This window comes from Thermogemmatispora carboxidivorans (assembly GCF_000702505.1).
Classification (GTDB): Bacteria; Chloroflexota; Ktedonobacteria; order Ktedonobacterales; family Ktedonobacteraceae; genus Thermogemmatispora; species Thermogemmatispora carboxidivorans.
In genome coordinates, this window is the sequence record NZ_JNIM01000001.1 from 1 (window position 1) to 461,373 (window position 461,373).

General features: G+C 60.9%; 365 protein-coding genes, 2 tRNA genes and 2 pseudogenes (1 of these 369 only partly in view). 202 read left to right on the forward strand and 167 right to left on the reverse strand.

Annotated features, from left to right (window positions below):
• Both N688_RS23435 and N688_RS00010 read left to right on the forward strand, forming a co-directional pair.
• Positions 1–354 (forward strand): hypothetical protein (locus tag N688_RS23435; protein WP_238321056.1); only part of this gene is annotated, 354 nt, incomplete at its 5' end.
• A gap of 390 nt (positions 355–744) precedes the next feature.
• Positions 745–2,151 (forward strand): DUF512 domain-containing protein, encoded by a 1,407-nt coding sequence (locus N688_RS00010; protein WP_052887368.1) that lies wholly within the window; start codon positions 745–747, stop codon positions 2,149–2,151.
• 27 nt (positions 2,152–2,178) lie between these two features.
• Here the strand turns inward: N688_RS00010 and N688_RS00015 are convergent, their stop codons facing one another.
• From N688_RS00015 to N688_RS00025, 3 genes are all read right to left on the reverse strand, one after another.
• Positions 2,179–2,934, reverse strand: a complete 756-nt coding sequence (locus N688_RS00015) for a class I SAM-dependent methyltransferase (RefSeq protein ID WP_052887369.1) — start codon at positions 2,932–2,934, stop codon at positions 2,179–2,181.
• 122 nt (positions 2,935–3,056) lie between these two features.
• The gene (locus N688_RS00020; RefSeq protein WP_052887370.1) at positions 3,057–3,689 is read right to left on the reverse strand and encodes a biotin transporter BioY; all 633 of its coding nucleotides are present in this window, start codon (positions 3,687–3,689) and stop codon (positions 3,057–3,059) included.
• A 176-nt stretch (positions 3,690–3,865) separates the two neighbouring features.
• Positions 3,866–4,519, reverse strand: a complete 654-nt coding sequence (locus N688_RS00025; protein WP_052887371.1) for an SOS response-associated peptidase — start codon at positions 4,517–4,519, stop codon at positions 3,866–3,868.
• Positions 4,520–4,835: 316 nt separating this feature from the next.
• Between N688_RS00025 and N688_RS00030 the strand changes: the two genes are divergently transcribed.
• Positions 4,836–6,215, forward strand: a complete 1,380-nt coding sequence (locus N688_RS00030; protein WP_052887372.1) for a dipeptidase — start codon at positions 4,836–4,838, stop codon at positions 6,213–6,215.
• Positions 6,216–6,594: 379 nt separating this feature from the next.
• Here the strand turns inward: N688_RS00030 and N688_RS00035 are convergent, their stop codons facing one another.
• The 3 genes from N688_RS00035 to N688_RS00045 all read right to left on the reverse strand — a co-directional run bounded on the left by N688_RS00035 (position 6,595) and on the right by N688_RS00045 (position 9,429).
• On the reverse strand, positions 6,595–7,845 hold the full coding sequence (locus N688_RS00035; protein ID WP_052887373.1) for a sigma-70 family RNA polymerase sigma factor: 1,251 nt from the start codon (positions 7,843–7,845) through the stop codon (positions 6,595–6,597).
• Between the two features lie 349 nt (positions 7,846–8,194).
• Positions 8,195–8,911, reverse strand: coding sequence for a DedA family protein (locus N688_RS00040; RefSeq protein ID WP_052887374.1), 717 nt, complete (start codon positions 8,909–8,911; stop codon positions 8,195–8,197).
• Positions 8,908–9,429 carry a hypothetical protein gene (locus N688_RS00045; RefSeq protein WP_052887375.1) on the reverse strand — a complete coding sequence of 174 codons (522 nt, stop codon included), beginning with the start codon at positions 9,427–9,429 and terminating at the stop codon, positions 8,908–8,910. Before N688_RS00045 ends, N688_RS00040 begins: the two co-directional genes overlap by 4 nt.
• A 42-nt stretch (positions 9,430–9,471) precedes the next feature.
• Here N688_RS00045 and N688_RS00050 point away from each other — a divergent pair, with 42 nt between their 5' ends.
• Positions 9,472–9,921, forward strand: a complete 450-nt coding sequence (locus N688_RS00050) for a dUTP diphosphatase (protein WP_052887376.1) — start codon at positions 9,472–9,474, stop codon at positions 9,919–9,921.
• Between the two features lie 8 nt (positions 9,922–9,929).
• Positions 9,930–10,295 carry a J domain-containing protein gene (locus N688_RS00055; RefSeq protein ID WP_052887377.1) on the forward strand — a complete coding sequence of 122 codons (366 nt, stop codon included), beginning with the start codon at positions 9,930–9,932 and terminating at the stop codon, positions 10,293–10,295.
• 219 nt (positions 10,296–10,514) lie between these two features.
• Here the strand turns inward: N688_RS00055 and plsX are convergent, their stop codons facing one another.
• From plsX to N688_RS00070, 3 genes are all read right to left on the reverse strand, one after another.
• Complete coding sequence (plsX, locus tag N688_RS00060; RefSeq protein ID WP_052891305.1) at positions 10,515–11,552, reverse strand: phosphate acyltransferase PlsX; 1,038 nt, start codon at positions 11,550–11,552, stop codon at positions 10,515–10,517.
• 101 nt (positions 11,553–11,653) lie between these two features.
• A complete protein-coding gene (locus tag N688_RS00065; RefSeq protein ID WP_052887378.1) occupies positions 11,654–12,025 on the reverse strand; it encodes a response regulator in 372 nt (123 codons plus the stop codon).
• A 582-nt stretch (positions 12,026–12,607) separates the two neighbouring features.
• The gene (locus N688_RS00070; protein ID WP_052887379.1) at positions 12,608–15,310 is read right to left on the reverse strand and encodes a type ISP restriction/modification enzyme; all 2,703 of its coding nucleotides are present in this window, start codon (positions 15,308–15,310) and stop codon (positions 12,608–12,610) included.
• A 363-nt stretch (positions 15,311–15,673) separates the two neighbouring features.
• Here N688_RS00070 and N688_RS00075 point away from each other — a divergent pair, with 363 nt between their 5' ends.
• A complete protein-coding gene (locus N688_RS00075; RefSeq protein WP_052887380.1) occupies positions 15,674–17,362 on the forward strand; it encodes a DUF4129 domain-containing protein in 1,689 nt (562 codons plus the stop codon).
• A gap of 405 nt (positions 17,363–17,767) precedes the next feature.
• Here the strand turns inward: N688_RS00075 and N688_RS00080 are convergent, their stop codons facing one another.
• Positions 17,768–18,436 carry a transaldolase family protein gene (locus N688_RS00080; protein ID WP_052887381.1) on the reverse strand — a complete coding sequence of 223 codons (669 nt, stop codon included), beginning with the start codon at positions 18,434–18,436 and terminating at the stop codon, positions 17,768–17,770.
• A 4-nt stretch (positions 18,437–18,440) separates the two neighbouring features.
• On the opposite strand from N688_RS00080, the gene N688_RS00085 reads away from it, so the two are divergent.
• Together N688_RS00085 and N688_RS00090 are read left to right on the forward strand one after the other, a co-directional pair.
• Positions 18,441–19,517 (forward strand): methyltransferase, encoded by a 1,077-nt coding sequence (locus N688_RS00085; RefSeq protein WP_162179461.1) that lies wholly within the window; start codon positions 18,441–18,443, stop codon positions 19,515–19,517.
• Positions 19,518–19,519: 2 nt separating this feature from the next.
• Positions 19,520–21,130, forward strand: a complete 1,611-nt coding sequence (locus N688_RS00090; RefSeq protein ID WP_052887383.1) for an amidohydrolase — start codon at positions 19,520–19,522, stop codon at positions 21,128–21,130.
• Between the two features lie 76 nt (positions 21,131–21,206).
• On the opposite strand, the gene N688_RS00095 is transcribed toward N688_RS00090, so the two are convergent.
• A complete protein-coding gene (locus N688_RS00095) occupies positions 21,207–21,737 on the reverse strand; it encodes a protein-tyrosine phosphatase family protein (protein WP_081838333.1) in 531 nt (176 codons plus the stop codon).
• Between the two features lie 227 nt (positions 21,738–21,964).
• Here N688_RS00095 and N688_RS00100 point away from each other — a divergent pair, with 227 nt between their 5' ends.
• Positions 21,965–23,140, forward strand: a complete 1,176-nt coding sequence (locus N688_RS00100; RefSeq protein ID WP_052887385.1) for an aminotransferase class I/II-fold pyridoxal phosphate-dependent enzyme — start codon at positions 21,965–21,967, stop codon at positions 23,138–23,140.
• Positions 23,141–23,214: 74 nt separating this feature from the next.
• Here the strand turns inward: N688_RS00100 and N688_RS00105 are convergent, their stop codons facing one another.
• Positions 23,215–24,279, reverse strand: coding sequence for a LacI family DNA-binding transcriptional regulator (locus tag N688_RS00105; RefSeq protein ID WP_052887386.1), 1,065 nt, complete (start codon positions 24,277–24,279; stop codon positions 23,215–23,217).
• Positions 24,280–24,851: 572 nt separating this feature from the next.
• Between N688_RS00105 and N688_RS00110 the strand changes: the two genes are divergently transcribed.
• The 7 genes from N688_RS00110 to N688_RS00140 all read left to right on the forward strand — a co-directional run bounded on the left by N688_RS00110 (position 24,852) and on the right by N688_RS00140 (position 34,940).
• The gene (locus tag N688_RS00110) at positions 24,852–26,375 is read left to right on the forward strand and encodes a sugar ABC transporter ATP-binding protein (protein WP_052887387.1); all 1,524 of its coding nucleotides are present in this window, start codon (positions 24,852–24,854) and stop codon (positions 26,373–26,375) included.
• Positions 26,376–26,388: 13 nt separating this feature from the next.
• On the forward strand, positions 26,389–27,429 hold the full coding sequence (locus tag N688_RS00115) for an ABC transporter permease (RefSeq protein ID WP_052887388.1): 1,041 nt from the start codon (positions 26,389–26,391) through the stop codon (positions 27,427–27,429).
• On the forward strand, positions 27,426–28,577 hold the full coding sequence (locus tag N688_RS00120; protein WP_081838334.1) for an ABC transporter permease: 1,152 nt from the start codon (positions 27,426–27,428) through the stop codon (positions 28,575–28,577). Before N688_RS00115 ends, N688_RS00120 begins: the two co-directional genes overlap by 4 nt.
• A 198-nt stretch (positions 28,578–28,775) precedes the next feature.
• Complete coding sequence (rhaS, locus tag N688_RS00125; protein WP_052891306.1) at positions 28,776–29,762, forward strand: rhamnose ABC transporter substrate-binding protein; 987 nt, start codon at positions 28,776–28,778, stop codon at positions 29,760–29,762.
• Positions 29,763–29,987: 225 nt separating this feature from the next.
• The gene (gene rhaI / locus N688_RS00130; protein WP_052887389.1) at positions 29,988–31,217 is read left to right on the forward strand and encodes an L-rhamnose isomerase; all 1,230 of its coding nucleotides are present in this window, start codon (positions 29,988–29,990) and stop codon (positions 31,215–31,217) included.
• Positions 31,218–31,304: 87 nt separating this feature from the next.
• On the forward strand, positions 31,305–33,377 hold the full coding sequence (locus N688_RS00135) for a bifunctional rhamnulose-1-phosphate aldolase/short-chain dehydrogenase (RefSeq protein WP_052887390.1): 2,073 nt from the start codon (positions 31,305–31,307) through the stop codon (positions 33,375–33,377).
• 60 nt (positions 33,378–33,437) lie between these two features.
• Positions 33,438–34,940: a rhamnulokinase gene (locus N688_RS00140; RefSeq protein WP_052887391.1), complete on the forward strand. Its 1,503-nt coding sequence runs from the start codon at positions 33,438–33,440 to the stop codon at positions 34,938–34,940.
• A 114-nt stretch (positions 34,941–35,054) separates the two neighbouring features.
• On the opposite strand, the gene N688_RS00145 is transcribed toward N688_RS00140, so the two are convergent.
• Positions 35,055–36,017 (reverse strand): alpha/beta hydrolase, encoded by a 963-nt coding sequence (locus N688_RS00145; protein WP_052887392.1) that lies wholly within the window; start codon positions 36,015–36,017, stop codon positions 35,055–35,057.
• 660 nt (positions 36,018–36,677) lie between these two features.
• Between N688_RS00145 and mraZ the strand changes: the two genes are divergently transcribed.
• The 18 genes and pseudogenes from mraZ to N688_RS00230 all read left to right on the forward strand — a co-directional run bounded on the left by mraZ (position 36,678) and on the right by N688_RS00230 (position 61,250).
• Positions 36,678–37,085, forward strand: coding sequence for a division/cell wall cluster transcriptional repressor MraZ (gene mraZ / locus N688_RS00150; protein WP_052887393.1), 408 nt, complete (start codon positions 36,678–36,680; stop codon positions 37,083–37,085).
• Positions 37,086–37,276: 191 nt separating this feature from the next.
• A complete protein-coding gene (gene rsmH, locus N688_RS00155; protein ID WP_202901803.1) occupies positions 37,277–38,251 on the forward strand; it encodes a 16S rRNA (cytosine(1402)-N(4))-methyltransferase RsmH in 975 nt (324 codons plus the stop codon).
• A gap of 180 nt (positions 38,252–38,431) precedes the next feature.
• The gene (locus N688_RS00160) at positions 38,432–38,833 is read left to right on the forward strand and encodes a hypothetical protein (protein ID WP_052887394.1); all 402 of its coding nucleotides are present in this window, start codon (positions 38,432–38,434) and stop codon (positions 38,831–38,833) included.
• A gap of 245 nt (positions 38,834–39,078) precedes the next feature.
• Positions 39,079–40,860, forward strand: coding sequence for a peptidoglycan D,D-transpeptidase FtsI family protein (locus N688_RS00165; RefSeq protein ID WP_052887395.1), 1,782 nt, complete (start codon positions 39,079–39,081; stop codon positions 40,858–40,860).
• 30 nt (positions 40,861–40,890) lie between these two features.
• On the forward strand, positions 40,891–41,271 hold the full coding sequence (locus N688_RS00170) for a hypothetical protein (protein WP_052887396.1): 381 nt from the start codon (positions 40,891–40,893) through the stop codon (positions 41,269–41,271).
• A 59-nt stretch (positions 41,272–41,330) separates the two neighbouring features.
• On the forward strand, positions 41,331–42,974 hold the full coding sequence (gene ftsW / locus N688_RS00175) for a putative lipid II flippase FtsW (RefSeq protein ID WP_052887397.1): 1,644 nt from the start codon (positions 41,331–41,333) through the stop codon (positions 42,972–42,974).
• A gap of 151 nt (positions 42,975–43,125) precedes the next feature.
• Positions 43,126–43,260: a hypothetical protein gene (locus N688_RS23700; protein WP_272945024.1), complete on the forward strand. Its 135-nt coding sequence runs from the start codon at positions 43,126–43,128 to the stop codon at positions 43,258–43,260.
• Between the two features lie 7 nt (positions 43,261–43,267).
• Positions 43,268–44,434, forward strand: a complete 1,167-nt coding sequence (gene murG, locus N688_RS00180) for an undecaprenyldiphospho-muramoylpentapeptide beta-N-acetylglucosaminyltransferase (protein ID WP_052887398.1) — start codon at positions 43,268–43,270, stop codon at positions 44,432–44,434.
• Between the two features lie 119 nt (positions 44,435–44,553).
• A complete protein-coding gene (gene murC, locus N688_RS00185; RefSeq protein WP_052887399.1) occupies positions 44,554–46,185 on the forward strand; it encodes a UDP-N-acetylmuramate--L-alanine ligase in 1,632 nt (543 codons plus the stop codon).
• A 187-nt stretch (positions 46,186–46,372) separates the two neighbouring features.
• Entirely contained in the window at positions 46,373–47,413 is a 1,041-nt protein-coding gene (murB, locus tag N688_RS00190) for a UDP-N-acetylmuramate dehydrogenase (RefSeq protein ID WP_162179462.1), read from the forward strand.
• Complete coding sequence (locus N688_RS00195; RefSeq protein WP_081838339.1) at positions 47,410–48,552, forward strand: cell division protein FtsQ/DivIB; 1,143 nt, start codon at positions 47,410–47,412, stop codon at positions 48,550–48,552. The genes murB and N688_RS00195 overlap by 4 nt, the downstream gene beginning before the upstream one ends.
• 355 nt (positions 48,553–48,907) lie before the next feature.
• Entirely contained in the window at positions 48,908–50,143 is a 1,236-nt protein-coding gene (ftsA, locus tag N688_RS00200; protein ID WP_052887402.1) for a cell division protein FtsA, read from the forward strand.
• A 183-nt stretch (positions 50,144–50,326) separates the two neighbouring features.
• Positions 50,327–51,310 (forward strand): annotated as a pseudogene (gene ftsZ, locus N688_RS00205) (cell division protein FtsZ); the annotation flags it as partial.
• A 1,196-nt stretch (positions 51,311–52,506) separates the two neighbouring features.
• A complete protein-coding gene (locus N688_RS00210; RefSeq protein ID WP_052887404.1) occupies positions 52,507–53,571 on the forward strand; it encodes an SIR2 family protein in 1,065 nt (354 codons plus the stop codon).
• 40 nt (positions 53,572–53,611) lie between these two features.
• Positions 53,612–54,937, forward strand: a complete 1,326-nt coding sequence (locus tag N688_RS00215; protein ID WP_052887405.1) for an ATP-binding protein — start codon at positions 53,612–53,614, stop codon at positions 54,935–54,937.
• 17 nt (positions 54,938–54,954) lie between these two features.
• Positions 54,955–57,702, forward strand: a complete 2,748-nt coding sequence (locus tag N688_RS00220) for a tetratricopeptide repeat protein (RefSeq protein WP_052887406.1) — start codon at positions 54,955–54,957, stop codon at positions 57,700–57,702.
• 152 nt (positions 57,703–57,854) lie between these two features.
• Positions 57,855–59,423, forward strand: coding sequence for a radical SAM/SPASM domain-containing protein (locus tag N688_RS00225; RefSeq protein ID WP_081838341.1), 1,569 nt, complete (start codon positions 57,855–57,857; stop codon positions 59,421–59,423).
• Positions 59,424–59,567: 144 nt separating this feature from the next.
• Positions 59,568–61,250: a 5'-methylthioadenosine/S-adenosylhomocysteine nucleosidase family protein gene (locus N688_RS00230; protein ID WP_052887408.1), complete on the forward strand. Its 1,683-nt coding sequence runs from the start codon at positions 59,568–59,570 to the stop codon at positions 61,248–61,250.
• Positions 61,251–61,403: 153 nt separating this feature from the next.
• On the opposite strand, the gene N688_RS00235 is transcribed toward N688_RS00230, so the two are convergent.
• From N688_RS00235 to N688_RS00260, 6 genes are all read right to left on the reverse strand, one after another.
• Positions 61,404–62,693 (reverse strand): amylo-alpha-1,6-glucosidase, encoded by a 1,290-nt coding sequence (locus N688_RS00235; RefSeq protein ID WP_052887409.1) that lies wholly within the window; start codon positions 62,691–62,693, stop codon positions 61,404–61,406.
• Positions 62,694–62,747: 54 nt separating this feature from the next.
• Positions 62,748–63,656, reverse strand: a complete 909-nt coding sequence (locus N688_RS00240; protein ID WP_052887410.1) for a carbohydrate ABC transporter permease — start codon at positions 63,654–63,656, stop codon at positions 62,748–62,750.
• An 86-nt stretch (positions 63,657–63,742) separates the two neighbouring features.
• A complete protein-coding gene (locus N688_RS00245) occupies positions 63,743–64,705 on the reverse strand; it encodes a carbohydrate ABC transporter permease (RefSeq protein WP_052887411.1) in 963 nt (320 codons plus the stop codon).
• A gap of 201 nt (positions 64,706–64,906) precedes the next feature.
• Positions 64,907–66,295, reverse strand: a complete 1,389-nt coding sequence (locus N688_RS00250; RefSeq protein ID WP_081838342.1) for an ABC transporter substrate-binding protein — start codon at positions 66,293–66,295, stop codon at positions 64,907–64,909.
• Between the two features lie 284 nt (positions 66,296–66,579).
• Positions 66,580–69,054 (reverse strand): glucosidase family protein, encoded by a 2,475-nt coding sequence (locus N688_RS00255; RefSeq protein WP_052887413.1) that lies wholly within the window; start codon positions 69,052–69,054, stop codon positions 66,580–66,582.
• A gap of 98 nt (positions 69,055–69,152) precedes the next feature.
• A complete protein-coding gene (locus N688_RS00260; RefSeq protein ID WP_081838343.1) occupies positions 69,153–70,292 on the reverse strand; it encodes a LacI family DNA-binding transcriptional regulator in 1,140 nt (379 codons plus the stop codon).
• A 389-nt stretch (positions 70,293–70,681) separates the two neighbouring features.
• Here N688_RS00260 and N688_RS00265 point away from each other — a divergent pair, with 389 nt between their 5' ends.
• The 8 genes from N688_RS00265 (at position 70,682) to N688_RS00305 (ending at position 84,460) form a co-directional block, all read left to right on the forward strand.
• Positions 70,682–72,139: a radical SAM family protein gene (locus N688_RS00265; protein ID WP_052887415.1), complete on the forward strand. Its 1,458-nt coding sequence runs from the start codon at positions 70,682–70,684 to the stop codon at positions 72,137–72,139.
• Positions 72,140–72,408: 269 nt separating this feature from the next.
• The gene (locus N688_RS00270; protein WP_081838344.1) at positions 72,409–73,506 is read left to right on the forward strand and encodes a three-Cys-motif partner protein TcmP; all 1,098 of its coding nucleotides are present in this window, start codon (positions 72,409–72,411) and stop codon (positions 73,504–73,506) included.
• A gap of 288 nt (positions 73,507–73,794) precedes the next feature.
• Positions 73,795–74,622, forward strand: a complete 828-nt coding sequence (locus N688_RS00275; protein WP_052887417.1) for an alpha/beta fold hydrolase — start codon at positions 73,795–73,797, stop codon at positions 74,620–74,622.
• Positions 74,619–75,821, forward strand: a complete 1,203-nt coding sequence (locus tag N688_RS00280) for an LLM class flavin-dependent oxidoreductase (protein WP_052887418.1) — start codon at positions 74,619–74,621, stop codon at positions 75,819–75,821. Before N688_RS00275 ends, N688_RS00280 begins: the two co-directional genes overlap by 4 nt.
• A 958-nt stretch (positions 75,822–76,779) precedes the next feature.
• Positions 76,780–78,642 (forward strand): tRNA-guanine transglycosylase, encoded by a 1,863-nt coding sequence (locus N688_RS00285; RefSeq protein ID WP_052891308.1) that lies wholly within the window; start codon positions 76,780–76,782, stop codon positions 78,640–78,642.
• Positions 78,643–78,935: 293 nt separating this feature from the next.
• Positions 78,936–82,721 (forward strand): DEAD/DEAH box helicase, encoded by a 3,786-nt coding sequence (locus tag N688_RS00295; RefSeq protein ID WP_162179463.1) that lies wholly within the window; start codon positions 78,936–78,938, stop codon positions 82,719–82,721.
• 33 nt (positions 82,722–82,754) lie between these two features.
• A complete protein-coding gene (locus N688_RS00300) occupies positions 82,755–83,318 on the forward strand; it encodes a DUF4365 domain-containing protein (RefSeq protein ID WP_052887421.1) in 564 nt (187 codons plus the stop codon).
• Positions 83,315–84,460 carry a hypothetical protein gene (locus N688_RS00305; protein ID WP_156025226.1) on the forward strand — a complete coding sequence of 382 codons (1,146 nt, stop codon included), beginning with the start codon at positions 83,315–83,317 and terminating at the stop codon, positions 84,458–84,460. The genes N688_RS00300 and N688_RS00305 overlap by 4 nt, the downstream gene beginning before the upstream one ends.
• A gap of 6 nt (positions 84,461–84,466) precedes the next feature.
• On the opposite strand, the gene N688_RS00310 is transcribed toward N688_RS00305, so the two are convergent.
• From N688_RS00310 to N688_RS00325, 4 genes are all read right to left on the reverse strand, one after another.
• On the reverse strand, positions 84,467–85,681 hold the full coding sequence (locus N688_RS00310) for a class I SAM-dependent methyltransferase (RefSeq protein WP_081838347.1): 1,215 nt from the start codon (positions 85,679–85,681) through the stop codon (positions 84,467–84,469).
• Between the two features lie 727 nt (positions 85,682–86,408).
• Positions 86,409–87,545 (reverse strand): DUF2330 domain-containing protein, encoded by a 1,137-nt coding sequence (locus N688_RS00315; protein WP_052887424.1) that lies wholly within the window; start codon positions 87,543–87,545, stop codon positions 86,409–86,411.
• A gap of 144 nt (positions 87,546–87,689) precedes the next feature.
• Complete coding sequence (locus N688_RS00320) at positions 87,690–88,598, reverse strand: sulfite exporter TauE/SafE family protein (RefSeq protein WP_052887425.1); 909 nt, start codon at positions 88,596–88,598, stop codon at positions 87,690–87,692.
• Positions 88,599–88,789: 191 nt separating this feature from the next.
• Complete coding sequence (locus N688_RS00325) at positions 88,790–90,460, reverse strand: MFS transporter (protein ID WP_081838349.1); 1,671 nt, start codon at positions 90,458–90,460, stop codon at positions 88,790–88,792.
• Between the two features lie 528 nt (positions 90,461–90,988).
• On the opposite strand from N688_RS00325, the gene queA reads away from it, so the two are divergent.
• On the forward strand, positions 90,989–92,161 hold the full coding sequence (queA, locus tag N688_RS00330) for a tRNA preQ1(34) S-adenosylmethionine ribosyltransferase-isomerase QueA (protein WP_081838350.1): 1,173 nt from the start codon (positions 90,989–90,991) through the stop codon (positions 92,159–92,161).
• 23 nt (positions 92,162–92,184) lie between these two features.
• On the opposite strand, the gene N688_RS00335 is transcribed toward queA, so the two are convergent.
• The 6 genes from N688_RS00335 to N688_RS00360 all read right to left on the reverse strand — a co-directional run bounded on the left by N688_RS00335 (position 92,185) and on the right by N688_RS00360 (position 98,928).
• The gene (locus N688_RS00335; RefSeq protein WP_052887426.1) at positions 92,185–93,369 is read right to left on the reverse strand and encodes a tetratricopeptide repeat protein; all 1,185 of its coding nucleotides are present in this window, start codon (positions 93,367–93,369) and stop codon (positions 92,185–92,187) included.
• 109 nt (positions 93,370–93,478) lie between these two features.
• Positions 93,479–93,856 carry a response regulator gene (locus N688_RS00340; protein ID WP_052887427.1) on the reverse strand — a complete coding sequence of 126 codons (378 nt, stop codon included), beginning with the start codon at positions 93,854–93,856 and terminating at the stop codon, positions 93,479–93,481.
• Entirely contained in the window at positions 93,840–96,200 is a 2,361-nt protein-coding gene (locus N688_RS00345) for a sensor histidine kinase (protein WP_052887428.1), read from the reverse strand. Before N688_RS00345 ends, N688_RS00340 begins: the two co-directional genes overlap by 17 nt.
• 137 nt (positions 96,201–96,337) lie before the next feature.
• Entirely contained in the window at positions 96,338–96,544 is a 207-nt protein-coding gene (locus N688_RS00350) for a hypothetical protein (protein WP_052887429.1), read from the reverse strand.
• 266 nt (positions 96,545–96,810) lie between these two features.
• Positions 96,811–97,929: an ABC transporter permease gene (locus N688_RS00355; protein ID WP_052887430.1), complete on the reverse strand. Its 1,119-nt coding sequence runs from the start codon at positions 97,927–97,929 to the stop codon at positions 96,811–96,813.
• Positions 97,930–98,001: 72 nt separating this feature from the next.
• Positions 98,002–98,928 (reverse strand): ABC transporter ATP-binding protein, encoded by a 927-nt coding sequence (locus tag N688_RS00360; protein ID WP_202901804.1) that lies wholly within the window; start codon positions 98,926–98,928, stop codon positions 98,002–98,004.
• A gap of 333 nt (positions 98,929–99,261) precedes the next feature.
• Here N688_RS00360 and N688_RS00365 point away from each other — a divergent pair, with 333 nt between their 5' ends.
• The 7 genes from N688_RS00365 (at position 99,262) to fxlM (ending at position 108,408) form a co-directional block, all read left to right on the forward strand.
• Positions 99,262–100,305 carry an ATP-binding cassette domain-containing protein gene (locus N688_RS00365; RefSeq protein ID WP_052887431.1) on the forward strand — a complete coding sequence of 348 codons (1,044 nt, stop codon included), beginning with the start codon at positions 99,262–99,264 and terminating at the stop codon, positions 100,303–100,305.
• Between the two features lie 182 nt (positions 100,306–100,487).
• On the forward strand, positions 100,488–101,645 hold the full coding sequence (gene gcvT / locus N688_RS00370; protein ID WP_052887432.1) for a glycine cleavage system aminomethyltransferase GcvT: 1,158 nt from the start codon (positions 100,488–100,490) through the stop codon (positions 101,643–101,645).
• Positions 101,646–101,772: 127 nt separating this feature from the next.
• On the forward strand, positions 101,773–102,159 hold the full coding sequence (gene gcvH / locus N688_RS00375) for a glycine cleavage system protein GcvH (RefSeq protein ID WP_156025645.1): 387 nt from the start codon (positions 101,773–101,775) through the stop codon (positions 102,157–102,159).
• Positions 102,160–102,495: 336 nt separating this feature from the next.
• The gene (gene gcvPA, locus N688_RS00385; protein ID WP_052887435.1) at positions 102,496–103,851 is read left to right on the forward strand and encodes an aminomethyl-transferring glycine dehydrogenase subunit GcvPA; all 1,356 of its coding nucleotides are present in this window, start codon (positions 102,496–102,498) and stop codon (positions 103,849–103,851) included.
• The gene (gene gcvPB / locus N688_RS00390; RefSeq protein ID WP_052887436.1) at positions 103,848–105,359 is read left to right on the forward strand and encodes an aminomethyl-transferring glycine dehydrogenase subunit GcvPB; all 1,512 of its coding nucleotides are present in this window, start codon (positions 103,848–103,850) and stop codon (positions 105,357–105,359) included. Before gcvPA ends, gcvPB begins: the two co-directional genes overlap by 4 nt.
• Before the next feature lie 246 nt (positions 105,360–105,605).
• Positions 105,606–107,015, forward strand: coding sequence for an Asp-tRNA(Asn)/Glu-tRNA(Gln) amidotransferase GatCAB subunit A (locus tag N688_RS00395; RefSeq protein ID WP_052887437.1), 1,410 nt, complete (start codon positions 105,606–105,608; stop codon positions 107,013–107,015).
• 40 nt (positions 107,016–107,055) lie between these two features.
• On the forward strand, positions 107,056–108,408 hold the full coding sequence (fxlM, locus tag N688_RS00400; protein ID WP_052887438.1) for a methyltransferase, FxLD system: 1,353 nt from the start codon (positions 107,056–107,058) through the stop codon (positions 108,406–108,408).
• Here fxlM and N688_RS00405 read toward each other — a convergent pair.
• The gene (locus tag N688_RS00405; protein ID WP_081838351.1) at positions 108,365–109,555 is read right to left on the reverse strand and encodes a potassium channel family protein; all 1,191 of its coding nucleotides are present in this window, start codon (positions 109,553–109,555) and stop codon (positions 108,365–108,367) included. The two genes, fxlM and N688_RS00405, sit on opposite strands and share 44 nt — an antisense overlap.
• A 542-nt stretch (positions 109,556–110,097) precedes the next feature.
• Here N688_RS00405 and rsgA point away from each other — a divergent pair.
• On the forward strand, positions 110,098–111,096 hold the full coding sequence (rsgA, locus tag N688_RS00410) for a ribosome small subunit-dependent GTPase A (protein WP_052887439.1): 999 nt from the start codon (positions 110,098–110,100) through the stop codon (positions 111,094–111,096).
• 48 nt (positions 111,097–111,144) lie between these two features.
• Positions 111,145–114,504, forward strand: a complete 3,360-nt coding sequence (locus N688_RS00415) for an adenylate/guanylate cyclase domain-containing protein (protein WP_052887440.1) — start codon at positions 111,145–111,147, stop codon at positions 114,502–114,504.
• 20 nt (positions 114,505–114,524) lie between these two features.
• On the opposite strand, the gene selA is transcribed toward N688_RS00415, so the two are convergent.
• The 3 genes from selA to N688_RS00430 all read right to left on the reverse strand — a co-directional run bounded on the left by selA (position 114,525) and on the right by N688_RS00430 (position 116,771).
• Positions 114,525–115,898, reverse strand: coding sequence for an L-seryl-tRNA(Sec) selenium transferase (selA, locus tag N688_RS00420; RefSeq protein ID WP_052887441.1), 1,374 nt, complete (start codon positions 115,896–115,898; stop codon positions 114,525–114,527).
• 96 nt (positions 115,899–115,994) lie between these two features.
• Positions 115,995–116,426 (reverse strand): type II toxin-antitoxin system PemK/MazF family toxin, encoded by a 432-nt coding sequence (locus tag N688_RS00425; protein ID WP_052887442.1) that lies wholly within the window; start codon positions 116,424–116,426, stop codon positions 115,995–115,997.
• Positions 116,427–116,537: 111 nt separating this feature from the next.
• A complete protein-coding gene (locus tag N688_RS00430; protein ID WP_052887443.1) occupies positions 116,538–116,771 on the reverse strand; it encodes a hypothetical protein in 234 nt (77 codons plus the stop codon).
• Positions 116,772–117,096: 325 nt separating this feature from the next.
• Here N688_RS00430 and N688_RS00435 point away from each other — a divergent pair.
• From N688_RS00435 to N688_RS22570, 12 genes are all read left to right on the forward strand, one after another.
• Positions 117,097–117,180: transfer RNA gene (locus N688_RS00435), tRNA-Tyr, on the forward strand.
• A gap of 178 nt (positions 117,181–117,358) precedes the next feature.
• A tRNA-Thr gene (locus N688_RS00440) sits at positions 117,359–117,430 on the forward strand.
• A gap of 422 nt (positions 117,431–117,852) precedes the next feature.
• Positions 117,853–119,067 carry an elongation factor Tu gene (gene tuf / locus N688_RS00445; RefSeq protein ID WP_052887444.1) on the forward strand — a complete coding sequence of 405 codons (1,215 nt, stop codon included), beginning with the start codon at positions 117,853–117,855 and terminating at the stop codon, positions 119,065–119,067.
• Positions 119,068–119,448: 381 nt separating this feature from the next.
• Positions 119,449–119,619: a 50S ribosomal protein L33 gene (gene rpmG / locus N688_RS22120; protein ID WP_081838352.1), complete on the forward strand. Its 171-nt coding sequence runs from the start codon at positions 119,449–119,451 to the stop codon at positions 119,617–119,619.
• A gap of 151 nt (positions 119,620–119,770) precedes the next feature.
• A complete protein-coding gene (gene secE / locus N688_RS00455; protein WP_162179464.1) occupies positions 119,771–120,037 on the forward strand; it encodes a preprotein translocase subunit SecE in 267 nt (88 codons plus the stop codon).
• Between the two features lie 602 nt (positions 120,038–120,639).
• Positions 120,640–121,260, forward strand: a complete 621-nt coding sequence (nusG, locus tag N688_RS00460; RefSeq protein WP_081839134.1) for a transcription termination/antitermination protein NusG — start codon at positions 120,640–120,642, stop codon at positions 121,258–121,260.
• Positions 121,261–121,544: 284 nt separating this feature from the next.
• Entirely contained in the window at positions 121,545–121,967 is a 423-nt protein-coding gene (gene rplK, locus N688_RS00465; RefSeq protein ID WP_052887447.1) for a 50S ribosomal protein L11, read from the forward strand.
• Positions 121,968–122,190: 223 nt separating this feature from the next.
• Entirely contained in the window at positions 122,191–122,898 is a 708-nt protein-coding gene (rplA, locus tag N688_RS00470) for a 50S ribosomal protein L1 (protein ID WP_052887448.1), read from the forward strand.
• A gap of 777 nt (positions 122,899–123,675) precedes the next feature.
• The gene (gene rplJ, locus N688_RS00475; RefSeq protein ID WP_052887449.1) at positions 123,676–124,218 is read left to right on the forward strand and encodes a 50S ribosomal protein L10; all 543 of its coding nucleotides are present in this window, start codon (positions 123,676–123,678) and stop codon (positions 124,216–124,218) included.
• Positions 124,219–124,284: 66 nt separating this feature from the next.
• Positions 124,285–124,671 (forward strand): 50S ribosomal protein L7/L12, encoded by a 387-nt coding sequence (gene rplL / locus N688_RS00480; RefSeq protein ID WP_052887450.1) that lies wholly within the window; start codon positions 124,285–124,287, stop codon positions 124,669–124,671.
• 472 nt (positions 124,672–125,143) lie between these two features.
• Entirely contained in the window at positions 125,144–125,413 is a 270-nt protein-coding gene (gene rpsO / locus N688_RS00485; protein ID WP_052887451.1) for a 30S ribosomal protein S15, read from the forward strand.
• Between the two features lie 173 nt (positions 125,414–125,586).
• A complete protein-coding gene (locus N688_RS22570; RefSeq protein WP_156025228.1) occupies positions 125,587–125,736 on the forward strand; it encodes a hypothetical protein in 150 nt (49 codons plus the stop codon).
• A gap of 654 nt (positions 125,737–126,390) precedes the next feature.
• Here the strand turns inward: N688_RS22570 and N688_RS22575 are convergent.
• Entirely contained in the window at positions 126,391–126,570 is a 180-nt protein-coding gene (locus tag N688_RS22575; protein ID WP_156025229.1) for a hypothetical protein, read from the reverse strand.
• On the opposite strand from N688_RS22575, the gene N688_RS00490 reads away from it, so the two are divergent.
• The 3 genes from N688_RS00490 (at position 126,562) to N688_RS00500 (ending at position 131,241) form a co-directional block, all read left to right on the forward strand.
• A complete protein-coding gene (locus tag N688_RS00490; protein WP_052887452.1) occupies positions 126,562–128,991 on the forward strand; it encodes a polyribonucleotide nucleotidyltransferase in 2,430 nt (809 codons plus the stop codon). The two genes, N688_RS22575 and N688_RS00490, sit on opposite strands and share 9 nt — an antisense overlap.
• Positions 128,992–129,416: 425 nt before the next feature.
• Positions 129,417–130,064 carry a uracil-DNA glycosylase gene (locus tag N688_RS00495; RefSeq protein WP_052887453.1) on the forward strand — a complete coding sequence of 216 codons (648 nt, stop codon included), beginning with the start codon at positions 129,417–129,419 and terminating at the stop codon, positions 130,062–130,064.
• A 397-nt stretch (positions 130,065–130,461) separates the two neighbouring features.
• Positions 130,462–131,241, forward strand: coding sequence for a L,D-transpeptidase (locus N688_RS00500; RefSeq protein ID WP_202901805.1), 780 nt, complete (start codon positions 130,462–130,464; stop codon positions 131,239–131,241).
• 359 nt (positions 131,242–131,600) lie between these two features.
• Here N688_RS00500 and N688_RS00510 read toward each other — a convergent pair whose 3' ends face one another.
• A complete protein-coding gene (locus N688_RS00510; protein WP_052887456.1) occupies positions 131,601–132,314 on the reverse strand; it encodes a zinc ribbon domain-containing protein in 714 nt (237 codons plus the stop codon).
• Between the two features lie 389 nt (positions 132,315–132,703).
• On the opposite strand from N688_RS00510, the gene N688_RS00515 reads away from it, so the two are divergent.
• Positions 132,704–134,074 carry a glutamine synthetase family protein gene (locus N688_RS00515; protein ID WP_052887457.1) on the forward strand — a complete coding sequence of 457 codons (1,371 nt, stop codon included), beginning with the start codon at positions 132,704–132,706 and terminating at the stop codon, positions 134,072–134,074.
• Between the two features lie 257 nt (positions 134,075–134,331).
• Here the strand turns inward: N688_RS00515 and N688_RS00520 are convergent, their stop codons facing one another.
• The 9 genes from N688_RS00520 to N688_RS00560 form a co-directional block, all read right to left on the reverse strand.
• Complete coding sequence (locus tag N688_RS00520; RefSeq protein ID WP_052887458.1) at positions 134,332–135,972, reverse strand: APC family permease; 1,641 nt, start codon at positions 135,970–135,972, stop codon at positions 134,332–134,334.
• A 421-nt stretch (positions 135,973–136,393) separates the two neighbouring features.
• Positions 136,394–137,902: an APC family permease gene (locus tag N688_RS00525; RefSeq protein ID WP_081838354.1), complete on the reverse strand. Its 1,509-nt coding sequence runs from the start codon at positions 137,900–137,902 to the stop codon at positions 136,394–136,396.
• A 172-nt stretch (positions 137,903–138,074) separates the two neighbouring features.
• Positions 138,075–139,040, reverse strand: a complete 966-nt coding sequence (locus N688_RS00530; RefSeq protein ID WP_052887460.1) for a TIGR03621 family F420-dependent LLM class oxidoreductase — start codon at positions 139,038–139,040, stop codon at positions 138,075–138,077.
• A 253-nt stretch (positions 139,041–139,293) separates the two neighbouring features.
• Positions 139,294–139,812, reverse strand: a complete 519-nt coding sequence (locus N688_RS00535; RefSeq protein ID WP_081838355.1) for an acetyl-CoA carboxylase biotin carboxyl carrier protein — start codon at positions 139,810–139,812, stop codon at positions 139,294–139,296.
• Between the two features lie 155 nt (positions 139,813–139,967).
• Positions 139,968–141,212 (reverse strand): beta-ketoacyl-ACP synthase II, encoded by a 1,245-nt coding sequence (fabF, locus tag N688_RS00540; RefSeq protein ID WP_052887462.1) that lies wholly within the window; start codon positions 141,210–141,212, stop codon positions 139,968–139,970.
• A 261-nt stretch (positions 141,213–141,473) separates the two neighbouring features.
• Positions 141,474–142,823 (reverse strand): acetyl-CoA carboxylase biotin carboxylase subunit, encoded by a 1,350-nt coding sequence (accC, locus tag N688_RS00545; RefSeq protein ID WP_052887463.1) that lies wholly within the window; start codon positions 142,821–142,823, stop codon positions 141,474–141,476.
• A gap of 348 nt (positions 142,824–143,171) precedes the next feature.
• Positions 143,172–145,484, reverse strand: a complete 2,313-nt coding sequence (locus N688_RS00550) for a serine/threonine-protein kinase (protein WP_081838356.1) — start codon at positions 145,482–145,484, stop codon at positions 143,172–143,174.
• Positions 145,485–145,879: 395 nt separating this feature from the next.
• A complete protein-coding gene (gene rsmA / locus N688_RS00555; protein WP_052887465.1) occupies positions 145,880–146,779 on the reverse strand; it encodes a 16S rRNA (adenine(1518)-N(6)/adenine(1519)-N(6))-dimethyltransferase RsmA in 900 nt (299 codons plus the stop codon).
• A gap of 39 nt (positions 146,780–146,818) precedes the next feature.
• A complete protein-coding gene (locus N688_RS00560; protein WP_052887466.1) occupies positions 146,819–147,610 on the reverse strand; it encodes a hypothetical protein in 792 nt (263 codons plus the stop codon).
• A 257-nt stretch (positions 147,611–147,867) separates the two neighbouring features.
• On the opposite strand from N688_RS00560, the gene N688_RS00565 reads away from it, so the two are divergent.
• The gene (locus N688_RS00565) at positions 147,868–150,249 is read left to right on the forward strand and encodes a transglycosylase domain-containing protein (protein ID WP_052887467.1); all 2,382 of its coding nucleotides are present in this window, start codon (positions 147,868–147,870) and stop codon (positions 150,247–150,249) included.
• A gap of 235 nt (positions 150,250–150,484) precedes the next feature.
• Positions 150,485–151,090 carry a hypothetical protein gene (locus N688_RS00570; RefSeq protein ID WP_052887468.1) on the forward strand — a complete coding sequence of 202 codons (606 nt, stop codon included), beginning with the start codon at positions 150,485–150,487 and terminating at the stop codon, positions 151,088–151,090.
• A 142-nt stretch (positions 151,091–151,232) separates the two neighbouring features.
• On the opposite strand, the gene N688_RS00575 is transcribed toward N688_RS00570, so the two are convergent.
• The gene (locus N688_RS00575; protein WP_052887469.1) at positions 151,233–153,245 is read right to left on the reverse strand and encodes a WD40 repeat domain-containing serine/threonine protein kinase; all 2,013 of its coding nucleotides are present in this window, start codon (positions 153,243–153,245) and stop codon (positions 151,233–151,235) included.
• Positions 153,246–153,331: 86 nt separating this feature from the next.
• On the opposite strand from N688_RS00575, the gene N688_RS00580 reads away from it, so the two are divergent.
• Positions 153,332–154,072, forward strand: a complete 741-nt coding sequence (locus N688_RS00580; protein WP_052887470.1) for an MBL fold metallo-hydrolase — start codon at positions 153,332–153,334, stop codon at positions 154,070–154,072.
• Between the two features lie 23 nt (positions 154,073–154,095).
• Here N688_RS00580 and N688_RS00585 read toward each other — a convergent pair whose 3' ends face one another.
• Complete coding sequence (locus tag N688_RS00585) at positions 154,096–157,488, reverse strand: glycosyltransferase (protein WP_052887471.1); 3,393 nt, start codon at positions 157,486–157,488, stop codon at positions 154,096–154,098.
• A gap of 35 nt (positions 157,489–157,523) precedes the next feature.
• The gene (locus N688_RS00590; RefSeq protein ID WP_052887472.1) at positions 157,524–158,327 is read right to left on the reverse strand and encodes a glycosyltransferase family 2 protein; all 804 of its coding nucleotides are present in this window, start codon (positions 158,325–158,327) and stop codon (positions 157,524–157,526) included.
• A 357-nt stretch (positions 158,328–158,684) separates the two neighbouring features.
• Between N688_RS00590 and N688_RS00595 the strand changes: the two genes are divergently transcribed.
• Both N688_RS00595 and N688_RS00600 read left to right on the forward strand, forming a co-directional pair.
• Positions 158,685–159,641, forward strand: a complete 957-nt coding sequence (locus N688_RS00595; protein WP_052887473.1) for a DUF488 domain-containing protein — start codon at positions 158,685–158,687, stop codon at positions 159,639–159,641.
• Between the two features lie 51 nt (positions 159,642–159,692).
• Positions 159,693–160,568 (forward strand): hypothetical protein, encoded by an 876-nt coding sequence (locus N688_RS00600; RefSeq protein WP_202901806.1) that lies wholly within the window; start codon positions 159,693–159,695, stop codon positions 160,566–160,568.
• A gap of 30 nt (positions 160,569–160,598) precedes the next feature.
• On the opposite strand, the gene N688_RS00605 is transcribed toward N688_RS00600, so the two are convergent.
• Together N688_RS00605 and tgt are read right to left on the reverse strand one after the other, a co-directional pair.
• Positions 160,599–161,417: a lipoate--protein ligase family protein gene (locus tag N688_RS00605; protein WP_052887474.1), complete on the reverse strand. Its 819-nt coding sequence runs from the start codon at positions 161,415–161,417 to the stop codon at positions 160,599–160,601.
• 32 nt (positions 161,418–161,449) lie between these two features.
• Positions 161,450–162,688: a tRNA guanosine(34) transglycosylase Tgt gene (gene tgt, locus N688_RS00610; RefSeq protein WP_081838361.1), complete on the reverse strand. Its 1,239-nt coding sequence runs from the start codon at positions 162,686–162,688 to the stop codon at positions 161,450–161,452.
• Between the two features lie 551 nt (positions 162,689–163,239).
• On the opposite strand from tgt, the gene N688_RS00615 reads away from it, so the two are divergent.
• The 3 genes from N688_RS00615 (at position 163,240) to N688_RS00625 (ending at position 169,707) form a co-directional block, all read left to right on the forward strand.
• Positions 163,240–163,545 carry a zinc-ribbon domain containing protein gene (locus N688_RS00615; protein ID WP_052887475.1) on the forward strand — a complete coding sequence of 102 codons (306 nt, stop codon included), beginning with the start codon at positions 163,240–163,242 and terminating at the stop codon, positions 163,543–163,545.
• 438 nt (positions 163,546–163,983) lie between these two features.
• Complete coding sequence (locus N688_RS00620; RefSeq protein WP_081838362.1) at positions 163,984–166,614, forward strand: RelA/SpoT family protein; 2,631 nt, start codon at positions 163,984–163,986, stop codon at positions 166,612–166,614.
• 495 nt (positions 166,615–167,109) lie between these two features.
• A complete protein-coding gene (locus N688_RS00625) occupies positions 167,110–169,707 on the forward strand; it encodes a RelA/SpoT family protein (protein ID WP_081838363.1) in 2,598 nt (865 codons plus the stop codon).
• A gap of 145 nt (positions 169,708–169,852) precedes the next feature.
• Here the strand turns inward: N688_RS00625 and N688_RS00630 are convergent, their stop codons facing one another.
• From N688_RS00630 to der, 18 genes are all read right to left on the reverse strand, one after another.
• Complete coding sequence (locus N688_RS00630; protein WP_162179465.1) at positions 169,853–171,337, reverse strand: ATP-binding protein; 1,485 nt, start codon at positions 171,335–171,337, stop codon at positions 169,853–169,855.
• A 228-nt stretch (positions 171,338–171,565) separates the two neighbouring features.
• Complete coding sequence (locus tag N688_RS00635) at positions 171,566–172,339, reverse strand: pseudouridine synthase (protein ID WP_081838365.1); 774 nt, start codon at positions 172,337–172,339, stop codon at positions 171,566–171,568.
• Entirely contained in the window at positions 172,336–173,517 is a 1,182-nt protein-coding gene (locus N688_RS00640) for a DUF2851 family protein (RefSeq protein ID WP_052887479.1), read from the reverse strand. Before N688_RS00640 ends, N688_RS00635 begins: the two co-directional genes overlap by 4 nt.
• 123 nt (positions 173,518–173,640) lie before the next feature.
• A complete protein-coding gene (locus N688_RS00645; RefSeq protein ID WP_052887480.1) occupies positions 173,641–175,596 on the reverse strand; it encodes a hypothetical protein in 1,956 nt (651 codons plus the stop codon).
• A gap of 621 nt (positions 175,597–176,217) precedes the next feature.
• Positions 176,218–176,712 (reverse strand): DUF3054 domain-containing protein, encoded by a 495-nt coding sequence (locus tag N688_RS00650; protein WP_052887481.1) that lies wholly within the window; start codon positions 176,710–176,712, stop codon positions 176,218–176,220.
• Between the two features lie 119 nt (positions 176,713–176,831).
• Complete coding sequence (locus N688_RS22580) at positions 176,832–176,978, reverse strand: CcmD family protein (RefSeq protein WP_156025230.1); 147 nt, start codon at positions 176,976–176,978, stop codon at positions 176,832–176,834.
• Between the two features lie 114 nt (positions 176,979–177,092).
• Entirely contained in the window at positions 177,093–177,836 is a 744-nt protein-coding gene (ccsA, locus tag N688_RS00655) for a cytochrome c biogenesis protein CcsA (RefSeq protein ID WP_081838367.1), read from the reverse strand.
• A 69-nt stretch (positions 177,837–177,905) separates the two neighbouring features.
• Positions 177,906–178,592: a heme exporter protein CcmB gene (locus N688_RS00660; RefSeq protein WP_052887482.1), complete on the reverse strand. Its 687-nt coding sequence runs from the start codon at positions 178,590–178,592 to the stop codon at positions 177,906–177,908.
• Positions 178,592–179,395 (reverse strand): heme ABC exporter ATP-binding protein CcmA, encoded by an 804-nt coding sequence (gene ccmA, locus N688_RS00665; RefSeq protein WP_081838368.1) that lies wholly within the window; start codon positions 179,393–179,395, stop codon positions 178,592–178,594. Before ccmA ends, N688_RS00660 begins: the two co-directional genes overlap by 1 nt.
• 160 nt (positions 179,396–179,555) lie before the next feature.
• Positions 179,556–180,968, reverse strand: coding sequence for a carboxypeptidase-like regulatory domain-containing protein (locus N688_RS00670; RefSeq protein WP_052887483.1), 1,413 nt, complete (start codon positions 180,966–180,968; stop codon positions 179,556–179,558).
• A complete protein-coding gene (locus tag N688_RS00675) occupies positions 180,943–181,338 on the reverse strand; it encodes a hypothetical protein (RefSeq protein WP_052887484.1) in 396 nt (131 codons plus the stop codon). Before N688_RS00675 ends, N688_RS00670 begins: the two co-directional genes overlap by 26 nt.
• A complete protein-coding gene (locus N688_RS00680; RefSeq protein WP_052887485.1) occupies positions 181,338–181,898 on the reverse strand; it encodes a cytochrome c-type biogenesis protein in 561 nt (186 codons plus the stop codon). Before N688_RS00680 ends, N688_RS00675 begins: the two co-directional genes overlap by 1 nt.
• Complete coding sequence (locus tag N688_RS00685) at positions 181,895–184,078, reverse strand: heme lyase CcmF/NrfE family subunit (protein ID WP_081838369.1); 2,184 nt, start codon at positions 184,076–184,078, stop codon at positions 181,895–181,897. The genes N688_RS00680 and N688_RS00685 overlap by 4 nt, the downstream gene beginning before the upstream one ends.
• A gap of 133 nt (positions 184,079–184,211) precedes the next feature.
• Positions 184,212–184,676, reverse strand: a complete 465-nt coding sequence (locus tag N688_RS00690) for a cytochrome c maturation protein CcmE (protein ID WP_052887486.1) — start codon at positions 184,674–184,676, stop codon at positions 184,212–184,214.
• Between the two features lie 191 nt (positions 184,677–184,867).
• Positions 184,868–185,347, reverse strand: coding sequence for a CopD family protein (locus tag N688_RS00695; protein WP_052887487.1), 480 nt, complete (start codon positions 185,345–185,347; stop codon positions 184,868–184,870).
• 143 nt (positions 185,348–185,490) lie between these two features.
• Complete coding sequence (locus N688_RS00700; RefSeq protein WP_052887488.1) at positions 185,491–186,135, reverse strand: TlpA family protein disulfide reductase; 645 nt, start codon at positions 186,133–186,135, stop codon at positions 185,491–185,493.
• Positions 186,136–186,446: 311 nt separating this feature from the next.
• The gene (locus tag N688_RS00705; protein WP_052887489.1) at positions 186,447–187,010 is read right to left on the reverse strand and encodes a type 1 glutamine amidotransferase domain-containing protein; all 564 of its coding nucleotides are present in this window, start codon (positions 187,008–187,010) and stop codon (positions 186,447–186,449) included.
• 240 nt (positions 187,011–187,250) lie between these two features.
• On the reverse strand, positions 187,251–188,678 hold the full coding sequence (gene der, locus N688_RS00710) for a ribosome biogenesis GTPase Der (protein ID WP_052887490.1): 1,428 nt from the start codon (positions 188,676–188,678) through the stop codon (positions 187,251–187,253).
• 351 nt (positions 188,679–189,029) lie between these two features.
• Between der and N688_RS00715 the strand changes: the two genes are divergently transcribed.
• On the forward strand, positions 189,030–189,506 hold the full coding sequence (locus N688_RS00715; RefSeq protein WP_052887491.1) for a Clp protease N-terminal domain-containing protein: 477 nt from the start codon (positions 189,030–189,032) through the stop codon (positions 189,504–189,506).
• A 115-nt stretch (positions 189,507–189,621) separates the two neighbouring features.
• Here the strand turns inward: N688_RS00715 and N688_RS00720 are convergent, their stop codons facing one another.
• Both N688_RS00720 and N688_RS00725 read right to left on the reverse strand, forming a co-directional pair.
• Entirely contained in the window at positions 189,622–193,068 is a 3,447-nt protein-coding gene (locus tag N688_RS00720) for a hypothetical protein (protein WP_052887492.1), read from the reverse strand.
• Positions 193,069–193,281: 213 nt separating this feature from the next.
• On the reverse strand, positions 193,282–194,574 hold the full coding sequence (locus N688_RS00725) for an NAD(P)/FAD-dependent oxidoreductase (protein WP_052887493.1): 1,293 nt from the start codon (positions 194,572–194,574) through the stop codon (positions 193,282–193,284).
• 638 nt (positions 194,575–195,212) lie between these two features.
• On the opposite strand from N688_RS00725, the gene N688_RS00730 reads away from it, so the two are divergent.
• From N688_RS00730 to N688_RS00740, 3 genes are all read left to right on the forward strand, one after another.
• Entirely contained in the window at positions 195,213–196,280 is a 1,068-nt protein-coding gene (locus N688_RS00730) for a phospholipase D-like domain-containing protein (RefSeq protein WP_052887494.1), read from the forward strand.
• A gap of 212 nt (positions 196,281–196,492) precedes the next feature.
• The gene (locus tag N688_RS00735) at positions 196,493–197,269 is read left to right on the forward strand and encodes a helix-turn-helix domain-containing protein (protein WP_162179466.1); all 777 of its coding nucleotides are present in this window, start codon (positions 196,493–196,495) and stop codon (positions 197,267–197,269) included.
• 686 nt (positions 197,270–197,955) lie between these two features.
• Positions 197,956–200,238 carry a transglycosylase domain-containing protein gene (locus N688_RS00740; protein WP_052887496.1) on the forward strand — a complete coding sequence of 761 codons (2,283 nt, stop codon included), beginning with the start codon at positions 197,956–197,958 and terminating at the stop codon, positions 200,236–200,238.
• Positions 200,239–200,255: 17 nt separating this feature from the next.
• Here N688_RS00740 and N688_RS00745 read toward each other — a convergent pair whose 3' ends face one another.
• Complete coding sequence (locus tag N688_RS00745) at positions 200,256–201,119, reverse strand: PHP domain-containing protein (RefSeq protein WP_052887497.1); 864 nt, start codon at positions 201,117–201,119, stop codon at positions 200,256–200,258.
• Positions 201,120–201,239: 120 nt separating this feature from the next.
• Positions 201,240–201,974: a response regulator transcription factor gene (locus N688_RS00750; protein WP_052887498.1), complete on the reverse strand. Its 735-nt coding sequence runs from the start codon at positions 201,972–201,974 to the stop codon at positions 201,240–201,242.
• Positions 201,975–202,318: 344 nt separating this feature from the next.
• Here N688_RS00750 and N688_RS00755 point away from each other — a divergent pair, with 344 nt between their 5' ends.
• The 3 genes from N688_RS00755 to N688_RS00765 all read left to right on the forward strand — a co-directional run bounded on the left by N688_RS00755 (position 202,319) and on the right by N688_RS00765 (position 205,669).
• Positions 202,319–202,948: a histidine phosphatase family protein gene (locus tag N688_RS00755; protein ID WP_052887499.1), complete on the forward strand. Its 630-nt coding sequence runs from the start codon at positions 202,319–202,321 to the stop codon at positions 202,946–202,948.
• A 335-nt stretch (positions 202,949–203,283) separates the two neighbouring features.
• A complete protein-coding gene (locus N688_RS00760; protein WP_081838371.1) occupies positions 203,284–204,831 on the forward strand; it encodes an MFS transporter in 1,548 nt (515 codons plus the stop codon).
• 307 nt (positions 204,832–205,138) lie between these two features.
• On the forward strand, positions 205,139–205,669 hold the full coding sequence (locus N688_RS00765) for a DinB family protein (protein ID WP_052887500.1): 531 nt from the start codon (positions 205,139–205,141) through the stop codon (positions 205,667–205,669).
• 59 nt (positions 205,670–205,728) lie between these two features.
• Here the strand turns inward: N688_RS00765 and N688_RS00770 are convergent, their stop codons facing one another.
• From N688_RS00770 to N688_RS00790, 5 genes are all read right to left on the reverse strand, one after another.
• Positions 205,729–206,007 (reverse strand): Lrp/AsnC family transcriptional regulator, encoded by a 279-nt coding sequence (locus N688_RS00770; protein WP_052887501.1) that lies wholly within the window; start codon positions 206,005–206,007, stop codon positions 205,729–205,731.
• A gap of 326 nt (positions 206,008–206,333) precedes the next feature.
• Positions 206,334–207,293 (reverse strand): ribonucleotide-diphosphate reductase subunit beta, encoded by a 960-nt coding sequence (locus N688_RS00775; protein WP_052887502.1) that lies wholly within the window; start codon positions 207,291–207,293, stop codon positions 206,334–206,336.
• Positions 207,274–208,920, reverse strand: coding sequence for a long-chain-fatty-acid--CoA ligase (locus tag N688_RS00780; protein WP_081838372.1), 1,647 nt, complete (start codon positions 208,918–208,920; stop codon positions 207,274–207,276). The genes N688_RS00775 and N688_RS00780 overlap by 20 nt, the downstream gene beginning before the upstream one ends.
• Before the next feature lie 42 nt (positions 208,921–208,962).
• A complete protein-coding gene (locus tag N688_RS00785) occupies positions 208,963–209,397 on the reverse strand; it encodes a MaoC/PaaZ C-terminal domain-containing protein (RefSeq protein ID WP_052887503.1) in 435 nt (144 codons plus the stop codon).
• Between the two features lie 366 nt (positions 209,398–209,763).
• On the reverse strand, positions 209,764–210,249 hold the full coding sequence (locus N688_RS00790) for a hypothetical protein (RefSeq protein WP_052887504.1): 486 nt from the start codon (positions 210,247–210,249) through the stop codon (positions 209,764–209,766).
• Positions 210,250–210,645: 396 nt separating this feature from the next.
• Between N688_RS00790 and N688_RS00795 the strand changes: the two genes are divergently transcribed.
• The 3 genes from N688_RS00795 (at position 210,646) to N688_RS00805 (ending at position 213,882) form a co-directional block, all read left to right on the forward strand.
• Entirely contained in the window at positions 210,646–211,683 is a 1,038-nt protein-coding gene (locus N688_RS00795) for a thiamine pyrophosphate-dependent dehydrogenase E1 component subunit alpha (protein ID WP_052887505.1), read from the forward strand.
• Entirely contained in the window at positions 211,680–212,696 is a 1,017-nt protein-coding gene (locus N688_RS00800; RefSeq protein WP_052887506.1) for an alpha-ketoacid dehydrogenase subunit beta, read from the forward strand. Before N688_RS00795 ends, N688_RS00800 begins: the two co-directional genes overlap by 4 nt.
• A gap of 415 nt (positions 212,697–213,111) precedes the next feature.
• Complete coding sequence (locus N688_RS00805; RefSeq protein WP_052887507.1) at positions 213,112–213,882, forward strand: hypothetical protein; 771 nt, start codon at positions 213,112–213,114, stop codon at positions 213,880–213,882.
• A gap of 78 nt (positions 213,883–213,960) precedes the next feature.
• On the opposite strand, the gene ccsB is transcribed toward N688_RS00805, so the two are convergent.
• The 4 genes from ccsB to N688_RS00825 all read right to left on the reverse strand — a co-directional run bounded on the left by ccsB (position 213,961) and on the right by N688_RS00825 (position 217,559).
• Positions 213,961–215,040 carry a c-type cytochrome biogenesis protein CcsB gene (gene ccsB, locus N688_RS00810; RefSeq protein ID WP_052887508.1) on the reverse strand — a complete coding sequence of 360 codons (1,080 nt, stop codon included), beginning with the start codon at positions 215,038–215,040 and terminating at the stop codon, positions 213,961–213,963.
• Between the two features lie 282 nt (positions 215,041–215,322).
• Positions 215,323–215,886: a PadR family transcriptional regulator gene (locus N688_RS00815; protein ID WP_052887509.1), complete on the reverse strand. Its 564-nt coding sequence runs from the start codon at positions 215,884–215,886 to the stop codon at positions 215,323–215,325.
• Between the two features lie 187 nt (positions 215,887–216,073).
• Entirely contained in the window at positions 216,074–216,745 is a 672-nt protein-coding gene (locus N688_RS00820) for a DedA family protein (RefSeq protein ID WP_052887510.1), read from the reverse strand.
• The gene (locus N688_RS00825; RefSeq protein WP_052887511.1) at positions 216,726–217,559 is read right to left on the reverse strand and encodes a YjbE family putative metal transport protein; all 834 of its coding nucleotides are present in this window, start codon (positions 217,557–217,559) and stop codon (positions 216,726–216,728) included. The genes N688_RS00820 and N688_RS00825 overlap by 20 nt, the downstream gene beginning before the upstream one ends.
• 439 nt (positions 217,560–217,998) lie before the next feature.
• Between N688_RS00825 and N688_RS00830 the strand changes: the two genes are divergently transcribed.
• Entirely contained in the window at positions 217,999–218,913 is a 915-nt protein-coding gene (locus N688_RS00830) for a glucosaminidase domain-containing protein (RefSeq protein ID WP_052887512.1), read from the forward strand.
• Positions 218,914–219,054: 141 nt separating this feature from the next.
• Here the strand turns inward: N688_RS00830 and murJ are convergent, their stop codons facing one another.
• The 5 genes from murJ to N688_RS23310 form a co-directional block, all read right to left on the reverse strand.
• Entirely contained in the window at positions 219,055–220,836 is a 1,782-nt protein-coding gene (gene murJ / locus N688_RS00835; RefSeq protein WP_052887513.1) for a murein biosynthesis integral membrane protein MurJ, read from the reverse strand.
• Between the two features lie 195 nt (positions 220,837–221,031).
• Positions 221,032–221,649, reverse strand: coding sequence for an adenylyltransferase/cytidyltransferase family protein (locus N688_RS00840; RefSeq protein WP_081839137.1), 618 nt, complete (start codon positions 221,647–221,649; stop codon positions 221,032–221,034).
• The gene (locus tag N688_RS00845; protein ID WP_081838377.1) at positions 221,642–222,670 is read right to left on the reverse strand and encodes a bifunctional heptose 7-phosphate kinase/heptose 1-phosphate adenyltransferase; all 1,029 of its coding nucleotides are present in this window, start codon (positions 222,668–222,670) and stop codon (positions 221,642–221,644) included. Before N688_RS00845 ends, N688_RS00840 begins: the two co-directional genes overlap by 8 nt.
• On the reverse strand, positions 222,667–223,476 hold the full coding sequence (locus N688_RS00850) for a WecB/TagA/CpsF family glycosyltransferase (RefSeq protein ID WP_202901807.1): 810 nt from the start codon (positions 223,474–223,476) through the stop codon (positions 222,667–222,669). Before N688_RS00850 ends, N688_RS00845 begins: the two co-directional genes overlap by 4 nt.
• A 56-nt stretch (positions 223,477–223,532) precedes the next feature.
• On the reverse strand, positions 223,533–223,994 hold the full coding sequence (locus N688_RS23310) for a DUF503 domain-containing protein (protein WP_202901808.1): 462 nt from the start codon (positions 223,992–223,994) through the stop codon (positions 223,533–223,535).
• A 327-nt stretch (positions 223,995–224,321) separates the two neighbouring features.
• Between N688_RS23310 and upp the strand changes: the two genes are divergently transcribed.
• The 3 genes from upp (at position 224,322) to N688_RS00870 (ending at position 226,530) form a co-directional block, all read left to right on the forward strand.
• A complete protein-coding gene (gene upp, locus N688_RS00860) occupies positions 224,322–224,990 on the forward strand; it encodes a uracil phosphoribosyltransferase (protein WP_052891320.1) in 669 nt (222 codons plus the stop codon).
• 20 nt (positions 224,991–225,010) lie between these two features.
• Positions 225,011–225,475 carry a hypothetical protein gene (locus N688_RS00865; protein WP_052887516.1) on the forward strand — a complete coding sequence of 155 codons (465 nt, stop codon included), beginning with the start codon at positions 225,011–225,013 and terminating at the stop codon, positions 225,473–225,475.
• Between the two features lie 233 nt (positions 225,476–225,708).
• On the forward strand, positions 225,709–226,530 hold the full coding sequence (locus N688_RS00870) for a M55 family metallopeptidase (protein ID WP_052887517.1): 822 nt from the start codon (positions 225,709–225,711) through the stop codon (positions 226,528–226,530).
• A gap of 265 nt (positions 226,531–226,795) precedes the next feature.
• On the opposite strand, the gene N688_RS00875 is transcribed toward N688_RS00870, so the two are convergent.
• From N688_RS00875 to clpB, 3 genes are all read right to left on the reverse strand, one after another.
• Positions 226,796–228,640 (reverse strand): methyl-accepting chemotaxis protein, encoded by a 1,845-nt coding sequence (locus N688_RS00875; protein WP_052887518.1) that lies wholly within the window; start codon positions 228,638–228,640, stop codon positions 226,796–226,798.
• Positions 228,641–228,925: 285 nt separating this feature from the next.
• Positions 228,926–230,317: a helix-turn-helix transcriptional regulator gene (locus tag N688_RS00880; protein WP_052887519.1), complete on the reverse strand. Its 1,392-nt coding sequence runs from the start codon at positions 230,315–230,317 to the stop codon at positions 228,926–228,928.
• A 122-nt stretch (positions 230,318–230,439) separates the two neighbouring features.
• Positions 230,440–233,040, reverse strand: coding sequence for an ATP-dependent chaperone ClpB (gene clpB / locus N688_RS00885; RefSeq protein ID WP_052887520.1), 2,601 nt, complete (start codon positions 233,038–233,040; stop codon positions 230,440–230,442).
• Between the two features lie 326 nt (positions 233,041–233,366).
• Between clpB and scpB the strand changes: the two genes are divergently transcribed.
• Positions 233,367–234,074 carry an SMC-Scp complex subunit ScpB gene (scpB, locus tag N688_RS00890; protein ID WP_202901809.1) on the forward strand — a complete coding sequence of 236 codons (708 nt, stop codon included), beginning with the start codon at positions 233,367–233,369 and terminating at the stop codon, positions 234,072–234,074.
• A gap of 68 nt (positions 234,075–234,142) precedes the next feature.
• Positions 234,143–235,060: a deoxyribonuclease IV gene (locus N688_RS00895; RefSeq protein ID WP_081838379.1), complete on the forward strand. Its 918-nt coding sequence runs from the start codon at positions 234,143–234,145 to the stop codon at positions 235,058–235,060.
• Positions 235,061–235,217: 157 nt separating this feature from the next.
• Here N688_RS00895 and N688_RS00900 read toward each other — a convergent pair whose 3' ends face one another.
• Positions 235,218–235,973: an FG-GAP repeat domain-containing protein gene (locus N688_RS00900; RefSeq protein ID WP_052887522.1), complete on the reverse strand. Its 756-nt coding sequence runs from the start codon at positions 235,971–235,973 to the stop codon at positions 235,218–235,220.
• Positions 235,974–237,104: 1,131 nt separating this feature from the next.
• Here N688_RS00900 and N688_RS00905 point away from each other — a divergent pair.
• The 20 genes from N688_RS00905 to N688_RS23315 all read left to right on the forward strand — a co-directional run bounded on the left by N688_RS00905 (position 237,105) and on the right by N688_RS23315 (position 254,963).
• On the forward strand, positions 237,105–238,133 hold the full coding sequence (locus N688_RS00905) for an NADH-quinone oxidoreductase subunit B family protein (RefSeq protein WP_052887523.1): 1,029 nt from the start codon (positions 237,105–237,107) through the stop codon (positions 238,131–238,133).
• A 200-nt stretch (positions 238,134–238,333) separates the two neighbouring features.
• The gene (locus N688_RS00910; protein WP_052887524.1) at positions 238,334–240,130 is read left to right on the forward strand and encodes a nickel-dependent hydrogenase large subunit; all 1,797 of its coding nucleotides are present in this window, start codon (positions 238,334–238,336) and stop codon (positions 240,128–240,130) included.
• Positions 240,131–240,225: 95 nt separating this feature from the next.
• Positions 240,226–240,894, forward strand: a complete 669-nt coding sequence (locus tag N688_RS00915; protein WP_052887525.1) for a NifU family protein — start codon at positions 240,226–240,228, stop codon at positions 240,892–240,894.
• A gap of 6 nt (positions 240,895–240,900) precedes the next feature.
• Positions 240,901–241,677, forward strand: a complete 777-nt coding sequence (locus N688_RS00920; protein ID WP_238321104.1) for a DUF5947 family protein — start codon at positions 240,901–240,903, stop codon at positions 241,675–241,677.
• Positions 241,667–242,326 (forward strand): DUF6084 family protein, encoded by a 660-nt coding sequence (locus N688_RS00925; RefSeq protein ID WP_202901811.1) that lies wholly within the window; start codon positions 241,667–241,669, stop codon positions 242,324–242,326. Before N688_RS00920 ends, N688_RS00925 begins: the two co-directional genes overlap by 11 nt.
• Complete coding sequence (locus tag N688_RS00930; protein WP_052887527.1) at positions 242,323–243,396, forward strand: hypothetical protein; 1,074 nt, start codon at positions 242,323–242,325, stop codon at positions 243,394–243,396. The genes N688_RS00925 and N688_RS00930 overlap by 4 nt, the downstream gene beginning before the upstream one ends.
• Positions 243,393–243,770: a hypothetical protein gene (locus N688_RS00935; RefSeq protein WP_052887528.1), complete on the forward strand. Its 378-nt coding sequence runs from the start codon at positions 243,393–243,395 to the stop codon at positions 243,768–243,770. Before N688_RS00930 ends, N688_RS00935 begins: the two co-directional genes overlap by 4 nt.
• Positions 243,767–244,396 (forward strand): hydrogenase maturation protease, encoded by a 630-nt coding sequence (locus N688_RS00940; RefSeq protein WP_081838380.1) that lies wholly within the window; start codon positions 243,767–243,769, stop codon positions 244,394–244,396. Before N688_RS00935 ends, N688_RS00940 begins: the two co-directional genes overlap by 4 nt.
• A 53-nt stretch (positions 244,397–244,449) precedes the next feature.
• A complete protein-coding gene (locus N688_RS23880) occupies positions 244,450–244,554 on the forward strand; it encodes a DUF6893 family small protein (protein ID WP_420341003.1) in 105 nt (34 codons plus the stop codon).
• A gap of 121 nt (positions 244,555–244,675) precedes the next feature.
• Positions 244,676–245,062, forward strand: a complete 387-nt coding sequence (locus N688_RS00945) for a hydrogenase maturation nickel metallochaperone HypA/HybF (RefSeq protein WP_052887529.1) — start codon at positions 244,676–244,678, stop codon at positions 245,060–245,062.
• Between the two features lie 12 nt (positions 245,063–245,074).
• Entirely contained in the window at positions 245,075–245,782 is a 708-nt protein-coding gene (hypB, locus tag N688_RS00950) for a hydrogenase nickel incorporation protein HypB (RefSeq protein ID WP_052887530.1), read from the forward strand.
• Positions 245,779–248,187, forward strand: a complete 2,409-nt coding sequence (gene hypF / locus N688_RS00955; RefSeq protein WP_202901812.1) for a carbamoyltransferase HypF — start codon at positions 245,779–245,781, stop codon at positions 248,185–248,187. Before hypB ends, hypF begins: the two co-directional genes overlap by 4 nt.
• A 111-nt stretch (positions 248,188–248,298) precedes the next feature.
• The gene (locus N688_RS00960; protein ID WP_052887531.1) at positions 248,299–248,571 is read left to right on the forward strand and encodes a HypC/HybG/HupF family hydrogenase formation chaperone; all 273 of its coding nucleotides are present in this window, start codon (positions 248,299–248,301) and stop codon (positions 248,569–248,571) included.
• A gap of 25 nt (positions 248,572–248,596) precedes the next feature.
• Positions 248,597–249,208, forward strand: a complete 612-nt coding sequence (locus tag N688_RS00965; protein WP_052887532.1) for a D-sedoheptulose-7-phosphate isomerase — start codon at positions 248,597–248,599, stop codon at positions 249,206–249,208.
• A complete protein-coding gene (locus tag N688_RS00970; RefSeq protein WP_052887533.1) occupies positions 249,205–249,516 on the forward strand; it encodes a HypC/HybG/HupF family hydrogenase formation chaperone in 312 nt (103 codons plus the stop codon). Before N688_RS00965 ends, N688_RS00970 begins: the two co-directional genes overlap by 4 nt.
• Positions 249,517–249,568: 52 nt before the next feature.
• The gene (locus N688_RS00975; RefSeq protein WP_052887534.1) at positions 249,569–250,294 is read left to right on the forward strand and encodes a D-sedoheptulose-7-phosphate isomerase; all 726 of its coding nucleotides are present in this window, start codon (positions 249,569–249,571) and stop codon (positions 250,292–250,294) included.
• Positions 250,278–251,417 carry a hydrogenase formation protein HypD gene (hypD, locus tag N688_RS00980; protein WP_052887535.1) on the forward strand — a complete coding sequence of 380 codons (1,140 nt, stop codon included), beginning with the start codon at positions 250,278–250,280 and terminating at the stop codon, positions 251,415–251,417. Before N688_RS00975 ends, hypD begins: the two co-directional genes overlap by 17 nt.
• Positions 251,418–251,555: 138 nt before the next feature.
• Positions 251,556–252,674 carry a hydrogenase expression/formation protein HypE gene (gene hypE, locus N688_RS00985; RefSeq protein WP_081838381.1) on the forward strand — a complete coding sequence of 373 codons (1,119 nt, stop codon included), beginning with the start codon at positions 251,556–251,558 and terminating at the stop codon, positions 252,672–252,674.
• Positions 252,675–252,886: 212 nt separating this feature from the next.
• Positions 252,887–253,795 (forward strand): hypothetical protein, encoded by a 909-nt coding sequence (locus N688_RS00990; protein WP_156025232.1) that lies wholly within the window; start codon positions 252,887–252,889, stop codon positions 253,793–253,795.
• Between the two features lie 139 nt (positions 253,796–253,934).
• Positions 253,935–254,963 carry a hypothetical protein gene (locus N688_RS23315; protein ID WP_052887537.1) on the forward strand — a complete coding sequence of 343 codons (1,029 nt, stop codon included), beginning with the start codon at positions 253,935–253,937 and terminating at the stop codon, positions 254,961–254,963.
• Positions 254,964–255,157: 194 nt separating this feature from the next.
• Here N688_RS23315 and N688_RS01000 read toward each other — a convergent pair whose 3' ends face one another.
• From N688_RS01000 to N688_RS01040, 10 genes are all read right to left on the reverse strand, one after another.
• The gene (locus N688_RS01000; RefSeq protein WP_052887538.1) at positions 255,158–255,610 is read right to left on the reverse strand and encodes a F0F1 ATP synthase subunit epsilon; all 453 of its coding nucleotides are present in this window, start codon (positions 255,608–255,610) and stop codon (positions 255,158–255,160) included.
• 1 nt (position 255,611) lies between these two features.
• The gene (atpD, locus tag N688_RS01005) at positions 255,612–257,030 is read right to left on the reverse strand and encodes a F0F1 ATP synthase subunit beta (RefSeq protein ID WP_052887539.1); all 1,419 of its coding nucleotides are present in this window, start codon (positions 257,028–257,030) and stop codon (positions 255,612–255,614) included.
• A 208-nt stretch (positions 257,031–257,238) separates the two neighbouring features.
• Positions 257,239–258,135 (reverse strand): ATP synthase F1 subunit gamma, encoded by an 897-nt coding sequence (gene atpG, locus N688_RS01010; RefSeq protein ID WP_052887540.1) that lies wholly within the window; start codon positions 258,133–258,135, stop codon positions 257,239–257,241.
• Positions 258,136–258,154: 19 nt separating this feature from the next.
• Positions 258,155–259,720, reverse strand: a complete 1,566-nt coding sequence (atpA, locus tag N688_RS01015) for a F0F1 ATP synthase subunit alpha (RefSeq protein WP_052887541.1) — start codon at positions 259,718–259,720, stop codon at positions 258,155–258,157.
• A gap of 434 nt (positions 259,721–260,154) precedes the next feature.
• Positions 260,155–260,799 carry an ATP synthase F1 subunit delta gene (gene atpH, locus N688_RS01020; RefSeq protein WP_052887542.1) on the reverse strand — a complete coding sequence of 215 codons (645 nt, stop codon included), beginning with the start codon at positions 260,797–260,799 and terminating at the stop codon, positions 260,155–260,157.
• A complete protein-coding gene (gene atpF / locus N688_RS01025; protein WP_052887543.1) occupies positions 260,799–261,326 on the reverse strand; it encodes a F0F1 ATP synthase subunit B in 528 nt (175 codons plus the stop codon). Before atpF ends, atpH begins: the two co-directional genes overlap by 1 nt.
• 312 nt (positions 261,327–261,638) lie before the next feature.
• Entirely contained in the window at positions 261,639–261,854 is a 216-nt protein-coding gene (gene atpE, locus N688_RS01030; RefSeq protein WP_052887544.1) for an ATP synthase F0 subunit C, read from the reverse strand.
• Positions 261,855–262,069: 215 nt separating this feature from the next.
• On the reverse strand, positions 262,070–263,008 hold the full coding sequence (gene atpB / locus N688_RS01035) for a F0F1 ATP synthase subunit A (protein WP_052887545.1): 939 nt from the start codon (positions 263,006–263,008) through the stop codon (positions 262,070–262,072).
• Positions 263,009–263,067: 59 nt separating this feature from the next.
• On the reverse strand, positions 263,068–263,295 hold the full coding sequence (locus tag N688_RS23885) for an AtpZ/AtpI family protein (RefSeq protein ID WP_081838382.1): 228 nt from the start codon (positions 263,293–263,295) through the stop codon (positions 263,068–263,070).
• A 389-nt stretch (positions 263,296–263,684) separates the two neighbouring features.
• Positions 263,685–264,368 (reverse strand): response regulator transcription factor, encoded by a 684-nt coding sequence (locus tag N688_RS01040; protein WP_081838383.1) that lies wholly within the window; start codon positions 264,366–264,368, stop codon positions 263,685–263,687.
• 387 nt (positions 264,369–264,755) lie between these two features.
• On the opposite strand from N688_RS01040, the gene N688_RS01045 reads away from it, so the two are divergent.
• The 5 genes from N688_RS01045 to N688_RS01070 all read left to right on the forward strand — a co-directional run bounded on the left by N688_RS01045 (position 264,756) and on the right by N688_RS01070 (position 269,453).
• Positions 264,756–265,928, forward strand: coding sequence for a glycosyltransferase family 4 protein (locus N688_RS01045; protein WP_052887546.1), 1,173 nt, complete (start codon positions 264,756–264,758; stop codon positions 265,926–265,928).
• A gap of 95 nt (positions 265,929–266,023) precedes the next feature.
• Positions 266,024–266,722, forward strand: a complete 699-nt coding sequence (locus tag N688_RS01050; protein ID WP_052887547.1) for a phosphatase PAP2 family protein — start codon at positions 266,024–266,026, stop codon at positions 266,720–266,722.
• A gap of 506 nt (positions 266,723–267,228) precedes the next feature.
• Positions 267,229–268,212 carry a D-2-hydroxyacid dehydrogenase gene (locus N688_RS01060; protein ID WP_052887549.1) on the forward strand — a complete coding sequence of 328 codons (984 nt, stop codon included), beginning with the start codon at positions 267,229–267,231 and terminating at the stop codon, positions 268,210–268,212.
• Positions 268,213–268,592: 380 nt separating this feature from the next.
• Positions 268,593–269,219, forward strand: coding sequence for a DUF3090 family protein (locus tag N688_RS01065; RefSeq protein ID WP_052887550.1), 627 nt, complete (start codon positions 268,593–268,595; stop codon positions 269,217–269,219).
• A gap of 42 nt (positions 269,220–269,261) precedes the next feature.
• The gene (locus N688_RS01070; RefSeq protein WP_156025234.1) at positions 269,262–269,453 is read left to right on the forward strand and encodes a hypothetical protein; all 192 of its coding nucleotides are present in this window, start codon (positions 269,262–269,264) and stop codon (positions 269,451–269,453) included.
• Between the two features lie 113 nt (positions 269,454–269,566).
• Here the strand turns inward: N688_RS01070 and N688_RS01075 are convergent, their stop codons facing one another.
• The 5 genes from N688_RS01075 to N688_RS01095 all read right to left on the reverse strand — a co-directional run bounded on the left by N688_RS01075 (position 269,567) and on the right by N688_RS01095 (position 273,978).
• Positions 269,567–269,971 (reverse strand): hypothetical protein, encoded by a 405-nt coding sequence (locus tag N688_RS01075; protein WP_141727757.1) that lies wholly within the window; start codon positions 269,969–269,971, stop codon positions 269,567–269,569.
• 2 nt (positions 269,972–269,973) lie between these two features.
• Positions 269,974–270,213 (reverse strand): hypothetical protein, encoded by a 240-nt coding sequence (locus N688_RS01080; protein ID WP_052887553.1) that lies wholly within the window; start codon positions 270,211–270,213, stop codon positions 269,974–269,976.
• A 464-nt stretch (positions 270,214–270,677) separates the two neighbouring features.
• A complete protein-coding gene (locus N688_RS01085) occupies positions 270,678–271,520 on the reverse strand; it encodes a DegV family protein (RefSeq protein ID WP_052887554.1) in 843 nt (280 codons plus the stop codon).
• Between the two features lie 250 nt (positions 271,521–271,770).
• A complete protein-coding gene (locus N688_RS01090) occupies positions 271,771–273,525 on the reverse strand; it encodes a DAK2 domain-containing protein (protein WP_052887555.1) in 1,755 nt (584 codons plus the stop codon).
• 57 nt (positions 273,526–273,582) lie between these two features.
• Positions 273,583–273,978, reverse strand: a complete 396-nt coding sequence (locus N688_RS01095; protein WP_052887556.1) for an Asp23/Gls24 family envelope stress response protein — start codon at positions 273,976–273,978, stop codon at positions 273,583–273,585.
• Between the two features lie 623 nt (positions 273,979–274,601).
• Between N688_RS01095 and rpmB the strand changes: the two genes are divergently transcribed.
• On the forward strand, positions 274,602–274,793 hold the full coding sequence (gene rpmB / locus N688_RS01100; RefSeq protein WP_052887557.1) for a 50S ribosomal protein L28: 192 nt from the start codon (positions 274,602–274,604) through the stop codon (positions 274,791–274,793).
• Between the two features lie 143 nt (positions 274,794–274,936).
• On the opposite strand, the gene rlmN is transcribed toward rpmB, so the two are convergent.
• A complete protein-coding gene (gene rlmN / locus N688_RS01105) occupies positions 274,937–276,121 on the reverse strand; it encodes a dual-specificity RNA methyltransferase RlmN (RefSeq protein ID WP_052887558.1) in 1,185 nt (394 codons plus the stop codon).
• Positions 276,122–276,320: 199 nt separating this feature from the next.
• On the opposite strand from rlmN, the gene N688_RS01110 reads away from it, so the two are divergent.
• Both N688_RS01110 and hflX read left to right on the forward strand, forming a co-directional pair.
• Positions 276,321–276,839: a CvpA family protein gene (locus N688_RS01110; protein ID WP_052887559.1), complete on the forward strand. Its 519-nt coding sequence runs from the start codon at positions 276,321–276,323 to the stop codon at positions 276,837–276,839.
• Positions 276,840–277,008: 169 nt separating this feature from the next.
• On the forward strand, positions 277,009–278,349 hold the full coding sequence (hflX, locus tag N688_RS01115; protein WP_202901813.1) for a GTPase HflX: 1,341 nt from the start codon (positions 277,009–277,011) through the stop codon (positions 278,347–278,349).
• Between the two features lie 121 nt (positions 278,350–278,470).
• Here hflX and N688_RS01120 read toward each other — a convergent pair whose 3' ends face one another.
• Positions 278,471–279,631, reverse strand: coding sequence for a trypsin-like peptidase domain-containing protein (locus N688_RS01120; protein ID WP_052887560.1), 1,161 nt, complete (start codon positions 279,629–279,631; stop codon positions 278,471–278,473).
• Between the two features lie 225 nt (positions 279,632–279,856).
• Here N688_RS01120 and N688_RS01125 point away from each other — a divergent pair, with 225 nt between their 5' ends.
• Positions 279,857–280,882, forward strand: coding sequence for an alpha/beta hydrolase (locus tag N688_RS01125; RefSeq protein WP_052887561.1), 1,026 nt, complete (start codon positions 279,857–279,859; stop codon positions 280,880–280,882).
• A gap of 147 nt (positions 280,883–281,029) precedes the next feature.
• On the opposite strand, the gene N688_RS01130 is transcribed toward N688_RS01125, so the two are convergent.
• Positions 281,030–281,680: a sigma-70 RNA polymerase sigma factor region 4 domain-containing protein gene (locus N688_RS01130; protein WP_052887562.1), complete on the reverse strand. Its 651-nt coding sequence runs from the start codon at positions 281,678–281,680 to the stop codon at positions 281,030–281,032.
• A gap of 481 nt (positions 281,681–282,161) precedes the next feature.
• Between N688_RS01130 and N688_RS01135 the strand changes: the two genes are divergently transcribed.
• On the forward strand, positions 282,162–285,800 hold the full coding sequence (locus N688_RS01135) for a WD40 domain-containing protein (RefSeq protein ID WP_081838387.1): 3,639 nt from the start codon (positions 282,162–282,164) through the stop codon (positions 285,798–285,800).
• Positions 285,801–285,852: 52 nt separating this feature from the next.
• Here N688_RS01135 and dcd read toward each other — a convergent pair whose 3' ends face one another.
• From dcd to N688_RS01165, 6 genes are all read right to left on the reverse strand, one after another.
• Positions 285,853–286,377 (reverse strand): dCTP deaminase, encoded by a 525-nt coding sequence (gene dcd, locus N688_RS01140; RefSeq protein ID WP_052887564.1) that lies wholly within the window; start codon positions 286,375–286,377, stop codon positions 285,853–285,855.
• On the reverse strand, positions 286,361–286,639 hold the full coding sequence (locus tag N688_RS23085) for an SWIM zinc finger family protein (protein ID WP_052887565.1): 279 nt from the start codon (positions 286,637–286,639) through the stop codon (positions 286,361–286,363). Before N688_RS23085 ends, dcd begins: the two co-directional genes overlap by 17 nt.
• 146 nt (positions 286,640–286,785) lie before the next feature.
• Positions 286,786–289,557: a CHAT domain-containing protein gene (locus tag N688_RS01150; protein ID WP_052887566.1), complete on the reverse strand. Its 2,772-nt coding sequence runs from the start codon at positions 289,555–289,557 to the stop codon at positions 286,786–286,788.
• Positions 289,511–290,188, reverse strand: coding sequence for an NTPase (locus tag N688_RS01155; RefSeq protein WP_052887567.1), 678 nt, complete (start codon positions 290,186–290,188; stop codon positions 289,511–289,513). The genes N688_RS01150 and N688_RS01155 overlap by 47 nt, the downstream gene beginning before the upstream one ends.
• Before the next feature lie 30 nt (positions 290,189–290,218).
• Positions 290,219–291,049, reverse strand: a complete 831-nt coding sequence (locus N688_RS01160; protein WP_052887568.1) for a caspase family protein — start codon at positions 291,047–291,049, stop codon at positions 290,219–290,221.
• 256 nt (positions 291,050–291,305) lie between these two features.
• On the reverse strand, positions 291,306–291,911 hold the full coding sequence (locus N688_RS01165; RefSeq protein WP_081838390.1) for a helix-turn-helix domain-containing protein: 606 nt from the start codon (positions 291,909–291,911) through the stop codon (positions 291,306–291,308).
• Positions 291,912–292,152: 241 nt separating this feature from the next.
• On the opposite strand from N688_RS01165, the gene N688_RS01170 reads away from it, so the two are divergent.
• Positions 292,153–293,544: a glutamine synthetase family protein gene (locus N688_RS01170; protein ID WP_052887570.1), complete on the forward strand. Its 1,392-nt coding sequence runs from the start codon at positions 292,153–292,155 to the stop codon at positions 293,542–293,544.
• Positions 293,545–293,700: 156 nt separating this feature from the next.
• Here N688_RS01170 and N688_RS01175 read toward each other — a convergent pair whose 3' ends face one another.
• The 5 genes from N688_RS01175 to N688_RS01195 form a co-directional block, all read right to left on the reverse strand.
• Positions 293,701–294,513: a cyclase family protein gene (locus tag N688_RS01175; protein WP_052887571.1), complete on the reverse strand. Its 813-nt coding sequence runs from the start codon at positions 294,511–294,513 to the stop codon at positions 293,701–293,703.
• Between the two features lie 101 nt (positions 294,514–294,614).
• On the reverse strand, positions 294,615–296,291 hold the full coding sequence (locus N688_RS01180; protein ID WP_052887572.1) for a spermidine synthase: 1,677 nt from the start codon (positions 296,289–296,291) through the stop codon (positions 294,615–294,617).
• Between the two features lie 764 nt (positions 296,292–297,055).
• The gene (locus N688_RS01185; RefSeq protein WP_052887573.1) at positions 297,056–298,636 is read right to left on the reverse strand and encodes an ArnT family glycosyltransferase; all 1,581 of its coding nucleotides are present in this window, start codon (positions 298,634–298,636) and stop codon (positions 297,056–297,058) included.
• A gap of 265 nt (positions 298,637–298,901) precedes the next feature.
• Positions 298,902–300,794, reverse strand: coding sequence for an AAA family ATPase (locus tag N688_RS01190; protein WP_052887574.1), 1,893 nt, complete (start codon positions 300,792–300,794; stop codon positions 298,902–298,904).
• 144 nt (positions 300,795–300,938) lie between these two features.
• Positions 300,939–301,601 carry a hypothetical protein gene (locus tag N688_RS01195; protein WP_052887575.1) on the reverse strand — a complete coding sequence of 221 codons (663 nt, stop codon included), beginning with the start codon at positions 301,599–301,601 and terminating at the stop codon, positions 300,939–300,941.
• Between the two features lie 351 nt (positions 301,602–301,952).
• On the opposite strand from N688_RS01195, the gene N688_RS01200 reads away from it, so the two are divergent.
• The 5 genes from N688_RS01200 to N688_RS01220 all read left to right on the forward strand — a co-directional run bounded on the left by N688_RS01200 (position 301,953) and on the right by N688_RS01220 (position 305,757).
• Entirely contained in the window at positions 301,953–302,606 is a 654-nt protein-coding gene (locus N688_RS01200) for a glucosaminidase domain-containing protein (RefSeq protein ID WP_162179467.1), read from the forward strand.
• A gap of 223 nt (positions 302,607–302,829) precedes the next feature.
• Positions 302,830–304,152, forward strand: coding sequence for a hypothetical protein (locus tag N688_RS01205; protein WP_052887577.1), 1,323 nt, complete (start codon positions 302,830–302,832; stop codon positions 304,150–304,152).
• Between the two features lie 26 nt (positions 304,153–304,178).
• Positions 304,179–304,826 carry a 16S rRNA (guanine(966)-N(2))-methyltransferase RsmD gene (gene rsmD, locus N688_RS01210; RefSeq protein WP_052887578.1) on the forward strand — a complete coding sequence of 216 codons (648 nt, stop codon included), beginning with the start codon at positions 304,179–304,181 and terminating at the stop codon, positions 304,824–304,826.
• On the forward strand, positions 304,801–305,187 hold the full coding sequence (locus tag N688_RS01215) for a VOC family protein (protein WP_052887579.1): 387 nt from the start codon (positions 304,801–304,803) through the stop codon (positions 305,185–305,187). The genes rsmD and N688_RS01215 overlap by 26 nt, the downstream gene beginning before the upstream one ends.
• Before the next feature lie 75 nt (positions 305,188–305,262).
• Positions 305,263–305,757, forward strand: coding sequence for a helix-turn-helix domain-containing protein (locus N688_RS01220; protein WP_052887580.1), 495 nt, complete (start codon positions 305,263–305,265; stop codon positions 305,755–305,757).
• Between the two features lie 99 nt (positions 305,758–305,856).
• Here N688_RS01220 and N688_RS01225 read toward each other — a convergent pair whose 3' ends face one another.
• Positions 305,857–306,819, reverse strand: a complete 963-nt coding sequence (locus N688_RS01225; protein ID WP_052887581.1) for an HAD family hydrolase — start codon at positions 306,817–306,819, stop codon at positions 305,857–305,859.
• A 99-nt stretch (positions 306,820–306,918) separates the two neighbouring features.
• Positions 306,919–307,434 carry an AAA family ATPase gene (locus N688_RS01230; protein WP_052887582.1) on the reverse strand — a complete coding sequence of 172 codons (516 nt, stop codon included), beginning with the start codon at positions 307,432–307,434 and terminating at the stop codon, positions 306,919–306,921.
• A gap of 330 nt (positions 307,435–307,764) precedes the next feature.
• Between N688_RS01230 and alaS the strand changes: the two genes are divergently transcribed.
• The 8 genes from alaS to N688_RS01270 all read left to right on the forward strand — a co-directional run bounded on the left by alaS (position 307,765) and on the right by N688_RS01270 (position 318,765).
• The gene (gene alaS / locus N688_RS01235) at positions 307,765–310,407 is read left to right on the forward strand and encodes an alanine--tRNA ligase (protein ID WP_052887583.1); all 2,643 of its coding nucleotides are present in this window, start codon (positions 307,765–307,767) and stop codon (positions 310,405–310,407) included.
• Between the two features lie 442 nt (positions 310,408–310,849).
• Entirely contained in the window at positions 310,850–312,184 is a 1,335-nt protein-coding gene (locus N688_RS01240) for a cell division FtsA domain-containing protein (protein WP_052887584.1), read from the forward strand.
• Between the two features lie 190 nt (positions 312,185–312,374).
• Entirely contained in the window at positions 312,375–315,026 is a 2,652-nt protein-coding gene (locus N688_RS01245) for a baseplate J/gp47 family protein (protein WP_052887585.1), read from the forward strand.
• Between the two features lie 324 nt (positions 315,027–315,350).
• Positions 315,351–315,845 carry a Holliday junction resolvase RuvX gene (gene ruvX, locus N688_RS01250; protein WP_052887586.1) on the forward strand — a complete coding sequence of 165 codons (495 nt, stop codon included), beginning with the start codon at positions 315,351–315,353 and terminating at the stop codon, positions 315,843–315,845.
• Positions 315,842–316,951, forward strand: a complete 1,110-nt coding sequence (gene mltG / locus N688_RS01255; protein ID WP_052887587.1) for an endolytic transglycosylase MltG — start codon at positions 315,842–315,844, stop codon at positions 316,949–316,951. Before ruvX ends, mltG begins: the two co-directional genes overlap by 4 nt.
• A 30-nt stretch (positions 316,952–316,981) precedes the next feature.
• The gene (locus tag N688_RS01260) at positions 316,982–317,875 is read left to right on the forward strand and encodes an undecaprenyl-diphosphate phosphatase (protein ID WP_052887588.1); all 894 of its coding nucleotides are present in this window, start codon (positions 316,982–316,984) and stop codon (positions 317,873–317,875) included.
• A 198-nt stretch (positions 317,876–318,073) separates the two neighbouring features.
• The gene (locus N688_RS01265) at positions 318,074–318,253 is read left to right on the forward strand and encodes a hypothetical protein (protein WP_052887589.1); all 180 of its coding nucleotides are present in this window, start codon (positions 318,074–318,076) and stop codon (positions 318,251–318,253) included.
• Between the two features lie 299 nt (positions 318,254–318,552).
• Entirely contained in the window at positions 318,553–318,765 is a 213-nt protein-coding gene (locus N688_RS01270) for a hypothetical protein (protein WP_052887590.1), read from the forward strand.
• Between the two features lie 164 nt (positions 318,766–318,929).
• Here the strand turns inward: N688_RS01270 and fmt are convergent, their stop codons facing one another.
• On the reverse strand, positions 318,930–319,919 hold the full coding sequence (fmt, locus tag N688_RS01275; RefSeq protein WP_052887591.1) for a methionyl-tRNA formyltransferase: 990 nt from the start codon (positions 319,917–319,919) through the stop codon (positions 318,930–318,932).
• Between the two features lie 133 nt (positions 319,920–320,052).
• On the opposite strand from fmt, the gene N688_RS01280 reads away from it, so the two are divergent.
• The 9 genes from N688_RS01280 (at position 320,053) to N688_RS01320 (ending at position 333,091) form a co-directional block, all read left to right on the forward strand.
• Positions 320,053–322,221, forward strand: coding sequence for a tetratricopeptide repeat protein (locus N688_RS01280; RefSeq protein WP_052887592.1), 2,169 nt, complete (start codon positions 320,053–320,055; stop codon positions 322,219–322,221).
• An 863-nt stretch (positions 322,222–323,084) separates the two neighbouring features.
• Complete coding sequence (locus tag N688_RS01285; RefSeq protein WP_052887593.1) at positions 323,085–325,184, forward strand: LCP family protein; 2,100 nt, start codon at positions 323,085–323,087, stop codon at positions 325,182–325,184.
• Positions 325,185–325,538: 354 nt separating this feature from the next.
• Complete coding sequence (locus N688_RS01290; protein WP_052887594.1) at positions 325,539–326,744, forward strand: TolB family protein; 1,206 nt, start codon at positions 325,539–325,541, stop codon at positions 326,742–326,744.
• A gap of 91 nt (positions 326,745–326,835) precedes the next feature.
• Positions 326,836–327,804 carry a protein kinase domain-containing protein gene (locus N688_RS01295; protein WP_052887595.1) on the forward strand — a complete coding sequence of 323 codons (969 nt, stop codon included), beginning with the start codon at positions 326,836–326,838 and terminating at the stop codon, positions 327,802–327,804.
• A gap of 93 nt (positions 327,805–327,897) precedes the next feature.
• The gene (locus N688_RS01300; RefSeq protein WP_052887596.1) at positions 327,898–328,296 is read left to right on the forward strand and encodes a RidA family protein; all 399 of its coding nucleotides are present in this window, start codon (positions 327,898–327,900) and stop codon (positions 328,294–328,296) included.
• 5 nt (positions 328,297–328,301) lie between these two features.
• Entirely contained in the window at positions 328,302–329,867 is a 1,566-nt protein-coding gene (gene dnaA, locus N688_RS01305; protein WP_202901814.1) for a chromosomal replication initiator protein DnaA, read from the forward strand.
• A gap of 77 nt (positions 329,868–329,944) precedes the next feature.
• On the forward strand, positions 329,945–330,742 hold the full coding sequence (locus tag N688_RS01310; RefSeq protein WP_052887598.1) for an HAD-IIA family hydrolase: 798 nt from the start codon (positions 329,945–329,947) through the stop codon (positions 330,740–330,742).
• Between the two features lie 156 nt (positions 330,743–330,898).
• Positions 330,899–331,816: a restriction endonuclease gene (locus tag N688_RS01315; protein WP_052887599.1), complete on the forward strand. Its 918-nt coding sequence runs from the start codon at positions 330,899–330,901 to the stop codon at positions 331,814–331,816.
• A gap of 9 nt (positions 331,817–331,825) precedes the next feature.
• Entirely contained in the window at positions 331,826–333,091 is a 1,266-nt protein-coding gene (locus N688_RS01320; protein WP_052887600.1) for a class I SAM-dependent methyltransferase, read from the forward strand.
• Positions 333,092–333,220: 129 nt separating this feature from the next.
• Here N688_RS01320 and N688_RS01325 read toward each other — a convergent pair whose 3' ends face one another.
• Positions 333,221–334,393 (reverse strand): acyl-CoA dehydrogenase family protein, encoded by a 1,173-nt coding sequence (locus tag N688_RS01325; protein ID WP_052887601.1) that lies wholly within the window; start codon positions 334,391–334,393, stop codon positions 333,221–333,223.
• 222 nt (positions 334,394–334,615) lie between these two features.
• Between N688_RS01325 and N688_RS01330 the strand changes: the two genes are divergently transcribed.
• The 10 genes from N688_RS01330 to N688_RS01375 all read left to right on the forward strand — a co-directional run bounded on the left by N688_RS01330 (position 334,616) and on the right by N688_RS01375 (position 342,503).
• Entirely contained in the window at positions 334,616–335,191 is a 576-nt protein-coding gene (locus N688_RS01330) for a hypothetical protein (protein WP_052887602.1), read from the forward strand.
• 378 nt (positions 335,192–335,569) lie between these two features.
• Positions 335,570–336,862 (forward strand): M16 family metallopeptidase, encoded by a 1,293-nt coding sequence (locus N688_RS01335; protein ID WP_052887603.1) that lies wholly within the window; start codon positions 335,570–335,572, stop codon positions 336,860–336,862.
• 317 nt (positions 336,863–337,179) lie between these two features.
• Positions 337,180–338,130: a Phenylacetic acid catabolic protein gene (locus N688_RS01340; RefSeq protein WP_052887604.1), complete on the forward strand. Its 951-nt coding sequence runs from the start codon at positions 337,180–337,182 to the stop codon at positions 338,128–338,130.
• 5 nt (positions 338,131–338,135) lie between these two features.
• Positions 338,136–338,489: a metal-sulfur cluster assembly factor gene (locus N688_RS01345; RefSeq protein ID WP_081838394.1), complete on the forward strand. Its 354-nt coding sequence runs from the start codon at positions 338,136–338,138 to the stop codon at positions 338,487–338,489.
• A complete protein-coding gene (locus N688_RS01350; RefSeq protein ID WP_052887605.1) occupies positions 338,486–338,764 on the forward strand; it encodes a hypothetical protein in 279 nt (92 codons plus the stop codon). Before N688_RS01345 ends, N688_RS01350 begins: the two co-directional genes overlap by 4 nt.
• Before the next feature lie 194 nt (positions 338,765–338,958).
• Entirely contained in the window at positions 338,959–339,774 is an 816-nt protein-coding gene (locus N688_RS01355; RefSeq protein WP_052887606.1) for a Phenylacetic acid catabolic protein, read from the forward strand.
• Entirely contained in the window at positions 339,771–340,004 is a 234-nt protein-coding gene (locus tag N688_RS01360; RefSeq protein ID WP_202901815.1) for a PaaD-like zinc ribbon domain-containing protein, read from the forward strand. Before N688_RS01355 ends, N688_RS01360 begins: the two co-directional genes overlap by 4 nt.
• Before the next feature lie 15 nt (positions 340,005–340,019).
• Positions 340,020–340,829 (forward strand): enoyl-CoA hydratase/isomerase family protein, encoded by an 810-nt coding sequence (locus N688_RS01365; protein ID WP_052887607.1) that lies wholly within the window; start codon positions 340,020–340,022, stop codon positions 340,827–340,829.
• 267 nt (positions 340,830–341,096) lie between these two features.
• The gene (locus tag N688_RS01370) at positions 341,097–341,711 is read left to right on the forward strand and encodes an enoyl-CoA hydratase/isomerase family protein (RefSeq protein WP_052887608.1); all 615 of its coding nucleotides are present in this window, start codon (positions 341,097–341,099) and stop codon (positions 341,709–341,711) included.
• Positions 341,712–341,954: 243 nt separating this feature from the next.
• A complete protein-coding gene (locus N688_RS01375; RefSeq protein WP_052887609.1) occupies positions 341,955–342,503 on the forward strand; it encodes a hypothetical protein in 549 nt (182 codons plus the stop codon).
• Between the two features lie 164 nt (positions 342,504–342,667).
• On the opposite strand, the gene N688_RS01380 is transcribed toward N688_RS01375, so the two are convergent.
• Positions 342,668–344,014: a cation:proton antiporter gene (locus N688_RS01380; RefSeq protein ID WP_052887610.1), complete on the reverse strand. Its 1,347-nt coding sequence runs from the start codon at positions 344,012–344,014 to the stop codon at positions 342,668–342,670.
• 576 nt (positions 344,015–344,590) lie between these two features.
• Here N688_RS01380 and N688_RS01390 point away from each other — a divergent pair.
• The gene (locus tag N688_RS01390; RefSeq protein WP_081838395.1) at positions 344,591–345,316 is read left to right on the forward strand and encodes an SRPBCC family protein; all 726 of its coding nucleotides are present in this window, start codon (positions 344,591–344,593) and stop codon (positions 345,314–345,316) included.
• Between the two features lie 441 nt (positions 345,317–345,757).
• Here N688_RS01390 and N688_RS01395 read toward each other — a convergent pair whose 3' ends face one another.
• Positions 345,758–346,264 carry a hypothetical protein gene (locus N688_RS01395; RefSeq protein WP_156025236.1) on the reverse strand — a complete coding sequence of 169 codons (507 nt, stop codon included), beginning with the start codon at positions 346,262–346,264 and terminating at the stop codon, positions 345,758–345,760.
• A 136-nt stretch (positions 346,265–346,400) separates the two neighbouring features.
• On the opposite strand from N688_RS01395, the gene N688_RS01400 reads away from it, so the two are divergent.
• Positions 346,401–348,176, forward strand: coding sequence for an NAD+ synthase (locus tag N688_RS01400; RefSeq protein ID WP_052887614.1), 1,776 nt, complete (start codon positions 346,401–346,403; stop codon positions 348,174–348,176).
• 487 nt (positions 348,177–348,663) lie between these two features.
• Positions 348,664–350,535 (forward strand): glutamine--fructose-6-phosphate transaminase (isomerizing), encoded by a 1,872-nt coding sequence (gene glmS / locus N688_RS01405; protein ID WP_052887615.1) that lies wholly within the window; start codon positions 348,664–348,666, stop codon positions 350,533–350,535.
• Between the two features lie 249 nt (positions 350,536–350,784).
• Here the strand turns inward: glmS and N688_RS01410 are convergent, their stop codons facing one another.
• The 3 genes from N688_RS01410 to N688_RS01420 all read right to left on the reverse strand — a co-directional run bounded on the left by N688_RS01410 (position 350,785) and on the right by N688_RS01420 (position 354,096).
• A complete protein-coding gene (locus tag N688_RS01410; protein ID WP_052887616.1) occupies positions 350,785–352,029 on the reverse strand; it encodes a lytic transglycosylase domain-containing protein in 1,245 nt (414 codons plus the stop codon).
• A gap of 209 nt (positions 352,030–352,238) precedes the next feature.
• The gene (locus tag N688_RS01415; RefSeq protein ID WP_052887617.1) at positions 352,239–353,234 is read right to left on the reverse strand and encodes a hypothetical protein; all 996 of its coding nucleotides are present in this window, start codon (positions 353,232–353,234) and stop codon (positions 352,239–352,241) included.
• A gap of 232 nt (positions 353,235–353,466) precedes the next feature.
• Entirely contained in the window at positions 353,467–354,096 is a 630-nt protein-coding gene (locus N688_RS01420) for a TetR/AcrR family transcriptional regulator (protein WP_052887618.1), read from the reverse strand.
• 209 nt (positions 354,097–354,305) lie between these two features.
• On the opposite strand from N688_RS01420, the gene N688_RS01425 reads away from it, so the two are divergent.
• Positions 354,306–355,625, forward strand: a complete 1,320-nt coding sequence (locus N688_RS01425; protein WP_081838396.1) for a cytochrome P450 — start codon at positions 354,306–354,308, stop codon at positions 355,623–355,625.
• On the opposite strand, the gene N688_RS01430 is transcribed toward N688_RS01425, so the two are convergent.
• Positions 355,622–357,085 (reverse strand): glycoside hydrolase family 57 protein, encoded by a 1,464-nt coding sequence (locus N688_RS01430; protein WP_052887619.1) that lies wholly within the window; start codon positions 357,083–357,085, stop codon positions 355,622–355,624. The genes N688_RS01425 and N688_RS01430 overlap by 4 nt on opposite strands.
• Positions 357,086–357,096: 11 nt before the next feature.
• The gene (locus tag N688_RS01435; RefSeq protein WP_052887620.1) at positions 357,097–358,410 is read right to left on the reverse strand and encodes a glycosyltransferase family 4 protein; all 1,314 of its coding nucleotides are present in this window, start codon (positions 358,408–358,410) and stop codon (positions 357,097–357,099) included.
• 980 nt (positions 358,411–359,390) lie between these two features.
• Between N688_RS01435 and N688_RS01440 the strand changes: the two genes are divergently transcribed.
• On the forward strand, positions 359,391–360,248 hold the full coding sequence (locus N688_RS01440; protein ID WP_052887621.1) for a serine/threonine-protein kinase: 858 nt from the start codon (positions 359,391–359,393) through the stop codon (positions 360,246–360,248).
• Positions 360,249–360,386: 138 nt separating this feature from the next.
• Here N688_RS01440 and N688_RS01445 read toward each other — a convergent pair whose 3' ends face one another.
• Positions 360,387–361,238, reverse strand: a complete 852-nt coding sequence (locus tag N688_RS01445) for a PIG-L family deacetylase (RefSeq protein ID WP_052887622.1) — start codon at positions 361,236–361,238, stop codon at positions 360,387–360,389.
• Between the two features lie 429 nt (positions 361,239–361,667).
• Here N688_RS01445 and N688_RS01450 point away from each other — a divergent pair, with 429 nt between their 5' ends.
• The 3 genes from N688_RS01450 (at position 361,668) to N688_RS01460 (ending at position 364,732) form a co-directional block, all read left to right on the forward strand.
• Positions 361,668–362,474 (forward strand): phosphate signaling complex PhoU family protein, encoded by an 807-nt coding sequence (locus tag N688_RS01450; RefSeq protein ID WP_052887623.1) that lies wholly within the window; start codon positions 361,668–361,670, stop codon positions 362,472–362,474.
• Between the two features lie 236 nt (positions 362,475–362,710).
• A complete protein-coding gene (locus N688_RS01455) occupies positions 362,711–363,298 on the forward strand; it encodes a beta-class carbonic anhydrase (protein WP_162179468.1) in 588 nt (195 codons plus the stop codon).
• A gap of 252 nt (positions 363,299–363,550) precedes the next feature.
• Positions 363,551–364,732 carry a HEAT repeat domain-containing protein gene (locus N688_RS01460; protein WP_052887625.1) on the forward strand — a complete coding sequence of 394 codons (1,182 nt, stop codon included), beginning with the start codon at positions 363,551–363,553 and terminating at the stop codon, positions 364,730–364,732.
• Here the strand turns inward: N688_RS01460 and N688_RS01465 are convergent.
• Together N688_RS01465 and N688_RS01470 are read right to left on the reverse strand one after the other, a co-directional pair.
• Positions 364,719–365,153 carry a 6-carboxytetrahydropterin synthase gene (locus tag N688_RS01465; protein ID WP_052887626.1) on the reverse strand — a complete coding sequence of 145 codons (435 nt, stop codon included), beginning with the start codon at positions 365,151–365,153 and terminating at the stop codon, positions 364,719–364,721. The genes N688_RS01460 and N688_RS01465 overlap by 14 nt on opposite strands.
• A gap of 186 nt (positions 365,154–365,339) precedes the next feature.
• Positions 365,340–366,053: an SDR family NAD(P)-dependent oxidoreductase gene (locus N688_RS01470; RefSeq protein WP_052887627.1), complete on the reverse strand. Its 714-nt coding sequence runs from the start codon at positions 366,051–366,053 to the stop codon at positions 365,340–365,342.
• 252 nt (positions 366,054–366,305) lie between these two features.
• Here N688_RS01470 and N688_RS01475 point away from each other — a divergent pair, with 252 nt between their 5' ends.
• Together N688_RS01475 and N688_RS01480 are read left to right on the forward strand one after the other, a co-directional pair.
• Complete coding sequence (locus N688_RS01475) at positions 366,306–367,565, forward strand: glycosyltransferase (protein WP_052887628.1); 1,260 nt, start codon at positions 366,306–366,308, stop codon at positions 367,563–367,565.
• A 186-nt stretch (positions 367,566–367,751) separates the two neighbouring features.
• Positions 367,752–369,017, forward strand: coding sequence for a DUF4388 domain-containing protein (locus tag N688_RS01480; RefSeq protein WP_052887629.1), 1,266 nt, complete (start codon positions 367,752–367,754; stop codon positions 369,015–369,017).
• 143 nt (positions 369,018–369,160) lie between these two features.
• Here N688_RS01480 and N688_RS01485 read toward each other — a convergent pair whose 3' ends face one another.
• The gene (locus N688_RS01485) at positions 369,161–370,657 is read right to left on the reverse strand and encodes an aldehyde dehydrogenase family protein (protein ID WP_052887630.1); all 1,497 of its coding nucleotides are present in this window, start codon (positions 370,655–370,657) and stop codon (positions 369,161–369,163) included.
• 490 nt (positions 370,658–371,147) lie between these two features.
• On the opposite strand from N688_RS01485, the gene N688_RS01490 reads away from it, so the two are divergent.
• A complete protein-coding gene (locus tag N688_RS01490) occupies positions 371,148–371,675 on the forward strand; it encodes a peroxiredoxin (protein ID WP_052887631.1) in 528 nt (175 codons plus the stop codon).
• A 261-nt stretch (positions 371,676–371,936) separates the two neighbouring features.
• On the opposite strand, the gene N688_RS01495 is transcribed toward N688_RS01490, so the two are convergent.
• From N688_RS01495 to N688_RS01505, 3 genes are all read right to left on the reverse strand, one after another.
• Positions 371,937–372,236 (reverse strand): DUF4177 domain-containing protein, encoded by a 300-nt coding sequence (locus tag N688_RS01495; protein ID WP_052887632.1) that lies wholly within the window; start codon positions 372,234–372,236, stop codon positions 371,937–371,939.
• 522 nt (positions 372,237–372,758) lie between these two features.
• Complete coding sequence (locus N688_RS01500) at positions 372,759–373,538, reverse strand: sensor histidine kinase (RefSeq protein WP_052887633.1); 780 nt, start codon at positions 373,536–373,538, stop codon at positions 372,759–372,761.
• Positions 373,539–373,766: 228 nt separating this feature from the next.
• Positions 373,767–374,165 (reverse strand): hypothetical protein, encoded by a 399-nt coding sequence (locus N688_RS01505; protein WP_052887634.1) that lies wholly within the window; start codon positions 374,163–374,165, stop codon positions 373,767–373,769.
• Here N688_RS01505 and N688_RS23440 point away from each other — a divergent pair.
• A complete protein-coding gene (locus N688_RS23440; protein WP_052887635.1) occupies positions 374,158–374,364 on the forward strand; it encodes a hypothetical protein in 207 nt (68 codons plus the stop codon). The two genes, N688_RS01505 and N688_RS23440, sit on opposite strands and share 8 nt — an antisense overlap.
• Before the next feature lie 74 nt (positions 374,365–374,438).
• Here the strand turns inward: N688_RS23440 and N688_RS23890 are convergent.
• Both N688_RS23890 and uvrC read right to left on the reverse strand, forming a co-directional pair.
• Positions 374,439–374,531: pseudogene (locus N688_RS23890) on the reverse strand (FmdB family zinc ribbon protein); the annotation flags it as partial.
• A 291-nt stretch (positions 374,532–374,822) separates the two neighbouring features.
• A complete protein-coding gene (uvrC, locus tag N688_RS01515; RefSeq protein ID WP_052887636.1) occupies positions 374,823–376,823 on the reverse strand; it encodes an excinuclease ABC subunit UvrC in 2,001 nt (666 codons plus the stop codon).
• A gap of 242 nt (positions 376,824–377,065) precedes the next feature.
• Between uvrC and N688_RS01520 the strand changes: the two genes are divergently transcribed.
• On the forward strand, positions 377,066–377,551 hold the full coding sequence (locus N688_RS01520) for a cupin domain-containing protein (RefSeq protein WP_052887637.1): 486 nt from the start codon (positions 377,066–377,068) through the stop codon (positions 377,549–377,551).
• Between the two features lie 164 nt (positions 377,552–377,715).
• On the forward strand, positions 377,716–379,518 hold the full coding sequence (locus tag N688_RS01525; RefSeq protein WP_052887638.1) for an Eco57I restriction-modification methylase domain-containing protein: 1,803 nt from the start codon (positions 377,716–377,718) through the stop codon (positions 379,516–379,518).
• 15 nt (positions 379,519–379,533) lie between these two features.
• Here the strand turns inward: N688_RS01525 and N688_RS23320 are convergent, their stop codons facing one another.
• Complete coding sequence (locus N688_RS23320; protein ID WP_052887639.1) at positions 379,534–384,114, reverse strand: TIR domain-containing protein; 4,581 nt, start codon at positions 384,112–384,114, stop codon at positions 379,534–379,536.
• A gap of 27 nt (positions 384,115–384,141) precedes the next feature.
• Positions 384,142–384,390: a hypothetical protein gene (locus N688_RS01535; protein WP_052887640.1), complete on the reverse strand. Its 249-nt coding sequence runs from the start codon at positions 384,388–384,390 to the stop codon at positions 384,142–384,144.
• Positions 384,391–384,703: 313 nt separating this feature from the next.
• On the opposite strand from N688_RS01535, the gene N688_RS23090 reads away from it, so the two are divergent.
• Positions 384,704–384,994, forward strand: a complete 291-nt coding sequence (locus N688_RS23090; protein WP_162179469.1) for a helix-turn-helix domain-containing protein — start codon at positions 384,704–384,706, stop codon at positions 384,992–384,994.
• A gap of 251 nt (positions 384,995–385,245) precedes the next feature.
• Here N688_RS23090 and N688_RS01545 read toward each other — a convergent pair whose 3' ends face one another.
• Positions 385,246–385,638 (reverse strand): hypothetical protein, encoded by a 393-nt coding sequence (locus tag N688_RS01545; RefSeq protein ID WP_052887642.1) that lies wholly within the window; start codon positions 385,636–385,638, stop codon positions 385,246–385,248.
• Between the two features lie 202 nt (positions 385,639–385,840).
• Between N688_RS01545 and N688_RS01550 the strand changes: the two genes are divergently transcribed.
• From N688_RS01550 to N688_RS01570, 6 genes are all read left to right on the forward strand, one after another.
• Complete coding sequence (locus N688_RS01550) at positions 385,841–386,110, forward strand: helix-turn-helix domain-containing protein (RefSeq protein WP_052887643.1); 270 nt, start codon at positions 385,841–385,843, stop codon at positions 386,108–386,110.
• Between the two features lie 340 nt (positions 386,111–386,450).
• Positions 386,451–386,720, forward strand: coding sequence for a helix-turn-helix domain-containing protein (locus N688_RS01555; RefSeq protein WP_052887644.1), 270 nt, complete (start codon positions 386,451–386,453; stop codon positions 386,718–386,720).
• 301 nt (positions 386,721–387,021) lie between these two features.
• Positions 387,022–387,354 carry a hypothetical protein gene (locus tag N688_RS22600; RefSeq protein ID WP_156025239.1) on the forward strand — a complete coding sequence of 111 codons (333 nt, stop codon included), beginning with the start codon at positions 387,022–387,024 and terminating at the stop codon, positions 387,352–387,354.
• 337 nt (positions 387,355–387,691) lie between these two features.
• Complete coding sequence (locus N688_RS01560) at positions 387,692–389,146, forward strand: tetratricopeptide repeat protein (protein ID WP_052887645.1); 1,455 nt, start codon at positions 387,692–387,694, stop codon at positions 389,144–389,146.
• A gap of 321 nt (positions 389,147–389,467) precedes the next feature.
• Positions 389,468–390,532, forward strand: a complete 1,065-nt coding sequence (locus tag N688_RS01565; RefSeq protein WP_156025240.1) for a hypothetical protein — start codon at positions 389,468–389,470, stop codon at positions 390,530–390,532.
• A gap of 218 nt (positions 390,533–390,750) precedes the next feature.
• The gene (locus N688_RS01570) at positions 390,751–391,464 is read left to right on the forward strand and encodes a hypothetical protein (RefSeq protein WP_156025241.1); all 714 of its coding nucleotides are present in this window, start codon (positions 390,751–390,753) and stop codon (positions 391,462–391,464) included.
• A gap of 36 nt (positions 391,465–391,500) precedes the next feature.
• Here the strand turns inward: N688_RS01570 and N688_RS01575 are convergent, their stop codons facing one another.
• Positions 391,501–392,304 carry an MmyB family transcriptional regulator gene (locus tag N688_RS01575; RefSeq protein WP_052887648.1) on the reverse strand — a complete coding sequence of 268 codons (804 nt, stop codon included), beginning with the start codon at positions 392,302–392,304 and terminating at the stop codon, positions 391,501–391,503.
• A gap of 202 nt (positions 392,305–392,506) precedes the next feature.
• Between N688_RS01575 and N688_RS01580 the strand changes: the two genes are divergently transcribed.
• From N688_RS01580 to N688_RS01615, 9 genes are all read left to right on the forward strand, one after another.
• Positions 392,507–394,318, forward strand: coding sequence for a long-chain-fatty-acid--CoA ligase (locus N688_RS01580; protein ID WP_081838399.1), 1,812 nt, complete (start codon positions 392,507–392,509; stop codon positions 394,316–394,318).
• Between the two features lie 136 nt (positions 394,319–394,454).
• Positions 394,455–396,248: an acyl-CoA dehydrogenase family protein gene (locus tag N688_RS01585; protein ID WP_052887649.1), complete on the forward strand. Its 1,794-nt coding sequence runs from the start codon at positions 394,455–394,457 to the stop codon at positions 396,246–396,248.
• A gap of 289 nt (positions 396,249–396,537) precedes the next feature.
• Positions 396,538–396,945 (forward strand): MaoC family dehydratase, encoded by a 408-nt coding sequence (locus N688_RS01590; protein ID WP_052887650.1) that lies wholly within the window; start codon positions 396,538–396,540, stop codon positions 396,943–396,945.
• Between the two features lie 236 nt (positions 396,946–397,181).
• A complete protein-coding gene (locus tag N688_RS01595) occupies positions 397,182–398,378 on the forward strand; it encodes a thiolase family protein (protein WP_052887651.1) in 1,197 nt (398 codons plus the stop codon).
• A gap of 2 nt (positions 398,379–398,380) precedes the next feature.
• On the forward strand, positions 398,381–400,843 hold the full coding sequence (locus N688_RS01600; RefSeq protein ID WP_052887652.1) for a 3-hydroxyacyl-CoA dehydrogenase/enoyl-CoA hydratase family protein: 2,463 nt from the start codon (positions 398,381–398,383) through the stop codon (positions 400,841–400,843).
• Positions 400,844–401,132: 289 nt separating this feature from the next.
• On the forward strand, positions 401,133–402,062 hold the full coding sequence (locus N688_RS01605) for a ribonucleotide-diphosphate reductase subunit beta (protein ID WP_052887653.1): 930 nt from the start codon (positions 401,133–401,135) through the stop codon (positions 402,060–402,062).
• Between the two features lie 276 nt (positions 402,063–402,338).
• Positions 402,339–402,584 (forward strand): hypothetical protein, encoded by a 246-nt coding sequence (locus N688_RS22605; RefSeq protein WP_156025242.1) that lies wholly within the window; start codon positions 402,339–402,341, stop codon positions 402,582–402,584.
• Positions 402,581–403,000, forward strand: a complete 420-nt coding sequence (locus tag N688_RS23450) for a hypothetical protein (protein ID WP_238321057.1) — start codon at positions 402,581–402,583, stop codon at positions 402,998–403,000. The genes N688_RS22605 and N688_RS23450 overlap by 4 nt, the downstream gene beginning before the upstream one ends.
• On the forward strand, positions 402,889–405,780 hold the full coding sequence (locus N688_RS01615; protein ID WP_238321105.1) for a DEAD/DEAH box helicase: 2,892 nt from the start codon (positions 402,889–402,891) through the stop codon (positions 405,778–405,780). The genes N688_RS23450 and N688_RS01615 overlap by 112 nt, the downstream gene beginning before the upstream one ends.
• Before the next feature lie 162 nt (positions 405,781–405,942).
• Here N688_RS01615 and N688_RS01620 read toward each other — a convergent pair whose 3' ends face one another.
• Positions 405,943–407,052: an ABC transporter ATP-binding protein gene (locus tag N688_RS01620; protein ID WP_052887656.1), complete on the reverse strand. Its 1,110-nt coding sequence runs from the start codon at positions 407,050–407,052 to the stop codon at positions 405,943–405,945.
• 838 nt (positions 407,053–407,890) lie between these two features.
• On the opposite strand from N688_RS01620, the gene N688_RS01625 reads away from it, so the two are divergent.
• On the forward strand, positions 407,891–408,121 hold the full coding sequence (locus N688_RS01625; protein WP_052887657.1) for a hypothetical protein: 231 nt from the start codon (positions 407,891–407,893) through the stop codon (positions 408,119–408,121).
• 567 nt (positions 408,122–408,688) lie between these two features.
• Here N688_RS01625 and N688_RS01630 read toward each other — a convergent pair.
• Positions 408,689–409,633: a methyltransferase domain-containing protein gene (locus tag N688_RS01630; RefSeq protein WP_052887658.1), complete on the reverse strand. Its 945-nt coding sequence runs from the start codon at positions 409,631–409,633 to the stop codon at positions 408,689–408,691.
• 559 nt (positions 409,634–410,192) lie between these two features.
• Here N688_RS01630 and N688_RS01635 point away from each other — a divergent pair.
• Together N688_RS01635 and N688_RS01640 are read left to right on the forward strand one after the other, a co-directional pair.
• Positions 410,193–411,347 carry a helix-turn-helix domain-containing protein gene (locus N688_RS01635; protein WP_052887659.1) on the forward strand — a complete coding sequence of 385 codons (1,155 nt, stop codon included), beginning with the start codon at positions 410,193–410,195 and terminating at the stop codon, positions 411,345–411,347.
• 292 nt (positions 411,348–411,639) lie between these two features.
• The gene (locus N688_RS01640; RefSeq protein ID WP_052887660.1) at positions 411,640–412,488 is read left to right on the forward strand and encodes a hypothetical protein; all 849 of its coding nucleotides are present in this window, start codon (positions 411,640–411,642) and stop codon (positions 412,486–412,488) included.
• 229 nt (positions 412,489–412,717) lie between these two features.
• Here N688_RS01640 and N688_RS01645 read toward each other — a convergent pair whose 3' ends face one another.
• Positions 412,718–412,993 (reverse strand): helix-turn-helix domain-containing protein, encoded by a 276-nt coding sequence (locus N688_RS01645; protein WP_052887661.1) that lies wholly within the window; start codon positions 412,991–412,993, stop codon positions 412,718–412,720.
• Positions 412,994–413,486: 493 nt separating this feature from the next.
• Positions 413,487–414,185, reverse strand: coding sequence for a response regulator transcription factor (locus N688_RS01650; RefSeq protein WP_052887662.1), 699 nt, complete (start codon positions 414,183–414,185; stop codon positions 413,487–413,489).
• Positions 414,186–414,551: 366 nt separating this feature from the next.
• Here N688_RS01650 and N688_RS01655 point away from each other — a divergent pair, with 366 nt between their 5' ends.
• The 3 genes from N688_RS01655 to rplI all read left to right on the forward strand — a co-directional run bounded on the left by N688_RS01655 (position 414,552) and on the right by rplI (position 417,291).
• Positions 414,552–414,962 carry a cytidine deaminase gene (locus tag N688_RS01655; protein ID WP_052887663.1) on the forward strand — a complete coding sequence of 137 codons (411 nt, stop codon included), beginning with the start codon at positions 414,552–414,554 and terminating at the stop codon, positions 414,960–414,962.
• Positions 414,963–415,214: 252 nt separating this feature from the next.
• Positions 415,215–416,384 carry a carboxylate-amine ligase gene (locus tag N688_RS01660; protein WP_052887664.1) on the forward strand — a complete coding sequence of 390 codons (1,170 nt, stop codon included), beginning with the start codon at positions 415,215–415,217 and terminating at the stop codon, positions 416,382–416,384.
• Between the two features lie 391 nt (positions 416,385–416,775).
• Positions 416,776–417,291 carry a 50S ribosomal protein L9 gene (rplI, locus tag N688_RS01665; RefSeq protein WP_081838401.1) on the forward strand — a complete coding sequence of 172 codons (516 nt, stop codon included), beginning with the start codon at positions 416,776–416,778 and terminating at the stop codon, positions 417,289–417,291.
• A 149-nt stretch (positions 417,292–417,440) separates the two neighbouring features.
• Here rplI and pcaF read toward each other — a convergent pair whose 3' ends face one another.
• The 6 genes from pcaF to N688_RS01695 form a co-directional block, all read right to left on the reverse strand.
• Positions 417,441–418,637 (reverse strand): 3-oxoadipyl-CoA thiolase, encoded by a 1,197-nt coding sequence (gene pcaF / locus N688_RS01670; protein WP_052887665.1) that lies wholly within the window; start codon positions 418,635–418,637, stop codon positions 417,441–417,443.
• A 155-nt stretch (positions 418,638–418,792) separates the two neighbouring features.
• Complete coding sequence (locus N688_RS01675; RefSeq protein ID WP_052887666.1) at positions 418,793–419,569, reverse strand: enoyl-CoA hydratase-related protein; 777 nt, start codon at positions 419,567–419,569, stop codon at positions 418,793–418,795.
• 125 nt (positions 419,570–419,694) lie between these two features.
• Positions 419,695–420,474: a CoA-transferase subunit beta gene (locus N688_RS01680; protein WP_052887667.1), complete on the reverse strand. Its 780-nt coding sequence runs from the start codon at positions 420,472–420,474 to the stop codon at positions 419,695–419,697.
• 156 nt (positions 420,475–420,630) lie between these two features.
• On the reverse strand, positions 420,631–421,545 hold the full coding sequence (locus N688_RS01685) for a CoA transferase subunit A (protein ID WP_052887668.1): 915 nt from the start codon (positions 421,543–421,545) through the stop codon (positions 420,631–420,633).
• A complete protein-coding gene (locus N688_RS01690) occupies positions 421,542–422,504 on the reverse strand; it encodes a Vgb family protein (RefSeq protein ID WP_156025243.1) in 963 nt (320 codons plus the stop codon). The genes N688_RS01685 and N688_RS01690 overlap by 4 nt, the downstream gene beginning before the upstream one ends.
• A 262-nt stretch (positions 422,505–422,766) precedes the next feature.
• Entirely contained in the window at positions 422,767–423,615 is an 849-nt protein-coding gene (locus N688_RS01695; RefSeq protein ID WP_052887670.1) for an XdhC family protein, read from the reverse strand.
• Between the two features lie 271 nt (positions 423,616–423,886).
• Here N688_RS01695 and N688_RS01700 point away from each other — a divergent pair, with 271 nt between their 5' ends.
• The 3 genes from N688_RS01700 to N688_RS01710 all read left to right on the forward strand — a co-directional run bounded on the left by N688_RS01700 (position 423,887) and on the right by N688_RS01710 (position 425,539).
• On the forward strand, positions 423,887–424,144 hold the full coding sequence (locus tag N688_RS01700) for a hypothetical protein (RefSeq protein ID WP_052887671.1): 258 nt from the start codon (positions 423,887–423,889) through the stop codon (positions 424,142–424,144).
• A gap of 344 nt (positions 424,145–424,488) precedes the next feature.
• Entirely contained in the window at positions 424,489–425,313 is an 825-nt protein-coding gene (locus tag N688_RS01705; RefSeq protein WP_052887672.1) for a hypothetical protein, read from the forward strand.
• A gap of 22 nt (positions 425,314–425,335) precedes the next feature.
• The gene (locus N688_RS01710) at positions 425,336–425,539 is read left to right on the forward strand and encodes a hypothetical protein (RefSeq protein WP_052887673.1); all 204 of its coding nucleotides are present in this window, start codon (positions 425,336–425,338) and stop codon (positions 425,537–425,539) included.
• A 168-nt stretch (positions 425,540–425,707) separates the two neighbouring features.
• Here the strand turns inward: N688_RS01710 and N688_RS01715 are convergent, their stop codons facing one another.
• The 5 genes from N688_RS01715 to rph all read right to left on the reverse strand — a co-directional run bounded on the left by N688_RS01715 (position 425,708) and on the right by rph (position 432,215).
• Positions 425,708–426,610 (reverse strand): alpha/beta fold hydrolase, encoded by a 903-nt coding sequence (locus N688_RS01715; RefSeq protein ID WP_052887674.1) that lies wholly within the window; start codon positions 426,608–426,610, stop codon positions 425,708–425,710.
• A 54-nt stretch (positions 426,611–426,664) separates the two neighbouring features.
• A complete protein-coding gene (gene eno / locus N688_RS01720) occupies positions 426,665–427,990 on the reverse strand; it encodes a phosphopyruvate hydratase (protein WP_052887675.1) in 1,326 nt (441 codons plus the stop codon).
• A gap of 433 nt (positions 427,991–428,423) precedes the next feature.
• Positions 428,424–429,566 carry a histidinol-phosphate transaminase gene (gene hisC / locus N688_RS01725; RefSeq protein ID WP_052887676.1) on the reverse strand — a complete coding sequence of 381 codons (1,143 nt, stop codon included), beginning with the start codon at positions 429,564–429,566 and terminating at the stop codon, positions 428,424–428,426.
• 17 nt (positions 429,567–429,583) lie between these two features.
• Positions 429,584–430,726, reverse strand: a complete 1,143-nt coding sequence (locus N688_RS01730) for a hypothetical protein (RefSeq protein ID WP_156025244.1) — start codon at positions 430,724–430,726, stop codon at positions 429,584–429,586.
• A 778-nt stretch (positions 430,727–431,504) separates the two neighbouring features.
• Positions 431,505–432,215 carry a ribonuclease PH gene (rph, locus tag N688_RS01735; RefSeq protein ID WP_202901995.1) on the reverse strand — a complete coding sequence of 237 codons (711 nt, stop codon included), beginning with the start codon at positions 432,213–432,215 and terminating at the stop codon, positions 431,505–431,507.
• 401 nt (positions 432,216–432,616) lie between these two features.
• On the opposite strand from rph, the gene N688_RS01740 reads away from it, so the two are divergent.
• Positions 432,617–434,227 carry an alpha,alpha-trehalose-phosphate synthase (UDP-forming) gene (locus N688_RS01740; protein WP_052887679.1) on the forward strand — a complete coding sequence of 537 codons (1,611 nt, stop codon included), beginning with the start codon at positions 432,617–432,619 and terminating at the stop codon, positions 434,225–434,227.
• Between the two features lie 59 nt (positions 434,228–434,286).
• Here the strand turns inward: N688_RS01740 and otsB are convergent, their stop codons facing one another.
• Complete coding sequence (otsB, locus tag N688_RS01745; RefSeq protein WP_052887680.1) at positions 434,287–435,132, reverse strand: trehalose-phosphatase; 846 nt, start codon at positions 435,130–435,132, stop codon at positions 434,287–434,289.
• A 397-nt stretch (positions 435,133–435,529) separates the two neighbouring features.
• Here otsB and N688_RS01750 point away from each other — a divergent pair, with 397 nt between their 5' ends.
• Positions 435,530–436,360 (forward strand): YjbE family putative metal transport protein, encoded by an 831-nt coding sequence (locus N688_RS01750; RefSeq protein WP_052887681.1) that lies wholly within the window; start codon positions 435,530–435,532, stop codon positions 436,358–436,360.
• 269 nt (positions 436,361–436,629) lie between these two features.
• Here N688_RS01750 and pknB read toward each other — a convergent pair whose 3' ends face one another.
• On the reverse strand, positions 436,630–438,444 hold the full coding sequence (pknB, locus tag N688_RS01755; RefSeq protein WP_052887682.1) for a Stk1 family PASTA domain-containing Ser/Thr kinase: 1,815 nt from the start codon (positions 438,442–438,444) through the stop codon (positions 436,630–436,632).
• A 621-nt stretch (positions 438,445–439,065) separates the two neighbouring features.
• Positions 439,066–440,988 (reverse strand): selenocysteine-specific translation elongation factor, encoded by a 1,923-nt coding sequence (gene selB / locus N688_RS01760; protein ID WP_052887683.1) that lies wholly within the window; start codon positions 440,986–440,988, stop codon positions 439,066–439,068.
• A 378-nt stretch (positions 440,989–441,366) separates the two neighbouring features.
• Here selB and N688_RS01765 point away from each other — a divergent pair, with 378 nt between their 5' ends.
• On the forward strand, positions 441,367–443,115 hold the full coding sequence (locus tag N688_RS01765) for an AMP-binding protein (RefSeq protein WP_272945026.1): 1,749 nt from the start codon (positions 441,367–441,369) through the stop codon (positions 443,113–443,115).
• Positions 443,116–443,314: 199 nt separating this feature from the next.
• On the opposite strand, the gene N688_RS01770 is transcribed toward N688_RS01765, so the two are convergent.
• Positions 443,315–443,821: a MarR family winged helix-turn-helix transcriptional regulator gene (locus N688_RS01770; RefSeq protein WP_052887684.1), complete on the reverse strand. Its 507-nt coding sequence runs from the start codon at positions 443,819–443,821 to the stop codon at positions 443,315–443,317.
• 103 nt (positions 443,822–443,924) lie between these two features.
• Here N688_RS01770 and N688_RS01775 point away from each other — a divergent pair, with 103 nt between their 5' ends.
• A complete protein-coding gene (locus N688_RS01775) occupies positions 443,925–444,899 on the forward strand; it encodes a quinone oxidoreductase family protein (protein ID WP_052887685.1) in 975 nt (324 codons plus the stop codon).
• A gap of 263 nt (positions 444,900–445,162) precedes the next feature.
• On the opposite strand, the gene N688_RS01780 is transcribed toward N688_RS01775, so the two are convergent.
• From N688_RS01780 to N688_RS01800, 5 genes are all read right to left on the reverse strand, one after another.
• Positions 445,163–445,945 carry a DUF6585 family protein gene (locus tag N688_RS01780; RefSeq protein WP_052887686.1) on the reverse strand — a complete coding sequence of 261 codons (783 nt, stop codon included), beginning with the start codon at positions 445,943–445,945 and terminating at the stop codon, positions 445,163–445,165.
• Positions 445,946–446,266: 321 nt separating this feature from the next.
• Complete coding sequence (locus N688_RS01785; protein ID WP_052887687.1) at positions 446,267–447,148, reverse strand: hypothetical protein; 882 nt, start codon at positions 447,146–447,148, stop codon at positions 446,267–446,269.
• Between the two features lie 261 nt (positions 447,149–447,409).
• Complete coding sequence (gene alr / locus N688_RS22135; protein WP_081838405.1) at positions 447,410–449,998, reverse strand: alanine racemase; 2,589 nt, start codon at positions 449,996–449,998, stop codon at positions 447,410–447,412.
• A gap of 40 nt (positions 449,999–450,038) precedes the next feature.
• The gene (gene dprA, locus N688_RS01795) at positions 450,039–451,235 is read right to left on the reverse strand and encodes a DNA-processing protein DprA (protein ID WP_202901816.1); all 1,197 of its coding nucleotides are present in this window, start codon (positions 451,233–451,235) and stop codon (positions 450,039–450,041) included.
• A gap of 241 nt (positions 451,236–451,476) precedes the next feature.
• Entirely contained in the window at positions 451,477–453,066 is a 1,590-nt protein-coding gene (locus tag N688_RS01800) for a peptidase MA family metallohydrolase (protein ID WP_052887688.1), read from the reverse strand.
• A 440-nt stretch (positions 453,067–453,506) separates the two neighbouring features.
• Between N688_RS01800 and N688_RS01805 the strand changes: the two genes are divergently transcribed.
• Positions 453,507–456,542, forward strand: a complete 3,036-nt coding sequence (locus tag N688_RS01805; RefSeq protein ID WP_052887689.1) for a transglycosylase domain-containing protein — start codon at positions 453,507–453,509, stop codon at positions 456,540–456,542.
• Positions 456,543–456,831: 289 nt separating this feature from the next.
• Here N688_RS01805 and N688_RS01810 read toward each other — a convergent pair whose 3' ends face one another.
• A complete protein-coding gene (locus tag N688_RS01810) occupies positions 456,832–457,383 on the reverse strand; it encodes a hypothetical protein (RefSeq protein ID WP_052887690.1) in 552 nt (183 codons plus the stop codon).
• 336 nt (positions 457,384–457,719) lie between these two features.
• Here N688_RS01810 and hrcA point away from each other — a divergent pair, with 336 nt between their 5' ends.
• The 3 genes from hrcA to dnaJ form a co-directional block, all read left to right on the forward strand.
• On the forward strand, positions 457,720–458,811 hold the full coding sequence (gene hrcA, locus N688_RS01815) for a heat-inducible transcriptional repressor HrcA (RefSeq protein ID WP_052887691.1): 1,092 nt from the start codon (positions 457,720–457,722) through the stop codon (positions 458,809–458,811).
• A 370-nt stretch (positions 458,812–459,181) separates the two neighbouring features.
• A complete protein-coding gene (gene dnaK, locus N688_RS01820; RefSeq protein WP_052887692.1) occupies positions 459,182–461,089 on the forward strand; it encodes a molecular chaperone DnaK in 1,908 nt (635 codons plus the stop codon).
• Positions 461,090–461,115: 26 nt separating this feature from the next.
• A protein-coding gene (gene dnaJ / locus N688_RS01825) for a molecular chaperone DnaJ (protein WP_052887693.1) crosses the window boundary here: on the forward strand, positions 461,116–461,373 show its 5' portion. It continues 900 nt past the right edge of the window; 258 of the gene's 1,158 nt are visible here — the first part of the coding sequence; the start codon lies at positions 461,116–461,118; its stop codon lies beyond the right edge, outside the window.

The window sequence follows — 461,373 nt, forward strand, 5'->3', positions numbered from 1 at the left end:
GTCTTGCTCTGCTCCCGGCCAGGCTTGCTTGTTCTGGGGGGCTGGCAGGGTCGGGAGAGAGGTCTTCTGAACGGGGGGCAAGCATGGATCGGTCTCCTGAAAAGACGGCACGGCGAGGCGGATGCAGGTCCTCTATTCCGGGAAGTCCGTCCCGAGCTGGTTCGCCAGCTCTACAATGGCCTGCGTCTGGCCGGCGGGCGAGACCTTCAGCCGTTTGTAGAGGGCCTGGATGCGTTGCATGTTGAGGAAGGAGTGCAGTCCGCGAGCATGAGGGAGACATTTCTTGAGGAGGTAGGCCGCCTGCTCCAGCTCGCCGCACTGGAACTGGCCTTCGGCCTCCAGATCGGCAGCTAGAAGATTTGCTGAGCCTGAAATGGAGGATCTAAGGCGCAGAAAACAGCTTCCTGAGCAGATTGAGGGTGCTGGCGGGAGCGATGGCGGGCGGCAGGTCTGGCCCAAAAATGGGCCGAATGTGTGGGGGATGGCCATAGGATGATCGGGGGAGGAAGCGAGCGCTGAGTCTGGGCCTGCCGTGGGCTGGTGGTGGCAAAAGGGGAGCGAAGATGATTTGACGTCCAGGCCCTGTCAGCCGTATAATCTTGGCCGATACCTCCCAGTGCCAGAGAAAGAAACGCCAAAGCCGGCGAACCGGGGGCGAGCCGTCAGCGCGTTTGGCAAAGCAGCGCGCCCCGTGGCCCGGTCCACTGCCAGCCCGATAGCCGATAAAGGAAGGAAGCAGCGTTCATGCCAAAGCTCTATGGTTGGGTGCGTGAGGTGGTGCCCGACAGTCCTGCGGACCGAGCGGGGCTGCAGCCTGGCGATCTCATCCGCACGATCAACGGCCATCTTATTCGCGACCTGGTCGATTACCAGTTTTACAGCGCCGACGAGGTGCTGACCATTGTCTTTGAGCGCCAGCAGGAGCAGCACGAGGTCACCATCGAGCGCCCGGAAGGTGAGAGCCTGGGTCTGATCTTTGGTGAGGAGCCGACGCCGTTTATTCGCCAGTGTGCCAACAAGTGCGTCTTTTGCTTCATCAAAGGCTTGCCGCCGCGCTACGCCTCGCAGCCGGGGCTACCGCATGGCATGCGCTCCACCCTCTACATCAAAGACGACGACTATCGCTACTCCTTCCTCTTCGGCAACTTCATCACCCTGACCAACCTCAAAGAGCAAGACTGGCAGCGCCTGGCTGAGCAGCGTCTGAGTCCGCTCTATGTTTCGGTCCACACGACCGAGCCGGAACTGCGGCGCAAGATGGTCGATGGGCCGCGGGCTGGCGAGATTCTGGAGCAGATCCAGCGTTTGGGGGAGCTGCACATCACCTGTCATACTCAGCTCGTTCTCTGTCCGGGGATCAACGACGGCGAGCATCTCGAACGCAGCATTCAGGACCTGGCGACCCTGCGCCCCATCGTCGAATCGATCTCTGTAGTGCCGGTGGGTCTGACCAAATACAACAACCTGCTCAAGACGGGTGACCTGCCGCCGCTGCGCCCCTACACGCGCCAGGAGGCGGAGCAAATCATGGCCCAGGTGGAGGCGCATCAGCAGCGCTTTGCCGCCAGCCATCCCGAAGGCTATCCCTTTGTCTACCTCTCGGACGAATGGTACTATCTCGCGGGCCGTGAGGTTCCGCCCGCCGCTCATTACGGCGACTACGCCCAGATCGAAAACGGCGTCGGCATGACGCGCCACCTCCTCGATCAATGGGAGAGCGCGCGGCGTCGCCTGCCCACGCGCATGCCGCAGCCACGGCTCCTGACCCTGGTCACCGGGACGATGGCCCGGCCCATTATCGAGCGCCTGGCGGCGGACCTCAACCGCATCGAGGGCCTGGAAGCGCGAGTTGTCTCCGTCGAAAACCGCTTTTTCGGTGCTCAGGTCACCGTTGCCGGCCTGCTCTGCGGCCAGGATGTGCTGGCCACGCTCCTGGAGCAGGAACACCTTGGCGATCTGGTCCTCTTGCCGCGCATCATGCTCGACAACGCCGGTGAGCGCTTTCTCGACGACGTGACCGTTGAAGAATTTCAAGAGCGCCTGCCAGTGGCCTCGCGCTTCGTACGCAACGCTCAGGAGACCGTGGCCGCCGTCCGCGAGCTGGCCGGTCTGCCGGCGCCGCGCCTGTGGGCGGCTCTGGCGACCCGCTGACGAACCAGCGGGGAGCGGCCTCCCTCTCTACCTGGTGGCCACCGTCAGCAGGCGTCGACTCTCCAGGCTGAACGGGGCACCCTGCTCATTGTAGGCTTCCACCCGGCTGAAACCGGCCTGGCGCAGCCAGTCCGCCAACTCGGGCAGCGTGAACAGACGTACAAAGAAATGCGTCTCGCGCTGGCGCCCGTCCCGCAGGATCACGCGCCGGGTCTGCAGGCGTCCGCTAAGCACATCGTAGCGCAGCTGATCGATCTGCCAGGCACCGTCGCGCTCCAAGACTCTTGTCTGCTGGGACTCACGGAGCAAACGCTCACGATTCTGCAGATCGAGCAAGAGCCGTCCGCCGGGCTGCAACACGCGGGCAATCTCTGCCAGCACCTGGCGATTCCCCTCGTCGCTGAAGTAGCCGAAAGAGGTGAACCAGCTCAAGACCGCAGCAAAGCGGCCCGTCCACTCTGCTGGCAACGAGCGCATATCACCCTGGCGATAGTCGACCGCCAGTCCCCACCTCTCGGCCTCGGCACGCGCCTGAGCCAGAAAGGCGGCGCTCTGATCCACTCCACTGAGCAGGCAGCCGCGAGCCGCCAGGCGGTTGGCGATCCGACCGTAGCCGCAGGCCAGATCGAGCACCGGCAGCCCTGGCTGCAGTCCAAGCAACTGCCAGATCAGGGTCGCCTCCTGCTCGCTGCGCTCCTCCGTCAGCAGCGGATCGTAGAAGTAGTGGTAGTCGGAGACCTCAAACGTCCCCTCGACATCGAAAGCCTCCGGGTCCAGAGGCATGCTGCTCACGATCTCCTTCCTCCTCATGTTCAGCACAAGGACCAATGCCAACAACAAATGAGGCTCCGGCCAGACCCGGAGCCTCACGACCTGGCTTGGCAAACGGGCTGCCTCGCCGCCTCTCAGCGGGACGACGCTCCCGGGTCGCGCTGCGGCCCCAGGCGCAGCAGCAACCAGGCCGAAGGCAGCAAAGCCGCCGCCAGCAAGAGCTTCAGTGTATCGCCGATCAAAAAGGGCACCATCCCGAGCAATAGGGCCTGGCCCAACCCCAGATGCAGCACCAGAGCCAGCCAGGGCACACCTACGGCGTAGATCAGCAGCGAGCCGGGCAGCATCGCCAGCGCGGCGGTCAGATAGCGGCGATCCAGTCCCCGCTCGCACAGCCAGCCCGTGACCCAGGCTGCCAGCGGATAAGACCAGAGATAGCCGCCGGTATAGCCGAGCAAGACCACCACACCGCCGGCGCCTCCAGCAAAAACCGGCAAGCCCAGCGCTCCCTCAGCCAGATAGGCGAGCAGGGCCAAAGCCCCGCGGCGGCTGCCCAGAACGGCCCCCGTCAGCAGCACACCCAACGTCTGTAGCGTGATCGGTACTGGCGTAATCCAGGGAATATAAATAAAAAATCGAGCACATAAGGCCATGAATGCACTAAAGCCAAGCACCAGTATCCCATCGCGCAGCAGAGCGGCGGAACGCGGCAGCGAGCGAGCCGGCAGCACGTGATCCACCAACGTTGCACCGGACACAGAAGCCATTGAAGGCGCTCCTTTCTCAGGCACATACTGATCAGCGCTGCCTCGAAGGCAGGCAAAGGCAAGGGCCCGAGCGGGCGTGCAGCTCTGGCAAGCTGGCGGCCCGGCGGGTCCCTCTTCCTCTGCCACAATTATAGTCAGCCAGGCGTGCAACTGGCAAGGCGCGGCGGCGCCGCTGCTCAAGCCAGCAGAGCTGCGCCCTCGTTGTGCGGATCGTTGACCAGGCGAGAGACCGGGCGAGCCTGCATCTCTTCCGCTGGATAAGGGCGAAGCAAAGGCAAGAGCGCCTCCGCCTCCTGCAGCGTCGGATCGAGCCAGCGCTCGCAGGCCTCGCGTGGAAGAATCACCGGCATCCGGTTATGGATCGTTGCCAGCAGCGCATTTGGCTCCGTCGTCACAATCGTACACGTACGCAGCACGCGGCCATCGGGGGCGCTCCACTGATCCCACAAGCCAGCGAAAGCGAAGAGAGAGCGATCGCGCAGCGTCACATACATTGGCCTCTTCGTGCCATTGGTCTGCTGCCACTCATAGAAGCCGTCGGCCACCACCAGGCAGCGGCGGGAGCGCAGCAAGCGCTTAAAGCTCGGCTTCTCGGCCAGCGTCTCCGCGCGAGCATTAATCATCCGGTTACCGATGGCCTCCTCCTTGGCCCAGGAAGGGATCAAGCCCCAGCGCAGCCAGGCCATCTGGCGCTCTCCCTCATGCAAGAGCGCCACCACCTCCTGTGAGGGAGCGATATTGTAGCGTGGCTGAGCCTCCAGGGTTGCCGGCACCCCGAAGACCTCAGCGATCGTCTGCAGATCAGTAATCAACGTAAAGCGCCCGCACATAGACAAGACAACTCCTTCCTTAGCAGCCAGCCAGTCGGGCCGTCTCACCTGGTGGGGGGACTGACTGGCCCAAAAACACAACAGCCCCAGACCCTCTTTCTCTCTCTATTCTGCGCGCTGCCCCCGCAAGCGGCAAGGGCAGCTCCTCCTCAACCCTCCCATTGCTGGTCGGTGAAGTGGCCGCTGGTGCGCTGCTCAGCCAGCGCAGCGAGGGGGAGCTGGCTGGCGGAAAGCTCGCTCTGGACAAAGCCGGCCTGACCCTGCTACCATAACAGGCAGATTTCCCTTGCAGACGCTTAAGGAAGGAAGAGTTGTCATGACGCAGATAGAAGCGTATATAGCAGAGCATGAGCAGCGTTTCCTGGAAGATCTCAAAGGGTGGCTACGCATCCCCAGCATCAGCGCCCTCCCCGAATATGCTGCTGACGTGCGCCGGGCAGCGGAGTATGCCGCCTCCCAATTGTGCAGCATTGGTCTTGACAACGTCCGTCTCATCGAGACCCAGGGCCATCCACTGGTCTATGGCGAGTGGCTCAAAGCGGCGGGCCGGCCCACTCTCCTTATCTATGGACATTATGATGTCCAGCCCGTCGATCCCATCGAACTCTGGCAGACGCCGCCCTTCGAGCCGACCATTCGCGGTGAAAACCTCTACTGCCGGGGGGCCTGCGACGACAAAGGGCAGACCATGCTCGTCTTCAAAGCCCTGGAGACCCTCATCACCACCGAGGGAGGGCTGCCCGTCAACGTACGCGTTCTCCTCGAAGGAGAAGAGGAGACCGGAGGCGAATCCATCGAGCGTTATGTCCGCAGCTATCCCGAGCGCTTAAACTGCGACGCCGCCTTCATCTGCGACACCCACATGCCGGCGCCCGACCTGCCGGCCCTCATCACAGGTCTGCGCGGCATCATCTACACCGAAGTCGAAGCGCGCGGAGCCGTACGTGACCTGCACTCAGGCACCTATGGAGGCATAGCGCCAAACCCCTTCCACGCTCTGGCCCTCATCATCGCCGGCCTCAAAGACGCGCGTGGGCACATCCACATTCCCGGTCTCTACGACCGCCAGCGTCAAGCGCCGCCGCAGGAAGAGCGTTTCTGGCAAGAAGATCCTCTCCACCTGGCCGAGGCCCTACGCGAAGAGATGGGCGTGGCCCAGCTCTCTGGCGAGCCAGAGTATCCGCCGCTACAGCGCATCTGGGCCAGACCGACCCTGGAAATTCACGGCTTCGTCGGCGGCTTCAGCGGCGAAGGCCCCAAGACCGTCATTCCTGCCAATGGCAAAGTCAAGATCAGCATGCGCATCCCAGCCGACCTTGGGCTCAAAGCCGAAGAGGTCTCTCGCCTCTTCGAACGGCGCGTCAAAGAGCTGGCACCACCTGACGTCGAAGTCTCCGTTCGCAAAATCCATGCTGGCGACGGCGTGCTCATCTCGCCCGAGGCCCCCGTCATGCGGGCTGCCTCAGCGGCCCTCAAAGAGACCTACGGACGCGAGCCGATCTTCCTTCGCGAAGGCGGTTCCATTCCCATTGCGGCCCTTTTCAATGACATCCTGCAGGTACCCATTGTCCTCATGGGCTTTGGCCTGCCCGATGACAATCTCCACTCGCCCAACGAAAAATACTCCCTCAAGCAATTCTTCAGAGGGGTGCGCACCGTCGCGCGCTTCTTGCAGCGCTACGGAGAGGGTGCCTGAGCGTCAGCGAGCCAGGCCATAGGATCGAGGCCAACAGCGCAGGCTGCCGAGGTCAACGGGAGGCAGCCACCAACACAAAAGAAAACAAAGCAGGAAAGGTGCCTCTTCCGCGGAGGGCAGCCTTTCCTGCTCTGTGGCCTTCGCCATTATCGTCGCACAGATGGGCTCGGTTCCGCTAATGGAGGAAGATCAATCTGGTAGAGAGCCAGTGCTTGACCAGCGCGACCCACTGACCGCGCTTACCGGAGAGCCACCTGGCAAGCGCCATGTAGGAAGATACAAGCCGGGCCAGCCTGCGCCGTGCGCTAACACGCCAGAGCGGCACCTCTGGCCTGGGGAACACCGGGCACGAGGATAAAGGCGGTATGGACAGAGAGATTCAGCCACGCAGGCGCTCCAGGACCGGCGGCTGGCGCAACTTTGCCAGAGCACCGGCCTCAATCTGGCGCACGCGCTCGCGCGTAATTCCCAGCTCGCGGCCCACCTGCTCCAGCGGATGAGCCTGGCCATTGCCCAGGCCGAAACGCAACTGCAGCACCAGGCGCTCGCGCGGCGTCAGCACCGACTCGAGCACGCGCTGGACCTCATCCTTCAGCGTCTGAGTAGTCGCGATATCTTCTGGTGAAGCGGACTCTGTGTCGGCCAGCACATCGCCCAGCTCCTGCTCCTCATCCTCGCCGACGGGCAGCTCCAGAGAGACGGGGGCACCCGGGGCCGACTGCAGCTCCTGCATGCGAATAGGGTCCAGCCCCGTAGCCTCGGCCAGCTCCTGCTCGGTCGGCTCGCGGCCCAGCTCCTGTAGCAAGCGCTGACGCTCGCGACGAATGCGATTCAGAGCCGTATTCACATAGACGGGCAAACGGATCGTGCGCCCTTTATCAGCCACCGCGCGACTGATGGCCTGGCGAATCCACCAGGTGGCATGTGTCGAGAAGCGATGGCCGCGACGCCAGTCATAGCGCTGCACGGCGCGGATCAATCCGATGTTGCCCTCCTGGATCAGATCGAGCAGGCTCAGACCGCGCCCGACATAGCGCTTGGCGATGCTGACCACCAGGCGCAGATTGGCCAGAATGAACTGCTTCTTGGCCTCGCGGTCGCCCATCTCGATGCGCTTGGCCAGCTCGATTTCGCGCTCATGCGAGATCATCGGCACGCGCCCGATCTCGCGCAGATATGCCATCACGGCATCCGATTCGCCGGTGTCTAGAGCGCTCGCCGTGCTCTCGTCCGCATAGTCGGCGCGGCGCCGGCGCCCGCCGGGGCGGCGTGCGGCACTCCCACGTGTCGCAGGGAGGGAGGGAAGAGAGAGCAGCGAGGCGGTGTCTTCTAGCTCAGGCGAACCTGGCAATTGCGTCAGATCTTCATGCATATCAGGCATCTCTTCTAACTCCAGGGCTGCTGGCTCCAGGACACTGAGGTCCTCGTCCAGCTCAGTCTCTTCGTCCTTGCCAGGTTCCTCCTCTCCATCAACAACAGCGTCGTCGTCGTTATCGTCATCAAAATCTATATATTCAAGATCCTTCGTAAGCAACTGGTCAAGCTGCTTCTCCAGATCTGGATCATCTTGTGTGGGCTGGACATCTAAGGTAAGCGCATTTCCCGTGTCGGCACGCTCCAGGTCTAACATATGCGCCCTCCATGAAAAGGTAGTGTCTATCTTAAGCAGCAAGATAGCGGCTGTGAGGCTGTCTGACCCTACACGCAGGGAAAGCGAGCCTTCGACCTGAGAGAGACCAGGTCTGACGCCGGGTAGGAGAAAGATGTAAGATGAGACACGTTGCTTCTACCGATAGGAACACAGTACGGCCCAGAAATATTCCAGCGCTATTCCAATTATACCCTAAAGGTTTCCTTCCGTGCCAGTCTGTGGCAGCATGGAGCGCTTAAAGCTGCTCTAAGAGAAAAATGAACTTTATATTCAAGAAGAGCATGCTTTTTCAACGTTGCGATCATTATTAGATACGCTTGAGGGTAGGCTAAAGTGGCAAGGAACCCGAGGAGCCGGGGGCGGCTCCCGGGGAAGCGGCCCGCTCAGGCTCGTCGAGCTGGGGGTGTGGTCGCGGCTGTGGTTGGGTGCGAGTGGCGCGCAGGCGGCGCAGGAGCAGCAGCAGGCGATAGCTCAGCCAGGTAGCCAGAGCCAGGGCCAGCAAGAGCAGCGAGACCGTACCCAGAATCTCGCCCACGGCCTCCCAGCTGGCGCCGAAGAGAAAGCCCAGGCTGAGGGGCAGGCCGACGCCGACCAGCTCGCCGAGGGCATCGAAGAAGAGAAACTTGCGGTAAGGATAGCGTTCTGCCCCTGAGAGGAGCGTAATCGGCACGCCGATGGCTGAGAAGACGGTGCGACCGAGGAAGATCGCCCAGCCTCCGTGTCGATGAAAGAGCTGGCGTGCGCGGTTGAGGACCTGCTGAGGAATCCGGGGCCGTGGCGAGTGTTCCAGGTAGTCAAGCAGGCGGCTCCCCCAACGGCGACCGAGACTGTAGCCGACGCTATCGCCGGCCACGGCGGCGCTGACTGCCAGTATGGCCAGCAAGCCGAGGTTATAGTCTCCCAGGACGGCGAAGGCCCCTGCGGCCAGCAGGAGCAGCGTGATCGGGAGGGGGATACCGGCGGCCCCTAGAAAGACCAGGCCCCACAGGGCTGGATAGCCGTACTCTTGCAGCCAGTTCACCAGGTAGGGAAGCAGGGCGCTCATGGCCATTCTCCCTTTGCCAGTGCAGAGGGTGCCGCAGGCTCTCTCGTCGGGGTGCTTTTCGGCCCTGGGTGCTGCTGGCGGTAGGTCTCGATCGCCTGCTGCAGCGTCCGAATCAACTCGTCAACAGGGCGTTTTGTCCGCAGAGACAGCGCGTGGAGGGTCAGGTGTTGTACGGAAGGCGACTCCGGAACATGCAAGGCCCGATAGAGGTACCCGGCTGGGACGTGGCAGAGGTGGGCTACATAGGGAATCGTCATCCAGGGGCGAATGCTGCGCACATCCCCCGCTTTGACCAGGGCGCGCTGTTGCTGCAGATGCTGTACAGCATGATAGGTTGAACTGGCAGCATACACCGTCGTGCTGACGGCCAGACAGAGCAAGAGCACCAGCCCAAGCAACTTGAGTTTTAGACTCAACACCAGGCTGCGGCCCGACATAGCAGTGGCAAAGGTAGGAAAGCTGCCGCCGGCGCCCGGCGACGCTGACCACCCATTTCTCTCAACAAGGAAATCCAGCACCTTCTCTTGACGTCACAGAAGCTCTTTTCTAGAATAGCAGAAATGAACAAGTATCTGCAACCGCTCGACGTGGCGATCAAACGTGTGGACCCAACCTTGCCGTTGCCGACCTACGCCACTGCTGGCTCAGTTGGCTTTGATCTCCTCTGCCGTCAGGATACCGAGATCGCGGGGCGTGATCTCGGTTTCATTCCGGGCAACGTCATTGTGCGCACGCCACCGGGCTATCTGCTCCTGGTGACCCTGCGCAGTAGTACGCCGCGGCGCAAGGGCCTGCTGATCCCTCACGGGGTGGGCATTATCGATCAGGACTACTGCGGCGAGGGCGACGAGATACTGATCCAGGTCTACAACTTCCGCGATGAGCCAGTCCTGATCAGGCGCGGTGAGCGCATCGCTCAGGGGATTTTCATGCCGGTGGCCCTGGCCTGCTGGCAGGAGGTGACGGCCCTGGGGCCAGGGCGTGGTGGCTTCGGCAGTACGGGTGAATGAGACCAGCGATGCAGGACTATTATTCTATTTTGGAAGTAGCGCCAACTGCCTCGCCCGAGGAGATCAGGCGCGCTTATCTGCGTCTGGTGCGCCGCTATCATCCTGATGCGAATCAGAACGCGCCTGGCATGCAGGCCCGATACGAGCAGCAGATGAAGCTGATCAACGAGGCCTATGAGGTCCTTGGGAATCCACGGCGTCGCGCCTCCTACGATGTGCATCGAGCCGCCGAGCTGCGCGTGCGTGCGCTACGCGAGGCTCGGCTGAAATATCAGGCTCAGGCCGGCAAGCACAGCCCCTCGACTGAGATGACCTGGCTCGAAGGTCTGGTCGGCTTCGTGCGTGAGTTAAAGCGTAGCCTGCGCGAGGACTAGCTCAAAGCGGGAGAGGCCCCCACCCGCCGTTACAAGCAATCTGCGCAGGCTGCGCGCGGTGCCACCTCAGCGCCGGGGTCATTGGTTGGCCTGGCAGGGGGTGACCTCTCTCAAGCGCTGCTTCGCCTGGCTACCTGCCAGATGGCTGGCTGCCCAGTTCAACATCGCTCTTGCCAGCATCCCTCTCGCTTCTCAGCGGGCCAGCCGGGTCGGTGCTGTTTAGACCTCGGCCTCGGCTCGTTGCTCGCCGCCAGTTCCCAACCTGGCCAGGCCCTCAGCAATGGCCGTTACTACTCCCCGTTCTGCCGTTTCGCGCGCCACGCGCAGAGCGTTTTTGATGGCCTTAGCGTTGGAGCGCCCATGAGCGATGACCGCCACGCCATTGACACCCAGGAGAGGAACGCCGCCATACTCGGCATAGTCGAGGCGTTTGAAGAGCTGCTTCAGGCTCGGCTTGAGCACCGCCGCCGCCAGCGTGTTGACCGGGTTGCTGGTCATCTGGCTGCGCAGCATGGCGATCAGGGTCTCGGCCAGCCCCTCGCTGAGCTTGAGGACCACATTCCCGACAAAGCCATCGCAGACCACGACCTCGGCGGCGCCTGCTGGGATATCGCGCCCTTCGATGTTGCCAATGAAGTTCAGCCCGAGGCGGGGGGCGCTCTCTTTGAGCAGACGGTGGGCTTCCTGGACCTGCTGGTTGCCCTTGGTCTCCTCTTCACCGTTGGCCAGCAGAGCCACTCGTGGGCGGTTGATGCGGAAGATACGCCCCATATAGACGGCGCCCATCAAGGCGAACTGCTGCAGGTACTCGGGCTTACAATCCGTATTGGCTCCTACATCGAGGACCAGGGTCGTGCCGGTGCGCGTTGGCATGACCGTACCCAGGGCCGGTCGATCAACGCCGGCGATGCGTTTCAGGACGAACAGCGAGGCGGCCATCATGGCGCCGCTGTTGCCGGCGGAGACCGCTCCTACCACCTGGCCGCTGCGGGCCAGTTCCAGGGCCACCACCAGCGAAGCATTCTTCTTGCGCCGCACCGCCGTGGCCGGGTGCTCATCCATCGCGATGACCTCGTCGGTGTGGGTGATGGCCAGATCAAGGCCACCGATGTCGTAGCGGGCCAGCTCGGCACGAATCTGCTCCTCATGGCCCACAAGCTGGACGCCGATGCCGTACTCACGCGCCGCCTCCACCGCTCCCGCTACTGTGGCGCTGGGAGCGTAATCCCCCCCCATTGCGTCGAGTGCGACGCGCACTTTCGCCTCCATAGCCTTGCTCTCCTCTTGCCCTCAGTCTGCTCTTGCTCTCGTCGCTCTAGTTGTCCTCGTTCCCCTTGCAACGACGATCGTCGTCACCGTCATGGCTCGCCGATGGTCTTGTGCACCAGCTCGACTAGCTCGTCCAGGTTAAAGGGCTTCGAGACAATTTCCACGACGCCAGCGTCGCGGAAGGTCTGCTCCTCGTGGGCCACATTGGGATAGGCCGTCACGATGATCACGGGAATCTTCTTCTCCAGCCACATCTCCATCAGCTTCAGCTCATCCCGTCCGTCCAGATAGGGCATCATGATATCGAGCAGGATCAGATCGGGATCGTGCTCGCGTACAGCATCGTAGAAGCGTAGGCTCTGCGTCGTCATGTGGGTCTCGTAGCCCTCATCGGCGAGCGCCTCGGTCAGGAGATCGGCGATGGTGGGGTCGTCATCCATAATCAAGATCTTTTTGGCCATATGACCAACAGCCCCCTCGTCTCTCGTCTCGTGAATACAGAAACTACAGTCTCCTTCATACCAGGATCAATTGCCTGCCCCCGCCCGTGGCGGAGAGCAAACCGCTCGCTTGGGGAGCGGTCGCGAGCACTTCTCGACCCGCTGGCGTGGCGACCTCATTTGCTCCCGATCTTATCGGGGCTGAAGCGCTGGCTGGAGCCTAGCCGGCGGAGCGGAGCGGAGCAGAGCAGAACGAAATGGTTCGGCTACCGCTGGGCCTCGCTGCTATGCTAGCTCCGGCTCCAGGCCGCGCAAAATCTCTCTCCACTCGCTCCGCTCGTTGAGCGAGTCACTGGCTCAGCGAGCAGGTACCTTTGACTCCACCTGAGTGGACTGGGTGGTAGATGCCCGTATAATTATAGCACTCTGCCACTGTCTTTAGACGTGCCAGCGTGGATTTTTGCTCAAGCAGTAGGACCTTCTGTCTGGCTCCGCTTCCGGCTCTGGCCACTGGCTGGAGCAGCTCTCCAAGGCTAAAGGCGTCCTTCCTGGCTGGCTTCTCCGGGTGTCCATCTCTCTCCCCTTACGTATCTCTGTGCTCTTTCAGGAAAGCAAGGCTTCCAGAGCGCTGCTGCTTTGGGCCATCAGCTCCTGCGTCTCGGTGAGAATGGCCAGGAGCAGGCGATAGCGCTCGTACTCAGCGGCGGTCAGCTCCTGCCCAAGGCGCTCCTGTAGCCAGCGCGCGCTAATCTGATAGTGCCCAATGCGGAAACGCCAGCACTCGGGCGGCAGCCCCTCCAGCGCCTGATGGGCGTTTAACCAGAGCCGTCCGTCCGCTGTGTAGTGCACGAACTCGATCCGCAGGCGCGTGGTCTGGGAGGGAGGCAAAACATAGGCCGCGGGATGGGGAAGGCTGGTCTGCAGGTGGAGCCTGAGCAGGCGGCTGCCGATGCGAGAGAGCAGGCGAAAGCTGATGCGATGCGCTGGCAGAGGACAGCGGGGAAAGTCGCTGCTGAGCTGCTCGCTGTAACGCTGACGGTAGATGGGCGCATGGAGGATGGCATACAGATAGGCCAGCACGGCCTCGGGTCCAAAGCTGCTGAGCAGGTCGCCGCTTCCCCAGGGCACGAAGCGCAGGTTGAGGCGGCTCGCCAGAGCGGCGATGAAAGTGGGGGCCAGATTGGGGCGCGCTGCTCGCGCTCGCGTTCCTGCTTCCGCGCCTGCCCCTTCCTCCGTCTCCTCCTCGAGCAGGTAGAGGGGGAAAACGTAGGCGCATTCGCGGGTTGCGCTTGAAAGCAGGCACATGTCGGTGAGGTCCTTGCTGACGAAGACGTGCTGGAAACTGCCCTGGCTCAGCTGGCGCGTTGTGACCAGTAGGATATTGGGCTGGAGGGCGTGGCGCATCAAGGCAAAGCGGTGGTCGCCGGCCTCGATGGCGGGTGGCCAGTAGGCGATGCGGCGCGTGTCGAAGGGGCGATAAGCGTAGTCGCGGTAGAGCTGCTGGGGTGGCAGCCCACTGAGCTGGCGCAGGAGCCGGGCCTTGTGCTGCGGCGTGCCGCGTCGCCTCTCCTCGGAGGCTGCTCTCGTCCCCTGGGCCTGCTCTTCCTGGCCGTGCTCGGCCAGATAGGCGGCGATCTGGCTGGCGATGGCTTCGTCGGAAGGACCAACGAGTACGGCGTCGAGGTGGGTTTTGATCCCCGTACCGTAAAGCGGGAAGATCTCTGGCAGTGCTGGGTAGCGCTCCCATTCGGCCTGGCGGGTCAGGATGCGCGGTACAAAGAAGTAGAGGCGGGGCTGCGGCTGCAGGCGTTGCCAGGGGGTGCTTGCCAGGTCCATCCTCTCCAGATGGGCGTATTTCTCGCAGCGGCTACCCCGCAGGGTCGCGTAGTGGACAGTCGCCCGTCTGGGTGCAGCCTGCCGACAGCGGCCAGGGTCCCGGCGCCGGACAAAAAAGCCGATGGCCACACCCTGACGGATGGGAAAAACGTTCTCGTCGGGCCCTGTCTCCCCGGCTGGGGTCGCTCGCTGGCTGTTACCGTGCAGGTCAAGCAGGTAGATTTCATCAAAGCTGGCGAGCAGACTCTCGCGCATGCGGCGATGGGTCAGGCCGTCAAGGTAGGTATGGCTGGTGATGAAGGCCAGCAAACCGCAGCCCGCTTGCTCGATATACCACTGAGCGCAGCGCATAAATTTGATGAAGTCATCGTCCAGGTTCAGTTTGCGTTCGCCCAGGTCACGCTTGTAGTCTTGCAGCAGCAGGCGCAGCCAGGGGTAGCGCGTGGGGCGTCCGAAGTTCCCATAGGGAGGGTTGCCGATGAGCACGGGCAGGCCGGTATGGGCTGGTTCGCGGGCCAGCCAGAGCAGGCCGTCCCCGAGGGCAAGGCTGAGGTGGCCAGGCCGCTGGCGCAGATCGTAGCCGCAGGCGGCCAGCTTGAGACCAAGGCTCAGGTGGGCTACCAGCCAGGGAGCCGGCAGGAGTTCATAGCCACGCAGGTTGGGCAAGAGCTGCTCAACTACAAAGCGCGGCCAGCGTTCCAGCTCGCCCAACAGGCAGAACTGGCTATAGAGAAACTCAATCAGGCCCTGCAGGAAGGCGCCGCTACCAACCGCAGGATCGATGACCTCGAAGCTGCCAAGCTCGACCAGGCCCTGGCGGAGGGCGAAGGCTTCTTTCAGTACGAGGTCGACGCTGCGCACCATGTAGGAGATTACTGGCACTGGTGTGGCATAGATGCTGCCGGCGTTGCGCAGGCTGGGACGGTAGTGACGCAGAAACTGCTCATGGCAGTAGATGAGTGGATCTTGCTGTAGCGCTTGCACCATTGGCGCCGTGGCCTGCGGCGCCAGTTGCTCGCCTGCCGACAGGGAGAGAGCGGCTGCACTCAGCTCCTGCAGCTCGGCGATGGTCTTGGCCAGCGTCGGGGCCAGCAGCAGCTGTCTAAAGGGGTCCTGTAGCGAGAGCGGCAGCCAGGAGAGCACAAGGGGCAACCCGTTTTGTTCGCACTCGGACTCGCGCTTGCTGATCGATCTGGCCAGAGCGGCGGTCAGGGCCAGACAGCAGAGGCCTTGCGTGTAGAGGTCGACGCTCTCCTCGGGAGGGAGAGCTGACCCTGTCGGTTCGGCGAGAGAGTCCCACTGGCCCGCCTGGACGGCCTGCTCACAGAGAGGGCGCACACAACTCGCGGCCAGAATGGCCAGCTGCTTTGCCAGGCGATTGCACTGGCGTACGATCGCTGGCTGGCGTCGCTGGGGACCTGATGAAGCGGCGACCAGCTCCGCTGCTGACGGCAACACCTGGGGTGGCATCGTTCTTCTCTTCCGCTCCTGCTGATGGGGGACACCTGGCTCTGAGACTGCTGCTGGGCGCTGGCCTGGCGATTCACGACCGAGCCTGGCGCCTGAACTGCTATATTGGCATGCTTCTCTAAGATTATAGAACGATCTGGCGCTTAGCTGGGGGGCATAGTCAGTCAGTCAGTCAGTCAGATCGAGGCGAGCGACGAGGTGAGAAGAGGAAGGGGGGCATCTTGCAGCTTCCTCCTCCCGCGCGCTACAATACCTGGGAAATGCTTCAGAGGTGATGGTGTCGCTCTCGCCAAGGTGGCGACTCGCTCTTGCAGAGCGGAGCACATCGTAGGCCGAGGCGGCCTGCAGCGAGGGAGAAGAGGCGTGGGCCAGAAGGACCCATTGGATGAGGGGCGCCAGCCGCCAGATGATCTGTTAGTGCGTATTGCGCTCGCGGAGCGGCGGCGCCGCAGGCGTCTCTCCCAGAGTACTGCCTATCTACCAGGCGTACGTACAACCGGCGAGCGCCTGATCGCTTATCTTTGCCTGGCCCTTGAGGTCTGCGCCCTGGCCGCCTGGCTCCAGGCGCTGGCTGAGCTGCATTTCCTCATGAGTCCATTTCCACTGTTGCCCCTCTGGGCGCTCTTCCCGCTCGCCGCGGCTCCTCTCTGGCTCACGCGCTGGAGTGAGCTACGTCTTGTACGCCGCACGCCGCCGCTCGACGAATTCGACCGCCCTGGCGAGCCGCTGCCGGGCAGAGGTCTCATCGTCGGCTTGCTGATTGCCAGCACCCTTTATTTCTGCTGGCTCGACAACTATGCTGCGGCCTTTCCCCTCTATCATCCAGCCTGGCTGCTCGCACTGGGCAATGACCTCCTTGCTCTACGACCTGCCGCCTATCGCTGCGTGGCCATTCTCCTTTGCACGGCGCTGCTGGTCTGGCGAGGGGCGAAACGCGCACGTCAAGAGGCAGAGCCAGCGCTGGTGCGCTGGGCCTTCATCGGGAGCGGCCTGCTGCTGCTCCTGGCGATGCTCATTCATCTCGGTCACGGCAGTGACGCTGACCAGAGCCTGGTCAGTGCGGGTACGGTGGTCTTCTTCTTGCTCATCCCGCTCTTTATCTATTGCGCACTCCTGGCGCAGGCCCTGGCGCAGGGCATTGCGGAGCGCCGCCTCCATCCTTTTGGCCTGGAGGGCAGCGCTCAGGAACAAGAGCAAGCCATCCTGCTTCTCTTCCTGGGCCTGGGTCTGCTCATCGTGCTCCTCAGTCTGGCGGTTGCTGCGCTGGCGGGGGCCAGTCTCTTTGAGGTACTCCGTCGTGGACTGGCCTTTCTCTCGATGCCGTATGATTGGCTCGTGCGCGGCCTCGCGCAGCTCATTGTCTGGTTGCTCACGCCGCTGGTCTGGCTGCTGCAGGCCCTCCATTTTCAAACGTCAGAGCTGGTCATCCATCCACCGCGAGGGCCGGGCCAGCCGGATGTGAGACCACCAGGAGAGGACGCAAGCCTGCCAGTGGGCCTGCTGCTGGTCAGTCGCCTCCTGGTGCTACTCGTCTTGTTCCTGATCGTAGCTGGCTGTGTTCGACTGATCGGGAGAACCTTGCGCCAGCGACGAGTGCGACTCTATGAGCGAGGGGAGCTTGAGGAACGTCACGAGAGCCTATGGTCTACGGCCCTTTTCTGGCATCAGATCTGGGAATTGCTGCAAATCCTGCCAAAGAAGTTGAGAGATGCTCTTATCCACGGGCAGCAGAGCGTCGAAGCCCGCTGGCTGTTGAGGCGAGGGACGCGACACGCAGCGACGAGGAGCCTGGCGAGCATGCGCGCCATCTATCGGGCCTTTTTGGAGGAGGCCCAGCAGCAAGGGTATCCGCGCCTGCCCAGCGAGACGCCCCTGGAGTATCGGCAGCGTCTGGAGGCCAGGACTCCTCTGGCTGATCCGCGCCTGGGGCTGCTCACGGGGGCTTATCTGGCGTCGCGCTATGGTGGACAGGAGCCTGGGGCCGCGCGGATGGCTCAGCTCCGAGCTTGCTGGGAAGAGGTGCGCAATCGCTGGCGCCGGCGCCGATTTTGAGGGATGGGGAGATCGGCAGCAGGGCGGGCAGCCTGGAGAATGGGCCGAAGACGGGCTGGGACAGGAGAGAGAGAAGGCGGGACGAAAAAAAGCCTGAAGGGGAGGCGCCCTTCAGGCTTCCGAAGTAACCACCCTCACCACGTTGCGCCGATCCGTGTCGAGCAAGTAGTAGTAGTGAGATGACGGAGAACTGCCCAGAGAGACGTGCCACCCTGCCACGTTACCTGACCCCAGGAGTCCCGTTTCTCTACTATCCCCCCCACGTGTGCCTCGCGCCCGCGGAACCGTTCTCTGAAGCTTGTTACGCCTACATAATAGCGCGCTCGGATGACAATCGCATGAACGTGGGGGGCTGAGCTATGAACAATATTTCATCGAAAGCGCGTGCTGGCGGAGCGTCAACGATTACAGTTTGTTCATCTTCTCCCAGTCGCGATTGAAGCGCTGGATGGCCTCCTCGCTGAGGGGATCGCTGATCAAATCGAGCAGTACCTGGGGGGGAGCGGTCAGATCGTGAGCGCCGGCTAGCAGGGCGCGGGCGGCCTCCTCGGGCGTCTTAATGCTTGCCACCAGCACGCGCGTAGTCACAGGCTCTTGAGAGCGGCAGAGTGTAGCCATCTGAGCGATACGGGTGGAGGCATCGATCCCGGAGCGTTCCAGGCGGTTGTAGTAAGGAATAACGAAGTCGGCGCGCACCTGAAGAGCGCAATAGGTCTGGGGCACGGTGGTGACGGCAGTAAAGGCCAGCGCGTAGCCCTGGCTACTCAGGCGGCGAGCCACGCGCATTCCCACCTGATTCATAGGGATTTTAGGAATAACGCGCTCGGGGGCCATCTCGATATAGCTGAGGGCCTCACGATACATCTCTTCTTCCTCGCTGGCGCCGGGCTGCATGAAGACATGACCACTGAGGGCCTCGAGCAGCGCCTCCAGCACCTGGCGAGGCGAGAGCTGCTGACCGCGCTCGCGGGCAGCCAGCAGCAGCGTTGGATTAGTGGTCGCGCCGGACAAAGGTACCGTGCGGGCCACATTCGTGATATCATCTATGAAAGCAGTATCAACGTAGAGGGCCATGCGTATGCTCCATCCTCAACTCTTAGCTGACAACGTTCCTTTGCATGCTGAGCAGCGCTTACTGATCTTGAATTCAGCGGCGGACCCCTTTGTCCAGGTGGCCGCGCGTCAGCTCAGCCGTGGGCGAATCATCCTGGCAGAAGACAACGTCGGCGCCCTTGAACAAGCGTACGCTGCCCTTGCCCGCAGCCAGTTACAACATATTCCTTTCCATGAGTATACGCGAGAAACTCCACCGAATACCATAGATGTAGCGGTCATGAATCTGCTGTATCAGCCCTCTAAAGCCTGGGTCTACTACGGACTAGAGGCGGCGCGCTACGCTCTCAAGCCCGGTGGGCGTCTCTATGTGACCGGTGCCAAGGATCGGGGTATCCTCTCGATTGCGCGGCGGATGCGCGAGTACTTTGGCAATCTGGAGACGGTGGAGATCAGCAAGGGCTGGCGTGTGGTAGCGGCGGAGAAGAGCGCCGGGATGCCTTTGCCTGCGGAGCCGCCGGTCTGGCCGCAGCGCGAGGTCTTTGCCGGGGGTGAGCTGGACGAAGGGACGCGCCTCTTGCTCGACTCGCTGGAGGTCTACGTGACCGATGTGGCGCTCGACCTGGGTTGTGGCGCCGGTTATATTGGCCTCCATATTGCCGAGCGCGCCCGCAAAGGCAGCGTCACCCTGGTTGATGCCAGCCTGGCGGCGGTGGCTCTGGCGCAGCAGCGGCTGCAGGAACAGGGGCTGAGCAATGCCCAGGCCCTGGCCAGCGATGCCACCAGCGCTGTGAGTGGGCAGCGCTTCAGTCTGATCGCGACCAATCCTCCTTTCCATATCTGGGGAGTGAATACGAAGGCTGTCGGCGAACGCTTTATTCGCGAAAGTGCTCGCCTCCTGCACCATCGGCGTGGACGTTTCTACCTGGTGGCCAATCGCTTCTTGAAGTACGAGCCGGTGCTGGAGGAGTGCTTTGAGGACGTGCAGGAGGTGGGCGGCAATAGTCGTTATAAAGTGCTGCGCGCTACCTCGCCCCTGCGCCCAGGACGGCGCAGCGAGCGTGCTGAGGCGCTAACCCAACCCTATAAAGGATGGCGCTGAGCATGAGCCACATCGCCTATCTCAACGGCAATCTCTATACGATGGACGCGGCCCTCCCCCGGGCTCAGGCCCTGGCTGTCGAGCGCGAGAGCGGGCGTATTGTAGCGGTTGGAGACAATGAAGAGGTTCGGCGGGCCGCTGGGACCCAGGCCGAGCTGTTCGACCTGCGCGGCAAGACCGTGCTGCCGGGCTTCATCGATGCTCATATCCATCTGCTGGCCACGGCTTACCGGGCCCATGACATCGATGCGGCGACGTGCAATAGCGCCGACGAGGTGGCGCAGCTGGTGCGCGAGCGCGCGGCTCGCACGCCCGTCGGCGAATGGGTCGTTGGCAGCCACTGGGATCGCAATCGCTGGCCGGCGCGCGCTTTTCCCACCAGAGAGGTGCTCGATGCAGCGGCCCCCGGCCATCCAGTGGCTCTCTGGAGCAAGGACGGCCATCTGCTCTGGGTGAATTCGCTGGCCCTGGAACGAGCGGGCATCAGCGCCGAGACGCCTGATCCGCCCGGCGGCGCCATTCTGCGCGATGGCAGTGGCCAGCCGACCGGCATCTTGCAAGAAGGGGCAGCAATGGAACTGGTCGCGCGACTCATTTCTGCACCCTCTCCCTCGCTGGCCCGCCAACTGCTGGAGGAAACCTTTGCAGCGCTCCTGCGCTCGGGCATTACAGCCATCCACGACATCGAGGATCGCGCGGTTTACGAGCTGCTAGCCTCCCTGCGCACGGCGGGCCGGCTGCCCCTGCGCGTGCGCATGATCCTTCAGCGCCATCCCTTGCCCGAGCTGCGGGCTGGTCTGCTCAAGGCAGACGAAGAGGATGCCCTCTTGCGTATTGGCGGGATTAAGATCTTCGCCGATGGTACTCTTGGCTCGCAGACCGCTGCCATGCTCGAAAGCTACGAGGGTAGCCCCTCAAACTATGGGATTCTGGCTACGCCCGAGGAACAGATGCGGACCCTGGTCAGGGAGGCCAGCGAGCTGGATCTGATCATTGCTATCCACGCTATTGGCGATCGCGCAGCGCGTGTGGCGCTGGACGCCATCGAGCTGGCTCAGCGTCATCTCGCCGAGCAGGGCCGGAGCATGGGCAGGCGACTGCGCTATCGTCTGGAGCATGTTCAGCTTATTCACCCCAGCGACCTGGAGCGGATGCACCGTCTGGGAGTAATCGCCTCCGTGCAGCCCTACCATGCCGTGGCCGATCGAGACATCGCCGAACGCTACTGGGGTGCGCGTCACCGGCACGCCTATGCCTATCGTACTATGAACGAGCGAGGTATCCCGCTTGCCCTTGGCTCAGATGCTCCCGTCGAGCTATTTGATCCGCTGCGCATCATCTATGCCGCCGTCCAGCGCACCGATCCCGGAAGCGGGCGCCCCTCCTGGCTGCCGGAGCAGGCCCTGCCGCTGAGCGCGGCCCTCTATGGCTACACCCTTGGGGCGGCCTATGCCGGGGCTGAAGCAGATGACAAAGGCTCGCTCAGCGTCGGCAAGTTCGGGGACGCCGTGGTCTTGCCAGAAGATCCCTTCCAGATTCCGCCCGAGCGCCTCGTCAGCAATGGCATCCAGGCCACCATTGTTGGCGGCCTGCCGGTCTACGGCGAAGTCTAGCCCTGGACCCTGGCCCTGCTGGCCAGAGCACTGCTCTCCCTGGCGCCAGTCCAGGCGCAGCTCAACCCCGCTCGGCTCAGGCATCGTCGAGGAAAGGCAGGCCCTGCTGACGATAGGAGCGCTCCAGGGCCTCGATCCATTCTAGTTGCGTCGGCGTCTGCGGCACAAAGCAGCCACGGGCCGAGGATAGCAGGCCCACGGCCAGCGGCACCGAGTAGCCGGCGCGTACCAGCAGGGCGGCGGCGATCATCGCCGAGCGCCCGATGCCGAGACGGCAGTGGATAGCGATATGGTGGCCGGAGCTCAGCAGGCCATACAGCTCGCTCAGCAGGTCCTGAATGGGGCCATCCAGCGGCGGCCCCTGCAGATCGGCGATCGGGAAATGGAAATAGCGTAGCCCCTGCTCCCGGCAGGTCTGCGCCTCGCGCTGCAGACCGATCTCTTCGATCTCCTCGCCGGTCAGCAGCGAAACCAGCACATCGACGCCCGCGCTGCGCAGCATCTTGATGGCCTGCTCCAGCAGCGCGCCGCCCGCTGGATGGCCCATGATGCTCAGACGCCGATCCTTCACCAAGTCAACGGTGTACAATCCTCTCACCACAGCCATCTTGCTCCGTTTGACTTCCTACCAGATACCAGGCTAGCCAGATCGAACAGACAGGATACGACCCAGACAGAAGAATCAACTCCCGGACGCCAGGCTGCCCCGATGAGGCGGGTTCAGGTCAGGCTCGAGAGCACTCGCCTCTCTCCCCCAGGGTGGCGTATACTCGGAGTATACCAGAGAGGTATAATAGTCTCAACTGATCAACTCTTTTTGAGGAGCATACAGGCATGGCTACTGCTGCTCGGCGTGTAGCGAGCTTTGGGACCACTATTTTTACGGAGATCAACGTCCTGGCGCAGCAGCACAACGCCCTCAATCTGGGGCAAGGGAAACCGGATTTCGATACTCCTCCCGACATCATCGCCAGCCTCGTGACGGCCTTACAGGCCGGCCAGTACAACCAGTACGCCCCGGGACCGGGCACGGCCTCACTGCGCCGCGCCGTGGCTGCCCACGCGGCGCGTTTCTATGACCTGGAGATTGACCCTGAGCGCGGCGTCATCGTGACGGCGGGTGCTACCGAAGGAATCTTTGCCGCCGTCTTGGGCCTGGTTGATCCCGGCGATGAGGTCATTGTCATCGAGCCATTCTACGATTCCTATGTACCCAATATCCTCATGGCCGGCGCCACGCCCGTCTATGTCCCACTGCATCCACCTCAGTGGGCCTTCGATCCCGAGGAGCTGCGCGCCGCCTTCACGCGCAAGACCCGCGCTCTCATCCTCAATACACCGCATAATCCCTGTGGGCGTGTCTTCACACGCGAAGAGCTAACCTGCATCGCCGAACTCTGTGTTGAACACGATGTCTGCGTGATCGCCGACGAGGTCTACGAACACCTGGTCTTCGACGAGGCGCGTCATATTCCCATCGCCACCCTGCCTGGCATGTTCGAACGCACCGTGACGGTCAGCAGCTCTGGCAAAGCTTTCAGTGCGACCGGCTGGAAGATCGGCTGGGTCTACGGCCATCCAGACCTCGTCGACGGCGTCGCCCAGGCCCATCAGTTCATCACCTTCGCCGTCCACCATCCCACGCAAGAAGCCATTGCCTACGCCCTGAGCCTGCCAGATAGCTATTATCGCGGCCTGAAGGATCTGTACGAGCACAAGCGTCAGCTGCTCCTGCAGGCTCTTGATGCCGCGGGCCTTCCCTATCGGGTACCCGAAGGCACCTACTTTGTGCTGGCCGACTTCTCCTCGGTCTTCGATGGCACCCCGCTCGAATTCGCGCGCTATCTCATCAGCGAAATCGGCGTCGCTGGTATTCCTCCTGAGACCTTCTATTGTCCTGAACACGCCCACATCGGTCGCAACTATCTACGCTTCTCCTTCTGCAAGAACGACGAGACCTTACTGCAAGCAGGCGAGCGCCTGGCGAGAGTGGCCACCAGGCAGCGTTAAGAGAGAGAAGCAGACGGGGGAGGGGAGCAGGGAACAGAGGACAAGGCGAGGCAGGGAGAGAGGCAGACAGGCGCTCAGGGGGAGGCGGGAGAGACAGGCGGTCGCGTCAAGCGGGAGCGCTGCGGACGACGGTAGCTGCTAGATTCGCGCACGATCAGCTCGGGCTGGTAAGTCAGTTGGCGGTGCTCGTGGGTCGAAGGATGATCGGCCTCATCCAGGAGCAGCTCGGCAGCGCTGCGGCCAAGCTGATACTTGGGCTGGCGCACCGAGGTCAGCGGCGTCGAGAGCATGCCGGCAAAATCAACATCGTCGTAGCCGACGAGCGCAAAGTCGCGCGGGATCGCAAAGCCGCGCCTGGTGAGGCCGCGCATGACTCCCAGGGCCAGCAGATCGTTAGCGCAGAAAATCGCTGTTGGGCGCTCAGCCTCGCTCACGCTCAGAATCTGCTCGACGGCGCGCTCTCCCTCCCGGGCATTCAAGAAGGGCCTGGCCACCTCTAAGACCACCTGGGCCGGGTCAGCGCCCGTCGCACGCACTGCCCGCTGTACACCCTCCAGACGGTCGGCGCATTGGCGAATCGAGTGCGGACCGTTCACAAAGGCAATGCGCTCGTGTCCTTGGGCCAGCAGATGCTCTGCTGCCAACTCGCCCCCGTGCACATCGTCGACGGCCACCGAGCACAGATCGGGCTGCCGACTCGGGCGATCTAGCAGGACCACAGAGATGCCGCGCTTGCGCAGGCGATAAAGATGGGTGGGATCATCAAGCACAGGAGTGATCAGCACCCCGTGGGCGCGCTGCTCTTCCAACACACGCAGATAATGGGCCTCGCGCTCGGACGAATCGTCTGAATTGCAGAGAATGACAACATAGCCAGCCTCACTGGCTACGTCCTCGACACCACGTGCTACTTCGGTAAAGAAGGGATTCGCCACGTCGAGCACTACCAGGCCAATATAGAGGCTGCGCCCAGCGCGGAGCTGACGCGCCGAGCCATTGCGAACAAAGCCCAGCTCATCAATGATGCGCTGCACACGCTGCCTGGTCTCTTCTGCTACTAGCTCGGGATGGTTCAGGACGTTAGAGACGGTCCCGAGCGAGACGCCAGCCCGCTCGGCTACCTCACGAATACTTGGCATGCACGCACTCCGTAGACAGAAGCGAGATTCATCAGGAATGAAAGCAAGATGGTAGTAATAATCATGATAAGGCAAACCCCCGATGCCGCAGGCCGTCTGGCCGTCGCTCCTCACAAGCCCAGGCGACCCCTGCGCGCTGGGGTGGGGTCTCTTCGCTCTGTGATCCCGGTCGAGTCGAGGTCTCCAAAAGGAAGAAAGACCTCGACCTGCCCTCCTGGGGGCTGGCAGTCAGGAACGCCGCTGAAGCCTCTTCCTCTGCTGGCTGACCTGACTGCATCACAAGATAGTATGCCACAATTGTCTGCCCTCTGGCTATCTACCTGGCCATTCCCCTGGTGGCCATCTTTCTGCCGCGCGTCCGACAAACAAGGGTGCGCTTCCCCTTGACAATCGGGCCGGCCTCGATTATACTCTCAACATTGAAACGTTTCAATTGGCAGCCGGCCCATATACCCCGGCCAGAGTGGGCCAATGACCAGGCTCACTGACTGGCCGATTGCCTGATCGTCGGACTGATCGGCGGAGCGAGTGGAGAACTGATCGTCAGCGAAGGACACTCACCAGGGGGAACTATGGAAGTTGCCGCGCCGCAGGCGGCGGTGCCCGTGATTGAGCTGGTCGGCGTTAGCAAGCGCTTTGGCGCCATTCAGGCCCTCAAAGAGGTGGACTTGAGCCTCTATGCGGGCGAGGTTCATGCTCTGGTAGGCGAAAATGGTGCTGGCAAAAGCACGCTGGTGAAGATTCTGGCAGGCGTGCACCGCCCCGATCGTGGTCTCCTCAAAATCAACGGCGAGGCGGTCGAGCTGCGCAGTCCTGCGCAGGCCCAGGCCGCTGGCATCGCTGTCATTCATCAGGAACCGACCCTTTTCCCCGATTTGGACGTGGCCGAGAACGTCTTCATGGGCCACCAACCGCGTGATCGCCTGGGGCGCATCGATTGGCGCCGCATGTATCACGAAGTAGAGCAGCTGCTGCAGTCGCTGGGCGTTGAGCTGAATGTCTATCTGCCGGTGCGGGGTCTCTCGGTGGCTGATCGGCAGTTGGTGGAGATCGCGCGAGCCTTATCGCAGGATGCTCGTGTCTTGATCATGGATGAGCCGACGGCGTCGCTCTCGCCGCGCGAGGTCGAGGATCTCTTCGCCATCGTCGAGCAGTTGCGGGCGCGGCAGGTGGCAATCCTCTTTGTCAGCCATCGCCTGGAGGAGGTTTTCCGTCTGGCCAGCCGCGTGACGGTTTTGCGTGATGGGCAGCGCGTCATCACAGCTCCGGCCCGGGCGCTGACCGCTGAAGAGACCGTGCGCCACATGGTGGGGCGAGAGCTAGCGGCCCTCTTCCCCAAGGAGGAGGCGGCGATCGGCGAAGTAGTGCTGGAGGTGCGTCATTTGACCCGTGCTGGTGTCTTCCGCGACGTGAGCTTCCAGCTGCGACGTGGCGAGATCCTCGGGCTGGCCGGCCTGGTCGGGGCGGGCCGTACCGAGGTAGCACGGGTACTCTTCGGCATCGATCAGGCCGAGAGCGGCCAAATTCTGGTTGACGGGCGCCCGGTCAGCATTCACTCGCCGCGCGATGCCATGCGCTATGGCATCGCCTACGTTCCCGAAGATCGCCATCAGCAGGGCCTCGTCCTCGATTTCTCCATTGCCAGAAACATGACCCTTTCTATTTTGCAGCGCGTCGCGCGCTTCTCTCTGATCAGATCGCGCCAGGAACTGAAGATCGCCGCTGACTACGCGGAACGCCTGCGTGTGCGAGGTGGGCGCCTGACTCAGCCGGTGCGTGCCCTCTCGGGTGGCAATCAGCAGAAGGTGGTCTTGGGCAAATGGCTGGCGACCGAGCCACGCATCCTCATTCTTGATGAGCCAACGCGCGGCATCGATATTGGCGCCAAGGCCGAGGTCCATCGTATCATCTCCGAGTTAGCCGCGCGTGGTCTGGCCATCCTCCTGATCTCCAGTGAGCTGCCAGAGATTCTGGCCATGTCGGATCGGGTGCTCGTCATGCACGAGGGCCGCGTCAGTGGGCTGTTCAGCCGCGCTGAGGCCGATCAGGAGAAAGTCATGCTGGCAGCAACGGGACAGAACAGACAGAGCAGCTGAGCGAGGTAAGGGCATGAGCACAACAACGACCCATGTTGAGGAGTCGCGCTGGCGCGCGCGTCCTGGCGGCAAGCGCCTGGTCGCCCTGGTGGGCCGCGTGCGAGAGCTGGGCCTGATCGTCGTGCTCCTCGTCATTATTGCCCTGGTCGGCCTGCAAACTCCCCGTTTCCTGACGCCGGGCAATTTCGAGCAGATCCTGCTCTCGATCGCCATCCTGGCCATTGTCGCGGTCGGCGAGACAATGGTGATCCTGACGCGCAATGTGGACCTCTCGGTTGGCTCGACCGTCGGCCTGACCGCCTTTGTCTGCGCCGACGTCCTGAAGAACCATCCGCAGACGCCAGTGATCCTGATTGTCTTGCTCGGCTGTCTCCTGGGGGCCGTACTGGGAGCGGTCAATGGCCTGATTGTGGCACTGGGACGGGTGCCAGCTATCGTGGCAACGCTGGGGACGCTCTATCTCTACCGCGGCCTGGACTCGTATGTCGCCGGGGGAACGCAGGTGAGCGCTTACGACGTGCCCGATAGCTTCCTCTCCCTGGCCACTACCCATATTGTGGGTATCCCGGCCCTGATCGTCTTTGCGGCGGCCATCGCGCTGCTCTTTGCCTATCTGCTGCGGGCCACCCGCACCGGTCGCGAGCTGTATGCCCTGGGGAGCAATCCCGAGGCGGCGCGCCTGGCTGGCTTGCGCAGTGAGCGTTTGATTTTCCTGACCTTTCTGCTCTGTGGCCTCTTGAGCGGCTTCGCGGGAGTGCTCTGGGGGGCGCGCTTTGCGACGGTCGACTCGGGCGCGGCCAACGGTCTGGAGCTACAGGTGATCGCCGCGGTCGTTGTCGGGGGGGTGAATATCTTTGGTGGCTCCGGGACCATCCTGGGGGCGATGCTGGGCGCGATCGTGCTCGGGACGATCGATGATGCTTTGACCTTGCTAAGGCTATCGCAGTTCTGGCTGCAGGCGATCGATGGCGCCGCTATTCTGGCGGCGGTGACGCTGGATGCCCTGATTACGCGCTGGCTCCAGCGCCGCCTGCTCGGTGGGAGGCAACGATGAGCGATTCATCCGAAGTCAAGAAGCGGCCTGTGCTCGGTCTCGAGGCCTCCTCTGCGGCTGCTCCCTCGGCCTCGGCGGGGGGTCTGGCTCGCCTCCCGGCCTGGGTACGTTCATGGGAGGCCCTGCTGCTAGTGCTGCTGGTGCTCTCTCTGGCGCTAGGGAGTACGCTCTCGCCTTATTTTCTGAGCCTGTCCAACTTCTCGCTGCTGATCAGCGACATGATGGAAAAGGCTCTGATGGCCCTGACCATGACGCTGATCGTCATCGCTGGCGAGATCGATCTCTCGGTGGCCTCGATTCTCGGGCTGGCCAGTGTTGTGCTTGGCTATACCTGGAGCCACGGCGTGCCGCTGGGTCTGGCCATCGTCCTGGTCTTGTTGATTGGGGCCCTTTGCGGCCTCGTCAATGGCCTGGCGGTCACTCGCCTTGGCCTGCCGTCCCTGGTGGTCACGTTAGGGACGCTGGCTCTCTTTCGCGGCCTGGCCTACGTGGTGATGGGCGACCAGGCGGTGAGCAATTTCCCGTCGGCCTTCACAAACTTTGGCTTTGGCACGGTCCCGGGCACGTTGATCCCCTGGCCGTTCGTCCTCTTCGTGGCCTTGGCGCTGCTCTTCTCCTTGCTCTTGCATCGCAGTACGTTGGGGCGGCAGATCTATGCCATTGGCAGTAACAAGGAAGCGGCTCGCTTTGCCGGCATCCGCGTTGAGCATATCAAGTTGCTGCTCTTTGTCCTCTCGGGCCTGATAGCGGCCCTGGCCGGTGTGGTCTTCACGGCGCGTTTCTCCAACGCGCGTGCTGATAACGCCCTCGGCTTTGAGTTGGATGTGGTGACGATTGTTCTGCTAGGTGGCGTGAATATCTTCGGTGGCAGTGGCAGTCTGCCCGGCGTGGTGCTCTCGCTCCTGATCATTGGGGTGTTGCGTAATGCGCTGGGCCTGGCGGATATCAGCGGCGATATCCAGAATATTGCCGTGGGCGCGCTACTCATTCTTTCGGTGCTGGGACCTAATGCGGTCCGGCGTTTGCAAGAGGCGGCCTCGCGCAGACACGCGGCTGCTGATGGGCCTGCTGGCGGGCTGGCTCCCAGCGCGCGCTCTGCGCCTGAAGAGACAGGGGCTGCTGCCCGCGAGGGAGGACAGCGCCGCTAGCTCGTCTGGCCTGATCGGGCTGGTCCGGCGCTGACTCGGCCCTCGTCTGAGGTGGTGCTCTGCCCTGTCTCGGGATAGATGTCTTGGTTGTCATCACCACTACCACACCAGGACGCTCCGCTTGTGGGAGCGTTGGTAAGGAGGAGGAAAACAGTGAAGACGCTGTTGCGCACACTGCTCAGCGCTCTGTCTGTAGCAATGCTGCTGATGCTGGCTGCCTGCGGTGGCAGCAGCAGTAGCGGGAGTGGCAGCTCGGGCGGAGGCTCTGCTTCGCTCAATATTGCCTTTCTCCCCAAGGCAATCAACAATCCCTATTTCGATACCGCGGCCAACGGCGGCAAGCAGGCTGCCTCAGAGCTGAAGGGGCAGTTCAAGCAGGTTGGTCCGACGGAGAATAGCGCAGCGGCACAGGTGCCGTTTATTAACACGCTGACGGAGCAGCATGTGAGCGCTATTGTGGTCTCGGCCAACGATCCCAACGCCCTGGCGCCGGCTCTCAAGCGCGCGATGCAGCAGGGGATTAAGGTGGTCAGCTATGACTCAGACGTCGCTCCCGATGCGCGTCAGATCTTTGTGAATCAGGCCAATTCTGAGGATATCGGGCGGATCGAGGTCCAGATTCTGGGGAAGCTGATCAACTATAGCGGCGATATCGCTATCCTCTCGGCGGCTAGCACGGCCACCAACCAGAATACCTGGATTGGGTACATGAAGGATGAGCTGACGAAACCCCAGTACAAGAATATGCATCTGGTCAAGATTGCGTACGGTAATGATGATGACCAGAAGAGTTTCCAGGAGACCCTGGGGCTGCTACAGGCTTATCCCAACCTCAAGGGGATCATTTCGCCGACAACGGTGGGCCTGGCTGCGGCGGCGCGCGCGATCGAATCGGTGGGCAAGGGAGGCAAGGTCATGCTGACTGGGCTGGGGACGCCGAATCTGATGCGCAAGTATGTCAAGGATGGGACGTGCCCGGAGTTTGCTCTGTGGAACCCTGCTGATTTGGGCTACCTGGCCTACTATGCGGCAGCGGCCCTGGTGGAGGGCAAGATCACGGGGAAGCCCGGCGAGAGCTTCGATGCTGGCAAGCTCGGCACAAAGACCATCGGCTCCAACAATGTGGTCTTGCTCGGTCCTCCGACGGTCTTTAACAAGGACAACATCGATCAGTTCAACTTCTGAAGCTACCGAGGGCGTCGCTGCACATCCTGGACTGCGTAGGCTGCGACGCCCGCTCTGATCTGGCCTGGACCTGGTCGAGCTGGCCGGCGGAGCAGCCTGGTGCCCGCGGGTCCCGCCCCGCGGCTCGCCGCGCCAGCCCCAGGCCAGGGGTGAGGCGCGCTCGTGTGTTCCCCTCTCAGTATTCCTAATGCAGTGCTGTGTAGCGATGTGAAGGAGGTTCTTCGCTTGAAGCAGGAACAGGATCAGCCGACCACAGGCCGCGCTCAGCTCGCCAACGAGGCACCGGAGCGGCGCCATGTGCTGGAGGCTATCAAAGGCTTTACCATCGAGACGCCTTCCTGGGGCTACGGCGACTCAGGGACCCGTTTTAAGGTCTTCCATTGGCCTGGGGCGGCCCGCAATTTACGCGAAAAGCTGGCCGATGCGGCCCTGGTCCATCGCCTGACGGGGGTCTGCCCGCGGGTTGCCATTCATATTCCCTGGGATAAAGAAGACGACTGGGCGGCAGTCAAAGCCGATGCCGCCGAGCTAGGCGTGCGCATCGGGGCCGTCAATCCCAATCTGTTCCAGGATGAGGAGTATCGCTTTGGCAGTCTCTGCCATCCTGATCCCGCGGTGCGCCAGCGTGCTGTGAAACATGTGCTCGAATGCATTCAAATCGCGCGTGAGGTGGAGTCAGACACGATCAGCCTCTGGCTGGCTGACGGCACCAACTACCCTGGTCAGGATGATCTGCGGGCCCGTAAGCGCCGCCTGGAAGAGACGCTGACTGAGATCTATGCTGCCTTAGCTCCCGGTATGCGTCTCTTGATCGAATATAAGTTTTTTGAGCCGGCTTTCTATCACACCGATCTGGCTGATTGGGGCATGGCCTATACTCTGGCGCGCAAGCTCGGGCCGCAGGCGCGTGTCCTGGTCGATACCGGGCATCATCCCCAGGGAACCAATCTGGCCCATATTGTGGCTTTTCTTCTAGACGAGGGCATCCTGGGCGGCTTCCATTTCAACGATCGGCGCTATGCCGATGATGACCTGATTGTCGGCTCCCAGCATCCGTTTGAGCTGTTTCTAGTCTTCAATGAGCTGGTTGCCGTCGCCAGTCAGCCCCAGGCCCCGCGCATCGATTACATGATCGATCAGTCGCACAATATTGAACCCAAGATCGAGGCCATGATTCAGTCGGTCCTCCATATTCAGAGCGCCTACGCTCGCGCTTTGCTGGTTGATCGCCAGCGTCTGGCTGAGGCTCAGGCGGCGGGGGATGTGCTTGGAGCCTACCGGGTGCTGCGGGATGCTTTTGAGACTGATGTCCGTCCTCTGCTGGCGCAGGCCCGCGAGGAGATGGGTCTTGATCCCGACCCCATTGCCGCTTTCCGTCGCAGCGGCTATGCCGACGAGGTGGCGCGGGCGCGCCCGGCCAGCAGGAGCGGAGCGAGCGGCTATCCAGGTGCCTGATGGTCAGGCTGGTCTATTTGTTGCCTGGGTTGCTGCTCTCAGGGCGCATTCTTGTCTTGTTTGGCTTTGGAAAGGGGAGACAACGCTATGCCGCGCAATTTCTGGCGCGATGACGACATTCAAGGGCAAGAGGCGGACGAGGTCGTGCTGCTGCTCTATCGCTCGCATCTGCTGGGTCGCGATCGCAGCCTGGCCAACTGGGGTGGGGGCAATACTTCTGTCAAGCTGACTCAGCCAGATTTCCGCGGACGACCCACGCGCATCATGTGGGTCAAGGGCAGTGGTTCCGACCTGGCGACCATGACAAGGGCCGACTTTGTGCCGCTGCGTCTGGACGACGTGCTGCCATTAGAAGAGCGCGAGGCCCTCAGCGATGAAGAGATGGTGGCCTATCTGCTCCATTGTATTGCTGAGCCAGGGCGCCCACGGCCCTCGATTGAGACTCTGCTGCATGCCTTCCTGCCCTTTGCCCACGTCGATCATACCCATCCCGACGCCATCCTGGCCTTCGCCAATGCCCAGAACGGGCGCCGCCTGGCCGAGGCGGTCTTTGGCCGGCGCATGGCCTGGATTCCTTATATCCGTCCAGGCTTCACCCTCGCCAGGCAGGTTGCCCAGGCGGTGCGGGCCAATCCCGAGGTCGAGCTGGTCATTCTCGAAAAGCATGGCCTGGTGACCTGGGGCGACAGCGCCCGCGCCTGCTATGGGCAGACCCTGCGTGTGGTGCAGGAGGCCGAAGACTTCGTCGCTGCCGAGCGTCAGCGCCGCGGGCGAAGCACGCTTCTGGTCGGCCAGCCGGGGCTGAGCGCCGCCGAGCGCGAGCAGCTGCTGACGAGCATCTTACCCGGCCTGCGCGGCCAGCTCAGCCAGCCGCAGCGAATGGTTCTGACCGTCGATAGCGGCGAGGAGGCCCTGACCTTCGCCAGCTCTCCCGAGGCGCGCGAGGTCGCCCGTCGCGGCTCCGCCTGTCCTGATCACCTGGTGCACACGCGCCACTGGCCGGTCTGGGTGCCCTGGGAACCGGCTCAGGGTCTCGACGCTCTCACAGACGCCCTGCGCGAAGAAATCGCGGCCTTCCGCCGCAACTACCAGCGCTACTTTGAAGAATGGCATCATCCGGGCGACGTCCTGCAGCACGCCAATCCACGCATCGTGGTCGTACCCCATCTCGGCATCATTGCCAGTGGACGCGATGCCCAGATGGCCGGAGTGGCCCGTGACCTCTATCAGCGCGCGGTGGCCGTGATGCGCTCCTGCGAAAGCCTGGACCGCTTTACCCCGCTCTCTGAGCGGGAAGCCTACGACATCGAGTACTGGCCGCTGGAACTCTACAAGCTGACGCGCCGCCCACCTGAGAAAGAGCTGGCCGGGCGCATCGCCCTGGTGACCGGAGGTGGCAGCGGCATTGGGCGCGCCACGGCTCTGCGCCTGGCTGCTGAAGGGGCCCATGTAGCCATCCTTGATCTCAACCCGCAAAGTGCTCAAGAGAGCGCCGACGCCATTGTCCGGCAGTACGGCCCGGGGCGGGCCATCGCCTGCCCCTGCGATGTCAGCGACGAAGAGCAGGTCGCCGCTGCCTTCGCTGCCACTGTACGCGCCTATGGAGGGCTGGATATCGTCGTCAGTAACGCCGGCTTTGCCACCGCGGCCCCCCTGACCGAAACGCGCCTGCAGGACTGGCGCAAGGTCTTTGATGTGCTGGTCCAGGGCTACTTCCTGGTAGCGCGTGCTGCCTTCCGCCTCTGGCAGGAGCAAGGCATCGGCGGCAGCTTGATTTTCATCACCTCCAAAAATGCCGTCGTAGCCGGCAAAGAAAACAGCGCCTACAGCGCTGCCAAGGCTGCCGAGCAACATCTTGCGCGCTGCCTGGCCGAAGAGGGTGGACTGCTTGGGGTGCGAGTGAATGTTGTCATGCCCGATGCAGTGCTGCGCGGCTCCGGCATCTGGAGCAGTGCCTGGCGTGAGGAACGGGCCCACGCCTATGGCATCGCTCCCGAGCAGCTAGAAGACTACTATCGCCAGCGCACCACCCTCAAGGTCAATGTCTTCCCGGAGGACGTCGCCGAGGCCGTACTCTTTTATGCCTCAGATCGCTCCTCCAAGACCACTGGCAGCGCCCTCACCGTCGATGGAGGCGTACCGGCTGCCTACCTGCGCTAGCGCCTGCTCAGATTGAGACCTGGTGCAAGAACGAGCAGAGCGAGAGAGAGAGGAACACGAATGAGCGAGCGCTATCTTGCCGTTGTTGATCTGGGAGCGGAGAGCGGGCGCGTTCATCTGGCGCGCTACGATGGTCAGCGCCTGACCCTGGAGGAGGTCCATCGCTTCGCCAACGGCCCGGTGGCCCTCCAGCATCATCTCTATTGGAACGTGCTCGCTCTCTGGCAGGAAGTCATCAGCGGCCTGCGTAAGGCGCGCCGTCTGGCTGGCAGGCTCGATAGCATTGGCGTCGATACCTGGGGCGTCGACTATGCCTTACTGGACGATCGGGGCCTGCTGCTGGGCCTCCCCATCCACTACCGCGACCGGCGCACCGAGGGCCTCATGGACGAGGTCTTCAGACGCATCCCACGCGAAGAGATCTACGCCCAAACAGGCATTCAATTCATGCCAATCAATACCCTCTACCAGCTCCTGGCTCACCAGCGAGAGCAGCCGCGCCTGCTAGAAAACGCGACCCACCTGCTGCTGATGCCCGACCTCTTCCATTACTGGCTCAGCGGCGAGCGGCTCTGCGAATATACCAATGCCACTACGACCCAATGCTGGTCAGTTCCGCAAGGGAGCTGGGCCAGGGACCTCCTGACCGGGCTTGACCTTCCGACGCACTTCCTGCCTGCAGTGGTAGCGCCAGGCACCCCGCTCGGCAAAGTCCAGGGCGAACTGGCCGAGGAGCTGGGGAAGGATGTGCTGGTCATCGCCCCTGCGACCCACGATACAGCCGCCGCCGTAGCAGGCATACCCATGCCCACCAGTCCGCGCGACCGGGCCTACATCAGCTCTGGAACCTGGTCCCTGGTGGGCCTCGAACTGCCTCAGCCCCAGGTTGCCCAGGGCAGCGCCAGCAACTTCACCAACGAAGGCGGCGTTTTTGGCACCGTCCGCTTTCTGCGCAACGTCATGGGCCTCTGGCTGCTGCAGGAATGCCGTCGCAGCTGGCAAGAAGATGGGCAAGCTTTCACCTATGAGCAGCTCCTGACTCTGGCCGAAGGAGTACCAGCCTGGGCCGCCCTCTTCGACCCAGACCATCCTCTCTTCCTCCCGCCGGGCGACATGCCGGCCCGCATCCGCCAGCAGCTTGGCGCCCACGGCCAGCCTGTTCCAGCCTCCGGCGACATTCCCGCCCTCGTGCGGGCCATCCTCGACAGCCTCATTCTGCGCTATCGTCAGGTATTAGAGCTAGCCGTCAGCATCACCGGCAACCCACTCCAGGCCATCCACGTCGTCGGCGGCGGAGCGCAGAACCGCTGGCTCAACCAGGGACTGGCCGACGCTACCGGCCTGACCGTCATAGCTGGCCCCATCGAGGCCACCGCCCAGGGCAATGCCCTGCTCCAGCTCGTCGGCCTCGGAGAACTCCGCTCCCTCGAAGAAGTGCGCACCCTGGCCACCAGCTCCACGGTCACCCAGACCTTTCTTCCCAACCCAGAACGGCGGACCACCTGGGATGAAGCCTACAACCGCTTTATCACCCTTTTCCCACTGGCCTCCCCTCTCCAGTAGCAGCGAGGTGCCAGACAAGCGCCGATTGGTGCTTGTCTGGCACCTCACGCTGGCGCCACAGCCAGCCCAGCCCGGCCCAGCCCTCTCACAACAACCTCAGCGCAAGTGCCCTCGTCAGGACGAAGCGCGCTCCTGTCCGATCTCTTCCAGACCGAAGGCCCGGCGCAGCGCCTGGCAACATTCAGCGATCGCATCCTGAGCCTGCCTCAGAGGAATGGGCGGCGTAAGAAAGCCGTGGATCATCCCCTCATAGCGGTGAATGCTCACCGGTACCCCAGCCTCGCGCAGGCGCTCGCCGTACCGCTCGCCCTCATCGCGCAACGGATCATACTCGGCGGTAATCACCAAGGCCGGAGGCAGTCCACGCAGATCTTCGCGCAACATCGGCGAGACCAGCGGATTGCGCGCCTCCTCGGGACTGTTCAAGTACTGATTGGCGAACCACAGCATATCATCGAGCGTCAGACTATAGCCCTGGCCATTCTCGCGGCGCGATGGCGTCTCCGCTGTAAAGTCCGTCGCCGGATAGATCAAGAGCTGAAAAACCAGGGGAGGCCCACCCTGCTCGCGCGCCAGGTGGGTCACCACCGCCGTGAGATTGCCACCAGCGCTATCACCTCCGACGGCCAGGCGCCGGGCATCGCCATTCAGCTCTGCCGCATGCTCAGCCACCCAGCACGTTGCTGCGTAGCAATCCTCGGGCGCCGCAGGAAACTTATGCTCAGGAGCCAGCCGATAGTCGACCGAGACCACCACACAACCCGTACCATTGGCCAGACTGCGACAGAGGCCGTCATGTGTATCCAGATTACAGATCACCCAGCCACCGCCGTGGAAGAAGACCAGCACCGGGAACGGGCCGCTACCCGCGGGCCTATAGACACGAATAGGTATCTCGCCTGCGGGACCAGGAATACGCCGATCCTCAACGTGGGCCACCGGCTCTTTCACCTGAGCTGTGGCCAGCTGGGCAGCGATGGCCTCGCGCGCCACCTGGGGCTTCAAAGCGCTGATCGGCGGCACATTCATGGCCGCCAACCCGTCGAGATAAGCGCGCAAGTTCGGATCGAGAGGCATACACGTGTCTCCTGCCTTTCTCCAAGGAGTGTCTCGCCCGTCTACTTGTTCGCTGCCTCTGCCTCAAGACAATACGAGACAGAGCAGCGCCCAAGCAACAGCAGCAGTATCATCATAGCTCACTATTGGCAGACAGAGCAAATACCGGTATCAAGACATTCACCCTCTGCGAGCAGACACGGTGTCAGGAAGCGGGATCGCCTTGTCTTGCTCCGATAGGCCACTCTCCAGAAGGCGTTAACTGTGGAGAAGAAGCAAAAGGACCCTGGCAGCCGCAGCCAGTGGCCTGGCTGGCAAAGATAGGCATCCAAGAAGAGCTGTAGTGGCGAGAAAGGGAGTTTGCCAGTGAGAGAGTAGGGATGCTGACCGGGGGATATACAACATTTTATATAACAATTGTTCTGGTGTTAAAGAGCACAGTGAATGTAACAGTAGCACTGTGACATTGTAGCTGACTGCGCGTCGGAAGTTATCCACAAGTTATCCACTTGAGGAGGGCCAAATTGGTGGATAACACTCTTTTCGCCTCCCCCGGATTACTGTATAATGTAGTGGGGAGAAGTGGGGGAAAGTGGTGAATCTTGGCGCAGCGGTCCAGGCTGGCAGCCAGCCAGGCCGTAGGAAGGAAGATAGCTCCTCGTTACAGGGTAGAGGATGCTCATGTTTCTTGGTGAATATGAACACACGATTGACTCGAAAGGGCGCATGGCTGTGCCGGCGCGTTTTCGGGCCCAGATGGGGCGAGGAGCTGTGATCAGCAAGGGGATGGGGACCTGTCTGTCAGTCTATCCGATGCAGCGCTGGGAAGAGAAATCGGCGGAGCTGGTGGCGGGCAAGAACAGCGATGAGCTGCGCGACTTTGAGCGTCGCATCTATCCCAGCGCCAGCGAAGTCGAGCTAGATGCTCAGGGACGGATTGTGATCCCGGCCAAGCTGCGAGCCTATGCCGGGCTTGGCACGGAAGTTACCGTAGCCGGCGTGCGAGATCACTTTGAAATTTGGGATCGCGCCATCTGGCGAGCCTATCAAGAGAAGCTGGAAGCCGAAGGGGGCAAAATTCCTTTTTAATATCTTGGGGTCTTGGCGGAGGGTGTCAAGTGGTGCGAGTCGGGAGAGAGGGACAGGTGGGCAGGAGGTATGGCAGCTAGCTGGTGGCTGCGGTGGCTCGCGTCGCACGGGAAGGCTCTTCTTCCCTGCTGCGGAGCGCTCAGCAGCGCGTACCAAGCGGTTTAAGCGAGTGGAATATGGAAGTAAGGCACATGCCGGTGCTGCTGGAAGAGGTGGTACGGTTTCTTCAACCGCAAGCGGGCGGTCATTATATTGATGGGACATTAGGTGAAGGTGGTCATACAGAGGCGATTCTTGAATGCTCGGCTCCCGATGGCAGAGTTCTAGGTATCGATCTCGACCCCGAGGCGCTGGACCGTGTAGCGCAGCGCCTCTCCAGGTATGTGAAAAGTGGACGCCTGCTTTTGGCGCAAGGCAACTTTGCCGACCTCGAACGTATCGCTGCAGCGCAGGCTTTCGGGCCGGTCCAGGGGATTCTCCTCGACCTGGGGTTCTCGTCTCTGCAGCTTTCAAACCCGCGGCGCGGCCTCTCTTTTACGGTGGAAGGGCCTCTGGATATGCGGCTCGATCCGGAGCAGCCGCTTTCCGCTGCCGATCTTGTGAACCGGGCCGATGAGCAGGAACTGGCCGACATCTTTTACCGCTATGGCGAAGAGCGCTACGCCCGCCAGATCGCGCGGCGCATCGGGCGTGAACGTGAGCAGGCGCCCATCACCACTACACGTCGGCTGGCAGAAATCGTGACAGCGGCCATCGCTGCCGCGCGTCAAGGGCCCCCCCGCGATGGCATCCATCCAGCGACGCGCGTCTTTATGGCTCTGCGTATTGCCGTCAACCGCGAGCTGGAGAATCTGGAGCAAGCCTTGCCGCAGATGCTGAATCTGCTCAGCCGCGGCGTCCCGGGCGAGCGCGGCCCGGCGGGCAGGATGGCCGTGATTGCTTTTCATTCGCTAGAAGATCGCATTGTGAAGGATTTTATGAAGCGCGAGGCGACAGACTGCCTGTGTCCTCCACGGACGCCCGTCTGCGTCTGTGGCCATCGCGCGCGGTTACGCCTGCTCACTCCCAAGCCGGTGCAGCCGACGGCTGAGGAGGTTCGTGCTAACCCGCGCTCACGTAGCGCTCGCCTGCGTGTAGCCGAACGCCTGGCAGACTCACCTGCCTGAGCATCTTCTTCAGAGAGGTGGCAGGCTGATGCGGGCGACCTCCTCCTGCCGCTGTTGGCTCTGAGCCAGCCTCGTTGGCAATCGTCGGAGGAGCACGGCGCAACAGAGCGCGCAGCGCAGCGAGAAGCGGGCTGGAAGCAAGTGAGAGCGAGAGCAAGAGAAGAGAAAGAAGGTCCTGCCATGCATTACGCCAGTGGTGGACAGAAAAAGGCTCCCACGCGGCCTATTGTGGCCGCGCGGCGCCGCCGTCAGCTACATCCCTTCTTTTTCCAGATGGGGCCGGTGGCGCTGACCATCAGCAGCGTTCTGTTGATCGCCCTGATGGCCCTGCTCTACTTGTCGCAGCTGAGTCAAGCGCTCAATGTGAACCAGCAGATTCAGGATTATCAGGCAAAGCAGGCAGTGCTGCAGCGGCAGAATCAGGACCTGGTCAACACCCTGGCGCAGGAGCAGTCGCCGGCCTATATTGCCGCCCATGCCCAGGCTCAGGGGCTGGTTCCTGCCGACCCGAAGGCTGTTGAAGTGCTGGAGGTGCCCGGTTTGCAGTCTGTTCCCAATCAACAGTCGGGAGCGGCCCCCTGATGCAGTGTCCCGTCTCCGTCTCTCTGAGGGTCAGTGAACGAGTGAGCTGAGTGGGTATGAAGCCTGCAACAGTGCCCTCTGGATCTGGATCTGGATCGCTGGCTGGAGGAAGAGCAATCGACCAGCCAGTCAGCGCTGGAGGTCCAGGCCAGGGTACGGGCCTGCCGGGGGAGTCAGCGCGATGGATGAAGGAAGGACGCATGAAGAAGACGAGGAGAAGCATTCCGCCACGGGGAGGAGGCTAGATGAGCACGGAGGTTCGCCGCGCGCGCGCCCGGCAAATGCTCATCTTCTTGCTGGTCTGCGTTGGCATGCTTGCCCTGCTCGGACGACTCTACTACTGGCAGGTCGTCGAGGCCTACAGTGGTCACAAGCTAGCGCTACTGGCCAGCCAGGAGCATATTCATGATCAGGTGCTGACCGCTTCGCGCGGCCTGATCTACGATGCCAATGGCCTGGTGCTCGCAACCAACGTGGTACGCGACGACGTCTATATCGAGCCGGTTCAGTTCTCCGAGGACCACCCCGATGATCTGCAGGAGGCCCTCTCACAAACCCTGACGGCTCTTCATAGCGTCCTGCCTACGCTCTCCGTCGCCGAGACGCGCCGGGCCTTTATGGAGGCGCTTGCCGCCAATCGCTGGTCGTTGCTCATCGCTCGCGCGGTCTCCCCACAGCAGAGTGAGCGCCTCCGTGAGCTGGCCCTGCCCGCGGTCTTCCTGGCCCCTCAGACTGAGCGCATCTATCCCCAGGGGGATCTTGCCGCCCAGGTGCTCGGCTATGTAGGCTACGTCAGCGGCAGTTCGTCCCAGCAGGGCGTCTATGGAATCGAAGCCCAATATAATAGCTTGCTCGCCGGCAAGCCAGGCAGCCTGACCGCTGAGCGCGACCTCTATGGTAATCCCTTGGTGGTCGGCGCCAGCTCGGAAGAGCCACCCGTGCCCGGCGCCAATCTGACGCTGACCATCGATAGCACGATCCAGTACTTTGTGCAGACGCAGCTGGCCACAACAGTTAAACAGCTCGGCGCTCAGGGCGGCACCGTGGTGGTGCTCGATGCCCACACCGGGGCCGTGGTGGCAATGGCCGGCTACCCGAGCTATGACCCGAATCAGTATGGACGCTACGCCGACCAGACTGGTTGCCTCCACAGTGAGGAGGTCTATCTGAATCCGGCTCTCTACTGCGCCTATGAACCTGGTTCGACCTTGAAGGCCGTGACGATGGCGGCAGCCCTCGATCAGGGCCTGATTACGCCCAATACGACAATCTATGACCGCGGCTATCTGACGTTCAACGATGGGACGCCTATGGTGACGAACTGGCAGAACCAGGCCTGGGGACGCGAGACGATGACCGAGGTGCTGGTCCATTCGGCCAATGTCGGTGCCGCCTATGTGGCCCACGACCTGCTCGGCCCCGCTCGCTATTATCCCTATCTGGCTCGCTTCGGCTTCGGTCTGCGCACCGGTATCGATAGCCCCGAAGCCACCGGCTTCTATCGCCGTCCCGGCTCGCCCGGCTGGACACCCAGCGATCTGGCCCGCCAGGCCTTCGGCCAGAGTATTCTGGCGACGCCCTTGCAGGTGGCTCTGGCTTACCAGGCCATTGCCAACGACGGCCTGATGATGCGCCCGTATCTGGTCTCCGCTATCGATGCCAATGGCCATGTGACCAGGATTCAGCCCCAGGTCGTGCGCCGCGTCATTAGCAGTAAGGCGGCCCATGAGTTGACCAGTATGCTGGAGGTGGCGGCGATCGATGGCTCCGCTCAACGCGCCCTCGTCCCGGGCTATACGGTCGCCGCGAAAACCGGCACCGCCACCACGCAGGGGATCTCGGAGGATCAGACTGAGGCTTCGGTCGCGGGCTTCTTGCCCGCCTCCCATCCTCGCTTCGTGATTCTGGTGAAGCTGGATCGCCCCCAGGCCAGTATCTACGGCGGGACCGCCGCCGCTCCTCTGTGGAAGACCATCGCCCAGGAGCTGATGTGGTACTATCATGTCCCGCCCGATCAGTCGCAGTGATTTCTTTCTGGTACTATAAAAAGGTGCGAAATGGAATTACAGGATCAGAAGCAAGAGCGTGACGATCTTGATCTACAGAAGCAGGCGCAGCAGCTGGAGCAGCTTGAGCTGAGCGAAACCTGGCGACAGTTGTTGGGGCTGGCGGGCCAGTCTGGACAGCAAGAGAGGGCCGAAGCGCCTGCCCCCACAGAGCCGGTAGTGATCGAGCCGCTCCCCAATGATCCTTGGAGCGAGCTGGTACAGACCCGCGGTACGGAGGTCGTCGATCTGCAGCGCCTGCATGCCAGCCATGAACCACTCAGCGAGCAGGATGTGGAGCAAGCCCTCCAGGCGATACAGGAGCAGCCTACCCAGTCGGCTCAGGCCCAAACCCGTGAGACCAATGGCCAGCCGCTGGAGGGAGAGAGCTGAAAATGCAGCGGTGTCTATCGTTTTTCATGCCATAGCGATTAAGAACATAGAGTATTACAATGCCTGATGAGCGTCAGCGACAAGCTCGACAAGCGAGGCTGGGCAACCAGGGGAGGCGGCGCGAGGCGTTGCCTCACCTGCGCTCGCCAGCGCTGGAGGCCCTGGCCAGGGACGCAAGCGCCGGGCAAGGCCAGAGCGAGCGCGACAAGAAGAGGCCGCCGGCGGGGCGGACCCCACGTAAGCCGGTCTCCAGCCAGGCCTATCTCGCCGCCGAGGAACAGCTGAAGGTGCCCGCGCTGGCACGCAAGAAGCTGCCTGCGCGAGCTGTCAGGCTACTGGATGGCGTGCTGAACCGCGTAGAGCAGGCGGCCCCCGCCCGCCCTGAGCGCAGCGGTTTAACTGCTGGCTGGCGCCGGAGGCTGCTGGCTGAAGAAGAGAGCGCCACGGCGACTGCAGCGCCTCCCACGGAGATGAGCGAGGATGAGCAGCGTCGCCTTGAGGAGCTGGAGATGCGCCTGCCGCGCGTTGCCGGCAGAATCGATCACTGGCTGCTCATCGTTGTCCTCGCCTTGCTCTGCCTGGGCCTGGTCATGGTCTACAGCGCCAGCTCATTCATCTCGGCCAGCCTCTATGGCGATGCCTCCTACATTTTTCAGCGTGAACTGTTGTGGGCTGTGCTCGGCGTCATCGCCATGCTGGTGACGATGCATATCGACTACCGGCTCTGGCGCCGCTTCTCGCTCATCGGCATGCTGGCTGCCCTGGCCCTGCTGGTCCTGGTCTTGAAGTTCGGGACAAGCGCCTATGGGGCCACGCGCTGGCTGACCTTTGGCTCGTTCATCTCGTTTCAGCCCAGCGAGCTGGTCAAGCTGGTGCTCGCCCTCTACATTGCAGACTGGTTGGCGCGCAAGGGTAATCAGGTCAGGACCTTCCTCTATGGCCTGGCGCCGTTCGTGATCCTTGTAGGGGTGGTGCTCGGGCTGGTCTTGCTGGAAAAGGATATGGGCACCGCGGTGATTATCGCTGTGGCGGCGACGGCGATGTTTTTCTCCGCCGGGGCCAATATCGCCCAGCTCCTGCTAGCGCTGGCTTGTGGCGGCCTGGTCTTTCTTACTCAGGCCTTCAGGGGCTATCGCTACTTCCGCCTGCTTGGCTTCCTGGACCCGTTCCGCGATGTGACTGGGATCAACTTGCAGCTCTATCAGTCGCTGCTTGCGCTCGGCTCAGGGGGATGGTTCGGCCTCGGTCTGGGGGCGAGCCGGCAGAAGACCGGCTATCTGCCGCTGCCCTATATCGATTCTATTTTCGCCATTATTGGTGAGGAATTGGGCTTTATCGGCTGTGCCACAGTGATGCTGCTCTTCCTGTGGCTGGCCTTTCGAGGTTTTCGCCTGGCCCGGCGCACGCCAGATCTCTATGGCTCGCTGCTCGCCACGGGAATCACCACCTGGATCGTCGTACAGGCCATGATCAACATTGGCTCAAGCACGGCCTCGATCCCTTACACCGGGGTGCCGCTGCCATTCATCAGCTTCGGCGGCTCCTCTCTGGTAGTCTCGATGGCGGCGGTCGGCGTGCTGCTCAATATCTCGCGTTATGTCCAGGAGCCGGATGACCCGCTCTTCTCGCGGCGCACACTGGAACTCCGCCTGAAGCGAGGTCGCCAGCGTGCCGCGGCGCGCTCTCGTCAGGGTGCTGGTTGAGCAGCCGGAACCATGATTGACGGGCCGGCTGCGTGCTGGGAAGACGACAGCCAGGTGCGAACTGGTCTTCCCGTGCTCATGAGTGGCTTTTGAACGGTCAACACAGATCATACTCTTATGTCGATGAAGGAAAAAGCGAGGATACTCTCGCGTGACTCTGTACAAAACGATGCCGCCGGGGTGGAAGCCGGTAGTGCTCCTGGTGCCTGGCCTCACTGGCGATGGAAACCAGGTTGGTCTGCGGGCGGGCTGCTTCTCCGGCGAGAACCTTTTGCCCTTGTGGTAGGCAGTGTATGAGGATACTGGTATCAGGCGGCGGCACCGGCGGGCATATCTATCCTGCACTGGCGGTGGCGACGCAGCTACAACGGACTTTTCAGGCGGAGATTCTCTATCTGGGAAGCGACGATGGGCTGGAGGCCGAACTGGCCCCAGCTGCTGGCCTGCCTTTCGTGACGATTAAGGCGGGCAAACTGGCGCGCTATCTCTCATGGCGCACAGTCACAGGGCTGGCGCGGGTGCCTGTCGGCATTGTTCAAGCGATCGGCGTGGTGCGTCGCTTCCGTCCGCAGGTGGTCTTTACCAGCGGCGGCTACGTGGCTGTCCCGGCTGGCCTGGCTGCCTGGCTACATCGTATTCCCTTGCTGATGCATCAGCAAGATGTACCTGCGAACCTGTCCAATCGCTTATTAGCGCCGCTGGCGACATCTATCTCGCTGGCCTTTGAAGATTCGCGGGTCTATTTCCCGGCTCGCAAGACCCTCCACGTCGGCAACCCGGTGCGTCAGGCGATTCTGGACGTGCGCCGTGTGCCGGTTGAGCAGGCTCGTCAGCAACTGGGCCTCGACCCGCTCTATCCGCTGGTCCTGGTGACCGGCGGTAGCCAGGGGGCGCGCCATCTGAATCAGGTAACCTGCCGGGCCTTGCCGGCGCTCCTGGAGCGCTGCCAGGTCCTGCAGATCAGTGGGAAAAAGCTCTTTCAGGAGACAGAGGCTCTGGCCCGGCGCTCGCTGGCCCCTGTCTCCGAAGAGCTGTCTAGACGCTACCGTCTGGTGCCCTATCTGGATGAGGAGATGGCGCTTGCCCTGCAGGCGGCGGATATTGTTGTCTGCCGTGCCGGGGCGGCCACCCTCAGCGAGCTGGCGGTCTTGGGCAAGCCGAGCATCCTGGTGCCGCTGCCTCCGGCGATCGGTTCCTCGCCCCAGGAGGCCAATGCGGCCATGTTCGGGCGCCGTCGGGCAGCGCTGGTGGTGCGCAATGACGATCTCACCCCCCAGGTGCTGGCCGGCCATGTAGAGACGTTGCTGACCAACCCGACCTATCGCGAGGCGATGGTGCGAGCGGTCAGCTCCCTGGCGCGACCAGATGCCACCGAGGCTATCGCCGAAGCCGTGGCGCGTCTGGCTGGCCTGGCCCCTACGCGCGAGGAGCAGCCGGCCTCTGTTGAGGCCAGAAGCTAGCTGGGGTGGAGGCTGTCCGAGCGAGGGCAGGCTGGCAAAGGGCCGGCGGGTGGCGGGCGCCGTCCGCTCGCCCCTGGTGACACAGATCAGCAAGCTACCGTCTAAAGAGACAGGCTGCGATGGAGAGAGCAGAGAGAAAACTGACCATGAATAGCGAGACCGAAGCGACCACAGCAGACCGGCAGGCTGAGCTACGTGCTCTGCTCAGCAAGCGCTTGCATTTCATGGGTATTGGGGGGCAGGGCATTTCAGCACTGGCACGCCTGGCGCAGGCCAACGGGGCCACAGTCAGCGGCTGCGATCGGGCTGCATCGGTGACCACGCACGAGCTGGCTGCTGCAGGGATCGACGTAACCATCGGGCACAGCGCCCAGCATCTACAAGGGCAGGAGGCGCTCGTCATTACGCCCGCCGTGCCCGCTCTAGAACCCGATCACCAGGAGCTAGTCGCTGCCCAGCAGCAAGGTCTGCCGGTAGTGACCTGGCAGGAGCTGCTCGGTGCTCTCACCCGCGATTACTGCCTGCTCTCGGTTTGTGGGGTCCACGGCAAGGGAACCACCACCTCCCTGCTGGCCCTGATGCTGGTCGAGGGTGGCTTTGATCCCACCTGCGTCATCGGCGCCGTGGTCCCGGCCTTCGGCGCCAACTATCGCCTGGGCAAGGGCCACTTCTTCATCAACGAGGCCGACGAATTCAACCATAACTTCTGGCACTACCATCCACGCCTGACTGTCGTGACCTCGATCGAATATGAGCATCCTGAATTCTTTGCCGACTACGAGACGTTTCTGCAGGCTTTCACGCACTTCATCCAGGGTATGGATCTGAGCGAGCGCTGGCCGCTGCCTCCCACCCTGGTCATGAATGCCGACAGCCCCGGCTGCCTGGAGCTGCGCGCGCGCCTGGGCCGCTGGAGCGGTCGCACTCTCTTCTATACCGTGGCCGCCGAAGCCATACGAGAAAAGGCTGAGCAGCTAACGTCTATTACAGTTAAAGGAGAAAGCCCCCTACTTTTCGAGGCCCACGATCTGGCGCTGGAAGGAGAGACCAGCTTTCGAGTCCGCTTGCATGCCGAAGGAAGCCGCGGTACTACCAGTCAGGCGCGCCCCCTCTTTGGAGGAGAGAAGATTGCCCTGCACGTGCCCGGCCTGCATAATGTGCAGAACGCTCTGGGAGCCATTGCGGCGGCCCAGAGCCTTGGAGTCTCGGAAGAGGCCATCAGACGAGCACTGGAAGGCTTCCGTGGCAGCAAACGCCGTTTTGAGATACGTCATCAGGGGCCGCTACCGCTGGCTGGGCGAACATGTGATGTCATGCTCATCGACGACTACGCCCATCACCCCACAGCCATCGCAGCGACACTGGCAGCGGCGCGCCAGCGCTATCCGCAGCGGCGCCTTATCGCTGTCTATCAGCCCCATATGTATAGCCGAACAAAAGTCTTCTTTGAACAATTTGTCGAGGCCTTTGATGAGGCCGACGTCGTCGTCATCAGCGATATCTTTCCGGCACGCGAGCGCGATACAGGCCTTGTTCATGCCCGCGATCTGGTCGCGGCCCTGGCTCAGCGCCCGCGCTTCAGGGAAGGAGAGGGCCAGGTCCTCTATGGAGGGGATCGCCTGCAGACAGAGGCCGAGCTACGTGCCCTCTTACGCGACGGCGACCTGGCGCTCATCATGGGGGCCGGCGACATCTATAGCGTGACAAACCAGCTGCTAGGAGAAGGTGGCCAGAGTCACCACCAGAGATGAAAGCCTGGCGTACATAGGTTGGGAGACAGGACGGGACAGCCTGGAGCAAGGACGGACACAGAGGGACAGCAGAGCACAGGCGGAACTCTGGAGAAGGAGAGCGGGGCGAGGTACGGAGGAGATGGGGGTCACCCTTCCTGGCAAATCGATTCAAAACCTGGCAAAAGAACGGAGAATGGAAGCGACGATGACATTTGATGCGGAGAGCGTCTACGCCACGCTCCTGCCACGCTTCGGTAGGCGGCTACGCTTGCATGAGCCGCTGGCGCGTCACTGCACCTTTGGAGTCGGCGGGCCGGCAGACCTCTGGCTCTCGCTCGAGACGTGCGACGAGCTGCTGTGGCTCGTACGCTGCTGTCTGGCAGAGCGCTGGCCACTGCTGCTGGTCGGCAACGGCACCAACGTTCTCTTTGGAGATGCAGGAGTGCGCGGCATTGTGGCGCGTATCGCCCTCAGCGATTACCGCCTGGCGGAGCAAGAGGACGGCTCGGCCCTGCTCTACGCGGAGGCCGGTGTCAGCTGGCCGAAGCTGCTGAACGAGCTGGCGGCTCAGGGGTGGGGAGGACTGGAGTTTGGCCCTGGCATCCCCGGGACGCTGGGCGGGGGCGTGGTCAGCAATGCGGGGGCCCATCAGCGGGATCTGTCGCAAGTGCTCGAATGGGTGGAGGTGCTTGATGCGCGCCCTGCACTGGCCCAGGAAGAAAGGGAGAGCGCCGAGGCGGGCGCGCCCCTGCTTCGGCGCTACGAGCGGGCTGAGCTAGAGCTAGGCTATCGTCATAGTCGCTTCCGGGCGGGGCGCCAGGTCACCTTCGATGAGCGTGGCTATCCACAACCAGCTCCCCGCGTGCTCATCGAGCCGGCGGAGATCGTCCAGCTGCTGGCCATACGCTTGCAGCGCGACGATCCGGCCAAACTGCGCGCCCGGATCGAGGAATACAGGCAGCATCGCAAGCGGACCCAGCCACCGCAGCCGAGCGCAGGCTCGATCTTCAAGAATCCCCCTGGCGACTATGCCGGGCGGCTCATCGAGGAAGCTGGCGCCAAAGGCCTCTGTTGTGGACGCGCCTGTATCTCCGAGCGTCACGCCAACTTTATCGTCAACCTGGGAGGAGCGCGCGCAGCGGATATTGCAACCCTGATCAGGGAGGCGCGCAATCGTGTACGAGAGCGGTTCGGCGTGGAGCTGGAGCTGGAGGTCGAACTGCGCGGCGAGTGGGAGATAGCATGACCGAGCATAGAGGTGAGATACGAGAGCAAATAGCTTTTTGGGAAGCCAGACGCGCTGAGCCAGCGAAGGGCGGAGGGGAGCAGTCGCGACAGCGAGTGGTGACGACCCCTCAAAAGATCGTGCACCCGGCGGGCTGGACGGCGATGGCCGAGCGCCGCGCCCAGCAGCGACGCCAGCGCCAGCGCCAGGAGGGTTCCCCTCTCGTAGCGCGCGCTCTCGCTCAGACAGCCGTGCGAGCCTCAAGTGGACAGATGCGGGCCGTACGCTCACCAGCGGCCCGGCCCAGGTCCAGCCCAGGACCAGCGGCCCAGATTCCTCGCAGGAGCAGCCGCCTGCAGGCGCGCCAGCGTCGGCGCTGGCGCAGGCTCCTGGCGGCTCTCCTCGGGTTCGTGCTTGTACCTGCAGGGCTGCTCTTCGCCTTGCTGGGACCCGCCTTTCGCATCCAGCAGATCACCGTGGTGGGCACCCAGAATCGGGCCCTCATCGCCCAGATTCAACAGCTGGGCCTGCAGGGCCAAAACCTCTTCCTGGTCGATCCGACGGCCCTGAGCAGACGCATTGCGGCTCTGCCACTGGTGGCAACAGCCAGCGTCGAGCGCGACTGGCCCGACCGGCTGCAGGTGATGGTGAGCGAGCGGCAGCCGGTGCTGCTCTGGAAAACCGCCCAGGGAAGCTATAGCGTGGATCGCAGCGGCATGGTCCTGGCCGCGGCCAACAGCACGCCCCAGGCCAGCCAGCTCCAAACGGTAATCGATGCGCGCGCGCAGAAGGTCACAGCGGGCATTCGACCTGGCGCGCGCCTGGGAGCCGCAGAAGTCACCTTTGCTGTGGAGGTCTTTAAAGAGGTACCCGTATTGACGGGGATTAGCAATTTTACACTACGCTATGAGAGTAAAATATATGTAAGCAATGCCGGCCCTTCCGCGCAGCAGCCGCAGACGGTGAGCCACACCACCTTCGTCATCGTCAGCCCCGCCGGCTGGGTAGCCTATCTTGGAGGGCCGGATGATGTCAACCCGCTGGCCAACCGGTTGCGCGAGTTGCAGCAGATCCTCGTCATGGCGCAGCAGAAGGGGCTTCACCTGGCAACGATCGACCTGCGCTTTGGCTTGAATGTGGTCTACACATTACAGCCATAGGCAGCAGGAAGCTAGCGGGACCGGGCAGGCCCGGCCTCACCGCGTAGGCGCCCCTGATCCTGCAGAAGCAGGGCCATTCATGCTAAACCGATAACGTCTGTAGTGCGTCTCTGATGGACACGCGGTGCGCAAAGGGAAGCAGAGGAGCAGATCGCAGGAAGGAAGGAAGGGAGGAAAGAGAGAAACAAGGTGGTGGCGCGGTGAACAGCGGTCTCTGCAAGCGTGGAAATAGTGAGAGCAGGAGAAAAGAGGAGCCGGGGCAAGGGGAGAAGAAAGCAGACGGGCAGGAGAGAGAGCGAGAGCAGCGCAGATGCGTGTCCCTAGCTAGCAATGCCGCCCGATGAGGAGCTAGATCGTGCAAGAGCGGGTGATCGTCGGAATCGACGTCGGAACAACAAAGGTCTGTGTTCTCGTTGGCGAGCTTGATCGCGACGGGAAGCTGAACATTGTTGGCGTTGGCACCTGCCCTTCACAGGGCTTGCGGCGTGGGGTGGTGGTCAACATTGAAGAGACAGTCACCTCGATCGCCGCAGCAATCGACCGTGCCGAGCGCCTCTCCGGCAAGCATATCACCACGGCCTACGTGGGCATTGCCGGCAGCCATATCGAGTCGGAGAACAGCAAAGGCTTTGTCGCTATCACTCCGAGCCATCGCGATATCGTTCAGAATGATATTTGCCGGGCGATTGAAGTGGCGCGGGCGATTGCCATTCCGGCCAATCGCGAGATCATTCACGTCATTCCGCGCGGTTATGTCGTTGATGGGCAGGAGGGCATAAAGAATCCCATCGGCATGTCTGGCTTCCGCCTGGAGGTAGAGACGCATATTGTCACAGGTTCCGTCTCTTCGATTCACAATCTGATTAAATGCGTCCAAAAGGCTCATGTGGAGATTGAGGATCTGGTGCTGGAGCCGCTGGCCTCGGGGGAGGCGGTTCTGGCCGATGGCGAAACCGACCTGGGGGTGGTGCTCGTGGATGTGGGCGGTGGCACCACCGATATTGCCATCTATATCGACGGTGCCATCTGGCATACCGTAGTTCTGCCCATCGGCGGTAATCTGATTACAAGCGATATTGCGATCGGCCTGCGCTTGCCTTTCGCCGTTGCCGAAGAGCTGAAGGTCACTTACGGGCACTGTGATCCTTCGGCTATCGACGACGATGATATGATTGATCTCGCCCAATTCATGCCAGATTGTAACGATCTTGTGCCGCGCAAGCTGCTGGCCGAGATCATCCAGGCGCGCGTTGAAGAACTCTTCGAGATGGTGCATGATGAAATTAAGAAGTCGGGCTACGATGGGCTGCTGCCCGCTGGCCTGGTGCTGACGGGTGGCACTGCCGAGCTTCCGGGTATTCTGGAGCTGGCCGGGCAGATCCTTGATCTGCCGGCGCGCATCGGCGTCCCTCTTGGCCTGCATGGCCTGGCTGACTCGATCTGTCGCCCAGCCTATGCGACCGCTGTCGGCCTGCTGCTCTGGGGCCTGACTCACTCCTCGCTAACCTACGAGGAGGAGGAAGGGCAGCAGGCGGGTCGCGGCACTATGCTGTCGCGCATCGGGCGCTGGCTACGTTCGTTTATTCCGTAAGTCTTGGGAGCCTGTGAAAGGAGACGAGACCCGGGCCGCGCATCCGGCCTGCTCGACCTGGCTTGGGCCAGGGACTGTCGGCAGCCGGGGGCGAGGGCGGGGGCGCAAGTGGAGAGAGGGAGGAAATGCGCGGTGAGCGGAGCGAGAGAACTTGTGACAGGCTCGAAAGGGGGCCACGAATATATGGGATCAATGGGACAACATCAGGTTGAAGGCTTCGCCCAGATCCGTGTGATCGGGGTGGGAGGCGGCGGCAGCAACGCGGTCGATCGCATGATTCAGGCCAATATGATGGGCATCGAGTTCATCGCCGTCAATACCGATGCTCAGGCCCTGCTGTTGACGCAAGCCCCGAAGCATATCCGTATCGGCGATAAGCTGACCCGTGGCCTCGGTGCAGGAGGAAATCCTAGCGTGGGGGCCAAGGCGGCAGAGGAGAGCGCCGAGGAGCTGTATGAGGCGCTGAAAGGCTCCGACATGGTCTTCATTACCGCCGGTATGGGCGGCGGCACCGGCACCGGAGCCAGCCCCATTGTGGCGCAGATCGCCCGCGAGGTCGGGGCACTCACGGTAGGCGTGGTCACCCGCCCCTTTAGCTTCGAGGGTAAGAAGCGTCAGCAGACGGCGGAGGAGGGCATTGCCAATCTGAAGCAGCATGTGGATACGCTGATTACGGTGCCCAACGACCGCCTGTTGCAGATTGCTGACAAGCGCACGCCGCTCTCAGAAGCGTTCCGCCTGGCCGATGATGTGCTGCGCCAGGGTATTCAGGGGATCAGCGATCTGATCACGGTACCCGGACTGATTAACCTAGATTTTGCCGATGTGAAGACGATTATGTCCGCCGCTGGCTCGGCTTTGATGGCGATCGGCGAGGCCAGTGGCGAGACCCGCGCTATCGATGCCGCCCAGATGGCCATTGCCAGCCCGCTGCTCGATATCGACATCAGCGGTGCGCGCGGCGTGCTCTTTAATATCACGGGCGGTACCGATCTGACACTGTTCGAGGTGCAAGAGGCTGCCGATGTGATCAGCCGCGCCGCCCACCCCGAGGCAAATATTATCTTCGGTGCGGTGCAAGATCCCGCCTACGATGGACGCATCAAGATTACGGTGATTGCTACCGGCTTCGATACGGTGCGCAATCAATCGGCTGCCGGTACAGGCCGCCTGGAGTACAATCGGAGCATTTTCTACCAGCCCGCGGGCCTGGGGAGCAATGGAGCCTCGGGAGGAGCCTCCCCTTTGCGCCAGCCGGCACCGGCGGCCTCCCACAGCTCGTCTCAGGGCTATACGGGCTACACGCCGCTGCCGGCCACGCCACCACTCAATATCGCCAACGCCCCGACCGGTCCCGGGCCTCTGGCAGCGGAACATGCACGCTCCCAGCGAGGCCGCGATTTGGCCGCGGAGCTACACGACGCTGCCTACGGCGAGGGCTTCGAGGGCGAAGATGAGGAGCTGGAGACACCTGCTCATGGCCGCTTGCCTGTCCCTGAGCCGGAGGCCCGACCACTGCAGCGCCCAGAGCAGCGACCACAGCGCCAGATTCGGCGCCTCGATCCGAAGATCTCCGACCTGCCTCGCGGCAATCGAGGACCGGCCAGCGATGTGATCGATATTCCGGCTTTCTTACGCAAACGCTGACCTGATCTGCGACGGGAGCAGCCCCTGCTGCTCCCGTCTTTGTTCTCCGCTCCGCCTCCACCATCTTCCTGCTTGACTTCTGTCTGTTTTCTTCTCTTGAACGTACCCGTATTTCTTTCTTCCTCGCCAACAGTATTCCCCGCCTCTCAGGAAAGGCAGGGGAGAGAAACCTCCCCGCTGGCTTCCGCTCATTCACAGTAGATATTTGAAGTAGATAAGCAACAGGAGAGAGAAAGGGACGCTGGTTCATCAGATGAGCAAGTAAGGGGTGTTTCTTGAGCTGGAATCCGTAATCGTTTTTCACTATAGAACCCAATGTCTGTCGAGCTGTCTGTATAGAGAGAGGAAAAATCAACTAAGAAAGATGATACTGTAGTTGATACTCTGATGGTTGACATAATTACTGGTTTCTAACACAATATAAGCAGATAGCCTCTGTCTTTCGATTGAAATGACAGAGGGCGAGACGGACACCAGCGAGCCGATCGGTACAATCCTGCCTGCTCAAGGTGATCTGGCGCCTGGCAAATGAAGGGGAGCCCCGATCTGCTGAGGTAGAGGAAGGAGCCAGCCAGAGGGGAGCTGAGGGGATGAGGCCAGGGCGAGGAATGTGGTCGGGGTCGAAGCGGTCCTATCCTACTCCTGAGAGTGCCGGGGTGTGAGAGAGATTGGCAAGCAGCCATGATGAGAAGGCAGGCAGAGGGAGAAAGAAGATCATGCCCCGACGAGATTCCAGTGAGTCTAGCATTCCAGAGATTGCCAAGCTGCTGGACATTCGCAAGCAAGGTAGCTCTGGGATCGTGCTCGTACTGGGGGCGCGGGCCGGTGCCTTTTACCGCCTGAGTTCGACCTTTCAAGAAATCATCATGGGCTTCAGCGAGCGCAGTCTGCACGCTCTGGCTAGGCCCACTGCCTTTAGTGAGTGCTACCGTGTCCTCAACGAGCATGCTTTTAGCGAACGCGACCTTGATTCGATCTTTCATGCGGCCTTGCGCGATGTCGCTGTCACTGATGCCGATCTCTGCCTGGCTGAGCTGGTCAAGGAGGAGTATTTTAGCGAAATTATCACTACGAACATCGATGATCTGCTTGAGCAGGCTTTCAGTCAGGCAGGGATGAGGGAGGGGCAGCACTATGAAGTCTTCATCCCGGGGCGAAGCTATGAGCAGAGCTTGCTGCATCCTGAGCGACGGCTCTGTCGCGTGGTCAAGGTCTTCGGGGATCTGGTGGCTCGCGTCTACGATGCCAGGCGTCAGCGCTCCTATCTCGACCGGAAGATCAAACTCAAAGAGCATCTCCAGCAGGTGCTGGGAAGCGACATCCTGGCCATCGGTCTTGATCAGCGCTGGGATGCTGAGTTGATCGACTTGATTCCTCTCGATGGAGGATTCAGCTCAACCTGGTTTGTTGATGAAGATCTGCCTCCTCCCGAATCGCACATGGCTCGTGTCTTCAACGCTCGTCAGGCGCGCTATATCACAGGTTGGGATGGGCACTATGATAACTTCCTGAAGGCGCTATTCTGGCATTTGAAATCTTCAATGCCAGCCAGTGTCAAAAATTTCTTCGATATTCTTAGCGAATTGCGTAAAATAAATAGTGAATATATGATTGCGCAGAGAGAGAGACGTGAGACTCGGGAGATGCTTCAGAATACCCTGATGCAACTCAGCTCGCTTCAGCAGCAGACAGAGCAATGCTTTCAGCTTGTGACCTCTGAGCTGTCCATGCTAAGGGAACAGTTAGGCTCATTACGGCGGCTGCTCCTTCGTGACGAATAGTCTTTTCAACGGTAGTGGTTCATGATTCGGGAGATCTGGCATGGAAGGCGAATTGTTTGTGAACCGAGAATTTGAGTTACATCTCATTGAGGAGGCGCTGCAGACCTTGCAGGACCGTCAGCGTCTCTTGCGGACGCCTGTCGTGGAGCTGTGCGGTGTGCGCGGCATTGGTAAAACGGCGTTGCTCCGTCAGGTGCAGCGCCGTTGTCAGACGGCGGATGTGCCATTTATTTGGGCTGAGGCTGGGCTGGGGGAGAGCCTGCTTGAGCACCAGATCGTCGAGCAGGTGCAGCGCTATCGGGTCGAGGTAGGAGGGACAGAAGGGGAGGGAGCGGAGCCGCTTGATCCTGGCCTGCGGCGTGCAGTGGAGGCTTTACGTATCCTTGCCCGGCGGGGGCGGGCGGTTCTGCTGGTGGATGCGGTGGAGGCCAGCAATGAGCGCCAGGTCCGCTGGCTGGAAGTTCTGCTGCGTGAGCTGTTGATGGAGTATAGTCTCTTTGTGGTCCTGGCATCTCCGCGTCTGGTCTCCTTCGAGCGGGAGCGTTCCGTCGCGCGGAAGATAACAGTGCTGGAGCTCGGTCCCCTTGATCGTCCGAGCTGCGATGTCTATCTGCAGAAGGTGGGGCTGCCTCTGGAGGCCGAGGTCCGGGAGCTGATTTTCTCCTGGACGCGGGGCTATCCTCTAGCGATGGAAGTGCTCACTGAGGCCATTCGTGGCGGCCTTGATCCCCGCCAGCCGGCTGATCGCCTCCAGTTGCTCCAGCTCTTGACTGAGCGGGTGATCCGGCAGGAGATTCTGAGAAAGCTCTCTCCTGAGAAGCGCTCTTTCTATGAGGGTCTCTTACGTCTTCTCTCGGTGCCTCGTCGCTTCAATCTTCTCTTATTGCAGGAACTGATTGAGCAATTTGCTCCCGAGTGGGCGCGCGAAAGCCCTTTAGCTTATTTCTTTTTGCCACGCGAGCTGAGTGATAGGACTGAAGTCGTACGCTGGCATCTGGATCGTGCCGGCTATGCGGTTGAGGGGCCGGTGCGCTGGCTCTTCTTGCTATCCTTGCAGATCGAGCAGCCGGAGCAGTTCACTACGCTCCACCGCTGGTTAGCTGCCTTCAACCAGCGTCTGGCCCGGCGCGTCAATGGTTCCGATCGTATCCGCTATTTGCGCGAATGGCTCTATCATAGCGCCTTCTGCCTGGAATCTGCGGCGCTGGGGCAGGGAATTGAGGAGCTTCTGGCGACTCTGTCCTGGGAGACGGCTGAGGCTCGCGTGCAATTTGTTGAAGAGGTTCGTCAAGATCAGGAGCTGCAAGAAGTCCTGGGGGAACATGCCCAGCGCTTGCTCACAGGGCTACAAGCACTCGAACACTAGGGTGAGGGAATCATGCTATGGAACGCCGAGGGGTACCCGAGACTTTTCTTGGGCGAGATCGTGAGCTTTCTCTCTTTCTGGACTGGCTGGCAAATGTCCAGCCTGATGCTCCCTGGATTCTCTCTGTGCATGATGCCGAGCCGGACCCTGCTCGGCGGGGCGGCATTGGAAAGACCTGGTTCCTGCGGGCCTGTGTCTCGCTCGCGCAGCAGCGCTTTCCCCATCTGGCCGTTGTCCAGGTGGATTTCTTCCGTGTTGCCGATCGCGATCGCCTGGTGATCGCGCGCCGCGTCGTTGAAGGTCTCCAGGCGGCTTATCCGCACTGGTGGGCGCAGGCTTTCGCTCAAACGCTGGAGACCTTTGCGGCCCAGGGCTATCTTAGCAGCCTCTACCCGGAGAAGGATGTGGCTGATATCCGCATTCGGGATAGCCTCTCAGAGGCCCTGGCGCGCGATGTACAGGAGCTGTTGCCACTTCTGCCGACGGATGTGCCACAGCTCTTGCTCGTCTTCGATACCTTCGAACTGGTCGAGCGCAATCCCCAGGTAGCGGTCTTGGGCCTGGGGCAGCTCTTCCCCGAGCGCTATGGCCTCCCCCATGTGAAGGTCTTGTTAGCGGGGCGCAATCCGCTGGATTGGCAGCATCCAACATGGCATGGGCGCGAGAAGGAGGTGCTGGATCTGGCGCTGCCTCCTTTTTCTGCCGCTGAGGTGCGTCTCTATCTTGAGCGCGAGCTGGCCAATCTCTTCAATGCCTCTGCCTCCGATGAGACGGCTGTGGCGGCCAGCGGAGCGGAGCAAACTGCGTCAACGGCAGAGAGCGAGAGCCAGGCCCGTTCCATTGAGCGCCTTTATGAGCTAACGGCAGGGCGCCCTATTCTGGTCGGGCTGGCCTGTGATCTGCTGGCCAGAGGGCTGCTGACGCTGCGTGAGTTGGTGGCCTTCCCTCAAGGGCGTTTTGAGGAGCAGCTTGTCGTACGCATCAATGATCTGGAGCGCCCGCTCAATTGGCTGATTCTGGTCCTGGCCCATGTCTACCATCGGTTATCTGCCCCTCTGCTAGCCTGGCTGCTGACGCAGGTCAAGCTGACAGAGGATGGCGAGCATGCTTCTGTTGAGGAGTGGCTGACTGCTCTGCGGCAACTCTCGTTCGTGCGCGCTGCTGGCGAGGGAGATGAGTTGGCTCTGCATGATGAGATGCGCCGCCTGGTGGTGCACTATTGCTGGGAGCGTCAGGACCCCGACCGGCGCTTTCGCCGCGGGCTGAGTCGGGCCGTGATCAGCTACTATGAACAGCAGAAAGAGCAGGCGCTCCCTGAGCAGGAGTGGCTGGCCAGCCGCGTGGAGCTGCTGGCTCACTGGCTGACGGTGGATGTGGAGGAGGGCCTGCGGCGCTTTCAGCAGCTCTTTGGACCCGCCACGGTCGGCTGGCGCAGCGGCTTTGCTCGCATCCTGCTGGAAACCGTGCGGGAAGAGGAGCCCATCTTGACGCCTGCCCAGCGCTGGCAGCTCCGGCTCTGGGAGGCCCAGCTGCTGCGCATTGAAGAACAGCCTCAGCTGGCGCAAACGCTGCTTGCACGGTTGCAGCAAGAGGCCGACCCCTCCTGGCTGGCAACCCAGCAAGAAGCGCTCTGCTATGAGTTCGCGCGTTGTTCCTTGCAGCAACAGCAGTTGCTGCAGACGATTCACTATTACACGCAGTGTCTGGAGCTGGCCCGGCGCCGAGGGAATGAAGAAAAGGTCAGCACGCTGCAGGGCCAGCTCGGGTATGTCTACCGTCGGCTGGGGCAGTGGGACGAGGCGCTGCGCTGCTATCAGGCCTCGCTGGCCTATCACCGGCAGCAGGGGAGTCGGGCCTGGTATGCGAACCTGCTCAATAGCATCGGGCAGGTCTATCGGCTACAGGGCCGCATCGAGGAGGCTCTGCGTTATTGTCTGCTGGGCTTGCGGGTGCGAGAGGAGCTGTGGCGGCAGGGCAAGTTGAATGAACGGGCCGTCGGCCTCTCCCACAGCACCCTGGCGGTCATCTATCTGGAGAGTGGCGATCTCCTGCAGGCCGAACAGCACTTTCGCCACGCCTTCGAGTGCTATGCCCATGTGGGCTATCGCACGGGGCTGGCGGCCACCTATAACCGCCTGGGGCAGGTGGCCCTGCTCAAAGGGCAGCTAGAGGAGGCCGATACGTTGTTCAAGCAGGCTGAGGCGCTGGTGACCGGCTTCGATGAAGAGGTCTTCATCTCCAGTCACTCCTATCAGGGGCGGGTCGCCGCCGAGCAGGAGCACTGGCAGGAGGCGCTTGCGCACTGGCAGTGTGCCTGTGAGCATGCGCGCCACGTGCACGATCGCTATCAGCTAGCGGCCAGCCTCTTCGACCTGGTGGAAGCGCTTTCCCACCTGGGCCGACGCGAGGAGGCGCTGGCGGCCTGGAGGGAGGCGCGCATGATCGCTGAGGAGGAGGGCTATTGTCTGCTACTGGGGCGGGGCGAGGACCTGCTGGGCGACCTGGCGCTCGTGGAGGAGCGCGTTGAGGAGGCCTTCCAGCATTATGTGGCCAGTTGTGCCTGGATGACTCAGCACAACTTTCTGGAATATCACAAGGCGCAACGGCGCTTGGTAGGGCGGTTGCTCTCTCTCCCGCTTGAAAAGGTCTCCCCGACTGCGCATCTGGTACGCGAGAGCTGGCGTCAGCGCGGCCTGGCGGAGCAGTATCCTGAACTGGAGCAGGCTTGCGAGGAAATTGCTCAACTTCTGTGCATTCCAGGGTAGCTGATGGCCCCCGGCATATAGGCTGCCATTCTGCTTGATCCCGGATTTTTGCAGCCTTGGGGTCTTGTGCTGTTACTGCTGGTTTTCTAGTGCGGTTCGTCTAGTTGCCGCTCGCTGGCGCTCAGTTCTTTCTGTAGGGGTGACATGTACGAATGAATATCTGGGCTGATTTTGATCCCCTCTGGAGCATCTCTCGCGAGGGCGGAACCCCTAACGAGTGCGAATCGCCCGATGAGGATGAGGGGTCGGGTGGTAGGGGTCCCTCTAGCCAAAGGGAGGTGCTGTGCGACTGGAGAGATCAGCCGCTGCTGCCGGAAGAGAAGCCTGGCGATCTTCACAACGACTCGAGCCGGCTACGGATGTCCCCTTCTCTATACAGGCAGGAATGCTTGCCCGGGCGCTGGCTGGTCTGTGATCCCGAGCAGCTAACAGCATTCCACCTGGCCGTCCTGGATGGCGAGGCCCTGGCTCTGCTCCGCTTCTTTGAGCAGCCAGCCTCGCCCGCCGAGGCCGCGCGGGCTTTCTCACAGGTGTCCAGGGAGAGCCTCCTCTTGCTGCTGCGCTTGCTGGTCGGACTGGGCTTGCTAGTCCCCGTGACTGCCAGGCCAGCCCCGGGCGGCTCTGCTGAGCACAAAGGTAACGGCATGATCCTCTCCGCCTGGCTGCATATTACGAATGCTTGCAATCTCGCTTGCCAGTATTGCTATGTCCGCAAAAGCTCCGAGCATCTGACTGAGGAGACCGCCAGACAGACGGTCGAGGCCATCTTTCGCTCCGCGCGGCGCCACGGCTACCGGGCGGTGCATCTGAAGTACGCTGGCGGTGAACCAACATTGCGTCTTCGCCAGGTGCTGACCCTGCATGACTATGCTCTCGCCTTGGGAGAGCAGGCGCGTATCAGAGTAAGCGCCTCCTTGCTCACAAATGGCGTGGCCCTGAGCGAACGAGCCATCGCCTCTCTGAAAGAGCGACGCATCAGGGTGATGCTCTCGCTCGATGGGCTTGGTCAGCAGCACGATCTGCAGCGCCCCTTTGGGCATGGTCACGGCTCGTTCGCCTATGTTGAGCGCGCCCTGAATCGCTTGCTGGCCGCAGGCTGGCCCCCTGCTGTCAATGTGACGGTCTCCCGACGCAATCTCGCCGGCTTGCCCGCTCTGCTCGAGTATTTGCTAGCGCGCGATTTGCCCTTTACTCTCAGCTACTACCGTGAGAATGATTGCGCTACTAATATTGAATATCTTCGATTTGAGGAAGAGGAGATGATAGCGGGCATGCGAGCCGCTTTTGCGGTGATTGAAAGCCGGCTACCTCGCCGTCGCTTGTTCAACGCGCTGCTCGATCGGACTCATCCCGGGCATGCCTCTCCCTACGCCTGTGGCATGGGACGCAACTATCTAGTAATCGATCAGCGCGGAGGCGTGGCGCGCTGTCAGGCTGCGCTCGGGCAGACAATTACGACCATTGCTGCAGAAGATCCGCTGGAGGCGGTGCGTCGCTTCTCGGGCGGACTGCGTGCCGTCCCGGTTGATGAGAAAGAGGGCTGTCGAGCCTGTCGCTGGCGTTATTGGTGCGCGGGCGGCTGTCCGTTGCTGACTTTTCGTCTGACTGGACGACTCGATGTCCGATCGCCAAATTGTGCCATTTATCAAGCCCTCTTCCCGGACGTGCTCCGCCTGGAGGCTCTGCGTGTGCTCAAATATGGAACGCCGCTTGCTTTCTAGTCTGAGAGGGAGAGGGCGGCCCTCTCTTCCTTCCCCGTGGTCTGGCTCAGCTCTGGCCATCTGTTCTGCGTGCCAGTGCAAGCAAGGCAAGATGCGGGTCTGCCAGTCAGCCAGCCAGCCTGAGCCAGCAGAGAGGAGGAAACGATGGAAGAAACAGCGATGTCACCAGCCCTGACACGGCTGGCCTGGCTGCTCAATCTGCGCAAACGGCAGGGGCATCAGCCCTATCGTCTCGTACTCACCCTGGCCGCCAGTCTGACCGTGGAGGTACGCCAGGCGATCTGTCACAGTCAACGCTGGAGCGACTTCCGGGCATACCTGCATCAGCTCGGCCCGCGCGATCGTCTTGGAGTCCTGGCGCATGTGCTCTCTCCACGAGCTACAGCCCAGAACCTGGACGGCTATCGTTCCCTGGCCCGTCTCTGTAAGCAGGGCTACTTTACGACCATTCTGGCAAGCGGGGTTGATACGCTACTGGAGCGAGCCTTTGCCAGCGAAGAAGTAGGCCCGGAGCAGCTCTGTCAGCTCGTGCTAGGGCGTGAGAGCGAAGCCTATCTTCAAGCGAAGCTGAAAGATCATGCGCGCGGGAATGGGATTCTCCTCTTGAAGCTCTTTGGTAGTCTCGAGGCTGGCCTCCTCGTCCCCGATTTCCCCGATTTACTGGAATTCCGCTATCCGCTGCGTGAGATCCTGGAGCGAGAGCTCAACGAAGATCTGATTGTGATAGGGCCGCCTAGTCAGGAAGAGGGGATTCTGCGGCTCCTGAGTACTACCAGTCACAGCAGCATTTATTATGTTTTACCGGAGGCGCCAGCTGAAGATGACCGGCTGCTCAAGATCATCGAGGCGCGCCATAGGGAAAGTGCGCCATTTCTCATCTGCGGAGCCTGTGGGCAACCTGCAACCTTCTTTGCTGAGCTAGAAGCCCTGCTTGCGTCCATGCAGGAGGTCGTCAGAGTGACCGAGCTGGCGGAGCAGCGCGCCGCTCTCCCAGTCGCCGCCACCGAGCGAGCCAGAGAGCAGAGCCCGCTCTCCCCGCCGGCAGTGCTTCCCACAGGGAACCCCTCAGCGTTGCAACGCAAGCCTCGTGCCGATGTGCTGCTTGTGACGGTCACCGAAGTCGAAGCCCAGGAGGTGTTAGCGCTCTTCTCGCAGGTTGAGCGGTATTACATTGAGCAGAAGACCTACTATCTTCTGGGTGAAGTCAGCGGTACCAGCCTGGTCATGGTACAGTCTGAAATGGGGCAAGGTGGCGTTGCTGGCTCCCTTCTTACAGTCAGCGAGAGCATTCGTCATCTGCAGCCGCGGGCGGTCATCATGGTGGGTATCGCCTTTGGCCTCAAGCCTGATGAACAGCGCATTGGCGACATTCTGGTGGCACGCCAGATCCTGGCCTATGAACTACAGGCCGTAGTTGCTCGCGAGGGCCAGCGCAGCGTGCGCCTGCGTGGCGACCGGGTGACCGCCTCGCCGTTGCTGCTGGATCGCTGCAAGAGCGGTGCCAAGAGCTGGCCGGGGCAGCGTGTCCAGTTTGGCCTGCTGCTTTCTGGCGAGAAGCTGATTAACGACAAGGAGTATCGTGATCAGCTGCAGGCCCTGGAGCCGGAAGCCATCGGCGGCGAGATGGAAGGAGCTGGACTGTGCGCGGCGGCCCAGCACCACAAAGTCGACTGGATTCTCGTCAAGGCCATTGCCGACTGGGCCGATGGCTTCAAGCATGTGAACAAGGAGCGGCGGCAGCGCAAGGCTGCCAGCAATGCAGCTCGCTTTATCCTGCATGTGCTGGCTCAGGGGGGCCTGGCACCTCTGGCTACTGGCCCAAACTGAATAGAAAGCTAACTACAGGAGGAAGCGGAAGGGAGGTGGGTCACGGCCCTGGCCAGTCTATCCCGCGCGGTAGCCAGCGACCGTGTGCCTCTCTCGCCTTCGCCCATCTCTCTGCTTGCGGGCTGACGGACCTGCCTGGCGGCCATCTGCTCATCAGCCGGCCTCAGCCAGCAATTGGGCCGCGGCCAGTATCAGAGCGGCGGCGGTCCAGGCCTGGACCTTGCAGGAGCGCGTATAGACCGCCAGCACCTCGGCTCCGCCCGTAGTCGGGGTTAGAATCCATTCCGGAGGCAGAACGCAGTAGAGTTCCACTGGCGAATCGAAGAGGGCCAAGGCCTCCAGCAGGCGCTGACTGATGATGAGGGCCTGGCTACGGCGGCCCATGCGCCAGAGAGCGGAAGCGATGATGGCATTATCGAATGGCCAGACAGTGCCGCGGTGGTAGGAATACGGATCGAAAGCGTACGAGGTGCGTGAGAGCGTGCGGATGCCCCAGGGGGTGAGCAGGTCGGGCTGGAGCAGGCGCTCTGCCGTCTGCGAGGCGTAGGGTTCTTCCAGAGCGGCGCACCAGAGCAGATGCCCCATATTGGAGGCCACCAGGGGAATGGCTTGCTTCTCTGGAGAGAGAGCCATAGCAGGACAGCCCTCTGCAGGCAGCCAGAAGCGCGGTAGGCCCCTGCGCAGGCGCTCTATGCGCTCCTCTAACTCGCGCAGGAGCGTGGCCTCAGCTCCTGCAGCCTGGAGCAGGGGACGCATCTCGCGGAAAGCGGCCAGGGCGTAGCCCTGCAGCTCGATCCAGGCTACTGGTGGCTTGGGGGGAGCGCCATCTTCGAGCAGCAGAGCGTCGTTACTGTCCTTCCAGACCTGATTGCGCAGCCCCAGGCCGCGAGGCTGGCGCGGCTGCACCTCGATCAGCCCATCATCATCGACATCGCCATACTTCAAGGCCCAATCGAGTGCTGCCAGGACATGGGGCCAGAGCTGCTCGACCAGTTGACGCCCGCCCTCAACCTGCTGCCAGACCGTCGCAGCAGCGATCAGAAAAAGATAGGTCGCATCCACCGAACCGTAGTAGCGGCCCTCCCACAGCGGCCAGACACCCTCGGGCCAACGGCGCGGTTCCGGCCAGTACTCGTGAATGATTTTGCCTGGCTGCTCCTCGTTTTCATCTCGCTCGCTCGTGCCTTGCGTTGCTGCCAGCGCCTGCAGGCCACGTGCAGCGAACTCCCTCACCCAAGAGGCCAGGGCCTGATCGGTCGGGCGCAGTCGCGCGGCCTCCAACACTAGCAGCACCGACCAGAGTGTGTCGCGTCCAAACAGGGCATGGTAGTGATCAGCGGCGCTGCTTGCGCGCAGGCCGGTAGGCGTCTGTAGCTCGTCCAACCAGGCCCGTCCTCGCTCCAGCCAGCGGACGAGATGAGCAGTCTGTTCCGACTCGTGCATAGACTTCACCACAATCGTTCTGCGAATATCCGTGATGTTGTGCCAGCCGGACCTCTATCTGCCGGCCAGGCCCGACGTAGATAGACCCTGGATAAAGTAGCGCTGGAAAATGAAGAAGATGATCACCAGCGGCGCAATCGAGATCATCGCACCCGCCAGCACCAGATTGTACTGGGTCACGTAGTTCCCTTTGAAGAAGGCCAGGCCCACCGTCAACGTATAGTTCTCCTGGTGGGACATTACGATCAGTGGCCAGAGGAACTCATTCCAGGCCCCCTGGAAGGATAAGAGCGCGACCACTGTGACTGCTGGTCGGACCAGGGGGAAGATAATCTGCCAGAAGGCGCGAAAACGTGAGCAGCCGTCGATCAGAGCCGCCTCCTCTAGCTCGCGTGGCAGCGTCTTGAGAAACTGCGTCATCAGGAAGACCGAGGTGGGCGTGACCATCGCCGGCACGATCAGACCGCCATAATTATCGGTCAGGTGCAACGTATAGGCCACCAGAAACTTCGGGATCAGAATGAGCTGTGAAGGAATCATCAACACGGCCAGTGTCAGCAGGTAAAAGAAGTTCTTGCCCGGAAATTCCATACGCCCAAAGGCGTAGCCGGCCATCGAGGCCAGGAGCACGTTGAGAACCGTCACGGCGCCGGCGTAGATGAGCGAGTTCAGAATATAGCGCGGGAAGAGCTGGGCCCCGCTCAGGATGAAGCGATAGTTGTCAAGGGTGGCCGGATTGGGCAAGAGGCTCGGCGGCCACGAGAGCACCTGCGCGTAAGTCTTAAAGGAGGAGGAAAAGGCGAACAGGAAGGGAGCCAACGAGAATAGCCCATAGCCGATCAGCACAATATAGAGGACCAGCTGACCCGGCTGCAGCGGCAGCGGGGGCCGACGCCTCATCGAGACGGCAACTGATGGCAGCTGCGCCTTTTCTGCTCTGGCTACGCCTCCAATCGTACTCATAGGTCTTACTCCTCTCTTGCTTGAGAGACAGACCAGGCGCGGTCTGCCTCGCTTACCTCTCTCTTCTGCAACTCGGCCATTGCTGGTTAGTATTGGATGTTGGCGTCGATGTAGCGCTTCTGGAGCAGTGTGACTGCAAAGATGATAATGAAGAGTACAAAGGCTTGAGCGCAGGCCAGGCCCATTAGCGATTTCTGGAAGGCCGTGTCGTAAATGACCATCGCCGCTGTCAGAGTTGAGCGCAGTGGGGTTCCAGAGGCCCCCTCCATGACGAAGGCCTGGTCGAACATTTGAAAGGCTCCGATCGAGCCGAGGGCCACCACGGCGAAGGTGGTTGGGCGCAGCAGGGGCACAGTGATCTTCCAGAGCATCTGCCAGCTATTGGCTCCGTCGACGCGGGCGGCCTCATAGAGGGTGGAAGGGATATCTTGCAGAGCTGCCAGATACATCAACATGAACGTCGGGGCCGTGGTCCAGATGTTGAGCAGCATAATAGCTGGCAGAGCCGTCGAGGGGTTCTCCAGCCAGGCCGGCCCCTGGATATGGAGCAGCGAGAGCACGTAGTTGATCCCTCCCTGGGGCTGATAGAGCCAGTAGAAGATCAGCGAAATGGCCACCGAGGAAGTCATGGACGGCAGGTAGAAAATCGTACGAAAGAAGCCCCGTCCGTGCACCTTCTGATTCAGCAGGAGGGCCAGGAAGAGAGCCAGAGTTGTCTGAAGAGTCACGACCCCAATGGTGTATTCAACGCAGTTGCGTAGACCTGCAGCGAAGTCGCCGTCGTGAGTCAGGTCATACCAGATGTTCAGGTAATTGCGGAAACCATAGAAGATCGGTGTAGTAAAGCCGAAATCAACATAGAAGAAGCTCAACGTGAGCGCCGTCACGATGGCGATCAGCGTGAAGACGATCAAGACAAAGAGGTACGGGGCCAGGAACGTGTAGGCTGTCAGGGTCTCTGTCAGCTTGCGCCGGTTGACCTTGAAAGGCAGACTGCGGCGCGTCCCGGATGGCCCGCCCGGGCGGGCTTTGCTTGCTGCCAGCTGCATGGTCTAAGGCTCCTTTGTCTAGCGGACCGGGTAGAGATACAAGGCGCGGCTCTCAGTAGGAGCTGGGAGAGCGAGGGGCCAGGCTGAGGCCGGAATGAGCGCGGTCTGGCTCTTCTCCAACCGAGCCTGACTGCTCTCGCTCTCCTGTTGCTCTACAGGATCAGGCCGCTCGCGTCTACTCCTGAGCGCGAGCGGCCAGGGCTAGGGTGCGACATTCTGCTGGATCCAGGTATTGACCTTCTGGGCCGCGGCATTGAGCGCGTCGGCAGGCGACTGCTTACCGAGCATGATGGACTGCAGGGCATTGCTGACATCGTTGTGGATCTCGGTATCGGCCACGCCGTAGAAGTCAGGCTGACCATAGGCAGCCCCATCCTGGAGAACCTTGACCCCTGGATTCTGCTGGAAGTAGGAGTCGTTGGCCAGCGAGGTCAGGGTTGGCAGGGCGAACCCGTCATGCAGCACCTGCGTCTGATACTCGGCGCCGGTCATATACTTGATCAGCTCCCAGGCCATGCCAGGGTACTTTGTGCCAGAGTAGGCGGCCCAGGCATTGGTATAGAGCAGATTGCCGCGCTTGCCGCTCGGCCCCATAGGCAGCGGTGCGATCCCGTACTGGACCTTGGGATAGTTTTGGGCCAGGAAGGGGATCATCCAGCCGCCTTCCAGGGTCATAGCCACCTGCTGCTTGCCGAAGGCATCGCCGTCCCAGCTGGCGCCAACGTCGCCGGGCATGACGCCGGTATGGTTCTGCTTGAAGGAAGTGTAGAACTCAGCTGCCTGGATGCCGGCCTGACTATTAAAGAGGGCCTGCTTGCCGTCGGCTGAGACCATCTGGCCGCCGTTGGCGAAGAGGAAGGCGCCCCAGCGCGAAGTGTCGGCGGGTAGGGCGATACCATAGACGCTGTTGGCCGGGCTGCTGCCGCGCTTCGTCAGCTTCTGGGCGGCATTCTTCAGATCATCCCAGGTCCAGTTGGAGGGATCACCGAGGCCGGCCTGCTGGAAGAGCGTCTTGTTGTAGAAGAGGCCAAGCGAGTTCCAGTCCTTCGGAATGCCAAAGACCGTACCATCGGCGCAATCGAAGTCCTGCATCAGCGACGGATAGTAGGTCGAAGGCGAGACCTGGTCGCGCGCCATGTAGGGGCTGAGATTGAGCAGTTTGCCGGCGGGGATATACTCCTGGGCCATTGGCGGCTGCAGGTAGAAGACGTCAGGCACGTTGCCGCTGGCGACGTTGGCCCGCATCTTAGTGGCGTAGTCGCCGGGGATGGGCGTCCAGGTGACGCTCACGTTGGGATGCAGCTTCTCAAAATTCTGCAGTCCCTGCTTGACCAGCGCATCCTCCGCCGGCGTGGAGGACCAGCCAGCCACCACCAGATGGATCTGACCAGTCTCAGGACTGGCCGCCGTGGTGTTTGTGTTGCTCGGGCAGCGCACAAGGGCGTTCTTTGGCCCTGTAACGCTGGCACCGGTTCCGCTGTTCGTGCCTCCACTGCTATTGCTGCTGCTTCCACAGGCGGTGAGGAGGGCCACGAGGGTGAGGGCTATGAAGATACTCCAGAGGCTCCTTCTTCTCGTTCTACTGGGCATGAGTGAACTCCTTTGTTTGCTCTCATCGGCTGCTCTACCGATTCCGCTGCCAGGTCAGCTCGGACGAGATGGCGCTGTGGACGCAGAAGGCTCAATAGGAGCTTGCCTTATCACTGCTTGCCTGGCTGAGTCTGGCAGGGTTGGGTATAGACAGAGAGACAGATCAAGCAAAATGCTGTTGTTGCTCCTCTCAAAATTCTTGCATCATTGCAAGAAAAATTGAGTAAAGATAATTGATTCGATACAACGAGTAATTATGGCGCACACTAGCTCAAGCTCACCTCCTAGGGATCGGTCCCGTTGGCGGAAGGGGACCAGCGTACCAGCAGCTCGTAAGTAGTGGTTTGCCGCAAAGCGGGGGCGAGCCAGATGGTGCGCTCCTCGAATCCGGAGAGCTGGACCGGATGGAGCGTCACCGGCCTACCGTTGAGGTGGGCTTCGCGGATACGCTGGCCGGGCAGGAGGGCCAGGCCGGGCAGCAGCTCCCAGTCTGCTTCACTGATGGTGAGCTGTACTTGTAGGCCATCCGATTCTACGGTCAGCTCGACATCGAGAGAAGCTGAAGCGAGAGGGATGTGGCGCAGGGCTGCTCGGGGCCAGCTGCTGGGGGGCTGGGGGATACAGAGCAGACGGCGTTTGGCAACGTCGGGACGGAGGCCGAAAAAATAATGGACGACGGGCCAGACGATGCCGTAACTTGACCAGAGCTGCAAGAAGCAGCCGCCATCGGGAGCGTACTCGCTCAAGGTGCCAGGGGAGGCCAGGCCGAAGGCTGTGCTCATGCGCAGCATCCAGGCCAGAGCCTGATCGGGGTGACCGTAGCGAGCCGCGCCGGTTGCCAGGGCCCCCGATGGTAAGGTCATAACCGCTCGGTTGCGCCGGGCATTAAGGACCAGCCCGCAGGCTTCCTGCCACTCGGGGGTCTGGAGGCGGGCCAGCAGTGAGCCAGCCTGAGTCAGGGAGGGCAGGCCAGCATCCAGGGCCAGTGCCTGGACCATATGGTACAATAGCCAGGGGCGAGGGGCCTCCTCGGGCTGGGTGCTGCTGGAGTCGGAGGAAGTGGCCTGTTCCTGGAGGGCTTCCTCCAGAGCTGCCGCGGCTTCCTGCAGGACCTGGGCCTCGCTCTCCTCTGCCGCCTGGGAGGCGCGGGCCCGTAACAGGGTCTGGTGCTGGCGCAAGCTGGAGGGGGAGGCGTAGAGATCGCCGAAGAGGCCCTCGCGTGCCACCCACCAGGCGTCGCGCACATGGGCGCGGGTCTGCGCGGCGCGCTGGTGCAGGTCAGTGGCCAGCCCGGGGTCGTCCAGTTCAGCGGCCAGGGTTGCCAGGCAGTCCAGGGCCTCGGCCAGGTAGGCGGCCACGTCCAGCGCCTGCACCTCATCGCTGGCCATCTCCGGCGTCTCTACGATGCTTTTGCCGTGGGGGACCAGGGTAGCGCGCCGGTCGCAGTCGGCCAGCGGCCAGGCGCGCAGGGCCTGCAGACAGAAAGGGAACAGCTCTCTCAGCAGGCCCTGGTCCCCTGTCCAGCGGTAGGTGTGGTAGAGTGCACGCACGAAGAGCGGCAGCTCTACCAGGTTGCCACTCGCCCAGAGCTGGCCATAGGGGAGCACTTCGTGAGGCACGGCGCTGTGAGGGTCGCAGCGTTCGCCGAAGGCGGCCAGGGTGCGCAGGCTGGCTACGGCGGCCTCGGTCTGTCCGCTGGGCAGTAGCGGCAGCACTCCATAGGCTGTATCGCAGCCAAACCACCAGGGGAAATCGGGCAGGCCGGCCATCAGACCGGTGCCGATGCCTGGCACCTCCAGTAGGAGGCGAGCGGTATTGGCCTTAGACCAGGCGAAGACCTCGTTGAAAGCCAGGTCGGGCGAGGAGAGGACGCAGTGCTCGAAGGGGGAGCGAGACTCAGCCTGGGCGCGGTGCTGAGCTTCGACGAGCACGGGCGTCAGACCACCTGTGACGTGTCCCCCACACGCCAGGCGGGCAAAGAGGTCGGCAGCCGACCCCGCGGTGCGCGCGGGGCCGGTGATGAGGAAACTGAGCTGCGCAGGTCCGGCGGAAGAGACCTGGCAGCGATACCAGAGCGCGGCGCCAGTGCCGCGCCCGCCGGTGCGCTCCGGTCCCCAAATGGGGTCGCCTACCTGCCAGGAGACAGGGGCGACTGTGGCTCCCACGCAGGCCGTCCAGCTGGGGTGGAGCGCGTCGCGCAGCACGACGGCGGCCAGCTCCTCATCATACTCGGCCAGATCTTCCCCGTCGTGCCAGCCGAGACGTTCCTCGGCCATCCAGGCGCCGTGTAAATCGCTGCGCACCACCAGGCCGCAGAGCACTTCGCCGGGCGCGGTCGCCGTCAGGTGTGGCGCCGCCTGGCTCTGGCGCTCTGAGGCGGGCAGCGCCCTCAAGGTCAGTTGGATGACAAGGGCGCTCTCATCGGGAACGATCCATTCGTGTCGCTCGACGGCCAGGCTTAGGGCTGGTAGGGTGTAGCTGAATGTCACGCCGGCGGCACTCCCTTGCCAGCGCTCGGGGGCCGTGAGCCAGAGCACTTCCTCGCTTCCGGGCAGGCGCAGTGCAAACCAGTAGCCATCGAGCAGCTTGAGCGGCGGGGCCCATAGCCCGCCCATCTCGCCCGGCTGGTGCCAGCCTACATCGGGAAAGCGGCCATCTAGGGTGGCAATGCTATAGAGGCGCCTGCCGCTGAGGGCATAGTAGCGCTTCCCATCGGGACGTGCCTCTAGGGCTGGGCCTGCTTGCTGCTCTTCGTACACGGTTTCTTTCTCCTCTTCGACAATACTGGTCTGGCCGCTCTGGCTTCCAGATGCAAGGAAGACAGGTGTGCTCTGGTGTTGTTGGTGGCTATTATCGGCTAGTAACCGCGCGTTGAGGCGCGCACAATCAGCTCTGGTTGTAGAAAGACGTAAGGCTCTTCTGGCGGGGCGCCGTGCAGAACGGCCCACAGTAGGTGTACCAGGATGCGCCCCACCTCGTTGATGGGCTGGCGTAAGGTCGTGAGCGGGGGAGTGAGATACGAGCCAAGCCCAAGACCGTCGAAACCGATGACCGAGAAAGTAGGTCCCACCTGGACCCCGGCGTCAAGGGCGGCCCGCATTACCCCGACGGCAAGTACATCGCTGATGGCAAAGATCGCTGTTGGTGGCTCTTCCCAGGAGAGTAGTTGCTGGGTGAGAAGATAGCCGTCTTTCTGGGAGATGCCGCTTGGAATACACAGGCGTGGATCGTAGGGCAGGTTGGCCCCTGCCAGGGCCTCACGGTAGCCGGCTCGTCGGTCGCGCTCCCAGTGGTAGGTGTCGCCGCCCCCAATGAAGGCGATGCGTCGATGACCGAGGCTGAGAAGGTGCTCTGTGCCGATTCTGGCCCCACTGCGGTTGTCGACTTCGGCCCACGGGTAGGGATAGAGACGGGCCTCGGCCAGATCTTCGGCGGAGCGACCGAAAAGCACATGCGGATAGCGGTGACGGCAGAGGTAGGCGAGACGGTGATCATTGGGTCGCAGGTCGGTCAGAATCACGCCGTCGGCGTGCCGTCCACCAAGGATGCGCTGATAGACGCCTAGCTCGCGTTCTCCTTCCTCTGCTCGTACCAGGAGAACATCGAGGTGATGACCAGCGGCCTCATCGGCGATACCAGCGAGCAGCTCAACCAGGAAGGGATCGGCGTTGCCTGCGCCTGTGTCAAGGTTGAGGGCGCGCGAGACCAGGGCAATAGTGTCAGTGCGTGCGTGGTTGAGATGTCGGGCGCTGGCATTGGGTACGTAGTTGAGCTGGGCGGCCAGGTCCTGGATGCGCTGGCGTGTGGCCTGCGGAATCGAGGGGTCCTGACGCAGCGCGCGCGAGACGGTCGATTTGTTGACGCCCGCCCTCCGGGCGATCTCCGCGATGGTGGGCCGCACAGTGTTCAGCTCGGGAAGCGCCCGACTGGGCTGCCCCTCTGACTGTCGCGGCTCGTTCGAGCCGGCGCTTTCCATGTGCTGCTCTTGTGTGGTCATCAGAGACCCCCCTGACCGCAGTCTCGTTGCTCGTTTGATCGGTCGCTGCGCTGCGATCCGTTCTGATTGGTCCTGCCGGTTGGTTTGCCTACGCAACCGGTTGCGTTAGCTTATTGATTAGATACCATACGGAACGGTTGTCTGTCAAGATGGAAACTGGGCCAAAACGGGGGGCGTCCGGGGGGCCAGATGGGTGCTAGCTGGTGCTTTTCTAGCCCGTTGTCTCTGCTCTCTCGACTTTGTCCTCGTGCTCGGGTATAATGAAGAAGATCTTGAACAAATATTCGATTTATTGTCAACTTGTACGATCGGCCACGGAGGAGCCGCAGGCTCTGGGGGGGGAGGGATGGAGGCGGCCAGGGGCGCTACCACAAGGAGAGCACTCTACGATGACGCAGCAGATAACGTGTGAAAAAGAGGGCATGCTGGGGGAGCCGTCGATGCTCCGACGGCTGGCGGAGATTGATCTGGTGGTCCTGGATGCTGCCGTGGCCAGTGGCGTGGCGGGGGAGCGGGCGACTCGCCTGCTGGCGAATCGCCGCCGGCTGGCGCCGGCGCGTCCCGCTCACCTGCTGCTGCACGCCCACAGTCGGCAGGAAGAAGAGCAGGCGAGTGCTGCCGCGGGGCACCTGGCGCCGCTGGTGGCAGCGGTCCATCTGCGGCGCCTCGGCAGTCGGAGCGAGGTGGCACGCGAGGCGCTGACGCTGCATCGGCAGCTCTGGCCCGCCGAGGACGAGGCGCGGCGCAAGGCTCGTCTCCTCCTGCTCATTCGGCGCGGCGGGGCCGGCACCCCGCAGTTCATTGCCCCCTTTGTCGGCGGGGCTGGCACGACCTGTGGGGTCTGGACGCCGATTGTAGCCTACCGTCGGGGCCGCCAGACCTGGATCGCCGGCACCCGCTCCCGCGAGGAGGAGCGGGAGGCCGAACCGATTCGCGGCTTCCTGCGGGGCAACTACGCGCAGGGCGTCTGCCCGGTCGAATGCAGCTTCTGCTACCTGCGTGGCCTGCAGGGGATGGGCCTCAAGAGCGTGGCGCTCAATCTGGAAGACGTCATCCCCGAGCTGGACCGTCTGCCGCGGGGCAGTGTGGTCAACTGGGCGGAACTGGGCGGGCCTGTCGAGGAAGATCCCTGGTTCGTCGATGCGCAGGGGCGCGGCTCGCTGGTGCAGACCATTCTGGATCTCTCCAGCGCGCGCGGGATCGTCTCCTTCTTCCTGACCAAGGGGGTCTACGAGCCCTACCTGCAGCTCGATGGCCGGCTGGCCCTCGTGGCGATCAGTCTGAACCCGGCGGCTATCTCGGCGCAGTTTGAGCCAGGTGGTGCCCCACCGGAGGCCCGCCTGCGTGGGCTGGCCTGGGCCATTGAGCATGGAGCCCTGGACCATACGATCCGGCTGGGACCGATCATTCCAGTGGCCGGCTACCGCCGAGCCTACCACGAGCTGTTTGCGCAGATCGGCGACATCCTGGGGCCGCGGCTCAAGCGGATGACTGTGGACATTCTGCGCTTCTCGCCGCAGATGCCGCGGCTGCTCAAGGCGAGCTTGCCCGAGGAGCAGGTGGCGCCCTTGCTCGCTGAGCTGGAGCCGGAGGTGGTGGCACACAAGTATCGCCCATCGGCGGCGCGGCAGCAGCGGCTCTACCACTGGGTGCGGCTGCTCTTGGAGCGCTACGGACTGGGGCAGGTGCAAACCACTCCCTGCAAGGCGGACCCACGGGAGGCCCTGCAGTTCCTCAAAGCCGGGGTGATCAGCAGCATGCCCTGCGCCTGCCACATCAGCTATCGCCTCCGTGCTCAGCTACAACGCAGCCCGCTTCCTATCATCAATCACACTCTACAGGAGTAGCATTTTAATGCTCGCTTGATTATCTTAGGAGATTTCACTTGCCAAAGAACCTTTCATTGGGTATACTCTGATAAGGATGTATAAAACTGATAGTGCGATTTGTTTATTAAAAAATTGAAGATCCGGAGAGTGGTGCAAGCTCTGATCTCGGCGTGTAGCGCGTGTCTTGCTGTCACCAAAGAGCCTGGGCCTGGTTGACTGGTTGAGGAGGGTGGCGTTGCTAGCCTTGTCCTGGAGACGGCCAGAAGCGGCGAGCTAGAAAGGAGCGCATGATGGCTCCGCAGTCAGTGATCTGGAAGCTGGATGATCACACGCGTGCGAAACACATTATTCTGCGCAAATACCTGGATGCCTGGCTCCCTATCCTCATCCGTGAGGGGAGAAGCGGGTTGCTGATCGATGGTTTTGCTGGTCCGGGGGAGTATGTCGGAGGAGAAATCGGCTCACCGCTCCTGATGATCAACGCCTATCAGCTGCATCGCGCGGAATCTCTCCGACGGGGTAGAGTGAAATTCCTCTTTGTGGAGCTTGATCCAAGGCGCGCGGCTCATCTTCGGCAGAAGCTCCAGGCCCATCTGCAGCGCCAGCCGCTGCCCGCCACCGCGACCTACGAGGTATATACGGGCAGATTTGTAGACGCAATGACCAATCTTCTGGCTGGCGGCTGCAGGCACTATGATGCTATGTTTGTCTTTATCGATCCATTTGGCTTCTCCCATGCACCTATGGATGTTATTCGCAACCTGATGGGCTGCCCTCGCTGTGAGGTCTTGATCACCTTCATGTATCAGGAAATCAATCGCTTTCTGGAAGCTGTTTACAGGACCAAGCGGCAGCACTATGACGCGCTCTTCGGCACTCCCGCATGGCAAATGCTGCTCCTGGACGCCCCTGATGTCCAGACGCGTCAGCGGCGCCTGCATGACCTCTATCGTCAGCAGCTTTTGACTGTCGCAGGCGCTCGCTACGTGCGCTCATTCTGTATGCGTGATAGGAAGAACACGACCGATTATTTTCTCTTCTTTGCTACAAAGCATCGCCGAGGCATGCAAGAGATGAAGCGGGCGATGTGGAAGGTTGACCCAACAGGCAACTTCGTTTTCTCTGACTGCACAGGCCTGGAACAGGGCTTCTTGCTCCAGAATGATGATCCAGAAATCCTGGCCACGCTGCTCTATGAGCATTTCAGAGGGCACCAAGTGACTATAGATGAAATTGAAGAATTCGTTATGGCCGATACCCCCTTTTTCAAGTACAAGTCGAGCCTGAAACTCCTGGAGGATAGACAGCAGATTGTGGTCTGTGGTGAGGAGGGGCGGAGGAAAGGCACCTACAAGGACCCTACGCTCCTGATCTATTTCCGCTAAGCTCTGGTTGTTGATCCTTTCTCTCCCCGACTTCATGTTCCGCTGGGCGGCCAGGGGACCGTCTTGTATGTTATCCTTCTCTCCGTGAGCAGTGTCTTGTCTGTGTTCCCTCCGCTGCTCCTGGTCGTCGTGGGGCAAGCGGGCGACCACCGGGCGTTACCCTTTCTCTCTTCTATTGAGAGCAGGAAGAGAGGAGCGGCCAGGGTCGATGTACAGGCCCAGATATGCACCTGCGTCTGAGCGAAGTCATGCTCTTACTCTGCATCTGGAGAGAAAGGAGTGTCAACGATGACCGAAGCCGATCGCGCCAGCGACCGGATTGAGCGCACCATTGAAGTGCAAGGGATAGCCACCCATCTCTTCGAGGCTGGTCCTCCCACAGCTCCGCCGCTGCTCTACCTGCACGGTACCCATCTTGGTAATCTCTGGCTCGACTACCACCGTCTCCTGGCCCAGCGCTTCCACCTCTTTGCTCCTGATATCCCAGGTTTTGGCCTTAGCGAGCGGCCAGACTGGATGAACGACATGAGCGATTACGTTCTGTACTTCCGCGAGCTCATGACGGCCCTGGGCCTTGAACGTGCCGCCCTGGTTGGGCACTCGCTTGGGGGCTGGATGGCCGCCGAAATCGCCGTCTGGTATCCCGGGCGCGTCAGTCGGCTGGTTCTCTCTAACGCTGCGGGCCTGCGTGTCAAAGGGGTGCCGATGGCTGACATCTTTGCCCTGAGTCCTCAGCGGCTGCTGGAGACCTGCTTTGAGAATCTCATGACCGCTGCTCCGCTGATTCCGCGCGAGATCAACACCGACTACTTTGTGCGCCTCTATGCCGAGCGAACCACTCTGGCCGCCCTGGCCTGGAATCCTCACTACGATCCGAAGCTGGCGCGGCGTCTCCAGGGGCTGAGCTGTCCCACACTGATCGTCTGGGGAGCGCGCGATCGTCTGATTCCACCTGCCTATGGCCAGGAGTGGCAGCGTCTCATTCCCGGCGCGCAGCTTGTCATGCTTGAAGGGACGGGCCACATGCCCATGTTCGAGCAGGCCCAGCAATGGGCTGCGCACATCTCCTCATTTCTCGTGGAGCCGCAGCAGCAACAGGAGGTGAAGCCCTCATGAGCCGCCCCCGACTCACTTTTCACTACTTCCATCTTATGCCCTGGCCTGATCTGCCACCCGACTTTGACGAAAAGTACGACTCGGCCTGGGTGACGCTGCCCAACAGCATCTATGATCCCGAGAAAGGACATGCTCTCTACAACCGCTACTTTGACGAGCTAGAGCGCGCCGACAAACTGGGCTGGGACAGCGTTTGCGTCAATGAGCATCATCAAAATGCCTATGGTACGATGCCCTCGCCCAACATCATGGCCGCCGTTCTCACCCAGCGCGTCAAACGGGCCAGGATCGGCATCATTGGCAACGCCCTGCCGCTCCACGACGATCCTCTGCGCGTTGCGGAAGAGATCGCTATGCTGGATGTCATCAGTGGCGGACGCATCATCTCCGGCTTTGTGCGCGGCACCGGCATGGAGTACTTCAGCTACAACATTAACCCCACCCTCAGCCGTGAGCGCATGAACGAGGCGCACGACCTCATCATCCAGGCCTGGACGCGGCCCGGTCCTTTCAGCTTCGAGGGCGAGCACTACAACTATCGCTATGTCAACATCTGGCCGCGACCTCTGCAGAAGCCGCATCCGCCGATCTGGATGCCGGGCACTGCCAGCCTGGAAACCATCGACTTTGCCGCTGCTCATCGCTATCCCTATATGACCGTCTTCATGCCGATGGAGCAGCGCAAGCGCGCCTACGAGCTATATCGTCGCCTGGCTGAGGAGAAGTATGGTTACGAAGCCCAGCCTGAACAACTGGCTTTTTGCGTGCCCATTGCCATCGCCGAGAGCGACGACCTGGCCATGAAAGAAGGTGAGCGCTACATGATGTGGCTCTTCCAGAAGGCCATGAAGGTCCCAACGGAGTTCTTCATGCCGCCAGGCTACATGAGCCTGCGCAGCATCCGAGCCGCCATCGAGAACCGGGCCAGTTTTGGCTTTGGCAACACGACCTTCAGGGAGCTGGTAGAGCAGGGTGTGGTCATTGCGGGCAGTCCGGCGACCGTTATCGAGAAGCTGAGCTACTATACGGAGGTGCTGCATGCAGGCATGCTGGTCACTGGCGGCTGCACCGATGGCATGCCTGATTATCTGGTACTCAAGCATCAGGAGATGATGGCCAAAGAGGTGATGCCCTACTTCCGGCAACAGGAGCTACCACCGGCGTCACGACCGGTCGAGGTCCACAGTGAGCAGCCCTGAGAGCCTGGGAAGAGAGTGCGCCGTGTGAGGAAGCGGAAGCAACCAGGAGGGAGGGAGCGAACCGGTACTTTCGGGAGTATTCTGTCAGCTGTCGGGGGGTGGCGCGTGTCCTCCATATAGGAGAGACGCAGAACAGCGGAATTTCCTGCTTGCTTATCTACTCAGGTAATCGGATCTCCCGTTATCTGAGAGGGCAAGCCCCAAGGGGGAGATCGATTGTGTTTGCAGCGACCGCGCCACCGATCTGGCTGAAAGAGAAGCTTCCTCGGTTGGTTTGCCCACGCTGTGCCGCCCGTCAAAGGGCGGCTGTAGCCGAATCGTCTCAGCAAGCTCACATGCGAGTAATACCTTCGGAGGGCAATGCTTCTAGTGGCCTCGGTGGCTCTAGCGACTTAGCGCATAGGCGGCAGAGGCAATCTGAGGGTGAGGGGTGAGCCAGCTCTCCTGATCTCACCTGGCAGGATTGTGCTCTCGCACCTTCCAGCCGTCCGGGAAAGCTCTGGCTCTTGAGGTAGAGCCAGCTGTCGATCGGACGGCTGGATTTTGTGTGCAATACTGGGCAGTCTGGTCCTGGCCTGGCGTTGGTGGGGTCATGCTCGCCATGTGCCCTTCCCCCCTTGATGAGGGAACCAGGTAAGCTGCGCATTGGTAATAAGTAAGGCTCTTGCCCCCACGGCGAGAGCAACTGGCTAATCTCTAGAGGGTGTATAAGTGGCAATCGCTGGCAGGGCAGGCGTGAGGCTGCTCAGTTCAAAAAGAATCTGGAAGGTTGGGGGGTATTGCCATCGATATGTGAGGAGCAAGTGACTCGAAAAGGCAGAGCAGCTTGCTTTTTCAAAGAGAACGAAGTATACTTATTTTTAAAAAGTAGCCTCTAAAGTCGGAGGAAACTGAAGGCCATCCTCAGAAAGGAGAGCCTGCCTTTTTGCACAAATATGAGGGTGAAGATGAGAAGAGCATGACCACTGTGGGATTCCGCGGCTGCCGCGAGAGGGGTCCACGTTCTGGGTATTTTCAGCTCAACGAAGGCGATGTGGAGACGCCAGCGCTCTTTCCTGTCGCTTCCCTGATCACAGGCACCACGCCGCGCGGAGGAGGGATCTGGAAATATGTGCTGCAGGCCCATCCCCAGGGGCTGCTGCGGCAGAACAGGCCCATCATGACCCAGGTCCTCCACTTCCTGGATTTTTCCCTTCGGCCCAAGTGGCTGGCTTTTTGGCGGCAGCGTCCCTTGCGCGAGCACTATCAGGCCGCCTTTCCTGAGCTGCACTATCGGGCGCCCCTCTTCTGTGACTCTGGAGGCTTCCGGCTGCTGTGGAACAGTCAGCTCGACCTCTCGCGCTATGGGTTGGAAGCCACGCCGCAGACCATTCTGCGCTTACAGCAGGATTTCGGGGCCAGTCTTCTCGCGACCCTCGATTATCCCTTGCCACCCGGACTGGTGCGCGCAGAGGCCGAGGCGCGCATGGCGCGCAGCCTGGCCAATGTGGGGATCACCCTGCGCCTGCTGGCGGAGCAGCCCGGCCCTCCCCCGTTCGTGTATGCGGCGGTCCACGGGCAGACCCCCGACGACCTGCGCCACTCGGTACAGCGTGTCTTTGCGCTGCGCGAGGCCGAGGGGCTGCAGCGCATCCCGCTGGGGATTGCCATCGGCTCGCTGGTCCCGCTTCGCCTGCGGGGGGCCGAGAAGCTGCTGACCCTGATCGACCTGGTGCAGGCCGCCATCGAGGGCATTCCGGCAGCCGAGCGGCCCACGACCCCAGTGCACCTGTTTGGGGTCACAGGCAATCTGATTCCTCTCCTCGTCTATCTGGGGATCGATACCTTTGATTCGAGCACCTACGTGCAGATGGCGCGCAGCCTCCGCTATCACGATCCCGTCAGGCATCGCTTTGTGCCGGTCCTGGAGTTACAAGAGCGGACCTGCGACTGCCCGGTGTGTCAGACCAGCTCGCTTGCGGAGCTGCAGGCGGGGCTGACCTCCCTCACCCCGGCGGGTCGCCCATTAGAGAATGGGGCCTATAAGAGCCGCTATTATGCCGAGGTGGCCCTGCACAACCTGGAGCAAGACCTCCGTCTGGTGGAGGAAGTGCGTCAGGCGGTGGCAGCAGACGCCCTGGCGGACTTCCTGCTGCGCTGGGTGGAGGGACAGGAGCGCCTCCGAGAGGCGCTGGCCCACCTGCAGCAGCGAGACGAGCGCTTGCGCCGGCTCGGCTCGCGGCGTTCGTTTGCTCTGGCCAGTCAGCCCAGCTTGCCGGTGGGGACCGGGAGCGGTCGACCCGTCTCCCTGGCCTACACCCCCGAGGCGTTCAACATTGTCAGCAATGGCTATGCGCCGCCGGCGGACAAGCGGGTGTTGCTGGTGTTGCCCTGTTCGGGAGAGAAACCCTATTCGCAGTCGCGCACGCACCGCTACGTCAGAGAGCGGCTGCAGGCGGCGCTGGGTGAGCAGCTGGACGGCATTCACTGGGTAACGCTCTCGGGCCTGTATGGGCCGGTGCCCGAGGAGTGGGAGCAGGTCCCCGAAGTGCTGGGCTACGACTTCCGGTTGGAGGGAAGCAACCAGCCACAAATCGAGCTGGTGGCCGGGCGGCTGACCCGCTATCTGGAGCGCTGGGGAGAGCACTACGTGGCCTGCCTGGGGTATGCGACGAGTCGAGCCTATCGGCAGGCGATGGAGCTGGCGGCGCGCCGCACGGGCCGGCTGGAGGTGCTGCCCTGCAAACCGAAAGCCCGTCGACTGACCGAATTCTTTCGCCGGGAGCATCTGGAACAGCTCGTGGCCTCCATTCTCATGCAGCTGGAACAGGGAGACCGCTAGTCGTTGGAAAGGAGAAGACCATGTCCTCCTATGAGGAGATGCGGGACCTGCTTCAGGATATGGTGCGAGATATCATAACCGCTCGCGATTTTCCCCCGCCAAACCTGCTCTGGGAACGCTATCATCAGCGTATAGAACCTCTCTGTAAGAGGGAAGAGCTGAGGGAGGAATTCGTTGCTCTGGGAGGAGACATTTTTTTGCCTCGGGCGATAGAGCTTGTTCGTCCTCTGAAGCAGCTCCGACAGCGCTTCAGTGCTTTGGGACCGTCGAGACCACTGGTGGAGCACATGCGCATGGAAGCGCTGGTAAGGCGGCGACCGCCGCGCGATCTTCGCCTGGAAGATCTGACGGGAGAGCTTGGGGCGATCGCTCAGCTCTTGAAGGCCAGTGAGGAGGAGCAGCGGCATCAGGACAGTAGCCCTGCCGCTAAAGAAGGAGAACTCCGAGTCTCCACTTTCCAAGTCGAGGGCTGGGAGAAGGCGCTGCAGGTCATTCGCCATAGTCAGGGTATGGTGATTACTGCTCCCACAGGCAGCGGTAAAACTGAGGTTTTCTTGCTGCCTATTATCTATGAGATTACTCGCCAATTGGCGAAAAAAGTACCTGCCAATCAGGTGCCGCGCTTCGTTCTGCTCTATCCGCGAGTCGCCTTGCTGAAGGACCAGCTGGAGCGGGTCCTGCGCTATGTGTATCGTGCCGAATTGGAAATAAGCCAAAAGAGCATGTGGGGCGAGGTTTTCCATCCTGAAAGGGGGCGCATCACGATAGGTTTTCAGTTTGGTGGGGTGGGACCGGACCCCGAGTCTGCCCTTGAAAATAGTGAAATCTTTGAAAGTCGTACATTCATATATATAGATAAATGTGTGATTTGTAAAAAAGGAAGTTATGAATTGAAGTCTGTAAAATACAATAAAAGAAAGAATACATTGTTGAAATGTAATAACTGTGGGGCAAATTTCCATGTCTCTATTGGGAGAAACTACCATGCCGACCTGATGCCGCATCTACTGATTACAACTGCTGAGTCTTTTGACCAAATATCTGTATATCCTCTGGAGAAATTTGAGAATTACATTAAGTCGATAACGGGTATTGTCCTTGATGAGGCTCACGTCTATCACTCAATCTACGGGGCGCATATCCATCACATGCTGAGGCGCCTTGAGGAACTCAGAGGCGGTCAAGCACTCGCCAAGTTAGCAGCAAGTGCAACTATTCTTGAGCCTGAGAGGTTTGCCGCCAGCTTATTCTATGGAGAGAAGTCTGACCAGCTTGTTGTGCACAAGGCTGAAGATGGCAGCAGCGTACCGACGGGTCTCGAACTGCTCTATGTCTTGCAGAAACCCGAAGAGCAGGTGGAGGCCTCTTCCTTACTGATTCAGGCAGTGATGGCTGTGGGTCATGCTCTGCTCAGGGGAGAGGGACGAAGTACTGTCTTCTGCGATTCCCTTGACATGGTCGGCAGATTCCATGCGCAGATCAGCGATGCCGAAGAGCAGCGCCGGCTCTGGTCATTTCGCTGTAACCTGGAACAGCTCTGCTTCAACCAGCGTCGGTGTCCGCGTACAGTTCCAGCCTCGTGTCGCGTCTATGAGCAGGGCGAGTGCTGGCGTGGCCTGCCTGCTGGCGAGCAGTGTACCAACGAACTTCCTGATCTGCATATGCAACCATTGAAAATAGTGGAAGTTACATCTAAGGCTAAAGCTACTTATCACGACGAGGATATTATACTAGCTACGGCGGCTTTTGAGATTGGCGTTGATGATAGTCGTATTCAAGCGGTTATCCAGTATCTTATTCCTCACACCCTATTTTCCTTTATTCAGAGGCGTGGCCGGGCTGGTCGGGGCTGGCGCTCGACTGCCTATAGTATGCTGGTCTTGGATACCTCTCCGATTAGCCATTTCTACCTCCGCCATTACAGGCGGCTGATCGAGGGCAGCTACGAGCTGCCGCTCAAGACTGACAATCCTGTTATCTCCGCAATACATGGTATCATCTCAAGAAAGCGGAAGGAATTAGCTGCCTATACCTCTCTGCACAAGGTTGAGAAAGGATTACTGCAATGGATATGGAACAATATTAGTAATTGTGGCATAATTAAGCATTATTATGGAGATGAATTAATTAATTATGGCGATGCCTCTTTAGAGGAAAAGGTAAAATTCTTAAAAGAGTGGATAAACACTAATAAAATAGAATTGGAGCACAAATTAGGGCTAAAATCGCTCATAGATCGTATAGAAGATGAGATATGTACGTTGGAAGAGACTGCCCGTTTGAGCCTGGATTTCTTGAAGCAGGAAGGTTCCTCCTCTGAGGAGATCTCGAAACGTTTCCTGGAAATAGATAATTATCTATCTAATATCTTGTACAATACTAAGGACAAATATACAATTGAAAAAATTTCATATATAACGAGAAAAATGGCTTATTTATGGAAAAATATTGCTGATAATGATACGAATAATTTTAGTGATGTGGAAAGGTTGTATAAATTCTTTTTTAAACTGGGAGAGCTTTTTAAGGATAAGAGAATCCTTCGCTACCCACCTGAGGCTATGAAAATTGTGCTGCAGGCTAGCTTCTATCTCCACCTGGACGATACTAGTGACAGCGCTTGCACTTACAGAGTGGAGTACCTCTTGCCAGAGGGTTATTTCCTGGCCACAAAGCCAATTCTTGTCAATGCCAGCCTGGCTAGAGGGGAGGGAGTAGAGCCTGAAACCAAGGTTGAGCTAGAGAACATCGGCGTACTTGCTAATGCGCTCATTCCTTACAGGACGCTCTATCGCTACTACGCTCGTCATATCTCAACCATAGACGTTGTCCCTCTCCCTGAGAGAAGTAGCGACCAGGAAATCACAATTCGGCTTCGAGGGGCTGAGGGGTTGCATCACGCTGAGTTTTTCGCGCCATATAAGGTCTCTGTAAGAACGTTAGAGACGGATAAGCAAGGGCAGCAGGTCGTTAAGATGTGCGAGCAGTGTCGCATGATTTATAGTATAAGTCGTACACGCCACTGCTGTGACTCGCAGCTTCGTTACGTAACGTTGCAGGCATCTCCAGTGATCAAGCGCAGCTACGCGGTTGGCCCTGCAGAGCGACGACTCACTTTCTCCCTCAGTCTTCTTAAGACCATGAAAGGCGTGACGATGGTCGAAGGGGCGGAGGTTTCCGCGCGTCGGATGCTCCCGGAAGCCAACGGGCACTATGTTCCGCAAAAGAGGCCACCGCTCTCCTTCCTGGCTCGCTATGAGATCCCCCTGCGCTACGACCTCACCACTGATGGGATTCGCTGGCAGCTTCAGCATCTCGTCACGACGCTACTCGCTGATCAGCAGCTCCAGCGGGAGCTTGGCCAGATCAAGGTACAAGGGCAGCTCAAGCATCTGGACAGCGAGCTGATTCTCCATACCGCTGCTCATATGCTCTACAAAACTATTGCCACTATAAGTGGCGTCAATGAGCAGGCACTGGAGTACTGGTATGATGTCCAGCGGTGTGAGGTAGTTGTCTGGGAAGGCTATGAGGGCGGCACTGGACTCTCGGAGGTGTTTGCCCATGCCCTGAAAACGCGACCGAAGGAAGTCTACCAGGCCTTGCTGGCTTGTGTACTTTGCCCGATTCACCTGGCAGAGGATCCCCAGCAGCCGATAGAGCCAGGCTGGCGTGAGGAGCTGGGGCGCAGTTGGCTGGTGTCCTCAGAGCCCATGAACCCCCTGTCCCAAACGTTGTCGAGACAGATGGTTCTCGATCAGATTGCTGACGAGGCAGAATGGACCCGTCAGCATAGCTCTGGCCGGCTTGCAGATGACGAGAGCAGCAAACTCTCCTGCTATACACATGATGGCTGTCCCGTCTGTATCTATGTCACGACCTGCTGTCGAGGACGCTACAGACAAGCGCCATATGTCAGTCGCCGTGTGGGGGAAGCCCTTTTACGGCAGCTGCTACGCCGTACCTCACGGAGCGAGGTTGATCAGCTACACGCTGACGCGGCCCGTCTGGGACTGGAAACTGTGGCTTGCTGGCCACTGGATCGTCAAGGACGGGAGTGGGCGCTCTTCCTTCTCTAAAGTCGCCTGATAGGTCAGGATAGGAGTTGAGCCATGGCAACTGAAGAGAGGGCCGACCTTTTCTCCCCTATTTCACCCTCGTCTCCTACACCCTCGATGATGCCAGAGGCCCATCGCGCCGAGGAGCTCAGCCTGGCATATGTCCTGGCTCTTGCCGCCAAAGCTGGCGTCAATTACTCGCTCCTGAAGAGAGATTACGGCATCGACATCTCTTTTCGTAGGCCAAGGATCATTGACGGCGAGATCGATGATAGTGGCAGCATGATGGTAGATGCGCAATTGAAAGCCTCGCGCAACTACCGCCTGAAAGGAGACTATATCGTCTATGATCTCCCTGCAAAAAATTATCGCAAGCTCGTGAATAGCATCTTTTCTGTTCTATTACTACTCTGCCTGCCACCAAGTATTGATCACTGGCTCCATCAAAGTGAGGAATGCCTGAGCATCTACAAGTGTTGTTACTACTGGAGGCCCCAGGGACATGTTGAAATTGATCAAGTAAGATCTAAAACAATCTATGTTCCTAAAGCGAACCTCTTTACGGAAGCAGTGTTGCTCAGTCTGCTTGATGAGGCGCAAGCGAAGGTAAGGTTATGATGCACAGATCGTTAGAGGAGCTCCCGCTTGACCTGGTGAGCATTGCCGACGTGCAGGCTTACCTGCAAGCGCATGACTGGCGCCAGATCGAGTGCAGCGATCAGCAGCTGCTGGTCTTTGCTGGCCCGCCCAATAAACTAGGTGAGCCGATGCTCATTGCATTGCCCCGTTCGAAGGATCTGGGAGGTGCCGAGCTGCGCCTGACCGAAGCTCTGCACAGGCTGGCGGAGATTGAGCGTGTGCCTCCAACTACCCTCATTAGCCGCATTCGTGCGGCCAGTGCTGATGCCATTTACTTGCGCTTGCTTATTGCTCCCTCAGAACTTCCCTCGTTAGAGACTGTGTCTTCCTTCTTGAGCGGCTGCAGAAATCTCGTCACCTTTTCTGCCTGTATGGAGCTGATAGGACAACGCTATTTCGTCCAGCCAACTGCTACTGCCAGGAGGCTCTCCAAACGTTTTCAATTCGGTCACACCTATCAGTCGAGCTTCGGTTTTGTATTTCAGGCCCCAGTGACTAGTGAGCAAGGACAGCTGCCGTTTGCTTCCCTGGAGGGATCTCCTGTTCCTCTTGGCAGAAGGGTAGTCGAGCGGATTACAAGAGGGCTGCTCATGCTTAGCACTGCCGCTCAGTTAGGAGATGATCGACTTCTCGTCGAGCGCTACTCAGAAGGATTGAATGCCAATATGTGCAGCGCTGTGGCCGAAATGCTCAAAGTAGTTGGTGATACCGCTGTGGAGTACTCTGTTAGCTGGTCACCTCTCTTGTCTGCTCCTAGCGACCTCTCTCGTCTCCCTCCCCTGCAACTGCATCGCTCTTCAATTCCCTACCTTGAAAAGGCTGCTCAGCTCCTGCGAGTTGGCCACGAGGGAATCAGTGGAGAGGAGCAAACCATCACAGGTGTAATCACTGAATTACACTGGGAGGATGCAGAGCGAGGACAGGTGCGCCTGAAAAGCCCTGAACTGGGTACGCTGCACCTCTCCCTCGAATCCTCCCAGTATGCACTTGCTTGTGATGCTCATCGCGATCGACGCCTTGTCAGCGTGACCGGAACACTGGTACCTACCCCCGGGAAGCGTAGGAAAATCTGGAACTTACTCTATCCCCGCGATTTTCGGATACTTGAGCAACTGGCTTAGTAAGCCTCATTTCTGTCCATAGACTACATAATATTGATACTCTATTTGCAATATTTCCATCTCTCGATCGATTTCCCGTAAGACGAGATCAAATTGCTTCTCATCAATATTGAGCTGCTGATGTAAAAGCGGGAAAAGACCTGGAAAAGTGGCCATCAGGTTCTTCTGCAGCATCACACCCTCGTGGCGACCCCAGGGGCCAACCGGCACGCTCAGCGTCTCTAGACGGACATGGCGCAGACCGAGACCCTGGAAAAGGTTGCCAAGACGATCCGCGATGGCTGGATCATAGCCAGCTCGCTTGCTGGCCTGGCGATACCACTCGATGAATAGCCTGAGAGCGGGACCCGCGTTCACGAAGGTGTCTCCCCCTTCGAATAGCTCGATCCAGCCGCCGGGCGCTGTCACCCGCTGCAACTCTTGCAACAAGAAGGGCCAGCTTTTCGCTGGAATACCCATTGCAAGCAAACGCTGGTGAACATAGTCAAAGGTATGGGCGGGAAAGGGCAGGCCCTGCAGAACGTTCCCTTGCAAAAAGCTCACATTCGGCGGCAGCTTCTGCGACGGCGTCGACCACTCCAGATCGATACCATAGACACGCGCCTGGGGAAAAGCCCGCGCCATCTCGATGACCCACCGTCCTGTACCGCTGCCGACGTCGAGAATCGCCCGCACTCGCTCCTTGTCAAGCGGCGCCAGGTAGTTGCTCTTAAGGACATGCTTCAGGTAGAAGTGCTGGAAATCAAGTCGATTGGCCTCAACGAGATCCTTCGGCAGCAGATAGTCTGTATCGATCAAGTAGCGCCTGGCGAAAGCCGCGACCTGCGGTGGCTGAGGAAGCCGGACAGTCGGATACCGCTCTAGCGCCTGTCGCTGGGTGAGCGTACTGCCAGCTCCCACCAGCTCCAGCTGGTCCGTGGCCCTGGGCTGCTGAATCTGTCCGTTGCCTCCACAGCCTGGCCTGCTTCCAATCGCTACATATTTCACGACGCCGGCGGCCTGCAAGGCCCCAGGAGATGCTGGCCCGAAAGAGGTAGTCGCTACCGGCCTGACTCGATTTCTGTCTCTCCGAGCCTTCGATGCCTGCTCTGGATGAGCCTCCGTCGGCCCTCGCTCCGCTGCTCCGGTCCCAGCAACTATCTGCAATGGCGCCGCTCTCCGCAGCCCGCGCCTTTGACCCTTGCCTTGCCACAACTGCTTCAGCCAATGCAAGATATTCATAGCTACAACCGCTCCCTACGATATTTTTTTCGCTCCTCCTGAGCTTCATCCAGATCCTTTCTTGCCCTGTGACGGCGCGCTCTCTTGCCTCGCCCCATTCCCATTCGTTGACTGGCCGCGGCGCGGTGCTGCTCTGCGACCTCCTTGTTGGTTGCTCTCTTTGCTTCTCCACTGAGTCCTCGCCCGTTCCCGGCCTGCCAGCATAGGCCCTCGCTGGATGGTCTGGACGTGAGACGATTGCAAGTGCTTCTTTATTGTACTACGTTTCTATGGGCCTATTTTTCAAGGCTCTGGCTGGAAATTTTAGACATATTTCCTAGCTTCAATCAGATTTCTTGTGTACAGCAGAACCAGGGAAACCTTGCTATTAAAATTGTAATAACCACTAAATATTACTGCCTGCCTGCTATCAAGCAGACGGTAATATCGATTTTTACATCGATAAAAAATGTAGTTCCTGGGTGAGAAGGCCAGAGAGAACCGCAAGAGGGCAATAGGGAGGGATGAGAGGGCAGGTCAGGCGGAGAAAAGCGGAAGAAGACCAGGAGGCAGCTCAGCAGAGGCGAAGAGGGGGTGCTCGAGGAGAAGAGACAGCGGTTGCTGGCGATCGCGCCTTGGTATGGTGCTGCTCTTCATCTAAAGAAGTGGAGCGAGCGCAGTCAGCTCTTACCTGGCCCGCTCCTGACTGAGGACACGGTTGTACCTGTCTCGTCTCTGAAGGGAAGAGTCACTTGCGAAGCCAGAAAGCCTTTTTCGTCTGGCTGTCGCCGAGGCTCCGGTAGTGCCACAGGAGCAGGCCGGAGATGAGCAGCAAGAGAGCAACCACCTCTAGCACAATGGGCAAACTACCCGTGGGCAGAGCGGGCACCCATCCGGGTAGGGAGAAACCGTCTGGCTGTGGCGCTTGCTGGGGAGGGGTCCCGAAGGCCACGCCGTGCATCAGTCCGGGCTGTGGAGTGACCTGCAAATCGTAGGTCACCTGTGGCGCTGGCGCTGCCAGGCTGAGATAAGTAAGCCAGCCACCTGGCCAGACCCAGCCCATATTGCGATCCCTCACCAGATCGTGATAGAGGGTCGTGCTCAGCGGCTCCTGGAGTTTGATCTCTAGACCCGGGGCGCCGGGTACCTGGCTGCCCACCGGTGAAAGTCCCAAATGATAGGCCCAGTCGCTGGTATAGAGAGGCTGATCGGTCAGCAAGAACAGATCGGCATTCACGGTATCGGTGCCGATCGCCAGCACCTCCAGCGGTACCCAGAGCTGGGGTAAGCGCATCGTAATCAACAGCGGCGTGCCGTCTCCCTGCTGCAGGCCACGCTGATGAGCCTGGGCCGAGTCAAACTGCACAGCCATGAAAAAGGGACTGGCGTGACCATAGACCAGCAGATGGGCCCGCGTTTCCTCGTCGAGTAAGAAGCCATGCTGGGTGGCCCAGTCGAGCACGGCGGCCCCACTGCCCTTGACCACCGTGATATTGAGGGCTGCAATCTGCACACGCTGCACTACCTCAGCGCTGGCTGAGACGAAATGCTCTGGCTGCCCAGTACTGGAACGCTGGCGCCGCTGAACTTCCTGATTTAGACGCTGCAGCGTCCAGGCGCCCCCCTCCTGAATACGCAACGGAGCGGTCGGCAGCGGCACGATCCAACCGAGATGGCTGGCATCTCCCTGGTAAGTAAAACTTGTCAGGTAATACTCGATGCCTGCATGCCAGGCGACCAGAGTGGTGGCGCGCTGGAGGCGCACACTGCCGTTGGGGGCCACCAGTCCCCCGCAGGCCAGCACTGGTGCGGTCTGTAACAAGGTAAGGAGAAGCAACAACAACAACGCAAGCGGCCCCTTCCAGAGGCGGTAGATGATCGACATGGGGGCACCTCCTCCTCGGATGAATTCCTCCATCCGAAGGACGAAGCCGTCGTTCTGAAAGTTCCGCTTCTCTCCGGGACCGCTCGCTCTTCTGTTCTGGGCGGCCCGCTTGCTTATCTGTGGGCAGCCGCGACACGGAGACGGTTACTTTCCGCTGTGCCCCAGGATATAGATATTGATAAAGAAGTAGAGCGTCATAGTGACGCCGACCAGAGTCACAAAGAGGCGAACCCAGCGCTGATCAATTTTACGCGCGTAGTAGGCGCCACCGTAGCCACCGATCACAGCTCCCACCACCATCAGCAGGGCCTGGGGCCAAAGGACCGCGCCGGCCAGCGCAAAAGTAATCACTGCAACCCCGTTGATCAGACCTGCCAGCAGGGTCTTGAGGCCATTCATCTCATGGATATTTTCCATGCCCATCATACCCAGCGTGGCCAGCATCAAGATGCCAATCCCGCCGCCGAAGTAACCTCCATAGGTAGCGATCAGCAGCTGGAAAAAGGAGACGCTGACCAACTTGAGCGGAGAGAGCTTCTCGACGCTCAAGGCCAGGGTCTCGGTCGTCGGGACCTCGTCGGGGTGCGTGGCCGTCTGAGACACAGCCGGGCCGACGGTCGCCACTGGCGCGGTGGCGCTAGCCACCGGGGAGGCCGCTACTGCGCGCCGCTTGCGCAGGAGGGCTGTCAGCCGTGGGCTAACGGCAAAGAGCACCGTGGCGATCAGGAGTAAGGGCGGAATCAGCAAGGTGAAGGTCTGCGGAGGTGTGTGCAGCAGGAGCAATGCGCCCAGAATGCCGCCGATGAGGCTGGTGCCGCCCAGCACTAACATCAATGCCCGCTGCTGCTGGGCCAGCTCGCGCCGATAGGCACCGGCACTGGCTACCACACCGGGCCAGAGCGCGACTGTGTTAGTAGCGTTGGCATTGATGGAAGGTACACCAGTAAAGATCAGTGCTGGAAAGCCGATAAAGCTGCCTCCACCAGCAACCGAATTCAACATGCCGCCGAGCACCGCGGCCACAAAGAGCAGAATGGCCTGTGCAAGGGTCATAGACGTATTCCAACTTTCCTTTGCGAGAATGATCCTCCTGTAATCATAGCAGCAAGAAAGACCGGAAAAGGAGGGGCTCCGAGTCACCCGCACTCCCCACTCTCATGAGCGCCAGCTCACGGGAGTGGCAGCGTGCCAGCGGTCGGAGCCTCTGCCTGACCGGGATCGTGGAGGCGACGGCAGGCGGGAGCCTAGTGGCTTAGCTCGCTCAGGCTGGCCTGGTGTCTGCGTCGCTCCTCCTTGCCACGCACGAGCGAGGTCCCTACGCCGATGACAGCGATCACGGCGCAGACCAGAAAGGCGCTCTGAAAGGCGTGAGAGAAGGCCTGCTCAAGCGCGGCAGCCCTGGCTGCGGAAAGAACACCGTGAGTGCGTAACATGACGAGCTGCAGGCCGGCGTTGGCCCCACCCAGGCTGGTAAAGACCGCGCCGGCCAGGGCGACGCTGATGCTCTGGCCCATCGTGCGGCCCGTAGCCAGGAAGCCTGAAGCACTGCCTTGCTGCTCACGTGGGGCATCGCCCATCAGCGCGCTGCTATTAGGCGATTGGAAGATGGCCTGGCCCAAACCTGTGACCACCAGGCGCCAAATGATATCCCAGATAGAGCTGTGGGCGTTGAGCTGGCCCAGCAAAAGCAGCCCCAGGCATGAAATTGCCAGCCCCGTGGCCGCCAGCCAGCGCGAGCCAATGCGGTCCGCCAGGCTGCCACTGAGTGGCGCCACACAGGCAAGCGTGATGGGGAGCGGCGTCAGTAAGAGGCCAGCCACCTCCGTCGGAAAGCCGTGCAGCTGCTCCAGATAGAAGGGCATCAGGAAGCTGACCGCGAAGAGCGACATGAAGCAGAGAATCAGGCTGATGTTGGCCGAAAGGAAGACCCGTCGCCGTAACAGCGAGAAGTCGATGACCGGGTAGGCCACGCGCTGCTCTATGAAGTAGAGCGCGATCAGGGCAGCCAGGCCAACAAACAAGCTGCCCATAACCAAGGGCGAGAACCATCCCAGCTCCTGGCCGAAGGAAAGAGCCAGGGTAATGCCAGCCAGGCCCAGACCCAGAGTCAATGCTCCCAGTGGATCGAAACGCCCCTGACGCTGGGCATGGCGCTCCTTCAGCAGGAACCAGGTGGCGAGGAGGCCAATGATGCCAACCGGAACGTTCACATAGAAGATCCAGCGCCAGGAAAGAGAGGTGGTGATCAGCCCACCTACGGTGGGGCCAACGCTGACGCCAAGAGCAACGTTAATGGCGTTGAGGCCCAAAGCTCGCCCCCGCTCCGAGGGAGGGAAGGCACTGGTCAACATGGCCGGCGCGATGGCCATCATCAGGGCACCACCAATGCCCTGGAAGCCCCGAGCAATGACGAGAAAGAGCAATGTGGGCGCCGCACCGCAAATGGCCGAGCCAAGGGTGAAAATGATGAGCCCCAGCAACCAGACCGGCTTTTGCCCTACCATATCGGCCAGACGCCCTGCTGTGAGCAGCATGGAGGCCGTGGTGACAAGATAAGCAATGGTGACCCACTCGACGGCTCCATTGAGCGGTACATGAAAATAGCTCGCTATAGCAGGCAAGCTGATATTGACGATTGAGCCATCAAGGGTGGCCATGAAGACACCTATGGCCAGAATGACAAAAACAAGCCATTTGTTGGTCTCGATGACCGTTGCTGACTGGCTCCCCTGCCGCTCGCCTTGTACGACAGCACCCAGGGGACGCGGCTCTGCTACCGGCAAGACAACAGTCTCTCCTGTCCGCCGCTCCTGCTCGTGGCTATGGCCGTTGCGCTCTACCCGCTCGCAAGGCTGGCTCGTCTTCTCCTCTGAGAATAAACGCAGTTCTGACAGTTGGGGATCTTGTTGCTGCATTATCCTTCCTGTTCCACTCACTCCCAATAGATACAAAAATTGGAGTCTATGTATATATCTTGAATAGAAGCACTGAAGTGCTGTCTAACCCGTGTAATCGCGGTAGTGTAGATAGCCTGAAAGAAGAGGGTGTGTGGCAAGGCGCTCACATCCACAGAAGAGATCTCGTGATCTGTTCCATAAGCGATGGAGCGCTGTGGTAGCGAGACACTCTCTTCATACTCTCTTTAGATAAAACAACTCTGAAAGAAGGGACATTCCTCATACCGACATATCGCCAAGTTGGAGCGATAAAAACTGTCCTTTTGGACAGGTTGTTCTATCCCGGTGGCCTGCTGATTCTGGCGGCTCGTCCAGGCCCGACTGATGGCTCGGCTTTCCTCGGTGAGGCGGACGTGCTATCATAAGTCACGGTTTTAGGAGCTATGGGGGGATGTGCTCTTTGTTCCGTCCTGTTTAGCACCGCACAAGATTGCTACCTGCTCCTCTGTTAAAGAGTTTTAAAGAGAGAAAAAGGATTGATGGGTGATGCAAGACAATCCATCAGCATTCCAGGATCAACAGCCAACTGTAGGAGAATCTCAGGGAGGGGAATTCTCCTTTCGAATCAGTGACTACGACTACGAGTTGCCGCCGGAACTGATTGCTCAGCGGCCGATCGAGCCGCGCGATGCCTCGCGCTTGCTGGTGGTCCATCGCGCTACAGGGACCTTAGAGCATCGCCACTTTCGCGATATCGGCGCGTATCTGCGGGAGGGCGACCTGCTGATTGCCAACCAGAGTCGTGTTATTCCCGCCAGACTGCTAGGCAAGCGAGAGGGCACCGGTGGAGCGGTCGAGGTGCTGCTCCTGGCCCATCGGGCCGATCTGGGAACGGACACCTGGGAAGCCTTGGTCCGTCCTGGGCGGCGACTACGGGAGGGGGCGCGCATCCTCTTTGGCGAGGATCGGCAAGCGGGCCTGCCGCCGCGTCTCCAGGGCGAGATTCGCGGGCGTACCGAAGCGGGCGGGCGCTTCATTCGCTTTACGCTGACGTCTGAGTATCTGGCTGTCCACCAGCAGGCCCAGACCACGCCGCCGGCGGTTGCCCAGGTTATCGAGGAGATAGGGCGCATGCCCTTACCGCCCTACATTCGTGAGCCGCTGGCCAATCCTGAGCGCTATCAGACTGTCTACGCGCGGATCGCCGGCTCGGCGGCGGCCCCCACAGCTGGACTCCACTTCACGCCGGAGCTGCTCGATCGTCTACGCGCCCAGGGGGTGCGTATTGGCTTCGTGACCCTTCACGTTGGTCTGGATACGTTCCGTCCAGTCGATGTCGAGGATGTGCGCGACCACAAGATGCATAGCGAGGAGATCGACATCGACGAGGCCACGGCTGAGCTGGTCAATGAGACGCGGCGGGCCGGTAGGCGTGTGGTCGCGGTGGGCACGACCTCGGTGCGCGTGCTGGAGAGTGTGGCCAGCCTCTTCAACGGTCAGGTGCGCCCTTATCATGGCCACACCAACCTCTATATTACCCCGGGCTATCGTTTCAAGGTGGTCGATGCCCTGATCACCAATTTCCACCTGCCGCGCTCGACGCTGATCCTGCTGGTCAGTGCCTTTGCGGGGAAGGCCCTGATCGAGCAAGCCTATCAAGAAGCTATTCGCCAGCGCTATCGCTTCTACAGTTTCGGCGACGCGATGTTGCTGCTCTAGGCGCGCTCTCCCTCTGGTCCGGTTCAGGCTTCCAGCAGAGCACAGGCGTAATGCTGATAGAAGCTGGGGTTAGCCCAGCGCAGCGGAGAGAGGAGTGGCAGGGGGAGCCCACGGATGAGGGCCTCGCGCAGGACCTGGTGGGCCTCGGTCTCGCGTCCCGCTGCGGCCCAGATGGCAGCCTGCCAGAACGGCCCTCCCCAGTGCTCTTCAGAACTGGGGGCGGCCAGGACCCGGCTGATGACGGCCTGAGCCTTGGCCTGCTCTCCCCGTATCCAGGCACTAACCGCCTGGCAGAGCAGGGCTACATACTGCTCGGGTGCGGTGCCAGCCAGGGCTTCCAGGCGCTCGGCAATGTACTCGTGCGGAGGCTCTTCGCAAAGGGTCACCCAGCAGGCCAGCCAGCCATGATCGATGTGCATCGGGTTGAGGGCGGTAGCTCGCTGGCAGTCCTGGCGTGCCCGGGCGAGATCTTGTAAGTAGAGGGAAGCCAGGGCGCGGTAGTGGTAGGCACAGGCAAAGTTGGGACGGGCTTGTAGCACGCTGTTCAGGTCGGCGATGGCCTGGCGCGGCTCCCGTAGTTGTAGGTAGATTAAGGCCCGCTGAAAGACAAGTGAGGCCTCGTGCGGGCTGTATTCCAGGGCGCGACAGTAGTCGCGAAGGGCGGCGTGGAATTCTTTGCGCCGTTGATAGAGAGCCGCTCGCTCCGGGTAGATATGAGTGGCCAGACCCGGGTCGAGTTCCAAGGCCCGCGTGTAGCTGCTCAGAGCCTGCTGGTAGGCAGCCAGACGGGTGCAGATGCGCCCGCGCAGATAATGGGCCTCGGCCAGGACGGGATGAAGACGCAGGGCCTGTTCACAGTCGCTCAGGGCCTGCTGGTATTGGCCAGCCTGATAGCAGGCTTCGCCACGACGCAGATAGAGGATGGCCTCATCGCCAGCGATGGCCAGGGCCCGGCTGTATAGCTCGATGGCTCGCTGAGGTTGGCCACGATGGAGATACATGCTCCCCCGCCGCGCCAGCGCAGCGGCCTCCGCCTGACCGCCTTCCTCCTCTCCTTCCCGCCTCCTGGAGTAGAGCAGCAGGCCAGGCCCCTCCCCCTGGAGGCAAGGAGCAATATGTAAAAAGCGATAAATAAAGTGGTAGATGGGGATAATGCTGGTAAATGTTGTAAAGATGCTCAAAGCGGTAAACACACTGGATGGGTTCATGCGGGCCGCTCCCGGTCAACTTTGGCTCTCTGTTGTCTTTCATATATTATTGTAGGAAACAGAACAACAGAGGACAGGGGAGACGGACAGCGGTAGGCAGGCTTAACGTTCATGGAGAGAGGGAGCGGAAAGGCGCCAGTGCTTGCAAGACATCCTCTACCGAGAAGGGCTTTGGCATCAGGCCATCGGCCTGCAGGGAGGCAGCGGCGGCCAGGTGGTTCATGGCCGACATCAGAATAATGCGGTGGCGGTGGCGCAGCTCCGGCTGAGCGGCCAGTTGGCGGCAGAGCGTGCTGCCATCCATGATGGGCATCATCAGGTCCAGGAAGACCACGTAGTGCTCCTCGCCCTGCTGCAGCACCTGCAGGGCCTCCTGGCCGTTGCGGGCTGTCCGCAGGTGATAGCCCTCGAATTCGAGAATATCGATCATCATCTCACGGATGAGCGGATCGTCATCGACGATCAGGACGTTAAGCCGACTCGTCATGGTCGCTGGCCGTTTCTCCCTCCTCCTGGTCGTGGGCTTCGGGCGGTGGGCTGGTACGTGGCAGATAGAAACTGAAGATCGAGCCCTCGCCTGGCACGCTGCGCTCCAGCCAGAGTTTGCCGCCCATCGCCTCGATAAAGCGACGACAGATATAGAGGCCCAGGCCGGAGCCGCGCACGGGCGTCGTCAACGTTCGCGAGGCCCGCACGAACTTCTCAAAGATCTTGTGCTGCTCCTCTGGGAGGATGCCCTCGCCCTGATCGCAGACGCTCACCACGGCCACTGGCAGGTCAGCCCCCTTCTCGATGAGGGCCTCATGATCGACCTGCTCCTCGGGGAGCGGCACCTCGCCCAGCGTCATTTCACGGACGCGGATCTCGATCTGGCTATCCGGAGGCGAATATTTGGCGGCGTTATCGAGCAGGTTTGTCAGCACCTGGCGCAGCAGTTGCGGATCGCAGTAGAGCCAGGTGCCCTTGGGCACGTTGACCTGGATCTCCTGCTCGATAGTGATGTTCAGAATGCTCACCGCCATCTCGACAGCGGTGCGCAGCTCGACAGGACTGGGATGGAGCTCCAGCTTGCGCCCCAGGGCGTCCATATTGGCGGCTTCGGTCATGTTGGCTACCAGGGCACTCAGCTGCTGGGCGGAAGCCGCAATCTTGCTGGCAAAGCGCAGAATCTGCTGCGGTGTGGCGCGCGCGCTCTGGCGCTTGAGCAAAGAGGCGTAGCCGCTGATGGCGCTCAGCGGCGTGCGCAGCTCATGGGAGGCTGTCACGATAAACTCATCCTTGAGGGTATTCATGCGCTGCAGCTCGGCATTGGCCTCCTGAATCTGCTCGAAGAGCTGGGCATTGCGGATGGCGCTGGCGGCCTGACTACAGAGGGCCAGCAGCATGCCAATCTCTTCGGGCTGGAAGACGCGGTCCTGGTGCGGCGTGTGAAGGGAGAGCAGCCCCATCAGCTCGGTCTGGTACTGGACCGGGATCATGATCATGCGCTGAATCTGGGTCTCGCGCAGGAAGATCGCCCCTCCCTCACTGGCTGTTTGCGCCAGCTCCTCGGCCAGGGCGCCATCGAGATAGAAGAAGGCCCCTTCGCTGGCCATGCGCTCCAGAAGAGACCCCTTGAAGGGCAAGCGAATCATCTCGATCAGCTCGCGCTCCTTCTCGCTATCGGCGTGCATGAAGGACAGCGCTTCGTTGCTGGCGCCTTTGTTGCTGCGGGCGTAGATGGCCTGAGCGATTAACTCCTGCCCGTCAGGCGACAGCTGGAAGAAGACGCCGATCTCCGCCTCCACCAGATTAGCGACGGCCCGCACGAAGTTGTCGAGCATCTCGCGCACGTTGAGCACGAGGCTGATGGACTGCAGGGCGCTATTCATGGCAGCCAGCGATTCCTCGCGCTGTCGGGCCTTGCGCAGCAGGCGTCGCGAGCGCTCGTAGAGCCGGGCGTTCTCGATCCCGACGGTGATGATCTGGACCATCGTCTCCAGTACCTGGATGTCCTCGTGCCGGTAGGCGTTGGGCCGTTGGCTGGCCAGGCTGACGGAGCCGATGACACGATTGAACATTTTCATCGGCAGCAGGAGAAATGACTCAGCCTGGCGCTGGTCGCCCCAAACGCCTTTCAGCAGCTCGTCGTATTCGTGCTGACGCAGATGGGCCGGGCTGAGCAGCAGGGTGCGCTTCTCTTCCTGCGTGACACGCCACCACTGCCGGCGGGTGCGCGGTTCGACTGATTCGGTCGGCAGACCCTCGACAGGCCGACCATCACAGACGGCGTAGACATCATAGATCATGCGCGTGTCGCGGTCGTAGAGGGTGACGAGCATGGCCGAGACGTCGACGATGCGCCGCGTGAACTGATAGACCTGTTCCAGCAGATAGGCGAGGTTGACGGTCGAAGGAAAGATGGCGCTGAGCTGCTGCAGCGATTGCAGGTGCTCGCTGGTGCGACGCTGGATCTGGCGCAGACGATGGTTTTCCAGATAGAGAGCCATCCGCTCGGTGAAGGTGTGGACCTCCTGACGCTGTTTGAGGTCAAAACCAGGCGAGGGCACCAGCTTGTAGAGAACGACCACCCCCAGAACCTGTGGCTGAGGCCCCGAGCGCTGACCACTCTCTTCATGGGCTAGAAGCGGCTCCTGGATGGGGGCGGCAAAATACCAGTATGGTCTGACGTCGAGGCTGAGGGACGTCTTGTGCTGCCCATGAAAGGCATAGACGTAGCTTTCGTGCTCCATTATACAGGACCGATTCTCGCGCCAGGTATAGCCGATCAGGTCCTGACCTGGGGTATAGCGACCGCCGACCGGGAAGAGACTCCCTGGCAGTGGCGGCACGTCTTCCAGCTCCTCTTGAGGCCCGGGCGTTCGCTTCAGGCGCCCTACTGCTGAGGAAGAAGGATCTTGCAGGTTAATGGTTGTTCGCCTGCCGACGCGATGAACACCCTCCGCGCCGCTCTGGCCTGTGCTCAGGCTCAGGCTGGGCTGGCCCCTGCGCCGCCGTTGCGCAGGCGCACGTGGAGCCTGATGACCATCTGCCCTAGCAGAGCATCGTACAGCGCTAGACACGCCCCCTGTGCCGCGAAATGCACCATCATCTGGTGAACCAGCTGCTTCAGGGTTGCTAGCGGATAAGCCTCGTTGCGTTCTGGCTCCAGCTCCCCCCAGATTGCTGTCGGCATGGGTCTATTCTCCTGTTCCCACTGCAGTGGCGCGCAGGCGGCAGGGAGGCGCAGTCTGACAAAGCTGCCCACGCGCTCGCCGCCGCAGATGGCGTCTGCTGTGCTCGCGCTCTTCCTGTCGCGAGACAGGATATCACAAGCTGTGTCTGTTGTCATCAGGCTGGGGCCTGTGGTAGGGGGGAGAAGCCAGGGTACGCTGAACCGGCAGAGCGAGCGGTACCGTGCTGGGCCGCTCCGCGGCCCGCACGGCCTGCTCCCCTGGGCTGTTAGATGCTGCTCGCGACTGCCGCCTGATGGCGCAGGCTCCAGGCGGCCAACACGAAGAGCAGCAGGGTGGTGCCGGCGATGACTGCCAGATCGGTCAACATCGTCGCGGCTGGCGTCTGGCTGGTCAAGGCGTTGTAGATGCCTTCAGCCAGGTAGTAGACCGGAATGGCCTTGATGATCGTCATGAAAGACTGGTTCTGAATAAACTGCCCTAATGGACCGACGAACAGCGCTGGCACGATGAAGAAGAAGACAAGGATGCCTCCAACCGCTCCCGAGGCCGAGATGGTGTTAAAGAGACAGCCGATCAGAAGACCGATGGCGTTGGTCAGGCAGGCCCCCATGAGGAGGAAGAGCAGCAGCCAAAGCAGGTTGCCTGTGAACCCCTGCATGATAAGGAAGACCAGCAACAGCAGCAACGCCTGGTAAGTCAGGCTGACCAACAGCTTGCCGGCGATAATATCGCTGAAAGAGATCGGCGAGGCCAGCAGCATGCGCAGAGTCTTCTTTTCTTTCTCCTCAATGATCAGACCAGGTACGATGCCTGTGGCATTCATGATGGTCATGACGAGCACATACATGACGAAGAAGGCTTTACTGTTTTCAGCGAAGGTGTTCGGTTGTGGCGGGTTAATGGTGCTGGTAACTATCGCCAGCGGCGGCTCGGGATTGACGACCTGGCGCCCGTAGTCGGTCAGGGCCTGGGCCAGCAGAGCGCGCTGGGTGGTGCCGATGCTGTCCCCGTTGATGAAGAGCTGTAGCTGCGGATGGCGACCCGCGCGCAGGTCGCTCTCGAAGGTGGGGGGCACGATCAGGCCAAGGGCATAGTCTGACTGCTTGTGGGCACCGTCGGGGCCGAAAGCTGTCTCAACGTCGCTGGGGCTGGCCGCATGCGTGATTGCGGGCGTGGAGAAGGCGGCGCTGACAACCTGCTCGATCGGCGATTGGCCCGGGTTGTAGATGAGCAGGCGTGTCGGCGATCCGCCGATGATGCTGTTGATGAAGCTGAAGAGCACAGCCATGAAGATGGGCAGGAGCAGCCCGACGAGCGTCGCCTTGTTCTGGACGATATCGATGAGGTCTTTGCGGGCAATGGCTAGAATGCTGCGCAGGTGCATAGTGATCACTCTCCCTGAAGCAAGAATCTCCGTTTTTCTGCTTTTGCTACGCTGCTGAAAAGAGACGACGGTTTACGATAGTGGCACACCGGCAACGTGGAAGAAGACCTCTTCCAGGCTGGCTTCCTGCGTGTGGAGGGAGCGAACCCGGCCCTCGCTGAGCCAGCGCGTCAGCCGCTGCTGGTCGTCGGCATCGTCTAGCTTCAGTGTAATGTCGCGCAGGCCCTGGCTGTGGTCCTGCTGCTCTTCCAGCGTGACCTGCAGCAGGCGTTTGCCGTGCTGCAGCTTCAGAAGCCGCGGAGCGTCGTTGGCGACCAGGCGCCCATTGACAATGAAGGCCACGCGCTGACAGAGTTGATCGGCCTCTTCCATCAGGTGGGTGGTCAGCAGGATCGTGGTGCCAGCTTCGCTCAGGCGCTGGACGATCTGGCGAATAGTATGGGCCGAGATGGGGTCGAGACCACGGCTTGGCTCGTCCAGAAAGAGGACGGCTGGCCGATGAAGCAGGGCACGGGCGATGAGCAGGCGCTGCTTGAGACCCTGAGAGAACTTCCCCACCGGCTCGCGCGCTCGGTCGCGCAGATCTACCAGGGTGAGCACTTCGTCGATGCGCTTCTCTGGCAGATTGTAGAGCCAGCAGGAGAAGCGCAGGTTGGCGCGCGCGGAAAGCCGCTCGTAGAGGTTCTGCTCCTCAAAGACAACGCCGATGCGCTGTTTGAGTCGCTGGCGCTCCCGAGCTACGTCGCAGCCCGCCACGCGCGCCCAGCCGCTGTCTGGGATGATCTGACCTGTGAGAAGACGGATGGTGGTGGTCTTGCCGGCTCCATTGGGGCCGAGCAGACCGAAGATTTCGCCGCGCCTGACGCTCAAGCTCAGGTCGGCAACGGCCTGGCGTTGGCCGAAGGTGCGTCGGAGCTGATGGGCTTCGATCATCAGTTCCGACTCTGACTGGTGCTCCATGACGATCTCCCCTTTCTGTTCTTGAGCTTCCATGTTCATAGCTGAATTGCTGACTGCCTGGCCAGGTCGCTTTCCCCTGGCGGTGGCTCTGTGCTGACTGTACCATCTGCGGCTGCCCGGCGCTATAAAAAACGGCTGGCTGGCGCGGTAGACAGGGTAAGAGGCGCTGTTGAGGAGCTGAGTGGTCGCGGGTTGGGGCTGAATGGAGCAGATACGGGGATGAATGGCGCAGCTCTTCCTGACGGTCCCTGACCGCCAGGCGAGGTGGATCTCCTCTTTCTGTCCAGACTGGCTATCCTGTATAATGATCTGCGGAAATGCGCTAGCGCTCGATCCAGGCCCAATGGCCACTGTGCAAGAACAAGGAGTGTCATGCAGTTAGAGATATGCCGGCTAGAGAAGACATTTGAGGGAAGAACTGTGCTTTCGATCCCTCAATTGCAGATACACGAGAGAGAAATTGTGGCCCTGGTTGGTCCTTCGGGCTGCGGCAAAACTCTCTTGTTGCACATGCTGGCCGGTCAGCTCAAGCCCAGTGGGGGGAGTGTCACCCTGGATGGACAGGATCTCTCAGGTGATCGGCGGGCAAGGGCCCGCGTCGCCTTGCTCTTTGCTGAGGACCTGCTCTATGAGCGCTTGAACCCGCGGCAGTTTCTGGCCTTCTTCTGCACGCTGCATGGCCTTCCTGGCCGGCGGATCGATGAGGTGCTGGCGACGGTCGGATTAAGCGACCAGGCCCGGCAGCCGATCAGCCGGCTCTCGCTCTCGGCCAAACGTCGTCTCTCCTTCGCTCAGCTGCAACTGCGACAGCCTGCCCTGGCGCTGCTCGACGAGCCGGTCGAGCGCGTCGATTGGGATACGGCCCAGCTCTTTGCTCAACTGATTCAGGATCTGGCCTCCCAAGGCAGTGCCGTGCTGCTCAGCGCCAAAGATCTCGCCTGGGCAGGCAAGTTCTGCACGCGCGTGATCGAGCTGGACGCCGGGCGCGTCAGCGGCGACTATAGCTATGCTGCTCGTTCGGCTGAAGGTGGCAGCAAGGAAGGTGAAGAGGGAACGGCTGTGGCGCCCACGCGCTATGTGCCCTATAAGGTGACAGCGCGCCGCGAAGATCGCATCATGCTCTACGATCCCGCGGAGGTCCTCTATGCGACCAGCCGCGATGGCCGAACTATTCTGCGCACCGTCGCCGGCGAAGAAGCAACTACCAATCTGACTCTGCACGAGCTGGAGCAGCGCCTGAGTGGGCGGGGCTTCTTCAAGGCCCATCGCGCCTACCTGGTTAATCTGCAGCATATCAAGGCCGTTATCCAGTTCACGCGCAACAGCTACACTCTGCAGCTCGACGATCCCCAGGAAACAATGATTCCTTTGAGCAAGCAGTCAGAAAAAGAGCTACAGAATCTGCTCGACTACTGAAGGGGTCCGGCGAGGCGGGCAATTCCTGGGCTCGAGTGCATGGGGCTGGACCTGGCTGGGGCTGGCTGTGTCGAGAGAAGGAGGCGAGGCGATTCGACGCTGTCGGCAAAATCTGTTATAGTGGAAGCGTCAAGCGGGTAGGCCCACCAAGCCAAGCCTCGAACCTTGCCAAGGAGTCAACGATGACAGCAGAGCATGCCGCAGCAGCTCCTCTCAAGCGCACACCGCTCTATGGGCAGCATCAGGCCCTTGGAGCGCGCATGGTCGAATTTGGAGGCTGGGAGATGCCGCTGCAATACAGCAGCATCCTCGAAGAACACCGGGCCGTGCGCACGCGAGCAGGCCTCTTCGACGTCAGCCACATGGGTGAATTCCAGATCGAAGGTCCGGAGGCGCTGCCATTTCTCCAATATTTGGTCCCCAATGATGTCGGGCGACTGGCCATCAACCAGGCGCTCTATACGACGCTCTGTCTGCCCACTGGGGGCGTCATTGACGATCTGCTCATCTATCGTCTGGAGGCTGAGCGCTACATGGTCGTGGTCAATGCGGCTAACATTGCCAAAGACCTGGCCTGGTTTCAGGAGCAGGCCCGGCGCTTCAGCGCTCTCCAGATCACCGATCGCTCGCAAGAAACCGCCCTGCTGGCCCTGCAAGGACCGGAGGCCCAGGCTATGCTTCAGCCCCTGGCTGCCGTGGACCTGGCGACGATTCGTTACTATCGCTGCCTGCCAGGCAATGTAGCGGGACTAGCCTGCCTGATTTCGCGCACGGGCTACACAGGCGAAGATGGCTTTGAACTCTACTGTGAGGCGGCTCAGGCCCCGCTGCTCTGGGAGCGCCTGCTCGCGGCAGGGAAAGAGCGCGGCCTGGTCCCCGCAGGACTGGGCGCGCGTGATACGCTTCGTCTGGAGGCTGGCTATTGCCTCTATGGCCACGAGCTGACAGAGCAGACCAATCCTCTGGAAGCCGGCCTGGCCTGGACGGTAAAATTTGAAAAAGGTGACTTCATTGGCCGTGAGGCCCTGCTGCGGGTCCGCGAGCAAGGGCCAGCGCGCAAGCTCATGGGCCTGGAGATGCTAGAGCGGCGGGTGCCCCGTGGCGGATATACTATCTATGACAGCGACGCTGGCGGCGAAAGCGGGAGCAGCGGGGCAGACCAGCGCGCCATCGGCGTGGTCACCAGCGGTGCCCCCAGCCCAACGCTCAACAAGAGCATCGGCATGGGCTATGTCGAGGCAGCTCGCGCGATCCCCGAGCACCTCGTGCAGGTCGAGATTGGCGATCGGCGCCTGGCCGCGCGCCTCCTGACTCTGCCTTTTTACAAGCGCCGCAAGTAAAGAGCTGGACGCGCAGGCAATACCAGCGCAGAGATAGACGGGGCACGCAGAAGTCCTGGCCTGCGCTGCAAGCTGACCAGAAGCACAACGCTGATCAGAGCAGAAGGAGACAGAGGATATGGCGAGCCTGAACCATCCGGCTGACCTCAAGTATAGCAAAACCGATGAGTGGGTCCGCATCCAGGGCGACCAGGCAACCATCGGCATCACGGACTACGCCCAGGACCAGCTCGGGGATGTCGTCTATGTCGAGATCCCTCTGACGCCCGGGCAACAGCTCAGCCGCGATCAGAAGTTCGGCGACATCGAATCGGTGAAAGCCACCTCGGAACTGGTGGTGCCAGTCAGCGGCGAGGTCCTGCAGCTGAATGAGCAGCTCAAGGATCACCCTGAGCTGGTCAATGAGCAGCCTTACGGGGATGGCTGGATGTTGGTGGTCAAGCTGACTAACCCTGCAGAACTAGACGATCTTATGACCGCTGAAGAGTACATTGCCTATCTTGAAGGGCGCTGACTGCCTGCCCGCTGAATTGACTGACTGGCCGAAGCTTGCTTGCTCACTTGCTGTGGCCCGCTCTGCCTATGCCGCTACCCTGCTGCTTCTCACTCGCCTGCTTGTTTCACTCAGCAACCCTGTTAGCCAGATCAGCCACTGGGAGAGGCGCAGAGGGGTGCGCAGCTGTAGCGCCGCCCGCGCTGGCGGGCCACCTTTGCCACAACTGGTCAGATGTCTGGATGTCCTGTGCTTGCTCTGGAGCAGCCGCTGGCAGGCGGCTTCAGCGGTGGGCCAGTGAGCGTTGAGTCTGACCGACCCTGATTCCCAGTTCGCCGTTCGGGAGAGGAAGCTACGATGGGATACATACCGAACACGCCCCAGGAGCAACAGGCCATGCTTGAGCGCCTGGGTTTGCGATCGATGGAAGACTTATTAGAGCCGGTGCCCGAGGAGGTGCGCCTGCGTCGTCCCCTCAATCTGCCGCCCGCGCTGGCCGAGCCGGATCTGAAGCGGCTCATGATGGGCATGGCTGCCAGGAACAAGAGCCTTGATCGAGTCATCTCCTTTCTGGGTGCCGGCAGCTACGAGCGCGCCATTCCCAGCGTTGTACCGCATCTACAGCGTCGCTCCGAGTTCGTTACCTCCTACACGCCCTATCAGCCGGAAGTCAGCCAGGGCATGCTGCAGGCCATCTACGAATTTCAAACGATGGTCTGCCAGCTCACTGGTCTCGACATCGCCAACGCCTCTCTCTACGATGGCGCCACCGCCCTTGTCGAGGCTGTTTTCATGGCTCTCGGTCCTGGAGGCCAGGGCGAGGTTGTTATCTCTGCCGCTATCGATCCCCAATATCGGCGCGTCCTGCGTACCTACGCGCACGCGCGCGGCTTCAGCGTACGCGAGGTGGCAACAGAGAACGGCGTCACCTCGCTGACTGCTTTGGAGGCCGCCATCGGGCCGCAGACCGTGGCTGTTGCCATCCAGCAACCGAATTTCTTTGGCTGTATCGAGGATGTCAAAGCTATCGAACCGCTGGTCCATCGTCATAGCCGCACCGTCTTTATCAGTGTCACCAGTGAACCCGCCTCCTTTGGTCTGCTGGCCTCACCGGCGGAGTACCAGGCTGATATCGCGGTCGGCGAGCTGATGAGTTTCGGCAATCCGCTGAGTTTCGGCGGGCCGGCCCTTGGCTTCCTGGCTGCGCGCGAGCGCTTTCTGCGCCTGATGCCTGGGCGTCTGGTCGGGCAGACCGTTGAGGAGGGCAGTGCCAGGCAGACCGGCTATGTGCTGACGCTGCAGGCGCGCGAGCAGCATATTCGTCGTGAGCGCGCAACCTCCAATATCTGTACCAATCAGTCGCTGCTGGCCGTCGGGGCCACCATCTACATGGCAGCTCTGGGCAAAGAGGGCCTGCGCGAGCTGGCGGCTCTCTGCCTGCACAAGGCTCACTATGCCCAGCGCCAGATTGGCGCCCTGCCCGGCTTCGAGCCTGCCTTCAGCGCTCCCTTCTTTGATGAATTCGTGATCCGTCTCCCGATCTCGGCCAATCGCTTACAGGAGCATCTCTTGCAGTACGATATCATCGGCGGCTATGACCTGGGCCGCGACTACCCCGATCTGGCCAATCATATGCTCTTCTGTGTGACTGAGATGCGCACTCGCGACGATATCGACCGCCTGGTGGCGGCTCTCAAGGAGGTGGCGGCATGAGTGTGGAACCGCTGATTTTTGAGAAAGGCGCCCCTGGACGACGTGCCGCGACCTTACCGGCGCTCGACGTGCCCGCGGAGCCGGTGGAGGGTCTGGTACCGCCGCATCTGCTGCGTCAGGAACCGGCCCCACTGCCCGAGGTCAGCGAGATCGAGATCGTGCGCCACTATACCCATCTGTCGCAGCGTAACTTTGGCGTCGACACCGGCTTTTATCCGCTTGGCTCCTGCACGATGAAGTACAATCCCAAGTTGCACGAGGACATGGCCGCTCTACCAGGCTTTGCCTTGCTCCATCCGTTGCAACCTGAAAGCACTGTGCAGGGAGCAATCCAGCTAGAGTACGAGCTGGAGCAGTATCTGGCCGAGATTGCTGGTATGGCCCGCGTGACCCTGCAGCCCTCGGCGGGTGCGCACGGCGAGCTGACTGGTCTGATGCTCATCAAAGCCTATCACGAGCAGCGTGGCGAGGGCCATCGCAACCTGGTGCTCATTCCCGACAACGCCCACGGGACCAATCCGGCCAGTGCCACCCTGGCTGGCTACCGCGCTGTCGAGATCAAGACCGACCCTGCCACTGGCGGCCTCGATATGGATCGTCTGCGCTCGCTGCTCGATAGCCAGGGGGGGCAGGTGGCGGCCATCATGCTGACAAATCCCAATACCCTGGGTATCTTTGACCAGAACGCTGTCGAGATCGCGCGCCTGGTCCATGAGGCCGGGGGGCAGCTCTACTACGATGGGGCCAACGCCAATGCCGTGCTGGGCATCACGCGCCCGGGCGATATGGGCTTCGATGTCGTGCATTTCAATTTACACAAGACCTGCAGCACGCCGCATGGTGGCGGTGGTCCGGGCGCCGGTCCCATCGGCGTCAAAGAGCACCTTGTTCCCTTCTTGCCTGGTCCGCTGCCAGCCAAAGACGAGCAGGGAAACTACTACTGGGCCGATCCGGGGCCGCTCTCGATCGGCAAGGTGCGCGCCAACACTGGCAATTTCGGGGTCCTCGTGCGAGCCTACACCTATATCCGCACCTATGGGCCAGAGGGCCTGCTGCGCGTGGCCCAGAGCGCCATTCTCAACGCCAACTACCTGCGTCACGAACTGGCGTCGGACTATGAGATCGCCTTCCCCCAGGTGCGACTCTGCCAGCACGAGTTTGTCGCCACGGCTCAGCGCCAGAAGCAAGAGAGTGGTGTTACGGCCAACGACATTGCCAAACGTCTACTCGACTTTGGTATGTATGCCCCGACCGTCTACTTCCCGCTCATTGTCCACGAGGCGATGATGATTGAGCCGACCGAGACCGAGACGCGCGAGACGCTCGACTACTTTATCAAGGTTATGCGCCAGATAGCTCAGGAGGCGCGCAGCAATCCTGAGATTGTCAAGACGGCGCCGCATACCACGCCGGTTGGGCGGCTGGATCAGGCGCTGGCGGCGCGCCGTCCCAACCTGCGCTGGAAGCCGGGGCAGGAAGCGACACACGGACTCGGGCAGCTGCTGTAAAGCTTTCGCCCTTGGGTTGGGAACACGCGGTCGCGCGGGCAGGAAGGATGGTGGCCTTTCTCATCAGTCTGACTGGCCATCTTCTGTCTGCGCGACTTTCCTGTTTGTCTGGGAGCTTGGCGAGAGCGCGTAGATGGGGGGAAGTTGGAGCGTGGAGGCAGATCTATGCGTGGTACAATAAAAGGAAAGCCTAGTTACCCATTGCCCGGGGCAGATAGCGTACATTGCGCAGTGTGAAAGGGAAGCATGCTCTATCGATCCATTCGCGAGCTGGCGGAAGACATCCGCTCTGGAATGACAACCCCTGGAGAACTCGTCAGCGAGGCCCTGGAGCGCATCGAGGCCCTCGATCATGAGCTACAAGCTTTTACCGCCGTGATGCGCGACGCGGCCCTGCAGGCTGCCGACGAAGCCGAGCGCGAGCAGCGGCGCGGCTTCTTCCGTGGTCCCCTACATGGTATCCCTATTGCCGTCAAAGACCTTATTGCCGTACAGGGGGAGCGTCTGACCGCTGGTTCGCGGGTTCTGGCTGACTATGTGGCATCCGAAGATGCGAGTGTTGTAGAGCACCTGCGACGGCACGGGGCCATCATCATCGGCAAGACCAATACCCACGAGTTCGGCCTTGGCGTCTTTACGCCACCGACGCGCAATCCCTGGAAACGTGACCACGTCCCCGGTGGCTCAAGTGGTGGCTCGGCGGTCGCGGTTGCTGCCGGCATGTGCTCTGGGGCTATCGGCACGGATACTGGTGGCTCAATTCGCATTCCGGCTGCCTGCTGCGGTGTCACCGGTCTCAAGCCGACCTATGGGCGCGTTAGTTGTTATGGGGTCATACCGCTGTCGCGCTCGTTGGATCACGTTGGGCCGCTGGCGCGCAGCGCTGAGGACTGCGCTTTCATCTTTGATGTCATTGCTGGCTATGACCCACGTGATCCCGAGAGTGTCTCGGGTCCTCCCTCGCGCTCTTCAGCGCTGCTCATTGAAGGACCAGAGGGGCGGGGACCGCTCTCGCTGCAGGGCTTACGGCTTGGCCTGCCGCTCGAGGACTTTGTGGCTCCGCTCGATCCCGAAGTGCGTGCAGCCTGGCGCGCGGCGGTCCTCATCTTCCAGGAAGCCGGGGCCCAGATCAGCGAAGTGCGGCTCAGTCGGCCCTCGCTGGCGACCTTCCGTACTATTCAACTGCCCGAGGCAGCCTTTGCCCATCGTGAGCGTGGCTGGCTCAGCGAGCGCGCGGCCTTTTATGGTCCCCTCACGCTGCGTCGTCTGCAAGAGGGGGAGCGCATCAGTGCCATCGACTATCTCCGGGCCCAACAGGAACGGCGCCTCTTCTCCACACAGCTGCGCTCGGTGCTGCAGCGAGTTGATGCGCTTGTGCTGCCTGCTCAACCCATGCCGGCCATTCCCATCGCCCAGATCGACCAAGAGATTACCATTGAGGGTCAACAGGAGGAGGCCACCACGGCCTCGCTGCGCCTCACGCTGCCTTTCAACCTGGCTGGTCTTCCTGCTGTGGCCTTTCCCTGTGGCTTTAGTCAGGCCGGCCTCCCGCTCAGCCTCCAGGTCGTGGGCAATGCCTTCGACGAAGCGACTGTCTTAAGAATTGCCCACGCTTACCAACAGCTGACCGATTGGCATCGGCGAGACATTCCCTGACCAGCAAACGGCAGAGAGAGAGGAAGGAAAGGAGAGCCTTATGGAAGCTGGTCCGCGGCGTGACCCTGATCCTGATCCGGCCCACCGGAATGGTCCAGGCCAGCATCAGGACCAGCTGGGGGCGCAGCAACAGGCCCTGGTTGAGCACCTGAAGGAGCGTGGCTTCCTGCGCGCAGCTCGCATCGAGGCGGCCTTTCGGGCTGTGCCCCGCCATCTCTTCCTGCCTGGGGTTCCTCCCGAAGAAGTCTATCGTGACCAGGTCATCCCTCTCAAGATTGTCGACGGAGTCTGTATCAGCTCCTCTTCGCAACCAGCTATCATGGCCATTATGCTCGAGCAGCTCGATCTAAAGCCAGGTCAGCGAGTACTGGAGATCGGAGCTGCCAGCGGCTACAATGCGGCCCTCATGGCTCACATCGTGGGTGAGAGCGGCACTGTTGTGACCATCGATATCGATGAGGACCTGGTGGAGGGGGCGCGTGCCCGTCTGGAAGCTGCCGGCTACCGCCAGGTGCATGTTCTCTGTGGAGATGGGGCTCAAGGCTATCCGCCCGCGGCCCCCTATGACCGCATCATTCTCACCGTGGCCGCAGGCGATATAGCCGCGCCCTGGTACGAGCAGTTGAAGCCTGACGGGAGGCTACTCCTCCCGTTGGTTCTCCGTGATGCTCAATTCTCGGTTGCTCTAGAGCGACGCGCTGACCATCTTGAGAGCGTCTCAGTACGCTGCTGTGCTTTCATGATGCTACGCGGCCCCTTTGCAGAGGCAGGGGGTATCTTCGCCCTTGGGGCGCGGACCGAGGCCAGTCCTGCGCTCCAGCTGCGCTTGAATAACTACCAGCCGGTGGATGTTGCCGCCCTCTATCGAGATCTCGCCGGTCCCTGGTACGACCTGCCCAGTGGCGTGCTTGCCAATCTCCACGAGGTCCATTACGGTTTTAACTCCTGGCTCTCCCAACACGAGCCGACAGCCTGTAGCCTCGTGGCTCAGCGCGAGCACCCAGCGCTGACCGAGCTACCCTGGCTCTTCAAGGTCGCTGGTCTAGAGGCCCGTGCCACCATAGGAATGGTGGCCGACAATCACATTGCCTTGCTCGCCCTGCCTCCGGGCTGGAGGCAGTCGGCCAGTGGCGCTGGCCAAAGCGGCCAGGCCGTCTGTGAAATCATGGTGCGCTGCTTTGGCGGGGCCGAATATCTGGCTCGACGCCTGCTTTCTCTCCTTCGCTCCTGGGATACGGCGGGGCGTCCCGCCAGCTGGCTGCTTGTCCCTGGCGATGAGCGCTTGCGCCTGCGGATCTATCCCCTGCACGTTCCCTGTCCCGAGGAACCAGCCCCCGGACGCCTCATCTTTACCCGGCGCTGGTCTCGTCTGGTGATTGAACGCCAGGCTTGATGGTCTCAAACTTCCTCTGCAGCGTCAGCATCTTGCGCTGCCAGGTCAAGGTATCTCGACTGGCGGCCAGAAGTTCCCACGGACTGGTCTGCCAGTCATCGATGACTTTGGCGGGCGCCCAGGCAGGCAGCGGCATCTCCAGCCGCCTTGCCAGACTCTGAACATAGCGCTCGTAGAGCTGTCGTAACTCGGCCAGGCGCTGCTCGCGCTCCGGTGAAACCTCCAGCCCTAGCGTCTCCAGTGCCGCCAGTAAGCGAGCGCGCTCCTCACCAGTCAGACGATCCACGCTGGCGGGCCGCGGCCTCACATCGAAGACCTGGGCCAGATCGACCGCGGCATGGCGCGCGATGGCAAAGGTGAACCAGGCAGTCTGTGCTGGCAAGTCGTCCAGATAAGCGATGATCAACGCACAGGCGTCGAGCAGGGTGGTCAGGGCGGCCAGCCATGACTGGCGTTCGTGCTGTGAACGATAATAGATGAGCACCGGGTAAGAGAGATGGCTCTCCAGCAGCTCGGCAGCCCAGCGCTCCCACTCGCGCAACAGGCGCACCAGCTCTGGAAACTGCTCCCCCTGGGCGTGGCGGCGCAGCAGCTCCAAGGCACTGGGCGGCGAGCCGGCGTGAGCATCGAGCTGAGCGATACTGGCCTCCCGCCGCGAAAACGCCTGATAGATGACCGGGAGATAGCTAAGCACCAGCGCCAGGAAACCGAAGCCCGTGCCAGCCTCGATGACTGTCACCAGGCGCGGCAGACCCGCTGCCGGCGCAATGTCGCCAAGCCCGAGCGTAAAGAAGGTGGTTCCGCTAAAATAGAAAAGCGTGCTCAGCGACGCCTGCTGTTCGGGCGCATGCACCGTCATGCCCAGGCTCCATTGCAGCAGCGCAAAGCCGCTGACTAAGCCGACAGCCCAGATCACCAGGAGGAATAAGAGCGACAGCGGCCCGTACAGGCTCAAATAATATTCGCGTCGCCCTCCATTGTGGATCAGATGGGCAGGACCACGCCACAGCCACCAGCTCACCCGAAAAATCAGGCGTGCCAGCCGAAAGCGGCGAGAGATGCGGCGAGGTAAAACCACAGTCTCGAAAGCGTCCAGCAAGATCACGAGTATCAGCACAACGCTGAGGGAACCAACCAACCAGGGCATAACGCCACTCCTCCTCTCAGGATACGCAAGGGAACATGAACGATGCCTGCTCTCCAGCGAGGCAACCCAGCCGGTCAATAGACGAGGCTGTTTCAGGCTAGCCCATGCCAGTGGGGGACGTCAATGCCCCCTGGTGCAGCCGCCTCAATTGCTGGTGAGCGGGCAGCGCGTGAGCAACACCAACCGCCTGCCTGCCCGTGGAACCGACAGGTGAGGGAGAGCTCGCCGCCGACGGCGAACTCCATTGACAAAGTGCCCGTCTCTCCTGTAATCTGTCTGGAGAGATAAAAAGGGCCTCTCTTCTCTGGCCTGCGCTTCTGATCGGAACGGGGGGGCCAAAGAGCAGGAAGAGCCGTCTCTTCTCTGCCCGTCGATCATGCGTACAGGCTGGAAATCAGCGAGCTTCGCTGTCTCATCCCGCCTCCGCCGGGGGCTTCATGGCTCAGGGAGGGATGCGGGAAGAAGGCAGCCACTACTCTAACGGAAGATGAGGGCGCTGAACGCTTGAGGGTGCTGAAGGAAAGAAAGCCAGCAAGTACAAGATGGAACTGCTGACCGGTATAGTGCTTAGCGGAGCACACGGCATTTATGAGGTCTATACCGATCAGGGCAAGCTGCGCTGCACACTCCGCGGCAAGCTGAAGAAAGCCTTCGCCGAAGCGGCCCGGGGACGCCCCGTACGTGGGAAAGTCACCGGCCCCCTGGCCCGCCAGCAGCGTGCAGAGGCAGAGGTCGCAACGTTGCCTTCGCGTCTGAGCGTCGGTGATCGCGTCAAGGTCCGGCGGCTTGATGCGGAGACGGGCCTGATTGAGGAGGTCCTGCCACGGCAGAGCGAGCTCGCACGGCGCGATGTCGGTTCGCGCGAGAGCAATCCGCGGGCGCAGACGCTGCTTGCGAATTTGGATCAGGTGGTGATTGTTTTTGCCACCACGCAGCCCGAGCCTCATTTTGGCATGCTTGACCGCTATCTGGCCATCTGCGAGCATGCCGAGCTGCGCCCGATCATCTGTATCAACAAGGTCGACCTGCCGCATGATAAGAGCGTCGAAGAAGCTGTCGCCCTGTATCAACAGCTCGGCTATACGGTCCTGTGGACCAGCTGCGAAACTGGCCAGGGCATCGAGCAACTGCGCGAGCTCCTCAAGGGCCACATCACCCTCTTCACCGGTCCTTCCGGCGTAGGCAAGTCTTCGCTCGTCAATGCGCTGGAGCCGGGCATGGCCGTGCGCACCGGCATGGTTAGCTCCGCCACGGGCAAGGGACGCCATACCACCACCAGCTCGCAGCTCTATCCACTCTCTAGTGGCGGCTGGCTGGCCGACTCTGCCGGTATCCGGGCCCTTGCCGTCTGGAACATCCCAAAAGAGGAACTGGCGAGCTGCTTTGTCGAGTTCCGCCCCTACCTGGGTGAATGCTTCTACTCAGACTGCCTCCACGTTGATGAAGAAAACTGCGCCATCCAGCAGGCGGTTAAAGATGGCCTCATCAACGAACGGCGCTATCAGAGCTACGTCCGCCTGTTGAAGGAAGAAGAGCGTTAGAGTCTGCTCTCAGCTCCCTGAGTGAAAGGGGCGCAAGGGCCAGATGCTATGCCCGAAGAACGCAAGCTTGTCACGATCCTCTTCGCCGATGTGACCGGCTCTACTGCTCTGGGCGATGAACTTGATCCTGAAGACTTGCGAACCTTGATGAGCCGCTACTATGCCCATGCCCGGCAGGTAATCGCGGCCCACGGCGGTACACTGGAGAAGTTCATCGGCGATGCAGTCATGGCTGTCTTCGGCTTACCACGTGCTCATGGAGACGATGCCGAGCGCGCGCTGGCGGCGGCCCTGGCCCTGCGCCAGGCCGTGGAAAACGATCCCCTCTTTCCCCCGGCGTTTCGTCTGCGCATCGGCGTCAGCAGCGGTGAGGTCGTCGCCACAGGCGATAGCAGCCAGGGCGATTTCTTAGTGACGGGCGACGCGGTCAATGTAACCGCCCGCCTGCAGCAAGGCGCAGCGCCTGGCGAGATCCTGGTGAGCGAGCGCACCATGCAGGCAACCAGGTTTTCCTTCCTCTTCACCTCAGCGCGCGAGCTGACCGTCAGAGGCAAGCCGCAGCCGCTGCGCGTCTTTCCCCTGAAAGCTCCTCTTCCGCAGCGCCTGCTACAAATGCCGCCTTTTGTTGGCCGACAGCGTGATCTGGAGCAGTTGCAGCTCTTGATCGATCGTGCCTGTGAAGAGCAACGACCGTATTACCTCTCCCTCATTGGCCCGGCGGGCGGTGGTAAGACGCGCCTGCTAGGAACCTTCCTGGACGCGCTTGCCTCCCGTCCCGAGCTGCGTGTTGTGCGCGTCTCTTGTCCGCCCTACGGTCAGCTCTCTGCCGTTCAGCCCCTGCGTGCACTGCTCAGCAGCCTGATTGCAGGACAGGGGGAGCCTGTGCCGGAAAGCGAGCGAGTGAGGCTGCGGCAGCTCTTTGATGAGAGCGGCTATGGTCAGGAAGAGGCCGTCCGCCTGGCTGGGCTGATCCTGCAGTCGCTCGGTCTCGTCCCAGGCAGCAACCTCCTCCCGGAGAGTATCTTCAGCGCCTGGCGTCAGCTGCTGGAGTGCCTGGCCCGCCGCTCCCCTCTCCTGATCGGCATTGATGACCTGCAGTACGCCCCGGACAGCTTACTTGATCTCATCGAGGCTCTGCTGGGCATCCGCGCCTCTGTACCCCTGTTGCTTGTCCTGCTAAGCAGACCCGAATTGTTGGAGCGTCGTCGCACCTGGGGAGCAAGCCGTCAAAACTTTTTTTGTCTGAGTCTCCCACCCCTCACAGCCGGGCAGCTGCGCCAGTTGCTAGAGGGGAGTGCGCCAGCCCTGCCCATCGCTATACGCGAAGCCATTGTTCAACGGGCCGAAGGCAATCCCTTCTTTGCCCTGGAGCTGGCGCGTGGTCGGCTAGAGCTGCAAGACCAGGGTCGCAACCCGGTAGAGATCGCTCTACCCGATACCGTTCATGCCAGCCTGCTAGCCCGCCTTGACCTGCTGCCGGCGCCGGCACGTCGTCTGCTGCAGATCGCCGCAGTGGTCGGACGCAGCGCTCCCCGGTCCCTACTGCAGCCTATCTTTCTCCTGCAGCACAATCAGGCTCAGGCTGAGAAGCCTGGCGAGCCTGCCGAAGGCTTTACGGAGGCTCTCGATGATCTGCTGCTGCACGCACTGCTAGTAGCTGAGCCTGGCGGAACGCTGGCTTTCGCGCAGAACCTCGTACGCGACGTTGCCTACGGGACACTGGCCCGTGGCGAACGCATCCGCCTGCACAGTCAAATAGCGACCAGCCTAGAGCAAACAGCTCTCCTCTCGGAGCAGGCTACCAGGGAGCTGAAAGCTTATCACTACCGCGAAGCTCTGCGTCTGGCTCGTCAGGGAGCTGTACGGCAAGAACCGCCATTTCCTCCGGCTGCAGCCCAGCAAGCCTTCGAGCAGGCCGGCCTCCTGGCTATCCAAAGCGCGGCCTTTACCGAAGCCAGGCACTGGCTGGAGCTGGCTATCGAGCTGGCCTCACCGCTGGAGCAGGTGCGTCTCTATGAGCTGCTCGGCGACAGCTTCTATTGGGGGGACACACGGCGGAACGCCTATCGGCAAGCCCTCGCGTGCTGGCGCAGTCTGGAAACTGCTGAACCACTCACCGGCGCTCGCCTGCTGCGCAAGATCATCGTCGGCGGCACCCGCTTCGCCCTGGTGCGCCCACTCTCGCCGCAGGAGGCTGCTCGCCTGGCACAAGAGGCCCTCACCCTTGCTGAGCAGGCGGGAAGCGAAGAAGAAGTCTGGCGCCTGCGCGTTGCCATCTGCTTCACCGTCGTCCTCGATCTGCTCCAGCACCCTCTTGCTTCACTCGAGACCCAAGCGAATCTGAAAAAACTGATCATCTCGTTCACAAACGTCTTCGCGCAGGCGAGTCCTGACCCGGCTCAGACCTATGAGCGGCTGGAAGCGCTGTGCGATAGGGCGAACGAGGCCGTAGACTACTTCGGGCAGCGTGACGATCAGGCCGCTCTCAGCGAGGCGCTCGACGCCCTGGGGCTGCTGCACTGGTATCTGGGAAAAGAGGAAATCACACTCAGTGCGGCCCGGCGCCGCTTAAGTCTCCCCGATCTGCCACCAGAGGAATATATTGATGCCATCAATGTAGCAGCCTATGCCAATCTTGTCTTCGGCAACTTCCAGGAGACAATCGAGCTTGGCAAAATGGCCTGCGCTCGTGCTCGCACGGACCTGCCTCTGCCGCTCCTCAGCAGAACGCTGTCCGCGCTTGCCATCGCAGCCTTTCTCGCTGGTCGCTGGGAGGAGATCGAGGCGCTGGCATCCTTGCTACATGCTATTCGCGAAGAAGTAGCTCCTGATGAGGAGCGCCTCGCCCACCTGTCGGATGCATATTGTTCGCTCTTCCTGGTCGCTCAGGCACGTGAAGACGAGGCCCAATGTGCTGACCTGGCCACCCTCCTGCGCTCCTTGCTTCCCAGAGAGCAAGGCCTCGAAGCCGATCGTAGCTTTCAAGAAGCACTTCTCCAGGATGACCCAGAGCTTATGCCTGCGGAAGGCTTCCGGCGTGATCAACTCCACCTGCTCTACCGCCTGAGATTCTGCAGCGAACACGGCCTGAGCGCCCCGCCGGCCCTGCTAAGCTGCGCGGACCAGGTTCTCAGAGAGCGCCAGGGCGCCGTGCTGGCTCCCTACCTTGCGATCGCCCAGGCCCTGACCATCAACGACCCGGCAGCTCTGGCCCAGGCCATTGAGGCAGCTGAAGGAGCGGGACATCTCGTGCACGCCGCCCGCATGCGCCTCATCCTCGCTCAGCGCAGCGGCGACCGGCGACAGCTAGAGCGCGCCCGTCCCATCCTGGAGCGCCTGAGAGATCGACGGACCCTGCGGCACCTGGCCGAGATAGAGGCCAACCTCGGCGGGACTCTCTCCAGCTAGTCACTGGGCTGCTCCTTCCCTCACCCATCACGCAGGCAGGCCAGCAGACCACGCAGCAGCTCCTCATCCTGCTCCTCCAGGACCGTGCGCGGATCAAGCAAGAGCGCATCGCGCAAGATCCGTCCCACGATCGGTACTGGACGAGAGCGCAAACGACGTGCCAGCTCCTCCAGCGGGCAAGGTACCTGTCCCTCCTCCAGGGCCAGCAGCGCTGTAGGGAGCGTCTCCCCTGGCAGCGAGCCCCCGCCGATCGTCGACTCACCGGGGCGGACGCTGGCCGCAACTCCCTGCCCCTGCAAAGTCTGGGCCCAGCGTGTCGCGCGCTCCTGCAAACGCGCAAGAGGAAACGCAATCATCCGCCAGACAGGAATCGCCTCCTCAGCCTCGCCGCGCTGATAATGGCGCAAGGTTGCCTCCAGAGCCGCCAACGTCAGCTTATCCACCCGCAGCGCTCGCATCAGCGGATGACGAGCGATACGCTCCAGCAGAGCGGAGCGTCCCAGGATAATCCCCGCCTGGGGACCGCCCAGTAACTTATCACCCGAAAAGCAGACCAGGTCAACACCCGCCGCCAGACTCTCCTGCGGCATCGGCTCATGGGCCAGGCCATAGCGCTCGCTTGGAATCAAGCAGCCGCTGCCCAGATCCTCCATGACCAGCAGCCCATGATCGTGGGCCAGGTGCACCAGCTCACCGACCGGGGTGGACTCCACAAAGCCCGTCAGGCGGAAATTGCTCGGATGGACCGCCAGCAGCAGGGCAGTGCGCTCGGAGATCGCTGCCGCATAATCGCCCAGGCGCGTTCGGTTGGTCGTGCCCACCTCCACCAGCAGGCAGCCGCTCTGGCGCATCACATCGGGCACGCGGAAACCGCCGCCGATCTCCACCAACTGCCCGCGAGAAATAATCACCTCGCGGCCCGCCGCCAGCGTTGAGAGAGCCAACAAGACCGCAGCAGCATTATTGTTCACCACCAGCGCCGCCTCAGCGCCGGTCAGCTCACGCAGCAAAGCCGCGGCATGCACGGAGCGAGAGCCGCGCTCGCCGGCCTCCAGGTCGTACTCCAGATTGGCATAGCCTTGAGCCACGGCCTGGAGCGCCTGGAGGGAGGAGGCGCTCAAAGGAGCACGGCCCAGGTTTGTATTAATAATCACCCCGGTAGCATTAATCACCGGGCGAAGGGAAGGCTGGAGGGTCACCGAGAGCCAGCGGCGAGCGGCAGAGAGCAGTTCGGAAGGTGAAGGGCAGGGAGCGCCCTGGCGGAGCGAGACGCGGGCCTCTGCTACCACCTGGCGCAGAGCGCGTGTCGCCAAAGAGCGCCCAAACTCAGCGCTCAGCTGCAGCCCCTCGGGTGACTGCAACAGAGCGCTAATCGAAGGAAGAAGACGCAACATCGCAGCATCCTCAACAGAGAAGAAGGCAGTGTACAGCAATCCAGCAATCCAAAGCGGCGACTGACCAGGCGCACACCCGCGGTTGCGTCCTCAACATCAATGCAAAGAATAATACATTGTAATGCCCAGGCTATTGGCGATCTTCCCCATAATGGCGTAGAGATCTGCATCGTGGAGCCGGCAGATCGCGTATTGGTCCGCGAGCAACGTGCGCAGAACGGGGTAGAGGAGCTCCGTCTTCACCAGGCTATCGGTATCCAGAAGAGGATAATCGCGCTTCAAGAGCAGGTGGTGATAGGGACGGAGCTTACCCCGATAGGACGTCAGTGCGACCACATTGACGGCGCCGGCATGGCGGCAGAACGGTTCAGCGGAGACCACCAGGGCCGGGTGCCAGTCCAGGATGCGCTTCTCCTCGATGCCGGGGGGAAGGGCGGGATAGCCGAAATTCACCCAGTATACCATGCCGAACTGCACAGGCGTATGATACGTCAATGCTTCAGGCGGCAACTCTGGTGGATGAGGCATAGCGTTTTATCCAGACACCCTACCTTGACACATCACATGATAAATTGAGATAGTACTCAGTAACGAGAATAATACCACAAAAAGGGCCAGCGTGCATCTGGCGCAGGGTAGTTATGACCGTAACTGGTGAGCGGAGACGGCGGAGGTGCGACTGGATGTGTCACCGCTTTCGCGCTGGGCATAGAAGCAAGCGCTAGTGAGGGGCCAAGAGCGCTCGACCAGGCTCAGGCGCTCCTCGCGTTCCTCCTCACTTTCCTCCAGGAGGGCCTGAGAGATCAGCTCCATCTCCTGCTGATACTGCTCAGCGAGCAAAGAAGAGCGCTTGAAGTCGCAATTCGTTGCCATAGAGAATACCTCGTTCCTTCTTCCTTCCTTCGTCCTTTTCCGTCCTGACCAGAGAACAGCGCCCGGCGCCATCAGGCCCAGGCCGAGCTGTTGCAGGCTGGCGCGAGGGTTACACCCGTGCTGGTGGGGAAGCGCATTTTCTTCGACGCAGGAAATTATACCAGCAAAACTGGCCTGCGACAATGACAGGCCCCCAGACTTTCCTAAACCGCTGTGCTCTTCACCAACCTTCCCAGAAAAGTGCTTGACATCATCTGCCCCGTCAGCTATAATGGACACGTCAGCCAAACAGCAAGGAGCTGGCAACAACTGAGTAATTTCGCGTGGGCAGTTTCCGGAGCGGTCAAACGGGGCTGACTGTAAATCAGCTGGGAAACCTACGGGGGTTCGAATCCCTCACTGCCCACCAGCGCAACAGCGGCATGCCTCGCTCAGAGCGTGCGCTCGGATGAGGTGAGTGGACGAGCAAAGAGGCGGCTGCAGGTCAGCGGTGCGCCTGGCGCGCGTGGAGAAGGTGAGGGTGTGACAGGATAGCGGTTGAGGGAGATGGCCCGCCGCCTGGTGTCAATGCGCTGATGATCTGTCTGGCCCGTGTGGCGCAGCGGTAGCGCACAGTCTTGGTAAGACTGTGGTCATGGGTTCGATTCCCATCACGGGCTCCCGTGGTTTCTGATGATGCCTTGCTGCTTTCTGAGGCATGCATCTTCACGAATATCCGCGCCGGATCTTTCTACGTTTCGCTGCCGTCTTCTGATACCGTCGCCGCTTCCCTCCTTCTTCGAAGATTCTTTCCTCTCCCGGTGGCTTGCGTCAACGACCATCCTGAGAAGAGGCGAAGAATCCGAAAGGCGAGAGAAGTCAGGTTGGATACCAGACCGGTCCGTTCGCTCGGTCACTCGCTCGTCAATCCGCCTGAAGAGAACCATAAGAAGCGTTAGAAAAAACGAGGGTGCCGCAACGAGGCGCGAGTCCTGAAAGACTCAGGAGACGGCTGCTGTATGTCTAGCGCTGGTTGCTCTTTTGTTATCTCTTCATCATTTTGCTCTAGTACGGTCGAATTCCAGGAGGAGCCTTTGAGGTTATGGCGAAGCAGAAGTTTGAGCGGACGAAGCCGCATGTGAATGTGGGCACGATCGGGCACATTGACCACGGGAAGACGACGCTGACGGCGGCGATCACGCGGGTGCTCTCGCGGGTGCTGCCCAGCAGCGTGAATAAGTATATTGCCTTTGACCAGATTGATAAGGCGCCCGAGGAGCGAGAGCGCGGGATCACCATTTCGATCTCGCATGTGGAATACGAGACGGAGAAGCGGCACTATGCGCACGTGGACTGCCCGGGGCATGCGGACTACATCAAGAACATGATCACGGGAGCGGCGCAGATGGACGGGGCGATCCTGGTGGTGAGCGCGCCCGATGGGCCGATGCCGCAGACGCGGGAACACATTCTGCTGGCGAGGCAGGTGGAAGTCCCAGCGATGGTGGTGTTTTTGAACAAGGTGGATATGATGGAGGATGAGGAGCTGCTGGAGCTGGTGGAGCTGGAGGTGCGGGAGCTGCTGGCGAAGTACGAGTTTCCAGGGGATGAGGTGCCGGTGATCCGAGGGTCGGCGCTCAAGGCCCTGGAGAGCAAAGGGGATCTGACGCGCAGCGATCCCGATGCGCGCTGCATCTGGGAGCTGCTGGATGTGGTGGACAGCTACATTCCGACGCCGCAGCGACCGATAGACAGGCCGTTCCTGATGCCGATCGAGGACGTGTTTGGGATCAAGGGGAGAGGGACGGTGGTAACGGGGCGCATTGAGCGAGGCAAGATCCGGGTGAACGAGCAGGTGGAGATTGTGGGCTTCAGCGATGAGGTGAGGACGGTGGTGGTGACGGGAGTGGAGATGTTCAACAAGACGCTGGATGAAGGGCTGGCGGGGGACAACGTGGGGTGTCTGCTGAGAGGAGTGGAGCGAGACGAAGTGGAGCGAGGGCAGGTGTTGGCGGCGCCGAAGTCGATTAAGCCGCACAAGCTGTTCAAGGCGCAGGTGTACGTGTTGTCGAAGGAGGAGGGGGGGAGGCATACGCCGTTCTTCTCGGGGTACAAGCCGCAGTTTTACATTCGGACGACGGACGTGACGGGGACGATCCAGTTGCCAGAAGGGGTAGAGATGGTGATGCCGGGGGATCATGTGAACATGACGGTGGAGCTGATCTATCCGGTGGCGATGGAGGCGGGGGTGCGCTTTGCCATTCGCGAGGGTGGCCGCACCGTCGGCGCGGGCGTCTGCACCGAGGTGCTGGAGTAGTCGTCGGTCCGGCCTCTAGCGGTCAGTGTCCGCCGCCTACCTGGTCAGCCATCGCTTCGCTCTGGCTGGCGCTCTCTGCTGCCCCTGTTGCCGCAGAGCGCTGGGCTGTGAGAGTACGATGAGCAAGCGCCGACAAAGAAACAGCAAGGGCGCTCCCGCGCGTAGCGGCCACAGCGCGGACAACAGCAGATGACCTTATGGTCAGGAAGGAAGCCCAGCGCGGCTCAACCTGCTGCCTTGCCTGCCAGTACAGCAGCAGCATGTGAGAGGTGCCCGGCTGTTGTTCCCTTCCTGACCTTCGCGCGTAGGTGAGTGACTTGACGGTCAGCAAACTCTCCTACTGCCGTCAGAGGAGGGTAGCATCCCTGAACGGAGAGAACTATGGCTAGCAAAAGTAAAGAGAATCGGATCATTGTTGCTCTTGCCTGCTCGAATTGCCGGCATCGCAACTACCATACTTCAAAGAACAGGCGCACTCATCAGGACCGCCTTGAGCTGAGAAAGTTCTGTCCCAACTGTCGCACTCATACGATCCATCGCGAGACCAGATGATAGCCGGGCAACGATCACTCCTGATCGAGAAAGGGTCAACGTGGCAAATAAAATGGCCGAGAAGAAAAAGGCTACTTCCGCTTCAAGCGAGGTTCTCCAGGCCAAGCCCCGCGGCGAGAAGGATGCTCCTGCCCGCAAGGAGTCGAAGCAGATGACGCAGCGACGCGAGGGCCGTCAGGAGGTACGCCGCGAACAGAAGCCGTCTGTTTTTGCTCGCTTGCTCCAGATGAGGCTGTTCCGCTTCCCCTATGAGGCCTATTACGAGCTGCGCTACAAGGTCACCTGGCCAACGTTCGAGGAAGCGCGCAATATGACGATCGCGGTGATTGCGCTCTCCATCGCCCTCGGTGTCGTCCTCGGGCTGGTCGATATTGGCCTCTTCCAGCTATTCCGCCTGATCACTGGTACCGCCAGGTAGATTCACGCGGGTCGGGAGCGAGGTAAGTAAAGCACGCCAGCAGAGTAGCTGCCTGTGCTGGCTACCTGCCTGCTCTCTTCTGTCAGAAGGCGGCGCTTTTGTCGTGATCGGGGACCTGGTGGGGGAGCTTGCCGGGTCGGCGGATGCTGGCAGATCAGGTATGCTGAGAGTGAAGTCGGTCTTGCGCTGTGCAAGTGGGCGAGTCGAGTGGGGTGGCCTGGAGACTGGGCCTGGGGGGCTGTCTCATATCTCGTGCCAGGTGCGGGCGTTGGGAAGATAAGGAAGAGAAGCTTGAGGGGGTTGATGAGTAGTGGGTGCCAGTCTGCACAGGTCTGCACAGGGCCTCGGTGTAGAAGTGCTGGTCTGGGGATGATGTGGTGAGTGACGGCGCCGGGGCATATCTCCGCACATAACAAGGATCGGGCGCCTGCAGGTCCTGTCGAGAGAAGAGGGGGAGCAACAGATTCCCGCGCCTCTGTGTTGTAATTTCTGTGGATATGGAACAGACGAATTGGAAGGACGCCCTCCCAGTGGCCGGCCAAGAAGACGCCGCTGAGGTGGGGGTACCAGCTTTAGCGGGCAATAAGCAAGAGGGAAATACCATGGTTGCTGATGACCCAAATCCAAACGAACGGGCTGGCTCGGAAACGCGGTTCAGCACTGCGCTGTCGAAGTCAGGTAGCCCTGGTGCTGGAGAGCGCGCCTGGTACGCGATCCACACCTACTCCGGCTACGAAAATAAGGTCAAGAGCCATCTCGAAGCGCGCATTGCCTCGATGAACATGCGCGATAAGATCTTTCGGGTCGTCGTGCCAATGGAAGAAGAGGTGGAGATTAAGCAGGGGCAGAGGCGGACGGTACAGCGCAAGGTCTTCCCTGGCTATGTACTGGTCGAGATGATCTTGACCGAGGAGTCGTGGTATGTGGTGCGCAACACGCCGGGGGTCACCAGCTTTGTTGGGTCGGGAACACGCCCGGTGCCTCTTCAGGAACATGAAGTCAGGGCGATCCTGAAGCAGGTTTCTGAAGAAGCCGAAAAGCCGAAGACGAAGATCAGCTTCACGAAAGGTCAAAGTGTGCGTGTCATCGATGGTCCCTTCACCGATTTCATTGGGACTGTCAGTGACATCAACATGGATCGCAACAAAGTCACGGTTCTTGTCTCCTTCTTTGGGAGAGAGACGCCAGTGGTCCTGGATTTTCTCCAGGTCGAGAAGATTTAACAATCCACAATGGAGGCGGGAGGTTTAGCGTAACCTCCCACTTTTTCATACATGCATGCTCGCATGCATGAAAGGCGACGCTCGGCGCGCTGCCCCGCCAGGTCAGCCAGGCGCTCCGGCCCCTGCCGGAGCCGCTTCGGCGGTGCCTGCCGCCAGGCCCTGGCGTCGCCGCTCACTGTCGGCCTCTGCCAGCGAATGGTCTGTCTCTTCTCTGGCCTGGCTGACATGGGCGCGAGCACGCACTCATTTTGCGATTGTCGCTTGTTGAGGGAGCTGGAGTTACAATGGCGAAACGTATCAAGACTGTGATCAGGCTGGAGCTGCCTGCCGGTGAGGCTAAGCCTGCGCCTCCGGTCGGTACGGTGCTTGGCTCACAGGGCATTAATATCGTGGCCTTCTGTAAGGAGTATAATGCTCGCACGGAAAGCCAGCGGGGCATGATTATCCCCGCCGAGGTCACGATCTACGAGGATCGCTCGTTCACTTTTGTCACGCGCACACCCCCGACGACATTCTTGCTGAAGCAGGCTGCGGGCATCGAAAAAGGGTCTGGCACCCCCGGCAGGGCAAAGGTCGGTACGATTGACCGCGCCAAGCTACGTGAGATTGCTCAGCTAAAGATGAAGGACCTCGATGTCCACGATATCGAGGCCGCTGAGCGCAGTGTCGAGGGGACGGCCCGCAGTATGGGGATTACCATCGTCTGAGCAGGCGCGACTGTGCTTTGCTCGCCAGAGATCGGCCATCCCTTCCTGTCCCGGCCCAGGTGAGAAAAGTGGTCCGATCGGCTTGGCATAGACCGTCACCCGAGCCTGAGACTTAGACCCGCTCTCGCCTGGCCAGGACAAGACCAGGTCCCGGCGATCTGCTGACAACACGTATCTGCCCGTCAGTCACTGCGGTCGATCACCACAAGGAGGGCTTTCTGTCATGCCGAAGAAACACGGGAAGAAATATCTTGAAGCTTTGAAGTGGCTTGAGCCGGGAAAGCTCTACCAGCCCCAAGAAGCTATTCCCCTGCTCAAGAAGATGAACTACGTCAAGTTTGATCCAACTCTTGAGGTTCATATGCGCCTCGGGGTTGACCCACGACACGCCGATCAGATGGTGCGCGGCGTGGCCTTGCTGCCAGCGGGTACCGGCAAGGATGTCAAGGTCCTGGTCTTTGCCCAGGGCGAGAAGGCACGCGAAGCCGAGGCCGCTGGGGCTGACTTTGTCGGCCTCGATGATTTGATCAAGCAAATTGAAAATGATTGGCTGGGCTTCGATGTGGCGATCGCCACGCCGGATGTCATGCCGAGGATAGGTCGTCTGGGTAGGAAGCTCGGCCCGCGCGGCTTGATGCCCAATCCTAAAACAGGTACGGTCACGATGGATGTGGCCCGTGCTGTACGCGAGGCGAAAGCCGGGCGCGTGGAGTTCCGCGTTGATCGCACAGGGTTGCTGCATGTACCAGCGGGCAAGCTATCTTTTAGCGATGAGGCCCTGCTCTCCAATCTGGCTGCCATTCTCGATGCGGTAATGCGCGCCAAGCCAGCCAGCTCCAAAGGGGCCTACATCCGCAATGTCGTCCTGGCTTCGACAATGTCGCCAGGGGTGCCGCTGGATCTGCAGTCGGCTCTTTCCTTGCGCGTCTAGCTTGAGCGGGGACGTGGAGGCGAGGCTGGCTTGACGGCCTGCCCGTCTCTTGCCTATAATCTGAACAGCCTGTAACCTTTGCGACCGAAGACAGCAAGTATGCCCGGGGCATGTAAATGATACCGTCCGGTATCAGCTTGCCGAGGAGCGCGCTCTGCTTCTTGCTTGCTGGCATATGGGTAGGCGATGTCTGAGCAAGGCAGAGCACAGAGGAAAGGATTGCAAGAGGGCATATGTTCTGTGCCGTGTTAGCGGCCTGCTGCTCTGTTGACCAGGCCGCCGCTGCGCTCGCTATGCCCGGTTATGCGTAGCTGCGATCCATCCACTGCTACTGCTTCCAACGGAAGCTTGCCTCTGGGCCTTCGGTGTTGCACTGAAGGCCCTTTTTCTTCGCGCGCTCTGGTGATGAGTCAGGTCGTTGACCTGGCTGGCCTGGTTGAGTGTTGACCGGCCCGGCCAGCGGCTAAGGTGGGTGCTGATCTCCACGTCGCGTCAAGAGCTTGCTGCCGACCGAGGGAGCTGTTCCCGCCGCTGCGCGCCAGGTCTCAGGGCTGGCGCGGGGGTCAGGTGAGACCGCTTTTTTCCCCGCTGACCCGGTCGCGGGACATACTTGCCCGTCTGCGAACCCATGTTGCCAGAGACTGCTCTCCCCAAGCGCATTGGGAGGCTCTCCCCGCTTGCTGGGGGGAGCGGAGCAGCTGGCGGCTTTCTCCTGTTAAGCAGACTAAGCAGACGCAAACTGCAACACAATATGAAAAGAAAGGAGGGGAGAGCGGAATGCCTACACCGGCGAAGGCGGTAAAGATCGAAGAACTGGCCGAGAAGCTGGCGCGCTCGCGGATCGCCATCCTGATTCAAACGCAGGGGCTTTCGGTCAAGGAGATGAACGACCTGCGCAATAAGGTGCGCCCGATGAGTGTCGAGGTGCAGGTGGCCAAAAATACCCTGCTGCGCCTGGCTGCCGAGCGCAACCAGCTGGAAGGTGTGGACCCAAACATCTTTCACGGCCAGACAACCGTAGCCTTCGGCTACGATGATGAGGTGGCAACCGCTAAGGCGATCGCCGATTACTTGCAGAATTCAAACACGGTGGTCCTCAAAGCGGCAATTCTGGGGGGGCACTCGCTGACACCAGAGCGCGTCGAGGCCCTCGCCAAGATCAGCGGCGGCAAGCCTGCGGCTCAGGCGCAGTTGGTCGGTGGTCTGCAAGGGCCGCTGTCTACAACCTATAGCCTGCTGACTGCTCCCTTACGCGACCTCTGCTACGTTCTACAGGCGCGGGCCGAGCAGCTACAGGAGCAGCAAGCTGAGCATGCCTGATGTCACTTGTATTGAGCGTTATCTAGTGCCTATCACGAGATCATCCGAATCGGAGGAGGTTGCTCCATGTCCGTTGAGAGCATCATTGCAGAAATTGAAAAGCTGAACGTTTTGGAACTCGTTGAGCTGACCAAGCAGCTTCAGGAGAAGTGGGGAGTCAGCGCGGCTCCAGTCGCGGTAGCGGCAGCCCCGGCGGCAGCTGCTCCGGCTGAGGCAGCTCCTGCGGCCCAGCAAGAGGAGAAGACCGAGTTCGATGTCATCCTGAGCGAGGTTGGCCCCGAGAAGATCAAGGTCATCAAGGTGGTGCGCGAGCTGACCAATCTTGGCCTCAAGGAAGCCAAGGAGCTGGTCGAAGGCGCTCCCAAGCCGGTCAAGGAAGGCGTCTCCAAGGAGGAGGCTCAGCAGATCGCGGCCAAGCTGCAGGAAGTGGGCGCCAAGGTTACCGTCAAGTAAGACATGCTGGCTGTCCTGGCGCTGGCTCTCCGCCTCGCCAGGCCGGCAGAGCAGAGGGCGCGCCTCACAGCGCGACTCGCGCCGTCGACGGCCAGCCGCTCCTGTGGGCGCCCCTCTCGCGGCTCTGATCGCCATTGTTGCTGCTGCCCCTTCAAGCAGCAAATGGCTGTTGCAACCTCGACCCGGCTCCCAGCCCGCCAGTCGGAACTGCCAGGCGGCTCTTGTTCCCTCTACCATCCTGGAACATCGCCCCCTGCTTGTGGAAGAGCCTGGCCAGCCAGAGAACTCCCCGCGGCAGCCGGCATCAGAGCCATCTAGACGCTGACAAACTAGCGTGATATAATGCATGGGTGTATCATCCAGGACTAGTCGGATTACTACACAGGCTGAGAGGCGCTCGCCAGAGCATCCTTTCAAACCTGCTAAAAGCTTGACTATCTCACCTGAGCCTGCTGAGGAGGTGAAACAGAGGGTGGCATTGACTCGCGAGGATAAAGCTGACATTATCGCTTCGTCGCACGTCCACGAGGCCGATACCGGCTCGCCCGAGGTGCAGGTCTCGCTGCTGACGGCTCGTATCAATCAGCTCACCGAGCATCTGAAGGTCCATAAGCATGATTTTCATTCCCGTCGCGGCTTGATGATGCTGGTGGGCCAGCGGCGTCGCTTGCTTGCTTATCTCAGCCGCAAAAGCCCGGAGCGTTATCGGGCCTTGATTGCGAAGCTCGGCCTGCGTCACTAAGGCCCAAACAGAGGCGAGGCCTGGTGACCTCGCAAGCGATCGGTCGGCATGTCTCCTGGCTCCTCCTCCGCTAACTCGCCTCGCGGACGCTCCTCTGTGTCTCAGGGCAAGGGTGAGAGTGGCAGTAAAAGCAAGCAGGAAGAGAAAGAAAAGAGGAGGGGCGTTCTCTTGTAATGCTTGCCGACCGCTCGCTGCGCGGCTACTGGCGCAAGCTCCTGCAAGTCTGGCGGTATGGTCCCTGGCCGGGTTATGGCTGTGAGCAGGACCACTGGCTGACGTTGCTGGCCAGTGTCTTGCCTACCGTCCCAGGAAGGGAAGGGTAGAGGTGCTTGCTGGGCAGCTTGCCAATCTGGGCCTGAGCCAACGACAAAAGAGGGGCTTGTTTCTCTCTCTCACCTGCATATGATGGGCTATGCGCTCGCTGACAATGATGGTGTGCACGTCGCTTGTCTGGAATCATGAGTGATCATCTCTGGCTGTTGCCTAGGAAGGAGGCGGGGCTGTAGCCTGCTCCCTGTCGGCCAGCTAGCCAACCAGCCAGCCGAGAATCAGTCGGCCTGCGTGAGAGAGCGGGAAACGTAGAACTTGTTTGGTCTCGCCTTACCACAGAGAAGCAGGCAGCAGAATCAATCTTCTTTCCGCCAGGCACAGCGCCCTCCGCTTGCTATGGACCTGGTCAGGAGTAGAACAGCACGTCGGTAGCCTGCCAGCCAGAGCAATGCTGACAGGCCACAGTGGCACAGCCAGCGACAGAGAAAAGGCACGGTGAATCACTAATCTGTATCTGTACATCTTGAGCGGATGACCAACGGTCGAACGGTCGATCGTGCGGTCGAATTGGGTTTTCTCAGTAAGGGGCTGAAAGCAGCGCGGTTTCATTCCTTCTTTTTACTCGCTCGCTTGTTGTAGCGGTTCGGAAGGAAAGCGGTCAGTCATTCAGTCAGTTAGTCAGGAAAGAGCAGAGGCAGGGAACTCATTCAAGCAAAGTGATCGTTGCGAGCAAGGTAGAAGTAGAAGTAGTAGTAGCAGTAGTAGTAGCAGTAGTCGGTCAGTTGTCTGTTCACAAGCACCCCGTTACGTCCCCGTGAAGCAAGGAGAGTTTCCAGGTCTACGGTCCAGCCAAGGGGTGTATAGTAGTCGGAGGAACTATGATCCATCGTCAAGAAGCTGTCATTGGCGGTCGCGTCATGAGCATTGAAACCGGACGAGTAGCTGAGCAGGCCAATGGCGCAGTGTTGTTGCGCTATGGCGATACAGTGATCCTGGCGACCGCCGTAGCCAGTGAAGAGCCTCGTGAAGGCATTGATTTTTTTCCATTGACCGTTGACGTTGAAGAACGCATGTATGCCGCCGGTAAGATCCCCGGCGGGTTTATTAAGCGCGAGGGGCGGGCTTCCGAGCATGCCATTCTCGCCTGCCGCCTCGCTGACCGCCCGCTTCGCCCCCTCTTCCCGAAAGGGTACCGCAACGATGTACAGATTATTATCACTGTGCTCTCTGTAGACCAGGAGAATGATCCTGATGTCCTGGGGATCGTCGGGGCCTCGGCGGCCCTCTGTATCTCCGACATTCCGTTCGCTGGCCCGGTTGGTGCGGTGCGTGTAGGTCACATTGATAACGAGCTGGTGATCAATCCGCCGGAGTCCCAGATGGAGCGCAGCCGTCTCGATCTGGTGGTGGCTGGCACAGCGGATGCGGTGATGATGGTCGAGGCTGGGGCCAAGGAGCTGCCCGAAGATATCATGTTGGAGGCGGTGATCCGTGGCCAGGAGGCGCTGCAGGATATTATTAAGATGCAAGAGAAGCTCATGCAGGTGGTGAATGTGGCCAAGCGGCCTTTCGAGGCGCCCCCTGTCGATGAGGAGCTGCAGCGCCAGGTGGCTGAGTTCGTCGTGCCGCGCCTGGAGCAGGCGGTGAACCACCCCGATAAGACGGCGCGTGCGGCGGCGCTGACCGTGGTCCAGAATGAGCTGGTGCAGACGCTCGGGGCCCAGTATCCCGATCGTTTGAAGGAGATCATGGCCTTCTATGAGAAGGAGCTGAAGACCTATGTGCGCAACCAGATTCTGGATCATGGGATCAGGCCCGATGGGCGCGATCTGAAGACGATCCGCCCGATTACCTGCGAGGTCGGTCTGCTGCCGCGCACGCATGGCTCGGCCCTCTTTACGCGCGGTCAGACCCAGGTGCTGAGTGTGGTAACGCTTGGCTCGCCGGGAGAGGAGCAGATCCTTGACGGCCTGACCCCCAGTGAGAGCAAGCGCTTTATGCATCACTACAATTTCCCGCCCTTCTCGACCGGCGAAACCAGGCCGCTGCGCGGTCCAGGCCGCCGCGAGATTGGCCACGGCGCCCTGGCGGAGCGCGCACTGCTGGCGGTGATCCCCTCGCAAGAGGAGTTTCCTTATACGATCCGCGCCGTCTCCGATGTGCTCTCGTCCAATGGCTCAACCTCGATGGGATCGGTCTGCGGAACAACCCTGGCTTTGATGGATGCCGGCGTCCCCATCCATGCGCCGGTGGCCGGGGTGGCGATGGGGCTGGTAACCGGCGAAGGTGAGCGCGCCGGCAAATGGGCTGTGCTGAGCGATATCCAGGGGATCGAGGATGCGCTGGGCGATATGGACTTCAAGGTCGCTGGCACCGCCGATGGCGTGACGGCCCTCCAGATGGATATCAAGGTCAAGGGCATTAGCTACGATATCATGGCTAAGGCCCTGGAGCAGGCGCGCGAGGGCCGCATGTATATCATGGAAAAGATGCTCGATGCCCTCGATGCTCCTCGCCCAGAACTGTCGGTCTTCGCGCCGCGCATCCAGACAATGAAGATCAATCCCGACAAGATCGGCGCGGTGATCGGCCCCGGCGGTAAGACGGTGCGCAAGATCCAGGATGAGACCGGCGCCAAGATCGATATCGAGGACGACGGGACGGTCAATATCGCGGCCACTTCCAGCGAGGCGATGCAGCAGGCGATGGATGCCATCCGCGCTCTGACCGAGGAGGTGGAGGTCGGTCGCATCTATACGGGCACGGTGCGCCGCCTGGTTGACTTCGGGGCCTTTGTCGAGATCCTGCCTGGCAAGGAGGGCCTCGTCCGTACCTCGCAGCTTGCCGACTATCAGGTGTCGCGCCCCGAGGACGTGGTTTCGGTGGGCGATGAGATTACGGTAATGGTGATTGAGGTCGACTCGCAGGGCCGTATCAATCTCTCGCGGCGCGCTGCTCTCAGTGGTGAGTTACCTTCGCAGGCCGAGCTGGATAGTGACCGCGCTACTAGCCGTGGTGGACGCGATCGCGGCGGCTCGGGCCGTGGCGGTGGCTATGGCGGCGGCGGACGCGACCGCGATCTGGCAACGCCTGGACGCAATATCAGCTACGGTGGTGGCGGACGTGACCGCGGTGGCTACCCTGAGCGCGGCGGTGGCGGACGCTCGCCTGGCTACAATAGTGGTAACTTCGGTGGTGGACCGCGCCGCCCAATGGGCCCCGGTGGCTCTGGTGGCCCGGGCCGCGGTTCCGGTGGCTCGCGGCGCGACAGCGGCTTTGGCCCTCGTCCCAACGAGCGCCGCTGGTAGCACTCGCTGCCTGCGAGAACGCCAGAGCTGCAGGAGGGGGCCTCGCTGGGGCCGACTCGGCCAGCGCCAGCGGGCCACCCTCCTCTTTGCTTGTAGCTCATTCTCTCGCTCGCTCGCTCACTTACCAACCCAGTTCCACCGGCGCGTCGTCCACCGGAGTGGGCAGAGCACTGGACCGCTCGATGATATGGCGGTCACCCCCTCTTGACCTTGATTGTATGCCTGGCTTCAGGCACTGGCGGCCTTCTCTCGGCTAGCTCACGTCAGTGCCGATCATACGGCGAAGACAGCTCTGAGACAGCTTCGCCGACAGTACCTGCAGGTCCTAAGCCTCTTGCGGTGAGAGCTGAAAGGTCCCATAATGGTTGCCAATCCAGAAAGTGACCTGCGCCGATAGAAAAGAGCAACTTACTAGAGAGGTACCTATGTCGCCAGAGGAGATTCTACGGGAGATAGCTGCGGAGGTCTCTGTCTGCAAGAAGTGTGGCCTCTGTAAGGGACGCACGAAGGCCGTCCCAGGCGAAGGTCCCCCACAGGCTCGTATTCTCTTCATCGGTGAAGGACCTGGCTATCATGAGGATAAGCAGGGGAGGCCTTTTGTGGGGCCTGCCGGCCAGTTCCTCGATGAGCTGCTGCAGAGCATTAACCTCAAGCGCTCGGATGTCTTTATCACCAATGTGGTGAAGTGCCGTCCTCCCGATAACCGTGATCCCCTCCCCGAGGAGATCAGCGCCTGCAACGACTACCTGGATCGTCAGATTGCTGCCATCAAGCCGCTGCTGATTGTCACGCTGGGACGCTACTCGATGGCCAAGTTCTTTGGCACGGCCAAGATTAGCGCGATTCACGGCAAGGCTCAGAAGAAGGATGGCTATATTTGTATAGCGATGTATCATCCAGCCGCTGGCCTCCATCAGGCAAGCCTGAAAGAGACAATTCGCCAGGACTTTAAGAAGATCCCAGTGGTACTGGCCGAGGCCGAGCGCCTGGCTGCCGAAGGGAAACTCGGTCCTACCAGCTCGCCAGCGGCCAACCCCCCAGAGGAGCCGCCTCAGCAGCTTTCGCTCTTTTAGCTGATAGACTGGCTGAGCCACTCTGCTCCTCTTGGGGTGCTGGCACTGGCTACTCTCCACAGAGACGCTGGAGAAGAAAGGGGCACTGCCAGACACACAGTTCGCTTACAACCAGACAGAATCTCTTTCGCCGCTCACTCATGATGGCTGAGATGGACCAGCCAGGGACGCCCGCCGTGGGCGTCCTTCTTTGTTGCAGATGCTCCTCTCCCTTTGAGGCTTGTCTTGCTATGAGACGCCCGATTTTCTTCCTTGTTGGTGCTCTTTTGTTCCTGGCCAGAAAGTACCTACTGTGAATACTGTGACACATGATGATCTATTGAATCTTGCTTGCTAGCTTTGCTTCACGTATACTGAAAGCAGCAAGCACGGTTGCCCTTTAGAGATGGAGGATACGATGCGAGCAATTTCCCGGAAACATAGTGCTCTGATTATGTTGCTCGCCTTCCTCGTAGCACTGACCTTTGCGTTTGCTCCCCTCCCCGGCGCCAGTGCGACCGCCCAGGCCGCAACCACCTGGAAGGGCATTACCATCAACTGGTCAAACGTGCGTCGAGGCCCGAGCACTCAATACGCAGTTGTAAATGTTTATGCGCCAAATACAAGCGTAACGGTCTATGCAAGTGTTACGGGGCAGAATGTCTGGGGCAGTCCCTACTGGTATCGGATCAGCCCCTTGAATAGTGCCCCGCTCTACATTTATAGTGGCCTGGTTGTCAAGGCCCAGAGTAGCAGTCAGGCCAGCTCCTATGGCAGCGGTAAGGTCATAGTTGTCATCTTATCGAAGCAGTGGCTCTATGCCTATGACAATGGCAAGCAAGTCTTCAATACGGCGATTACCTCTGGGCGGCCCTCTCTCGCCACGCCGACGGGAACTTTCCATGTATTGCGCAAGCTGCACCCGACGACCTTCTATTCTCCCTGGCCTCCTGGTTCGCCCTACTATTATCCTCCAACGTTCATTAACTATGCGCTCGAATTCGACTGGGGTGGCTACTTCCTCCACGATGCCTGGTGGCACGGGGTCTTTGGTCCTGGCACCAATGGCTGGCACTATGATCCTGTAGCGGGTTGGACCTGGGGTTCGCATGGTTGTGTGGAGATGTCGGTGAAAGCGGCGGCCTGGCTCTATAACTGGGCGCCGGTGGGGACGACGGTCATTATCAAGTCGAACTAGTTGCCTCGTTCATTGGCTGGCTGGCCAGGTTTTACCAGGGGGTCTGTGCTTGCTATCTCTCCCATCTGCTGGCCAGCGAGCGAGCGATCAGCTGACATGACCAGCACGCCTCCGCGCAACGGCGCGGAGGCGTGGCTCGTCGGCCCGCTGACAGCCTGGTTCTGGCTTCCTCTCCCTGTACCCGAGTCACGCACGCACTTGCTCCGCGCTATTCTCAATCCCACAAGCTCAGGTTATCGCCTGCCCTGGCTCGTTCGCTCCTTCCCAGATTGGCCCATCCTCGACCTCCTCCATAGCGGTCGCCTGTCTGCATTGCTCATTGCGGCTGCCTGCCTCGGCGGCGCGAGGCGGTCGAGCTGCTAGCGGTCGTAAAAGAGAATGCGTCCGCAGTTACTGCAGGTTTGGATCTCAGCGCCCAGGCGCACGCGTTGCATCTCACTGGAGGTCAACAGCACGCGGCACCACTGGCACGAGTTCTGCTCAACGCGCGAGATCGCACGGCCCTGACGTGTGCGTCTCAGGGTCTCGTAGCGATGCAGCAGGTCGGCGGCAAGTGAGCCAGCCAGGGAGGCGCGTTGCTCTTCAAGGGTGCGGCGGCGCTGCTCCAGCTGGTCGAGGCGGGCGCGCTGAGCCGCGCTCTGCTGCTTCCAGTCCTCTTCGGCCCGGCGTAGCTCTTCCTCTCGCTGAGCTACCTGACGCTGCAGCGTCTCAATGAGATCCATCACCTCCAGCGTTTGCTCCTCCTGACGGCTTTGCTGCGCTCTCAGGTGTTGGACCTCCTGCTGCAAGCTGGTCAGCTCTTTGGGGCTGGTCACGCTACCGCTGTAAAGGCGCTGTTCTAGGGTCTGCAGGCGGCGACTGATCTCCTCTAGTGTCCACTCGGCCTCTTGCTGGGCCTGCTGCCCGGCTTGCAGTTGCTGCCGGGCGCTGGCCAGCTCCTGACGCAGCTTTGCCAGGGCACGATTATCGCGCAGGGCCTGGGCGATCACTTGCCGCTCCGAGGCGAGGCGCTCAAGCTCAAGGTCTAGCTGTTGAAGCTGAAAGAGTGGAGCAGCAACATGAGTCGTGCTCATGATCGATGCGTCTCCTTTCCGGGCTGCTGCCCTGACCGGTCTACCAGACCGGCCCCCCATGTGCGCAAGAAGGAACCAGCCTGTATTGTATCTCTTCTGACGCTCCTTGGGCAAGGATCGTGCGGTGCTCAAGGGATTGTTCACTTGCTTCTTCTCGGACAGAATATTCAATTCAGGTATAAAAAGAGGGCTGGCATCAACTGACAGAGCAAGAGCGAGCTGAGGGCAGGCGGGAAGGAGAGGCCCGTCCAAAATGGCCGCCTGAGCGGGCAAGCGTTGTCAAGATCAGAGGGATCAGTAATAATAAAGTTTGTCCTGGGAGACAGACGGCTGGCCATAAGCAGGCTGCCTGCCGGACAGCGTCCGAGTAATCGCATTGGGAGGATCTGATGACAACGAGGCCTATTCCCGACCTGGCAACCATTGAGGAGCTGACCAGGAGCTGGCAGGAGCGAGGTATTCGCCATGTGGTTTTCGAGTTGCCGGATATGCATGGCATGGCGCGCTCGAAGATTGTGCCACTGAGCCGCTGGGAGCAGTTCGCCCGCGATGGTTTGCGCATGATCGGTGTCATGACCACGGTCGATTCGGGTACCAATCTGGTGCCTGGTACCTATCAAAGCGAGGAGCGCAACTACGGCGATGCGGTTCTGCGCCCCGATCTGAGCACCGCGGCGGTTGTACCCTGGCTGGATGTCAGTGCCCGTGTGATCTGTGATGCCTTCTGGCCCGATGGCTCCCCTGTGGAATCGGCCCCGCGCTATGTACTGCGTCGGGTCCTGGAGCGCCTGGAGGCCCTGGGCTATCGCGCCCATACGGCGATCGAGCACGAGTTTTATTTGTTTCAGGATCTCCTGAGCAAGGAGCCTGTTTTCGATCGCCTGCATATTTTCCACACGCAGCGCAATGTTGCCTGCCCGGTGCCTTTGCAGATCATGGACCTGTTACCCGAGTTGGGCTTGCAAATGCTGACCTGCAATTGTGAATATGGCCCGGGCCAGTATGAAATCACCTACGATGCAGAGGATGCTCTGGTGGCCGGCGACTACGGTTATACCTTCAAGAATGGCGTCAAGATGATCGCGCGCCGGCTTGGCTATCACGCCACCTTTATGACTCGCCCCTTCCTCGACCAGTCCTCTTCGGGGGCCCATGTTCACCTCAGTCTGCGCGATGCCAGTGGTCGCAATGCCTTTCTTGACACCAACGAGCGTCATGGCCTCTCGTCGCTGGCCTACCATTTCATCGGAGGGCTGATCAAGCATATGCCGGGGGCTCTGGCGCTGCTGGCTCCGACCCCGAACTGCTACCGACGCTTTTTGCATCATTCCTTTGCGCCTGTCAATCTCAGCTGGGGACTGGACGATCGCACGGCCCTGGTGCGTGTCAAGAATACAGGCGATGCCGGTACCCATATCGAGAACCGCGCCCCATCGAGCATGAGCAATCCCTACCTGGCGCTGGCTGCCACAATCGCCGCTGGTCTGCTTGGCCTCGAAGAGGAGGTTGTGCCACCCACCCTGGTCGAAGGCCCGGCGGAAGAGCACGAGGCCTTTGCTCCACTACCAGCCACGCTGGAGGAGGCGCTGCAGCATCTGGAGGCCGATACTGCTCTCCGCAACCTGCTAGGCATGCAGTTTACTGAGATCTTTATTAAGGCCAAGCGTCAGGAACTGGAGCGCCGCGGCGACTACGTGCGCCAGCGAGTACAGGCTGCTGAACTGGAGTGGGAAGAGCAGGAGTATCTGGCAGACTTCTGAGCAGAGCAGAGATGGACGGGTGGGGGCAAGCCTGCACAGGCGCCAGCCTCCAGGGCCAAGCTCCTCACTTCCGGCTTGCTGCTGACGTCTTGCCTGGGTCTGCCGCCAACGCTTGTCGCGAGCAGAACAGCAAGAGGGACCGAGGTCGGTGCCTTATCTGGTCCACTCGACCAGCGGGCACCGGCTCCGGTCCCTCCCCTTGCCTTCTTGCCTGCGGGCGGATAGCGTACACCTTGTGCCGCCGCCCGCGGAAGATGCTAGACGTCGGAGCGCAAGATGCGACCCAGGAATTCGTAGCGCTCGGGATGGCGCCGTGCCAGATAGAAGGCATAGAGCAATCCGATGATCACCCAGCCGATGACGAAGAGCGGGAGGATGTTCAACGGGAACGGCGTTGGGAAGAAGCCCAGGCCAGTAAAGAAGTCGCCGATCACTGGCAGTGGCGGCATGATAAACGAGAGCAGGGGGATGAGCAGGAAGAGGCAGCTCACAATCGGTGCGATCAGGTGGAGCAGCGGGTGAAAGTTCTCGCGGTCGAAGCGCAATGCAAAGGCAGGCAGCGAGAAATTCACCAGAATATAGACCACCAGGAAGCTGATCGTGCCAATGGTGGCCAGCCAGGCATAGCTGGTAATGCCGCTGGTCTGGGTGTAGACCTTGCCATCGGCAATGCCCAGAGCGTAGCTCACACTGCCATCAGGATTGTTCTTCTGGATGATGAAGGCCAGGAAGATGATGACCAGAATCGTGAACAGGCTCTGCGCCATAATGGCATAGTGGGGACTCTTCCAGCGCGGATGCGTGCGCCCGAAGACGCGCGGCAAGATGCCCTCACGACCCATCGCGTAGAAGTAGCGCACCATCCCATTATGGAAAGCCAGACAGGCAGCAAAGCTGCTCGTCGTGACGGCGATAATCATCAGAACCTTGAGCCAGCCACCGACGAAATGGTCAGCCAGATTGTAGTAGGGGGTCGGGGCGATGGTGATGTTCCCCAGGGTATCGCCGGCGTGCTGCCAGCCAAGGCCGATGACGGCGCTATAGGTGGTCCAGATGTAGAGTACGGCCATGATCAGGATCACCGAGAAGATTGCCATCGGCACCGCCCGGCGCGGGTTACGTGACTCCTCGCCGTAGACGGCGCCAGCCTCGAAACCAATCCAGGACCAGATGCCGAGCGCCATCGCCACGCCGATGCCCAACACTCCACCGGGAGCGACCCCTTTCAGATCGGAGCCTGCCGGCGTAAAGGTATGAAGCAGATCATGACCAGAGGCCCCGCCGCGGATGGTGACCATCAGATCGAGCAGCACCAGGCTCCCGATTTCCAGCACGAGGAAAGGAGCCAGCCACCAGGTAGACCACTTAATGTCAAAGAAGGAGAGCAAAAAGACGAGGACGCAGCCGATCAGAGCGTAGGTCACCCAGCCCAGCGGCATCTGGAAACCGAGATAGGTGGAAATATTAATGTCAGCCAAACCACCGAAGGCCGCCTGAGAGGATGCTTCGAAGATCGCATAGCCGAAGAGCATCAGCCAGCCCGCCTGGAAGGCCGTGCCCGCTCCCAGGCCATGCCGTACCCAGGTATAGAAGCCGCCCGCCGAGGTCAGGCGGCGTGAGAAATAGACGATCGAGATCCCGAAAAGCAGCAGCCCGATCGCCGAAAGCAGGAAGACCAACGGCACGCTGGCGCCAGCCTGCGCGGCCATGTTGGGAACATTGAAGAACATGGCCGCAATCGGCGCCGCCCCAGCAAAACAGTAATACATGACGCTGGGCATGCCGATGGCATTGATGTGCAGCTTGTCGAGGTCCTGGCGCTGCTCCAGGGCAATGTCACCCTCGGGAAGGGCCGCGCCGGGCGCCGTCTGCCCCACCAATTCTTCCTGAGATGCCATAAATCACCTCCAGTTCAGGTCTTGCTGTGAAGACCAGATCATCTGCAGAGCGCTTGATTGCTGAATAGCGATAAGCCTGGTGTAGTGCTATCCTGGGTTAAGGCAACGCTGCTGATAGAGTGCACTGCTACTTCCCTACTCGCTGGCTGGCTTGCTCATCCCTCCCCAGGCTGACGGACCTGTCTTCTCCTCGAACCGAGGGGCGCCACTGCAGCCTGGGGAAGGACTGGGCGCCGGTTAGCAAGCCAGTGTGTCACTCCCTCCCGCCAGCTGGCGGGACGGGCAACCGTACTGCGGGTGAGCTACCCGCCTGGCTGCTGGTCAGCGGGTAGCGGGCAGCGGCGCTGACAGCAGGCTCTGGCGAGCTGCCACTGTTACCAACAATAACAGTAGAGCCAGAGCCTGTCAACGCGCTTGTCGGCTAAGCTCCGCGCTCGATCTCTTGCCAGGCCGCCTCTCCGGTTGCAAACATGCTGATGATGGCACCAATCATCAACGTGGCTGCCGTCAGACCTGTGACAATCAGACTCCATTGCTGGTTGGTCAGCAGCGGCACCCACGAGTTCAGGGCCGTGTCGATGATGGCGACAATGCCCGTGATCAGGCCAACAACCGCACTGAGCAGTAGCACGGGAATTGGCACAAGGCGATTCAATAGCAAAGCCCGGCGATCGCGTATATACAGCCCTAAGATCAGGATAAACAGGAAAATTGTAGAAAAGGCCCACAGGATGGTCCCGGCCCCGATACCGACGAAGTAGACTTCGAGGGACAGGTCTGCCGGATTGCTGCCAAACATATAAGGAATGACCATAAAGAAGAGGATCGTGATAAAGATGGCAGCGGCGGTCTGAATGGCGACAGCACGAGCTGGTTGACGATTGGTGTTGAGGAGGCCCAGACCCACCGGAATGCGGCGGTCGAAGCCAGCCACCATCAGGAAGCGAGCGTAGATGTGGTTATAAACCATCGTCACCAGACAGAAGACACCGAGCATACAGACGGCCACCACATTGCCAGCCAGTTTCCCCAGAGCGCTATCGACAGTGCTTACGAGGGCAAAGAGCACGTAGGCGGACTTTGGCCCCTCGACGACCAGGACGGCAAAGGTCACGAGGACATAGCTAACCACTACGATCAGTGTCCCCCACAGCAGATGGCGCGTGATCAGGTGGCGACGTGTCTCTGCGCTGGAGGCAATCGTCTCCGCCTGCATGGTGATGGGCAGATAGACCCCCAGATAGCCCAGAGTGATCACCCCAAAGAGGCCGAAGTTCCCTCCGGTCTTGGGGTCCCAGCTAATCAGCCAGTCCGAAAGCCGTGAGAAGCTCGTCGCCGGCGCGTGCCCGGTCAGAAGCCAGACAATGCCTGCTAAAACGACCAGACCGCTGGCGATCATTAAGAGGACAAAGGTGGCATTGGTAATGTTCTGTACCGTGCGGTGCGGCTGCACAGCCATGAAGCCCGAGATCAGGATGACGACGCTCAGGGCCAGACCTTGCTGCCAGGGAGCTGTCAGCCAGCCGCTGTTGAGGCCAGGGATGTAGCTGATCGCCAGGTCGCTGGTGGCCATCAAGAGTAGTGGGGCAGGCAGCCAAACGCAGAAGCCCACGAAGAAGCTCATGTAGCTGCCAAAGGTGCGATAGGCCCAGTTGTAGAGCGAGCCTTCATGCGGAAAGATGACGCTCAGTTGGGCAGTGACAATGGCACAGGGTACAAAGAAAAGGATTGCTCCTACTAGCCAAAAGGTAATGCCCGCTGCCCCGCCCGCAATGGCATTAGAGACGTTCGTCGGGAAGAAGATTAGCAACACATAAAGCGTGATCAAGTCCCAGCTTGTCAAAATCGCCGGCATGACCTTAGGTGGATACTCTTCGGAAGTCAGTACATGCGGCGGTCTCTCCCCCCGTGACCGGCTACTGGTGATCATGGAACCTCCTTCAATGATTGCAGTTCCCACGTGCTTTCACCATAGCAGATACGTTCATACATGTCAATGCATTTGTCCCACAAATGCAATAAATGTACGTTGTTATAACATCACTATCAAGCGGACAGAAGGAAAGCAAGCAGGCTATGATTGGAGGGAGAGCCTGGCTGGATTAACTGTGCAGCAGGGCTATTGCTGGTGCGAGAGGCTCCATATATTCTTCCCAGACCACCCAATAGGAAATGTGATACTGTTGATGATAGTGGAGTAGTTGGGTACAGATCTCCTCTGGGTTGCCGATGAGGAAATAGGGCGTCGTAGCGACCTCCTGCTCGCTGAGGCCGTAGCGAGAGGCGATCTCGGCCAGGGCCTGCTGGCGCTCGTCAGTCAAGATGACCTCAAGAACGATCAGGTTCAGTTCGAGGGAGGCAAAGCGAGGACCGGCGGCCTGGCGCACCCAGGTCAGCTTCTCGGCCAGAGCGGGGGCCAGGGCATCCTGTATATCCAGACTCTGATTCATGTGGCCGGCCACGCTGATGGTCTGCGTCCGTGGGGAGAAGCCGACGATTGTCGCCTCGCGTGCCGCCAGCGAGAGCAGACGTTTGCCGCTGCCGCCCACCAGAATCGGCGGATAGGGGCGCTGCTGCGGTTGCAGGGCGAGAGCCAGTCCCTCGATCGTGTAGTGCCGGCCACTGAACTGGAGCCGCTCGCCGGCCAGCAGGGCCTTGATGATCTGCAACGATTCTGCGAGCCGCTCGATGCGCACGCCAGGCGAGGCAAAGGGAATACCGCACTGCTGGTACTCGCTGGCCATCCAACCGGCCCCCAGACCCAGCTCGAAGCGTCCGCCTGTGAAAACATCGAGGGTGGCCGCCTCACGTGCCAGCATGACGGGATGGCGGAAATCGTTGGCGAAGACATAGCTGCCCACGCGCAAGCGCGTGGTGGCCGCGGCAATGCGTGCCAGGGCCAGTGTTGTTGCAAACTGGTCTCCGATGTGGTCGGGCAGCAGAAAGGTTGAGTAGCCCAGCTGTTCAGCGCGCTGAGCCTGGGCCAGCAGGGTCGTAAGATCAGGTGTGGTGTTGTGTGAGAGGACGCCGAAGCGCAGGGGACCACGATTGTCGGACAACTTACTCATAGGGTACTCGCTCCTTATCTCTGCCCGCCTTCTTCCTGGCAACAGGGTGCTCGTGATGAGAGCAAGCAGGAAGGCATGGAAAAAGGGACCCGCCGGTCTGCTGGCCGTATTGACCCTGCAGAGAGCCTCTTTCTCCCGACCAGGTCCCTGGCAAAGCAGCGATCTGCTCTCTTGCTTGCTTCTCGTGGTTACCTACTCGTAGCGAGTAGGAGGAGAGTCAGCCGCCCTCTACGATTTGGTCAAGCGACTTGGACTAAACCGGCTCGACGCGCAGCAGCACCTCATCCTTCTGAACGACTGCGCCGTTCTCTACCAGGATCTTAGTCACGCGCCCGGCGACTGGAGCAGGCACCTCGTTAAAGGACTTCATGGCCTCGATCAGGGCCACGGTTTGACCAACCTGGATGACATCGCCAACCGAGACAAAAGGCGGTGCATCCGGCGAAGGGGCAGAGTAGTAGACTCCCGAGAGCGGCGTTACGATCGGCAGCGTGCGTTCCTCATCGCGGCTCTTAGCCGAGGCGGCCTTGCCGGCCCCTGCCGACCGTTTCGCTGTGCTCCGACCGCGTGCCACCGTCACGGGATTCGCCACCACCTCGCTGACGGTCGGGGCGGTCACCAGCACCATCCCCGGTTGGCGGCGGATGGTAATCTCCAGATCGTTCTCATTTAGCTCCAGCTCGGCCACCGAGCTGCCTTCGAGTGCGTGCACCAGCTGCTCCAGGCGCTCGATCCAGGCCGTCTTCCGATCTTCTTCCTTATTGCTCATCATCGCTCTCGCTTATAGATTAGAGGATACGGCAAACCGGAGCAGGCCATAGCTGGGACCTCTCTCCCAATACGTGCCCTGTATCAGGCTTGGCTCATTTACCCCGGTTCGCTCAGATCCAGGGAGGTGAGCAGGTGGCAGCATAATGAGGCTGCGGACTACTCGCCCTCCTCGTAGCGCTTGAAGATCAGGCAGGCGTTGTGGCCGCCGAAGCCCATCGAGTTGGACATGGCTACCCTGACCTGGGCCTGGCGCGCCTGGTTAGGCACATAGTCCAGATCGCAATCGGGGTCGGGATGGTGCAGATTAATGGTCGGTGGAATGATGCCGGTGAGCAGGGTCATAATGCTGATGACCGCCTCAACGGCTCCCGCTGCCCCGAGGGTATGGCCGGTCATCGACTTCGTAGAACTGATCGCCAGGCGATAGGCGTGCTCGCCGAAGCAGGTCTTGATGGCCTGGGTCTCGGTGCGATCGTTATAGGGCGTCGAAGTGCCGTGCGCATTGATATAATCAACATCTTCGGGACGCAGGCCAGACTTGCGCAGGGCCATCTGCATCGCGCGCACCAGGCCCGCCCCGCCGGGGGCAGGCTCAGTCACATGGTGGGCATCGCCTGTGGCGCCGTAGCCGACCATCTCGGCCAGAATCGTCGCCCCTCGCGCCTTAGCAAACTCCAGCTCTTCCAGAATGAGCACCGCCGCCCCTTCGCCCATCACAAAGCCGTCGCGCGTCGCATCGAAAGGACGGCTGGCCCCCTGGGGATCATCGTTGCGCCGTGAAAGGGCATGCATGTTGTCGAAGGCGGCGATAGCGATCGGCGTAATGCCGCGCTCGGAGCCGCCGGCGATCATCGCCCTCGCGTCGCCGCGCCGGATGGTCTCCCAGGCCTCGCCGATCGTATGGGCGCTGGTCGCACAGGCCGAAACAGCGGCCCAGTTAGGGCCACGCGCCCCCGTCATGATCGAGACAATGCCTGGGGCGCCGTCGACAATCATCATGTTGATGAAGAAGGGACTAATGCGATCTGGTCCCCGTTCGAAGAGAATGCGAAACTGCTCGTGGAGGGTCATCAGGCCGCCGATGCCGCTGCCGATATAGACCCCCACATCGTCGGCGTTCTCCTCGTTGATTTCCAGGTGAGCCTGAGCCAGCGCCTGCTTGGTAGCGGCGATGGCGATATGCTGGTAGGGGTCGGTGCGGCGGATCTCCTTGCGGTCCATATAGGCCGCGGGATCGAAGTTTTTGATCTGGCCCCCGAATTTCACGCGGAAGGGGCTGGTATCGAAGCCGACGATTTCGGCGATGCCCGATTTCCCTTGGCAGAGGGCTTCCCAGGAAGACGCCACATCGTTCCCCAGGGGAGTTATCAGCCCTAAACCGGTTACAACGACACGTCTCATTACGTCACCTCCTCTATAGTCGGGTTCCCTCAACCGCTCGCGGGCCAGCGGGCAACGTCCTGCTGCGCTGTGGTATGATCCGCTGACAGGCTCTGGTCCTGATTGACCACCTGCCTGTTAACCATGTTAACCAGGCCAGTCACGCGAGCCGCGGTGGCAGGCCGATCAGCCGGATAGACCAGCCGGGAGCGAGCGCGGAGCGGCGAGGAGGGGCCCGCTGAGAACCCAGCGAGACCCGGCGCGAATCCCGTGCGAACCCGGTCAGATGCCAAGTGAGGCAGCCTCCTCCTGGAGGAACCGGGTATAGGCTTCTCCGCGGACAAAGACCTGGTGCCTGAGCAGCCGCTGGTGGAAGGGAATCGTCGTGGGCAGACCCTCGATGACGAACTCATCAAGCGCGCGCTGCATGCGCGCAATGGCGGCGTCGCGATCCTCGGCCCACACGATGAGCTTGGCCAGCAGCGAGTCGTAGTGTGGAGGAACCGAGTAGCCGGCATAAAGATGGCTATCGACGCGTACCCCCGGGCCGCTGGGTGGCAGGTACTTCTCCACCACTCCGGTCTGAGGACGAAAATCGGCCTCCGCATCCTCTGCCGTGATCCGACACTCGATGGCGTGGCCACGGAACTGGATGTCCTCCTGTTTCAGGCGCAGCGGCTCGCCAGCAGCAATGCGGATCTGCTCCTTGACGAGGTCGACGCTCGTCACCAATTCGGTGACCGGATGTTCCACCTGTAGGCGTGTGTTCATCTCCATGAAATAGTAGCGGTTCTCATCGTCGAGGAGGAACTCCAGCGTACCGGCGTTGGTGTAGCCGATTTGCTGCACGGCCCGAATGGCCTTCATGCCGATCTCTTGCCGTAGCTCGGGAGGCAGCAAGGGGCTGGGTGACTCCTCAAGAACCTTTTGATTGCGACGCTGGCAGGAGCAGTTACGCTCGCCCAGGTGAACGCCGTTACCATGATGATCGACAAGTACCTGGATCTCGATGTGTCGCGCTCGCGGCAGGTAGCGCTCTAGATAGAGGCCATCATCGCGGAAAGCCTCGCGTACCTCGTTCTGGGCCAGGGTGAAGACGCGCTCAAACTCGTCAGGGCTGTTGACGAGACGGATGCCACGCCCTCCTCCGCCGGCGGCAGCCTTCAGCATGAGGGGAAAGCCGATCTCGCGCGCAGCCTCTCGCGCCTCCGCCAGAGTGCGTAAGACGCGGGTGCCCGGTAGCATCGGCAGCCCGGCGGCGGCCATCGCCTCGCGGGCTGAAACTTTATCGCCCATGATCGCCATCGCCGTGGCGGAAGGGCCGATAAAGGTGAGATTCACATCTGCGCAGATCTGGGCAAAGCTGGGATTCTCTGAGAGGAAACCATAGCCGGGATGAATAGCTTCGGCCCCGGAGATAAGAGCGGCGCTGATAATATTCGGAATATTAAGATAACTCTTGCCGCTTGGCCCCGGTCCTATGCAGATGTGCTCGTCCGCCATGCGTACCGGCAGCGAATCGCGATCGGCCTCTGAATGGGCGATGATGGTGCGGATACCCATCTCGCGACAGGCGCGGATGATCCGTAGGGCGATTTCGCCACGGTTAGCTATGAGGATTTTTCGAAACATGGCTGTTGATCGGACAGGACGAGCGCAGGGGACCTGCGCGGTCCGTGCTTTGCTCTCATGGTGATGTTCCCCGGCCTGATATGGGCGGGGCAATTTACGGGTTATTATACCATGCCCGCTCGAATGCGACCAGTGGGGCCACGGGGTCTTCTCTACCAGTCAGGTTAGCTTTCTCTTTCGGTTGCTTAGGAACGAGGAGGGAGACGCTGTCTTTGGTTCCATGAGCGGAGTGAGCGGCCCGGGACCCTGCTACGGGTAAAGACGCGCGCGATCGATCTCTCTCGGGATCTGCCGAAGTGAGATAAGGCGAACTGGTGGTAGCAAAGGAGGCCCGCGGCCTGGTGTGGCTCAGAAGTTCCAGGAGGAGATTCGCGGGCCTGTCGCGGTCTGTTCGCGCAAGCGAGCGGCTTCGGCCTCGGCCTGGCGAGCCTCGCGCTTCCGTCGCAGCTTTTTGAGGACCTCGGCTTTTCGCTCCCAGTGGTCGGGGTCGTTAGGAGCGATTTGAATGGCGTGCTCGGCGGCCTCCAGTGCCTCGTCATAGCGGCCCAGCTCCTGGCACAGCAGCGCTTTATTATGCCAGGCCGAGGCGAGCTGAGGGTCACGTTGCAGGGCCTCATCGTAGGCTTCGAGTGCCTGGCGATGGTATCCCAGGCGATAGAGGGTATTCCCTTTGCCGTTCCAGCAGAGAGTCAGGTCCCTGTTCAACATCAGCGCCTGATCGTAGGCGCGCAGGGCTTCGGGATAGCGCTCCAGGGCATACAAGGCAGCCGCTTTACCCTGCCAGGCCAGGGCATGATTTGGGTCGAGGGCCAGGGCGCGATTATAGCTTTCCAGGGCAGCGGCGTGGCGGCCTTGCTCGCTGAGAATCGCGCCGCGCCGTAGCCAGGCTTTGACATAGCCTGGGTCATATTTGAGGGCCTCATCCAGCATATCCAGGGCCTGGCGCAGGCGATGCTGACCGTAGTAGATCTGGGCGATGCCATACCAGGCAGGGGCATAGTGAGGATCAAGGGAGCGCGCGCGCTCAAAGGCGCTCAGGGCCTCTGGCCAGCGCTGGAGGTCATAAAGGACCGCTCCCTTGCCGGCCCAGGCAGGAACAAGGTCTGTTTGTAGCCGGGTTGCCTCCTCAAAGGAATCGAGGGCCTGACGCACCTGGCCGAGCTCGTGGAGCACCTGTCCTCTGCCGCACCAGGCCAGTGCCTGCTGATTGTCGTAGCGCAGGGCCTTTTCGAAGGCTTCGAGGGCTTCGCGTTGGCGCCCCCGGCGGCTGAGCAAGAGTCCTTTATTATACCAGGCCCGAGCCATGCCAGGGTCATAGCGCAGGGCGGTCTCGAAGGCGGCCAGTGCCTCTGCCTCGCGCCGCAGACCGGAGAGGGCGGCCCCTTTCCCATTCCAGGCGGTGGCGTTACGGGCATCAAGCTGGAGCGCTCGCTCGAAAGCCTGCAGCGCTTCCTGATAGCGGTGGAGGGCATTGAGCGCGGTACCTTTGCCGATCCAGGAAGTGACTAGCGAGGGGTCCAGCTTGAGCGCCCTGTTAAAGGACTCCAGGGCCTCGCGGTGCTGGGAGCGCACGCCGTAGGTGAGGCCGCGTCCCTGCCAGGCCAGGGCCTGCGAGGGGTCGCGGGCAATCACGCGCTCATAGCGTTCAAGCGCCTCTGTGAGGCGACCCTGCGTCCGTAGCTGGCGAGCCTGCTCAATCAGGCGGCTCGTGTCGGTAAGCGTCTGTGTGGAGCTGCCCAGCTCGCGGCTCTCTCGCAGGACCTCCAATACGTCCTGCGCGCTGGCCGGACGCTTTTCCGGGTCCATTTCCAGCATGCGCTGAAGGAGCGCTTCCAGGGTGGGAGGAACTGCCGGATTCAGCTCCGAAGCGGGCCGGAAGAAGAAAGGCTGGTCCGAAGGATCAACACCGGTGAGCAGATGGTGTAACAAAGCCCCCAGGCTGTAGATATCGGAACGAGGGGTTGATTGGGCCTTGCCATACTGCTCCGGGGCCGCATAGCCGGGAGAACCAAGGGCCGTTGTATCGCGCGACTGGCCTGGCTTAAAGAGGCGTGCGATACCAAAGTCGATCAGGTAGAGCCGCCCGCTGTTATCGATCATCACGTTAGATGGCTTCAGGTCGCGAAAGACAATCGGCGGCTGGTGGCTATGCAGGTAGCCAAGCACGTCGCAGAGCTGCTCGGCCCAGGTCAGCACCTGGTCGACAGGTAAAGGGCCGCCTCCCTGGCGCGCCAGGTATTCCTCCAGCGACTCACCCTCGATGAAGTCCATCACCAGATATGAGCGATCATTTTCGGTAAAATGATCGTAGATGCGCGGCAGATTGGGGTGGCGTAGCTCGGCCAGCAAGTTGGCCTCACGCTCAAAAGCCTGTTCAGCCTCCTGGACACGTGCCGGGGTCAGGCCGGCTTTACTCATCTCTTTGACTGCCACCGGACGGTTATTCAGACGTGTATCGGCGGCTTTATAGACGGCCCCCATCCCTCCCTGACCGATCAAGCTCAGCAGCTGATAGCGCTCGGCCAGCAGCGTCTGCTCTGTCAGGGTCCCTGTCGTATGCTGGAACGGCAGGGCGGCGGCGCAGTGCTGACAGAAACGCGCCGTTGGAGGATTGGCCATGCCGCAGCGGTCACAAAAGACTTCCTGCTCCTGCGTTGTCATAAAAAAACCCGTCACTCAGGCTCGAACTGCAGCGGTTCTTACTGGCGGGCAGGGGCGTCGCATCGCACTCTTCACCCATCCTATATCATAGCACAGCTAGCCAGGTCGCTGTCGCTCTGCGCCCGGCCCGGCTCGGCCTGGCCCGGCCTGGCCCACCTTTCCTGACGATAGCGGGTGGCTTGTCTATCTGTCTGCCTCCTCTGGTCTCCCGCTCTGCTCGCCTCTCCCAACCGCTAAGGTCCTCTGTCTGGTTGCCTCAGCGGGCCTGCGTTGGCGTCTTCGTCGCGGCCCTGCTCTGTGCTCCCGCGGCAGAGGATTGAGCTATATCTATGTGCATGCATCGCTGTAAGGGTGGCCCGTAACGTAGCTGCTCTCTATGGCTTTCCTGGTCTGCTCTATCCCCAGTCTGTGGGCTGGGGAGCCGGCGTCTCCTCCTGGCTTTGGAGCGCGGTGGAAGGCAGTGTACGCCATAGCTGCAGCCATTCGTCGAGGCTCAGGGTTTCGGCGCGGCGTTCCGGCGCGATGCCAGCCTGGCGCAGCCAGTGCTGCACCGTCTCGGCAGGCAAGCCCAGTCCGCGCGCCAGGGCATTATGTAGTTGCTTGCGGCGTTCTCCAAAGCCGGCCTGGACCAGGCGGAAGAAGATGGCCCGTTCCGGGGGGGTCAGCGCTGCCCGCGGCTGCACCTCGACACGCACGATGGCGGAGTCGACGCGCGGCGGTGGATAGAAAGCCCGCGCCGGTACGCGGGCGATGAGCTGCGGACGCCCGAAGAACTGGACACTCACGCCCAACAGGCTCAGGTCGCCGGGCGCGGCTACGATGCGCTGCGCAACCTCGTACTGAATCATTACAACGATCAGCTGAGGGGGATGCTCGCTCTCCAGAAAATGGCGAAAGGTCGGGGCCGTGATGTAGTAAGGCAAATTGGCCACCAGCTTATAGGGCTGCCTCTCGAAGAGGGTGCACGGATCGACAGTTAACAAGTTCCGGGCCACCACCTCGACATTGCCAAAAAGGGCCGTGGTTTCGGCGAGCAGGCGGAGCATAGAGCGCTCCAACTCTACAGCAACCACCCGCCCCGCGCGGCGAGCCAGCTCGCGCGTTAAAACGCCAGTTCCTGCCCCCACCTCAAGGATCGTATCAGTTGGTGCCAGCTCTGCCGCGTCCACAATGCGCGCCAGGACCCCGCGGTCGACCAGGAAGTGTTGTCCAAACGACTTCAAAGGCCGCGTGCCATGCTGTTGGAGCAGCGCGCGCAAGGTGCGCGGGCTGGTCAGATCAAGCTCTTCGGCCATCGTTGACCGCACATACCTCATGTCATAGCGAGATTGGAGTTAGAGTTTCCCCGGGCCAGACCGACGCAGCGAACCTTGCTGATGGGCGTGGACCAGCAGCCAGACGATCACGCCACCGATGGCAAGAGGAAGCGCACACAGCAGGCAGACCACGATGACCGCGATGATGAGGCCGATGGCGGCCCCTAGCAGGCCAATAATCAGGCCGATCAAACCGCCGACCAGCCCCACGATGAGACCCACGCCGCCCAGCACCAGGCCAAGAATGAAGGCCCCTACCCAGGGAAGCAGTTTGAGAAGCAGCGCCACCAGAACCAGACAGAGCACCAGCCAGACAATCTGATGGCTCCGCTGGGGCTGAGGCCGCGCCCACCAGGGAGGCTGAGACCACGCAGGGCGAGCGCTGACTCTCCAGGGCTGAGGCTGACGGGCGTCAGGTCTGCGGGCTGGCCCTGCTCCAGAGCTTGTCTGCGGGCCAGGCTGAGCTGAGACTGCCCCTGACCAGCTCGCTCCAGGTTCGTCCACAGATGCAGCTGTCTCGCCTGGCTGGATGACCTCCGGTACCGGCCCTTCCTCTTCACGATTTGGATAGTCTTGGGCCGGATAGCCGCGCCGATAACTATAGTCATGCAATGGCTCTGGATAACGCCCAGGCGGCTCCTGGCGCGGTTGGGAACTCTGGCCTCGCCCACGCCTGCGACCCGGAAAGCCCCAGGACGAGGAGCGATGGCTGGCGGCTTCTCCCTCAGAACCAGAAGGGGGCTGCCCGCTCGCTCCCGCTGATTCAGGCTGCTCTGCTTGCCAGTCGTGCTCTTGCTGCTGCTGCTGCATAGGTCTCGCTCCTTGTCGCCCTCGCTCGCTACTGGTTCTAGCCTCTTTTCCCTGACGCTGGCTACAGTGATATAATGCCCCTCCAGGGAACGATCTATTACCATAGGATACGCAAAGAGGCTACGGGGGTTGCAGAGTGGTCTCGAATTACCTATGATGATACGCGAAAACACATCGATCGTTCTATAACTGGAAGAAAGCTTTGCTGCGTTCGCTATTACCAGATCCGTTTGCATGCCGAGAAGAGGAAGGGAGCAATGGAGTACCACGAGAAGCAACCCGCAGGGGAAGCCGAGCGGGGCGGAGCGCTTGGCCCCCGGGTACCAGGACTACAGCTACCAGCCCGTCGCCTTCCAGTGGCCCGGGGGCAGCCAGCTCTCCTGGCTCCTTTACCCGCTACGGGCGCAAAGAGTGGAGTCCCTCCGCTACGTCGCTGGCGCACCAATCGGATTCTTCTGCGTAAGCGCTGGCGCCGGCGTTTCTATCCCCACCGCACACCGCGCTGGGCGCTCATGCTCCTGGTAGCCGCGCTGCTCGGCCTCGCCCTCTTTTCGAGCAGTGCCGGGGCCGTCTATGCTTATTACGAAGCGCAGCTGCCCTTGCTGCGTAACATTGCTAACAACAATGCGCTCTTCCAGACGACGCGCATCTATGACCGTAATGGCAATCTGCTCTATGAGCTGTTCGATCATAGCGCCGATCGTGGCCGTCGCACTTATGTCAGTTATACCGATATCTCGCCGCTCTTGATCAATGCCACGGTGGCCGCCGAAGACCATACGTTCTGGGAAAACTCGGGCGTTGATCTGCAGGGCATTCTGCGCGCCGTCTTCTCGAATCTCCAGAGCCAGAGCGTTGTTCAGGGTGGGAGCACAATCACGCAACAGCTCATTAAGAACGAGTTGTTCAGCAACCAACCCCGCACACTGGCCGTCAAAGCCGAGGAGGCCGTGCTGGCCTATGGCCTGACACAGCAGTATCCGAAGTGGAAGATCATGGAGATGTATCTCAACACGGTCTACTACGGCGATCTGAACTACGGAGCTGAGGCTGCAGCGGAGAACTATTTCAATCTGCAGCCGAAGTGTACGGCGACGCGCTGTAAGCCGGCGGTGGCACAGCTCGATCTGGCTCAAGCCTCGCTGCTGGCCGGGCTGCCCCAAAGTCCTTCCTACTATGATCCAACACTCAATAAGCCTGCAGCCCTGGCGCGCCAGAAGGTGGTCTTGCAGTCGATGGTCGAGCTGGGGATGATTACCCCTCAGCAAGCCGCTGCCGCCGAGGCCGAGAGCCAGAAGTTTGTCTTTAAACCCTATAGCGCGACCCACCATATCCAGGCTCCCCACTTTGTGCAGTACGTGATCGATCAGCTCACGTCTCTGCTCGGCAGTCAGAACCTGCTCAATGGGGGCTACAATGTCTATACAACTCTCGATCTGACGCTGGAGAAGAAAGTCGAGCAGATCGTTCACGACCGCCTCTATACGGTCCAGTATGATCCTTACCTGGGCCAGTATCAGGGGCCGTTGTATAAAACGAATAATGTGAATAATGCTGCGGTTGTGGTGATGAGTCCAACGACGGGCGAGATTCTGGCGATGGATGGCAGTGCCGATTTCAATAATCAGAGTGCAAAGGTCCAGGGTCAGTATAATTCGGCCCTCGCGCTGCGCCAGCCCGGCTCGGCCTTTAAGCCCATCGTCTACGCCACGGCCTTCGAGATGGGCTGGTATCCCGCCATGATTGTCCCTGATCATCTCACGATTTATCCGACGAAGGATGCAAATTCTCCTTCTGGCTACTATACGCCGAATAACTACGATCAGAAGTTCCATACGACCTTTCCGATGACGATTCGCAACGCCATTGCGAACTCGTTCAATATTCCGGCGGTGACGACCGTCGAGTACGTCGGCTTCAACAATGTCCTCAACATGGCCAAGCGCCTGGGCATTACCTCCCTTGATACTGCCGACCTGCAGGCCTGTCGTAAGAACTACAATGCGCCGAAGGCGACGCCGGAGCAGTGTTTCTTCCCCTCGATCGCCTTGGGCACGGCGGAGGTCTCGCTGCTGGAGTTGACCGGGGCCTATGCGACCTTCGCCAATCAGGGGGTGCGTGTCCCACCGGTGGCCATCCTGGAGATTACCGATAGCCTGGGCCATCCGCTCTATCGCTACGATGCTGCTCACCCACATGGGGTGCGCGCGCTCGGGGCTGATGTCTCGTTCCTGATTAGCAGTATCCTCTCGGATAAGGCTTCGCGCTATCACGAGTTTGGCCCTGGCAACCCGCTGGAGCTGGCCGATCGCCCGGCGGCTGCCAAGACTGGCACAACCCAGACCTTCCGCGATAACTGGACCGTTGGTTATACGCCCTATCTGGCGGTCGGGGTCTGGGCTGGCAATAGCGATAATACCCCTATGGATAATGTCATTGGCATCACGGGCGCCGGTCCCATCTGGCATGATGTGATGGAGTATGCTTCCCAGCGCTATCATTATCCGGCTGAGGACTTTATCCGCCCGGCCAATGTCCATCTGGGCACGGTCTCTGCTCTCACTGGTCTCTTGCCTCGTCCCGGCGATCCGACTGTGAGCGATTGGTTTATTGACGGGACGCTGCCTACAACCTCCTGAGCGCCAGCGACTGTGGACGATTGGTTGAGCTTCCAGGCTGAAAGCATGCAGCAAGGAGGGCGGCATCGCCCTCCTTGCTCAGGGGAGTGGTGCCGCTCTCGGCCTGTTTTTCCTCTTCCTCTTGCACCCCTTTTGCTGGCAGGGCAGCCTTTCCCTTCGCTCCGTGATATCATAAAAGGAGCAGAGCACGCTACTGGATGTTGCAACATGGCTTATTGTGGAGGTTTCTGTTTCTATGAGTAGCGAATCCGGGCAGGAAGCGAACAAGAAGGGGCCACAGCAGCCGCAGTCATCAGCCGCTCACACGAACAATGCCAATGCTTCTGCCGACGCCGCTTCCTCCTCCTCCTCCTCCCCTGATCCTGAGCAGGAGCTCAACGAGGCTTTGGAGGGCGGTTTTCGCCCTTTGACGCGCATGGAGCGTCGTCAGCTTTGGCTGAGGGAGTATGGTGAGCAGGATGTGGCGTTGCAGATGTGGATTCAGCTGGTAGAGCAGCATGATCTAGAGATCGAGATGATGCTGCAGATGCATGGGCTACTCATTTTCGGGGTGATGGTGAGCACTGCCCACTATGCCCAGTTCTACATTGATCTCAATGAGGAGACGCACCGCGAGCACGATCCCGACACTGCCGATGCCTTGCGCAAGTACTATACGGCGCTGGTGCCGCCGCCCGATCAGCCGGAGTATGGACCAGAGGGCTTACCGATCGTCTACCACTATATCCATATGCGCGATGTGACGATCCTCAGCGGCGGCCACAAATTCAAGGTGCCCTACTGGCGGGGGAAGGCCTCGCGTGTCGATGCCTTTGTGGTTGGGGCGACCGTTGGGGATTAGCCTGGCTGGCCAGCGCTGCAGCGCGAATCTGCTGCGCGTTTTCCTCTCTTGTTTGCAGTATTCAGGCCATCCACTGGGTTGCTACTGGCTCAGCCCTCAGTTCTGCCCAGGCTGAGGGGAAGCTGACTGGCCCGTTGCGTCCTTAGTTGATCTCCCAGACGTAGACGCTTCCATCCTGGCCGCCGCAGGCAAGGTAGCGCCCATCAGGTGACCAGGCGAGAGAGTAAATAATGCCTTGTTGGCTATTATGGGCGAAGCGCTGCCGCCCATCTATGGCCTGCCAGCAATGGATGTGGCCATCGCGTCCGCCGGAGGCCAGTAAGGAACCTCGGGGGTGCCAGCTGAGGGCGTAGACTGCCTTCTTATGCCGGCGATAGGTGATCTGCTGCCTGCCGTGCTGGCTCTCCCAAATCTCGACGCTGCCGCCAGTCTTCCCTGCGGCGACGTAGCGTCCGTCGCGCGACCAGGCAATGGCGTTGATGCGCTGCTGCTGGCCGTAGCAGTGGATCTCTTTTCGTGAGAGGAGCCAGGAGGTCAGGAAGCTGCGTCCCCGGTTAGTAGGACGTGGCCAGATGTGCAGGAGGCTATCGCCGCCGCCCGAGGCGAGGCGCTGACCATCGGGCGCCCAGGCCACCGCTTTGACGCTGCGCCAATGGCCGCGATAGCGACTGCTCTCCCAGGGGCTGGCTGCGGCCCAGACATGGACCGTCCCGTCTTGGCTGGCCGAGGCCAGAAACTGGCCGTCGGGCGCCCAGGCCACACTGTAGACGTAGGAGGTGTGGCCCTGGTAGCTTGTGAGTTCATCGCCTGTACTCGGGTTCCAGAGGCGCACCGTGCCATCGCGTCCCGCTGAGGCGAGGCGCTGGCCGTCGGGGGACCAGGCCAGGCCGTAGACCGATCCTCGATGCCCATCGCAGCGCCGCAGCAAGTGCCCGCTGAGCGCTTCCCAGATCTGGATGCTGCCATCGGCCCCGCCGGAGGCCAGAAGGCGCCCGTCGGGGAACCAGGCGAGGGCATAGATGCTGGTGTTCCGATGATGGCCTGTGTAGAGGCAGCGCGTGATCAGGGGCGCCGTGGGAGAGGCGACGACGGGAGCCGCCGAACTCGCTGAGGCTGGTGCGGGCCGGTACTGACTGGCGGCACTCGGGCGCCCCTGGTTGCTCAGACGCCGGGTGAGCAGACTTTCAAGCTCGACCTTGATCTCCTGGATGCTAGCCGGGCGGCGGCTGGCCTCGGTCTGCACCATACGCATCACTAGTGCCTCTAGCTGCCGATGGTCGGCGTCCTGTTGGGGAAAGGGAGCAAAGGTAAAAGGAGAGAGCGCGGGGTCCTGGCCAGTGATCAGCTGATGCAGCGTGGCCCCAAGAGCGTAGATGTCGGTTTGTGGCGTCGACTGCGCACGACCGTACTGCTCTGGTGCGGCATAGCCGGCGGAACCGAGGGCCGTTGTATCCTTGCTCTGGCCGGGCTTGAAGAGGCGCGCGATGCCGAAGTCGATCAAATACAGATGGCCGTCCCTCGTGAGCATGATGTTTGCCGGCTTGAGATCGCGGAAGATGATGGGCGGCTGGCGGCTATGCAGGTAGCCGAGCACATCGCAGAGCTGCAGACCAAGGCGCAGAACCTCGTCAAGGGGCAGTCGCCCATCGGGGGTGCGGCTCAGGCGCTCTTCCAGCGTTTCCCCTTCGACAAAGTCCATCACCAGGTACCAGCGCCCATTTTCGCAGAAGTGATCGTAGATACGTGGCAGATTTGGATGAATCAAACCTGCCAGCAAGAGGGCCTCTTGCTGAAAGGCCGCCGTGGCCTCCTGCAGCTCCCTGGAACTCAAGGACTGCTGACTCATCTCCTTAATAGCCAACGTGCGATTGGCCAGCAGCAGGTCTGTTGCGCGATAGACGGCGCCGAAGCCCCCTTTCCCGACCTGGGCAGTGATCTGATAGCGTCCTCGAAGCAAGGTGCTGGACGGAAGCAGGCCGGTGGTGGTTGGCGAGGTTGGGGCCGAGATCGTCTGGCTCGCTGTCTGGGCCTGGTCGGCCACTAACGAGGGAGGCGCGCCATTCTGCAGCGGACGGCCACAGGCGAAGCAGAAACGGGCCTGGGGACGATTAGCTGCTCCACAGATGTCACAATAAAGAAGAAAGGAACCCTGCATTGCTTGCTGGTCCTGTATGCTAACGATGATCTGCCTGCATGGTAGCATCTAGAACGTTCGTCTGTCAAGAAGAGGGATGACAAACGATGAGCTATCTCATGCTGCTTGGTACGGGTACCTGCCAAATCGAGCTAGAGCGTCGCGCCTCCAGCGTTCTCCTGCATCTGGCGGGGCTGCCGATCCTCTTCGACTGCGGGCGCGGCATCAGCCAGCGTCTCGCCGAGGTTGGCCTCAATCCCAATGTCCTGGAGCATATCGTTATCTCGCACTTTCACCCCGATCACGTCTCCGATCTCATTCCCCTGCTGCATGCCGGAGCCTGGTCGCGCCGGCAGCCGCGTAAACAAGACCTCCACCTCTACGGGCCACCCGGACTGCAGCGCCTGATCGACGGGCTGATGCGCCTCTTCAGTCCTCACAGCTTCCGTCAGCCCCATTATCAAATTCTGGTCCATGAAATCATAGAAGAAACATTTCAGATCGGGCCCTACCGCTTTGATTTCTGCGAGCTGCCACCCGCAGGCAACCACGGGCTACGCTTCACCTGGCAGGGGCAGCGCTACGCCATTACTGGCGACTCCTCCTTTCACGAGCAGGAGCGTCTCTTCCTGCAAGGTGTCGACCTGGCTATCATCGACTCTGGCCATCTCAGCGATGACGAGATCGTCCAACTGGCCGCTGCTACCCAGGTCAAAACGCTCGTCTGTTCGCATCTCTACCGCGAACTTGACGCGGCCCGCTTGCAGGAGCGGGCGCGCGCCGAAGGCTATTGCGGCACCATCATCGTCGGGTGTGACCTCATGACCTTTGCCCTGCCCGACGAGTGAGCGAGCAGACGAGCACTGGGACGTTAATCGTTCGGGCAGAGACGATGAGCGGTTAAGAGTTCCGGTGGAATCGGGCGATCTAGCAGTGGCGGGCGCCCGCGGTGATGGTAGAGGTGCATGCCGCTGCGGGGATCGATCAGCACCAGCGTGAACTGGCGCAGCAGGGGACTGCCCGGCGGCAGCGCTCGCGCCACGCGATCGCCCGGCAGCCGTGGATTGAGGACGATCCAGTCGACGCTGACCCCGGGATCGCGCAGGGCCTGCTGCCAGAGCCGGCCCGAGCCGTCGTAGATCACATTGCGGAAGTTGATGCCAGCCTCCGAGACGTCGAAATTGGTGGGAGAGACGTCCTCTAAGATCAAACCGCCGTTGTAGTGCTTGGCCAGGTAGATGCTGACCGGATGGGTGCCCGTACAAGAGTTCCCATAAAGGCCGTCCTGGAGGGTCACAATGCCAGTGGCGGCAATGAAGCAAGCTTGACCGCAGATCGCTCCTGCGCAGGCCAGGCGCCCCAGCAGATGGAGCCGTCCCCGCAGCAGGCGCAGCCCGCTACTCATCAGCGTCGCCAGCAGCAGAGCTGCCGGTACCACCACTGCCGCACCGTGCCGATCGTTGTAGAGGCGCCCGGGATCATGGCCCGGCCCGATCTCCGGCAGCAGGATGAGCGCCTGCCCGCTGTAGATCGAGAGCACATAGAAGCCGAGCGGAGCCATGAAGGCGATCAGTGCCAGGGTCTCCGGCCTGAGCCGGTGGCGGAGCAGGAAGAAGACGAAGGCCAGCAATGAGAGAAAGAGGAGAAATGGCCCGAAGGTCTTCACCGAGAGCAGCAGGTAGGTCAGCAACGAGAGACTGACGTTGTGATAGGTATAGAAGCGACCAGCGCGGGCAAAGCTAGAGAGCAGCATCTCAGAGGAGAAAGGGCCGTGCAAGAAAAAGAAGGTGTCGCCAAAGATGATGCGATTCCAGGCCAGCCAGAGGGCGATACCAAGGCCCCCCAGGAGGGCAAAAACGAGGGTATTGGCGCAGATCTCGGCGAAAGAGCGCCGCTTGAGCAAGCTGGTCAGGCTGACCAGGATGAGCAGGCAGACGAAGAAAGACCAGCCTTCGTAGCGGGAGAGGGTTGCCAGGAAGGTACTGGCCGCCGCCAGAACCAGGTAGCGCGGGCGATTCTCCTGGGCCCAGCTCAAGAAGTAGTAGCCGGCCACGGTCATCATGCAAATCAGAGTCAACTCGGTCAACGGTGTCGACTGGAGGTAAAGGATATTGGGATTGAGCATGAAGACCAGGGAGCAGAGAAACGCGGCCCAGCGATCGCGGGTCAGGCGCAGGCCGCCGCGGTAGAGGTAAAGGGCGGCAATGATATAGCAGAGCATCGAGACGAAGCTGCCGGCCAGCCCAGAGTGCCAGAGGAAGTCATTCCAGACGAAGGGGAGCATCAGCATGTGAGGCAGCGGCAGCCAGACGCCGCCGAGCTGGGCCAGGCCGGGTGTAGCGCTATCAAAGACACTGCGAGCGATGCGCAGGTGGGCGTAGGCATCGCCATACAGCAGAATCTCCTGATGCAGAAAGAAGTAGAGGCAGGCCGAGATACTGCTCAGACAAGCGCAGAGAAAGGTCACCAAAGCCCCCAAATCGTGAGGACGTGAGCGTCGGATGTGTGGCAAAGGACGGATGGTCGTCTCTGGTGTCAGGACCAGGCGAAGCGGCTTGAAAGGGGTGTGGCCACCCAGGCGGATGGGGGTCAGGCCAATCTCGATCTCGCTCGGCCCATGCTGGGGGGTCAGGGGAACCACAGTGGCACTGAACTGGTTGACAGGTTGCTGCTGCTTGAGCAGGTGGAAGCCGTGAAGGGTCTTTTGCCAGTAGTGGGGCCGGACGAGCAGCTCGGCGAGCGCCAGATAAGCGGCCAGGCTATCTAGCAACCAGCAGTAGGGCATCAGCAAAGCCCAGGGTACCAGCCCATAATAGCGGCGATGCAGCAGCGCCAGCAGATTGAGGTAGAGATGGAAAAAGTTACCGAAGATCAGGCAGAAGGCGCCCGCGTAGAGAATGGGGCCAGGAAAGAGCAGGTGGTAGAAAGCCTGGTAGCGACCACCGGTACAGATGTAGAAAAGGGAGAGTGCCCAGACGAGGGGGTTCACGAGCAGACTGGCGGCGCTGGTGCCGATCACCAGTTGCACGCTGCAGAGTTCGCGCCAGCGCCGCTCGCGCCAGTAGACCAGGGGATGGCGCATATAGACCAGGTAAGTCTGCATATAGCCCTTAATCCAGCGCGAGCGCTGGCGCAGCCAGTTACTGAGACGAGAATTGGCCTCCTCGTAGGTCGTCGAATCGAGAATCACGGTCTTGAAGCCGTGCTGGAAGAGGCGCAGGCCGAGATCGCAGTCCTCGGTGACATTGAAGGCATCCCAGCCGCCGACAGCGCGCAGCACGGAGACGCGGAAATGGTTTGAGGTGCCACCGAGCGGCAGCGGGAGACCGAGCCGCTGCAGGCCCGGCAGCACCAGATCAAACCAGAGGGAATACTCAGCGGTAAAGAGGCGAGTCAGGAGATTTTGGGAAGGATTATAGCAATTCAGACGCGCCTGCACACAGGCCAGCGAGTGATCGTGCTGAGCGAAGGTCAGCACGGCTTTTTTCAGCTGCAAAGGATCAGGGATATCCTCGGCGTCGTAGATAACCAGGTAGTCGCCACGGGCATGTAGCAACCCGTAGTTGCAGGCACGGGCCTTGGTACGGGGGTAGCCACGCGGCACGACGAGTACGCGGAAGTGAGCGGGGAGAGCCAGCTGCTTGAGGGCGGCGCGCGTCTCGAGGTCGTCTTCCTCTGTCAGCAGCAAGATCTCCAAACGATCGCGGTGGTAGTCCAGGGAGCGCAGGGCACTCACCATCTGGCCGACCACGGCGGCCTCGCGGTAGAGCGGGCACAGGATGGTGTAGCGAGGCCAGTCGGCATTGTTGAGGGCGCTGATCAGGTGCTCGTCGATCCCCTCATCGCTGCTGGCCTCAGCGGGAGCCAGCAGATGTGTACCCACAATGGCAAACTGCAGTAGCAGATGGGCCACATAGAGCAGCGTGATCAGGGTCGAGGCCACAACGAGCAGCGCTGGACCTTTCCAGGCCAGGGCGCCGCCCCAAAGCAGCAAGAGGCCGCCCAGTATCGCGAGCTGCGCCCGGCTGAAGGTGTGTAGGGCGGCGCGCTCAGGGTGGAATGGTGCAAAGACGGTCACCTCCTTGCCATGAATCAGGATCGGACGGCAGGCCGCACGCTGGTATTCCGCAAGCTCGCGACTGTTGGGGCGCGTCGCGCTGGGGCTGACATTGCCTTCGAGCCAGCGCCGATAACGCGCTACACGGTTGCGAAATTGCAGCTCGCTGAGTTTAGGAGATTCTTTTGTCAGAAGACCGGACGCCATGAATCCTCTCCTCCACACTCCTCGATTGATACTGCTCAAATACATCCATGCTCTTCTTGATAACAGCGACCGCTATAATTGCTCAGTTCGCAGAGTGCTTCCCAGTAGAGGGAGAGCTTACGCCGCAACGACGGTTTGACGGGTTCGCTGGCTTTCTCTGGACCAATGGCGATCTCCGTGTAGACATAGCCAGCACGCACAAATTTATGGATCATTTCGGCATTGATAAGGTGGCCCTGCATCTCCAGGGCTTGCTGGCGGAAAAACTCGGCGCGGTAGAGCTTAAAGGGACAGTAGAGATCGCGCACCCGCAGACCCAGGGTGAAGCGCAGCAGCCAGCTCCAGAGGAGCGTGGTCAGCCTCTGCCAGCCCTGGCGCTGGCGAAAGCCGAGCACGGCATCGTAGTCGCTCAGCAGGGCAAAGCTGCGCTTGAGAAGATCCACACTGAGGCCGGGCTGAGCCTCCATCAGCAGGACGAACTCTTTGCTGACCTGGTTCAGGGCGCTGGCCAGAGCCTGGCCATAGCCGCAGCTTGCGGACTGGTGCAAGACAATCAGACGCGGTTCCTCCGCGGCAAGGCGTTCGAGCAGTATGCCGGTGCGATCGTGGCTCCCGCGATCAACGGCGAGAATCTCCAGGTCGTCGGCCCAGTCTCCCAGGCTGCTCAGGAGCGAGCGCACGACCAGGGTGATGCTCTCCTCGTCGTTCTGAGTCAAGAGCACGATCGAGAGGCTGCGTGGAGCAGCGGCGGCTCCCGAGTTAGACAGAGCCTCAGCCCTGTCCGGTGCCTCCGTATCCTTATCCTTGGTATCACTTTGGGCCAGGGACGAGATACTCATCGCGCTAGATATCCTTTCTCTAGTTATGTGGCTACAGGTGCTTATTACCGTCTTTCTTCACACCGTAGAAGAAAGCTTTCCTTGCCTTTCTTAAGCTATTATGTGGGTGAAGAACGTAATATATATTTGCATGCAAAATGGGTCAAGATCGAAGCGGGACGGAGGGCGTACCCTGCCTCCCGATAGCATGCTTGCAAAATGATTTTGCATGAAGTAAAATCTAAATAATAGAGTATTACCGCTACGATCAGTGCTGGAGGTGCGAGGTAGGACTCCTTCCCTGTGGGTGTAGCTGGGCGGTCGGCTTTTCGTCGTAGTAGCTGAAAAGACGATAAAGTGAGAGGAAGCTACCGACCCATGACTATGCTCTATCGTCAGCGGTTGCTCTTAGCGCTGGCCGAGCTGGCGGGGGGGGAGCTGGATGAGGAGAGAGCGCGGCTGCTGGTAATGCTCTGGTCTGTCCATGCTCAGCGCGAGCAAAGACAGGCTCCTTATGAATTCGTTGTTTGGGGAAAGCACTGGCGCAGCTTCGTCCTGGAGCATGATCTGCAGGCGCTGCGTCTGCGGCGTTATCTGACGCCACCGCCGGGGGTGGCTCTGGCTGCTGTGGCGGCGGGAACCTCCTTCCTGTCCCAACTCCGTCCGGGTGATCGCCGCTTGTTAGCGCAAGTGTGGGAGGAAAGCCAGAGCTTCGCCGCTGATCGGCGCGGCGCCTTGCGGCTGCTCAGGCGAGAGCTTGCCGCCTCGTCGCTGTCGAAGGAGGTCTCTCGCGGAGCGGACGACGCCGTCTGTCTCTTCACGCTCGGCTACGAGGGCTTAAGCCTGGACGCCTATCTGACTCTCTTGCTCTCCCATGAGGTGCGTCTCCTGGTCGATGTGCGGCGCAATCCATTTTCGCGCAAGTTCGGCTTTGCCAGGACCCGCCTGGCCCAGGCTCTCTACGAGGTGGGGATCGCCTATCTTCACGTGCCCGCTCTGGGTGTGCCCTCTGAGCTGCGACGGGAGTTAGAGACTGAGGAGGCTTATCGCGCACTCTTTGCCTATTATGCCACTGACCTGCTCCCGCGGGAGACAGAGAGCATCGAGCGACTGGCGGCGCTCATTGCTGAACAGCGACGAGTGGCACTGACCTGTTTTGAGGCTGATCCTGGCCACTGTCATCGTGCTGTGCTGGCGGCTTATTTGCAGCAGCAGGGGTACATTGAGGCCCCTATCGTGCATTTAACGAGTAACGCTGTCTCTCATCCAGCGCGGCAGAATCTCAGTAGTCATGACCAGCGCCAGCAGATACTGCCCGCGCTAGATGACTGCTAGCTGGCCCCGGCCTGCAAGGAGGGAGGGTCAGCTCTCGCCAGGACGGAGGCAATGATGTATCTGCCCGAGACACTGCCGGATGCACGTGTGCTGATCGCTGTCAAAGCTTACCCTCTCCCCTCTAACAAGTACGAGGAGCTGGTGTGTACCGCAGGCGTCCTTGAAAATGGCAAGTGGATACGCATTTATCCCATACCATTCCGTAGTCTTCCTTATGATCGACAATATCGTAAATTCGAATGGATTCGCCTTAGTCTTGTCAAGAACGTCAAAGATTTTCGTCCAGAGAGCTATCGGCCCCTCCATAATCTTGAAGAACCAATCTTTCTCGACGGCCATATATCGGCTAGCTCTAAGGGCTGGAGAGAGCGAAAGAGCTATGTGCTTCGGGAGGTCTTCGATTCGATGTCCGAGATCATCGACCTGGCCAAAGGCCCGCAGCTACGTTCGCTCGCTGTGCTCAAGCCTCGGGAGATCATCGACTTCAAGATCGAGTCAACGAGCCGCCACTGGAAGCCGAAATGGAACGATTATTTTTTACAGAGCAATCTGTTGGATATAGATAGAACTGGGAAGGTAAAGAGAAGAGTTCCAATCAGAAAGCTTCCCTACAAGTACTCCTATGTCTTTGTGAGTAAGGGGGACACAAATCCACGCAAGCTCTTTATAGAAGATTGGGAGCTTGGCGCGCTGTACTGGAAGTGCTTGAAGGAGACACAGGGCGATGAAGCCGGGGCGAATCGTCTCGTGCGCCAGAAGTATCTTGACGAGTTCTGCTCGAAGAGAGACATCTATCTCTTTTTGGGGACGACCTGGCACTATCACAAGATAAGCCAGAATCCTTTTATAATTGTTGGCGTGTTCTATCCGCCGAAGGAGCCTCAAAATCGCAAATATCAAGCGATACAGCTCCCTCTTTTTTGCTGAAGGGCAGGCGAGCTTAGGAGCAAAAGCAGCTCAGACCAGAGTCACGCGCTCCTTGCGCCACTCCAGCTTCCTATATTTCTCGACCACGAGCTGCTCGGCCAGCTCCAGCTCGGAGCGGCTCAGTTCGCCCGGCACAAAGGCCTGTCCCAGTGCCTGAGCGAAGCCCTGGCGGAAAGCCTCTGCTACCTGCTCCCAGCTTACGTCTGGCGCGAAAGCGTGTAGCGGCTGCGTCTTCTGGCGATAAAAGGCCAGGGCCTCGGCCCGGGCTGCCTCATCGGGGAAGCGTAAGAGTCCATAGAACTCCTCGGCGCGATCATCCAGAGGCAGTGAACCCTGCTGCAGCAGGGCATCCTCGCGCCAGACCTGGGCGCTGCCCACCAGCTTGTAGCCGCCGCTTGTCAAATCGGCCTGAGTTGACGAAGCGAAGCAAGCCGCCGAGGGATGCTTCTGCACGCGACCGTCGCTGATCTCCGCCTGTACTCCGAGCAAGGCCAGTGCCTCCAACAGGCCGCGGGCCAGGTAGGTATAAGCTGCCACCACCCCGGAAGGCACTCCATAGCGGCGACTGATCACGATGCTGTAGGTGAACTCGTCGCGGTGATAGACGGCACGGCCCCCTGTTGGACGGCGCACCAGAGCCACGCCGCGCTCGCGGCAAAGATCGCTGAGAATCTCGCGCTCCACGTTCTGAAAGCGGCCCAGCGAGATCGACGGCTGTGACCAGCGGAAAACTCGCAAGGTTGGCGGCGCCTCGCCGCGCAAATGGTGAATGAGAATGGCCTCATCGACGGCCATATTCAGGGCCGCATCATGTACACCGCTATCGAGAAAGCGAAACGTCTCGGCCATAAGCTGCTATCCTTCTTCTCTCCAAACCGGGCTTAGGACGACGTTGCGCGGGAGGCCGTCCGGGCCAGCCACTTCGCTCGCTGTTCCTCGCGGGCCGTCTCCGAGGCTGGCACATAGTTAGCCAGGAAAGCATCGCGGAAAGCTGGAAAGGTTCCGGCCAGGATCGCCGCCCGTGCCTCCGCGGCCAGGCGCAGCATGAAGCGCAGGTTGTGGATGCTCCCCAGGCGATAGTAGAGCTGCTCCTCTGCCCGAGCCAGGTGGTGCAGGTAGGCAGCGCTATAGTTGCGACAGGTATAGCAATCGCAGCCCTCCTCGACCGGCCCGTGCTCTGTGCGAAAGCGGGAGCGCTTAATATTCACCCGTCCGTAGCGCGTAAAGAGGCCGCCGTGGCGTGCCACCCGTGTTGGCAGCACGCAGTCGAAGAGATCCATGCCCAGGTCGATCCCCATAATCAGGTCCTCTGGGGAGCCGACTCCCAGCAAATGGCGCGGCTTCTCGCGCGGCAGCGCGGGCGTTGTCGCGCGCAGCAGCTCCCACATCAGGGCTTTCGGCTCGCCGACCGACAGGCCCCCAATTGAGAGGCCGAAGAAAGGCAAGGAGCCGATGAAGCGAGCGCTCTCCTGGCGCAGCTCAGGCTCGAAAGCCCCTTGGACGATACCGAAGAGGGCCTGGGGACGCTCTGGGCGATGTGGATGCTGTGTGAAGGCTTCCAGGGCGCGCAGGGCCCAGCGGTGAGTGCGCTCCATAGCCTGGCGGGCCTCCTGGGGCGTACAGGGGTAGCCGCTACAGATATCCAGGGGCAGGACGAAATCGGCGCCCAGCTCGGCCTCGATCTGCAAGCCGCGCTCAGGAGTCAGTAAGTGCAGCGAGCCATCCAGGTGCGACTTAAAAGTCACGCCTTCCTCGGTGAGCGTGCGCAGGTGGCCCAGACTGAAGACCTGGAAGCCGCCGCTATCGGTCAGTATTGGGCCGGGCCAGCGCATAAAAGCATGCAGTCCGCCGAAACTGTCGATCAACTGTGAGCCGGGGCGCAGCATCAGATGGTACGTATTGGCGAGAATAATCTGCGCGCCTGCGGCCTGCACCTCCTCGGGGGTCAGAGACTTGACCGTCGCCTGCGTGCCAACGGGCATAAAGATCGGCGTCTGAATCAAGCCGTGGGGGGTCTGCAGCGTACAGGCGCGGGCCCAGGTTGGGGCCGACGGCACTGGAGGATTCTCGACATCGATCGTAAAAGCAAACGGGCCGGAATGAGCCGCGAAAGCGTCCACTGGCCACTCCCTTCGCAACAACGAGCTTGCCTGATGAGAGGGGGCCGGCCCAGACCAGTCAAGTCTGCCACGTCCTGCTGGAACCGGGTTGAGTTGACGCAGCTTCGAATCAGCAAGCGGCGGCCCTGGCCAGCGCTCCTGACCTGAGCCAGGCAGCCGCTCACCCCCCTGCCGGGCGCGACTCCTCTGTTGAGAGAGTATAGCGAATCGGCAGGGTTTACGCAACGTCTCGCCCTGCGCCAGTTCTTGCCTGGCCGGGCTGTGCAGCTGCTCCTTTTTGACAAAGCGAGGAACATCGTGAAACGAATGTAAGGCCGTCCACTTCACATGAAAAGCGCGTAAAAATATCAAAACGCTGACTGATTGGGACTAGAATCACTTGAAAAACAGCAAAAGTTGGTGTATGCTTTCAAGCGGTAATCCGAGACTGGTCTTGCGCACAGTGCCATCAGGCATGGGTCCCACGCTGCTCAGGGCGACGAACAGACTGGTGACAGAGGCCAGGAATGGACCTGAAAGGTTACCGACCATACCACTAAGGAGGTCCTTGGTTGAGTTTCGTCGACAAAACTCTCAAGTGCCGTGATTGCGGAAACGAATTTATCTTCACAGCAGGAGAACAGGAGTTTTTCCAGCAAAAGGGCCTGCTGAACCAGCCTGCACGTTGCCCGTCCTGTCGGGCCTTGCGGCGTCAGGCAGCGGGAGGAGGCAGCCGGAGCGAGCGCGCCCCGCGTGAGATGCACACGGTGATCTGCGCCGAGTGCGGGCAGGAGGCCAAAGTGCCATTCCTTCCGCGCAACGACCGGCCTGTCTACTGCAGCAGCTGCTATGATAAAGCGCGCGTGGCGCGACGCTAGCCAGCGACGTCCGCCTCGGTCGGATCAGTCCCTACTCGGACGAGCCGGTCTGGCTGGCCAGCCAGGTTCATTGCCTGCATCCCGGCTGTGAGGCGGCCAGGACCGCAGGAGAGACAGGGGTAAGGTAACGATCCCCTCTTGTGCCCCTCCCTCCACTGCGCGGCTCTGCTTGTGGCTCGCGCTCTTGTGAGGGACGGTGATCCTGGAACGTAGGAATCATTGTCGCAATTTATCTGCTTCACGGACAAGACCAAGGGCTGCTCTTGGCCTTGTCTCTTTCTTTTCATCAGTTATTGGTGCACGCCGTCGACAGCTTGACAGTAATGCCTTGCACCTTATAATTACAAGGTAATACACTGACTGGTGTCTAACATTTCTCAACGGCCAGCGAAATTTGTTGAACAGTATACGCACAGGCAGAGGATCGGGTACCCAGATATGGATTCACGTGAACACAATGGAAGCCGGCATGAGGCGGGTACCCTGATGGGGCCAGAGGGAACTGATGGCCGACTCGTGGCGTCAATGGTTTCCCCAGATATGAGCGTGGACACCGAGACACTCATCACTGCAGCCCCAGATGCCGCCAGCCAGAATCGGCATCGGCAAGGGCAGCGACAGCGAACCTGGACGGTGATCTATCCATATCAGCCCTCTGATGGGCATCTGGAGGGCGATGCCCTTGAGCAATTGCTGGCGGAGACGCGGGCTTATCTCTCGCCACAGGACGTCGAGAAGGTCGAGCGGGCCTACGAGCTGGCGAATCGGGCCCATATGGGGGTACGGCGCCGCTCGGGTGAGCCGTATATTCAGCATCCGCTGGCGGTGGCGCTCATCCTGACTCAGATGCGCATCGACGCCGATGGTATTGTGGCCGCCTTGCTCCATGATGTCGTTGAGGACAGCGACTACACCCTGGAGGAGGTACGGGCCCGGTTCGGCCCGGCGGTGGCGACCATTGTGGATGGCGTGACGAAGTTCGATGCTCTGGCCGGCAAGCCTGGCTCTGGCTCCACGCCCGGCAGCGGGCCATGTGCGCCTGCCCCCGAAGCAGAGCGCTCAGAGGAGGCCGGGCGCGACCTGAAGAGTCGCCTGCGCTCCGAGACGGTGCGTAAGATGCTCCTGGCAATGGCCGAAGACCCGCGCGTGGTCGTCATTAAGCTGGCCGACCGCCTGCATAATATGCGTACGCTCAGCGCGATGCCGCCGGCCAAGCAGCAGATTATTGCCCGCGAGACGAGCGAGATCTATGCCCCCCTGGCGCGACGGCTGGGGATGGGCCTGGTACAGGCTGAGCTCGAGGATCTGGCTTTTTATTACCTGGAGCCAGAGCGCTACGAGCGCCTGGCGCGTGAAGTCGAGGAGGAGCGGCGCAAGCGTCAGCCGTATGTCGATGCCGTCTGTAGCGCTATTGAGGAGGAGATGCGCCGCGCTGAGATCCAGGCTGAGGTCCTGGCCTGGCAGAAGCATCTGGCCAGTATCAACCGCAAGCTGCTGCAGAGTGGCGGCGAGGTCAGCCAGCTGCATGATCTCGTCTCGTTCCGTATCCTGGTTGATAGCGACCACGACTGTTATCTGGCCCTGGGCCATATCCACGCCCTCTGGCGACCAAAGGATGGGCGCATCAAGGACTATATCGCTACCCCCAAGGTCAATGGCTACCAGTCCCTCCATACGACGGTCTTCTGCCTCGATGATCACCTCGCCGAGATCCAGATCCGCACCCACGAGATGCAGCGTACCGCAGACTATGGAATCGCCAGCTATTGGTATCTGCGCGAGCGCGGCGGCTCTCGCCTCTCCTATCGCGAGATGGTCGCCTGGATCGAGCAGCTGCGCGAGTGGCAGCGTGAGCTGCCGCAGAGCGCCGACGATTTCATCGAGGCCGTCAAGGGCGACATCTTTCAGGAGCAGATTTTTGTCTTTACCCCCAAGGGGGAAATTAAGGATCTTCCCCGCGGATCGACTCCGGTCGATATGGCCTATCGCATCCATACAGATATCGGCGATCACTGCGCGGGGGCCCGCATCATCACCAGCCTGGGCGACAGTGAGCGCCTGGTCACCCGCCTGGTCCCGCTGGATTATGAGCTGAAGAGCGGTGAGATCGTCGATATTGTAACCAACCAGGCGATTCATCCGACACGCGACTGGCTGACCTTTGTGCGGACTGCCAATGCGCGCACCAAGATTAAGCGCTACCTGAAGAACCACGAGCGCGAGATCAATTTGCAGCTTGGACGCGAGCGGCTGGATCTGGCCCTCAAGGCGGCGGGAGCGGCGGGCCTTGAGGCTCTGCGCGATGAGGAGCTGCTGCCGTTGGCGAGCGCGCGCAAGTATCAGTCGGTGGAAGCCCTCTATGTGGCGCTCGGGCGGGGCGATCTGCCGGTGGAGGACCTGGTCGAGCAGCTGCTGCCAGTCTTGCACGAGCGTGGGGCGTTGCGGCGGGTCGAAGCTGCCGCCAAAGCAGCCAACCCCTTGGGGCCGGCTGTGGTTGCCGGCCCGGCACTCAACGGCCATCGCTCATTTGTACTGGGTGCGGAGGCGCAGACCAGCGAGCGGCCTCCGACCTCTGGCGTAGCCACACGCCTCGCTCATTGCTGTTGTCCCCTACCGGGGGACGCTATTGCTGGTTTTCTGAGTCCGAATAAGGGATTGATCGTGCACCGGCAGGATTGCCGGACGCTGCAGCGCTTCCGCGAGCGTGTCAAAGGCCGGATCTTTGATCTGGACTGGTCGCAGGTCAAGACGCAGTCCTATCTCGCCCCGATCACTATTGTGGCCCGTGACCGGGCTGGCCTCCTGCGCGATGTAGCAGCAGTGGTCAGCGACGCTGGCATCAATATGACGGCGGTCTCCTCAACGACGAATCCGGCCTTGCAAAAGGCTGTCATTACGGCCACGATGGAGATTCAGTCGGTGGATCAGATCGAGCGCGTTTTCAAACGCTTGCTGCAGGTCAAAAGCGTTGTCAGCGTACGGCGCAACCTGGGGCATCGGGCCGGCCAAAATGGCAGAATCAACAGCCGCGCGAGCGAAGAGAGCACGCTTTCTGGGCCACTTGGCTAATCTGATGTAGCGCCATCCTGAGCAGTGAGCAGGCGGAACGCCTTGGGGTGACCAGCCTGTTGTTGGCCTTCTTTCTCGCTTGACAGACGAGGCTCCTTTCTCTGTGACTGGGCGAACCCGTCTGAGCTAAGCCAGGCTGGCTGGCTGCGAGCCATTTTTCCCTCCCTGATGTGATGGTACTCTTTACCCTGGGTTGATTCGAGAGAGGCTATCTTCGTTAGCTGAACCGAGCTCGCTCTGGTCGCGCGCTAGCAGGGACTTCCTCGGGGTTTATGCTTGCTGAGGGTAGCTAGACAACGCTATCTGCAAGGTCTATAATCTGAAAGGATGTACTGCTAGAACCTGTGGAACTCTAGGCCCGGGATGCTGCCAGGTAAGTGTGAAGGAGCACATGGGCAAAAAAGGATGGTAGCAGGGCCTCTGACGATTCTTGCAAAGCCACCCTGGAAGAACGATAAGTGAATCTGCTCGGGACCATATCCTGCAGTTTTCTGCATGAAATATAGAAATGTGCACATGGTCGAGATGACGATCGAGCCTGAGTCAGACCGGCAGTTGGGAGGGCGCTTGTCCGTGCCTGCGGCGGGAGCGCCAGGGAGAGTGGAGGCCGGCGGAGGTCTGACCACTGCCGTTGGAGAGAAGCCCCCCGACGAGCGTGCGGCAGAAACTTTGCTGGCTCGCGTCCGGGAATACATGTCGCCCGCTGAGATTGAGCAGGTGCAGCATGCTCTGTACCTGGCGCAGGAGCGCTGTCGTGGTGTTCGAGGAAAGCGGGCTCTTCCTCCCCTGGAGCATGCGCTGGCTGTGGCCTTGATCCTGGCTGAAATGCGCATCGATGCCATCGGCGTCGCTGCGGGCCTGATTTTCGAGGCGGTTGATGCTGAGCTGCTCTCGTTGGAGCGCGTGGCCGAGGAGCTGGGGCAGCCCGTAGCGCGGGTCGTGAGCAGCATGCTGCGCCTCAACATTCTGGAGCGCAAGAAACAGGTTGGCGCTCAGCTTTTGCCGGCGAGCCGCGTCGAGGTGGAGAGCAGCCGCGAGAACCGCAAGCGACGCAACCGTGATGCTCTGCAGCATCAGCAGGCGGAGACGGTCCGCAAGATGTTTCTGGCTATGTCCGATGATCCGCGGGTGGTCCTGCTGAAGCTGGCTTACCGCTTGCATGCGATGCGCATGTTGCGCGATCCCGCTTTCCAGTATGATCCTCAAGAGCGGCTGACAATGGCGCGGGAGACGCGCGAGATCTATGCGCCGCTGGCGGGTCGCCTTGGGATGTCGCGCGTGGAGTGTGAGCTGGAGGACCTGGCGTTCGAGATCTTGCAGCCCGTGCAATATGCCTGGGTCCGCGATCAAATGGAGGCCGAGAAAAAGCAGTGGGGGGCTTATGTGGAGAGAGTCTGTGCGATTCTGCGCCGCGAGATGGCGGCCATCGGCCTGAAGCATGTGGAGGTCTCTGGGCGCATTAAGCACCTCTACAGCTTCTACAAGAAGATTCTGCGCGCGGCTGGCCTGCCGACACAGCCGAGCCTGCTTGGCACCGAGAGCCTGGAGGACTTGCAGCGTGGCCTGGATCTCAATCAGATCCATGATGTGATCGCTTTCCGTATCCTGGTGGAGACTACCCAGGATTGTTATCTGGCCTTGGGCCATGTCCATAGCCTCTGGAAGCCTAAAGAGGGCCGCATTAAGGACTATATTGCCAATCCCAAGCCCAACGGCTATCAGGCCCTCCATACGACGATTTTCTGCGTTGATGATCAGCTGGTGGAGATTCAGATCCGCACCTTTGAGATGCACCAGATCGCCGAGTATGGCGTGGCCATGCACTGGCACTATAAGGATGCGGGAGACCGCGCTTCTCCTTCGGCCAAGGAGCTGTTGACCTGGCTACGCCAGCTGGCTGAGTGGCAGCGCGAGCTGCGAGCTTCGCAGGGTGGCGCGCCTGAGCTACCTGAGACGTCACGCAGCGATCCGTTCTCGGAGCAGATCTTTGTTTTTACTCCCAAGGGGGAGGTCAAGGATCTGCCCATCGGCTCAACGCCGATCGATTTCGCCTATCGCATCCATAGCGAGATCGGCAATCACTGCGCCGGTGCCCGCATCATTAGGGAGATCGGCGATGGCGATGGCGAGCGGCTGGTTGCGCGCATGGTCCCCCTCGACTACGAGCTGAAGAATGGGGAGATCGTCGATATTACGACGAGTCGCATGGCCCACCCAAGCCGCGACTGGCTCAATTTCGCGCGCACGGCCACGGCCCGCAGCCATATTCGCCGCTATCTGAAAGCCCACGAGCGCGATATCAATATCCAGATCGGGCGGGAACGTCTGGATCGCGAACTGAAGGGCCTCGGCCTCCGCGGACTCGAGGTGTTGACAGAGGATCTGCAGGATCGCTTGCTCGAGGAGTACAATGCTCAGCGCGAGCAGCGCGAGCCGCGCCTGGCTTCCTTTGAGGATCTGCTGGCTGCCATTGGCAGCGATAAGATCCGCCAGCATTGGGTGGCGGTGCGCCTGGGCGAGTATCTGCAGGTCCGCGACCGCGACCGTGATGGACGTGAGCGTGAGAACGGCGCTCACCAGGAGGAGGAGCCACTGCTGCCAACGAGCAGCTCGAAGGAGGCCCCAGCGGTCAATCTCTGCGTCGATGGGGTCTCTGGCCTGCTGACTCGCCTGGCTAATTGCTGCTGCCCTCTGCCCGGTGATGCCATCGTGGGCTTTATCAGCCGTGGCCGCGGCGTAATTGTGCATCGGGCCGATTGCCCTAATATCGCCCGCTACCGCGAGCATAGCGAAGAACGCTTGATTGCCGTGAGCTGGGCCGGGGTGGAGCAGTCACACTATCTGGCGCCGATCGTGGTGACGGCCCGCGATCGCCCGGGTCTGATGCGCGATATCGCCGGCGCCGTTGCTGAGCTGGGCATCAATATGGCGGCTCTGTCTACTCATACGAATGGCTCGCGCGAGTTGGTGGTGGTCAACGCGACGCTGGAAATCGAGAGTCTGGAGCAGCTCCAGCGCATCATTGCCCGGCTTGAGCGCGTGAAGGATGTGCTGCAGGTGGGACGCGATTTGAAGCGCACACGCAGGCGCTAAGGTGGGCGAGGTGCTGCTTGCTCCCGCTGCCGCGCTCGATTCATCGGGAAGACTGCCGATAGTTTCTCCTTCTCCTCTTCTCTTCAGGCATCTCCTTTCTCACCTTTCTCCGTAGGCAAGGTGGGATGAGGAGGCTCCGCCTATCCTACTCCAGCCAATGGAGACGCAGGGCGTTGACTATCGCCTCAAGCCGATTGCGGGCTTTGAGCTTGCGCTTGATGACCTGAATCTCTGCTTTGACGGCCTCTTGGCTGAGCGCAAGCTGCTGAGCGATGGCGCGGTTGCTGGCTCCGCTGCTGAGGAGCTGCAGAATCTGGCGCTCGCGCGCTGTGAGCGGCGAGTCGGCTCGGTCTCGGTCCTGGGGAAAGCGGGCTTCGAGGCGTGTGCCCTGCCTGGGGGCGCTCTGGATCGTCAGGGTGCCACCGGCTCGCTGGACGCGCGCGCGCATCAAGTAGAGTCCAAGCTGGTGCTGGAGGCCACCCTCGCGCCGTTCTGGCGCTGGCGCAAAGCCCTTCCCATTGTCTTCAATACTGACGACGAGTGTCCCATCCTGATGCTCTATGCTGATGGTGACACGGCTGGCCTGCGCGTGCTTGCGCACGTTGTTGAGAGCCTCTTGCACGAGGTGGAAGATTGTCGATTCCAGGGTGCGAGGGAGTGCAAGCGGCTGCTCGATCCTCTCTTCCAGGGTGATGGCCGGCTCGGCTCGCTGGAAGTCTTCCAGCAACGAGCGCAGGGCCAGCTCAAAGCTGACCTCGCCGAGCGGGGCGGGAGCCAGGGTTGCAATGGTTTCGCGCAGGCGCTCCAGGCTCTGACGCAGTTGCTGTTGGGCCTCGGCCAGGGCGCGTTTGGCTTCCTCTGGCTGGCTCTCCAGCCAGCGGCTGGCGGCCTCCAGCTCGTGAAGGAGGTGGGCTAGTTCTTGGGCCAGGCCGTCGTGGAGCGTATGGGCAAGACGCGCTCGCTCTTCTTCAATGGCCCCTTCTGGCGGCGATTGGGGTCTCGGTGCGGTAGCGACCACGGCAGCACTGCTGCGACGCCGATGGGGCCGGCTCTCAGTCGCCTGCTCATAGACGACTGCCTCTACGGGGGATGAGACGCCAGGCAGAGAGCGCGCGAGCAGTGTCAGGCAGAGCTGAAAGAGGTCGCTCGTGAGCAGGAGAGCAGGATCACTCTGGTGGGCAGCAGGCTGCCTGCCCTGGCCACTGGCGAAGCAGAGGACCAGGAGTGCACTGGCAAGCTGGTCTGTCTGACCAAGGGGATAGAGGAGCAGGCACCCGGCGCCCCGGCTCCAGCGGCGTTCGCTGGGTAGGATCTGCGGCTCTTGCTGGATGGAGGGAATGAAGCGGGGGGCCCGTGCACGGATGACACTGCCGAAAAGGCCGTTCAGGGGAATGAGATCAGTAGTGCTTGCCTGCTGCTGGCGGTCGTTCTGAGAAAAGGGGCGCGATGGCGGGCGGCCACTGCTCGCCAGGAGGCGCAGAGACTGGGGAGACTCCTCGCTGAGGAAGAGCAGAACGCGCCGGGCAGCGCTGTCCTGGCGCAGAAAGTCAAGGAGCAGGCGCCGCCCTTGTTCCGCGGGCAGGTGTTGAAGGCGTTCGATGATCTCTAGAAGCCGCTCCGCTCTGAGCATTGGAGGTCTCTCAATCAGGGCTGTGGTCAAGAGCAGACGCACTCGCTGGGAGGTTCGTCCAGTATTGGCCGCTGTTATGGTTTGTTGCTGTGCTCTTGCTCTTACCATACCCAGGGGATACAAGCTATGTCTTCCTATCTTAAGAGGAAGCCTCTCTTGAGCACAGTGGGTAACCGTCGACGGCGCAAGATGCGCTGCTCCTCTCCTCTCTCTCCCTGGGGAGAGGGGTCAGAAATCTTTGGGCGGCGCTGGCCGCGAGCGGCCTTTTTGGGGCCTGGTCGTCGAAGGTGAGGCGGCGCTGGCGCTGAAAGGGGCCAGGTGGCTGGTCTGAGCGCGGAGGGCGGCGATTTCGGCCTCGGTCAGCGGGCGCCAGGCACCGGGCGGTAAGTCACCCAGGGTCAAAGGGCCAATGGCGACCCGTTGCAGCTCCAGGACGGGGTGGCCAAGGCTGGACAGCATGCGCCGGATCTGGCGTTTTCGTCCCTCGTGCAGGCGCAGCTCTAGCCAGGTGCCGGTGGTAGTTCGGCGTAGCTGTTCCAGCGTGCCAGGCGAGGGAGACCCTCGCACAAGTGCGTGATAGCGTTTCTCTGGCGAAAAGCGGGGATGCATCATATGCAGGGCGAACTCGCCGTCGTTGGTCACCAGCAGCAGACCTGTGGTCTCCAGATCGAGGCGCCCCACGGGATAGAGGCGCAAACGGCGCAGCTCCGCGGGCAGCAGGTCGAGCACTGTGGGCCGCCCATGAGGATCACTGGCGGTGCTGACATAGCCCGCTGGCTTGTGGAGCATGAGATAGAGGTGGTGCGCCGGCGCCTGGATGGGCCGCCCGTCGACGGTGATCCTATCTCGCTCGGGATCTATACGTGTCGCCGGCGTGGTCACGGTCTCCCCATTGACCTGCACGCGCCCGCTGAAGATGAGTGCTTCAGCGTGACGGCGCGAGGCGACACCGGCGTGCGCCAGAAAGCGAGCGAGGCGCTCTTTGTCTGTCAATGCGCTCATAGCGACTGTTTGCCTGCCATACAGATGCCGCAACGCTTGGCGCGGCAGGTTTCTTGATAGATATGGTGTAGGCCCTGTTGCTCACAGGCGCGCCGCGGCTCGCTGGGGAGGAGGAGCTGCCGAGTCATGGCTCGTGTGACCTGGTTGGACGGCAGGGCCGGATACGTGTCATAGAGCTGCCGGGCCTGATGAGCAAGGACCTCGTTGCCCTCGATCAGGGCGACAGCGTAGGCAAAAGGTAGGACAGCGTTGCAGATGAGAATATCGCTGCGCGCTCTGCTGAGGGGCGCCAGAGAAGCCCGCAGCTCGGCGATCGCTCGTTGAGGCCTCTCGATGTGTAGGGCGGGCTGGAGCGTAGCCCAGGCGCCCCTTGTAGACCAGCGGGCTAGCAGCAGGCCCAAAGCCCGAAGCCGCGCCGCATCCAACGGGGGTGGCTTCGAGGCCCGCCCCTCTGGCTCGGGCAGAGCGGTTGTGAACCCAAGCAGACGCTCACCACAGGCGCGGAAAAAGCGACGATTGCGCCCATAGCCCAGACCCTCGGCCAGCGCTGTAATCAGGCAGACGTCGTAGGCAGAGAAAGGGGGATGGGCTTCTGCCTGGTGCAGGGCTGCTACGAAGCTGGCGGCTTTCTCTTCAAAGCGCAGAGTCCCGGCCACGGTCAGCAGGTGTGCGCGTTCAGATGCTGTCATCTGCGGCCAGAGGCGCTGGCAGGGCCAGCGTGCTGGAGAACCATCGGCGGCCAGCGGGAGCAGCGGCAGATCGGCAGGCGTGATCACTGCGTCGTAGAGGGAGCAGAGCGGGACGAGGCTGCCGTCCTGACGACGTGGTGCTGTGGAGTGATCGCAGATCAGCACGACATGGAGAATCACGTCGTTGTAACGTGCGTCCTGATGATGACCGTGCGCCAGCCAGTCGCTGGCGCGTACGTGCAGCTCGACATCGCCGACCAGCTCCCGCCTTCCGTCGTAGAGGACGGCGTCGCGCACATCCGGTCCGCAGCGGCCACCGGGGCGCCCTGGAAAGAGTAAGAGCAGAGAACCACCCTGACTCAAAGGGAGCAACGCCCCGGGCTGGAGGGCCCACCAGCGCCGTGCCACCTCGTCCTCGCCAAGGCCGCTGCCCGCCTCTGGGGCCAGACCCTCAGTGACCGCTGACGAACTGCACGTGTCTCTCTCCAATGCTACAGACCTGTCTCTTCGTGGCCTCTCTTCCTCTTCCATAACAGCCCTCTCAGCCTGCTCTCTTGTTTTCTCTCTTGGGAGATGGTCCAGACAGCGTCGTCAACCTGTTCACCAGTGAACTCAGCCAGCCTCAGTCTGCTCCCCCTCGATCCCGCTCGGAGCTGACTCGGCGAGAGATGTTGCATCCTCTGGCTCCTTCTGCCTGCTGGCCTGCTCTGTGGCCTCCTCCTCCGTGGTCTTCGGGATGGCGCTCTCTGCAGGCTCTGCCATTTCTTGATGGGCAGTCGTTGCCGCTTCCGCTGCAATCGCTGCCTCCTCAAGAGCCTCGCTCGCGGCTGAAGCCTCCCCATCGACTGCCTTGTCCTCTGCTTGCTCTTCCGAAACGGCGGCAAGCGGTGGAGCTTCTGGGGGAGTCACCACTGCCTCAGTAGGTACTGTAGCCTCCGAGGAGGTTGTTGGCCCGACCTGGCTGAGGGCCATCTCCTCAGTGCTCGCTGGCGCTTCGCTTGCCTGAGTGGGCGGCATTGCCTCTGCCTCCACGGGCTGGGGAGTCTCTATTGCCTCTGCCTGCAGCGAGATCGCGGACGAGGCTGTCTCTGCTGGCGCGAACAGCTCTTCCTCGTGAGGCGGTGCCGACTCAGGATCTGCCTGCATCTCCTCTGGGAGCGGACTGGCCTCCGATGGCTCTGTTTCCGGGCCAGGCTGAATCGTCGTTGATGGAGCGAGGAGATCCTCGTCCTCGGTGCCAGCGGGTGCAGCTACCTCGCCGGCGCCGGCAGGGGCGCGCTCGCTCTGCAGCTCCTGCTGACTCACTGCCTCTGCTGGTGGGCTGAATGCCCCACTCTGGGCAGGGGCTGATGCCAGGTTCGCTGCTGGAGCAATCGCCTGGGCCCAGTGCTCGACCTCGCGCGCCGTTGCCTGGGCCACCTCGGCGGCATGGCTGGCCTGAGCCACTGCTTGCTCAACCTCGGCCAGCTCCTGAACGAGATGGCGACCTGATGGCAGCAGCTCAAGGCGAGCTGCCGCCAGAGCGGCCCGCTCGATCGCCAATCTGGCGGCCTCCTCCGCAGCCTCTGCAGCTGCTCGCGCCTCGCGCACCAATTCGGCGGGTGAGGCAGGCAGCAATGAAGAGGCGAGCACGGCTGGCGTCATGGGAGAGAAATCAGCCTCGCCATCGTCATCCTCGGCCTCGGGTAAGTCGGGAGGCTCGTCAAAGCCATACAACGCTGCCTGGTGTGGGCGCTCAGCCGCAGATGGCGCCGGCGAAGCCTGGCGGGCCTCCAGTGCTAAAGATTGCTGCTGACTGATCTGCTCCGCTGTGGCGCGCTGCGAAGAGGCATCATCCTCGGCAGCATGGGCAGAAAGCTCCCTGAGCGACTCCTTCGGGGTCGGACCGGCGTTGCTCTCGCCTGCTGCTAACTGACTGACCCAATCCGGTTCATGGCGCACTCCAGGCTCCGCATCCTGATCCTGATCAAAGCTGAGCCAGGCGCTGGTTTCCGGCTCAAACGCAGCGGGAGAGGGAGACTGGTCGAAACTTCTCTCGCCGGCTTCCTTTGCTGTATCCGCCGGAGCAGGCGAGGAAAGACCGGACCGTCCCCAGCCTGCCCGGAGCTGTTCCTCGCGACGGCCCTCCTCAAGGAGCAGATGCGTCAAGGCCTGCAGCTCGCTGAGCACCGCACTGCCACTGGCTATCTCCCCGGTCTCTGCCGAGGCTCCCGTTGCCGCTGCTGGCTTCATATCCTGTGCTGTGGATCGCTCTGCCTCCGCGGTGCTGGTGGCTGTCTCAGACTGGGGCTGGGGGGCTGAATCTGGCTCGCCCTCTGTCAGCGCTTCCAGGGTCTGCAGCTGCTGGCGCACGAGCGAAAGCCGTTCTTCAAGGTGTTGCAGGCGAGCGGTCCGCTTCTCTAAGCGAGCCTGGGCCCGATTCAAGCGCTCGACCGCTTTCGCGCGCGCGGCCTGGGCCTTCTGCAGGCGTTGAAGCAGGCGACGCTCGCGTTTACGCAGCTTCTTTGTCAGGTCGACCAGAGCCTCTTGGGGCCCTGCCTCATCGTGGTCAGATGGCACCTGCGTCATAGCGCTCTTCTCTCCTCTAGTTCCTCTCTTCTCTGAGACTGCTAACTGCCGCTGGATGAAAACAGGCAAATGAGCGAACGCCCCCGCGCCCTCGGCCTGGCCTGGCTGTGCTGGCGCCGGTCGGAAAATCCGCCGCTCTTCCTGGGGTTAACTCATCCATCCAACCATTCAGCTCTCTGTCCACCGGACACACGATCAATCAAGCTGCCTACCTCGCCGCTATCTCCCTACCTTAGCTTTCTTGCTTGCTACGCGCGCGGCGCGCCTGCGGCGGCTGGTGAAAGGGAGGGGGTCGCTTCACGGGCCGGAGACCTCACCGGCCCCTGCCTGAGTTGGGCCAGGATCTGCTTGCGGTTATGAGCTGACGAGTAGTCAATGAGTACGAGTGAGTAAGTAAGTGAGTGCCCCACCCTCCTTTCGGAGAGGATAGCGCATCGTCTCCCAGATTGCAAGAGACCTCTTCTGGAGGCTACCGCGCTGGTAAATCTGGGGGAGAACCAGACAAGGCAGAGACAGACACCCTGCCAGACAGGGCAGAGAGGAGCAGGCAAGTGGGCGAGAGCTGCTGAAAAGCCCAGGCTTCCCCACTGTCCAGTCGGCTCTGCCCCTGCTGGATAGTGGCTAGTGAAGACCGCGGGCCCGCCCGCTCCGATACCAGGCGAAAGGCCAGCGCCAGACCATCAGGAGCACCAGGACAGTGAAGAAAACCACCAGCGAGAACGTCAGGAAAGCATCAAGTGGCACAGGATAGGTGCGCTCGACGAAAAGCCAGCGCATGGCCATTGCCACTGGCCAGGAGATAATCCAGGCACGTAGGGTGTAGAACGTCATGAGGCGCGTGCTTGTCTCCAACTTGCGACGATAGACGCCCAGCCAGGGGGCGACCAGAAACCAGCCCAGCATGAAAGGCAGGGCGACCGTCACGATCTGAGAAAAGAGCGCCCCGCCGTTTAGCTCATGATGGCTTGTCAGACCAAAGAAGGCAAACAGTAGGAAAACAAGCACATCCCCAATCACCAGGTTGGCCACATAACCAGGCGTCGTCTTCAGGGGAGCAGGAGACGACCCTGGCGACTGCTGGCCAGGCTCTTCGAGGTTTCTCTCCGTTGCTGCCATTACTTTGTTACTCCTGAGCAATCTATGCCAAAGATCATATCACAAGGGAAAGAAAAGAGGGACCCAACTCTTTAACAAGGGGGGGTCAGGTCTCTCTTCCAGGTCTACTGCGGTGGCCACTACTCGTGTCGCGCCTCGTGCTCGCGCACCAGCTCCTCAACCGCCGCTAACTCGGTACGCACCGCGCGAATGCGCAGCGAGACGAACGCCAGATAAGCAAACAACCCGGCCCATACGAGGGCATAGGCAATAACCATATAGACCATCGTGTCAGAACCTCCTCTTCTTCGACCCTGGCTCCGTGCCAGGCAAACAGACAGATAGACAGACTGCGGGCCGTAACTGAAGGGCCAGGAGCGCCAATGCTCGGCGTGCCCTCCTTAATCGACAGCTTGCAGGCGGGCGCGCAGTCGCCATGACAGATGTTGGAGGCGCACCAGCTGGTAGAGTTGGATGAGCAGCACGCAGTAAAAGAGCGTGAAGCTAACCAGAGCGAGCATCAGGACCAGCACGACCGAAGGTGGCAGGGCGCCGGGGGTGCCGATCTCCGCTGCGGGGTGGAGGGTCCGCCACCAGTTCACCGATTCATAGATGATGGGGACATCGATCACGCCCAGGATCGCCAGCACCGCGCCGGCGCGTGCGCTCGTAGACGTTTTGCCGAGGTAACTGCGCAGCATCAGATAAGCGACATAGAGGAACCAGAGAATGAGGCTTGTCGTCAGGCGAGCGTCCCAGGTCCACCAGGTGCCCCAGGTCGCGCGGCCCCAGAGTGAGCCAGTGACCAGCGTCAGGGTTGTAAAGACTGCGCCGGACTCTGCCGCTGCCAGGGCCAGCCAGTCCCAGCGCTCGTCTGCGCGCCAGAGATAGACGGCCCCCCCGAGGGCCACAATCACGAATGAGAGCATGGCCAGCCAGGCCACGGGCACATGAAAGTAGAAAATGCGCTGTGAGAGGCCCTCGATCGCGTCGGTAGGGGCGTAGAGAAAGATCGCCCAGATGGAGATCATCATGCCCACCAATGCCAGAGTACCCAGCAGCAAGGAGACAATGGGCCGGGGTGGCCTTCTCACCGGAGCTGCGGCCTCCTGGAGGGCCGTACCTGTCTTATTGATCACAGCCATAAGTTCCATTCCTCCTGGCGGGTTGCCGGCCCGCCATTCCTCATCAACAACAGCTCACGCACGCTTCAGTTACTCCTCAATGACATAAGAGAAGGTCAAGAATGCCAGACTGAGAAAAATCACATCGAAGGCGGCCAGCAGTCCTAGCCAGGGAGGCTCGTTCGGAGCTGCGATCATCAGCGCCCCCGTGGCCCGCACCGCGGCGATCACAACCGGCACAATCAACGGAAAGACGAGCAACGGCAGCAATAGCTCGCGAGCGCGCGTGGCGGCGGTCATAGCCGAAAAGAGGGTGCCGATGGTGGCCACACCGAGCGTCCCAAGCAGGACAATCGGGAGCAGCTCGCCGCTGAAGAGCGGGACCGCGAAGAGAGCGGCGAAGATAGGCAAAGCAACCAGCTCGACAATGCCGATGAAGAGCAGGTTGCCGAGCAACTTCGCCAGGTAGATAGCGCGGCGGTCCACCGGACAGAGCAGCAAGCGATCCAGAGAGCCGCCCTCGCGCTCGGCGGCAATCGTGCGCCCCAGGCCGAGCAAACTTGCGAACACAAAGGCCACCCAGAGGGCGCCGGGGGCAACAGCAGCCCGATTCTCGACGCGCAGATCAAAGGCGAAATTAAAGATCACAAAGACCAGCAATGCGAAGAGTCCCATCCCCAGCCAGGTTTGCTTACTGCGCAACTCGTAACGGATATCTTTGCCGAGGATTGCCAGCACCTGGCTGCAAAAGAGGCGCAGCGCACTCAGCCTATTCATCAACCCACCACCTCCTGATAGGCCCAGCGCACCTGGGACAGATCCAGGCCCGCCGTGGCCTCCTGGTAGACGATTCGTCCCCCTTTGAGCATGACCAAACGGTCCGCCTCCTGCAGAGCAAACTCAGGTCGATGGGTCGTCAGGATCAGCGTGCCACCATCGGCCATATGCTCAGCCAGCAAGGCGGACAGGAGGGCCGTGCCGGCCTCGTCCAGCCCTGTTTCGGCCTCATCCAGCAGGAGCAGGCGCGGCCTGTGCAGCAGAGCGCGGGCCAGGGCCAGGCGTTGCAGCTGACCACGCGAGAGCGAGCCGACGCGATCCCGCGCGCGTCGAGCCAGGCCGACCCGTTCCAGCAGTGAGAGCGCGCGCTCGCGTCCCCTGGCTACCCCATACATACGCGCGAAGAAGAGCAGATTTTCCAGAGCGGTCAGCTCCTCATAAAGATAGGGTTGATGGGCCACCAGACCAACCAACCGCCGTACCTCCTGGGCATCCTGCACACAGTCTAGACCAGCCACCAGGGCCTGACCTGCTGTAGGGCGCGTCAGGCAGGCCAGGATGCGCAGGAGGGTCGTTTTGCCGGCCCCATTGGCTCCCAGCAAAGCGAGCCGCTCGCCAGCCCACAGACTCAAAGCGATCCCGCGCAGCACCGGGCGAAAGGCGAAACTCTTACTCAGCCCCTGAATCTCCACCAAAGGCCGGCCCGTCACCTGTCTCCTGGCCTCCTGGGTCAGGAGAGACTGCTCGCTACTGCCCTCACCAGACGTTTGCTTACTTCGCTCATTGCTGCCAGTGTATGTCATCCCGCTCCGCTTCTCTTCTGATCCTAGGCCTATCTAGCCAGCGCCCTGCCTCTCCAGCGGCCAGACCGTTCGCGTTCGGCTCTAAGCCTGGTTGCCATCATGACACAGGGCGGCTGATCTGGCCAGACTTCAAAGGAACAGCCTGGCGTGGTTCTGGGCCTCAGCTTTTCTCTGGGCGACGTTTAGCGCGAGAAGATGAGCGCGAACTCTCGACGGCCTGGCGCTCCTTCGCGCCGCTGCGGCGCTCCTTCTCCTGCTCAAGGCTCATCAGCGCGCGCAGGCGCTCCTTGATCCTGGCTCGCTCTTCGGTGTACTCTGTCTTCTTCAGCCGTCCCTCCTCGAAGGCCTTATCCAGCTCCAGCAACTGATGCAGGAGGCGCTCCTGTTCGCTGCTCTCGGCCTCATTCTTGCCGCGAGGGTGGGTTACCGCTGACTCTGGTCTCGTGCTGGACGGGCGCTTCTGGGCATGTTGGCGACCTTGACGCCTGGCCTCACGCCTGCGCTGGAAGAGGTTGTAGAACAGCGAAGAGAGCACGATGATCACCAACATCACTAACACGCCGCCAACCAGCCAGACCCAGGTTGGAACCAGGAAGAGCCCGCTGTTTTGGCTCTGGCCGCTGCTCAGAGGCAGACCCTGCATCTTGATATGAACCTGGTCGCCGCTGCGGAAATTCTGGTTTTGCAGCAGCAGGTAGGGGTGGCTATTGGCTGTCATCAGCCCCTTAGATGGCAACGCCCCCGAGCTGGCCTGCAGGGCGGGAGGCGTCAAAACCGAGAGCTGAACCGTTGGGTAGAAGAAGGTATAGGCAAAATCGTAGCTGCTGCTCTGATAAGGCACCTCGAATGAGAAAGAAAATTGCGTCTCGCCCGGCGGTACCGCCGCATCGCTGGCGAAGCCACCTGCAACCTGCACAGCCTCGACGCCGTTGAAGCCCTGGGCCAGGGTCACGTTGCGTGCACCTTGGGGCAACGAGAAGAGCAAAGCATTGGGGCGCCCCTGGCTGGCATTCAGCGATCCCACATAGGTCGTCTGTCCCACATTTTGGAAAAAGTAGATCTCCGAAACCGTGAACGTTCCTTTGCTGGCCTCCGGCTCATGAACCAGAATCGTGGCCTGGACCACGGCCAGATTCGCGCTGTTACTGGTGGCATCGTAGACTGTTAGCTCAATCTGCTGTCCTGCCTGCTTACTGAGATCGACCAGATCAGAGACATATTGAGCCCCCTGGTAGCGGGTATAGACCGCGTACTTGACCGTGCTAGCAGTGGCCAGACCGCTGAAGAGAAAGGCCCCCTGGCTATCGGTCTTGAGCGTTGTCAGGTCGCGAGCCGAACCATCCTGGGCCATTTGCAGCGTCACGCTTTGTCCCGCTACCGGGGCCTTGTTATGCGTCCCGTTGACCAGATGACCGCGGATCGTGCCCGTGCCGGCGCTGCTCGCTGCCTGTGCCGGAGCTGCTGGTAGCAGGAGCCAGGCCAGCGCAAGGAGCGCGCACAAGAAGGCCTGGGTGGTCAAAATCAGGCGCCCAGGAGCAGGGCCACTGCTAGATACTGTTGCTTCTTCCGACATCTTCCTCCCTCAACAGACGCAATCGCTCTTCGATCAGGGCATCCAGTTCCTTTTCGCGCATATGGCGCTCCTTGATAGCGAGCAGCGCGCGTCGCAGATAGCGCTCACGCAAGGAGCGATAGTCAGTTTCCGTCAGATTGCCAAGTTGATATTCCAGCTCAACCTCCTGGAGGGCAGCGCGTGCCGCCGTCTCCTCTTCAGAAGGGGCCAGAGCTGGGGATGTAGCCCCGGTCGAGTTTCCCCCTACCTCAAAGGAAGTGTCTGTCTGGTAGCTTGCTGGGCGTACCAGTGGGTAGAGCACCAGGGCCAGGGCCAGCAGCCCCAGCGGGACAGCTAAGAGCAGAGCCAGCGGCGAACCGGGAAGAACCATCAGAACCCCCTCTGTGCAGGCGACGGCAAAAAGAGCGGATCATCGGCGGCCAGCTCAGCCTCCAACTCCGCGCGATAGCGTTCCAGCTCCTCGTCGGGCGTGCTCTCCGTTGGAGCCAGAGCCGGAGCCGAGCGAGAAGCTGCCGCCCGTCGCTGACGCCACTCGCGCAGGACAAAGAAGATGAACACAGCGCCACCCAGAAGCACGGCTGGTGGGATCAGCCAGACAAGAAGACTGAAGCCCTGGCGAGGCGGATTCCAGAGGATCCTCTCCCCATAGCGATCCACAAAATACTGGATCACCTGCTGCTCTGAGCGGCCCTCTTGAAGTTGTTGGCGAATGACCGCACGCATCTGCTGGGCCAGCTCTGAAGGGGAATCCTGCACCGACTCGCCCTGGCAGACGGGGCAGCGCAACTGAGAAGCCACCTCGGCCACCCGCTGATCCAGAGTAGTTGCTCGTGGATGAGAGAGGTAGACAGACCACCAAACAAGGGCGATAGTCACAACGAGCAGCAGCCCCAGCACTGGCCCCAGTGCGCGTAGCGGCAGACGTCTCATTGGCTCACCTCCTCCTCTGGCTTCGCCGACTTCAAGTCTGGTGAGCCTGGCGTGCGCGCAGTTGCAGCGCGCTCAGCACCCTGAGCCGAGACAGCGACCGCTCGCTCCTGGTCCTGGTCGTCGGTTCCTTCTGCGGCGGAGCCTGTTGGGGCCTTGGAAGCCTGAATGAGCGACCGGTCTGGGGAGGTCGCTCCCTCGGAGAGGGTAAGCGGACGGGCCAGACGGCCCGAGCGCAAGCGCGTGGGCGGCTCTGGCCACCAGCAGACGACGCCACCCAGGATCAAGATCAGGCCGCCAAGCCAGACCAGGACCGTCAGAGGGTTCACGTAAATGTGGACGGTCGCCTGCGCCGCTCCTTGCCAGTCCTCCAGGAAGACATACAGATCTGTCAGCCCGTAGGTCGTGATCGAGATCATGCTGGCCGGCTGATCGCTGAAATTATGGTAGATCTGGCGCCCGGGGTAGATGTAGCGAAGGAGCTGGCCATGCTGCCAGATCTGAAACTGAGCCACCACTACATCCTTCTCGGGATAGAAATTCTCGATATTGCCCAGATAGACCAGCTGGTAGCCAGCGATACTCACCTGCTGACCTGGCTTCAGCGTCGCGTCGCTCTGCTGCTGGAAAAAGTGCGAGCCAATGACCCCGACGGCCACAATCAGCAGGCCAAGATGGACGAGATAGCCCCCATAGCGGCGGCGATAGCGCGCAAAGAGCATCAATAGTGCGCGCAGATAGGGCTCGCCGTGCCGATGGCGCACCCGCACCCCACGCCATAGCTCATACAGAATCGCGCAGCCAGTGAAACTACAGACTGCAAAAGCCACATTTGCCCACAGTGACGGCACGCCAAGCAGAGGCAGAATAGCGGCACAGAGAGCGGCCAGCAAGGCGGGAAGACCCAGATTGCGGCGCAGTGCCTGGAACGACGTGCGGCGCCAGGCCAGCAGTGGGCCAATCCCCATTGCCAGCAGGAGCAGCAAGAAGAGCGGGCCGGTCACCTGATTATAGAAAGGCGCCCCAACGCTCATCTCCTCATGGCGCACAGCCGCCGAAATCAGGGGAAAAAGCGTTCCCCAGAGGGTGGCGAAGGCGATGCCGACCAGCAGCAAATTATTCACCAGGAAGATCCCCTCACGGGAGACCACCGAGTCAAACTCTTGCTCAGCGCGCAGACGGGGCAGGCGGAACAGAAAGAGGCCCAGGCTGAAGACGATCACCAGCGCCAGGAAAGCCAGGAAATAGGAGCCGATGGTCGAATAGGCGAAAGAGTGGACCGAGCTAATAATACCGCTGCGCACCTCGAAGGTGCCGAAGATCGACAGAGCGAAAGAAGCGATCACCAGGGCCAGATTCCAGACCTTCAGCATGCCGCGGCGTTCCTGGACCATGGTCGAGTGCAAGAAAGCCGTTGCCGTCAGCCAGGGCAAGAGGGCCGCGTTCTCCACCGGGTCCCAGCCCCAGTAGCCGCCCCAGCCGAGCACATGGTAGGCCCACCAGGCGCCCATCAGCAGGCCGGCGCTCTGGATCGTCCAGGCTGCCAGCATCCAGCGTCGAAGGGCGCGCAACCATTCGCTATCGAGCCGGCCCGTCATCATGGCTGCCACCGCAAAGGCAAAAGGCAGCGAGAAGCTCATATACCCCATCAGCAGCAGCGGTGGATGCAACAGCATGCCCGGGTCCATCAGCAACGGATTCAGGCCCACGCCATCGGCGGGTGGGTGGGCAAGGCGCACGAAAGGACTGGAGACCGTCGCCAGCACCACCAGGAAAAAGGTCTCAATGGCCATCAGTGTAGCCAGAACATAAGGAACCAGGGCCGCAGGCGCGTGGCGCGAGGTCAGCACGAAGAGGGCCGAGAACAGTGCCAGCGTCAATGCCCAGTAGAGTAGTGAACCCTCCTGACCACCGTAAAAAGCCGCCGTCACATAGTACCAGGGCATGCTCAGGCTCGAATGCTGCGCCACATAGCTCACACCGAAATCATGCAGCAGGAACGAGGCGACCAACGCTCCAGAAGCCAGCAGTAGGAAAGCCGCAACCGCCAGCGTCGCCCGTCGCGCGCTTGCCACCAGGGTCTCGCTCTGCCGTAGAGCTCCGGCCACCGCCGCCACCGGCGTATAGATCGCGAAAAGCAGCGCTAACAGAATAGCGCTCGCGCCCAGATCAGAAACGTACACAGCGCTCTTCTCCCTCGGAAACACTCCCACAGGCGGGCGTCTCTCAAGCAAGCTGCCATTGTGGTAGGCAGAGAAAGCAGAGATCAGCCAAAGGATAGTCACATAGCCGTGCCGCTGCCAGAGCCAGCCGGCCTCAACTGTTGCCGGGCGTTGGCGTGGCAGCCTGGAACTTCGATGGGCACTTTGCTAAGAGTGTCTGGGCCTCGAAGGTGCCCTGGCCGTGATAATAGCCCTCAACCACCACCTGGATGCCCGCCCGGAAAATATCAGGGACCACGCCGCTGTAGACTACGGGCAACGACTGCTGATGATCCGTAATCACAAAGCTCAACGTCTGATCGTGGCGCTCGATCGAACCGGGCTGTACCACGCCTGTCACGCGTACCGCCTGGCTACTGCAGGTTGTACAGTGTTTCAACTCGGCGATCGTCATATAGTAAACAGCGCTGGTGCGTGTATTCGCCACAATCAAATAGATGACAGCAGCGGCGATTGCCAGGCCAGCAACCAGCAGACCAGCCGGCACGCGCCGGCGTCGGCGCACTGAGGCCTGGACGGTATCCTTCTCAGTCTGAGTAGAAACGACAGCCGACTGCACGAAAGGAACCTCCATCCAACTGGAAGGCGAGCCTGACCCACAGGCAAACCAGCCCGCACTTCTCTCTCATTCGTACTTCCGGTCATACACTTGCCCCTGTCGCACAGACGCACCGGTAGCGCTCTCTCCTCTGGCTGTCGGGGCGCGACAACCTGAGCGCCGCGAGAGGAGAGGAGCGGGCAGCCAGTCCTCTAACGGCTGGTGAGGCTCGCCTCGAACAGAATATTGAGCAGGGCGCCGAGGGCGAAGACCACCACCCCCAGGGCCAACATGAGGCGAGGAGCGACCTGAGCAAAGCGTGATGAGCGACGAGCCAGCCGGCGAATCGAACTTTGTCCAAGGTAAAAGGCCAGCGCGAACAAAGCCAGCGCCAGCGCAATTTTCAAGCTCAGCGCCAGCAGATAAGGGAGACCGAGGCTCGTCTCCGTCAGACGGTTCACCGTTAAAAAGGCTCCGCTCACCAGGAGCAGGCCGATGCAGCCATTGACCAGGCGCCTGAAGCGCGCCGCGATTTTCGCGGCCAGCTCTGGGGCGGGAGCAAGGCGCAAGGCTGGCTGGACCACCAGCAAATACATGGCACTGCCCCCAACCCAGGTAGCAGCGGCCAACGTATGGATCACCCGCATGATCAGCAGCAGCCCCTGCGGCAGCAGTGCCGGCAGCCAGTCCATAGCCAGCCTCTTTTATCCTCGGATATCCTCGTAGGTCAACTTCCCGCTTCTCTGCCTTGCCTGCTGGTTTTACAGTCCCTTGTCCGGCGTCTGGTCTGAGTCCTCACAGACAAGTGCCAGGCAGCTCTTAGGAACTTCGTGGCTCAGCGGCTCAGCAGTCTCAGGCCCTGCTCCAGCAGCTGCACCGTTAGCTCGCCCTCGTGCCAGCCCACAATCTTGCCTGTGCGGTCGATAAAGATCGTCGTTGGCAGATTGGCCACCCCGTAGCTGATAGCTGTTGCGCCACTGCTATCGCTCACATTTGTATAAGTAATCCCGTGTGCCTGCAAGAAGCTCAGCGCATCGTTGTGATTGTCCTGGAAATCGAGGCCCAGAAAAACGATGCCCTGTCCCTGGACGCGCTGCCAGGTTGTCTGGAGGACTGGAGCCTCGCGCTGGCATGGCTCACAGGAGGACTGCCAGACGTTGAGCACGACCGCCTGTCCTTTAAAATTGGAGAGAGCGACCGCGTTGTTGGAGCCGGCGCCTGGGGCCAGCAGGGGCAAGCGAAAATCTGGGGCCGTCTTCCCCACCATTGGGCCACTGAAGCCCGCCGGAGCCGAGCCACCGCTCACCTTCTGTTCCGAGGCGGGAGTCAGCAACTGCGACCAGAGCACGGCCAGGAGCGCCACATTCAACAGACTCACCACCACAAAAATTGCAATGCTGCGCCTCCGTCTGCGCCGTGCCAGGGTCAGCTCGCTGGCCGTCGCGGAGCTCTCGTTAACCGGTAGCGTTTCACTGCTCATCGGTGCCCTGTTCGTTTTGCGTGCAAGATGATGCCAGGCTAGATTATGAGGATGCTGCCTGATAGCGGGCTTGCAATCCTTGACCCATACCTTACAATAGCCTGAATATCAAGGGCTGTCAAATGCAAGTGGCGGCGGGCACGAAATGCCTGCTCCTGGCGTGCGACCCTCAGCGTGCGCCGGGTCCCACCTGTCTACCGACACAAAGAAGCGCCCGAAGAGCGCGTTACTCTTCAGGCGCCTCCCTTGGCCTTGGGCCTGGCCCTGAGAAGCGGTTTCCTGGCCATCGCAGGGCGACTGGAAGGACCGACTTAGCCGCGGGCGCTCACCCGGCTTTGGGCGAAAAGCTCGATCATGGCCCGATTGAAAGCGGGGAGATCGCGCGGGCTGCGGCTACTCACCCAATTGCGGTCGTGCACGACCTCCTGATCAACCCAGTTGCCGCCGGCATTGCGGATGTCATCCTGGATCGTATGGTAGCTCGTTAAGGTGCGCCCGCGTACCAGTCCTGCCGAGACCAGCAGCCAGGGGCCATGACAGATAACCGCGATAGGCTTGCCGGCAGCATCAATGCGCCGTACAAATTCCTGGGCCTCGCGCTGGACACGCAAGGCGTCAGCATTCAAGGCCCCGCCTGGCAGAAGAACGGCCTCAAACTCGTCGGGGTTGGCCTGCTGCAATGTCAGGTCGACTGGGAAGCTGTCGCCCTTCTCGACGTGATTGACACCCTGGATCTGGCCCGCCTTTGGCGCCACAATGGCTGTGCGCGCTCCTGCTTCCTCCAGGGCCTTCTTTGGCTCGCTCAGCTCAACCTGCTCAAAGTAATCTGTTGCCAGAATAGCCACACGCAGGCCTTGCAGATTCGTCCCTTGCATCGATCGCAACCTCCTTTGCAAAGGTCAACAAGCAAGAAAGACAACCATTGTCAGGGCAAGGTCTTCCATTCAGACGCTGCCCTCTCCACCCACAGATACACGCGATGCCCCCCATGTAAGGAGACTCTGCTATTGGTCTGATGCTGAAGGCTGGCGAGCTATGAAGGGGGACCACCCAGGCGCGGGAGACGAAAGCAGGCAAAGATGCGAGCTGGGCCGGGCCAGGCCGGAGAGTCTGGCCTAGCCCAGGCGCGGTAGCTCTACCTTCGACCGCGCGCGGAAAATGAGGCGAATGCCCGTTCCTGCGAAGTCGAAGGCCTCGCGGAGGCGATTTTCCAGATAACGCTCGTAGCTAAAATGGAGGTAATCCGGGTTGTTCACGAAGAAGACAAAGGTCGGCGGATTAACCTGAGCCTGAGTGGCGTAAAAGATCTTGAGCTGGTGCCCGTGGACCGCGACCGGATGATGGCGACGAATGGCCTCCTGCACGACCTCGTTCAGACGAGCTGTGGGAATGCGCACGAAGCGCCTGTCGGCGATCTCGATGGCCTTGCGCAGCAACGATTGAACGTGGTAGCCGGTCTTGGCCGACGCGAAGACCACTGGAGCATAGGGAATGAACTTGAGGCCCGCGCTCAGAATCCTGCGGTACTCTTCGGCCTCGGCGATTTCCCGCGCCAGGCTGATGGGTTCTCCCCGGCGAGCGGCCCGGCGCTGCTCCTGGACGATATCCCACTTATTGACTACGACGATAATCCCTTTGGCCTCCTCGTGCACATAGCCCGCGATATGCGTATCTTGAGCCGCCAGTCCCTCGACAGCATCGATCAGCAGGAGGGCCACGTCGCAGCGATCGATGGCACGCATCGAGCGTATCACGCTGTATTTCTCGATGCCTGGTACAATGCGCCCGCGTCGCCGGATGCCAGCGGTATCGATCAGCACGAGCTTACGATCCTCAAAGAGCAGCTCGGTATCGATCATGTCGCGGGTAGTACCGGGCACGTCGCTCACAATAGCGCGCTCGTAGCCCAGAATGCGATTGAGCAACGACGACTTGCCAACATTCGGGCGTCCGACAATGGCGATGCGCACCTGCTCTGTCTCGTCCTCTTCGGCATGCTCCTCGGGCGTTTCGGGTGGCAAAGACTCGACGATCTTGTCTAGCAAATCGCCGGTTCCCAGGCCGTGCAGGGCCGAGATGTCGATTGGTTCGCCCAGGCCCAGGGCGTAGAACTCGGGGGCGTACTGGCGCTGGGTATCGTTATCGGCCTTATTGGCGGCCAGAATGACCGGCTTATTGGTGCGGCGCAGCAGGGTTGCCACCTCCTCATCGGCGGGGGTGATGCCTGTGCGCACATCGACCATAAAGACGATAACGTCGGCCTCCTCGATGGCCAGACGCACCTGAGAGCGTACGTGCTCCATCAGATCGCCGCTGACCCCGCTCAAACCAATCTGGCCCGGTGGTGTCTCTTCGCCGAGGGCCAGACCACCGGTATCGATCAGCGTGAACTCCCGTCCATTCCAGTCAGTATCTCCATAAAGGCGGTCGCGCGTTGTGCCGGGCAGATCCTCGACGATGGCGCGCCGCTCACCAATCATGCGATTAAAAAACGTGGATTTGCCGACGTTCGGTCGGCCTACGATGGCGACAAGTGGCTTCATAGCCCCTACCACCCCTTTCTTGCGATCCCGCAGAGTAGTAAGTGAGAGAAAAAACAGCCTGGGTTTGATTATAGCACAAACACAGAGTCGCTTTGAGTCCCTCTTTTTTCGGCCTCGGAGAGGGGTGCAATTCATATTGCGATATGCTATACTGATAAAGCTGGTCCCCCACCTGGCGCAGTCAATCGAAATGGAGGAGAGGAGAAGCGAGCGAATCGAGGGCGGTCCTGGCGCCGGGGCAGGCTAAGCCAGCGACGGCAAAAGCGGTAAGCAGTTTATTCAGGCCGAGGGCAGGTGCGAGGTCCTCTGTGGGGTGACCTCCTGCTGCTTGGCAGCAAAGGCAGGGAACACATGACTAAGAACCGCTTCCACCACTTTACAGAGAGCGCCAGGCTCATCTTTGTCGAAGCACAGCAGTCGGCGGAAAGGTATCAGCAGACGTACATTGCCCCAGAGCACTTGCTTCTAGGGGTAGCCAACAGCAAGGCTACGACTGCTACCAGACTGCTCAATCGAGTAGAGATCGACCCGCTTCTGCTTCGAGCAGTGACGGAGCGGGCGATTGCTGACCAGCTGGCGGCTCACCCTGATAGTGCCAGCGACCGGCTTGGTCTGACCCCGGAGGCCAAGGAAGCTATCGAGCTGGCAGTTGAGGAAGCGAGTCGCGAGCAGCTTGGTTTTGTGGGTAGTGAGCATCTACTCCTGGCTCTGCTGCGCCAGCAGGGGACCCTGGTGGTCAACGTCCTTGAGCAATTTGGCGTCAATCTGGAAACGGCCCGTGCGCGGCTCCAGCGTCTGCGCCAGGAAGGCTACACCTCCGAGCCTTAAGCGGCGGGTGGAGCCGGTAAGGTTCGTGATCCGCGATCCAGGGGAGCAGGCCCGCCCGGCACGGCTCAATCGCCATGCCGGGCCGTGGACTGCTCCCCTGCTCTATGGGTGCAAGCTACTTGAGAGCGATGGCGAAGATGTGTAAGTGGCCGCCCAAGACCGTGCTCGGTAGCGTAATGCTCTTGACCGTCTTCTCCGGGTCGAGCGGCAGCTCGGCATAGAAGACGTAGGCGCGCTGGAGCTGCGGACCAGTGGGGCGATTATAGTAGGCGGTGACGATGGCAATACTGTTGCCGCAGCTCGGAGCGAAGGAGCCGCCCCCGAGGGTCCAGTCGCTCAGGCAGAGCGGCAGCGGCTGGAGAGAGCCATCGCTATAGTGGATCAGCACCTGGCCGTGAGCGCCTGAGGCATCGCTGTGATCGGCGGCGCCCAGCAGGGCCAGGGCGGTCTTATGGGCGCTCCCGTTCAGCGGGATCGTCTGACCGTTGGCCAGGTAGTTATTGTGGGCTCCTGAAGCCACATTTGGCCAGCCAAAGGTCACGCCATTATAGGTGAGTGGCTGCCAGGGAAAGACGCCGACGGCAGCCAGGGCCTGGGCCGAGTAGCTGGCCCCTGTACCGTCGAAGTTAGCGGCCTGGGGATTGCTATCATCGCTTGTACCAGCGTTATTGTAGAGGGTATCCTCTGCTACCTTTGTGGCCACAGCAAAGACGTGCAGCAGGCCCTGATTGACCGTAGCAGGCAGCGTCACACTTTTCACCGTCTTGCCGCTCTGCAGGGCCACCTCGGCGTAGAAAATGTAGGTCTTCACAAACTCCTGTCCCGTTGGCTGGTTCCGGTAGGGCAGCGTGACAAAGATGCCGTTGCCGAAGGACGGCCCGTTTGCCTTACCCTCATTCAAGGTCCAGTCGCTGAAGCCCAGCGTAAACGGCTGACGGCTGCCATCGCTATAGTTGACGTAGGCGGTACCGTACGAGGGGCCGCCGGAGGCCGCGCCCAGAAAGGCCAACAGACTGGCATTCTTCTGAGGAGCGACTGGCAGCGTTTGGCCGGCGGCGATATAGTTATTGAGCTGGCCGGCGGCGGCGTTAGGCCACTGAAAGACCACGCCAGACACGCCGCGGTAGAAGGCATTATCGCCGGGATTGATCCCTGCCTGTTGCAGGGCTTGCAGCGAATAGCTATGGCCGGCATTGTCGAAATTGGCCTGGGCGGGCAGGTGGTCGTCGCTGACCCCAATATTGTTGTAGCTCCCATAGAGGCCCCTGGTAGCAATCGAGAAAATGTGCAGGCGGCTGGGGCTGGCAGGTGCGGGCGGCAGTGTCACGCTCTTAATGGTTTTGGTCGCATCGACTGCCACATCGGTGTAAAACAGGTAGACCGTCACTGGTTGCTGGCCGCCGGGTCCATTGCGGTAGCTCATCGTTGCCACCGGCTTATTATTAAAGGCGGGGGTATTGCTGGTCCAATCGGTCAGGCCGAGCGTAAACGGCTGAGTCGAGCCGTCGCTGTAGTTAATGCGGGCGGTGCCGCTGGTTGATCCCTGGGTAGCCGAGCCGAGGAAGGCCACCAGTGTCACGCCTGGGCCGCTATTCAGGGGGATCGTCTGACCGTTGGCCTGGTAATTGTCCTTGACCCCGGCGGGCAGGTCTGGCCAGATGAAAGCCAGGCCATTGCAGAGTACACTTGCGCCTGGGGTAATGCCAGCTTGTGCCAGGGCTGTTGCAGAGTAGCTGTAGCCCAGGCCATCGTAGTTCGCTGCCTGCACATTTTGTGTAAAATCGTCGCTGATGCCGACATTATTGTAAGTCACTGGTGGGGGAGGGGCGCTGCTCTTATTGAGCAGGCCGTAGACGGTCAGCGTTGTCTTGGTTGGCACGAAGACCCGGCCATCGGCGATAGTTGGCGTACTGAACTTCACATAGCTATCGAGCGTATCGTAGTCCGGGTCCTGGGCGCTGCTGTACAGCTCATGGCCCAGATTGGTTGCATCGTAGGCGCGCAGGGCGCCGCCTGGATCGATCAGCCACAGGATGCCGTTGCTTGTCCCATTGCTAGAGAGGGAGGGATTGCCGCCGGAGAAGAGGAAGCTTCTCTCGGGCGTCTGGGAGCTTGGTGTTGGCGGAAGCAAGACCTGTCCTTTCCCGTTACGCTGCAAGCGGTAAGCCAGCGTAGGGTGTCCGACGCTGGAGACGTAGACATATTCCGCGCTCGCGCTGCGCCAGTAGGCGGGGGTGCCATACATGCCGCCGACGGTACTGGGAGGTGTTTCCTGCAGCACCTGATCCAGATCGGTGCGGCTCCGATTAGCCTCCGTGCAGGGCTGACTGACTGTCGTAAACTGGCCCAGCTTATTGGTGTCCAGCACATAGATGCGGCCCTCCTTGCCGCCGCTGATCAACTCCTGGTAAGAAGGAAGCAGCAGGGGCCCGCCCGAGCCGAGGTCGGCGTCGGCCTCTCCCAGGCACTCCTGGTTGAAGGGCGCGAAGTAGTCCAACAGGCGCAGATCGGGGCTTAGTTTGACAAAGCTATCGCCCAGTGATGGGCGAGGAGCGGAAGGCTCAAAGTCGCCGTTGCCGCTGATAAAGTAGATATTGCCCTCGCTATCGGCGGCCAGGCCGCCGCCCCCGTGCCAGACGCCGGCGCCGGCCCCGTCGGGAGTCACGTTGAAGACGTGGGTTTGGCGGAAGCTGTTACCGTCGTAGGCATAGCTGATGATCCAGCCGTGGTAGGGCATATTGTCGCAGAACGATCCCCAGGCAATGTAAATCTGACCGTTAGCCAGCAGCAGGGCGGCGCGCTGGCGTTCGTAGCGGGGGTCGAAGCTCACGCTGCCGTTCTGGCTGCCGGCGCCCTGACCGGGGACGCTGGCGCGCACGACGACCGGGCTGCCGGGGCGCTCGCGCCCTGTGCTGATGTCAATGGCGTGAAGCCGATCGAAGAACTGTCCCCTACTATTCTCCGAAAAGGTCACAAAGAACATTGTCCGGGTGGCTGGATCAATGACCGGTGTACCGGTAATACCGACCTCCGGCACCGTATCGCCGCAAGCCACGTCCTCCCAGGAGACGGTCGTCTCACCGGGAGGCAGATAGTTGGCGCGCCAGAGCGGAGGAGGAACGCCGTTACTGCTCTGGGCATCGGCATCAAAGGCGTAGATGCTATCGTGCTCCGTGGCGACAAAGACCACATTGTGGGGGGTGCCATTGATGTTCAAATTGGGCACATAGAGTGGCTGGGCATAGATCTGACCGTCGACAGGGTAGGCTACCCGTTTGCCGAAGCTCTGGGCGTTGACATTGCCTGGGGTCAAGAGTGTTTCCGTCGTATTCTGGCCGCTGCGCCAATTATCGTTTTTGTAGGTCAACACAGCGGTGTGGCCGCTACTGCGGGGAGCTTTCGCCTGGGTTAGGCGAGTGTTGCTTGCCAGCTGAGTAGCGGAGCGCTCGGACTGGAGTCGGGCGCTCATGAAAGGACCGGGCAAGAGAGTGATGGCAAGGGCCAGGAGGCTCAGCAGCCCAAGCAGGGGCTGCTGCTGGCGAGAGAAACGGACCTGGCTCATCAATCCTCCTCCTCCTCTTCTTCTGTACCAGGATGCTGCTGCTTCCATGCAGCTTTAAGTGTAGTACTTTGCTGAATAATAGCCTGTGCTCGACAATCGCCAGAGCAGGTATAGAGTAGCAATTAAGCTGAATTATGAAGCTGCTCTAATTGTAGTGTAGAATAAAGGAAAAGGGAGGAGATATCTCGGGAGAAGGTGGAGAAGGGTGCTTTCTCAGCGTCGAGAGGAAGCTACCTTCTCCTCCAGGATCTGGCGAACCAGGCGCTCGGCCAGGGCGATCGAATAGTTCTGGCCGCGGTCGTGGGGATAGACCTGGAACATGTTGGCCAGCCAGAGGCCGGGGAGGGGGGTATTCAGAGGAGGGATATGCTCGCGGTAATCGGGGGTCACAATGGGTTGGGCGAAAGGGGCGCGGAACATCCAGCTCTCGCGCACCCAGGAGGGGTCGAAATCTGGGCGAATGCGGCGCAGGTGGGGCAAGAACTGGGTCAGGACCTCAGCTTTCTCCATCTGGAAGAGCGGGTCATCCATTGGGCGGTAATTGCCCAGGTAGAGCAGGTGGCGACCGCCGTACTCCTCGGGAGGGCGCAGGTTCGTATGTTCGACGATGCTCAGGAAGGGATAGCCTGGATCGCAGATATTGAGCCAATAGGTAGCTGTCAGGCGACGATCGAGGGCCAGAATCAGGCAGTGGGCGCCGTAGGCCTGGCCCCATTCGTAGCGAGCGCGGTAGTCAGGGGGCAGGGCTGGAATCAGGCGCAGGGTCAGGCGGGTAGCCAGGGTAGAGATGACCCGATCGACCGTCCAGGTGCCGCGAGTTGTGCGCACCTGCCAGCCGCCGGTGGCCAGGGGCTCGGCGCCTTCGATACGTGTTCCGAGCAGGATCTTGCCGCCGAGGGAAGTGATGCGTTCCGCCAGGCGGTCGTAGAGCTGTTGGAAGCCGCCTTTGAGGTAGCCCAGGCTGGTGGTGCGGTCGTGGAAGCGGGCCCAGAACCAGGGCAGAGCGATCTGCTCATGGAGGGAGCCGAACTTGCTCACGAAGAGTGGTTCAAAGACCAGTTCGTAGGCGCGTTTCCCCATCCAGCGTCGCAGCCAGGGGGCGGCGGTGCGACCTTCTAGTGGCCAGGAGGGAGAGAGTTTCAGGAAGGCGGCGACGGCCCCGACGCGCAGGCGCTCGTAGAAGCGCAGGGGGCGAAAGGCCAGCAGCGAGGTAGGCGAATCGAGGCGGTAGATCTGGCCTTCGATCAAGGACTCTGTGCGTGGTGTAGACCAGATCAGTTGTGGACCGAGGCCCAGCTCGTTGATCAAGCGAATAGCGGCGCGGTCGGTGCGGAAAAGGTGGTGATAGAACTTCTCCAACCAGATGCCTGGCGCGACCTGGAAGCCGGCGGCCAGGCCGCCGGGGACCTCCTCCTGCTCGAAGACCATCACTGACTGGCCGGCCTGAGCCAGGCGATAGGCGGCCACCAGACCGAGTGCGCCGCCACCGAAGATAGCGTATTGCATGGTGCGTATTGTGCTCCTCTCCCTGGTGCTTGCGATAGCCCTGACGTGTATGCGCGTAGCTCGGTAGCTCGTAGCTGGTTGTAGTCAGTAGCGTTGTGCTGGGGCGAAGCTAGCGGGGTAGCTGGCCATCTTACTCTCTCCTCTAGTGCCGAGTCGCCGTGGCGATTTGTGGTGCGTGCCTTGCGAACGGCGGGTTGTGGGAGGAGGAGAAGCGAGCGCCAGCCAGCCAGCCAGCAAAGTGAGCCAGCTGGATTGCTCGATCTACCGACGGGAGGGCCTCGCCTGCGTCCTTGCTCTCCTGCTGATTGGCATCTATTGTACCACAGCCGCGCGAGGCCTGTCAGCCCCAGGGAGCGCACTGCGGCCATCAAATCCCCCTATGGTATCTAGACAGACAAACGTTGCTTCCCCACTTTGACCTCATCGACGACTGGTAAGGCCAGCTTTGTGAATGAGCCTTTTTCTCCAGTGCTGTGATTTAACGAAAAGCGCGCTAGCCGAGTCAGGCATGGCAGATGAGAATGAATAAGCTGGCAAGCAGTAATATATGTATCATCCACCCAGTGGCTCCTTGCTTCCCTCGTAGCTGGAGAAGCGAGAAGGGCTGAAAAGAACCTGGAGAAGAGAGGGAACAACCCATGACCAATCTGAGTGTCTATCTGGTTAATCAGCCCTTGGAGCGGTTAGAGGAAATAGCTCAGCGTTATAACGGCATGGATCTGGAACTGGCGGTAGCCTATATCTCGGCTGGTGGAGTACTCGACCTTAGTCAGCTCATCAAAGCCGCCAGGCGGACGCGCATCACTGTAGGCGTCTCCCCTATCAATCGTGTAGCGGCTTTCAGGCGGCTTCAGGAACTGGGAGCCGAGGTCTTTATCTACCTGGCTGAGCCTGGCAGTGTTTTTCATCCCAAGGTCTATTATGGCGTCAACGAAAGGCTGGCCTGGGCCATGATCGGCTCTTCGAATCTGACCAGTAACGGCCTTGGACTCAACATAGAACTCAACCTGCTTGTTGAAGGGAGACGATTCACAGAGCCATTTACCAGGCTGGAGGCGATACTAGAAGGTTATCGGCGTCAGGCTCGTCCTTTGACGGAAGATCTTCTCAAGGAGTTAGAATCTGCAGAACAACGATTAGGAAGCTATATACATGAGAGGGCGTACACAAATTATTTGCGTACGAAAGGAATGAAGTCAGCGCCTCGTCCCACGCTCATTATTCCGGAGCAACTACAGAACCAGGCCCTGGAGGAGCTGGAGCGCTATCTGCAGGAAACGCGCATGGTCTATGCCTATCAAATGCTGCTGTGTCTTGTCATGCTAGTTTATGCTGATGAGCACGGTTTCTTTTCGCAGCAGCAGGCCGCGGCCTGCTTTCGGCGTTTCTACCAGCTACGTGATCGTGAGGAGTTACCGCGCGAGAGGCAGCGTGGTGGAAGGCGAGCAGCAATTGATGATCCAGAGCTTGAAGACAGTGCTTTCATAGAAATTATTCGTATTGACCCCTTTCCACGTCTTGAACGCCGGGGGCTACTAGAAGCCAGCCCCGAAGGAGATTACTACATCGTCAACCCAGCACTGATGCGAGCACTGACTCCTGACGTGCGAGCCAGACTACGCGAGCTGGCCATTCAGCGTCTCGTGCAGCATTTTGGTGAGGATCGGGTCACCATCGAGAGGTTAGTAGCGGAAGCCATTGGCTGAAAGCAGTGTGCCAGTCCTGGGATGGGGAAAGAGCGGCCTTGACGGGCATGCGCAATTCCCATACAATCTATTTAGAGGGGAGAGACGTGCAGCCAGCCGGTGAAGCTCAGGAACCATTGCGCACAGAAGATAAGACACCAGACCTTCGCTCGTCCGTTCGCCGTTCAGCTGTCAGCACCACACCGGCCCTGGTTCTGAAGGGAGGTCGGGCCATGACGTCTGCTTCTACACCACGGCCAGAGGAAGAGTGGCTGAGCCTGCGCGAGGCCGCAGAATTGCTGGGGATGCATCCGGCTACGGTGCGCCTATGGGCCGACCGCAATGCCTTGCCCTCACGACGTACTAGCGGCGGCCATCGCCGCTTTCGCCGCTCCGATATCGAGGCCCACTTGCGCCAGGAAAGCGAGCGCAAGCCACGCCCCGCCGCTCGACTCCTTGTGCAAAGCGTGCTGGGACGCGTGCGCGAGGCCTGGGCCGAAGGCGTCCTGGATCGCCTGCCCTGGCACCACCATTTCGATGAGGCCGCCCGCGAGGCCTATCGCCGCCTCGGACGACGCCTTCTGGAGCTACTGCTGCGCGCCCTGACAGACACAGGCGCCTACCCCGAGCTGCTACATGAGGCCGCTCACCTCGGCTACGAATATGGCTCGATTACCCGCACTTCCCACGTGCCAGTGGCCGACGCCGTGCGCGCCTTCCTCTATTTCCGCAGCCTCGTCGACGAAACCCTGATCCAACTGGCCGAAGTCCAGGGAACTCGCGATCATCAAGAAATACCCTGGGCCGAAAGCCTCTATCAAATCCAACGCCTGACGAACGAAATCTTGCCCGCCCTGATCGAGGCCGCCCTCGGCGAAAATGAAAATCAGCGGCCAGCTCTTGCCCAAACAACAGCCAACCCCCAGGCTCCAGAGGACTCCCCTGACCAACCCACCGAGAGCCTTCTCCCCAAAAGAGAAGAAAACACACGCCCAGGCCGCCTGGAGTAAGAGGAATGACCCAACAACTTACTCCTCTCCTCCCCATCTGCACTTAACCTCTCCCCCTCCCTCAAGCTACTCTCGCCGCCCACTGACCTTTCTCTCCTAGGAGGGAATGGCCCCACCCGCTACGAAAAAGGAAAGATCGGTGTATTATCACCTGTAAGCAAGACCGGCCCGCTACGCGCTGGGAGATGCGCAGGCGGCAGGTCTCAGCACTAATCTAGAAAGTATTCCATAACTTCCGGTCCACAATTGAATTAAAGATACATTCTGTGTTACAATATGAATATAACCCCGAAACGGTGCGGGGAAGGGTGGACTGGTGACTGGCGGCACCGCTCATTCGTTCGTGAATAAGGGTACGACCAGAATTAAGCACAGCAGTACTAAAGCCGTGTTCTTGTGGCGACTCCAGCCTGGAAGGCGGAGCGGCAAAAGCAGGCACGATTCTACATTTCCTGTGAAATCCACTCCATCGAGATAAACTGTCAGTTTCTGTTATCTGCTATTCTGGATATAAGGACCCACTTGACTCTCAAGCGACTCTCTGCCTTTGAGAGCGTGGGTCGAGGTTGTGAGAACCGTCTCCGAGAAAGATCAGCAGCCAGCAGAGCAGGTAGGGGAAGCCTCAGCGCAGACCCTGCCATGCGCTCAGAAAGCAAGCAAGCAGGAGAGAGAAGAAGGGATAGACTATGTCCGACGAGAGACAGATAGAGGTTCTCGAAGAGGGGTCGGCGGGAGAGAAGACGGAGGTGCTCCACCTCCCTGCTCGTCTGCCGGCTAACAGCCGGGCAGCTGCCGCGCAGCGACTGGAGGAGCGCCCTGAAAAACCGCCAGTGGGAGTGTACTATGAGACTCCTCATCTGATGACCCACCCGCACGGCTGGCGTCTCAGGCGCCACTATAAGCGCAAGAACCTCCATCGCAGTAATCTGCGCTACGCGCTGGCTGAGAAGATCGGCACCCAGTGGACGCTGATGCCCCTGGCCCTGATCTCGCTGGCGGTGGTCATCGTGCTCACCAGCGTGCTGGTTGGAGTAGCGGGTCTGGTCAACGCTACCGAGGAGCGCTTCGGACAACAGGTCGTCACTTTGGCTGATATTCTGCCCAAGGATAATCTGAAGATGTATGATGCCAGTGGTGGCCTGATCTATCAGATGACAAGCGAGGGTCTGCAAACAACGGTCCCGCTCTCCCAAATCTCTATCCATCTGCAGCATGCTGAAATCGCCATCGAAGACCAGAACTTCTGGAATAACCCAGGCTATGATATTACCGGCATTGTCCGTGCCGCCCTCGACGATCTGACCCACGGTCGCATTGTCTCTGGCGGCAGTACTATCACTCAGCAGCTCATTAAAAACGCCATTGTCGGTAATAAAGATACTATTATCAGGAAATTGCAAGAGATTATTCTTGCTCCACAGGTGACACGCTACTATACCAAGCAGCAGATTCTCTCCATGTACCTGAACACCGTCTACTACGGTGAGCAGGCTTATGGGGCGGAAGCGGCTGCTTTCACCTACTTCGGTCTCAAGGATAGCCCCACGAAGAAGGCTGCGGCTCAGCTCGATATCGCCCAGGCGGCCATGCTGGCTGGTATCCCCAGTTCGCCGATTGCCCGTGATCCCTTTGTCAATTGGCCAGCTGCCTTCCAGCGCGCCAAGGACGTGCTCCATCAGATGCGCATTCAGGGCTACATTACTGCCCAGCAGGAGCGGGCGGCTATTGTGGAGATGCAGCAGCCGAATTTCCTGCATCGCGGCGTAGTCAAGAACAGTTCCGATGCCCCACACTTCATCAATTATGCGCTTAACGAGCTGGCCCAGGTCTTGCATGTGAAGGTTCCTCAGCTCGCTCGCAGTGGGCTGATGGTCCACACGACGCTCGATCTCAGCCTCCAGAAGCAAGTCTTCACCATCGCGAAGCAGCAGATTCAGAAGATGGCCGCCCACCATATGAGCGATGCGGCGGTGGTAGTGATGGACCCGCATACGGGGGCCATCCGCACCCTGGTCGGCAATATTCACCCGAACGATCCCAACACAGGCCAATTCGACGTCGCAACCCAGGGTTATCGCCAGCCCGGTTCGGCCTTTAAGCCTTTCATCTATGCCACGGCCTTTGCTCAAGGAATCAGTCCGGGCATGCCGGTCTACGATGGCCCGTTGACCATTCAGATGTGCTGCGGCCTGCCGCCCTATACGCCGCATAACTATGATATGAGCTATCACGGCCTGATCACGTACCGTTTCGCTTTGCAGAACTCGTTTAATATCCCGGCGGTCAAGCTGCTGATGCAGGTCGGTGTTGATAAGGCTCTCAAGACGGCGGAGACGATGGGCATCACGGGCTATGTCGGTACGCCTAACTACACGATGGTGTTGGGCACGCTCGGCGTCCATCTCTTGGATATGACCGCCGCCTATGCCGTCTTTGATAACGGCGGTGTCCGTGTTCCACCGCATGCGATCGACACAGTGACTGACTCGCAGGGCAATCTGATCTATCGCTTCGTGCCGCAGGGGAAGCAGGTGATTAGCCGCCAGGTGGCCTTTGTGGTCACGAATGTCCTCAGCGATAACAATAACCGCACCTACGAGTTCGGCAAGTGCAGCGCCCTCTACCTCTATAGCAATACCCAGCAGCAGTGCTATGCTGGTAATCCCGGCGTGGTCCGCCCGGCGGCAGCTAAGACGGGAACGTCAGAGAACTTCATGGATAACTGGACAGTGGGCTATACGCCCGATGCGGTGGTGGGGGTCTGGGTCGGCAACGATGATAATTCGCCGATGCTCAATGTGATCGGTGTCGATGGCGCCGGCCCCATCTGGCATGATACGATGCTGCTGGTGGAAAAGGGTAAGCCTGTAAAGCAGTTCCCTGGCCCGCCTCCTGGCGTGGTCAAGAAGACGGTCTCCTATCAGGGACTGACCTCAACCGATTGGTATATTGTTCACAATGGCGAGTAGGATAGAGGCAATCGCCTCTATCCTACCTGAACGCCGAGACGTTCAAGCAGCCGCCAGCTAAGCTCGGCGCGGTACTTGATAGGCATGCGCCCGACGTGGCCGTGAGAGTCGGAGCCGGTGCTCAGCAGGAGGTCATGCTTGTTGACGTAGGCGAGATAGCTCTCGATCGTCTCAGGGCTGTGGTAGGGATGGTAGACCTCAATCCCGTCGAGCGGCACCTCGGCCCGTACTGCGTCCAGAAGGGCGGTGTCGTAGAAGGTAAAGCCTCGTTCCTGCCGCCCTGGATGAGCGATCAGGGCAACTCCCCCGCTGCGGTGAACGGCCTCGACGGTCACGGTCAACTCCGCATGGATGCTGCGCTGACCAGCCTCGCGCAGAATCTCCAGTGCCCGTGGCCAGTCCGGTGCATAGCCATGCTCGATGAGGAGAAAGGCATTATCGCGCAGCTGCCGCGGCTCGCCTCCGCTGGCAGCGAGCAGCTCGGCAGCACGCGGAAAACGGTAGCCGCGCTTCTGGAGGGTCTCATAGACCTCACGCGCCTGCTCTTGTTGCCGGCGCTTGACATCGGCAATGACCTCGCGTAACAGGGTGGTTTCGGGATCGAAGCCGTAGCAGAGGACATGCGCCGAGTGGTTGCGCCAGGTGGTGCTCATTTCAACGCCAACGAGCACGGGTAGCCCTTTGCTGGCAGCTAGCTGGCGCACTGTGTTGATGGTATCGACACGGTCATGATCGGTGACGGCGACCAGCGCAAAGCCTTCTCGAACCAGGTAGTCGATCAGTTGATCGGCTGGCCAGCGCCCATCACTGTAAGTGGTGTGCATGTGCAGGTCAATGGGCGCTTCTGGAGAAAGCTTGAGTGGTGCTGTGAACAGGTCCAATAGTGCACTCCTTCTACCGATAGAAATTCAATGGGGGTGGCCTTCATGGGCGTCCTTCCTCCCCGCCCGCTTCCTGGCTCGCTGCTGCCTCGCTCTCCTTTGGCCTCGCCTCCTTACCTCCTAGCGACGGAAGCAGTAGCCAACGCCACGTACGGTTTGGATGAGTTTGGGGTTGGCGGGATCTTCTTCGATCTTCTCTCGCAGCCAGCGCACGTGTACATCGACAGTGCGTGTGTCTCCTACATAGTCGTATCCCCAAACATTGTGGAGGAGCTGATCGCGAGTGAGCACTGTGCCGCGGTTACGCACCATATAGACCAGTAGATCGAACTGCTTGGGCTGCAGCTCGATTTCTTGATCGCGACAGAAGATACGTCGACCGTCGAGATCGATGCGCAAGGGACCAGCGACAAGCTCCCGCCTGGGCCGGGTGGGTGCTTCGGGACCGCCCCGAAGACTCTCTTCGTCAAAGGCGCTGCCGTACTCAACACGACGCAGCAAGGCCCGAATACGTGCCAGCAACTCCCGGCGCCCGAAGGGCTTGGTTACGTAGTCGTCTGCTCCCACTTCGAGGCCAACGACTTTGTCGATCTCGTCTCCTTTGGCTGTGAGCATGATGATGGGGATGGTGGCGGTCTCCGGCTCACGACGCAGCTGCCGGCAGACTTCCAGCCCATCGAGGCCAGGCAGCATGATGTCGAGAAGAATGACGTCGGGGCGCTCGCTCCGAGCCGCTTCCAGGGCACTGTAACCATCTGCCGCTGTGATCACCTGGTAGCCGGACTGCTCCAGGTTGTAGGCAATGGTTTCGACCAGAACCTCCTCATCATCTACGACGAGAATCTTGCGCGCCACGGTTCTTCTCCGTCCTCGTCTCTCTCTGGCTGGCTGAGCTAGAAAGGCATCACTCTGAATCACTTCATTTCATTATACTATATCGCTCATCTCCCTGCCCTGCCAGCCGGCGCGCGCTGACCCCAGTGTTGTCCGACGACTTTCATAGATGGTAGCATGAGATAACGAAGGCAGAGAGATCGGTGGCAAGGAGCTAGGAGCGCGCCTGAGACAACACGCGCATAGCCCGGCTGATCAGCCTATCTTATCCCCCTCTGTCTTGCTCAGCCACGGTCAGCCGCTTGAATCTCAGCGCTGGCTCCTGACCCTATCTTGAGGAAGAAGAAGTAAAGGAGACCCTGCTTATGACTCATCTCTATCTGATCCGGCATGCGGAGGCACTGAACGCTGTTCAGCGACGTTTCGGTGACCTGGACCTCACCCCTCGGGGGATCAGACAGGCCGAACGCCTGCGCGATCGCCTGGCTACAGGCGAAATCGCTGCCGATGTGCTGATCTCCAGTACCTTGCGCCGCGCCCATCAGACCGCTGAGATTATTGCACCAGCTCTGGGCCTCCCTGTTATCCTTGATGACGAGGTGCAGGAGATGCGCGAGGGACAGGCCAGCGGCTTGAGCGAGGAGGAGTTTGTCGCGCGTTTCGGCCTCCCCAATTTTGAAGAGAATCCTTTCCAGCCAGGCGCCCCAGAGGGCGAAAGCTGGCCAGAGTTCATGCTCCGTGTCGGGCGCGCCCTTCAGCGCATTACCCATGAGTATGCCGGGAAAACGATCGTGGTGGTCTGTCACGGCGGCGTCATCGATGGCTCGTTTATCTATTTCTTTGGCCTCAGCTCTTTTTCTCTACCATCGGTGCGCTTCTATACAGAAAATACCTCTATTACCCATTGGTACCACGGCACTTCGTTCCTACAAGAACGTGCCTGCTGGCATCTACGTTCTTATAACGATACCTGCCATCTTCGCGGTATGGAGTAAGCGACTCGTTTAGATCGTTGCCTCAGCCTCGCCCGTGGGCGAGGCTGACCGTCTGGCTACGGGCTGCTGATCGGCTGGCAGTGAACCAGACAAGAGCAGGTCACGGTCACTCGGACCAGCCGATCAGCGGGCATGCTCTCGTGATGCGCCCGTGTTGTAATGGAGTGGAAGGGGGGAAAATGGACAACAGGCAGAAGGGCAGGCGTAGCGCCTGGCCTCGTTTGTTAACCAGCCTTAAAGGTCATTTAACAAAGCCATAACATTGGCGCGCTACGATTCTGCTAGAACTGGTGTGAGTCGAGAACATGTCCCTGAAGCAAGGAGACACAACACATATGGTTGATGGCGGAGAGCCATCCCGGATTGTAGCCGTGGATAGTGCTATTGATGCGCGTAAATCTGTCTTGCACACCCTTGACAACAGTAGCCTCTCGGGCTTCCACTGGAAAGCGATGATCACCTCGGGCATGGGCTTCTTCACGGATGCCTATGACCTGTTTATTATCGGTGTTGTCCTCGCAATCCTGACGCCCCTCTGGCACCTCGGCAATTTCGAAATTTCCCTCGTTGGCAGCACCTCGCTGATCGCTGCGGCCCTTGGCTCAGTGATCTTCGGGCGTCTTGCCGACTTTGTGGGACGGCGCTCGATCTACGGCTTCACACTGCTGGTGCTGGCGGCGGGGGCCCTGGCTTCGGCGCTGGCGCCCAACGTCGTCTGGCTGATCATCTTTCGCTTCATCCTGGGCCTGGGGATCGGTGGCGATTACCCGCTCAGTGCCACGCTGATGAGCGAGTACGCCAATCGGCGCGACCGTGGGAAGCTGGTGACGATGGTCTTTGCGATGCAGGGGGTCGGTCTGATCCTGGGTCCCCTGGTGGCAATTGCGCTGCTGCTGGCTGGACTGGACCACGATCTGACCTGGCGTATTATGCTGGCTCTGGGTGCTGTGCCCGCGCTGGCCACCTTCTATCTGCGTCGCCAGATCGCTGAAACGCCCCGCTTCGCCTTAATGATGCAGGGCGACCTGGAGGCCGCTGCGGAGACAGTTGGGCGGGTGACGGGTCAGAATGGCCATGCTCACAACGGTGCTGGCTCCTCGTTGTGGACTCAACCGTCGGCTCAGAACGCTCAGCCTGAGTCGGCCAAGAGCAAGAAACGCTCCTGGCTTCCGTTGCTCTGGCGCGCCCCGTACCTGCGCTGGCTGATCGGTACCGCCGGCTCCTGGTTGCTGCTCGATATCGCTTACTATGGGACGACCATCTCTAGCCCGCTGGTGTTGAAGGCACTGAATGCCCACTCCAGCCTGCTGCTCAACATGGTCTATACGCTGCTCATCTTCCTGGTGGCCGCTTTCCCCGGCTATATTATAGCTGCGCTGACCATTGACCGCCTGGGGCGCAGGTGGATTCAGTGTGTGGGCTTCGCCATGATGGCCCTGGCCTACGGGCTGCTGGCGGTTTTCCCGGCCTTGACCCAGCTCACGGTGCCCTTCTTGTTGGTCTACGGTGTGAGCTACTTCTTCACCGAGTTCGGCCCGAATGTGACCACCTTCGTCTATCCCGCTGAGATCTTCCCGGTGATGGTCCGCTCCACCGCGCATGGCATTGCCGCTGCTCTGGGCAAAGTGGGCGCCTTTATCGGGGCCTTGATCTTCCCCTTCCTGCTCAGTAGCTTCCATCTGCCGGGCGTGATGACTTTCACGGCCATTATCTCGGTGGCTGGCCTGGTCCTGACCTTGCTCACCCTCCCCGAACCCAGCGGTCGCTCGCTGGAAGAGATCTCGGGAGAGTATAAGCTGGTCGAGAGCGAGGCGCTTTCCTCCTCCTCCGCCTCCCCTCTGCTCACTGAGAAAGTGGCCGTCGGTGAGCTGCTTTCGCGCTGAGGCTGGCTTTCTGCTGGCTGCCTGCCCGCCGCGAGACGGCTCCCGCGGCAACTGGCGAGGAACGTTAGCCAGCAACATGGTAGAGTGTAACGACGGCGTGTACAATAGCTCCTGAGAGCGCGCCGTCTTTTTCTTTGCTCGCTGCCTGGGGGTCCTTCCCGGACAGCGAGGCGAAGGGCCAGAAAGCTAGCCGGCGCCGAGGTCGGCTTGACTCACCCGGCCTGGAGACCTTCGACGGCCAGCAGCCCAGCCCGCGGTGTGGCGGAAAACCAGGCCGGGTGAGGGCAGAAAGGAGAAAGCTCTTGGCATGAATATTATCGATTTCTTCCGACTGGAGCAGCGTCGCCTTCACCAGTGGATGCGCACTAGCGTGAGCGATCTCAGTGTGGAGGAATGGCACTATCAAGGGCAGGGCCAGGCCACTACCATCGCCTTTCTACTCTGGCACTGTGTGCGCACGGAAGATAATATTTTGCGCTTCATCTTGCAAGGCCGGCAACCGATCTGGAACGAGGAGGAGTGGCATACGCGCCTGGGCTTGCCGCCGCGCGTGCAGGGCACCGGCATGAGCGCGGAGGAGGCCCGGCAGTTTCGGATCGCTGACCCGGCTTTGTTTCTCCAATATGCGGCCCGCGTTTGGCAGGAGTTTGAAGACTATCTGGCGGCTATCGAAGATGGCGGAGCTGAGTTGTCTGCACGCATCGTGAAGGTCAAGCCTCTTGGCGAGATGCCGGCCATCCAGGCGATTGGCCAGATCTGCCTGACGCATTGCTTTACGCATCTCGGTGAGATCGCCCACATTCGTGGCGAGCTGAACAAGCAAGGGATGCCCATCTGAGCTGAGGCAGCTGCCGGAGCGGCCTGGTGGCGAGCGCGACGCTCTTCTCGCCTGGCTCGCTATTCGACGCCGAGGTCCCACGCCTGTTGGAGATCGGCCCGCGAGTAGCACTGAAAGGCCATCAGGGTGTGCGTGCGCGTAATCGTCGGGATGGCGGTCATCTTCCCCGTCACCACTTCAGCCAGATCTTCATAGCGAGGCAGGCGCAGCAGCGCCACCAGGTCGTAGTCGCCGGTGACCGAATATACCTCGGCGACACCGGCGATCTCCAGCAAGCGCTGGGCCGTCTCGTTGATTTGCCCTCGCTCAACGTTCATCAACACCAGGGCCGTAATCATCGCTTTCCCTCCTTCTTCTTCTTGTGCTTGGAAAAAGCCTGCTTGCGCATGAGTAGCATACATGCCCCTCTCATCCCATTCTGAAGCCAGATGCTTGCTGCCAGGGGCGAAGCAAGTGCAACCAGGGGCCGCCCACCACCGCCTGTGCAGGCTGAGCGTCAGAGGAGCAAGTGAGCAGGGAAGGTCGATTCGATTCCTTTCCTTTCCTTTCCTTTCCTTCCCATATTCGCTTGCTTACTGGCCGATCAGCCTGCGCCAGGTGCGCTCTCTCCCTTCCGGCTCAGAGCTGGGGTCTGAGCCAGAGCCTGGCCATTCCTTCCATCTCCCTATGCCTGAAAGACGGGTGGTGGTGGCACAGTGGGTAGCTCCATACTTAGCCCTATGCCCTTGAGCTTCTTGCGGAGCGACTCAATGGCGTAGCGCGGAGTCTGCCAGGGATCAAGGTGGGCTGCCAGGTACTGCGGAATCTGGCTCTCTGGAGGGGTCAGGCCGGCCAGGGCGGTTGGCAGATACTTCTGAACGGCAGCGTAGACGATCTGCGCCTGTTCGTGGTTCTGCTGGATCATATCGCGCAGAAACTTGATGCCGAAGAGCACATGGCGCGACTCGTCGCGGGCCACCGCGGTAAAGCCGGCACGGAAGGCGGGGAAGAGATTGAACTGCCGATAGGTCTCCAAGATGGAGCGCTGGCCGGCTAAAGCCATTGTCCCCTCAACGACGATATGGTAGAGCGTGACCCCTTCGATCAGATGGGCGAGCTGGCCCGGCTCCTGGCGGATACGCTCGGCGATCGCAGCCAGCTCCTTGATCAGAATGGTCTGCAGATGTTCGTTCATATATCCGACAGCCACCTGCAAAGCGCCATCGAGGCTATCCTGCTCCACGCCCAGCACCTCGCGAAAGAAGCGGTCAAAGAAGACCGTATGGCGGGCCTCGTCGACGAGCTGGGTGGTCAAGAAGAGCCGCATCTCCTCATCAGGCATAGCCACCACGTAGGGAGCCAGGGTATTCGTCACGCACTCTTCCCCTTTGAAGAAGGCTGAGAGGCCATACATGCGGGCCTGCCGCTCCTCGTGGGGCATAGCCTGCCACTGCTGGCGGTCGTAACTGAAATCCAGCTCCTGGGCCTGCCACTGCTGGCGCTCCCAGCGATAGTAGAGCTCGCGGTAGCTGGGCAGGTGGACCAGTCCCTGATCGATGATATTGAGCACCGCATCGATCGGTGTCGCCTGCAGCTGGGCGAGGGGAGCAGTCTCCAACGGGTTGCTATGAGGGCTGTTGGACATAACGCCTCCTCAGCTCCTTCTTATCGATCTTGCCCACGAGGTTACGCGGCAGCGAGTCGACAAACTCGATCTCGCTTGGCGTCTTGTAATTGGCCAGATATTCGCGGCAGAAAGCTTTGAGTGTCTCAGCATCGATCGGCTCGCGGGTCACTACGAAAGCCTTCACCTCCTCGCCCATGCGCTCGGAGGGGACGCCGACCACGGCGGACTCGATGACCGCGGGATGGCGGTTGAGAACCTCCTCAACATCGCGCGGATAGATGTTAAAGCCGCCGCGAATAATCAGGTCCTTCTTACGCTCCACCACGTAGATGTAGCCGTCCTCGTCCATGCGTCCCATGTCACCGGTATGGAGCCAGCCATTGCGCATGGCCGCTGCGGTCTCCTCGGGCATATTGTAGTACTGCTGCATGACATTGGGACCGCGGGCAATGATCTCGCCTACCTCGCCTACCGGCACGTCCTGATCGTTCTCATCGACGATACGGATCTCGACGCCTGGTAGCGGCTTGCCGACCGAGCCTGGCTTGCGGGGCATCTCGCGATTGTGGCCCGTGAGCGCGGCGGTCGCTTCTGAGAGGCCGTAGCCTTCGAGGATGCGGCAGCCGAACTTCTTTTCGAAGGCTTCCAGCACAGCCACTGGCAGGGGGGCCGAACCGCTGACGCAGTACTGCAGGCTGCTGGTGTCGTACTTGTCGGCATCGGAGCTATAGAGCAGGGCCACGAACATGGCCGGCACGCCAGCAAAGCCGGAGACGCGATAGCGCTCGATAGCCGAGAAGACGGCGGTGGTATCGAAGCGCGGCAGCATGACGATGCGCGCACCATTCAGGTAGGCCACATTGGAAGCTACCAGACCAAAGGCATGGGCCAGAGGTAGGATGGCCAGATGCGTTTCACCCTGACTCTCAGCGGCGCTTGGGTCCTCATCGCCGCCAACGCCTCGTCCGCTAACGGCATTGGCGACAAGGTTGCGGTGGGAGAGCATGACCCCCTTGGGGCGGCCCGTAGTGCCGGAAGTATAGAGGATGACGGCGGTGTCATCGGGACTCAGATCGATGCCGGGCAGGTCGCTCAGGTAGTAGTCGGCGTAATCTGCGCCGCGGGCGAGGACATCCTGGTAAGCGTGGATCTGGGCCCTTCCCTCTGGAAGAGTGTTTCCTGCTCCAGCTGCTGCCGCGTCGCTGACACAGATAATCTGTTCCAGGGTAGGGACCTGGGCCAGAGTAGAGCTGTGGAGCGGGAGCAGGAGCGGGCTGGTGATCAGCAGGCGAGCCCCCGAGTTCTGGGCAATATACTGCACCTCGGGCGGCTTCAGTAGAGGAAGAACGGGGATAACGATGGCGCCGGCACGCGCAATGGCCTGGTAGGAGATAATCACCTCGGGACAGTTCGGGATCATCACCATTACGCGGTCGCCAGGCTGTATGCCGAGCGCGTGCAGGCCAGCGGCCAGTTGCACGGCCTCACGGGCGATTTCCACATTGGTATAGCGGCGGGGCTCAGCCAGCTGGGGGTCCTCATAGACCAGGGCCTCGTAGGCGCCAAAGCGCTGGCAGTTGTAGATCGCCAGGTCGTATTGAAGCCGCAGGTCAGCGATGTCCCTGATGTTCCTGGCTTCGACCATGCGCAAACCTCCTTGTTAGTCGACCGATGGACAGTCACTCTTTCAGGCGGACGGCAAAGAGATGAGGGCTTCACCACCCGTCACTCGCTCGCCGCGCTGGTTCTCGGCCCAACACTCGATAGTGATCAGCTCACGCCCATCAGCCTCGCGGCTACGCGCCGTCACTCGACCGCGACAGGTCAAGACATCGCCCGGGCGCACCATGCTGGCGAAGCGCACCTTGAGGCGAGCAAGGAAGGCCTCGGGGTAAGAGGCGATCTGCTGCTCGATAAATTGGCCGAGGAAGGCCATGCTGAGCATCCCATGAGCGATGACCCCGTCAAGCCCGACGCGGCGGGCTGCCTCGTCGTCCAGGTGGATCGGGTTGTAATCGCCGGAAGCCTCAGCATAACGGCGGAGCTGTTCGCGGGTAACTGGCGGCTTTACCAGTGGGGGAAGTTCTGTGCCGATAGCTGCCTCGACAATGCTACTAGTCATAGCCTGCCTTTCATTGCATTGGGGAGAGTGGACTCGCAGCGTCCCTCCAGGGTGATCCACGGCGATCACCCCGGCCCTGGCTGGGGAGTACTCACTCACATACCGACGCGCTTGCGCAAGGATGCACTCTCACGCTCGCAGTTGGACATCTCTGAAATGCGGCAGCGGCAGCAACCGCTCTCGATAAAAACTGTAACATGATCAGGCCGCTTAGACAAGGGGCTGGGGGCCATAGGCCAGCGGAGCAGCCTGGCTTTCGTCATACCGGAGCCTGTGGAGCAGGCAGAAAAAAGCGGGCCTTTGTCGCCAGGCTGGCTGGTCGGCGAGGAGCCAGCCAGAGCCGGAGAGCAGCACGTTTGATCTGGTTCACCACGGTACGAGCTGGTTGCGCCACTCGCTCGGCGGCTCCTCGATGACCGCCGGCTGCCAGCCCGGCTCGCCGTAAAGAATATCTTCCTTCCAACTGGGATTTTTACGGCAAAAATGATAGCGGATGCGCCAGCGCTGGTTGATCTGCTGCTGCTCGTGATAGGCTGTCTCAACCCCAAGATGGAAGCTGAGCAGACGCGCATAGTAGGGCTGGAGGCGATACTCCAGATCGTCGGTGTTGAGATCATGCTCTGTGAAAGTCAGCTCCAGTGTAAAAACATAGGGATAGCTCAAAACTTCTGGGGCCCGGTCTTCTTCGTCAAGATAGTGGATCATGACCAGCATGCCTAACATTTCGAATTGGTAATAGAGCGCGTCGCGGGTCCGCTGCCGCTTGAAAGGAGGCAAGGAAAGAAGTGCGCCGATCTCGCTGGCGAGCTGATGCAGAGATTTCTCTGTTTTGATGAAGACCTGGAAAGACATAGAGATACTCCTTACAGGGGCGGAGATCCGAGGACAGTCGCGCCATCTGGGTGACAGACAACAGGTCTGATAGTGCTGTATGCCTCATCTTACTGCTCATGAGAGGGCCTGTCAATGTATATCAAGCCAGTTCCCTCTTTGCCTTGACAGAGGCGTGAGGCATCGGGTAGAGTTGAGGCAGACAAACAAGCAAGCAAAGCTGAGCCAGACGATCGAGTTGCAGCCAGCGCAGGGTAGACAGAAGGAGAGCGACGAAGGCTTGCGCTGTCTTTTTCCCTGCGCCTGGCTGGTCCTGCCAGGCGGTTCTATCCTCATCTCGGGCCTTCTGCTGCCGTAGCCGAGAGTGGCTCGGTAACTTTCTCGTAGCGCCTTGCTTCCAGCCAGAGGGAGGTGACCATGATTAAGCCCGAACCCAGCCCGCAGGACCTGCAGTATCTTGTTGCGCAGGCGGGGCTGGACGCGGACCAGTTACGGCGGGCCTATCGGCAGCTCTGCCTGATTCGCTCCTTCGAAGACCTCATCGCCGATCGCTACTACATTGGCAAAACGCCCGAGTTCAACATGGCGGCGGGGCCAATCCGGGGTGAGATGCACCTGGCCGTTGGCCAGGAAGCGGTGGCCGTGGGGGTTTGCTCTCTACTCCAGGAAAGCGATGCGGTCGTTAGCACCCATCGACCTCACCATCATGCTTTAGCCAAAGGGGTCGAACCAAAGAAGCTGGCGGCTGAAATCTTTGGCAAAGCCAGCGGCCTCTGCCGCGGCAAGGGTGGCCATATGCATCTCTTCGACACAAGCAGGCACTTCGCCTGCAGTGGGATCGTGGGGGCCTCCTTTCCCCAAGCAGCGGGAGCCGCCTTTGCCTTCCGCAAGCTTGGCCAGCGCCATGTGGCTGTCGCTTTCGCTGGCGAGGGGGCAGCCAATCATGGGACGTTTGCCGAGACGTTGAACGTGGCCAGCGTCTTCCAATTGCCTCTGGTGGTGGTCATTGAGGACAACCTCTACGCGGACTCGACACCAAAGTGGGCCGCTCTCTCCACGGTCCACCACTTTCAGCGGGCCCAGAGCTTCAATGTCCCCTCCTATGTCGTTGATGGCATGGACCTCATCGATGTCTACCGCGTGGCGAAGCTGGTGATCGAGCGCGCACGCAACGGCATGGGGCCAGCCCTCATCGAGGCGGTGTGCTATCGCTACCGCGGCCACTTTGAGGGGGATGCCGAAGAGTATCGGACGCGCGAGGAGGTTGAGCGCTGGCGGGCCCTTGATCCCATTCCGCGTCTGGAAGAGCGCCTCAAGGTGCTTGGCTGGGCCGATGAGGCCATGCTCAGCCGTCTGCGGGATGAAGCCCGGCAGGAGGCAGAAGCGGCAATCCTGTTTGCAGAGAGCAGTCCATTGCCGGAGCCGCAGGAGGCTCTGAGGGGGGTCTTCCAATGAGAAAGCTCAGAGGGCTGGCCTTTGCTATTGCTGAGGCCATTGATCAAGAGATGGCTCACAATGAGCGCCTGGTGGTCTTGGGCGAAGATGTCACCTACTGGGGAGCCGTCTTCGGCTTTACAATGGGACTTTTTCCGAAGTATGGGCGCGAGCGAATTGTGGACACGCCGATTACCGAGCAGACCTTTATGGGGATGGCCGTCGGAGCGGCCTCGGTTGGCCTTCACCCTGTGGTCTCGCTGATGTTCGTTGATTTCTGCGGGGCTGGCTTCGACCAGATGTTTAACCACATGGCCAAAAACCACTACATGTCGGGGGGCCAGTTGCCGATGCCTGTGACGGTCATCACCGCCATTGGCGGTGGCTATGGCGATGCCGCCCAGCATTCACAGGTCCTCTATGGCCTCTTTGCCCATCTGCCCGGCTTCAAGATCGTGGTGCCTGCCACGGCCTACGATGCCAAAGGTCTGACGGCGCGCGCGCTGGCAGACCCGAATCCGGTTATGATCTTCGGGCACAAGCTGCTAACGGGACTGCCTTTCTTGCCTTTCGAAGGCGAAGAGGAGGAAGTGCCCACGGAGCGCTACACTGTGGATTTTGGCCAGGCGGCTGTTCGCCGTCAGGGGCGGGACCTGACCATCGTCGCTGCTGGCCTGATGGTTCCTCGCAGTCTGAAGGCTGCCGAGCGCTTGGCTCAAGAAGGCATCTCAGCGGAGGTGATTGATCTGCGGACTTTGGTGCCTCTAGACGAGACCACACTGGTCGCCTCGGCTCGTAAGACTGGCCGGGTGCTGATTGTGGACGAGGATTACATGAGCTACGGGCTGAGCGGCGAGGTAGCCTTCCGCATTCAGGCTGGCGCGCTTGGCTCCCTCAAGGCCCCAATCCAACGGCTGGCAGTGCCCGATGTCCCGATTCCCTTCTCAGAGCCTTTGGAGAGTGCTGTCATTCCCAGTGTCCAGCGTATCTACGAGGCCGCTCGTAGCCTCGTTGGGGCCCAAGCGCTCGCTTGAATAAAGGCCAGAAACACGGCATACGGCATGCACCTCTGACTCTCGCTCAGGAACAGGACGCAGACGGGGCTGATTGGCTGGCTGACTGGTGACCTCAGCCCCGCCTGCTTTGTCTGCAGGAGAGGGAAGCTTGCACCTCTCAGCTCCCCCTGCTATACTGAGCAAAAGCCGATGGGCAGGTTCCGGCAGCCAGGAGGCTGCCGTTTCCTGCTAAAGCGTGGCCTGATGTGAGGCTGGCCTGCCTGGCCCGGAGCCCGGCCTTGTCCGGTCTCCTGATCCCAGCTGCGTCCTGCTTGCCTCCTCGAACGGCAGCAACGGGGCGTCTGATCTGGCGAGCAGATGGCCAAGGCCATGAGCAGGTGGGCTGACAAGGAGTACAGTAGAGCAAGGAACAAGTAAAGAGCAACGAAACCGTATGGCTGCGAGACGCAAACCCGGCCTGCCGGCTCTCCCGCCGGTACAGGCCGGCCCTATTCTACATGCCACCCCCCTGGTGGAGCGCTGGTTTTGGCACTACTGGCAGCGGTTAGGGCTGCCGGAGAGCGAGCTGGCACTATTGGTCCTGACCCAGGATCGTCGCGAGTATCAGCGCTGGACAGGCAAGCGACTCAACTTCATGGTGCTCGGCTGCTACTGCTACGTGCAGCTGGGCGGGAAGGTCAGTTCTTCGGTGGCTGATCGGGCCAGTCGCAAGCCGGGTCAACCGGAGAGTGGGCGAGCCAGTCCAATGCTGCCGCTGCCGGGCTTCAACGAAAGGGCAGTGTCTTGCTCGGCCTCCGCCGTAGGTGGTGAGGTAGCGCGCCATCGGCACTGCATTTTCATCGAGCCGGACATGCAGCCGCGCTCTATCGAGGTCACGGTAGCGCATGAGCTGATCCACCTTGCTGACCGGGTTCGGGGTACTCCGCGGCGCCATCGTCATCACGGCTATGATTCTATTGCCGCCGACGAGGCCGCCATTACCGGCTATGATCTGGAAGAGCTGCGGCGGCTGCTTCACGAAGAGAGCGCCCGTCGCGAGCAGCTGCGACGGGCACGAGCGCCTTTGCGTTATATCTATGTCTGTCCTAACTGCGGCAAGGAATACCCACGAGCACGCCGCTACAGTCGTCCAGTTTCCTGCAGCCTCTGCGACAAAACCTATAACCCACGCTACCGACTCCTGCTGGCCCGTGAGCTGCTCTAAGAAGCACTGAGCGGAGCTGAGGAGAGGTCTTGTCTGAGCGGGATCAGGTGGACGACAAACGGCAAAGCCGTCGGCAACCTACTTGGCGTAGCTATGCAAGCTCGGCACCAGGAAACTCACCCCGTAGTAAGTGAAGAGCGTGGCGGCGAAGCCGATGACCAGCAGCCAGCCGATGCGCTTGCCGCGCCAGCCACGGATACCGCGGGCGTGCAAATAGACGGCGTAGATTAACCAGGTGATCAGCGCTGAAGTCTCCTTGGGGTCCCAGCTCCAGAAGTGGCCCCAGGCATAATTTGCCCAGTAGGCTCCCAGAATCAAATTGAGGGCCAGCAAGGGGAAGCCAATGATCACGGCCTTGTAGCCCAGCTCATCGGCGGCCTCTGCCGAGGGCAGCCAGGCGATCCGCTGGCCGCTTCCGCCCTGGAGCAGGATAATCAGACCGGTCCCGAAGGCCACGCTGAAGAGCGCATAGGCAAAGATAGCCATCGAGACATGCAGCGTCAGAATGGGCTGGTCCTGCAGCGCTGGAATCAACTGGGCCGAGCCAGTGATCAGGTTGTAGGTGGTACCCACATAGATGGCGATGACCAGCGTCACCACCGAGAGCAGACAAACGTAGAGACCCCAGGCTCGCACACGCTCGTGAAAACGCGCCTCGAAAATCAGATAGCTGAGCAACAGAGCCGCCGTAAAGCTGACGCTGAACTCGAAGAGATTGCTCCAGGGAGCGTGCCCCGTCACAATCGTACGCAGCACCTGCGAAAGGACCAGGGTGAGGGCCGCGAACCAGCCAACGGTCGTGCCGATGCGCCCAACGGCGATCAGGCTGCGGTTCAGCGGAATTGGCTTCTCTCCATCGGGCTGCTCGTTGAGAATGACTTCGCTGCGCACCAGGGTGGCAACCCCTCCCTCGCTGCCGACAGCAGCAGCTGCTGCCGCTCGCTTGCTTCCCTGGGCCAGCTTACCTTTGCTGCGCTGACGTTGCTCCTCGCTGGCGACCTGCCTGGCCAGGCGCGCGGTGCCGATGGTATACCAGAGATAGGCCGCCGTCATGACGCCGATCATACAGAGGCCAGTAGTAAAAAGATACTTGGACAAGGTCGCCAACCCCTGCAGGGCCGCGGTGCCGCTACTGGCCGTCACCATGAAAAGCTGCATCACTAACCTCATTGATCATGTCATATCAGGACTGCCAGGCTGATTCTATTCGTCTCGCTTGTCACTCCTTTCGCGCATCAGAGGCGCGGCAGGAGGAGAGGTCAACGGAAGGTTTGGATCTGGTTATTAGAGATAGTAGCATAGCTGAGGAGGGGCGTCAAATGAAAGAACATGGCGCTGAGTAAGGGAGCCGTCTCCTGCCAGATGTATCAGCGAACGCAAGGCTGCTTGTTTTGTTGGCAAGGGGGCTGGAGCGGGCAGGGAGGGCTATCGCTCTGCTTCCTATGAAGATGTGCCCACGAGGCGGTAGTCGTGTTGCAGCTCTTGCAGCCAGGCGATGAGGGCGCGCGTCTGATGAATGCGGCTACGCAGCACCACGCGATCGAAGAAGGTCAGGTCCTGAGCGGGCGCGAACTGTTCCTGACCCCCCTGCAGCCCTTCGAGGTGGCGCAGGAATTCCTGACAGGCGGCGATCTGGCGCTCGATCAGAGTCGGCATCTCGACGGGCAGCACGTGCCGGATAAAGTAGAGCTTCAACAAGAACAGGATACGGATATCGCGCGGGCGCTCGACCGGTTCTGTCAACCAATGCCGAAAGTAGTCTCTGCCGGCAGGGGTCAAATGAAAGACCTTCCGTGGTGGACGCGAGCCTTGCGGCTCCAGCTGCGCTACAATGTAGTTGAGCCGCTCCAGCTTCTTGAGGAACGCATACATCTGGCTCATTTCCAGGTGGACAATCTGACCCAGGGTACCGCCCTGGAAATGCTGGAACATCTCGTAGCCATGCATGGGGCGCGCCTCCAGTAGCCCCAGAATGGCATATTCGGCAGGCTCGCTGACGTGCATACACCGCTCCTCTCGTGCAACGACCTGGCTCCTGGCTGCGCGGTCTGTCCTCTCATTATAGTCTACTCATAGAGACGCAGCAAGCTATCTCCCTTGTAAAGGAGGACGGCGACGGCCCAGAGGCAGAGTGCGGTCGAGCCGCTGAGGAGAGGGCCTTTTTCTTCGTCTGGCCTTATTGCTGGTGGCCTTATTGCTGGGGGATGCCTGGACGTCTCTGGCGGCGCCGCCAGTGCTTGCGGCCCAGGCGCCAGGCGAGCCAGCCTATTACGATTCCCGCCAGCAGCAGACCGGCGGCCCAGCCGCTTCCCTTGAGCAGTCGACTCAGCAGGGCATACTCGCTGGCCAGCCAGTAGCCGAGGCCGCAATAGAGGAGACTCCACAGGCCGGCTGCGAGCAGCTCCCAGAGCAAGAAGCGTCGATAGCGCATAGCCAGCATTCCCGCGCTAAGAGCGGTCAGCGAGCGCATATGACCGACCAGATGGGAGAAGAGGATGGCCTTCCCGCCGTGACGCTGGAGCCAGCGGCGGGCCAGGCGCAGGCGGGCAGTCAGTCGCCAGCGTCGATCGAGGTGGGCGGGCAGATGGAGGAGCACGGTCTGAGCGAGCAGCAGGCGCCCGATCAGATAGTCACAGTGGTAGCCGAGCACGGTGCCCAGCCAGACGCAGAGGAAAACAGCCACAATATCGAGCTGGCCTTGCCGTGCCAGAAAGGCCGCCAGCAAAGCCAGAGAGCCACCCGGCAGCAGCAGGCCCAGGAGGGCTGTATTCTCGGTGAAGGCTCCTAGCAAAGCCGCAGCATAGCCATACTGCTCATAGAATTGCTCTAGCCGGGCCAGCACCTTATCGCTGAGATCGTTCATCCGACTTTTTCCACAACAAGGCCTCATTGCGAGCCGGGCCGGTAGCCGATGGTTGAGATTCTACGGGCGCCGCCGACGGTGCAGAGGAAGAAAGGGAAGGTGGTGGTTGCCGACGGGCGCGCAGACGCAGCGCGATGTCGACGGCCAGCACCAGGCCCAGACAGAAAGCATAGACCAGATACTCGCTCCACCAAACCTGCTTCAGGAATGGCCCTAAGCGGAGGTCGCCCAAGATCATATGGCCCGCCGTCCAACCGAGGACCAGGGCAGCTACATCCAGGAGCCAGGGCAAGCGCCCGATCAGTTCCGCCACCAGGGCGCTCCCGAAGAGCAGAATAAGCAAGCTGAGCAGAATGCCTGCAGCCAGCAAGAGCAAATTGCCGTGAGCCAAGGCGCCAACGGCGATCACATTATCCAGGCTCATCGTGGCGTCGGCGATAATGATGGTCAGCAGGGCCTGCCAGAGCGAGGGGGCGCCCTTCCCGGATCTTACGCCAGCCTGGGGGGCGCCATCAGCGCCAGCAGGCTGGGCGCTCTCGGGATGATTGATGCGCTCCATCAGCAGATGAATCGCGATGTAGAGGAGCACCGCCCCTCCTAATGCCTGCAACAGCGGAAATGTCAGCAGCAGCGTTGCCACGATCGCAAAGAGGATGCGCAAGACCACTGCGCCACCGCCTCCAACCAGAATAGCCAGCCAGCGCTCTCGTCGCGGTAATCGGGCTGCAGCCGCGCCAATAACCAGGGCATTATCGCCGCTGAGCACCAGATCAATCAGAACAATGCCGCCAATAGCCCCAAGTAGTTCCAGCACCGTTTCTCTCTTTCCTCTCCTCCTGGCTAATATCGTCCATCGCTAGCTTCCGCGCCTGAACTGAGCCGCTCCCTTCCTGTTCTATTGCGGCCATCTAAGAGGGGGCCGGCTCAACCAGAGTGGTTGCCACGGAGAAGCTTCTAGTGGAAGTACGGTGGATGGGCGCCACAGGTTGTCAGCAATCCTACTGACAGCGGCGCTAAGGCACATGTTACCTGAAAGTGGTGATCCTCTTCCCTTGTAATCGATGGTCTCAACTGGCATTTTTAGCCGGTCTATGGTATGCTCTCTAGTGCTAAGACAAGTACAGGTAGATGTCTGTCAACTCATCGCTGCAGCAAAGCATGCAGTTACTCCTTGCATCCGGGCGCAGTGCTGTGCTACAATAACCGCATCTTTGCATTGTAAGACGAGAACAAAAGTTCTAAGGGGCCTGTGCATGGCTAACGGGAGCAGCTACGGACGCAACAGCCGATCAGAGGATCAGCCGGTCTTATTTGTTCCTCCGCGACGCAGGGCGACGCGCATCCTGCCTGCGGAGGGAGGAGGAGTGACGGAGCCGCCGCGTCTGCGAGGGCGGGCCTCTTCGTCGATACCCGTGACCACCATTGAATTGCCGGAGAATCGTCCCCCCGCGGGGCGATTCCTCGGGGTGCAAAGGCACTGGCTGGGGCCATTTTTGCTCTGCCTGGGGACCGTTGTTCTCGGTCTCCTGGTCATGCTGAGCGCCGCCATTTATGAGCGGGGCGCGCATCTCGACCTCGTAACGGTGCCTGGCCAGGTCTACCCGGTGCAGATTGGCGGCTCTTTCGACGCCTTCAACACCTGGGAAACCAGCACTGGCCCATTGCCACCCAAACAAAGTATCCCCTCCCATCCCGGTCCCTACTCGGTCCTGGGGAAGCCAACCATCACCGCCGATTTCATTAATAAGGTCCTTGCTGCTTATCACTCGCCGGCAGCTGGCAAAGGGCAGGCGCTCTATAACTATGGCGTACAGTATGGCATTGATCCCGTCTACGCGCTCGCCTTCTTTATGCATGAAAGTACCTTTGGCACCCAGGGAGTGGCGCGTGAAACGAAGTCGCTTGGCAACCTTCGTTGTATTCCCACTCGCCCCTGTACCAGTCCTGACGGGCATGGCTTCGCTATTATGTACAGTTGGGAAGATGGCTTCCTCCAGTGGTACAAGCTGATCCGCAATCTCTATGTGGCCCAGTGGGGATTAGTGACCATCGAGCAGATCATTCCAAAGTATGCACCCGCAGCCGATCACAACGATGAGAAGGCCTATATTCAAGCAGTTGAGCATGCCGTCGATACCTGGCGTGCTGGCAGCATCTATGTGACCTGAAGAGTAGCCACCTGGCTGGCTCAGCTGCTTCCCTCTCAGACCTGCCCTATGGGTGCGGCCTGGGAAATCTTCTCGACCTGCCCTTTCCCTTGCCCTGGCTGAGCAGGATGAGTCGTGCTCAGCCTGCTTCCGGGGGGAAGCTTATTTCCTCCCCAGCTTGGCCATCACTGCGCGCGTCAGCAAATGGATCTCCTCCACCCGCAGCATGAGAATGCAGGCCAGGTAGACAGCGGCGGCCACTCCCCCAGCTATCACAACTGTCAGCAAAGCGCCCAGGGTCGTCGCTTCGGAGAAGAAAGGCAACTGTCCCAGACCTGCTTGAAGCAGCCAGGCGATAAAGCCCATGATGGCGGCGGCCAGCAGGATCTTGCCCAACGCTGGCAGAGTTGTGCGCAGGCGTAAAGAGCCGTGTTGTACTCGCCAGATCAGGAGCAGGATCAGGGCGTGTGAGGAGTTTTGGACGGTATTGGCAAGGGCCAGGGCCGGCATGCCGATGGTGCTGTAGCCTGGCAGGGCCACGGCCAGATAGCCCAGGATCGTGATGAAGCCCACAGCCACCGGCACAATGGTATTTTTGCGCGCAAAGAAGGCGGCCATCAGAAGCTGGTCGACGGCCACGAAGGGCAGCTGGTAGGCATAGTTTTGCAGAGCTGTGGCTGCCAGGATCGTATCGTGCTGGGTATAGCGACCGTGGCGATAGATCAGGTCGCAGATCGGCTGGCGCAGAATGATCAATCCCAGGGCTGCCGGAATCATCACCAGCAATCCCAGGCGGATACCTGCCATCAGGGTCTCTTTAAACTGTTCCTCCTCGCCAGCGTTGGCCTGAACCGAGAGCAGCGGCAGAATTGAGAAAGCCAGGGCCGAGGCCACCAGCCCGATGGGGAACTGCAGCAGGCGGGTGGCGTTCTGCAAGGCGGTAACGTTGGCCGCACCGTCGCCGGGAGTCAGCGAGGCCAGATGCAGGTCAAAATTGGCAAGCAGTACGTTGAGGACGAAATAGCTGACAGCCACGGGGGCGTAGAGCTTGAGGATGCGCGGGATACCGGGATGGCGCAGCTGAAAGGTGAAGAGGTAGCCCAACTTCTGCCGCCGTATTCCTGGTAGGAGCAGGAGAATCTCGCCGACGGCCCCCAGTAACACGCCGCAGGCAATCCCGTACTGGCCAAAGTGCTGCTCGCCTATGAGCGCCCCAACAATGACGCCGATGATGATGCCGATGTGAAAGGCGGCGGTCGCAAAAGCTGGCCAGCCAAATTCTCGAAGAGTGTAGAGGGCTGCCAGTAGGACTGAGAAAGGTCCCAGGCCAACCAGCGAGAAAAAGATGATCTGCGAGTAATGCAGCGTCAGGGTTTTCTCGGCCCCCGTGTAGCCCTGGGCGATGAAATTCACAAAGAACGGGGCAAGGAGAGCGTAGCCTGTGGCTATCAGGAGCATGAGGAGCGTGACGACATTCACCAGGGTGAAAACCAGCTGGCGAAATTCCTGGCGTTTCTCGGGCGCGACGTAGTCGCTGAAGGTAGGGATCAGGGCCTTATCGACCGAGCCGTTAATGACGAAATCATAGAAGGTTTGCATGGAGACGCTGGCGGCCAGGAACGGCCCGGCGACGCTCTTACCGAGGGCCGCGATGACGATCTGGCGCACCATGCCCATGATGCTGCTGCCCAGATTACCGAGCATGACCAGCGAGGCCCCTCGTGCAACCTGGCCGTGGGGGCTGGAAGGGGCCGTCGGCGTAACGGCGGCAGCCGACGCTGTCTCTCCCTGCTCCTCTACCTCGACTGGCAGAGGTAGCTCGCCTTCCGCCGCGGGCGCCCCGGCGGTGATCAGCGGCAGCGGACCAGAGAGATGCCCCTGCGCTGGTGATCCCTCCGCCGCTGGATCTGTCTGCGTTGGATGTTGTGCTTCGTAGTCTGCCATAGGCTGGATCGATCCTATTTCCGTGCGATATGAAGCCTGCCTGGCCTGGCAGCCGGCGGGCCGTCATGCGCCTCCAAGACAACTGGTCGGCGCGAGTGGTGAGCGACAATGTGGACGGAACGCCCCTGTTCTGAGTGCTTCCGCTGGGGAAGCACGTCCGTGAAAGGCGAGCTGGCCAGCCAGGCTGCTAAGAGGTCATGGCAGGCGTTTGATGGCCATGATCAGCTCTGTCGTCGAATGGTGTGCCAGATATGGGATCAGGCGGACGCTGCCGCCGTAGTTCTGGACTACCTGGGCCTCCGGCAGGCGAGCGGGATCGGGCGTGTTGTCCCTGACCGAGGGCGAGACCGGGGAGGCGGCATAGTCGCCTCCTTTGACATAGATGGCCGGGCGGAGCAGGGCCACCAGATCGCAGGCCGTTGGCTCGCCGAAAATAGTCACATAGTCGACGCAGGCCAGAGCCGCCAAAATCTCGGCCCGCTCCTCCTGGGGTACGAGAGGCCGTCCTGGACCTTTGAGGACCCGCACACTCTCATCGCTATTGAGACCAACGATCAGAAAATCGCCCAGGGCACGGGCCTCCTGAAGATAGCGCACATGGCCCAGGTGCAGCAGGTCGAAACAGCCATTGGTGAAGACCGCCCGTTCACCGCTTTCCTGGCGTTGACGCACCAGGGGGGCCAGTTGCTCGCGCTCCATGATCTTGGCGCGCGTCGCCAGAGACGAGCCGAGGCGGCCCGCCGACGGAGCCGGTCCGGTGGGGCGAGCGCTGCCGCCCTGAGTTGTCTGCCTGGGTTCTCCTCCATTACTCATGCAGCGCATCCATCAATTCTTCTGGCGTATTGCTGGCGCAGCCGAGGCGGCGTACTACCAGCGCAGCAGCTACATTCGAAAGGAAAGCCGCCTCGGCCATCGTAGCGCCGGCGGTCAGGGCCAGCGTGAAGGTCGCAGCCACCGTGTCGCCGGCCCCGTTGGTATCGACCACCTCGCTGCTATGGCGGTTCAGGCGATAGATCGGCAGGTGCAGCGGCTCCCTGCCGACCTCGAAGAGGCTCATCCCCTCGCTTCCGCGGGTAATCAGCACGCCGCGGGCCTGGCTGCCTTCCAGCAGGAGCCGCCCGGCCTCGTTCAGCTCCTCCTCGTCGTGGATTGTCATGCCCAGCGTCGCCTCGGCTTCCGGCTGATTGGGAGTCAAGGCGGTGACGCCCTGGAAGCGGAAGAGCGAGCCATGCGAGTCCACCACGATGATCTTGCCCAGCTCACGTGCCAGTGGCAAGCAGGCGGCAATGATATCGGGGCTGATCACGCCGTTCTCGTAATCGGCGACCATGACCGCATCCATCAAGGGGAGCATGCGCTGAATATAGGCGATGATCTGGCTCTTGCAGGGTTCTGTGACCTCCGATGTGTCAACGCGATCGAGGCGTACAATGTGCTGACGTACGACCTGCGGGCTGCCGGCCAGAATACGTGTTTTGGTAGAAGTTGGGCGGCGCTGGTCGGTGAAGAGGCCCTCCTGGTGGATGCCCCAATCGCGAATGGCCTGACGCAGACGGGAGCCGGGGGCGTCATCACCGACCACGCCAGCCAGGAAGACCTCCGCGCCCAGGGCGCGCGCATTGACGGCCACATTGGTTGCGCCGCCTGGGATAGTGCGCTCCTCGCTTAGCTCAAGGATCAGGACGGGAGCCTCGCGAGCGATGCGCGTGGGGCGTCCGATCAAATACTCATCGGCGACCATATCGCCGATGACCAGCACGCGCTTGCCGGCGAAGGCTGAAATAAGAGCGCGCAGGCGTTCAAGCCTGCTGGTGCCAAGCTCTTCCTGCATCATGCTTCTGAATGCCTTCCTCGTCCCTTGAAGATTACCGCCAGTGCAAAGCGGGGCAGAGCCAGCATCCGGCGCCAGCGCCACGGCTCATGATAGAGGCGGTAGAGCCATTCCAGGCCCAGACGCTGCCAGGCACGAGGTGCCCGCTTCTTACGGCCCGAAAGGAAATCGAAGGCGCCACCAACTCCCATAGCCACGGCTACCGGCAGGCGTGGCAGGTTGCGCCAGATCCACAGCTCCTGTGCTGGAGCGCCGTAGGCCACACAGAGCAGGTCGGCCTGAGCGGCTGCCAGACGTTGCAGGATCGCCTCCTCTTCGGAAGGGGAGGGCGAACCGGCATAGGTGCCGGCGATCTGCAAGCCGGGGAAGCGCGCACAGAGGCGAGCGGCGGCGGCCTCGGCTACCCCGGGAGCGGCACCCAGTAAATAGAGACGATAGCCGTGGGCGGCGCAGCGCTCCGCCAGGGCCGGAATCAGATCGGCGCCTGTAATGCGCTCGGAGGCGGGCTGACCCAAATAGCGCGTTGCCCAGACCACGCCGATGCCGTCGGGTACGTTCAATGCTGCCTCGTTGATGGCCTGGCGAAAGGCCGGGTTGCGGCGAGCCTCCATCACGAACTCGGGATTGACCGTCGCGACCTGACGGCAGGGCAGACGGTTGCCACTGGCGCGCCGGCGGCGCATCTGCTCCTCGATAAAGGTGAGGGCTTCCTCCCGCGTAACGCAATCGATACGCACGCCGAGCACAGAGACAGAACGAGGGCTTCCCCGGCCCTGGCTGGGCATGCTCTCCACTTGCTCTACTGACATAGTGCCTGTTATAAGTACTCAGCCTGGTCAGGCGAGCCTGGCAGGGGGCATCACCATTACCAGCTCATAATCTCGGTCCTGGCGTCGGTCACGATCACATCGGGGCGTGTCTCTTCAATGAAGCGCCAGACATGATTAAGGACCTCTTCGGCGTGCTGGCTGCTGGTGCTCACGTAAGATAGCCCCAGGTAAGCGATCTGCCAGCGGTCATGCCCATCCACCTCGGCAATCGCTACCTCGAACTGGTTGCGCACGCGCGCCATAATCGATTTCAGAACCTGCCGTTTGGCTTTCAACGAATGGCACGACGGCAGATGCAATGTGATTTGACAGACTCCCACGACCATGAGGCTAGTATAGCACAGTTGGTTAGCTCTCGTGACCTGCTCGTCTTCACTACACGTACTTCCTGGTCCCGAGCCTGCCTGACCAGCTCCCCGGAGAGCTTCCTGTCGGTGGCCAGCCTCCTCACTGCTGGCCTGCCTGGGTGGCTCAGCGCCCCGCCCCAGCTTACTCACTCCCCTGCTCGCTTACTCGCTCGTGTAAGGCGCAGATGTAGCTGCAGGCCATCCCTGGGGTCATCCATTGCTATGGCAGGCCCCATGAACTGGTAAAGCTGTGCGGCAGGCAGGGCCCAGGTGCTGGTTCCACTCCGCCGGTTGCCAGTCGCTGAGGGACTTGCTGGCAATTGGTAGGCAGGATGGGACACTCTCGACGCCCTCAATTATGTCTGATAGAATTCATGAAGGCAACCATACAGGCCACTTTTCTTCCGCCACGAGCATGAAGGAGAAGGTAAGATGACAGAAGTTGGTACGCGGAGCGAAGAACAGCCCGTGCTCCCAATGCAGGGAGTGCCGCAGCCTCGTCGAGAAGAGGCCCTCAATCTACCGCGTGTGCATATATCTCGTCACCCTGTAGTGGCGCATAAGATGACCGCCCTGCGCGACAAGCGCACGCCGCCCACCGAATTCTATCGCCTGGTGAAGGAGATCGGGGCCTTGCTGGCATACGAGGCCACAGCCAATCTCTCGCTGGAGCCGGTCGAGGTTGAGACGCCGCTTCAGAAAACCATCGGTCAACGTTTGGCCGGCGGCATTGGCATTACACCGATTCTCCGCGCTGGTCTGGGACTGGCGGAGGGGTTCCGTGAGGTCATCCCCGATGCACAGGTCTGGCATCTGGGTTTGCGGCGCGACGAGCGGACACTCCAGGCCCAGGAGTACTATAATCGGCTGCCCAGTACGGTCAATCTGCAGGTCTGCTACGCCGTCGATCCGATGCTGGCCACCGGAGGCTCAGCGATCGATGCCATTTCGATCCTCAAGCAGCGTCATATTCCACGCATCTGCTATGTGGGCATCATCGCCGCGCCCTATGGATTGCGGCGCCTCTCACAGGCTCATCCAGATATTGACATCTATATTGCTGCTCTTGATGAGAGCCTGAACGATTACGGCTTTATCCTGCCGGGCCTGGGCGATGCCGGCGACCGGCAGTTTGGAACCTTCTGAGGAGGACGGCGAGGGGCGCGATGTCGGATGTGAACTATGACCCGGAACAGCTCCACTCAGAAGCCGCTCGGGAGCCAGACGGGCAGAACCAGACAGCCGGGGAGGCTGCTGTCTCCGAAGCGGCTTCCCAGGCTGGTGTCGAGGAGGCTGAGGGCGAACAGTCTGCGCCGGGGGGGGCGGCCACAGAGGAATGGGAGACAAATGGTGGTCCGCTGGGCTGCTGTCTGGGCGTCACTGTTGGCCTCCTGCTGAGCCTCTCTCTGCCTGTGGCCGCGCGCCTCATTGGCTCACCGCTCACCGATCTCCTCAACGGTGCGCTCCTGCGAGCGACGATGGCTCTGGTCGCTCTGGTGGCCGCCATCATCTGCGGCTACTTTGGCTGGAAAATCGGACGCCGCCTCTATCGTGAGTATGAGCTGAGTCCCCGCCAGCGTCGCCGCCTGGAGGAGCTGGAGCGCAGATATGCACAGCGCCAACGGAGATAGCTCTGAGCGGCGAACAAGGGAAGAGGGAAGGAAGGCCCATGCGGGCCTGGTCCATTGATCAGCCCCACAGAAGAGAGGATGGAGATCGTCATAAGAAGATAGGAGTGACCTTTGATTTTTTGCTTTTTGGTATCTTGCTACGTCATATAGAGAGAGGATCAGCGTACGACAGACAGAGATAGGTAGTAAGTATGTGTAAGCGATTCTACATCACTTGAGGGAGAGCTTCCCCTATGCGGATCGTTATCTTTTGTGATATGGAAGGGGTGGCCTGCATTGAGCACTGGGAGCAGGTCACAGCAGGTCATTCGCTGTATGAGGAGGCGCGCAGGCTCTACACAGACGAGATGAATGCGGCAGTGCGCGGGGCCCGTGCTGCTGGTGCCACAGAAATCACAGTGGTGGACTGTCACGGGGCTGGAGGCGCGTATAACTTCAAAAGCTTTCTTCCGGAGCGTCTGGAGTCTGGCGCACAATATGTGCTGGGCCATCCCTGGGCGCGCTACATCGAAGCCTTCGAGCGCGGCTGTGACGCCATTCTCTTTGTCGGGGCCCATGCGATGGCTGGCACGCCTGATGGTGTGCTCTGCCACACCGTTTCTTCCGAGGCCTGGTACAATGCCTGGATCAACGAGACGCGCGTTGGTGAGAGCGGCATTCTCTCTGCCATCGCTGGCTGCTGGGATGTGCCCGCCGTTTTTGTCTCCGGCGACGCCGCTACCTGCCGTGAGGTGAAAGCCCTGCTCGGTCCCCAGGTGGTTACTGCCGAGGTCAAGCGTGGACTGAGCTGCTTCTCAGCGGTCCATATGGCGCCACGTGATGCCTGCTCGCTGATCGAGATGGGGGTGGCACGGGCACTGAGCACGCGCAACTGGCCCAAACCCTATAAGCCGACCACCAGCCCGGTCACCTTCAGGGTCGAGCTGGCCGGGCCTGAACGGGTAAGTGACTTCAAGGGTCGTCAGGGCGTGGAGATTGTCGAACCGCGAACGGTGATCTCAACAGCCGCAACCTTCTGGCAGGCCTGGGACCAGTTTTGGTATCGCCATGCGTAACTGAGCCGAGGTGCGCTCTGATGCTGCTCAAGGCGGTCCCTGAGACCCCCGGGGTCAGCCTGGCTGACGCAGGTCCTGCCACACGTAGCTTCGCTCTATTCTCTGGCCACGCTGCTCTCTCTGACTTCTGAGCCGGCAAGGGATGCACAGAGCGCAACAACGGATTTGCAGAGCGCGTGGCCTCCACTCTTCACTTCTCCTGTTGCCGGGGCAACCGCCGAAGTGCCCGGCTCACCTCGGCTCACCTTGCCTCGCCTCGCCTGCTTCACAGCTCCTCTTGCACCTTGAACGGGGCCAGGCGCCGACGCAAGCCCTCGGTTAAACCGACCATCGCGTCAACGGCCTGCTTGCTGTGCTGCAAGTGCTCGTTGAGTTCCGTGCTCATGCGAGACATCTCTCCCACCGAAGCCACGGCCAGCTGTGAGCTTTTACTCTGGCGTTCCGTATCGACGTGGATCACGTCGGCCAGATCGGCGATCTGCTCAGCCACCGTCAGAATGGCATCCAGCTCGATGCCGGTCTGCGTGACCAGGTCGGTCTGAGTGATCACCTGCTGGGTGTTGCGTTCCACGCTCTGGGAAATGGCCGTTGTCTCGTGCTGCACTGTGCGGATATGGGTAGCGACCTTGCGCGCCGCTTCGGCGCTGCGCACTGCCAGCGTGCGAATCTCCTGAGCGATCACCGCGAAGCCCTGGCCATACTCACTGGCGCGCACGGCTTCAATGGCCGCGTTGAGGGCCAGCAGATTCATGCTAGCCGTCAGGTCAGTGATGGCCGTCACTGTCTCGTTAATCTCCTGGCCACTCTCGCTCAGGCGCTTCATGAGGCGTGCCGACTGCATGGTTGCCTCGCGTACCTGACGGATGCCCTCCACGGCGCGGTCCACCGTCTCCTGTCCCTTAGCCGTCACATCCAGAGCCTCCGAGGTCATCTGTGTCAGCCTGGCGGCGTGTTCGCCCAGTTGGCGGATCAGCGTTGTCAGCTGATCGACCTCGTGGGAGAGGTGGTAGACCTGGCGCTCCTGTTGATCGGCGTCGCGCACCAGCAGCTCGGCGCTTCGCTGCAGTCTGTGAGCGTAGTCATCGAGCGTGCGTGTGCTTTTCTGGAGATCGAAAACAATGGCGTGGAGCTGTTCAACCAAGGTATTGAGCACCGCCGCCACCGGCTCTAGAGAGGCGTGGCGGGCTTGCAGGCGAACCCGCAGATCGCCGCGGCTCAGCGGCTCCAGGTCTGCCCGCAAGGCGGCAATCGCCTCTTGTAAGGCCCGGTGCTCGGCCTCTTGCTGAGCAAAAACCTGGGCGTTATCGATGGCGATCGCTGCCTGATTGGCGAAGAGTTCCAGGATCTCAATGCGCTCCAGCGTCGGGATCTGGCCATCCTCCGGCTCGTCGAGCGAGATAAAGCCGACGAGCTGTTTCTTGCGTGGACTGTAGAGCGGCACGATCAGCATGTCGAGCGGATGCCAGCCGCCGGGCCGGTAGTCGCTGAGGGGCATATTGCCGACCAGGGTGACATCAGCAAACTCATGGATATGCTCATGTGAAATAAAATAGCTCTGGCTGATGCGAAACTCTGGGCGCATCTGGCGCAGCATCTGCTCCACCCGCATTGGGTGCTCGATGAGGCGGCGCTGATCATCGGCGGAAATGCCTGCGAAGGCCACTGCTTTCAAGTACTCGCTGTTCTCTTGCAGCAGCTTAATTACCGCGCTGCGGAAGCCGGTGCAGGCAGTGATCGAAGCAGCAATCTGCTGGAGCACCTCCTCCAGACCCAGCTCAGCGCGCAGCATATTGCCCAGGCGGATCAGCTCCTTGACCTGGCGTGTGTAGAGGGCCTGCTCCTGGGTGGTAGTAGGATTGGCCGTAGCGGTCGCGCTGGCTCCGCCAGCGGCGGGCCCTGCGGCGGGTCCGGGTCCGGCGGACTGAGGCCGTGAGGCGAAGCGCTCGCGCTCCGCCGAGGTATTGAGCGGGGGGAAGGTAGTCATAGCAGCCCTACTCCGTGCAAGGTTAGTCTTGTGATGGACGCTCCGTTCCTGGCGTGTCGGCTCATTGCCGCTGCGCAGGCGTACACGCAGGGGAATAAACCAGTTCTGCTGTTTTCTCTCTGCCATGCCAGCATCGTATTCCTTTCCAGTGTGGCCCGCGCGGTCTGGCCTGGCGGCAAAAAGCGGGGCAGCCGGTCTTGCCTCCTGTGCTTCCGGTGGGCGAAAAGGACTCCTATGCCGCGCTAAAAAGTCGCCTCCAGTCTTAGGGTGAGGATAGCATATTCTCATGCAAGAGTACAAGGTGGTGGGAAGATGGTTTGAAGATAGTCTTATCTTGAGGAAGCCAGGCGCGCCAGTGGTCCGCAGGAGCCGTCTGAGGGAGAGCGGCGCCTGCTCTGCCCCCTCCTCGCCTTAATTGAGCTGGGTGGGTGCCAGGGCATCGAGCGGGAGCAGGCCCTCCTCTATAGCCCGACTGAGGGCCTCGGTGCGCCCCGAGACGTGCAGCTTCTGGTAGATGTTGGCCAGGTGGAAGTTCACGGTGCGCTCGCTGACCTGCAGGCGACGTGCGATCTCCTTATTGCGCAGGCCGCGCGCCAGCAAGAGCAAAACCTGGCGCTCGCGTGCTGTCAGCGAGGTAGCGCTGCTGCTACTGCTGCTCTCCTCGCCCTGACTCAGGCGCGTCAGCAGGCGAGCTGCCAATTGGGGCTGCACCACCGTCTCGCCTCGGGCCACCGCGCGAATGGCCTGGACCAGCTCTTCGGGGGCCGCTTCCCTGAGCAGATAGCCCTCGGCCCCAGCTCGCAGCGCTGCTGAAAGGTGCTCGGGACGACTGGAGGCCGAAAGAACCAGGATACGGGTATCTGGGCTGAGCTGCTTCATCTGACGCAGGGTCTCTACTCCCTGCTCGTCGGGCAGAGGAAGGTCGAGCAGCACCACCTGTGGCCCCAATTCGAGGGCCTCGCCGCTGGCCTGAATGCCACTGGCAGCCTCGCCGATAACCTGCAGATCGGGATAGCTCTCTAGCAGGCGGCGCAAGCCGGCACGCATCACGGGTTGTGCAGCGACCACCAGCAGACGCAAGCCCTGCGAGGACCTCCCCGTCTCTGCGCTGCCGGCGGGCAAGAGTGCGGGAAGGCTAGAGTCGGACGGGCGCTCATACGGCAGGCTGGCGCTGATCTGGTGACCCTGACCTGGCTCGGCATTGATCGTCAGGCTGCCTCCTCGGGCACGTAGCTGCTGACCTAAGCCCTCTAGCGCCTCCTGGCTGCTGACAGCTGGCGCGAAGGGGGGTGCTGCCACGACTGTGCCAGCCTCATCGACCGAGCCATCGTCGCTGAGGGTCAACTGCAGCCGCTCGCGGCCATAGTGCAGGGTCAGGCGCAGATGGCGGACAGCGCGATACTGGGCGACAGCAGCCAGGGCAGCACGTGTCAGGCGATAAAGCAGAACGGCGGCTGAGGGGTCCAGCCGCCGCGCCTCACCCGTCACCTGGACCCGGCTGGCTGATCCCAGGGCCTCGGCGCGCTCCTCCACCAGTCGCCCCAGTGCCTCCGCCAACTGCTCGGTCTGTTGCTCCGGCTCCTCTCCGGCGGAGGTCGCGCTGGCGAGGCGCAGCTCAGTCAGCAGCGTCGTCACCTCCTCCTCCACCAATGCCAGGCCCTGGGCCACAGGAGCAAGCTGCTCGGGGGTGAGTGGTCCGTTCAGCAGCCTGTGCAAAGCCCGCAGCTGCAAAGCGATCGTACTTAAAGCCTCAAGCAAACCTTCGCTGGGCCCGCCAGTGCGGGCGCTATCTGCTGGTAGCATCAGTCAGCACTCCCCTGCAAATACGGGAAGCCAGCCGGTCTCTCCCGCTCGTGTTGGCGGTCCGCTCCGGCTGGCCTCGGACAGCGCAGGCCAGGCCCATCAGCCGGCCAGGCCAGGTGGTCTCAGACCTGGGCTGCCGCTCGTAGCGGCTCGATCACGATCTGGCCCTCGCGGACGTCGATCTGCACTGTATCGCCCTCGCGGACCGTCCCGTCCAGCAGCGCACGGGCCAGACGGTTCTCGACCTCGCGCTGGATTACTCGCTTGAGCGGGCGGGCACCGAAGTGGGGATCGTAGCTCTCGCTCGCCAACAGCTCGCGGGCCGCCTCGCTCACCTGCAAGCTGATGTGGCGTTCGGCCAGGCGCGGACGCAGGCGGTTGATCTGAATATCCACGATCTCCTTGATCCGCTCTGGCGCCAGCGGATGGAAGATCACAATCTCGTCGATACGGTTGATGAACTCCGGGCGGAAGCCCTCCTCACGCAGGCGCTGACGGACCTGCCGCTGGGCCTCTTCCTCATCGAGGCCCTCCAGCTCGGGCAGCCAGGTCGTGCCCACGTTGCTCGTCATAATAATGACCGTGTTCTTGAAGTCCACGGTGCGGCCCTGGCCATCGGTCAGGCGACCATCGTCGAGCAGCTGTAGCAAGACATTGAAGACATCGGGTGCCGCCTTCTCGATCTCGTCGAAGAGCACCACGCTATAAGGATGGCGACGCACAGCCTCCGTCAACTGACCACCCTCCTCATAGCCGACGTAGCCCGGCGGGGCACCGATCAGGCGCGAGACGCTATGCTTCTCCATGTACTCCGACATGTCGATGCGTACCAGCGCCTGCTCGTTATCGAAGAGGAACTCCGCCAAAGCGCGGGCCAGCTCGGTCTTGCCGACGCCGGTAGGGCCCAGGAACAGGAAGCTGGCCAGCGGACGATTGGGGTCCTGCAGGCCGGCGCGGGCCCGGCGAATGGCATCCGAGACCGCGCGCAGGGCATGGTCCTGACCGACCACCCGCTCGCGCAGGCGCTCCTCCATCTTCAGCAGCTTCTGGACCTCGCCCTCCATGAGCCTGGCGACCGGGATATGCGTCCACTTCGAGACGATCTCGGCAATATCCTCGGCGTCGACCTCCTCCTTCAGCATGCGCGCGCCCTGAATCTCGCTCAGCTTCCCCTCCATCTCGCGGATGCGGCGCTCCAGCTCTGGAATGACGCCGTAACGCAGGCGGGCCTGCTCCTCCAGGTTATACTCGCGCTCGGCCCGCTCCAGAGCCACCTGAGCCTCCTCCAGCTCTGTCTTCAGACGGCGCAGCGTCTCCACCGGCTCCCGCTCGCGCTCCAGCGAGAGGCGCAGACTATGCAGCTGCTCATTCAGATTGGCGATTTCCTGCTCCACCCGCTCGCGGCGCTCGCGGCTGGCGGGGTCAGTCTCCTTCTTCAGCGCCTCATGCTCCACCTGGAGCTGACGGATGCGGCGCTCCAGAGCGTCGATCTCGCTCGGCGTGCTATCCAGCTCCACGCGGCGCCGGCTGGCCGCCTCATCGATCAGATCGATAGCCTTATCCGGCAGGAAGCGGTCACTGATATAGCGTTTCGAGAGCACCGCCGCCGCCACCAGGGCGCTATCCTGGATGCGGACGCCGTGATGGACCTCATAGCGCTGCTTCAAGCCACGCAGAATGCTGATCGTGTCCTCGACCGACGGCTCCTCGACCATGATTGGCTGGAAGCGGCGCTCAAGGGCAGCGTCTTTCTCGATATATTTACGATACTCATCGAGGGTCGTTGCGCCGATGCAGTGCAGCTCGCCACGGGCCAGCAGAGGCTTAAGCATATTCGAGGCATCCATCGCCCCCTCAGCGGCGCCGGCCCCAACCAGCGTATGCAGCTCATCGATAAAGAGAATGATGCGCCCCTCAGCATTCTGGATCTCGCGCAGCACCGCCTTCAGGCGCTCCTCGAACTCGCCGCGGTACTTGGCACCGGCGATCAGCGCGCCCAAATCGAGAGTGATAATCTGCTTATCCTTGAGCGTCTTGGGCACATCGCCGCGCACAATACGCTGGGCCAGTCCCTCGACAATGGCCGTTTTCCCCACACCAGGATCGCCGATCAACACCGGGTTATTCTTCGTGCGCCGGCTCAGCACCTGGATGACGCGGCGAATCTCCTCGTCGCGCCCAATCACCGGGTCAAGCTTGCCCTGAGTCGCCAGGGCCGTCAGATTGCGCCCGTACTTCTCCAGGGCCTGATACTTGCCCTCGGGATTCTCATCCGTCACGCGCTGCGCACCGCGGATCGCACTCAGCGCCCGCAGCGTGGTATCGCGCGTCACCCCGGCAGCGCGGAAGGCACGCTGAATGGTCTCGCCGCCAACCTCAAAAAGCGCCAGCAGCAAATGCTCGACACTCAGATACTCATCCTTAAAGCTACTCATCTGGCGCCAGGCCTCTTCCAGGACCCGCCGCAGTTGCGGCGAAATACCCGGCTCGCTCCCCCCATAGACGCGCGGCATGCGCTCCAGCTCATTACGTACCACGCGCTGCGCTGCCGCCAGGTCACCTCCAGCCTTCTGGATCACCTCTCTCGTAATGCCACCCTGCTGCTCCAGCAGGGCAGAGAGCAGATGCTCTGGCTCAATCTGGCTATGGTTGTAGCTACGCGCTAACTCTGACGCATCCGTGATGGCCTCGCGGGCCTTCTCGGTTAAGCGCTCTAACTTCATGGCTCTTGTGCTCTCCCTCTGTTTGCCAACGTCTTACCTTGTCTGTTACTATACCACATTGAGTGCTTTATTGCAAGAAGATTTGAGTGACTTCTTATCAAAGTTTGGGAGAGAGGACCAAAATTGCCGGCTATGCTGGGAGGAGAGGCTATGATATAATGGCCGCGCCGTCCTGCTTCTCTCCCAGAAGAGAGAAGGCGAGCGCGGCGCTCAAGTCGGTCACTCAGTCAGTGAGTCAAGCCAATCAGCAATCAGCCAGTCAGCGATTCACTCACTCACTCACTCACTCACTCACTCACTCACTCACTATGCGGAGGCAGGACGAGGTGAGCGCGGAGACGCCGAACGGCAGAACAGAAGTAGCCGCCCTGCCGCAGGAGTTGCAGGGAGATGAGGCGCGTATAGCGGCAGCGATCGAGAGCCTGCTCTTTGTAGCGGGGCGACCGCTGGAGCAGCATGAGCTGCGCAAGGTCTTGGGCGTCCACGAGGAGGAGCTGCAGGCCGGTCTGCGTGTGCTGGCGCGTAGTTTGGAGGAGCAGCGGCGTGGGCTGCGTTTGCAGCGCCTGGGCACTCAGGTGCAGCTGGTGACGGCGCCGGAGAATGCGCGCTATGTGGCGGCGCTGCTGGGTCTGCCATTGACTGCCAGGCTGACGCCAGCGGCTCTGGAGACACTGGCGGTGATCTGCTATCGCCAGCCGATTACGCGCGCACAGATCGAGGCCATTCGCGGGGTGAATAGCGATCGGGCCCTGGCGAGCCTGATCCAACACGGACTGGTCGCCGAGGTAGGCCGGGCCCCGACAGTGGGCCATCCGGCTCTCTTTGCAACGACGCCGGAGTTTTTGCAACAGTTTGGGCTGACGAGCCTGGAGGAGTTGCCTCATATCGATGGACTGCCTGATGTTCAACGCGCTGTCCAGGCCCTGCAAGAACGGCTACCCTTGAGCAGCAGCCCGGCCACCTCTGCTGGCCAGGGAGGGCAGGGGCTCAGGACGGAGGCCTCGCCTTCCTGGAAAGAGGCCCCTGAGTTCTGACAAGCAGTCATGCGGCAGGCAGATCAGAACGGGGTGCCGGATCAAGCGTAAGCGGAGCAAAGAGCGAGATGAGAATAGGAAGGCATATGCCGCTCAATGGCAAGCCGCTGCGAGCGCTAGAGATAGCTTCTTTCCTGGGCTGTGAGACGATCCAGCTGTTTGCCAGCAATCCCACAGGCTGGAAACCGCCGGTTGGGGGAGAAGAGGCAGCGCGGGAGTTTGCCCAGGCCGCGCGGGCGCGAGGTCTGGCGCCGCTGGTGGTCCATGCGCCCTATCTGATCAATCTTGCCTCGCCGCGTGAGGAGGTCTGGCAGTCCTCAATCAGGCTCCTCTCTTGGACGCTGCAGCGGGCGGCCCTGCTCGGAGCCTCCGATGTGGTAGTGCACATTGGTAGCCACCGTGGGGCTGGGCTTGAGCCGGGCATCGCACGCCTGCAAGAAGCCTTGCGCCTGGTCCTGGCCGAGGCTCCGTCAGACGTGCGCCTCTTGCTCGAAAACGACGTTGGAGCTGGCCATACCCTGGGGCAGCGCTTCGAGGAGCTGGCCACTGTGCTGGCCTTCCTCCCAGAGGAACAGGAGCGGCTGGGAATCTGCCTGGATACGGCCCATCTGTGGGGGGCTGGCTACGATATTGGCTCGCCTGCCGGAGTGGAGGCAGTTCTTCAGCGCTTCAGCGAGCTGGTCGGTCTCGCGCGGCTCAAAGTGCTGCATCTCAACGACAGTCGGCAGCCGCTGGGCAGCCATCGCGATGTCCATGCCCGTGTAGGCGAGGGGCAAATCCCTGTAACGGGGCTGCAGGCTCTGCTCAATGATGCCCGTCTGGCCGGGCTGACGGTTGTGCTGGAAACGCCCATCAAGCGCGACGAGCAGGACCACGAGGACTGGGAGCACGATCGAGCGCATCTGCAGTACGTGAAGAGCCTGCGGGCGCGTGATGGCGGCCTGGTCTCTCCGCGTCTGGGGCAGGGGCAGACTATCGAAAGATAGGGCAGCGTCTCCGTCGGTGGACTAGGGAGAAGAGGGCAGAAGCGAGACCCATGCCAGCGGCTCCCTGCGGAGCGAACGCCAGCGGAATTCCGCTTCTACCCTCCAGTGAAGGCCCCGGCAAGCCACAGGCATCCCAGGCTTGTGGCTGGGACCCGGCTCAGTAGGAGATGTGATCGGCAGCGGTAGCTGGGCGGAAGGTATTGCCATCGTTAAGCAATACAAGGCGCTGCTCGCCGATATGAACGATCAGATCAGGCCGACCGTCTCCGTTCACATCGTGAACCTCGGCGGTAATCGGTACCAGGTCCTGATTGGGGCCGAAGAGCACCGGACCATTGTAGACGCGCGCGCTGTTGCCATCTCCACCAGGAAATTCAATGATCTCAACATGTCGATTGAGATTGATAAAGACAAAGTGGGTGGGATGGCTTGGGCTGTCGTTGTGCCCAACCACGGCGTCCATCTGCCAGGTACGTGGGCGCCCAAACTGGACATCTTCCTGGTGGAGCTGCCACCAGGAGCCGAGGTAAGCCAGGCCCAGGCCGAGCAGGGCGGTCAGCAAGAGGCCCAGAAGGAAGGCGCGCAGAACCCAAGAGCGACCCGTACGCCGGGCCTTGATGCGCGTCGGGGCCACTGTGCGCAGCCCCTCAGGCACCACTGCCTTGGAGGTCGTGCCATATTCCGGCCTCATCTGGTTACTGGCACGTCGCCGTTGGATGAAAACCGCTGGCTGCGGGCCAGTAATGCCGCTCAGCGGGCCAGCCACGTCCGCGTTGGCGGGTGGCAGGGGCTGATAACGGCGTGTGCTGCTCGGCAGCCGCGGCGTAAGGTAGATGGCATCATCCTCCTCCTCCCCGGTGATGGCCTGCCTCTTCCTGGTCACCCCGGGCGGCTGACGAAGCTGTATCGTCATGGAGTATTTTTCCCCTTTTTCGCCGGCCCATATGGGCCTAGAATGCATGTTCTATATACTAAGGCTATCACTGTTCGTTTGTCAAGTCCCCCGGTAGGAAAATCTTAGATGTAGCCTGGCATGAAACAGTGTATAACAATGTGAGACAGCTGCAATTGTGTTGCAACGCCAATGTCTGCTTTGCAGGGATTCAGGCTTGACTCTCGTGATTTGTCTATGCTATAGTTGATTGTGTCTCGGGTTGCTTGCCGGACGCGAACCTCAACAATTCTTCTGAAGAAGCCAAAGTCCATCCCTGAGCGGAAGTTTCTGTCGCGAGTCTCTTCAGACCAAGGAAGCATTCAGTGTTCTCGGGGAAGAGCTGGTCCCTGGACGTTGTATCGTTAGCGCATCTTGTGCTCACGAGGTGGGACAACGGACCGGCTGAGGGCTTTCCGGCTGTGCTGCTTGCATCGGAACCCCTTATCCGCTCCTTTGCTTGTGCTTTCACGACTGCATCGCTGTAGTGCGCGCCCTTCATGCTATCTCTAGGCTAGTGGCCCAACTGAATCCCGGCTGAGTTTTCTCCTACTAAGCCTTACTGTTTCTTGTCCTGGTAGCCAGGACTGTGCTCAGCTCTGCTTGTCTGACAGTCTCCCAAGAAGGCGTGGGGAGGGGGGCATCTGGCGCGTGGCCCTGGCCGGGCTGGTCGAGCGTGGCTTACTCTGTTCGGCTGATGGTCTTGCGGAGGGGGTGGCACGGCGCAAGACAGAGGTCCGCAGAGGGCCTCTGTCTTGCCGTGCCTTCCGGGAAGGGTGTTCAAACTTTACGTTTTCCCCTCTCTCCTGGCGGTTGCCGTGCGCTTGTCCTGGTGCAGGGGTGAGCAAGCTCGCGATTTGGGACGACTCGCTATCCTCAATATAGGGATGGGAATGAGAGGAAGAGGTAATGGGGAGGAGTTTGCTGAGCTGAGCGGTGCAAGGAAGCCCGGAATGTGTGCTGTATCCAGAGGCAGCGATGGCTGTATCGTGTGCGTGTGTCTATGTTTTTCGTCTGCGCGTGCCAGGCAGGCAGTGAGTCAGGCTGTGTGTGTGGTGAACTGGTCTGGCTGCGAGCGAGCACTGGCGCGCTCTTGTTGAAGGAGGCACCGCTATGACCAGGACGCGCGTGGAGGCGGTCCACATCGTCTGGATCACCGCGGGCCTGGGCTGTGATGGCGACTCGGTCTCAATTACGGCGGCCAGTCAGCCAAGCCTGGAGGATGTGATCCTGGGGGCGATTCCGGGACTTCCCCGCGTCTATTTGCACAATCCTGTCCTCGCCTATGAGTTGGGCGGCGACAGCTTTATGACCTGGTGGTACCAGGCCGAACGCGGCGAGCTTGATCCCTTTGTGCTGGTGGTCGAAGGCTCGATCCCCAATGAGCGCATTAAGCGCGAAGGCTACTGGGCCGCGTTGGGGACCGATCCGGCAACCGGACAGCCGATCACGACCTGTGAGTGGATCGATCGTCTGGCGCCGAAGGCCTGGGCGGTGGTGGCCATCGGGACCTGCGCGACCTATGGCGGTATCCACGCGATGCAGGGGAATCCCACCGGAGCGATGGGCCTCGCCGACTATCTGGGCCACGGCTGGAAGTCCTGGGCCGGAATCCCCATTGTCAATGTCCCTGGCTGCCCCGTGCAACCAGACAATTTCATGGAGACGCTCCTCTACTTGCTCTACCAGGCGGCAGGTCTGGCCCCGATGATCCCCCTCGACGACCTCGGGCGCCCTACCTGGCTCTTCGGCAGAACCGTGCACGAGGGCTGTGACCGCGGCAGCTACTACGAGCAGGGGGATTTCGCCACGGAGTATGGTGCTCCCCAGTGCCTGGTGAAACTCGGTTGCTGGGGCCCGGTGGTCCAGTGCAATGTGCCGAAGCGGGGATGGATGGCCGGTCTGGGTGGCTGCCCCAATGTGGGTGGCATCTGTATCGGTTGCACGATGCCCGGCTTCCCCGATAAGTTTATGCCCTTCATGGATGAGCCGCCTGGCGCCAAGCTGTCTACTGGCATCGCCGGCGCCTATGGTGGCGCGATTCGGGCGCTGCGCAATATTACGAAGTCGACGCTCAATAAAGAGCCTTCGTGGCGCCATAAGGGCCGCGAGCTGGCGACCGGCTATCAGCCGCGCTGGTAGAGAGGAAACGACTGACGCCTCCTGACGGGTGACAGCGCCCGAGCCTTATTCCGCTCAGGTTGCTGTGTGCAGGTCTCTCTGTCTTGTTTTGCTTGTCTAGATGCTTGCTTATGGCGGCAGGAGCGGCAGTGGTGGGGGGTGTTGCTCGCCGTTTCCGCTCTCTGGCTGGCTGGTGCCTGTTCGGCAAAGGAGAGAGCACGATGACCACTGAGGTGCGACGTCAGGCAGCCCCAGCTGAGCCTGGCCAGATCATTGAAATGGCCTGGGACCCGATTACGCGCATTGTGGGCAGCCTGGGAATCTATACCAAGATCGATTTCAAGAAGCGGCAGGTGGTGGAGTGCTACAGCACGTCGTCGATCTTCCGCGGCTATAGCATTTTCCTGAAGGGCAAGGACCCGCGCGATGCCCATTTCATCACCAGCCGCATCTGCGGGATCTGCGGGGATAATCACGCCACCTGCTCGGTCTATGCCCAGAATATGGCCTACGGGGTGAAGCCGCCGGCCCTCGGCGAGTGGATTCTCAACCTGGGCGAGGCGGCGGAGTATATGTTTGACCACAACATCTTTCAGGAGAACCTGGTCGGGGTCGATTTCTGCGAGCAGATGGTGCGGGAGACCAATCCTGGGGTCTGGGAGCTGGCCCAGAAGACTGAGGCCCCGCACGCCAGGGACCACGGCTATCGCACGATCGCCGATATTATGCGGGCGCTCAATCCCTTCACGGGCGAGTTCTATCGCGAGGCGCTGCAGATGAGCCGCCTGACGCGCGAGAAGTTCTGCTTGATGGAGGGGCGCCACGTGCATCCGTCGACGCTCTATCCTGGCGGCGTAGGAACGGTGGCCACTGTCCAGCTTTTCACCGATTATCTGGTACGCCTGATGAAGTATGTGGAATTCATGAAGAAGGTCGTGCCGCTGCATGACGACCTCTTCGATTTCTTCTATCAGGCCCTGCCCGGCTATGAAAAGGTAGGCCAGCGGCGGATTCTGCTGGGCTGCTGGGGCTCGTTCCAGGACCCCGAGGTCTGCGACTACGAGTATCGCACGATGGACAAGTGGGGGCGGGCGATGTTCGTGACGCCGGGCGTGGTGGTCGATGGCGAGCTGGTGACGACGAGCCTGGTCGATATCAATCTCGGCATTCGCATTCTGCTGGGCAGCTCCTACTACGAGGATTGGGAGAACGAGCGGACCTTTGTGGATCGGGATCCGCTGGGCAACCCGGTCGATCAGCGCCATCCCTGGAACCAGACGACGATTCCGAAGCCGCAGAAGCGCGATTTCAAGGGGAAGTATAGCTGGGTGATGTCGCCGCGCTGGTACGATAAGCGCACGGGGCAGTACCTGGCGCTGGATACTGGCGGCGGGCCGCTGGCGCGTCTGTGGGTGACGGCGCTGGCGGGTCTGGTCGATCTGGGTGGCTACATTAAGGCGACGGGGCACAGCGTGAAGATCCGCTTGCCGAAGACGGCCCTCAAGCCCGAGGTCGAGTTTGAGTGGAAGATTCCGAAGTGGAGCAATGCCCTGGAGCGTGATCGGGCCCGCTCGTACTTCCAGGCCTATGCGGCGGCGGTGGCGCTCTATTGTGTGGAGAAGGCGCTGGGAGAGATCCGCGCGGGTCGTACGAAGACCTGGAGCGATTTTACGGTGCCCAAGGAGGCGATCGGCTGCGGCTTCCACGAGGCGGTGCGTGGAGTGCTCTCGCACCATCTGGTGATCGAGAACGGCAAGATTGCCAACTATCACCCCTATCCGCCGACGCCCTGGAATGCCAGTGTGCGCGATGTTTATGGGACGCCGGGCCCCTACGAGGATGCGGTGCAGAATACGCCGATCTTCGAGGAGAATGGTCCCGACAAGTTTAAGGGCATTGATATCATGCGGGCAGTGCGGAGCTTCGATCCGTGCCTGCCCTGTGGGGTGCATATGTATCTGGGGGACGGCAAGGAGCTGGAGGTAGTGCATTCGCCGACCTTCGGGCGCGTGCCGTAGTGTGGAGGAGCTGAGAGGCCCCGCTGAGCTGCCTGCACCGCCCGCGGTTGGGCCGTGTGCCGGGGCGGGCAGCGCTCATTGAGGAGGAGAAGGCTATGGGCAGCGATGTGCAGGGGCGTCAGGGAGGTCAGGAGCCTCATCCGGCTGCGGAGATTGAGCGCTTGCTGGCCGAGGTTGAGAGACTGTCCGATCCCCAGGCGCGCGCCTTGGCGGAGGAGCTGATCCGGGCGCTGGTGGCGCTCTATGGCGAGGGCCTGCGGCGGATCGTGGAGCTGCTGGCCGCCGTGGATGGCTCGCAGACGTCCGCGACCTCTTCTGGGGGGCGCCTGCTCGATCTGCTGGCGCGCGATGAGTTGGTCGCCGCTCTCTTGCTCTTACATGATGTGCACCCTGTCCCTCTCAGAGAGCGGCTGGAGCAGGCGCTTGAGGAGGTGCGGCCTGTGGTACGGGGGTATGGCGGTGAGCTGGAGCTGCTGCACCTGACAGAAGGGGTGGCCTCGTTGCGCCTGAGCGGGGGCTGTCGCGGTTGTGCCGCCTCGCTTCAGTACCTGCAGCAGAGGATCGAAGAGGCGGTGTATCGTGTGGCTCCCGATTTGAACGGGTTGGAGATCGAGGGGATTGCTGAGGCGGAGGGTGGGACGGTGGAGCCGTCGCCGTCGCGGAGCGGGACGCCGGTCCCGGTGGTCTTTGTCCCGCGGCGGCGCGGCAGCGCTCCTGTGGCGGTAGCGGCCCAGGAGCGCGGAACCAGGGCGGGAGAGGGGTGAGCGGTGATGAAGAGGGTAGGCAGCGCGTGGCCGGGGCCGGACCTGGCGCGGCTCTCCTGGCGTGAGGAGACGGGTGCTACAAGCGGGCCACATGCCGGCCAGGCTCCGATGGCGCTCCCGTTGGGCGCGTTGCGGCGCTTCGTGTCGCGCGAAGGTCAGCCGCAGCGCCGCCCCCTGGAGCGCTGCGAGCTATGCCGGGCAGTGCTGTTGCCAACTCATCACCATCTGTTGGCCCCCGAGCGGCGTCAGGTGCTGTGTGTCTGCGATCCGTGTGCGCTACTTTTCCGGGCCGGGACCCAGCTCGGCCAGGGCCAGTATCGCTTGATCCCCGAGCGGTATCGCTGGCTACGTGACCTGGCGCTGACTGATGCCGAATGGGAGGCCTTGGGCTTGCCGGTGAACCTGGTCTATCTCTTCTACAGTACACCGGCAGGGCGGCTGCTGGCTTTCTATCCGGGGCCTGCGGGGGCGACGGAGTCCTTGCTGGATCTCGACGGCTGGCAGGGGTTGGTCGCCCGCTATCCGCTGCTGGGGGAGCTGCTGCCCGATGTCGAGGCGCTGCTGATCAATCGGGTCCGTGGGGCGCGCGAGACCTATCTGGTCCCGATCGATGTCTGCTTTCGTCTGACAGGTCTGATTCGGGCCAACTGGCGCGGCCTGAGTGGCGGCGCCGAGCTTGAGCGCGCTCTGGCCAGTTTTTTCGCTGATCTGCAGGCACGGGCTGAGGTGGTCGCTGTTGAACGCACGGCGCCGGACCGTGGGGAAGGGGAAGATGATGCCTGATCTTGAGTTTGCCATTCTGGGCGCAGCTGTGCCAGCCTATGCCGCCGCTCCCATGCTGCTCTTTCGGCTGCAGGTCAGCAATCGAATGCCCAGAGAGCCAGTGCAGAGCGTGGCCGTGCGGACCCAGATCCAGATCGAGGCCACGCGCCGCCGCTATAGTCCAGCAGCTCAGGCGCGCCTGCTGGAGGTCTTCGGGGAGCCGGCGCGCTGGGGTGAAACCGTGCGCCCACTCCTCTGGACTCATGCCGGGACGGTGGTGCCGGCTTTCAGCGAGCGCACCGAGGTCGAGCTGCCGGTACCCTGTACCTACGATTTCGAGGTGGTCAGCACCAAATATTTTGCTGCCCTGGAAGGCGAGGAGGGAGCCATTCCGCTGCGCTTCTTCTTCAGCGGCACGGTCTTCTACGAGAGCGAAGAGGGGCGTCTCCAGGTCGCACCGATCCCCTGGTCGAAGGAGGCCGCCTTTGATCTGCCGCTGGCTTGCTGGCGCGAGCTGATCGCCCACTTCTACCCCGGGAGCGCCTGGCTGCGCCTGCAGCGCCAGATCTTTGACCGGCTCGCTGCCTACAAGATGGCTCACGGCCTGCCGACCTGGGATGAGACCGTGCTGCGCCTGCTAGAGGCGGCAGAACAGGAGGGAAGGCAGTGAGGAAGCTGGAGGAGGTCCAGGCCATTGCCGAGGCGGTACTCTATGAGGGCTATCTGCTCTACCCATACCGTCACTCGGCCCTCAAGAACCGGCAGCGCTGGACCTATGGCGTGGTCTATCCGCGCGCTTACAGCGAAGCTGGTGGCGAGGTCGAGCCCTGGTGCATGCAGACGGAGTGTCTGCTTGAGGTCAATCCGGGGCGGGAGGGCAAGACGCAGCTCTCTGTCTCTGTGCGTTTCCTGCACTTGATGCGCTGCAGGCGCGAAGGCGAGCGCCACGGCCAGGGAGAGGAGCAGGAGCAGCTCCGGGAGGCGCCACTCTGGGCGGAAGCCCCTTTTGACGGTGTCTGGGAGGAAGGAGTCGAGCGCACGGTCAGCGCGACGGCACTCTCATTGACTGAGCTGCTTCAGTCCGGGCGGCGCCTGCCTTTCGCCTTTCCGGCGCGGGGCCTGGTCGAGGGGGAGCCTCTTGGGGGAAGAGCGAGCGGATCAGGGAGCATTGTGCGTGAGGGGCAAGCCCTGAGCGGCGAGGTAGACGTCGCCGCTGAGGCTGTGCCCGGGCGAGCGCATCTCTACAAGCTGCGCGTCACCATTACGAATACGACCCCGGTGGAGAAGCCAGCAGAGCTACGGGCGCAGGAGGCCCTGCTCGCGGCCTGCGTCTCGACGCATACCATCCTTCAGGTGGAAGGAGGCGCCTTTGTCTCCCTGATAGAGCCGCCGGCGGAGCTGCGCCAGGTGGCAGCCTCCTGTCAGAACCGTGGCACCTGGCCGGTGCTGGTCGGCGAGCCAGGTGAGCGTGACAGCCTGCTCTCGGCGCCCATCATTCTCTACGACTATCCACAGATTGCCCCCGAAAGTCCAGCTCCGCTCTTCGACGGGACCGAGATCGATGAACTGTTAGCCTTGCGCATCATGACGCTGGCCGATGAGGAGAAGGAGCAGATTCGCCGCGGCGATGCCCGTGGGCGGGCCGTGCTGGAACAGATCGAGCGTCTGACTCCAGAGCAGTTTCTGCAGCTTCACGGCACCATTCGCAGCCTGCGTGCGCTGGGGGAGGGTGAGCCATGAGTCTCGCGAATGGCAACGGAAACGGCAACGGCTGGATCTTCCCAGGAGAGGACTATCCACCACCGGAGATGATTACCGTCGCGGGGCGCCAGGTGAGGGCGGGCACGCGCGTGCGCCTCTGCCCAGGGCGAGCACGTCAGGGGCGCCTGGCCGATGCCTTTGATCTGCTGCTGGATGGCCGCACCGGGCGCGTCGAGGTCATCCAACAAGACTTCGAGAACCGCCTCTATCTGGTGGTCACCCTCGATGATGATCCCGGCAGAGAGCAATGGGACGAGCGCGTCTTACCTGGTCACCGCTTCTTCTTTTTCCCGGAAGAAGTGGAGCCGCTCGAAGCGGACGAAGATAACGAGCGAGACGGAGGGCGACTATGAATAGCCTGAGCCGCGATGAGCGGTCCGCCTGGCCTGAGCAGGAGAAGGCCGTGTTGCAGGCTTTAGAAGAAGCCTTTGCCCTCTCGGCCCGCGGGGGACTGCGCCGCCTGCTGGTGGCTGGCATTGGCAATATCTTTCTGGGCGACGATGGTTTCGGCTGCACGGTGGCTCAGCGGGCGCGCGGACGCTATCCGCTGGGGGTGGAAGTGGTCGACTTTGGCATTCGGGGTCTGGAGCTGGCCTATGCGCTCCTTGACGGCTACGAGGCGCTGATCCTCATCGATGCCGTGCCGCGCGGCGGCAGTCCGGGGACCCTCTATCTGCTCAAGCCGCTGCTTCCCCCAGCAGATCAGGCAGCCGATCTGGCTGCTGGCAAGCTCGGTCTGGAGGCGCATAGCCTTGATCCCGTGCGCATCCTGACCTATGCCCGTGCGCTAGGGGCGCCGCCCATTCCGACCTTGCTGATTGGCTGCGAGCCGGCCCCTCTGGCGGATGATGCCGATGAGGAAGAGCTGCAGATGGGACTTAGTCCCCCCGTGCAGGGGGCGGTCGAACGCGCTCTGTGCATACTCGACACCGTGGTCAGGCAGCTCTGCCAGGGCTCGGGTTCGGCTGAGACTGTCTAGTACTGGCGCGAGAACGCGCCTTGCTCTCACTCACTGAAAGGAGGCACCTACCAATGGTCAAGTGGATCATGAGCACCATTGTCCTGGCGCTGCTGTTGCTTGTGCTCAGGCAGCAGCTTCCCGATATTCAGCGTTATTTGCGGATTCGCTCCATGTAGAGAGAGGGGAGCTGGCCGTGTACAGCGGCGCCTATGAGCGAGCGGGCGCTGGAGGATGGCGGGGGCCGAGCAAACACAGGCAGGCCCCGGGCGATCGAGACAGGCGAAAGGTGGGGTGGCGATGCATGAGCTAGCGCTTGCTGAAAGCATTATCGAGGTGGTAGAGGCCAGGGCGGAAGAATGCGGCGTACAGCGAGTGCGGACGGTGCATCTGCGCGTGGGCGAAGCCAGCGGTGTCCTGGTGGAGGCCCTGCAAGCGGCCTTTGCCATGCTGGCTTCGCTCTCGCCCGCTCTGGCTGAGGCCCGGCTGGCGATCGAGATCACTCCACATCGGGCCTGGTGCGAGCCGTGTGCCCATGCTTTTGCCGTTGTGGACTTCGTCGCGCGCTGTCCTGCCTGTGGCGCCTGGTCCACGCGCATCCTCTCGGGCACCGAGTTGCAGATTCTCGACATGGAGGTTGCGGCTGACAACGAGCAAGAGAACCCGGGGCGGGAGAACAACGGATGAGGAGCGGTAGCTATGCCCAAGGTGACTATTGCCAGACATATCCTGGCGGCCAATGAGGAGGTTGCGGCAGAGGTGCGCCAGCGGTTGGCGGCTGCTGGCGTGCGCTGCATCAACCTGATGAGCGGTCCAGGCGCAGGCAAGACAACCCTGCTCGAGCGCAGCATCGCCCGGCTGCGTGGACGCCTGGCCATAGGGGTGATCGAGGGGGATATCGAAACCAGCCTGGATGCCGAGCGCATGGAGGCCGCCGGGTCCCAGGTCGTCCAAATCAATACGCGCGGGGCCTGTCATCTGGAAGCGCATATGGTGCGCGATGCTCTAGAGGCGCTTGATCTGCAGCGGCTGGACCTGCTCTTCATCGAGAACATCGGCAATCTGGTCTGTCCAGCGGCCTGGGATCTGGGCGAGGACCTGCGGGCCGTGGTAGTCTGCACGACCGAGGGCGACGAGAAGCCGGCCAAGTATCCACAGATCTTTGCCGCTGCCCAGGTACTGCTGATCAATAAGCTGGATCTCTTGCCCTACGTGGACTATGACCTCGAGCGCGTGCGCGCTCAGGCACTGGCCGTCAACCCAGGACTGCAGGTCTTCGCGCTGAGCTGCCGCAGCGGCGAGGGATTGGACGCCTGGTGTGACTGGCTGCAGACCTTCGCCGTTCGACCTTCTGCTGTTCCCGCTCAGGCAGGGCCAGTCAGCCAGGAAGAAGGAGCAGCGTCATGAGAGAGCACCTTTCCGGTGTCCAGGCCCCGATGACAACCCGCCAGCGACAGCGCCTTTCCGTGACGGGCATTGTCCAGGGGGTAGGTTTTCGTCCCTTTGTCTACGGCCTGGCTCAGCGTCTGGGGCTGGCTGGCTTCGTACTCAACGACAGTCGCGGCGTGGCCATCGAAGTGGAGGGACCGGCGGAGGCCCTGACCCGCTTTCGCCAGCTGCTGCTGGCCGAGGCACCAGCGCTGGCACGTATCGAGAGTGTCACAGTCGAGATGCTGCCACCCCGGCAGGAGACGGTCTTTGTGATTGGGAAGAGTCAGGAGGGCCGCGAGCGAACCACGCTGGTCTCTCCCGATGTGGCCACTTGTGCCGCTTGCCTGCGCGAGTTATTTGATCCAGCGGATCGTCGCTATCGCTACCCATTCATTAATTGTACCAACTGTGGGCCGCGTTTCACCATCATTCAGGATGTTCCCTACGATCGTGAGCAGACGACGATGCGCGTCTTCGCCATGTGTCTCGCCTGCCGCACCGAGTACGAGGACCCAGCCGATCGGCGCTTTCATGCCCAGCCCAATGCCTGCCCACACTGTGGGCCGCAGATCCATCTAGAGCTGTGGACTGAGGGGGAGCCGATCCTCGCGGCCAGCAGCGCGGAGAGTGAGGAGGCGACTCCTATCGAGCGGGTAGCTCAGCTGCTTGCCCGGGGGGCGATTCTGGCCATCAAAGGTCTGGGTGGCTACCATCTGGCCTGTGATGCGCTCAACGCCGTTGCTGTCCAGCGACTGCGGAGACGCAAACACCGTGAAGCCAAGCCCTTTGCGCTCATGGTTCCTGATCTGGAGACGGCGCAGCGTCTCTGCTGGGTCAACGAGGCTGAGGCCGCCTTGTTGCAGTCGCCGCGTCGGCCTATTGTCCTGCTTGAGCAGCGGCCCGGCTCTCCCATCGCGCCCGCCGTTGCTCCGGGCTACCGAACCCTGGGTCTCATGCTCCCCTATACCCCTTTGCATCATCTCCTGCTGCACGCCTTTGCCCAGGCCCTACCCGCCGGGCGTCTGCCGGTGCTCGTCATGACGAGCGGCAATCTCAGCGAGGAGCCGATTGCCTACCGCGACGACGAGGCGCGTCAGCGTCTGGCGGCCATTGCTGATGGCATGCTCAGCCATGACCGTGTCATTCACATGCGCTGCGACGACTCGGTCACGCGCCTGGTGGCTGGTGGCGAGCAGCTCCTGCGTCGCTCGCGGGGCTACGTTCCCGAGCCGATTACCTTGGCCTTTGAGCTGCCGCGTCCGCTGCTAGCCTGCGGGGGCCATCTCAAAAACACCTTCTGTCTGGGCAAAGGGCGACAGGCCTTTGTGGGGCACCACATTGGCGATCTAGAGAACCTGGAGACCCTGGCCTCCTTCCGCGAGGGCATCCGCCATTTCCAGCGCCTCTTTGACATTGTGCCCGAGGCGGTGGCCTATGATCTGCATCCCGATTATCTGGCAACCCGCTATGCGCTGGACAGTGACATCGAGCTGCGCCTTGGCGTCCAGCATCACCATGCCCATATCGCCAGCGTGTTGGCTGAGCATGGCCTGAGCGGGCCGGTGATCGGCATTGCCGCCGACGGAACTGGCTACGGTACCGATGGAGCGATCTGGGGCTGCGAGATCCTGCTGGCCGATCTTTGCAGCTTCGAGCGTCTGGCCCATCTGGCCTATGTGCCGCTCCCAGGAGGAGAGCAGGCGGTTCGTCAGCCGTGGCGCATGGCGGCGGTCTATCTGGCGCGGACCTATGGCGAGCGCTTTCTCACCCTCAACATTCCCTTCGCGCGCCGTCTCGACCGGAGCACCTGGCGCATTCTCGCGCAGATGATCGCTCGCGGCCTCAACACGCCGCTGACTTCCAGTCTGGGGCGCCTCTTCGATGCCGTAGCCGCCATTCTTGGCCTGCGCGACGAGGTGTCCTACGAAGGACAGGCGGCCATCGAGCTGGAGATGCTCGCCAGCAGCGTGCCGCCCGATGACCAGCCGTCTTATCCCTACGCTCTCCTGCGTCCTGGTCAGGGACCACTTCAGATAGATGTCTCCCCCCTGCTCACGGCGCTGGTCGATGATCTCCAGCGCGGTGGTGAGATGGCGCGTCTGGCTCGTCGCTTTCATCGCTCGCTAGTGGTCATGTTCTGTGATCTCTGCCAGCGAATCAGGGAAATCTCTGGCCTCTCCCAGGTAGCGCTCAGCGGCGGCGTCTTTCAGAATCGCCTGCTCCTGGAAGAAGTGGTCAACGAGTTGCAAGCCAACGGCTTTCATGTCTATCTCAATCGCCGCGTACCCCCGAACGATGGCGGTCTCAGTCTGGGGCAACTGGCCGTCGCAGCGGCCCGCCTGGCGGCAGAATGTGGAAGCAGCACTGTGCCTGCAAGGTGAAACGGCGTGAGAGATGGGCCGGCCTTTGACAGGTGCCATCAGCCGATCAGGCTCAGTATGCTCAGGAGCGCGACGTCCTGGTTGCCACAATACAAGAGAGGAGCCGATGCGATGTGTCTGGGAATTCCCGGTCAAGTGCTTGAAATCGTCGACGACGCCAACTCGATTGCGCGCGTTGACGTCTCGGGCGTCAAGCGCAATGTCAGCGTTGCCCTGGTGCGCTCAGAAGGAATTGCTCCCGGCGACTGGGTGCTCATCCACGTCGGCTTTGCCATGAGCAAAATCGATGAAGCGGAGGCGCACGAGACGCTCAAAGCGCTCCAGCTGATGGGCGACGTCTACACCGATGAGCTGAAGCTTCTAGGCTCCAGCCAGATCGAATAATGATGAGGAAGGGGAGGAGCAGCGCATGTCTCCAGAGGGGCAAGAGCCGCTTGAGGCCGTGCTAGAGCGGCGTTTTGGCCTCAGCACCAGTCTGCCGGCGCTCTTCTTTGAGCGCGAGGCGCCGCGCATCGCCGAAGCCTGCTGGGCGATGGCTCGCCGCTTTCATCAGGGGGGGCGCCTGCTGGCCTTCGGCAATGGGGCCTGGGCCACCGACGCGCAACATGTCTCGGTCGAATTTGTCCATCCGGTCATTGTTGGCAAGCGTGCTTTGCCGGCCCTGGCTCTGACCAACGATAGTGCCACCCTTAGCGGCCTCATGGCTGGCGGACGGGCCGACAGGCCCTTCGGCGAACAGCTGCGTGTCCTGGCACGGCCCCAGGATATCGCTCTGGGCTTCTCGCCAGACGGGCGCTGTGCCAACGTCCTGGCCGCCCTCGCACAGGCGCGGCAGCTGGGCCTGCTCACCCTGGCCATGTTAGGAGGCGATGGGGGGCTGATCACTGCCGAGGCGGTTGACTATCGCTTTGTCGTGCCCGCTGACGATCCGCTGATCATCCAGGAGGTCCATGAAACGCTCTATCACGTCCTCTGGGAACTGGTACATGTCTTTTTCGAACACGAGGGGGTGCTGCAATGAAGCCCGAATCCGAGCACGTCTCTCACACTCTGTCGCCATCTGTGCCGTTGCGAGCACTTTGTCAGCCCGATCCCGAGGGGCGCTGTCCCACCTGTGCTGACGAAGCTGTGGCGGTGACGGTGCTCAGTGTCGATAAAGCAGCCGGCCTGGCCTGCGTCCGTCTGGGAGTGGGTGAGGCCCTGATCGACATCACCCTGCTTGGCGAGGTTCAGCCGGGTGACCGCCTGCTCGTGCACGGAGGCGTTGCCCTGGAGCGCCTCGGCGAAGCGGAGGAGCCGGTCGGTCAAGGGCGCGGTCCATCCACCTGAGCCAGTCAGCCAGCCGGGGGTCACCTTACCAAAGAAAGCGAGCGAGCCGGCTATGAACAAAGACGTTGAGCATGGCGAGCCGGTCCAAGGATCGGAGTACGATCGCCTCTTTTATCCCTATCTCTTTGCGGGGGGCAAGGTCAGTCTGGAGGAAGTCCTCAGCCAGGTCCGGCATTCCACCCTGGAGAAGTGCCGCGAAGTTATCGCCCTGCGTCAGGCGACCCTGGCTACGGCACGCGAGTCGCTGCTGGCGGCGGCCCAGGCGATGGCCCAGGCCTTCGCCGCTGGGGCGACCCTGCTGGCCTTTGGCAATGGGGGCAGTACCACCGATGCCCAGGATCTGGTGACCGATCTGCTCCATCCGCCTTTCTCTCACTGGCGAGCGCTGCCGGCCATTGCCCTCACCAACGACATCGCTGTTGTCACGGCGGTGGGCAACGATGTCGGCTTCGAGAATATCTTTACGCGCCAGATCATCGCCTTCGGGCGACCCGGCGATATTGCCGTGGGCATCTCTACCAGCGGCAACTCGCTCAATGTTCTGCACGCCTTTGAGCAGGCCAAAAAACAGGGTCTGCTCACCGTGGGCCTGGCTGGCTACGACGGCGGCAAAACCAGGCGCTCACCAGCGGTGGACTACTGTCTCGTCTCCCCTGGCGATCATATCCCGCGTATTCAGGAGGCGCAAGCCACCGTCTACCATGCCCTGATCGAGCTGGTGCAGGCCCTCTTAGCCGCACAGAAAGGGAGAGCTGACAGCGATGAAGTTCGTCGATGAATATCGTGATCCCGAGCTGGCCAAACGGATCGCCGCCGAGATTGCCCGCCTCAGCGACGGGCGCCCGCTCAAGTTCATGGAGGTCTGTGGTGGCCACACCCATACGATCTACAAACACGGCATCGAGGACGTGCTCCCGCGCAGCATTGACTTGGTGCATGGTCCTGGCTGCCCGGTCTGTGTCCTGCCGATGGGGCGCATCGATGATGCCATCGCCATTGCCCGCATGGAGGGCGTCATCTTCACCACCTTCGGCGACATGATGCGCGTCCCTGGCTCGAAAGGCAGCCTGCTCGATGCCAAGGCCGAAGGGGCCGATGTGCGCTTCGTCTACTCGCCGCTGGACGCCCTCAAGCTGGCGCGCCAACACCCCGATCGCCAGGTGGTCTTCTTCGCCATCGGCTTCGAAACGACCGCGCCCTCGACAGCAGTGACCCTGCTGCGAGCCAGAGCGGAGGGCATCAAGAATTTCTCCGTCTTCTGCAATCATGTGACCATTATTCCAGCCATCAAAGCCATTCTCGACTCGCCCGATCTGCGCCTGGACGGCTTCATTGGTCCAGGGCACGTCAGCATGGTCATCGGCATGCGCCCCTACACCTTCATCGCTCGCGACCATCACAAGCCCGTCGTGATCGCCGGCTTTGAGCCACTCGACATCATCCAGGCCGTCTACATGCTGGTCAAGCAAATCAGTGAAGGACGGGCAGAGGTCGAGAACCAGTACACGCGCGTGGTGCGGCCCGAGGGCAACGTACGGGCTTTGGAGGCGATGGCCCGCACGATGGAGCTGCGGCCCTTCTTCGAATGGCGCGGACTCGGGTTCATCACCCATAGCGCCCTCAAGCTGCGACCAGAGTTCGCCGACTGGGATGCCGAGCTGCGCTACGAAGTGCCGGGCCTGCGAGTGGCCGATCCTAAAGCCTGCCAGTGCGGCGAGGTCCTCAAGGGGGTCATCAAGCCCTGGGAATGCAAGGTCTTCGGCACCGCCTGCACCCCTGAGACCCCAATCGGGACCTGCATGGTCTCGCCAGAAGGGGCCTGCGCTGCCTACTACAACTATGGCCGCTTCTCGATGGCCGCCGAGCGCGACCACCTGCGCAGTCTCTCTCGGACCCCCTAGACGGCAGTGAGGCCGAGGGAGGAAGGAGACCGAGCCAGATCAAGCATCCCAAACCCACACAACCGAGCGAATCAGAGCAGCAGGGACAACAAGCTTCGCAATACAAACGCAAGAAAGATGGAAGGAAGGGAGAGAGCAATGGACGTCAAGCCCGGTTCCGAGCAGGAGGCGGCGCGGCTCGACGCAGTCCTGCAGAAAATGGAGCGCGTCCGGCAGGCGCGCCGGCACAAGTTCTATTTGCGCGACGAGCGCATCACGCTCAGTCATGGCAGCGGTGGCAAGGCCACCCATAACCTGATCGAGGGCGTCTTTGCCCCGGCCTTCTCCAATCCGCTGCTCGATGCCCTGGAAGATGCAGCGGTCTTCTCGCTGGACGGCAGCGGCCTGCAGCTGGCCTTTACGACTGACACCTATGTGGTCAGTCCCCTCTTCTTCGCCGGCGGCGACATCGGCAAACTGGCCGTGCACGGCACCATCAACGATCTGGCAATGGCCGGGGCCCAGCCGCTCTATCTCTCGGCGAGCTTCATCCTCGAGGAGGGCTTTCCCATTGCGGAATTGCGGCGCATCGTCGCCTCCATGCAGGCGGCGGCCAGCGCTGCTGGCGTGGCCATCGTCACTGGCGACACCAAGGTCGTGCAGCGCGGCAAAGGGGATGGCGTCTTCATCAATACCGCCGGCGTCGGACTGCGACGTGCGCACTGGCCGCTCGGGCAGACCTGTCTGCAGCCGGGCGATGTCGTCCTCCTCAGCGGTAGTGCTGGCGACCACGGGATCGCCATCATGCTGGCGCGCGAGGCCCTCGATATCGAAACCGATGTCCAGAGTGATACGGCGCCACTCCATACGCTGGTGGCGGCCTTGTTCGAGGCCATTGGCGAGCGTGTGCATTGTCTGAAAGATCCCACCCGCGGTGGCATAGCCACAGCCCTCAACGAAATGGCTCTGGCCTCCGAAGTGGCCATTGGTCTGGATGAACAAGCGATCCCGGTGCATCCCGGCGTCCGCGGTGCCTGTGAGATCCTGGGACTCGACCCGCTCACCATTGCCAACGAGGGCAAGCTGCTGGCCGTGGTGGCTCCCGAAGCAGCAGCACAGGCCCTGGCCGTCATGCGCGCGCATCCCCTGGGACGAGAGGCGGCCATCATCGGCAGCGTCCAGGCCGAACCGCCTGGCATCGTCTTTCTGCGCACGGAAATCGGCGGCATGCGCGTCCTCGATATGCTCGTCGGTGATCCGCTCCCTCGCATCTGCTAAGTTTCTACCTCCCCTGCTCCCCTTGCACACTTCCAGCGCTCGCCTGAAGCTAGAAGGTGAGCGCTCTGCTCATTCCCGGAAACCCTTCTCCGCCTGCGAACAGCCTCCCTCGTCTTCAGAGGATACATATATTGGACAATATAAATTGAGGAGGTGTAGCGTTTATATTACGCAGAAGGCTCTCTGTCGTAATATGCTTGCAGGAGAACAACGTGCTAGAACCGTCGTTTCTATTGCCTGGCAGATGCCAGATCTATACTTCTCAGCAGCAGAACCTCGGGGGGAACTGGCTCGGCAAGCCGCTGCTGGCGCTACTGCTCGCGATGGGGTTGCTGCTGGCCGGTGGGAGAGTAGCCCTGGCCGAGAGCGTCACTGTCAGCGACGGTGCAGGGGTCTTGGATGTGGCCCGTGTCAAGAGCGAGGGGGCGAAGTTACCGTATCCGTTGGAGGTCGATACGACCAACAGCTTCAGCGGCAGTCAGACAGACTTTGAGGGCTATGCGCGTGGGCGGGTGAGCGCAGCCGAGCGGCTGATTGTGATTGCCATCGACACGGTCCATCGCTGGGTCTATATTGAGTCGGGAAATGCGGTCCCGCTCTCGGATAGCGAGGCGGAAGATGCCTACACGGCCTTCAAGGAGCACTACCGCGATGGGAGCTACACCGGGGCAACGCTGGCGGCCATCCAGTCGCTGGAAAAGAGCCTGACCGTGACGTCAGCGACCGTGACGTCAGAGCCTGATGAATCGTCAGGTAGCGTCAATCAAGGCTTTGATTGGACAGGGGTGGCCTGGACTGGCTGTTTCTGTATCTCTACTGTCGCCCTTTTCTTCTTAGTCATCGGGGCTGCTGCCAATGAGGATGCAGCTCGGCGGCGTAGGGGGTATCGAGGAGGTGAATCCAGCACTGGCTTTGGGGCAAGCAGCTGGGGAAGCAGCTATGGAGGGGGCTTCAGCGACAGCGGCGGGAGCATAGGAGGAGGCTTCAGCGACAGTGGTGGGAGTGCAGGCGGGAGCTTCAGCGACAGCGGTGGGAGTGCAGGAGGGAGCTTTAGCGACAGCGGTGGGAGTGCAGGAGGGAGCTTTAGCGACAGCGGTGGAGGAGCAGGAGGGAGCTTTTAGCGGCGCGGTGCAGACAGGGCTGAGCCTGGCTGTCGGCTCTGTCTCTGTCAACCCCAGCCCTAGATCATCCGTATAAATAGCGTGGCATGGAGCAACAAAGTGCGCCATGATAGGGCAAAAAGAGGAGGGGAACGTATTCATGATTCTCACACAAGTACCATCTAGTGGGCCAGGTGCTGACCAGCAAAGGGGGACGCTCCAGCCTGCTCGCCCTCGGAGGTTCAGTGCACTGCGGCCACTATTGGCGCTACTGCTCGCCGGCTTCCTGCTCATGCTGACAAGCGCAGCTGCCCTGGCCGATAGCGTGACCATCAGTGATGGGGCCGGCGTTCTTGATAAAGGTCGCGTCCAAAGCGAAGCGGCCAAACTGCCCTACCCCATTGCTATCTATACGACCAACTCCTTCACTGGCAGCCAGTCCGACTTTGAGGCGCGCACACAAAGCCATGTCACCAACTCGCGTCTCATTGTCATCGCTATCGATACCGTTCATCACTGGATGTACATCAAGTCTGGCTCGCAGGTGCCGCTTTCCAACAGTGCTGCTCAAGATGCCTACAATGCCTTCAAAGACAACTACAACAATGGAGACTATACTGGAGCCACGCTAGCGGCGATTCGCTCGCTGGAGGACTCGCTGGCGGCGGCGCGTAGCGGTGAAGGTGGCTCACCGGCCAACTCTGGGGCTGGTGGTCTCCTATCGGGAGGCCTGGGCACGCTCTGCTGTCTTGGTCTGCTGGTTTTGATCATTGGGGGAATCATCTTCGCTGTTGTGCGGCGGCGCTCTGGCCAGGGCTGGGGTTGGGGTCGCAGCAATGTTCCCTATGAACCGACGCCACCAGGTAGCTATCCGTACCAGGGTCCCTATCAGGGAGGGTATCCCCCTAACTATTACCCCCCCAATCAGGGTGGGGGCATGAATCCCTGGGCAGCCGGTGGTCTCGGAGCCCTCGGTGGCGGCCTGATCGGCTATGAGCTTGGCAAGATGGCCGGTGAAGGAGAGGCCCGGCATCAAGAATCTGGCTTCGCCGGTGATCCCGGCCCCGGTGGTGGCGGTGACTTTGGCGGCGGTGGTGACTTTGGTGGAGGCGCTGGTGGTGACTTTGGTGGAGGCGGCGACTTTGGTGGAGGTGGTGACTTCGGTGGTGGCGATGGCGGCAGCTTCTAAACCCTCTCATTGTGGCCCCATCTCATGAGGTTGCACTGATCAGCGATCAGGCGACAAGGTCAACCCAACAAAGGAGAACGCCAGCTAATGGCGTTCTCCTTTTACTGAAGAACAAGGTCCTTATCTAGGAGCGACTTCTGCTGGCCCCGGTCCCGTCCATAGCTTGAAGGCCAGGGCTTCTCAGTGGAAGAGGGCTACTCTTCCTCGCCCGTGCTCGGGCGAATACGCCGGGTATGGCGGCGACGTGCCAGCTCTGCCACGCGCAAGCGGCTGACCGCCTGCTCCAAAGCTGCCTGGAGCTCGGCGCGCTCGACATCTGTCTGGGCCTGCTCCAGACGCTCCAGGGCCCGGCGGCGCGCCTCCTGAGCGCGGGCCTCATCGATCTCCTCGGCGTGCTCAGCGGCATCGGCCAGCACTGTCACCTGATCCTCGAAGACCTCCAGGAAGCCGCCGGAGACGAAAATTGGCTCCTCGGCCTCTCCCAAGCGGATCAGCAGCTCGCCCGGTGCCAGCACTGCCAGGAGCGGCGCATGGCGCGGCAGAATGCCCAGGCGGCCCTCCGTGCCCGGAGCATTCACCTGGTCCGCCTCGCCGCTGTAGAGCGCCCGCTCGGCGGTCACCACCTCGACATGCAGTTTTCCAGCCATCTTAGAGAGACCTCTGCTCGCGCTCGTGGCGCTCGATCACCTCATCGATCGTACCCGCCATATAGAAATGCTCCTCGCGGATATGATCGTACTTGCCCTCAAGGATGCCCTTGAAGCCGCGCACCGTCTCCTTGAGCGGCACATACTTCCCGGGGCGGCCCGTAAAGACCTCGGCCACGAACATCGGCTGTGAGCAGAAGCGCTGGATCTTGCGCGCGCGCGAGACGATCAGCTTATCCTCCTCGGACAGCTCATCGACACCCATAATAGCGATGATATCCTGCAGATCCTTATAGCGCTGCAGCACGCGCTGCACGCCGCGAGCCGTATCGTAGTGCTCCTGACCTACGAACTGCGGATCGAGCACGCGGCTGGTCGAAGCCAGAGGATCGACCGCCGGGAAAATGGCCTGCTCGAAGATCGCGCGGTCGAGCACGATCGTCGAATCCAGGTGCGCGAAGGTCGTCGCCGGCGCCGGATCGGTGTAGTCGTCCGCCGGCACATAGACCGCCTGCATTGACGTAATCGAGCCGCGTGTCGTCGAAGTGATGCGCTCCTGCAGCTCGCCCATCTCCTCCGCCAGGTTTGGCTGATAGCCCACCGCCGAAGGCATACGCCCGAGCAGAGCGGACACCTCAGAACCAGCCTGCGTGAAGCGGAAGATATTATCGATGAAGAGCAGCACGTCCTTACCTTCCTCATCGCGGAAATACTCCGCGATCGTCAGGCCGGTCAAGGCCACACGCAGACGTGCCCCAGGCGGCTCATTCATCTGGCCGAAGACCATCGCCAGGCGGTCGATCACGCCGGCTTCCTGCATCTCATGGTAGAGATCGTTCCCCTCGCGCGTGCGCTCGCCAACGCCAGCGAAGACGCTATAGCCGCCGTGGGCCTTGGCCACGTTATTGATCAGCTCCTGGATGATCACCGTCTTGCCCACGCCCGCGCCGCCGAAGGCGCCAACCTTACCACCGCGCATGAAAGGACAGATCAGATCGATCACCTTCAGACCGGTCTCGAAGACCTGCACCTCCTTAGCCTGCTCCTCCAGGCTCGGAGGAGGACGATGGATCGGCAGACGCGGCACATCGGCCACTGGCGGCTTATTGTCGATTGGCTGGCCGAGCACATTGAAGATGCGCCCCAGCGTCTTGGGGCCGACCGGGACAGAGATGGGCTGGCCGCGATCGATGACCTCCAGGCCACGCTGCAGACCATCGGTCGGACCCATTGCCACGCAGCGCACCCAGTTATTGCCCAGGTGCTGCTCCACCTCCAGCGACAGCTCCTCATCGGAGCCCTCGGGGCGAACTACCAGCTCATTATAGATAGGAGGCAGCTGCTCGGGGGGAAACTCCACATCGACCACGGCCCCGAGCACCTGGACCACCCTCCCCTTGGCAAGTGTCTTTGTCGTCATGTATCTCTTCGCCTCCTGCGGAAGCCTCGACAACGCAGTCGCTCACTACCAGCAAGGCGCGCAAGCCTGCTCGCAAGCCTGCTGCATCCATCCCGCTTCCGTTCAGCGTTCGTTTCGTTACAAACTGTTACGTGTCCCTGATCGAAACCGTTGCCGTGGGCAACGGACTCGCGCCGGGTGGCCATGACTGACCAGGCGCGAGGGCTGACTACAGCTCGCCCGCGCCGGCTACCACCTCAAGAATCTGCGTCGTAATGCTGGCCTGGCGGGCCTTGTTGTAGGCCAGCGTCAGATCATCGACCAGCTCGTTGGCATTGTCGGTAGCGTTCTTCATCGCCACCATACGCGCCGACTCCTCGCTGGCCCGGGCCTCAAGCAGCGCCAGATAGACCTGGACATCCACATAGCGCGGCAGCAGAGCCTCGAAGATGGCCTGCGGGTCCGGCTCGTAGATATAGTCAATGCGCTGACGCTCGCTACTGCCCTCACTCCGCGGCGGCTGCACCGGCAGCAACTGGATCGCCACCGGCTGCTGCGAGGTCGTGCTCACAAAGCGAGCGTAAACCAGGTAGACAACGTCCACTTCGCCGCTTAGGAAAGCATCCATCGCCACCTGGGCCACCGCCGACGCATCGTTCATCGACGGATTATCATTCAGTTGCGTAAACTCGGCCAGCAAGTGCTGCTGCGTCCGCACAACGAAGTCGCGCCCCTTGCGACCAATAGCCACGAACGAGACAGCCGGGCGCTGCCCCTCGGCCCGCTGTACCTCTTCCTGGATCTCCAGAGCCGTCGAGGACGCTTTACGGTTAATATTGCTCGGCAGCGCGCCGCAGAAGCCGCGGTTGGGCGAGATCACAATGAGGCCGACGCGCTTCACCGGACGGCTGCGTAGCAAGGCCAGCTCACTGCCCACATCCTCGCCGGCCACCGTCGCCAGGCGTGACACCAGCTCTCGAATCTGCTCCGCATAAGGGCGCGCCCGCTGTACCCGCTCCTGTGCGCGCCGCATGCGGCTGCTGGCGATCATCTGGAAGGTGCGCGTGATCTGAGCAATATTCTTGACCGTCCTGATGCGCCGCCGAATCTCGCGGGTTGATGGCATAGCTCTCTCCGCCTCCTAGCTAGCTAGCTGCTGCTGCTGCTTGAGCCTTCTGCGGCTGCGGTGCGGCGGTCTTCTTGAACTCCTCAATAGCGGCTCGCAGACGTGCCAGCAGATCGTCGGACATATTGTTGCGCTGCTTGACCGACTTCTCGATGATCTCCTGACCGATCTCTGGGTGGTTGGCCTCCATATAGCGATGGAAAGCCGCCTCCCACTCCTGGATCAGCTCCAGAGGCACATCGTCGAGGTAGCCCTGTGTTGCAGCGTAGATGATCATCACCTGCTTCTCCACCTCAAGCGGCTGGTACTGTTTCTGCTTGAGGATCTCTGTCAGGCGCTGACCGCGCTCGATGCGGGCGCGCGTGGCCTTATCGAGGTCGGAAGCGAACTGGGCGAAGGCTGCCAGCTCGCGGAACTGAGCCAGATCCAGGCGCAGCGAGCCAGCCACCTGACGCATAGCGCGTGTCTGGGCGCTGCTGCCCACGCGCGAGACCGAGATACCGACGTTAATCGCCGGGCGGATACCGGCGTTAAACAGGTCGGTCTCCAGGAAGATCTGGCCGTCGGTGATTGAAATGACGTTGGTCGGAATATAGGCCGAGATATCGTTAGCCTTCGTCTCAATGATTGGCAAAGCGGTCAAGGAGCCGCCGCCGTAGTCCTCGTTCAGGCGAGCTGCGCGCTCCAGCAGGCGCGAATGCAAGTAGAAGACATCACCGGGGTAGGCCTCGCGGCCTGGTGGGCGGCGGATGATCAGCGAAATGTTGCGGTAGGCCTCGGCGTGCTTCGTCAAATCGTCGTAGACGATCAGCGCATCGCGGCCCGACTCCATAAACTCCTCGCCAATCGCGCAGCCAACGTAAGGGGCGATATACTTCATCGGGGCCGGATCAGCCGCGCCGGCCACCACTACGATCGTATGCTCCATCGCCCCATACTTCTCCAGGGTCGCGATAGTGCGCGCCACCGAAGAATTCTTCTGGCCGATGGCCACATAGATGCAGATCAGATCTTTGCCCTTCTGGTTAATGATCGTATCGATAGCGATGGCCGTCTTACCGGTCTGGCGGTCGCCAATGATCAGCTCGCGCTGGCCGCGACCGATAGGGATCATCGCATCGATGGCCTTAATACCGGTCTGCACTGGTGTATTCACCGAGCGGCGCGTAATCACGCCGGGAGCCACGCGCTCGATCGGGCGCCGCTTATTGGTAATGATCGGCCCCTTATCGTCGATAGGCTCGCCGAGGGCATTGACCACGCGCCCGATCAGAGCGTCGCCGACGGGGACCGAAATCACCTGACCGGTCGTGCGCACCTCATCATCCTCGCGCAGCTCAGTATAGTCGCCGAGGATGATGATACCGACCGTTTCCTCCTCCAGGTTGAAGGCCATGCCCTTCAGCCCGGTGCGGGGGAAATCTACCAACTCCAGATATTTCACATCCTGCAAGCCATAGACGCGGGCGATGCCGTCCTGGACGGCGATCACGGTCCCGACGCTGGCCGTGGCAGGCTGGCTTTGATCGAAGCCAACAATATTGCGTTCGATGATGGCACTGATTTCATCTGCCCACGATGCCATCGTCTTTCCTCCTCAGGTAATCTCTCCTCGCCATAGAGGCCAGCCGGAACAAGAAAGAAGCCGATCCACGCAGGCGCCAGGCAGAGAAGCGAAGCGGCATGCGTGTACAGGCCAACCCGGCGTAAGCCTGCTGTGCCGGCCTCAGACTGAGCGGACGGCGGGCAACAACAAGGCGGACCAGCAGACAGCAGGGCAGCCGGCCCGTTACGGACGAGAGCGAGCGATGGGCAAAACGCTAAAGTACAGATTCACCAACTGGCGAACGAGAAGCAACAAATGAACAAGCGAGCAAGCAAAAGAGCAACGGCCAGCAACCAGAGAGAGGGTCGAGGAGCCGACACCTCAACACGCAAGCCGACAAACCTCCTGCCTGCAGCGCGCCAGTCAGCCGGGCGAGAGCAGGCAAGCGAGTCTATGTGAGCCTGATCCCTGCTCTACTGAGTGCGTGTCGGCTCAGGGCGGTCCCTGGCTGGTGGGTCGTTGACCGTCGCCAATTCGGCGGGCAGGTCCAGCGAAGCCAGCAGTTCAGAACTATGGGCGGCAGTCTCCTGCAGCAAGCGCTGCTGAAGGGTAGCCAGCCGATGCTGGACGCTGGCATCGATGACCTCATCGCCGACGCGGGCGATAATCCCTCCCAGAATCTCCGGCTCGACCTTTGTCTGCAGGATAATCTGTTTTCCAGTTCTTCGCTCTAACGCCTGCTTCACACGCTGAAGCGCGGCCTCATCGAGAGGAGCCGCCGTAATCACCTCGGCGATGGCCTGGTTCTTATACCGAAGTACGAGCTGTTCGAGTTCGCGCGCAATATTCGGCATCAACTCGACCAGATTACGCTGGACCACCAGCAATGCGAGATTGAGCGACGTCGGCAGAACCCGCGACGCAAGCGCCTGACGCAGCGCCTGCTCCTTGCGCGCCAGGGGGATTTTCGGCTCGCTCAGCAGATAGGCCATCTTGCGCTGAGCAAACAGTTCAGCGATGGAACGCACCTCGTCGAGAGTGCGATCAATCGTCTGCTGCTGCCGCGCGATAGTGAAGATAGCTTCAGCGTAGCGGCGTGCGATCGCTCCCTTAAGCATTACTGTCCCTTCGTAGCCTGGCTGGCATTGACGAACTCTTCAACCAGGCGGCGGTTATCACTGCTATCGACGGACTTACTGATCACCTTCCCGGCGGCTGCGATCGAGAGATTGACCACCAGGCGGCTCAGGTCGGCACGAGCGCGAGCGGCCTCCTGGCGGATACGCTCAACCTGCTGCTGCTCGATCTGGCGGGCGCGCGCCAGGGCCTCCTCCTCGATGCGACGGGCCTCGCGCTCGGCGGCGCGCTGCGCGTTAGCGATGACCTCCTGGGCCTCGCGACGCGCCTCGGCCAGCAGCTGCTCGGCGCGGGCGGTGGCATTCTTCAGCTCCTCCCGCGCTCGCTCGGCGTTCTCGATGCCCTCGCGGATAATGGCGGCGCGTCTATCAAGCATGCGCTGAACAATGGGCAAAGCCCACTTGCGCAGAAGAATCAGCACAATGATGAAGCTAACGAGCTGCGAGAGGAAGGCAAAGGTATTGATACCCAGGCCCTCCAGCGGACTCGCTGCGAGAATCAAAGTCACGCCGACCCCCTCCTTTTTTCTTCAAGGCATTCAGTGGTCGCCCTCCATGCGGGTAGGCCAGCGGAGAGACCGATCAAAAAAATCCTGAGAAACATCACATTCCTCGCCCTCCCTCGAACGGGGAGGGAGGAAGAACAGGGTTCGAGATGGTGCTGGGCGTGAGGGACGTTGGACATACCCGCATCGTCAGGCGCACTACGTGCGTTCGTTTCAGCAAGCAGGACGAGCAGCCCGCGAGGCACTCCGGGCGGAGCCGGGCGCCTACTTCGATGCGACGGGCCAGCTCGTCTTGTCCTTGCCTGCCCCTACAGCTTACTTCACGAACTGGAGCAGGATGGCGATGACCAGTGCGTAAATGGCAATGGCCTCGGCGAAGACCAGACCCAGAATCATATTGATACGGATCTGCGGCTCCGCCTCGGGATTGCGCCCGATAGCCGAGGCCGCCTGACCGGCAGCGATTCCGATGCCCAGACCCGGGCCAATAGCCCCCAGACCAATAGCCAAAGCGACAGCTAACTGCGACATAGCTGAATATCCTCCTTTAAGGACAAAGCTTCGTTGGTTCGTTCCTGGTTGATTGTTTTTGATATCAAGCGGACAAGTGATACCCCTCGCTCAGCCTGCGCTGCACCCGCGTTGATGTGAACCCGCGACACTCGGAACAATCGGGCGGGCGCGTTCACAAGAGAACCTCCCCGACCAGGCGGCTGAGGAGGCTCGCAGACGGCGAGGTGCAGGCACTACGCGGCGGCCTTCTCCCCTTGTAGTACCTTCTGCTCCTCTTCGACAAGGTGCTCCTCATGAGCCTCGTGACTGGTGGTGCCGATCTCCATGAAGACCAGGGTCAGCAGGGAGAAGATCAGAGCCTGCATCACCGCGACGAAGATCTCAAAGGGAATGAAGATGATCGCGGCAACGAATGGCAGGATGAAGGCAAACGCAGCCAGCACAAGGCTACCGGCGAAGATATTGCCAAAGAGACGGAAGGAGAAGGAAATGATACGCGCGGCTTCGGAGATGATCTCCAGCAGCCCGACAACAACATCGATAAGGCCCATCGGACCTTTGCGTAGTGCTCGGAAATTGAAGTACTTGGACAGGTGCTCTTTGGCACCCAGATGGTAGAAGCCGAAGAACTGGGTCGCCCCCACCGAAAGCAGGGCCATCGCCACCGTCAGGTTAAGATCGGTGGTCGGCGGACGAAACCAGGGGATGATCAGGTTCGAAAGGTTGCCAAAGAGGAAATGGATCGGCCCCAACGAGAGCGGCTGACACGAAGGCAGGAAGCCCAAGACCGGCGCGCAGTTGCCTCCCACATGGGCGACCTCCTCTCCTTTGAGCGTGCCAATGGTGTCGACACCCGGCAGCACGTCCATCAGGTTGGCGACGAGAATGAAGATGAAGAAGGAGGCGACCCACGGGAAGAAACGTGCCGCTTTGTCCTTCCGCGAGCCAACCACACCGTTGACCAGATTTACCACAAATTCGACGATCCACTCCACGAAGTTTTGAAAACCCGAGGGGATCAGCGAAGCGTTGCGTGTGCCAAAGTAGAAAAAGGCAACCAGAGCAAGAATAGTAATCCAGGTGCATAATAGCGTATTGGTTATCGGAAAGATACCGCCTGGATTCCATATCACCTCTGGTGCCAGGGATACCTCAGGAAATCTCCAGAGCACTCAATATCCTCCATCCGAATCGTGCTCTGCGTGGCCCGGTCTGTCAACGTCGACGCCGTCTATCTCATGCTTGAGAAGAAGATTTTAAATAAACGGTACGCGCCGTATATTCCCGTAATCAGGCCAAGCAGCAGCCCGAGAAGTATACACAACGGTGCGGTACGCAACACGCCATCCAGGTAGTGACCAAGAATGGCTCCTGCAGCAATGGGGACTGCGATCGTGAACCCCAATCCTCCCACTGGCCCCACGAGTTCCCACAGGGTGGGGGGAGGCTTCTTACTCATCCTTTTGTTGTCCCGCTTGTCTCACGATTATATCATACCGTGAGGATTATAGCATAAGGCTGACTGTCTGTGCAACGCAATGACAGCATCCCTCAAGCGCCTTCGTTCCCGGCTCGCTTCCTGTCCCAAGCCGCTTTCTCGCCTTCAGAGAGCAGGCAGCCGGAAAGCCGTGCCGCCTCGTCAATTGCGCATTTCTACGGATAGCCGTGCTCGCGTCGCGGTAGTCGGGCTGCCGCGACGCGAGCACGGCTGCTCTGCTCTCCCCGGCCCTTGCTCAGCTGGGCCGTCTCTATTATTTATGGACTCTGATAGTGAGAGATCCTCTCGTGCTTGTCTGCCAGGGAAGGCTGGTCATCGGCTCTGCCCGGCCCGGTGCCAATCAGGTCAGATCAGATGAGCTTGTGCTCGCGGGCCTTGCTCGCGGCCTGGGTACGGTTTGTCACCTGCAGCTTGCTCAAGATGTTGGAGACGTGGTTTTTGACGGTACCCTCGGCCAGATAGAGTTGCTGGGCGATTTCGCGATTGCTGGCTCCCTGGGCTAGTAAGCGCAGGACCTCTCGCTCGCGGACGCTCAGCCCCTCTCCCATGCCCTCGCTGCTCTGGTGCTGGCTCTGGCTCCTTTTTTCTCGCCGGCCAAACTCGATGAGCAGCTTGCTGGCGATGCTCGGTTGAATGAACGGTTCCCCCTGAGCCACCCGGCGGATGGTGGCCGCCAGCTCTTCGGCGGGCAGGTCCTTGAGCACATAGCCCGCCGCCCCGGCTTTGATGGACTCGAAGACGTAGTCGTCGTAGTCGAAGGTGGTCAGAATGATCACCTTTGCCTCCGGGTAAGCGCTCAAAATAGCGGCGGTTGCCTCCACCCCACTCATGATGGGCATCTGGATATCCATCAAGACGATGTCTGGTCCCTGGCCGGCCTGTCGCAGCTCGCGGTAGCGCCTGACCGCCTCCTCGCCGTTCGCGGCCTCGCCCACAACCTCCAGGCCTGGTTCCAGATCGAGAATTGTGCGCAGGCCCTGGCGCATCAGCGTCTGGTCCTCGCAGAGGAGAAGCCGAATAACTGGTGTCGACACTGCTGACCTCCCTCTTCTGTCTAACTGGCGGCTGGCGGGGGGCTGGTGGCCGCTGCTTCGTCGCTCTAATCCTTGCTGCTTCCTCTCCCTCTTCTTGGGCTGCGACCCCTTCCCTCTATAGGATATTCTATCTCTTCTGCTGAGAGATGAACAGTGAAATCTCTGTCGCGCGCACAAATTTTGTCGAGGCTTAACGGGTTCTTTGAGGGAATTTTACAGAGCTATAACGCTGCTGGCTGAAGATTCTCTTGAGAAGTGTTGTAGGGAGGCTCCGAGGGAGGGCTAGCCGGGGTCAGGGCTAGTGGTTGCCCTGGTCTGCCCGCAGCGATGAGGCGCGGAAGGGAAGAGGCGAGGACGGTGTAGAGCAGGAGACAAAGGAGGACTGCGATGCGGGTTGCGATTATTACTGAGAATTTCTTGCCCAAGCTAGATGGGGTGACGCGCACGCTGGCGCGGCTCCTCTCTCATCTTGAGACCAGCGGTCACCGAGCGCTCTTGTTAGGCCCGCGCTGTGGAATGCATGAGTATGCCGGAGCGGAGATTGTGACGACGCCCGGTTTGCCGCTGCCTTTCTACCCAGAACTCAGGTTCAACTTTTTCCGTCCTCTCTTTGTGAAGAAGCTCCAGGAGTTCCAGCCGGATATCATCCATGTTGTTGATCCCGTCGTGCTGGGTGCCGTGGGGGTGGCCGTGGCCAGGCTGCTGCGGCGCCCCCTTGTCTCTTCCTACCATACCAATCTTGCCGCCTATTGTCGTCACTTTGGCTTTCCCTGGGCAACAGGCCCTATGTGGCGCTACAATCGCTTTCTGCACAATCACTGCTCTCTGACCTTCTGTCCGTCTCCTTCAACGGCCAGAGCTTTGCGCTGTCAGGGCTTTCAGCGTGTGCGGCTCTGGCCCCGCGGTGTGGACAGCACGCTCTTTCGGCCTGAACGTCGCCGCTCGGCCCTGCGCGCCGCCTGGCTGGGTACTACTGAGGAGGGGGAAGACGAGCGCTGTGTCTTGCTCTATGTAGGGCGCATCTCGCGCGAGAAGAATCTCTTGTTGTTGGCTAATGCTTATCGCCAGCTGGATCATCGTCACTGCCATCTGGTTGTGGTTGGTGGAGGGCCGGCCATGACGGAGCTGCGCCAGGCTCTGGCTGGGCTGCCAGTTACTTTTACCGGCTATCTCAGTGGTGAAGCCCTGGCGGAGGCCTACGCTTCTGCCGATGTCTTTGCCTTCCCGTCGGCCACCGAGACCTTTGGCCAGGTGGTCCTTGAGGCAATGGCCTCCGGCCTGCCAGTGGTCGCGCTGCAAGCCGACGGAGTCTGCGATCTGGTAGTTCCGCAGGAGCAGGGCCTGCTGCTGGACCCCGCTGGTCTTAGCCCGGAGGCCCAGGTCGCCGTCTATCGGCAATTGCTCGCTCGCCTGATCTATGAGCGAGCGACACGCGAGCGCATGCGCTCCGCAGCGCTCGCTCAGGCTGCCAGATATAGCTGGTATGAGGCGATGGAGTCGCTGCTGCGTGGCTATGAGGAAGTGATTCGACAGCGAGAGCAGACGCTGCTGGCGGCTTGATGGGGTCCACCCGCCGAGTGGTGGGTATCCTGAAACTGGACCGCTGCCGGCCTGCGTAGGATGCGGCCATGAAGTTACAGGAAGAAAGAGGCCCGATGTCCAAATTGATCCCTGAAACTGCCCTCGATAGAGCTGGCGGGCGCCTGGCTCTGGCTCAGGAAGATTCCCAGGTGTTTGCCGATCCTCAACCACTGAGGCCTGGGCCTTCGGCATATGTTTTGCGCCTCGCGCGCGGCATTTCGTTGGTCTGTTCACCGGCTGCTATCTCGGTCCCCTTTGTGCTGCTGGTGGCCCTCTATCGCTGCTCCTCGCTCTGGCCTGCGCTCGGCTTTGCTCTCCTGACGCTGGGCTTCGTCTGTGCTGGTCCCCTGTTCTATGTACTTCTGGCTATGCGCCTGGGGCTGGTGAGCGATCTGGACCTCACGCGCCGCCATGAGCGCTGGCATCCCTTCCTCGTCAGTCTCCTCTCCTATGGTCTAGGATTGCTCTTGCTCCTCCTGTTGCATGCGCCGCGGAGCCTGGAGCTGGCGCTGAGCCTGACCTTGCTGCTGGGGTTGCTGCTCCTGCTGATTACTCTCTGGTGGAAGATCAGCATTCACGCGGCGACGCTAGCTGGAGCGGCTACGGTCTTGACCGCCCTCTATGGCCTGGTTTTTCTGCCATCCTTCCTTCTGCTGGTGCTCGTCTGCTGGTCACGGGTGGCGTTAGGACGCCATACCCCTGCTCAGGTAATCAGCGGGGCCCTTCTCAGCATGAGTCTGGCTCTGGGCCTGCTCCTACTGGTGGGTCTCTAAATCTGCGCCTCTTCCCCGGTCCAGTTCCGGCGTCGAGCCGGCTTGCTGGCGGTGAAGGGCCAGGGCGACCATTTCCACGGCCCTGGCCAGGGCAGAAGCTGGTACTGAGTTGGGGCTACCGCGTCCTTCTCTCTTGACTTTCCACGCTCTTGCTTTCTATACTGCTCCAGAACAATTCCCTGAGTCTGCGCAACGATTGTATGTGTATTGCTTGCTGACTACGATGGATGGCTATTTGCTTCAGAAGCTTGTCGCGCTGCTAGAGTTGAGCACGCAAGCGCTTTTTGTCCTCGTTGCTGGCGTTCACTGGGCTGGTCTGGTGGGCGAGGCGGAGGTATCGAGGGCTTGACTAGAGGCAAGGACTGCTCAAGCGACGGCTTGCCAGAAAGCAGCCAATTCGGATAGACTGAGGGGAGAGATGCGGTGACGCTCAGCGAGCCTGTTTTCACTGCACTGTTATATTGTCTCGGCAAATGCTCGTCTGATCTGGTAAGGAGAGTCTGGCTGTGAGTCAACATCAGGGTCTGAAAGTGCTCTGTACCTTCCCCTTCAATGAAGAAGCGCTGGTGAAGATTCGCGAAGCGGCCCAGGGCGAAGTGGTGATGGCCACGCGGGACGAGGAGCTGGCGGCGCAGGCGGAGGAGGTCGAGGTCATCTGTGGCTTCTGGTTACCCAAGAACATCCGTCAGCTTGCCCCGCGTCTGCGTTGGCTCCAGTTCGCCGGTGCGGGCGTTGATGGCCTGCGTGACACGGGCCTGCTTGATCCAGCCAGTGGGGTGATTGTGACCACTGCTTCTGGAATCCATGCCTCAACTATTGGGGAGTATGTCTTTGGCAGCATGATCATGTTCAATCGTTCCTGGCCCGAGCTGGTGCGCCTGCAGGATCGTCGTATTTGGGGCAACACCGCCTGGTATCATCTGCGCACGCTAGAACTCTATGGGCAGACGCTGGGGATCATAGGCGCGGGCCACATCGGGCGCTACGTTGCGCATCTCGGGCGAGCCTTTGGCATGCGTGTCTTGGGAGTGAGGCGCTCGGCCAGGGGAGGTGAGCAGGATCAAGATATTGAGCGCTATTATGCTTTCAGCCAGCTACGCGAGATGCTGCCGCTGTGCGACTACGTTGTGATCGCAACGCCGCTGACACCTGAGACGGAGCACTTGATCGGTGAGCCGGAGCTACGTGCCATGCGCCGCACCGCTTATCTGGTCAACGTGGCTCGTGGGCGGGTCATCGACGAGCAGGCCCTCATTCGGGCCCTGAGCGAGGGCTGGATTGCCGGGGCAGGTCTCGATGTGACCGAGATGGAGCCACTTCCCCAGGACAGCCCGCTCTACTCGCTGCCCAATGTCATTCTGACGCCCCATATTTCGGGGGAAAGCACTCACTATGGTGCCCGGCTGGCCTCGCTCTTTGCCGATAACCTCCAGCGTTATCGCCGTGGCGAGCCGCTGCGCAATCGCTACGATCCGCAACGCGGCTACTGATCCCGGCCATACCCTCTTGGGAGGCTCCGCTGCCGAAAGGCGCAAGCACAAGTCGGCGAAGCGGGCCGGTGAGCGAAGAAAGGCAGACTGAGGAGAGAGCAAAGGTCACCCTGGCTCTGAAGGTGTCCAGGATCGCGATCTGGGGTCTCTCTCCGGCCCTGTGCTCTCTGGCAGACGGCGTTTACAATTGCTGGGAGAGGGCAAGATTGTCCTGACTGTCTGTGGTCTGTCTGACTCCAAACAGCCAGGGGCGGGCACAGAGAGGGACGACACGGCGTAACCGAGGCCAGGCGAGGGAGCGGCTGCCGCAGCAGAGACAGATGAACTGGTTATCAGAAGGGAGCAAGATACTCTTCACGTAGGGGCAAAGAGGAGGTCCGATGAGCAGAGATTTAGGTCTGGTGGAACTACTGGGCGCGGATGCCGTTGGCCCACCGGGACAGCGTCGCTTTCGCCTGTTTGCGCGCAGCGAAAGTGGCTCTGCCGTTATGTGGATGGAAAAGATGCAGCTCAATGAGCTGGGGCTCGCCATTGATCGCCTGCTGACCCAAGTGACGCAAGGTAAGATCCTGCACGTTGAGGCGCAAGCCCCGCAGGAAGGTGCGGAAGAAGAAGCGGCACCACTGGGTATGCCTGCTGATTTCCCGCTGATCCCCGACGAGGAGTTTCAGGTAGCGCAGTTGAAGCTCAGCTACGACTTCCGCCGAGAGCTGATCATTCTCATGGCGGTTCCCCTGGAGATCATCATGGAGGCAGATCAGGAGCCGCAGGGGCGCGTCCGCGAGGATCGAGCGGTCACTTTTGCCTTCACCCATGCTCAGGCAGAGGCCCTGACCAAGACGATCACGCGAGTTGTCTCCGCGGGGCGCCCCGTTTGTCCTTTCTGCCATATGCCCCTGGATGGGGGGCCGCACATGTGCGAGAAGCAGAACGGCCATCGCCAGATTATCCAGTTGCTGGAAGAAGAAGACGATGAAGATGATGAAGATGACGAAGAGGGCGACTAGCGCATGCTAGCTCAGCTGCGGTGGTGGAGGGGGGAGAGGCCTATGCTTGCCAGGAGGAAAGACGGTGCACGCGCCAGCGCGCAAGCAATTATCCTGGCAAGCTGGCTGGGGGGTGATAGCTGGGAGGCAGTGGCCCAAGAGGCGGAAGCGAGCGATCTCTGTGGCCGCGATGGGCTGGACAGAGGGCAAGAGCAGACCAGGAGCCTGTCAGCCCTCTTCCTCACCCTGGTGTGATGGGGGAAGCTCCGTCGGGCCCAGGTCCACAAGCGAGCCAGTGCTCTGTGCCTGCTGAGAAGGGCTGGTGGGCGGGCGAGTCAGCGTGTGCCGCGCCATTGCTTATTGAGCGGTCAATCGGTGCAGAGATACTTATTAGCCTTTTGCAAATACAGTTCCTCGTTCCCTTCGATCATCAGCTTATGGAGCACAACGATATCGGCGTCCGGCAGATTTTCCACCGGCTGAAGGCAGAGGCGCATCGTCGCGCGGCCATTTTCGATGACCTGGACGAAGCCTTTACCGCGGGGCACGCGATAGATGCGCTGGGGGGCAGTAGGGCTAGGCACCTCCAGATAGCCATGCCAGAGGAGCTGGCGGAACTGCTCGGGCGTCAGAATATCGCGCAGCAGATCGGAGGCCCGTCGCTCGGCCCGCGACCAGCCCCGTAAATATGGCTGAGTGATCAGCCAAACAACGGCTCCCATCGCAGTGGCGATGATCACCCAGTCCAGGATCGTTAGAATTTCAGAGATCAAGCTCATCCACCGACAACGCGCGGAACCATGATGATCTGCTCGGCGGTCGCGTCAAACCGATCGATGCGCTGAGCAGGCTTCCCGGGCTCGACACGAAAAGCAGTGGCTCCCCTGGCGCGCTCCTGGGCGAAAATGCGCTCAGCTTCTCGCACGGCGGCCAGTGCTTCGGGGTCACCTGCTAACACCTTCTGCTCATCCCAGGTGACACGATCATCACCGCGCCGTGACATCACCCGTAGCATTCCCACGGTTGTTCCTCCTTCGTCGCTTGCACCATTGACGATGGTGGCTGACTAACGAACCTTCTAGTGAGTGAACGCATGGTCTTCTGGCTACAAGCTTCCGCGCAGGTTCCACGGCCACTCTGCATGCGTTGGCTCTGTGCCGTCTGCCTGTTGGCCTCTTATCGAGCCAGGCAGGCAAGTAGCCTGAAGGCTCGCGGCTGAGAGGCGCGCACATAGAGCGAACCCTGCAGTGCCTGCAGCACAGCCCTTTCTGGCGTGGGTAAGCGCTCTACTACCTACTATTGTACCGACGAAGATGCAAGTCGTCAATGGTTATCTCATAATGTATCAGCTTTATTGCATGAGATGACCTCATGCCGTCCGAGCGCAGCCGTCGGGCGGGCCGAAGACCTGCCCTGGTCTCTCCATCTATCTGGCGGTTGCCTGCCCGACGGGTCTGGGAGGGGGGGAGTCCAAGTCTCCTATGAGGTAATAAAGATAATGCCGACAGTGCCGGGTCCCGTGTGGGTACCGAGGACAGCGCCCAGCTTATAGCGTGGAATCGGCTGAGGGTAGACTGTCTTCATAGCTGCGGCGAGCTGCTCGCCCAATTCATCGCTTGATTCCACAATGACCACCTCTTCCACCGGGCTGGCCTCCTGGAAGAGTTGAGCCACCCGCTCGTAGGCTTTGGCGCGTGTGCGCGGGCGCTCAATTGGCACCACCTCGCCGGCCTGAATACCGATAATCGGTTTGAAGCTCAACATCGTACCCATGAAGGCGCTGGCGCGTCCGATGCGTCCTCCACGGCGCAGATGCTCCAGATTATCCAGTACGCCCAGGATGCGCGTGCGGCGCAAGCGATCGACCAGGCGTGCTTTGATGGAGCCCAGATCGTCGCCGTGCTGAGCCTCTTCGGCGGCATGCATGACCGACATCCCGATCCCCAGGCTAATGCTCTCGGAATCCACGACCTCGATAGGGATATGTTGCAGCTCTGCGGGCAGTGCCGCCCGAGCGGCGCAGGCCGACTGGTAGGTTCCGCTGAATTTAGCTGATAGATGGACCGAGAGAATGGCCTCAGCGCCTTCTTCAATCAGGCGCTGGTAGACGGCGAGAAAGTCGGCGGGTGTTGGCTGTGAGGTACGGGGAAAATCCTTGCTCTCAGCCAGCTTCCTGAAAAAGCCCTCCGTATCCAGATTGACTCCGTCCAGATACTCTTCATTGCCAAAAATAACCTTGAGGGGAACAACGCTGATTCCCAGGGCCGCGGCCCGTTCTGTAGGGAGATCCGCCGTGCTATCGGTGACGATGCGGACGGCCATGAGGCACCTCCTGAACGCGAGAGAATTGTCTGCGCCATGCGCGCCAGCGCACATGGCAGTTTACAAGAAGCGTGGGTATGTTTGTCGCTAGAGTAGCGGGAAGAGCGCCGGGACGAGACCGACCCTCTCGGCCTTGATCCTGCCAGGTTGTCTCTCTCTGGGTTCGGCGCGGCCCGGTCTGGCTGACGGCTACGCTGCTAAGTGGACGCCGGGCATGCGCTCTGAACGGCTGTTGCTGTCTATAGTCTTGTCATTCAACCGAGAAAATATAGGTGTAGTAGGGTTGGCCGCCATCTACCACCTCTACCTCCAGGTGAGAATAGGTCTGCTTGATGCGGGCCGCGGTTTCCTGAGCGTGGGTCTCGCTGGTCCCTTCGCCGTAGTAGATGGTGAGCAGCTCGTAGTGCTCGACATGCATACGCTGGAGCAGGTCGTTGATGACTCCATCCAGACTGCTGCCGGCCACAGCCAGATTGCCATTGATCAGACCGATGATGTCGCCTTCTCGCACGCGCAGGCCATCGATCTGTACGGCTCGCACTGCCGTAGTGATCTCGGCGGTCTGGATGCGTCGGGCGGCGGCGCTCATGCTTTGGGCATTGGTGGCCAGGTCGGCGCTGTAGTTGAAACCCATCAGGGCGGCAATCCCTTGGGGCAAGGTCTCGGTTGGAATGACCTCCACCTGTTTGCTGGTCAGGCGTGGAATCTGCTGCGCGCTGAGGATCACGTTGCTGTTATTAGGCAAGACAATGACCTGCTCAGCTTCAACGGAGTTGACAGCTGCCAGCAGCTCTTCGATACTGGGGTTCATAGTCTGTCCGCCTGGCACGATGGCACTCACGCCCAGGCCGCGATAGACCTTCTCGAAGCCGGGGCCCGAGACGACAGCGACAGTGGCGATCGGGGCGCTGGGGGCCGAAGCCTTGTCGCCTGCGAGGGTGTCCTGGCCCCAACCTTCGGCTCGCGCCTGTTCGGCGCGACTCTCTGCCGCGTAAGCCAGGCTCTGCTCCTGAAGGTTCTCGATATTGATGTCCAGGAGGCTACCCAGGCTCACGCCGTAGTCCAGGATTTTGCCAGGCCATTGGGTATGGGTATGGACCTTGAGCAGCTTTTCATCGCCTGCCACGACTGTGGAAACGCCGCCCATGTCGATGATTGTCTGACGGATGCGCTCGACGTCGAGATGCTCACCGCGCAGCAGGAAGACCACCTCGTAGCCGTATTCCTCCTCCTCGACATTGACGCGCCCTCGCCGGGGAGTGGCCTCGGCGGGTGCTGCCGCTGAGGAAGAAGAACGCGCCTCGCGCCCCTCACCGCGCAAGGCATGCCAGATCCCTTCGAGAATCACACACAGTCCCTGGCCGCCGGCATCGACCACTCCCGCCTGTTTGAGGAGGGGCAGCAGCTCGGGCGTGCGGGCGACCGATTGCCGCGCCGCAGTCACCACTTCGTGCATCAGGGTCACCAGGTCGTCGCCGCGCTGCGCGCTGGCCAGCGCAGCCTCGGCGCAGTCGCGTACTACCGTCAGGATAGTGCCTTCGACCGGTTTGATGACGGCGCGCGAAGCCAGTCGAGAAGCTTCCATCAAAGCATTGGCCAGGTCGAGCGAGGTAAAGGTCTGCTTTTTCTCCAGTCCCTGGGCCAGGCCACGGAGCACCTGCGACAGAATCACCCCCGAGTTGCCGCGTGCACCCAACAGGGCGTCATGGGCGATGCGCGCCGCGATCACCCCCGCCGCCTTCTCCTGGCTATCGATGATCCCCCGGATGGCGGCCTGCATGGTGGCGGACATGTTCGAGCCAGTATCTCCATCCGGGACGGGGAAGACGTTGAGGGCGTTAATGCTCTCGCGTCGCTCCTCCAGCCAGGTGGCCCCAGCAATGATGGCCTTCTTCAGGTCCTGGCCGTCTAGCACACTGATCCGCCGCGGGCGGCTAATCCGCTGCGTCTCCTGCTTGCCTTGCGCATCTTGTGCGTGTAGAGCACCTGGTGCCTGTTCCTGCATAGATCGCTTACCTTATGTGGTGGTGGTAGTGAGGTAGGTGGTGCCCACACCTTGTCGTTAGTGCTCGCGCCGTGTGGTTGGGCTGTGTTCCAACCCCTGGATATTGACGTTTACCTGCTGCACGGGTACCCCGAGCATCTTTTCAACCGAGAACTTAACGCTGCTCATGATATTATGAGCGATCTCGGACATGCGCAGCCCGTATTCCAGCACGACGTAGACCTCGATGATCAGGCGTCCATTGGCAATGCGCACCTGGATGCCCTCGCCACTACGTTCGGGGGGAAGAAGGATGGCCTCTCCATTGCGCAGGCGGGGTGCGGCAATGCCTACGACGCCGTAGCTTTCGCTGACGGCGCGGGCCGCGATGGTGTGAATCGCATGAGGAAGAACCTCGATCCTGCCTAAAGGGCGCGTTCCGTGCTGCGGTTGAATCGTGGATGGCTTCGGCATACCCATGTCTTCTCTATGCTTTCTCTGCTCTACTGATCTGCTGGTCTTCTGGCCTACGCACTTGCCAAAGCGAGGGCAATCTGCTATACTCGCAGAGCGTACTCAACGCTTACTAACGCTTTGCTCTCTACTTACTGGAGTGCAAGGTCTGCGTTCTGTTGCAGTATATCAAAGGCCCCCGTTAGAATCAAGGGCGCAGTCATCTGCCCTGTAGCGCCAGGGGAGAGTCGTGCCCCCAACGGGGCGCTGTGTCTTGCTACCGATAGTAGAGCAGGTGCCTGCCCTGGCAGCAGCCAGCGAGAGAAAGACCCGGCGCTGGTAGTTGGGCCAGTTCAGCCCTAGCAGCGGGTTGAGGGATCGTGAGCGGGGGTGTGGCACCTGGATACCTCTTATCCTGATCAAGCGGCCTCTGGGCGCTAGTCTCCTGGCTCGGCTCGGCTCGGCTCGGCTCAGCTCAGCGAAAGCCGTGGCCCCGGCCCGTACTGTCAGGTGAGCATGGAACCTGTGGTTCCCTCCTACCTCAAGCGGCAGCAGTGGAGCATGGAGAGACAGGTGTCAGGGTGAGCGAGCGCCTGGACAGCTTGCTTGAAAGAAGAGAAGAGAAGAGAGGAAGGGAGATTGCTATGGCTGGTCGTTGTGACCTCTGTCAGCGTAAGCCGATGTATGGCAATAAGGTGTCGCACTCGCAGCGCCATACACGGCGGCGCTTCGTGGTGAATGTACAGCGTCGTCATCTGGAAATCAATGGGGTGCGGCGCACAGTGCATGTCTGCACGCGCTGTCTGCGTACGATGCTCAAGCTCTCCAAAGCATAGCGTTGGCCGGAGGCAGGTAAGAGCGCCGCTCGCGCGGCCTTCCCGCCCCGGCCTGCCCGGCTGCTCGCTGCCGCGCCTTCGTTCGTCCTGTTAGTGAGGCCCCTCCTCCCTCTGTCTTTTCTTTTTTTTTGGGCACGCTGAGGTCACTGGGGACGGACCGGCTCAGGTCGGCGGCTGAGAACCGCTTCCAGGCGCTGCTGGGTCACGAAGCGGGTGCGCAGTTGCCCGCAAGCAGCGTCGATGTCGTCTCCACGCTCCGCTCGAACGCTGTTGCTGACGCCGTGCTCGAAGAGGATCTCGCGGAAGCGACGGATGACTTCCGGCCCGGGTGGACGGTAGCCTGCTGCTGTCTTGTTGACTGGAATGCAGTTGACGTGTGCATACTGCTTGAGCGGAGACAACAGCTCGCCGAGCTGATGGGCACAAGCAGGACTATCGTTGACGCCGGCCAGCAGAACGTACTCGAAGGTGATCTGCCGTCGCGTGGCGGCGATGTAGTCCTGGCAGGCTGCCAGCACCTCGGCCAGCGGATATTTGCGGTTGACCGGCATGGTCTGCGCGCGTAGCTCGTCGTTGGGCGCGTGCAGGGAGATGGCCAGATTGACCTGCAGCCCCTCTTGACTGAGTCGCCGGATGCCGGGCGGCAGCCCTACGGTGGAGATGGTCATGTGCCGCGCGCCGAGGTTGAAGCCCTCGGCGCTGTTCAGGATGCGCAAGGCGTGGATCACGTTGTCATAGTTGTGCAGTGGCTCGCCCATGCCCATAAAGACCAGATTGGTGATGTGGTCGATAGGCTGGCTGCCGGGCAGGCCACGCGCACGCCAGGGGGCCGCCCGCAATTCGCGCGCGAAGTGCAGGACCTGGGCAACGATTTCTCCAGCACTCAAGTGCCGCTCAAAGCCCATCTGGCCCGTAGCACAGAAGGTACAGCCAAAAGCGCAACCCGCCTGGCTGGAGACGCAGACGGTGGCGCGGGCGCTGCTCTCCCCCAGCGGTGGATAGAGCATCAGCACCGATTCGATGAGTCGACCATCGGCCAGCTCCAGCAGGATCTTGCGCGTGCGATCATCCTTGGAGCGCTGTTCACTGCGAACGATGACCTGACCAATGGTGGCTTCGCGCGCCAGACGCTCCCGCAGGCTCAGAGGCAGGTTGCTCATAGCGGAGAAGTCCACGACCAGGTGCTTGTAGATCCAGTTGTAGACTTGCCTGGCACGATATGGCGGCTCCCCCAGTTCCTGGAACCAGGCTTCAAGCTGCGTGAGGGTCAGCCCGAGCAGGTCCCGCTGAGGAGCACTTGTCTCTGTTGTTTTCCCCCTGATGCTCATGCCTTCATTATAGCATGTTGGCCTGCCCCAGGCCAAGCCGCTAAGCCGTTGTCCCCTGCTGGCCTTCCAGCCTCTTGCTTCCCAGGCCCCCGGCATCTTGGCTGTGACAGTGAGCCTGGAGCCTCGTTTGATTATATGTCAGGAGGTTCGACTTTCTATTTCATTACTTCTCGTTCATGATATTGGGAGGAAGAAGTAAATGTCACTTTCGCTGAGCTGGATCGATATTGCCTTTCTGGCTACAGCCATTATACTGGTCATCAATGGTTTCCATAATGGCCTTATTGCTGGCTTGATTAATCTGGTGGCGCTCCCGCTGGCGTTGGCTGTGGCCCTCCTCTTCGGTCCCTCGTTCACCGCCTTGCTCGCCGGAAATGGAGCAGGGGCCGCGCCCCTGCTGGCCTATATTCTACTCTTTTTCGCTACCGTCCTCATTGTTCATATCATCACCACACTGATTCGGGCCTTTGTCCATAGCATTCCGATGCTAGGTATCCTTGACGAGTTGCTCGGGATGGTATTGGGGTTGATCGAAGCCTGGCTCCTGTGGCTGGTTCTGTTGCTGGCCTTGCATAACGTGCTCAGTGCCGTCCAAAGCATTCCGGTGCATGATCCAGGTCAGTTCAGTGCCTGGCAGCGGGCTTACAACGAGGCGATTACCCACAGTCTCTTTGTCTCTCTTAATCAGTGGTTGCTCGGTCATCTGCCTTTAAAGTAGGTGCTATGTTCTGCTCGTGGTAGCTGACTGGTGGGCGAGACTGCGTTTCTGGGCTTGCGCTCGGTGGTGAAAGTACATACAATGTATAGTCAGGGAGCATTCTACATATTCTAGAGCTGTGTAGATTGTGCTTAAACAAAGGAGGCGTTTTACGGCAAGAGACGAGGCTGTGCTGATCAATCAGAGAACGACGGAAGGGTCGGAGCGGGCCTTTCTCGTGGCGGTGGCCAGTGAGCGGCAGGAAACGCTCTGGAGTGCGGAAGATTCGCTCAGTGAGCTGGAGGCTCTGGCCAGGACTGCCGGGGCCGAGGTCGTTGGCAAGATGCTGCAGCGCCTGCGTCATCCTGATCCTGCTACCTATCTTGGTAAGGGCAAGGTCCAGGAGCTGGCTGCTCTGGAGCAGGAGCTAGGCTTTGAGCTGGTGATTTTCGACGATGAGCTGTCACCCTCTCAGCAGCGCAATCTTGAAAAGGCTCTCAATGCGCGTGTGATCGATCGTACAACACTGATTCTCGATATCTTTGCCCAGCACGCGCGGACGCGCGAGGGGCGCCTGCAGGTTGAGCTGGCGCAGCTGGAATATCGCCTACCTCGCTTGAGCGGGCGTGGTATTGAGCTGTCACAGCAGGCTGGTGGCTCGCTTGGTGCGACTGGCGTTGGCGGCGCCATTGGGGTCCGCGGCCCTGGTGAGACGCGGCTGGAGATCGATCGTCGCCGCATTCGCAATCGCCTGGCGGAGTTGCGTCGCGAGCTGGAGGAGGTGCGTGAGCAGCGCACGCTGCATCGTCGCCAGCGGGCGGCTTTGACAATGCCGGTGGTGGCTGTGGTGGGCTACACCAACGCTGGTAAGTCGACGCTCTTTAATGCGTTGAGCCAGGCCGATGTTCTGGTCGAAAACAAGCTCTTTGCGACGCTTGATCCGACGACGCGCCGCGTGGTACTGCCGGGCAACCAGGAGGTCTTGCTGACGGATACGGTGGGTTTCATTCAGCGCCTGCCGACGCGCCTGGTGGCGGCCTTCCGCGCAACGCTGGAGGAGGTGGTTGACGCTGATGTGTTGCTGGAGGTGGTGGACGTCAGCCACGAGAACGCCATCGAGCAGAGCGAGACGGTCAACGAGGTCTTGCGCGAGCTGGAGGCCCATGAGAAGCCGCGGGTGACGGCCCTCAATAAGATCGATCTGCTGCCTGATCCCGACCGTGTTGATCCTTCGCTCTATCCCAATGCTGTGGTAGTCTCGGCGCTGCGTGGCTGGGGCCTGGAGGCACTGCGCGAGAAGCTGGCCCAGGTGGTCGCTGAGCAGATGGTGCCTTTGCAGGTGCTTGTGCCTTACGCGCGCGGCGACCTGGTGGAACTCTTCCATCGTCGCGGGCGCGTCGAGCTAGAAGAGCATCGCGCCGAGGGGACACTCCTGGTCGGACGCCTTCCCGCGGCGCTGGCTGGTTACTATGCGCCGTATCGCCTTCAGCAGCGCAGAGGCTTGCTCAGAGTCCCTAGCGTCCGCCCCTAGCCGATGCCCTCATGAGGGGTGAATGGACAAGCAAGCAAGAAGAGACTATTCCTGGAAATGGGTCTTCCGCTACCCTGAGCTGGTGAGCCGGGCGGGGGAGATAGGCTTGCGCTCGCCCAGCTCAGGTCTGCTTGCTTTTCAACTCCTGGATGATCTGAAGCAGTTCATCCGCGATCTCCGCCAGAGTGGCATCGCGGTTGCTGCTCTCTGTAATGGACGGGCTATAGCGTGGCAGGGCCTGTAACTTGCCAAAGGGAGTGCTGGCCAGGCCCGCTGTTGGTCGCAGAATGATGGGGATGATGCGCGCCGTGCCGGCCTCGTGGCGCCGCATGGCCTGCTGCATCTCTTTGTTGTAGCACTGCTCGGAGGCCACATAAGCAGGGCTGATGAGCAGCAGAATAATATCCGCCTCCTCTAGCTGGCGCTGGCTCTTGATGCGCTCTTGTCCTGGTCCCAGTTGCTCGCTGTGAAAGCTTTCGATCAGATGTTCGTTTTTGAAAATACTCAGTTGCTGCTCAAGCTCTTTCCTCAGTTGGCGGTCCCGTCGGTCACTGGAGCAGGAAAGGAAGATTTTGAGGGCTTTACTGTTCTGCTGGAGCAGCGGCTGGTACTGGGGACAGCACTGCCCGAGGCGCTGACGTTGCTCGACTGAGAGAAGCTCCAGCCAGCGGCGGTTTTGCCGGTGTGCGACCAGTTGATGATTGACAAGATCGGGAAGCTGAGCAAGGATGACGCGCGCCTGCAGGCCCTGGCCACCGCGCTCGCTGTTGAGGCCCAGCGAGTACTGGATCATGCCGCAGACGCAGCCGCTTTCCCGGTCGAGCAGCGGGGACCCGCTCATGCCGGGATCGACCGGGCCGCGTTGGAAGGTGATCCACTGGTTCTGCTCGCCGGCTGGCCCGGCGGCGTCGAAAATGAAAGAGGTGCCTCCAGGCACTGAGCCTGGGTAACCATAGGTGTACAGACGGCTGTAGGGCTGAGCCTCACCGCAGAGTAAGGCACAGGGATGATTCTCAAGAGGGACTGTTAACAACGCCAGATCCAGAGCCCGATCTGGGGACGAGTCATCAGCAGACACTGTGGTGATGGTCGCCTCGTAATAGCTCTCCTGCCAGTAGATCTGGAGGCTGGAACTTGCCTTGTGAGCAGATGGGATGACGTGGGCGCAGGTCAGAATCAGCCCCGGCCCTACAAAGAAGCCAGTCCCCCTGGGGGTGTGGTCGGCGTCGATGCGCACAGTGGCCCGCTGGAGGAGAGCCTCTAAGCTGTCGACCGTCTCCATCTATTCCTCTCAGAGCGAATGAGTGCCGATAAAGGGAGAGTTGCTTCTATTCTAAAGCTGAATCCTACTCTTCGTAAAGGGTTACTTTGGTCGCTGTCGGGCAGGGCAACGCGCAGAGTGCTTGCCTGTCAGCAGAAGCGGCGTGGACGCCCATGAGGAAAGCGTGTTAGACTAGGGCACGAAGCACCAGGATCATAAGAAGAGAAGAAAAAGGAGGCGCAAAGCGTGTATCCCTGGTCGCACGACTTCAAAGGGCGCTTTGACGAAGTGACCTTTGAGAGCCAGGTGCTCAAAGACAATCCTCTAGGCGATCCCTATCAGCGTCCGCTCTGGATCTATCTGCCGCCCGGCTACGACGAGCAGCCAGAGCGGCGCTATCCCAGCATCTATGTGATTCAGGGGCTAACGGGCCAGCTCGATATGTGGCGCAATCGCTCGGCTTTCCGGCGTAACTTCCCGGAACTGGCCGACGAGCTGTTTGCCAAAGGAGAAGCTCCGCCTTGTATCCTGGTCTGGGTCGACTGCTGGACCTCCCTGGGGGGGAGCCAGTTCCTGGATTCCCCCGCTGTTGGACGCTACCACACCTATCTCTGCGAGGAAATTGTCCCCTGGGTCGATGCCCACTATCGGACGCTGGCGGCGCGCGAGCATCGGGGAATCGCCGGCAAGTCCAGCGGAGGCTACGGCGCGATGGTCACTCCCATGCTACGACCCGATCTGTGGGGAGGCCTGGCAACTCACGCGGGCGATGCTCTCTTTGAGGTCTGTTATCAGCGTGACTTTGCCAAGGTGACGCGGGCCTTGCGCGATCACTATGGCGGCTCATACGAACGCTTCTGGCAGGACTTCCGCAGCCGCCCGGCCTTCTCCAAAGAGAGCGATCCCGATCTGCTCAATATCTGGTGTATGGCCGCCTGCTACTCGGCGGATATGGATGGTACGGTGCATCTGCCTTTCGATATCGCCACCGGTCAGTTGGTTCCCGATGTCTGGGAGCGCTGGCTGGCCTGGGACCCAGTACGGATGGTGCCTTTGCACGCCGAGGCGCTGCGCTCGTTGCGTGCCATCTATATCGATGCGGGCAAGCGCGATGAGTACTATCTCGACCTGGGTGCCGAGGCGTTCCGCCGGGCTCTGGCTGAGATTGGCGTCACCGATGTCTTCTTTGAGCTATTCGATGGCCGTCATGGCGGAATCGAATATCGCTATCCGCTGAGCCTGAAGTACCTGGCCGAGCGGCTTTCCCCATAGCCAACGCCAGCGAAGGGATCAACTCCCTTCGCCACGGATGCCGCCCCCCGACCCCGCAGCAGGACCGGACGAAACCCCACGTTGGTACTGGAGCCTCCAGCGTAAGCAGCCGGCTAACCGATAGACGGGCGGCTGACCAGACCAGGTTTAGACGCCAAGCGGCTCGCGCAGACGTCGCCGGGCAGCACTTAAGGCGGCGCGGTAACGCTTAAGCTCAGCCTGACTCTGGGGAGACGGTACCTGCTCGGGGTCAAGGCCCGCCTTGCGCAGCGCCGCGATCACTGGCCGGAGTTCAAGACCGTGCTCGCGGATGCACCAGAGCACCGCTTTCCGTTCGCCAGCTGATAGGCTTTGAATGGCCTGAATGTAAAGAGCCAGACGCTCTTCAGGAAAATCTCGTAATTCGCACTCGTAGGCTGGATCGCGAGCTCCCTCGTTGGTGGCGGCCCGCTGCTCGCTGAGGGCAAGAACCTCGGGCTGCTCTCTCTCCAGGGGTAGAAGCTGAGGACGACGGCCAAGTCGTCGACAGGCATCGCGTGCACGATTCCGGACAATGACGCGGATCAGCGAGGCGGGTTTGTGCAATGGCCCTTTCCGACTCACTTTCCAGAGGGCGAAGCGCACCTCCTGGCATTCGTCTTGATAGAGTGCGTCCAGATCTTCCCACTTGCTAAAGCGGATGCGTGAGAAGTAGCGACGTACCTGAGTCACAACCCCAGCGTCGCAGGCGTGTAGCAAAGCTTCATCTTCAGAGTCACTGTCGTCAACAGAAACTCCGAGCGAAGTTAGTGAGTTCACAAGGCTCCTCCTTCACGAACAAACAAAGCAGCAAACCTACAAGATGCCGTACACTGTCCAGTTCTGGAGCCGGCAGGCCTGACGTTGCCTCACCTGGGTCAGGTCGTGTTGGTCTATTGGCTTTATCGGCCATCACGATGACCAGCGAGCAATGAGTTCGGTCAGTAGGAGAACTACCAGCCCTGCTCAGGTCAGCCTGTGACGAGATGGCTGGAGGAGTCGAGCTTGTCGCTCGCCAGTTCCATAGCCGAGCCTAAGAGGATAGTGAACATCACTTGTTCTATAGAGAACAGTATACAGCGTTCACTCGCGTTTTTCAAGAGGATGATGAAGAAAGATTGGTGAACGATTGTTCAATAATGTGCATTTGAGCGAAAGGAGAACGCTGCTCCCCTTTACAGGCGTGCACTTCTGTTCTATACTACCCAGTAGAACAGTCAACGTCAGCCACCGTGGTGGGTAGAGCAGAGAGGAGGCAGCAATGGTAGAAAAGAGGCACGCCCCTGTGACCGCTATTGGGACTCGTATGCGTCACCTGCGCCAGCAGATGGGGAAGAGCCTGAGCGAGGTAGCTCGCACGGTAGGCTATTCGAAGAGCTATCTCTCTGCGGTTGAGAACAACGTGACCCTGCCCTCGCTCCAGCTCGTGCAGGAGTACGAGCGTGCGCTTCAGCTGCGTCACGGTGAGCTGGTCGAGGTGCTGGTGGGAGGGCAGCTAGAGCAGCTCCCGCGCGGGCGTCGGCGTGCTTCCGCCTCTCTGGTTCTGCCTGCGTCGCCGGTGGTTTCCTCTTCCTCGACTGCCCTTGTGCGCTGTGACCTTGAAGAAGCCCCCTACGTATCGCGTCTCTATGGCCGTGACGAGGAGCAGGAGTTGCTCTGGCGCTGGGTAGTGCAAGATAGCTGCCGTCTGATTGCCATTGTAGGCATCGGTGGAGTGGGCAAGACTGCCCTGGTGGCGGCTCTGGTTCAGCGCCTGCGCGGCTCCTCCGATTTTCAGGGTCTGCTTTGGCTCTCGCTCCACACCCCTTTGTCGCGTAGACGTCTGCTCGATCGCTGTTTGCGCTTTCTCAATGGGGGGGGGCGGGAGCAGCTGGCCTCGGCCTCCCTTCCTGAGAGTGAGGAGGATCGTCTAAAGCTGCTGATCCAGCGACTGGAGCAGGGGCGGTTTCTGCTGGTTCTTGATGACTTCGATTCGTTGCTGCAGAGTGGTGCTCTGGCGGGCCGGTATAAAGAGGATTACAAGGATTACGAGGAGCTGCTCTATTTGCTGGGGAGCCATGCCCTGCAAAGCTGCGTGATCCTGACCAGTCGCGAGAAGCCCGATGGCATCCCTTTGCAGGAAGGAAAGCATGCGCCGGTACGCACCATGACTCTGGCGGGAGTCTCGCCCGAGGCGGGGCGTCTCTTGCTCGCTGGTGAAGGGTTGGAGGGAGATGATGAGCACTGGGCCGAGTTCATCCGCCGCTATGCTGGCAATCCTCTGGCCCTGAAGCTGGTCTCGCCGACCATCCGCGAGGTTTTTGATCGCCAGATTGCTCGCTTCCTCGATCAGGAGGTGCTTGTGCTTCAGGGCATCAGGGATCTGCTTGATAAGCAGTTTGAGCGCTTGACCCCTGATGAGCGGGATGTCCTCTACTGGTTGGCGATTGGGCGCGAGGTGGTGACGCTCTCTGAGTTGCTGGAGGATCGTCTGACGCGCACTCCCAAGGGGGCGCTGCTCGAAGTATTGAAGTCGCTGCGCCATCGCTCACTTGTCGAGGTGCGTGGTGCTGCAGGGTATACCCTGCAGCCGGTGATTTGTGAGTATGTGACGGAGCGTCTGGTGCAGCTGGTGGCTGCCGAAATTCTCCAAGAGCGGCCTCTCTCTCTCTTGCACAGTCATGCCCTGCTCAAGGCGCAGGCGCGGGACTATATTCGCGAAGATCAGATCCGCTCGATGCTTGAGCCGCTGGCTCATATCTTGCGCTCGGCCAGGGGAGGGAACGGTTGTGAGCAGTTGCTGCGCTCTTTGCTAGCCCGGCTAGAACGCAGCCGGCCAGGTTATGCGGCTGGTAATATCCTCAATTTGCTCCTCCACTTGCAGTCTGATCTCCGTGGCTGGGACTTCTCGGGTCTGGCGGTCTGGCAGGCGAATTTGCGAGGAAAAGCCTTACCGGGCGTCAATTTCGCCTGGGCCGACCTGACCGGCTCAGCCTTCACCGAGTTCTTCGGCAGCATTCTTTCGGTGGCTCTCAATCAGGACGGCTCGCTCCTGGCCCTTGGGACGACGACCTGTGAGGTCCGTATCTTCCGCGTCCGCGACTATGCGCCGCTGGTGACCTGCCAGGGCCATGCCGATTGGGTGCGCTCGGTCCTCTTTAGCCCTGATGGTCGCATGGTGATCAGCGGTAGCGAGGATGGGACAATTCGTCTCTGGGATGTGGAAACCGGCCAGTGCCTGCAGACTCTCCGAGGCCATCGTGAACGCATCTATTCGCTCGCTATCAGCGCTGATGGTAGCCTGCTTGCCAGTGGTAGTGGTGATCAGACCGTGCGTCTCTGGCGCCTTGATATGGCCTCCGGTCTTCCTGAGTGCCTCCGTGAGCTCGCTGACCAGGAGCAAGGCGGCAGAGTCTATGCTGTTGCCCTCACTCCCGATGGCAAGCTGCTGATCAGCGGCGGAGAAGATGCTATCTTGCGCGTCTGGGATGTCGAGAGCGGCTCTTGCCGGGCCCGCCTTCCTGCTCCCAATGGCGGTATCTGGTCGCTGGCTCTTAGCCGCGATGGCCGCTTGCTCGCTTGCGGTTGCCGGGAGCGGATCATGCTCTGGGACCTGACCTCGTTGACGCTGCAGGCTTCCTGGGATGCCCATCGTGAGCTGGTCTATGCCCTCTCTTTCAGCAGCGATACTCGCTTTCTCGCCAGTGCTGGCGGTGATCGTCTCTTGCGCCTCTGGAACATACGCGATTGCTCTTGCATCAAGACGCTGGAAGGGCACAGTCGGCGCATCTATGCCCTGACTCTGAGTGGAGACGATCGCTTGCTGGTCAGTGGAAGCGATGATCAGACGGTCCGCTTCTGGGATCTTGAGCGTGGGCGCTGTATCCGCATGTTGCAGGGCTATAGCAGTCAGGTGAGGGCGGTAGCAACAAGTCCTGATGGTCAGCTATTTGCCAGCGGCGGCAACGATGGCCAGGTGCGACTCTGGGATCTGGGTGAGCTGCGTTGCTTGCGCACGATGGAGGGCCACACGGCCAGTGTCTGGACGCTAACCTTCGATAGAAGGGGGCGCCTGCTCGCCAGTAGCAGCGAGGATGGCACGGTGCGGCTCTGGCAGGTGGAGTCAGGGCAGTGCTTCCGCATCCTGAAGGGTCATGCGGCGCGCGTCTACATGGTGGCTTTCTCTCCCGACGGCTCGCTCTTGGCCAGTGGAGGGGCCGATCGCACCTTGCGTATTTGGGAGGTCGCTACCGGCCAGTGCTTACAGATCCTTCGCGAGCATCGCGGGAGGGTCTACGCTGTCGCCTATAGTCCTGATGGCCGGCTCCTGGTCAGTGGCGCTGAGGATCAGACCATTTGCCTCTGGGATACCCGTGATTATCGCTGCTTGCGAAAGCTTGTCGGCCATGAGGAGGCCATCTATACGCTGGCCATCAGCCCTGATGGGCGCTGGCTGGCGACAGCCGGGGCCGATCAAAAGGTGCGTCTCTGGGATCTGACCCACCTGGGGGAGGGTCTGCCGCGGGCGACCCTGGAAGGGCATCGACAGCGTATCTGGACGCTGTCCATCAGTCCCGATAGCCGTCTATTGGCCAGTGGGGGAGATGATCAGCTCGTCTGCCTGTGGGATCTCGAGGCCGGTGAACTGCTGCGAATCGTCAATCGCTTCGATTATCGCATTCGCGAGATCGCTTTCAGCCGTGGTGAGCAGCCTGTATTGCTGGTGAGTGGTAGCCCCACCGGGACGATCGAGGTCTGGGATGTGGAGCGTCCTCAGTGCCTCCGGGTGCTGCGCAGTGACCGGCCTTATGAAGGCATGAATATCTATGCTGCCACGGGCCTCTCGCTCTCGCAGCGCTCTATTCTGTGCTCCTTGGGCGCGGTTGAGGTCCCGGTTGACAGACCAATGCTGACCGAGTAAAGTGGCTAAAGCTAACAGCGCTGGCAGCCGGCAGCTCCGCTTTCACGGGCGGCTAGGCCGGCTGATAAACGGTCGGTCCTTGCTGCCCGAAGTATTTCCCGCGATATTCGCGCAGGCAGGGACTGCTCAGCTGGTGAATGAAGAGCTGGCAGATGAAGAGGCCGGGATAGAGAACGACCGGAATACTATTGAGGTTGGTGATTTCGAGCGTCAGCACATGGTCGCTTCCCGGATCAACATGGCCGTCGCCATTGTGCACCTGCAGTCCAGCCCGCGCAACGTCCCCTTTGGTCTCGATAAAGCCCTGGTAACCGTTGGGAATGCGTACGCGCTCTAGTGTGCAGCCTAGAATGAATGCACCCGGGCGCAATTCGTAGCCTTGTCGAGGATCGATGACAATCTCTTCGCTGGCAGGCGGCGCCTTGCCCAGCTCAAGACGACTGCCACGATACTTGACCAGGCGCGCACCGAGGCGTAGATCAATGCTGGTTGGCCCGAGCTGTCCTTCCTCCCACGGCTCGATGACCAGCAAGCCGGCGACCAGCAAGGCTTTGAGATCTCTATCGCTCAGGATCATGGTGCTCTTCCTGCAGCATGGCGTTGGTCGGCAGGGGAACCAGGGGACCAAGTAGCTGCTCCGCCGCCATAATATGGCTACAGGTTCCGCGCTCGCGATAAAAGTCGCAGGTGCAGTGCCAGTCGCCTTGCGCATAGCTGATCAGGCGTACACCATGTGTCGAGCGCATCTGCAGCTTGATCTCTAGCAAGGTGAAACGCTCTGGCTGCTGGGCGTAGTTCGCGGCCTTCATTTGCTTGCGCTCTAGCTGCTCATCTTGCATCAGAAATGACTCCTGTCATGGCTGGCAGAGACTACCTGCTCTCTTGCCCCTGCCCGTTGACCGCAGCAGGTTGGCCGAGTAACATGAACATCTCTCTCTTCATGATACCTGAACTGTAGTTTGTTAGACAAGTGCGCTGCCCATCGTTATGCTGGTGCACGAAGCCATTCTTCGATCTCTCTCTCCAGGCCGATGCCCAGCAAGTGGCAGAGTGCCAGCGCTTCCTGAGCCTGAGCAAGGGCTTCCTGCCGCTGGCCCTGGTACCAGAGGAGGCGGGCCGAGCGAAACTGATTGTGGACGATCCAGAAGCGGTCGTTCAGCTCACGGGCGAGCTGCATTGACTCTGCATAGTAGGCGTTGGCCTGCGACAGGTTACCGCGATGGAAGGCCAGCAGACCCAACTGGTGGAGCGTTGCCTGCTCACCTACGCGATCACCCATCTGCTGGTGCAGGCTCAGGCTGAGTAGATAGAGGGATTCGGCTTCGTCCAGCTTGGCTGGCTCCTGGTTGCAGAGAGCCAGCTCGTGCTGCAGGCGCCCCTGCTCGTGCAACGTGCGAGCCAGGCCCTCCTGATCACCCAGCTGTTCGCGCAGTCGTCGAGCCTCAGCGAGCGACTGCACAGCACTCTCGAACTGATGCCGGCGGTAGGCCAGTCGCCCTAGCTCATGCAAGGCGGCTGCTTCCTGCCAGAGATCTCTTCTGGCTGCCGCCCGCACACGCACGGCCTCAAAGTGCTCTTCTGCCTCGTCATAGCGCGTCAGCCGATAGCAGACGCGACCAAGTTCCAGCTCCGCCGCACTGAGCAGCACCGCGTCAGTGGACTGCCGGGCCAGCTGTAGGCTGGCCGCCACATCCTGGTAAGCTGACTGGTACTCCGCCAGGCGATAACGACAGATACCACGCTGAAGCAGAAAGCGCGCTTCCTGCAGAGACTGCTTAAGCTGCTGGGCGGCCTCCAGCGCTACCTCGAGGATCTGCAACGCCTGTTTCAGCTGGTGGCGCTTCAGCAGTGGTGTCCCTCTCTCTCCTACCAGTTCTTCTGCCAGGGTAAGCAGGTCCTGCCACAGACCCAGGTGGCGCGCCCTCTCAACCGCCAGGGCAATGTTATCCCAGTCAAAGAGCAGCTCAGCCTCTCCTCCTTCTTTTGATCGATATAATTCTATATAAAAGAGAAGGTGACGGCGCTGGTATTCGGCGCGTTTGGCCTGAGAAAGGGCCTGCCAGCAATGAAGACGCAGGTAATCGCTGACAAGGGGATGCATGCGACACTGCGGGCTGCCAGGGCCTTCGGCCCGTTCCAGGATAGCGGCGCGCTGGATTGCTTCCAGGGCCTCATTTTGCTGTTGCCAGAGGCTCTCACCTGGTTGGGGGAGCCTGCCGGCCTGGATAAAGCGCCAGGCGGATTCTGAGGAGGCTTCAGAGAAGACTGGCCAGCATTCGAGGAACTGGCTAGCCAGCGGCGACTCTCTGGTCACACGGGCAATCGTCAAATGTAAGAGTTGCTCCATTTGCTGGAGAGGTTTACCGGAGAGCTGTCGGAGCTGGGTGGCCAGCTCCTGCCAGGGAATGCCCAGTTGGAGGGCTGAGGTAGCCAGGGTCATGAGCTTGGGGTGGTAGTAGCAGAGGCGTGGCAGCTCTTGCAGGCGGCGGCCCAGCTGCACGCGAGCGATCTCCTTGCCGCCCAGGCGCTCTTCGACGAACTCGTAGGCTGCCTGGGCGGGGAGCTGGCCCACCGTGAGCCAATTGGTCTGCAGCAGTTGATCGAATTCGGGGCGGCGATGGCGCATGAGCAGGAGCGCCCGGCCTCCCAGAGAAGTGTCCCAGGCGCTCAGCAGATCGCAGAGGTCCTCGACCTCCGCCGGCGTCGCCTCTTCCAGATCATCCAGGACAAGCAGGAGGGGGCCGCGTCCCATTTCGTAGAGGGCGAGGCCGCGCTGGCGGCTGCCGCTAGCTTCTTCTAAGCCCCAATCGAGATGGGCCAGCAATCCGACTAAGTCAAACGGGCGCATCCGGCGCAGCGAGGCGTAGGCAATCCCGCGTGTGAAGCGCCAGCTATAGCGATGGGCCAGTTCAATCGCCAGGGTTGACTTACCGCTGCCGGCCAGGCCGATCAGGCCGATGAAGGGGGAGGGGCCACTGCTCAGTAGTGCGGCCAGACGTTGCAGTTCGTGGACGCGGTCGCAGAAGCTGCGCGCCCGCGCAGCGGGCAGGTTATGAGGTGGCTCGCAGGGGAAATACTCGGGGTCGCCCACGGGGAGGGCTGAGCGTAATGGCTCCTCAGCGCCGGGGCCGAGCAGCGTCACGACCTCATCCTGGGCTGCTGGCAAGCGAGGCTCCCGCTGTAGGGTTCGCCGGATGAACTCTAACGCCTCTTTCAGGCTGGTGCCACGGGCCAGCGCGGCATAAAGCGAGCTGGCCAGCACAGTAGCAGTTTCGCTATGCAACTGGCGGGTTGTTGCCATTACTGCTGGCACGCCCTGCCTGACCAGCTCATCGCCCAGGAGCTCGCTGCTGCAGCTATTAAGCACCACCAGTCCCACCCGTGTATCCTGAAAGAGGGCCGCTAGCTCAGCGGCTGCTACCCAATCGCTGCTTCCATCTTCCTGCTCAAGCTGCAGTTTGTTGCTGCGGGCATGGCTAATGATATGGACGATGTCAAAAGGGCGGGCATGCAGTGTGGCTTGCAAAAAGCGCCAGGTTGGTGGATGCAAGCGGATGAGAGCCGCTGGCACGCGTGACCACAGAAGCTGGCGATAGATCTCCTGGATCTCAAGTTCGGCATTGATCCGTACAGGCTCATCAATTGGCGAACCGACTACCAGCAAGATGCGCAAGCGCTCTCCCGCCCGTTCCCAGGCTTCAATAGGGCTACTAGCCGGTCGATAGCTGCCTATCGCTGTCTGATGGGCCGTCTCCATACCCCTCTCCCTCTGCGGCAGAGCGAAAGCTCTGGACTCCTCGTTGACTGCCTTCTCCTTCTTCTCTTCCTGCTTGCTCCTCCCCTCTCTTTAGCATACCCTGCTCTCTCAGTTTTTGCAGCAAGAAGGTGACCAACTCCTCTGTCAGCCGGTCGCGATTGGTAGTAGTCAGTTCCAGAAGGTGGGTACCGGGTCGTCGCTTCAGCTCATCGGCCCAGGGATAAGGCCGCAGAACAATGGTGCCGACGAGTGTCCTGGAACTCTCCAGAACGGCGCTCACGGCTTCGCGAAAGGCCGGCGAGAGCAGTTCCATCGGCCCGATCTCATCGATGATGACGACGGGACGTGTCTGGAGGGCATGCTGGATGGCGGCCAGGCCCAGCGATTCCAGTGCCGTCAGATCGACGCCATAGCGGCCCACCCGGTGCGGGCTGCTCTGGCTCGTGCTGGCGAGCAGGCCGCGCTGCCCGTCGAGGGTGACAATTTCAAAACCGGTGCGCTGGCCAGAGACACGCACCTCCTCGGTATAGAAGCCGTCGCAGTGCTCGGGGCCGAGCGCCGCAACCACCTTCTTGATAGCTGTCGTCTTGCCACTGCCTGGCTCTCCCGTGAGCAGGTAGACCTCTCCCATCTCGTTATTCCCTTTTCCTTCCTTACCAGACTAGCGCTCTGGCGATCTCAAGAGCGGCAGACGGGCCAGGCTCAGGCGCCCATTCAGGACCGGATGCTGGCGACCTCTGGTAAAGGTGACAACTGCCATCGCGACACGATCGTAGAGCGTGCTCAAGCTGATCGTGCGCTCCTCTGGCTCGTTGCAGCCGGGGCCGGAAGCGGGAACGGAGGCTTCTGGGCCGCTCAGGGCCTGTAACAGGAAATAGGTAAAGATCCCCTGGCGTAGCCCCTCGTCTTCTCCAGCAACCTCATCGTCGTCGCAGGCAGCCAGAATAATCCGCCCTTCTCCAAGCGGGAGATCCTGCAGCCCCGGTGCGAACGCTACCGGACCACGCAGCTCTGTGCGGCGCGTGCGCAGGAGCGGCCCCTCAAAGGTCCGTCCACCGGCCCGCCCACTGAAGCAGGTATCAAGGATGACCACTACGAGCCGCGCCGGAAGGCGCTGCAAGAGCCGGATCAAGTCGTACTCCAGCTCCAGGCCTGTCGCGAAGATCGCATCATACTCGGTATCGTGAGCGATCAGGTAGCGCGAAAAGCGGTCTGGGGCTTCGCTGGTCTCCGGGGAACCATGACCAGCGAAGTAGAGCAGGATCACATCCTCGCGGCTCGCCAGCCGCGGTAGATGCTCGCCGATGACAGTAATGATGGCCTTGCGCGTGGCTTGCTCATCGATCAGAAGCTGCAGACTGAGATCCTCTGCTGCCAGACTGCTGGCAAGCTGGCCGTAGAAGCGCTCGGCATCACTGGCTGCATACTGCAAAGCGCTGATGCGCGCGTCCTGATAGCGGTTGATGCCAACGAGAACGGCGTGTAGTTTCATGAAGCTGCCCCGGCTACTCCGATCGCTGTCAGTTCCTATTGCTGCCGCGATGAGATAATACATCTTATAAATAAATTGTATAAATTTATATGCTTTTTCGTAAATATAGAAAGAGCAGAATAGATCACAGAAAGGGTAGTGGTTAGTAATTTATGATGCAAAATGTTAAGGAGATAGCTTTTTGATGTAGATCAACTTGGATAGCTTGATTTGAAGGGAGCTGAGATAGATAAAGGAAGAGAGAAGAGCACAGGAGTCAGGTATGGAGAAGGGCTTCATAGGTATGAATGTGGACTTGGGACCAGTCCAGGAGGTCGGCCAGCTCTTCCTGGAAAGCGGCCAGGTCGCGCTGGCGAGTAGCCTCGTCGGGCATCTCAGTATCTTTCCAGACCAGGAGGACGCGCAGCATCTGGAAAGTCTGCTCATGTTCGTCTTTCAGGACGTAGCGCGCCACCGTCCCTGGGAACAAGTGGCGGTCTTCCTGCTGCATGGTACGCAGCTTTTCGAGCAGGCGGGCCTGGCAGCCGGGGCGGACCGCGACAGCGATATCGGTCACCAGCAGGGTACCACGGCTACGATAGATGCGCCAGGAGGGGGAGCGTGTCCGGGCGCGTCCAGAGGGCTGCGGCCTGAATCTCCGCACCTCTTCGACGGGCAGAATAAGCATATGGCCGATACGTCTGGCTGGGAGGCGGCCCGCCATGACGTACTGGTAGACGCGCTTATCGGAGACCCCCAGCATCTCGGCGGCCTCTTTGACAGAAACGTAGCCCGGCAGGCCGGGTATGGTGACTCCATCTGACATGCACCTAGTATAGTAATAGCTATACTTGATTGTAAAACTACCTATTGAGATATTCATAGCGTTACTTCCTAAATATCTATACTTTTTGAAAAATATAGAAATATGGTGCTGACGGGAGAGGGGGGGAGAGCTGGGTCGGGTTAGGGGCCAGAGAGCGAGGAGATATCAACAGCCTGGAACTTCTGATATAATGGGTACCCACTCTGGAGCATCGAATCGTTCGGTAGACTGATAAAAGATCTATCATGGAAATGTGGGATGCCTGGCTCTGGCTGGCTGGGCGTCCAGGAGGCAGCACATGGCGGAGCAGCAGGATCAGGCCTTGGTGAGACAGGTGATGGAGACCATTGAGAAGGAGCATGTGCGCTTTGTCAACCTGGAGTTCACCGATGTGGTTGGCATGGCGAAATGCGTCACGATTCCAGTGGAGCAATTTCCCGATTGTCTGGAGCGTGGCAAATGGTTTGACGGCTCCTCAATAGAGGCCTTCGCGCGCGTTGCTGAGAGTGATATGTATCTCTTCCCCGATCTACGTACTTTTACTGTCCTCCCAGTACATGTACGGCCCCAGGCTCTCAATCGCGAGATTGCCGACCAGGTGAATGCTGGTGATGTCGTGGCCCGGGTGATTTGCAATGTGATGACGCCTGAGGGGGAGCCGTTCGAGGGCGATCCGCGTGCAACGCTCTTGCGTTCGCTGGAGCTGGCCGAGTCGATGGGCTATCGCTTTCAGGTAGCGCCTGAGCTAGAGTTTTTCCTCTTACGTTTCGAAGATGGCGGCCCGACCCCGTTGCCCCATGATCGAGGGGGCTATTTTGACCTCTCGACCGATCTGGCTGCGACGGTAAGGCGTCAGATGGTGCAGGCCCTGCAGCAGATGGGTATTGTGATCGAGGCCAGCCACCATGAGGTGGCGGCGGGCCAGCACGAGCTAGATTTCCAGGCTGGGGATGCCCTCTACATTGCTGATAGCCTGATGACCGCCAAGCATGTGCTCAAGGCGATCGCTGCCCAGCACGGTCTCTACGCCACTTTCCTGCCCAAACCCTTCTATAATGTGAGCGGCTCGGGCCTGCATACCCATCAGCAACTGATCGATATCCGAACCGGGAAAAATGCCTTCTTTGATGAGCACGGAGAATACGGCCTGTCTGACGTTGGCTGTCATTTTCTGGCGGGCCAGCTCGCCCATGCCCGTGGCATGTGTGCGATTGTGGCGCCGCTTGTCAACTCCTACAAACGGTTGGTCCCGGGCTACGAGGCCCCTGTCTATGTCAACTGGGGGCGGGTCAATCGTGAAGCCTTGATCCGGGTTCCCCGCCCTGGCAAGGACCCCCAGCACTCGGCGCGGATCGAGCTGCGCAGCTGTGACCCCAGCTGCAACCCCTACCTGGCCCTGGCGGTCATGCTCCGCGCTGGACTGGATGGCATTCAACACCGCTGGCCCCTGCCACCGGCGATGGATGAGAGCCTCTTTTTGCGCGATGAGGAGGAGCCGGTGAGCCGGCTGTCGCGCCTGCCAGCTACCCTGGGCGAGGCCCTCGACGACCTGCGTCAGGACGCACTGATCCGCGATACGCTGGGTGACCTGATCTACGAGGGTTTTCTGGAGGCCAAGTCAATCGAGTGGAACGAGTATCGCAAGCATGTTCATCCCTGGGAGCTTGAGCGCTATTTGCCTATCTTCTAGGAAAAAGAGTGGATGAGAGCCAGAGGCAGGGGCAGGTCAGCAGCCGTGGATGAGGGCGAGGCAGGGAGAGCGGAGAGGTCAGACCCCGTCTGGCAGCAAGGCGGCCCGGAGCCGGGCCGCTCCGGGTCGCTTATTCGTCAGCATGGCCAGGCCGGCCTATTTCCCCACAAAGGCCACCAGGCGGCAGAAAGCTGCCTCGCCTCCGTTAAACTTCCAGGGGAAGCAGCCGATCCAGACGCGCTGGTCCAGCACCTCATCGATCATGCCGCCAGCGTTCTCGACATGGAAAACGCCGTGGGGGAAGAGATCATAATGCATGAGCTGCAGATCCTCCTCGGGCCAGATCTCCTCTAAGGGGCGCCCTAATTTCTCAGCGCACTTGGCCGCCAGGTCCGGGCGGACCTTACGAATGACGGTGTTCATCGGATGATCCATTGAGCCGGCATCGATGGCAAACCAGGAAATCTTTCGATCGAGGACCCACTGCACGAACTCTCGCGTTGGACCAGGATGTTTGATAAAGTAGCGCGTCTCGTCCGGCTGCGTCTCGCCGTACCAGTTGCTGGGATAATACTTGTGGTAGCCGGTGTGGACCACCACAATATCGCCAGGCTCGATGCGCAGCCCAGTCTTGCGCTCCCACTCCTCGAAGTGGGCCGAGGTGTAGATATCGTAGTCGCCGATGCCCATCGCCTCCAGGTCGACCACCACGCCGGGGCCGACCAGCTTCTCCAGGGGAATGCTGCCGATATCCTGGCCATTGGTAATAAAATGCAGGGGCGCATCAAGATGGGTTCCAACGTGTAGCGTCGATGAAATATGCTGGCCCCCCACTTTATCGAAAGCCACGCGCTTGATCCACTTGACCGTTGGCCCCTCGTAGGTCGCAAAGCCTGGCGTGTGAATGTCCCAGTTCTGAGAAAGGTCTAGCACGCGCACATTGCTCAGATCAATCGGACTAAAAGGCATCCGCTTCCCTCCAGCATGAGCTAGATTTGAAACTATAGTATGCTCTATCAGCAGCAGCGGGACCCCAAGGCCAGACGTGCGCGGTGGGCGCTGGTGAGCGGTCACTCGTCGCCGCTGCGGATAGCATCAAGAATCATCTGATCGATGAGCTGCTCGATTGGTGAGCGATCATCGGTAAAGAAGACATGGCGCCCCTTCTCCTCGCGTATATTCCCGAAGGCGAGGCTGGCCTGGGCGACGTTGGTCAGCAGCGGATTCGTCAGCATGGATGTGTTAAGGGCGAAGTCGCTGAGCGAGGTCGCTGCGTTCGTGCCCACGATGATGCTATTCGTGAAGCGCGCTGTATCTATAATATAGACATTGGGAAAGACTGCGTGCATGGTCTGGGCGAGCGTTTCCACAAGGCGGAAGTCATGGCGGGTCCGTCCGGCGTTGATCACGGCCACCCCGGTCGGCGTCAGATGGGCACGTACCTCGCTGAAGAACTCTTCGGTCGCCAGCTGGAAGGGGACGTAAGGCTGCTGGTAGGCATCGATTCCGATCATGTCATATTTCTGCGTTGTTGTGCGCAAAAAGTAGCGCCCATCCTCGACGATCACATGCAGGTTCGGCTCATTCATCGCGAAGTAGCGGCGGCCCATCTCGACGATGGTGGGGTCGATCTCGACGCCATCGATAGGGATGGGGCCGTAGGCCGCGGTGATTTCGCGGGGGATAGTTCCGGCGCCCAGGCCAATGATGGCAACGCGCTGAACCATCGCCGGGGTAAAGGGCGGCCTGTTGAAATAAGGGGCTATCATGAAGTAGTCCCAGGGGCCGCCAGTCAGGATCGAGTTGGGATCATAGACCGAGTGTACTGCCTCCCCTTCGTTGAGAATAAGCTGCATCTCGCTACCAACGCGCACCACCTGAATGTAGTTATATTCGGATTCGCGCTCGGCGATGAGCACCCCGCCGCCATCGGTGCCCGAGGCCGGCTTGATGGGACCGCCTAGAGCCAGAAACTCCAGCCCCAAAGGGATCAGCAGCAGCAAGGAGAGCAGGCTCTTCTTGTTGAAGCGGGGGGCCTGGTTGCCTTCCCGTGAGCGCCGACCGCCTCCGCCCGGTCCTGTACTGCTGGCCAAGAGGCCGAGGATCGAGACCAGCAGCAGCGTAATGGCGGTTACCAGGAACGTGAAGCGTGTGCCGTAGTTGGGAATCAGCCAGAGCACAGGGAGGAAGGTGCCCACAATGCTACCGGCGGTCGAAATGGCGTAGAGCTGGCCGGCCAGTCTGCCGGAGCGGCCCACCTGTTGCAAGAGCAAGCGGATAGCAAAGGGGGAGACGCAGCCGAGCAGGATGACGGGGATGGCGAAGAGGAAGATAACGGCGGCGAGTGAACCGATGAAGACGCTGGCCGAGTAGGTGGCAAAGGCTTTGAGCGACCAGAGCAGGATCGGACGCGCGATATAGGGGATCAGGCCGATAGTGAAGGCTGCGATAGTGGTAATCAGGTAGAAGACAACAGGCCGGGGAAAACGATCGGCCAGGCGTCCACCCAGATAGTAGCCCGAGGTCAGATAGAGCAAGATGAGGCCGATCAGGGCCGCCCAGACAAACTGCGAGGAGCCAAAATACGGGGCAAGCAGACGCGAAGCGGCCATCTCAACCCCCAGCGAAGCCGCCCCGGCCACAAAGACAACTAGCACCAGCAGCCACTTTTGCAGAGGATACGCTGCCGCTGGTGCAATGCTCTCTTCCAGGGGTGGCTTTTGCTCATCTGAGGTGACCGTTGTCATGACAGTAACTCTCTTTCAACAATTTGGCGATCTGGCATGAAGCCTTTCTTCTCGATCGATGTGCTGAGAGCGAGGGCTGAGGGCCGGCGCTGCCGTGGTCGCCGCAGTGAGTCGGCCAATGAGGATGATGAGAAAAAGCAGACCGACAGGCAGCAATCATGCTCAGCCGAGAGCGCAGGGGCATGTATCAGGAGCCGGCCCCTGCGCTGGCTTCACTGACGGAGGGACGGCTCACTTTGGGCCGAGCAGCCGGCACCCCATGCCGCGCTCTGCTGTGGCTGTTGCTCCGCTGCGGCCTCGACTGGCGCGGGCCGCCCTTTGATGCGTCTAGCTGGCTAGCGCCTTGCTCTCCTTCGCTGCTACCTATGATATCATGCTGACTCAGACTTTGCCCACCTGTCCGCTGCTCGCCCTCGCAGGAGACAAAGCAGGCTGCAGCGCGTCTCACTGCAGCCTGCTTACTTTCTCCGTGCTCTTACTGCCTCGGCGCACCCCGACCAGGGAGGCGCTTGTTGAGGTAGTGGAGAGGAGGGATCAGCGTCACCAGGATGAGCCGACCACGGCTCTAGTGTGGCTCTGCTTGCCGGCGTGCCTGTAAGAATGCCAGGATCAGTGATCCAATCAAAACGCTCAAGAGAATAATTTCCATCGTGCTAAAAGTACGACGTCCCGCCATGAGACGACTCCTTTCTCCGTGGCTCTCCTCGCTTGCACTAAGGATAGCGCCTCTGTTTTGAGCCGAAGGCGAACTGGCAGAGGCGCTATTAGCGCACCCATAGCTCTTGGGGATAGCCTATGCTATCCTTGCCATAGACACGCACCAGGTGAAAATGTTGGGCCACCCAATTATGATACTCCTCGACCTCGGGTAAGCGGAAGCGCGAGCTGAAGAAGAGCACTGCCCGTACCTGGGGCTGCTGGCTGGCAGTGATCAGATCCTGGAGTGTCAGATAGCTGGTGTGAATGCGCACCGAAGAGGGATCGACGAGCCAGGGAGGGGTATCCCGTCCGGCGAGCGCCACCGCTAGCGGTTCATCGCTAATCACCAGGTCGCCCGGTTTGGTGAAGTGCTCCAGATCTCTGGCCACGCGCTGGAGCGGCCCTGTAGGCGTCACAGGATGAGGTGGCTGGAGAAAATAGAGCAGATCCTGGCCGATAGCGCAGGCACAGGTGAGCACCAGGACGATCACCATGATCAAGCTAGCCAGTGACAACGTGCGCTGACTCTGGTCGCTGCTGCCCCGACGCCAGCGGCTGAGCGCCGCAAGATCGGGGGACCCTAAAGCGCTCAGTCCCGCAAGCGGCGGCACCAGCGCGACCAGATGGTGAACGAACAGGGGACGTTGCGTGAGTAGAACAACGAGCGTCCCTATCAACCAGAGCAGCAAGGGTATGACACGCCAATCACGGCGTAGACCAGCTACAATTGTCCCTGCCAGACCTGCCAGTGTCAGGGGTGTCAGCAGGCCCTGTGCTAACAGTGGCAGGGTGAGCGTACGGAAAGTGTAGCGGAAGTCTGCGCTTGACTGGGTATGAAAAGAGAAAATACTCTCGAACATCACGGGAAAGGAGCCGATGAACGGTACGCAGAGCAGGAGCCCGACCAGCACGAAGGCTAGAATGCCGGCTACCGGCGCCCAGAAGGAGAGGCCACGAGCCGGGAGGGCCTTTCCTTGGGGCGGGCGGATCAGCTGCCAGAAGCGAATCAGGACCAGCGTACCGACGGCAAGGAGCGCGGGTACGACCAGGAATTTGGTAAGAATGCTGAGCGCCAGGAGCGCCCCGCTCAAGATGGCCAGGAGCAGGCCGCGCCAGCCGGCGGGCTTGCGCCACCAGTGAAAGGCCAGGCCGACGGCCAGTAGCGACAGCGCGACCGATGGACCATCTGCCTGCAGAACGCGCGATTCGTTGAGAAACGATACGCTGGTCAACGTTAAGAGCAAGGCCACGAAGGCGCCTGTATAGCTAGAGAGAGCCTTGCCAAGTAACCAGGCACCGAGCAGACCGCAGAGCGAGAGCAGGGCAATCCCCAGGCGCCCCGCCCACAGAGTTTGACCGGCCAGGGCGTAGACTGGAAAGACTGATTCCAGAAAGAACGGCGGCTGTGAATAGAAGATCTGGCTATAGAGAGCAAAGCCGTGGCTCATAGCGCGCAACGACTGCAGGTAGACCCCTTCGTCAAAATCGCGCTCTAGTGGCTGTCCCAACTGATAGAGGCGCATGCCCAAGCCAAGGGCGAGCAAGAGGCATAGCCCTGCCCAGCTCAACCAGCGCCTGAGAGCGCTCTGGGGTCTCTGCGTCGTGGACATGGGGGCCTGGCTATCCACGATGACCTCGTTGGTCATAGGCTTGTAACCCTCAAGCAGTTCTGAGTTCTCTCCTAGAGAGACGCATTTCACTATACACTACTGTAGCGCAAAGATCATCATCTTGAGAGAAATGGCCTGGTCTGCTTCGAGGGTGTATAACAAGATCATGCCATCAAGACAACGGTGCGAGCACTCGATAGCGGGGGAAAGGAAGAATAAGCACAACAGTAGAAACGCTTCGTCTTCTTCCGCTGCACTTCCTCGCAGACTCCAGGCCCCGGAGTCTGCGAGGAAGTTGAGCTTACGATTGGGTGGCCTCGGGAGCGGAAGTTTCATCCGCGGCATGGCCGTTGCTGGCTGGCAGCCTGGCGAGCGCGGCTAAGTGGCCATCGCCATCTGTCTGCCCTTGATTCAGACCAAGCACTGGGGCCAGTTCGGGCAGCAGCTGGACGGTCACGCGGTGGGCGTCGGCCTGATCGATCAGCTCCTCGACCTCCTCGGGGGTCAGCTCTTCGCGCTCAATCAGGGATTCGGCCACAGCGATCACCGCCTCGCGATGTTCCTGTAACAGGCGTTTCACAGCCTTCAGCTGGGATTGAAGCACAGCTTCAACGCGCTCTTTGAGTTCAGGCAGTGGCAGCGCGCTGGGTGTAGCGCCTGGCTCTGAAGACTGAGGGGCGAGGAGGCCATAGGAGACCAGCGTACCGTCCATGCCATAGAGGCCGATGTAGGAGGCGGCCAGCATGGTAGCCTGCTGCAGGTCACCAACGACTCCGCTGAGCTGAGTATTGAGAAACAGCTCCTCAGCGGCGCGGGAGGCGAGAGTCATCTGGATATGGGCGAGGATCTCCTCCTTGCTCATCGTGACAATCGTCTCCTTGGGTCGAGGAAGGGCAAAGGCAGCCGCATCCTCGAGGCTACTGCGCTGATGAATGGTCACAAAAGGTGGCAGGTGGCGCTCTAGCAGGTAGTAAGAAGCGACCGCATGACCGGCCTCGTGGTAGGCAAGGCGCCGTCGTTCCAGGAGCGAGAGGTTGCTCTCCCGGCGATAGCCCAGCTCGTGGATATCCTGGGCCTCGATAATATCCTGATAGTGCACCTCATCGCGTCCAGAGAAGTAGGCGATGATCACCGCCTCGTTAATGACGTGCTTAATCTCCACGGGCGTGTACTCCGCCATGCGGTAGACCAGGGCACTGATCGAGATGGTGGGATCATGCTTCACCTTCTGCAGATAGTACTCAATGACCTCGCCGCGGTACTTATCCGTGGGTGGCGCCACGTGGATGCGCCGATCGAAGCGTCCCGGGCGCAGCAAGGCAGGATCGAGGCTCTCGGGCAGATTAGTCGCTCCGATGGTCAAGACCGGCTCGCGCTGGACCCGCCCGTGATAGAGGCCGAGGACGCGCAGAATTTTCCTAAACCAACCTGTTTCAACCGGCGGCGGGTCCAGCTCCATCAGCAGTTGGTTAAGAGAGCCGCCAGTGCTCATAAAGCCAAAAAGGCCGCCACCCATGCCTGGGACTGGGGTACGACCCTGATTCGTGCGCGCAGTTCCCAGCGCATCGATCTCGTCCAGGAAGAGAATGCAGGCCCCGTACTCTCGCGCCAGTTTGCGCGCCCGCCGATAGAGCCGCATAATAATCAGAACATCGATGCCCCAGAACATATTGCGAAAGCTGGCGGCACTGGCGTAACCAAAAGGAACCTGAGCTTCGCTGCTGATGCACTGAGCCAGATAGCTTTTGCCGGTGCCGGGCGGGCCAGAAAGCAACAGTCCCCGAATGGGTTGGCCGCCCATCTCGCGAAACTCTTTAATCCCCTGGAGGATAGCCACGATTCGCCTGGCCTGCTCCAACACCTCGGGGTTGCCCTTATAGTCCTGAAAGCCGACACCTGTCTCGCCCGGCATCAGCCAGTAGAGACGGGGGCGTCCCAGGAACCAGAAGAGGGCGATAAATTGGATCAGGATATAGAAGATGGCAAAGGCGATCTGCAACAGGTAGGCGAAGAGAGCCCCCGGGGAAGGGGCGCTCAACTGGGGGAAAATGGCATTGAAGAAGTACCAGAGGACAAGTCCTCCGAGCAGGAGCCAGAACCAGTTGTGACGCACGAAGCGGCCAAACTGATCGAGACCCCGGTCGATAGACTTATCCAGCTCGGTCTGCTTCTCAAACTGTTTCTCTGTCGCCATGACAGTCCCCTTTTCTTTCACTAACTGGGGTCAGCGAGCGACCTCTGGCTTTTAGCTCATATCGCCAGCTCTGGCCATCTCGCCTGTGCTCAGGGAGTCAGGGAGTCGCCGACGCGAGGCCCTGCCGTACCATAGACGCACTAACTAGCTAAGAGCGTTCCGGAAGCTCACGAGGCTGAGAGCGAGCAGCATCCCGCCGTTCTGAGCTATAGTGGTAAAGTGCCAGAGCATGTAGCCACTGGTCCCTCCGCCCGGGCCGCGGGCCCCGAGGCTCACGCTCACCAGACTGTCAATAGTCGTGTCTGACTGTTGATAGGCCCCCACGACGTGGATGTCGCGCCAGACCAGATTAGTCTGCTTCTCACTGTACTGGCTGACCAGTTCGGCTGGATCAGGGGGTTGAGCCATGATCAGCGTCGATTGCAGCATGTGCATCGTGGCCACATCGCCGTCGCGTAGGGCATAGAGCCAGTCTTTGACTTTATCGCCGCCACCATTGCCGCCATTGATGTGGAAATTAAACTGGTCCTGGGCGATGCCCAGCGGCCACTCCCCCGTCAGGGTGTAATTGGTCAGGGTAGCGGTAGCCAGAAAGATCACCACGACGACCAGGCTCAGCAATTTGTGGCTGCGAACCTGACTGATCACGTAGTAGATGGCTTTGATCGGCGGGCGCAAGAGGGCCTTAATCCTGCGCGCCAGCGGCCTCTCTCCCAAACGCGGGCGCAGAAGGGTGGCTCTTGGCTGCTTTTGCTCGCTCGGCTTCGCTTCTGGTAATCGCGGATATGTCGGTGAAGGATGAAGCATAGGACGTGCTCCTACAGATAAAGTCGGGGCGGATGGGGTGCCCGCTCCAGTGCTATCCGCTCGCCGTGACGTTCCCCCGGCCTGCTGTCGCTGCTTTTACTCGTTCTCCTGTTTCTGGCGACCCTTGATCTGTGACGGCCTCCCACCCGGTGAGGGCAGGGCGGTCGTCTTATGTTGACTGTATTGTACGGTCTGCTCCTCTGCCTGGCAAGTGATTCCTGGAAGCAATTCGCCTACTGCTTTCGAAGTGACGGCCACCTGACAAGCGACTGGCGTTTCGCTCCCGACTCGTGCGATAATAGCCCCCGGCAGCAAGCTGGCCGCAATCTTTGTCTTGAAGACAGATGGAGTATGATGCGCAGTGGGCGCTATCGACGCAGTCGCAGAAGCCGCGGCAGGAGCAAGAGCCAGGGAAGCCGTCGCCCTGCTCGGCGCTACGGCAGGTCAGGAGCAGGGTGGCGGAGTCGTTGGCTGGTCTTGGCGCTGGCCACGCTGGTAGTGGCCGCCCTGTTGTGGCTCTTCTTTGATCCCGCCGCTCTACAGGAAGAGGGCCGCTATGCAGTTGTGGGCCAGCCCTCGGTGTCGGCAGACTTCATTGATCGAGTGCTGGATGCCTACGACTCGCCGGCGGCGGGCAAGGGGCAGGCCCTCTATGCCGATGGCTTGACTTACCATATTGATCCTGTCTATGCCCTGGCCTTCTTTCTGGAGGAGAGCCGCTTTGGTACTGCTGGTGTGGCGCGCGTCACCCGTTCGCTGGGCAATATTCGGGCCCTGCCTGGACAGGCGAGCTATGCCGGCTACCGGCGCTACATCAGCTGGGAGGAGGGCTTTGCCGACTGGTATCGACTGATCGCCGATGAATACGTCGCCAGGGGATTGATCACGGTTGATCAGATTGTGCCCGTCTATGCTCCTGCTGCTGATAATAACGATGTGGCGGCCTATGTTCGCACGATAAAGCTGGCCGTTGATACCTGGCGCGCCGGAAGGCTCCTCGTCTAGTAAACGGCGGTTGAGCAGAGCTGGCCACCGTGCAGAACCCGCTCATTTTGGTATAATGGGAGGACAAGAAATGTCACGCTGCCCGCTGCCAGCACAGTTGGCTGATCGATCCCCTTTGGCTCTCCAGAGGGCAGGCGCGATGGTGAGGCTGGTGGCGGCGACTGCCGCGTGTCGGCGAGAGAGGCAGGTGTTGTTTATGGATGAGGCTGTAGCGAAGGAGAGAATGTCAGCCGGTGGGGCCTATATCTGGTTCCACTATAAAACCCAGTTTGCAGCTCAGGGGCGGCTCCATGTCATCCAGGTTGAGGTACCGGTTCCTGTGGATGCCAGCGCTGAGGAGCGTGAGCGTCTCCTCCAAGAGGCGCTGGCGGGCCTTGATCAGTTCAGCGCTCGCCTTGAGCAGCGTCTCAATCCGACCGTTGTGCCGCAGAAGACACCTGCGGCTTCCTCTGGCGAGGAGGGAGGGGGAGGGCGCGGTGCCCCAGCGCATCCCGCTCCTGAAGAGGGAGGGCGCCCTCTAGCGGCACGCCCCGCGGGCCTACGCGAGCCATCGGCAGAGACACGCCCCGCGCCCCCAGTCCGGCCAGCCTCAGTGACCGCTGCTCCAACCGAGAGCCAGCTGTCACCTTCCGCCTCGCAGCTGCGGCGCCGCATGGCGCCTGCCTTGCCCTCGACCCCTGGCGTCTTCGGCAATCTCAACAGCGATCTGACTCTGCCTCAGTTTCTGCAGATTTTGCGCGACAATTTCGGTATCGATTCAAAACAGGCAATGAAACTGCTGGGGGTCAGGAGCCTCAGTAATATCAATCTGCGTGAAGCCCTGGATCAGCTTCGCTATCTCCTCGCCCAGCGAAATGCGGCGGCGAATCGGGGGGCAAGTCGCGCAGCGAGCGCAAGCGCCTCCAGTCCGGCTGGCTCGCTCTCCGCTTCTCTTTCTCTCTCGGAGCAGGCCTATCCCGCCGTCTTTTCCCAGCGTGAGTGGAGTCAGGGGCGGGCCCGCGAAGAGCTGATCATCGAAGACGAGGGCGAAAAAGAAGAAGAGCAGGCAGCCAGCCAGGAAAGCGAGCCTTCTCTCCCTGGGCCGCTCCAGCAATCTGAAGACGATAATAATTATCAAAAAGAGCAGGAATATGTCTTTGAAGAAGAAGAAGGTTATGATGATCGTGATGATTGGAGCCAGGAGCGTGAAGAAAGAGGAGATTATGATCATGAAGATAGAGGAGATGGTGAAGAGGGAGAGGAGTTGAGGACAGAGAGCAGTGGAAAGAGGCAGTTATCACTGCAGGATCGTATTCATGCGCGTACACTCTTAAATAAGATGCGTGAGGTTCGTGGCAACACACCAGCCAGCCAGGCGCGCCTGACCGTCCTCTGGAACGTCATCGGCGAGCAGATCAGCGAGGACGAGCTACGCGATCTCATCGGTCGCATCTGGGGAGTCGCGGCTCTCAAGCAGCTCAGCATTGACCAGGTAGAAGCCTTAATTTCCTGGGCGAAGCAAGACAACTTTGACCGTGACGTTGCTGCCATCCTGGCCCTCAATTGAGCGAGCAGGACAGAGGAGAGATGACCATGCGCGTTGTTGCTGGGGAAGCCAAAGGGCGGCGTCTCAAATCTCCGCGTACGCCCGGCACTCGTCCGATTATCGACCGTGTAAAGACGGCGCTTTTTGATATTCTGGCCACACGTATCGAAGGGGCCCGCTTTTTGGACCTGTTTGCCGGTACCGGCGGCGTAGGTATTGAGGCGCTCAGTCGTGGTGCGGCCTTTGCCACCTTTATCGAGATCGACCCGCGGGTCCTCAAAGTACTGCGAGAGAATCTTCAACTGACTGGGATGCACGAGCGGGCAGAGACTCTGCGCGCTGACGCCTTCAAGTGGGTGCAGATCCAGCAAGAGGCCGGGCCTGCCGGCGGCAGCGCAGGAGATCGTCCATCGTTACCGGCAGAGGCATATGATATCATCTATGTAGCCCCGCCGCAGTATCGTCACCTGGCTGCTCGTGCTCTGGCCCTTCTTGATCGCTCACCGCTCCTGAGCGAGAACGGCCTCGTCATTGTCCAGATTCATCCGCGCGAGCGTGATGAGCTGCTGGCGGTGCCGCTCAGACGTCTGATCCTGGAAGACGAGCGGCGTTACGGCAGTACGCTCTTGCTATTCTACGCCGCCAAAGTCAAGAAGGAGTATCCTGGCTATGACCCTCAAGCTGGAGAAGCCTGATTATATTGTGGTGTATGTCAGCGATATGGAGCGCTCGACGGCCTTCTATCGCGATGTTCTGGGCCTGTCTCTGCGCTTTAGCTCGCCAGGCTGGACAGAATTTGAGACTGGCTCGGTGCGTCTGGCCCTTCATCGGGCTGGTGGCCAGGGACAGGCTCAGCTCTATCCAGGGCGCCCGCCGGCGGGTGTCGCTCACCTGGCCTTTGTTGTTCCCGATATCCAGGCCGCCTATGAAGAGCTGAAGGCGCGTGGCGCAACCTTCTCGCAGCCACCGGAGAAGCAGGTTACCGGCAATTTAATCGCCGTCCTGCATGATCCTGATGGTCTGGGTATTACCCTGCAGCAGCGCCTGACGGGCTAGCAAAGAGTCGAGTCGAGCGAGAGAAACAGGGAAGAAAGCCTCTGCTTTGGTGGCGGAGGCAAAGGAGTTCAAGCTATGATCACCGGTGGACCGGCACGAGGGCGCTTCGCCTTTCTAGATGCTGCCGAAACGGCCCGTCGCCTGGGTATCGATCGACGCACTCTGGACCAATGGGTCCAACAGGGCCGCATTCGGGCCTATAAGGGAGTAGGGCGCGACTACTTTTTCAAGACTGCCGACGTTGAGGCGCTCTACAAGGAGCTGCATCCCGAGCCTGAGCTGGCGCAGGCCATCGCCGCCGATGAGCAAGAAAGCGCAGCGGCTGCCGGTGGTGCGCAGCCGCTCCAATTCGTAGGGCGGCGCAAGCAGCAAGACCCGGCCATGCGCGTCTATCTGCGCCTGCAAGCTGACACCAAGTGGTATGATGTTTCCGAAGAGGAGATCCGCACCTGGTTTTTGCAGTTGGCCCCGGAGGGCTACGAGCGCAATCGGCGCAATGCCCTCCAGGCCATTCAGAAGCTGCAATACCTGGTCAGTCTCATTGAAGAGGCCCAGAAACGCGCACCCTGAAGACGACGGTTAGCGGCCAGGCGGCTCCATTGCGGTTGTACCTCCCGCGCATGGGGCTGCCTGGCCCTGGCCGATGTTTGAGCAGCGTCCCGTCCCGATTTAGTGGGTGGGCAGGAAGGTGAGCAGCTCAGCCACCTCGCGAATAATCAGATCGGCGCCGCGCTCGCGATAAAGAGGCACCTCATCGGGGAAGACGCGCATCACGGCCAGAAAATCAGGCTCGCCGGCGGTCTGAATACAGCGATAATTCAAAACCAGATCGAGATCGTCAGCCGTATCGCCCACATAAAGGCCGCCACCAGCCTCCACTGCTGCGATGGCCAGGCGTAGCGCCCGTGGATCTGGCTTTAAGCAATCGTCGCCGCTGATCACTACATCCCACCACGGTCCTCCGCTATGGGCGGCCAGGCGCTCCAGGGCGCTATCGACCTCGGGGCCGATGCGGCCAGTAATCAGGCCCAACTTTCGCAAGCCGGCGTCGTGCAAACGCACAGGCAGGTCAGGGGGGAGTAGCAGGGTCTCGCGGTGCACGAAGCCGGGCCAATCGGGCAGATAGCGTGGTTCGCGCCCGAAGCGCCGGCGATACTCAGCCGCACCCCAGTAGTATTCGTGGCACAACTCGCCCACCAGCTCATAGTCTGGGAGAGCGCTCGCCGGAATGACCGAGCGCACCCACTCCAGACCGCCGTGTCCTTCCAGCATTGCTGCCCGTGCCAGCTCCATCCACTCGCGATTACTGCGCTCGGCCAGGGGAGTTCCGCGCCACTCGCGCAGCTTCGCCGTATAGAGACCTGCCAGCAGATAGCACATGTGCCAGTCGTCATTGAAGCCGCCGGCCTGTTTGAAGAACTTCACATCATCGAGCGTCACCAGAGAGTGGCCCTCAGCGCGGCCCCAATCCAGACCGTGGAGCGTGCCAACCACATACTCAGCCACAGCAATATCGGTAGCGCGGAACGATTCGCTGGTTTTAATCAGAACGCCATCGACATCGAAGAAGAGCGTATCGCAAGGAACAGGGAAGCGCAAACCATCGCGTTTCCAGGGAAGGAGAAATTCCATAGAGTAAAAGCAATCCTTTCTTTCAAAGTGGTCTTACCAGAGAAAAGAGAAGGCGGGGACTGGCCTGGCCTGGCCTGGGCGAAGCGAGGCCAGCACCAGTCAGAGGCCGATCTCGATTGTCGCCTCCATATCGTGCTCATCGAGTAGATAGACACGGTCCCACTCTTCAGCAGGAATCTCCCGTAGCGCCTTTTGCAGGAGGCGGATATGGTATTCAATCACCTGGGGGCCGACCTGGCGCTCGCGCAGGTGATCGCGCTCAAGACAGGTGGCCAGCGAGACGTTGAAAACCACCAGGCATTTCAGGTAGCCGAAATGAAAAGCCAGCTCCCAGAGCTTACGACGTGCCTCCGCATGGAGGGCGGTGCTATCGGCCACCGTGAAGCGTCCGTGAAAGAGGCGCTTCCTGATTATATAGTGGAAGAGGTCGAAAGTGTCGCGGTTGACCTGCTGATTGGTTGGATCATCACAGATCATGGCCCGGCAGTAATCGGAGGAGACCACCGTCGTAGGTGTCCTCCTAAAGTAGCGCGCGGCGAAGGTACTCTTGCCGGAGCCGGCAGGCCCGCAGAGGACCATCAGCGTGCGATGGGGAAGCTTCATCGAAACAGGCATGCACCTCGCTCCTTTCCACAGGCATTGCGATAGCTCCCTGGCTTTGATATAATGCCCGTGCACAAATGGCTCTAGTATTACCTATGCCCGATCTGGCGGGACGCGGCATCGTGCTGGGGAGGACGCTGGTTCTATTATCCACATCGGATCTCATCTACTCATAGCGATCTGGACCGATGAAGGGGCGCACTTGAGCGCTCGCTATACCGACCAAGACCAAGGCACTGAGTATATCAACCAGATCTGTTTTGGATTGGTAGCAGCATACAAGCCGTCCCGCTCAGGTGCCGCGGGTGAGCCCAGCCCGATTGTACTAGTGAGGAGGCAGCTGTGTCTGTAAAAGTGCAGCCTACCACTGCTGAGATTCGCCAACGCTTCCTGGACTTCTTTGTCCAGAGGGGCCACTATCTGATGCCCAGCTCGTCGCTCATCCCGCGCGACGATCCGACGGTGCTTCTGACCACCGCCGGCATGCAGCAGATGATTCCTTTCTTTCTGGGGCGTGAAACGCCTCCCGCCACGCGGCTCACCTCGGTGCAGAAGTGTTTCCGCACGACGGATATTGATAAAGTGGGCAATGAGCGCACGCTGACCTTCTTCGAGATGCTGGGCAATTTCTCGGTGGGAGACTACTTCAAGCGCGAAGCCATTGCTTATGCCTGGGAGTTTCTGACCCAGGTGGTGAAGCTTCCGCCCGAGCGTCTGCATCCAACGGTCCATCCCGAGGATGACGAGGCCCCGCGCTACTGGACGGAGATCACCGGCATCCCCGATGAAGCCATTGTGCGCCTGGAAGATAACTGGTGGGGGCCGCCGGGAGCCGCTGGCCCCTGTGGACCGGATTCGGAGATCTACTACGATCGCGGCGTCGAGCATGGCTGCGGTCAACCAGACTGTAAGCCCGGCTGCGAGTGTGAGCGCTTCCTGGAGATCTGGAACCTGGTCTTTATGCAGTTCTATCAGGATCTCGATGGCAAGCGCACCCCGCTGCCGCGCAAGAATATCGATACGGGCATGGGCCTGGAGCGCCTGGCGATGGTTCTCCAGGGCAAGCAGTCTGTCTTTGAAACGGACGTCTTCCGGGCAATTATCGATCGCTTCGCTGCCCTAGCTGGCACGACCTATGGCCGTGATGCCCGCACCGATACCTCGCTGCGTGTGATCGCCGATCATGGCCGCGCTCTGGTCTTTCTGGCCGCCGATGGCGTCTTACCCAGCAACGAGGGCCGCGGCTATATCTTTCGCCGCATCCTGCGTCGCGCTGTCCGTCATGGTCGCTTGCTTGGACTGGAGAAGCCCTTTCTGACCGAGGCTGCCGATACGGTGATCGAGCTGATGGGCGGCCACTATAGCGAGCTGCGTCAGCACCGCGATCGCATCGTGGCGCTGCTCAGTATGGAAGAGAAGAAGTTTAATCAAACGCTCTCCACCGGCCTGCAGCTGCTGACTGAACTGCTGACCGAAGTGAAGGAGCGCGGCGCCACGGTCATCCCTGGGACTGAGGCTTTCAAGCTGTACGATACCCACGGCTTCCCTCTGGAATTGACGCAGGAGATTGCGGCGGAGCAGGGCTTCACAGTTGACGTGGCAGGCTTCGAGGAGGCGATGCGCCAGCAACAGGAGCGCAGTCGTGCCGCCAGCCCCTTCGTTCAGGCCCGCAACGACCAGCAGCTCACCGAGATTGCTGGCCGTCTCACGCCGACCACCTTCCTCGGCTATGAGAGCACCAGCGCGAGCGGCAACGTTGTGGCGCTGCTCGTCGATGGCGAAGAAGTCGAGAGCGTCAGTGCACCGCAAGAGGCGCTGGTGATTCTGGACCGCACCCCCTTTTACGCCGAGAGCGGTGGCCAGATCGGTGATCGAGGTCTCCTCAAGGGAGGAGTAGGAACCTTTGTCGTCGAGGATACCCAACGTCCCGTCAAAGGTCTGATCGTCCACTATGGTCGCGTCACCGAGGGCTACCTGCGCATTGGCGAGACGGTTCAGGCGGAGGTTGATGCCCAGCGGCGCGAAGACACCATGCGCAACCACAGCGCCACGCATCTGCTGCATAAAGCCCTGCGCGACCTGCTTGGTCCCCAGGTTGAGCAGCGTGGCTCGCTGGTTGAGCCAGAGCGCCTGCGCTTCGACTTTGCCTCGCCGCGTGCTCTCACAAGCGAGGACCTGGTCCGGCTCGACGAGGTGGTGAATAGCTGGATTCGCGCCGACTATCCGGTCATCACCGAGATTATGCCGCTGGAGGAGGCCCTCAAGACAGGCGCAATGGCCCTGTTCGGAGAGAAATACGACGAACAGGTGCGCGTCGTCTCGATGGGCAGCAGCAAAGAGCTGTGTGGTGGCACGCACTGCCGCGCCACCGGCCAGATCGGCATCTACCTCACCACGCAGGAGACGAGCATCGCCGCCGGCATTCGCCGCATTGAGGCCCTCACTGGCCGTGGCGCCGAGCAGTATCTACGCGGACGTAAAGCCCTCGTCGAAAATCTGGCGAGCCGTTTGCAGACCCAGCCAGATCATCTGATCGAGCGCGTGGATCAGCTGCGCGACGAGCTAGCGGCGTTGCGCCGCCAGCTGGCGCAGCATCAGCGAGAAGAAGCCAGGCGCCAGGCGGCCTCGTTGGCAGAGCAGGTGCGCGAGGTGGGCGGTGTGCCACTGATAGCGGCCAGCGTGTCGGCGCCCGATGATCGCGTGCTGCGCGAGATTGCTGAGATGACGCGCAACAAGTTGGGACGCCCCAGTGTGGTAGCACTCGCTGCTGTCTACGATGAACGGGTGAGCGTGCAGGTCCTGGTTGCCCCCGAACTGGTCCAACGTGGTCTACATGCTGGCAAAATTGCCTCCGCCGTGGGCCAGCGGCTCGGCGGCAAAGGAGGCGGTCGGCCAGAGTATGCTCAGGGTGGCGGACGCGAGAAGGAGGCCCTCAGCGCGGCCCTGGCCCTGGTCCCCTCACTCGTTGAGCAGGCCCTGAGCTGAGGGCGGCTCGGCTGATCCGACCCGAGCGAGGAGGGCCTGCTCGGCCTCACCCAGGGGAGACAGCAAGTAGCAGCAGGCCCTTCCCGGGAAAGCGCTGGCACCAAAGCGAAGAGAAGGCCAGGGCCAGGACCGACCTGGCCGGCCTAAGTTAGACGTAGAGCAAGGATGCTGCCACACTGGTACCGGGCCGGGCGCTACCTCGACCCGGCAGCGACCTCGCACTCAGGAAGGCGAGGCGAGGAATCATCACAATCATCACAGGGCAGGCGGTGCACACTGGCTCAGTAGCGGCACAGGGAAGGTGCGAAGCCGGTGCCCCTTGTTGTCCAGCAGACATTGTGTTATAACGTACGTGTAGTGCTCGTGTTCACCTATTAAAGCCTGGACCGAAAGGCGGCATGTTCTCTGTGGCATGCATCAACAGGGGATGTTGTGAGTTCTGATGGTAAAGCTCTTTGACCGCTTGCGCTCTCTCTTCGGGGGACAGATCAGAGAAGGCAGCTACGAGTATGTCCCCGAGGACGGCTACGAGGAGCAGTATGGCGACGGGAGTGGGCGCCAGTTCTATACTGCCCTTGATATTGGCACAGAGTACGCCAAGGCGATCGTCTTCGAAGTTGTTGATGACCAGGGCATTGTGCTCGGCGTAGGCCGGCATCGCCAGAGCTACTCACATATGTCCGATGGCATCGTCACGGATATCGAGGGGGTTATCCAGGGCTGCAATGAGGCGCTGATCCAGGCTGAGCGAGCTGCTGGTGATATCGTGGCGCCGGATGCCGTGATTGGGATTGCTGGCGAGCTGGTCAAAGGCAGCTCAATCACGGTGACCAAGACCCGTCAGCAACCGAATAAGTTCATTACGCCCGATGAGCTGGAAAGCCTGATCGGCATGGCTCAGCAGAAACTGCTGAAGAACGCTCGCGACCGCATTGCAGCCGAGACAGGATATCAGAATATTGAGGTGCGTCTCACCAATGCCGCGGTGATCTCGGTGCGCGTTGATGGGCAGGTAGTCACAAACCCCATTGGTTTCCGCGGGCGTCATCTCTCTCTCACCCTCTTCAGCGCCTTTGCACCTCTCATGCAGTTAGGAGCGCTGGAGACAGTGGCCCAGGGTCTGGATCTGCGCCTGGTAGCTATTGTGGCGGAGCCGTACGCCCTGGCGCGCTGCCTCAGCACCAACGCGAGCGCTGATAGTGGGGCCATCTTCATAGACGTAGGCGGGGGAACGACCGATATCGCCCTGGTGCGCCAGGGTGGCATCGAGGAGACACGCATGTTCGCTCTAGGAGGGCGAACCTTTACGCGGCGTCTGGCGACGGGCAAGGGGCTCTCTTTGAAAGAGGCGGAGAAGCTCAAAGTAGCGTACAGCAATGGGGGGGTCAAGGGCCATCAGCGCGATGAGATCAGGGCGATTCTGGCTCCCGAGTGCCAGACCTGGATGGATAGCGTGGAGCTGCTCATCGAGGAATTGGCCAAGAACGAGCTGCTGCCCCCTGCCATCTATATGGTCGGTGGCGGCTCAGCCCTGCCAGATCTCCAGGAAAAACTCCAGAGCTTCCCCTGGACGGAGCGTCTACCCTTTGCCCGTCCGCCGCTCATTGAGACGGTCCAGCCGGACATGGTCACCAGCATCCTTGACCCGCGCCAGCTATTGCGCGATGCCCAGGATATCACGCCTATGGCCCTGGCCTACCAGGCCATCGAGCTTCAGAACGAGAACAGTGTTCTCGAGCAGGCACTCTACAAAGTCATCCAGAATATGCATCTCTGACACGCAAGCGCGTGGCAAGCGGCCAGGCCAGACAAGAGGGAAGAGTCGTCGCGCGTTTCCGCTTGGTTTTCTTTCGCCCTGGCTAGCCAGCTAGCCAGAGAGCGAGCACAGACAGGCATGAGACAACGACAGAAGGCAGGACCCACGTAGAAGCAGTCGCGTGCTGGCCTGCATGCAGGGAGTAGGGCACATGTCTGACGAGCAGCAGATTATTTATCTTGGCCCCGAGGAAGAACTGACCGACGTGCGCCAGCGCCTGGAAAAGGTCTCGGCGCGACGTCTCATTCTGGTGGTGCCCCCGCAGACCAAATTGCGCAGCCACGTGGGTTGGCGGCTGCTGCATGCACGCACGCGCGAGCTGGGCAAGGATGTGCTCGTCGTCAGCTCGGATCGTCAGGTCCGGGTGGTGGTCAAGGCTGCAGGTTTTAAGGTCGCCGAATCTTTGACCTCTCCTCCCAGCAGTCGAGCGCGCCCGGGCAGCCGACCTGCACGTACGCCGCAGCATGGCTCTGGCTCGCGATCAACCACCCGCGGCCTGACGGCGCGTACGCGATCTGAGCAGCAACGTAGTTCCGCTGCCGGAGCTGAGGAGAGAGAGGGGAAATCCCTACTGCCGCACGCGCCGGCGCCTGGTCAGAGGCCGCTGGAAGGGGGAGACAAGCCAGGCAGGCTGTCAAGCTCTTTCGGGCGTGCACGCGAAAGCCGGGAACCACTCATCGAAGACCTGGCCAGTCCTCAGCGCCCCGCTGAGGAAGGCGGTTCCGTCCGCCGATACTCTCAGCCATTGACCGAGCACTCTTATGACTTTCATATCGAACCAATCGATGCCTCCGCGGCGATCTCTCCGCTCCTCCCGTCTAGGCAGGAGGAAGATGAAGCTGAGGATACGCTGCTGGAGGATTTCCGCACCGCCCAGCACATCCGCCAGGCCGCGCAGCCAGGTCCCGCCCACGCTGCGCCTGCCGGCATGGATCGGCAGTCCTATACTACTGCCCCCCTTGAGGCCGGAGAGCACCAGGAGGAAGAGGAGCCGGCTGATCCCTTCAGTCGTATCGAAGAAATCTCCCCCAGCTCTCTTCCCGAACAGCGCGGAGCCTTCGCCCCCATCGATGAGGTTGAGGACGATATTCCGGCCATCTCGGGTCGGCGCAGAACGCTGCTGGAAGCGGAGGTCGAGGATCTGGGTGATCAGGGGGATATCGCCCTGCCATCGACGCACCTTTCTGCCGAGCGCTGGAGTACCCCTGGTGGGGAAGAGCCAGCGGAAGAAAGTGAGGACTTCCCGTCCCCCGTGTCCGGGTTGGGGTCGCGGAGCTACGGCAGATCATCCTCGTCGCGATTGAGTAACTTTGGCGGAGAGCCTGCCCTCCCCGACGCTGAAGAGGGGGAGAGCGAGGTGGGCCTGCCCGATATTGAGGCGCTGCCTACGCGGGCCCTCTCTCCCCGTTCTGCTCCTGAGCCTCCTCGCGTGATCAGCGGCTCGCTGGTCAAGGGGCCGGCTGGCTCAGCTGCCGCCAGAGCTGCTCTTCTCGGAACTGGCACAACACCACGCGGGCCGGGCGAGACGGTCACAGGCCGGCCTCAGAGCAAGGCGACCCCTGCCACCAGCACCGGCGCACGGGCCACTACTGCTCGTTCCCCTCACCGACCAGCAAGGACTCAGAGTAGGGGCGCACGAGCCCCGTTGCTCTTTGTGGGCCTGCTCGTGCTCGTGCTGGCCCTCGTCGCTGGCCTTGCTTACTACCTCCCCTCCGCCGAGGTGAGTTTCACGCTCCCAGCACGGGCCTTTAGCCAGAATCTCCAGTTCACGGCTAGCTCTACCACGCGCCTGAACGTGGCCGCTCATACCTTGCCGGCGCAGGTCCTGCTCTTTAATCGCAATGCTCAAGCTCAGGGCCGGGCTAGCGGACTGGCCAAGGTTGGCGTGGTCAAGGCCCACGGCACGGTCGAGTTCACTAATAAGGGCACTCGCTCGCTCGTCATCCCAACTGGTACCATCGTGGCCACTTCCTCGGGCATCCAGTTCAGAACAACTGCCGAGCCACTGGTCACACCAGGAACAACCTATCCAGTACAAGTCGAAGCGGTCAATCCCGGCACCAGCGGCAATGTGCCGGCTAATAGCATCACAGTTATCCCCCCTGAGAGCCTGCGGCAGATTGGAGCGTCCGCTACTGAGCTGACGGTTACCAATCCTCAGCCTACCTCGGGCGGCGGCCTGGGGAGCGTGCCCCAGGTGACCAGCGCGGATGTCGCTACCCTCAAGAAACAGCTGGATGCTCAGGTGCAGCAAGAGATGCACAACTGGCTCCAGCAGCAACTGCATGACGGCGATCTGGCTGGTCAACCAGTAGTGCAGGAACAGATCAATGCCTCTCCCGCTGCCGGCCAGGTAACCACGACAGGCAGCTTCACAGCGACTCTCACCTTGCAGGCGGCGATCCTGGTGGTCCGTGCCGCTGATATGCAGGAGGCGGCACGCGCCGCTCTCAATGCGGCTATTCAGAAGCAGCAGCAGGGGTATGAGCTGCTTAGCGAGAAGCCGGTCTCTATTGCCCATGTGAAAGGGACATCTCACAATGGCGGCAGCTCGTTGACGCTGACCTTTACGGCCAGTGGGCTGGTTGGACCTGCTATCAGTGATGAAGATCTCCAGAGCCAGCTCAGCGGGAAGGGGAAAGATCAGGCCCTCAACGACCTCAATAGCCTGCTTGCTGCTCGTCTGGGGAAGCAGGCTGTGGACATCCAAACAGCCATCTCCGTCAATCCGGGTTTCTATCCCTGGATGCCGCTGCTACGCGACCATATCCATATTCATCGGAACATCGTCACGGTCTCTTGAGTGGGTTGTGGAAGCGGTAGAGGGAGGCAAGAAGAGCGCCGACGGCAGGTAGGCCCGCCCGCCCTGGCTGGCCACTCAGTCCGTCGGCCTTTTCGTTGAGGAAGACCAGTGGTGGGAGCTGCCAGAGGGAGACCGACTGACCCGATGCTTATCGAACTCAGCCAGGCCGAGAGCGGGCGGGTTGTACGCGCAGGCCAACCCTTGCTATTCTTTCCCTCGTGACGTAGACAGTGAAGGGTTCCTTCGTTAGAATGCTATGGATACTGCTCTCTTCTATAGTAAGAAGTAGTAAGAAGAAAAGATAGCAGGCTCATCTGACTTTTTATGATGGCTCGCATACTGGCTTTAGACGTGGGGGAGGCTCGCATCGGGGTGGCTATCAGTGATGCCTCGCAGATCCTGGCCTCACCCTATACGACCCTGGAGGTGGCCGGCAACGAGGCCCGGCTCTGGGAGGCACTGCGGAGTATCATTGAGAAGAACGAAGTTGAGGCGCTCGTGGTGGGGCTACCGGTCAGCCTTGATGGGCAGATCCATCAGCAGGGAGAGCGCGTGCTAGCCTTTGTCGAGCGCTTGAAGCGCCGTATCAAGATCCCGGTTGATCTATGGGATGAGCGCCTCTCAACGGTGGAGGCGCAGCGTTTGCTCGCAGAGCGGGAGCAAGAGGAGAGGGGGAGGCGTTCCAGGCGTGGTGGCCATCAGGGTGGTCAGGGAAAACGAGGAAGGAACCAGCAGAGGATTGATGCTCTGGCAGCGACGCTTATTCTGCAGCAGTACCTGAATCACCGGCACCAAGCTCCAGAGGATGCGTCACAATGAAAGTACGAGGTCCTCACCCTCCTCGCTCGCGGGGGGCTATTCTCAGCATCTTTCTCGTCTTTGCCCTGGTCCTGGGTCTCATCTATGTCTCGTGGAACCTGGTCACGACGGTCTTGGAGCCTGTCAGTCCGCCTGGCCAGGGACATACAGTAACGATTGTGGTCCAGGAAAATGAGACAGTACAACAACTGGCGGACGATCTCCAGGCCAAGGGACTGATCCGCAACACGCTGGCTTTTCGCTTCTGGGCCAAGATCAAGGGGCTGGACCAGCATTTGCAGGCCGGCGTTTACCGCAATCTGAACAGCAGCATGAACATGAGCGACATCATCGATACGCTCATGACAGGACAGCCCGATGAGATCGCCATCCGTGTCCCCGAGGGCTGGCGTCTGGAACAGATTGCCGACAAGATTGAGGCGGCGGGCTTGCCGCGTTTCAACAAGCAGGACTTCCTGACCTACACCAAGAATCCGGCCAAGTTCCCCGATCGCAACAAGTTTCCTTTTCTCAAGCAGCTTCCCTCGGGGGCGACAATGGAAGGGCTGCTCTTCCCCGACACCTACTTTTTCACTCTTGGGGCGACGACCACCGACGTGATCGATCGATTGCTGGAGGAGTTCCAGGCCAAGGTGCAGCAGTACCATCTCGACACGAAGGCGGCGGCCAATCATATGAGCCTCTACCAAATGGTCACCCTGGCCTCGATTGTTGAGCGCGAGGCGGCTTTTGACAGCGACCGCCCATTGATCGCCAGTGTCTACTGGAACCGTATCTATCGTCCCAATGACGAGACTGCGAGTTTCCTGGATGCTGATCCCACAGTCCAGTATGCGCGCGATTCGCAGCCCGGCACAAAGAACTACTGGGCGGCTCTGGCCGCTTCGGGTAATGAGGTGCTACCTGATAGCCCCTGGAACACGTATACACATAAGGGCTGGCCGCCCACGCCGATCTGCAGCCCGAGCCTGGCTAGCCTGCAGGCTGCGGCGTCGCCGGCCAAGACCGACTACTACTTCTTCCTGAATCGACCTGATAATGGACGGGCCGTCTTTGCCAAGACTAAGGCCGAATTTGATCAGGAGGTTCAGCAGTACCTGAAGTAAAGGAAAGAAGCAACGGCGAGAGTAGAGCTGATGAATCTGAATCTTGGACAGGTCGTTTTTCTGGCTCTGTTGCAGGGGATCACCGAGCTTTTCCCCATCAGCAGCCTGGGGCACACTGTCGTTATTCCCGGGCTGCTGGGTTGGGGGGATCTTGTCGACAACGAGCGCTTTCTGCCTTTGATTACGGCACTTCACCTGGGAACAGCTCTGGCGCTGGTGATCTATTTCTGGCGCGATTGGCTCCAGGTCCTGCGCACCTTGTGGAAAAGCATCAAAGAGGGCCAGGTGCGGCGAGGTACTGAGGAGTGGGTGAGCTGGCTGATCATTATCGGCTCGATCCCGACAGGAATTCTGGGGGTCTTTCTGGAGAAGCCGCTGAAGCAGCTCTTCGCCTCTCCTGTCATCGCTGCCACCTTCCTGGTGGTCAATGGCTCCTTGCTCTTCTTCGGCGAAGCCTTGCGCCGTTATCTAACGGCACAGGAGGAGCGCCGTCAGGCTCGCAAGGATGCGAAGACGCTGCTGCGCCCTCTGGCCTCGCTCTCCTGGAAAGAGGCCGTGCTGGTGGGCCTGGGCCAGTCCCTGGCCTTGATCCCGGGCATCTCGCGCTCCGGCGCTTCGATGGTGGCTGGTCTCGGGGTGCGCCTCAGCCATGAGGACGCAGCGCGCTATTCTTTCCTGCTAGGAACGCCGATCATCTTTGCGGCAGCTGTGCTTGAGATCCCGCAGCTTTTTGGTCTCTCGGGTTCCGTCTTGCTGCTGGTTCTCGCGGGTATGGTGCTCTCGGGGCTGGCGGCTTTCCTTAGTACTAAATTCTTGCTGAAGTATTTTGAGACGGGTAACCTCTATCCTTTTGCCGTCTATTGCTGGATCGCTGGCCTGGTTGGGCTTGTTTTACTCTTCTTCGTATTGCGCACCGCCTCCTGATTAGGTAGAATTGCTTAGAGGCTGTGGGGGCAGAAAGCCACTGTCGGTAGGAATCTCTCCTGTCTGCGGTGGCTTCCCCAGCCTGGCAATGGTCCCCGTTCTGGAGGAGAAGCCTCCTGTCGTCAGCCCCGACAGGCTTGTCTCCGCGAACCGAGGTCCCTATTTTGAACTTTTGAGGAGAAGGTAGGAACACCGCGCATGAAGAACCAGTATCTCTTTTATGCCGCTCTTGCTGTAGGTATTATTCTACTCATCCTCGGCGTCGTGTTCGAGGTAACTCATCATCCTACGCGCGGCCTGGTTGGCCTGATCGTCGGTGCGATCCTGCTGATCATTGGGATCGTCGGTATGGTAATGGGGAGGCCCAAGACGGCCTAGTTGGGTTGGGCTAGCCAGGCCTGGCTTGTTGCCTATGTGCTGGTTGTCGTGGTTGCCTTGCCCTGACTGCCTGGACGGGGCAAGTGCGACTTGAGGCAATGCTAGGCAGGCAGCAGGGGGGAACAGGAGTCGGTCCGGAAGGAATGGGGCTGGTTCTCCGGCTCAGGCTTCCTGTTTCTCCCTGGCTTCTTTCCTGGCCTTTGTGCCCCGGCGGGCAGGGGTTGCCGGACCTGGGCAGTGCTGGCTCTCTCCCATAACGAAACAAGCAGCCTATTTCTTCCTTTAGGAAAGGTGGAACAATGAAAAACTCTTCTAATCCTGGTGTCTTCATCCTGGCGATCGTGGTAGCGATCCTGGCGCTGATTGCCGGAATCTATTATCTGATCCCAGGCATTCCCCACGTGCTCGCTTCGCCCCCGACCGCTGTCCATGTGAAACACGCGGTTCTCTTTTTTGCCATCGCCATCATCTGTGTCATTGGGGCGCTGGTGACCCGCCCGCGGGCTGCCTGAGCATCGACGTGCGGGGGGAGCAGAGAAGAAAGATTTCCCTCAGTCTGCATTTGAGGCAGGCAGAGAGAAGCAAGTAGCTGCTCTCTCTGCCCGTTTTGATATATTGCCCCCGTAGCGGTCTGCCTGCTCATCTCCAGGCGGCTCCCTCGCAGGTCTGGAGCGGCTTAGCTGGAAGATCCGAGCGTGCTGCCGATGATCTGAGGGTAGCCGCGGAGGAACTCGGCGGCGCTGACCGCTTTACGCCCTTCCAGCTGCAGGCGGCTCACCAGGAGCCAGCCTTCCCCGCAGGCGACTGCCAGCAGCTCCTCGTCGGCCAGCGTATAGCCGTGTACTGTTCCGGGGGGCAGGCCCAGAGGCAGAGAACCCGCTTCGGTCAGAGCGGCAGCCTGCAGAATCTTGAGCAGCTTGCCATGCCAGAAGGTGTAGCTACCGGGCCAGGGGGTATAAGCGCGTACCATACGCGCCAGCCAGGCGGCGGGCCGCTGCCAGTTGATCTGACCGTCCTCCTTACGCAGCAGGTGAGTATAGCTGGCCTGGCTCTCGTCCTGGGGCTGAGGCGTGATCTCACCGGCGATCCAGCGCGGCAGCGTCTCTAGCAGGGCGGTGGCTCCCAGTTCTGCGAGTTTAGCGCTCAGCGTCTCCGTAGTCTCGTCAGGGTCAATCGGCAGGCGGCGCTGATGGAGAATGGGGCCGGTATCGATGCCGGCATCGAGCAGCATAATAGTCACGCCAGTCTCGCGCTCTCCCTGCAGAATGGCCTCGCTGATTGGCGAGACGCCGCGGTATTTCGGCAGCAATGAGGCATGGATATTCACAGTGCCGTAGCGTGGCTGATCCAGCACGGCTTGGGGCAGAATCTGACCGAAAGCCGTGACGATGTAGAGGTCGGCGCGATAGGCCGCCAGAGCCTCGATCGTTTCAGGGCGCTTGAGTGAACCGGGCTGCCAGACAGGTAAGCCATGAGCAAGGGCAGCCTGTTTCACTGGCGAAAAAGCCAGATGGTGGCCGCGGCCAACCGGCTTGTCGGGGCGCGTGATGACCGTCACGATCTCGTAGCCCTCCGCCAAAACGGCCCCAGGTCTGGCTCCGCGGATCAAAGCCTCCAGGGGGGGCACGGCGAACTGAGGTGTGCCCATGTAAATCAGTCGGAGCATAGATCTGCTAAGCCTTCTCCCTTCTACGCGAATTACGTCCCTATAATAGCATTTTCAGGCTATCCGCCCCTTGAGGCGTGCCAATATGGTATACTGCACTCACCACAAGTGAAACATCGAGGTACAACGTTGTATGCAAGGGTGGGAATACAACAACCTGGTCTCGGGGGGTGGGCAGCCGGGTGGTGGAGCACCGCCTTTATCGGCTGCTCTTCAGCCAACGCCTCAGCGTCAGCAGCAGCTCACATTCGGGATCTATTCGACCACGCCTCCAGCGACGGAACCTGAGTGCATTCTACAGCGCGCCGATGAGGTGAATGCGGTGAGGCGCATGCTGAGCAACCCCAATACCAGTGCTGTCTTTCTCACTGGTGAGCCGGGGGTTGGCAAGTCGACGCTGGCTGCACTCGTCTATAAGAGTATCCAGACCCTGGCCCAGGTGGCAAAGGAGCCGCCATTGCGGCCACGCTACTTTGTCTGGCTGAGTATTAGCTCTTTTGCCAATCTGCCAGATGTCATCGCCGCTATCCTGCGTAGCATCAACGTTGACACCTCTACCTTCTTTCTGCTCAAGCCTGAGCAGCAGATTGCGGCGCTGGTGCGTGCCCTGCGCCGCCCTCAAGAGAGCGCCTTCATCGTCCTTGATCAGTTCGAGCAGCTGCTGGACCCAGAGACGGCTCAGGGGCTGGTCGGACGCGGAGCTTTGGCGGCTTTCTTTGAGATGCTCCAGATGGATCTGGGCACCAGTCGCCTGTTGCTGACGAGCTATCTGTCGCCCTACGGGCCCCTCAACGATGACGAGAAGCGCGTGCGTTCCTATCTGGTTTCGCGCGTCAGTATTCCCGAGGGGGTTTCCTTGCTGCTGCAGCGTGGTCTGCAAGGCAGCTATGAAGATCTCTCGCTGGTCTGGCAGCGCTGCGGAGGCCACGTCTTTGCCTTGTTGCTCGTTTGCGCCCTCGTGCAGCTCTCGGGCGTTTCTCTGCCCTATCTCTTGCATGCCGCCGAGTATCAGCCGCTCTGGAGCGGCGATGTCACGCTCCAGACCATCGCTGCGCTCTATCGCCATCTCTCTCCATTGCAAACCTTACTCTTGCGCTCCCTGGCGCTCTTCTCTGAACCGGTCCCGCTGGCGGGAATTGTGACGACGGTCACCGGCCAGTATGCCTCAGCCCATGCTTTGCGCTTTGAGCAAGAGCTGTTGCAACTCGTGCAGCTTTCGCTCGTACAGCGCTCCCTCAATGAAGCAGGAGCCACCTGCTACGACCTGCATAGCCTGCTGCGCCAGTATGTGCTCGCTGCCTACCTGGAGGGGAATGACCTCCATCATAGTGAGGCGCTGGAAAACATGCTGGGCCTGCGCAGCCCGTTGCTGGAGGCCCTGGCGGGCCTGAAGCCGGATGAGGCGGAGGCCCGCGAGATCGCCCTGGCAAATAGCCATTTGCAGGTCGCTGCCTACTACCATCGCCTGGCTTTGGAGCAGTGCCCGCCTCGCGAACAGCGCACAGGTCTGCAGGACGTTGTACCACTGCTGCATGCGATTCGCCATCTCTGCCTGGGCTGGCGCTGGCAGGAAGCATGCGATCTGCTCTTCGGCGAAAGCTTGCATGAGAGCCTCATGCGTTGGGGAACGTGGAATACATTGATGAGCATGTATACTGGGATGCTGCCGCCCAGCGGCTTGCTGACACGCCACGATGAGGGCCTGGTCAATAGTCATCTGGGCTTGCTCTACGCTCGCCTGGGCGAGTACGAACAGAGTCGGCTCTGCTATGAGCAAGCCCTGAGCATTCAGCAGGCGCTGGGCGATCAGCACGATGCGGCAGTCACCTTGGTCAACATGGGGGAACTCTATCGCAGCATGGGGGCTCTCCAGCAGGCCCAGAGCTATTTCGAGCAGGCGCTGCTGCTCAATCGCCAACTTGCCGAGCCTGATCCCGAGATCGAGTGCGTGGCGCTCCATAATCTGGGCCTGCTCTGCCAGACGCAGAAGCAGTATCAGCAGGCCCTGAGCTATTATCAACAGTCGCTGAAGCTAGCGCTCAGCACGCAAGAGCGCTATGATATTGGGATGATTGTAACTAACATGGGTATGCTGCTTTATGAGCAGGGAAGGCAGGTCGAGGGATTGGCCTTGCTCTTCTTTGCGGTCCAGTGGCGTCAGGCCCTGCAGGACCCGACGGTGAGCACGGTCGAGCTTTTCCTCAACACCCTGGAACAGCGCCTGGGGGCGGAGACCTTTGCAGGGCTGCGCCAGGCTGCCTTGCTTCAACAGGAACAATTGATGAGTCAGCTCTTTGCCTGAATGCGCCTTCTCCTCTGGCCATGACTGCCTGCTATAGGCGCCGCCTCTCATCGCGCCCGAGATCTTGGCAGTGAACCAGCTTGGTCGCTCCTGGCCAAAAAGGTTCTGTTTGCAAACTTGCTGGAACAGCATGCGTTATAGTAAGTGACTACGAATCAGCGACGCTTTCCTATCCAAGACCGGGGTACCGTCCATCAGCGCTGCCGGGTCAGCCTGGCCGAGCTCTTCCGCCTCCGCCGGCAAAGTGACAAGCTGGCTGATTGGCTGGCGTGGCGGTCCCTTGGGATAGGGTTCGCTGGCGCCTGCCCGCCCTGATATGCTCGCTTGTTCGGGCAGGTGGCAGCCGAGAGATACCTCGCTTCCTGGCTGGCTAGCGGTTGGCCAGGAGCAGCTCCTTTCACGGATGGGTCTATTCTGCCGATGCGGGGTCCAGTCAGCAGTAGGGTAGGTCAAGCTTGAGCGCTTGCTTTGGCTGATCAGCCTATTCGTTCACCGCCAGCTATGCACCTGCCTTCTCCTTGTGAGGTTGTCTTTGCTATCCCGCGGGATAGCCATATTTTGCGATGGCCGTGGGGAAACGGCTCATCGAAACGTTGTACGTAGCAGTATGCAAGAGGAGGTAAGGCCCTGGCACGGGGAGAAGGCTACGACTTACTAAGAATGCAGATAAACGAGCCAGCGAGATAGGAACTGCTGCTAGGAAAGAGTGAGAATGATGTGGGTGGTGGAAGGGCCGGAGATGCGCAAGCTCCTGTATTTGGAGTGATGCGACCTGGAGCAGAATCAGTGCTATGCGCACACGAGTAGGTAGCGCGCATGCCAACAAGGCTCTCTGCTAGGAAGTTGTCAGGAAGTGAGTTTGAATGACTGCGAAACGCCAGTTTATCAAGCATCCGGCTCAGATTCTCAATGAGCCTGTTGAGCAGGAGCCTCAGTCGGGTCTGTGGTCGCCGGACGGCGGGCAAAGGGGGGGAGAAGCCGCCGCGCAGGATCAGCAGGCGGGGCCGACTGCAACGCGGTCAACAGGTTCGGACCTCTGGCAGAAGCATCCACAGGGGGGGCCGCCGCGGCTCTCTCTGCCTGGTGTTGCCGGGTCTGCGGCCTCTTCGCCGCTGGCAACGCCTGCGGGCCAGTCACCCAACGGAACCGGCGATCTGCCTCTGCCCTTTTCTCAACAACAGGGCCTGCCGCCCTTCTCTCTCAATCAAGTTTCGTCGCGTCAAACGGACGCCAATGTTTCTCTGAATCGCCTGCCTGATCTGTTACAGCAGGGATCGGCTCAGTTGCAACCGCCGACAGTCTCTGGGGGGCCGCTCAGCTCGCCGGGCCTGGGTCCCTGGCCTGCCGCACCCGGCCTCAGTGGGCCGGGCTCCACGCCTGAAATGCCGGGCTATGCTAGTCAGGCAGGGGGGCTGACGTCGGGTCCTGGAACGGGGCCGCTGGTCATGGGTGGGCAGATGATGGCTCCTCCCTCGACGCCGTCGGCTAGTTATCCGGTGTCACTGCCGGGCCTGGGGAGTGGTATGCCAGCCGCGGGTGCTGCGCCGGGTCTTGACTGGCCGCCCTCGGGCGGCTGGGGTGCAGCGCCTCAGCAGCTATCTCAGCACGCGGCACAGCCAGCCAACCCAGCCAGTCCTTCGCTGCCTCGCCCTGTCAGGAAGGGCAAGGCTCGCCGGCGTCGCTTCCCACTCTGGGCGCGCATCGTGGCTGTGGTCGGCCTGGTGATCTTCCTTCTCACAGGGGCGGCGGTGGCTTACTACTACTATGCCTTCGCCGGGACCGTCAATAATATCGTGGGCCAGCAGGTCCCGCGCCTGCGCGGAGATAGCGGTTCCGACACGTCGCAGAGCAGTAGCAGTGGCTCGATCCTCAGCGGAGGGCGTTTCAACATTCTCTTGCTCGGCAGCGATACCGATGAGAAATTCGCCGGTCACTATATCGCCCAGACAGATATCGTTGTCACCATTGATCCGGCCACCCATAGCGTCGGCATGCTCTCGATCCCGCGCGATTTCTGGCTGCCGATCCCGGGGGTCGGCATGGGCAAGTTAGATGAAGCGTATGGCTATGGGGGCGTGGCCCTTTCGCGCGCTACCATCCATGCCGATTTTGGTATCCCGATTGATTACTATGCCTGGGTCGGCCTCGATGGCTTTGTCAAGGTGATCGATACGGTCGGCGGGGTCGATGTCGATGTGATGCATCCCATTACGGACGATACCTATCCCGATGATGTCGGCAATACAACGGGCGATATCCATGCCTACAAGCGCCTCTATATTGCACCGGGACCGCAGCATCTGAGCGGTCTCCAGGCCCTGGAATATGTCCGCTCGCGCCATGCCGACCTGGTGGGCGACTTCGGTCGCTCGGCTCGTCAGCAGCAGGTGCTGACGCAGCTGAAGAGCAAGCTGGATAACCCTCAGATTTTTGGGAAGCTGCAGGAGATCGCTCAGGACCTGAATGGATACGTGAAGACTGACCTCTCTTTGACTCAGGTCCTGGAGCTGATGAATTTTGCTCGTTCGATCAACGCAGCGAGCGTGCAGCGCGTGACGCTAGGCCCGCCTTATTCTCATGCCGCTACCGTGATGCGCAATGGGCAGGCGGTCGATGTCGAGATCCCCAACTGCGATGCCCTGCTGCCTGTGATCGCCAAAATGTTCGCTCTGGGCGATAAGGCCCAGTGCAATATTGGGACAGCAACCAGTCCTTCATCGTCGACCGTGGCCCGAGCAACGAGCGCAACAGGCACGACCACGAGCGCGCTCTCGACGCTGCAATCTTCCTCGGCTGTGATTGATGGCGCCCGCACTGGCAGTCCGCTGGCGACCGCTGGTCAGATGGCGAATCTCGGCCTGATGAGCCTTCAGGGGAGCAGCGATAACCTCTTAGGTATACGTAGTCTGCTTGAGCTGATGCTGGCCGTGGTCTGTGAGTCGCTGGATGCGGCCAGGGTCTAGTCTGGTCAGCTGGTGGTCTAGGCAGGCAGGCAGGCAGCCAGGCAGGACCCCTGCCTCGCTTGGGAGCTGAGACCTGCCTTGAAGAAGAAGACGAGCGGTGCCTGACAAGTCAGCGAGACGAGGCGGGCCGCTCTGACGATTCATAATGATGATGATGATAACTATGCCCGGGTGGTGGAGCAGAGGGGAGCGGGGGCTGATCGTTCGGTGCTGGTTGCACAAGACCGCAGGCTGCCCCTGCCTGTGGCCCGCCTGTGTGTGGCCTGCCTGCCCTCGGGCATCATCCCGACCTCAGAACAAGTGAGTGAGCGCACGAACGCACGAACGAGCGGTGCAGAGAAGAGAAGAAGAGCGATGAAGAAGCAGAGCATCTCGTGGCGCCTGGGCATCTTGCTATCATGCCTGGTGGTTCTGCTACAGGGCTGTCTCTGGTTTGGGGGCGGCAACAGCGGGTTCAAGCAGACCACGGTCGGGAACCGTCAGGTGGGAGTCAATCAGAACTCGAATCTCTTCAAAGGGAAGATTTACTTTACCATCGATCATAACTTATGGGTCCTGGACGGCCTGACCAATAGCTTGAAGCAACTGACCAAAGGCCAGACCGTGAGCGACCCGGCGGTCTCGCCCGATGGCAAATGGATTGCCTTCACGGTCCGCTTCAAGAACTATTCCAACATCGAGTACATGTCGGTCAACGGCGGTTCCTGGCATATGCTTCTCAACGGCAATGGACATTATTACTTTGTGCCCGGCCTGGATGTCCCCAAGAACGATTTCAAGTGGAATGCCCAGCCGCGCTGGGCGCCCGACAGCAAGCACCTGCTCTTTCTGAGTGATTTCCAGAAGGAGGACTGGTATCAGTACACGCACTACGATGCGCCGGTACTCGACCTGCAGATCTACGAAATGTCGATCGATGAGCCGAACAACTACAATGCGGTCCAGGATGTAGCTTACGCCTATGTTGGTGATGGAGGCAACAGCGATCCTAGTTTCCGCCCTGGCCATTCCGATCAGATTATCTATACTCACTATGCGTACGACAACACACGCACGCAGCAGGTGATCCAGCTCTTTATGGAAGATCCGAACGAGATTGCGCGTAAGCCTCACGGCACCTACTATCCTGGGCTGCCGGGCTTTGATCCGGGGATTGCCATCACGCCGTCTGATGTGCAGTGTTTGGAGCCGGCCTTCTCGCCTGATGGCAACACCATTGCCTACATCCGACGTGAGAAGGACGGGCAGATGGGCCTCTACGTCATGCCCACCCCAGAGGGCGTCACCACGAACCCGAACGATCCCGCCGTTGAAAAGAAGGCGCTCTTGCCTTACCAGCAGTCAAAGCTGCTCGTCAAGGGACAGTTTGTCAGCCAGCCTATTTGGTCCCCTGATGGGAAAGCCATTGCCTACTTTTTCTACTCCAATGAGGAGTTTGATCTCTGGCTCCTCAAGCTCAATTACAATCAGAAGACCAAGACCTACAGCCCCGCTGGCAGTCCAATCCAGCTCACCAGTGGTGGCGTTGATGGTGATTCTCACCCATCCTGGACGGCATGAGTGTTTTGATGATATACTTACCCTACGCACTATACTGGGAACAAATAATGATCCGTTGATATCACCTTGCCGGGGGATCTGAGGTAGAGCCTTGAGTCAGCTGGAAGGCACGCTCATCGCGGGACGCTACGAGATTCGCGAGCACATTGCTACCGGCGGCATGGCCAGCGTCTTTAAGACCTGGGACCATCGCGTGGAGCGCATTGTCGCCATCAAGGTGCTGCGCTCTCTCGATAAGAATGATCTGCGCGCTGTGGAGCGCTTTCGCCGGGAGGCGCGCGCGGCGGCGGCCCTGGCCCATCCCAATGCGGTCACCATCTACGATTTTGTGGAGGAGGGTGGGCAGTATTTCCTGGTGATGGAGTATATTCAAGGCCCGACACTGAAGCAGCTGATCACTCAGCGCCGCCGCCTACAGGTGCGCGAAGCCTTTGAAATCGCCTGCCAGGTCTGCTCGGTGCTGCAGGTAGCCCACGCGCGCGGCTTTATCCACCGCGACATTAAACCGCAAAATATTATGTTGACCTGGAATGGAATCACGCCGCTGGCCAACGATTTGAGCAACGGCCTCTGGGTCAAGCTAACCGATTTTGGGATCGTGCGCGTGGCCGAGGACGCGGGACTGACCAATAGCGGCATTGTGCTCGGGACAGCAGATTATCTCTCGCCAGAGCAGGCGCGTGGTGAGACATTGACGGCCTCTTCCGACTTGTATTCGCTCGGCGTGGTGCTTTTTGAGATGCTGGCTGGGCGCCCGCCGTTCGTGGGACCGACGGCGGTCTCGATCGCCATGCAGCACGCCTCTACCAATCCCCCGCTCCTGCGTCAGTTCAATCCCGCGTTGCCGATCAGTGTCGAGCGGGTGGTGATGCGCGCGCTAGAGAAGGAGCCGGAGGAGCGTTTCCATTCGGCCATCGAGCTGCAGCAGGCCTTGCGGGCTTGCCTGCGTGAGCTGGTGCAGCAGGGGCATCCCGCTGTGGCCTCTCCCTGGCAGGGCCTGACCTCTCCCGCTGGCGGCGGCCCGCTCTTCCCGCCGCAGCCGCAACGCCCGTATCCCTGAAGAGGATTGGCCCCATCGGTATCATACTCTTAGAAGAGAACCTGGATGAGAAGGAGGGGCGCGCACATAAGCGCCCGCGGTTAGAATTGCTATATGGAGCGAACAAAGGTTAGTACCGCCAGTGCACCTGCCGCCATCGGACCGTATAGCCAGGCGATCCGCTGCGGCCAGTTTATCTATACCTCTGGACAGATTCCGCTTGATCCTGCCAGTGGCGAGCTGGTGGGTGACGATGTGGCAACCCAGACCCATCGCGTCTTACAGAATCTGCAAGCCGTGCTGCAGGCTGCCGGCAGCTCTCTCTCGCGGGTCGTCAAGACGACCGTCTTTCTGGCCCGCATGAGCGACTTTCAGGCGATGAATGCTGTCTACGCTACTTATTTCCCAGAACCGGCACCGGCACGCTCGACGGTAGCCGTGGCCGAGCTCCCGCGCCAGGCTCTGGTCGAGATCGAGTGTGTGGCGCTCGCTGAGGACCAGGCGGGAGAGTGATCCGCGTGAATCCAGCCACTCTCTGGCACAAGGCGCTCCAGCGCCTGGAGTTGTTGCCTGTCGATGTTGTGGCCAGGGTCTGGCTGCGCACTGCCCAGCTCATGCCCGTTGCTCCCGCTCACGAGTCACCTGCTACGGCAGGGGAGAGAGAAACGCTCTCTTTCTGGCTTCTGGTTCCCGATGCCCTGGCCTCTGCTCTGATTCAACAGCAGTGTCAACCTGCTATTGAGCGGGCCCTTGCCGAGTTAGTTCAGCAGCCGGTGACACTCAGGGTAGTGGCGGCGAGTGGGGCGGCGAGTAGCGCGGCGAATGGCGCTCCCCGGGAGGCTCATGCTGATGAGGAGATGGAGATGGCCGCTATGGAGGACCGCCAGAGATCAACGGAGACGTTTGTCGCTCGATCGAGCAGAAATGACTCTACTCCTCCTTCTCCCTACTACGATTACGATCTGCCCGGCAAACCACCTGGGCAGGCACTGCGTGACTCCGCGCTGCCCGAGCCGCTGGCTGGCGGAGCACCCGCCTGGGAGCAGGAGAGCGCGGGAGCAATGCCCAACCGGCTGAATCCGCGCTATACCTTCGATGCCTTCATCGTGGGCAATAGTAACCGCCTGGCCCACGCCGCTTCCTACGCGGTGGCGGAGGCCCCCGGCGAGGCTTATAATCCGCTCTTCCTGTATGGAGGCGTCGGCCTGGGCAAAACCCATCTGCTGCATGCTATTGGTCATAAGGGGGCACAGGCCGGCCTGACGGTACTCTATGTCTCGTCTGAGCAGTTTACGAACGAAATCATTAATGCGATTCGGTATCGCACCACCGAGGAGTTTCGCGCAAAGTATCGCTCCGTTGATATCCTGCTGGTCGATGACATCCAGTTCATCGCTGGCAAGGAATCGACCGAGGAAGAGTTTTTCCATACCTTTAACAGTCTCTACGAGATGAGCAAGCAGATCGTCATCTGCAGCGATCGCCCCCCCAAGGCTATTGTCAGCCTGGAGGAGCGATTGCGCTCGCGCTTCGAATGGGGACTGATCGCCGATATTCAGCCGCCTGATCTGGAGACGCGCATGGCGATTCTGCGTGTCAAAGCGGATATGCTTCACTATCCGGTACCCGATGAGGTCATTGCCTATATCGCCAGTCGCGTCCAGACCAACATCCGTGAGCTGGAGGGCTGCCTCAATCGCTTGATGGCCTACCAACAGCTGCACCGTACCGAGCTGACGCTCGATGTGGCGCGGGCGGCGATGTCGTCACTGGGTAATGGACCGCGCGAGGTACAGCTGAGTGGTCGACAAATTGCTCAGGCGGTGGCCGACTATTTCCGCATTCCGCTGGAGGCTATGTGCGGCAAGCAGCGCGATAAGCAGATTGTGATTCCGCGCCAGATTGCCATGTATCTGATTCGCCAGGAAACCCAGCTCTCGCTGTTGGAAATCGGTCAGCTCTTCGGTGGGCGCGACCATAGCACGGTGCTGCATGCCTGCGAGAAGATCGAGCGGGCGATGCAGCTTGATCCCGGCCTGCGCCGCGATGTGGTCGCCATCCGCGAGCTCTTGCTGCCGCGCTAAACCGACTCGCTGGCCGGCTGCCTGTTCTGCCGGGAATCCTTGCTTGTGCTTTGCCGAACGTTACGGAAAGAAGATCTATGCTGCCTTATACGACCTATCTGATCGATCTGGACGGCGTGGTTTACCGTGGAAACGAGCTGCTGCCGGGCGCGCGCGAGTTCGTGCAGTGGCTGGAGGCCAACGGCAAAAAGTATATCTTTTTGACGAATAACTCGTTCGCTACGGGGTCGCAGATTCTGGCGAAGTTGGAGCGCTTGGGTATCCCGGCCAGCCCCGAGCACTTGATGAGTGCGGGCCAGGCCGCTATGCAGAATATCGCACGCCGGCTGCCGGGAGCGCGCGTCTATATTGTCGGCGAGCAGCCGCTCGTCGAGCTGGCGCAAGAGTATGGCCTGACGGTGGTGGAGGTCGATGCCGAGGAGGCCGATGTGGTACTGGTCGGCCTGGATCGCTTCTTCGATTATAGCAAGCTGACCTGTGCGGTGCGCATTGTGCTGGCCGGGGCCCCCTTTATTACGATCAACCGCGATCCGTTGCTGCCCATCGCCGGCGGCGGCTTCCTGCCGGGCTGTGGGACGCTGGCGGCAGCTATCGAGGCCGGTACCGGTGTGACGCCGGAGGTGGTGGGCAAGCCGGAGCCGATGCTCTTGTTGGAGGCAATGGAGCGCCTGGGCAGTAAGCCGGAGGAGACCGTCATGATCGGCGATGGCCTGGATGTGGATATTCTGGCCGGCCAGGCCGCCGGAACCCATACGATCCTGGTGCTCTCGGGCCGCAACAATCGCGCCGATATCGAGGTCTCTCCTATCAAGCCCGAGCACGTTTATGAAGACCTGGCCGATCTGCTGCGCCAGCTACAGCAGGTCAAGTCATGACGATTCTCTGCCTTCTTCTGTTGACGATGGTCTGTGGGCAGGATTCTCTACGAGCGAAGTGGAGATCCTGCTCTTCTTTTGGAAGGGAATAGCTTCAGTTCACACGCTGTGCTATAATGATGGCATTCCGACAATTCTGTCCTGCTGAGAAAGGTCATGCCTGTCCCCAATTTTCAAGAGTTTCTCTGGCCTTTGCTGGAGCTGGCTGGCGATGGCCAGGAGCATACCCTCACCGAAGCGGCTGAGCTTGTGGCCCGGCGCTTCGCTCTCAGTGAGACCGAACGCAATGAGCCGCTTCCCAGCGGGAAACAGGCCAAGTTCTGGAATCGTCTTTCCTGGGCCCGTACGTATCTGCAAAAAGCGCAGTTGCTCGTGAGTGCAGGCCGCGGGCGCTTCCGCATTACCGAGCGTGGTAGGAGGGTGTTGATAGAGCGACCACCGACGCTGGATGTGGCCTACTTGAAGCGCTTCCCCGAGTTCCTGCAGTTCCAGACTTCTTCGTCCCATAATGGGCAGCCGCCAGCTGTCGCTCAGGAGGCGCTCGATCGCTCCGGCCAGACCCCCCAGGAGCTGTTAGAGACGACCTATCAGACGCTCAAACGCGAACTCGCTCAGGAGCTGCTCGAGCGCGTCAGGAAGAGTACCCCAGGCTTCTTCGAACGGTTGGTTTTGGATTTATTGCTGGCAATGGGCTATGGTGGCTCGCGCAAAGAGGCAGCCCAGGCGCTGGGCGGTACCGGCGATGGTGGAGTCGATGGCGTGATTTATGAGGACCGCCTGGGACTGGATCGCATTTATGTTCAGGCTAAGCGCTGGCAGGGTACCGTTGGCGGACCCGATGTCCAGGCCTTTGCGGGGGCCTTAATGGGGAAGAAAGCCCGCAAAGGGATCTTTATGACGACTGGCACTTTCTCCACTGGCGCCCAAAACTATGCTCGTAGCGTTGATAATCTGAGCATTGTCTTAATCGATGGCGAGCAGATGGCCCAATTAATGATCGATCACGGAGTGGGTGTAACTGAAGAAACGCGCTACATCTTGAAAAAGATCGATAGCGACTATTTCGAAGAGTAGCTTGTTGAGATGCCATGCTCGACCCAGAGAGTGACAGTGCTGAGGCGCAATCACCATTTCAGCTTTCAGGGGAACCGGCCAGAGACGCGCTATGGCTGGCTCAAGCTCACTCCTGCTCACTCGGTGACGCTGATCAAGGAGCTGCTGGCCGGACTCCCGCCAGGCGATTCGCTGGTGCTCGATCCATTCTGCGGCACCGGCACAACAGCCCTGGCCTGCGCTGAGGAAGGAATTCCGTGCGAGACCACCGACATCAATCCCTTCCTGGTCTGGCTGGCCCAGACAAAAACCTACCCCTTCAGTCGCGCCGAAATTGAGCTGTTCATGACAGCTGCGAGCGATATCGCCGCAGAGCTGTCACGGCCAGGCTCGACCAGTTCCGCCTGGAAGCCGTCTCTTTATCAGATTGAAAAATGGTGGGATGCATCGTATCTGGAGGTACTGGCTCGACTGTTCGAGGCCATTCAGAGCCGCTCAAAGCTCCTGCCCAGAGCCAGCCTCGACCTGCTCCACCTGGCCTTTTGCCGCACCCTCATGGCTCACTCACGGGCTGGCCCTGGCCATCAGTCCCTCTCTTTTCGACCAGCTCCAACGGGCTACTATGCTGCTTCCCTCTTTGAAGATACCCCCTGTGCAGAGGTGCTTGCAACCTGGCAGCAAGCGACGCAGTCTCTCGCGGCAGCAGCATACTCGCCCATCAAGGTCATTCCGCGCTGCATACTCGGCGATGCCCGCGCCTTACGTTCTTCTCTGGGGCAAGAACGCTACACGCTGGTCCTGACCTCTCCTCCCTATCCCAACCGTATCAGCTATATCCGTGAGCTGCGCCCCTACATGTATTGGCTGGGTTATCTTAAGAACGGGCGCGAGGCCGGAGAGCTGGACTGGTTAGCTATTGGAGGTACCTGGGGCTCCGCGACCAGTCAACTCAACCGCTGGGAACCACCACCTTCGCTGACGATTCCTTTTGACGATTTCCCCACCCTTCTCGCAAGGATTGCTGATAAGAGTCAGATTCTGTCTAAGTACGTCCATAAATATTTCTGCGATATGTATCTACATGTCCAGGAGATCAAACAGGTTTTGCGCAGCTCTGGGAAAATTTACTATATTATAGGCAATGCGAAATTTTACGATGTAATGATCCCTGTGGAGACCATCTTTGCTGCCATGCTGGGATCGCAAGGCTTCTGCGAGATAGAGATTACCACCCTGCGCAAGCGCTCCTCGAAAAAGGAACTCTTCGAGTACGTCATCTCCGCCCGCAAGCCGTAAACTGGGAACGGGAGAGCGCGCGGGGTGAAGTGGAGAGGCATGATGGCCCCAGGTCTGGCGAGCGGTAAGCAGGGCCATCATGCGCTTCTCATGTGGGTGGTCTGGCTGCAGCTCTTACTCAAGAGCGTTTCAGTCCCAGGTGCCGAGGCGCACGTAGCCCTTCAGCAGTGCACGGGCGATAATATAGTGCTGGATTTCGTCCGTTCCCTCATAGATGCGCGTCACACGCACATCGCGATACCAGCGTTCGATAGGTAATTCCTTGGTGTAGCCCATGCCACCGTGAATCTGGAGCGCGCGATCGACCACGCGGTTGACCATATTGGAGCCGTAGAGCTTGGCGAGGCTGGCCTCGTAGCGGTTGTCCTGTTTCTGATCGGCCTTCCAGGCCGCGTGCAATGTCAGCCACTTCGTGGCCTGGATCTCCACCGCCGAATCGGCCAGCATCCACTGAATTGCCTGGCGCTCAGCGATTGGCTTACCAAAGGTGACCCGCTGGCGGGCATAATCGATGGCCATCTGCAGCAGGCGCTCGGCGGTTCCGACGGCGCGAGCGGCGATCAGCCAGCGCCCCTGACCGATCCATTGCATGCCCAACGAGAAGCCCTGGCCGACCTCGCCCAGCACGTGGTCCTCGGGCACGCGCACGTTATCGAAAAACAGCTCGGCTGGTGACCAGCCGCCCATAGTAGGGATGGGACGCGAAGTCCAGCCCAGGGCGCGGTCCACCAGGAAGCAGGTCACGCCGCCCTTCTGGGGAGGCTTCTCGCGGTCGGTGACGGCGAAGACCATAGCGAAGTCGGCCTCATTGCCGTTGGTGATAAAGACCTTCTGGCCGTTGAGCACCCAGTGGTTGCCGTCTTTGACGGCGGTCGTGCGGATCGCCGAAGGATCGGAGCCGGCTCCCGGCTCTGTGAGGGCGAAGCATGAGATGCGTTTCCCCTCGATCACCGGGATCACGTATTCTTGCTTCTGCTTCTCGTTGCTATAGTGCAAAAGAATATTGTCGACGCTGCCGCCAAAGCTGAAGGGCACGATGGTGCGTCCCAGCTCCATCTGGATGAGGGCGGTCATCACCGATCCCAGGTGAGCGCCGCCGTACTCCTCCGGCGTGTTGATACCCCAGAAACCCAGCTCCTTCGCCTTGAGCTGCAAAGCCCGGTAACGCTCCGGCGCGATTCCCGTCGGATAGCGCCCTTCATTGCGCAGGACCTCATGCTCCAGCGGCATCAGTTCGCGCTCAACAAACTGGCGCACGGTCTGCTGAATCAGCTTCTGCTCCTCTGTCAGGGAGAAATCCACGCTGGCCTCCTTGTCGCGCACTAAGGGAACACTGCATCTCAGGTTGCCCTGGCAAAGATTATAGCACGCGGCTCAGGAGACGGGGCGCGATCCATGCAAGCACGGGGTCTCATCTGGCTTTGCTGGCCGCCACTGGCGCTGGCATTGAGGGATGGCGGGAGGGCCTACCTGAATAGCAGGCGTGGGGCGTCCAGGCTCATGAAGACAAGAAAGGAGTGGCTTATGCGTGCGATTCGTGATTGCGCTGATCATCCCTTGCACTGGCGCGAGGGAACCCTTCGCAGCCATCGGCTGCAGGCGGGAGAAGAGACGCTGGCGCTCATCAGCTTCCAGCGGCTCGCAGGCACCACGGCCCTGGCTGAGGTGGCCGAGGGACGCTTCTGCTTTGAACGGCGCGGCCTCTGGCTTCCTCAAGTAGCCATTCATCAGGGCGATGAGCGCGGTGAAGAGCTGGCCATCTTCGAACCTCAGCTGTGGAGCCGTGACGGAGTCCTCATCGGCCTGCATGGCCCCCTCTATCGCTGGTGCCGTGTTCATGAACGGGGTGCTGAGGAAAGTGCCCTACCCTGCCCTTGCTGGGAGTGGCAGGACCTCACCGAACGTCCCCTGCTGCATTTCAAGCAGCTCATTTGCCTGCCGCACACGCGCATGAGCGGGATGCTGACGATCGAGCCGGCAGCCGTGGGGCTGAGCCTGCTGCCCTTGCTGGCAACACTCGGCTGGTACCTGCTGGTGCTCTACGAGCATGGCGCAACCAGACCGCTGCCCGAGGTTCATACACCGCGGCCTCGCCCCTGATAACGGCGGCAAGCGGAAAGGTGGCACTGGCCAGGGTTAGAATGGAGACGGACCAAGCTCCACCCACGGAGAAGGCTCCCGGCAAAAAAATAAGGCAACCTGGGCCGCTACCCTGTGTTGGACCCTCCACCCCCTGCCCGGCTCGCTCCCTCTTGGGGGTCAGGGTCAGCACAGGACAAAAGACCGTCCTGCCCGGCTCCGGCCAGATACTGCTACAAAAGAGGAAGGCGAAGCCCTCGTCTGGCGCGTTAAGTAACGGCGCAGGCCCGTTATGATATACTGGCTGTAGTGTAAGGAATCAGTGAAAGGAATCAGCGCAGATCAATCAATGGCTCCCCTAAGCTAGCCAGGGAAATTGGAAAGGAAAGTCGCTTCTCTATGGATAGTCAACAGGGTCTGCAGTTGCCACCGGACTTTTTCTATCATCGCCTGCCCAATGGCTTAGAGATGATCGGGCAGTATATGCCCAGCCTGCGGTCAGTGACCTTTGGCTTTCAGCTCGATGCTGCCGTGATTCACGAGCCAGATGATAAGAGCGGACTGGCCCACCTGTTCGAGTATATGCTATTTCAGGGAACGAAGGAGAAGGATGCTCGCACGCTGAATGAGGCCTTCGAATCGCTGGGAGCGCGCAAGGGAACGAGCACGACGCTGGAGACAACGCAGGTCTGGGCCCAGATTGTCAATACCAAACTGGATGCTACGCTGGACCTCTTCCACGAAGTGCTGCTGATGCCGACCTTCCCGCGCGACGAGTTAGAGCAGATGCGCAATATTATCCTGCAAGAGATTCGGCGCCGCGACGACGAGCCGATGAGCCGCATCTTTGATCTGGCCCGCTCACACTTCTACGCCGGCAGCGCCCTCGGACGCCTCGTCTACGGAACAGCGGAGAGCGTGCGCGCTCTCCAGCAGGAGGACCTGCTCGCCTTCTGGCAGGAGCGCTACCGCCCGAATAATGCCCTGCTCTCGATTGCCGGCAACTTTGACTGGGAGCACGTTGTGACCAAGGTCGAGCAGCTCTTTAGCGACTGGCAGGGGGTGGCCAGCCCCTCGCCAGAACAGTCTCCGCACCCCTCGAACACCATTGTCCTGGAACACCAGGAGGGCAAACAGGAGCATCTGGGACTGATGGTGCCTTTCCCGAATTATACCCATCCCGACTACTACGCGGCCCAAATCATCGGCGAAGCCCTCGGCGGCAATATGGCCTCGCGCCTCTTTGTCGAAGTACGCGAAAAGCGCGGCCTGGTCTATAGTGTCTCGGCGGGTCTGAGTAGCAACAAGGCTATTGGGTCCTTGCGCGTCTACGCCGGTACCACCCCCGAGCAGGGACACGAGTGTCTGGCGGTCATCTTGAACGAGCTGCGGCGCCTGCGCGAGGAGGGCCTGACCGAGGACGAGCTGGAGCGCGCCCGCGTGCAGCTCAAGAGCGAGCACATTATGCGCAGCGAGGGGTCGGGCGCGCGCATGAGCGCTAACGCGCGCTCGTGGTGGTATGAGCGCCGCCTGCGTACGCCCCACGAAGTCAAGGAGGCTATCGACGCCGTGACCGCCGAGCAGATCATGCGCGTACTCCAGGAATTCTCACCATTAGAGCCGCTGACGGTGGCCGCCATCGGACCACTAAGCCGCGCAGAGCTGGTCGATGACCTGCTGCCGTTTTCCTGAGCTGTGGTCAACGATGTGGCGGCACTACCGCCGTCTTGACTTTCGTTGCCCTTCAGCGTACAATTTGATATGTCCATATGGATATATGGCTGGAAGCAAACCCTGGCTACCCTTGGGGAAGAGCCAGCCGCGGCCTTGCCATTTGCTTGCCTGACTGCTTGCTCGTGCTGCTCGCCGGCTGTATGAGCAAGCAGGCTCTGGCGGCGAGGGGCATAAGGGCCTGGTGAGGGAAGGGGGGTAGGGAGGGAGCGGGCAGAAGGTGAGGCGCAACGAGGGGGCCGGGAGTGGTTTCGTTCCAGGAGCAAGGAGCAACAGCTATGGTCGCACCAGCCTTGCAGAGCGAAGAAGCTCTTTTGAATCGCATCCGCAGGCAGCAGCTCATCGAAGCGGTGGAGCACATGAGTCCGCTCTATCTAGAAGGGATCAAGCGCATCCTGACGGTCTCCGCCGACACCGAGCTAATCAGTGCCCCTGCCTATTATCATGCTGCCGTCCATGCCCCCACCTTGAACGCCTTTGGCTCAGCCGTGGCCATCATCCAAGACGAGCTAGGGCACGCGCACATTGCCTATCGTCTGCTGCGCGACCTCGGTGTTGACACCGAGCAGCTCATTTTTGAGCGTGACCCGCGCCAATTCAAGTACCCCTATGCCTTTGATGTGCCGCTGGATAACTGGGTAGAGCTTATTGTTGCCAATGCCTTCTATGATCGGGCTGGCTATGTACTGCTCAGCGACGTCTATCACAGCACCACCTTTGGGCCGTGGAAGCGGGCCCTGGTGAAGGTTGACAAGGAGGAGACCTTTCATCTGCGTCATGGCGAGCAGTGGATGCGGCGTCTCAATGCCACACTGGAAGGTCACGAGCAACTGCAGAAGGCCGTCGACTGGATGTTCCTGCTGACCGTCGAGTGGTTTGGCTTGCCCGATGACCTGAAGAAGCACAGCGAGCAGCTGGAGTATGGTTTCAAAGGGCACACCAACGACGAGCTGCGCCAGATCTGGATGTCGACGGCGGTCCCGCTCTGCGAAGAGCTACAGCTGAAGGTGCCTGCGCACTACGACCCAGAGCAGCAGAAATACGTCCTGGACTGCCCCTTCCCGGCCCATTTCGACGCCAAAGCCAAGCGCTGGCTCTTGGAGGAAGGCCCGTGCAGCTGGGACGACGTCCTCAAGCGCTGGAAGGCGCGTGGTCCGGCCAACGAGGAGTTTGTCGCGCTGATTCAGCGTGGCAAGCGCGAGATGCTGCGTCTTTTGGAGCAGGAGTAAGAGCCATGACGGCGGTCTATCCATCGCTGCGTACGCATCCTGCCGATGATCCCAGCTGTCCGGCGCTCTGGGATGCCCTGCGCGAGGTGACCGATCCTGAGATCCCGATTAGCGTCGTCGACATGGGGCTAATCGTCGACTTGAAGCAGCGCGACGGCGTGGTCAATGTAAAGCTGACCTTCACGGCTCTGGGCTGTCCCGCTATGGACTTCATTATGGATGATATTCGGGAGCGCCTCCTGCGTGAGCCGGGGGTGCGCTCCGTGCGCATCGAAGTGGTCTGGGACCCCGTGTGGAGCAAGGAGCGCCTGAGTGAGGAAGGCATCGAGCTGATGCGTACCTGGGGGATCTCGGCATGAAGAGCATGAGCAGCGATCCACAAGCCCCAGCTGGTGCTGGGGCGGAGGCTGGCCTCGGCACGGACCGGCCTCGACGTGAAGCCCTCAATGAGCGGCGCGTGTGGCATGTCTATGCGCGGCGCAAGTACGATGAGCCGCTGCACGAGATCGGCAATGTGGTGGCCGACGATGTGGAGCTGGCTCGGGTCTATGCGCGCAGCATCTACGACGAGTTCAGCTGGATCGAAATGGTGTTGGTGCCGCGCGATTGTATTGTGACCGTGATTGCTCCCTGACTTGCCTGGACTGCCTGGATGACTGAGATGCGGCCTCCTCGTTCCCGGGTGGCAGACAGGTGTCACTCTGGGCAGGTTTGGGATAACTCTGAAAGGGGCAGAGAGGACTGGCGAGCCGCGGCTGCGCCCTGCCCGAGACGGCTGTGGCCTTCCTCCCTCCTCTGCTTGCTGCAAGGTAAAGTGAGCGTGGTGCTATGACAGGTACTGCTGCTGCACGCATTGATAACGCGGCGCTCTTTGCGGTCCTGGCCTCGCTGGCGGACAATAAGCAGGCAATGGGACGGCGCTATGCCTACTGGGCCAATGGGGCGCCCGCCCTGGAGGCGGCGGTGGCCGCCGCCGCCATGACTCAGGATGAGATTGGCCACGCGCGCACGCTCTATCCGCTGCTGGAAGATTTCGCCCAGGCGGCCACTGACCCGCGTCAGGTGGCCCCGGAGACACGGACGCTGCGCTACCATCTAGCCTTTCTCGATCGCGAGTTCGCCGGTTGGTCCGATTTTGTTGCCACGAATTTCCTGCTAGATGGAGCGCTGACGACCTTTTTCGAGGCTGCCCAGCACTCGGCCTACGAGCCGTTGCGACAGCGTGCCCGCAAAATTGTGCAAGAGGAGCAGGTCCATCGCGCGCATGCCGAGGGGTGGGTACGACGTCTGGCCAGGGCCGGAGGTGCGGTGCGCCAGGCGCTGGTCTCCTCGCTGCAACGCCTGTGGGAGGAAACGCTCTGCTGGTTCGGTCCCGATGATGATCCAGTGATGGGTCAGCTCTACCGCGACGGCTTCATTGATGCCCCGCCAGCGGAGCTGCGCAGTCGCTACCTCCAGCATGTGATACCACTCCTGGAGGGCCTCGCCATCGAGATGCCTGCCCGTTTCGATCCCGAGAGCAAGCGCTGGCTGCCGAAGCAGGCTCTCCCCTGGGAGCGCTGGGAGGCCGACAGCCGCCGCCTGCGTCCCGCCAGCTATCAGGCGCCAGGGCAGGCCCTGGCAGGGGGGGAGGATCAACCATGAGCGAGGAGGGCGCTTCTGCCTGGGCCAAAGCGGGGGAGCACTCGCCCTTGAGGGAACGAGCACGCTGTCCCTTCTGCGGCTCGACGGAGACCGAGCTGTTCTCTCTCTTCGGCCAGCAGCTACTGACAGCGCAATATTACTGTAACAGGTGTCATACACCATTTGAGTACATCAAAGGCGATGAAGTCCTTGAAGATGCGAAGGCGAAGCTGACTTCGCCTGAAGAGTAGAAAGGAAGAACAGCGATGACGACGACGACAGAGCGCGAGCGGACGCTGGTGAACTATAGTGTGAGCGATGGAGTTGCCATTATCGAGCTGACGAATCCTCCGGCCAACACCTACAGCTATGAGATGATGCGCCAGCTCGATGAGGCGATCCTGCAGGCGCGCTTTGATGAGAACGTGCATGTGCTGGTCTTACGCGGGGCGGGCGAGCGCTTCTTCTGCGCTGGCGCGGATATCAGCATGCTCAATTCGGTCTCGCCGACCTATAAGTACTATTTCTGCCTCCATGCCAATGAGACCCTGCTACGGCTGGAGCAGACGCCCAAGCTCGTGATCGCGGCCCTCAACGGCCATACCGTCGGCGGTGGCCTGGAGATCGCTCTGGCCTGCGATATTCGCATTGCGCGGCGCAACGCGGGCAAGATCGGCCTGCCAGAGGTCTCGCTCGGTGTCCTGCCCGGGACCGGCGGAACACAGCGTCTGGCGCGGGCCTTGCCGAAAAACAAGGCCATCGAGCTGATGAGCGAGGGCAAGCTGATCAGCTTTGAAGAAGCTCAGGAGCTTGGCCTGGTCAATTATATCTATGAGTCCGAAAACTACTGGGAGCAGGTCATAGCCTATGCCCGGCGCTTCTGCCCACCTAACAGCGCCTCGCGCACCGTTGGCCGCATCAAGCGAGCCGTGCAGTCAGGTGCAGAGGTAGCGCTGGCCGAGGGTCTGGCGCTAGAGAGGGAGCTGCAGCAGCTCTGTTTCCAGAGTGAGGATGCTAAGGAGGGCCTGGCTGCCTACATCGAGAAGCGCCAGGAGAGACATTTCACGGGACGCTGAGCAGGCCGGTTCTCCAACCGTATCACCAAAGCAGACAACCTGTTCGCTCTCAACACTGTAGCTCAGCGATGCTATCGGATCTACCCATTTCCGGGAGGAGCACGGCAGCAGCAGCGCGGCCTCGCTCTGAATGCCTGCTTGCTCTGCTGTGGAAGTCGTGCTCTTCCTGGCTCTCCTGCTTTACGTCTTCGCTGCTGAGATGCTACAATATTCCTCAGCTCCGGCTCAGCGTCTTCTTTTTCAGCAGGATGCCGGCAGGGAAAGGCTATGGCGGAGATCCATCTACGCGAGCGCGATGGCGTGCTCTGGCTCATTCTCGATCGCCCTCCGCTCAATATTTTGACGATTGCCACGCTCGATGAGATCACGCGTGCCCTGCGGGTTGCTGCGCAGAAGCCGCCGCGCCTGCTGGTGATCACGGGGGCAGGTGAGCGAGCATTTAGTGCGGGAGTAGACATACGCGATCATCTCGACGGGCGTGAGCGAGAGATGTTGCGTGCTGTCTATGATAATTGTGCGGCTTTTGAGCAGCTACGGAGCCAGGGCATTCCGACGGTCGCCCTGGTCCAGGGCTATGCCCTTGGCGGCGGTTGCGAGCTAGCGGCCCTCTGCGATACAGTCATTGCGCGCGAGGACGCAGTCTTTGGCTTACCCGAAGTGACCCTGGGGGTCTTCCCGCCGGTGGCTGCCGCTTACTTCCCCTCTCTCATCGGTTATCAAGCCGCTATGCGTCTCATCCTGACCGGCGAAACCCTTAAGGCGAGCGAGGCTTTCCGCCTTGGTCTGGTGCACCAGGTATTACCTGCCCGGCGCTTCCTGAGCGAAGCTGAGGAATTACTAGTGATGCTGGCCACGCTAAGTCAGCACCATCCACGCTCATAGGAGCCGCCGCTTGCTCCTGTTCGGCAGCGGGCTGGCCTCTATCTCTCTGTACGCCTGGTTCCCACTGAAGTAGCTTGAAGGGGGCGCGTGATCCATAGCGGGGCGGGGTGCTCTCTTCCCGGCTCTGGTCGGGGGAACTTTCTCGCCACTTTCAACGTTTTTCCCATGAAGGCAGCAGCTTTTTATGGGATTGCCCTCGTGAGCTGAGCAATGGATCAATTGTTGGGCGTAAGGAGATCGTCTATGCGTCATAGTAAGGTTTTTGGTATTCGTTGCAAGTCATGGTGGTTTGTCATTGTTCCAGCCTTAGTGGCGCTACTGATGGGACTGAGTGCCTGTGGCACTAACTCCACAACGACTGGTGCGGGCGGTCAGCCGACTTCCTCACCGACGAAGAGTGTTTCCACGCCCACCGCTACGACTGTCAAGGGGTATGGCACCAGTCATGGCTGTCCCAGCGACGTGGTAGTCAATGCGCCGTTGCCAGCCCAGGCAGTGATAGTGAAGAGCGCGCAGAACGGGCAGACAATTACGGTGCGCCAAGGAGCTGTAGTCGTCTTTGAGCTGCCTTTTGGCCAGCGTTGGGAGACGCCAGCTGGCTCTCAAGGAGTGTTGGAGCTGCAGCAGCCGGCAGGGTATGCCTCCCAGCAGACTCACGCCTGCATCTGGCGCTATGTAGCCCAGGGCAGTGGGCAGAGCGAGGTCGTCTTTTCGGCTCGCCCACTCTGTCAACCGCATCAACTCTGCCCGCAATATGTTCTGCGTCTCTCTTTCACCATTGCGGTCCAGTAAGCCAGGAGCAGAGGTGAAATCCTGCTGGCGCCAGCGGAGCTGGACACTGCAATGTATTCGCTGGCCTGCTTGTTGAGAGGGCAGGGCTAGCTGACTGGAGCAGACTGGCCCGGCCTGCACTGTGCTCATCGCACGGAAAAAAGGGTCAGGACAGGAAAGGAACCTCAGCAGTCCTCTGCCGCCTGCTCGGCTCCCGACTTGCCAGCGGCTGCAGGTGGTGGCTGCTCTGCATCAGCGTCGGGTTCGGCGGATAGCTGATAATCGCGTAAAGAGGGCAGCCGGAGCAGAAGCCAGCGCATGCTGAGACCCTGGACGAGCAAAGTGAAGAGCACGACGGCTCCGGTGGAGGCCAGGATGAGCGGGCGCTGCGGCAGCGTCAACGGCAGTGCCAGGGCCAGAGCGAGCGAAAGCGCGCCGCGCAATCCTCCCCAGAAGATCACCAGTTGCCAGGCGAAAGGCAAGCGGCCCTCGCGTCCGGCAATGGTCAGCCAGGAGCGGGCAGTCAGCAGCAGAACGAGCAACAGGCGCGCCAGCAGTACCACGCCGATGGCAAAGGCCGCGCTCAGCAGACTGGTCAGGGTTCCCCCGGGCAGTGGTGGCAGGGCGAGCGGATTCAGCTGGACGCCGATCAGCAGGAAGAGCAGAGCGTTGGCGATGAAGGCCACAACACTCCAGAAAGTGTCGACCGCAGCGCGAGTGGTGGCAGACATCCCAATGCGTCGGCCATAATTCCCGAGGAGCAGACCGACCACGATCACCGTGATGATGGCCGAGAGATGGAGGCGATCCGCCAGCAGGTAGAGGCCATAGGCGGCGAGGATCGTGAGGCCGATCTCACTCAAGGCGTCGTCGATGTGGCGTAGCAGCTGGCAGAGCAACCAGCCGCCGAAAAGACCCAAGATGGTGGCGCCTCCCCCTTCTAACAGGAAGAGCAGCAATCCCATCAGGGGCAAAGGCAGGCCCGTGGTGGGCTGGGCGGACTCTGCGGAGAATGCCAGCAGGACGACAGCCAGAAAAACCTGGTAGAGTGCGCCGGCCACGCCGTCATTAAAAAGGCTTTCGCCCTCAATGATCACCGCCAGGCGCTCATCGAGATGGAGCTGGCGAAAGAGGCTCAGCACGGCCACCGGATCGGTGGGCGACAGAATGGCTGCCAGCAGAAAAGCAATCAACCAGTCAAGTCCTTCCAGCCAGTGGAGCAGGGCGGCGGTCAGACAGAGCGAGAGAAGCAGCCCCGGGCCGGCGAGAAAGAAAATGCTGCGCCACTCGCTCTTGAGCAACCGCCAATTCAGCGACCAGGCCCCTTCGAAAAGCAAGGCGGGCAAAAAGACAAAGAGCACCAACTCAGGGTCAAGTCGCAGCGGAGGGAGAAGATGGAATGTGCTTAAGAGCAGCCCGACGATCACCAGGCCCAGGGTATAGGGAACGGCGATCCGGCGTGTGACCAGGATGGTCGCCAGAGCAACGAGCAAGAAAAGGATAAGGTAGCTCTCCACCAGCGGGATCGGCATACGAAGCGGCCTCCTTTCTTCAGATTACGGGCACATATGCGAGTCTTGAAGCGTCTCTGGCTCGCTCCGCACCAGCCTGCTTCTCGCTCCGAAGCGAGAGCAGGGCCGCCTCTTCTTCTCCTCTCATGGGCCATGCCCGACTGAGTTTGATCCGCTTACCTCGACCGGCGGAGGGGTGGCATGCGCGGAGACAGAAGCAAGGGGCAGCGCCGGGGAGGCTGATCCTGCGCTGAGCGGAACGAGCAAAACGGCACGACAAAGAAAAGAGGAGTGCCGGGGCCGACCAGACTTCCCGGCACTCCTCAGTCTATGAGTCTATGAGTGAGAAAACAACGTATGCTTTCGCTGCTTGTGCATTTTAGTATAGGGGAGGATAGCCGGTGCTGGCAAGAGGGCGCTCCGGCTTGGGACGGGCATGAAATCGAGAGCAACCCGCTCTCTCCTGCCGGGCCAGGACATGAAAGCAGATGGGAAGGGGAGGCAACAATTTTCACAAAGACCTCCGATCCGCTTGTCAGTGAGGACCTCCTCTTCTATAATGAAGGCGGCAATTATTGATCTTTAAGGAATTATCCTATGGACGTTGAGGGAGCATACACACTCCAGGCAACTCCTGAAGAAGTATGGAAATGCCTGATGGATCAACAGATTCTCCGCCAGGCCTTGCCGGAGGTAGAGCACCTGGAGGCTCTGGGCGAGAATCGCTATGCCATCAGGCTTGCTGTCAGGCATGCCCCGCTGCGAGGCAGTTACGAAGGGCTAGTTACCATCTCTGATCAAGAGTATCCTCACTGCTATCGCATTACCGTCGAAGGCGAGAGCCGCCACGGTCCAGTACGGGGAGAGGGTTGGGTGCGTCTACTGCGGCGTGAGCATAATACCATCGTCTCCTACCAGGGGGTTTTGAACGTTGGGCGGGCTGGTCTCTTGCCCGCACCCATGTTACGCGGCACAACCAAGATGCTCATTCAGCAGTTCTTTCTGGGCCTGGCGGATCAACTGCGCGCGATGCGCCCGCCTGAGATCGCCGAGGCCTCGGAAGGAACGGCCCAGCCAGACCAGGTGAGTGCTCAGCGTCAAGAGAGGGCATGGCTGCCAGAGACGATCAGGGCCAGTGAGTCAGGTCTGCCAGCAGGGGGCAGAACGCTGCTCCATAGCCTGGTGCGCCGTCTGCACCTTGGTGGCGGCGATCCGCAAGCGGAAGAGCGCTGGGTGCAAGCGATCCGCCGTACGGCCATGCTGGCGGTCCTGCTTTTGCTTGTTTGGGTAGGAACCAGGCTACCACGGCGATTGCTGGCTTGAAGATACGTCAGGTTCTCTCTGATCCTGGTACCAGTTCAGGTCAGGTGCAAGAGGCGAGGGAACGAGGGAAAGACGGCTCTCTTTGCCTGTCTTCGCGCTCCCTGGCCTGGCGGTGCCTTGTCCTTTGGCTTCCTGTCCACTCGACAGGCGTGATCGGGGCGGGAAACCTCCACTAGCGCACAACGAACGCCGGACAAGGGGAGGAATATGCCTCCTTCTCCTTGCTCACCGTCTTGTTCAGGTGCTTATCTGCTCGTCAGCTGCTTCTTTGCTCTATTCAACGCGGCCCAAAGAGCACGCGTCCCTGTCCGCCTCCATTGAGGAGTGAGGCGGTTCGGTTGTCGGTCCCGCTGCCTTGCTGCTCCTGAGCTGTCCTGAAAGCGATCTGCCTGTCTGAGGGGCGTAGCTCCTCGCTGCTTCAGCTGAGGAGGTGGCCCTGCCCTACTGGTGATGGCTGAGATAGGTGCGCACGCACAGCGTGAAGAGCAGATAGCCTGCGTAGAAAGCGACCAGGTACTGAAAGAGGTCGAAGACGCCCGCGAAGGGGCTATCCCAGACGATGTAGCCGCTGGCGGTTGCCGCGCGGGCGTAATCGAAGAGCGCGCGCACCAGGGGCGTGGCTATCAGGAGAGCGATCGCCGCCCACTGCCAGGAACGGCGCTGCCAGAGTAGCCAGATCGCCAGATAGCCGATGCCCCCGTAGATAAAAATGTCAGGGATATAGAAAGGCAGAGGCAAATGGAGCACCAGGCCAGGAAGCGTATAATGCCACAGATGGAGATAGTAGGCCAGGAGATCGGCCAGCATATTAAGCACTGCCATGACAAGGCCGCCGAGCAGCGCCGCCAGCGTTGGCACGCGCCCGGGCCGGGTGAAGAGCAGCACGGCCAGATAGACCACCAGGATAAAGGGCACATCCAGCACAAGATAGGCTACCAGATCCATCAAGGGGAAAAGACCTCCCAACGCTGAGTCAGTTGTAATATTATGGTAAAAATTTTGCCACTCTGCCAGCCGGCGTTACCTGCGGGCGCCCTTGTAGCCGCAGCCGCGGGGCAGCGCTGGCAAGGAAGGGAGCCTTCCCATGCATATCGTACCCCTGCGTATGGCGCTAGCGCAGATCAATGTCACGGTCGGCGACCTGGACGGTAACGCCGAGAAAATCTGGACGGCCATGCGTGAGGCCCATCAAGCTGGCGCGCACATCGTCTGTACACCGGAGCTGGCGCTCACTGGCTATCCGCCCGAGGATCTGCTGCTCAAACCGGGCTTCGTCTCTGCAAACCTGCGTCGCCTGCAGTGGCTCATCGAACGCAGCCAGGAGCTACCCGGTTTGATCGCGATCATCGGCTATGTTGATCGTGACGAAGACATCTACAACGCCGCCGCGGTCGTCGGTGGTGGACACCTCTATGGCACCTACCATAAACACTATCTACCGAACTATGGCGTCTTCGACGAATATCGCTACTTCCAGGCCGGACGGACAGCCCCCCTCTTCCTGATCAATGGCGTCCATGTTGGCATTACGATCTGCGAGGATATCTGGTATCCGGCTGGCCCTTTGACCCTGCAGGCCCATGCCGGAGCCGAGGTGATTATCAATATCAATGGCTCGCCCTATCATGCTGGCAAGCGCCATTTCCGTGAGCAGATGCTGGCAACGCGAGCCGCTGACAACGGCCTGATCGTGGCCTATCTGAATCTCGTCGGCGGGCAGGATGAGCTCGTCTTTGACGGTGGCAGTATGGTTTTCAACGAGCAGGGACGGCTGATCGCTCGGGCCAAGCAGTTTGAAGAGGATCTCCTGGTGGTTGATCTCGACGTTGCCTCCGTTTTCCGCTCGCGGCTGCACGATCCTCGCCGGCGCCAGGAGCGACTGGAGCTGCACCCTGAAGCAGTGCCCATGATTGTCGTCTCTGCCGAGAGCACGTCCCCGCCGACGCTGGACGGGCGCCCGCTGCTGGGTAGCAGCCAGCGTATCGAACCAGCACTAGAGCGGCTGGCAGAAATCTATGCGGCCCTCGTCTTAGGCACGCGCGACTATGTGCGCAAGACCGGGTTCAGCAAAGCGATCGTAGGACTCTCGGGCGGCATCGACTCCTCTCTGACGGCAGTCATTGCCGCCGATGCTCTGGGAGCCGAGAACGTCCTCGGCGTTTCCATGCCATCCGCTTACTCCTCCGAAGGGAGCAAGACGGATGCCCAGCAGCTGGCGGAGAATCTGGGCATCCAGCTGATCACCGTCCCCATTGAAGAGATCTTCCGCATCTCGCTGCGCGTCATGGCGCCGGCTCTGGGCGAAGGCGATCACGGCCTGGCCGCCGAAAATCTGCAGGCGCGCATCCGGGGAAACATTCTGATGACCATCTCTAACAAGCTGGGGCCGATCGTCCTCACTACGGGCAACAAATCGGAGATGGCCACTGGTTACAGCACCCTATACGGCGACATGGCCGGCGGTTTTGCCGTGCTCAAGGACGTGCCCAAGACCCTGGTCTACGAGCTGAGTCGCTACCGCAACTCACTGGGTGAGCGTCCGATCATTCCGCAGGCTGTTCTGGAGAAAGCCCCCTCAGCCGAGCTACGTCCAGGGCAGAAGGATACCGATAGTCTGCCGCCTTACGAGCTGCTCGACCCGGTTTTGCAAGCGTATGCCGAGGAGGATCGCAGCTTCGAAGAGATGGTCGCGATGGGCTTCGATCCGGCCCTGGTCGAGCGCGTCATGCGGCTTGTCGATCGGAGTGAGTACAAGCGCCGCCAGGCTCCGCCGGGAGTAAAGATAACGCCGCGCGCTTTTGGGCGTGATCGGCGCCTGCCCATTACCAACCGCTACCGCGACCGGCCCGAGGGCTACTGACGAGCCAATTTTTCCTAGCCGGCCCTTGCTTCTTGCTCTTCCGCGACGCGGAGCACTCCGTACCTGACTGGTAGCCAGCCAGCCAGCCAGGTGCAGCGACCAGAGAGCAGCCGCAGAAAAAGCTCAGGAGAGCGTTCTTCCTATAGAGGTTTGCTGATCTGGTATACTTAAAACTACCAACCGGTGCTTTGATCGTCCCAGTGAGTAGCGCAAGGGCCGGGCTGCAGGAGGGGCCGCGGCTGACGAGGTGGGGGCTGTTCGGACTAATCAGCGGGGAGCCCCCAGGGGAGATCACTTCCCTGTGAAGAGAGCGCACAAAACTGGCTGGCAACGGCCAGGACAAAACGCTCTCAGTGATATAGCTGGAACAGGGCTATTCCGGGCGAAGGAGAGCGCCGTCCAGGCACCGGGGACGGCCTCTCTTTGCAGTCAGGAGCAAACCTGTTCTCTCTATACCACATCACAGACGGAAAGGATACCCTGCCTCATGTGCGGGATTATTGGCTACGTCGGTGCTGCTGGCACCGATGTTACTTCCATTTTGCTTGACGGGCTCCGTCGACTTGAATATCGGGGCTATGACTCTACCGGCATCGCTGTATTGACTGCCAGTGGTGAATTGCAGGTCTGTCGCCGTGCAGGTAAGCTTGCCAATCTAGCGGCAGCGGTCGAGAACGGGGCCCGTCCGGCTCCCGGTTCCCTGGGAATCGGCCATACCCGCTGGGCCACCCACGGGCGTCCCAGCGATACCAATGCCCACCCGCATGCCGACTGCGACGGGCTCATCACCGTGGTGCATAACGGCATTATCGAGAACTATGCCGAGCTGCGCCAGCGCCTGGAACAGGAAGGGCATTCCTTCCGCTCGGAGACCGATACCGAAGTGCTGGCTCATCTTGTTGAGCGTGCCTATCGCGGCGAAGCGCAGGGTGATCTGCTGGAGGCGGTACGTCTGGCGCTGCAGCCTGTGCGTGGCTCCTACGCCATTGCCGTCCTCTGTCGCGAGCAGCCCCAGCTCCTGGTTGGGGCGCGCTACAACGGCCCCTTTCTGGTAGTGGGACTGGGCGAGCGCGAGCACTTTCTGGCTTCCGATATCGCTGCCTTCCTCAAGTATACGCGGCGGGTCGTCATCATTGATGAAGGGGAACTGGTGGCCCTGCGGCCCGAGGGCCTCACCATTCAGCGTCTGGATGGGACCTTTGTCGAACGGGCCCCGACCACCGTCGAGTGGGATGCCGAAGCCGCTGAGAAGGGGGGCTACCCTCACTTCATGCTCAAAGAGATTTACGAGCAGCCAGAGGCTTTCACGCGCTCGCTGCTAGGGCGCGTGCGCGCTGGTCAGCTCTACCTGCCCGAGTTGGAAGCCCTCCAGCGCTCCGGGGCATTGGAGAAGGTCAGGCGCGTAGTCATTGTGGCCTGTGGCACCTCCTATCATGCGGGCCTGGTAGGTAAATATGTCATCGAGCGCTGGGCACGCCTGCCCGTCGAAGTGATCACGGCGGGCGAGTTCCGCTACGCTGATCCCCTGGTTGGACCGGAGACTCTTTGTATCGTTGTCACCCAATCGGGTGAGACCGCCGACGTGCTCGTCAGCGCGCGTCAGGCGCGAGAGCAAGGGGCGCCGGTTGTGGCCATTACTAACGTTGTGGCCAGTGCTGTGACGCGGCTGGCCGACGCCGTGCTCTATATTCAGGCGGGGCCGGAGATCTGCGTGGTGGCCACCAAGACCTTCATTGCCACCCTGGCCCAGCTCTACCTGCTTGGTCTCTTCCTTGGCCTTCAGCAAGGCACCCTCCGTCCCGAACGGGCCAGCGAGGTCTTGCAGGCCCTGGAGCAGCTGCCGGTCCAAATTCAGCGGATTCTCGACCGTGCGGCGGCGGCAGATGATCCTATTGCGCCATTAGCGCGTGAACTGGCCCCGCTTCATAGCGTCATGTTCATCGGGCGCGGCGTGGGCTACCCGACGGCTCTGGAGGGGGCCCTCAAGCTCAAAGAGGTTTCCTACATCCACGCTGAGGGCTTCCCCGCTGGCGAACTCAAGCATGGCTCTATTGCCCTGCTTGATCCTGAGACGCCGCTGGTGGCCATTGCCACGGCCTCGCACGTTTACGAAAAGGTCGTCAGCAATATGCAGCAGGTCCGCGCGCGCGACGCCCAAGTGATCGCGGTAGCCACCGAGGGAGACGAAGCCATTCGCGAGCATGCTGACGTCGTACTCTACGTGCCGCCCACACTGGAGGAGCTGAGCCCAGTGCTGGCGGCGGTTCCCCTCCAGCTCCTGGCCTATCATGCGGCAGTCGCTCGTGGCTGTAACGTCGATCAGCCGCGCAACCTGGCCAAGTCGGTGACCGTGGAGTAGAGAGGAGAAGAGAAGAAGGCCGGCGCTGCGAGCGCTGGTCGACTGTGGTAAGCGAGCAAGAAGGGTCCGCTTCCTTTTGATGGAGGCGGACCCTGTTCGTTGCGAGGTGGTTGCAGTCGGAGGATTGTGAAGGAAGAAGTGTCGCAGAGTGAGTTAAGGGACACAGAGTCTGCGCAGCAGAGCAGTGGAGAGTGTCAGCTGCTCGGCTCGGGCAAGGCGATGGCCGTCCGTAGCGCATCCACTGGCTGGTCAGATGCCCATAATGCGATAGATGTAGTTCTGGGTTTCGGCTGGCATACAGCTCAGCCAGGCGCCGCCGCAGGCGTTGAGGGCGTTTTGCAAGTTGCCGGAGCCGGCGTTATAGGCGGCCAGAGCTTTGGCGTAGTCGCCACCGTAGCTACGGGCGTAGCTGGCCATCAGGCGAGCGGCTCCACGCAGGGCCTCAACTGGATTCCAGGGATCGATGCCCAGGCCAGCGGCGGTACTGGGCAGGAACTGGGCAATGCCCACGGCGCCCGCGGGTGAAACCGCATTGGGGTTGAAGCCGCTCTCAGTATTGATCTGGCGCACAAAGTAGACAGGCGAGATACCGGCGTCGAGGGCTGCCTGTTGGGCGATGGGGACGTAGGGACTGTTCGGGATGGCCATGAAAGGCAGATTGGCCGGGTTGAAGTTGAAGAGGGGGGTGCCCCCGCCCCCGCCGCCGCCATTGTTGGCATCCGTTGGCTGCTGATGGGCGGCAATCTGCCAGGCCGTTTGCTGATTCTGAATCCATTCCCTGATCCCGCCGAGAAGAGGAACGGCGTTGCCACCGGCTAGCGGTGAGAGCGTGAGCATTGTCACCAGAATCGCCATGACCAGCACTGTGAGAATAACACCCTGGCGCTGGCGGACGCTCAGCCGCCGCGGATTCAGCGGTTCCTGTGCCGGCTGCCGGGGACGCTCGGCGGGAATGACCACCATACGCCGTGGCTGCTCCAGCGTCGCTTGCAGAGCGGCGAAGAGGTCGGCCAGATTGCCTGTGGTCTGAGGCTGACGCGGTAGCTCGGCAAGCTGATCGGTTGTCCTCAAACCTTCCGCCAGGGCCGCCGTTGACGGCGGTTGGGGGAGCGAGGCGGGCAGAGGAGCGGGCGGTACTGCCGGCTCAGGCTCCGAGCCTGGAGAAATAGCCAGGTATTGATCGGTCGTCGGCGTCAGTTGCCTCCGCAGCGGCTCCGTCGTGAAAGGTGCGGTGGCACCAGAAGTACCAGGCTGCTCATGAGCGGGCAGACGACCGGATGCGGTGGGGAGCGGACCGGTCGCCGGCCAGGAAAACGACCTCAAGGGGGCAAACTGGCGATGGACCTGCTCACCGGGCGTGGCCGTGGTCTGCGGTCGGAAAGATGCCTCTACTCCTGAAATTGAACCTGCTAAGTGCACTCCTTGGGCCTGCTCGCCCGCCGACTCGGGTCCTCCGACATCCTGAAACGGCGGGAACGGGCGAAACTGCGGCATATTTGGTTAACCTCGCTGCTCTGCTGACGTTTTACCTGGTTGTGAGTCTACCTGCATAGACCAATGTGTGTCAATTTAGCCAGGCGCAGGAGCAGCGCAAATTAGTACCAAACTCCCAAGCACCGGCCCCAGTCTTAACCCGGCACTCGATCTGATCCAAATGAAGTTACTACCTCAGATCTCATCTGCTGGCCAGAAGCACGAGCGGCTTAACTGGCTGACAGCCGGGCAGCCGCCTCGCTGACGCTGGCGCCCAGCAGCTCGCTGGCCTGCCAGGCGCTGAGGCTCGTGTGCAGCGCTGCGAGAATAGCCTGTTGGGTCGGCGTGGTCGCCTGGAGCGAAGTGCCTGGCCGCTGGCTGGAGAAGCCCAGGTAGAGCAGCGTCCGTGCCAGGCTGAGGGCCTCGTAGTAATTGGCACTGGCCAGGGCCTCTAAGAGCACAGGCAGAGCGAATTGCAGGCGTCGGCGCGGCAGCAGACGCAGCAGCGCACTGCTGTCAGCAACGACACTGTTGCGCGCCCAGGGCAGGGCATCGTAGTCGTCGGCGACGGTCTGGGGACTGGCAATCGACCGGACAAGCAGACGGACAGCTCGCTGAGGAGCCTCGGCGCGCAGCAGGCGCGTTAAGGCACTGGCGGCCCCCAGACGAACAATGGGCGCCTCATGGGCCTTGAGCAGAGCTAGCAAGCGGACACGCACGATCGGCTGATCGCCAACGAGCTGGGCCAGGGCCAAAGCCAGCGCCGCTCGTAGACGAGGCTCCTTTTCCTCTTCCAGGCGGCGCAGAAGGATGGGCTGCAGTTTTCTCGCCTCCTCGGGAAGCCAGGAAATCAGATAGAGGCTGTGCAAGCGCAGCTGCGGCTCACTGGCCTCCACCAGCTCCAGATAAAGAGGCAGACCCTTTAACAAAGGGCTGCGCGGACCCTCCGGCTCGCTGCTCACGACACCTGACGTGACTGGCCAGTCGCGCGCCAGCTCAGCCAGCAGGAGCACGAGCGCGGCCCGCTCGGGCAGCTCTGGCTGATGCAGCAAGCTCAGCAAGGCTGTCGCGATGGTGGCCTTGTCTTCTCCCGACCAATCGCTCTTAAAAAGCCGATAGAGGGTGGCACTGCGGTGCGTCAGGTCGTCCTGGCTCAGTTGCTGGACCAGGGAAAGTGGCGCAGAGCTGGCCCCGCCTTCAGTTGGTGTTGTCTTCTCGCTCTTCATGATGGGCTCATGCCTTCGCAGGACGGACGGTGAAACGGCTGGGGAGCTGCCTGCCCCCTGCCAGTCACTGACAGGGCGTGCAGACCCCGCACTACTCGAACATATTTTCAGGGTCTTTCTCCCTATTTCTCACGCCGCCCGCAGAAAACGGAGAGTGGATAAAGAGCGAGAAAGCTTCCAAGGGCATAGGGATGCTACTATCGAGAGACAGTGACGATGGCGGGGCAGTCGATCACTCTGGGTCGATGATAAAGGCCGAGGTCAGCGTCGGCTGGACGATTAATTGACGATAGATCTCTCCCATGCGCTCAGGAGCATATGGCATATCGTGTTCGATCCACCACTGAATGAGGGCAATGGAGGAAGCGACCAGGTGGTGGGCCGCAATTTCTGCCGGTACCGGGCTATCTGGACGCGGCTTGTTCTGGCGCAGGACGTTTTCGCTGCCACGCTGAATGACGTGCTGGACCAGCGAGGCCGGCCCACGACTGCCTAACAACACCCGCACTACTGCGCTGTGATCCGCAACATAGCGAAAGATGAGCTGGCCGACCGTCGCTGGATCACGGCCCGGCTGCTGCCCGAGCAGCAGCTCCAGTAGTTCGTTAATGACCACGTCGGCCAAATCACGTAATAGCTCGTCTTTATCGCGATAATGACGGAAAAAGGTAGCGTAGCCGATATCTGCGCGCTCGGTGATATCGCGAATGGTGACGGCATCGTAGCCTTTCTCGGCAATCAAAGCCAGCAGTGCCTGTGCCAGCAAGTTCTGCGTGCGCTTCACGCGCCGATCCCGGACGTGCATGGCTCGGATGTGCGCCTCCCCCAGCAAAAAGAACTGCTCGCCGCGCCCTATCGGCAAACGGCAGAGCTTTTCCTCCGTACCGTGCTATTATAGCACGTCCAGCTAGAAGGCGCGCCCAGCTCTCTCCAGCAAGCCTGCCCGCCGCTCCCTTTGCGAAGATTTGATATTATGAATATATTATGATATACTATATATCATAAAGGCTGCAAGCCAGGAGGGTCCGACCTGAAGAAGGGAGGGCCCAGAGATGAGGGGAGTGACCAACAATGGAGAGCAGGATCATAGCGCCGGCCCGAGGGTCAGAGCCAACCGGGCAGAGCGAGCGGCGGCTCTGGGGAGGGGAGCAAAAGACAGCCCGTTGTTTAGAGCGAGCGGAGCCAGCGATCGAGCCTGACCAGGCGGGAGTCTGGCACGTCCGGGCCTTCAGAGAGGCTCGAGCCATCCTGCGCAGCAGTGCCGTGCGTCAGGCCGGTTTTAAAGCTGAAGTGCTGGCGCGGCTGCCCCGTCTCATGCGTCTACCGCTGCTCTACAGCGAAGGTCAGGAGCACCAGCAGCAGAGGAGACAGACGGCCCGTTTTTTCGCGCCGCGCGTCGTCAACGAGCAATACCGGAAGCTCATGGAGGCTGTGAGCGAGCAATTGATTGAGAAGCTGAGGCGGCGGAAGAAGATTGACCTGAGCCGGCTCACGCTGGAGATGGCCGTGCGTATTGCTGCCGAAGTAGTAGGGCTAACCGACAGTTGGCTCCCGGGCATGGCGAGCCGACTGGAAGCCTTCTTTCGCTATCCCATTCAGCGCCTCGGTCCTGACCCGCGGACCTGGCTCAATTTTCTGGGTCTGCAGTGGGCGGTTCTACGCTTCTACTGGCTAGATGTGCGTCCGGCGATTCGGGCGCGTCGCCGGCAGCCGCGTCAGGACGTCATCTCGCACCTGTTGGCCCAGGGCTATAGCGCGCGTGAGATTCTGACCGAATGTGTCACCTATGGTGCTGCTGGCATGATCACCACGCGCGAATTCATCGGCGTTGCCGCCTGGCATCTGCTAGAGCAGCCCGCGCTGCGCCAGCGTTTTTTACAGGCTCCAGAGGAGGAGCGCCTTGCCCTGCTGGAGGAAGTGCTTCGCCTGGAGCCGGTAGTGGGTCACCTCTATCGTCGTACCAGTCGGGAGCTAGTTCTTGCCGGCCCCGCCGAGGAGCAACTGCGCATTCCGGCGGGGGCCATGATTGACCTGCACATCTATGCCATCAACGGCGACGAGCGGGTTGTAGGAGAGCAACCGCGGCGGCTCGGTCCAGGGCGAACCTTACACGAAGAGCGCGTTCCGTCCTCGCTTATGGGCTTTGGCGATGGCGCGCACCGCTGTCCCGGGGCGCCCATCGCCTTGCAGGAAAGCGACATCTTTCTGCGGCGTCTGTTGGCGCTACCGGGACTGCGCCTTGAGCGTCCACCGCGGCTGCGCTGGAACGAGCTAATCTGTGGCTACGAGCTGCGCGACCTCATTGTCTCGCTCGACGAGAGCGGCTCTCGGCTTCAGGAAGCAAGCCCAGCATCGGGGGTGATCACACCCAGCGGCACCGCGGAGCCTTAAGCCTTCTGCAGCACGTAGCCAGCCTCCAACAAGGCTCTGCCCTGTTCCTGGCCCGGTGCGCCAGCGGGGCGTGTGCGCGTGCTGCGTGTGGTGGTGGCCCGGGCCAGGCGAGCGCGCAGGCGCTCCTGGCGGGCCACCGTTGTCGGCAAATACGGTTCCATCGCCCTGATCGCATTCAAATAGACCTGCTGCTGCTCACGAATCACGCCGTCTGGTCCCAGCTCCCACCACTCGCGGGGCGTAAAGTAGGCCGAGACCTCCGCCTCGGGGCCGCTGCGTCCGAACCACTGGATCAGATGCAGATTATCGGACTGGGCCAGCCAGATAGCCAGATCGAGCAGTGCTGGATTCTCCGTCAGACGTGCCATGCCATAGACCTGGCCCATCAACTGAAAAATCGTCTGCTGGGCGCTGTTGCCAAGGAAAAACTCCATACCGCCGCTCCCGGCCCAGGTTGTCGGATAGACTGGCAAAGGCAGATGATAGGCGTGCTGCTGGAAGCGGGCGATCAGCTCGCTAGGCGTGCGTGTTTGCACGCCACGGCGCGCCAGCTCGGCGGGCAGGGCACGCATAAACTCGAAGATGCCGCTATCGACGCGGTGGTGTTCACCGAAGGTCTCGTAGTCCCACCCGAGGAGCAGGAAATCGCCCCAGGTATGGGCCAGCCAGTCGGCGTAGCGATCGGCGTAGAGCGGGTAGCCCGACCACGAGCGATTAGAGAAGCGATAGCCCACATCGTCGCTCAGGTCGAGGTGACGCGCCAGCAGATAGGGGCCGCGTTCGCGATCGCCGACGACAGCATTGCGGCTACGATGGTTACCGGTACTGCGCCGGCCTGGGAGTGTCGGAGGGCGATAGGCCTGCGGCGGTAGCGCGTAGGGCAGCTCCTCGGTATAGTGGTAGAGATGGGTACTCTCGCGCCAGCCCAGCACCCAGGGGCGGCCATCCATCAAGGCCCCCCGGAAGCCAGCCAGGTCCAGCGCATGATAAATCGTCTCCGACATACACATCTCGGTCGTGTCGGTCACCTGCGGGCGCTTCCCAAAGATGCGCTCGATCTCATCGGCCATCCATTGCATGCGAGCAATAAAAGCCGGCAGATCGAGCAAGAACAGGAAGCTGTGGTACGGTTCCACGCCGATAATCTCTACGTTCTCATGCGCTACCAGCTCGCGGAAGAGGTCCAGCAGGGCAGGGTCCCAGGCCTCGGCCTGGCGCAGAAACGAGAGCGAGAAGCCGATCGAGAAATGGAGGCCCTGGCGCACCAGGTCCAGGAACATGCGCGTTGCCGGGTAGTAACAATAGGTGGCCACCTTACGAAAGTAGCGCTCGTTCATCCGCTCGTCGAAGAGGCAGCGCCCTATATCCTCGATCGAAGCGCCCCGCGGAATCGGCTGCGCGGGCAGCTTGAGGCGACGTGGCTGATGCACCACGGTATAAATGGCAAGCTCAGCAACCATAACCCGAACCCCTACTTCAGCACGATGTTCTGTTTTCGTGCCAGAAACTCCAGCTTACTGATGAGGTTTTCGATGACCTGATCCCAGAGGAATTGCTCAGCCGTGCGGAAGCCTGCGCAGCGGATGCGCTCCTGCTCCTCGGGGTGGCGGCCCAGATGGAGCAGGTAGCCGACAATCTCATCGGGATCATCGGTCTCGGTCACAATAGCGTTCTCAAAGGAGATAGCGTAGTCCTCGCCGGTGCAGCCGGTAACGGCGATGCCGCGGGCAGCCATGACCTCCAGCGCTACCAGACCGAATGGCTCGTGACCGCTATTGGCGAGGGTGGCGTCGGCGGCGTGATAGATGCTGCGCACGAACTCCTCGGGCAAGAAGAAGCGGAGGTTGTAGATGTCGGCAGGGCCGGCGTTGGCCACCGCCTCGATGCATTGCTCCAGCGTAGGGCGCTGGGCGATAACATCGCGGATGACCAGCCCACGATGATAGGCATGACTGAGAACCTCAGCCCCATGTGGCTCGATACCGCCACGGACAAAGAGGGTCACAGGGTGGCCGCTGTGCTTGAGACGGGCCACGGCCTCAATGGCCATCATCCAGCGCTTGTCAGGATCGAAGCGCCCAATCTTGAACAGGAAAAGACGCCGCGGATCACCCTGGCGTGCGATCTCTCGCAGACGAGTGGCGATGGCCGGATCGACTGGGGTCAGGTGGCGGGCCGGGATGCCGTTGGGAATCACCAGCGGGTTAACGCCCAGCTCCCACATCTTGTGCTTCATATACTTGCTGACCGTGCAGAGGGTGGTCACATAGCTCAGACGGCCCCAGTTAATGCGGTGCAGCGACATCAGACTGTTGAGGTTCCAGAGCATCAGGACGCGCTGGCGGATGCCAAACCAGTGGAGCAGGTCGGAGATGCGACACATCACCTCAGCGGTATGCCAGTCTTCACCCATGATCACCACAAGCTTCCCTTGTTCGACTGCCGGGCGCGCGATTTCCTCGTAGATGTGCTGGGGAACGCTCTCATTATAGTCGTAGAGCTTCTGCTCCTCACCATCATAAACGCCGTTGGGATAGTATTTGCTGACCCACTGCGACCAGCGCTTCAGGATCAGGCGACCCTCGACGCGGTGCTCCACTGGGGGCTTGTAGGGGTCACCGATGAAGATGAGGTGCGTAGTGTAGCCCTGAGTGGCCAGGGCCTCGCTCAGCTCGGTGACCCGTGTGCCCAGGCCGCCGGCGGTCGAGTAGACGTCTGGCCCCTCGAAGCATAGCAGCACAAAGAGTGTGTTCTCTGGCGAGATAGCTCCCTCTAATTCAATCATAGCTGGTCTGTCCTTATTGTGTTCTATTCTAATAAGAAGAAGGACTGGACTGGACTGGATTGCACCTTTGGCTTCCCGTTACCTCGCTGAGAGGCTGGCGTGCTGGCCGGCCAGGGCCAACCACAGGCGCAGTAAAGACCAGCGCGATCAGTCAATCGATCGGTCGGTTGGGTGCCTGACGATTGGCGCCACTGGTGCTGCTGCGGCGATAGGTATTGCTCTCAGTTCCTCTCTACGCTAAGCGGCCAGCTCCGTTGGCCAGCCGACCTGTGGGCGGTGAGCAGAGCAGCGACTGCCGCTGCTGCCGACCTGGCCCGCAGCGTAGGGCCAGGGAACGAGCACGAGAAGCCCCTGATCTTCCGTTGCGATCCCGTGCGTGGTCGGGCGCGATAAGCGGCTTTGCATCGGTACGCCTGGCGCATGTGCACGTCTCTCCACGCCGTGCACGTGGGCTGGCGTGCATGTATGAATCATCTATGAGTGGGATGACTGCGGCTGTGTGTCGTCGACACTCCTTCCTTGGGCTGTCGTTGCTGATCCGTCAGAGGGAGAGGCAAGGCTCTCCTCGGGTTGCACCACTGTCTACCCTGGCTGTGGGCCGCTGGGAAGAGACGGCGTCTTTGCTCAAGCTTGCCTTGCGTCTGGCCTAGAAGCGGGCAGTGCTGGAAACATCGCCTCTGCTCATGTCTAGTATACCATCTCCTCTGCAACAGCAATCGGCCAATTCCCTTGTGGCCGTAGCCCTCTCCCCTGGACGCTGGCAATGGCTCTGAGAAGAAGCGCTTTAGCTCTGGCCTGGTGCTGACGTCCTTTCTTATAGAGAGGCACAACTCACTCGGCTCTGGATAGTGCTTCACTTATGGTGAATGACCATTTCTGCTTTTCATGGAGGAAGTCTATACAGAAGAGCGGATGTCAGCTTTTGCGCCTTTCTGAGGGATGATACGCGAAGAGTCGTCACGGCTTAGGAGAGCGAAGAAATGATGCGTGTGAAAGAAGGCTCTGATGAGAGTGAACTTGAGCCTGGGACGCGGCTTGGCAACTATGACCTGATCCGTCAGCTTGGCGAAGGGGGGATGGCGCGCGTCTACCTGGCGCGTCAGATCTACATCGAGCGTCTGGTTGCCATCAAGGTGCTGCGTCTGCGGGCCTCGGGCCAGGAAGCTGAAGAGCTACGGCGTGAAGCCCGCCTCCTGGCCAGGTTGCCGGCTCATCCTCACATTGTGCAGATCTACGAGTTTGGCTTTGCTGGTCCTGTGCCCTATCTGGTGATGGAGTATGCTCCCTACGGCAGCATGCGCAGCTACTGTGGAGGGGAGGCCTGTCTCTTGCCGTGGGAGGCCTGTCACTATCTGCGGCAAGCGGCGGCGGCTCTGCAGACCGTGCATCATTATGGGCTGGTGCATCAGGATGTCAAGCCCGACAACCTGTTGCTGGTCAAGCCGAACCATCTCCTGCTGAGCGATTTTGGCATCGCGGCCTCCTTACGTCTGGCGCGTCTGAGGGCGACCCAGACGCTGGTGGGCACTGCGGCCTACATGGCGCCAGAGCAGTTTGAGGGGCGGCCCTGCATAGCCAGCGATCAGTATGCTCTGGCGGTGGTCCTCTACGAGTGGCTCTGCGGGACGCCGCCCCTGGTCGGCTCGTTTATCGAGCTACAGCGGCTTCACCGGTGTCGGGTGGCGCTGCCATCGCCGCGGGAGCATGTGCCCACGCTGCCGCCGGCCATTGAGCCGGTGCTGGCGCGGGCACTGGCGCGCGAGCCGCGAAGGCGCTATCCCAGCGTCTGGGCCTTTGCCAGGGCCTGTGAGGAGGCCTTGCTGGGAGGAAGAAGATGACTGTGGCGGCCACAGGCGTAAGGTCGCGGCTGTGCCTGGTCTGGGGACGGGAACAGCTCGCTAGCCAGAGCCGGGCCGAGGCGTGCAGGTCCCGTCGGTCTGGCCAGTCCAGGAAGAAGAAGCAAGGCCCAGGCGCCGTTAGCTGTGGATGTGGGCGAAAAGATCGTTTTCGCCTGGCAAGTCGGGGCCGACGCGCGTGGCGGCGAGCTGGTAGCACTCGTACCCTCGCCAGCGCCGCTGGATCTCCTGGGGGATGCGGGCCATGATGCCTACGGTTCCCAGCTGTGTCCGATGGCAGGCCCAGGCGCGATCTTTCTGATCCAGGACAGAGGTTACGTCGAGAGCGACGCTGATCTGCTCATCGGGAATGCCGAGCTGATCGAGGTCGCTGCCGCGCAGAGCGGTGCCCTCCAGGGAAAGATCTTGTTCTTTGAGCCATTCGGCCAGGGCCTGGATGCCGCTCCGCGGGAAGCCGGTATAGTAGAGCTTCGAGACGGCGTGCGCCGGCCCAAGCTCGGGATATTGGGCCTCGTCGGCGGCGGCGTAGAAGGCGCCGGTGGTGTAGCGGTAGATGGCGATATGGTCGGGATGGCCGTAGCCGCCGGTTTCGTCGAAGGTCACCATGACCTGGGGGCGGAAGGCACGAATGATGGCGACCAGCTTGCCAATGACGTCGGCAGGAGGAGCCTGGATGAAGGCCCGCGGGTCGTTGTTATCGGGCGTGCCTGCCATCCCTGAGTCGCGGTAGTCAAGAAACCAGAGGTGCCGAATGCCGAGGACGTCGGCGGCGGCGCGCAGCTCTTGTTCGCGCACCTGGCCGAGGTTCTCGGGCGTGGCCAGAACAGGATCGGCAATTTCTCCGACTTCGCCCCGCGTAGCACAGACCAGGCCAGTCTCAACTCCTGCCTGACCGTAAAGGATGAAGGCCCCGCTCATGCTGCCTTCATCATCGGGGTGAGCGAAGACGCCCAGCAGTCGCCGTGTTGCCATGTCTATCTATCCCCTTTGTACGAGCTAGCTGCGTGGAACCTGCTCTACTCTAGCACTGCCATCGCCCGCTGTCAATTGCAGGCGGCAGGCCGCTACCTGGTCGGCTGTAATCCTTTTTCTCCTATCCCTAAAGGTTAGAGGAGGAGATTGCAATAATACTCTATCTTTTCGGAGAAAAATGTGGTACACTGAACGGGGTAAGGGCTGGCGGCTATAGCTGCCTGTCGTTAAGCTAGCCGATGGTTGCCTGGTCCCGGTTCTGCGGTGGCAGGGAAGCGCAGACCGCGAGGCGGCAGGTTGTGGCCAGCTCGCTTGCTCGTTGGCTGGCTGGCTAGTCTGGTAGGCGAGCCTATTCCTCTTGCGTGCTGTCTACTTTAGCTACCTGTCTGCTGTTTAAGGCGAGCTGACTTTGTGCAAGGAGAGAGATTGATGACGCGAACGTTGCTTGATAAAGAGCTACAGGAGTTGGATCAGCAGATCAATCAGCTTGGCGCGATGGTTGATGAGGCGCTCAAGAACGCGCTTGAGGCGCTACGCAGTGGCGACCAGGCGCGCTCGGGCATGGTCATAGAGGCGGATGCACGTGTCGATAGCCTGCGCGCGGCTATCGAGGAGCATACGATCCGGCTGCTGACCCTCCAGCAGCCGCTGGCGGGTATGGACCTGCGCTATCTGACGGCGGCTCTCTCGATCGCCGGTGATCTGGAGCGCATTGGCGATGGAGCGGCGGGTATTGCCACGATCATTCTGCGCATGATGCCGCTGCGGGCTGAGGCGGTCTCGCAGGTGGAGGTTGATAGCCGTTTGGCCGATGGGGGGGCAGGCAACGGTCCGGCGTCGGCTCAGGCGGCAGGGCGGCAGGAGCATCACGGTGTCAGTGAGGCCTCGATTATGCAGGGGATTCTTGACCTGGGGCAGGAGGCGCGGCGCGTGCTGCAGGGCACGATGCAGGCCTTTGCCCAGCGCGATGCGGCGGCGGCCCGTCATCTCTGGCAAGAGGATGATGTGGTTGATGTGCGCTATCACCTGGTGCGCCATGATCTGATGGCTATGCTGGCGGGGGCTCAGGCGATTCCTGCCCTGCAGAGCGATCCGCGCATCCTGCAGCGCGCGACATACTTGCTCTGGATCGCCCACAAGCTGGAGCGCGTTGCCGATCATTGTACCAATATCTGTGAGCGCATTGTCTTTATTGTCGAAGGCGAGGCGGCCATCGCTGAACGCGAGCAGGAGTGAGCCTACGGACCGACTGGCTCTGGCGGGAACGACGAGACTGGGCAGGCTCCGACGGGGCCTGCTCGTTGCATGTCTCGGATGACTGTGCTACACTGGAACTCATCCATCTATCCATCCATCCATCCATCTTTTCACTCATGCACTTACTGGCCTGCCTGCCTGGCCTCTTGGAGAATGGCTGTGATGGCCGCGCTGCCGGCATGCAGGTGCAGGAAGCTTGGCGAGAGAGGTATGTTATGCTGGATGAGGTTCTTGAGCATAATCGACGCTTTGTGGCCGAGCACCAGCTGGCGCCGCTGAGCCATTTGCCCCGGCGACGGACGGCGGTAGTCACCTGTATGGATTGCCGCCTGGTGGGCTTGCTGGAGCAGGCGCTGGGGCTGGAGCGCGGCGATGTTGTTGAGTTGCGCACGGCAGGGGCGACGGTGGCCCTGCCTGGACGTGAAGGGGAGGGGGTCAACAGCGATGTGATTCGCTCGTTGGCGGGAGCGATCTATTTGCTGGGCGTGCGTGAGGTGCTGGTCATCGGTCATACCAATTGTGGCCTGGCCCATGTCGATCCAGCGGCCTTGACTGGCTCAATGCAGGCGCTGGGAGTGGAGCCGCAGGGTCTGATTGAGCGCTATGGTCTGGGCGATCAGGCGGGCCTGGTGCGCTGGCTGGGAGCCTTCTCTCAGCTAGAGGAGAATGTGCGCGAGGTAGTGCGCTTTATTCGCAATAGTCCTTTCCTGCCCAAGTTGCCGGTCCACGGCCTGGTGATCGATGTGGTCAGCGGCAGGTTGGAGCTGGTTGATCGTGACACCCGTCCGGGGCTGGCTGGCTAAGGGGCGGGCGAGCGCTGGGGTGGCTGCTTCTTAAGAAGGTCTGGCTGCTCCAGGCTCAAGCATGGTTTCGCGACTGATGCGTTAGGCATAGAGGGCGAGTCGGGAGGAAGGGGGTGGTTGTTGGGCAGAGGGAGGCTGAGGGGGTGCAGCTGTGGTCTGTACGTCAGCGCGAAAATCTGCTATAGTGGGAGACACCTCCAGGTTGATAGTCAGGTAGCGTTTCTAGCTTTTGTGACCAGGATGGCAGAAGCGTTGAAAGACAGAGATGCTTCGCCGGAACCAGGCGCTCAAGAGAAAGTTCAGCCGGGTTATCTTGGCCCGACGCCTCCGCCCGGTCGCCCGCCGGCCAAAGGGCAGCGTCTCTATGTAGAGCGACCGGAGCAACTGCTTGACGCTGTTGCAGTCTTGCGCACGGCCCGCATTATCGGAGTCGACGCTGAGTTTGTCCAGGGTCGCTCGCGGCTCCTGGGCGAGAATGGTCCGTCCCATCGCCTGGCTCTGCTGCAGTTGGCGATCGATGGGCAGTGCTTTGTGATTGATGCCTGGCGCCTCGCTGATCTCTCTCCTTTGGCGGTGGTCACTGAGAATGCGGAGATCAGTATTCTCTTGCATGGGGCGGGGGCCGATCTGCACGTGATGGCCGAGCGCGGCCTGAATGTAGCGCACTACTTTGATTTGGAGGCTGCGAGTCGCTCGATCTTCGGCCAGAACGAGTCGTCGCTGGCGGCGATGTTGCAGCGGGCCTTTGGCATCCATCTCGATAAGAGTCTGCAGCGTACCGATTGGGCGCGGCGTCCGTTGCCGCCGGCGATGGTCGCCTATGCGGCGCGGGATGCTGAGATGACGCTGGCCCTCTACTATTGGCTGGATGAGCACTATCACGATATCCTGGTGCTCCATGAGTACGTCGGCGAGCTGGAGCCGGTCGCTGGCTGGATTGAGCCGTTTCTCCGCGGGTCGTCGTCGCTGCCCGCCGAGCTGGCGGTGGCCGAGGCGCGCGCGAAGGGGCTGTTGAGCGACGAGCAGATCTACGCCGATTGCCGTGCGGCCCTGGCGAGCCTGCGCCATCCCATGCGCCGCAGCCGGCTTCTGCGCCTGATCGCCGATCTCTCGCTGACCGGCCTGGCGCCTGAGCTGGAAGCCTTGCTCAAGGCGCCGACCTCCGATGAGCGTGCCGCGGCGGCGCGTGCGTTGGGCCGCTTGGGCCACCAGAGCAGCCGCGAGGCGATTCGCTCCCTCTTGCAGGACCCCGTCTACGATGTGCGCAAGGCCGCGCAGTCTGCCCTGCGTACCCTCAATGCTTCTCCTCGTCCGCTGACCGCCCAGCCGACGCGCCTCACCGATGGGGCCCGCAGTTGGACGATCGGCGAGAGCGACGATGCTGCCAACGATAGCGATTGGAAGGCCCGCCTCCGCTCACTTATGGATGAGTGAGTGGCTGGCGCTCGCCTCGATAGCTGGCGCTGTTGTTATCGGTCTCGATGAGCCGGACCTCGTAGAGCAGGCCCGGCGGGAGGGCGACCTCCAGCCGCTCCCAGAACTTGATGACCAGGTTCTCTGTGGTGGGAATGCTCTCGCGTAGCCAGGGCACGTCGTAGTTGAGGTGGCGATGATCGACCTGGTCGACAATTTCGCGATGCATGATCTCGCGCAGCTCGGCCAGGTTCATGAGCATGCCCGTGCGGGGATCTGGCTCGCCACGCAGTGTGACTTCCAGCGTGTAGTTGTGCCCGTGCCCGTTGGGATTGGCGCATTTGCCGTAAAGCTCCCAGTTTTCGCGCTCGCTGAGGGCCTCGCTCCAGAGTCGATGCGAGGCGCTAAAGCTGGCGCGGCGCGTTAAGTAGACCGTTGCCATAGTCCCGTCTTGTCTCCCGTCTTGTCCACTCACTGGCTGACCGCTGGCAGATGGCGCCCGGACAAACAGCTCACTGCTTCCCTGCTTGCTTCTCTGTCTATCTGTCTGTCTGCCAGCCTGCCCGTCAGCCCGTGCCTTGTCGCTTGTTCTCCTCGCCCCGGCTGACTGACTGCTCCGCTCAGCTCGCTAGGCGTTGCTGTAGATTTCCAGATTGGTGCCGCTGAGCATGCGCCCGCTGTCGTCGGCCAGGAAGAGCAGGATCTCGGCCATGTCCTCTGCGCTCATGCCAGGCTTGAGGTGGGGCGCGGCCTGGCGCAGCATGTCGGTGTCGACGGCTCCTGGGCTGACGGCGCAGACGCGGATGTTGTGGGCTTTGCCTTCCAGGGCCAGGATCTCGGTCAGGCTGGCGACGCCCGCTTTGGAGACGTTATAAGCGCTCAGACCCGGGAATTTTTCCACGCCTTTGACCCCCGAGAGCGATGAGAGGTTGATGATGACGCCCTGGCCCTGCTCGGCCATCAGGCGGAAGGCTGCCCGAGAGCAGAGGAAGGTACCGCGCAGGTTGACGGCCAGCACGCGGTCCCAGGTGGCCGTATCCATTTCGCGGAAGGGACACACGGCGACGATGCCGGCGCTGTTGATGAGGATGTCGACGCGCCCGTAGTGGGCGCGGGCCTGCTGAAAGAGGTGCTCGACATCTGCTTCGCGGGCAACGTCTCCGGCAATGGCGAGCACCCGGCCCCCCTGGCGCTCGATGCGGGCGCGCGTCTCGTCGAGATGCTCTGGTGTGCGGCTGAAGAGGACAAGATTGGCCCCTTCGCGCGCGAAGCGCTCGGCGGTGGCACGCCCGATGCCCCGGCCTGCTCCGGTGATGACGGCGACTCGATCTTTGATGCTCATGTTCGGAATTATAGCAAACGCGGACAGGCTTTTTCATGCTCTCCCGTTGTGGCGCTGGCCCGCTCGCTGGTGGGGCGAGGTGGGACGATGCTGCCTGGAGGGGGATTTGACAGCGACCAGGCTTCTGGCGCACAATGCTCCTGATGAGGGCGAGTGTGCCGGCGTGGGTACTCCTGTGCGGCCTCGCTGGCTGTCGTTGTCGGGCTTGCTCTCGTTCTGTTTGTGAGGAGGGAGGCTAAGGTAGCGAAGACGATGCGACTGGCGCTGATTGCTCCTTGGGTGGTAGTGCCGCCGATGATCGGCGGGTTGCAGATCCGCTTTTACCAGCTACAGTGCCTGCTGACGCGCCTGGCTGGTGCGCAGGGGCTGGCCGTTTGGGATCTGCGCGAGGGCGGTCCGGTCTCGCTTGAGGAGCCGCCGCTCTCCGATCCCCAGCGCCCCGAGCTGGCGGCTTTTGTGCCGCCGCATGGCATGCAAGCCTTGGGGCTGCGCCTGCGCCATCTGTGGCCAGGCTACGTGGCTCCCTCGCTGGCAAACCAGCGTCGCCGCCTGCTGGACTGGCTGGCGCAGCAGCAGGCGACCCATGTTGTACTGGTGCATCCTTATGCCAGCGAGCTGGCGCCAATGCTGAAGCGACGTGGGCTGCGTGTCTTTATCGACTGCCATAATGTTGAAAGCGAGCTGGCGCTGCAGCTGGCAGAGCTGGCCGGTTCGCCGCGCGAGGCGGAGGAGGCGCGCCTGCGCCATCTGGTCTTTCGTCGCCGTGAGTGCTGCTGCTTTCCTGCTGCCGATGAGGTCTGGCTGCCGTCGGAGGAGGATGTCCGCCGTCAGCGGCAGGTCTGTGGTTCCGGTGCGGAGCTGCGGCTACGTGTCGTGCCGAACGCTCTCGACCTGCGCCGTTATGAGCCGCCGCCGATGCCGGAGGGTGCGGTTGCTGGGGCCGAAGGTGCGGTAGAGGAGAGCCTGGATATTGTCTATCCGGCGGAATTCGGCTATGGCCCCAATGTGGAGGCGGCGGTCCTGCTCAGTGAACGCATCCTGCCCGCGGTGCGTCGGAGCTGTCCGCGGGCGCGCCTCGTGCTGGTTGGGCGCGATCGCTATGGGCTGGTGGCCTGTCTACGCCGTGAGCCGGAGGTTGTCGTCACCGATACCGTCCCGGATGTGCGCCCCTATCTGACGCGAGCGGTGGTGGTGCCGGTGCCGCTGCGGCATGGTTCCGGCACCCGCTACAAGATCCTGGAGGCCCTGGCGCTCGAGCGAGCCGTGGTCACGACACCGCGCGGGGCTGAAGGTCTGGCCTTGCGCGATGGTGAGCATGGGCTGGTGTGTGAGCTGGAGAACTTTGACAAGGCAATTGTGGCGCTGCTGCGCGATCGGCGGCTGGCGCGGCGGCTTGGGCGTAATGGGCGGCGCCTGGTCGAAGAGCGCTATTCCTGGGAGGCGCTTGTCCCACGGCTGCGCGCGGCCCTGGAGGGAGGCGGAGAGATGTCGGGGCAAAGCGGTGCTTGTTGAAATGACTTGGCATCTGTTATAATGCATCAAGTGTACTCTCCGGAGCATCAGGCGGAGACCGGGGCGCCGAGGCAGTGGTGGCTGGCCTGAGCTGGGCTGACGGACGGACGGACGGACGGACGTGGCCAGGTATGACGAGAGGAGAGGACAGGTGGCGAGGAGGCAAGTCCCATTCGAGGGGGAACTATGACGACGAATACCAGACTCTTGCAGGGGTCGCTGAGAGATTTCGGGCTGGTTGAAATTCTGCAGATGATGGAGCTGGGGTCGGCGACGGGTGCCTTGCACTTGAAGCACGAGCAGGGGCGGGTCGGTATTCTCTATTTCAGTGATGGCAAGATCGCCAACTGCTCTGAGCTTGATCCTTGCGCGCTGACTCTGGGCGATGTGCTCCAGCAATTGGGAATGGCCACCTATCACGAAGTGGAGTGGGCCTTTAATCAGCAGCTGCAGGACGCTTTCGGGCGCCGCATCGGCGAGCGCCTGATTGCTATGCGCGTCATTAATGAGCAGCAGCTCTACGAGGCCCTGCGTACGAAGGCGCTGTGGACAGCGCGTGAGTTGGCTCTCTGGCGCGAAGGCACCTATGAGTTCATCACCAGCCCGAAGAAGCAGGCCTTTCTGCCCTATGGAGAGCAGTCGCTCGATCTGGAGATTGTGCGCGTGACGATGGAGATGGTGCGCTACTCCGATGAGTGGGAGCAGCTCAAGCTGTATCTGCCCAATGGGATGCGCACGATCCTACAGCTGGTGCCGGCGATTCCTTATCCGCTTACTTTCAACGGGCGAGTGATCGAGGTGCTGCAGCGGGTGGCGATCCATCGCTGGGTGCGCAAGATCGCTACCGGTCTGCGCCGGCCCGAGCTGGAGGTGGCCCGTGATCTGGCGACGCTCGTCCAGCAGCGGCTGATTGTTCCGCTGGCAGAGGAGCCTCATCCCCCTTCGCGCGGCGCTCGCACGGTCCGCTTGCCTGGTCCTGCCGAGCGGATGCGCATGGAGAGCTTCGAGCTGCTGAATCTGATCAGCCGCATGGAGCAGGATTGGTATAAGCGCAAGAATCCGGTGGAGCAGTTGCCGGCCCTGGTGCAGTATATTAACTGGACGATGGAGGCTCTGGCCGAGACCTGCCGCGCCAATGGGACCGAGCTGGACCCCAATACGCTGGAGGCCCTGCTGACGCGCGAGCATCTGCGCTATATGGGCAACTACAAGTTCATTATTCAGGGGAATCGCATCGATGTGGAGAATTTCACGGCCCTCTGCCATGAGGTGCTCCACGGCGACCTCCAGCGCTCCAAGGAGTTCTACGAGGAAGCGCTCGCGGTGCTTTCGCGTATCTTGCGCGTGATCTTTGAGACCATTAACTCGCGCGTGGCCTCGCTCTATGAACGGCTGGAAAATCAAGAAGTGTGGGAAGCCTTCTTCTCGCTCTTTGAGCCACCCCAGAACTGAGCCTGAACCAGCCAGCTGGGCTGGCTGACTGGCTGGCCGGCCCGGCCCGAGCCAGAAGAGGGCCTGATCTGAGGGGGCAACGGCCCGCGGCGCGCCGCGGGCCGCTGCCTGAGATGGGATTGCTGGCCGTGGATCAGGTCAGGCTATTCATAGACAACGGCGACGGTCTTGACCTCGCTGTAGTCGGCGACGGCGTTGGGACCCAGCTCGCGGTGGCCGTTGCCGCTGGCCTTCATTCCTCCGAAGGGCATATGGATCTCCGAGCGCGTGGTTGGCGCATTGACGTAGATCAGCCCGGACTGGATGTCGCGCATGGCGCGGAAGGTGTAATGGGTGCTGCGAGTGAAGATGGCCGTTGAGAGGCCGTACATGGTGCTGTTGGCAACGGCCACCGCCTCTTCGTAGGAGGCCACCGGGATGATGGAGACGAAGGGGCCAAAGATCTCCTCGCGGGCGATGCGCATCTCGGGCTGGACCTCGCCGAAGATGGTCGGCTGGTAAAAGGCTCCGTCGCTGTATTCTCCCTCGCGCAGTGGATTGCCCCCATAGAGAAGCCTGGCCCCTTCGTGCTTGCCCAGCTCGGTGTACTCGTGCACGGCCTGCACGCGCCCCCGATTGACGAGCGGTCCCATGTCGACATCTTCGCGCAGGCCATCGCCAATGCGCAGGCTGGCGGCGGCCTCGATGAGGCGCTCGCTAAACTCGGAGACAACGGCGCGGTGCACAATGACGCGACTGGTGGCCGTGCAGCGCTGACCGGTGGTGCCGAAGGCGCCGAGGGCCACGCTGGCGACGGCGCGCGGCAGGTCGGCGTCCTCCAGCACGATGACGGCGTTCTTGCCGCCCAGTTCCAGCGCGCAGCGGCGCAGGTCGCGCCCACACAGTTCGGCGACGCGCCGCCCGACCTCGGTCGAGCCGGTCAGAGAGATCATGTTGACGTCGGGATGGCTGGCCAGGGCCTCGCCCAGGGTGCCACCAGGCCCGGTGATGACGTTAAAGAGACCATCGGGCAGGCCGGCCTCCTGCAGGACCTGGGCCAGCTTGAGGGCCAGCAGGGGGGTGTCGCTGGCGGGCTTCAAAACCACGGCATTGCCGGCCTGCAGGGCGGGAAAGGTCTTCCAGGCAGGAATAGCCAGGGGGAAGTTCCAGGGGGTGATCAGCCCGACGACGCCGAGCGGTTGGCGTACGGTCAGGTAGAGCTTGCCGCGCTGAACCGAGGGGACGGTCTCACCTTCGGCACGCCAGCCGTCGCTGGCAATGTAGCGGGCAACATCAATGGCCGTCTGAACTTCGCCCCGCGCCTCGTTCAGGATCTTGCCCATCTCGCGCGTCATGAGGATCGCCAGCTCCTCCTGGCGCGTCTCCAGAATCTGGGCCGCGCGTGACAGGATCGCGGCGCGCTGCGGCGCCGGTGTGGCCGCCCAGGCAGGTTGTGCCTGGCGCGCGGCGCGCACGGCTTCATCGAGGTCGGCGACACTCGATTGCTGGTAGTAGCCAATGATTTCAGAGCAATGGGCCGGGTTGGTGCTGACGAAGGTGGCCCCGCTCTCCGAGGGGCGCCACTGACCGCCGATGAAGTTATAGAGGACCGGCGGTTCGTCGCGCGCCGGAACGTTGGTCTGGATATGTGGCTGCGTCATGGAAAAGGTCACTCCTCGCTGAGAATCATCTACGTCACGTCATCCTGTGAGAACAGCACGGGATCGGCTTCGATCAGCGGCTGCTGGCTGCTCGCGGGCGGGGCTGACCCGCCTGGCCGCTGGCAGCCGATCCTCATTATAGCATACCAGTAGCAGTGCCTCTGAGGTGGACAAACTGCTGCGTGTGCCTACCTTGACACAGGCTGCTCGTCTGAGCTAGATTCTCTACGTGTGAATGTTCTGCATAGTTCGAAGGAGGGACCGACCGGGTGAGCGGTGGAGACTACGCCGACGCTCCCGCACCTCGGCTGACGGTCGCTCTTCTGTGAAAGGAGCGAAAGGAAACATCTGGGCTAGGTTCTCTACGTGTGAATGTTCTGCATAGTTCGGAGGAGGGACCGACCGGGTGAGCGGTGGAGACTACGCCGACGCTCCCGCGCCTCGGCTGACGGTCGCTCTTCTATGAAAGGAAAGAAAAGGAAACACGCGCATGAGCGGATCAAACACTGCCGAGCAGCAAGGCAAAGTGCAGGTCGGTGACCAGGCGCCAGACTTCACCCTGCCTGATCAGGCGGGCCGCCCGGTCAGCCTCCGCGACTTCATCGGCAAGTCTGTGGTGGTTCTCTACTTCTATCCCAAGGATAACTCGCCTGGCTGCACTACTGAGGCGGTCTGCTTCCGCGATAGCTATGTGGTCTTCAAGCAGGCGGGTGCCGAAGTGATCGGCATCAGCTCGGACTCGAGCGAGTCGCATCAGGAGTTTGCCAATCAGCATCGGCTCCCCTTCATTCTGCTGAGCGACCGGGGTGCTGCCATACGGAAGCGCTACGGCGTACCGACAACGCTCGGCCTGCTGCCGGGGCGCGTGACCTATATTATTGACAAACGTGGCGTAGTGCGTCACATCTTCTCATCGCAGTTCAAACCTGAGAAGCATGTTGAAGAGGCGCTGAACATCGTGCGAACCTTGCAGGCGGAAGAAGGGGCCGGTGTCTCTACTCAGCAGCAGGCTGAGTAGAAGCAGGCCCGAGAGCAAGCCTGAGCGCTGGCGGCCCCTGGTGCAGCGCTGCGGGCAAGCAAAACGGGAACCGGCTTTCAATTGTCGGCCTGCCAGTCCGAGTAGAAGCGGGGAGAAAAGAGAGCGTGGCCCGGCCTACGCTGCCTGCTGGCCTGCCCAGAGCGGGCGCCAGCCAGGAGAGGAGGCCGGGTCACGCTTTGCTGTGTGTGGTGATCAGCTGGTGCCCAGACCGAGAGTGGGAAGGATGGCAGGAAGGAGAGCTTAGGCTGTCTCGATGGTGGGGCTGCCGCTGCTTGGCTCGGCGCGTGGCTGCTCTGTGGCAGCGGGTGCCGACTCGCTGTAATCGCCCTCCTGGGCTGGGCGCTTGAAGACATAGTAGGCCGAGGTTGAGGTCAGGGGCTGAATGCCCACTAGCTCCCAGCCCTCGCGGCCCAGGCTGCTCAGATAGCGGCGCACGAAAGCGCTGCGTCGCTCGTTGCCGATCAGCGTCTCCAGACCTTCACAGGAGATGCGCCCGCGGGTGTCGATATAGGCGACCTTATAAGCCCACTGCTGTGGCATAGTGCTTCCTCCTTTCAGCTCGCTCGTTCGCTCGCTCGCTTGGACCGCAGCCCGAACAGTCTGGGGCCAGACCAGGCCGGGAGCAACGGGTGCGGGGTCGATGCTGTCTCGTCCTCTGTCTGACAGCTCTGCTCGACAAAGAACAAGGGCAGGTGTGCGACCCGTGGTTGTCCTACCGTGCCGGACCCTTGAAGCCACGTCCGGTGGCTTCCCTGGCACTGGACAGGCCGATCTGACGCCTCGCACGCTTCTGTCAGAGAGTGTAGCCTGCCCGCCAGACGCCGGGGCCTGCCGGGTTCCACAATGCAACAGGCTCCGGGCAGGGGGCGCGCTAGTGCTCCCACGGGTCTCTCCGCCCAAGAGACAGTATAGCCCGACAACTGGCGGAGCACACCGTCAGAAGGCAGGGGAAGAAGGCCGGGAAAATTCCCAGGGCCGCAGCCTGGTCATTTGAACAGGCAGGAGAAGGAAAAAGAGAGACAAGCCCGGAAGCCCGCGCCGGACAGAGGACGCAGGGCAGGATCAGGATGAGAGCGGGAGATCGAAGGAGAAGGTGGTACCCTGGTCTTCGACGCCGGGACGCTCCAGGCGCAATGTACCGCCGTGAGCCTCGACGATGCTCTTCGTAATGTAGAGACCCAGACCTGACCCCTGACGGCTGCGCGCTGCCTGCAGACGCACGTAGGGACGGAAGATGCTATTGATCTCCGCTGCCGGAATGACCCGCCCCACGTTGTGAACGCTCACGCGCACCAGGTGCTCTTCTGGCCGGCTCACGCGGACCGTAATGGTCGTATGCTCGTCGGAGTACTTGATGGCATTATCGAGCAGGTTGCCGACGGCCTGCTGCAGCCGCTCACCATCCCAGCGACCAACGAGCGGGGTCTCGGGAGCTTCGACGGTAAGGCGATGATAAGGGGCCAGCGGACGGAATTGCTCAACCAGCTCGCGAATCAAGGCCACGATATCGCACTCGGCCAGCAGGAGTTTGAACTGGCCGGTGGACAGGTAAGAAGCGTCAAGCAGGTCGTTGACCAGGCGTTTCAGACGCTGGGCCTGGCTGATAATGATCGCTGTACCACGCTCAACTGTCTCGCGGCGACAGTTGGGGCGGGCGATCATCTGGGCATAGTTGATGATGGGAGCGAGCGGGCCACGCAGCTCATGAGCAATCATCGCCGTAAACTGCTCTTTGCGCGCCAGCTCCTCTTGAAGGAGCATGTTGGTACGAGTCAACTCATCTACTTGTTGTTGCAGCGCCCTGACAACCTCTTCCTGCGACTGCTTGCGGTGAGCACGCATGCGTGTGGCCTCCCTACTCGCTCGGTGGCTAGTACATCGTTAAGTATACACTTAATCCACGTGGCCGGCGGTTGAGACGGAAGCCACTGGGAATTTTGGGGGAGAGCGAGGTGAAGAAGATGGGCTTCCGCTCTTGGGAAGAAGGTGCACCGCTGTCAAGAGGGGCAGGCAAGCGCAGACGCTTGCTGCCTCTTGACAGGTGTTACGCTCGTCAACTCATCAGCGTCTTCATTCTGCCGGAATCAGACCTAAGTCGCGCAGCTCTTCCCGGGCGCCCTCGCTCAGTTGGCTGAGGTCGAGGCTGGGATCGGCATGGGCGATCAGGTGGCGCAGCCGCTCGATGATCTCCTGGCGCGTATAGAAATCGCTGGCCAGCCACAGCTCACCAATGGTGATCTCGATCTGCCGGCGCTGCAGAGCGGCCAATGCCGATTCGGCCATGCGTTCTCTGCTCCCTTCGTGCTGTTGACTGCTCTTCCTGGCTTCCTGACTGACCTGGGCTGGGCTGGGCTGGGCCAGATTGCTCCCTGTCACGCGGCGGCGCGCCAGGTGAGTCAAAGAAGGACCATCGCCGTTGTGGTGGCCCGTTTGCCGCTGTTGGCGTTGGCGATCTGGTGAGATGCTCACTCCCTGGCCCCGGCTGCCTCAAGAGCTACTGCTGCTGCTACTGCTGCTGCTACTGCTGCTGCTGGAGGCCACCGGTGCCTTACTGCTCCCGCTCCCCTCGCTCGCCGAGGAGGAGGAGGCGCTGCTCTCGCTCTCGCTGGACTTGCTGCTCGTGCTGCTATGCGACGAGCTGCTGCCGTTGGAGTTGGAGCTGCTGTAGTCCGTTTTATAGAAGCCGTGCCCCTTGAAGACGATCCCCGTAGGGAAGAGCACGCGATGGATCTCGCCGCCACACTGTGGGCAGACCGTTAAAGGATCGTCAGTGATTTTCTGCCAGATCTCGAAACGATGCTCACATGCCCGGCACGCATATTCATACGTGGGCATAGGATGCTGTCACCTCCGCGCCAGAACATGGCTCAACACTAGCGAACGAAACGAGGAAAGGAGGTCTTTCTGTGACGACTTCCTTTCCTTCATCATAAGAAACAGGAGGGAAAGCGTTGCCGCTTTCCTCCTTCTGTGACCAGAGAGCGTCTGCTCAATTCCGAGATGCTCTACATTAAATAGTAATCGCCAATCTCTTCGTTGTCAATCGAAAGCCTGGAGTGCTAGCGCTCGCCGCGAACCGGCTGCGGACCTGCTGCCGCCGGCAGCCGCTCCTCTCTGCTGGCTTGCCTAGGATCTGCCGATGTATTCCTTGACCTTCTCGGCGGCGGCGCGCGTCATGCCCTCGACGGCGGTCAGCTCCTCGACGCTGGCCTCGCGGATGGCCTGCACGGAGCCAAAGTGCTTGAGCAGGGCCTGCTTGCGCCGGGGGCCGATGCCTGGGATCTCGTCGAGCTGCGATGTGAAGGTGCGCTGGCTGCGCAGCTTGCGATGGTAGGTGATACCGAAGCGATGGGCCTCGTCGCGGATGCGCTGCAGCAGATAGAGGCCCTGCGAGGTGCGTGGCAGGAGCAGCGGCTCGGCAGTTCTGGGGAGATAGATCGCTTCGGCGGTTGGCAGGCGGCTGTGTGAGCCTTGTTCTTTGGCCAGGCCGATGACGGGTACTTCGACCTGAAGCTCTTGCAGGACCTGCAGGGCGGCATTGAGCTGGGCTTTGCCGCCGTCGATGACGATCAGGTCCGGCAGGGGCCAGTCGTGGCTGAAGCTGGCTGTCTGGCCGTCGGCGTTCTCGACGCCCGCGCGCTCGTCGTCGGTCTTGGAGGCGAGGGCGCTCGCGCCGGTCGCGTCCTGGGTCGAGGGTGCGATCGTGGCCGGCTCCCGGCGGAAGCGGCGGCGCAGGATCTCCTGATGGCTGGCAGGGTCGTTGGCGCCTTCGACGCTCTTGATGCGGAAGCGCCGGTATTCCGCTGGCTTGGGGCGCCCGGCTTCAAAGACGACCATCGCTCCGACGGCGCTGCTGCCCTGGATGTTGGAGATGTCGTAGCATTCGATGCGGTAGGGCGGCGCCGCCAGGTTGAGGGCTGCCTGCAGCTCTTCGAGGGCCAACTGTGTCTTCTGGCTGTCGCTGAGCCATTTGATGCGTTGTTGCTCCAGCACCTCCTGAGCGTTCTGTTTGACCAGCTCGATCAGGCTGCGCTTCTCGCCACGCCGCGGGACGCTCAGGGTAATGGCCTTGCCGCGCCGGCTCCTGAGCCAGGCTTGCAGCATATCGCGGTCGTCCGGCTCGACTTCGAGGACAATTTCGGCGGGAATGTGGGGCGCGCTTTCGTAAAATTGCTGCAGGAAGGAACTGATGATTTCGCCCGGGCTGCTGTCGCGCGTGCCCTGCAGGATGAAGTATTCGCGCCCGATGAGCTTGCCACCGCGGAAAAAGAAGACCTGGGCGCAGGTCTCGTCTTCGGCGCTGGCCAGGGCGATGACGTCCTGGTCCTCTTGCCCTTCGGTGTTGATGATGCGCTGCTTCTCCTGGATGTGCTCGACGGCGCGGATGCGGTCGCGCAGACGGGCGGCCTCCTCGAAGTTGAGGGCCTCGGCGGCCTCATGCATGCGGGCCTCGAGCTGCTTGAGGACTTCCTCGTGTTTGCCTTCGAGGAAGAGGATGACCTGCTCGATGATGGCGTCGTAGTCTTCGCGGCTGGCGTAGCCGACGCAGGGGGCCAGGCAGCGATGAATGTAGTACTGGGTACAGGGTCGGTTGAGGTATTTGGGCTTCCAGCCCGCTGGCGTCTGGCCGTCGCGTGGTGGGACCCAGGCGCTCCCATCGTAGCGGCAGGTGCGAAAGGGAAAGAGTTTGTTGAGCAGGTCAAGGGTGGCGTCGACGGCGGCTGAGCTGGTGTATGGCCCAAAGTAGCGGTTGCCGTCGCGCTGGTAGTTGCGCACGCGATAGATGCGCGGGAAGTCTTCGCTGAGGGCCACTTTGATGTAGGGATAGTTTTTGTCGTCGCGCAGCAGGACATTGTATTTCGGGCGATATTGTTTGATGTAGTTGCTTTCGAGAACAAGGGCCTCGATTTCGTTTTCGACGACGACGTATTCGATGTCGTCGACGCGAGCAACCATGCTGCGGTTTTTGGGACTGAGGTCGGCGGATTCTTGAAAGTAGGAGCGAACGCGCTGGTGGAGTGAGACGGCCTTGCCGACGTAGATGATCTGCCCCTGGGCGTCTTTCATCAGGTAGATGCCCGGCTTGTGGGGCAGGCTGTTGAGGACACTGCGAATTTTATCGTTCATCTTGGCTTGTGTGTTTCGCTTTTGTTGTGCTGGCCTCGGTCCGCCTGGCTGCCTGCTGGCTGTGGCTGGGCTGTTGCCTGTGCTCTCCCGGGGACTGCCGCCTCATTATACCATAGCAGGGGGGGAAGGCGCAGGCCCCAGCGGGGGCGGCCTTCCCGGGCCGGGTGCCTGGCCTCCTATGAAAAAAGTGGGGCCCGCGACGTTCCTGTAACGTATGCTGTGAGAGCGAAGGAGCGTCAATTATGAGCGAGGCCTATCGATCCGATCCGCCGCCGGCTCTCTTTCTGGCCGCCGGCGCCGCCGCCGCTGGCGAGGTGCATCAGTTAGGGATCAGCACGCTGACCTTTAAGGTGACGACGCCCAACGCCGCCAATCTCTTTGTGCTGGAGAATCACTTTCGTAGAGGCGGGGGGCCGCCGCGCCATCTGCACTACGACCAGGAAGAGTGGTTTTATGTGCTGGCCGGAACCTTCCTCTTCGAGGTGGGTTTGCAGCGCTACCTACTGGAGTCGGGGGCCTGCCTGCTGGCTCCGCGCGGCGTTCCCCATGTCTGGGCCTGCACCGGCGAGGGCCGTATTCTGATTGCCTTCCTGCCAGCGGGCAAGATGGAAGCCTTCTTCCGGGCGGTGACCGCCCGTGGCGAGGCGCCGGCCATGCCGCCCCAGGAGGCAGCTCTCTGGCGCGCTCACGGTATGGAGCTGCTTGGGCCGCCGTTGCCGCTGGCCTGATTGGTCTGGGTGAGGTCTCTCTGGAGGTGCGAACCGCCGGGGAGAGAGGGAAGAGCCACGGTCTTATCGTCTGGGGCCTGTTGCTGCTATAATGAGGCCAATCAGGATGCGCTGGCCCGTGGCGCTGGGCTGGCGACCGATAAGGTAAGGGCGGGAGGCTTGCAATGGTCGATGCAGCAGGCAGGGAGCGGCGAAGGCTGACAGCGGCTCTGCAGTTGGCGCTGCCTCTGGTGGCGCGGGCGCCGCAGGAGGGGGTAGGCCGGTCGGAGCCGGGGCCGGTGACAGGAGAGAGGCCGCTGACGACGACAGGCGCGGTGGCGACACGTGCGGCGGTGGTAGAGCTGATGTTAGATTTGGCTGGCTATCGCGAGGCTGAGACGCTGACTGATCGGCTGGCGCTTGAGCCGGCGGCGGGCGAAGGGGCTTTTCTGTTGGCTCTGGCACGCCGTCTGCTCGCAAGCTGGCAGCGCCAGGGGCGGCCCGCGTGCGATCTGGTGCCGGCCCTGCTGGCTTACGAGCTGGATGAGGGACGGGCCAGCCAGGCCCGCCAGGCGCTCTGCCAGCTCTTAGCTGATTATGGCTTCGGCGCTCAGGAGGCGCGGCGTCTGGCTGCTTCCTGGCTGCGCACGGGCGATTTCCTGGTCGAGGCTCCGAGTCTGCCGGCTGCCGATCTGGTGGTGGGCAATCCGCCCTACGTGCGTCCCGAAGCGCTGCCCCGTGAGCGCCTCACCCTCTATCGCTCGCTCTATCGGACGATGCGCGGGCGGGCTGATCTCTATGTGGCCTTTCTGGAGGCGGCTCTCTGGCGCCTGAAGCCGGGGGCGCTCTGTGCCTTCATCTGCCCCGATCGCTGGCTCTTTAACCAGTATGGGGCCGGGCTGCGCCGCCTGGTGGCCGAGGCTTTCAGCCTGGAGCTGGTGCTTGAGATGCACCGTGCTGCTCCTTTCGCTCAGGCCGTGACGGCCTATCCGGCCATTACCTTGATCCGGCGCGCCCGTCAGGGCCATCTTGTCCTGGCGCAGTTCTCAGAGGAGGAGCCGGCAGCTTCGGAGGAGGAGGCTGCCAGCCGGCTACGCGGACTGGCCGGGGCGCTGGAGGCTGTGCGTCAGGGTCAGGGGGTGGCGAGCGCTCTTCCGGCGGGCCTGCGGGCGACACGGCTGGAGATGGCAGGCCCGCTATCGGCTGAGGTTGGGGTCGACTGGTCTGGGCCGGTCCTGGCGCCCGAACGACTGGCCCTCTTGCGTCGGCTGGAGGAGCGCTTTCCGCCGCTAGAGTCGGAGGAGACGGGGACCACGGTCGGCATCGGCCTGGCGACGGGCCTGGATGAGGTCTTTATTACGAGCGACCAAACGCTGGTAGAGCCGTCGCGCCTCTTGCCGCTGCCGCTCCGCGGCGATACGGCGAACGGCGTGCTGCGCTGGTCGGGCCATTATCTGGTCAATCCCTGGCTGCCGGAGGGCCTGGTCCCTCTGGAGGACTTCCCGCGCTTGTGGGCCTATTTCTCGCGCCATGCGGAGGCGCTCAAGCGGCGCTATGTGGCCCGCCGCTCTCCTCAACAGTGGTACCGCACGATTGACCGCGTGCAGTTTGGGCTGATTGGGCGCCACAAGCTCTATGTGCCGGATATCGCGCGCCGTTTGGAGCCTGTGCTTGATGAAGGTCAGACCTATCCTCATCATAATTTGTATGTGATTTGTTCTGGGTCGTGGGACCTGGAAGCTCTGGGTGGGCTGCTGCTCTCGGATGTGGCGCTCTTCTTTGTGGCCTGCTATGGGGTGCGTATGCGCGGCGGCTACTACCGCTTTCAGGCCCAGTATCTGCGGCGGATTCGCCTGCCGCGTCCGGCTGAGGTGACGCCGCGACAGCGCCAGGGTCTGGTGACGGCCTTCCGTCAGCGCGATCGCCGCCTGGCGACGCGCATCGCCCTGGAGCTGTATGGGATCAAGTGCTTGCTTATGGTGGACTAAGCGCCGGCGGAGCGCTCAGTCGACGGCGCCGCTCAGAAAGCGCTCTACCTGAACAAAAGCCTCGCCCAGGGCCGGCCCCAGCTCGGGGGCCTTGCTGAGCAGGCCGCCCACCAGCGGAAAGAGCCGCAGCGCCTGCACGCGCGTGCTCACTCGCGACCACTCCTGCTGAACCAGCCGCAGCAGCTCCTCATGCTCGCCCGCTTCGCCCAGCGCCTGCCCCAGGGCCAGCAGGGCCTGGGCCTGCCTCTCCTCCGTGACGATGCCCGCGATGAGGCGCTGGGCCTCGGCCCAGGTCAGATGTGCCTGCTGGCGCCGGCGGGCCTGGGCTAAAGCCCGTCCCAGAGCCGCTAAGGCCCGTGCTCGCTCGTGATCAGGGCCGATGCTGTTGCTGATGCGGCGCGCGGCCTCCCAGTGTCCGGTCTCAGCCAGCGAGGCGGCCAGGTTAGCCGCCAGCTCGCTGGCCCGCCAGCCATGCGGCAAGCGCTGCAGCAGGCGCTCCGCCTCTTCCCATTCCTGAGCGGCCATGAGCGTCTCGGTCAGGACGGCCAGCGCCTCAGCCTGTCCCCACTCTCCGGCCAGCGCCGCGATCTGCTGCTCGCTCTGCCGCCAATACTGATGGGCCCGCTCGCGCTGACCGGCGGCGGCGAGCGCAGTCCCCAGGGCGGCCAGCAGTTCGGCCTGCTGCGGTGGCTCCATCGTGCCGATGAGCTGTTCACTCTCGCGCCAGCACGCCTCAGCCCGTGCCTGCTGCTCCGGCTCCGCCGCGCGCGCGTAGCCCTGTCCCAGGGTCAGCAGAGCCTCGACCCGCTGGTGAGTCAGCTCAATGGCCTGGCAGAGTTGCCCGGCCTCGTCCAGGCGCCCGGCCTTGACAAACTCGTCGACCAGCAGAACCTGGGCGTCGGCCCGCTCCCAGCCCTCGGGGACACGCTCGACAATGCGGGCCGCCTCGTCCCATTCGCCGGCCTGGGCCAGCTCGCGTGCCAGGGCCTGATAGCCGTCGGACTGCTCCCAACTGCTGTCTTCGCCGGCAATCAGGGCCTCGGCTTCCTGCCAGAGCTGCCGGGCCCGCTCTCTGGCCCCCGCCTGGGCCTGCAGTCGTCCAAGATAGGCCAGGGCCTTGCCCCGCTTCTGGCCATCCACCAGACTGCGTACGCAGCGCTCAGCTTCGTCCCAGGCCGTGGGCGAGTCACAGGCTCTGACGAGCGTGAGGGCGGCCTGCAACTGCTCGCGAGTGGTGGCCTGCTTGCGCAGCAGGTTGACGAGCTGCCACCAGATCTGCTCGGCTTCGGCGCGCCGTCCGGTCTGACTCAGCTCCCGGCCCAGGGCGGTCAGCACCTCGGCCTGTTGTTGCCGATCATCGATCGCGCTGGCGATGCGTATAGCCTCCTGCCAGCGCTCAAGCTGAACCAGACTGCGCGTCAGGAGCGCCAGAGCGTCGCGCCGCTCCTCTCCTTCGGGCAGGGCACGGACGATGGCCTCAGCCTGCTGCCAGGAGTGCCATGCCTCTTCTTGGAGGCCAGCCCGCGCCAGGCTTTGCCCCAGCTCTACATAGGCTGCCTGCTGTTCGTCGGCCCGCTCTAGCCGAGCAAGGTCGGCCTCAGCCTGCTGCCAGAGCCGCTGCGCCGCACTGAGCTGACCGCGCCTGGCCCGGGCCTCTCCGAGATCCGTCAGCGCCTGGAAGCGTACGCGCGGGCGCGCGATGCTCAGGCTGAGAGCCTCGGCCTCCTGCCAGCGTTCGGCGCCGGCCAGGGACTGGACCAGGCTCAGGCGGGCCTCGGCCAGTTGCCCCTCGTCTCGCAGCTGCTGGCAGACGGCTTCAGCTTCCGACCAGCGTTCGGCGGCAGCGAGCGCGCGTATCAGCTCTAGCCGGGTCTCGCCCTGATGCCAGCGCTCGGGAATGCGCTCGCAGAGGCGCGCGGCTTCGCTCCACTGCTGCGCGCTGGCCAGGACTCGCACCAGGGCGACCAGGGCATTGGCTTGCTCCCAGCTCAAGGAGATGGTTGGGATGAGGTGCTCAGCCTGCTGCCAGAGCTGCTGAGCGCGTGCCAGCTCGCCGGCCTGGGCCAGCTCACTGCCGAGAACAGCCAGGGCGGCCACGCGCTGACCGGCGGCGCTCTCGGAGATGGCGGCCAGCGCCTCCTCGGCTTCATTCCAGCGCCGGGCGCGGGCCAGAGCCGCGACCAGCGTCTGCCGCGCCTGGTCCTGCAGAGTGTTGGCGGGCATGGCCTCGATGATCTCCTCGATCTCGGCGCTCTGCCCAGCCTCGGCCAGACCCTGGGCGACCTGCAGCAGGGCCTCGGCGCGGGGATCGGCCAGGGCGATGCGTCGCGCCACGCCGATGGCCGTCCGCCAGAGCTGTAGGGCCGGCTCGCTCCAGCCTGCCCGGTAGAGATCTGCCGCCAGCTCACTCAGCAGCGGAGCCAGACGATCTGGCTCGCTGCTCTGCCGCGCTACGTCGCAGGCGCGCCAGTAGAGCGGCCCGTACTCCTTCTCGGGCGCCCCCTGCTCCTGGAGCTGGCGCGCGATGGCCACCAGAGCCTCTAGCTGGCGCCCGGGATCGCTGATGAGATCGGCCAGGCCGAGAGCCTCTTGCTGCCGCTCCAGTTGAACAAGCAGGGCGAAGGCTTGCGGCGGGTAGCGCTCAGCCTGACTGCTCAGGCTGCAGCGCAGGAGGGTGTAGCTCCACAGGCGCGGCAGTTGCGCCAGCCCCTCGCTGAAGCTCCAGCCCTCCCAGGCAGCGGCCTGACGCCCAAAGTCAAGATCGCCAGCATAGGCGCGGGTACTGGGATCAAGCTGATGAATCTTGCGCTGCCCATAGCGACCAGCGTCGAGCAGGGCAAAGAGACGCTCCCAGGCCCGTCCGTGAAAGAGGTGAGCCGCCAGGTGCTGGCGGGCGTAGCGCCGGCGCGCGGCCTCGTCGGGGTCGTGGCGCGCCTCCTGCCAGATCAGCTCATTGCCGCCACGCTCGCACCAGTCGGCCAGCACCCGATGCCAGTGGGCCTCTTCGGCGGCGCTGAAGAGATAGGGCCTGGCCGGCTGCTCCGCGTCCTGGCGCAGGTAATCGCGGAGCTTGAGATGGAAGAGGCTGTAGCGCCCACTGCCGTCGGCAACCAGCAGCCCGCCAAGCTGTTGCAGGGCGTCGCGGACCTGGTAGGTGGGGAGCGGCGCCAGAATCTGGCTGAGCTGCGCCTGCCCCAGCGGTTCGCGCGCGACCAGCAGCAGGCCCAGCAGGGGATACAGCGCACGCTCCCAGAGGGGATGCTGCTTGAGACGCTCGATGGCCAGGGTGAAGAGATTGACAGGATCGCTGGAGAGGCGGGCACTGAGAGCTTCCGCGGTGAGCGTCGGATCGCGGGCCAGCTCGCGGGCGGCCAGGTCAAGATAGAGGGTGTTCTCCTCCATGAGGGCATAGAGGCGGTCGCCTTCGGCCCGCGTGAGCTGAAGACCGCGCTGGCGCAGGAGCTGGTCGAAGTCGGCGCGGCTCAGCGGCGGCAGGCTGTACTCGGACTCCGGCCCGCGCTGGTGGAGGGCCTGCAGGATATCATCGGGCCGGCTCCCCAAAACAAAGACGCAGCCCGCCGGCGGGCGCAGCGGGAGAAAGCTCAGTTCGCGCCTACCCGTGGCATCGCGCGGAAGCTGATCGAGACCGTCGATGCAGATCAGGAGGCGCTCGCCGCGTTCGCCCAGCTCGTTGAGCAGCTTCCAGAAGGCCGCCGTCAGGGCCGCGCGGCTCGTGCCGGCCAGCAACAGGGGCGTCGGATCAAGGGCCTGGGCAAGGATCAGACGCGCCAGCAGGTCGCGCAATAGGGCAACAACATGGTCGGCAGGAGGATCAAGCGGCAGGAAGTGATGCGGGACACGCTCCGGCCCTTCTTCCTGAACAAGGCGGGCGATGAGGCTGCTCTTGCCCTGGCCAGCCTGGCCACTGATGACCAGGTAGCCACCGTAGGGCTGCAGCCCGGCAATCTGCCGGCGAATGGCGACCAGCTCGGCGCTGCGCCCGACAAACCCCTCCAGGCGGCTCCTGATAAAGGGCCGATGATCGATAAGCAGAGCATGCAGGGCCTGCTCTTGCTCGGGCGAGAACTGGCGTGCACCGCTCGCCTGCCGCCCGAAGCGCAGACGCTCGCTGAAGAGCCGGCGCAGACCTTCCTCAACACGGTGCAGGCCCTCGTCGCGCGCCCGCCAGAGGCTGAGGGCCTTGGGCGGCTGGCCCGGCGGCAGAGCCTCTAGCTCGCCGAGCGCGGTATGCTCCCAGGCTACCGGACGCACGATGATGGGAACGACTACGACCCCCTCCGCGCGCCGCCGCTGCAGCGCAGCCTCCATCTCGTCGAGACAGTCGGAACTGTCGAGAAAGTCGGGACTGATGAGGAGCAGGATGAGATCGGCACTCTTGAGGGCGGCTTGTCTGGCCTGCTGATAGTCACTGCCAGCCAGAATCTGCCTCGGCCCACTGAGGCGCGGCGCCTCCAGGCCAGCCTCCCGCGCGGCCAATCGTACCCGCCGCTCGAGACGCTCCCCCCAGCTCTGATCTGCCCCGGCATAGCTGAGGTAGACATGCAGGCTGCGACTGGCCGCGGCTCCCGACTGCATGCTGTACCTCCTCTGGCCGGCTCCGGCTCACTCCGCGTCGCTGATGGGCACCGGTAGCCCGTGGCTGATCAGCCAGTCGCGTAACCACGGGATCTTAGAGACGTTCCAGCGACAGACCGGCAGGCGGGCAAAGTCCTGGGCCGACATCCCTAGACCCCGCAGATAGGCGTCTAGCTCCTCGGGACTGTTGAGCCCCAGGTCCCAGGTGCGCTTTGCCCAATCAGCGTTATCCAGGTCGGCATCAGGAAAGAACAGCTGATCTTCCTCCGCTGGCATCGTGGACCCTCTCTTTCGTTGATCGGCTGGCTGCGACGGAAACGCACCAGGACCCGGCTCCGCCCGGCGGTGCGCCTCTTCCCGAGTCAGCCCGGGAAGGCATCTTCCTTTACAAAACTGCCTGCTGCTTCTGCAAGTATACCATACAATGCGGCCCGACGTCATCCAAAATAGTGGCCGCTTCTCTACGATAGAGAGCATAGAGTATCAGAGAGAATGCCCCGGCAGAGAATACTCTTTATTGGAAAAAATCTTCCATAAATGGCATGATTGCGCTATACTAATAAATGTATCTCATATATGGGGGAGAATCGTGCTTCGGTTGCGAATCAAAGAGGTTGCACGTGAGAAGGGTGTATCCATCAATCAGCTATCCCAGCGGGCAGAGGTCAGCTATAACATTGTCAAGGCCATCTGTCGCAATCCTTATCGACCCACTAATACGGCTACAATCAGCCGCATTGCCCAGGCCCTGGGGGTGCCGACCATCGTCCTGCTGGAAGAGGTCTCGGAGGAGGAGATGGCCCGTGAACAGCGCGCCCTGGCAACGGAGCCGGCACTCCCCCACCGATCAAGAGGCCGGCCCCGCCGCCAACGGCCCTGACGAACCGCTGTCAGCGAGGCCAGGCCGGCCAATGCCACTCAGAGAAGAGAGAAGAGGAGAAGATGGCGCGCGCGACGCTCGCCACGCCACCGCGCGCCATCTCGCGGAATCATAGCCGTCGCTGCGTTCGTTCGGGAAAGCATCATGCAAGAAGGGGGGCCTTCGCGCTCTCGAGTGGGGGATGACAGCAGACGAAGAGGCGTGTTGAGAGCGGAGGAAGAACGAAGACCCCTCTTCAGCATCGCAAAGGTTCAGGCGCAGCTCCCACCTCCTTTCAGGTTCGGGTGGAAGGACGGCAGGACCAGGCTCAGGTACTGGTGAAGCTGCTCGCAGTTGGCCAGGACCTGGTCGCGCTCCTTGGAGGCAGCAATCTTCTGGCGTACCAACTCAGCGAAGGTGGCAATCGCTTCGGTGATCAGCTCCAGCTCGTCCCACCTGAGAAGGATCACCTGCCCGCTGAGAATCTGCTCAACCTTGAGCAGGACGAGCTGAATCCGGTTGATGCTGCGATGGCTCACCGGCTGGCCAGCCTGGCCCGACTGCAGGTAGCGCCCATAAAACAGGAGAATGTACTTGATGGCCTTCAGGTCGTCGGTTCCGACCCCCATCATCACCTGCTTCCCCTCCCGTTGCCCCTCCTTCATCAGTCACTTCCTTTCTATACTGGCAACATGACACTTCCGACCAGTCCCTTGCTTGTTCCACGCGGGTCAGCCCTAACCCATCCAAATTATATCTTACAAGTATCAATTTGTAAATATCTCCTCTCAAGATAACACCAAGGAATGGAATTCCTTATATAGGAACTGGCTGGTATGCTTAAAAAAAACCTATTGAGGAACCAGCTTGCTACGCCTGCGCGTCAAAGAGGTTGCCCGAGAAAAGGGCATGTCGATGCACCGACTTTCGCTACAAGCGCAGCTCAGCTATCACGTCATTCGCGAGATTTTTATTGATCCCTACAAGCCGGTCTCCTCGGATACCATCAATCGCGTAGCCGAGGCCCTGGGGGTGCCGGTCACAGCGATCATCGAGGACGTGCCGAAGGAGCAGGCTGAAGAGGAGCGGAGGCGGCTCAGAAGCAGTGCCTCCGGCAGCGAATCGTCGTCTGATTGAGCGTTTGACTACACGGTTGCAGTGTCAGACATCCGCTCAACCTATTGCCGGAGGGGTAGGAGTAAACAGGGTTGGGAGCCTCCAGTGTAGTGGAAAAGGGCCAGCAAAGAGAAGAAATGAAGCGTGCAATCACTCCTATGAATGGTGTATAATCTTCAAGACGGTAGAAAAGAAGCGCTTGCTTGCTGTACTCTCCCAGGCCGCAGCCTCAGCGCGGCCTGGTGGCCTTTTTGAAGGAGTGAGCGAGCGCTGAAGGTTGGGAGTGAGGAAGCCCCCGCGGTGGAGCGCCTCATTCATCGCCTGCTGTGCTCTCTATTGCTGGAAAGTTGAGGGGGAATGCATGCTACGCCTCCGCGTCAAAGAGGTAGCTCAAGAGAAAAAAATCTCGATGCATCGCCTTTCTATGGTAGCAGAAATCAGCTATTACATCATTCGAGGAATCTGTGCCGATCCTTACAAAACCATCTCCACCTACACGCTCAATCGGATCGCTGAGGCGCTGGAAGTGCCGGTCACGGCCCTCGTCGAGGACGTCCCGCGGGAGCAGGCCGAAGCAGAGCGGCGGCAGCTCAAGCGCAGGGCCGCCGGGGGCAAAGCGTCGTCCAGGTGAGCGCTGTGCAGCAGAGAAGCGGGGTGGGCCATCCGCTCACTCCGCGGTCGTTTTCCGGGTGAGGAGTAGCAAGGGGGGTAAACGGGAGTGAAGGGCACCGTATGTACACAGCCTCACAGATAGTGTATACTCTCTCTTGACAGCAGAAAAGAAGCGCTTGCTTGCCAGGTAGCGTAGTGGTCACGGTGGCCCTGGTGCTTCCGCCCGATCCCTGACTGGGGCAGTGAGCGGAGCGGGTCGCCGCGAAGAGGAGGGCCGCGATGGGGTAGGTTGGACGAGAGAAATTGGGGAGCAGGCTCCCATGTCTATCTGCCACAACCGACGCGCTCTGCAAGGAGCAATCGTCCCGAATCAGAGCACGCTGGAGCACAGTCGTACCAGTGGAAGCCGCTGGCCCGTAGCGACCGCCCGCTGCTGCCCGTGTCCTCGCCTGGTCGAAGAGCGGCCTGGGCAGGTTCTGCTTGCCCGGCGCAGGGCCGCAGTCGAGGCCGGCGAGGGCAGGCCCTCATCCTCCTCAACCCTGGCCACCATCCAGGAGGCTGTCAGCCTCTCGGTTCTGCTCATCCTGCAGCAAGCGACTGGCGTAAATAGTCATTTTGGGCTAATTTCCTGTTTCCTCCCATCTCATTTATGAATTTTCACTTTGATGGGTATATTCATCGACAAAGAATTAGTGTATACTAAGAAAGAAATAGCCATCAAGCAGACGGCTATGCATTAGTTGTTTCTCAAGCGACCAACCGCCCACATTGCAGCGGAAGCTTGCTGGAGCCTCGTCTGGAGGGGCAGAGAGAAGAAAGAGAAGGTTTGCGGTGTCTTCGCTGGTGCGTGCGAAGCGCCCCCTGGGGGAAAGGCGCCTCTATCGTCGTTCTGCCCTGCCATGTGGAGGGAACAATCGTGGACTGGCCTGGAAGAAAGAGGAAATGGTCGGGTTGGAAGACCCCTAGTTTCTGATCAAAAGAGAGGACAAAATGGAAACCGGAAATGAGCATGGAAAGAATGAGCACATGAACCCCAATGAAGAAATTGCCTATTATCAGAAGCAACTAGAGCAGCAGCGCGCCGAGGGGGATCGGGATGGTGAGATGTTCAGCCTCTTCCGACTCGGTCTTCTCTTCCAGCGCCAGGATCAGCTTGACCAGGCCCGCGACTATTACCAGCAAGCGCTCACCCGCAGCCGTGAGCATGGTCTGCGTCTCAAAGAGGCCAATGCGCTCTCTAGCCTGGGCACCCTGTACCAACGGCAAGGCGAGCGCGAGCAGGCGCTGGAGGTCTATCGTCAAGCGCTGAACATTCAGCGCGAAGTCGGTTCTCTAGAGGGAGAGGGTACCACGCTTGGGCGCCTGGCCACTCTCTATCAAGAGATGCATTGCGATCAGGAGGCGCTCATCTGCTATCGAGAGGCCCTTTCTATTCATCGCGAAGTGAACAACCGCAGCGGCCTGGGGATCACCCTCAACAACCTGGGTTCCTTCTATCAAGAGCACGGCCATATTCAGCGCGCTCTGAGCTGTTTTCAGGAGGCGCTGGAGATTCAGAGCGAGATCGGTGATCAGCGTGGTAAAGGGGCCACGCTCAGCAAATTGGCCTCGCTCTATTTCGCGCTTGGGCAGATCCAGCGCGCTCATGGCCTGTATCAGGAAGCGTTATACATCCTGCGCCGTGAAGAAGACCGTTCCCTCCTGGCCCTCACCCTGGGCGGCCTGGGTCAGCTCTATCAGATCTGCCTGCAGGCCAAAGAGGCCCTGCGCTGCTATCGTCAGGCCCTGGACATGGCGCGTCTCAGCCATGACCGCGAGCGTGAAGTCGTAGTACTGAGCAACCTGGGGATTTTCTTCGCCTTCTTCCATCAGACGCGCGCGGCCCTGGCCTGCTTCCTGCACATGCTCGATCTCCTGCGCGGCTGCCAGGTCTCTGCTGACCAGTATCAGGAGGTCGAGGCTGCGGTTGGCCTGCTCTGCATGCATCTGGCCGAAGAAGGGATTGTCGTTGATCTGGCGGAGCTGGTCCCGCGTGCCGCCGACGTCATCGCCGAGGCCCTGGAGAGGCCGCCGACGCAGGCCATGCGTGCTATGAGCCGGGGCGCCCTGGCGCTGGACATGCTCACCTTTCTCAGCGACGCGGTGGTCGACGTCTGCACCGTCAACCCCGCTGCCAGCCAGGTGGTCCAGCTCATCCTCCAGCGCGCCTGCAATCTCCTGCGGGCCCAGCTCGCCAATGGTCTGGCCACCGCCGGCTCGGGCCATCAAGAGCTAGAGTTTTTCACGACGCTGCAGGGCCTGCTCGAAGGCCAGAAAACCGTCTCTCTGCCGCCGCGGCACCGCTATCAGCCGCTGCTGGAGGTCATCAAGCGGGGCATTGCCCTCTACTTTAACGACCCCGATCATCATCATCAATCTCAGCAGCGGACCCCTGACAGAGGCTAGGGCTGCTGCGCCGTAGACGCGCGGCTCGTTCTGGCGAGAGTCGCAAACAAGCAAGCCATCCTGCTTGCCTGGCCTGTAGGTCTGGCGCTTAGGGCGCATGTCAGACTGTCTAGCCGGCTGTGGAAGGTCAGTAGGGTATGGAACTAAAAAGGAAGGCATGTCAGCAGTAAAAATACTGATAGTCGTATGGAACTAAAAATTGTATCGTAGTAAGAAATGCTGATTCAGATTGACCGGCTGGGACTGCGCGCCTTGTCAAGCAGGCAAGGCAGTGAGTGCACGATTCCTGGCCTGGTCAATCTCCTCAAGAAAGGGAAATATATGCAAGAGCCGCAGCGCGGGCAGGGACCGGGACAGGTGCCGCCAGTCCAGCCAGCCATGTTTACGGGAGGGTCCATGCAGGCTGGAAGCAGAGGGCAAAGTGGTACTATTCTGCGCAGCAGCCTGCTGATGGCGATCGCCTTCTTCTGCATCCTGCTCATCTTTAATGCCTGTGCAATCTCCCCTGTGGCGGGGCCACTCAATCAAACTACCGCTCTCATTGCCAGGAATCTGACCCAGTCCAGCCAGGCCGCTGTCACGCTGGAAGGCATCCTCTATAGTCTGATCTTCAGCGTGCCGACGGACCTGCTGGCCGCCTGTGTCTATCTCGGAGCAGGGATCTTCATGGGGCGTCGGGGCCACACCATGAGCGTGATCATGCTCACAGCCGGCCTGGCGACGCTCTGGTTTATCCTGCTTGATGCGCTGCTCTCGCTCATCTTCGCCGTCATCGGCCTCATGATGGCAGAATCGATCTCTCTCAATGCGATAGGGGAACTCCTGGGCAGCTCCTACTTTCTCGCTTTCTACTTTGGCTTCCTGGGGTTTGACCTCCTCATGGTCCTCATCTTCGGACTCGGCTTCTCTGCCTTTGGTGGCCTGCTTGGGAGGCCAAGGAGGCCGGCCCCGTTGGCTCCCTATGGAGGGCTGGGACCCTATCCAACGCAGGCGCCTTACCCCGCGCCGCCGGGGGCTATGCCGCCGCCGGGCTGGAGACCAGGCGCAGGCTGGCCGGTGCCCAGCGCAGGGCCGGGGCAGCCGCAGCCACCCTATCCGGCGCCCGAGCCAGGGCGAGCGGCCAGTGCAGGGCCGGGGCAGCCGCAGCCACCCTATCCGGCGCCCGAGCCAGGGCGAGCGGCCAGTGCAGGGCCGGGGCAGCCGCAGCCACCCTATCCGGCGCCCGAGCCAGGGCGAGCGGCCAGTGCAGGGCCGGGGCAGCCGCAGCCACCCTCTCCAGGGCCCGAGCCAGGGCGAGCGGCCAGCGCAGAGCCGGGGCAGCCGCAGGAGCCAGCGCAGGGCCAGGAGCCGCCGATCTCCCCATCTCCCAGCTCATCCGAAGCCTAGCCACCACTGGACAACGTTCGGCGGTGAGCGTATACTTACTTCTTGTAGAGTGATCATCAGCACGGAGACTACGTCAGTCGGCCAGAGCGAAGGCGTAGTCTCACGCGCTGTCTTGCCGCCAGTGCCTGCCAAAGGATGGCCGTCTCATGGACGTCGAGCGCGAGCCCCCATCGGAGACTCCAGCTCCGATGCCAGAGGGCGAAGAGCCGGTCCCTGGCATGCGAACCGTGCCGGGACGAGAGGTGCAGGCGTCAGCGACAGCCGGCTATGCTCTGGGGCAAAGTGGCCTCTGGTCGGGGGCTGATCCTGCCCTGCGCAACCTCCTCATCGTCCTCACCGTCGCCTGGTATGTGATCCTGCTGCTGCCCGTCAACCAGGTCTTCTTTCTCCTGGGGAGGCCGCTCGCCGAAGCCCTCATGGAGCGCTTTGACCTTGGCGATATCGGCGCTTTCGTCACCGCCTATATCTTCTGGGCCTGCCTCTGCCAAAGCATGTTTGCCATCATGGGCTACTTCGCCTGCGGCTGGCCTCCGATCGCTCGAGATGGGCAGCCGTCGCATCCCCACGGCCTTGGCCCGGCCCTACGCGCCACCTACTGGTACCTGCTGGCCGATGCCGTCCTCTTCTTCCCCTACTTTGTCCTCCTCCTCTTTATCTACAGCGGCTTTCAACTTCAGGCAGTCATCGCCTTCTTCTCCGGCCCCCTGCTATCTGGGCTCCTCTTCCTGCTCCTGGAAGGACTCTTCTTCAACAGCCTGCTGGCCCTCACCCTGGGGTTGGGAGCCTACTGGCTGGCGGCGAGACTGGGAAGCCAGGCCAGCAGCGGACGAGGGCGTGAGCGGAGAAACAAAGCCAGCCGGTCGACTCCCTTGTCCGGGCGGAGGGGCCAACGCCCTCACAGCCGGCAGCGGCCTGAAGATCTGCGCCCATAGGAGGAAGCGCGGGCCGGCCCCGGCTGAGGTTAGCGCTCACCAGCCCTGCTCACGATAAATCTTCAGCGTCTGCTGATCGCCCGGCACATAGCTCACCATAGAGTAGCTGCTCATCCCCGTAAAAACCGTGGTAGCCGTGCGCAACGTCAGGCGGCCCAGCTCACTATGCTGCACCTGGAAGACAAAGGAGGGGGCAGGCTTGCCAGTGGGGTAAGCAGCCGAAGCAATGCGCTTAAACTCGGGCAACTCGCGGAGGCGGCGCCACAGCTCCTTATACTCAGGCAAATGGGTCATCGTATGCGTATTGTAGAGGAAATCGCTCACCAGGCGGCGGGCCAGATCCTCCCAGCCGTGGAAGCGGCGGCGCATCTGGGGATCGAAGACGAACTCCAGCAGATGCAGCTTAGGATGCTGCTCAGCCAGAGAGGGATCGATCTCAAAGAGGCGAAGAGAAGCAGCATTCCACGAATGGAGGAACCAGAGGCGATCGAGCGAATGCGCCGGGTACGAGGTACTCTGCACCAACAAGCTTGCCAGCTCACCCAACTCGAGCAGGGCGCTGGTCAAGCGATCCGGCTCCACATGCTGGCCGGTCAGGCGAGTATAGGAGTCATAGAAGCGCTGGCACTCCTCGCCCTGCAGCTCCAGCGCGCGGGCAATATTGCGCACCACATGAGGGGAAGGATTGGTACGCATGCCCACCTCCAGATGATAGATATAGGTCCGTGAAAGGCGGCTGGCCTGAGCGAGCTGGCCCTGAGAGAGGCCATGCTGCTGGCGCAGCTCGGTCAAGAGGCGAGCGAACTCAGAACGCTCAACGGCCTCAGTGCTCCGACTCATCGCTGAACCATCCTTGTGCGCTTTTATCTGTTAGCTACACCCACATTATGGCGCAAAATTTGTTAGCTGGCAACATACCCATCATCGGAAGAGCAACATATAATACTAGTAACAAGTGGGGACTGTATGCTCGGAAGGGTGGCCATCGTGGGCTGCCCGGTTGGCGTATCCTGGTGGATACCAGACAATGAGGAGCGAGACCATGTCTGATTCTGCGGTCAGCAAGAATACACAGCCGAACGAACAACCCTCGATGAGCGCAACGGTGCAGGCCGAGGCGGAGCTGTTGGCGAAGCGGCCCTGGATCAAGCATTACCAAGAGGGCGTCCCCGTTCACCTGGAGATCCCCGACCAGCCCCTGACCTGGCTGCTCGACGAGACAGTCCGTCGTCATCCTGAGAAGACCGCCTTTATCTATTATGGGACGCGCATCTCCTACGCGCGTTTTGCCGCCCTGGCCAATCGTTTTGCCGCTGTCCTGCAGCGGCTGGGCATCAAGAAAGGCGACCGGGTAGCCATTGCCCTGCCCAACATCCCGCAATATCCGATCGCCTTCTACGGCACTCTGCGGCTTGGGGCCATAGCGGTTCCGACCAACCCGCTCTACACCGAGCGCGAGATGCAGCACCAGATGGCGGACTCTGGTGCGCGCATCCTCATCATGCTTGACATGTTCTATCCGGTCGTACGCGCCATTCGCGACAAGACCGCCTTAGAGCACATCATCATCACCAGTCCCGCTGACTTTCTGCCGCCGCTCTTACGCACGCTCTACCCCTTGAGCCAGCGCCGAGAGCGGCACAAGCAGCCGCAGCCCCCCTTGACCAAAGACGAGCTGCGAACCGACCCCAAGCTTCTGCTCATGAGCGACCTGCTCAAGCCCAGCAGTGCCGAAGGAGTCGAAGTATTCACCGTACCTGACCCGCCGCGCAGCTCGGATCTGGCCGTACTGCAGTACACGGGAGGCACCACCGGTCTCTCCAAGGGGGCCATGCTCACCCATCGCAACCTGCTGGCCAACGCCTATCAGACGCGCTACTGGACGCCGCAGGCCCATGATGCGGGTGAGACCGGCCTCTGTGTCGCTCCCTTCTTCCACTCCTACGGGCTGACCGTAGGTCTCAACCTTGGCACGCTGGCGGCGGCCAGCATGGTACTGCTCCCGCAATTCAGGCCCAAGGAAGTGGTGCGAGCCATCAAGCGCTATCGCCCGACCATGTTCCCGGGCATACCGACCATGTACATTGCCATCATGCGCGAAGCCGGCAAAGACAGCAGCGCCTTTCGATCGATTCGCTACTGCATCAGCGGGGCGGCGCCGCTGCCGGCCAAAGTACGTCATGATTTCGAGGGCCTCTCGGGCGGGCGCCTGGTAGAGGGCTATGGTCTCAGCGAAGCCTCGCCTGTCACCCACTGCAACCCGCTCAACGGTGACGTACGCGAAGGCAGCATTGGTCTGCCCCTGCCTGAAGTCGACGCGGCCATCATGGACCCCGAGAGCGGCAAGCTCCTGCCGCCGGGCGAGATTGGCGAGCTGGTCGTACGGGGTCCCAACATCATGCGGGGCTACTGGAACCGCAAGGAAGAGACCGAAGCCATCTTCCGCGACGGTTGGATGCGCACCGGCGACCTTGGCAAGATGGACGAAGACGGCTATTTTTACCTGGTCGAGCGTGCCAAAGATATGATTCTCGCCAGCGGCTTCAACGTCTACCCGCGCGAGATCGAAGAAGTACTTTTCCGTCATCCTGCCGTACAAGAAGCGGCGGTAGTTGGTGTGCCCGACGAATACCGCGGTGAGACCGTAGCCGCCTTCATTGTCCTCAAGCCGGGCGTCGCCGCCAATGACGCCACCCGGCAAGAGATCGTCGCATTCTGTCGCAAAGAGCTGACAGCCTACAAGGTCCCCAAGATCGTCGAATTTCGTGAGAGTCTGCCCAAGTCTCTCATTGGCAAAGTTTTGCGTCGCGAGCTGCGCGAGCAATGGCTCAAGCAGCGGAGCGCTAATCATTAGACTGAAGCACAGCAACACGCAAACGGCTGGCATCCTCGCCTGACCTGGGCGACGCGGGTGGGTGCCGTGTCAGAGCAGGGCTGCGCCCGCGAGGCCAGTGCCGGCCTGCTGCCAGCCACTGGAGGTACAACCGAGCATGTCTACGACGATGAAGCCCACAGAGAGCGGAACGGCCTTCCTGCTGACGCCGGTCAGCGAGAGTGCCGACAAAATATTCACCCTGGAGCAGATTGACGACGAGCAGCGCTGGATCGCCGAATCGGCGGCCACCTTTGTCATGCGCGAAGTTCTCCCCAAGCTAGAGGCTGTTGAACACCAGGAGCCGGGCGTCATGCCCTCACTTGTCAAAAAGGCCGGCGAGCAGGGCCTGCTCATGATCGACATCCCTGAGCAATATGGTGGGGCCGAACTGGGTCTGCTCACCAGCGCCGTCGTCGCCTCCTCCATTCACGAAGCCTCGTTCAGCGTGGCCTTCGGCGCCCACACGACCATCGGCACCCTGCCGATCGTCTTCTATGGCACAGAAGAGCAGAAGCGCAAGTACCTGCCGAAGCTGGCCACGGGTGAATGGATCTCCGCCTACGCTCTGACCGAGCCGGGCGTCGGCTCTGATGCCATGAACCTCAGCACAACGGCGCGCCTCTCCGAGGACGGCAAATACTACCTGCTCAACGGTACCAAGCAGTGGATCTCGAACGCCGGCTTTGCCGACCTCATGGTAGTCTTCGCGCGCGTTGACGGCCAGCGACCCTCGGCCTTCATCGTCGAGACAAGCTGGCCGGGCATCTCCACCGGCACCGAAGAGCGCAAGATGGGCATCAAGGGGTCCTCAACGCGCCAGGTCTACTTTGAGAACACGCCGGTGCCCGTCGAAAACCTGCTGGGTGAGCTGCACAAGGGCTACAAGATCGCCTTCAACATCCTCAACATCGGGCGTCTCAAGCTTGGTGCTGGCGCCGTTGGGGGAGCGCGCACGGCCCTCGACCTGGCCGCCGCCTACACCACCGAGCGCCAGGCCTTCGGCAAATACCTGCACGAATTCGGCATGATCCAGAAGAAGCTAGCGCGCATGGCTGCCGAGACCTACGCTGCCGAAAGCGAGGTCTTCCGCACCGCCGCCAACATCGAGAACGCCCGTCTTGGAGCTGGGGAGAACACCGACCAGGTCTTCAAGGCCATCGAAGAGTTTGCCATCGAGGACTCCATTGCCAAGGTCCACGGTAGTGAGGTGCTAGCCTTCGTCGTTGACGAGGGCGTCCAGATCTTCGGCGGCTACGGCTACATGCAGGAATATCCGATCGAGAAAGCCTATCGCGACGCGCGCATCCAGCGCATCTTCGAGGGCACCAACGAGATCAACCGTCTGGTAGCCGCCGGTACTCTCTTCCGCCGCGTCCTGGGCGGTAAGATCGACCTCATGCAGCGCTACCCGGCCATCGAGGCCCGCATCAAGGCGGGTGAGGCCCTGTCGGCTCCGGGCGACGAGGTGCCTGCCGAGCTACGGGCTGCCGTCCATGCCGTCGAGCGAGCCAAAGATGTCGCCATCTATGCCGGCATGCGTGTCGCCATGCGCTACATGCAGGCCCTGGAGAACGAAGAGGAGTTCATCGAGTACCTGGCCAACCTGCTGATCGACATCTACGCCAGCGATAGCGCCCTGGCGCGTGCCATCCAGGCCATTCGCCGCGGCGACGAGAACAGTGCCCTGCATAGCAAGCTGGCGCAGCTGGCGACCTGGCTGGCCCATTCGCGTATCCGCCTCAATCTAGACCAGATGATCATGACCTACTTTGAGCCGGAGGCGGTCAGCGAGGAGCTGGCGCGCGTGCGCGCCTACATCGGCGACTACCAGGTGAACGGTGTGGCGCTGCAGCGCGAGATCGCCGCCGAAGTTGTGGCCAAGAAAGGCTATCCGCTGCCGCACTTCTAGATCGGCTCAACGCTGGCCACGGCCAGCAGGGGGCAACGAAGCAGATCGCCAGATTCTCTCTCCTGCCCCCAAAGCTATCCGCTGTGGATAGCGTGACCGAGTGCCAAAGGCCGACGGCGGTTGGGGGGCAGTGGGCATGGGCTGCCGGGCTATTGCCGTGCTGTGCCAGCCCACTCTTCCACCACCGCCGCCGGCTGGTCTCCCCTTACAGCGTGCGCGGGCCAGCCTTCCTGTCCTGAGCGACAGGCGAGGTGAGAAAGAAGCGCCTGAAGCCAGAAGCAAGGAGTCTATGGAGAACAAGAGTCAACGACCCTTACAGGTTGGCGACGTCCTGACCTACGAGCGCACCTTTAGCGCGGAGGACATCCGCCTCTTTGCCGAACTCTCGGGCGACAAAGGCCGGCATCACATGCAGCCTGACGCCCAGGGGCGGCTGATGGTCCAGGGCCTGCTTACTGCCAGCATCCCCACCAGGCTGGGCGGCGACCTCAACTTTATCGCGCGCACGATGCACATGGAATTTCTGCGCCCGGTCTTTGCCGGCGATCGCATCCGCTGCGAAATGACCGTCAGCCGTCTCGAACCAGGCGACGGCTACCTCTCGCTCGAACTGATCTCGGTCTGCCGCAACCAGCATGGCAAGGAGGTACTGCGCGGAAGCGCCCAGGGCATTATTCGCCAGATAACGGCCCCCTGACTGGCGGGCTGCCGGCAGCTGAGAGCGGGACGTCTGACTGACTGACTCTGCCGCTGGCCTGGCGCCGTAGCCCGCCTGCCGTGAGCGTTGCTGCAGCACCTGTTCTGTTATGTTCAGCAACATACGCAGAGCAGAGCAGAGCAGACAAAACTCATCCTGCCAGCGGGCGGCAAACGAAAGCTGTCCAGGCAGGCGCCCAATTGTCACAACAAGCCGATACGAGGAGCAGATCCCCTATGATAGATGCTGTCATTGTCAGTGCCGTACGCACACCGATCGGACGCGCCAACAAAGGCGCCCTCAAGGACGTTCGTCCAGACGACCTGGCCGCCTTTGCCATTCGTGGCGCCCTTGATCGCGTACCGCAGCTCGACCCTGCGCTGATCGAAGACGTCATTTTAGGCTGTGCCTTCCCCGAAGGCGAGCAGGGCATGAACATGGCGCGCATCGTCGCCCCGCTGGCGGGCCTGCCGGAGACCTGTGGAGGCGTCACCGTCAACCGCTTCTGTGCCTCCAGCCTGCAGGCCGTCAACATGGCCGCTCAGAGCATCATGCTGGGCCAGGGCGAGGCCATCGTCGCCGCCGGCGTTGAGAGCATGTCGCGTGTCCCGATGGGCGGCTTCAACCCCAGCTTCAACCCGCGCCTCATCAAGCCTGTTGAGGGCGAGCAATACGACTGGCCCTATCCGCCCACCGAGCAGGAATACGGCTTCTACAGCTACATCCCGATGGGCATGACCGCTGAGAACCTGGCGCGCAAATACAACATCAGCCGCCAGGCCCAGGACGCCTTTGCCCTGCGCAGTCACCAGCGGGCCGTGGCCGCCATTGACAGCGGCTTCTTCAAGCGTGAGATCATCCCGGTCAAGCTGCCTGATGGGCGCCTTATGGAGACCGATGAGGGACCGCGGCGCGACACCTCGCTAGAAAAGCTTGCCGCTCTGGAGCCGGCCTTCATCAAAGACGGCACCGTCACCGCCGGCAACTCCAGTCCCCTCAACGACGGAGCCGCTGCTGTGGTGCTCATGTCTGCTGACAAAGCCCGCGAGCTTGGCATTCAGCCGCTCGCGCGCGTCGTCGCGATGGCCGTCGCCGGCGTGCGGCCCGACATCATGGGCATCGGGCCTGTCCCGGCGGTCAAGAAAGTCCTGCAGCGCGCACGCATGCAACTCAGCGACATTGACATCATCGAACTCAACGAAGCCTTCGCCGTTCAGAATCTGGCCGTCATCCAGGAGCTGGGCATCGATGAAGAGAAGCTCAACCCGCACGGAGGTGCCATTGCCCTGGGCCATCCCCTGGGCTGCAGCGGCGCCCGCATCGTCGCCACCCTCATCAACGACCTGCAGACCGCCGGCAAGACCCTGGGTCTGGCCACCCTCTGTGTTGGTGGCGGCCAGGGCGTAGCGACCATCATCGAGAGGTTGTCGTAGTCATGGGGTACCAGATTCGCAAAGCAGCGGTCATCGGGGCCGGCGTCATGGGGGCCGCCATCGCCGCCCATCTCGCCAACGTCGGCATTCCCAGCCTCCTGCTGGACATCGTGCCGCCTGACGCTGGCGCGGACCGCAACCGTGTCGCGCGCACCGGCCTGGAGCGCGCCCTCAAGGCTCGCCCTGCCGCCTTCTACAGTCCGAAAAAAGCCAGGCTCATCACTGTTGGCAACATCGAAGACAACCTGCAAGAAGCAGCGCAGGCCGACTGGATCGTCGAAGCCGTCTTTGAGCGCCTCGACGTCAAGCAGCAACTCTATGACAGATTGGAGCCGCTGCTAGGGGAGAGCACCATCGTCAGCTCCAACACCTCTGGTCTGCCAGCTCACCTGCTGACCGCCGGGCGCAGCGAGCGCTTCCGTCGCCACTTCCTCATCACCCACTTCTTCAACCCGGTGCGCTACATGCGCCTGCTGGAGATCGTCCCCGACCAGCAGACCGACCCGGAGCTGGTCAGCTTCATGCAGGAGTTTGCCACCGAGGTACTGGGCAAGGGCGTCGTCCTGGCCAAAGATACACCCAACTTCATTGCCAACCGCATCGGCGTCTACGGCTTCCTGTCGACCATTCGCCGGGCCCTCGAAGAGGGCTACAGCGTCAGCGAAGTCGACGCCATTCTCGGCCCCAGCATGGGGCGACCCAAATCGGCAGTCTTCCGCACCGCCGACCTTTCTGGCCTCGACACCCTGGTCCACGTCGCCGACAACATCTACGAGAACGCCCCCGACGATCCCGAGCGCGAAGTCTTCCGCGTGCCCGAAGTCGTGCGCGAGCTCGTACGGCGCGGCTGGCTGGGAGAGAAGAGCGGCCAGGGCTTCTACAAGCGCATCAAGAACCCCGGTGGCGAGTCCACCATTCTTGAACTGAACCTGCAGACCCTCGAATACCAGCCGCAGCAGAAGCCACGCTTCGAATCCATCGGGGCCGCGCGCAACATCGACGATCCTGCCGAGCGCATGTTGACCGTCCTCAATGGCAACGATCGGGCGGCCCAACTGGCGCGCGAGACCCTGGCTGACTCGCTCATCTACGCCGCGCAGCTGGCCCCAGAGATTGCCGACAGCATCGTCGCCGTCGACCAGGCCATGCGCTGGGGCTTCAACTTCGATCTCGGCAGCTTCGAAGGCTGGGACATTCTCCTGGCGCATCCCGAGACACTCTATCGTGTGCTGCGGGCCCATCCATCCTTTAAAGACGTCAGCGAAGAGCAGGCGCCGGCCACTCTCAGCGCCCTGGTCGAAAAGCACGGCTCCCGTCTCCCTGAGCTGGTGAGCCAGGTCATCACCCAGGGAGAAGGCTGCTTCTACAGCGGCCCCATTGGGCAGCGGCGCTACTTCGACTTCCGCAGCGGCAGCTACCAGCCACTGCCACAACTGGGCGGCAGCATCTCCCTCAGCGTGGCCAAAGCCCAAAGCAAGGTCATCCGCGAGAACGGCTCGGCCTCGCTGATCGATCTGGGCGATGGCATTGTCTGCGTCGAATTCCACACCAAGATGAACGCCATCGACCAGGACATCATCGAGATGCTCCATTACGCCGTCGAAGAGGGACAGAAGCAGTACCGGGCCATTGTCATCGCCAACGATGCCCCGGACTTCTCGGCAGGGGCCAACCTCTTCCTCATGCTCGTCGGCGCGCGTAACGGCCAATGGGAGATGCTGGAGCAGGCCGTCAACTCCTTCCAGCAGGTCAATATGCTTCTCAAGTACAGCCCCATCCCGGTTGTGGTCGCGCCCACCGGGCGCACCCTGGGTGGTGGCTGTGAAATCGTCATGCACAGCAGCCACGTCCGCGCCCACGCCGAGACCTACATCGGCCTCGTCGAAGTCGGGGCCGGTCTCATCCCGGGTGGGGGCGGCGTCAAAGAGCTGCTGCTACGCCACGGGGCCCGTCTCGAAGATCAGCAATCGCGTAGTGCTGGGGGACCATTTGCCGCCCCGCGGCGCGTCTTTGAAATCGTGGCGATGGCCACTGTCGCCACCAGCGCTGTCGAGGCCCAGGAATACCGCTTCCTGCGCAAGAGCGACAGCATCACCACCAATCGCGATCTCCTGCTGCGCGACGCTAAGGCCGACGCCCTGCGCCTGGCTGAAGCGCGCGAAGCGGGACGCTGGCAGCCACCGCAGCCGGCCATGCTGCTGCTGCCCGGACCAGGTGGGCGCCTGGTGCTGGAGCAGCAGATTGACAACATGCTCCTCACGGGCAAGATCACCGAGCACGATGCCGTCATCGGGCGCCACCTGGCGCGCATCGTCACCGGTGGCAACACCTCGCCGCTGACGCCCCTGACCGAGCAACAGGTGCTCGATCTGGAGCGCGAGGCTTTCCTGAGCCTCTGCGGCATGGAGAAGACACAGGAGCGCATGCAGGCCATTCTCATGACTGGCAAGCCCCTGCGCAACTAACCTTGCTCACGAGCGAGCGAACAAACGAGCAACCAACAACATCGCATTGATCGGGCCAAGCTCAAGCAAAGCGGGCCTGGGGTCAGGCCGCGTGCGACGCAGCGCGCGGCGGCCCCAGGTCGCCGCAGCGACCGCCGCCTCGCGGGCAAGCGCGTCTACTCTCCCCGAGCGAGGTCATCCCGGAGCGGTGCAGCGCTGCCAGCCAAGTGCACCAGGACAGCAAAGCAGGATCGCCTCCGCGCAGAAGCGGAGGCCTAGCCGCAAGGAAAGGAAAGGAGCCGAGTCCGTCATGGCGATCGACATCAGCAAGGCTTCACTCAAAGAGCTTGGTCAACTGGGAGGAGACGCCATCATCGTTGGCGAGATCGATGAAAAGCTCGTCAACCTGCCGACCTATCGCGAGCTGTACCAGCGTTGGGAGAAGCAGCAATGGAGCACCCAGGACATCGACTTCAGCGCTGACCGCCAGCAATGGGGCCAGATCGAGGAGGCGGCTCGTCCGGTGCACATCAGCGGCTTCGTCGTCTTCTTCCAGGGGGAAGTCAGCGTCACTCATACCCTCATCCCCTACTGCGCCGCTGCCCCCAAAGAAGAGCAGCGCATCTTTCTCACCACCCAGCTCGTTGACGAAGCGCGCCATTCCGTCTTCTTTGACCGTTTCTTCCGCGAGGCTTTGGGCTTTGAGGGCGAAGACATCGAGGCCCTGCTTGTCCAGATCCGTCCCCTGCTGCGCGAAAGCGAGCGGCAGGTCCTGATGGAGGGCCTGGTCGAGATTGGCCAGCGCATCCAGGCCGAGCCGGAGAAGCTGGAGCACCTGGTCGAAGGCGTCACCCTCTACCACATCATCACCGAAGGCACCCTGGCCCTGGCCGGCCAGCGCAGCATGCTCAACCGCAACAAGCGCATGGGCTGGTATCCGGGCTTCCAGCAAGGTTTCAACGCCATTGCCCGCGACGAATCGCGCCACGTCCTCTTCGGCGTGCGCTTCCTACGCGACATGGTGCAGGAGGATGCCCGTTATGCCGGAGTCATTCGTGACACCATCCAGAAATGGATGCCGCAGATTCACGACATCCTCTATCTCTCGGACTTCCAGCGTGCCTTGTTGAGCAGCTTTGGCGAAGACCCCGACGAACTCCTCAGGTTTGGCATGAACTCGCTGCGCAAGAAGCTCAAGGTCATCGGCGTTCCCTCTGACTTCCTGCCAGCGGTTGCCTAGCCTGGCTTGAGGCGAGCGAGCTGAGCTAGCGATAGAGCAAGGAGGCGCGGGTCTTTGTGGGGGTGTGGAGGCCCGTGCCCCCCTTTGAAAGTCACAGCCGAGGAGAATCTGTCTGCCTGGCCTGCCAGTCGTGAAGATGCCAGGCTGCCAGATTCTTCTTGGTTATTCAGTTATTCCGCTTGCGAATATAATCTGCTGAAAAGCCCCACCTCTCCCATCATATCTTGCAGATAATTACACAAGATTACCAGTAAGAGTCAGAAGACAAAGGATCTAATGATACGTATTATACTTTATCTTAGTAAAGGGGAAATAGAGTCAATTCAGCTTGTCGTCTGCAGTGTCCTGGTGCGCCCACAAGAATATTACTATATGACTGATTTCGGAGCCTTTCGGCGTCAGCCCGAGCACTATGCGCCTGGAGCTGTTCGCTTCCTGATTGTGCGTATGCCTGGGCGCATCGAGGCTATCGTCAAGAGATGGTATGCGCTGATCCAGCAGAAAGGAGAAGGGTCCTCATGAAGGCGCTGCGTGACCTGACCCACGAGCTGGCGATTGATCAGGCGATTCGGGCAATTGACAGTCGCACCACGCTGCGGATTGCTCTGTCCCACGACGATGGCCAGTATGATCGAGAACAGCTCAAGACCATGCTGCAGTATGGCTACCTGCATGAGGTAGAGGGCATAACGTCCTCAACGGACATGACGAAGATCGCGAGGGGGCCATTGACGCTTTTCGCACCGCCTATGCCTGCTGGCGGGCGCTTGCCTTTCTGCCTCGGGGAGAGAGAGCCGCCGATCCTGCCCATCCTGGATTGCAGCTCATCGAGCAAGAGCTGGCCGAAGAAGGTCTGCCTCCGGCCCTCAACCTGGCCTTTCGTCTGGGGATTGCTGGCCTCCTGGGAGAGCGCAACGCCGAAGTGCGGCTTGACCTGAGCCATTTCCGGCTTGATCCGAGCAGCGACCTGGGAGACCGTTGGCGCGACGGACTGCTCCAACGCATCTGTTGCGCCTTCCTCCTGCTCGTCAGAAAAGACGGCGGCTGGAGCGATATTGACCAGGCCCTGGAGTATGTCCAGCAACTGCGCCAGGAACAGAAACGCGGCGAAGCTCGCTATCTAGAGCAGCAACCGGAGGAGCGTCAGCCCTGGGTGGCGGTCGAGCTGCTGGCCCTCTATCACGCCCTGCGCCTCATCTCGCTCGTGGGTAGCTATCTGCTTGGCAAAGAGCCAGGCTCGCAGCGACTTCGGCTTCGGCTGGACCGTCACCATAGCGAAGCCGTCACCCTCCTGTTACGCTGTCAACTCGTTCCCCTGGCCCATCTGGTCGATCTGCTCTGGCTCGGCTGTCATGCCCTGGTGCAAAACGCCCTCTGGACCCATGCCGAGCGTCTTGATCCGGTCACGCGCGCCTTCATCGAGTCCCTCACTTCACGGGCGCGTGCGCAACCAGTACTAGAACTCTGGCCTGGCCAACAACAGGCCCTTGAGCGACACCTCCTTGACACCTATCGCCGTGCAATCGTCGTCGAGATGCCTACCAGCGGAGGTAAGACCCTGTTAGCCAAATTCGTCATGCTCCAGACCAGAGCCTTGCAGCCGGAGGCGCGCATTGCCTACGTTGTGCCGACGCGCGCCCTGGTCAATCAAATCACCCTTGACCTGCGCCATGACTTCCAGGGCCTGGAGCTGCCGGGTGGTCCCCTGCACATTGAGCAAACTGTCCCCGCCTTTGAGCTTGATCCGACCGAGGGCCGCCTGCTTACGGACGCTATTGACGTCCTTGTCACCACCCCAGAAAAACTTGATTTACTCATCAGAGCTCGTCATCCCGTTGTCAGGGACCTGGCTCTGATCATTGTCGACGAAGCCCACAACCTCGGCGATGGCGACCGCGGTCTCCGCCTCGAGCTCCTGCTTGGTATGATCAAGCGCGACTTCCCGCGCTCACGCTTCCTGCTGCTCTCACCGTTCGTACCAAATGCCGACGAACTCCTGCGCTGGCTTGGCAATGACCGCTCTCCGCTGCCTATTGTCCTCGACTGGAAGCCTGGCCGCAAAGTAACAGGCCTCATCTACGAAGAATCGGGCCGGCAGGCAGCACAGCAAAGAAGCCTCATCTTTGAAACAGTACCCTCCATCCACTCCACCGAGATCGAACCGGGGCAACGGATTACACTGGGACCTCTGGCGCAGCCCCGCAACAGCAAAGAGAAGCTCTCGGCAGCGGCAGCGGCCATTTTTGCAGAGAGAGGAAGCGTGCTGGTGCTTTGCCGTGGCCCGCTCACCGCCGTCAAACGTGCTCGGCAAATCAGTCGGGGGCGCCAGCCGGTCGCCTCGCATGAGCTGCTTGATGCCACCTGTCACTACATTGCCGTCGAACAGGGGCCAGACAGCCCCCTGATCGCCTGCCTTGAGCGCGGCGTAGCCTATCATCATAGTGGCCTCTCCCCTGAGCTACGCTGGCTCATCGAAGATCTCATTCGCGCCCAAGTCGTCCACGTCGTCTGTGGCACTACCACCCTCGCCCAGGGTGTGCACTTCCCCATCGCCACCGTAGTCATCGAAACGCTCAAAAAAGGCTCAGAGGACCTCTCTTTCCAGGACTTCGGAAACATTGCTGGCAGGGCCGGGCGGACCCTTATCGATAGCATCGGCATCGTTGCCCTACCGGTGTCCACATCGCAGCAGAAGGAGGATGTTCGCAACTTCCTCCGGCAGGAGGCCCAGCAGGTGATCAGTCAGCTGATCGAGGTTCTCGCCCGGATCGATAGCCTGGAAGCCAAGTTCACCATCGACTTCGTGCGCAAGCACAGGCTCCTTTCCCCCCTCTTGCAGTTTATTGCCCATGCCGTGCACCTTTTTAACTACCAGACCGTCAGAGAAGAGCTGGAGGACCTCATTCAATCCAGTCTGGCCTATCATCAACTTCGGAAAAAGGATGAAGAAGCGCTGAAAAAGCTCTTTATTCTCTCTCATCGTTATCTAGAGACCCTGCGCACGAACCGCCACCTGGCTCTGGCGGACCAGACCGGTTTTTCCACCCCAAGCGTCAACTGGTTACTTGCCCAGAGGAGCGAGTATCCCGAGCTGACGCAGCCTGAAAACTGGCAGCCAGACCATCTCTTTCGTGATGACCCGCTGCCGCTCTTCAGGCGCTTACAACTGATCGCGCAACTGCCAGAGATTGATCTCTCCAACAAGCGGCGCAAGCCTCTCTCACTCCCTCAGCTAGCTCAGACGATGACTGCCTGGGTCAATGGCCAGCCCCTGCACGTGCTGGCCCGGCTCGCAGAGCAGCAACCCGCATCTGAGCAAGCTTCTGGCGAGCTGGATACCGATTTCTTCAGCCAGCTCAGCCTCATTTCCTGGGGGATGGGGGCTTTAGAGACTATCTATCTCAGCGGCCAGGAAGCGCCCGACCGCGGCGAGGCCCCCTATGTTCCGGCGATGCTCTACTTCGGCGTGCGTCGCAAAGAAGCAGTCTGGCTGCGCATGAGCGGTGTACCGCGCCCCGTAGCCGAGGGCCTGGCCCAGCTCTGGAAGAAGGAAGAACGCGGCGAGCCTGCAAACTTCTCCCAGATTCGTCGTTGGGTGAACAGTCTCAGCGAAGCTCAATGGCAAGAAGCCCTTGCCAGAACTGCTCCCACCGGCCTGACAGCGCGTGACCTGCGCGTGATCTGGGGCAGCCTGACCGGAGAGAGTAGGGCAAGATAGGAGCGGTCTCAGGGGGAAAGCAAGCTGCCGACAAAAAGCCAGGCTGGTGACAGCAGGAAGCAGAACCAGCCTGGCCTGAGTTGATCAACCCTCTTACCCGCCTTGCCTGATCAAAGGAAAAAGAAGGCAATCCAGCGATCCCGACGGATCAGGGCCCGAGCGCTAGAAATAGGCCTTCTCCGTCTGGGCGTCGAAGAGATGGATCTGATCGGTGTCAACGTGCAACTTCAGTGGCTCACCGACCACCGGATGTGAGCGCGGATCGAGGCGAGCCACCACGGTGGTGCCATTGGCCGACATATGGACCTGGACCTCGCTGCCCAAATGCTCCACCACATCGACCGGAGCCATAATCATGGAAGCCGTATCGGCGCCCGCCGGCAGCAGAGTAGCATCGCGCAAATGCTCGGGGCGAATACCAAAGATCACCTGGCGCCCCTTGGCCGCGCGCGCCTTCTCCACATAGCAGGCTGGCACCTGCACCCGCCCGAAACCATCCAGCACGATGCTCACCCCGCCATCGTCGTCCGCCACCTGGGCGCCCGGGAAGAAATTCATCGCCGGCGAGCCGATAAAGCCAGCCACGAACATATTGGCCGGATGGTCGTACAGCTCCTGTGGAGGCCCCATCTGCTGAATCTCCCCCTGATGCAAGACCACGATGCGGTCCCCCATCGTCATCGCCTCCACCTGGTCGTGGGTCACATACACAAAAGTCGTCTGCACCCGCCGGTGCAGCTTAATGATCTCTGCCCGCATCTGCACACGTAACTTGGCGTCCAGGTTTGACAGAGGCTCATCCATCAGGAAGACCTGCGCATCGCGCACAATGGCACGTCCAAGCGCCACGCGCTGTCGCTGGCCACCGGAGAGTTCCTTAGGCTTGCGATTGAGAAGATGGGCGATTTCGAGGATCTCAGCGGCGTCCTGAACCCGCTTCTTAATCTCCTGGCGGGAGACACCGCGGAGCTTGAGGCTGAAGGCCATATTGTCGAAGACGTTCATGTGAGGATAGAGGGCGTAGTTCTGGAAGACCATCGCCACATTGCGCTCTTTCGGCTCCACGCCATTCACCAGCATATCGCCGATGTAGATCTCCCCAGCAGTTGGCTCCTCTAGCCCAGCGATCATGCGCAGACAGGTACTCTTGCCGCACCCCGATGGGCCAACAAGGACCAGAAACTCTTGGTCCTTCACCTCAAGGTTGATGTCGCGGACCACATCAACCTTTTCAAACCGCTTGTAAACGTGTACAAAGCTTACACGGGCCATACTAACTCCTTTTCGCTCTTGCTGGCAGATCCCTTCCTGAATCTGCCAGGGCCTTTGGGGAAGAGCTATCGCTTGGTGCCACGTTGCAACTGACTGCGAGGTCAGAAGGGAGTCAACGGGGCTTCTTCGCGCACCAGTTACCCAGAGGGCCAGGTCGAGATTCTCCTCACCCCCACCTGGGCAAGCGCTATGTAGAGTATATACACAATACCCACTAATTGCAATGCACACTCCTTGCGGGCGCAAACGAAAGCGGGGCTACCTCGAGCGTCGACAGGCCGCCATATGCGCTCGGGATAGGTGCGCCAGTGGCTGGCCGACGTCTGGCCAGCGAGACCCGTGCTGGGGAAGAAAGAGCACCACCCAGTTGGCAGGCGAGCACTGGTATTTGACTGGCAGCCTGCTTATTCGTCTATACTATGATACACAAGACAGGATCAACCTTCGCCAGCGCTCGTCGGTGCCGAAGACCAGCCCAAAGGTCCTAACTAGCGAGCGGCGATTGAGCGGGAGTGAAGGCGCGAGCCTGTGTAATCGAGCTGTCAGCTTGCTAGCCTACAAAAGTAGATGGAGAGCCATAACGTTGCGCACAATGCCATCATAACATTGATTGAAATATGTAGTCTCTCTGTCAAATTTCAAAAAAGGTAAGGCTGCCTCTAGACAAGAGGAGATGTTTTCATGCATACTATGAGTGTGCGTTACCGAGTATGTTGCTAACAAGTAGCGTACATTGTTATCACAATCGCTGAGTGGCTATTGACATCGCTCAACCGCAGGGGATCGCCCTGGAGACCTTATTGATCGCTTGATCCAGACCAGAGAAGGGGAGGAAACCATGCTGACGACCAAGGAACAGGGTAGCGAAGTCGCGCGCTTACTCAAGCAGATCAGCGATGAGTATGAAGCAGCCCAGCGCGGCCTGAGCGGGCTGGCCTGTGGTGTCTCGCGCCACGACTTTATCACTGCCAGAATGGAGCACCTGGGCCAGCTTCACAACCAGCTCCAGGCCATTGTAGGCGACGCGGCCATTGCGATGATCGCGGAGCGGCTCAATACCCTGCACTAGGGAGCCGGCGAGGCTCTTCCAGGCAAAACGGCCCCCTGGGCCGTTTTTTTTTCTGGTCGAGAGAGGGGTCTGCCATTCAGCAAAGGCTGGGGTGCCGGGGTTGTGTCTGATAGAGGGAAAGAAAGGCAGGGATGGAGGGAGAGCCATCCCTGCCTGCTGTGGAAGAGCAACGCGGATCGGAAACACTACATCGCCACGAGCGGCGGACAGAGAAAGTGATTCTGGGACGTTTCCCCTGTCAGTGCGCTGTAGCTGAGCTGTGCCCTTGCTGTTGTGCGCTCTCTCTGCCTGAGCCTGTCAGAAGCGTGCCCCTTTCTGGATTCTTCCTTGTTCTCCCCACCCTCCGGGCCAGCCTCCTGCAAGCGGGACGCTGATGGCCACAGGTGAGCGAGCGAGGGAGTCGGCGAGGTCACGTTTGCTGTAGTCGAAGATGATGAAAGATTTTCCGAACACATCCTTCATCAAGGCAGCGTTCTAACAGGCTTGCTCACCCAATCATTTGCCGCATTGCTCGGACACAAAGCCGAAGGCGACTCAACAGGCCCGCTGGCGGGTGCGCCAGCCGGATTAAGGCCGCACTTCCTCCAGAGAAAGCAGGCGCCGTTCTGGTTCTGCAGAGACTGCGACTCGGGCCTCCTCATCAAGAGAAAGGCGCCGACCGGGCCAGACAGCGCTCACCACATACTCAGTTTCCTCATAGAGGAACGTTTCTTGATCGAAAACATTGTATTCTTCATCGAAGAAGCATTGGAGCCAGGCGGTCAAATCTTCCGAGCTCAGGCCCGGGGCGCCCTCGCAGACGAACCATTCAGCGATGCCCTGCAAGTAGGTGCGGTAGTCTGGTGTGAGGGGATAGCGCCGCTGGATCAGATAAGTCTTCTCCTCGATCTCCTCATAGCCAGCTTCGCGGAGGTAGCCGGCCAATTTTGAGCCGACCCAGCTATCTTCGAAGGGATAGCCGTGCTCGACGCGAATGCGCTCCCAGCGCTCGCGGGCCTGGAAGACGCGGGCCTGGAGAGCGGGATCAATCGTATGGAAGCGCAGTGTCCCGAAATCGATATCCTTCACAATCAGGCGGCCTCCGGGCGCGAGGTACTGACCGAGCATCTTGAAGGTCTTGACAGGTTCAGGCAGATACTGGCTAACATTGGCGCTGAAGATGGCGTCAACGGAACCATGCGCGAGAGGCAGCTGCTCTAAGGGAGCCAGCTTATACTCGACCTGGGGGGCGTACCAGGTGCCCGCGCTGCGTCGCCGGGCGGTTACCAGGGCTTCGACCGAGATATCCACGCCGATAATGCGTCCTTGGGGGCCGATGGCCTGGGCGAGCAGAGGAACCCAGAGGCCGGGGCCACAGCCGGCGTCAACCACCAGGCTTCCCGCCTTGAGCTGGAGATCGCGCACCATCTGTTCGCGCTCTGCTGCTTTGCAGCGGTGGTGCATTTCCAACCAGGCAACCGCGTTCAGAGGAAGCCCGCATTCGTTACCAAAGACCGGATTATTCGCTGCCATAGTACAATCCTCGCCTTCGCGCACGTGGCGCAAACAAAGGTTTCTTCAATGGTGAGGAGAGTATAACATGCAGCCCTCTGAGAAGACAATAGTGTGTGTACATTTGTAGGAATTTTGTAATACTTTGTTCATGATCCAGGCAGCCTTCGAAAGTTTCAACGCTCCCTATCATGCAATCTGGCAAGTGGACACGATGCGCGAACACTGCACGCTATACGCTGTAACCCCCTCTCAAGCCACTTCCTATCTGCGGTGAGCCTGCCTGTCTCGATATTAAAATGTTGTAATAAATCGAAGGATACATGAAAATGCGTTCATGGAAGAAAACGCTCTGGTAATCTGCTCCATCGACGTGATATAATCGGCTCAGGCAAATCCTTTCCCAGCAACCATATCAGGCAAGAAGAGAGCACGTACTGGCACGTCTTCGATGCCGCCTCTCAACGCACGCACGCACGCACGCACGTTTGCACCGTTCGCCCGTAGCCGCAGCTGGCGCCTCTGCTGATCTGGCGGCTAGCTAGCGCACCCGTCTGGTAAGGAAGGAGCACTGACTGACATGAAGCAAGGACACGACTCTTCGCGCCCGCCGCGTCGCAGGCAGCGGGCTGCCGGGCCAGAAGCGCGTCCTCCGGCGCGTACCCGTGGTCGTCATGCTAATGCTGGTGTGATCAAGCGCAGGCGGAGCCGGGGCGGGGCCCGCGCTGCCGAATCGGCCATGCCGGCATCCACAAGTCTGACTCCCTTCAGCCTGACCCTGCAGCGCATTCTCAAGCGCGACCGCGCGCGCATCGCCCAGTTTGCCAGCTCTCTCGGGGTCTCTGAAAATACGGTCTATCGCTGGATGAATGGTCAATCCGAGCCGCGTCCCTCCTCTTTGAGGCAGATTCTGGAGGTAATGCCTGAGCATCGTCGCGAGCTGCAGGAGGCTATCGAGCAAAGTTTCCCGAATGTGCTCGATCTGCCCCCGGCTGGTGAGATCCCGACTGTTTCCCGCGACTTATATCGGCAGGTCTTAGAGTTGCGCGCGACGATCGTCCAGAGTGACAGCCGGCGCTGGCAGATGATTCAGCTTATTTTCGAGGCAGCCATCAAGCATCTTGATCCCGAGCAGCGTGGTCTGGCGTTAACCTATGCCGAGCTCATGCCGCCGCGAGCTGATGGCATTCACTCCCTCTATGAGGCTGAGATCCGAGCGACCAGCCCCTGGTCGGAGACCCAAGAGAGTCGGGCCTTTCTCGGCAGCACTACCCTGGCTGGCACTGCGGCCATGCTCCAGCGCCTCCAAACCTGGAGCGAGCTGGACCGTGAGCAGCGCCATCAATTTGTTGCGGAAGAGTTCGAGCGCAGCGCCTGTGCCTGTCCGGTCTTGTTCGCGGGCCGCTGCGCTGGGGTGCTGATTGCCTCCAGTACCCAGGCTGATTTCTTCTCGCCGCCGGTTTGTCAAGCTGTCAACGAATATGCTCTGCTGGTGGCTCTGGCCCTGCCTGAGTCGGCTTTCTATGATCCCTCGCTGATCCACTTGCGTCCAATGCCCGATATTCGCTGGCAGCGCGAGGAGATTAGCCGGACCTTTGTCAATCGGGTGATCGCTTGTGCGCGCCGTTTCCAGCTCTCCCGTCCAGAGGCCGAGAAGCGCGTGCGCATGGAGATAGAGGAGGAATTTGAGCAGCTGGCCCCCATGCATTTTGCGCTCTCGAGCGAGCGGCCATGAGCCGACGAGGAGAGTGAGCACCGCCTGTGTGACGCTCTCCTCTCGCGGCCCATCCTCGTCCTCGCTCTGGTCCTTTCCTGCTGGTACCTGACCTGGAGCGCCGGGCGAGGCCGGAGCCTGATTCTGGTGGAGAGCTGGGCCAGGGTCTGGTGACAGGTCTCAAGCTGGCTGGCTGGGTACTGCTTGTTCGAGCGAGGCTCATACTCAGCATTTTTCTTGACAGGGGGGGCATGATCTGCTAGCTTTTTGGTACACGCATTCAGACAATTGACTCTCTTTGAGGAGCAAGCTCATGCAGTCTCCAGAGCCGGCAGGTGCCTCGCAGGGGAGCGGCCAGAGCCAGCGCGAGCCGGAGCCGACCATCGCTGCTGATTCCCTTTCTGCCAATGCTTCAGGGGGAGCTGCCCGCCAGATGCAGGAGCGGGCAAGAGAAGAACCATCACCCGCTGCAGCCGCCGAGCCAGCGACGAGCGATTTCGTCTATCCGCCGCCGCCGGCGTTTTATGAGCGTCTCGCCCTTGAGGAAGAAAGGCGCAGCGCTCGGCCAGCGACTCCCGCTCCGCCCTCCTCCTTTCCGCCGCTCACCTCTGCTGAGGCCCCTCGGCGAGCGGGCAAGGCTCCCTCTGCCCCTCCTGCGCCCTCCCCGTTACCGTATCCGGGCCGCCCCGCGGACCCCGATCCCGTCGCGACCGCCAGAAGACGCTCGAGACGCATTATCTGGATCTCGCTCGGGATTCTCGCCCTGGCCTTTTTCGCCTGCATCGGAGTCGCCATCTGGGCCTTTGCTGGTCCTTTCAATCAGCTTGAGCAGCAATACAACGGCCTCACTGCCCTGGTGAACGACTACTATGGCGATATCCAGCGTCAGGACTACGTCCATGCTTTTCAGGATCTGCAACCTGAGGGCTTCCATGCCCACCTCACGCAGCAGGAGTTTGTCCAGGAGGCCCATGACTTCGATACTCGCTACGGGCCGCTCCTGAGCTATAGCATCCGTTCGCTGCCAAACTTTGGCCTGGAGGAAGGCCCGACCTATACCGTAGAGGTCGATGTCATGCGCAGTCACTTGTCCTACACGGTCCTGCTGACTGTACGTCAGGTCGGCAACACCTGGAAAATCGTCGACTTCGATCGCATCTGACCAGCCCCCCTGATTCCCGTCTCCGCCTGGCTCTGGCCCGGCGCTTGAGGCAACAGCTGACGGCTGGTGGCAGCGCCTGCTCGCTGGTCGGCGTAACGGGGGCACCAGAGCAAGGAGGCGCGCAAGCAAAAAGCGAACCGGACATTCAGGACTACCTGCGTCCGGTTCGCTGTGGAGGGCGCAAACCAGTAAGTGAAGCTACAACTCTGTGCTCTGACTCTCTAACAGGCTAGCTGTTATGCGCCGTGGTAGCATTCTGATTGTTCTGCGTCGAGAGGCGTGACTGCAGCTTGGCCTGCAACTTGGCCACCGGCGTCGGCGTCTCGCGCCCCACGCAGGCGCGCAGATCACCGCGGTAGAAGCGCCAGGTGCTGCCAACTTTATGCCCTGTGAGCTGGCCAGACCACATCAGGCGGTAGAGCGTCGAGCGGCTGACGCGCAGATAGTTCATGGCCTCTTTGAAGGTCAACAGCACATCGTCATCTTGCATAACTGGCATTGCCATCGATTCTCTCCTTACGACCGATTGATGAGTTCACCGCTCATGAAGAGCATTTCTTGAATACTGAGAGCTATATGTAGATATATTGCCTCAACGCTGGTTATCCTAACCTACTTTGATACACTTTTTTATGGAGATCCGGTTAACATCGGGTTAAGTTTTGGCCCCGATCGTTCCGCATTCATAACCATCTATCTAGAAGGGAAGCGCGGCTAGAGAGAAAGAAAGGAAGAGAGGCGACCCGCGTGGTACAGCGCCGTGCGGCTGAAGAGCGTCTGCTCTGCCGGGAGCGAGCCAGGCACTGTGGAGGGAAGCCTGAGCGAGCGTGGCCTGCGGTGCTGCTAGCTGGGCGGACCAGCGAGCGTACGAGCGAGAGAAGAGAGATGAGCAACCCAGCGAGGAGTGAGGCCATACTGGCAGCGGAGCTGGACCACAGGCGGGTCAGGCCGTTGGATGGATGGCGCCTCTTCTTGCGAATGAAGTTTCCTCCCTTCACTCAAGACTCGACAGGTGTAGGGGCGGTGAAGGTATAGCCAACGCCGGGCACAGTTGTAATATAGCGTGGCTGGTTGGCATTCGGCTCGATCTTCTGGCGCAAATGGCGGATATGGGTCTTCACCAGGCCTGAGTCGCCGGCCTCATCGTAGCCCCAGACACGTTCGATGATCATGTCGGTCGTCAGGACCTGGCCGGTGTGGGTCATTAGCAGATGCAGCAGGCGGCTCTCCGTGGGAGTCAGACGGATCTTCACGCCATCGCGCACCACCTCATGGCGCATGGCATCCAGCGAGAAGGGTCCCACTGTGATGGTTGACGAACTGGCGGAGCCGCGCACATTCGAGGCTCGGCGCAGAATCGCCTTAATCCGTGCTAGCAACTGACGTGGGCTAAAGGGCTTGCGCAGGTAGTCGTCGGCCCCCAACTCCAGCCCGCGGATCTCATCCTCCTCCTGATCATGGGCTGTCAGAATCAGCACCATTGAATTGGTCTCATTGCGCATCTGGCGGCAGACCTCGAAACCGTCGATCTTGGGCATCTCAACATCCAGAATCACCAGGTCGGGCAGTGTCTCGCGCCAGCGCTTGATCGCCTGCTCGCCGTCGAAGGCGCGCACTACCTCGTAGCCATGCCCTTTGAGCCAGTAGCTCAGGATGTCCACCATATCGCGGTCGTCATCCGCTACCAGGATCTTCACGTGTCTTTCCTCCTGATTTGCAAGCCTGTAGCTGCTCTTCTCCCCCAATGGGGACGGATCGGCGTGTGTTCGTGGCTGTAGCTAGCCGGTCGAGCTTTCACTGCTAGTAACGGGTTGTGCTCAGGGGAGTAACAGCATGATACAATCTGGGCTATGACCAGTCACCTAATTGGCTACCTTGTCGTGCCAATCCTGGACCCCTGGCCCTCTCTCTCCTTCTGCCGGCGCTTCAGCGCTGCAGCGGCCAGATCGGACGGACAGACGCCGGAGGAGGGCTGCGTGAGGCAAGGCGGGGTCAGCAAGTGACGCGCCCCTCATCGAGGGAGGGGCGGCAAACAGCTCACCAGAGGAAGGAGTACGAGCAGTATGACGAGTGCCCAGTCCAGCGCGCCAGGACGCGAGGAGTTGCTGGCGCAGGCGCGGGCGGTGGCCTTGCAGGCCCATGCGCCCTATTCCCATTTCCGTGTTGGCGCGGTTGTTGTGGCCGATGGCCAGCTCTATCGCGGGGTCAATATCGAGATCTCCAGCTATGGACTGACGCTCTGCGCCGAGCGCGCGGCCCTGGCTGCGGCTGTCAGCGCCGGTGCAGGCCAGATCACCCATGTGGCTGTCGCCTGTATCGATGCGCCGCCTTCCGCTCCCGCTTCGGCGCGTACTCTGTGTGGGGCCTGTCGCCAATGGTTGGCCGATCTGGCCCCACAGGCGACCATCTATATCGATGGGTTGGAAGAAAGCTTTACGGTCAAGGAGCTGTTGCCCTACGCTTTCGTCCTTTAGTGCCTGCGCCTGAAAGCTTGCCGGCCCGGCGACCGACCGGGCCCGGCTTCGCATGCAAGATGTCGGCTGACCCTCTTCTTCCCTCAGCACTTGCTTTTATCTCCACCAATACGATATCTGGTGAAAATGATCGATTTCTGGTACAATATAAGCAGCGTGTTCCAGCATGGCTGATTGCTGGCCATGCCGGCCCCAGTTAGGAAGTGTACCTTGCCAGCCGGTTGCTTGTTCCTTCAACGCTGAGGAGGACATATGTTCCGAACATTTCAGCTGCCTACTCCTTCCATCGGAATTGAAGAAGAGTTCCAGCTTGTCGACCCACAGACAGGCCGCCTTATGCCCGGCGTCCACACCATCCTTGAGAAAGGAGCCTCCCAATTTGGTGAACAGCTCAAGCCCGAGATGCTGCAGTCCACAATTGAGCTGATCAGTCCGATCTATCCCAACATCACCGCCGCGCGTTTGGAGACCCAGCAGTTGCGTGCTCGACTGGCGCGGCTGGTGAGTCAGGAGGGTCTGGCCCTGGTAAGTGCTGGCACGCATCCGGGCGGCTTGTGGCAGGAGCAGCAGCGATCGAACCATCCCCGCTATGTCGAGCTTGAAGAGGAATTTCAGGACGTAGGTCGCTCGATTCTCATCTTTGGCCTCCATGTCCATATCGGCGTCGAGAACAACGACATCGCCATTGCTCTGATGAACCAGGTTCGCACCTGGTTGCCTCATCTGCTGGCGCTGTCGTCCAATTCGCCTTTCTGGGGCAACCGCTTCACTGGCTTGAAGTCGTATCGTGCTGTCGTCTGGAAGCGTTTCCCACGTAGCGGCCTGCCGGAGGTCTTCCCTAGCTGGGGCGATTTTGATCGCTATGTGCAGGCGCTCATTGAGAGCGGCTGCATCGATAATGCTAAAAAGATTTGGTGGGATCTCCGCCCCCATCCGTTCTTTAAGACGCTGGAGTTTCGCGTGTTCGATATGCCAGCGACCATCGAAGATACTCTGGCGCTGGCGGCGCTCTGTCAGGCTCTCGTGGCGAAGCTGACCTGGCTTTACAAGCATGGGATGGGACTCCATGTCATGCCACGCGATTACCTGGACGAGAATAAGTGGCGCGCCATGCGCTACGGCCTTGATGCGCAGGTCATCGATTTCGTGAACCATCGCACGCTGCCCATGCGCGATGCCATTCATGAGCTGCTCGACTTTGTCGATGATGTCCTCGACGATCTGGGCACGCGCCGCGAGATCAATTATCTGCGCTTTCTGCTCGATGACCCCCGTGGTACTGGTGCTGATCGCCAGATCGCTATCTGGAACGAAACTCACAGTTTCCTGGCCGTTGTCCGCTACCTGATCGAGACGACGCTCGAAGGTGTCCCGCTCGACTCCCTGTCTGATCGACAGTCCCTGATAACCCGATCCGAGTGAGGTTCTGGCGCTGGTTTGCTCTGGCTGCCCAGCGCTTGACCTTGTAGGACACGACCGGCTCCTATGGGCTCTATGGCTATTCCCTGCAGTGACGAGGCTCTTGGGCGACGGTGGCGGATCTGCGCCTCTCGCCTGTGGTGGGGGAAGCGCTGTCTCGACCGGGGCGGCGCTCTGCTCCGTAGCGCTGTCGTGAGCGCTTCCGTGCGTTCTCCCCCTGGCTGGCGCTCTGGAAGAGGGCCTTTCTGCGAGGTGCGGCTTGCGCTTCCCTGTGAGAAGGTGTATACTTCTCGGGAACAGACCACTAGCCAACACTGCGGAGAAGGCAGGCGCTCACTGCTCTGGCAGATGGGCGCTGCTCTTCTCCCTGTTCCAGGAGTTTTGAGGACGAGCGATGAAAGTCATTCTCCTTCAGGATGTAGCGGGGCTGGGCAAAGCCGGCGATGTGAAAGAGGTCGCCAATGGCTACGCGCGTAATTATTTGCTGCCGCGCAAGCTGGCTGCCGGAGCAACACCAGCCTTGCTGGCCAATCGCGAGCAGCGGGTGGCGGCGGAGCGGCGCCGGCTGGAAAAGCAAGAGCAGCTCAACCGTCAGCTTGCCGAGCGTCTGAGCCAGGTCTCCCTGACCTTCAAGGCGCGTGTGGGTCGTAACGGACGGCTCTATGGTTCGGTGACAAGCCAGGATATTGCCGATGGCCTCCGCCAGGCCGAGGGCCTGACGATTGATCGTCGCCTCATTGATCTGTCCAGTCCCATTCGGTCAATCGGTACCTTTGAGGTCCCGGTGAGAGTGGCCCGTAATCTTGTCCCGCGCATTACCGTGCGCGTGATCGATCAGGATGCTGCTGGGTCCGAGGGAGCGGTGGCGGCTGAGACCGCTGGACAGACAGAGGCCACGCAGGAAGAGTAAAGGGCGCCCAGCCCGGCCTGTTCTGGGCGCCCCCTCATGCTCGCTGTCTTCTTCTCAATTGGGCCTTCTCTGACTTCTCCCTTTTCGCTTCTCTTGTCCCGGGGGTTCTCTTGCTCAGGGAGGGCATCCAGGCATGCAGCGATCTTAGCTTAGAGGCGCTCGATGACGGTGGCGATCCCCTGACCAACGCCGATGCACATGGTTGCCAGCCCGTAGCGCCTGCCTCGTCGTTCTAGCTCATGCAGGAGCGTGACCATGATGCGTGCGCCGCTGCAGCCCAAGGGATGACCCAGGGCAATGGCGCCGCCATTGACATTGAGCTTCTCTTCATCGATTTCCAGCTCACGCACGCACTGCAGCACCTGAGCAGCGAAAGCCTCGTTCAGCTCAATCAGGTCAAGGTCGTGGATGCTCAATCCGGCGCGCTGCAGCGCCTTACGTGTCGCGGGAATTGGTCCCAGGCCCATATAGGCCGGATCAACGCCGGCGACCGCGGTGGCAACGATGCGGGCCCGTGGTCGCAGTCCCAGGGCGCGTGCCCGGCTCTCGCTCATCATGACCAGTGCCGCTGCCCCGTCGTTGATGCCTGCCGAATTGCCGGCGGTGACCGTTCCCCCTTCGCGGAAAGCAGGCTTGAGCGCGGCCAGCTTTTCCAGGGACGTATCGGGGCGGGGGTGCTCGTCCTGGCTCACTAGCGCTGGTTCCCCTTTTTTCTGCGGCACTGGGACCGGAACGATCTCCTCGGCGAAGCGCCCATCCTGCTGGGCGGCAACGGCACGCTGATGGCTACGCAGGGCGTAGCGGTCCTGTTCCTCCCGGCTGACGCCGTAGCGCGCGGCGACGTTCTCCGCTGTCTCGCCCATGCTGTACGGGTGGTGCAGCGCGGCGAGCTTGGGATTGATGAAGCGCCAGCCCAGGGTGGTATCGTAGAGGGCGGCGTTGCGGCTAAAGGCGCTCTCGGCCTTGCCCAAGACAAAGGGGGCGCGAGTCATGCTCTCAACTCCGCCAGCGACAAAGATGTCACCGGCGCCGACCTGGATCGCCTGGGCGGCGCTGTTGATTGCCTGGAGACCAGAGCCGCAGAGCCGATTGACGGTCTGCCCGGCCACATGGATTGGCAAGCCAGCCAGGAGCAGGGCCATGCGGGCCACATTGCGATTGTCTTCGCCTGCCTGATTCGCACAACCCAGGATAACGTCTTCGACGCTACCTGGCTCGATGCCAGCGCGGCGAATGGCTTCGGCGATCACCAGGGCCGCCATATCATCGGGGCGCACATCTTTGAGCGCTCCGGCGTAGCGCCCGATGGGGGTACGCACTGCTGAGACGATTACCGCTTCTTCCATAGCTGCGGCCTCCTCTCGGGTTGCTGCTGATTCTCCGTTGACAGTGATATGAGACAGCTCAGTCTCTCACGGAGCCTGATGAAGACTGGTCTGGTCAGGTCTGGCCACGCCCTCTCAGGAACCAGCGTCAGCCAGACCTCTCCCGTTCGATCCGCTCAGCGTCCCTGGAATTGAGCGCGACGCTTTTCGAGGAAAGCGCGCATCCCTTCGCGCTTGTCTTCGCTGGAGAAGAGCAGGAAGAAGTTTTTGCGCTCAGCCTCCAGGCCCTCTTCCAGCGGGGTTTCGAAGGCGGCCAGTACGGCTTCTTTAGCCAGTCGGACGGCGATGGGTGGACGCTCGGCCAGCTCTTTGGCGATCTTAAGGGCCTCCTGGAGATGCTCGCCCTGGGGTACCACGCGGTTGACCAGGCCCAGCTCAGCCAGCTCGCGAGCGCTGATCTGGTTTCCCAGCAGAACCATCTCCATCGTGCGATATTTGCCAAGGGTGCGCGCCAGGCGCTGAGTGCCGCCAGCTCCTGGGATAATCCCCAGCAGAATCTCCGGCTGACCGAAGCGAGCGTTCTCGGAGGCTACAATGATATCGCAGTGCAGGGCCAACTCGCAGCCTCCTCCGAGGGCATAGCCGTTGACTGCGGCGATGAGGGGCTTTTTGATGCGCCGGATGCGCTCCCAGGCTTCGAAGCCACCTAAAAGCATGTCAATCGGCGACTTATCGGCCATCTCTTCGATGTCGGCTCCAGCGGCGAAGGCGCGCTCGCCGGCGCCGGTGATGACGATGCAGCGAATGGCCTCGTCGCGGTCGAGATCTTCCAGGGCGCTGCTCAGCTCAGCGACGAGCTGCGTATTGAGGGCGTTCAGCTTGGTGGGCCGATTGAGTGTGACAATGCCCACTCGCTCATCACGTTCGACCAGAATGTATTGATATGCTGTCATTTCTCTCCTCGTTGTCTGTATCTGGGCTACAAGCCGTAGCAGAGCCCGTGATTCGGGCGAGATCAGCGTGAGAGACGCTGGCTGGCTGGCTGGCCAGGGCGTGAAAAGGGCCAGCCTGCGAAAAATCAGCGAGTCCAGACGCCGTGTGGGTCGCACTCGCGAATCACGCGCAGCTCTTCTGGCGTTGGCGGAACTGTTTCGGCGCAGTCGGGGGCCAGGCGCAGCGGCCAGCCAGTTTGCTCCTGGACCTGCTCGATACTGCTGCCGGGGTGATAGGACTGCAGCAGGGCCTCGCCGGTGGCCGGATCAAAGGTGAAGACGGCCAGCGTGGTGATCAACACCGCTGGTCCGCCACGTGGCAGGCCGACGCGCTGGCGCCAGGCCACGCCGGCAGAACCCTGCTCATCGGGGTAGCCATAGCCCGGGCTGGTCACAAAATCGACCCGCTCGCGCAGGCGGTGCCGTTCGTGGGGCATGATGATCGCCAGACGCTGGGCCAGCGAGGCGATGTCGGCGCCGCCGCCGCTGCCGGGCAGTCGGACGCGCGGCTGCCGCCAGTCGCCGATCAGCGACGTGTTAAGGTTCCCATAGCGATCGATTTCGGCGCCGCCGATGAAGCCAAGCTCGATTTCGCCGGCGGCCATCAGACCGAGCACGTTAATGGTGCTGGTGGTCCAGAGTGCTCCGCAGATGTTGGGCGCATCACCCATTGTATAGAGTAGTTCGCGGGCTGGGGTATCGCGAATCAGGCCGGTTTCGAAAATACCAACACAGTGAGGCGCGTGGGTGCGCTTGGCCAGGGCGAAGGCCAGCAGTGGCAGGCGCATGCCAACAAAAACCCGCTCACTATCGCGGATCTGGCGCGCGGCACAAACGACCATCAGCTCACGAGGGGTATACTCCATTGCCCTTTTCCTCCTTGTCTGGTTGCTCTCTTGCGCTGCTCCTTTCTGGCCAGAGCTGGTGACACGCGGGAAGCGGGCTGTGTCCTTCCTGGGCCGGACTGCCGGCGCGAGAGCAGAGGGTCTCACCAAACTCAGGCGATCGATCGTTCCGGTCGATCAGTAGCCATAGTCGACGGGAGCGGCGTAGCGGTGCTCCTTGACACTCAGGGCGCCCCGGCGAGCCTCGCCAAGCTTCGCCAGATATTCCTGGTGCGTCTTGAGGCCAAGCACCCACTCGTCCAGCCACTGCTGGAAACCCTCTGGGGTGCGGCTGCGAGTATGGTACTCGTGATAGAACTGGTGGTCGCGATCGTAATAGCCCTGCACTGCTGAGGGGTGGGCCCCCCACGGCTCATGGACGACCGCACAGACTTTGTATGAGGGTCCGATGACGCGGTTGGGATCGCTCGTGATGACTTCGCGCGCTACGATCTCTTCGGCGATGATAATGACTTGACGGGCGGCAAGCATAGCTTCCTGACAGATGCCAAGGCTGCCCCAGAGATGAGCATTGCCGTCTTCGTCGCTGCGCTGGACGTGCAGGATGGTCACGTCAGGTTGCAGAGCCGGTACGAGTAGCAAGGGACTGCCATCGAACGGTGAGGTAGTCTGGAGAAAGGTGGAATTTTTACGTGGGATGTCGCTCCCCAGCAACGAACGTGTGGGGATATAGGGAGCGCCCAGGCTGGCAGCGCGCAGGGCCAGGCCGATCGAGAAATTGCTGTGGTCCTCGGTGATGATGGGACGAGGCTGGGCTTGCTCCGTTGCTCGTCGGTAGCAGTGGCCGAGGCCCTCACTGACATTGCCTACCCAGGCCGCTTGAATCTTCGCCACGCAGCCGGCCCCGATCAGTTGATCGAACAGGATATCCGAGATAGGTCCGATCAAGGTCAGGTCGCGGCGTCCCTGGCGAATGATCTCGTGGCCCGCAGCGAAGGGAATGCAGGGCTCCAGGGCCAGACCCAGTGCTATCGATGCCCCGTCGTGGACATAGCGTCTGATCGCCTCAGTCATAGAGAGCAGCTTACTCATGTCGGTGTAAACTCCACGATCATGTTTGCGTAATCATCGGCCACGTAGATGTGGTCATCCTGGTCGATGACCAGTCCCTGTGGTTCGATAAAGCCCTGGCTCGCCAGCGTTTCACGCTGGCCGGTGGCTAGCTGCAAGCGGATCAGCGCGTGCACGGCTGGTGCCAGATCTATCACCAGCAGATTGCCATGCCCATCCCAGGCCACATCGTCCGGCATGCCGAAGCCGCCGAAGCGAACCTTGTGCCCGTTGGGGCTGATGCGCCAGACCGCCTGCCCACATTCATCGGCCACATAGACGTTGCCCGCCTCGTCAACGGTGGCCCCTACCGGGCGCGTCATGCCACTCGCCAGCGGCTGCAGAGTGCGGCCATCCAGGCTCATGCGGTAGACCTCGCCGGTGGGGCTATCTGGTACAATCAGGGTCTGGGTGATGCGATCGAAAGCAATACCATCGATCCCTGCTTTGCATGGTTGGCTGCCCGGTGTGCCTGGAAGGGTACGCAAGACCAGCGGCATCTGAGCGCCCGGCATCAAGGACAGCAGGCGATTGGTGCGCTGTTCCGCTATGATGATTGTACCATTCTGGAGCACAACCAGCCCTTCTGGCGCCGCCAGGCCGCGCGCGAGCACGCTCACTGTGCCATCGCGATTGAGGCGGTTGATTGTGCCATTATGAGCGTCGCTGAAGAAGAGGTTACCTTGCGCGTCAAGGGCAAGGTCGTCTGGTCTGCCGTAACCGCGCAGGAGGAGATGGCTGCGGTAGTGGCGCGCCGCTACCACCGTACCGCTGGCACTAGGGGAAGCGCTGGCCGTGCTGCTTGGCGATGGCGTGCGGACGGTGCGAGCTGAAGATGAGAGTGAGGGAGTAATGGCGGAGCCGGCGCTGCTACAGGCGCTCACCAGGAGCAGGCAGAGGAGCAACGCCGAAAGAATCCTCGAATGCTCGCTTCGCTGCATAGCGTGTCCTTCCCGAAAAACCCCGATAGTGTGATCAGCCAATTGGGAGTCAGCGGCTACCAGTGGCCGGACCTGGGGGGACAGGCAGACCCCTGGCAGGAAGCTGACCATCGCTGACAGGGCCGGCCCCGGCCAGGCGCTGTCTCTCTTGCCATCGTATCACAAGCGGGCGTCTTGAGGGAAATCGGGATCGGAAAGCGACTACCGTCCTTCCCAGGGTAACGAGCAGGGCCGCCGCTCCGCCATTGCCGTGCTCGTTGACTCAGGCATTCACGGGCGCGACTTCCTCAATCAAGTGGTGCAGCGTTTTGAGAGGAACCCCTGTTCCTTTGGTGCCTGTGCGCCTGGTCATCACCAGCTCGGCGGCGATGCTGAGCGCGATCTCCTGGGGCGTGACGGCACCAATGTCCAGGCCGATAGGCGTGTGTACCTGCTCAAGGCGCTCGCGAGGGGTACCTGTCTTGAGCAGATTGCGAAAGATATTGCGGATTTTGCCGGCACTGCCGATCATGCCGACATAGGCGGCCTCGCTTTCCACTGCGGCGCGCAGGGCTTCCTCGTCAAGCCGGTGCCCACGTGTGACAATGACTACCCAGGTTGAGGCGTCCGGTCGCAGCTCCCGAATGGTCTGAGCGATGTCGCCGAAGACGAGCTGGACGCGCTCGCCAAAGGTGCGGGGATCGGCCAGGTCGCGGCGGTCATCGACCACGATGATGCGAAAGTCGAGGTCGGCGGCGAAACGTGCCAGCGCCTGAGCAACGTGGCCGGCACCAGCAATGATCAGCCGCGGCTCCGGTGAGATGGCCTCGATAAAGACTTCCAGGGTGGCGCCACAGCTGCCGACGGCTTCGTCGGGATCAATGTGGATATGGGTGAGGAACGAGCGCCCTTCCTGAAGGGCCTGCTGCATGGCCTTGATGGCCTGCTCGTCGGTGCGCCCTCCGCCAAAGCTGCCGCTAGCGCTGCCATCGGCGTGGAGCAACATGCGAGCCCCGGCGTCGCAGGGTGCGGCTCCAATGGTCTTGACCACAGTGGCAATGCCGACGCGCTCGCCTCGTCGCAGCGCTGCTTGAATGGCCTCGTAGACGGCTGTGGGGCTAATGGCACTCATGATGCTTCCCGTCCTCTGTCTCTTGCTCTCTGCGTGCTTCCCCTACTCAATGATTGAGCAGGACACTCTTCATTATAACACAGGAAAATTGCCGTCCCTTTGCTTGACAGGCCGGTTCTGTTCACGTATAGTGAGTAGAACAGGAGCAACAGTGTGACAGAGGTATAGAGGCGCGGGTTAAGAGGGGTAACCTGGGAGCCTGGCCTAGATGGCAGGTAGCCCCCACCCAGTGTGAGGCCGGGCCAGAGAGGAGAGTGCCCTTCTTCAGCAGTTGAAAGATCTGCTCTGCAAAGATCATGACCCCTGGCAGGTCTGCTGTGGCCATGACCTGCTGGCTCTTCTCTCTCTTGCCCTCCACAAGGTCTTAGGAACCCATAATAGTGGTGAGCTTCGTCTCGAAATACTTCAGAAGAGTCTACGCCTGGCCTATGAGTATCGCTATTTCATGAAAACGCAGCTCTACCAACGTCTGCGGCTCTGGGAGCAGCACCATCCCAGCTTCGTGCTCTTCCCGCCAGCCGACGAATAATTCTCCTCGGCTCGAAAAAGATCATCTTTTGTTCTCTCATGATCAAGATGCCCTTCCGCTTTGATCCTCTCCCCCTGGAACGATTCTTTAGGAGCACCTGGCCTGGCCGCTGAGCGTCCCACTCTCACTAAGCAAGCAGCTAGCTTGACAGATGCTCCTCTGCCGGGTACAATGCTAGAACGTAAGTTCTAGATCTCCTGAGCAGTCGAGCTACGGGCATTCGCGCAGCGCCTGGGCGGCTCGCTCTGACAACAACGGCTCGCATAGCTTCCGGCGAGGTCGTTCAAGGAGGTGAGTCAGTCAGGCGCAAGGCGAGGAACAGTCAGAAAGAGGAGACATTGTCTATGGCATCTCTTAGTGAGCACTCACATTCTCAGGATCGCGAGGAGCAGCGTCCACGCTTCAACCCGAGCGAGCACCTGTTGCAGATCAGAAGCGGCAATCGTGGCGAGCTGCGCGACTACCTGCCTGTCCAGTGGCGGCTCGTCTGGTTCCGCGAACTCTGTCCCCAGGGGACCATTGAAACCGAGATGGTCCATCTGGATCTGGAGCGTGAGACCGAGGAGGAGTATTACGGCTACAACAGCGAGACCCGACGCAACGAAAAGATGGTTCGCCGGGCTAAGGGTTTCGTCATCTTCCGTGCCGTCGTCAAGGACGGCAAGGGGGGCGTTGCCACAGGCACCAAGTCGGAGAAGGCCGCCAGCTTCCCCGATTTCATCGAGAAGGCCGAGACGGGCGCCATTGGGCGCGCCCTTGCCGCGCTCGGCTTCGGGACCCAGTTTGCCCCAGAGCTAGATGAAGAGCATCGTATCGTCGACAGTCCTATCGAGCGGGCTGCCCACTCTACCAGCGAGCATGCCTCAGAGGCTGCCGCGACCTCAGAGGCGGAATCTGCCTCCTCCGGCGCGCGCGGGGCTGCCGCCCCTGCTGTCCCACCATCTCGCCAGCGCACCTCGCCGCGATCGGGCAACGCGGGCAACGGCGGCGACAGCGAGCACGGTCCGATTACCGACCAGCAGCTCGCCAGCATTCGCAAGCTCTGCGATACTCTCGGCAAGTCGGAGCCGAACGACCTGGCTTCCTGGAACTACGCGGCGGCCCGTGAGCTGATTCTGCAGCTGAGCCGCGAATATCGCCAGCGCAACGAAAGTCGTAAAGCTTCCTAGCGTACACTAGCGAGGGTTGCTCATGTCCTTTAAACAACTGCAGTATGCCGAAAAGCGCATCCACAGACTCTGGCGCGCTATGGTCGTGGCTGACGAGCGCGGCGCCTCACCGATCGAACTTGAGCGCCTCTACGAGGCCTACTTGCAAGCTCTCCAGAACTACTTGCGCTACTACGAAACCTACCGCCAGGAGTCAGGTGGGATCGACATTCATCGCTGTGCCTGAAGACAGGGAGGGCCCAGGCCACCATTGCCGCCTTCCTCTCCCTCCCTATTCTGACAGGCTGCAGAGAGGGAAGGCGACAACACAGAGCGAGCAAGATGGCGGCCTGGGCCTCCTCGGGCCAGGCCACTCTCTGTCTGTCTCAGGTCGGCGGCCTGGGGTCGGGGCTAGCTAGGCGCGTGTTGACAGAGAGGACAGGAAGTCTCGAATGGCTCGCGCCACTGCCTCTGGCGCATCGAAGAGGACCAGATGGCCAGCCTGGGGAATAATGATCAACTGCGAGCCTGGGATCTCCCGATGCAGACGCTGGGCATCCTTCACGGGAATCTGCCGATCTTCCTCCCCCCAGATGATCAACACCGGCTTTCTCGCCCGCGGCAGATCACTGGCCACCGAATTGACATAATAGGGGATCAGGTTGCGGATGTGCTGATAGAGGACTTCCTTGTGCAGCTCGCTATTCCAATGGTTCACGAAGTCATCCAGCATCTGCTGCTTAAACTGCTCAGGCCGTGTTGTAGCGGCGGGCAGGGTAGCGCGCAGATCGCGCAGCACATCCTCAACGCTGGCCCGCTTCGGTGCATCGTATTCCTGGCGCTCCTTCATCTGTGGCAGCGGCCAATCCTCGGCAAAGGCATGCAAATAGCAGACCGTGTCGATCAGCACCAGACCCGCTACGCGCTCGCGACTCAGGCGAGTCGCCAGAATCTGAGCTACGCCGCCGCCGAGGCCGTGACCCACCAGCACTACATTGGTCAACTGGAGAGCTTCCAGGAACATCGCCAGGTAGTCAGCGTGTCCCCAGACCGAGGTGTCAGCTGGCCAGGGATGATCAGAGAGGCCGTGGCCCAGCAAATCGGGCACATAGATTGCGCGTCCACTGCTGGCCAGTAAAGGAATCATCTCGCGCCAGGCGAAGGCCCCCGCCAGCACATCGTGGAGCAGGACCAGCGCCCCATCGGTGCCATGCTCGGCCCCATAGACATAGTAGGTCACATTATAATGAATCAGGCGGATCGTGCGCCGTTCCCCGGCGCCTGCCACCCGTGGTATCTGCGCTGTACTCTGTGTCATCGTCTCTTCCTCACTCTTCCGTGCGCTGCGAACGAGCATCTCTGCATCGTCCCTCTACATTCGCGCGTAGAGTCCTGGAACATTATAGAACGCTCCAAAGCCCGCATAATGAGCCGTACGCTCGCCCAGTTCTTCTTCGATCACCAGCAAGCGATTGTACTTTGCCACACGCTCACTGCGGGCAGGAGCTCCTGTTTTAATCTGGCCTGCATTGGTAGCGACCACCAGGTCAGCGATCGTCGTATCCTCCGTCTCGCCCGAGCGATGAGAGACCACTGCCGTGAACGAAGCGCGCTTGGCCATCTCGATAGCTGCCAGCGTCTCCGTCAGAGTTCCGATCTGGTTGAGCTTAATCAGGATTGAATTGGCGGCTCGCTCCTCGATCCCGCGCTTCAGACGAGCCGTATTCGTCACGAACAGATCGTCGCCGACCAACTGCACCCGTCCGCCCAGACGCTGACAGAGCAGCGACCAGCCTTCCCAGTCATCTTCTGCCAGGCCATCCTCGATCGAGATCAAAGGATACTCGTTGACCCACTGCTCATAGAGATCGACCATCTCGGCGGACGAGAGCGTGCGGCCTTCGCGGGCCAACACATACTTCCCATCCTGATACAGCTCGCTGGCGGCAGGGTCCATACCCAGACAGATATCGGTGCCGGGGCGGTAGCCAGCTGCCTCGATGGCTGTCAGCAGCAGCTCCAGCGGCTCACGATTCGAGCTCAGCGAAGGAGCGAAGCCCCCCTCATCGCCGACATTCGTATTATACTTCTTGCTATGCAAGACCTTCTTCAAGCTCTGATAGACCTCGGCCCCCATGCGCAGCGCCTCCCGGAAGGAGCGAGCCCCTACCGGCAGAATCATATACTCCTGCATATCGGCGGAGTTGTCGGCGTGCTTCCCCCCGTTGAGAATATTCATCATGGGAACAGGCAAGACACTGGCCGAAACCCCACCCAAATAACGATAAAGCGGCTGACCAAGCGCATTGGCCGCCGCGTGGGCCAGGGCGAGAGAGACGCCGAGAATCGCATTGGCACCGAGCTTCCCCTTATTAGGCGTCCCATCGAGCTGGACCATCAGGCCATCGAGAGCCACCTGATCTGTGGCATCCTGGCCGACCAACGCTTCCCGTAACGCCGTATTGACATGCTGAACTGCCGTCAGCACACCTTTGCCACCATAGCGCTGGCGGTCGCCATCGCGCAGCTCAACGGCCTCGTGGGCCCCTGTAGAAGCCCCAGAGGGAACCGCCGCGACACCGCGAGCACCACCTTTCAACCAGACCTCCACCTGGACCGTTGGGTTGCCTCGCGAATCGAGGATCTCGCGAGCCACCAGGTTCGCAATGACCGTACTTTCGCTGCTCACACCAGGCATAGAACAATACCTACCTCTCTCAACTCTACTCAAATCTTAGCGTCTTGCTGGTAGCCAAACAATCGATGATAGCGCGGCATTGCCCATCATTGTCGGCTGTATTGTAACGCGCGCCGCTGCTCGTGGGCAAGCATTTTCTTGGCAGACAGATAGACAAGCAAACAGACAGACGATAGCCAAACAAGCAGCCTACCAAACGAAGACGTCAGTCGACTTCCGGCCATCAAAACGATCGACGAGCATGGCACGAGTGGAGCGTTTGCAGCAAAGAAGAGGGTAAGAAGCGCGATCGAGCGATGAGGAAGCGTAGCCTGGCCGTAACAGCAACTGCCGGCCTGCTAGACCCACCTGACCCCTATTCTACCCAGGAGCTAAGGGTGGTCGAGGCAGGTATCCAGGCCGGCTCACCCAAGGTCAAGCAGTCAGAGGGGGATCAGCCAGCTCCGTTAGAGCCACTGCGTGCTCTGCCAGGGCGCACCTCAGCCAGGGCACGTGCCAACAGATCGGTATGCTCTGGCAAGCCCACGGTCACCCGCAAGACATTCTGCAGGTACGGATGCTGGAAATAGCGCAGGAGAATGCCATATGCCTCAACGCTGGCCCGAATGTCCTCCACCGTAATTTCCTCATCGCAGACGCGCGCCATAATAAAGTTCCCCTGGGAAGGGACTGGCGCCAGATACGGCTGAGAGGCCATGACCTGGAAGAGGCGTTCACGCTCCTGGATCAGGAGCTGCACGCGCTCCCAGACGCAATCGAGGTGAGCCAGCGTCTCTATAGCGGCGATGTGGCCGGCCACATTCACCTCAAAAGGGCACTGGGCGCGCCGCAAGTAGCTGGCGATCCACTCAGGGAAGAGGCCGTAGCCGATGCGCAGTCCAGCCAGGCCGGCCCACTTACTGAAAGAGCGCAGCACCACCAGGTTGGGGTACTCGGGCACCAGATGGGCCACACCCCGCGGCTGCTGTGAGAACTCCACGTAGGCCTCATCGACGACAACAATGCGCCCCGTCTCCAACAGGCGTAGAATATCTTCCTGAGCCACCAGATTCCCGGTTGGATTGTTGGGGGAACAGAGCACGATCAGCTTCGTCTCGGGAGTCAGGGCTGACAGAATCGCCTCGACATCGAGCTCGTAGGACTCTGTCCGCGGGACCTCGATCACGTAGGCGCCGCAGAGCGTCGTCACCGTCGTATAGAGTGTAAAAGTAGGTGGGCAGCAGATAATATTGTCCCCAACCGACAGGAAGACATGCCAGAGCAGATTGATCAGCTCATTACTGCCGTGGCTGAGGACAATATAGCGCTCATCGAGGCCCGTGAACGTGGCCAAGGCTCGCCTGAGAGCGGTGGAGTCTGTATCGGGATAATTGTTGTAGTGGATGTACTGCCCCAGAGCGGCGAGCACTGGCGGGATAGGGCCGTAGGGATTCTCGTTGCTATTGAGCTTAATCAGGCGCTCGATAGGAATACCAGTTCTTTGAGAGAAAGCCTCTAAAGACTCTCCTGGTACATAAGGTGCAATACGTTCGATCTCTGGACGGACCTGAACAACACGCGAGGCATATGGTTGCATGGGCTTATATATCCATCCTACTTTTCAGTATCAGCGTCCACGAAGATCTGAGCGGGACGGCGAATCAAGGAATTGCGCACAGGGGAGCTAGTGCCGGTATTGCCGCGCAGAGGGCCGCTGGTGCCGAAAGAGCGGAGGGACGTAGGAGGAACGACGGGCTGCATCGCCGAAGTTTCCGGCAACTGGCCGCCGGTAGCCTGCAGCATCTCCATCCCGCGGCGCAGGGTCATCATATCCCGCAGGAAGCAAGCGACAGCGGAAGCGGCAGAACCTTTTTCGCGGGCGCTTTCGAAGCGGCGGGCATTCGCCTCGCCGGCATCCTGGGCCGCCTGAGCCAGCGGATCAGACGTGTGAGCGGCAAAGGTATCCTGGAAAATGTCGTCCCAGCTTGACCAGCGCCCACGCAGCGGTTTCCAGCCGAGCTGGCTATCGCTGACCGTGCGCCACTTTTCCTCAGTAAACTGAACCCAATCGTCGATCAGGCGGATGCAAGTCTCCAACTGCTGACGCAGGCGCTCCTCCTCGGCGCTATGGGACTGCGAGCCTCCGCTCTGCGGCAGGCCCTCGGCGGAGGGAGCTGACTGGCCATAGAAGCCGCTCTGGAAATAAGCGGGAGCCTGTTGCACGCCGGGGAAGAAGCCAGAGTTACCGGGCAAGCTTGAGAAGTCCGCGGCTCCCTGGCCGACCTGGGGCATAGAGCCTGTCTGGCCTGTTTGCCCTGCGGGCAGGCCAAGAACCGGGCCTTGTGGGAAAGCCAGCTCGCCCGTCACCGTCACCCCTCCGAAGGCGGGGTTAAGGCTCAAGATCGAGGAGCCATCGGGCATCAGCATGCCCTCGGGAATGGTAGGCAGACCACCGATCACGATCTCCTCGTGCCCGATTGCATCGAGGATGCGCCAGGCCAGTCGTGGGTGCTTGATGGCCCACCACAGGCGGCGTGCCAGAAAGGTACAGGCAAAGGTAAAGTTGACCAGCAGCCAAACCAACCCGCGCACCGCCAGCCAGTTCACCAGACCGACCACCACGATCCAGTACCAGGGATCGTGCTGCCCTGCCTCCTCAATAATAGTCAGGACAACCGCTACTGTGAGGCTGGGATCGCGCAGAGGATTAATCACATCGATGATACGCCAGAACCATGAACGCTCTGTCTTCTTCAAGATACGCTCCTCTGACATCACACTACGATGCCGCTGTCTCTTATCCTTCGCTCGGCTCACTGCTCGCCGTTGTCTTGGACCATGCGAGCGAGCCGTCCAGATCGCCAGGCCCCGACTGCCTGCCTGCCTGTCTGCCCTGCGGGCCAGTCCTTGCCGTTCTGCCTGCCTCCGCTCCTCTTTCGCGGGTGACCAGAGCTGACTCTATCTTCTTCGCCGCTGGAGCGCTCCGCCTTCCTCCCTTCCCCTCTTTCCCTCAGCAGCTGGCGGGTAGGCCTTGCCGGGGATGAGCCTTAGCCTGCGGCTCAGCTCCTCTCCTGACGAGTGAGCTACTCCTCATCATCTGGCTCGCCTGCCGACTGTCTGTTGCCGTCTTGCACTTACCTGGTGTCCATAGACCTGCGGGGCTATCCTGGCTTGCTTGCCCCCTGTTCCTGCTGCTCTGCTGCTCTGCTTGCCTTCCGGTGTGGCTTGCGGCGAACCTCATGCAGACGAGCGGCCTTCTGCAGCTAGCTCTCTCATTCGGCCATTTGCGGGACGATTCTAACATGGGCCCCTGGGGCCTGCAAGCTTTGCCGGCAGGACAGGGGCATATTGGGCTATCCTGACACACCACATCACTGCCATTTTTATTGTACCAGAGCCACGAGTGAGGCAAGGAAGCAGGCTCCCTTGCGGAAACGAAGGAGCGGTACTTTAGTACCGCTGGCAGCTACTTCAATCGGCAAGAGGGGAGCAAGGGGCTGCTCCCCAGCCGAGCGAGAGGCTGAGGCAGTCCAGGCTAGCGCAGATACGGCTGTTGGAAAGCCAGCAGCTGCCTGATCCCCTCTTGGGCCAGAGAGAGCAATTCATCCAGGCGTGCGCGGCTAAAGACCCCGCCCTCGCCAGTACCTTGAACCTCGACAAAGTCGCCGTGAGCCGTCATCACCACATTGAAATCCACCTCGGCCCGCGCGTCTTCCTCGTAGCAAAGGTCGAGTAGCGCCTCTCCCCCGACGATCCCCACGCTCACGGCTGCCACCGCAGTGCGTACCGGGTGAGCGGACAAAAGGCCGCCTTCTACCAGGCGACTGCAAGCCCGGTAAAGAGCCACAAAGGCGCCAGTAATGGCGGCTGTGCGGGTGCCCCCATCGGCCTGCAGCACGTCGCAGTCAAGAATCAGGGTACGTGTCCCCAGGGCCTCCAGATCGACAGCCGCTCGCAACGAACGGCCAATCAAGCGCTGAATCTCCTGAGTGCGCCCGCTGAGGCGTCCCTCGCGCTCGCGTGATGTGCGGGACTGGGTGGCCCGGGGCAGCATGCTATACTCGGCGGTGACCCAGCCCCGTCCGCTGCCCTCTAGAAAAGGGGGGACCTTCTCCTCGACGGTGGCAGCACAGAGTACCCGTGTGCGCCCGGCCTCGATGATCACCGACCCCTCCGCGTAGTCCAGATAGTCAACCGTGAGACGTAGGGGGCGTAGTTGAGTCTGAGAACGCCCGTCTGTGCGTATCATAAGCGAAGCCCTCTTGTTAATTTTGACCGGTTCAAAGCCTGGTTCCGAGTCATGAAAAATACTGAAGAAGGGTGCTCTAAGGGTGCTCTCTTGTGCTGGGTAATCCCTTCCGAGCAGAGAAGCCCCCCATTCCCTCAGCGAATATGTTACTATAACATAAGGGTGTCTCCAACAGAGGTAGCTGACCGTGCCTCACCTAAAGATGGCAGAGAAGGGGCTGTGTTCTCTCTCGTCGCCTCTGTCTTCTCGTACCTCAGCGTGAAGGGAAGCGGCGAGAAACGCACACCGGCCAGCCCGAACAAGAAGGGAGCGGACAAACGAGCGAGACAGCGAGAGAGATGAAGAGCAGCAGAAAGTCGCAGCCGAAGCGCGAACAACCTGTTAGAAAGGACCAACCTATGTCTGCGCATAAAACGCTGCATCCTGCGCAAGCGGAGCCACTCCATGCGCATCGTCTCATCATTGCGACCAACCGCGGTCCCGTTGAATTTTATCTTACACAAGATAAAGTCTTGAAGTCTCGGCGCGGAGCGGGAGGAGTTGTTACGGCTCTCATCGAGGCGGCCAGCCGCATGGAGGTCACCTGGGTGGCGATGGCGATGACCGAAGGTGACCGTCTGGCAGCGCGCAGCGCTGAAGCTGAGAGCGGGCGCATTCCCTCGCCGTTGCCGAACCTCAAGATGCAGCTTCGCTACGTCGTCATTCCCAAGACGGCCTACCGCAAGCACTACGACATCATCAGCAACCGGGTTCTCTGGTTCCTGCAGCATTATCTCTATGACCCTAGCAGCGACTCCTTTAACTATCAGCGGCTGCAGGATGCCTGGAAGAACGGCTACCGGGTGGCCAACCAGGCCATTGCCGAGGCAGTGAATGCCGAGATCGAGCGTGCTGAGACCACGCCGGTGGTCATGCTGCACGACTATCACCTCTATCTGGTAGCCGCTATGATCCGCGAGCGGCACCCTACCATTATTACCCAGCAATTTATCCACATTCCCTGGCCAGACAGCCGTTGCTGGCACTTCCTGCCCAGTAACATCGCCCAGGAGATTTATCGTGGCCTGGTGGGCAACGACATCGTTGGCTTCCAGACCGAGCGTGATGCGCGCAATTTCCTGGAAGGGGCGCGGACCATTCTCGAAGGAGCCGAAGTCGACTTTGAAGAAGGAACCGTTGTCTGGCAAGGGCACCGCACACTGGCGCGGGCCTACCCGATTTCGATCTCGGTGACTGAGGAGCGGCGCATCGTCCAGAGCCTGGCCGGACGGCGCGCTGCCGAAAAGCTTCTTCCCCTGTTAGGGGAGCAGACGATCATGCGCGTCGACCGCATCGAGCCGACGAAGAACATTCCTCGTGGTTTCCAGGCTTATGCCCAGATGCTGGAGGAGCATCCCGAACTGCGGGGGAAGGTGAAATTCCTGGCCTTTCTTGTTCCTTCCCGTCAATCACTGCCCGAATACAAGCGGCTCAACAGTGAGGTGCTCAAGCTCGTCGAAGAGATCAACGCACGCTATGGAGATGCCAGCTGGAAGCCCATCGAGGTCTTCTGCGACAATGACCGTACACGGGCATTGGCGGCCATGCAGTTTTACGATGTGCTGCTTGTCAACCCCATTATCGATGGGATGAATCTGGTGGCCAAGGAGGGAGCGGTAGTCAACAAGCGCGATGGCCTGCTTGTCCTCTCGCGCACCGCAGGCGCCTTCCAGCAACTTGGCAAGGCGGCGATTCCGACCTCTCCTCTCGATGTGGCCGAGACCGCCGAAGCGCTCTATGCTGCTCTGACGCTGCCCGCTGAAGAACGTGAGCGACGGGCCAGGCTGGCCCGGCAGATAGTGGAGCAGAACAATCTGCACACCTGGCTCACCCGACAAATTGCAGATATTAACGAACTCCTCGACCTGGCTCGTTTGGCGGCTGAGAATGAGGAGCGGCAGCCCGAACGGGATGAGTCGGAGAGTGAACCCGAGCTTGCGCCCAGCCCGTTATCTCTTTCAGCAGGATGACCCTGCTGCTAGATGCCGCTGTCTTCGGGCTGGCAAGAAAAGCGCGTGGAGGCCATCCACTACGCACGCTTTTCCTGCCAGCCTGGCGAGGATGCCCCAGTCTCACCCTCCAAAAAGGCCACCATTTCCTCCAGCAGGGCTGCCATGCCGGTCACTCCCTCGACGACGAGATCGGCCCGCTCTAAGAGCCGGGGAGGAGTGTCGGCGTGGCGCACAGCGATGGTCACTGCTGTCGAGCAGATCCCCTCTTCGCGCAAGCGAATCAGGGTCTCCACTCCATCCAGGTCAGTAGTGTCGTCTCCTGCGAAGAGCGCGCTATGTAGCTGATGTTGCTCGATGAAGCGCTGCAATGCCTGACCTTTGTTCAGGCCAGGTGCGCGCAGTTCGACAGCCATCTTTCCTTCTGTGAGCAGGAGGCCGCTCGCCTGCGCTGGCCCTCTTAGGAGCTCGAGGATTTGCTGCCGCGCCTGGACAGGCTCGGGGCAACGCCGATAATGAATGGTCCCGCCGATACTTTTGTGTTCGATCTGCGCACAGGGCAGCGCTGGCGCCAGCTGCTGCTCTGCTAACGCGAGCAACCGCTGCGCGGGGAGGCGGTAGGCTTCGGCCTCTGGAAGGAGCCTGATGGGATGGTGCTCCGGGAGGCCCTCGGCCCACTCTAAACCATGATTCCCGATGTACGTGATCTCGTCAACCCCTACCAGGGCCGCTGCGCTGGTGACTCCTCTGCCCGTAACCACCGCCACACTGGCGTAGGGCCGCAGGCGTTCCAGCAGGGAGGCCACACCCGGAAAGAGCCTGGCTGCTTCAGGTGTTGGCGCAATGGGGCTGAGCGTGCCGTCGATATCGAAAGTCAATCCACAAGGACGGGCGAGCAAGACGTTGCGTAGTACGGCGGTCAGCATGGTAGCCCAATGCTCCTTTGTTTGAAGCTGGTTGTCTGGGCGCGCGCCCCCCTTGCCTTCTGGGTAGGGTCGCGCGCTTTGCATTCTATCACGCGGTGTTGCCGCACTGCGTCTCACGTGGTACTATGTAAGAAAAAGAAAAGCATTGCAGATGCGGTTCCTTACCGCAGAGCTAGCCTCAGCTCTCAGGCCAGGTAGCCAGGCCGCTTCCTGCCCCCAAGTATGGCCCCCCGTGCGGGCAGGAGCGGGGACAGAGAGGTGATGCGACCGATCCCATTGCTGCTCATCTCTGAAGCATGGCGTGCCTGGCTCCGCTCTGTCCTGACCTGGCAGGCCGATGACTCTAACTCTGCGCGAGAGACTGATAGACTTCTGGATCTCATAAAGGGGGTTGGAGATGCCGCAGACCTGGCTGCAGTTTCTCAGTACTGTCGGCGGTATTATTCTGGTCGATCTTGCTCTGAGTGGCGATAATGCCCTGGTGATTGGCGCGGCCACTGTGGGCATCCCACGACAACGGCGCTGGGCTGCTCTCTCTTTCGGGGGCGGTCTGGCTATTTTCCTCCGTCTTACCTTCGCGGCTCTGGCCACCTGGCTCTTGCAGATCCCCTATCTCCAGGCCATTGGTGGTCTTGTTGTGCTCTCAATTGCTGTCCGCCTCTTTTTCAGCCGGGCGGCGGGAAAGGAGGAGCGTCAGGCTAAGAGCCTGGTCAGATCGGCCCCGGTGAGCGAGGTTTCGCGCGTCAGCCAGCCATTGAACAATGGACCGGCTAGTGTGCTGGGCAAGGTCCCCCATCTGCGGCGCCTGCTGGAGCGTCACCTCTCGCCGGAAAATAGCAGCTTTGTCCTGGCCATGCTCACCATCGTGGTGGCTGACGTCACCATGAGCCTGGATAACGTGATCGCCATCGGCGCCATTGCTCAGGGACAGCTCCCGGTCCTCATTATCGGTCTCCTGACCAGCATTCTGCTCTTGCTCCTGGGCAGTGCGCTGATTGCTGAGGTGCTCAGCCGGATACCTGGTCTCACGCTGGTGGCTAGCTTTATTCTGGCCTGGGTGGCGGCCAATTTGATCATTAACGATCCGGCTATCAGCTTTCTCCAGGACCATGAGCTGGCTGTCTACGGTGGAACATTCCTCTTCGTGGGTGTGATGGCGCTCATTGCCTATCTTCAGCAGCGCCATCAGCGGTACCTGCATTCTTCCTCGCCCCCCTCTCCCCGCTAAACTGGCCTGGGCCTGACTCGCCTCGCGCTGCTCCCACCTTGTCGCAACTAATCGACAGGAGGATAGTTTTCCTTGCCAGGAAAGATTGAGAGGGGAAGAGCAAAGAGCAGAAGGGACCCCCTCCAGATGGGGAGTCCCTTGTCGTGCAGCTCTTCTTTTTCTTGTTCTTGACGGGCGGGTTGCTGAGGGCTGCAGCTCAGCCCTCCTCACTGCTTTTCAAGCGATCCGGGTAGCCATGACCTCCCCGTCTCGCTCCCACTGCGCTGGCTTTAGGGCGAGACAGAGGGTACTGTCACCGACGGCAGAGGGTGGGCCGTTGGTGACGGCGATGGCGATGGTGTTGGAGACGGCGATGGCGATGGTGTTGGAGACGGCGACGGCGATGGCGATGGCGATGGCTTCTCTGTCGCTGTCGCCGATGGGACGGAGGTAGGCGAGCCAGTGCTGAGATTCACCACGTAGAGAATCACACTCTGGCCATTGGGCAGCTCCTGGCCGCTCTGAGGAGAAGTACGATCAACATAGTTGGCCGGCTTCGTTGGATCAACACCATCGGACTGCACCGTAAAGGGAATGCCCTGGCTACGCAGAATGCGCTCCGCTCCAGCCAACGTATTGCCCACGAGTCCATCGGGGACAATGACCCGTGTCGGTCGCTCTTGTAAGTCGACCAGGATCGTTGAGCCACGTGGGGCCAGGGCGGGCGGCTGCGGCGACTGCCGGATCACGTAGCCCGAGGTCAGGCCATTGTGGACCTGCAGCACAAAGCCCGCATTGGTCGCGCGGGTCAGGGCCTGCTGATAGGTGAGACCGATCAGCGAGGGAACAGGGACCTCGGGCGGAGCAGGGGTTGCCTGGGTAGAAAGGTGTAGAAAAGGCACAAATCCCAGGATAGAAGCCAGATAGATGCTGAAGCCGAGGAGCAGAACTGTGGCGATAAGGATAAGAGCAGTGATAATACCAGCTAGGCGTGAACCTCGCTCACCGGCGATAGCATCGCGCTGGAAAGGCCGGGTGGTGCCTGACTGAACAAAGCCCCCATAGGGTCCAGGCCCGGGAGCGGGGACCGCCTCGGGAGGGGCATAGGGAGAAGCTGCCAATGGACCGGCAGCCAGGGGGGGCTGATCGTAGCCTGGGGCGGCAGCTGCGATGGGAGCCTCGTTGACCAGACCATGCCCAACGCCGGAGGACGAGGGCCGGTAAGGAGAAGTGAGCACCGTTGGTGCTGCTGCCACATCGGCGACCGGCTCTGCAAGCTCGGTTTCGCCAAGGGCCTCCAGAGCGCGAGCTAAAGCGCTGCCATCGCGATAGCGCATCTCTGGTATCTTTTCCAGGCAGCGCAGAATAATCTCTTCGAGGGCGGGAGGAATAGCTGGATTATAGTGGCTGGGAGGGATCGGCGGGTCCTGGATATGCTGCATGGCCACAGCCACCGGGGTATCGCCCTCGAAAGGAGTGCGCCCAGTCAGCATCTCATACATAACGATTCCGAGCGCATAGACATCGGCGGCTGGGCTGACGATCTCGCCCTGGGCCTGTTCTGGTGCATAGTATTGCACCGTACCGAGAGTCATCCCCGTTGTTGTGAGACGCTCGGCATTGATATCCTTGTAGACGCTGGCGATACCGAAATCGGTCAGCTTGATCGAGCCGTCGCGCCCGACGAGAATATTCTGGGGCTTGACATCGCGGTGAACGATGCCGCGGCGATGGGCGGCGCCGAGGCCGAGAGCGACGTCGTGGGCGATAATCACTGCGCGCTCCACATCCAGCACTCCGCGTGAACGCAAATAGCGGCGCAGGTCTGTGCCCTCGACCAGCTCCATCACGATATAGTAGTTCCCATCGCTCTGCCCGTAGTCGTACACCTGCACGATATTAGGGTGCTGCAGAGCAGAGGCGGCCTTCGCCTCGCGCTGGAAGCGCGTGACAAACTTCGGGTCGGTACTGTAGACCTCGCGTAGCACCTTAATCGCTACAGGGCGATCCATGCGCAGGTCCCGCCCGCGGTAGATGGTTGCCATGCCCCCCCGACCGATGGGGTCCAATAGCTGGTATCGCTCGCCCAGAACTTCTGTTTGCATAGCTCTCCGCTTTGACCGTACAGCTTATCAGGAGGGGCCACAAGGGCCTTGGAGCCTGGCCGGGCCGGCCTCCCACCTCTCTCTCCTGTTTTGGCCTTGGCCATTCCTCGCTCTTCCTACCAACCAGCCTGCTCGTTTGCCTGTCCCCCTTCGCCTGTGGCCGCCTCTCGTGCCTCCTCTTCTCTGAGCCTGGTTGGCAGGCAAACGCTGGTCTGACCCCCTTGCCTGGCGACCGTTATTTCGTGCCAGGCTACTGCCTCTCCAGTCCCATGTATGCAACCTGGCCCGGCTCAACCACATCTGGTCTGGCCCGCTGCTTCCACGCTCCAGCGAGCGCGCCCTCCGGATGGGACAAGGTACTCTTTCACAATTGCCCTGCTATGGACGATAAACGCAGGATACCCGGTAAACTACAGTTCGCTCCTTATTGTAGCGCATCCTATCCCCATTGGGAACAGCTTTCCCCAGGCTGCTGTGCAAGACAGGCCAGCTTCCTCTTCTGAAATCAGCTCTGTTGCGCTCTTACCCCTGCTACTGGCCCGGGTGCGCCACTCGCCTCACCTTGCCTCATCTCGCGCTTGCTCCTCGTACTCCTGGGAGAGGATTGGAAGTCAGCAGCTCTCAGGTACCTGCTGGCTGGGGCAGGAGAACGCGAGTATCCCCCACTCGCCGCGTAATACGCTGCTCATCCATATGCTCCAGAAGAGGTAAAACGTACTTGCGCGTCGTTCCCAGCAGGTCACGTGCCTGAGCTACAGTAATGGTACCATGCTCTTGCAAATAGGATGTGATCAGTGCTACCGCTCTCTCGTACGCTTCACGCAGAAAAAGGATGGTACCATCCCCCATCTTCACCAGCTCGCCGCGCTCAAGCAGCGCGTTGACCAGCTCTGCCCCGATCAGGGCTTCGGCCTCCCCTCGCGTTGGTGGCATAAACGGATCTTCGCGAAAGGCCCGAACTAAACGTTCTACCAGTCTCTGCTGCTCTGCGCTGAAGGTTGGTGTAAACTCGGGGAGGCGGAGCAGGCCCGCGCCGCCAGCTTCCGTAAGCAGGCCCTCGCTGCGCAGAGTTTCGAAAACCTCCATTGCCAGGCGTGGCGGCAGGTGAAGGCGGGAGCGCCATTCCTCTTTCGACAGTCCGCTGCGCAAAGGAAACTGGGCATGGTAGTCGCGGACCAGGCGGAGGGCCGCCTCGCTGAGGGCCTGCCAGACACTCTGCGCGAACCAGTATGTTCCCATACGTCGCACTCGTCTCTGAGTTAACAACGTCTCCAGGGCCTGCCGCGTCACAGGCTGGGTGAGATTACTCAGGCGGGCCAGCTCGGCGGTTTCGTAGGCCGGCCACTGGAGATGGGGTGTGCCTGTCACGTGGCGTCCTGGCTGTTCGAGATGGGTCAAGACGATGGCTTCGGGATTGCCCTGAGCCAGGGTGGCCAGGTGCTGCAGCACCTCGCTGCGGCGTCGGCGGTGGTAGCGTGGGTGAGCGTCGACGACCTCGCCGCCCCCGATCGTCAGGCTGGGTGAGGGAATACGCACGATGAAGCGATCGTAGCGCTCAACCACGGTCGGCTGCTGGAGGCGTAGTTGCGCCCAGGTACTTTCACCGGGGGCCAGCTCGTCGCTCTCCAGCAGGCGCACGGTGGCCGCTACTACCTGGGCGCCGCAGTAGAAATCAACCAGGGCGTTGTGGCTCAGCGGACGCGGGGCATCGGCCAGCAGGCGCAGGCGGACATCGATCAGGGTGGTCGGTTGCTGCAGGCCCGGCAGGGTCACTACATCGCCTCGCTCTATTTCCTGATGTCCAATGCCGGCCAGATTGAGGGCCGTGCGTTCTCCTGGCTGGGCGACGGTTATGGCCTGCCGATGGCGCTGGAGGCCACGAATGCGGGCCTTGAGACCACGCGGCAGAATCTCGACCTCTTGCCCTGACTGGAAGCAGCCATCGATGAGCGTCCCTGTGACGATGGTGCCGAAGCCAGCGAGGGTAAAGACGCGATCAACGGGGAGGCGGGGGCGTCCCCGGTCGGGGCGCTCTGGCGCCCTCGCGGTTGCTTCTTGCAGGTGGCTCAGCAGGGCGGGTATCCCCTGGCCGCTGATGGCCGAGACGGGAACGATGGGGGCGCCCGCCAGACTGGTGGGCCGGAGCAGGGTGGCAATCTCCTCGCTGACCAGGGCCAGCCATTCCTCATCGACCAGGTCAGCCTTGGTCAAGGCCACCACACCACTGCGAACCTGCAGTAGGTCGAGAATGGCCAGATGCTCGCGAGTCTGTGGCATCGCTCCCTCGTCGGCGGCCACTACCAGCAAGGCAACATCGATGCCTCCCACTCCGGCCAGCATGTTCTTGATGAAGCCTTCATGGCCCGGAACATCGATGAGGCTGACCTCGCGGCCATCCGGCAAGGTCAGCCAGGCAAAGCCGAGATCGATCGTCATGCCGCGGACTTTCTCTTCGGTCAGACGATCTGGATCGATGCCTGTCAGGGCTTTGACCAGGGTTGATTTTCCGTGATCAATGTGCCCGGCTGTTCCTATACATGTCATAAGCGTCGTACGCGATGAATGCGATCGGGTCCCGACTGAGGTGCTCGCAATCGTCTTCTGCAGTTTGGTAGGCTGCTCTCCGCTTGAACCGTGGCAGAGAAGAGGGCCTCTCTACAGTATACATCGTTGTCTGCCGACTGGCTATGGAGGACTGCCAGTAAGAATGGAGCGGCTTGGCAGTGGCTGAGATGATGAACGGCTGGCCTGAGCCCGGTTGAGAAGACGGTCGGTCATTGAGAGTGAGGAGCTTGATTTTTGGTAGAGCATTGGCTACGCTAGCTGTGAGTGAAGGAACGGGCATGGCCTCGCCCGCCCTGCCCTGCCCTGTCTGCCCTGTAGCGCCCTGTTGTCTCGTTCTGCGTCAGAGGAGAAAGCACCATGACCATGACTCAACCATCCGCATCTGAAGGGGCCACGGCGCCTGTGGCCCGGCAATGGAGCTATGCCAGCGGTCCCAGCGATGTCCCGCTGCTGGGTCTGACCATCGGCGATCTCTTTGATCAGACTGTTGAGCGCTTCCCTGACCATCCTGCTCTGATTGCCCGCCATCAGGGGATACGCCTCACCTATCGCCAGCTGCAGGCCGAGGTGAATCGTTGTGCCAGGGCCCTGATGCAGCTCGGCATTCAGAAGGGCGAACGGGTCGGGATCTGGGCCCCCAACTGTGCCGAGTGGTGCATTACGCAGTTTGCAACGGCCAAGATCGGGGCCATTCTCGTCAATATCAATCCCGCCTATCGCCTGCATGAGGTCGAGTATGCTCTCACTCAGTCGGGTTGTAAGGCCCTGATCACCGCTGCCGCCTTTAAGTCCTCCAACTACGTCGAGATGCTGACCGCACTGGCACCTGAGCTGGCAAGCTCTGCACCGGGCGAGCTGCATGCCGCACGGCTGCCCGAGCTGCGCCTGATTGTCCAGCTCGGCGAACAGTCGGTGCCCGGTATGTTGCGCTGGAGCGAGCTGCTGGCCCAGGCTGAGGCTGTCAGCGATCAGGCATTAAGTGCAAGACAGAGAGAACAAGAATTTGATGATTCGATCAATATCCAGTATACTAGCGGCACGACCGGGTATCCCAAAGGGGCGACGCTGAGCCACCACAATATTCTCAATAATGGCTATTTCGTGGCTCGCCTGCAGGGCTTCACCCATGAAGATCGGCTCTGTATTCCAGTGCCGCTCTATCACTGCTTTGGCATGGTGATGGGCAATCTGGGCTGTGTGACGCATGGGGCGACGATGGTCTACCCGGCGGAGAGCTTTGAGCCGCGGGCTGTGCTGGAGGCGGTCCAGGAGGAGCGCTGTACGGCCCTCTATGGGGTGCCGACCATGTTCATTGCCGAGCTGGAGCATCCCGACTTTGAGCAGTTCGATCTGAGCAGCCTGCGCACGGGCGTGATGGCTGGCTCTCCCTGCCCGGTGGAAGTGATGCGCAAGGTCATTGAGAAGATGCATATGAAGCAGGTGGAGATCTGCTACGGGATGACGGAGACGTCGCCCGTCTCGACCCAGACCAGGCTCGATGATCCGCTGGAGAAGCGCGTGAGCACGGTGGGGCAGGTACACCCACATCTAGAGATCAAGATTGTCGATCCGGCGAGCGGCAAGGTGGTGCCTGTCGGCCAGCCGGGCGAGCTGTGTACGCGCGGCTATAGCGTGATGCTGGGGTATTGGAATAATCGCGAAGCCACAGCTCAGGCCATCGATCGGGCACGCTGGATGCACACCGGCGATCTGGCGGTCATGGATGCCGACGGGTACATCAACATCGTGGGGCGCATCAAGGATATGATCATTCGGGGCGGTGAGAATGTCTATCCGCGTGAGATTGAGGAGTTCCTTTATACGCATCCCAAGATCAGTGATGTCCAGGTGATCGGGGTTCCAGATGCGAAGTATGGCGAGGAGATCATGGCCTGGATCAAGCTCAAGCCGGGTGAGCAGGCTACGCCGGAGGAGATCCGCGCCTTCTGTCAGGGGAAGATCGCTCATTACAAGATCCCGCGCTATATCAAGTTCGTGGACAGCTTCCCGATGACGGTGACGGGCAAGATCCAGAAGTTTGTCATGCGCGAGCAGGCTATTCAGGAGCTGGGCTTGCAGGAGGCTGCTCGTATTCAGACGGCCTAAGTTTGGGTGCTCTATAAGCGTATGCCTTGGCCAGTCGTGTGTAGGCGATGGGTCTGGCGCCAGGGGAGCAGCCACCCCCTGGCGCTTGTTTCGTGATTGTAATGCTTTTCTTTGTCTTGCTGGAACTGGCTTCCCTCCGTAGGCTGCCTTACTCGTCAGACGCCTCGGTCCGCTTGCCTGCCGAGCAAGGGCCAGCCCCTCACTCTCGCTCGCTTGCCGAGCGATGATGTCGACGTTTGGACTGGGAGGAGGGCGGTGCTTCTGTTGGTAGCGCCAGCAGATCATCAACCAGGCGGCGAAAAAGCGTGACCAGGAGCTGCCAGTCTTGCTCGTCCCAGCGCGCAAGGATGGGTTGTAGTAGCCGCTCACGCGCCGCTTCCACTCTTTGGACGATCTCCTTACCTTGGGCTGTCAGCATGACCTTGCGTTCGCGTCGATCGCGCTGCCCAGGAGCGCGCACGACCAGCCCCTGACGCTCTAAGACCGCCACCTGCCGGCTCACTGTGCTGTGATCGCGGTCAACCAGCCCGGCAAGGTTCATAATCCCTACAACCTGGCAACGATCGATGGCGACAAGTAAGCGCAAGAGAGCCCTCTCAACGACGATGCCCGCTTCTCGATAAAGGGCTTGATCGCGCTCTGGCTCATTGATCAGGCCGATGAGATCAAAAAGGGCCTCATAGAATCGGCGAATGCTTTCGTCCATGTGCGTGTAGTATACACGGACCTCCTTGACATGTCCACCCTGGGCGGCTATAATAGATGCGTGTAAAATACACGCATCTATTCAGAGAGGAAGAGAAAGCTGAATGAAGGCAGCTCTGATTGTCAGATTGGGGGAAGCGCCGGTCTATAGTGACTTTCCTGAGCCTGTACCGGCTGAGGATGAGGTGCTGATCCAGGTCAGCGCAGTGGCACTCACGCCTGTGACGCGCAGCCGAGCAGCTGGCCGCCATTACACGTCGGCAGAGAGTCTACCACTGATCCCCGGCGTCGATGGGGTAGGCTACCTGGCTGATGGCCGGCGTGTCTACTTTGGTGCGCCCAGGAATCCCTTCGGCAGCTTGGCTGAGTACACAGTTGTCAGGAAGGGGCGCTATATTCCTGTGCCGGATCATTTAGATGATGTCACGGCTGCAGCTCTGGCCAATCCCGGCGCGTCCTCCTGGCTTGCTTTGCAAGAGCGTGCCCGGCTGCAGCCAGGTGAAACGGTGCTGATCAATGGGGCGACGGGCATCGCTGGACGGCTGGCTATTCCTATTGCCCGCTATCTGGGCGCCACCAAGATCGTTGTCACCGGGCGTAATGAGGAGATCCTGCGCTCCCTTATTTCTCAGGGAGCTGACATCACATTGTCATTACGGCAGGATGACGATCGATGGCTAGAGGTCTTCAAGGACGTCTTTCGTGAGGGGGTCGATGTGGTTCTTGATTATCTCTGGGGACCCAGCGCCGAGCGGTTACTGATGGCTGCTGCGCTGACGGCGATGGAAGAGAGGCCAGTACGCTTCGTGCAAGTAGGCTCAATCAGTGGCGAAACGATCGCTTTGCCGGCTGCTGTTCTGCGTGCTGCTCCTATCGAGCTGCTCGGCTCAGGTATTGGCAGCGTTTCACTCCCACGCATGCTTGAGGGGGTGGCTGCGCTGTTTGAAGCCAGCGCCTCGCTCAGATTGACTGTGCCGACCAATACCAGGCGCCTCTCGGAGGTCACGACTGTCTGGTCCTCTCAGGAGGAAGCTCAGCATTCGCGGACAGTCTTCTTGATAAATGCTGGCAGATCTTGATTCTCTTTTCCTGCTCTTGGTGTTTGAGTGGCGGGCGCCCGTGTGGCTGCAGCGGCGTGCTGGGAGCTGAAAGAATGCTGAGATCGAGATCCAGACGATTGATTGCGTGTGTGCGCGGTGGATGGGTATCGGCGATGCTGGCAATCTGGCGCTCTTCGATGCTGATGGGTGCTATCGGCTGTGAGGGGTGAGCGCCATCGTTGGCCAGACTTGATGAATCCGGCGCCAGGGGGGGAGCTGCTCCCCTGGCCTTCTGGGGAGTGCTAGCGAGCAGCCAGGCGCACAATCTCGACCAGGGCTTTGAGGAGGCAGGCATTAGGTTGGAGCGGAATCCAGGTGCGATACCAGTCCGAGGTCCGTCCCTCGCGCCGAATGACGATGCGCTCTGGCCCAATCTCCAGCGCTTCGACCTGGCTCCAGGGTAAGAAATCCCCTTTGTTCCATAGGCCGTCTCGGCTGACGAAGAGCGGATCAAAATTCAAGGTTTCGCCCCGTTGATAGCCTTCCAGAAGGGCAGGGAGGTGGGTGGCGACAAAATAGCTCTCGATGGTATCGCAGATGCGCGCCCGTTCATGTTCATTCAGTTTATGAGAGGTGGAAATCTCGAAGATGTTGCCTTGCTTGTTCCTGATCTTGATCGTATCGAGGTCCTTTACTCTTTCGGAGTGAGTATCGCTGCTGTTCTCGTAGGTGCCTCGCCAGAGTGTCTTGATCTCCTTCCAGGGAAAGATCTGCTGGCTGAGAGGGCTGGTGTATATAAAGCCGTTGCTGAAGAGATCGAGGCGGCTGCGGGAAGTATCGAATGTCCAGCAAGCCCAGAGGACTAGCAGGCCAAGGGTTACCCCCAGTGCGATCAGAGCGCCAATGGCAAGCGGACTGCCGACGAAGATCAGCTCCATGAAAAGCAAAGCAAGGAGGAGAAAGAGGCAGCCCCAGGTCTTCTGGGGGAGTCTATAGCTAAAGAGCCAGTCGCCAAGCCCCCTGGCCTCTGCCTGTCTCAGGATAGAAGAAGGAACTGGCTGCCAGGGTGAGAATTCTTGCTGCATAGAGGCCCCACCTTCGTTCACGAGAGGACTCTCAGCTGCGGCGGCCTTCCCGCCTCTGCCAAGAATCTGCACGTTGCAAAGCCTGTTCACTGAGACATTACCATGAGGGCTAAGCGAAAGGCAAGGGTATTTGCTGTTGTTCGCTCTTGCTGTCGCAAGGATCTCACTGACAGATGGCTAATGCGGCACAGCTGACTCGTACATTGCTGCTCGTGGTAGACAAGAGGCCCTCCGACAAGTGTTGGCCAGAAAGAAATCGGGGTTCTCGTCTGAGTGCCTGCGACAACGCTACCAGGCTTTTCGCCCCCTGCTGTAAAGCGATTAGAACCATCGACCGAGCCACGGCTTCTCTTGTAGCGTCTTCTGCACCTCCTGAATATAATGAATGGCGCCGCTATCGTACCACTGGCCACTGAACCAGGAGCCCAGGCAGCCCCAGATATCGCCGGCGTGATAGCGTGGGTAGCCCGCGCTGGGCGTCGCGGCCTGCAATTGAGTCGCCAGGCCCTCATAGCACATGCGCATCATTCCGTAGACGTAGTCGGCATTAAAGGCCGTATCATCGCGCATCATCGGCCACTCATGGCTGAAATAGCGATAGGTGATTTGCAGCAGACCATAAAAGGAAGGGCAAGATGAACCGTTCCAGGTGCCCGGCGGACAATAGCGGCTCTCGGTGGTCTTGCCTGCCGCCGTGCTCTGGTGCCACCACGACTCGACTGCCGCCTGAGCGCGCACCAGATCGGCGTTGACCCCCCACTTGCAGGCCACCCACTGGATAATCTCATCGGTGGTCCCAGTAAAGTTGCCGCTAATGCGCGTGCTGTAGCGATTGGCCTGGGAGTTCTGTGTATAGGTAGGATAGAACTGATCGATCGCTGCAAGCTGCTGAGCTGTAGGCACACGGTGATTGGCTGCGGTGTTGTCTGGACGCGGCTCCCACGAGCTGTAGTGGATGCTGGCCGCGCACTGCTGATCAGAAGGAAGAGCAGCTCCTACAGCGCTGATCAGGCCCTGTACAGCGGGAGCCGTCGCCGCCGCGGTGACGGTCGCTGTGCTGGAGAGCGGCGAGGGGGTCGGCAGCGCTGCCGGCTGAAAGGTCATGGCCCCAACAGTGGGGGTCAGAGGCCGTAAGCCCGGGTCAGCCGATGGGCTGACAGGCTGCTGTCTTCCTTCACAGGCGCTGAGCAGCAGGGCACCCATAAGTAACGCAATCCTGGCCACCTGCTGTGGTCGTTGCCACGCTCGCCGAAGCAGGCCGCGAACCGTCAGTCGTAAGATCCAGCCTGGAGCACAGCGCATCCTCATGGTCAGATCTCGCCCGTTCTTGTATCAATATATGTCATCTAATCTATCTATAGAACGAAGCAAGATCGAGATCTTCACTGGAGGCTACCGGACTGTCCTCTTTCGCCTTAGCTTGCAGCCTTGTCGTGGGCAAGCCCTACCGTGGAGAAGTGGCGCTCAATCGATCCGTGGCACGCGCGCCAGAATCTCCGACACCACCTCATAATTGATTGTCCCCAGGCGTTCGGCCACCTGCTCCGCTGTCAGTGTTGCCTCGCCCTGGCGCCCGATCAGCACCACCTCATCGCCCACGCGCACCCCGGGGATATCCGTCACATCGATCATACACTGATCCATACAGATCCGGCCCACGATAGGGGCTTCCCGGCCATGAAGCAGAACCGAACCCCAGGTACGGGGAGCGCGTCGGAAGCCATCGGCGTAGCCGACCGGCAGGACCGCAATGCGCGTCGGGCGTGTGGTCACATAGGTACAGCCATAGCCGATACACTCGCCCTCTGGGACGAGCTTCACCTGAGCCACCTGTGTCTTAAAAGAGAGTGCTGGCCGAAATCCCGGAGGCAGCCGGACCTCCGGCGAGGGATCGAGACCATAGAGGGCGATCCCGGGCCGCACCATATCGAAATGTGCCTCTGGCACTGTCAGCGTTGCGGCGCTATTGGCTGCATGGGCCAGCGGTGGGCGCAGTCCCTCGGCCTCCAGGGCCTGCAGCACCTGCTGAAAGCGGGCCAGCTGCTTGCGGGTATAGGACTGATCGCGCGTATCGGCCATTGCGAAGTGAGTAAAGACCCCCTCCAGCTCCAGACCTGGCAAGCGGGTGATCTCACGTGCCAGCTCCACAATTGCCTTGATCTCCTCAGCGCGGATGCCCAGGCGTCCCATGCCTGTATCCACCTTCAGGTGAACCTTCACCGTACGCTGCAGGGCCTGGGCAGCGCGTGAGAGTGCCTGTGCGGCTTCGCTCGAATAGAGCGTAATCGTCAGGCCCAGGCGGATTGCCTCGCGCATCTGCCAGTGAGGCACATAGCCAAAGACCAGGATCGGGGCCGTAATACCCGCCTCGCGCAAGGGAGTGGCCTCGCTAACCGTGGCCACGCCCAGTCTGCTGGCTCCATTCAGCAGCACTGTGCGAGCAACCTTCAAGGCCCCATGTCCGTAGGCGTCGGCCTTCAGACTGGCCAGCACCTGCACGCCGGGTCCTACCAGTTCCTTGATGCGCCGCGTATTATGAGCGATGGCGCTCAGATCGATCTCCAGCCAGGTTGGCCGCTCCGGGCGCATGCGCACAATCTGTTTCCAACCTGGCGTCTGGCGGACCAACCGCTCGGGGGCCTGGGCAGGATCTGCCAGCAAGCGCTCCGTCACGCGCTCCATGCGGGCCTCCTCGGAGCCTTTGACGAGCACCACATCGCGAGGCTCTCCTTCTGCTGGCTGCCCGGCCTCTTCCAAGAGAGCGAGCACGGCCTGTGCTGCATCCTCATGGGTCGAGGTCTGGACGATGCGCTCAGCGGGTAGGCCGGCATCGCGCGCCGCCTCAGCGATCAGCGCCGCTCGTTCGCCGCGGGTCACCAGATAGTCGACCTGGGCTGCAGCCGTCTGACCGACGAGAGTGTGGCCCTCCTCTTCGAAGCTTCCCAGATTCAGCATATCGCCCAGCACAGCGATGCGTCGTCTGGCCGGCAAGCGTGCCAGCGTCTCCAATCCTGCCAGCATTGAAGCCGGTGCTGCATTGTGCGTATCATCCAGCAGCCAGGTTCGCCGCAGGCCGGGCAGAGGATTCAGGCGACCTGGCAAAGGAGCAAATTCCGCCAGGGCCGCGATGATCTGCTCAGCGGGCAACCCGCACAAGCGGCCCACGGTCCAGGCCGCCAGCATAGTTGTCACGAAATGCGTGCCGAGCAAGCGCGTTCTAAGTACCGGCCCACTGCCTGGCCAGCGGGCTTCTGTCCCTTGCCAGGAGACGAGCACCTGCTCCAGAGCCGCAGCGGTAAAAGCCTGGAGCTGGTGATCCTCGCCCTGTCGCAGCAGGCGGCGAATCAGCGCATCGTCCCCGTTGACCACCAGCGTGCCCTCGGCGGGCAGATAAGTAGCCAGGCTGGTCAGCTCCGCGGCCAGGCGCTCCAGGCTCCCGAAATACTGCAACTGGGTTGGGCTAATGTTGGTCAGCACTCCAATGCGAGGCTGAGCGATGCGGCAGAGATCGCCGATCTCACCGGGGTGGTCGCAGCCCAACTCGACGACTGCATACTCATGGTGCTCCTCCAGGCGGCCCAGCGAGAGGGGCAGGCCCAGCAAATCGTTATAATTCTGCCAGCTCCTGAAGGTGGCAAAATGGCGCTCAAGCACATGGGCAATAGCTTCCTTCGTCGTCGTTTTCCCGGTGCTCCCTGTGACCGCGATCACCGTAGGCTGCCAGCGGGCCAGGATCGCCCGCGCATAGGCTTGCAGCGCCTGACGTGTATCTGCGACCACCACCACTGCCGTGCCGCTCTCCTGCATAACGGCGCACTGCTCCTCGGAGAGCGTGCTGAAGTAGCGGCCCTCGATCAGCAAGCCCCCGGCTCCGCGGCGCAGAGCATCTTGCCAGTAATCGTGTCCGTCACCGCGCTCGCCGCGGACAGCCACGAACAGCTCGCCGGGCAGCAACTGACGTGTATCGTGGTTGAAAGCTGGAAACTGCTGTTGACGTCCAGAAAAAGCTAACCTCCCTCCAGTCGCCTCCAGAAGGTGATCCAGCAAGATCATACAGCCGACCTCTCCTCTCAGGCTCACGCAGCGCCATAAATTAGCGGGCCAGCACGTAGTACATCGCGCCCACTTGTTTTATCATACCCTTTAGTTCCAGGGTCAGCAACGTCGCGGCCACGCTTGACGCGGACAATCCTGACGAGCGAATCAGCTCATCGATGTGGCGAGGCTCATGGTTCAGCAAGGCCAACAATTGGCGTTCGAGCGGGTCTTCCGGCAGCGTCTCTTGCAGCTCCAGGCACTGTGAAACCGTAAACAGGTTGAGCGTATCCAGGATATCCTGGACACCGGTAATCAAATGGGCGCCATCCTGAATTAAGCGATTGACCCCCTCACTCCCGCGGGAAAACATATTGCCGGGGACAGCAAAGACATCGCGGCCAGCCTCCAGCGCGTGACGGGCCGTGATCAACGCGCCGCTCTTCTGAGGAGCCTCGGTCACCACAACGCCCAGCGCCAGGCCGGCGATAATGCGATTGCGGGCGGGAAAGTTGCCACTATCAGGGTAGACTCCGGGAGGATACTCGCTGAGCAAAGCCCCCTGGCCAGAGCTGACGATGCGGCGCGCCAGATTGACATTCGACCCTGGATAGAGGACATCCAGGCCGCAGGCCAGGACCGCGATCGTGCGTCCTCCAGCCGTCAGAGCCGCCAGGTGAGCTGCTGTATCGACGCCGACCGCCAGACCACTGACAATCGTCACCCCGTGGCGGGCCAGGTCCGTCGCCAGATGCTCTGTTACCAGCTTGCCATAGGCGCTCATACGACGAGTGCCCACGATAGCCAGAGCACAGCGATCATTGGGGCTAAGCTGGCCCCGCAGGTAGAGCACGGGAGGCGCATCGCTCAGGCGCCGCAAGGCTGGCGGATAGAGCTGATCCCTGAGTGTCAGCGCCTCAATATCCAGACGCTGCAAACGAGCAAGCTCCTCCTCGGGAGCGATCAGCGTGCGCTGTCGGAGCAAGCTTTCTACAAGACGGGTGTGAAGACCGGCGTAGAGCAGCTCGGCGCGTCCAGCTTTCCAGGCAGCAGCCAGCTCACCGTGGAAGAAAGTCAGAAGCTTCTTGAAGCTGGCTGGTCCGATGCCGCGGATGCGACTAAAAGCTACCCAGTACGAGCGTTCTTCGTCAGAAAGAGGATCGCAGGTGAAATCGTCAGAGGAGGTGGGGGTGCCCGCTTGGGCCGATGCCGGAACTGGGCGAGCAGTCATGTCATCCGTTAGATCACTCATCATACACGTCCTTTCCACATCACACACAGCTCATCTTTCTGTGGGGAGGCCCTTCCCCCTGCTAGCCTCTCTCATTGTGGGCCAGCTGGCTCCCTTGCCAGAGGTAGGGCAGCTATTGCGCCAGAGGTGGCCGTGGCCTGCGCTGCTGCTCGCAAGCAAGTCGCAGCAGGCGCGCAGCATCCAGCGGCAAACAGGGCAACAGGATGGAGCGAGAGAGAGCCTGCGAGCCTGCCGCCCTGCTGCCTCAGCGTTCCGAGCCGGGGAACCACGGTCCGTGACCCTCTGATCCTGGCTCCTGGAATGGTGGGGGTTGCGGCCCTTCCTCCTTGCCAGGCGAGCCGAAAGGCTGATCACTATCGAAGTACGAAAACCCCCCAGCGCTCCCGGGTACTGAGGGTCCAGGCCAACCACCTTGGGGACTAGCTGGTGGGGGAACCCTAAAGGGAGGGGGACCCTGCCAATCTCTGCGACTGATCGCCAGAATCTGCTCTGCCTCTTGCACGGCTGCCAGTGCCTGAAGACGCTGATTGCGGATCGAGACCAGAAGCAGCGCTGTCCCCAGCAGGGAGGTGAGCATCAGCAAGGCTCCCAGCCCCGCCAGAGTGATATCTCGACTATCACTTGTGGCAGGCACCGGCAATTGAGATTGAGCTGTAGTGGCTGGCTGCGCGACCGGCGTCTGCATCTCTGCAGAGGAGAGCGTTGGTGGCTGATGGAGCGCCAGATGCCATTGATTCTCCAGATGAGCCTGATCCTCGCCAATTGCGGCCTGAAGCGCCTCATCGAAGGTCTGCTGGCCACTGCCGAGCAGCTGGAACAGATGCTGCAGCGCCGTCTTGCCAAAGGTGCGATACATATAGTCGACCAGATTCCAGCTCTCAGCATAGGCTAGATAGGCGGCATCGCTGTCGCTTGGGAAGCGTTGCATGAGCTGAGACAACGGGAGCAGCGAATGATTGCGCAAGGCCTCATTGAGGCGATCGGTCATTTCCGGCTCGTGATAGAGCTGGCAATAGACGGCCAGGCCCTCATCGAACCAGAGAGGAACATCTGTATGGGCAGAGACCGTCTGATGCAGCAGCAAATGGGTCATCTCATGAGGCATATCGCGCGCCAGCGTTTCATCGGTGAGGCTGCTCACCATAAAGAACGCCTCATTGAGGGGCGGGAAGGCCTCACCGCCTACCCATTCCAATGTATCGGGAGGGAGAGCACTGCGGAAAGCGTTCTCGCTGCTGTAGACCCAGAGATCGAAGGTCTGGTGATAATTCAGGCCGGTCACCTCTACCAGATGTTGCTCATCGGTAGTAGCGCGTGTGAGCAAGGACTGGCCGAATCCCGAAGTCTCATTGTACCAGTGAAGATGCATGTATCCCTGTGTAGCGCTTTTCCACGAGAAGCGTGTATCAGTGACAATAAAACTGGTGTATTTAGTTAAATGGGAATTATCTAGAGAATCGCTTAGCTCCCAATAGTAGGTGATTGTTGCTCCTGGCATTACATAATTGTCGCCGCTCGTATTCATGCGCCAATGAAGGGTAACGGTTTTTGCCGCGTTAACAGCGACCCGATTCGTATTGTCGACGTCGAGCAAAGGGATAGAGACATGGATATAGGCGGAGACGATAGGAGCCAGGATATCGGAGGCGCTGATCTGGAAATCGATATAATCAGGGAAATGGACGTTTTGGGTTTGGGCCATTACCGACATTGGGTCGGCGGCCTGCTTAGCCAGAGCAGGGGAGGCCAGTGCTCCTGCGGTAAGCAGCCAGGCAACAGCAAGAGAAGAAAGAACTCTGACAAGCAACGGCAAGCGAGCATAGCGCACGAGCATGTGGATATTGCTCCTTTGCAAGAGAACGGCCCAGGCTTCTATTGTCCCATGTATTGTACATGATTTATCTGGAGATGTGAAGCTATGAGTTGGTACAACTAGGAGCGTGCATCAGAGCCTGGGAGGGGGTGAGGAGGACCTGGGCAAGAGAGTAATGGGCATGGAGGTGAGGGAGTGGAAAGGCATGGCCTGAAAGGGGGATAGCCGTAGGCAATTATCTTACCGTGTGCTATTGTGTCTACGTCCGATAGATTGTCGAGCAAAGCAAGCAGGTATCATGTCTGGCATTCAAGAGAAGAGGAAGGAGAGCAGAGCTGCAGGCTTGCCATGCTGGTTGGAGCCTGTGGAGGGGGTGGGCCTCTCTCCCTGGACCGGCGTTCTGGCGTATTGACAGCCGGGCGGTGGTATACAAGGAGTCTTACTGAGGGGATTGTGAACCGATGAGCAACAGTCAGTGGAAGCAGCCGTTCAAGCATCCTGAAGGTTCAAGCTATAATGGTCATCAGCAAGAGCGAGTGTCGGGGAGTCTCTTACGCCGCTACGGTGAGCAGTCTGCTGGGGGAGCGCCGGGCCTGCCATCGCAGCCATCAGGGTCGGGGCTGAACGGGGCCCCAGCGCGGCAGGCGGGCTATCCAACTGTACCGCAGGGAGTAGGGCGAGCGCCGACGCCCTTGCCGCTGCAGGCGGGTCCGAGCGATCAGGAGGGTCAACCGCGGCGCACCGGCCTGCTTTCGGGGCGTTACAATAACTGGGTCTCCAACGTCTCCCACGTCGTTCGTCGCTGGTCTGGCAAATTCGCAGCCGTAGCCGGTAACATGGGCCTTGGCTCCCCGTCCCAGGCAGCGCGTCCCTTAACTTCCTCCCAGCTGCTGCGTTCTCCAGCTCTGCCGACAGGCCCAGGTACTGGCCTGGGGGAGAGGCCGCCAGCTTCCCCTGTACAGCCTGGTGTCTCCCAGAAAGGCCAGCCCTGGCGTCGCTCGCGTACCTTGCGCATCTCCATGCTCAGACGGAGGCGCCGTCAGCGGCTCAAGAGCCAGCAGTTTGGCCCGCGGCGAGTAGTGACCATCGTGGCCTCGGTCTTGGCCGTGCTCATCTTGATCTTTCTCTCCACAGGTGGAGCATCGGCCTACGCTTACTATCAAGAACAGTATCCGCGCGTACAACAGCTGGCGAGTCAGCATGTCAGCCAGACCTCGCGCATCTACGATCGCAACATGAACCTGCTGTATCAGGCCTATGACACGGAGAGCCAGTACGCCGGACGGCGTACTCCAGTGGCGTATAAGGATATCCCGATGGTCATGCAGCAGGCAATGGTTGCCGCCGAGGACCCGACCTTCTGGTCGAATGCGGGTTTTGATCCCCAGGGTATCCTGCGTGCTTTCATCGAGCATAACGGCGGTGGCAGTGGCTTGACGCAGCAGCTTATCAAGAATCTGACGCACGACGATCAATATTCCTATTCGCGCAAAGTTACCGAGGCGGCTCTGGCTATTGCCCTGACCCAGCAGTATCCCAAGTGGAAAATCCTGGAGATGTACTTTAATGTAGCCCCCTTTGGGGCCCAGGAGCTGGGCATCGAGGCGGCAGTCGAAGACTATTTTGACCTCAAGCCGCATTGCGATGTCCACTTCAACTGTATTCCTGGTATCAGGTATCTCGATGTGAACGTGAAAACGGGCAAACACGATCCGCTGTTGGGTCTGGCGCGCGCCACCTTCCTGGCCGGCCTCCCCCAGAACCCGGACTACTACGATCCCTCCCTCGAGAAAGTCATACCGGGCAACACGGAGCGGGCCCTGAATCGTCAGAAATACGTACTCAACCAGATGATCAAGCTCGGCATGGTGGTGGACGGCGTAGGGCAGGTCACTCCCGAGGTCGCTGCCAAGGTTGAGGCCATCTCGGCCCAGTTCAAGTTCCATCCCTACGTCAACACTATTCGGGCGCCTCACTTCGTCTTCTGGGTCATCACCCAGATTGAGGACGCTCTTGGTCATGGGGATATGCAGGCCGGGAAGGTGGCTTTTCTGACTGGTGGCTTCAACATTCGAACCACGGTTGATGTCAATCTGGAGACCTTTATCGAGAAGGCGATCGATCGCCATCTCAACCAGGTTGAGTGCCGCTACTTTTCCAGCTATACAGGCTGTGGCCCCTTAAGTACTGTCAACAATGTCAATGATGCCGCTGTGGTCGTCATGGATGCCAAAACTGGCGAGATCCTGGCGATGGATGGCAGCTCGGACTGGAACTCAAATAAGCCCGAGATCAAAGGCCAGGTCAACGCAGCTCTCTCGCCGCGCCAGCCAGGTTCATCCTTCAAGCCCATTGTCTACGCGACCGCTTTCCAGATGGGCTGGTATCCAGGCATTGTGCTGCCGGATCTCAAGACCTACTTCCCCTATACTTTGAATAGTGATCTCTTGGATCTGGAGAACAATACCTATCATCCGACCGATTATGGCAATACCTACCATAATTGGAATTCGACCATCCGTGAGGCGTTGCAGAACTCGCTGAACGTACCGGCTGTCAAGGCGATAGAGTTCACTGGTATCCAGAACGTGATCACGATGGCCGAGCGCATGGGCATTACCGCCATCCGCGACTATGATCTGCCGGCCTGCCGTCAGAGTAAAAATAACCCGAAACTCACCTACGAGGATTGTTTCTTCCCAAGCCTGGCCCTGGGCACTGCCGAGGTGCCGCTCTTGCAGATGACGGGGGCCTATCAGGTCTTCGCCGATGGGGGGATGCGCGTTCCGCCCCAGGGAGTCCTTGACATCTGGGATAACTACGGCCACCATCTGTATCACTATGATACCAGTCATCCCCCGGCCACACGTGTGCTCAGTCCGCAGATCGCTTATCTGATGACCAACGTGCTTTCGGATGAGGCCTCCCGCGCCAAGGAATTCGGGGGAGACCATACCCTATCGATGTGGGACTGGCATCTGCCCAATGGTCAAGTGCCCGAGGTAGCGGCCAAGACCGGTACGACCGATAATTTCAAAGATAACTGGACCATTGGCTATACGCCCGATGTGGTGGTGGGGGTCTGGGCCGGCAATGCCAATAACGAGGCGTTCCGTGGCAATGTGATCGGTATTACGGGAGCGGCCCCGATCTGGCATAGCGTGATCGAGCGAACTATGGGCGCCTGCAACATGGATGGCGCCAATATCCCCTGTGGCTCCTATAAGTCGCCCTATCATGACTACTTCTTCACGGCTCCATCGGGCGTGAAAAAGGTGTGCGTCAATTCGGTGAATGGTCTGCAGGGCAGCGGTTACTGTGATGTCATGCTTGACGGAGAGGAGCCGCAGCAGACTGGTCTGGTGGCGTCCAGTTCATCGTCAACGGGGACCAGTGATACAAACGGAACGAATCAGGGCAATGGCAGCGATAATACTGCCACGCCAACAGCAACGCCAACAACCGATAACGGGGCCACGCCAACAGCCACACCGTGACTCTGAGTCTGATCCGGCTGGAGGGAAGGGGCTGGTGGCAGGAGTGAGGAACGGAACGCGCTGAAGTGGCCTCGGTAGAGACAGAAAAAAGGGCGGGTCCACCTCTTGCCAACGAGCGCCAACCAATAAGGCGCGGTGCAGGAGATGGACCCGCCGTGTGCAGAGCGCTGGCCAGATCCGTCCAGCTACTCGGCTTTCGCTCTCCTCCTCGCTCTCGTCCGGTCCGGCCCTTCCCAGCGTCAGGCTCAGCCAGACCGGGCAGAGGTCCGCTAAGGAGCGCTGGAAGCCTTTATTGGTTGACGCAGACCTGGCGCGATAGAGAACCCCAGATGGCCAGGCTCGCACAGGCTGTGGTCAGGAAATTCCCATCAACCATGTTGGTCCAGGCGGGGAAAGCCTTGCCCGTATAGTAGCTGGTGCAGTTCTCAGGATAGCACTGGTGCTCAGAGCTGCCGACCGTTGAGATGCGGATCGAGATGGCGTAAGGGGCATTGAGCCAGACGACGGCCCAGTTTGCTACACAGGCGGTCGAATAATAATTATAGAGCTGGCCGATCCAGGTCCCTCCTCCCTGGGGGCCGCCGGTCCAGATATCGACCGCTGTGAGCGTAACACTATTATTGGCGCTGCTTTTGCCACAGGTTGTCGTGTAAGGATCATCTCCATAGCATTCCGCCCCCTGGCAGGGTGGTGGATAGTAATGCGGCTGAACGCTCTGATTGCTACTGGCACGAGCCTGAGCGTGCGCAGCAGGCGAAGCAAGCAGTGCGGGGAAAAGGATTGCCAGAACGACCAGTAGGAAAGAGAGGGGGATAATCAAGCGACGGTGGAGAAATAGCACTGTGAGAACCTCCCCAATCTTGCTTCATATGAGATTCAGTCAAAGAGATCACCTTTCAAGTGATCTCTTTGATACTTTAGTATATACATGCTAATTTGTCAATATCGGTTGCGAGAGGCTCGTAGCTATCTTCCAGTAAGTGAGGTAACGAGTGAGAGAGGGGTCAGATCGGCGGTCACCTCCCCTTGACAATCCTTTCTGCCGAGTGCTATGCTGTACTTGCAGTCTCACAAAGAGACTGCTAGCACTTAATTTGGCCTCATTGATGCCTGAGCAACCCGGCGGAGAGCGGAGGGCCGGGGCTGGGTAGAGCCAGAGATAGGGGCCTGTGAGCCGATGTCGATCCCGCTGAGTCCACGCAAACAAGAGATCCTGCGAGCGCTGGTCGAGGAATACATTCACACAGGGATGCCAGTGGCTTCCGAGACGCTCGTCCGCAAGTATGGCCTCAGATATAGCTCGGCCACGGTGCGGCACGAGCTGGCGGGCTTAGAGGAGGCAAAGCTGATCTATCAGCCGCATACCTCTGCGGGGCGAGTGCCGACCAATCAGGGCTATCGCTATTTCGTCGAGCATCTTATGGAAGAGTCGGCGCTCTCTCTAGAAGAGCAGCGGCTGATCCGGCACCAGTTCTATCAGGTGCAGGATCAGCTTGATCAGTGGGTGCGCCTGACCGCCTCGGTCATGGCGCGGATGTTGCACAGCGCTGCAGTGATGACCCCGCCGCGGGCCAGTGTAGGGCGACTCAAGCATTTTGAGATCCTCTCGGTCTCTGATTACTCGGCCCACCTGGTTTTGGTGATGAGCGATGGCACAGTGAGGCAGCGGCGCCTGTTGCTGGAGACGCCTTACAAGCAAGAGGATCTAAGCGCCATCTCGACGCGCCTGAATAAGCTCTTCCAGGGAAAGAATGCCGCCGAAGTCATGGCGACCTTAGAGAGGCGGGGTTTCTCGCCGGTGGAGCAGCTGATTGGCACGGCGATCGCCCACTTACTTGAGCAGCATAGCCGTCTCGTCAGTGATCTCTTCTATCGTGAAGGTGTCCTCAACATTCTAGAGCCGCCTGATGGGCGAAGCCGGGCCGGCGAAGAGGAGCGGCGTGAGCGTAGCCATCGTGCGCTGGAAGAGGAGCGGCGTGAGCGTGTCAACAAAGTGATCAAGGTGCTGGAAGAAAAGAGCTTTTTGCCAGCCCTGGCCTCACACGTGCGCGAGTCCGATGGGGTACAGGTGATCATCGGTGGAGAAGATGAATGGGATGAGATGAAGGATGTCAGCCTGGTCGTTGCTCGCTATGGCCGCGAGGATAAGCTCAGTGGCCTCTTGGGAGTGATCGGTCCCACTCCTATGCAATACGGGCGGGCCGTGGCGGTTGTCCGCTATATGGTAGAGGTGATGAACGATCTGCTGGAGGAGGGTTATGGTCTCTGAGCGGACGGCTGAGCTGCGGTATGGCGGCATGGATCGACCTCACCGGGCTGGGTAGGTGACGAACAGAGAAGCGAGATGAGGCCTTGCAGCGGTGGAGATGGGGTGATGGTGGGGTGGTTGGAGGGCTGAGGAGGTGAGGGAAGAGGGTGGCCAGCGGTCATCTTCACGGGTTCCCTTCCACCGTGCGCACGCTGGCGCTCTCCCAGCTCTGACGGGTGCGGGTCGGCGCTGGGTTCAGCAGTCAGGCTGTCAGTGGTAGGCAAGCAGACCGAGTGAAAGAGCTAGAACGGACAGGCGGCTCCTTGCGATCATCCTGCTGTTCTCTCCCCCGGCCAGCGCAGAAAATCTTGCGAGATTGTAGGAGGCAACTGTGCCACGAGTTATTGGCATTGATCTTGGGACGACGAACTCTTGCGTTGCTGTTATGGAAGGCGGCGAGCCGGTAGTGATTCCCAACGCCGAGGGCTCGCGCACGACACCGTCCGTCTTTGCGGTGACGAAGAACGGCGAGCGGCTTGTCGGCGAGATGGCGAAGCGGCAGGCCATTACGAATCCCGAGAACACCATTTATTCCATCAAGCGCTTCATGGGGCGCAAATACGATGATCCCGAGGTCGTGCGAGATCGCAGCCTCGTTCCCTATAAAGTGGTCCGTGCCAGCAACGGCGATGCCTGGGTCGAGATCCAGGGGCGTCAGTACAGCCCCCCCGAGATCTCGGCCATGATCCTTCAGAAGCTCAAGAGCGACGCCGAAGCCTACTTGGGCGAGCGCGTGACGCAAGCGGTCATCACAGTGCCAGCCTACTTCAACGATGCTCAGCGCCAGGCGACGCGCGATGCGGGGCGGATCGCCGGTCTGGAGGTTCTGCGCATCATCAATGAGCCGACGGCGGCCTCGCTGGCTTACGGTCTGGATAAGAAGAAGGATGAGCGTATTGCTGTCTACGACCTGGGCGGAGGCACGTTCGATATCTCGCTGCTGGAGCTTGGCGAAGGCGTCTTCGAGGTCAAAAGCACCAATGGTGATACCCATCTGGGAGGCGATGACTTCGATCAGCGCATCATCAACTGGATGGCCGAGGAATTCCAGAAGGAGCATGGCATCGATCTGCGCCAGGACCGTATGGCCCTGCAGCGCTTGAAGGAGGCTGCCGAGCGCGCCAAGAAGGAGCTGTCCAGCTCGCTGCAGACGGAGATTAATCTGCCCTTCATTACTGCCGATGCCAGTGGCCCCAAGCATCTGATGGTGACCTTGACGCGCGCCAAGCTGGAGCAGCTGGTGGAGGACCTGATTGAGCGCTCGCGCGGGCCGGTAATGCAGGCCCTGGCCGATGCCGGCGTGCGCCCCAGCGATATCCAGGAAGTGGTCCTGGTCGGTGGCCAGACGCGTATGCCTGCAGTTCAGGCCCTGGTGCGCCGGATCTTCGATCGCGAACCGCATCGTGGAGTCAATCCCGATGAGGTGGTGGCTGTGGGGGCCGCCATCCAGGCCGCCGTTCTGACCGGCGATATTAAGGACGTCTTGCTGCTCGATGTGACACCGCTCTCGCTGGGTATCGAGACTATGGGCGGCATCTTTACCCGCTTGATCGAGCGCAATACGACGATCCCAACGCGCAAGAGCCAGATCTTCTCTACCGCCAGCGACAATCAGCCGAGTGTCGAAATCAATGTGCTGCAGGGCGAGCGTGAGTTTGCCAAGGATAACCGCTCGCTGGGGAGCTTCATCCTCGATGGGATTCCGCCTGCTCCTCGTGGCGTGCCACAGATCGAGGTGACTTTCGATATCGATGCCAACGGTATTGTCAACGTCTCGGCTCGCGATAAAGGCACCGGGCGCCAGCAGAAGATTACCATTATGCCCTCCAGTGGCCTCTCTCAGGAGCAGATCGAGCGTATGATTCGCGAGGCCGAGGAGCACGCGGCGGAGGATCGCCGGCGCAAGGAGGAGGTCGAGGAGCGTAACCAGGCCGATAGCGCCGCCTATCGCGCCGAGAAAAGCCTGGCCGACCTGGGCGAGAAGCTCTCTTCGGAGCAGCGTAACGAACTGGAAACGCAGATCGCTGAGGTGCGTGCTGCTTTGGCTGGTGACGATATCTCGCGCATCAAGGCTGCACGCGAGGCGCTGGAGCAGAGCTTCTATCGTGTCAGCGAAGCCCTCTATCGTCAGGCGGAGAGCGCCGATGGCTCTTCCTCTAGCGCTGCGAGCGGCGAGGATGGCCAGTCGCAGGGAACGGCGCAGGACGATACGATCGAGGGCGAGTACAAGGAAATGTAGTTCTCTCACGTTAAAAGGACCTGTCGATGCCTGCTGGTAAACGAGATTACTACGAAGTTCTGGGTGTATCGCGCCACGCAAGCGAGGAAGAAATTAAGAAAGCGTTCCGCCGCCTTGCCAAGCAGTATCACCCGGACGCTAACAAGGAGCCAGGCGCTGAAGCGCGCTTCATTGAGATCAATGAGGCGTATGAGGTCCTGAGCGATCCGCAGAAACGAGCGGCCTACGATCGCTATGGCCATGCCGGGGTCGGCAATGGCAGCGGAGCGGCTGGCTTTGGCGGG

Excerpts from the sequence above, each read along its gene's own strand:
- N688_RS00120 (WP_081838334.1), top strand. The coding sequence starts at position 27,426 with ATGAGCGATTCATCCGAAGTCAAGAAGCGGCCTGTGCTCGGTCTCGAG.
- N688_RS00945 (WP_052887529.1), top strand. The coding sequence starts at position 244,676 with ATGCATGAGCTAGCGCTTGCTGAAAGCATTATCGAGGTGGTAGAGGCC.
- fmt (WP_052887591.1), bottom strand. The coding sequence starts at position 319,919 with ATGCTCCGACTGATTTACATGGGCACACCTCAGTTCGCCGTGCCCCCC.
- ruvX (WP_052887586.1), top strand. The coding sequence starts at position 315,351 with ATGATGGCTCGCATACTGGCTTTAGACGTGGGGGAGGCTCGCATCGGG.
- N688_RS00365 (WP_052887431.1), top strand. The coding sequence starts at position 99,262 with ATGCAGTTAGAGATATGCCGGCTAGAGAAGACATTTGAGGGAAGAACT.
- N688_RS00625 (WP_081838363.1), top strand. The coding sequence starts at position 167,110 with ATGAAATATAGAAATGTGCACATGGTCGAGATGACGATCGAGCCTGAG.
- N688_RS00235 (WP_052887409.1), bottom strand. The coding sequence starts at position 62,693 with ATGCACGAGTCGGAACAGACTGCTCATCTCGTCCGCTGGCTGGAGCGA.
- eno (WP_052887675.1), bottom strand. The coding sequence starts at position 427,990 with ATGCCTGGTGTGAGCAGCGAAAGTACGGTCATTGCGAACCTGGTGGCT.
- N688_RS00660 (WP_052887482.1), bottom strand. The coding sequence starts at position 178,592 with ATGAATAGGCTGAGTGCGCTGCGCCTCTTTTGCAGCCAGGTGCTGGCA.
- fabF (WP_052887462.1), bottom strand. The coding sequence starts at position 141,212 with ATGAGACGTGTCGTTGTAACCGGTTTAGGGCTGATAACTCCCCTGGGG.
- rplA (WP_052887448.1), top strand. The coding sequence starts at position 122,191 with ATGCCGAAGAAACACGGGAAGAAATATCTTGAAGCTTTGAAGTGGCTT.
- N688_RS00065 (WP_052887378.1), bottom strand. The coding sequence starts at position 12,025 with ATGGCCAAAAAGATCTTGATTATGGATGACGACCCCACCATCGCCGAT.
- N688_RS01120 (WP_052887560.1), bottom strand. The coding sequence starts at position 279,631 with ATGGAGACGGTCGACAGCTTAGAGGCTCTCCTCCAGCGGGCCACTGTG.
- rlmN (WP_052887558.1), bottom strand. The coding sequence starts at position 276,121 with ATGAGCATCAGGGGGAAAACAACAGAGACAAGTGCTCCTCAGCGGGAC.
- N688_RS00550 (WP_081838356.1), bottom strand. The coding sequence starts at position 145,484 with ATGACAACGCAGGAGCAGGAAGTCTTTTGTGACCGCTGCGGCATGGCC.
- N688_RS00430 (WP_052887443.1), bottom strand. The coding sequence starts at position 116,771 with ATGGCAACGAATTGCGACTTCAAGCGCTCTTCTTTGCTCGCTGAGCAG.
- N688_RS22570 (WP_156025228.1), top strand. The coding sequence starts at position 125,587 with ATGCTTGCCGACCGCTCGCTGCGCGGCTACTGGCGCAAGCTCCTGCAA.
- N688_RS01425 (WP_081838396.1), top strand. The coding sequence starts at position 354,306 with ATGGAGAGCAGGATCATAGCGCCGGCCCGAGGGTCAGAGCCAACCGGG.
- N688_RS00675 (WP_052887484.1), bottom strand. The coding sequence starts at position 181,338 with ATGGTTCTTCCCGGTTCGCCGCTGGCTCTGCTCTTAGCTGTCCCGCTG.
- rplK (WP_052887447.1), top strand. The coding sequence starts at position 121,545 with ATGGCGAAACGTATCAAGACTGTGATCAGGCTGGAGCTGCCTGCCGGT.
- N688_RS00270 (WP_081838344.1), top strand. The coding sequence starts at position 72,409 with ATGATGGCTCCGCAGTCAGTGATCTGGAAGCTGGATGATCACACGCGT.
- N688_RS00805 (WP_052887507.1), top strand. The coding sequence starts at position 213,112 with ATGGCTGCGAGACGCAAACCCGGCCTGCCGGCTCTCCCGCCGGTACAG.
- otsB (WP_052887680.1), bottom strand. The coding sequence starts at position 435,132 with ATGCTGACCGCCGTACTACGCAACGTCTTGCTCGCCCGTCCTTGTGGA.
- N688_RS00280 (WP_052887418.1), top strand. The coding sequence starts at position 74,619 with ATGAGCCGCCCCCGACTCACTTTTCACTACTTCCATCTTATGCCCTGG.
- N688_RS00050 (WP_052887376.1), top strand. The coding sequence starts at position 9,472 with ATGAACAAGTATCTGCAACCGCTCGACGTGGCGATCAAACGTGTGGAC.
- atpA (WP_052887541.1), bottom strand. The coding sequence starts at position 259,720 with ATGGCATCGTGGGCAGATGAAATCAGTGCCATCATCGAACGCAATATT.
- N688_RS00295 (WP_162179463.1), top strand. The coding sequence starts at position 78,936 with ATGGAAGCGCTGGTAAGGCGGCGACCGCCGCGCGATCTTCGCCTGGAA.
- N688_RS01350 (WP_052887605.1), top strand. The coding sequence starts at position 338,486 with ATGAAGAGCATGAGCAGCGATCCACAAGCCCCAGCTGGTGCTGGGGCG.
- murJ (WP_052887513.1), bottom strand. The coding sequence starts at position 220,836 with ATGGCAGACTACGAAGCACAACATCCAACGCAGACAGATCCAGCGGCG.
- N688_RS00195 (WP_081838339.1), top strand. The coding sequence starts at position 47,410 with ATGACCGAGCATAGAGGTGAGATACGAGAGCAAATAGCTTTTTGGGAA.
- N688_RS01490 (WP_052887631.1), top strand. The coding sequence starts at position 371,148 with ATGAGCGGATCAAACACTGCCGAGCAGCAAGGCAAAGTGCAGGTCGGT.
- N688_RS00880 (WP_052887519.1), bottom strand. The coding sequence starts at position 230,317 with ATGCTACCAGCAGATAGCGCCCGCACTGGCGGGCCCAGCGAAGGTTTG.
- N688_RS00770 (WP_052887501.1), bottom strand. The coding sequence starts at position 206,007 with ATGATTACGGCCCTGGTGTTGATGAACGTTGAGCGAGGGCAAATCAAC.
- N688_RS01285 (WP_052887593.1), top strand. The coding sequence starts at position 323,085 with ATGACTGCGAAACGCCAGTTTATCAAGCATCCGGCTCAGATTCTCAAT.
- gcvT (WP_052887432.1), top strand. The coding sequence starts at position 100,488 with ATGACAGCAGAGCATGCCGCAGCAGCTCCTCTCAAGCGCACACCGCTC.
- N688_RS01495 (WP_052887632.1), bottom strand. The coding sequence starts at position 372,236 with ATGCCACAGCAGTGGGCTTATAAGGTCGCCTATATCGACACCCGCGGG.
- rplJ (WP_052887449.1), top strand. The coding sequence starts at position 123,676 with ATGCCTACACCGGCGAAGGCGGTAAAGATCGAAGAACTGGCCGAGAAG.
- N688_RS00490 (WP_052887452.1), top strand. The coding sequence starts at position 126,562 with ATGATCCATCGTCAAGAAGCTGTCATTGGCGGTCGCGTCATGAGCATT.
- N688_RS01480 (WP_052887629.1), top strand. The coding sequence starts at position 367,752 with ATGACGACGAATACCAGACTCTTGCAGGGGTCGCTGAGAGATTTCGGG.
- N688_RS00975 (WP_052887534.1), top strand. The coding sequence starts at position 249,569 with ATGAACAAAGACGTTGAGCATGGCGAGCCGGTCCAAGGATCGGAGTAC.
- N688_RS01330 (WP_052887602.1), top strand. The coding sequence starts at position 334,616 with ATGCGTGCGATTCGTGATTGCGCTGATCATCCCTTGCACTGGCGCGAG.
- N688_RS01340 (WP_052887604.1), top strand. The coding sequence starts at position 337,180 with ATGGTCGCACCAGCCTTGCAGAGCGAAGAAGCTCTTTTGAATCGCATC.
- queA (WP_081838350.1), top strand. The coding sequence starts at position 90,989 with ATGCAAGACAATCCATCAGCATTCCAGGATCAACAGCCAACTGTAGGA.
- pcaF (WP_052887665.1), bottom strand. The coding sequence starts at position 418,637 with ATGGAAGAAGCGGTAATCGTCTCAGCAGTGCGTACCCCCATCGGGCGC.
- N688_RS00520 (WP_052887458.1), bottom strand. The coding sequence starts at position 135,972 with ATGGCATCTCAGGAAGAATTGGTGGGGCAGACGGCGCCCGGCGCGGCC.
- N688_RS01685 (WP_052887668.1), bottom strand. The coding sequence starts at position 421,545 with ATGAGTAAGCTGCTCTCTATGACTGAGGCGATCAGACGCTATGTCCAC.
- uvrC (WP_052887636.1), bottom strand. The coding sequence starts at position 376,823 with ATGAACGATAAAATTCGCAGTGTCCTCAACAGCCTGCCCCACAAGCCG.
- N688_RS22575 (WP_156025229.1), bottom strand. The coding sequence starts at position 126,570 with ATGGATCATAGTTCCTCCGACTACTATACACCCCTTGGCTGGACCGTA.
- N688_RS01220 (WP_052887580.1), top strand. The coding sequence starts at position 305,263 with ATGATCACCGGTGGACCGGCACGAGGGCGCTTCGCCTTTCTAGATGCT.
- N688_RS00965 (WP_052887532.1), top strand. The coding sequence starts at position 248,597 with ATGTCTCCAGAGGGGCAAGAGCCGCTTGAGGCCGTGCTAGAGCGGCGT.
- N688_RS01195 (WP_052887575.1), bottom strand. The coding sequence starts at position 301,601 with ATGCTTCATCCTTCACCGACATATCCGCGATTACCAGAAGCGAAGCCG.
- N688_RS01750 (WP_052887681.1), top strand. The coding sequence starts at position 435,530 with ATGCCGCAGACCTGGCTGCAGTTTCTCAGTACTGTCGGCGGTATTATT.
- N688_RS01455 (WP_162179468.1), top strand. The coding sequence starts at position 362,711 with ATGCTGGATGAGGTTCTTGAGCATAATCGACGCTTTGTGGCCGAGCAC.
- N688_RS01440 (WP_052887621.1), top strand. The coding sequence starts at position 359,391 with ATGATGCGTGTGAAAGAAGGCTCTGATGAGAGTGAACTTGAGCCTGGG.
- N688_RS01485 (WP_052887630.1), bottom strand. The coding sequence starts at position 370,657 with ATGACGCAGCCACATATCCAGACCAACGTTCCGGCGCGCGACGAACCG.
- rpmG (WP_081838352.1), top strand. The coding sequence starts at position 119,449 with ATGGCTAGCAAAAGTAAAGAGAATCGGATCATTGTTGCTCTTGCCTGC.
- N688_RS23315 (WP_052887537.1), top strand. The coding sequence starts at position 253,935 with ATGATTCTCACACAAGTACCATCTAGTGGGCCAGGTGCTGACCAGCAA.
- rplI (WP_081838401.1), top strand. The coding sequence starts at position 416,776 with ATGAAAGTCATTCTCCTTCAGGATGTAGCGGGGCTGGGCAAAGCCGGC.
- glmS (WP_052887615.1), top strand. The coding sequence starts at position 348,664 with ATGTGCGGGATTATTGGCTACGTCGGTGCTGCTGGCACCGATGTTACT.
- N688_RS23880 (WP_420341003.1), top strand. The coding sequence starts at position 244,450 with ATGGTCAAGTGGATCATGAGCACCATTGTCCTGGCGCTGCTGTTGCTT.
- N688_RS22605 (WP_156025242.1), top strand. The coding sequence starts at position 402,339 with ATGATACGTATTATACTTTATCTTAGTAAAGGGGAAATAGAGTCAATT.
- N688_RS01290 (WP_052887594.1), top strand. The coding sequence starts at position 325,539 with ATGAAGAAGCAGAGCATCTCGTGGCGCCTGGGCATCTTGCTATCATGC.
- N688_RS00635 (WP_081838365.1), bottom strand. The coding sequence starts at position 172,339 with ATGAGCGCATTGACAGACAAAGAGCGCCTCGCTCGCTTTCTGGCGCAC.
- N688_RS00230 (WP_052887408.1), top strand. The coding sequence starts at position 59,568 with ATGGAAGAAACAGCGATGTCACCAGCCCTGACACGGCTGGCCTGGCTG.
- N688_RS23085 (WP_052887565.1), bottom strand. The coding sequence starts at position 286,639 with ATGCAAGATGAGCAGCTAGAGCGCAAGCAAATGAAGGCCGCGAACTAC.
- N688_RS00920 (WP_238321104.1), top strand. The coding sequence starts at position 240,901 with ATGAAGAGGGTAGGCAGCGCGTGGCCGGGGCCGGACCTGGCGCGGCTC.
- N688_RS00515 (WP_052887457.1), top strand. The coding sequence starts at position 132,704 with ATGACAACGAGGCCTATTCCCGACCTGGCAACCATTGAGGAGCTGACC.
- N688_RS01270 (WP_052887590.1), top strand. The coding sequence starts at position 318,553 with ATGAAAAACTCTTCTAATCCTGGTGTCTTCATCCTGGCGATCGTGGTA.
- N688_RS01160 (WP_052887568.1), bottom strand. The coding sequence starts at position 291,049 with ATGAAACTACACGCCGTTCTCGTTGGCATCAACCGCTATCAGGACGCG.
- N688_RS01415 (WP_052887617.1), bottom strand. The coding sequence starts at position 353,234 with ATGAAGAGCGAGAAGACAACACCAACTGAAGGCGGGGCCAGCTCTGCG.
- N688_RS00755 (WP_052887499.1), top strand. The coding sequence starts at position 202,319 with ATGACTCATCTCTATCTGATCCGGCATGCGGAGGCACTGAACGCTGTT.
- N688_RS00585 (WP_052887471.1), bottom strand. The coding sequence starts at position 157,488 with ATGGCGTCCGGTCTTCTGACAAAAGAATCTCCTAAACTCAGCGAGCTG.
- N688_RS00815 (WP_052887509.1), bottom strand. The coding sequence starts at position 215,886 with ATGCACGTCAGCGAGCCTGCCGAATATGCCATTCTGGGGCTACTGGAG.
- mraZ (WP_052887393.1), top strand. The coding sequence starts at position 36,678 with ATGTTTCTTGGTGAATATGAACACACGATTGACTCGAAAGGGCGCATG.
- N688_RS01465 (WP_052887626.1), bottom strand. The coding sequence starts at position 365,153 with ATGGCAACGGTCTACTTAACGCGCCGCGCCAGCTTTAGCGCCTCGCAT.
- N688_RS01245 (WP_052887585.1), top strand. The coding sequence starts at position 312,375 with ATGTCTGACGAGCAGCAGATTATTTATCTTGGCCCCGAGGAAGAACTG.
- N688_RS00895 (WP_081838379.1), top strand. The coding sequence starts at position 234,143 with ATGAGAATAGGAAGGCATATGCCGCTCAATGGCAAGCCGCTGCGAGCG.
- ftsW (WP_052887397.1), top strand. The coding sequence starts at position 41,331 with ATGCCTGATGAGCGTCAGCGACAAGCTCGACAAGCGAGGCTGGGCAAC.
- accC (WP_052887463.1), bottom strand. The coding sequence starts at position 142,823 with ATGTTTCGAAAAATCCTCATAGCTAACCGTGGCGAAATCGCCCTACGG.
- N688_RS00305 (WP_156025226.1), top strand. The coding sequence starts at position 83,315 with ATGATGCACAGATCGTTAGAGGAGCTCCCGCTTGACCTGGTGAGCATT.
- N688_RS00160 (WP_052887394.1), top strand. The coding sequence starts at position 38,432 with ATGCATTACGCCAGTGGTGGACAGAAAAAGGCTCCCACGCGGCCTATT.
- N688_RS00720 (WP_052887492.1), bottom strand. The coding sequence starts at position 193,068 with ATGAGCCAGGTCCGTTTCTCTCGCCAGCAGCAGCCCCTGCTTGGGCTG.
- N688_RS00535 (WP_081838355.1), bottom strand. The coding sequence starts at position 139,812 with ATGATGAGCAATAAGGAAGAAGATCGGAAGACGGCCTGGATCGAGCGC.
- N688_RS01410 (WP_052887616.1), bottom strand. The coding sequence starts at position 352,029 with ATGCCGCAGTTTCGCCCGTTCCCGCCGTTTCAGGATGTCGGAGGACCC.
- N688_RS00215 (WP_052887405.1), top strand. The coding sequence starts at position 53,612 with ATGGAAGGCGAATTGTTTGTGAACCGAGAATTTGAGTTACATCTCATT.
- N688_RS00530 (WP_052887460.1), bottom strand. The coding sequence starts at position 139,040 with ATGAGTAAGTTGTCCGACAATCGTGGTCCCCTGCGCTTCGGCGTCCTC.
- N688_RS01445 (WP_052887622.1), bottom strand. The coding sequence starts at position 361,238 with ATGGCAACACGGCGACTGCTGGGCGTCTTCGCTCACCCCGATGATGAA.
- N688_RS01375 (WP_052887609.1), top strand. The coding sequence starts at position 341,955 with ATGCGTCATAGTAAGGTTTTTGGTATTCGTTGCAAGTCATGGTGGTTT.
- N688_RS00820 (WP_052887510.1), bottom strand. The coding sequence starts at position 216,745 with ATGAACGATCTCAGCGATAAGGTGCTGGCCCGGCTAGAGCAATTCTAT.
- N688_RS01355 (WP_052887606.1), top strand. The coding sequence starts at position 338,959 with ATGACAGGTACTGCTGCTGCACGCATTGATAACGCGGCGCTCTTTGCG.
- N688_RS01565 (WP_156025240.1), top strand. The coding sequence starts at position 389,468 with ATGCAAGAGCCGCAGCGCGGGCAGGGACCGGGACAGGTGCCGCCAGTC.
- dprA (WP_202901816.1), bottom strand. The coding sequence starts at position 451,235 with ATGATGAGTGATCTAACGGATGACATGACTGCTCGCCCAGTTCCGGCA.
- N688_RS00900 (WP_052887522.1), bottom strand. The coding sequence starts at position 235,973 with ATGACGATACAGCTTCGTCAGCCGCCCGGGGTGACCAGGAAGAGGCAG.
- N688_RS00510 (WP_052887456.1), bottom strand. The coding sequence starts at position 132,314 with ATGAGCACGACTCATGTTGCTGCTCCACTCTTTCAGCTTCAACAGCTA.
- atpH (WP_052887542.1), bottom strand. The coding sequence starts at position 260,799 with ATGCTTAAGGGAGCGATCGCACGCCGCTACGCTGAAGCTATCTTCACT.
- N688_RS00905 (WP_052887523.1), top strand. The coding sequence starts at position 237,105 with ATGACCAGGACGCGCGTGGAGGCGGTCCACATCGTCTGGATCACCGCG.
- N688_RS01625 (WP_052887657.1), top strand. The coding sequence starts at position 407,891 with ATGCTGACGACCAAGGAACAGGGTAGCGAAGTCGCGCGCTTACTCAAG.
- N688_RS01150 (WP_052887566.1), bottom strand. The coding sequence starts at position 289,557 with ATGGAGACGGCCCATCAGACAGCGATAGGCAGCTATCGACCGGCTAGT.
- N688_RS00650 (WP_052887481.1), bottom strand. The coding sequence starts at position 176,712 with ATGGCAGCAACGGAGAGAAACCTCGAAGAGCCTGGCCAGCAGTCGCCA.
- N688_RS00870 (WP_052887517.1), top strand. The coding sequence starts at position 225,709 with ATGCGGATCGTTATCTTTTGTGATATGGAAGGGGTGGCCTGCATTGAG.
- N688_RS00080 (WP_052887381.1), bottom strand. The coding sequence starts at position 18,436 with ATGGCCCTCTACGTTGATACTGCTTTCATAGATGATATCACGAATGTG.
- N688_RS00300 (WP_052887421.1), top strand. The coding sequence starts at position 82,755 with ATGGCAACTGAAGAGAGGGCCGACCTTTTCTCCCCTATTTCACCCTCG.
- N688_RS01135 (WP_081838387.1), top strand. The coding sequence starts at position 282,162 with ATGGTAGAAAAGAGGCACGCCCCTGTGACCGCTATTGGGACTCGTATG.
- N688_RS00795 (WP_052887505.1), top strand. The coding sequence starts at position 210,646 with ATGATTAAGCCCGAACCCAGCCCGCAGGACCTGCAGTATCTTGTTGCG.
- N688_RS01640 (WP_052887660.1), top strand. The coding sequence starts at position 411,640 with ATGCAGTCTCCAGAGCCGGCAGGTGCCTCGCAGGGGAGCGGCCAGAGC.
- N688_RS00415 (WP_052887440.1), top strand. The coding sequence starts at position 111,145 with ATGCCCGAAGAACGCAAGCTTGTCACGATCCTCTTCGCCGATGTGACC.
- N688_RS01170 (WP_052887570.1), top strand. The coding sequence starts at position 292,153 with ATGGCGGAGCAGCAGGATCAGGCCTTGGTGAGACAGGTGATGGAGACC.
- N688_RS00260 (WP_081838343.1), bottom strand. The coding sequence starts at position 70,292 with ATGACCACACAAGAGCAGCACATGGAAAGCGCCGGCTCGAACGAGCCG.
- N688_RS01315 (WP_052887599.1), top strand. The coding sequence starts at position 330,899 with ATGCCTGTCCCCAATTTTCAAGAGTTTCTCTGGCCTTTGCTGGAGCTG.
- N688_RS00105 (WP_052887386.1), bottom strand. The coding sequence starts at position 24,279 with ATGCCAAGTATTCGTGAGGTAGCCGAGCGGGCTGGCGTCTCGCTCGGG.
- N688_RS00025 (WP_052887371.1), bottom strand. The coding sequence starts at position 4,519 with ATGTGCGGGCGCTTTACGTTGATTACTGATCTGCAGACGATCGCTGAG.
- N688_RS00790 (WP_052887504.1), bottom strand. The coding sequence starts at position 210,249 with ATGTCTTTCCAGGTCTTCATCAAAACAGAGAAATCTCTGCATCAGCTC.
- N688_RS00595 (WP_052887473.1), top strand. The coding sequence starts at position 158,685 with ATGACTATGCTCTATCGTCAGCGGTTGCTCTTAGCGCTGGCCGAGCTG.
- murG (WP_052887398.1), top strand. The coding sequence starts at position 43,268 with ATGAGGATACTGGTATCAGGCGGCGGCACCGGCGGGCATATCTATCCT.
- N688_RS01155 (WP_052887567.1), bottom strand. The coding sequence starts at position 290,188 with ATGGGAGAGGTCTACCTGCTCACGGGAGAGCCAGGCAGTGGCAAGACG.
- secE (WP_162179464.1), top strand. The coding sequence starts at position 119,771 with ATGACGCAGCGACGCGAGGGCCGTCAGGAGGTACGCCGCGAACAGAAG.
- selB (WP_052887683.1), bottom strand. The coding sequence starts at position 440,988 with ATGACATGTATAGGAACAGCCGGGCACATTGATCACGGAAAATCAACC.
- N688_RS00960 (WP_052887531.1), top strand. The coding sequence starts at position 248,299 with ATGTGTCTGGGAATTCCCGGTCAAGTGCTTGAAATCGTCGACGACGCC.
- N688_RS00325 (WP_081838349.1), bottom strand. The coding sequence starts at position 90,460 with ATGCAGCAACAAGATCCCCAACTGTCAGAACTGCGTTTATTCTCAGAG.
- N688_RS01225 (WP_052887581.1), bottom strand. The coding sequence starts at position 306,819 with ATGGAATTTCTCCTTCCCTGGAAACGCGATGGTTTGCGCTTCCCTGTT.
- N688_RS00015 (WP_052887369.1), bottom strand. The coding sequence starts at position 2,934 with ATGCCTCTGGACCCGGAGGCTTTCGATGTCGAGGGGACGTTTGAGGTC.
- N688_RS00845 (WP_081838377.1), bottom strand. The coding sequence starts at position 222,670 with ATGATGCAGGAAGAGCTTGGCACCAGCAGGCTTGAACGCCTGCGCGCT.
- N688_RS01065 (WP_052887550.1), top strand. The coding sequence starts at position 268,593 with ATGAGCAGAGATTTAGGTCTGGTGGAACTACTGGGCGCGGATGCCGTT.
- N688_RS01675 (WP_052887666.1), bottom strand. The coding sequence starts at position 419,569 with ATGACAGCATATCAATACATTCTGGTCGAACGTGATGAGCGAGTGGGC.
- N688_RS00165 (WP_052887395.1), top strand. The coding sequence starts at position 39,079 with ATGAGCACGGAGGTTCGCCGCGCGCGCGCCCGGCAAATGCTCATCTTC.
- N688_RS01600 (WP_052887652.1), top strand. The coding sequence starts at position 398,381 with ATGGGGTACCAGATTCGCAAAGCAGCGGTCATCGGGGCCGGCGTCATG.
- N688_RS00170 (WP_052887396.1), top strand. The coding sequence starts at position 40,891 with ATGGAATTACAGGATCAGAAGCAAGAGCGTGACGATCTTGATCTACAG.
- murC (WP_052887399.1), top strand. The coding sequence starts at position 44,554 with ATGGAGAGAGCAGAGAGAAAACTGACCATGAATAGCGAGACCGAAGCG.
- N688_RS01740 (WP_052887679.1), top strand. The coding sequence starts at position 432,617 with ATGTCTGCGCATAAAACGCTGCATCCTGCGCAAGCGGAGCCACTCCAT.
- N688_RS01525 (WP_052887638.1), top strand. The coding sequence starts at position 377,716 with ATGGTCGATGCAGCAGGCAGGGAGCGGCGAAGGCTGACAGCGGCTCTG.
- rsmD (WP_052887578.1), top strand. The coding sequence starts at position 304,179 with ATGCGCGTTGTTGCTGGGGAAGCCAAAGGGCGGCGTCTCAAATCTCCG.
- atpE (WP_052887544.1), bottom strand. The coding sequence starts at position 261,854 with ATGTCGCAGTTAGCTGTCGCTTTGGCTATTGGTCTGGGGGCTATTGGC.
- N688_RS00935 (WP_052887528.1), top strand. The coding sequence starts at position 243,393 with ATGAGTCTCGCGAATGGCAACGGAAACGGCAACGGCTGGATCTTCCCA.
- N688_RS01775 (WP_052887685.1), top strand. The coding sequence starts at position 443,925 with ATGAAGGCAGCTCTGATTGTCAGATTGGGGGAAGCGCCGGTCTATAGT.
- N688_RS01110 (WP_052887559.1), top strand. The coding sequence starts at position 276,321 with ATGTCACTTTCGCTGAGCTGGATCGATATTGCCTTTCTGGCTACAGCC.
- N688_RS01190 (WP_052887574.1), bottom strand. The coding sequence starts at position 300,794 with ATGGCGACAGAGAAACAGTTTGAGAAGCAGACCGAGCTGGATAAGTCT.
- N688_RS01205 (WP_052887577.1), top strand. The coding sequence starts at position 302,830 with ATGTCAGCCGGTGGGGCCTATATCTGGTTCCACTATAAAACCCAGTTT.
- rsmA (WP_052887465.1), bottom strand. The coding sequence starts at position 146,779 with ATGGCCGAAGAGCTTGATCTGACCAGCCCGCGCACCTTGCGCGCGCTG.
- N688_RS01450 (WP_052887623.1), top strand. The coding sequence starts at position 361,668 with ATGACGCGAACGTTGCTTGATAAAGAGCTACAGGAGTTGGATCAGCAG.
- N688_RS00865 (WP_052887516.1), top strand. The coding sequence starts at position 225,011 with ATGTCGGATGTGAACTATGACCCGGAACAGCTCCACTCAGAAGCCGCT.
- N688_RS00010 (WP_052887368.1), top strand. The coding sequence starts at position 745 with ATGCCAAAGCTCTATGGTTGGGTGCGTGAGGTGGTGCCCGACAGTCCT.
- N688_RS01780 (WP_052887686.1), bottom strand. The coding sequence starts at position 445,945 with ATGCAGCAAGAATTCTCACCCTGGCAGCCAGTTCCTTCTTCTATCCTG.
- atpD (WP_052887539.1), bottom strand. The coding sequence starts at position 257,030 with ATGACGACAAAGACACTTGCCAAGGGGAGGGTGGTCCAGGTGCTCGGG.
- N688_RS01560 (WP_052887645.1), top strand. The coding sequence starts at position 387,692 with ATGGAAACCGGAAATGAGCATGGAAAGAATGAGCACATGAACCCCAAT.
- N688_RS01705 (WP_052887672.1), top strand. The coding sequence starts at position 424,489 with ATGGCATCTCTTAGTGAGCACTCACATTCTCAGGATCGCGAGGAGCAG.
- pknB (WP_052887682.1), bottom strand. The coding sequence starts at position 438,444 with ATGCAAACAGAAGTTCTGGGCGAGCGATACCAGCTATTGGACCCCATC.
- N688_RS00360 (WP_202901804.1), bottom strand. The coding sequence starts at position 98,928 with ATGAACATGGAAGCTCAAGAACAGAAAGGGGAGATCGTCATGGAGCAC.
- N688_RS01605 (WP_052887653.1), top strand. The coding sequence starts at position 401,133 with ATGGCGATCGACATCAGCAAGGCTTCACTCAAAGAGCTTGGTCAACTG.
- N688_RS00580 (WP_052887470.1), top strand. The coding sequence starts at position 153,332 with ATGAGCTATCTCATGCTGCTTGGTACGGGTACCTGCCAAATCGAGCTA.
- N688_RS01765 (WP_272945026.1), top strand. The coding sequence starts at position 441,367 with ATGACCATGACTCAACCATCCGCATCTGAAGGGGCCACGGCGCCTGTG.
- N688_RS00115 (WP_052887388.1), top strand. The coding sequence starts at position 26,389 with ATGAGCACAACAACGACCCATGTTGAGGAGTCGCGCTGGCGCGCGCGT.
- N688_RS00925 (WP_202901811.1), top strand. The coding sequence starts at position 241,667 with ATGATGCCTGATCTTGAGTTTGCCATTCTGGGCGCAGCTGTGCCAGCC.
- fxlM (WP_052887438.1), top strand. The coding sequence starts at position 107,056 with ATGGAAGCTGGTCCGCGGCGTGACCCTGATCCTGATCCGGCCCACCGG.
- N688_RS01080 (WP_052887553.1), bottom strand. The coding sequence starts at position 270,213 with ATGCTACGGGTGATGTCACGGCGCGGTGATGATCGTGTCACCTGGGAT.
- N688_RS00875 (WP_052887518.1), bottom strand. The coding sequence starts at position 228,640 with ATGGCAGAGAGAAAACAGCAGAACTGGTTTATTCCCCTGCGTGTACGC.
- ccsA (WP_081838367.1), bottom strand. The coding sequence starts at position 177,836 with ATGGCTGTGATCAATAAGACAGGTACGGCCCTCCAGGAGGCCGCAGCT.
- N688_RS00765 (WP_052887500.1), top strand. The coding sequence starts at position 205,139 with ATGAATATTATCGATTTCTTCCGACTGGAGCAGCGTCGCCTTCACCAG.
- N688_RS01635 (WP_052887659.1), top strand. The coding sequence starts at position 410,193 with ATGAAGCAAGGACACGACTCTTCGCGCCCGCCGCGTCGCAGGCAGCGG.
- N688_RS01045 (WP_052887546.1), top strand. The coding sequence starts at position 264,756 with ATGCGGGTTGCGATTATTACTGAGAATTTCTTGCCCAAGCTAGATGGG.
- N688_RS00085 (WP_162179461.1), top strand. The coding sequence starts at position 18,441 with ATGCTCCATCCTCAACTCTTAGCTGACAACGTTCCTTTGCATGCTGAG.
- N688_RS00335 (WP_052887426.1), bottom strand. The coding sequence starts at position 93,369 with ATGAACCCATCCAGTGTGTTTACCGCTTTGAGCATCTTTACAACATTT.
- rpmB (WP_052887557.1), top strand. The coding sequence starts at position 274,602 with ATGGCTGGTCGTTGTGACCTCTGTCAGCGTAAGCCGATGTATGGCAAT.
- N688_RS00310 (WP_081838347.1), bottom strand. The coding sequence starts at position 85,681 with ATGAATATCTTGCATTGGCTGAAGCAGTTGTGGCAAGGCAAGGGTCAA.
- N688_RS01095 (WP_052887556.1), bottom strand. The coding sequence starts at position 273,978 with ATGCCGAAGCCATCCACGATTCAACCGCAGCACGGAACGCGCCCTTTA.
- N688_RS01370 (WP_052887608.1), top strand. The coding sequence starts at position 341,097 with ATGGCGGAGATCCATCTACGCGAGCGCGATGGCGTGCTCTGGCTCATT.
- N688_RS00135 (WP_052887390.1), top strand. The coding sequence starts at position 31,305 with ATGCCGCGCAATTTCTGGCGCGATGACGACATTCAAGGGCAAGAGGCG.
- N688_RS00785 (WP_052887503.1), bottom strand. The coding sequence starts at position 209,397 with ATGACTAGTAGCATTGTCGAGGCAGCTATCGGCACAGAACTTCCCCCA.
- N688_RS00500 (WP_202901805.1), top strand. The coding sequence starts at position 130,462 with ATGCGAGCAATTTCCCGGAAACATAGTGCTCTGATTATGTTGCTCGCC.
- N688_RS00040 (WP_052887374.1), bottom strand. The coding sequence starts at position 8,911 with ATGAGCGCCCTGCTTCCCTACCTGGTGAACTGGCTGCAAGAGTACGGC.
- ccmA (WP_081838368.1), bottom strand. The coding sequence starts at position 179,395 with ATGACATACACTGGCAGCAATGAGCGAAGTAAGCAAACGTCTGGTGAG.
- N688_RS01310 (WP_052887598.1), top strand. The coding sequence starts at position 329,945 with ATGCTGCCTTATACGACCTATCTGATCGATCTGGACGGCGTGGTTTAC.
- N688_RS00605 (WP_052887474.1), bottom strand. The coding sequence starts at position 161,417 with ATGGCCGAGACGTTTCGCTTTCTCGATAGCGGTGTACATGATGCGGCC.
- N688_RS01400 (WP_052887614.1), top strand. The coding sequence starts at position 346,401 with ATGCATATCGTACCCCTGCGTATGGCGCTAGCGCAGATCAATGTCACG.
- N688_RS01500 (WP_052887633.1), bottom strand. The coding sequence starts at position 373,538 with ATGCGTGCTCACCGCAAGCAGTCGCAGGAAGAGGTTGTCAGGGCGCTG.
- N688_RS00575 (WP_052887469.1), bottom strand. The coding sequence starts at position 153,245 with ATGCAGGGTTCCTTTCTTCTTTATTGTGACATCTGTGGAGCAGCTAAT.
- N688_RS01345 (WP_081838394.1), top strand. The coding sequence starts at position 338,136 with ATGACGGCGGTCTATCCATCGCTGCGTACGCATCCTGCCGATGATCCC.
- clpB (WP_052887520.1), bottom strand. The coding sequence starts at position 233,040 with ATGAAGTTAGAGCGCTTAACCGAGAAGGCCCGCGAGGCCATCACGGAT.
- N688_RS00220 (WP_052887406.1), top strand. The coding sequence starts at position 54,955 with ATGGAACGCCGAGGGGTACCCGAGACTTTTCTTGGGCGAGATCGTGAG.
- N688_RS01230 (WP_052887582.1), bottom strand. The coding sequence starts at position 307,434 with ATGCCTGTTTCGATGAAGCTTCCCCATCGCACGCTGATGGTCCTCTGC.
- N688_RS00225 (WP_081838341.1), top strand. The coding sequence starts at position 57,855 with ATGAATATCTGGGCTGATTTTGATCCCCTCTGGAGCATCTCTCGCGAG.
- N688_RS00245 (WP_052887411.1), bottom strand. The coding sequence starts at position 64,705 with ATGCAGCTGGCAGCAAGCAAAGCCCGCCCGGGCGGGCCATCCGGGACG.
- N688_RS01090 (WP_052887555.1), bottom strand. The coding sequence starts at position 273,525 with ATGCAGGAACAGGCACCAGGTGCTCTACACGCACAAGATGCGCAAGGC.
- N688_RS00570 (WP_052887468.1), top strand. The coding sequence starts at position 150,485 with ATGAGTAGCGAATCCGGGCAGGAAGCGAACAAGAAGGGGCCACAGCAG.
- N688_RS01690 (WP_156025243.1), bottom strand. The coding sequence starts at position 422,504 with ATGCAGCGAAGCGAGCATTCGAGGATTCTTTCGGCGTTGCTCCTCTGC.
- N688_RS00100 (WP_052887385.1), top strand. The coding sequence starts at position 21,965 with ATGGCTACTGCTGCTCGGCGTGTAGCGAGCTTTGGGACCACTATTTTT.
- N688_RS01050 (WP_052887547.1), top strand. The coding sequence starts at position 266,024 with ATGTCCAAATTGATCCCTGAAACTGCCCTCGATAGAGCTGGCGGGCGC.
- N688_RS00670 (WP_052887483.1), bottom strand. The coding sequence starts at position 180,968 with ATGTCGGAAGAAGCAACAGTATCTAGCAGTGGCCCTGCTCCTGGGCGC.
- N688_RS00695 (WP_052887487.1), bottom strand. The coding sequence starts at position 185,347 with ATGGACTGGCTGCCGGCACTGCTGCCGCAGGGGCTGCTGCTGATCATG.
- N688_RS00070 (WP_052887379.1), bottom strand. The coding sequence starts at position 15,310 with ATGCCACCCCAGGTGTTGCCGTCAGCAGCGGAGCTGGTCGCCGCTTCA.
- gcvPA (WP_052887435.1), top strand. The coding sequence starts at position 102,496 with ATGGGATACATACCGAACACGCCCCAGGAGCAACAGGCCATGCTTGAG.
- selA (WP_052887441.1), bottom strand. The coding sequence starts at position 115,898 with ATGTTGCGTCTTCTTCCTTCGATTAGCGCTCTGTTGCAGTCACCCGAG.
- N688_RS01360 (WP_202901815.1), top strand. The coding sequence starts at position 339,771 with ATGAGCGAGGAGGGCGCTTCTGCCTGGGCCAAAGCGGGGGAGCACTCG.
- N688_RS00425 (WP_052887442.1), bottom strand. The coding sequence starts at position 116,426 with ATGCCTCATCCACCAGAGTTGCCGCCTGAAGCATTGACGTATCATACG.
- N688_RS00395 (WP_052887437.1), top strand. The coding sequence starts at position 105,606 with ATGCTCTATCGATCCATTCGCGAGCTGGCGGAAGACATCCGCTCTGGA.
- hypD (WP_052887535.1), top strand. The coding sequence starts at position 250,278 with ATGAAGTTCGTCGATGAATATCGTGATCCCGAGCTGGCCAAACGGATC.
- N688_RS00775 (WP_052887502.1), bottom strand. The coding sequence starts at position 207,293 with ATGTCCAACAGCCCTCATAGCAACCCGTTGGAGACTGCTCCCCTCGCC.
- N688_RS01585 (WP_052887649.1), top strand. The coding sequence starts at position 394,455 with ATGTCTACGACGATGAAGCCCACAGAGAGCGGAACGGCCTTCCTGCTG.
- N688_RS01390 (WP_081838395.1), top strand. The coding sequence starts at position 344,591 with ATGGACGTTGAGGGAGCATACACACTCCAGGCAACTCCTGAAGAAGTA.
- N688_RS00970 (WP_052887533.1), top strand. The coding sequence starts at position 249,205 with ATGAAGCCCGAATCCGAGCACGTCTCTCACACTCTGTCGCCATCTGTG.
- N688_RS01680 (WP_052887667.1), bottom strand. The coding sequence starts at position 420,474 with ATGGAGTATACCCCTCGTGAGCTGATGGTCGTTTGTGCCGCGCGCCAG.
- N688_RS00850 (WP_202901807.1), bottom strand. The coding sequence starts at position 223,476 with ATGTCAGTAGAGCAAGTGGAGAGCATGCCCAGCCAGGGCCGGGGAAGC.
- rplL (WP_052887450.1), top strand. The coding sequence starts at position 124,285 with ATGTCCGTTGAGAGCATCATTGCAGAAATTGAAAAGCTGAACGTTTTG.
- N688_RS00800 (WP_052887506.1), top strand. The coding sequence starts at position 211,680 with ATGAGAAAGCTCAGAGGGCTGGCCTTTGCTATTGCTGAGGCCATTGAT.
- N688_RS01365 (WP_052887607.1), top strand. The coding sequence starts at position 340,020 with ATGACGACGACGACAGAGCGCGAGCGGACGCTGGTGAACTATAGTGTG.
- atpG (WP_052887540.1), bottom strand. The coding sequence starts at position 258,135 with ATGCCATCAACCCGCGAGATTCGGCGGCGCATCAGGACGGTCAAGAAT.
- N688_RS00630 (WP_162179465.1), bottom strand. The coding sequence starts at position 171,337 with ATGCTCAGAGCGGAGCGGCTTCTAGAGATCATCGAACGCCTTCAACAC.
- N688_RS00830 (WP_052887512.1), top strand. The coding sequence starts at position 217,999 with ATGGCTAACGGGAGCAGCTACGGACGCAACAGCCGATCAGAGGATCAG.
- N688_RS22600 (WP_156025239.1), top strand. The coding sequence starts at position 387,022 with ATGTCTATCTGCCACAACCGACGCGCTCTGCAAGGAGCAATCGTCCCG.
- N688_RS00715 (WP_052887491.1), top strand. The coding sequence starts at position 189,030 with ATGACTAAGAACCGCTTCCACCACTTTACAGAGAGCGCCAGGCTCATC.
- N688_RS00780 (WP_081838372.1), bottom strand. The coding sequence starts at position 208,920 with ATGGTCGAAGCCAGGAACATCAGGGACATCGCTGACCTGCGGCTTCAA.
- N688_RS01570 (WP_156025241.1), top strand. The coding sequence starts at position 390,751 with ATGCGAACCGTGCCGGGACGAGAGGTGCAGGCGTCAGCGACAGCCGGC.
- N688_RS00840 (WP_081839137.1), bottom strand. The coding sequence starts at position 221,649 with ATGAGTAATGGAGGAGAACCCAGGCAGACAACTCAGGGCGGCAGCGCT.
- N688_RS00680 (WP_052887485.1), bottom strand. The coding sequence starts at position 181,898 with ATGAGACGTCTGCCGCTACGCGCACTGGGGCCAGTGCTGGGGCTGCTG.
- N688_RS23320 (WP_052887639.1), bottom strand. The coding sequence starts at position 384,114 with ATGCAGTCGGGAGCCGCGGCCAGTCGCAGCCTGCATGTCTACCTCAGC.
- N688_RS00355 (WP_052887430.1), bottom strand. The coding sequence starts at position 97,929 with ATGCACCTGCGCAGCATTCTAGCCATTGCCCGCAAAGACCTCATCGAT.
- N688_RS01185 (WP_052887573.1), bottom strand. The coding sequence starts at position 298,636 with ATGACCAACGAGGTCATCGTGGATAGCCAGGCCCCCATGTCCACGACG.
- N688_RS00940 (WP_081838380.1), top strand. The coding sequence starts at position 243,767 with ATGAATAGCCTGAGCCGCGATGAGCGGTCCGCCTGGCCTGAGCAGGAG.
- rhaS (WP_052891306.1), top strand. The coding sequence starts at position 28,776 with ATGCTGCTGATGCTGGCTGCCTGCGGTGGCAGCAGCAGTAGCGGGAGT.
- N688_RS01545 (WP_052887642.1), bottom strand. The coding sequence starts at position 385,638 with ATGAAGGAGGGGCAACGGGAGGGGAAGCAGGTGATGATGGGGGTCGGA.
- N688_RS01575 (WP_052887648.1), bottom strand. The coding sequence starts at position 392,304 with ATGAGTCGGAGCACTGAGGCCGTTGAGCGTTCTGAGTTCGCTCGCCTC.
- der (WP_052887490.1), bottom strand. The coding sequence starts at position 188,678 with ATGAAGCCACTTGTCGCCATCGTAGGCCGACCGAACGTCGGCAAATCC.
- N688_RS01175 (WP_052887571.1), bottom strand. The coding sequence starts at position 294,513 with ATGCCTTTTAGTCCGATTGATCTGAGCAATGTGCGCGTGCTAGACCTT.
- N688_RS23885 (WP_081838382.1), bottom strand. The coding sequence starts at position 263,295 with ATGAGTAAGAAGCCTCCCCCCACCCTGTGGGAACTCGTGGGGCCAGTG.
- N688_RS22580 (WP_156025230.1), bottom strand. The coding sequence starts at position 176,978 with ATGGTCTATATGGTTATTGCCTATGCCCTCGTATGGGCCGGGTTGTTT.
- hypB (WP_052887530.1), top strand. The coding sequence starts at position 245,075 with ATGCCCAAGGTGACTATTGCCAGACATATCCTGGCGGCCAATGAGGAG.
- N688_RS01430 (WP_052887619.1), bottom strand. The coding sequence starts at position 357,085 with ATGGTTGCTGAGCTTGCCATTTATACCGTGGTGCATCAGCCACGTCGC.
- N688_RS00110 (WP_052887387.1), top strand. The coding sequence starts at position 24,852 with ATGGAAGTTGCCGCGCCGCAGGCGGCGGTGCCCGTGATTGAGCTGGTC.
- N688_RS00055 (WP_052887377.1), top strand. The coding sequence starts at position 9,930 with ATGCAGGACTATTATTCTATTTTGGAAGTAGCGCCAACTGCCTCGCCC.
- nusG (WP_081839134.1), top strand. The coding sequence starts at position 120,640 with ATGGTTGCTGATGACCCAAATCCAAACGAACGGGCTGGCTCGGAAACG.
- N688_RS01695 (WP_052887670.1), bottom strand. The coding sequence starts at position 423,615 with ATGAGTGCCATTAGCCCCACAGCCGTCTACGAGGCCATTCAAGCAGCG.
- N688_RS00645 (WP_052887480.1), bottom strand. The coding sequence starts at position 175,596 with ATGACGCAGGTGCCATCTGACCACGATGAGGCAGGGCCCCAAGAGGCT.
- ccsB (WP_052887508.1), bottom strand. The coding sequence starts at position 215,040 with ATGCAGCTTTTCATGGTGACGGCCAGTAGCGGCACCGCGGCCCTGCAG.
- N688_RS01260 (WP_052887588.1), top strand. The coding sequence starts at position 316,982 with ATGAATCTGAATCTTGGACAGGTCGTTTTTCTGGCTCTGTTGCAGGGG.
- N688_RS01645 (WP_052887661.1), bottom strand. The coding sequence starts at position 412,993 with ATGGCAATGCCAGTTATGCAAGATGACGATGTGCTGTTGACCTTCAAA.
- N688_RS01470 (WP_052887627.1), bottom strand. The coding sequence starts at position 366,053 with ATGAGCATCAAAGATCGAGTCGCCGTCATCACCGGAGCAGGCCGGGGC.
- N688_RS00600 (WP_202901806.1), top strand. The coding sequence starts at position 159,693 with ATGATGTATCTGCCCGAGACACTGCCGGATGCACGTGTGCTGATCGCT.
- N688_RS01300 (WP_052887596.1), top strand. The coding sequence starts at position 327,898 with ATGGAGCGAACAAAGGTTAGTACCGCCAGTGCACCTGCCGCCATCGGA.
- N688_RS01475 (WP_052887628.1), top strand. The coding sequence starts at position 366,306 with ATGCGACTGGCGCTGATTGCTCCTTGGGTGGTAGTGCCGCCGATGATC.
- N688_RS01180 (WP_052887572.1), bottom strand. The coding sequence starts at position 296,291 with ATGACAACGGTCACCTCAGATGAGCAAAAGCCACCCCTGGAAGAGAGC.
- N688_RS01655 (WP_052887663.1), top strand. The coding sequence starts at position 414,552 with ATGACGAGTGCCCAGTCCAGCGCGCCAGGACGCGAGGAGTTGCTGGCG.
- N688_RS01580 (WP_081838399.1), top strand. The coding sequence starts at position 392,507 with ATGTCTGATTCTGCGGTCAGCAAGAATACACAGCCGAACGAACAACCC.
- N688_RS00910 (WP_052887524.1), top strand. The coding sequence starts at position 238,334 with ATGACCACTGAGGTGCGACGTCAGGCAGCCCCAGCTGAGCCTGGCCAG.
- N688_RS01265 (WP_052887589.1), top strand. The coding sequence starts at position 318,074 with ATGAAGAACCAGTATCTCTTTTATGCCGCTCTTGCTGTAGGTATTATT.
- hisC (WP_052887676.1), bottom strand. The coding sequence starts at position 429,566 with ATGCAACCATATGCCTCGCGTGTTGTTCAGGTCCGTCCAGAGATCGAA.
- N688_RS01240 (WP_052887584.1), top strand. The coding sequence starts at position 310,850 with ATGGTAAAGCTCTTTGACCGCTTGCGCTCTCTCTTCGGGGGACAGATC.
- N688_RS01800 (WP_052887688.1), bottom strand. The coding sequence starts at position 453,066 with ATGCTCGTGCGCTATGCTCGCTTGCCGTTGCTTGTCAGAGTTCTTTCT.
- mltG (WP_052887587.1), top strand. The coding sequence starts at position 315,842 with ATGAAAGTACGAGGTCCTCACCCTCCTCGCTCGCGGGGGGCTATTCTC.
- N688_RS01535 (WP_052887640.1), bottom strand. The coding sequence starts at position 384,390 with ATGCCAGCGGAGGAAGATCAGCTGTTCTTTCCTGATGCCGACCTGGAT.
- N688_RS01165 (WP_081838390.1), bottom strand. The coding sequence starts at position 291,911 with ATGAATATCTCAATAGGTAGTTTTACAATCAAGTATAGCTATTACTAT.
- N688_RS00565 (WP_052887467.1), top strand. The coding sequence starts at position 147,868 with ATGGAGTACCACGAGAAGCAACCCGCAGGGGAAGCCGAGCGGGGCGGA.
- N688_RS00145 (WP_052887392.1), bottom strand. The coding sequence starts at position 36,017 with ATGCCTCTCGATCCGAACTTGCGCGCTTATCTCGACGGGTTGGCGGCC.
- N688_RS01085 (WP_052887554.1), bottom strand. The coding sequence starts at position 271,520 with ATGGCCGTCCGCATCGTCACCGATAGCACGGCGGATCTCCCTACAGAA.
- murB (WP_162179462.1), top strand. The coding sequence starts at position 46,373 with ATGACATTTGATGCGGAGAGCGTCTACGCCACGCTCCTGCCACGCTTC.
- N688_RS00095 (WP_081838333.1), bottom strand. The coding sequence starts at position 21,737 with ATGGCTGTGGTGAGAGGATTGTACACCGTTGACTTGGTGAAGGATCGG.
- N688_RS01215 (WP_052887579.1), top strand. The coding sequence starts at position 304,801 with ATGACCCTCAAGCTGGAGAAGCCTGATTATATTGTGGTGTATGTCAGC.
- N688_RS01070 (WP_156025234.1), top strand. The coding sequence starts at position 269,262 with ATGCTTGCCAGGAGGAAAGACGGTGCACGCGCCAGCGCGCAAGCAATT.
- N688_RS00035 (WP_052887373.1), bottom strand. The coding sequence starts at position 7,845 with ATGTTAGACCTGGAGCGTGCCGACACGGGAAATGCGCTTACCTTAGAT.
- N688_RS00285 (WP_052891308.1), top strand. The coding sequence starts at position 76,780 with ATGACCACTGTGGGATTCCGCGGCTGCCGCGAGAGGGGTCCACGTTCT.
- N688_RS00250 (WP_081838342.1), bottom strand. The coding sequence starts at position 66,295 with ATGCCCAGTAGAACGAGAAGAAGGAGCCTCTGGAGTATCTTCATAGCC.
- N688_RS01200 (WP_162179467.1), top strand. The coding sequence starts at position 301,953 with ATGATGCGCAGTGGGCGCTATCGACGCAGTCGCAGAAGCCGCGGCAGG.
- N688_RS01710 (WP_052887673.1), top strand. The coding sequence starts at position 425,336 with ATGTCCTTTAAACAACTGCAGTATGCCGAAAAGCGCATCCACAGACTC.
- N688_RS00265 (WP_052887415.1), top strand. The coding sequence starts at position 70,682 with ATGACGCAGCAGATAACGTGTGAAAAAGAGGGCATGCTGGGGGAGCCG.
- hypE (WP_081838381.1), top strand. The coding sequence starts at position 251,556 with ATGGACGTCAAGCCCGGTTCCGAGCAGGAGGCGGCGCGGCTCGACGCA.
- N688_RS01590 (WP_052887650.1), top strand. The coding sequence starts at position 396,538 with ATGGAGAACAAGAGTCAACGACCCTTACAGGTTGGCGACGTCCTGACC.
- gcvPB (WP_052887436.1), top strand. The coding sequence starts at position 103,848 with ATGAGTGTGGAACCGCTGATTTTTGAGAAAGGCGCCCCTGGACGACGT.
- N688_RS01715 (WP_052887674.1), bottom strand. The coding sequence starts at position 426,610 with ATGACACAGAGTACAGCGCAGATACCACGGGTGGCAGGCGCCGGGGAA.
- hrcA (WP_052887691.1), top strand. The coding sequence starts at position 457,720 with ATGTCGATCCCGCTGAGTCCACGCAAACAAGAGATCCTGCGAGCGCTG.
- N688_RS00740 (WP_052887496.1), top strand. The coding sequence starts at position 197,956 with ATGTCCGACGAGAGACAGATAGAGGTTCTCGAAGAGGGGTCGGCGGGA.
- N688_RS01000 (WP_052887538.1), bottom strand. The coding sequence starts at position 255,610 with ATGGCTGGAAAACTGCATGTCGAGGTGGTGACCGCCGAGCGGGCGCTC.
- N688_RS01435 (WP_052887620.1), bottom strand. The coding sequence starts at position 358,410 with ATGATTGAATTAGAGGGAGCTATCTCGCCAGAGAACACACTCTTTGTG.
- N688_RS01520 (WP_052887637.1), top strand. The coding sequence starts at position 377,066 with ATGAGCGAGGCCTATCGATCCGATCCGCCGCCGGCTCTCTTTCTGGCC.
- N688_RS00275 (WP_052887417.1), top strand. The coding sequence starts at position 73,795 with ATGACCGAAGCCGATCGCGCCAGCGACCGGATTGAGCGCACCATTGAA.
- N688_RS00030 (WP_052887372.1), top strand. The coding sequence starts at position 4,836 with ATGACGCAGATAGAAGCGTATATAGCAGAGCATGAGCAGCGTTTCCTG.
- alr (WP_081838405.1), bottom strand. The coding sequence starts at position 449,998 with ATGATCTTGCTGGATCACCTTCTGGAGGCGACTGGAGGGAGGTTAGCT.
- rsgA (WP_052887439.1), top strand. The coding sequence starts at position 110,098 with ATGGAACTGCTGACCGGTATAGTGCTTAGCGGAGCACACGGCATTTAT.
- N688_RS00590 (WP_052887472.1), bottom strand. The coding sequence starts at position 158,327 with ATGAGTATCTCGTCCCTGGCCCAAAGTGATACCAAGGATAAGGATACG.
- N688_RS00560 (WP_052887466.1), bottom strand. The coding sequence starts at position 147,610 with ATGCAGCAGCAGCAGCAAGAGCACGACTGGCAAGCAGAGCAGCCTGAA.
- N688_RS00620 (WP_081838362.1), top strand. The coding sequence starts at position 163,984 with ATGGATTCACGTGAACACAATGGAAGCCGGCATGAGGCGGGTACCCTG.
- N688_RS01770 (WP_052887684.1), bottom strand. The coding sequence starts at position 443,821 with ATGGACGAAAGCATTCGCCGATTCTATGAGGCCCTTTTTGATCTCATC.
- N688_RS00495 (WP_052887453.1), top strand. The coding sequence starts at position 129,417 with ATGTCGCCAGAGGAGATTCTACGGGAGATAGCTGCGGAGGTCTCTGTC.
- N688_RS00320 (WP_052887425.1), bottom strand. The coding sequence starts at position 88,598 with ATGACCCTTGCACAGGCCATTCTGCTCTTTGTGGCCGCGGTGCTCGGC.
- N688_RS01595 (WP_052887651.1), top strand. The coding sequence starts at position 397,182 with ATGATAGATGCTGTCATTGTCAGTGCCGTACGCACACCGATCGGACGC.
- N688_RS01280 (WP_052887592.1), top strand. The coding sequence starts at position 320,053 with ATGCAAGGGTGGGAATACAACAACCTGGTCTCGGGGGGTGGGCAGCCG.
- N688_RS00315 (WP_052887424.1), bottom strand. The coding sequence starts at position 87,545 with ATGTCGATCATCTACCGCCTCTGGAAGGGGCCGCTTGCGTTGTTGTTG.
- dcd (WP_052887564.1), bottom strand. The coding sequence starts at position 286,377 with ATGATCCTGAGCGATAGAGATCTCAAAGCCTTGCTGGTCGCCGGCTTG.
- N688_RS00350 (WP_052887429.1), bottom strand. The coding sequence starts at position 96,544 with ATGCCGACAGCAATCTGGGGGGAGCTGGAGCCAGAACGCAACGAGGCT.
- N688_RS00240 (WP_052887410.1), bottom strand. The coding sequence starts at position 63,656 with ATGAGTACGATTGGAGGCGTAGCCAGAGCAGAAAAGGCGCAGCTGCCA.
- N688_RS01555 (WP_052887644.1), top strand. The coding sequence starts at position 386,451 with ATGCTACGCCTCCGCGTCAAAGAGGTAGCTCAAGAGAAAAAAATCTCG.
- N688_RS01785 (WP_052887687.1), bottom strand. The coding sequence starts at position 447,148 with ATGGGTGCCCTGCTGCTCAGCGCCTGTGAAGGAAGACAGCAGCCTGTC.
- N688_RS00705 (WP_052887489.1), bottom strand. The coding sequence starts at position 187,010 with ATGCAAGGGACGAATCTGCAAGGCCTGCGTGTGGCTATTCTGGCAACA.
- upp (WP_052891320.1), top strand. The coding sequence starts at position 224,322 with ATGCAGGGAGTGCCGCAGCCTCGTCGAGAAGAGGCCCTCAATCTACCG.
- N688_RS01660 (WP_052887664.1), top strand. The coding sequence starts at position 415,215 with ATGTTCCGAACATTTCAGCTGCCTACTCCTTCCATCGGAATTGAAGAA.
- N688_RS01380 (WP_052887610.1), bottom strand. The coding sequence starts at position 344,014 with ATGCCGATCCCGCTGGTGGAGAGCTACCTTATCCTTTTCTTGCTCGTT.
- N688_RS00405 (WP_081838351.1), bottom strand. The coding sequence starts at position 109,555 with ATGCCCTGGTTGGTTGGTTCCCTCAGCGTTGTGCTGATACTCGTGATC.
- N688_RS00725 (WP_052887493.1), bottom strand. The coding sequence starts at position 194,574 with ATGCAATACGCTATCTTCGGTGGCGGCGCACTCGGTCTGGTGGCCGCC.
- N688_RS00735 (WP_162179466.1), top strand. The coding sequence starts at position 196,493 with ATGACGTCTGCTTCTACACCACGGCCAGAGGAAGAGTGGCTGAGCCTG.
- N688_RS23440 (WP_052887635.1), top strand. The coding sequence starts at position 374,158 with ATGCTCACTCCCTGGCCCCGGCTGCCTCAAGAGCTACTGCTGCTGCTA.
- N688_RS01805 (WP_052887689.1), top strand. The coding sequence starts at position 453,507 with ATGAGCAACAGTCAGTGGAAGCAGCCGTTCAAGCATCCTGAAGGTTCA.
- N688_RS00760 (WP_081838371.1), top strand. The coding sequence starts at position 203,284 with ATGGTTGATGGCGGAGAGCCATCCCGGATTGTAGCCGTGGATAGTGCT.
- N688_RS00210 (WP_052887404.1), top strand. The coding sequence starts at position 52,507 with ATGCCCCGACGAGATTCCAGTGAGTCTAGCATTCCAGAGATTGCCAAG.
- tuf (WP_052887444.1), top strand. The coding sequence starts at position 117,853 with ATGGCGAAGCAGAAGTTTGAGCGGACGAAGCCGCATGTGAATGTGGGC.
- N688_RS00730 (WP_052887494.1), top strand. The coding sequence starts at position 195,213 with ATGACCAATCTGAGTGTCTATCTGGTTAATCAGCCCTTGGAGCGGTTA.
- N688_RS01620 (WP_052887656.1), bottom strand. The coding sequence starts at position 407,052 with ATGGCCCGTGTAAGCTTTGTACACGTTTACAAGCGGTTTGAAAAGGTT.
- N688_RS01630 (WP_052887658.1), bottom strand. The coding sequence starts at position 409,633 with ATGGCAGCGAATAATCCGGTCTTTGGTAACGAATGCGGGCTTCCTCTG.
- N688_RS00340 (WP_052887427.1), bottom strand. The coding sequence starts at position 93,856 with ATGACGAGTCGGCTTAACGTCCTGATCGTCGATGACGATCCGCTCATC.
- N688_RS00090 (WP_052887383.1), top strand. The coding sequence starts at position 19,520 with ATGAGCCACATCGCCTATCTCAACGGCAATCTCTATACGATGGACGCG.
- N688_RS00140 (WP_052887391.1), top strand. The coding sequence starts at position 33,438 with ATGAGCGAGCGCTATCTTGCCGTTGTTGATCTGGGAGCGGAGAGCGGG.
- hypF (WP_202901812.1), top strand. The coding sequence starts at position 245,779 with ATGAGAGAGCACCTTTCCGGTGTCCAGGCCCCGATGACAACCCGCCAG.
- N688_RS00525 (WP_081838354.1), bottom strand. The coding sequence starts at position 137,902 with ATGATCACCAGTAGCCGGTCACGGGGGGAGAGACCGCCGCATGTACTG.
- N688_RS00915 (WP_052887525.1), top strand. The coding sequence starts at position 240,226 with ATGGGCAGCGATGTGCAGGGGCGTCAGGGAGGTCAGGAGCCTCATCCG.
- N688_RS01320 (WP_052887600.1), top strand. The coding sequence starts at position 331,826 with ATGCCATGCTCGACCCAGAGAGTGACAGTGCTGAGGCGCAATCACCAT.
- N688_RS01335 (WP_052887603.1), top strand. The coding sequence starts at position 335,570 with ATGGATAGTCAACAGGGTCTGCAGTTGCCACCGGACTTTTTCTATCAT.
- N688_RS23450 (WP_238321057.1), top strand. The coding sequence starts at position 402,581 with ATGAAGGCGCTGCGTGACCTGACCCACGAGCTGGCGATTGATCAGGCG.
- N688_RS00020 (WP_052887370.1), bottom strand. The coding sequence starts at position 3,689 with ATGGCTTCTGTGTCCGGTGCAACGTTGGTGGATCACGTGCTGCCGGCT.
- N688_RS00700 (WP_052887488.1), bottom strand. The coding sequence starts at position 186,135 with ATGAGCAGTGAAACGCTACCGGTTAACGAGAGCTCCGCGACGGCCAGC.
- rsmH (WP_202901803.1), top strand. The coding sequence starts at position 37,277 with ATGCCGGTGCTGCTGGAAGAGGTGGTACGGTTTCTTCAACCGCAAGCG.